This window comes from Chromobacterium sp. ATCC 53434, from assembly GCF_002848345.1.
GTDB lineage: Bacteria > Pseudomonadota > Gammaproteobacteria > Burkholderiales > Chromobacteriaceae > Chromobacterium.
Genome location: NZ_CP025429.1, coordinates 951,313 through 1,392,697 on the forward strand (window position 1 = coordinate 951,313; position 441,385 = coordinate 1,392,697).

A 441,385-nucleotide genomic window follows, 5' to 3' on the forward strand; every position below is an offset into this window, starting at 1 on the left:
AGTTGCATATTGCCTGCCCGCTTTTGGTAGTATTGCTGTAGTGGCCGCTTGCGTTACGGTCACGAGGAGAGAGAGGAGCGCCTGGCGTTTGGCGTGTCTTGCTTGTTCTTAGAATGTGCCCGCCCGCGTTGCGCGGCCGCTTGCGCGCAGCATGCCGGCGGGACGATAAATGATAAAACAATAGATGCAAACCAGACGAACACAGCAAAGCCGCAGGGAGTCCACCATAGGCAAGTTGGTGGAGGCGGCGATAGAGTGCCTGATGGAAAGCGGCTACCACGGCACCAGCGTGCAGCTGATCTGCGGTCGCGCCGGCGTGTCGCAGGGGGCGCTGTTCCGCCATTTCGCCACCAAGAACGAGCTGATGCAGCCGGTCGGGCGCAAGGTGGTCGACGATATCTTCGACACCGCGCTGGGGCTGGCCAGCCAGTTGCCGGCCAGCATGCCGGAAGAGGAGCGCATCGTGGCGCTGATGAAGGCGTTGGTGATGTCGCCGCGCCACATCGTGCTGCTGGAACTGTTGATGGCCGCGCGCACGACGCCGGATCTGCGCGACATCTTCCTCGGCAGCTCCAGCACCTATTTCCGCGACCGTTTCGTCGCGATGATGGCCTCGCTGTTCCCGCGCTACGCGATTTCCACCGGTTTTTTCGCCACCTTGCTGACGATGATGACCACGATGCACGGCATGGCGCTGTACCGCACGCTGTCCGAGCATCCGGATGGCGACCGCATGCGCGAGCAGTGGCTGCAGACGGCGCTGAAGGCGGAGCTGGAGCGGATACGGCAGGAGGGGGCGGATACCCGCAACCCGGTGTATCAGCTGCCATTCTGATCGAGTTTGAAATCCAAGCCGGTCCTCCCGTCGGGGAGGGCCGGTTTTTTATTTGCCGCTCGAGCAGGCCGGCGCCAGGTCGGCAAGCGCTTGCAGCCCGGCTTCGGGCTGATCGGGCGGGATGCCGCCTATCACCAGGCGGCAGGTCTTGTCGTCGAGGCTGACATCCAGCATCGCTTCGTAGTCGGTTCCAGCCTGTGGTGTGAATTTGACGGCCTGCGTGTCGCAGCGCCAGCCGCCGACATCGTTGAAGGCGGCGGTCAGCGTCGTGATCTTGCCGGCGGGGAGCCGGTATTCCTGATAATAAGCCGCGGAAAACAGCGTGCTTCTTGCCGACAGGCCGCGGCTATTCGGCGTTTCCGGCATGCCTATGCTTTTATTGCTGGCCAGGTGCAGGAAGGATTTGAACGCCTGCGATTCGACAATGCCGCGATGATTGCCGAGCAGCGAAAAGCGATAGCAATCGCGGCCGGGAAACAGGCCCAGCGCCACGCCATTTTGTTGAAATATGCGGATTCTGGCGAAGTCGTCTGGCGGCGCGGCATCGTCGGCGCGGCTGACTGCGGAGAACGACAGAACGGACAGAGCGAATGCGATCAGAGGTGTTTTCATATCATATTCAGAGAATGCAAAAAGACCCGCCGAAGCGGGTCTTTTCGTTGCTACATTCGCGGGTTCTTGCGTCGAACCGTTGAATTAGAAGCTGTGAACCATGTTCACGCCGAAGGCCTTGATCTTGTCTTCGCCGTTGTTCACCAGAGCAGCTGCGTTGTCTTCCAGCTTGATCTGACCGTATTGCGCGCCGATGGTGGTGCGCTTGGACAGAGCGTAGTCAACGCCCAGCACGAATTGCTTGTAGCCGGTGTTGTCCAGCTTGTAGCTGCCAGCCTTGATGTCCTGGCCTTGAGCGTAGGTGAACTTCGGAGTGAACGCGCCCAGCGTGTAAGCGGCGGTCAGGGCGTACTCGGTCGACTTCAGCGAAGCGTTGTTGCCGATCAGCGGGGCTGCGGCGTCAATTTCTTGCTGAATGCCGGCAACTTGTGTCTTGGTGGCCAGAGCGCTCAGATGGGTCGACGAAACATCGCCCTTCGATTGCTTGTAGCCCAGGCCGACGAACAGGTTGTTGGCATTGTAGCCGACTTCCAGCTGGTGCTTGTCGTTGGCGATGCTAACCTTGGATTCGTGGGTGTAGCTGTACTTGCCGAAGAAGCCGCTGTTCTCGTAGCCCAGGCCCAGAACGCTGGTTTCGCGATCGTCGGTGCCGACAGCCTTGTTTTCCTTGGCGCCGTATTGCAGCGAGGCGGTCAGGCCCGGAACCACGGCCGGCAGGTCGTAGCGCACGGAGTTCTTCAGGCGGGTGTTGTCGCGGGTGAAGATGCCCAGGCCCAGCGCGTTGCTGTTGTATTGCCATACGTCAACAGTGCCCATGTCGCTGTCGCCGTAGTTGGAGATGTTGCCCAGACGCAGGGTACCCAGGTTGCTTTGCAGGCCAACGAAGGAGTTGCGGTTGGCGAAGGTGCCGGAGCTGGAGCCGCTGTAGGTGCCGTCAGTAGCGCTGCCGTTGTGGCCGCCGTCGATAGCGAAGCCAGTTTCAACTTGCCAGATAGCCTTCAGGCCGCTGCCCAGATCTTCCGAACCCTTGAAGCCGATGCGGGAACCCAGGTCGTCAACATTGGTTTTCTTGGTGGTGCCGTTGTCGACGTTCTCAATGCCACCCTTCAGGGTGCCGTAGATGGTTACGTCAGCGAATGCGGCGGCCGGCAGAGTGGCTACCAGCAGGGCGATCAGACTTTTTTTCATGGTCAAGTCATCCTTTTTTAGGTTTAGGAATGTGAGCAAATGCTATTGGCTGGGTTGTGGGAATGCAACTTAAGCGAGCCAATTGTGTTGCGATCAAGCAACTAATGCCGCAGTTTCTTGGCGGCAATGTTCGTTTTTGTATGTTGTAACTGTTTGAATGGTATGAGGTATTACTGTGCTTGAAGCGAGGTTTCACGGGTGTTGTAAAAAAGAGTCAAATGCCGTGTATGCTTGTTTGTGATGGGATATGCCGTGGAGTGGAGAGGTTGCCAGGCAAAAAAATAGCCCGCTTTTGTCGAGCGGGCCGGAAAATCAACGTGACTTGAAGTGAATCCAGCAGGCGCGGATTGCATCCACTTGAATTCGCTTGCGATCATCTTAAAAGAAAGCATCAACTATGTAAATTGAGCGAATGCTCGGCGAGCGTGGCCTGTCTGTATGCGTAGTGTTTGCAAGTCATTGGTTTTGAATAAAAATGTCCGCCATGCTTCGTACTTGTAAATATTATGCATATTCAGATTTGATGTTTTTTTGCGACGTCGGCGCGGCGCGGGCATCCTGGCGGCGATGCCGGAGAGGGGCTGGGGCGCGGCGGATGCGGAAATGAAGAGGTATATAAAGGTATGCGGACTCTGACGGTGATGGGGGCGGGGCGGCTCGGTTGCAGCCTGGCCAGGCTGGCTCATTTGTCCGGGCACTATCAAGTGCTCGATGTGGTCGGGCGGAGGCCGGAGCCGTTGCGGCGGGCTCGCGAGTTCATCGGCGCCGGTCGGGAGGCGACCGATCTCGGCCAACTGCGGGCGGCCGATTTTTACCTGCTGTCGGTGCCCGACGGCGAGATCGCCTCATGCGCGAACGACTTGGCGGCTGCCGGGGTCGCGCCGGCCGGTTGCGTGGTCTTTCACGCCAGCGGCGTCGGAGAGGCGGCGCTATTGGCGCCGCTGGCCGAGCGGGGCGTGCTGACGGCCAGCCTGCACCCGGCGTTCTCCTTCGCCGATCCTGCCCGGGCGGTGGCGGATTTCGCCGGCACCTTGTGCGCGCTGGAGGGCGACGAGGATGCTTGCACGCGGCTGGAGGCGCTGGCGCTGGCCTTGGGCGGCCGGCCGTTCCGGCTGGCGCCGGGCGGCAAGGCGGCTTATCACGCCGGCCTGTCGGTGGCGTCGAACTTCCTGGTGGCGCTGACGGCGATGGCGCAGCGGCTGACCGCGCGCGCCGGGGTGCCGGACGAATTGGCGCAGCCGCTGCTGGGCGGCTTGATGCGGCAGACGCTGGAGAACGCGCTGGCGCTGGGGCCGCGGGACGCGCTGACCGGCCCGATCGCGCGCGGCGACGTCGGCACCGTCGAGCGCCATCTGGCGGCGCTGGGCGATGCGGAACTGGCGGCGGCCTACCGCGCGCTGGGGCGGCAGACGGTGGCGCTGGCCGGCGACCGGCTGCCGGACGCGGTGCGCCTGCGCTTGCTGGCGCTGCTTTACTGAGCGCGTATGCTGAACACCTGGCGCAGGTAGGCGAGGAAAGTCTCGTCGCTGCACATGGTCTTGCCGGGGCTGTCCGACAGCTTGGCCACCGGCTGGCCGTTGCAGCTGACCAGCTTCAGCACGATCTGCAGCGGCTCCAGTCCCATATCGTTGGTGAAGTGGGTGCCGATGCCGAAGCTGACCTGGATGTGCGGGCTGAAGTGGCGCTGCAGTTCCAGTGCGCTGTCCACGCTGAGGCCGTCGCTGAAGGTCAGCATCTTGGCGGCCGGGTCTATGCGCAGCTTGCGGTAATGGGCGATCGCCTTCTCGCCCCAGACGTAGGGATCGCCGCTGTCGTGGCGCAGGCCGTCGAACAGCTTGGCGAAGTAGAGGTCGAAGTCGGCGAGGAAGGCGTCCATGCCGACGACGTCGGTCAGCGCGATGCCGAGGTCGCCGCGGTATTCCTGCACCCAGGATTCCAGCGCCGCCTTCTGGAAGTCCCGGAGCCGCACGCCCAGCGCCTGGAAGGCCTGGAAGAATTCGTGGGCCATCGTGCCGATCGGCGTGATGCCGAGTTCGCGTGCCAGATAGACATTGCTGGTGCCGCGGAAGATCTGCGGCAGCGCGCGGTTCAGCCTCTCGACCACATGGGCCTGCCAGGCGCGGCTGAAGCGGCGGCGGGTGCCGAAATCGGCGATCAAGAGCGGGAAGCGCTGCTCCGGGGCCTCGTCGCGCAGGAAGCGTTCCAGCGTGGCGATCTTGGCTTCGAGCCGGCGATGGCCCTCGGCGCGCACCGCCTCGCTGTCCAGCGGATGGAAATACAGCTCGTTGACGATGGCCAGCACGAAGATTTCGAAGAACATCGCCTGCACCATCGGCCCCTTGATGCGGATCGCCAGCTGCTCGCCTTCCTCGCTGACACTGATGAAGCGGCGTTGCAGGTGGAACAGCTCCAGATAGTCGACGTAGTCGCTCTTGATGAAGCGCAGGCCGCGCAGATAATCCAGCTCGTCCTGGCTGAAGCGCAGCTCGCACAGCAGGTCCAGCTGGGCCTCCAGCTGGGCTTTCAGTTGCGACAGCGGCGTGTCCGGATGGTTGCGGCAGCGGAACTCGTACTCGCCGTGGGCGGCCGGGAACTGGTGCAGCACCACCTGCAGCATGGTGAACTTGTACAGGTCGGTGTCCAGCAGCGACCGGATGATGGGCGTGGTCTTGGGCATGGCGGCGCGTCTCAGGCGGCGTGGATCACGAAGATGGCCGGGCGCTTGTGCAGATCGGGCGGATTTTGCGGCCAGTCCTGCACGCGGTGGCTGACGATGGTCTGCGTCGGCAAGGTCAGATCGCAGGCTACCGCGAGCCGGGTCGACGGCGCCAGCGTTTCGCGCAGTTGCGCCAGCAGCGCGTTGTTGCGGTACGGCGTCTCGATGAACAGCTGGGTCTCGTCGTTCTTGCGCGAGCGCTGCTCCAGCTCCTTCACCAGCCTGGCTTTTTCCGCGGCGTCGACCGGCAGGTAGCCGTGGAAGGAGAAGCGCTGGCCGTTGGCGCCGCTGGCCATCAGCGCCAGCAGGATGGACGAGGGACCGATCAGCGGTTCGACGCGGATGCCGTGGCGGTGCGCCAGCGCCACCAGCTGGGCGCCGGGGTCGGCCACCGCCGGGCAGCCGGCCTCGGAGATCAGGCCGACGTCGTGGCCGGCCTGCAGAGGCGCCAGCAGCGCGGCGACGTCGGCCTGCTTGGTGTGCTCGTTCAAGGTGCTCATGGTAAGCTCGCGTATCGGCGTGGTCACGCCCAGCGCCTTCAAATGCTTGCGCGCGGTTTTTTCCGCCTCGACGACGAAATGGGCGATGTGGACGATTTTGGCGCGCTCGCCTTCCGGCAGCCAGGCGACGTTTTCGTCGCCGAGCGGCGCCGGGATCAGAAACAGGGTGCCGCTCATTGCAGCACCTCCACGCCTTCGTTGGCCAGCATGGTGATCAGCTGGAACAGCGGCACGCCGATCAGCGCGTTCGGATCGTCCGACTCCACTTTTTCCAGCAGCGCGCCGCCCAGGCCCTCGCTCTTGGCGCTGCCGGCGCAATGGAGCGCATCCGGCTCGCGGGTAAGATAATTGCGGATCTGGGCTTCTGTCAGCTGGCGCAGCGTGACGCGGGTGATGCCGACGCATTCCTGCAACCGGCCGCTGTCGCTGTTATGCAACGCCAGCGCGGAGTGGAAGACCACGGTGCGGCCGCTCATCCACTTCAGCATTTCCACGCCCTGTTCGAAGCCGCCGGGTTTGCCTATCTGCTTGCCATCCAGCAGAGCCACCTGATCGGAGCCTATGATCAGCGAGCCGGGATGCTTGCCGGCCAGCGACTGGGCCTTGGTGCGCGCCAGGCGCACCGCGGTTTCCAGCGCGGTTTCTCTGGGGAGGGGCGTTTCGTCGCAGACAGGTGGTTCGGCGCTGAAGGGCAGGCCCAGGCGGGCGATGATTTCTTGGCGGTAGCGGGAGGTGGAAGCCAGTACGATGTGCATGATTCGAGCCGGTTGATGGCAATGCCGAGCGCGCCATCCGGCCGCTCCGTCCTTGCCTTGTTTCTTTTGACAAATCAGGGGAGTGGATTGTAACATGCTGGGTTTATGTCTAAACCGATTTTGATCGACCCGCTCAAGTTCGCCCGGGAAGGGCGTTCGCAGTCCGGCCAAGTGCCGGTTTGCGAGCTGGACGAGCGCGTGCACAGCGACCTGTCGGATACCTCCGGCACGGTGTCGTATGAGCTCACAGGCTTTCGTGACGAGCTGCAGCGTTTTGCGCTGCGCATCCGTTTGACCGCGGATTTGCGAGTCACCTGCCAGCGCTGTCTGGACGGCATGCCGTTCAGCCTGGACACCGATTCGGTGCTCACGCTGTTTACCAGTCAGGAAAAGCTGGCCGAGGCCTGCGAGCTGAACGAGGAGCTGGATGCCGTTCTCGCCGAGCCCGAACTCGACGTAACTGCGCTGATCGAAGACGAAATCATCATGGGCTTGCCGCATTCGCCGAAACACGACGAATGTGGCGGGGATACTCTCTCGCTCGCCAAGGCTGACAAGCCCAACCCGTTTGCGGTGCTGGCGGCGCTTAAGAGACCCAAGTCCGAGTAACCCGGATTCGTATTAGAATCTACTTGAATTTCTTAGGAGTCGACCATGGCTGTTCAACAGAACAAAAAGTCCCCGTCCAAGCGCGGCATGCATCGTGCACACGATTTTCTGACGGCTCCGGCCCTGGCAGTTGAAGCCAGCACCGGCGAAGCCCACCTGCGTCACCACATCAGCCCGAACGGCTTCTACCGTGGTCGCAAGGTTGTGAAGACCAAGGGCGAGTAATCTCCCGCGTTTTCACTTCCTTTCCTTTTTTGGTAGGTACTTTTACCGCAATCGTTGATGACTATCACCGTCGCGGTTGATGCTATGGGCGGTGACGTTGGCCTCAAGGTTACCGTCCCGGCATCGATCCAATTCCTGCAAGACCACCCCGACACCCATCTGATTCTCGTAGGCGACCAGCCGGCCCTGGAGGCTGAACTGGCCCTGCACGCGGGCGCCGTGCGTGAGCGCATCCTCATCCAGCATGCCACCCAGGTGGTGGGCATGGACGAGGCGCCTCAGCTCGCCCTGAAGAACAAGAAGGACTCGTCGATGAGGGTGGCGATCAACCTGGTCAAGGAAGGCAAGGCGCAGGCCGCCGTGTCCGCCGGCAACACCGGCGCGCTGATGGCTACCGCCCGCTTCGTCCTGAAGACCATTCCCGGCATTGACCGTCCCGCCATCGCCAAGCTGCTGCCCAATGTCAAAGGCACTTCCTGCGTGTTGGACCTGGGCGCCAATGTTGATTGCACACCAGAACAACTGTTGCAGTTCGGCATCATGGGCGCCGAGCTGGTGGTCTGCCTGCAAGGCAAGACCAATCCTTCCGTCGGCCTGCTGAACATCGGCAGCGAGGATATCAAGGGCAACGACAACATCAAGAAGACTGCCGAGCTGTTGCGCCAGTCGGAGCTGAATTTCTACGGCAACGTGGAAGGCGACGACATCTGCAAGGGCACGACGGATGTGGTAGTCTGCGACGGTTTTACCGGCAATGTTGCGCTGAAGACAGCTGAGGGGCTGGCGCACATGTTCGCCGTTTTCCTGAAGGAAGAGTTCGGTCGCAGCTGGTGGACGCGCTTGTGCGCGCTGGCCGCGCTGCCGGTGCTGGCTCTCTTCAAGAAGCGCATCGATCCGCGCCGCTACAACGGGGCCAGCTTGCTGGGCCTGCGCGGCATCGTGGTGAAGAGCCACGGTGGGGCCGATGTCACAGGATTCCGTTACGCGTTGGCGCAGGCATGCGAGGAGGCCGGCTCCGACGTGATTGGTCACATTGCCGAACGGATTGCTAAACAATTAGACAATCTCAAGCAGTCCGAGGCAGAAGCGAACTGACAAACATGGGCTATTCCCGCATTCTCGGAACCGGCAGCTTCCTGCCGTCCCGAGTGCTCACCAATGCGCAATTGGCCGAGCGAGTGGATACCAGCGACGAGTGGATCGTAAGTCGCACCGGCATCCGCGCGCGCCATATTGCCGATGATCAGCACAAGACCAGCGATCTCGCGCTGAGGGCGGCGGAAGCCGCCATCGCCAGCGCCGGCATAGACAAGGGCGAGATCGACCTGATCATCGTCGCCACCACTACTCCCGACATGGTTTTCCCCAGCACCGCCTGCATTCTGCAGGAGAAGCTGGGTCTGCCCGGCATTCCCGCTTTCGACGTGCAGGCCGTTTGCGCCGGCTTCGTCTACGCGGTGGCCACCGCCAATGCCTATATCAAGAGCGGCATGGCGAAGAAGGCGCTGGTGATCGGCGCCGAAATCATGTCGCGGGTGCTCGATTGGGATGATCGTCGCACCTGCGTGCTGTTCGGCGACGGCGCCGGCGCCGTGGTGTTGGGCGTGTCCGACGAGCCCGGCATCCTGCATGCCAAACTGGCCGCCGACGGCCGTTACCAAGGCTTGCTGAATACGCCGGCGCAGATCTCCGGCGGCAAGATCCAGGGCATGCCGTATCTGCACATGGATGGCCCGGCGGTATTCAAGTTCGCCGTCAAGTCGCTGTCCGAGATCGCCGTCGCCACGCTGGCCGAGGCCGGAGTGGAGAAGTCGGCGGTGGACTGGCTGGTGCCGCATCAGGCCAATCTGCGCATCATCGAATCGACCGCCAAGCACCTGGGCCTGCCCATGGACAAAGTGATCGTCACGCTGCCGGAGCAGGGCAACACCTCGGCCGCGTCGATCCCGCTGGCGCTGGACGCCGCGGTGCGCGATGGGCGCATCCGCCGCGGCCAGACCGTCCTGCTGGAAGGCATAGGCGGCGGTTTCGCCTGGGGCGCGGCGCTGCTCATCTACTGATAAACCGGCGTCAAGTGGCGTTTTCGCCGTCCAATCGCCGCCGATGACAACATTTGTTGCATGGCGGGCTTGGCAGCGGGCGTCGCTTTGCGTCATGCTTTGCGTCGAATTCACGTGGAGTCGACTATGGCTTTTGCATTTCTTTTCCCGGGGCAGGGCTCGCAGAGCCTGAAAATGATGGACGGCTTCGCCGACCTGCCCGTGGTGCAGCATACTTTCGAGGAAGCATCGGACACGCTGTCCGTCGACCTGTGGGCAATGCTGCAGGCCGATAGCGCCGATGCCATCAACGCCACCGTCAATACCCAGCCCATCATGCTCGCCGCCGGCTATGCCGCCTATCTGGCCTGGCAGGAGCTGAACGGCAAGCAGCCGTCCGTCGTGGCCGGCCACAGCCTGGGCGAATATACCGCCCTGGTGGCGGCTGGCGCCTTGCCGTTCGCCGAAGCGGTGAAGCTGGTGCGCCTGCGCGCCGAGGCGATGCAGCAGGCGGTGCCTGCCGGAACCGGCGCGATGGCCGCCATTCTCAACCTGTCCGACGACGACATCCGCGCCGCCTGCGTGGAGGCCGCCGACGGCGAGGTGGTGGAGGCCGTCAATTTCAATTCGCCGGGCCAGGTGGTGATCGCCGGCAACAAGGGCGCCGTCGAGCGCGCGATGGAGCTGTGCAAGGCTCGCGGCGCCAAGCGCGCGCTGCCGCTGCCGGTGTCGGTGCCGTCGCATTGCTCGCTGATGCGACCGGCTTCCGAGCAACTGGCGGCCGCGCTGGCCGAGGTTCATCTCAATGCGCCCGCAATACCCGTATTGCATAATGCCGATGTTGCCAGTTATGGTGACGCTGAGCGGATCCGCGACGCGCTGATCCGTCAGCTGTACATGCCGGTTCGCTGGACCGAAACCATCCAGAAGCTGGCTGCCGATGGCGTGACGCTGATGGCCGAGTGCGGTCCGGGCAAGGTGCTGGCCGGCCTGGCCAAACGCATAGACGGCAACGTCAAGTGCCTGGCGCTGACCGACCGCGCGGCGCTGGAAGCCGCGCGCGAGGCGCTGGCCTGATCGACATTCCGGCGGCCGGCCCCGCGGCGGGCCGCCATCGTCCCTTCGGCGCGAGCCGGGCGGGGCGTTGACAACAAGGAGACACATTGATGAGTCTGCAAGGCAAAGTGGCGCTGGTGACCGGCGCCTCGCGCGGCATAGGCGCGGCGATCGCCGACGCGCTGGCCGCCGAGGGCGCCGTCGTGATCGGCACCGCCACGTCGGAATCCGGCGCGGCCGCCATCCATCAGCGGCTGTCCGCCGCCGGCGGCGCCGGCCGCGTGTTGGACGTCACCGGGCAGGGCGCCGTCGAGGCGCTGATCGAATTGGTGGAGCAGGAGTTCGGCGCGGTGGCGATTCTGGTCAATAATGCCGGGATCACTCGCGACGGCCTGTTGATGCGGATGAAGGACGACGATTGGGACGCCATCATGGACACCAATCTGAAGTCGGTGTTCAAGACATCGAAGGCAGTGATGCGCGGCATGATGAAGGCCCGCAGCGGCCGCATCATCAACATCGCCTCGGTGGTCGGCGCGATGGGCAATGCCGGCCAGGCCAACTACGCGGCCGCCAAGGCCGGCATCATCGGCTTCACCAAGTCGATGGCGCGCGAGGTCGGCAGCCGCAACATCACCGTCAACTGCGTGGCGCCGGGCTTCATCGACACCGATATGACCCGCGCGCTGCCGGAAGCGCAGCGCGAGGCGCTGGTGGGCCAGATTTCTCTGGGCCGCCTCGGCGACGCCAGTGATATCGCCGACGCCGTCGTGTTTCTGGCGTCGGACCGCGCGGCCTACATCACCGGGCAGACCCTGCATGTGAATGGCGGGATGCTGATGCCTTGAGGCCAGTCGCCGCCATAGCAAGATTTAGGTAGGCTGCTCTAATTTTTTTTTGTAGAATACCGGGGTTTTGTGATCCCGAATCAGAAAGGTCAAGGGTTTAACCAAATGGAAAACATCGAACAGCGCGTCAAGAAGATCGTTGCCGAACAACTGGGCGTGAACGAAGCCGAGATCAAGATCGAAAGCTCTTTCGTTGACGATCTGGGCGCGGACTCCCTGGATACCGTCGAGCTGGTGATGGCGCTGGAAGAAGAGTTCGAGTGCGAAATTCCGGACGAAGAGGCCGAGAAGATCACGACCGTTCAGCAAGCCGTCGACTACGTCACTGCCAACCTGAACAAGTAATCCCCGTTTTCGGGACCAGGACCTCTGCCCGGTGTTGCTTCGGCTCGCCTGCAGAGGTTCTTTTGTTAAGAGAATTCCAAACGTGCGTTTGAATCGCTTGCAGGTTCGCGACGCGCGTCCGGCTTCACCGGGAGACTGCCCTCCCATCTCTCACGGGGATTCTTCGTGTCCAAACGCAGAGTAGTAGTCACCGGCCTGGGGCATGTGTCTCCGGTCGGCAACGATGTCGCCACCGGCTGGGCCAATCTGTTGGCCGGCAAGAGCGGCATAGCCAGGATCACTCGTTTCGACGCCAGCGACATGGCTTGTCAGATCGCCGGCGAGGTCAAGGACTTCGACATCGGCCAGTACATCTCGCCGAAGGAAGCGCGTCGCAGCGACTTGTTCATCCACTTCGGCATCGCCGCGGCCCTGCAGGCCGTCGCCGACTCCGGACTGGACGACATCTCCGATCTGGACAAGACGCGTGTCGGCGTCAACATCGGTTCCGGCATCGGCGGCCTGCCGCTGATCGAGGATACCGGCGTGGCGTTGATGGAGGGCGGTCCGCGCAAGATCGGTCCGTTCTTCATTCCGGGCTCGCTGATCAACCTGATCGCCGGCCAGGTGTCCATCCTGAAGGGCTACCAGGGGCCGAGCTACGGCATCGTGTCCGCCTGCACCACCGGCGCGCACTGCATCGGCGACGCCGCTCGCCTGATTCAGTACGGCGACGCCGACATCATGGTGGCCGGCGGCGCCGAGGGCGCGGTTTCGCGCCTGGGCATCGGCGGTTTCGCCGCGATGAAGGCGATGTCCACCCGCAATGACGATCCGGAAGCCGCTTCCCGTCCGTGGGACAAGGGGCGCGACGGTTTCGTGATGGGCGAGGGCGCCGGCGTGCTGGTGCTGGAAGAATACGAGCACGCGGTCAAGCGCGGCGCCAGAATCTACGCCGAGCTGATCGGCTTCGGCATGAGTTCCGACGCGCACCACATCACCGCGCCGAGCGCCGAGGGCCCGGCCCGCGGCGTAGCCAACGCGCTGCGCGACGCCGGCATCAACGGCGACGCGGTGCAGTACGTCAACGCGCACGGCACGTCCACTCCGCTGGGTGACGCCAACGAGACCACCGCGCTGAAGATCGCCTTCGGCGACCATGCCAAGAAGCTGGTGGTCAACTCCACCAAGTCGATGACCGGCCACCTGCTGGGCGGCGCCGGCGGTGTGGAGGCGATCTACACCATTCTGGCGATCCACAATCAGGTGTCGCCGCCGACCATCAATATGGTCGAGCAGGATCTGGAGTCCGGTTGCGATCTGGATTACGCGGCCAACACCGCGCGCGACATGAAGATCGAGGTGGGCATTTCCAACTCCTTCGGCTTCGGCGGCACCAACGGCACCCTGGTGTTCAAACGGGTCTGATCGCCTCCGCGGGCGATTGACAGTGCGAACCGCTGCGTTACACTCGCAGCGGTTTTCTTTTTTTCGCCGCCGCTCAAGGCGGGCGGCGAGGTTGCAAATCAGTGCCGGGCCTTGCCGGCCCAGGACGGCGGATGTTTACCCAGAAACTCGATTTCATTCCCGATCTGCTGGCGCTGCATGCCGCAGACCGCGAGCACTTTCCCTACCTGATGCAGTCGTCCGGCGACGGCGGCTGGGACATGCTGTTGATGCAGAGCGAGCGGCGCCTGTTCTCCGGCGGCGAGGGACAGGCCTTTTTCGACGAGGTGCGCGGCTTCCGGCCGCAGCCGGTGTCCAATCCGCACGGCCTGCCCTTTGTCGGCGGCTGGTTCGTTTACCTGGCCTACGATTTGCTGTCGGAATTCGAGCCGCATGTGCCGGCCGCCTTGCCGGACAGCTTCCCGCTGGCGGTGTGGGCGCGCGCGCCGGCCGCGGTGCTGGTGGACCGCGCGAAGCGCGAGGCCTGGCTGGTCGGCGAGACGGCCGACGACTGGCACGCGCTGGAGCGTCTGGTGGCGGCCAGGCCGGCCTTCGACCCCAGGCCGGTGGCGCTGGCCGGATTGGAGGAAGACCCGCCCGAGTGGTATACCGACGCGGTGCGGCGGCTGAAGCGCTACATCTACGACGGCGACGTGTTCCAGGTGAATATCTCGCGCGGCTGGCGCGCGCAGCTGGCCGGGGAGCTGAGCGCGCCCGATCTGTATGCCGCGCTGCGCCGCGCCAATCCGGCGCCGTTCTCGGCGCTGGCCGATTTCGGCGACGCGCAGATCGTCAGCTCGTCGCCGGAGCGGCTGGTGCGGGTGCGGGACGGTTGGGCCGAGACCCGGCCGATCGCCGGCACCCATCCGCGTTCGAAGGACCCGGCCGAGGACGCCGAGCTGAAGAAGCGGCTGATCAGCAGCGTCAAGGAGCGCGCCGAGCACGTGATGCTGATAGACCTGGAACGCAACGACCTGGGTCGGATCAGCCGGCCGGGCACCGTCGAGGTCAACGAGCTGATGGCGGTGGCCAGCTACGCCTACGTCCATCACATAGAATCCAATGTCCGCGGCCAGCTGCGCGACGACGTCGCGCCGGTCGACGTGCTGCGCGCGCTGTTCCCCGGCGGCACCATCACCGGCTGTCCCAAGGTGAGGACGATGCAGATCATCCGCGAACTGGAGAACAGCGCCCGCCGCGCCTATACCGGCAGCCTCGGCTACCTGAACCGCGACGGCACGATGGACTTCAACATCCTGATCCGCACCTTCATGCAGGAAGGGAGCAAGCTGCGTTTCCGCGCCGGCGGCGGCATCGTCGCTGATTCGGATCCCGAGCGCGAATTGATGGAAACCCGCCACAAGGCGCGCGGCCTGCTCAGGGCGCTGGGCGTGGAGCAGGCCTGATGGCGATGCTGGTCAACGGCCTGCCGGGCGAGTCGGTGTCGGCGCTGGACCGCGGCTTCAACTACGGCGATGGCGTGTTCCGCACCATGCAGCTGCGCCATGGCCGGCCGTGGATGTGGCGCTGGCAGTACGCGCGGCTGGCCGACGACGCGGCGCGGCTGGCGCTGACGCTGCCGGACGAGCAGCAGCTGCTGGACGAGTTGATGGCGCTGGGGCGGGAGTACCCGTTGGCGGTGGGCAAGATCGTGATCAGCCGCGGCGTCGGCGCGCGCGGCTACGCGATGACCGGCGCCGGCGCGCCGACGCGCATCGTGTCGGTGACGCCGTGGGACGGCTATCCGGCCGAATGCGGCGAGCGGGGCGTGACCGCGCGCTGGTGCGAATTGCGCCTGTCGCTGCAGCCGCGCTTGGCCGGCGTCAAGCACCTGAACCGGCTGGAGAGCGTGCTGGCGCGTTCCGAGTGGAGCGATCCGGCGATACGGGAGGGCCTGCTGCTGGATCAGGACGGCTGGCTGGCCGAGGGCACGATGAGCAATGTCTATCTGCTGCGGGACGGGGAGATCCAGACGCCCTTGCTCGATCGCTGCGGCGTGAACGGCGCCGTTCGGGATTGGTTGACAGGCAATGTTTCGAATTTCGGACTGAAATTTTCTGAAAAGCGACTTTCCGCCGCCGATCTGATTGACGCTGAGGCGGCCTTTCTCTCCAATAGCCTGATCGGCATCTGGCCGCTGGCCCGCCTGGGCGAGCGAGTCTGGCTGTCTTCACCTTTGCTGCAGGCATTGCGGCAAGCCTTACTACAACAAGCCTGATGCATGGCGCCGGGGAACGTCGGCGCGATGTTCCGCTTGCCGCGCCGGCCGGCCCCTTCCATCTTCCGAATCGACCCGATCGCGCCGGAGCGGACGGGTTTTGTCCGGCGTCGCGCCAAGCGCGGCGGGCTGGATAACCCGGAAGAGGTTGCCTGTGAAATTGATCCTGAAACTGCTGGCCGGCATGGCGGTCGGCCTGCTGCTGGGCCTGTACGCGCCCGGTCCGCTGCTGACGCTGCTGCTGACCTTCAAGGGTTTGTTTAGCCAGTTCATCGGCTTCATGATCCCGTTGATCATCGTGTTCTACATCATGAGCGGCATCGCCGCGCTGGAGACCGGCTCCGGCCGCATGCTGGGCTGGACCGTCGGCCTGGCCTATGCGTCCACCGTGCTGTCAGGCGCGCTGGCTTTCGCCGCGGCGTCGACCCTGCTGCCGCAATGGCTGGGCGCGGCCGCCGCGGTGCCGGCCGCCGCGGCCAAGCTGTCCCCGCTGTTCAAGCTGGAGATCAAGCCGCTGTTCGATGTGATGACGGCGTTGATGCTGGCCTTCGTCTTCGGCCTGGGCATCGTCGCCACCGGCGCGGCGCGCTTGCGCGAGATCGCCGAGCAGGGCAAGGACATCGTCGAGATGGTGCTGGCGCGCGTGCTGGTGCCGTTGCTGCCGGCTTACATCGCCTGCGAATTCGCCGACATGGCCGCCGCCGGCACCGCCTTCGCCACGCTGAAGACTTTCGGCGTGGTGCTGCTGATGGCCATCGGCCTGCACTGGCTGTGGCTGGCCGCGCTGTACGGCGCCAGCGGCGCCTTGTTGGGCCGCAATCCGCTGTCGCTGCTGCGCGCGATGCTGCCGGCCTATTTCACCGCGCTGGGCACGATGTCGTCGGCGGCCACGATACCGGTGGCGCTGCGCTCGGCCGGCAATATGAAGGTCTCGCCGCCGGTGGTGAATTTCGTGATGCCGCTGTGCGCCACCATCCACCTGTGCGGTTCCACCATCACCCTGGTCAGCTGCGCCACCGCGGTGATGTTGATGAGCCATGGTCTGGAAGTACCGGGCTGGGACGTGATGCTGCCCTTCATCCTGTTGTTGGGCGTGACCATGGTGGCTGCGCCGGGCGCGCCCGGCGGCGGCGTGATGTCGGCGTTGGGCATCCTGTCCAGCGTGCTGGGTTTCCCGGAAGCCAGCCTGGCGCTGATGATCGCCCTCTATCTGGCCCAGGACAGCTTCGGCACCGCCTGCAATGTGGCCGGCGACGGCGTGGTCGCGCTATGGGTCGATCGCCTGTCCGGCCGGACCAAGGCGCCGGCCGGCGAAACGGCCGCGCAGCGCGTTTGATGGTGATTTGTTAAGCAGAACAAGTGATTTGGGGCGACCGGCGGTGGCGGGTATATTCCATCCCTTACCGTTTTCCTTTCCCGCGGGGTTAGAGCCTGTTCACGATCTTTTTGCGGCATCGGCGGTTTTCTGCCGGATGCAGGGCGCGGAAAACGGCTCGCCGCAGTGTCGCTCACTGCAAGAGACGTTTGACAACGCCATGCGCCGGCAGAAGGCGGCCCCGAAGGGCAGCCCATCGCAGGAGGTCATCTGCCGCGTTGTCGGGCTAGGCCTTGGAATCACCAAGGCCTACGCCCTCCGCCTTGCATCTGGCCTCCTGCGTTGGGCTGCGCTGCTCGCAAAAAGATCGTGAACAGGCTCTTAAGGCGCAAGGTTTCGGTTTCTCTCGTTAGTCGTGTTTTTTGGCCGGGCTCTCGCCCGGCCTTTTTCTTGTCGTAGCCGCAAAGAGACTTCGAGCAGGCGCTTATATCTGTTGGAACCATTCCTCGTGAACCGGCATCGTCAAGTCGCGACGCCGCCGCGCCGGCAGCCAGGCGGCGCGGAAGGCCTCGCGGTCGACGATGTCGGAATAGACCTCCATCCAGGTGTCGGCGTCGTCGCAGCGGCGCAGCAGCTGGCCCGGCCAGCCGGCGGCGGCCAGTTCGGCCTGCAGCGCCGCCAGCCGCCCGCGGACGGCGTCGTGGTCGGATTCGATCTTGAAATAGCAATACAGCGTGGCGGTCATCGCGTTCTCCGGACGGCGGGCTGGCCTGGTCGGCAAAATTGTTTATGATAGACCTTCGCGCCGCGCCGGTGGCGGAACAGCAAAGGGGGAGCAGGTGCAGCAGCAGATAGACACGCTGGTGGTGGCGGGCGTCGGCCTGATCGGCGGCTCGTTCGCGCTGGCGCTGAAGCGCGCGGGCCGGGTGAAGACCGTGATCGGCGTCGGCCGCACGCTGGCCAATCTGGGGAAGGCGCTGGCGCTGGGCGTGGTCGACGAGATCAGCCAGGACATCGCCGCCGTCGCGCATCGCGCCGACGTGGCGCTGCTGGCGTCGCCGGTGGGCCAGATGGGCGCGTTGATGGCGGCGCTGGCGCCGGGCCTGAGGCCGGGCGCCGTGGTCACCGACGGCGGCAGCACCAAGAGCGATGTGGCGGCGCTGTACCGCCAGCACCTGCCCGGACATCTGCGCTGGTGCGTGCCGGCCCACCCGATCGCCGGTTCCGACCTGTCCGGCGCGGCCGCCGCGCAATACGGCCTGTACGAAAACCGCCGCGTGGTGCTGACGCCGCTGGAGGAGACGCTGCCTCAGGCGGCGGACACGGTGGCCGGCTTGTGGCGGGCCTGCGGCGCCGAGATCCATGCGATGAGCGCGGCCGAGCACGACGCGGTGTTCGCCAGCGTCAGCCATCTGCCGCATTTGCTGGCCTTCGCCTATGTCGACCAGGTGGCGGCTAGGGCCGACGCCGAGCGCTGTTTCGATTTCGCCGCCACCGGCTTTCGCGATTTCACCCGCATCGCCGGCAGCCATCCGGAGATGTGGACCGACATCAGCCTGGCCAACCGCGACGCGCTGCTGGCCGAACTGGCCGATTACCGCGCCGGTCTGGATCGGATGGCCGCCTTGCTGGAAGCCGGCGACGCCGCCGGCCTGAACCGGCTGTTCGGCGAGGCGCGCGCCGCGCGCACGCGCTGGCACCAGCAATTCCTCCGGAGAGGATAGCGAATGAGCGGCAAAGTGGTCTTGATCACCGGCGGCACGCGCGGGATAGGCGCGGCCGCCACGCGATTGCTGGTCGCCGCCGGCTGGCGGGTGGCCGCCAACTACCATTCGGACGAGGCCAGCGCGGCCGCGCTGAAGGACGAGCTGGGGGAGGCGGTGCAGCTGTTCCGCGCCGACGCGTCCGAGGAGAAGGCCGTCGTCCGCCTGTTCGACGACGCGATGTGCCATTACGGCCGGCTGGACGGCCTGGTCAACAACGCCGGCGTCACCGCGCCGATGAGCCGGCTGGAGGACTACAGCGCCGAGCGGGTGGAGCGGGTATTGCGCGTCAATGTGCTGGGCCCGGTGCTGTGCTGCCGCGAGGCGGTGCGGCGGATGTCCACGCGCCATGGCGGCGACGGCGGCGCCATCGTCAATGTCTCGTCCGCCGCGTCGCGGCTGGGCTCCGCCGGCGAATACATCGATTACGCCGCCAGCAAGGGGGCGATCGACACGCTGACCCTGGGTCTGGCGCGCGAAGTGGCGGAAGAGGGCATACGCGTCAACGCGGTGCGCCCAGGTTTGATCGCAACCGACATCCACGCCGCCAGCGGCGAGGCGGGCAGGGTGGCCCGACTGGCGCCGACGGTGCCGATGCGGCGTGGCGGCCGGCCGGACGAGGTGGCCGAGGCCATCGTCTGGCTGCTGTCCGACGCGGCCTCGTTCTGCACCGGCAGCCTGCTCGACGTGTCGGGCGGGCGCTAGCCCCCGGCGACGCTGGCCAGGAAGTTGGCCACCAGCGGCGAGTCGTCGTCGCGGCGGGTGGCGATGCCCATGGCCAGATAGGCGCCGTCGTCGGACAGCGGCACATAGCGCACCGCCGGTATCTGCACGCATTCGAGAGGAGAGGGCAGGATGGCGATGCCGACGCCGGCCGCCACCAGGCCGATCTGGGTGATCGCCTCGCCCGCCTCCTGCACCATTCTCAATTCCAGGCCGTTCTGCAGCGCCAGCTGGCGCACCACGTCGCTGAGGCCGGAACCGGATCCGCGCGGGTAGCCGATCAGCGGCTCGCCGGCCAGCCGGTTCAGCGCCAGCGTTTTTTCCGCGGCCAGCGGATGGACGCTGGGCACCACCGCCAGCAACCGGTCGCGATGCAGTTCCTCCACTCGGATCAGCGGGCTGGGCGCCGGGCCGTTGAAGCGGACGAAGCCCAGGTCCAGCTGGCGGCGTTCCAGCGCGTCGAATTGGCCGGCGGTGAACATTTCGCTCAGCGTCAGCCTGACCGCGGGGTAGTCGCGACGATAATGCTGCAAGCTGTGGTGCAGGATGGGCGTCAGCGGTAATGAGGAGGTGAAGCCGATGCGCAGCTCGCCGGTCTCGCCGTCGGCGGCGCGGCGCACGGCGGCGGCCGCCGCCGCGCTGTCGGCCAGGATCTGTCTTGCGCGCGGCAGCAGTTGCAAGCCGGCGGAGGTCAGCTCCACCTTGCGCTGGTGCCGGCGGAACAGCGGCGCGCCCAGCTCCGCTTCCAGCGCCTGGATCTGCTGGCTCAGCGGCGGTTGGCCGATATGCAGCCGCTCGGCGGCGCGGGTGAAGTGCAGTTCCTCGGCGACGGCGACGAAATAGCGCAGGTGGCGCAGCTCCATTTGATACTTTTAAAGTATTAATCTTGCCTGAAATATATATTGGACCGTAGTAATGGCCAAGCCTAAGCTGATGGTGTCGCAAGCTTCATCGAGATTTTCGCCGTGTCCGCCCAAGTCCCCGTCGCGTCCTTGTCCCCGATTCCCGCCCCCGCCGCGCCGGCCGGCAAGCTGCATGCCGGCACGCCGGCCTTCCGCGCCACCGCGCGCGCGATGTTCGTCGGCGGCTTCTGCACCTTCGCGATGCTGTACGGCACCCAGCCGCTGATGCCCTTGTTCGCCCACGACTTCGGCCTGACGCCGGCCGCCGCCAGCGGCGTGGTGTCGATGTCCACCGGCGCGCTGGCGCTCAGCCTGATCCCGGCCAGCCTGCTGTCCGACCGCTTCGGCCGCCGCGAACTGATGAACGCGGCGCTGGCGCTGGCGTCCTTGCTGATGCTGTCGTCGGCCTTCGTCGGCGGCTTCGGCGCCTTCCTCTTGCTGCGCGCGCTGTTCGGCATCGTGCTGGCCGGCCTGCCGGCGGTGGCGATGGCCTATCTGAGCGAGGAGGTCGACGGCAAGTCGCTGGGCCACTCGATGGGCCTCTACATCGCCGGCAACGCGCTGGGCGGCATGTGCGGCCGTTTCCTGGCCGCGGTGCTGGCCGATCACTTCGGCTGGCGCGGCGCGGTGCTGGCGCTGGCCTTGATCGGCTGCGCCGGCGCCTGGCTGTTCTGGCGCAGCTTGCCGCCGTCGCGCCATTTCCAGCCGAGGCGGCACGACTTCGCCCGGATGCGGAGCGAGCTGGCCGCGATCGCCGGCGACGGCGGCCTGCCGTGGCTGTTTCTGGCCGCCTTCCTGCTGATGGGCTGCTTCGTCAGCCTGTACAACTACCTGGGCTTCCGCCTGCTGGCGCCGCCGTTCAATCTGAGTCAGAGCCTGCTGGCGCTGGTGTTCTCGCTGTACGTGGTCGGCATCTGGGCCTCGGCCTGGGTCGGCAGGCTGTCGGACCGGCTGGGCCGCCGCAATGTGCTGTGGCTGATGGTGGCCGCGATGCTGGCCGGTCTGGCGCTGACGCTGGCCGACAGCCTGTGGCTGCTGGCGCCGGGCATCGCGCTGTTCACTTTCGGCTTCTTCGCCGCCCATTCCGTCGCCAGCAGCTGGGTCGGGCTGCGCGCGCGCCGGGGCCGGGCGCTGGCGTCGGCCTTGTATCTGAGTTGCTACTACCTCGGCTCCAGCCTGTACGGTTCGGTGTCCGGCCTGATGTGGGGCTATGGCGGCTGGCCCGGCGTCGCGCTGGCGCTGACGGCCGGCCTGGCCTTGCTGCTGGCGGCCGCGCTGTGGCTGCGCAGACTGCAGCCGCTGCCGGCGGCCTAGCCGCCCGTCGCTTCGCGCGCGATGGCCTCCACCAGGTCCATCACCCGCGAGCTGTAGCCCCATTCATTGTCGTACCAGTACATCAGCCTGGCATGGCGTTGATGCTGCACGGCGGTCCAGCGCTGATCGACGATGGCGGAGTAGTGGCTGCCGCGGTAGTCGTTGGATACCAGCGGCTCGCTGCCATTGCGCAGAATCGGCAGCGTCTGGCGCTGCTCGGCCTGGCGCAGCAGGGCATCCAGCTCGCGCGCGCCGGTCGGCCTCTCCAGCTCCACATCCAGCACGGCGGAGCAGACGATATTGGTGGGCACCCGGTAGGACAGCGCCTGCAGCTTTTGCGACAGGCCGGGCAGCACCGCGTCGGCGGCCTGCAGCGCGCTGGTGGTCTTGGGGATCAGGTTGCCGACGGCGGCGCGGCCCAGCGCGAAGTGCGACTGCAGCGCGTCGATGCCGGCGGTCAGCGCCGGTCCGTCCTGCAGGCGCTGCTGGCCCAGCCACGGATGCAGCGTCAGCAGATAGCCGCGCGCGATGCCGAAATGCCGTTGCAGCAGCGCGGCGACCGGCGCCAGCGCCACGGCGTCGCAGATGCTGGTGGCCAGGCGGCGCTGCCGGCGCGGATCGAAGGCGTGCTCGTTGACGCCGAACACCACGGTGGAAACCTCGGGGTGCGAGACCGCGTGGGTAGTGACGGTCCAGCCGGAAAACGCCCGCCAGGCGGCCAGCCGCGCCGGGTTGCCGATGTCGCCGGAGGCGTCGATCAGCACGTCGATTCCGTGCTCCAGCCACGGCGCGGCGGTGACGTCGGCGCAATGCGACAGCGCGATGGCCTGTTCGCCGACGGTCAGCCGCCGGCTGGCGAAGCCTATCCGCTCCGGCAGCGGGCCGTGGATGGAGTCGTATTTCAGCAGATAGGCCAGATTGGCGGCATCCTGCTGCACGTCGTTGATCAGCACCAGGTCGAACAACTGGCGCTGCTGGTTGATGCGGAACAGGGTGCGGCCGATCCGGCCCAGTCCGTTCAGGCCGACTTTCAGTTTTCTCATCGAGATTTTCCTGCGAGGGTGGCGACGTTTTTAGTCGAATTGCAGATCCTTGGCGCGGGCGAAGGCTTCGTAGATGAAGGGCATTTCGAAGCCGCGCCGTCGTAGCGCCGACTGGCGGATGGACACCATCGATTCCTTGCCGGCCATTACCGGCAGCCGGGCGATCGGCGTGCCCCGCGTCAGCGCATAGGCCATCCGGGCCGCTTCCCAGCCCTGCTCGTAACCGGCGGTGGCCACCGCCATCATCGCGCCGTCCTGGGTGGCGGCGGTGCTCAGGCCCAGCACCGGAATCTTGGCGTTGCGCTCGGTCCAGCCCATCACTTCAGCCGCGGGCACGAATGCCTTGGCGCCGGGTTCGCGCCGCAGCTGGCGGTAGTCGCTGACCAGGATGAAATCGGCCACGGCGGGCGCGCGCAGCACCAGCGTCTTCCAGTCGTCGAAGGTGTCGGCGCTCAGCGGCGGCACCCAGCGGATGTAGCGCCATTTGTCCAGGTAGTCGCGGTATTCGAACAGGCCGGCGGCGAAGTCGAACGACTTGTCTCCTATCAGCAGCGAGCGCGGTTTGTCCGGGCCGCCGCCGATATCGCCCCATAGCGTGCGCAGCGTGTCGTCGACGGCGCGCAGCGGCTTGCGCTCCAGAATGCCGGTGACGTTGTCCGCCTTGTCGTAGCCGTAGGCCTGCGGACGGCTGTTGACGCCGGCGAACACGATCTTCAGCCGGGCGTCGCCGCGGTAGCGCGTGCCGACCAGTTGCTGGGCGATGTCGTCGAGCAGAATGATCACGTCCGGCTTCCAGCGCGCGATCGCGTTGACGGCGCCGGCGGCGGCGGCGCGGCGGAAGTCGTCGTCCTGGTGGCGTTTCAGGTCCAGATAATGCCAGCGCAGCGAGACTTCCGGATGCCGGTCGAAGAAGCGGTTCAGGCCTTCGTTCTCTTCCTTGACCCAGCTGTAGTCGGCGTCGTAGCTGTGGATGATCAGGATGCGGGCGCTGTGGAGCTTGTGCGCGACGACCAGCGCGGCGAAGCCGAGCGCGAAGGCGAATTTGGCGGCGAGGAGCAGGCGCTTGATCATACGATGTTCAGCCAGGACCAGAAGGGAAGGGAGACGAACAGGGTCAGCGCGCGCGCCAGCGTCATCGCCAGGTTGTAGCGCAGCAGCAGGCTGCGGTCGTAGCCGGTCGGCGCCGCCAGCTGGCCGTCCAGGTACAGGTGGTATGGCGACTGGTACGGAAACTGGTAGGCCTCGCACATGGTCAGCACGGCGAAGCCTATCAACCATTGCGACACCCCGGCGGCCTGCGCCAGCGGCAGCAGCAGCGTCAGCAGCAGGATTTCGGCCACCAGTTCCGGCAGCGCCAGCCGCAGCAACACGCAAGCCGGACACAGCAGGGCCAGGAAGGCGGGCAGATCGGACTTCATCAAGGCGCCCAGGCCGCCCAGCGAGGCGGCGATCTGGCCGTCTATGCCGGTGATGTCCATGATGGGCGCCCAGGAAAGGATGGCGCCGACGAAGATCAGCGCCGACCAGTCCACGCGCTGGTTCAGGTCTTCGTTGCGCAAGGCGCCGAACAGCAGCAGGGCCACCAGGACGGCCAGCGCCAGCCACGGGATGTCCACCCTGTGGTAGGGCGCGCTCAGCGTGCCGATCAGGATCAGGCCGATGGCGGCCAGCGCGCCCCATTCCGTCCGGCTCATCGGTCCCGGCGTCCCGGCCCGCCGCTGCGGCAGAGTATCCGGCATCCCCGGCGGCGCCGGATAGCAGAACAGCAGCCGCATCGTCGCGAAATGCGCCGCCAGCAGCAGCGCGCCGGCCAGCGAGGCCGCGCACAGCCACGGCAGCCAGTCGAAGGCGAACTGGGTCTGGCTGTCGAGCAGGCCGAATGCCAGCAGATTGGCCGGCTTGCCGGTCAGGCAGACCGCCGCCGCCAGGCTGACGCCGCCGACGGCGCTGGCGAACAGGCCGGCCGCGGCGTCGCGGCGCTTGCCGCCGGCGTCCACCAGCATGGACAGGAACGGCGCGACGATGGCGCCGCGCGCCAACTGCGACGGTATCAGCGGCGTCAGCGCCAGGCCGTACAGGCACAGGCCGGCCTGCCGCCAGCCCGGGGTGTCCGGCACCTGGCGCAGCATCCACAGCGAGACGCGGCGGGTCAGTCCGGATTTGGTCATCAGCGCGCCGATCGCGAACACGCTCAACAGCATGAAAAAGCCGTTGGAGGCGAAGCCGGCGGCGGCCACCGAGGCCGGCGCGATGTCGAACAGGATGACGGCCAGCAGCGCGAACAGCGCCGGGACGAAGGCCGGCACCAGCTTGAATATCCACATGGCCGAGGTTCCGGCCAGAATGCCGATGAAGACGGCGCCGTCGTGCGGCGTTCCCTGCCGCAGCGCGCACCACCAGGCCAGCGGCGGCATGGCGATGGCCGTCAGCCAGCCGGCCAGCTCCAGCCAGGCGCGCTGGTTTTCAGAAAGATGATTGTCGTCGGGAATGGGCATCGTGATGGTCTGAGAGGTTGGGAATGGCGTGCCGGCCGGGCTCAGTCGAGCTCCACCTTTTCGCCGCGGAACCAGCGCCGCGCCAGCAGCAGCGCCGACATCAGCGACGCCAGCAGGCCGCCCAGCGACTTGGCCTTCTCGAAGTTCTCGCGCGAGATCAGCGGGCTGTCGCGCTCGAGAAAGGCCTGGGCGCCGCGCGCCAGCGGAAAGCCGGAGGGCAGCGTCAGCTGCGCCTCGTCGAACTTGATCTTCATCCGCACCGCCATCGCCGGGCTGTACAGCGCCTGCAGCAGCTGGTATTCGGCCTTGGCGTCCACCTCGTCGTTGGCCAGCAGATGCAGATTGACGCCGGCGGTGCGCAGCGGCCGGGGCGGCACCGCCGGCGCCGCGCCGTAGAGGAAGGCGGGGATCTCGGCCGCGGCCGCCCAGCTGAGCCGGCTGGACGGCGTGGCGGGGAAGGGCAGATCTATCATCCGGTAGCCGCGCTGACGGACCAGGAAGTCGGCCAGCATCGACGGCAGATAGGAGGCGGTGGCGACGGCGTCCGGCAATTGCTCGGCAGGCAGCGTCATCAGCTCCTCCTGCGGCAGATTGCTTTCCAGGTAGTCGCGGTCGGCGCGCAGGCCGGCGAAGGCCAGCAGCTGGCGGGCGTTGTCGCTCCATTGCTTGCCGCGTTCGCCCAGATCGATGCGCCGGCCCTTCAGCTCGGCCAGCTGGTCGATGCCGGGCCGGGTCAGCAGGTGCACCAGTTCCGGCGGGATGGCGGCCAGTTGGGTCACGTGCCGGTAGCGGCCGGGCGCGCCGGCCTGGACGAAGGCGAGGTCGATCTGATGGCGGTCCAGCTGTTCCAGCGTTTGTTCGGCGTCCAGCGCCGGCTGGATCCGCAGCGTCAGGCCGTGCCTGGCGGCTTCTTCCTGCAGCATGCGGGTCAGGAACTGCCGGTTGCTGACCACCTCGCTGCCGGCGATGCGCAGCACCGCGCGTCGCGGCATCACGTCGAGCAGAAAACCCAGCGCGATCGCCGCCAGCGTCGCCAGCAGGCAGGCGGCGAGCAAGCGCCGCCTGCCCGGCGGCAGACGGTTGAGCAAGCGATTCAGCGTATCGGAGAGTTCTCGAGCCATGTCTCGTTCCAGCTTCAGTAAACGGAAATCAACTGGTGGCGTTCTATCGCCTCCTGCGCCGGCGGGCTTTTCAGCCAGGCTAGCAGCGGGCCCACGCCGAGCGCGGCGTCGTCGCGGCTGACCAGGTACAAGTCCTGCGCATAGGGGTAGCGGCCGGACAAGATGGTGGCGCGCGAGAACGGCACGCCATCGATGGTCAGCAGCGTCAGCCGCGCGCCGACGCCAGCCTCCTGCAGCGACAGATAGCCCAGCGCCAGCGGATCGCGCGCCACTTCCGCCGTCATCTGCGCCGCGCTGTCCAGCGTTTCGGCCCGCCAGCTCGGCTCGCGGCCCGCCAGCACCGTTTCCACGACGAACTGGCGCGTCGGCGACGGCTCGCGCCGGCCCAGCAGCCGGATCGGCGCGTCGCGGCCGTCCAGCTGTCGCCAGTTGGCTATCCTGCCGGTCAGGACGTCGCGCAGCTGGCGCTGTGACAGGGCGCGCAGCGGCGAGGCCCGGTTGACGACGAAGGCGATGCTGTTGCGGGCCAGCAGGTGGTAGTGGCTCTGCATGTCATCGCGCCATTCCGGCAGCGTTTGGCTCACCGCGGCCAGGTCCACCACGCCGCGCTGCGCCGCCACCAGGCCGGCGATGGAACCGCCGCCCTCGACCACGATGCCGCCGCCGGGGTCGTAGTCGTCGGCCAGGTCGCGCAGCAGCGCCTGCAACTGGCTGGAGCCGGCGATCACCAGCGATACCGGGGCCGGCCGCAGCCGCCACGGGCGCGCGGCCAGCGCCAGCGCGGCCAACAGCGCCAGCGCCAACGGCAAGGCCCACCATCGCGAGACCGGGCCGAGCCGCCTCATCGCCTGCCTCCGTCCTGACGCAGCCGTTGCTCCAGATAGCGGATGAAGCCGGCGCTTTGCGGCGCCGGCGTTTCGGGCACGACCAGCAGCAGCGGGATGCGCAGCGGATAGCGCCCGGCGCGCACCGATTCGATGTCGGCGCGCTGGCCGGACAGGGTCAACGGTTTCAGGCCGGGGCCCAGCTCGTCGGCGGTGACGATGGCGATGGCGCCGGGGTGGCCGGCCAGCTGCGCGGCCCAGTCGCGCTCGCTCACCAGCAGGCCGTGCGGCGAAAAGCGCCCGCGACTGCCCAGCACCGCGTCGCGCCAGGCCTGGCCGGTCGCGCCGACCGGCGGGGCCAGCAACACGGTGATGGCGCCCGGCGCGCCGCCCAGCTCGCGCCAGTCGGCGATGGCGCCGGCGAAGACCGCGCGCAAGCGCGGCAGATCGATGTCGGACAGCGGGTTGTCCGGACTCACCACCGGCAGCAGGGCCTGGTAGCCGGCGACGATGCGGCGCGTGGCCCGGCCGCCGCCGTCGAGCGAGGTTCGCAGCGCGGCCGGGAGCGCGCCATGGACCATCGCGATGTCGGCGTTGCCGTCCAGCAGCGACTTCAGGCCGAAGGCGCTGCTGCCCGTCGCGACCACCACGCTGCTGCCGGGCTCCCGCGCCATATAGTCTTCCGCGGCCCGCTGCATCAGCGGCGACAGCGCCGGCGAGCCGCGGACCTGAACGGCCGGCAGCGGCGCGGCTGTGGCGGACAGCGTAAACAGCAGCAGGCAGGGGAGTCGTGTCATCGGCGTCGGCATCGTGGCGGCATGCCGGCTGGACGGGACTTCGAGGCGCTTGTGAAACAAAGCGCGGATAGCGAAACACCCCGCCTGGGCGGGGTGTTCGAATGGAGAGGGGAGGGGCTTACTGTATGATGCCGCCGCCGAGGCAGACGTCGCCGTCGTACAGCACGGCGGACTGGCCCGGCGTCACCGCCCACTGCTTCTCCTGGAAACTCAGCGTGGCCCGGCCATCGACGATGGGCGACAGCGAGCAGGCGGCGTCGGCCATCCGGTAGCGGTTCTTGGCGCTGTATTCTCCCGCCCCCGGCGCGTCCGGCAGCGTCCAGCTGAGGTCGGCCATCGCCAGCGTCGGCTTCAGCAGCAGCGGGTGGTCGTGGCCTTGCACGACGATCAGCTTGTTGGCCGGGATGTCCTTGCCGGCGACGAACCACGGCTCGCCGTTGCCATCCTTGCTGCCGCCTATGGTCAGGCCCTTGCGCTGGCCCAGCGTGTAGTACATCAGGCCGATATGCTCGCCCACCGTCTTGCCTTCCGGCGTGATCATCGCGCCGGGCGAGGTCGGCAGATAGCGCTGCAGGAACTCGCGGAACGGGCGCTCGCCGATGAAGCAGATGCCGGTGGAGTCTTTCTTGGCCGCGGTCGGCAGGCCGGCCTCTTCGGCCAGCCGGCGCACCTCGGTCTTCCTGATGTCGCCCAGCGGGAAGAGGGCCTTCGCCAGCTGGTGTTGCTGCAGGCGGTACAGGAAGTAGCTCTGGTCCTTGGTATGGTCCACCGCCTTCATCAGATAGTGGGTGCCGTCCTTCTCCAGCTTGCGCGCGTAGTGGCCGGTGGCGATGCAGTCGGCGCCCAGTTCCATCGCGTAGTCGAGAAAGGCCTTGAACTTGATCTCGGCGTTGCACAGCACATCCGGATTCGGCGTGCGGCCGGCCGAGTACTCCTTCAGGAAGTACGAGAACACGCGGTCCTTGTACTCCTTGGCGAAATTGACGATTTCCATGTCGATGCCGACGATGTCGGCCACGCTCATCGCGTCCAGCGCGTCCTGCTTGATCGAGCAGTATTCGTCGTCGTTGTCGTCTTCCCAGTTCTGCATGAACACGCCGATCACTTCATGGCCCTGCTGCTTCAGCAGCCAGGCGGTCACCGACGAATCCACGCCGCCGGACATGCCGACGACGATGCGTTTCTTACCCGTCACGGGGCGTTTCCTTCCTTGCTTTTGCTTGCCTGTCTGACAGGCTCGGATACGGCCGGCGGCTCATATCCCGTCATCCAAACTGAAAGGGGAACCACCACGGGCGGTTCCCCGAAATCCTTGAACCAGGTGTCCACCGCCCAGTCCTGATTGGCGGCGACGTCGTGCAGCACCCCGGTGTAGTGCAGATCCAGAATATGCGGCGCACGCCATTCAGGTGGCGCCGCATGGTGGAATTTCAACCAGCCCTTTCCATCCAGATAGCGCAGAAAGACGGTGACGTTGCTGCTGTGGTCGGCGCAGTCCATCCGTCCCTCGGCCGGGCCGTCGTGGAAGTTGCCGCCCTTGTCCTGCCAGATCGGGGTGTCGCGGGCGGCGAGGAAGTACAGCGTCCGCACGGCGTCGGCGACGGCCGCGCGCTCGCTGTCGGCCGAATCGGCCCGGGCCAGCCGGGCGGCCAGCCAATCGCGCGCCTCGTCCGATATTTCGAAGTAGGCCTGCCTGGAACAACGGTAATGATAACAGATGTTTAGCCCATCGGCGCAGGCGGCCGCGGATGACAGCAGCAGCAGGCAGGACAACAGCAGGCGTGGCGGCATGAAAACTCCGGTGGGTCAGCGCAGATCGCGTATCAGTTCCATCGGGTACAGTATGCCAGCAAGATAGTCGTCGATGCAGCGCAATACCACCGGGCTGCGCAGCCGGGCGGCCTCGGCGGCGATCTCGTCCCGGCTCAGCCAGTGCACGGCGACGATGCCGTCGTCCAGCCGCGGCGGCGCCGGGGGAGGGAGCGCGTCGCCATGGAAGGCGAAGCGCAGATAGGTGATGTCGCTGCCCGGGCGGTCGGCCAGATAGATGCCGGTCAGGCCGCGCGGCGTGAACAGCCAGCCGCTTTCCTCGCGCGTTTCGCGGACGACGGCCTGCGGCAGCGTCTCGCCGCGTTCCAGGTGGCCGGCCGGCTGGTTGAGCCGGCGGCCGTCCGGCGTGTCCTCCTCCACCATCAGAAAGCGGCCGTCGCGCTCGACGACGGCGGCGACTGTGGCGTTCGGTTTCCAGACGCTCAGGTGGTTATTGACAATCATTCTTGTTTGTCTCTATGATGATGATAACTATTCTTGATTGTAAGCCAGAGGGCCATCACATGTACGTCTGCCTGTGCAACGCAGTGACCGACAGCCAGATCCGCCAGGCGGTTCATGGCGGCGCGACGCGCATGTGCGACCTGCGCCGCGAGCTGGGCATCGCGTCCGACTGCGGCAAGTGCGCGTGCATGGCCAACCAGATCCGCAAGGACGCGCAGAGCGAGCTGGCAGCCTGCTCGGTGGCCCGCAGCGCCGCCTGATCCCGCCCTTTGCCAAACGCCGGCCGTCGAGCCGGCTATCGGCGTTTTTGTCTTGAGATGTCGCGTGGCTGTGCCATAATGCCTGAATGATTTTTCAGGAGAATATGACATGCAAGGCGACAAGAAGGTCATCAAGTACCTGAACCAGATTCTGAAGAACGAGCTCAGCGCGATCAACCAGTATTTCCTGCATGCGCGCATGTACAAGAACTGGGGTCTGAAGAAGCTCAACGAGCACGAATACGAAGAGTCCATCGACGAGATGAAGCACGCCGACAAGCTGATCGAGCGCGTGCTGTTCCTGGAAGGGCTGCCCAATCTGCAGGACCTCGGCAAGCTGCACATCGGCGAGAATCCGAAGGAAATGCTGGAGTGCGACCTGAAGCTGGAGCTGGAGGCGCTGCCGCTGCTGCGCGAGGCGATCGCCTACTGTGAAACCGCCAAGGACTATGTCAGCCGCGACATGCTGGAAGACATCCTGGAGAGCGAGGAAGAGCACGTCGACTGGCTGGAGACCCAGCTGGGCCTGATCGAGAAGGTCGGTCTGCAGAATTATCTGCAAAGCCAGATGGAAGACGCCTCCTGACCCGGAGGCGGCGGAAAGGAAAAGGGCTGTCGTTGCGACAGCCCTTTTTTCATGCGCCGGACTGGCCGGCTTATTTCTTCGCCGGGGCCTGGGCGGCCGGAGCGGAGGCGTCGACCATCGGCTCGTTCGCTTCCTCCCACGGCAGCGGCACCTTCTTCTGGTGTATGGTCAGGCCGCGGGCGTTGTAGTTCAGCTCGGTGGAGATCTGCCCGTTGTCCTCGACCAGATAGCCGCCGGACTTCCATTGCGCCAGCTGGCTGTCGAGCAGGCTCTTGGCCAGGTCGTCGACTTCCTGCATATTGGGCTGGTCTTCCGCCGTGTGATCCACGGTGAACAGATTGCGCGCCTGGGTCAGCACCAGGTCTTCCAGCGTCTGGCGCGGCAGGCTCACCTTGGCTTCCGCCTCGATGCGCTTGGCCAGCAACGCGATGTCGCCGAGATCGGCCGGCGTGAAGCCGTTGATGCCCAGGCTGCCCTGCAGCGTCACTTCGCCGCTGGGCATCTTCAGATAGAACTCGTTGACCAGCAGCTTGGGGTTGTTTTCCAGCAGCGGAATCGCGTTCTTCTTGACGGTGTCGACGTACTGGCGGCGCAGCACCATCGGATCGACGCCCTCGAACGGGATCTGGCTGATCGCCTTGTCCAGCTTGACCAGCGTCGGGCCGTGCAGGTGATTGGCCGACACGTCGAGCCGCAGCGGGCCGTAGCGGTTGGCGTTGAAGCTCAGCTCGGCGAAGTTGACCTTGCCGCGGGTGTTGACGAAGTCGTCCTGCTCGCTGGTGACGATCTGGTAGCTGAAGTTCTTCAGCACCACCGACGACGGCTTGAATTCGCCGGACGGGTTGACGAACTCGCCGACGCGCACCCGCGTCATCAGATAGATCAGCTCGTTCAGCTTGATGCTGTACGGCACGCTCTCGCGGGAACTCAGCTGCACATTGCCTATCGTCAGCTCGCTGGTGCCGAGCTTGACGCCGGTGTTGCCAGGACGCATGTCGGAAACGTAGCGCACGCCTTCGAACGACAGGCTGCCCTTGCTGGCGGCCTCCAGCAGGAAGCCGGGCGACAGCGCCTCGGTCTTGTACTCCTGGTAGCCGTGGGCGTAGTCGACCTTCAGGTCGAAGCCCTTCCACTTCATCTTGACGCCGGACAGCGCCTCTTCGTAGTCAAAGGCCGGCACGCTGACTTCCAGCAGGCCGCCGCCGCCGAAGCCGATCCGGTTGACGACGGTGATCGGCTCCTTGTCGCCGAAGAAGGTCTTCAGCGTCTTGCGGGTGGCGTCGCTCATCGCGAACTCGGTGCGCACCAGCGCCCGGCCCGGGCGGAAGTCGAACGCGGACAGGCCCGGCAGAGGGCCGTGCTTGACGTGGTTGGTGAACTTGACGGTGGAGTTCAGCAACGGCTTCATATTGTCCGGCAGCATGTTCTCGTACGGGCCGGACAGATGGCGGTTGAACACCAGCTCGGTGGTTTCGGTGGACGAGAACCAGCCGCGTTCGTAACTGTGCGATTTGACCTTGAACAGCGGCAGGCCGGCTAGCATCCGGTACTGTTCGTCCAGGGTCTCCTCGGCCTTGACGCCGGCCCAGTAACTGGCGCCCGCGTACAGGACAAACAGGCCGCCGATGGCGGCGCCGGCAATGATCAGTCGACTTTTTGGCAACACTAGTATTTTTCTGAACTAGGGTGAAATGATGCCCTATGGTACACCAATGGCCGGAATGTTGGGCCGCGAAAGCGCCCGCGCCGGCAAATTGATCCCGGCAGGATGAGAGCCTGTTCAAAATCTTGTTGAGCGCTGCGCGGCCCGGCCGGCAGGGCGGCCCTACAGGGCCGTTTTCCGCGCCCGGCATCCGGCGGCAGACGGCCGCCGCCGCAAAAAGACTTTGAACAGGCTCTCTGGGCTGCTATAGAATAGAGCTTTGTCTCTAAGTCACCGGACGCAATCGATACATGAACCTGAACTGGCTCAATGGTCTGCTGGACCTGCCGTGGTGGGGCAATATCGTCGCCACCCTGATTCTGACCCATATCACCATCGCCTCGGTCACCATTTTCCTGCATCGCCACCAGGCGCACCGGGCGCTGGACCTGCATCCGCTGCCCAGCCACTTCTTCCGTTTCTGGCTGTGGCTGAGCACCGGCATGGTCACCAAGCAGTGGGCGGCGATTCACCGCAAGCACCATGCGCGCTGCGAGACGCAGGAAGATCCGCACAGCCCGCAGGTGCTCGGCATCAAGAAGGTATTGTGGGAGGGCGCCGAGCTGTACCGCGCCGCTTGCAAGGACCAGACCATCATGGATAAGTTCGGCCACGGCACGCCGGACGACTGGCTGGAACGCAACGTCTACAGCAAGCACAACGCCAAGGGCATCGTGCTGATGCTGATCATCAACCTGGTGCTGTTCGGGCCGATCGGCCTGTCGATCTGGGCGGTGCAGATGGTGTGGATTCCGTTCTGGGCGGCCGGCGTGATCAACGGCCTCGGCCATTACTGGGGCTATCGCAACTTCGAGAACGAGGACGCTTCGACCAATCTGGTGCCGTGGGGCATCCTGGTCGGCGGCGAGGAGCTGCACAACAATCACCATACCTTCGGCACCTCGGCCAAGCTGTCGTACAAGTGGTACGAATTCGACATCGGCTGGATGTACATCCGCATCCTGGAGATGCTGGGACTGGCGACGGTGCGCAAGGTGGCGCCCCAGCTGGCGCAGGACCCGTCGCGTCCGCAGCTGGATCTGGAGCATCTGCAGGCCATCATCTCGAACCGCTACGCGATCGCCGCCCGTTACGCGCGCGAGCTGAAGGCCGAGTACCGCGCCGAATTGTCGCGGCTCAGCCTGCCGGAGCTGCCGCAGGTCGATCTGCCGCAGAAGATGAAGATATGGCTGAAGCAGGACGCCAAGGATACGCCTGAGGCCGAACGCGCCCAGCTGGCCACGCTGCTGGAGCAGAGCCACGTACTGGCGACCATCTACAATATGCGCCAGGAACTGACCCGCTTGTGGGAGCGTTCCAGCCTGACGCGCGAGCAATTGCTGAAGGAGCTGCAGGACTGGTGCGCCCGCGCCGAGGCTTCCGGCATCGCCGCCTTGCAGCGCTTCTCGATGAGTTTGCGCCAGACCGCGCTGGGCTGAACCCGCCGCCGCAGTGGAATGAATCGAGCCCGCATCGTCAGATGCGGGTTTTTTCATGCCAGAGCTCGGCTTAGAGCTTTTTTCTATATTCAAATTGTAAATAAAATTTGATTTCAAAATAGCCTGAAGAAATATAATGAGGACCTGTTGCTTATCCGAGCGAGGTCATCGATGAGTGCATTGCAAGTGGCTGAAGGTCAGCCCGATCTGCCGTATATCCATGGTTTTTCCGCCGCCGAGCAGGCGCGACTGGTGCGCCAGGCGCGCTTCTCCGAAGCGATGGTCTATCGCGACGTCGACTTTTCCGGCGTCGGGCGTTTGCTGGAGGTTGGCTGCGGCGTCGGCGCGCAAACCGAAATCCTGCTGCGCCGTTTTCCCGAACTGAATCTCACCGGCATCGATTTCAGCCAGCGTCAGCTGGCGGTGGCGCGTCAGCGTCTGCAGGGCAGCCCCTTCCATGAACGCGCGACGCTGCTGCACATGGATGCCGAGGACCTGGATTTTCCGCCGGCCAGCTTCGACGCCGCCTTCCTGTGCTGGATTCTGGAGCATGTGCATGCGCCGGAGCGGGTGCTGGCCGAGGTGAGGCGGGTGCTGAAGCCGGGCGCGCGCCTGTATGCGACCGAGGCGATGAACGCCACTTTCTTCCTGGCGCCGTATTCGGCCAATCTGCAGCAGTACTGGCTGGCGTTCAACGATCATCAGCTGTCGGTCGGCGGCGATCCCTTCATCGGCGCCAAGCTCGGCAATTTGCTGCAAAGGCTGGGATTCCGCCAGGTGGAGACCCAGGTGAAAACCTGGCATCTGGACAGCCGCGAGCCGCATCGGCGCCAGCAGGTGCTGGATTACTGGACCGAGCTGCTGCTGTCCGCCGCCGATCAGTTGATACAAGCAGGGCGGGTGGATGCGCAACTCGTTGAAAATATGACAAAAGAATTGAGATTGTTACGAAGTAATCCAGAACTGGTATTCTTCTACAGCTTCATGCAGGCCAGCGCGGTGGTATGAGGCTGGCTATACCTAGGTAGGACATTGTTTGCTTTGTATAAATTTTTTTGATTTTTATATAACTAAAAATTACTAAAAGTAATTTTAAAATAGCTAGGAGTGTCTGAATGAAAAGTAATTCCGTATTGTCGTTGATCGGCAATACCCCGCTGGTGCGGGTCAGCCATCTGGATACCGGGCCATGCCAGCTGTTCCTGAAGCTGGAAAGCCACAACCCCGGCGGTTCGATCAAGGACCGCATCGCGCTGACGATGATAGAGGCCGCCGAGCGCGATGGCAGCTTGAAGCCGGGCGGCGCCATCATCGAGGCCACCGCCGGCAATACCGGCCTGGGGCTGGCGTTGGTGGCGGCGCAGAAGGGCTATCCGCTGACGCTGGTGGTGCCCGACAAGATGAGCCGCGAGAAAATCATGCACCTGCAGGCGCTGGGCGCCCAGGTGGTGCTGACCCGCTCCGATGTCGGCAAGGGCCATCCGGAGTATTACCAGGATGTGGCGGCGCGCCTCGCCGCCGAAACGCCGGGCGCCTATTACATCGATCAGTTCAACAATCCGGCCAATCCGCTGGCGCACGAAACCACCACCGGTCCGGAAATCCTGCGCCAGATGGGCGGCGAGGTGGACGCGGTGGTGGTCGGCGTCGGCTCCAGCGGCACCTTGACCGGGCTGACGCACTTCTTCCGCCGCGAGTCGCCGGGGACCGCCTTCGTGCTGGCCGATCCGGTCGGCTCGGTGATGGCCGACTACGTCGAAACCGGCAGCTTCGGCCAAGCCGGCAGCTGGCTGATCGAGGGCATAGGCGAAGACTTCATCCCGTCGCTGACCGATCTGTCCATGGTCAAGCGGGCCTTCCGCATCAGCGACCAGGAAAGCTTCGACACCGCCCAGCTGTTGCTGCGGCGCGAGGGTATTCTGGCCGGCTCCTCGTCCGGCGCGCTGCTGGCGGCGGCGTTGCGCTACTGCCGCGAGCAGACCGAGCCCAAGCGGGTGGTGACGCTGGTGTGCGACAGCGGCAACAAGTATCTGTCCAAGATGTACAACCGCGACTGGCTGGTGGACCAGGGCATGCTGCGCCTGCCGGAGGTGGGCGGGCTGACCGACCTGATCGTCCGCCGCCACCAGGACGGCAACACGGTGTCCTGCCATCCGGACGAGCCGCTGGGCGTGGTCTACCAGCGCATGCGCCTGCACGACGTGTCGCAGCTGCCGGTGCTGCAGGACGACAAGGTGGTCGGCATCGTCGACGAATGGGACCTGCTGCTGTCGGTGCACGGCGAGCCGGAGAACTTCCGCCAGCCGGTGGCGACCGCGATGAGCGGCCAGGTGCGGACGCTGTCGCCGCGCGCTTCGCTGCAGGACCTGTTGCAGGTGTTCAACGACGGCCATATCGCGCTGATCGTCGACGGCGGCCGCTATCTCGGCCTGATCACCCAGGCCGATCTGCTGGCCTTCTGGCGCCGCCAGCCGCGCGGGGTTTGAGCCCGCCCCATTGCCCGCCGCGCCGCAGGCGCGGCGTCAAATCATTGAAAGGATAAAGCATGACCGATTTCCATACCCTGGCCGTCACCGCAGGCGCGCACGAGGACCCGTTCGGCGCGGTGATGCCGCCGATCTACGCCACCTCCACCTACCGCCAGCGCGCGCCGGGCGAACATGTCGGCTACGAGTATTCGCGCTCGCAGAATCCGACGCGGGAGGCGCTGGAGCGTGCCGTGGCCGAGCTCGAGGGCGGCGTCCGCGGCTACGCCTTCGCTTCGGGCCTGGCCGCCATCGGCACCGTGCTGGAGCTGTTGCCGGCCGGCAGCCACCTGATCGCGGTCAACGATCTGTACGGCGGCACCTACCGCTTGTTCGAAAAGGTGCGCAAGGCCAGCGCCGGCCTGGAAGTGACCTATGTCGCGTCCGAGGACAGCGCCGCGCTGGAAGCCGCCATCCGTCCGAACACCCGGATGATCTGGGTGGAGACGCCGTCGAATCCGCTGAACCAGCTGGTCGATCTGAAGGCGGTGGCCGGGATCGCGCGCAAGCACGGCCTGATCGGTGTGGTCGACAACACCTTCGCGTCGCCGGTCAATCAGCGACCGCTGGATTTCGGCTTCGACATCGTCGTCCATTCCGCCACCAAATACCTGAACGGCCATTCCGACGTGGTCGCCGGCGTGGCGGTGGCCAGCCAGGCCCGTCCGGATCTGGCCGAGCAGCTGGCCTTCCTGCACAACGCGGTGGGCTCGGTGTTGGACGCCTTCCCCAGCTTCCTGGTGCTGCGCGGCCTGCGCACGCTGGCGCTGCGCATCGCCCAGCACAATGGCAACGCGCTGGCGATCGCGCGCTGGCTGGAGGGGCAGCCCTGGGTGGAGAAAGTGCTGTATCCGGGGCTGGAGAGCCATCCGCAGCACGAGCTGGCGCGCAGCCAGATGCAGGGCTACGGCGGCATCGTGTCCTTCTATCTGAACGGCGACGTCAAGGCCTTCCTGTCCAGGCTCAAGCTGTTCACGCTGGCCGAGAGCCTGGGCGGCGTCGAGAGCCTGGTCTGCCTGCCGGCGGCGATGACGCACGCGTCGATTCCGGCCGAGCGCCGCGCCGCGCTCGGCATCCACGACAATCTGATCCGGTTGTCGGTGGGCGTGGAGGGCGGGGCGGCGCTGATCGCGGACCTGGAACAGGCGCAGAAGGACAGCTGAACCCCTTTGCCGCTAGAATCCTGTGTGATCATCCACCGCTAACGGAGAACGATATGAGCATTTACCGCCACAAGCAGGGCGCCCGCCTGGCCGAGGCCGTGGTCAGCAACGGCCTGATCTTCCTGGCCGGACAGGTGCCGGAGAACACCGAAGCCGATGCCCGCGCCCAGACCGAGAACGTGCTGGCGCAGATCGACGCGCTGCTGGCGGAGCTGGACTCCGACAAGAGCAAGATCGTCGACGCGACCATCTTCCTGTCCAGCCTGGCCGACTACGACGCGATGAACGCCGCCTGGGACGCCTGGGTGCCGGCCGGCCATGTGCCGGCCCGCGCGACGGTGGAGGCCAAGCTGGCCAATCCGGCATGGAAGGTGGAAATCAAGCTGGTCGCCGCGCGCTGAGTCTGTTTCGCACCGCGATAGCCCGCCGCCGCCAGGCCGTGGGCTTTTTTCTTGGCTGCGCCCGGCGATTCCGCCGTTCAATCTTTAAAGATATAAATCCGTTCGGCGCGAGACAAGGCCACCCCTGACCTTCGGTATGGCTCTTGTTCCAGCTTCCACTTTAAATTCCACCGGCAAGTGGATGTAAAGCCACGCCTTATTTTGAAAATCAAATTGATTTAGCTTCGGGGCCTGGATTGAACTGGCCGATGCCGGCTTCTATGACTACTGGGCATGCCATGGAAGTCATCCGTTTGCATGAAATCGTTCGCTGCAACCGCATTCCAACCCAGGAGACGAAACATGCAGTCGAAATCCGCAATCTTGGCCGTCATCGCCGCCTTGGCCGCGCTGGCGTCGGCCCCGGCCCCGGCTCAGCCGGGCGAGGCATCGGCGGCGCAACTGGCCGTCGAGGCGCCGGCAGCCGCGATGGCCGCCCGCCAGGGCCTGGCCGACTTTGTCCGCCAGAACCTGGCCGAGCATGGCGCCGGTCTGCCGCAGGGCTTTGTCTTCGATGTCGCCAAGGCCGGCGATCTGGCCGCCGTCCGTGTCGGCCAGGGCGTTCCGGTGTACAGCGTGACGCCGCAGCAACTGCTGGCCGCCGATGCCGACCTCAGTCGACAGATGGCCCCGACCGGCGTCTGGCGCTTCGTCGCCTATCTGCAGCAGCGGCCTGTCGGTCTGGTGACGGTGGAGAAGCTGGACGGACGCTGGCAGGCGACGTCCTTCGGCGCGATCGGCCTGGCCCGCAATCTGGCGGCGCTGCAGACGGCCTATGGCGACAAGACCCGCTTCCTGCGGGTATATCAGGCGCAATCGGATTTCCTGGAAGTGGCGCCGGCGGGCGGCGGCAAGCCGCGTTTCGCCGCGCTGAGCTCGGCCTATGAATCGTTGCAATTGAAGCGGCAGGCCGACGGCGGCGAGGCGCTGCTGGACGGCGCCGCGCTGATCGAACCGCTGCGCGCCGCGGTGCGCAGCAATCTCGCCCGCTTCCGCTGACAGGAGAACGCCATGATGAACAAGCGCTTGAGCATGACAGTGCTGGCCGTCGCGCTGCTGGCGGGCAGCGCCGCCGCGCTGGCGGACAGCAAGGTGTTGAACGTGCCGCTGACGGTGCAGGAACACAGCCAGTGGTGCTGGGCCGGTTCCAGCAAGGCGGTGCTGGGCCTGTACAACAAGACGCCCACCCAGTGCGCCATCGTCAACTGGGCCTTCGGCATCAACTACGCCTGCGGCAACAGCAACTTCAACTGGAACAGCCAGGCCAACAGCCCCAACAATATGTTCGGCGGCAACGGCAGCCTGCAGGGCATATTGAAGAACTGGGGCGTGCCCAATGTCGTCGTCAACGACTATCTGTCGTGGGCCCATGTGCAGCAGGACATCCAGGCCAACCGGCCGTTCGTGATCCGCTACGGCTGGACCAGCGGCGGCGGCCACTTCATCGTCGGCCGCGGCTACCAGACCGGCAGCGGCAATTATCTGTACATGATGAATCCGTGGCCGGGCGAGGGCATGACCTATGCGTCTTTCAACAGCGTGGTGTCGGCCAGCGACCACGACTGGACCCACACGTTGCGGATGAGCGTCAGTCCCTGAACAGGGGGCGGTGCGCGAAACGGCGGGCCAGGCCCGCTGTTTTTTCGTTCAGAAATCGCCGCCGTGGCGCAGCGCCGCCGCCGGGGGGCGGCCGGCGACAAAGTCGTCGACCGCGTCGCCGAGCAGCGCGGCCAGGCCGTCCTGCTGCGCGTCGACGGGGATCACGTCCAGGCTGCGAGTCCAGGTCAGCTGCCGCTTGGCCAGCTGGCGGGTGGCGGCGACGCCGCGCTCGACGAATTCGTCGAGGCCGTATCGGCCGTCCTGATGCTCCCAGGCCTGGCGGTAGCCGACGCAGCGCATCGACGGCAAATTCAGCGTCAATTCCGGGTAGGCCGCGCGCAGCCGGGAAACCTCGTCCAGAAAGCCTTGCTCCAGCATGATGCGGAAACGCTCGGCGATGCGGGCGTGCAGCCAGCCGCGCTCGCGCGGCACCAGCGCCAGCGGCAGGAAGCGGAAGTCCGCGGCGGCTTCCTTGCCCTGGGCGATCAGTTCCGACATCGGCCGGCCGCTGAGCAGGCAGACTTCCAGCGCGCGGTGTATCCGTTGCGAGTCGTTGGGATTCAGCCGGGCGGCGGTGGCGGGGTCCAGCGCCGCCAGGCGGGCGTGCAGCGCCGGCCAGCCCAGCCGAGCGGCGTCGGCGTCCAGCTCGGCGCGCAGCGCGGCGTCGGCCTGCGGCAGGTCGGACAAGCCTTCGAGCAGCGCCTTGTAGTACAGCATGGTGCCGCCGACCAGCAGCGGCAGGCGGCCGCGGCCGCGGATCTCGGCGATCAGCCGGTTGGCGTCGGCGTGGAACTGCGCGGCGGAGTAGCTTTGCAGCGGGCTGATGATGTCGATCAGGTGATGGGGGCAGACGGCCATTTCCTCGGCCGACGGCTTGGCGCTGCCGATGTCCATGCCGCGGTAGACCAGCGCCGAATCGACGCTGACGATCTCCGCCGGAAAACGACGGGCCAGCTCCAGCGCCAGCCCGGTCTTGCCGGAGGCGGTGGGGCCCATCAGCAGTATCGCTTGTGGGGTGTCGCTCATGGTATTGCTCGCTGCGGTCAGGGGGCGATTGTCGCATAGCCGGCACGCGAATGCGTAAAAGCCTTGACCTCGCCGGCTGGGTGTTTACGATGGGAGTATCGACTGGGAGAGCCGTCAATGAAAATCGAATCCGCCAGCGAGCAGCATATGGCTGCCTATCGCCGCTATTTCCAGCGCTGTCGCGGCGAAGACTTCGAGTATTACCGGGAGCTGGGCGACGACGCCGACGGCTGGTTCCGCAAGATGGTCAGGCATGCCGACGGCGAGGCGCTGCCGGCCGGCTGGGTGCCTTACCAGACCTGGTTCCTGCTGGAGGACGATGGCGAGATCGCCGGCGCGGCCAGGCTGCGACGCGGCGAGACCGAGGTGATCCAGGACCGGATAGGCCATATCGGCTTCGAGGTGCTGCCCGAGTGGCGCGGCAACGGTTACGGGCGCGTGCTGCTGCAATACGTGCAGGCGATGGCCGGCCAGCCGGCCTGCGGCAACTGGGTGGTGGTGTGCGATTCCGCCAATCCGGCGGCGACCCGAACCGTCGAGGCTTGCGGCGGTCAGATGCTGGAGGATGTCAGGCTGGCGGACGGCACGGTGTTGCGGCGCTACAGCCTGACCTCGCTGGCCAGTCTGATCGAGTAGTTTCCCGCGCGGCGGAAAACGTGTAGAATCCTCGGCTTCCCGCGCTTGAAACCCGAATCTCCGGCATCACGGTTTAATGTCCACCATTACCGACTTGAAATATTTGAAGATCGTGCTGGAGACGGCCTTGCTGACCGCACAGGAACCGTTGCCGGTATCGCAGCTGAAGCGGCTGTTCACCGAGGACGTCAAGGCGGCGCTGATCAACGACATACTGGAACAGATCCAGGTCGACTGGCGGGGACGCGGCATCGAGCTGGTCAAGCTGGCTTCCGGCTGGCGCTTCCGCGCTCGGGCCGAATTCACGCCTTATCTGAACCGGCTCAATCCGGAAAAGCCGCCGCGCTACTCGCGGGCGGTGATGGAAACGTTGGCGATCATCGCCTACAAACAACCTGTGACCCGTGGCGACATCGAAGCCATACGCGGGGTGTCGGTGTCCACCAATGTGATGCAGACGCTGCTTGAGCGCGGCTGGATCGAGGTCATCGGCCACAAGGACGTACCGGGCCGGCCCGGCCTGTACGCCACCACGCGCAAATTCCTGGACGATCTGAGCTTTGTTTCGCTGAATGATCTGCCGCCGCTGGCGGAGCTGGGAAGCCTGGTGGCGCCGGACCCTAAAACGCAGGACGACGGCCCCGATGCGGGCGCGGACGATCTCCCCCTCGACGATGAGGCGGACAATTTAGAGCCTGTCGCAGAATAACCGTTCTGCCAGTTGCTCCCATTGAAAGAGCAAGCACATGTCTACAAAAGGACAACGTACCCACGCGCGCCAGCCGGTTGCGCGTGCCAAAGGCCATGAAACCTCGCAGCCGCGCCAGAACGCCGGCCGCTCCCAGGGCCAGGGCCAGGGCCGCCAGGGCAAGTCCTCGCCGGCCGGCGGCGCCCAGCCGCGTTTTCCGCAACAGCAGCAGGGCCAGCAAGGCCAGCAGGGCCGCCGCGGCGGTCCGCGCCAGCAGCAGCGCGACGCCTACGGCAATCCGGTGATGCCGTCGAAGGACGGCGTGCCGCTGTTCAAGATGTCGCGCCGCGAACAGGAACAGCAGATGATGGCCGCGGGCAACCGCAAGCCGCAGTATCAGCGGGACAGCAACGGCGACGTCAACGGCAATGTCTCGCTGGATCATGAACAACGTTTCGGCAACAAGAACGCCGCTCGCCCGGCGGCCAACGGCAATGCCGGCCGCCAGGGCGGCGCCGGCAAGGCCCCGCAGGCCGACGCGAAGACGGACAACCGGTCCAGGGGCGACGGCAGGCCGAAGCAACTGGTGCAGAAGGCCAAGAAGCTGCGTCTGCGCAGTCCGAACCAGGACATCAAGAGCAAGGCCCAGAAGCTGAAGGAAGTGCGCGTCGATCTGAACGAGATCGAGCCGGTGCGCCTGCAGAAGGCGCTGTCTTCGTCCGGCGTCGGTTCGCGTCGCGAGATGGAAGAGTGGATCGAGGCCGGCCTGGTGCTGGTCAACGGCAAGAAAGCCAGCCTGGGCGACAAGGTCGGCCCGCACGACAAGGTGACGGTCAAGGGCGACGCCATCAAGCTGAAATGGCCGGACCGCCTGCCGCGCGTCATCATGTACCACAAGGAAGAGGGCGAGATCGTCACCCGCGACGATCCGGAAGGCCGCGTCACCGTGTTCGACCGCCTGCCGCAGGCCAAGTCCAGCCGCTGGGTGGCCGTCGGCCGCCTGGACGTCAATACCGCCGGCCTGCTGCTGATCACGACCAGCGGCGAATTGGCCAACCGCATGATGCACCCGAGCTTCGAGGTCGAGCGCGAGTACTCGGTGCGCGTGCTGGGCGAGCTGACCCCGGAAATCATGAAGGAAATGGTCAAGGGCGTGGAGCTGGAGGACGGCGAGGCGCGCTTCGACCGCATCTTCCAGACCGGCGGCCAGGAAGAGTCGGCCAACCAGTGGTTCAACGTGGTGATCAAGGAAGGCCGCAATCGCGAAGTGCGTCGGATGTTCGAGCATTTCGGCCTGACGGTCAGCCGGCTGATGCGCGTGCGCTTCGGCAATATCGGCCTGCCCCCGCGGCTGAAGCGCGGCCAGTTCTATGAACTGAACGCGGCCGAGGTGGCGGCGGTGATGAAGTGGTCCAACCTGACGGTGACCGGCGGCAAGAAGGCCGGCGGCCAGCGCAGGGGCTCGGCGCGCAAGCCCAAGGCCGCGCCGCGTCAGGAATAAGTTTCGCCGCTAGCCGGCGGATTGACGATACGGGCGATCGCCGAATGGCGGTTGCCCGTTCTGTTTCCGGGGACAATGTGGAAGATTTCGGCTTGAACGACAGCGCGGCGGCCTTGCCGCCGCCGCGCCGGCAGCGCGCCGCCATCGTCATCATCGAGAACGGCCGCGTGCTGATGATGCGCCGGGTGAAGCCGGGCAAGGACTATTACGCCTTGCCGGGCGGCAATATCAAGAAGAACGAGACGCCGGCGATAGCCTGCGTGCGCGAGACGCGCGAGGAGACCGGCCTCAATGTCTGGCTGGAGGCCGGGCCGCTGTGCGTGCTGGAGAGCGAGAGCCGCACCGAGCACGTCTTCGTCGCGCGCGAGCATCGCGGCATGCTCAGGCTGGGCGGGCCGGAACTGGCCAAGCTGTCGCCGGACAACCATTACGAGCTGGCCTGGCTGGACGCCGCCGAACTGCGCCGGGTCAAGCTTCGCCCCAAATCGCTGCTGCCCTACTGTCTGGCCCTGCTGGAAGGCGGGGCGCCGCTTCCGGCATAATCGACGGAGCGCGCGGCCCGGCCGCGCGGTCAACCCGCATGATGGAAACCGATATGAGCAAGGCGTTTACCAAGGAAGACGAGCAGCAGGACGACGATCTGCCGGCCGAGAGGCGCTTGCCGGCGTCGACGAAGAACTACATCACGCCGGGCGGCTGGCGGCGTTTGAAGGACGAGTTGTACCAGCTGGTCAACCGCGAGCGGCCGGAGATGGTGCAGGTGGTCAACTGGGCGGCCAGCAACGGCGACCGCTCGGAGAACGGCGACTACCTGTACGGCAAACGCCGGCTGCGGGAGATCGACCGCCGCATCCGTTTTCTGACCAAGCGGCTGGAGATCGCCGAGGTGGTGGACCCGGAGACGCGCGAGGCGACCGACCAGGTCTTCTTCTCCGCTACCGTGCTGATCCAGCGCGGCGACGGCGGCGAGCAGCGGCTGTCCATCGTCGGCGTCGACGAGATCGATCTGGCGCGCGGCCGGATCAGCTGGATCTCGCCTATCGCCCGGGCGCTGCTGAAGGCGCGCGAGGGCGACAGCGTGCTGTTTCGCGGCCCGGACGGCGACGAGGACATCGAGGTGCTGGAAGTGGCTTACGTCCGCATAGACTGAGCGGGCGCGGCGCGAAAACGACAACGGCCCGGGCGAGCGCACCGGGCCGTTTGCTTTGGACGGCGCTCAGGGCAGCATGTGTTCGGACAGTTTGCCGTTGATCAGAAACCAGTCGCGGGTGGCCCGGTCGCCGCAGTCGCCGAAGGCGGTCTGCAGCAGGCGCTGTTGTTCGCGGTGCAGGGCCTCTTCCAGCTTCAGGCCTTCCTCGCCCAGCGTCAGCTGCTTGACGCGCTTGTCGTGAGGCGCGGCCTGGCTGCAGACCAGGCCCATTTCCAGCAACTGCCGCAGCGGGATGTTGATCGCCTGCTTGGTGACGCCGAGAAAGGCGAGCAGGTCCTTGACCGACAGCTTGGGGTAGCGGGCGACGAAGAACAGGATGCGGTGGTGGACCCGCGCCAGTCCGCGTTTGGCCAGCATCTCGTCCGGCTTGGTGGTCAAGGCCTTGTAGGCGTAGAAGAAGATTTCGATCGCGGCCCGCGTGTCGACGGCGGGAATGTCGCTTTCCTTCGGTTCTGCGCTGTGGATCATGATGGGTCCTGTTGGTTGATCGGCCGCCGGAGCGGAGGACCGCTGCTCGCTGCGGATGGCCGGGCCGGCGCAGGGGAAGCGCGATGCTCCCGCCGCGCAGGCGCTTGCTGTCCGAGCCGGGCGAGCACATGCGTGTCGCCATGTCATGTGAGAATGCGTCAGTATCCCGGCAGCGCCGCAATATATCAATGACATTCTCATTTTCCTGGCCATAGGTAGGGAAATAGTGTTGCGGCGCGGCCTTGCGCGGTTTCCAGCCTGGCTCGGCGGCGGTCCGACGCCGGGAGGGACGATAGCGAGCGGGCCGCTAGCCGGCGAGGCCGCGTTTGGCCAGCATCGCCTCCGCCGACGGCTGGCGGCCGCAAAAGGCCAGGAAGGCCTGCTGAGGGGCGCGGGCGTTGCCGACGCTGAAGATGTGGCGCAGCAGGCTGTCGGCCAGCGCCGGATCGAAGACGTCGCCGGCGGCCTCGAAGCGGGCGAAGGCCTCGGCCTCCAGCACTTCGGCCCACAGGTAGACGTAGTAGCCGGCCGCGTAACCGCCATTGAACAGATGGTTGAAGTGCGGCAGCGAGTGGGCGAGCCCGGCCTCCGGCGGCAGGCCGTGGCGGCGGCACAGCTCGGCCTCGAACGCCGCCGGATCGGCCACGCCGTCGGCCTGCTGATGCAGCTCCAGGTCCAGCAGCGCCGAGATGGCGTAGCGCACGGTGGCGTAGCCCTGCTGGAAATTCTGCGCCGCCAGGATGCGGGCCAGCAGCGCCGGCGGCGGCGGCTGGCCGGTGTCGGCGTGGCGCGCGTGTTTTTCCAGCAGCGCCGGCGTCCAGGCCCAGTTTTCCATCAACTGCGACGGCAGCTCGACGAAGTCGCGCAATACCTGGGTGCCGGACAGGCGCTGGTATTCGACGTCGGACAGCAGGCCGTGCAGCGCGTGGCCGAATTCGTGGAACAGCGTGCGCACGTCGTCGAAGCCGAGCAGCGCCGGCTCGCCGCGGGCGAAATTGGTGTTGTTGACGACGATGGGCAGCGAGACGCCGCCGTGTCGGCCCTGGGCGCGGTAGACGCTCATCCAGGCGCCGCCCTTCTTGCCGGGGCGGGCGAAGTTGTCGCTGAGGAAGACGCCGATCGGCCGTTCGCCGCGCAAGACTTCCCAGCCGCGCACGTCGGGGTGGTAGCGCGGCAGGTCGCCGCGTTCGACGAAAGACAGGCCGAACAGCCTGCCGGCGGCGTCGAACATCGCCGCCCGCATATTCTCCAGCGCGAAGTAGGGCTTCACCTCGGCGTCGTCCAGCGCGTAATCGCGCTGGCGCAGCTTCTCGGCCAGATAGCGCCAGTCCCATGGCGCGATATCGTCGCCGGCGCCCAGCTCGCGGGCCAGCGCCTGCAATTGTTCCCTTTCCTTCGCCATCAGCGTCTTGGCCGGCTCCCACACCTGTTCCAGCAGCTTGCGCACCGCCGCCGGCGTGCCGGCCATGCGGTCGCCCAGCGCGAAATCGGCGTAGCTGGCATAGCCCAGCAGCCGGGCCTGCCGTTGGCGCAGGCGCAGAATGCGGCTGACGATGGGGCGGTTGTCGCGCCGCGGATTGGTGCCGCGGCCGGTCCAGGCGCGCCAGACGGCCTCGCGCAGGTCGGCGCGGGCCGAGTGGGCGAGGAAGGCGGTGGCGGAGGAGCGCGCCAGCGTGACGACATGGCCGTCCAGGCCGCGTTGGCGGGCGGTTTCGGCCATCGCGTCGCGCAAAGACGGCGGCAGGCCGGCCAGCTCCGCCTCGTCGCGCAACGGCAGCGCGTATTCGGATTCGTCGGCCAGCACGTTCTGGCCGAACTCGGCGGACAGCCGGGCCAGTTCGGCGACGCAGTCGGCGAATTCGTTGCGCGCTTCATCCTGCAGCCGGGCGCCGGCCATCGTGAAGTCCAGGTGCAGCCGCTGCAACAGCCGCCGTTCCTCCTCGTTCAACTCCAGTGCCGCCGCCTGGCGCATCACGGCGTCCAGCCGTGCGAACAGCTTTTGATCGAGGTAGACGGCGCCGTGGTGGGCGGCCAGCTTCGGCGCCAGCTCGCGCTCGGCGGCGCGCAGTGCCGGGCTGGAGTGCGAGCTGCACAGATTGTGCAGCACCAGCGTCACCCGCTTCAGCGGCAAGGCCGCCGCCTCCAGCGCCGCCGCGGTGTTGGCGAAGCCCGCCGCCTCGGCCTGGTCGGCGATGGCCGCGACCGCTAGCTTGTGTTCGGCCATCAGTTGCTCGATGGCGGGCGCGAAGTGCTCGGCGGCGATGATGTCGAACGGCGGCAACTGGTGCGGCGTGTTCCAGGCTTGCAGCAGCGGGTTGTTCATGCGGTATTCCTTCGGTTTGGACCGGCCGGGCTTACTGGGTACCGCCCGGCGTGACGGCGAACTTGCCGCTGACATGGGCGACGATGGGGTCCCACTGCGCCCGCTGGCTGGCCGGGTAGCGGATGCGGAAGGTCATGAACTGGTCGTCGGCCAGATAGGTTTTCTGATAGAAGATCTTGTCGCCCTCGGTGCCGGAGACGACATACCAGTTCTTCTTGATCGCCTTGAAGGTCACCTGGCGGGGTTCGCCGGATTCGGCTTGCCGCTTCAGCGTGCCGCGGTACTCGTCTTGTAGCGTGTGTTCGGCGGCGTTGTTGGCGCCGAAGGCGGTCATGACGGTCTGCTGGTCCGGCGAGGTGAAGGTCATGCCGTCGCCGTTGTCCGATCCTTCGCCAGGGATCAGCAGGCCCTTGGGGAAGGGCAGCGAGAACGGGAAGCGGCCGTTTTCATAAGTTTCGTAATGGATGCTCGCCGCTTTTTCGCTCTGCTGGTGGCTGGCGGGTTCGGCGCGATGCTGCCATTTCCAGTACAGGCCGCCGGCGGCCAGGACGATGAGGGCCGGAGCCAGCCATTTGATTGTTTTTGTCATGATTGATCGACCAACTTATAACTGAATGGGATGGCTAGTCTATCCATTTTCCCGTCGATGGCAATGGCGACCCGCCCGGCGCGCGGATTCCGCGCGCCGGGCGGGCTGGTGGAGCCGGGCGCTCGCCGCCGCCCGGCCGGCGGCATGATTAGATCAGGCCGCGGCTTTGCAGCATCGCCTCCGCCCGCGGATCGCGGCCGCGGAAGGCGCGGAAGGCCGCGCGCTGCTCGCGGGCGTCGCCGGCGCTGTAGATGTGGCGGTGCAGCTTGTCCGCCAACTGCGGATCGAACGGATCGCCGGCTTCCTCGAACGCAGCGAAGGCTTCGGCCTCCAGCACTTCCGCCCACATGTAGACGTAGTAGCCGGCGGCGTATTCCGGGCCGGTGAAGATGTGGCGGAAGTGCGGCGGACGATGATTCATGTCGGCCGCGGCCGGGACGCCCAGCCGTTCGCGCTCGGCGGCCTCGAAGGCCGCGATGTCGACGCCGTCGGCGTCGGTGCGCTGGTGCAGCGCCAGATCGATCAGCGTGGAGGCGGTGTAGCGCACCGTCTCGAAACCCTGGTTGAAGTGGCGCGCCGCCTTGATCTTGGCGACCAGCTCGGCCGGGATGGCCGCGCCGGTTTCGGCATGGCGGGCATGCCGGGCCAGCACCTCGGGCACCAGCGCCCAGTTCTCCATCAGCTGCGACGGCAGCTCGACGTAGTCCCACGGGCAGTTGGGGCCGGCCAGCAGACGGTACTCGACGTCGGATAGCAGGCCGTGCAGGCCGTGGCCGAATTCGTGGAACAGCGTGCGCACGTCGTCGAAGCTCAGCAGCGTCTGGCCATGGCCGGCCTTGGCGAAGTTGTTGTTGTTGACGACGATGGGCAGCGTCTCGCCGCCGTTGCGTCCCTGGGAGCGGTAGACGTGCATCCAGGCGCCGCCGCGCTTGCTCTGGCGCGCGTAGTTGTCGCCGAGGAACAGGCCTATCGTCTTGCCGCCACGGCTGACTTCCCAGGCGCGCACGTCGGGATGGTAGAGCTTGAGATCGCGCCGTTCGGCGAAGCTGAGGCCGAACAGCCGGCCGGCGACGTCGAACATTGCCGCGATCATATTGTCGAGGCCGAAGTAGGGCTTGATCTCGGCGTCGTCCAGCGCGTAGCGGGCGATGCGCACTTTTTCAGCCAGGTAGAACCAGTCCCACGGCTGGATGTCGGCCGCTTCGCCGAGGCGGGCCGCCTCGTCGCGCAGCATGGCCTTCTCCGCTTCGAAGCGGCCCTTGGCCGGCTCCCAGACTTGTTCCAGCAGCGCGTGCACCGCGGCCGGCGTGCCGGCCATGCGGTTGGCCATCGCGTAGTCGGCGAAGCTGTCGAAGCCCAGCAGCCTGGATTGTTCGACGCGCAGCGCCAGGATTTCCCGCGCCAGCGGGCGGTTGTCGCGCTCCGGGTGCTCGCCGCGGCCGGTCCAGGCGCGCCAGGCGGCCTCGCGCAGCTCGCGGCGGCTGGAGAAGGTCAGGAAGGGCACGATGGACGAGCGCGACAGCGTGATCGCCCAGCCGGCCAGGCCGCGGTCCTCGGCGGCGGCGCGGGCGGCGTCGAGCAGGAAGGGCGGCAGGCCGGCGAGCTGGTCTTCGCCCAGCGGCAGCGCGTATTCGGCTTCGTCGGCCAGCACGTTCTGGCCGAAGGCGGTGGTCAATTCGGCCAGCCGCGAGATGATCTCGGCGTAGCGGCGGCGATCCTCGCCCTGCAGCTTGGCGCCGGCGCGGACGAAGTTGCGGTGTATCCGGTCCAGCAGGCGGTCCTGCTCCTCGCTGAGGCCGAGCTCGCCGCGCCGGGCGTGGACGGCGTCCAGCCGGGCGAAGAAGCCGGCGTGCATGTAGACGCGGCTGCTGTGCTCGGCCAGCCGCGGGGCCATGCGGCGCTCCACCTGCTGCAGTTCGGCCGAGGTTTCCGATGCGGTCAGATTGTCCAGCAGCAGTTGGGCGCGTTCCAGCCGCGGGCCGCTGCAATCGAAGGCGGCGGCGGTGTTGCCGAAGTCCGGCGCGTCGGGCAGCGCGGCCAGCGCGTCGATTTCGGCCAGGTGTTCGGCGAACAGCGTGTCGAAAGCGGCTTCGAAGTGTTGCGGGCGTATTTGGTCGAACGGGGGCAACTGGTGGGGAGTGGACCAGTCTTGCAGCAAGGGATTGGCGTTCATGGCGCTCTTTTCGCTCCGGTTGGCGGTGAGCTCATGACTTTATCATTGTTTCTGGTCGGAACAAACCCGCCATGCCGCCGGAATGTCACAGATTCTGCGCGATGCGCCACAGCACGCCGGACGGGTCGGTCAGGGAGAAGTCCAGCATGCGCCACGGCTGCTGCTTCAACTCGCCGATCTCGATCCGGTATTTCCCAGCGATGTCGCGGCGCAGCAACTCGGCATGCCAGGCGGCGGCGTCTTCGACCAGCAGGTGCATCACGCAATTGGCGGCGAATTCCGGCTGATAGTAGTCCTGCAGCAGGAAGCTGCAATCGCCGTGGGCGAAGAGTAGGCGACGCCGTGACCGACGGATTTCCGTTCGAAGCCGATGTCCTGATAGAAGTCCTGAGACAGCGCGAAGTCGCGGCTGGGGACGAAGGCTTTCAGTTCTACGGTGTTCAGGTTCGGCATGTCCATGCTCCTGTCGGATGTGAAAAACCCGCCTGGGCGGGTCGGGTGCGGAATGAGGCCTTGCCGGCTGTTCAAGGAACAGGCGGCTACGCCAGCTTCGGCTCGCCTTCCAGCATCAGCACGCCGGGCAGGCCGGAGCGGAAGACCGCCTGCTGCAGCGTGTCTATCGCCTTCTTGCGGAAGAACTGCTTGCGGGTGACCAGCAGCACGCGGCGTCGCGGCGCCGGCTCGCTGAACGGCACCACCGACAGCAGCGTCTCGTCGCCGGGACCGACCGAGGTGGTCGGCATCACGGTCACGCCCATGCCGCTGGCCACCATGTGCCGTATCGTGTTCAGCGAACTGCCTTGCAGCGTGCTGGCCAGGCCGTTGCCGTGGTTCTGGCGGCTGGACAGCTCGCTGCAGGCCTGCAGCACCTGATCGCGGAAGCAGTTGCCCTGGGTCAGCAGCAGCACGCTTTCCTCGGCCAGCTGGCAGGCGGCGACCTGGCGCTGCTTTTCCCATGGATGGCCCTTGGGCATCGCGACGACGAAGGGCTCGTCGTACAGCGGCCAGGCCTCGACGCCGGTTTCCTCGAACGGATCGGCGACGATGATGGCGTCGACCTCGCCGCGCTTCAGCATTTCCGCCAGCCGGGAGGTGTAGTTCTCCTCCAGGATCAGCGGCATGTCCGGCGCCAGGATGCGCAGCGCCGGAATCAGCTTGGGCAGCAGATAGGGGCTGATGGTGAAGATCACCCCCAGCTTCAGCGGTCCGGCCAGCTCGTTCTGATGCTCGCCGGCCAGCCGCTTCACCGCTTCGGCCTCTTCCAGCACCCGCTGCGACTGCTCGATGATGCGCTCGCCGATCTCGGTGACCGCGACCTCCTGGCCGCCGCGTTCGAACAGGGTGATGCCCAGTTCGTCTTCCAGCTTCTTGATCGCGATCGACAGCGTCGGCTGGCTGACGAAGCAGCTTTGGGCGGCGCGGCCGAAGTGGCGCTCGCGCGCCACCGCCACGATATAGCGCAGTTCGGTCAGCGTCATGGCTTAGCGCTGTTGCTCCGGCAGTACGATGTTGACTTCCAGGACTTCGTAATCGTCCTGGCGCTCCACCTGCACCTTGATGTCGTCGAGATTGACCGACACGTATTTGGAAATCACTTCCATCAATTCGCGTTGCAGCGCGGGCAGGTAGTCCGGCGCGTGGCGGCCGTTGCGTTCATGCGCGAGGATGATCTGCAGGCGTTCGCGGGCGATGGCCGCGGACTTCTGCCGCTTGCCGAAAATCATATCGATCAATGACATGCTCAACCTCCAAACAGGCGCTTGAGGATACCGACCTTGGGCGCATCCAGGAAACGCATCGGACGCTGTTCGCCAAGGAAGCGCGAGACTACGTCGGTGTAGGCCTCGGCCACGTCGGAACCCTTCAGATGGATGGCCGGGGTGCCGGAGTTGGAGGCCTGCAACACGCTTTGCGATTCCGGAATGACGCCCAGCAGCGGCACGCGCAGGATTTCCTTGACGTCGTCGACCGACAGCATTTCGCCCTTGTCGACGCGGCCCGGCGCGTAGCGGGTGATCAGCAGATGCTCCTTCACCGCCTCGCGGCCTTCCTCGGCGCGCTTGGACTTGGACGACAGAATGCCCAGGATGCGGTCGGAGTCGCGCACCGACGACACTTCCGGGTTGGTGACGATCAGCGCTTCGTCGGCGAAGTACAGCGCCATCAGCGCGCCTTTCTCGATGCCGGCCGGAGAGTCGCAGACGATGTAGTCGAAACCGGCCTCGCCCAGGCTATGCAGCACTTTTTCGACGCCTTCCAGCGTCAGCGCGTCCTTGTCGCGGGTCTGCGAGGCCGGGATGATGAACAGGTTGTCGCAGTTCTTGTCCTTGATCAGCGCCTGGTTCAGAGTGGCCTCGCCATTGACGACATTGATCAGGTCGTACACCACGCGGCGTTCGCAGCCCATGATCAGGTCGAGGTTGCGCAGGCCGACGTCGAAGTCGATCACGGCAGTCTTGTGGCCGCGCAGTGCCAGGCCGGAGGCGAAGCTCGCGCTGGTGGTGGTTTTGCCTACGCCACCCTTGCCGGATGTCACAACGATGATTTTTGCCACGGGGCTTTCCTCTGGTATGTGTTACTCGCCGAGCGCGGTCATCACCAGGCGCTCGTTTTCAAGATAAATCTGGGTCGGTTTGCCCAGGATGCTGTCCGGCAGTGCCTGTTCTATCGTCCGGTACACCCCGGCTATGGATACCAGCTCGGCTTCCATGCTGCGGGTGAAAATGCGGGCGGCGTGGTTGCCGCGGGCGCCGGCCAGCGCCCGGCCGCGCAACGGCGCGTAGACGTGGATGTTGCCGTCGGCGATGACTTCGGCGCCGGCGCTGACCATAGCCAGCACCACCAGATCGCAGCCCTTGGCGTAGATCTGTTGGCCGGCGCGCACCGGGCGGTCGATGATCATCGCGGCGGCCGGCGCCGAGGCAGCAGCTTCGACGGCCGGCTTGGCCGCCGGTTCCTGGATCGCTTGCGCCGAGCGCGCCGGCGCGGCGTTGTTGGCGAAGGCGAGGCCGAAGCGGCTGGCCACCGCCGCCAGCGCATTGTCCGGATGGCGCAGCGCCACCGCGCGGATGCCGCGGCGGCTGAGCAGCGGCAGCAGGCGGCCCAGATCCAGCTCGGCCGGATTGGGCAGGGCCTCCACATCGAGCACGAAGGCTTCGGCGGGGGCGTCGCTGGCGTTGCCGAAGCGCGCGTCCAGCGCCTGGCCCAGTTCGTCCAGGTTGTCGGTGCGCAACAGGATCGCCAGCAGGTCCAGACTGGCGGATTTGATGTCGAAGGCGTTGGCCACAGGGCTCATTGGGGTAACTTTAATATGGATAGATTTCTTCTATGGACCGAGTTTACTGGCTTGAGGCCCGCGTTTCAATGGCGGTGACGGCGCGGCCGGAGACGAGGCGGTCGCGGCTGTCGAATCGTCGCGTCGAGGCTGTTGCGATGCAAAAAATCTTGTCGGCAATCATGTCTGTGGGGACAGGTGCGGGATTGTCATGAATATGGAATGATGGCGTGGTAAAAAGCTTGGCGGAATAGCCGCTTAGTTTATTGTGCACTGCAACATTGTCTTGACCGGCGCGCGATTTTCGCGCTACAGTGGTGTTGTTGCAGTGCAACATCATTTAAGGTACCAGTCTTGCTCGCTGTAACACTGAGTCGTTGTCTACCGACATTCTAGGAGCTGATTACATGTTTACCACCACCCAGGAACTCTCCGCGCTCGGCCAGTCGCAGTTTGACAAGGCTGTCCGCCTCTCGTCCATCGTCCTCGCCGGCGCCGAGCGTTTCGCCAGCCTGCAGTTGGACCTGTCGCGCAAACTGTTGAGCGACAACGCCGAAGCGTTCAAGGCGCTCAGCGAAGTGAAAGACGCCAAGACGCTGGGCGAGCTGCAAAGCGGCCTGACCCAGCCGGCTCTGGACCAGGCCTTCTCGGCCGCGCGCAATGTCTACGATGCCGCGCTGGTCACCCAGAACGAGCTGTCCGCCTTCGTCGAAGAACAGATCGCCGAAAACAACAAGGCGCTGCAAACCAGCCTCGACCGCCTGTCCAAGAGCGCTCCGGCCGGCTCCGACATCGCCGTGGCCGCGTTGAAGACGCTGCTGAACACTTCGACCGCCGCTTTCGAGAGCGTGTCCAAGACCGCCAAGAAGGTCGGCGCCGAGATCGCCGAAGCCGGCGTCGAAGCCGCCACCAACTCGGCCAAGGCCGCCAGCGCCGCCGTGGCGCGCAAGAAGAACGCCACCGCCGCAGCCTGATTCCGTTTCGCGGTTTCGCAGATCCGACCCGCCCTGGCGCAAGCCAGCGGCGGGTTTTTTATCAGGGATCCATTCAGCTAGCCATCCGATAAGCGGTGTCTAATTGCTGGTTTCTGGGCGTGACCATTTTTTAGGTTGGTACACGTTCCAAGCTGTTAGAGAGAAGACGTATTCTTGCGAGACGGGTTTGCCCTGTAGATAGAACTGTACGTTTTCCTTTATCGATGTGCTTTCTTTGTTCCTATACAGCCATCTCAGCTCCGATGCGGTAATCGCCCTTCCATAATCGCCTTGTTTTTTTGCAATCTCAGGAATGCTATCTATCAGGTGATCAACGCAGAACAGTACTTTCCCATTTCGCACTTGTGTTTGAAATTCAAGTCCAGCCTTGCTTGTTCTAATCCAACCTTGATCTCTGCTGTCCTGAGCGCTTATTTTTCGTTCGGTAACATTGTATTTTTTATGATTAAGCAAAAAGTTTTTATACTGAATGGCTCTATCTGAATCCATCAGTTCTTGCCGGATTTCCTCATCGGAATTAAAATGTGTCGCGCCTCTTTCCCAAACTGAATTGGTTATGTCATTTTGGATGCGAATCTCTTTCTTGCTATCGTCTTTTGTTGAAGATAGCATATTCAGAGCTGCTTGACGTGGCCGTGCCAGGCCGTAAATCAAATCCCCTGATTCGAAATCGGCGGCTATGTCGGTACTTCGACCATTTATTTTGATGTCTCTGCGCTCTCTTATTAGTTTTGGATTGATTTCTATATCTGCAATATTTATATTTTTCAGGCTATTGGGAATGTCGTTGATCGCTATTTCCCACTTGACTCGCGAAGGAGCGATCATGGTAATGTCGCTGATGTTTTGGGGAAGGATAATGGGTAGGGCCAGACTTTTGCAATAATCAATAGTTAAAGTCTTTAGGCCAGATGGCAAGGGCTGTGGCAGCTCTTTAATAGTGTGATTGTATTGTATTTGCAGATGGGAAAGATTGTCTGGCAGGTTGGGCAGGGATGTAAAATTATTGCAATATGTAATTTTTAGAGTGTCCAGACTGTTTGGCAGGCTTGGGATGGAGTGAATTCCATCTATCCCATTAAGTTCAAGAACCGATAGTGTTTCAGGGAGCTCTGGAGCGTGTTTGAGTTCCACAGAATCTAGCTTTAATTCCAATAGATTGGAAGGCATTGGCGGCAAGCTCTCTAATTTGCAGCTTTGTATCTCTAGTTTTTTCAAACCCTCGGGCAGTTTTGGAAAAGGGGTTTCGCATCCACGGATAAGGAGAGATTGCAAACCGTCGGGAAGCTCGGAAATAGGGCCGTTGTAGTTTTCTATTGCGAGATATTGCAAGCTTTTGGGGAGGGGTGGCAACTCTCTCAATTTTAGATAGATATCTATCTCCAGTCTTTCCAAGCCAGCCGGAAGTGGAGGAAGGGAGCTTACCGATTCGCTAACATGCAGGGAGGTGCGATTGTATTTAATGGCGTCTCTGATTTTTTCTGCAAGCTGAGATCTATCATATTGTTCTTTTTTCGGCCCACTTTGCTCCCATTCGGTCAAGGCATCTGCCGCATGAGGATCCGTTTCCGCGAGCTTTATATGGTTGTTTGTGGAGGTTATGCTGTTTAACATTGGCGCGGTCTTTTTGAATGAGAGGAGAGTGTTAACTGGATTTAAATGAATATGCGCTGTAATATACCTGCTGCGTTTATAAAATAATGCAATAAAAAGCCATGCAGGAAGACGGTGTGATTATTGTGGCAGGGTTTATTTTATTGAGTTTGAAGAGGGAATCTTTCAAAAACCGCTTAACGAAATTGGGCGAAGCCATTCTCGCGAGATGCAAACTAAAAAAGACCGGGAGTGGCGGATGGCTGCAAGGCGAACTCATCCAATTGAGTGGCGTAGGCTGAACGGCGGCGACTATCTGGTCCGTCGTTGGAATCGACTTGTCAGGGAAACGGAATATATCGAGGCCGCGGCTCAATCCGGGCCGCGCTTGGCTCAGCCTCGCTGCTGCAGAACAGCGTCTATGCGCTCCGCCCACTCGCGCAGCGTGGCCTTCTCCGGCAGCGTCAGCAGGATGCCGCGTGCCAAATTGGCGGCGAAGTGCCGGACTTCGTCCGGCAATGGCGAGGGATAGGGCGGAGCACGCCCTATTTGAGACGACAGATAGTCTTCGGCCAATTGCCGCAGTTTCTCGGCTATCAGCCATTGCGTCTGCAGCGTTTTTTCCCAGTCCAACGGATGAGGCGATCCATCCGGAGTCGGGAGGGCGGACAGTCCTTGATGCCGCAGGGCGGCGAAGACGCGCTGGCAGAAGCGCGCGCTGTGCGGAGGGCCGCAGTTGAGCCAGCAGCCGGGCTGCGGCGCCAGCGCGTCCAGCAGTTGCCAGGCGGCGCTGCCCGGCGCCGGGGCGCCGCCTACCAGCAGCATGAAACCATGCTCGGCGGCCGGCGCGGGCCAGTCTCCGGCCAGCTCGACGAAGCCTAGCCCGGCGTCGCGGCTGAGGGCCAGGCGTTCGGCCAGGGCCTGATCGCCATCCTGTCCCAGGTCCAGCCAGCAGTCTTCCAGCTCCATGCCGACCCAGTCCGGCGGCAAGCGCGCAGGCGGATCGCGATCCGTCGGCGCGGCGAGCCCTTGCGTCTCGAGGCGACGCAGGAAGCAGGAAAGGTAGGGGGCTTGGCCCCCGATGCGGCGGGAAACGACCATGTCAGAGACCACCAGGCCGCCGTCAGGCGGTGTTTGCTATCGAAAGAGTGGCAGAAGATGCCGGCCACGGCAAACCATTATCCGGTGTAATGCTGATATTGTGCAATGCAACATCGGGCGGCGATAAAAAAACCGGCCAAGTGGCCGGTCTGCGGATGGGCGCGGCGCTTACTTGTCGAAGCGGGCGATGCCTTCGACCAGTTCGGTCTTGGCGTCTTCCAGCGTGCCCCAGCCCTGGATCTTGACCCACTTGCCCTTTTCCAGATCCTTGTAGTGCTCGAAGAAGTGAACCATCTGGTTGCGCAGCAGCTCCGGCAGGTCTTCCAGCTTCTGGATGGACTTGTACATCGGGCACAGCTTTTCGACCGGCACGGCCACCAGCTTGGCGTCTACGCCGCCGTCGTCTTCCATCTTGATCAGGCCCAGCGCGCGGCAGCGCACCACCACGCCCGGCGGCAGCGGGAACGGGGTCACGACCAGCACATCCACCGGATCGCCGTCGCCGGCCAGCGTTTGCGGCACGAAGCCGTAGTTGGCCGGATACATCATGGAGGTGCCCATGAAGCGGTCCACCACCAGCGTGTTCCAGTCCTTGTCGAATTCGTACTTGATCGGGGCGGCGTTGGCGGAGATTTCGATGACGACGTTGAAGTCGCCCGGCATGTCTTTGCCCGGGCCGATTTTTGCGAGATCCATGGACGGAAATCCTTCAGGGTTCGTTGAACATCATTGTTTGACCGGGCGATTATATCAGCAGCTGCCGGCGCTGTGCCGGCCGGGTATAATCGACGGTTTGACGCCATTCACCCGAGGAAGAACGCGCGATGCTGGACAAGCTGATCACCGAGCTGGACAAGGGCCTGCGCACGCTGTGCGCACCGGCGCGCAGCGCGCGCGCCCACCCGGACCAGGACATCGCGGAAGCCGGCTTGAGCGCGGTCGAGAAGAGGCACGCGCTCGGCCTGATGCGGGTCAACCATTGCGGCGAAGTCTGCGCGCAGGCCTTGTACCAGGGCCAGGCGCTGACCGCGCGCGACGCGTCGGCGCGCGAGGCGCTGCGCCACGCGGCGCAGGAGGAGGTGGAGCACCTGGCCTGGACCGAGCGCCGCATCCGCGAGCTGGGCGGCCGGCCCAGCCTGTTCAATCCGCTGTGGTATACCGGCTCGCTGGCGCTGGGCGTGGCGGCCGGCGTGCTCGGCGATAAATGGAATCTGGGCTTTCTGCAGGAGACCGAGCGCCAGGTCGGCGCCCATCTGGACAGCCATCTGAGCGCCTTGCCGGAAGGCGACGAGCGCAGCCGCGCCATCGTCCGTCAGATGCGAGACGACGAACTGCAGCACGCCGAGATGGCGCACGAGCTGGGCGCGGCCGAACTGCCGGCGCCGCTGAAGGCGGCGATGAAGCTGTCGGCCAAACTGATGACCGGCAGCAGCTACCGCATCTGACGCCAGGGGCCGCTTGCGGCCTTTTTGCGCCGGGGCCGTTTCCCGCCGAACGCGGAGCGCGAAAAGCGGCCTGCCGCGATATGGTCCGTGCCGGCGCGCGTTCGCGCGCCGCTTCTTCATACCTAGTGGTTTCTACTTAGCAGCGGTCTTTTCGCCCGCCTGCTTGAAATTCCCCCCGCTTTTTTCCTTGCCGCGGCCTGTTTTTTTACACCTATAGTGGACGGGGCGCTATGCGTTTTTCATGGCTCGCGCCCCCGTTGGAACGGTATTTGTCATGAGCTGGTCGGCGGCGCTCCGGGTGGATGCGCATGCCGTGGTGACAGGTCTCTGGGCGTGACGCAAGGAGAACGAGATGTCGCTAGGCGCAGTGGGCAGTTCCCTTCCCGTTTCTTATCTGCCGGCAGCGTCTGCCGGCGCCCTGCCGCGAACCGAGCCGGGCGGCGCCAATGCGGCCGGCGCGGCGCGCAACGGTCGGGACAATGGTCCAGGCAGCGGTTTCGGCCAGGAGGTCGTGCTGGCCTTGCAGCAGTCCGGCGTCAATGTGATCGGCGCCATGACCGGCGCCGGTTCGGCGTCGGGCAAGGCCGGCGACAGCGACGCGGGGGGCATCGGCGCGGTCGGCGCGCCGTCGGCCGGCGGCAATGTGCAGCAGGCCCTGCATACCTTTGTCCACGCGGTCTACCAGGCGGTGCAGTCTGAAGGCCTGTCCGGAGGCGGCACCGGCAACGGCCAGCAGGGGCCGGCCGCCGGCGGCTACGGCGATTTCCAGAGCAATCTGCAGCAGTTGCTGCAGGATGTCAGGGAAGGCACCCAGAACAATGCTACTTCGGGCCTGACCGCCGCGTTCAGGAGCTTGCAGCAGGCCCTGGGCGGCGATACGCCGACCGGCGCGTCGACGCAGTCGTCGCTGCATACCTTTCTGCAGAATCTGGTGACCTTGCAGAACGGCCAGCAGATGAATGCCGGCGGCGTTGGTTCGCTGGTCGATACCAGCGCCTGAGACGCGCGGCGTCTATACTGCGGACAGCGATGCCGCCGCCGTCGAGTGCAAGTAATGTGTTGAATTAACAGAAATTTGCAGTTTGACGCTTAGTCCGGAAGGCGCGGTGCCGATATATTCCTGTCAGCGCAAGCTGTGGCGGGTAGATCAGTTCGTGAAGGAGAGCATCATGTCAGTCGGATCCATGGGCAGTAGCTCCATCTCTTTGCAATACACGCAGATCGATATTCAGGAAACCCTGTCGGGCGATCAGGGCCAGCAGGACGGCGGCGGTGCCGTCCAGGGCGCCGGCGGCGGCGGCCATCACCGTCATGGCGGCGGCGGCCAGTTCGCGCAGAGCGTGCTGCAGGCCTTGCAGCAGTCCGGTCTGCTGCAGTCGTCGACGGGCAGTTCCGCGACATCGTCGACCGATGGCAGCGACGGTACCGACGGCACCGGCGACGGCACGGTCGGCGCGGCCGGCGGCAGCCAGCAGCAGGCGGTGCACGCCTTCATGCATTCGCTGTTCCAGGCATTGCAGCAGGAGGGGTCGTCGTCGTCGACGGACGCCACCGGCGGCAGCGCCCAGGACGGCGGCTCCGGCACTTACGGCGCCAGCGGCTTGCAGAACAATCTGCAGCAGTTGCTGCAGGACATCAGCAACGGCACCCAGAATGACGCCACTTCGACGTTGCAGACGGCGTTCCAGAATCTGCAGCAGGCGCTGGGCGTCGGCGGCAGCGGGCAGGCGTCGCAATCGTCGCTGCAAAGCTTTTTGCAGAATCTGACCAACAATCTGCAGCAGCAGAGTCCGTTCGGCGCCAGCGCCGGCGTCGGCGCACTGCTGAGCACTTCGGCCTGACGACCGGTTGCCCCGTGCGGGGCGCCGGACGGTGGGACGGGCAGGGGCCGGGGTAACCCGGCCCCTGTTTCATTCGCGCGCGGGCAGGCTGGTCAGCAATCCCAGGCCGATGATGGCGATGCTGAGCAGGCCGGCGGTCACTTCGCCGAGCTCGACGCCCAGCGCGGCGGCGAACATGACGGCCACCAGCGCGGCGATCGCCCAGAACGCCGAGACTTCCAAGTACTTGAACCGGCCCATCATGTCGCGCTCCACCAGGTAGAGGGTCAGCGAGCGGACGAAGATCGCGCCGATGCCCAGTCCGGCGGCGATCAGCCAGAAGTCGTTGGTGATGGCGAAGGCGGCGATCACGCCGTCCATCGAGAAGCTGGCGTCCAGCACCTCCAGGTAGACGAAGCCGATCAGGCCGTTCCTGGCCGCCGCGGTCCGGATGTCGACGCCGCCGAACAGCTGCTTGAACATGTGCAGCGCCATGAAGGTCACATAGCCCCAGAAGCAGCTGCTGACGAAGACCATCCTCTGTCCGGCCGGCAGCAGCGCGGCGACGACCGCCACCAGCAGCACGGTCACCAGCGACTGCGCGTTTTCGACGCTGCCTAGCCGGGCCAGCAGCGGTTCGACGACGGGCACCCAATGTTCGTCCTTCTCGTGCTGGACGAAGTATTCGATGACCACCATCAGCAGGAAGGTGGCGCCGAAGCCCATGATCATCAGATGGCTGTCGTGCATGATGCGCTGGTAGCGCCCGGGCTGTTCGGTGGCGATCTCGAAGGCGTCGGCCAGCGAGACGCCGCCGGCGGTGGCCACGATCAGCAGCGGAAACAGGATGCGCATGCCGAACACGGCCACGGCGATGCCGGCGGTCATGAAGACGCGGCGCCAGCGAGGACTCATCGCCTTCAGCACGCCGGCGTTGACCACGGCGTTGTCGAAGGAGACGCTGATTTCCAGCGCCGCCAGCACCGCGGCGGTCAGCAGGAAGGCGCCGGCCTGCTCGACGCCGCCTTGCGCGTGCCCGTAGCAGGCGACGGCGGCCAGCACCGCGGCGGCGCAGACCAGCGAGCCGCGAAAATAGGAAAAAGTGGAACGCATGGAGCCAACCTGAGCAAGTGCGGCGTCGCCGCTGTTTTTTTTTGCATGCGCGAACGGCCGGAAAACCGGCCGTCGCGTGGAGCATTATATGACGTTGTCAGTGGCCGCGCATCAGCGGGAGGCGGCCACGCGGGCCAGGCAGCGGCGATAGCGGCCGTCCACCCTGTCCGCGAACCATGCGGTGGTCAGCTTGCGGCTGATCTTGGGACTTTTCAGGTCGATCTGCGGCATGGCTTCGCGCGGCAGCGCGCGGCCGGCCTGCTTGTCGGCCAGAGCGAACACCTGCCGGTACAGCGGGCTCTGGCCGAAGGCGGCGTTCTTTTCCTGCGAGAGATCGCGCTGAATGGCGGCGGCGCCGATGCCGAGCCGGCCGGACAGCGACAGCGCCGCCTGCTGGCTGCCGGAGACGGCCTTGCCCTGGTAGTTCAACAGGTCGCCGTCCAGCGCCAGCCTGCGGCCGGAAAGCCGGGCCAGCGCGGCCTGGAAGGCGGCGTTGCGGCTGCTGTAGCGGCCGGCGTTGAAGTCGGCGAAGCGGTAGCGCATGTCCTGGTACGGCGCCGGGTATTGCAGCAGGATGGCGGCGCCGAAATAGACGCCGCCGCGGCGGCTGAACACCTCGTGGCGTATGCTGCCCTGCACCGGGTACGGATAGGGCCAGATCCTGGCGTGGGCCTCGGCGAACTCCACGCTGACCTGCATCGGGCCGCCGGTGCGTATCGGATTCTTCATGTCCAGCGGCAGGCCCAGCTTTTGGGCTTCGCGCGACATGTCCTCGTAAAGCAGATTCATCTCGCGCTCGGTGCGCAGATTGTCTATCCGCGTCTTGTAGCTCTGGCCGTTGGGCGAGGTTTTCATCAGCGCGCCCTTCACCACCGTCAGCGGTACCAGGTAGCGGTGCGCGCGCTCCTCTATCTTGCCCCAGACGATTTGCGGCAGGCCAGGTACCACCGGATCGGCCTGCCAGCTGGACTCCTGCTCGATCACCGCGGCCAGCGCGCAGGCGTTGTCGGCGGTGGCGGGGATTTGCAACTGGCGGAAGGCGCCGGCGATGTCGGCGATCCAGCCCTGGCGGTCGCGCACGCCCAATGGCACCGCCGCGGCGATGAAGGCGGCGGAGGCCGCCGGCGGCTTGGGCGGGCTGATGGGCGGTGGTGCCAAGGGCGCGGCGGGGGGCGCTTCCACGATGGCGGCCGGCGGGGGCGTTTGCGGCGCCGCCGGCGCGGTTTCCGGCTGCGGCGGGGCCGATGACAGCGGCGGCGTGCCGGCGCAGCCGGCAAGCAGCGCGCACAACAGCGTCAGGCTGGATGTTTTCATTATATTGGAGCGAGGGTGCGACAGCGGCGAGCTTAGGCCAAGCCGCCATCGCGGGCAAGCGGCGTCAGCGCGGCGGCAGGTAAGCGGCCGGATCCACCACCCGGGTGCCCAGCCGCAGCTCGAAGTGCAGCATGACCCGGCTGGCGCCGGAATCGCCCATGGTGGCGATCTGTTGGCCGGCGGACACTTGCTGGCCTTCCTGCACCAATAGCTTCTGGTTGTGGGCGTAGACGGTCAGCGTGCTTTCATTGTGCTTGACGATCAGCAGATTGCCGTAGGCGCGTATGCCCTTGCTGGCGTATATCACCTTGCCGGCGGCCGCCGCGCGCACCGGGTCGCCGGCCTTGCCGGCCAGATCCAGGCCCTTGTTGCGGTTGCCGTCGAAGCCGGAAATCAGCGCGCCGTCGGCCGGCCATTGCAGCTTGACGTCCAGCCTGGCCGGCGGCGGCGCCGGCTTGGCCTCCGCTGGTTTGGACGCGGACGGCTTGCCGGCGGTCGACGGTTTGGCCGCGCCGGGCGGCTGCACCCGTAGCAACTGGCCGGACTGGATGCTGGAGCGGTCGGCCAGCTGGTTCCAGCGCGCCAGATTGGCGACGCTTTGCCGATATTGACGGGCGATGCGGTACAGCGTGTCGCCGGGCTGGACCCGGTAGTAGCCGGCCGGGGCGGAGGAGTCTGCGGCCGGAGGCGTGGCGCAGGCGGCCAGCCATAAGCTGCTACAAAGAATAAGGGTGAGGGTTCGCAAGGACATGACCATGATTCTAGCACCGTCCCGCCGCGGCGATGTCCGCGGGGGAGGCCGGAGGGCGGCGATGATGAAACGGGTTTGGCTGGCGCTGGGCTGTTTTGGTTCCGGCCTGTTGTGGGCGGCGCCGGCGCCGGTGACGGTCAGCCTGTACACCTTGGACTATCCGCCGTTCGTGATCCGCGACGGCGGCGCGCCGCCGCGCGGCATCGCGGTGGAGCTGATCGGGCAGGCGCTGGAGCGCGCCGGCCTGCGCGGCCAGTTCGTCGATCTGCCGTGGAAGCGGGCGCAGATGCAGGTGCAGAGCGACGAGAACAGCTGTCTGATGCCGCTGACCCGCTCGCCGCGGCGCGATGCCCAGTACCGCTGGGTCGGGCTGATAGACGACAGCAGCCAGTCGCTGTTCGTCGCGGCCAACAAGTCGGCGCGCATTCATGCGCTGTCTGACTTGAAGGGCTTGCGCGTGGTGACGCTGCTGGGCTCGTCGATGGCCGAATGGCTGCGCGTGCACCAGGTGGCGTTTTCCGAACTGGCGACCACCGAGGAGGCCTACCGCGAGCTGAGTCTGGGCGTGGCCGACGCCTGGGCGGTGCACAGCCCGGTGGCGCGCTATCTGGTCAAGAAGCAGGGCGCCAGCGCGGTGCCGATACGCGAGGCCTTGCGCTTGCAGGAAACCGGCATCTACCTCGCCTGCGGCAAGCATATGCCGGAGGAGGTGGCACAGCGCTTGGGCGCGGCCATCCGCCAGTTGCAGGCGGATGGCGTGGCGGCCCGCATCTCGGCGCGCTATCTGGAGTGAGCGGGCAGCAAAAAGCCCCCGCTGGGCGGGGGCTTGGACGGTGAAGCGGATCAGCGGGTGATCGGCTTGTAGCGGATGCGCTTGGGCTTGGCGCCTTCCTCGCCCAGGCGCTTCTTCTTGTCGGCCTCGTACTCCTGGTAGTTGCCGTCGAAGAAGGTCCATTGCGATTCGCCTTCGGCCGCCAGGATGTGGGTGGCGATGCGGTCCAGGAACCAGCGGTCGTGCGAGATCACGAACACGGTGCCGGCGTATTCCAGCAACGCGTCTTCCAGCGCGCGCAGCGTTTCGACGTCGAGGTCGTTGGACGGTTCGTCGAGCAGCAGCACGTTGCCGCCCTTCAGCAGCGTCTTGGCCAGGTGCAGACGGCCGCGTTCGCCGCCGGACAGCATGCCGACCTTCTTCTGCTGATCGCCGCCCTTGAAGTTGAAGCGGCCCAGATAGGCGCGGCTGGACATCTCGAAGCGGCCGACGGTCAGGATGTCGGCGCCTGCGGCCACGTCCTCGAACACGGTCTTTTCGCCGTCCAGGCCTTCGCGGCTCTGCTCGACGAAGGCCATCTGCACGGTCTGGCCTATCTTCACGTCGCCGCTGTCCGGCTGTTCCTTGCCGGCTATCATCTTGAACAACGTCGATTTACCGGCGCCGTTCGGGCCGATGATGCCGACGATGGCGCCCGGCGGCGCCTTGAAGCTCAGATTGTCGATCAGCAGGCGGTCGCCGAAGCCCTTGGACACGCCGTTGAACTCGATCACCTCGTTGCCCAGGCGTTCGGCCACCGGGATGAAGATTTCCTGGGTCTCGTTGCGTTTCTGGGTCTCGAAGCTGGACAACTCCTCGAAACGGGCGATACGCGCCTTGGACTTGGCCTGGCGGCCCTTGGGATTCTGGCGCACCCATTCCAGTTCCTGCTTCATCGCCTTCATGCGGGCGCCTTCGCTCTTGGCTTCCTGCGCCAGGCGCTCTTCCTTCTGCTCCAGCCAGGACGAGTAGTTGCCCTTCCACGGGATGCCTTCGCCGCGGTCCAGCTCCAGAATCCATTCGGCGGCGTTGTCGAGGAAGTAGCGGTCGTGGGTGACGGCCACCACGGTGCCGGGGAAGCGCACCAGGAACTGCTCCAGCCACTCGACCGATTCGGCGTCCAGGTGGTTGGTCGGCTCGTCCAAGAGCAGCATGTCCGGCTTGGACAGCAGCAGCTTGCACAGCGCCACGCGGCGCTTCTCGCCGCCCGACAGCGGGCCGATCTTGGCGTCCCACGGCGGCAGGCGCAGCGCGTCGGCGGCCAGTTCCAGCTGCAGCGCCACATTGTCGCCGGCGCCGGCGGAGATGATGGCTTCCAGCTTGGCCTGCTCCTCGGCCAGCGCGTCGAAGTCGGCGTCCGGATCGGCGTAGGCGGCGTACACTTCCTCCAGCCGCTTCTGCGCGCCCATCACATCGCCCATGCCGCTTTCCACTTCCTCGCGCACGGTCTTGTCGTTGTCCAGCTTCGGCTCCTGCTCCAGGTAGCCGATCTTGACGCCGGCCAGATGCTGCACCTCGCCGTCGTATTCCTTGTCCACATTGGCCATGATGCGCAGCACGGTGGATTTGCCGGCGCCGTTCAGGCCCAAGAGGCCGATCTTGGCGCCGGGGAAGAAGCTGAGGGAAATATCTTTGATGATTTGCCGTTTGGGCGGGACGATCTTGCTCACTCGGAGCATCGACATCACGTATTGGGCCATGGATCCGTTCACATTGGTTGGTATGACTAGACGCCGATTCTACCAAAACGGCGAGCCAAGACCAGATGGCCGAGCGGCCGGCGTGGGCCGGCCGCGAAGGAGAGGCTTAGAACGCCAGCGCCAGCGCGGCGGTGGCCAGCATCGCGAAGGCGCAGGCCACCTTGGCCACGGCGCCGACAATGAAGCCGACGAAGGTGCCGATGCCGACCTTGCCGGCCTGGAAGGCGTCCTTGCGGGCGATGAATTCGCCGACGACGGCGCCGATCAGCGGGCCGAGCACGACGCCGGCGATGCCGAAGAACAGGCCCACCAGGCTGCCGATGAAGGCGCCCCACAAGGCCTGGCGGCTGGCGCCGGTGGCCCTGGCGCCCAACAGGCCGGCGACGAAGTCTATCAGCAGGCCCAGCGCCGCCAGCACCGCCAGCACGCTGAGGCTGATCGCGCCCAGGTGCTGGAAGTTGTCCAGCCAGGAGGCCAGCAGCAGGCCGCCGAACAGCAGCGGCAGGCCGGGCAGGGCCGGCAGCACGGTGCCGGCCAGGCCGGCGGCCACCATCAGCGCGGCGGCGAGATAACCGAGCAGCACCATGCTCATTCGGCGTCCTGGCCGGTGTACAGCGCCAGCAGCTCGCGCTGGGCGCAGTGCGGCTTGCCGCGGTTGGAGCGGCGCTTGTAGCCGCCGTCCTGCTGCATTTCCCAACTGTTGACGTTGTCCTCCAGGTAGAGGCGCAGCGTCTCCTTGATGATGCGGCGCTTCAGCTTGCCGTCCAGCACTGGCGCGCAGGTCTCGATGCGGCGGAAGAAGTTGCGGCTCATCCAGTCGGCGCTGGAGATCAGCAGGTCTTCCTTGTGATCGTTGTAGAAGTAGAACACGCGCGGATGCTCGAGGAAGCGGCCGACGATGGAGCGCACCGAGATGTTCTCGGACAGGCCGGCGACGCCGGGACGCAGCGCGCACACGCCGCGGACGATCAGCTGTATCTTCACGCCGGCCTGGCTCGCGCGGTACAGCGCGTGTATCACCTGCGGTTCTAGCAGCGAGTTCATCTTGGCGATGATCTGCGCCGGCTTGCCGGCCTGGACATGCTCGATCTCGCGCTCGATGGCCTGCATGATCATGCTGTGCAGCGTGAACGGGCTCTGGTACAGCTGCCTCAGGCTGCCGGCGCGGCCCAGGCCGGTCAGCTGGATGAAGATGTCGTTGACGTCGCTGGCGATTTCCTCGTTGCAGGTCATCAGGCCCAGGTCGGTGTACAGCCGCGCCGTGCGCGGGTGGTAGTTGCCGGTGCCCAGGTGCACGTAGCGGTGCAGGCCGCGCTCCTCGCGCCGCACCACCATCAGCATCTTGGCGTGCACCTTGTAGCCGATGACGCCGTAGACGACGTGGGCGCCGGCGTCCTCCAGCCGGCTGGCCCAGCCGATATTGGCCTCCTCGTCGAAGCGCGCCATCAATTCGACGACCACCGTCACCTGCTTGCCGGCGCGGGCGGCGGCGATCAGCGATTCCATCAGCACCGAGTCGGTGCCGGTGCGGTACACCGTCATCTTGATCGCCACCACGTGCGGATCGGTCGCCGCCTGGGTCAGGAAGTCGATCACCGGCTGGAAGCTCTGGTACGGATGGTGCAGCAGGATGTCGCCCTTGCGTATCGTCTCGAACAGCGAGGTGGACTTCTTCTGCAGCTGCGGCGGCAGCGTCGGCGCGAACAGCGCGAATTTCAGGTCGGCGCGGTCCACCAGGTCCGGCACCTGCATCAGCCGCACTAGGTTCACCGGGCCGTTGACGCGGTAGACGTCGCGCGGCTGCAGGTTGAACTGGGTCAGCAAGAAGGATTCCATGTGCTGCGGGCAGGTGTCGGCGATTTCCAGCCGCACCGCGTCGCCGAACTGGCGCTGGCGCAATTCGCCCTGCAGCGCGGTGCGCAGGTTCTTGAAGTCGTCGTCGTCGACCGACAGCTCGCTGTCCCGGGTGACGCGGAACTGGTAGCAGCCCTTGACCGTCATGCCGGGGAACAGCTCGTGCACGTGCGAGTGCAGTATCGACGACAGGAAGACGAAGCAGTGCGGGCGGCCGTCGCAGACGTCGGCCGGCAGCCTGATCACCCGCGGCAGGATGCGCGGCGCCTGCACGATGGCGGTGCCGGACGCGCGGCCGAAGGCGTCGCGGCCCTCGAGCTCCACCGCGAAGTTCAGCGATTTGTTCAGCACCTTGGGGAAGGGGTGCGACGGATCCAGCCCGATCGGCGTCAGGATGGGCATCAGTTCGCGGAAGAAATAGCTCTTCACCCAGTCCTGCTGCTGCTCGGTCCATTCGCTGCGGCGCAGGAAGACGATGCCTTCCTCGCGCAGCGCCGGGAACAGCACCTCGCTCATCACCGCGTATTGGTCGCGCACCAGCTGGTGACTGGCGTGGGACACCTTGACCAGCGCCTGCTCCGGCGTGGCGCCGTCGGCCAGCACGCGGTCCGGCGTCGCGTGGGCGGCGTCCTGCAACCAGGCGACGCGCACCTCGAAGAATTCGTCCAGATTGGAGGAGACGATGCAGAGAAAACGCAGGCGTTCCAGCAGCGGCAGGTCCTGATCCTCCGCCTGCGCCAGCACGCGGCGGTTGAATTCTATCAGTCCCAGTTCACGGTTCAGCAGCAGGTCTTGCGGTTGTGACATAACGGTTTGCGAGCCAATTGACGGTGATCGGAAACAATAAAGCCCTCGCTTGGAGGGCTTGGCTACGGCTTAGTTCTGCGGCGGCGTGTAACCCGCCGGCGCGTCGGCGCCCTGGCCGAAGAAGTAGGCGTCGAGCTGGGCGGCCAGATACTGGCGCGCGCGGGCGTCGGCCAGGCTCAGGCGGTTTTCGTTGATCAGCATGGTCTGGTAGCGCAGCCAGCCTTGCCAGGCTTCCTTGGATACGCTTTCGTAGACGCGCTTGCCCAGCTCGCCCGGCAGCGGCGGGAAGTCCAGGCCTTCGGCTTCGCGGCCGAGCTTGATACAGTTGACGGTTCGGCTCATCGCTTGAATCCTTGCTTGAATGCTTGTATTGGAATGCGGCTATTGTGTCACAGCGGCCGCGCCGTTCCAACCGTGGCGGCATCATCGCCACTATTTGTTACAGCTTCTTTACGAAGACCTTGGATCGGCGTTGGTAATTGTAAAACTGCTGACGCGCCAGCGGCAGCGAGCTCTTGTCGGCCTCGGCGAAGCCGCGCTCGACGAACCAGTGCGAGGTCTGGGTGGTCAGCACGAACAGCGACAGCAGGCCGCGGGTGCGCGCCTGGTATTCGACGTGCCTGAGCAGCATTTCGCCGAAACCGCCGTCGCGCTTGTCCGGCGACACCGCCAGGCAGGCCAGTTCGGCGGTTTCCGCCTCGGCGAACGGGTGCATCGCCACGCAGCCGTAGATCTTGCCGTCGTGCTCCAGCACCGAGTATTCGCCGATTTCCACTTCCAGCCGCTCGCGGCTGCGCCGCACCAGGATGCCTTGCTCTTCCAGCGGACGGATCAGCGCCAGGATGTCGCCGACGTCGTCTATGCTGGCGTTGCGCACCCGGACCAGCGGCTCGCGGGCGATCATGGTGCCGTTGCCGCCGCGGGTGAAGTGCTCCAGCAGCAGCGCGCCGTCCTGGTGGCGGCTGATCAAGTGGGCGCGCGGGATGCCGTCGCGGGTCGCGCGTATGCAGTAGGGCAGATAGGCGGCCACGTCCTCGGGCAGGCTGCCCGATTGCAGCATCGCCTCGGCCTGGTGGGCGGTCAGCGAGCTGATCAGCTCGCCGTCGTGCTCGACGACGCCGCGGCCCTCGACGACATAGATCAGCTTCTCGGCCTTCAGCGCGATGGCGGCGTGGGCGGCCAGCTCCTCCATCGTCAGATTGAAGCTCTCGCCGGTCAGCGAATAGCCCACCGGAGTCAGCAGCACCAGCTCGCCGGCGTCCAGGCGCTGGCGGATCGCGGCGGCGTCGACGCGCCGCACCTGGCCGGTGTACTGCATGTCCATGCCGTCCAGCACGCCCAGCGGTTGCGCGGTGACGAAGTTGCCGCCGGCCACCCTCAGATGGGAGCCGTGCATAGGCGAGTGCGGCATGCCCATCGACAGCCTGGCCTCGACATCGTGGCGGGTGGCGCCGGCCGCCTGCTTGACGATGTCCATCGTCTGGGCGTCGGTGACGCGGCGGCCCAGGTGGAACTGCGGGGGGATGCCCTGGCGTTGCAGCAGCGTCTCGATCTGCGGCCGGATGCCGTGGACCAGCACGATGCGCACGCCGAGGCTGACCAACAGGTTGATGTCCTGGGCCATGCTGGAGAAATCGCCGTCGAGCAGGCTTTCGCCGCCCATGGCCAGCACGAAGGTCTTGCCACGGTAGGCGTTGATATAGGGCGCGGCTTCGCGGAAGGTGAGGACGAACTCGCGTGTGAGCATGGCGGCGGACTCCGGGCCGGACGGGTTGCGACAGCCGAAAAGCATATCAGGATTGCCGGCGCCGTGTGTTTCGGAACGTTACGAGCGGGCTAGGGGCGCGGCGATGAAAAAAGCCGCCCGCGGCGGCGGACGGCTTGGTCGGCAAAGAGCGGCCTCAGTTGGCGCGCTTTTGCAGGATCTGCTGCACTTTCAGCACGTTCAGCGCCTGCGACAGCTGATAGTCGTTCTTCGGGTTCGGATCGCGCGGACCGAAACCGGTCTCGTCGGCGCCGGCCGGCTCCTTGCCCTTCTCCTGCGGCGGCGCGATCAGCTTGGGCGCCGGCCGGGCTTCCGGCTTGGCGGTCGGCTTGTCGTCGCCGTTCGGATTGGCCAGATGGTTTTCCAGGTCGGCTTCGCGGATGCGCAGCGCCTGGTCGGCGGCAGTCAGCGTCGCGTCCTCCACCACCACGTCCGGCGTGATGCCCTTGGCCTGGATAGAGCGGCCGCTAGGGGTGAAGTAGCGGGCGGTGGTCAGCTTGATGCCGCCCTGGCTGCCCAGCGGCAGGATGGACTGCACCGAGCCCTTGCCGAAGGTCTGGGTGCCGACCAGCACCGCGCGCTTCTGGTCCTGCAGCGCGCCGGCGACGATTTCCGACGCCGAGGCCGAGCCGCCGTTGACCAGCACCGCCATCGGCACGTTGCGCGCCTCGGCCGGCAGCTTGGCCAGCGGATCGGAGCCGTTCGGGCGGGCGTAGTTCTGCAGCGTGGCGGTCAGCCGCATCTTGGCGTCCGGCGTGCGGCCCTCGGTGTAGACCACCAGCTTGTCCTTCGGCAGGAAGGCGGCGGCGACGCCGACGGCGCCGTTCAGCAGGCCGCCCGGATCGTCGCGCAGATCGAGCACCAGGCCCTTCAGCGGCTGCTTGTTGTCCTTGTACAGCTTCTGCAGGCCGGCGGCCAGGTCCTCGGCGGTATGCTCCTGGAACTGGGCGATGCGCACATAGCCGTAGCCGGACTCCAGCATCTTGTATTTGACGCTCTTGGTTTTGATGATGGCGCGCGCCAGCGTGAACACCAGCGGCTTGGCCTCGTTCTTGCGGGCCACGGTCAGCGTGACCTTGCTGCCCGGCTTGCCGCGCATCTTCTTGACCGCGTCGTTCAGCGACAGGCCGCGCACCGGCGTGTCGTCGATCTTGATGATCAGGTCGCCGCTCTTGATGCCGGCCTTCTGCGCCGGGGTGTCCTCGATCGGCGATACCACCTTGACCAGGCCGTCCTCGGCGCCGATCTCGATGCCCAGGCCGCCGAATTCGCCCTGGGTGCCTTCGCGCAGCTCTTTGAATTCCTCGGCGTCCATGTAATCGGAGTGCGGATCGAGGCCGGTCAGCATGCCCTTGATCGCTTCGTCGATCAGCTTCTTGTCCTCGACCGGTTCGACGTAGCTCTGCTTGATCAGGCTGAATACCTCGGCGAAGGTGCGCAGCTCGTTCAAGGGCAGCGGCGAAGCCTCGTTGTCGGCCAGGGCCTGCATGCTGAGTGTCAGTACGCCGCCGGCCATGGCTCCGGCCACCAACCAGGCGATTTTCTTCATTCTTTGGCTGCTCATACTGTGCTGATTCTCCGTACCCGGCACCTTAGCGTGTCCAGGCCTGCGGGTTGAGGGGGCGACCGAGATGCCGGATTTCAAAGTACAGTCCGGCATCCCCGTTGTCCAGTGTTCCTGTGTTGCCAAGTGTGTCACCGGCTTTGACGCCGCTGCCGGACGACTTGGCGATGGCGGACAGGCCGGTATAGACCGTCATGTAGTTGCCGCCGTGGTCAATGATCACCGCCTTGCCGAATCCGCGCAACTCATCGGCATAAACGACGGTGCCGTCGGCGACGCTGCGCACCGGCTGGCCGACGGCAGCGCGGATGAACACGCCTTTCCAGGTGGTGCCTTCGCGGCGCGGCTTGCCGTAGGAGCCGGCGATCTGGCCGGACACCGGCAGCTTCATCCTGCCCTGCAGGCTGGCGAAGGCGCGGCCGGAAGCGCTGCCGTCGGCGACGTCGTCGACCTGTTCGGCCGGCGCTTCCTTGACGATGACCGGCTTCTTCGCCTCTTCCGGCACCGGCTTGCCCTGTTTCTTCGCCTGTTCGGCCAGCTTGCGGCGGCGCTCGTTCTCCTTGCGCGCGGCTTCGCGGGCGGCGGCCAGCTTGGCCTTGCGGGCCTCGGCGGCCTTGCGCGCGGCTTCGGCGCGGCGGCGCTGGATTTCGCGGTTGATCTGGGCGATCACATTGCTCAGGTGCTTCTCGTCTTCCTGCAGCCGGGTCAGCTTGCTCTGGCCCTGCTTGATCTCGCCGGACACCTGGCTCAATTGCTGCTGCTGCTGGGATTTGTCCTTTTCCAGCTCGCTTTTTTCCTGCGACTTGCGGTCGGACAGGCTGTCCAGCCGCGCCAGTTCCTGTTCCAGCTGCGCCGACAGCGCCTCCAACTGCTGTTGCTGGCCGACCAGCTTCTGCACCAGCTGCTGCTCGGCGCGGGCGATGTGCTGGTAGTAGGCGAGGTCGCGGGCGTTCTGGTTCGGGTCGTCGGCGTTCAGCATCAGCTTCATCGCGTCGTGCTGGCCGTTCTTGTACTGGCGCAACAGCATCTGGCTGACGCGCTGGCGGGTGCCGGCCAGCGTGTGGCGGGTCTGTTCGATCTTGGCGCGCAGCTCGGCCAGTTGCTGTTCCGAACGGTTTTGCCGCTGTTCCAGCGTGGCCAGCGCCTGCTTGGTCTGGCTGAGGGCGTGTTCCGACTCCTGGATCGCGGACTGCGCCTCTTTCTGCACCGACTGCTTTTGCGCCAGGTCCTTCTTCAGGCTGTCGATTTCCTTGCGCACATTCTTCAGGTCCTGCTGATGCGGGGCCGTCGACAGCGCGGACGAGGAGTTGGTGTTGGCGGCCTGGGCGGCGCTGGCCAGCACGGCCATCAGGAGGTAGCGTTTCATTCGCTGGTTTTCTTCTGCTCTGGTCAAAACGGCGGCGGCCGCGCCGGGGCGCGGGCCGCCGCCGATGCGGGTTTACTGGAGGTCGATCAGCGATTGACCGGTCATCTCCGCCGGTTGTTCCAGCCCCATCATCGCCAGCAGCGACGGCGAGATGTCGCGCAGCGAGCCGCCGGCCCGGATTTTCGCCGGCCGGCCCACGTACAGGAAGGGCACCTGGTTGGTGGTGTGCTGCGTGTGCGGCTGGTGGTGTGCGGCATCGTACATCTGTTCGCAATTGCCGTGGTCGGCGGTGATCAGCACTTCGCCGCCGGCGGCCAGCATCGCTTCCACGCAGCGCGCCACGCAACCGTCCAGCGCCTCCACCGCCTTGACCGCGGCGTCGAAGATGCCGCTGTGGCCGACCATGTCGCCGTTGGCGTAGTTGCAGAAGATGGCCTGGTATTGGCCGGACGCGATCGCCTCGACGATCTTGTCGGTCACTTCGCCGGCGTTCATTTCCGGCTGCAGATCGTAGGTGGCCACTTTCGGCGACGGCACCAGGATGCGGTCCTCGCCCGGATAGACCTGTTCCTCGCCGCCGTTGAAGAAATAGGTGACGTGCGGGTATTTCTCGGTCTCGGCGATCCTGAGCTGCTTCAGGCCGAGCGATGACAGGTATTCGCCCATGCCGTTGCTGATCTTCTGCGGTGCGTAGGCCACCGGCAGCGCCGAATAAGCCTCGCCGTAGCTGGTCAGCGTCGCGTAGCAGCCGAATTTCGGCTGGCGGGCCGGGAAGCCGTCGAAAGCCGGGTCGGTCAGCGCGGTGGTCAGCTGGCGGGCGCGGTCGGCGCGGAAGTTCATGAAGATCAGCGCGTCGCCGTCCTGCATCTTCACCGGCGCGCCGATGCCGGTGGCCTTGACGAATTCGTCGTTCTCGTCGCGCTCGTAGGCCGCCTTCAGCGCCGCGAGACCGGTTTCGGCGTGGAACAGGCCTTCGCCGTCGACCAGCAGCCGGTAGGCCGGTTCCACGCGCTCCCAGCGCTTGTCGCGGTCCATCGCCCAGTAACGGCCGGTGACGGAGACCAGGCGGGCGTTCGGGCATTCGGCCAGCACCGCGTCCAGCCGCTTCAGGTAGGTCTCGGCGCTGCGCGGCGGCGTGTCGCGGCCGTCGAGGAAGGCGTGAACGTAAATCCTGGCCACGCCGGCGGCCTGGGCGGCGCGGATCAGCGCGTGGATGTGGTTCTCGTGGCTGTGCACACCCCCGTCGGATAGCAGGCCCAGGATGTGCAGCGCCGAGCCTTGAGCTTTGCTCATGGCTTGTTGCAGTGTGTCATTCGATGCGAAGCGACCGTCCTCGATGTCGCAATCTATGCGGCTGATGTCCTGCTGCACGATGCGGCCGGCCCCGATGTTCAGGTGGCCCACCTCGGAGTTGCCGAACTGGCCGGAGGGCAGCCCGACAAAGTTTTCCGACGCGTTGATGGTGCCGTAGGCGTACTGCTGGCGCAGGCGGTTCCAGTTGGGCATGTCGGCGTGCAGGATGGCGTTGTCGTCGCCTTCCATGCGGTGGCCGAAGCCGTCGAGGATTAATAGCAACACCGGGGTGATTGATTTCATGGCATTCGCATTCAGAATATTAGAAAACCTTGATAGTATCGAATTTTGCCGATACTATTGTCCCGCAGTCAAATCAATAAAATGACGCTACATTAGGAGAAAAGCTTTGCTGTTCAACGACGACCAGATCGAGCAGACCTCGCGGGCGATGAAGGCCATGTCGCACCCGCTGCGTCTGAAGATCATATCGGTGCTGGAAGACCGGGAGGTGAGCGTGCAAGACATTGTCGAGCAGGTTGGCACCTCCCAGAGCAATATCTCCCAGCACCTCGCCATTATGCGGGACAAGGGAGTTTTGCGCACGCGCAAGGATGCCAACCGTGTCTACTACCGGGTGGGGGACATCCGCACGCTGGAAGTGCTGCGGATGATGCGCGAAGTGTTCTGCGGGTTCGGCGAGTGATCGCCTAGGGATCCATCTGGAAAAAGCCGCGTTTCGCGGCTTTTTCCATATTGGTCCCGCTTCCCCGCGCCGGATGGGGATGCCGACGCGCGGCAGGCGGCGGACAGGCTCTCAGCGCTTGTCGGGCTTGCGCCGCACATACAGCGTCTTGTACACGACGGCCACCCGCTCGCCGGCGTCGTCGACGATGTCCACCGTCATCTCCGGCAGGTATTTCTCGCCGCCGGCGGTGCGGGCGCGGATGTCGTCCAGCATCTCGTCCGTCAGATGGAAATGCGCGCGCACCGTGCCGCGGCCGGGCTTCAGGTACTCGATGCGGCCGGCCTGGTCCCAGACGTAGTGGTCGCTTCCCAGCTGGCGCAGCACCATCAGCATGTAGAACGGGTCGGTCATCGCGTACAGGCTGCCGCCGAAATGGGTGCCGACGTAGTTGCGGTTGCCGAAGCCCAGCTTCAGCCGCACCTCGGCCTCGCGGAAGTCGGCGGACAGCTTGCGCACGCGGATGCCGGCGCCGAGAAAGGGCGGCCACAGATTGAACAGCAGCTTGATCAGCCAGATGGGCAGGTTCATGTATTGATTCAAACGAGTGTTTGGATTTCTGCATCGTCGACAAAGCTTTGAGCGATGTCAATGCCGGCGGCGCGATCCGCTGTCCGGACGGCGGAATTTATCCACAGCAATCGCGGAATAACCTTGTGGATAACTTGCGGTGGGCGCAGGTGGCAGCGGCTTTCGACAGTCCTTGCCCAAAAAAGTGGCAATCGGGCGGATTTTTGCCGGTCGGTGCTTGTCTAGCCGCGGCCCAGGTAATAAAGTCTGTCGTTTGCATCGATTACGGAGAATGCTTCGTGTGGGCTATCGTTGAAGCGGCCGGTTGGCCGATCTGGACCATCATCGCGGCTTCCGTGGTATCGCTGGCCATCATCCTGGAGCGGCTGTTCACGCTCAGGCGCGGCGCGGTGGTGCCATCCGGCCTGCTGGCGCAGACGCTGCAGGAATACCGCCGGGTCGGCGACAAGGACGAACTGCTGCAGCGGCTGCAGGGCCATTCGCCGCTGGGCCGGCTGTTCGCGGCCGGGCTGCGCAATGTTCACGGCAGCCGCGAGGTGATGAAGGAGTCGATCGAGGACGAGGGCCGCCAGGTCGCCCACCAGCTGGAGCGGCTATTGACCTCGCTGGGCACCATCGCGGCGATGGCGCCGCTGTTGGGCCTGCTGGGCACGGTGATCGGCATGATAGAGATCTTCGGTTCGCAGAACGCCAACGGCGCCAATCCGCAGCAGCTGGCGCACGGCATTTCGGTCGCGCTGTACAATACCGCCCTAGGCCTGATCGTCGCCATTCCCAGCATGATGTTCTATCGCTATTTCCGCTCCAAGGTCGACGGTCTGCTGGTGGAGATGGAGGCGCAGGCGGTCAAGCTGGTCGAAGTGGCGCACGGCGAGCGCAAGAACGGGAGCTGAGCATGGACTTTCGTCGCGGCCGCGGCCGGGAAGAGCCGGAGATCAACTTCATTCCGTTGATCGACGTGCTGCTGGTGATCCTGATCTTTCTGATGGTCACCACCAGCTACGCGCATTTTTCCGAACTGAAGATCAATCTGCCGACCGCCCAGGGCGAGCAGCAGAAGAACAAGACCACCGAGATCAAGGTCTCGGTGGCGGCAGATGGCGCGATGGCGGTCGACGACGTCCGCCTGGCCGGCGGCGCCGAGCTGCTGCCTAGGTTGAAGGCCGCCGCCGCCGGCAAGAGCGACGTGGTGGTGGTGGTCAACGCCGACGCCAAGTCCACCCACCAGTCGGTGGTCGCGGTGATGGAGGCGGCGCGCGAGGCCGGCCTGTCGCAGCTGACTTTCGCCACGCAATACGCCAAACCCTGAGTGGAGCGCCACTTCCCCGCATGAGCTTGATCGAAAGACACTGGTACCGGCCGCGAGGCTGGCTGACAGCCCTTCTGGCGCCGCCGGAAGGGCTTTTTGCGCTGCTGGCGGCCTTGCGCCGGCTGGCGTTTCGCCGCGGCTGGAAAACGAGCGAGAAGCTCGCGGTCCCGGTGGTGGTGATAGGCAACATCAATGTCGGCGGCGTCGGCAAGACGCCGCTGACCCAAACCCTGCTGCGCGAATTCGCCGCCCGCGGCGTCAAGGTCGGCGTGATCAGCCGCGGCTACGGCGGCAGCGCGCGCGAACCGACCGAGGCGAAGCCGGACGGCGATCCGGCCGTGGTCGGCGACGAGCCGCTGCTGTTGGCCGCCGCCGGCGCGCCGGTGGTGGTGGGGCGGGACCGCGTCGCCGCCGGCCGCCATCTGCTGGCGCTGCACCCCGATGTGCGGCTGATCCTCAGCGACGACGGCCTGCAGCACTACCGGCTGGCGCGCGATCTGGAGATCGCGGTGCTGGACGGCCGGCGCGGCCTGGGCAACGGGCGGCTGTTGCCGAACGGTCCGCTGCGCGAGCCGCCGTCGCGGCTGGCGGCGGTCGACGCGGTGGTGGTCAACGGCGACGGCGCGGCGCTGGACCTGCCGGCCGGGCTGCCGCGCTTCGCGATGACACTGCGGCCGGGGCCGTGCCAGGCGCTGGACGACGCGTCGCGCACGCGGGACGCGGCCGGATTCGCCGGCCTGAATGTGGCGGCGCTGGCCGGCATCGGTCATCCGCAGCGCTTCTTCGACACCTTGGCCGGGCAGGGCATCGCCGTCGGCCGGCGTCTGTCCTTCCCCGATCATCATGCCTTCGCGCCCGCCGACATCCCGTCCGACGCCGACGCGGTGATCGTCACCAGCAAGGACGCGGTCAAGCTCGCGCGCGCGCTTCATGACGCGGCGCAGCGTGCTAGACTATGGGTTTTGCCGGTTCAGGCCACGCTGGCGCCTGATCTGTGCGAATGGATACTAGCCCGCTTGAAGATGGAACATGGACGCTAAATTTCTGGAAATCCTGGTGTGCCCGCTGTGCAAGGGGCCGCTGCTGTTCGACAAGAGCAAGGACGAGCTGGTTTGCAAGGGCGACCGCCTGGCCTTTCCGATCAAGGACGGCATCCCGATGATGCTGGAGGCCGAGGCGCGCGAGCTGGCCGCGGAAGAAGAAGTCAAATGAGCGGTTTCATCGCGGTGATCCCGGCGCGGATGGCGTCCAGTCGGCTGCCGGGCAAGCCGCTGGCCGACATCGCCGGCAAGCCGATGGTGGTGCGCGTGGCCGAGCAGGCGGCGAAGAGCGGCGCCTCCCGCGTCATCGTCGCCACCGATCACGCCGATGTGCTGGCGGCCTGCGCCGCGCACGGCGTCGAGGCCGTGGCGACGCGCGAAGACCACGCCAGCGGCACCGACCGGCTGGCCGAGGTGGCCGCCAAGCTGGCCCTGCCCGCCGACGCGTTGGTGGTCAACGTCCAGGGCGACGAGCCGCTGATCGCGCCGGAACTGATAGACAAGCTGGCCGCGCTGCTGGCCGAAACCGACGCGCCGGTGGCGACGCTGGCCCACGCGATCCACGACGCGGCCGACCACTTCAACCCGAATGTGGTCAAGGTGGCGCTGGACAAGCGCGGCCGCGCGCTCTATTTCAGCCGCGCGCCGATTCCCTACGCCCGCGACGCCTACGCCGCCGACCGCTCCGTGCTGCCGGCCGGCCTGCCGGTCTATCGCCACATCGGCATGTACGGTTACCGGGCAGGCTTCCTGGCCGCCTACGCCGGCCTCGAGCCGGGTCCGCTGGAGCAGCACGAGGCGCTGGAACAATTGCGCGTGCTCTGGCATGGTTACAGCATCGCGGTGGCATTGGCGGACGAGGCGCCTGCCGCCGGGGTGGACACGCCGGCGGACCTGGACAGGGTGCGCCGGCTGTTTTCCGCATGAGGGGCCGGCAGCGTTCGCGCGGGCCGTTCCAGAAGAATCGATAAATCAAACAGACTGGAGTCACACGAATGCGATTGATCCTGTTGGGCGCTCCGGGCGCCGGTAAGGGCACCCAGGCCAACTACATCCGCGAGAAGTTCGGCATTCCGCAGATTTCCACCGGCGACATGCTGCGCGCCGCGGTCAAGGCCGGCACGCCGCTGGGCCTGGAAGCCAAGGCCATCATGGATGCCGGCGGCCTGGTCCGCGACGACATCATCATCGGCCTGGTCAAGCAGCGCATCGCCGAGGCCGACTGTGAGAACGGCTTCCTGTTCGACGGTTTCCCGCGCACGATTCCGCAGGCCGAGGCGATGATCGCCGCCGGCGTCGACATCGATTACGTGGTCGAGATCGACGTGCCGGACGCCGCCATCGTCGAACGGATGGCCGGCCGCCGCGTGCACCTGGCCTCCGGCCGCACCTACCACATCGCCTTCAATCCGCCGAAAGCGGCCGGCAAGGACGACGTCACCGGCGAGGAGCTGGTCCAGCGCGACGACGACCGCGAAGAAACCGTGAAGAAACGCCTGGCGGTCTATCACGAGCAGACCGAGGTGCTGGTCGGCTTCTACGGCAAGCTGGCCGAGAGCGGCAGCGCCAAGGCGCCGAAGTACGTGAAGATAGACGGCACCCGCGCGGTGGAAACGGTGCGCGACGAGGTGCTGAAGGCGTTGGGCGCCTGAGCGCAGCGATGCGGTTTTGCAGCAAGCGGGCCATCGGCCCGCTTTTTGTTTGCGCAAAATGCTGGCCCTGAGCCGGCGACGGGCGCAAAATAAAGACCTGCGGGTCGATCCGACCCGGGTTTTTTCGTATAGACACGCTGGCGACGACGCCGGGCGGGGAACAACAATATGTATCACGGGGAACGTTTCAACGGCTATTCCCATTTGGCCGGCACCTTGTTGGCGATAGCCGGGCTGGTGGTGCTGGTGGTCGAGGCGGCCATGCAGCGCGATCCATGGAAGATCGTCAGCTTCAGCCTGTACGGCGGCACGCTGGTCACGCTTTATCTGATTTCCACGCTGTACCACAGCTTCCGCGGCAAGGCCAAGGCGGTGCTGCAGAAGTGCGACCACTCGGCCATCTATCTGCTGATCGCCGGCAGCTACACGCCGTTCGCGCTGGTGACGCTGCGCGGCGTCTGGGGTTGGACGCTGTTCGGCGTCAGCTGGGGGCTGGCGCTGTTCGGCATCGTCCAGGAGCTGACGCTGGGCCGGCGCACCCGGCTGCTGTCGATGATTCTGTATGTGGTGATGGGCTGGCTGGTGCTGATCGCGATCAAGCCGCTGGTCGAGGCGCTGGAGCCGGGCGGCCTGTTCTGGCTGGGTCTGGGCGGGCTGTTGTACAGCATAGGCATCTACTGGTTCCTGAACGACGAGAAGATACGCCACGGCCACGGCATCTGGCATCTGTTCGTGCTCGGCGGCAGCATCTGCCAGTATCTGTGCGTGCTGAACTACGTCGCCTGACAGCGCAATGAAAAACGGCAGCCATCGGGCTGCCGTTTTTGATTGGCGGCTCGCTCACTCGCCGAACTGCACCGGCAGTCGGTCTTCCTCGACCAGCTTGGTCAAGGCCTGCACCACCAGCGGATCGAACTGGCTGCCGGCGCGGCTGCTGATGTACTTCATCGTGTCCTCCATGCTCCACGGCTCCTTGTACGGCCGCTTGTTCAGCAGCGCGTCGAACACGTCTATCACCGCGACGATGCGCGCCGACAGCGGGATGTCCTGGCCCTTGAGCTTGCGCGGATAGCCGTTGCCGTCGAAGTGCTCGTGGTGGCCGCCGGCGATTTCCGAACCCAGCGACAGATAGCTGGTGCCCTCGACCATCTTCGCCGACTTGTCGAGGATCTGCGAGCCGATGGCGGCATGCTGCTCCATCACCGTGCGCTCCTCCGGGTCCAGCTTGCCCGGTTTCAGCAGGATGTTGTCCGGGATGGCCACCTTGCCGATATCGTGCAGGATGCTGGCCATGCCGACCATGTCCATGAACTCGCGGCTCATCAGCTCCGGATAATGGCCCTGATTGACCATTTCGCCGGCGATGGCGTCGGCCAGCTTCTGCACTCTGAGCACGTGGTCGCCGGTGTCGGTGTCGCGGAATTCGGCCAGGTCGGCCAGCGCCACCACCGTCGCCTCCTGCGCGCTGCGCAGCTGGTTGTACAGATAGAGGTTGTCGTAGGCGGCGGAAATCCGCTGACAGAACACATCGAGCAGATCGCGCTCGACGCCGTCCAGCGGCCACTGCGGCATGAAGTGGACGGCGAATTCGCGCTTGTTGCGCGAGGTGATGTACAGCACGTCGTATGGATGCTGGTAGATGCTGCGCTTTTCCTTGAACACCTGCTGGAACACCGCGGCCAGGTGCGGTTCGTTGGTCAGGTCGCCGGCATCGGCCAGATATTCGTAGGCGCCGGACACGGCGAGGATTTCCAGTTCCGGTCGGCCGCTGTGGTGGTTCTCGTTGCGCACGCACAGGATGCCGTCGGTGCCGATGTCGAGCAGGGCGCTGATCTGGCGCAGCACGCCGGAGGCGAATTCGCGCAGCGAGTGCAGCTGGTACAGGTCGGACGCGCTCTCCAGTATCTTGGCCAAGCCCTGGCGGTTCTTTTCCAGCGACACCAGGTTCTCGTAGGCGCGCAGCGACGCGATGGTGGTGGTGAACAGCTTCTGCGTGGTCAGCTCGGTCTTGGTCTTGTAGTCGTTGATGTCGTAGTTGAGTATGACTTCCTGCTCCGGCGCCTGGCCGGGCTGGCCGGTGCGCAGCACGATGCGCACCACGCCGTTGTCGAGCTCGCCGCGGATGCGGTGCACCAGCCTGAGTCCGGCGTCCTCGCTTTCCATCACCACGTCCAGCATGATCAGCGCGATGTCCGGATGCTGCTGCAGCTCGATGAAGGCCTCGGCGCCGCTATAGGCGCTGATCAGCTCCAGCGGACGCTCCTTGTAGCTGATGCCGCGCAGCGCGATGCGGGTGGCGGTGTGCACGTCCTTTTCATCGTCGACGATCAGCACCTTCCACGGCTTGCGCAGCTCGGAAGGCCGCTGCGCTGCTTCGCCGTCCGCGTCGCCGTCGTCCAGCAGCCAGTTGTCCTCGTCGGGAGGCAATGTCTCGGTGCTCATGCCACGTTCTCCTTATGCTGGACGGTGGGCGCGACGCAGGGCATGTCCAGCTTGAAACGGGTGCCTTGCCCCACTTCGCTGTGCGCCTCGATATTGCCGCCCAGCCTTTGCCGCACGATGTTGTAGACGATGTTGAGGCCCAGGCCGCTGCCGCCGCTGCCGCGACGGGTGGTGAAGAAGGGATCGAAGATCCGTCCCAGGTTTTCCGGCGCGATGCCCTTGCCGCTGTCGCTGATGCTGAGCGACACGTGCTGGGCATCGTTGCGGTGGGCTTCTATCACGATGGTGCCAGCAATCTCGCCGCTTTCATAGCCGTGTATCAGCGCGTTGACCACCAGGTTGGTCAGCACCTGGGCCAGCGCGCCGGGGTAGCTGTCCAGCAGAATGTCTTCCTCGCACTGGATGTCTATCGCCACCTTGGTGTGCTTGAAGCGCGGCTTCAAGCTGGTGATCACCTCGTTCAGGTAGTCGTGCAGATGGAAGCTGCGTCGCGCCTCGCTGGTCTGGTCCACCGCCACCTGCTTGAAGCTGTGGATCAGGTTGGCGGCGCGCTCGGAGTTGGCCAGGATCAGCTCGCAGCATTCCTGCGCGGTCTCCAGATAGCTCTGGAAGTCGCTCTTCTTGATATTGCCGCTGTCCAGCTTGCCGGTGATGTGCGAGGTGGCGGTGCCCAGATGGGAGGCGGCGGTCAGCGTGATGCCGACCGGGGTGTTGATCTCGTGGGCGACGCCGGCCACCAGGCTGCCGAGCGAGGCCATCTTTTCCGCCTCCACCAGCGTTTCCTGCGTCGCCATCAGCTGGCTGTAAGCCTGCTGCGCCTTTTCCTTCTCTTCGCGGGCGATGGCCTCGGCCGCCGTCCGTTTCACCAGGTCGGCCGCGGTGCGGGCGACGATGCGGTTGAAGCCGTTGACGATGCCGCCGATCTCGTCGTCGGCCAGATGGGTGATCTGGGCGCCGGTGGCGTCGGGCGCGCGTATCGCCGTGTTCAATGCCTGCTGCAGCTTGGCCAGCGGCTGGAAGATGAAGCGCTGCAGATTGAAGGACATGATGAAGAAGATCATGCCGTCCAGCAGCACGATCTGGGCGATGATGGTGATCAGGTGCTGGTCCTCGCGGGCGCGCAGCGCGTCATGAGACAGATAGACGGTGGCGGTGCCCAGGTGTTCCTTGCCCTGGTAGACGATGGGAATCTTCATCATGTCGTCCACCTTGGGACGCTCGTTCGGCAGCATGTCGCGCAGCGTGCCGTTGCCATCGCGGGTGCGGCCGAGATTGAGGCCGCTCTCCCCCTTGACGTTGATGGCGATCACCGACGGCCAGCTCAACTCGCTGTCCAGCGCCAGACGGACGTTCTCGTCGTCCAGTTGCCAGATGCCGTGTGGCAGCGACAGCGATAGTCTGGATTGCACCGCGGCTCGTTGGGTCTGGAAGTCGCTCTGGTCTATGCCGTAGTCATGAAGATAGAAATACAGCCCGGTGCTGCCCAGAATGGTGGTGATCCATGCCATCAGCCATAACATTAACCTTGTCTTGATGCTTTTCATGGCGCCTGTTTAATTCGTACCCTCAGAGTGAATCGTAGGCAGATCGGACGCGAATTGCCATGACCGATCAAACACTGTGTGCGCGGATGCCGTGTCGGTGCCGCCGCGCTCAGGTCGAGCCATCGGCCGCCGGCTGCGCAGAAGTCCGGCGCAGCGGCAGTTTCTGCGCCGCCAGGCCGCCCAGGATCAGCGCCAGGCCCAGCAGCGTCGACGGCAGGATGGCCTCGCCGACGATCAAGTGGATCAGCAACAGAGAGACCAGCGGCGACAGGAAGATCAGGTTGGCGATGCTGGCGGTGTTGCGCGTCAGCTTCATCGCCGACAGCCACAGCACGAAGGTGAAGCCCATCTCCAACGCGCCGACGTAGGCGGCGCCGGCCAGCCCCTGCCAGGACGGCGGCGTCAGCTGGCCGTGCCAGGCGCACCAGGCCAGGCTCAGCGGCAGGCTGAAGGCGAAGTTCAGAGTCAGGCCCAATACCGGCTCGCGCGAGTCGCGGGTGTTGAAGATCCAGTAGCCGGCCCACAGCAGCGTCGAGGCCAGCGCCAGCATCACGCCCAGGCGGTTGGAGAAGTGCAGTTCCAGCAACTGGCCGCGGGTGCCTATCACCAGTACGCCCAGATAGCAGACCAGCGCGGCGACGGCGTCCTGGGCGCGCAGCCTCTGCCTCAGCAGCGGCACCGCCAGCAGCGTCATCGTCAGCGCCCAGGTGTAGTTGATCGCCTGCGCTTCCTGGGCCGGCAGCAGCGAGTAGGCCTGGAACAGCACCAGGTAGTAGACGAAGGGGTTGACCGCGCCGAACAGCAGCGAGCTTTTCCAGTGGCGGCGGCAGGCGGCGGCCAGCTCGGGCAGCCGCCGTTGCCAGGCGAGGATGGACAGCAAGGCCAGCAGCGAGGCGGCGCTGGCGTATAGCACCAGCTGCATCGGACTCAGATGCTGCAGGCTGAGTTTGAACGCGCTGGCGACGGTGGACCAGGCCAGCACGGCGCCGAGACCGAAGGCGTAGGCTTTTTTCTGGTTGGGGGCGAACGACAAGACGGCTCTCCGGGTGATGGGCTTTGCCGGTCGATGTTAACCACAAACCGCCGGTAGCGGCAAAGCTCAGTCTCCGGTCAGCAGGCGATTCAGCGCGCAGCGGATCCGCTCGACGGTGGCGGAGGCGGTCAGGCCGATCGGGCCGCCGGCTTCGCGCCGGTAGTCGTCGCCGGCCAGGCCGTGCAGCCGCACCGCCAGCGACGCGGCGTCGAAGGCCGGCAGGCCCTGGGCCAGCAAGGCGGCGATCAGGCCGGTCAGCACGTCGCCCTGGCCGGCGGCGGCCAGTTCCGGCCCGCCGCTGGTGTTCAGCCGGTAGTAACCGTCGGGGCGGACGATCAGGCTGCCGGCGCCCTTCAGCACGACGACGCAGTTGAAATGGACGGCCAGCCGGCGGGCGTGCTGCACGCGGTCGGCCTGGACGGCGGCGGTGTCCAGCTGCAGCAGCCTGGCGGCCTCGGCCGGATGCGGCGTCAGCACGGTCGGCGCCAGACGCGCGGCGGCGAGGCCGGCCAGGTCGCGGCTGGCGGCGATCAGGTTCAGCGCGTCGGCGTCCAGCACCAGAGGGCAGGCCTGCTGCAGCGCCTGCTTCAGCAGATGCTCGGCCAGTTCCTGTTGCCCGAGTCCGGGGCCGATGGCCAGCACGTCGGCGGCGGGCAGGGCGGCGATCCGGTCCGCCGGCCGTATCATCAACTCCGGGGCGGCGGGGTCCACCGGCAACCTGTCGTCCAGCGGGCACAGATACACCTTGCCGGCGCCGCCGGCCAGCGCGCTGCGGCCGGCCAGCAACGCGGCGCCCAGCATGCCGGGGGCGCCGCCTATGATGGACACCGCGCCGTAGCTGCCCTTGTGGCTGTCGCGCGGCCGGGCCAGCATGGCGGCCGACGCGCGGTTCAGCTCGCCCTGGGCTTCCGGATAGCGTTCGGGGGGACAGTCCAGCGTCGCCAGCTCCACCCGGCCGGCGAGATCGGCGCCGGGGCCGCCGAACAGGCCGGGCTTGTGGCAGAGGAAGGTCAGCGTGTGGTCGGCGCGGAGCGCCGCGCCCAGTGGCTGCCCGGTATAGGCGTCCAGTCCGCTGGGGCAGTCCAGCGCCAGTCTGGCGCAGTCCAGCCGGTTCAGCCGGGCGATCAGATCCTGCCAGGCCGGGTCCAGCGGCCGGGACAGGCCGATGCCGAACAGGCCGTCGATCAACAGCGCCGGCGGCGGCATGTCGGCCGGCAGCTCGGCCAGCACGACGAGGCCGGCGTCGTCGGCCTGGCGGCGGGCCGCCCGGCACTCGGCGCTGTTAGGCGCCGCCGGCTGCAGCACGCGCACCGGATGGCCGCGGCCTTGCAACTCCAGTGCCGCGTACAGCGCGTCGCCGCCGTTGTTGCCGGGGCCGGCGCAGACCAGCAGCGGCGCGCCGGCCGGGCAGTGGCGCGCGACCCAGTCGGCGACGGCCAGCGCGGCGCGGCGCATCAGCTCCAGCTCGCCGGCCGCCTTCTCCAGCCGGCGCAGCGCTTCCAGGCTCAGGATGGCGTCGGCGCCCATGTCATTCTCCCCAGCGCGGCGTCAGCGTCTGCGCGACGCCCAGTTGATCGAGGATGCGCGACACGACGAAGTCCACCATGTCGTCGACGCTGGCCGGGTGGGTGTAGAAGCCGGGAGACGGCGGCAGGATCACCACGCCCAGCCGGGCCAGGTCCAGCATGTTTTCCAGATGGATGGCGGACAGCGGCGTTTCGCGCGGCACCAGCACCAGCGTGCGCCGCTCCTTGATGCAGACGTCGGCGGCGCGCTCGATCAGATTGTCGCTGAGGCCGTGGCGTATCGAGGCCAGCGTGCCCATCGAGCATGGACACACCACCATCGCGTCCGGCGGATTGGAGCCGGACGCCGCCGGCGCGAACCATTCCTCGCGACCGTACACTTCCAGCTGCTCGGGCGGGGCGGGGTAGCGTTCCAGCAGCCAGGCCTTCATCTCGGCCGGGCGCGACGGCAGCGTCAGCTGCATTTCCTGCTTGGCCACCACCTGGGCGGCCTGGGAGTACAGCACCCAGACCCGGATGCCGGCGGCCAGCAGGGTTTCGATCAGGCGCAGGCCGTAGGGCAGGCCGGAGGCGCCGGTCAGGGCGACGGTGACGGTTTTGCGGCGGGACATCGGAATTCTCCAGCCGGCGCGGCGGCGGCGCCGGCGCAGGGCGGACGGAGGCCGTCCGCCGGGGTCAGGTTTCGCGGTACAGTTGGCGGTGGCGCACCAGCACCTGCCGGTCGGCGAAGGCGCGGGCCAGGCTCTCGGTGATGAAGACCGAGCGGTGCTGGCCGCCGGTGCAGCCGACCGCCACCGTCAGGTAGCTGCGGTTTTCCTTGCCGTAGCAGGGCAGCCATTTGGCGATCAGCGCCTGGATGTCGGCTATCATCTCGGCCACTTCCTGGTGGCCGGCGAAGAAGTCGATGACGGGCTGGTCGCGGCCGGTCAGCGGACGCAGCAGCGGATCGTAGTAGGGGTTGGGCAGGCAGCGGGCGTCGAACACGAAGTCCGCGTCCTGCGGCAGGCCGTGCTTGAAGCCGAACGATTCGAAGATCAGCATCGGCCGGCTGCCGTCGGCGTCCAGCAGCTCGCGCACCCAGCTTCTGAGCGCGTTGGCCGACAGTTCGCTGGTGTCGATGCGGGTGCCGAGTTCCGGTATGTCGGCCAGCATCTCCTGCTCCAGCCGTATGCTTTCCTCCACCGTGATGCCGGCGCCGGACAGCGGGTGGCGCCGGCGGGTCTCGGAGAAGCGCTTGACCAGCGTTTCCCGCTTGGCCTCGAGAAACAGCAGCCGCACGTCCATGCCCTGGCCGCGCAGGCGGGCGACCACGGCCGGCAGCGCGCTGAGCGACGGGCCGGAGCGGGTGTCGACGCTGATGGCGATCTGTTCGTAGCCGAAGTCGGCGTACAGCGCCATCGCCTCGGGCAGCATCGTCGCCGGCAGATTGTCCACGCAGTAGAAGCCGGCGTCCTCCAGCGCGCGCAACGCCACCGACTTGCCGGAGCCGGACAGGCCGCTAATCAATATCAGGCGCATTTTCCTGGTCCCGTAGGAAGTTGGTGTGGCGTTCGATGAATTCGCGGGTGCTGTCTATGCCCCTGAGCTGCAGGATGTAGTTGCGCACGGCGGCCTCCACCAGCACGGCCAGGTTGCGGCCGGCGGCCACCGGCAGCACCACCTTGCGCACGGTGACGCCTATGATGTCCTGGGTCTCGGACTGGATGTTGAGCCGGTCCAGCGCCTGCATCGCCTGGTCGTTGGCCTTGACCAGGTGGATGATCAGTTTCAGCACCTTTTTCGGCCGGACCGCGGTCTCGCCGAAGATGGTGCGGATGTTGAGGATGCCGAGGCCGCGCACTTCGAGAAAGTCGCGCAGCAGCGGCGGGCAGCGGCCCTCCAGCGTGTCCGGGCCGATGCGGTACAGCTCGACGGCGTCGTCGGCGACCATGCCGTGGCCGCGCGAGATCAGTTCCAGCGCCAGCTCGCTCTTGCCCATCGCCGAGTCGCCCATGATCAGCACGCCGATCTCGAACACGTCGAGGAAAACGCCGTGCAAGACGGTGGACACCGCCAGCGCGCGGGCCAGGTAGATCCGCAGCACGTCCATCAGGTACGGACTTTCCAGCGTGCTGCACATCAAGGGCACGTTGTGGCTGTGGCAGTAGTCGCGCAGCAGCCGCGGCACCGGCTGGTTGTTGGCCACCATCACCACCGACATGCTCTTGTGGAACAGCTGGTCCAGCGCGGTCTTGGCGGCCGACTGCTCCAGCTTGTTCAGGTAGTCGACTTCGGCCAGGCCCAGCACCTGCACCCGGTTCGGGTGGATGAAGTTCAGGTGGCCGACCAGCGCCAGCGTCGGGCGCTGGTCGTCGTTGCCGATCACATTGTCGGAGCCGCCGGTGCCGGCCACCCAGGTCAGATTGAGTTTCTGCTGATTTTCCTGGTACAGCCTGCGTACGGTGATGCTAGGCATTGGGGGTCCATTCGCTGAGCAACTGGTAGAGTTCGTCGCGGTTGGCGATGGCCAGCATCTTCTCGCGCATCTGGCGGCTGGAGAACATCTGCGCCAGTTCGGACAGGACCTGCAAGTGCAGGTCGGTGGCATGCTCGGGCACCAGCAGCACGAACAGGCACTGCACCGGCTTGCCGTCCGGCGCGTCGAACGGGATCGGCGCCTTCAGCCGGATGAACACGCCGGTGGCTTCCTTCAGGCCGCGGGCGCGGCCGTGCGGAATCGCCACGCCCTGTCCCAGTCCGGTGGAGCCCAGTTTTTCGCGGCTGAACAGGCTGTCGAAGATCTCGCTGCGGGCGATGCCGCGGGTGTTTTCCACCAACAGGCCCACCTGTTCGAACACCCGCTTCTTGCTGGAGACATCCAGATCGAGCAGCACATGGTCCGGAGTCAGGATTTTGCCGATGAGATTCATATTGGGTTATGCATGCGGCTCTTGGAGAAACCCGGAATTCTACGTTGCCTTGATAGTACTGAAAACCGGCAAGCGCAAAGAAAAACGGGAACCGTCCGGTTCCCGTTGCCTTCAGAGTCGCGTCACAGCGAGGCTTGCACAGCTTCGCCGGAACTTTGGCCGGTGCCCTGCGCGCGATGCTCGGTCAGCTTTTCCTTGTACTTCAACACCTGGCGATCCAGCTTGTCCATCAGCAGATCGATGGCGGCGTAGAGGTCTGCCTCGGACGCCTCGATGTGGATGTCCTTGCCGGACAGGTGCACGTTGACTTCCGCTTTTTGAACCAGTTTGTCCACCGAGAGAGTAACGGAGATGTCGATCACATGGTCGACGTGGCGGGTGATGCGCTCCAGTTTGTTTTCGATGTATTCGCGCAGCGACGGGGTGACTTCCAGGTGCAGGCCAGTTACTTTGAGGTTCATACCCTAGCTCCTTCTGGTGTTGACCGCCCGGTCGGGTTGCCGGGCGGCATTGTATTTCTCAAGGCCTGTCACAGCGCCTTGCGCAGATTCACCGCCGGAATCTGCATGGCTTCACGATACTTGGCTACGGTGCGTCTGGCAACCTGTATTCCCTGGCGGGCCAGCGCGTCGGCGATGGCGCTGTCGGACAGCGGTTTCGCGCGGTCCTCGCCGTCTATCATGCCGCGTATGTGAGCCTTGATGGCGGTGGCGGAGCATTCCCCTCCGCCGTCGGTTTCCAGCGAACTGCCGAAGAAGTACTTGAGCTCGAACAGGCCGCGCGGGCAGAGCAGGTACTTCTGGCTGGTCGAGCGGGAAACGGTGGATTCGTGCAGGCCGATCTCGTCCGCGATATCGCGCAGGATCAGCGGCCGCATCGCCACTTCGCCATGTTCAAAGAACGATTGCTGCCGTTCAACGATAGCTTCCGCCACTTTCAGAATAGTGTCAAATCGCTGCTGGATGTTCTTTACCAGCCAGCGCGCCTCCTGCAGCGGGCCGGCCAGTTCGCCGCCGGCGCCGCGTTTGTCGGCCAGCAGTCGCTCGTACAGGCGGTTGACGCGCAGCCGCGGCATCGCCGAGCGGTTCAGTTCGGCGACCCAGCGGCCGCGCAGCTTCCTGACCGCGATGTCGGGAATCACGTAGTGGATGTCGCCGTGGCCGTAGCCGCTGGCGGGGTAGGGGTTCAGCCGGGAGATCAGCGCCTGCGCCTGGCGCAGCGCCTCGTCCTGGCAGCCGAACAATTTCTTCAGCTTGGCGTAGTCGCGCCCGCCCAGCAGCTCCAGGTGTTCGCGCGCGATCTCCAGCGCCAGCGCGCGGCCGGGCTCGTCGGCCGGCCGCCGCAACAGCTGCAGTTGCAGCGATTCGGCCAACGAGCGCGCGCCGACGCCGGCCGGATCGAACTGCTGCAGCAGTGTCAGGCCGATGGCCAGCTCGTCGCTGTCCAGCTGCAGCTCCAGCGGCAGATTGCCGGCCAGCTCGTCGAGGTCCAGCGGCAGGTAGCCGTCGTCGTCCAGCTCTTCGATCAGCAGGCAGGCCACCGCGCGGTCGCGGTCGCTCAGCGCGATCTCCCCCAGCTGCGCCAGCAGGTGCTCGCGCAGGCTGGGCTGGCTGGGCACGTTGAGCATCGGATCATAGTCGTCGTCGCCGCCCTGGCGGGCGCCTGCGCCCCAGTCCAGCAGCTCGCCGGCGCCGTCGTCACGGCCGTCGGCGTCCTGCGTTTCGCCGGCGCCGCTGTCGGCGCCGTCCGGCGCGGCTTCGCCGTCGTGCGGCTCGTCGCCGCGCTCCAGCAGCGGGTTGTCGAGCAGGAAGCGATCCACCTCGGCTTGCAGGTCCAGCGTGGACAGCTGCAGCAGTTTGATCGATTGCTGCAGCTGTGGCGTCAGCGTCAGTTGCTGCGAGACCTTGAGCTGAAGGGCCTGTTTCATCGCCGCTTACAGATGGAAGTGCTCGCCGAGGTAGACCTCGCGCACCTTGTCGTTGTTGACCAGCTCCTCCGGCTGGCCGGAAGCCAGCACCGAGCCGTCGCTGATGATGTAGGCGCGGTCGCAGATGCGCAGCGTCTCGCGGACGTTGTGGTCGGTGATCAGCACGCCGATGCCGCGTTCCTTCAGGAAGGAGATGATTTTCTGGATGTCGATCACCGCGATCGGGTCGACGCCGGCGAACGGCTCGTCCAGCAGGATGAAGCGCGGTCGGGTGGCCAGCACGCGGGCGATTTCGACCCGGCGCCGCTCGCCGCCGGACAGCGACAGCGCGTTGCTGTCGCGCAGATGGCCGATGTTCAGGTCGTCCAGCAGCAGATCCAGCTCCTTCTCCAGCTCCTTGCCCTTGCGGCCGGAGATTTCCAAGATGGCGGCGATGTTCTCCTCCACCGTCATCCGGCGGAAGATCGACGCCTCCTGCGGCAGGTAGCCTAGGCCGAGCTGGGCGCGCTGGTGTATCGGATAGCGGGTGATGGAGGCGTCGTCCAGCCGGATGTCGCCGTCGTCGGCGCCGATCAGGCCGACGATCATGTAGAAGCTGGTGGTCTTGCCGGCGCCGTTGGGGCCGAGCAGGCCGACGACTTCGCCGCTCTCAATGCTCAGCGAGACGTCCTTGACCACGGTGCGCTTCTTGAAGCGCTTCTTCAGGCGGGAAACGGTCAGTATGCTGGGGCTCATCGCGGGTCGGCTCCGGCGGCGGGCTTGGCGGCCGCGGGCTGCGAGGCGGTGTTCTTCGGCTGCAGGATCACAGTGGTGCGGCCGCCCTTGCCGGCTGCCGCGCCGCTGCCGCCGCCGAGCACCTGGTAGGTCTCGTTCTGGGTGTCGTAGGTGATCACGGTGCCTATCGCCAGGTCGCCGTTGCGCTTGACGCGGGCGTTGCCGGTCAGCACCGCGCTGTGGGCGGCGCTATTGTAATCGAGCTTGCTGGACTGGCCTTCGACCCAGCCGCCGTTGTTGTCCATCTTCTGGCGGAAGGTGACGATGCGGCCGGTGGCCTGCAAGGTCTGGTTGCCCTGTTTGTCCTGGGTGGCCACCACCTTGTCGGCGTTCAGGCGCAGCGTGCCCTGCACCACGACCACATTGCCGGTGCAGACGGAAACGCCTTTGATCTGGTCCATGGTGCAGCCGTTGTCGCTGGTGATTTCCAGCGGCTTGTTGCGGTCGGCCTGTTCGGCCTGAGCGAGCGCGGAGGCGGCCAGCAGCAGGCTGGCCAATGCGATTCGGGACTTATTTGGCATAGGTGATCTTGGTTGTGGACAGCAGGTGGAGCAGGCCCAGCGGCTCCTGGTAGGTGAAGCCTATCGAGTTGGCCACCGAATTGCCGTGGTGTATCACCGACGGTGCTTTCGAGCTGGCGTAGCGTTTGCCGGTGTCGACGAACATCGCGCTGCTTTCCAGCCGGGTTTCCGGTTGCTTGCTGTCTGCGGGTTTGATCAAAACGACTTTCTTGTCGAAGAAAGCCTGCTGGTTCTTGTTGTTGTAGCGGCCGCTTTCGCCGATGACGCGGTATTGCAGCGTCCCTTGCTGATACTGGTACAGGTCGGGATTCTCGAAATAGGCGTCCGGCTTGCCCGGATATTGCCACATCCGGCTGGCGATCAGCTTGTCCAGCAGCAGGCCCTGCTTGTCGTAGCGGGTGGCGACCATGCTTTCCGCGACGTACTCCGGCTTGTCTGGATCCAGGTCGCGGCGGTGGCTGTCCCAGCGCGAGATCTGGTCCAGCCACACGGTCAGCAGCGCGGTCAGGCCGATCAGCAATATCGGGAACAGCCGGTGCGAGCGCAATAGCTTCATCATGCCAGATACCCGGCGACGACGGCGTCGAAGGTGCCCTGCGCCTGCATGATCAGTTCGGCCAGCTCGCGCACCGCGCCGTGGCCGCCCGGATTGCCGGTGACGTAATGGCAGTGCTGGCGCACCTGCGGCGGCGCTTCGGGCACCGCCACCGCCAGGCCGACGCGGGTCAGGATCGGCAGGTCAATCAGATCGTCGCCGATGAAGGCGCAGGCGTCGAGGCTCAGGCCGGTCTTGTCCAGCAGGTCGGCCAGCGCGACCTTCTTGTCGTGCACGCCGCCGTAGTAGTGGTCTATCTTCAGCGCGCGCGCGCGGTGCTCGACGCAGCGGTCGGCGCGGCCGGAGATGATGGCCAGCTGCACACCGGTGCCTTGCAGCAGCCGCAGGCCGAGGCCGTCCTGAACATAGAACGATTTGCTTTCCTCGCCCTGGGCGTTGTAGTAGATGCGGCCGTCGGTCATCACGCCGTCCACATCCATGATCAGCAGCTTCACCTTGCGGGCCTGCTCGGAAATCATGCGCATTGCTTGGTCCTTGCGGCCGTCCGCGGGGCGCGCGGACGGCGGAATCAAAATACGCCTGCTCGCAGCAGGTCGTGCATGTGCAGCACCCCGGCCAGCTTGCCGGCCTCGTCCACGACCACCAGGCTGGTGATCTGGTGCTGCTTCATCAAAAAGCCGGCCTCGGCCGCCAGTTTGTCGGCGACGATGGTGCGCGGCGAACGGCCCATCACCTCGTCTATCTGCAGGCGGTAGACGTCGACGCCTTTTTCCAGCGTCCGGCGCAGGTCGCCGTCGGTATAGATGCCGTGAAGCGCGCCGGCGGCGTCGCAGACGGTCACCATCCCCAGCCGCTTCTGCGACATTTCCAGCAGCGCGTCCTTCAACAGCGTGCCCGGCGCCACCCGCGGCAATTCGGCGCCGCCGTGCATCAGGTCGCGCACGTGCACCAGCAGCCGCCGGCCCAGGCTGCCGCCCGGATGGGACAGCGCGAAATCGCTCTTGCCGAAGCCGCGCACCTCCATCAGCGTGACCGCCAGCGCGTCGCCGAGCGCGATCTGCGCGGTGGTGCTGGTGGTCGGGGCCAGGTTCAGCGGGCAGGCCTCCTTCTCGACATGCGAGTGCAGCAGGATGTCCGCTTCGCCGGCCAGCGTCGAGTCGGCGCGGCTGGTCATCGCGATCAGCCGTATGCCTTTCAGCTTCAGCGCCGGCAGCAGCGACACCACCTCGCCGGACTCGCCGGAGTTGGACAGCGCGATCACGATGTCGTCGCCGGTGATCATGCCGAGGTCGCCGTGGGCCGCCTCGGCCGGATGGACGAAGAAGGCCGGCGTGCCGGTGCTGGCCAGCGTAGCGGCGATCTTGCGGCCGACATGGCCGGACTTGCCCATGCCGGTGACGATGACGCGGCCGGAGCAGGCCAGTATGGCTTCGACCGCGTCCAGAAATTCGCCGTTCAGGCGCTCGGCCAGCGTGTTCAGCGCGGCGGCCTCGGTATGCAGCACCTCGCGCGCCGTTTCCAGGCGGCTGACGGATTGTGTTTTTTCCATAAGGCAAAAGTATATCAAAGGTTATAATCGATTGACGCGCGCGCTGGTGCAACTTTTGCTTGGCCGTCGCTTTTTCCCCGTTTTTCCCCCTCCGAAACCTTCCCCGGGAGACCCGACCGCCGATGCATTCCCTGGCCCCTATCGTCCTTGTCCTGTTGTCCGCCGTGCTGGCCGTCACCCTGTGCCGCAGTCTGAGAGTGCCGGCCATGCTTGGCTACCTGGTGGTCGGCTTCACGGCGGGGCCTGGCGCGATGAACCTGATCCCGCAGGGGGAGGAGACCGCCTTTCTCGGCGAAATCGGCATCGTGTTCATGATGTTCACCATCGGCCTGGAGTTTTCGCTGCCCAAGCTGAAGGCGATGCGGCGCCTGGTGTTCGGCGTCGGTTTCGCCCAGGTGGCGTTGACCATGCTGCTGGTCGCGGCGGCCATCGCTCATCTGACCGGCAGTCCGCTGACTGGTTTCGCGATCGGCGGCGCCTTGACGATGTCGTCGACCGCCATCGTCAGCAAGCTACTGGCCGAGCGGCTGGAGTTGAACCAGCCGCACGGCCAGTTGGCGATAGGGGTGCTGCTGTTCCAGGACATCGCGGTGGTGCCGCTGCTGATCATGCTGCCGGCCTTCGCCGGCGGCAGCGAGACGCTGTGGCTGGACCTGGGCAAGGCCGGCGGCAAGGTGGTGGTGGTGCTGGCGCTGCTGCTGTTCTTCGGCCAACGCCTGGTGCGGCCGTGGTTCCACCTGGTGGCGCGGCAGCGCTCCGGCGAGCTGTTCATGATCAACGTGCTGCTGGTGACGCTGGGGGTGGCCTGGCTGACCGAATTGTCGGGCCTGAGCCTGGCGCTGGGCGCCTTCGTCGCCGGCATGCTGATCTCGGAAACCGAATACCGTTATCAGGTGGAAGAGGACATCAAGCCGTTCCGGGACATCCTGCTCGGCTTCTTTTTCATCACCGTCGGCATGCGGCTGGAGTTCTCGGTGCTGTTCGACCGTTTCGGCGAGGTGATGCTGATGCTGGCCCTGCTGCTGCCGCTGAAGCTGGCGGTGGTGTTCGGTCTGGGGCGCTTGTTCGGCCACCGCTCCAACGATTCGCTGCGCGCGGCGCTGGCGCTGGCGCAGGGCGGAGAATTCGGCTTCGTGCTGCTGGCCTTGTCGATGAATCTGAAACTGGTGTCGACGCCGACGGCGCAGGCCGCGATCGCCGCGATACTGATCTCGATGCTGGCGGCGCCGTTCCTGATCCTGTACGGCGAGCGCATCACCCGCCGGCTGATCAGGCAGGACTGGATGCTGCAGTCGCTGGACCTGCACCAGATGCTGGTGGCAGGCATGAGCAAGAGCGAGCACGTGCTGATCTGCGGCTACGGCCGCAGCGGCCAGGCGCTGGCGCGGCTGCTGGAGGCGGAAAACATCAATCTGTTCGCGCTGGACATGGATCCGGAGCGGGTGCGCGAGGCCGGCGAGGCCGGCGACCAGGTGGTGTTCGGCGACGCCGGCAAGAAGGAAGTGCTGATCGCCGCCGGCCTGATGCGCGCCCGGGTGGTGGTGGTGACTTTCGCCGACACCCACGCGGCGCTGCGCATCCTGCACGCGGTGCGCGAGGTCAGGCCGGAGTTGCCGGTGATCGTGCGGACGATAGACGACAGCGAGATGGAACTGCTGCGCGGCGCCGGCGCCGACGAGGTGGTGGCCGAGGTGATGGAGGGCAGCCTGATGCTGGCCTCGCAGGCCTTGCTGGAGGCCGGGGTGCCGCCGAGCCGGGTGCTGCGCCGCATCCGGGCGGTGCGCGAGGAGCGCTACGACCTGTTCCGCGGTTTTTTCCGCGGCAGCAGCGACGAGGTGGAAAGCCTGGACGACGAATTGGTGCCGCGCATGCTCAGCGTGCAGGTATGCGGCGGCGCCGCGTCGATAGGCCAGCCGCTGGGGGCGCTGGAGCTGGAGGCGCTGGGAGTGGAGGTGAAGGCGATACGCCGCCAGCGGGTGCGCCGCACCGACTTCGACGCCAGCTTCGAAATCGGCGCCGACGACGTGCTGGTGCTGCTGGGCACGCCGCAGCAACTGGCGCTGGCGGAGTCCCGGATACTGCAGGGCGATTGAACGCAATGGTGCGTCGCCCCGTTGGGGTGACGCACCCTACCGAAAGCATTTTCCACCGACAGCGCATCGACGACCCATCACACGTAGGGTGCGTCACCCCGAAGGGGCGACGCACCGTTGGGCGACGCACCGATGGGCGACGCACCGTTGGGGGGATGTACCGATGGGCGACGCACCATCAAAGCGGCGCGCCGTTCCGTTCAGGGCAGTATCGTGGTGATCTGCTTCTGCAACTGCTGCTTCAGCGCCTGTTTCTTCTCGCCCTCGGTCTTCTTGCCCTTGACCATCGCGTTGAAGTCCAGCGCGTATACCGGGGCGTTGATCGGTCCGGTGATCTTCAGCGGCACGTTGACGCCCTTCAGCCGGGAGAATTCCTGCGGGTTGGCCTGCACGTCCATCGTGTAGTCGACGATGTTCTGCTTCAGGTCTATCTTGCCGCCGCCGGCGACATTGACCAGCTGCGACGCCAGCTTCAGGTCCTGGCTGCGGGCGATGCCCTTGTCCAGTTTCAGGCTGGTGGACAGCGTCGAGAAGGTGGTCCGCTGGTCGTTCTGCGCGGCGCCGTTCCATTCCTTCAGTTCGGCCGGCAGATTCTTCAGCGCCGCCACCAGGTCTATGCCGGTCAGCGCGCCGTTGTTCAGGCTGAACGAGGCGTCGCCGTTCAGCGTGCTGCGCAATTCGGCGAACGATTTGCCGTCGGCGCTGATGTCTATCTTGCCGTTGCCCTTGCCGTCCAGCCGGCTGAAGTTGAACAGGTCCACCAGCAGCGGGCGTATCTTCATGCCCTGCAAGGTCTGCTTGACCTGCAGATGGGGGGCGTCGCGCCGGCTCAGCGACGCGTCGCCTTGCAGACGGCCGTCGTAGATGTCGGCCGACATCTGGTCCAGTTCGACGGCGCGCGGATTGATGCGCACATTGCTGCTGATGTGGTTGATGCGGAAGCGGCCCATCGCCAGCTCGCCTATCGCCACCTTGCCGTTCAGGTCGAAGAAATCCAGCCAGTCCAGCGGGATCTCGTTGGTGTTCTGGAAGATGGCCACCGGATCGCCCTGGGTTTCCGGCAGATAGCGGTTCAGGTCCAGCTTGCCGATGTTCAGCGTGGCTTCGTGGCGCGGCTTGATCAGGCCGTACTGGCTCAGCGTGGCGGAAACGTCGGAACCGTCCAGCTTGCCGGCGACGCGCAGATTGAAGCGCGGCTCGTCGACGTCGCCGTCCAGCGCGCCCTCCATGCTGGCCACCAGCCTGCCGCGCGGCAGCGCCGGCGTGGTGATGGTGCTGGTCAGCTTCAACGGCTCCATCCTGAGCTGGTTCATTGCCGCCAGCGAGAACGGCGCGTTCAGCTTGACGTTGACCCGGGTGTCGCCGGCCAGCCAGTTGAATTCGCCGTCCAGCTTGTCGGCGTACAGGCCGCCCTCGCTCAGCTTCAGATTGTCCAGCGCCGCCTGCAGCTGGTACTGGCTGCGGGCGTAGCTGAGCTTGGCGCTGATGGTGCCGGACGGCATCGTCAGCTCGCGCAGGCTGGCGTTGATCTGCGGCAGCGCCAGCTTCACTTCGCTGCTCGGACGCTCGCTGCTGAAGCTGACGGTCACGTCGCTGCCGGTGGCCTGCAGCGAGGCGAAGTTCAGCTTGTACTGGCCGGCGATGGTCAGCTTGGTTTCGCCCAGGCCCTGGATGTTGCTGATCGCCACCGCTTCCAGCTGCGGCAGGCTGACCTGGTCGTCCTGGATGGCCAGCGGGGTGTTCAGCGCCAGCCGCACCGGCCGCTTGTCGTCGTCCAGGATGGCGCCGGCGCTGACGCTGGCGGTGCCCAGCAGGCCGTCCGCGTCCAGGCTGATGCTGGATAAGCGCTTGTCGGTGCGGGTCGGCTGGTCGGACAGCAGCAGCGTGCCTTCGCGTATGCGCAATTGGTCCAGCTTGACGCTGTAGCCTTCCTGGCTGCGGTGCTGGAACAGGTCCGCGATATTGAGCCGGCCGTCCAGGCTGCGGCTGATGTTGACGCTGGGGCCGTACAGCTCGACCGCCTTGATTTCGCGGGTGCCGAACAACAGTGGCATCCAGGCCAGCGACACGCGCAGCAGTTCTACGCGGGCGAACACGTCCGACTTGCCGGCCTCGCTGACGCTGACTTTCTCTATGTCTATGCCGGGGGAGGGAAAGACCGCCGGTGTGATGCGGCCGTCGATGTGGACGACGCGGCCGTTATTTTGCAGCGCGCGCACCAGGCTGCCGCGCACGGCGGCCTCGTCGAATTGCCAGTAGATCAGGGCGCGGATCAATACCAGCAGCAGGACCACGGCCACGGCGCCGTAGGTCGCAATTCTTAGCCACAGCCGGCCTGAGTTCAATTTCATCTGATATCGCTCGGAGAGGCCATGCATGAAGGATTTTTTGGGAGGCGGGAAGCAGGTGGAGCGGGTGAAGGGAATCGAACCCTCGTCGTAAGCTTGGGAAGCTTCTGCTCTACCATTGAGCTACACCCGCGCGCTTCGCTAGAGCGGGAGAATGTAGCCGGTTTCGCCGGGCTTGGCAAGGTTTTGCGATGCAGCAAAAGCACCGGGCCGACGAGGTTTTGCCGGCCGCCGCCGCGATGGTCCGGCTAAGTGACTGAGCGGGAAAGAAAGTCGCGCGCCGGCGCTCGGCGTCAACCGGCGGATGGCGGCGCCGGCTTGTTGAAAACATTTTTACCAGTTCATTCATGATGACATTGGACTGTCATCGGCATATGCTAGCGGTCCCGTCGTGCTGAAACGGCGGGCGGCGGGACGCGTGGGGCGCGTGCCGTACCATAAAGAACCGCGCGCTGGGCGGACCCGGCGGCGATCACGGCTTGAGGAATGAGGGGGAGGCGACCAGGGGGTCGACAATCTTGTTTCGGGATCATGCTGAAAATGCGCAAGTTATTGCAAGAAGTGCTGTTGTGTCTGGCGCTGGCCGCCTCGTGGATCGGCGTTGCCGGCGCGGCGGAAGCGATCCGGCCCTATCAGGGGCCGTTGAAATGCCAGGCCGGTTCGGTCGACGAAGTCTGGATAGATCAGCGGCTGGGCTGTCTGCAGCCGGGCCAGGCCTTCATCGTCAACGCGGTCGGCGCGGCCGGCGCGGTCCAGGACGTCGCCTACGTGGTCAACGAGGCGATGTACAACCCCGATTTCGATCTGATCAATGAGCGCAAGGTGCGCTATTTCCAGTCCTTCCTCTGCGTGCGCAACGCGCCGCGCGACATCCGGCCCCTGTTCCTGTCCGGCGATCTGGCGACGGCGCTGAAACTGAGCAATGTGGACCGCAAGCCCGACGGCATCGGCCCGACCCCGGTCAATCTGTCCGGCGGCGATCGCGCCGGCTGGCAGCCGGCCAGCTGCGACCCGGCCCGGCATCCGCTGATCGTCGACTACCGCAGCGGCAGGGTGGAGTCGGTCAATCCGCTGGCCTTGCAACAGCTGGACATCTACGAATTGCCGTACAAGTGAGCGCCGGCGCCGCGGGCGCTACATTTCCTCCGGCCGCAGCCAGGCGGTTTTGAAATCGAACCAGCCCATGCTGTTCAGGCGGAAATCCTCGATCTGGCCCGGCCCCTTCAGCCGCAGCCAGTTGTGGAACAGCGGCAACAGCCAATGCCGCTCCACCGTCTGTTGCGCCATGTCGTGGGCGTGGACGCGGCCGGCGCGCCAGTCGCCGAGCCAGCGTTGCAGCGGCAGCGCCGGCTCGCAGCAACGCCGCAGCAGCGGCGTGCCCAGCAGCCAGGCCGGCACCGCGTAGTCGATGTCGCTGCTGAAGTTGACCGTTCCCAGCCACAGATCGGCCTCGCCCAGGCCCTGTTCCCAGTCGCCGTAGCTGTATTCCCGGCATCGCAGCGCGATGCCGTGCGCTTGCAGGCATTGGGCCAGGGCGGCGGCGATCTGCCGGTATTCTGGATGCTGTTCGTAATAGGCCAGCCGCAGTTCGGCCAGCGGCGGCGCGGCGGGCGCCGGCTGCGGCCGGCCGTGGTGCCAGCGCGGCAGCAGGCCGGAGGCGGCCACCCAGTATTGACGCGTGGCCGGCTCGGTGCGCTGCATGACGGCCAGCGGCGCCAGCGTCTGCGCCAGCCAGTGCCGGACGGCGTCGTCGCGCATCGGCGCGGAGCGGCCGTCGCAGAGCAGGAAATAGACGCCGGCCTCCAGCGACATTTCGGTCCGGGACTCGATCGGCCTCGGATTGATTTCCACCGTCAGGTCGCAAACGCCCTGGGCGGCCAGCTCCAGCTGGTCGCCCAGGTCGGGCACCATCCAGATGTCGACCTGGTCGAGCAGCGCGCGATAGCCGAAATAGTCGTCGAAGGCCTGCAGCGACAGCCGGTGCGCGTCGTTGGCCGCCACCCGGTACGGGCCGGTGCCGACTGGGCGCGAGGCGAAGTCGGGGCGGTCGGCGTGGCCGGCCGGCAGGATCATCGCGGCCGGGTCGGCCAGTAGTCTGGGCAGCCAGCGGTCCGGCTCGGACAACTCCAGCGCCAGGCTGCGCGGCGACAGGCTGCGCACCGCGGCCAGGTGGGCGAACAGCGGCTGCTCGCGCAGCCGCCGCATGCTGGCGGCGATGTCGTCCTGGCTCAATTCGCCGCCGTCGTGCCAGCGCACGCCGGGGCGCAGGTGGAAGTGCCATTCCCGTTCCGAATGCTGTTGCCAGTGATGGGCCAGATCGCCTTCTATTTCCCCGTTTTCCTCGTTTAGCCGGGTCAGGCCGTTGAAGATCTGGCTGACCAGATGGCGCTCGGAACGCCTGAGCGGCGTGCCCGGGTGCAGATTGGGCATCGGCCGGTAGTAGGGGACGCCCAGCACCTGGCGGTTCTCGCTCCAGCGACGGCCCAGTCTGGACAGCAGCACCGGCGCCAGTTGCCGCGGGTCGTCGCCGAGCAGGCCGACGGCTTGTTCCACCCGGCCCTGCTCCAGCAGCAGTTCGGCCTGCCGGCGTTGCAGCTGGCCGACATCGCGGAGGAAGCGCAGGTCCGAGCGCTGGCCGCGCCCGGCGCGGGGATGCCAGGCCAGCCAGCCCAAGGCCTGCATCTGGACCAGCAGGCCGCGCATGTGGCGGCGGGTGCAGCACAGCAGATCGGCCAGCTGCTGCAGCGAGACGGCGCTGTCGCGGCCTTCCAGTTGCCGGTGCAGGCGGCTGTAGTGATGCAACAGGCGTTTATGGCTCATAAAGAGGAACAATGTAGGAAAAAGTCAGCAATTTTTTGTTCATGTTATCAGCGAGACAATAAGGGCTGCCGAACAAGGAGTCCAGCATGAAAACCGATCCGCTGTTTCTTTTCTTTCAACATTATCTGGGACGGCAGCGCCGGCGCTGGGGCGTCGACCCGGTCGAGGCCCTGGCGCGGCTGAACGAGGTGATGCAATGGCCGCCGGAGGCGCCGGCGAAAAAAACGGCCGGGCGCGAGGCCCGGCCGGAAGAAGGGATACAAGAGAAGAAACTGGCCGGCCCGCGGCTGCGGGCCGGTTGAAACGCTATTGCAGGTAAGGCAGGTAGGGCGCCTCGTCGCGTATCGCGTAGGTCTTGCCGTTCAGGCCCACCGTGTAGTGGCTGGGGCCGGAGATCGGCAGGTAGTAGACCACGCTCAGCGTCACGCTCTGTCCAGCGCCCAGGCTCTGCCAGCTGGGCAGCTTCACCGACACGCGGTTGAAGTCGCCCTTCAGTCCGCCGACATTGCTGCCGCTGTGGCCGGTGCTGATCACCTTCAGCCCGAAACCGGACTGGTCGGCGATATTGGCCGGAGCCGAGGTCGGCACGTCGAACTGGAACTCGGTGCCGCCGGGCAGCGTGGTCTTGGAGCGGTTGACGATGGTCAGCTTGGGATTGATCGGATAGTTCTGATCGCCGAGCGCGAAGCCGCCCAGGCTGAAGCCCACGTCTATCGCCGCGGCCGGCGCCGGCGCGACGTCGGCGCGGCGGGCGCTGACCTTGGCCGGCTGGCTGAAGGTGCTGTACAGCAGGCTGGTCAGCGTGTTGCCGATGTAGTACTCGCCCTTGCCGTTATTGCGCTGGGCGTTCCAGTCATAGTCGCCGGCCAGTTCCCAGAACATCACGCCGCCGACATTGTTGGCGTCTATCCAGGCGGCCTTCTGGGCGATCGACTGCTCGTCCTCGGTCGACAGGAACACGTTCTTGCCGGCGTTCCAGAGCCACGGTGCGGCCAGCGCGCTGCTGTAGTTGCGCTGGTAGCTGCCGCTGAGCTGGTTGATCGGCTGCGTCGTGTCTATGCCGTAGGAGGCGAGGTAGCTGCCGGCCAGGCCTTTCTCCAGGTTCTTGGCGTGCCACATCGGGTTGGAACCGCCCGGGATCTCCTTGCCGTTGTCGTCGAGGTCGTGCCAGATATTGTCGATGCCGACCGCGCCGTCGCCGCACTCGGTCAGGCCAGTCGGGCAGTTGCTGCCGACCGAGCTGCCCCACAGGCCGTTGCTGCCGCCGGTGACGTTCTTCCAGCCGCGCGTGTAATAGGGCACGCCCATATTGACGCGCGAGGCCGGCAGGCCGCCGCGGTAGTAATGGTAGGACCAGTCGGTGTTCAGGTAGCCGATATTGCCGTACTGCGGCGTGCTGTACACGTTCCAAAACGCCAGCTCCGCGTCCTTGCCGTCGTCGAACAACGCGGCGTTGGGGCCGACGAAGCGGTTCCAGGCGCCGTGCAGGTCGTAGGACATCACATTGACGAAGTCCAGATACTTCAGGCCCTGGAAGGTTTCCATGCCGCGCAGCAGATAGCCGGACGCCGGCACCGCCGCGGTGATCTGGTAGTAATGGCCGTCCTGGGCGGCGGCGCGGTCCAGCCGGTCGCGCAGCGTCTGCAGCAAGGCGACGTAGCCCTTGGTCAGCGAGCCCAGGCGCGCGTTGGAGAAGCTCCAGTCCAGCGGATTGCCGGCGTTGTTCATCGAGGTCGGGTATTCGAAGTCGATGTCGACGCCGTCGAAGCCGTACTTGCGCAGGAAGGCGACGGCGGAGTCGGAGAAGGCGTTGATGCCGGCCTGGTTGACGCTGCCGTCGGCGTTGACGGTCATGCTGTAGAAGCCGCCGCTGGCCACGCGCTTGCCGCTGGCGTCGAAGTAGCCGCCGGTTTCGGCCCAGCCGCCGACCGAGATCAGCGTCTTCACGCCGGGGAATTTGCGCTTGTACTGGGTCAGCAGGTTGAAGTGGCCCTTGTACGGCAGGCTGGCGTCCATTTCGGCGCCGGCCACGCCCGGCCAGGTCATGTCGGTGGCCGGGTTGCCCGGCGCGGTCTCGTTGACCGACAGCTTGTTGCTGCTGTCGACGTGGGCGAAGGCGTAATTGATGTGGGTGAGCTTGTTCCAGGGGATGTCGCTGGCCAGATAGGCCGGGCTGCCGTCCTTGCCGGTGCGCCAGCTGGTGAAGTAGCCGATGATGCGCCGGCGGCTGCCGTTAGCGAGCTGCTCGGCGCCGCCCTGCTTGTAGACGGCGCAGTAGGGCACGTCGACGCCGGCGGTCTGCGCCAGCGCTTCAGGGCGACACAGCGCGTTGCCGGTCGGCGCCGGCACCTGCACCAGCGGCGGGTCCACCGGCGGCGGATTGTTGCCGCCGCCGCACTGGCCTATCAGCTGCCAGGGGCTAGAATCGCCGGCCGACGGCGTATTGCCCTGGGTCCACCACTTGGCTTGCCAGGTCTGGTTCTGGTAGCTGACGCGCTGGCCGCCGGTATAGACGGCGGTGGCGTTCCAGGCCGGGTCGGTGCAGCTGTTGTCGGCGGTCTTCATCAGCCCGGCCGGCAGCGATTGCGGCCAGGGGGCGCCTCCGCCGCTGACCGCGGCATGGCCGGCCAGCAGCGCGGCGCCGCCGACGGCGCTGGCCGCCAGCCCGCTCTTCAGTAACATCAGGGTTTTGCTCACTCTGTTTTCTCCCGTTGTTGTGGTTGTTGCAGAAACAAGCGTTGTTAGTTGTATTTAAGTGGTATTAACAAATGGAATGTAGCGGTACGAATGAAAAATGATCCTGTACTTTTTGTCAGGCATGACTGGCGAGCGGCGGCGGGGAGAGGCTAGCGGCAGGGCGCCGGCAGGCGGGAAACGGTGGTGGGAGCAACGGCGGCAGTCCTGCTGGGCAAGGCTTGCAGCCATTGGGAGACAGGAATTTCACCGCGTGGGGCGGCTCGATGGGCGCATGACTTTATTGCGCCGCAGCAGGCGTTTTATTGCAACCGTGTTACGGTTGGTTGCCGACAGTCATATCGGCCGCCGCGATGCCGGTAGAAATGTTGCATACCAGATACAGACCATTGGCCGCGGCCGGAAAAGATCGCAACCGGCGCCTGGGCGCTCAGCGGCGAGGCGCCGCCGGATGGCGCGGCGCCGGCAGAAAGCCCTGGCTCAGCAGGTGCCAGACCAGCCACAGCAGCGCCAGCGCGCCGATGATGGCGGCGGCGCCGACCAGCAGCTTCAGCAGCGGGCTCAGGCCGGCGCCGTCATCGGTCTCTATCTCGGCTTCGGCGGCCGGCGTCCCGGAGGAGGACGCGACGACTGGAGAAGGCGCGGCGGGCGGCGCTGCCGGCGACGCTTCGGCGGGCGACGGCGCGGGGGCGGCCGGCATCTCGACCGGCGGCGGCGCGCTGGCGATGCCGGCCTCGCCCAGCAGCGCCAGGCGGCGGATCAGCGGGGCGAACGGCCGCAGCGGCGGCAACGGTGGCAGCTTGCGCCGCTGCTCGCGTATGACGCGGCTCTCCAGCAGCACGAAGACCGCGCCCAGCAGCGGCGCGGCCAACTGCAGCGCCGGCGCCTGCGCCGCCACCCAGTCCCCCCACAGCGCGTCGCCGGCGGCGAGGCTGCCGGCCAGCCAGCCCAGCGCGGCGGCGCCGGCCGGAATCAGCAGCGGATAGCGGTCCATCAGCCGCGCCAGCAGCAGGCTGCCGTACATCAGCAGCGGCACGCTGAGCAGCAGCCCCAGCAGCAGGAAGGCCAGGCTGCCCTGGGCGGCCGCGGCCAGCGCCACCACATTGTCCAGGCTCAGCGCCAGATCGGCGCCGACGACCAGCATCACCGCGTTCCATAATTGCCGGCTGTGGCCGGCCTGTTCGGACAGCCGCGCGGCGTCCGGCTCGCCGTGTTCTTCCAGCAGCAGCTGGATGGCGATGGCGAACAGGATGACGGCGCCGGCCAGCTTCAATAGCGGCACCGCCAGCAACGCGCCGGTGACGGCGGCCAGCACCAGGCGCAGCAGGATGGCGAAGCCGGTGCCCCACAGCACGGCGCGGCGGCGCAGCGCCGGCGGCAGCGAGCGGCAGGCCAGCGCGATCACCAGCGCGTTGTCGCCGCTGAGGATCAGGTCGAGAAAGGAGACCTGCAAGGTCAGGCCGAAGGCGCGGGCGAGGCTGTCGGGTTCCATGGCGATTCCTGCGAGTCAGTCCAGGCTGCCGGCGATGCCGGCGTACAGGCTGAAGCCGGCCGCCAACAACAGCAACGGCGCCAGCATCATTTTGTAGCGGCGGCTCAGCCGCAGCGGCGGCGGCAGCGCGTCGCCGCCGGCCAGCCAGTACAGGCCGGCCAGCATCGCCGGCAGCAGCAGCGCGTTGGCGACCGAGGTGGCGATGGACAGCTTGACCAGATTGACGCCGGACGAGACCAGCGCGCCGGCGCCGATCAGCATCGCCGCGAAGCCGCCGTAGAACCACGGCGCCTGCAACGGGCGCTTTTCCAGCGAGTCGCGCCGTCCGGCCAATTCGCCCAGCGTCCACGCGCTGCTGAGGCAGACCACGATGGTGGCGACCAGCGCGCCGCCGGACAGCGCCAGCGCGAACATCAGCCGGCCGCCGGTCGGGCCGAGCAGGCGGTCGAAGCCGCCGGCGATCTCGGGAATGGTGTCCAGGCTCTGCCCGCCGGCGCCGTTGCCGAAGGCCACCGCGGCGGCGATCAGGATGCCGGCGGTGATGGCCTGGCACAGTATCGCGCCCAACAGCGTGTCCAGCCGCGCCGGCCGCAGATCGGCCAGCGTCAGCCCCTTGTCCAGCAGCGCCGACTGCTGGTAGCAGATGGTCCAGGGCATCACGCAGGTGCCGATATTGGCGGCGGCCAACAGCAGGAAGTCGTGGTTGCCCAACGGCAGGCCGGACAGCTGGGCCAGCATCTGGCCGGGATCGGGCCGCGCCAGCCAGGCTTCGGCCAGGAAGGCCAGCTCGAACACGCCGAGGCCGATGGCGACGCGTTCGACCGAGCGGTAGCCGCCGCTGCACACCATCGCGAAAATCAGCGCGCACAGCAGCGTCATTGTCCGCCAGGCGGGAATGCCGAACATCTGTCCGACGCCGGCCAGCCCGCTCAGCTGGGTGGCCAGCGCGCCGAGGCAGCTGACCAGCAGCAGCGCCGCCGAGGCCCGCTCGGCGCGGCGGCCCCAGCGCCGCCGGACCAGCTCGCCGTAGCTCAGGCCGGTGCCCAGCGCCAGCCGTATCGTCAATTCCTGCACCAGGTAGAGGAAGGGGATCAGCAGCAGCAGCAACGGCAGCATGCGGTAGCCCCAGTGGGCGCCGCTCTGCGCGGCGGCGATGACGCTGCCGGTCTCGGTGTCGGCCAGCATCACCACCAGGCCGGGGCCGATGGCGGCCAGCAGGTGGCGCAGCCGGCTCAGCGCGGACGGCGGCAGGGGCATGTCGGCTCCGCTCATGGCCTGGCCCCGGCCGGGCCGCTCTTCAGATCGTGCAGCAGCGCCGAATCCGGCGACAGGACCAGCGTCGGCGCCGAGTCGGCCAGCGACTGGCGGTAGGTCTGCAGCGAGCGGTAGAACTTGTAGAACTTCGGGTCCTTGCCGAAGGCCTGCGCCAGCACGCGGCCGGCGTCGGCGTCGGCCTCGCCGTGGGTGATGGCGCTCTGGCGCTGCGCTTCGGACAGGATGACGGTGCGGTCGCGGTCGGCCTTGGCCTGGATCTGCTGCGCCCATTCCGCGCCCTGGGCGCGCAATTCCTTGGCCTCCTGCTGGCGCGCCGACTTCATCCTGTCGTAGATGGCCTGGCTGGTTTCCAGCGGCAGGTCGGCGCGGTGCAGCTGCACCTCGGTCACCTCCAGCCCCATCGGCCGGGCGCGCTCCACCACTTCCTGCTGGATGCGCTCGACGATGGCCTTCCGGCGCGGCGACAGCAGCTCGGACAACGGCTCTTTGCCGAGCTCGCGCCTGAGCGAGGTGCCGACCAGCTGCGTCAGCTGCGCGCGCGCCTGCTCCTCGGTGCGCAGCGCCTGGTAAAAGCGCAGCGTGTCGGCGATGCGGTAGCGGGTATAGGTTTCCACCTCCAGCCGCTTCTCGTCGCCGAGTATCACCTGTTCCGGCGGCGGCGCCAGCATCTGCAGCCGGGTGTCGTAATACTGCACGCTGTCGACCAGCGGCAGCTTGAATTTCAGCCCAGGCTCGCTGTCGACGTCGACCGGCGCGCCCAGTCTGACCACCAGCGCCTTCTGTCCCTCGTTCAGCGTGTACTGCGCCGACAGCGCCAGCCAGATCGCGGCGATGCCCGCCGCCCAGCCGATTCCGCGCCATTGCCTGTCCATCAGCGGTTCTCCCTGGCGGTTTTCGGTTTGTCCTGCAGTTGCAGCAGCGGCAGCACGCCGGTTCCGCTCTTGCCGCTGCCGTCTATCACCACCTTGCTGGCCTTCTTCAACATGTCGTCCATGCTCTCCAGGTACAGTCGCCAGGCGGTGACGTCCTTGGCCTGGACATAGGTCTGGTATACCGAGTCGAAGCGCTTGGCCTCGCCCTGCGCCAGGTTGACCACCTGGCTGCGGTAGGCCTCGGCCTCCTGGCGGATGCGCTCGGCCTCGCCGCGCGCCTTCGGCAGGATGTCGTTGCTGTAGGCCTGGGCCTCGTTGCGGGCGCGTTCCTGGTCGGCGCGGGCGCGCTGCACGTCGTTGAAGGCGTCGATCACCGCCGCCGGCGGATCGACCCGCTGCAGCTGCACCTGGGTGATCAGGATGCCGGCCTGCTGCGCGTCCAGCCGCTGCTGTATCAGGCCGCGGGTCTCCTCGGCCACCTGCTGGCGGCGGTTGGACATCGCCGCCTGTATCGGCGTGCGGGAGATCACCTCGCGCAACGCGCCCTCGGCGGTGACGCGCAGCGCTTCCTCGGGCTTGCTGGCGCGGAACAGGAATCGGCCGGCATCCTTGATGCGCCAGAACACCGCGCAGTCGGCCTCGACGATGTTCTCGTCGCCGGTCAGCATCTGCTTTTCGCGCGGATCGGCGGCGTCGGGCGGTCCGCTCTCGTACAGATTGGCCAGCTTCAGCTGCTTGATCTGGGTGACCTTGGGCAGTTGTATCGTTTCCATCGGCCACGGCAGATGGTAGTGCAGGCCGGCCGCGGTGGTGTCGGTCCAGCGGCCGAAACGCTGAACCACGCCCTGTTCGTCCGGTTCCACCCGGTAGACGCCGGAGACCAGCCACAGCAGCGCGGCGGCGGCGGCGAGCAGCGCCAGGCCCTTGCCGCGCATGCCCAGCAGTTCCAGCGTGTGGTCCAGCCGCTGGCGCAGCGGAACGGGGGACGGCTCGGAAGACGGGGGAAGCTGACTGCTCATGGCGGGCTGGTCCTGATTTTAACCATACTAGTAGTTGGGTTAACGCAGCGGGCGTCAAGCGGATGACATCGGTTGCGGATTTCGCGCATGGCGAAGCGTTTTTCGCCGCCATGACCGGCGGCATCGCCGGCCAGGTGGCAGTGAGGAAGCTGAGGCAGATCAAGCGGCGAGGCCGGCTACGCCGCTAGCATGGAGGCATGGACCGGCGTGGCCGGTCCGGACACCCCACCGAAGGAGGCTGACGATGTTTCCCGAATACCGTGATCTGATCACCAGGCTGAAGACCGAGGATACGCACTTCTGCAAATTGTTCGATCTGCACAACCGGCTCGATCAGCGCATCCGCAATATGGAGGCGCGCATCGTGCCGGCCGGCCCGCAGGAAATCGAGACGCTGAAAAAGGAAAAGCTCAGGTTGAAGGACGAGTTGTACGCCTTGCTGAGGACCCACGTCAGCTAGGCGCGCGCGGTGGCGGCCCGGCGGGACGACGGATTTTTGCGCCGGCCGTCGATTCCGGGCTGCATCCGGCCAAAGTTGCGACTAAAACTAAAAAACGATTTCAGCAACCATGCCGACGGGGAAGCCTTCCATGCATTTCGATGAAGTTCACAGCAAGCATTTTGTCACGCTCAGCCGCACGCCGCTGCCGCATACCTTGATGGAGCAGGCGCTGGTGGCGATGGGCGGTGGCGGCAACGAAGGCATGAATTTTCGCAAGCAGGCGCTGGCCGCCGCCGGCTGGCAGCACGACGGCCTGGTGCCGTTCGCCAAGCATCCGGACAAGGCGGCCGAGGCTTTCAACCGATTGCGCGAGGCTTTTGCCGGCGCCAACGGTCCCGAGGCGCTGCTGCAGGCGCTGGAGAAATACGCCAACTGAAAGCCTTGCCAGCCGGCTTCTCGCCGCGCGCGGTTTCATCTCACGCTCCCTCGCGGCGAACGACGCCGCGGCGGAGCGTTTTTCGCGCCCGGCGTCCGGCGGAAAACGGCCGCTGCCGCATGAGGTTTTGGGCGGGGGCTCAGACCGGCGTATTTTCCAGCAGCTGGTGGCCGTAGGAATTGTCTATCGAGCAGCGCCAGGCGCCGTCTTGATCCTGAGCGAAGACGTAGGTGGCGTCGCGGCAGGCCTCGTCCAGCGTGTCGGCCCGCAGCCGGGTCCGCGCCAGCGCCAGCGCGGTGGCGCCGTTGTGCAGGATGTGCAATGCGTCCTGGCTGACCTGCAGGCTGTGGTTGAAGTGGGCGGAGATGGCGGCGAAGGCCTGGCGGATCTGCGCCTTGCCGCAGGCATTCAGGCCGGGGCGCACCACCAGCACCGCGTCCTCGGCATAGAAATCCATCAGTCGGTCGAAGTCCCTGGCATTGATGGCGTCGTCGGCGGCGGCGATCAGCCGGGCCACGGGATGGTCTTGCATCGCATCCTCCTGAGAGCGAGAGAGTGTTGACTGTACACCGCCGGCGGGTCGGGCAAAACCTAGTAGAACACCTGAGCGGGGCGGCTACGCGGACAGTAGATCTCGTACGGCAGGGAGGCGCAACGCGGGATCGGCGGCTTGTTGGCGGCGCCTGGTGTCAGTCGTCGCGATAGTGGCGGCGTATCGCCTGCAATCTGCCGTCGGCGCCGACGCGCTCCAGCGCCGCCTGCAGCTTTTTCGCCCAATCCGGCGGCGAGCGCGGATTCAGCGCGAACCAGTATTGCTGCTTGCCGTCCAGCAGCCAGACCGGCTCCAGCGCCGAGGCGGGCAGACCCTGCTGACGCAGCTGCCATTGCATCGACCAGTCCAGCATCGCCACTAGGTCCACCCGGCCCAATTGCAGCTTTTTCAGATCGGCGGCATCGCTGCGGCCGAGGTCCAGCTGTTCGCCCAGGCCCAGTTCGGCCAGCTGGCCGGCGGCGGCGGAACCGGCCAGCGCGCCGTTGCGGTAGCGGGCCAGCTCCGCCAGCGAGGAGACGCGGATGTCGCGGCGCTCGCCCAGCCGGTACAAATAGATGCGGCGGGGGCTGATCGGGCCCACCCATTGGAACAGCGGCTCCCGCTCCGGCGTGCGCACCATGGTGTAGAGCAGGGTGCCCGGCGTGTCTTTCACCTTGGCGTAGGCGCGCAGCCACGGCAGCACTTCTATCTTCACTTCCAGGCCGGCTTCGCGCGCCAGCAGCCGCAGCAACTCGGTGGAGAAGCCCTTGACCTGTCCGTTTTCCTGGTAGTTCAGCGGCGGCACGTCCTCGGTGTACGCCAGGATGGGCGCCGCAGCGGCGGCGCCGGACAGGCAGCAACATATCGCGACCAGCAGACGGCTGTAGTTGAGCACTGTGTTCCCGTTTCAGGATGCCGTTTTCATGTCCTGACAGCGTACAGGATTCCTGTTGTCGGACAATGGCGAAACGAGAAATATTTGCGCCGGTGCTCAGCCGCGGTGGAAGCTCAGCAGCAGCACGTCGCGGCTGCCTTCGCGGCCGGGGTCCAGCTGCGCGATCGGCGTGACGCCATGCAGCACCCGTTCGTCGTTGACCAGCGCGATGTCCAGCGGGTCGGTCAGAGTGAATTCGGCCAGCGGCTCGTGCTCCAGATCGTATAGCTCGGTGGCGCCGTTCACCAGATTGTGTCGCTTGACCAGCATCATCAGCAGGAAATGGACGCCGTCGCGGTGTATGCCTTCCGGCGTCGGCTTGCCCTGTTCGCGGTTGCGCGCCTCGATGCGGAACTGATGCGCCTCGATGTGCCAGCGGGTGTACGGCGCCAGCTTGCCGAACACGGTGCAGGCCAGACCCAGCACCGCCTGCATCGTCGGGCCGTGCAGTATCGGGTTGCGTATCGGTTCGAAGTGGCGGGCGACGCCGCCGTTGAGCGGATTGTAGCGGCGGCTCTGGTAGTGCGGCCGGTGCGCTTCGGGCCGGGCGCGGCGCGCCGCCGGCGCGGCGCTGAGGGTGGCGTGCAGCCGTTTGCGGTAGCGGCCGCCGTCGGCCATGAATTGGTCCAGCTGCAGATGGTTCCAGCTGTCTTGGAAGGCGGTCCAGTCGTCCAGCGCTCCGGGGTCCTGCAATAGCAGCAGGCGGCGGGCCTGTTCCGCCGGCAGCAGGCAGAAATCCTGGCTCGCCAGCCGGCGGCAGGCCGGCTCCAGCAGCGCGTCGTAGTCGGCGGCTGCGGTGGGCGTCGAAGCGGTTGCCGAAGTCATGCTGTCTCCTGTTTGGTTTTTATGCTGTGGATTTTGTGATATTTGTCATATGAATGCAAACGAATTTATTCAAATTGAATTTTATGTGAACGGCAAACCGCGACCGGCGGCGGCGCGCTTGGCGGCGGCCGGGCGATGCGGCAAGATGGCCCTGCTTCCCGCGTGGCGGGATTTCATGCAACAGATCGCAAGAGGAGTGCATTCGTCCCATGACCCTGTTTTCCATCGCCCGCCGTTCTTTCGCGTTGCGCATGCTGCTGGCCCGGCCCAGGCTGGTGTGTTCGGCGCTGTTCGGCGCGCTGCTGATCGTCTGTCTGCCGCTGCTGGCGACCATGCACGACGTCACTCGCTACATCGTCGGCTGGAACGCCGGCGCCGGCCTGTATCTGGTTCTGGTCGCCTGGATGATGTTCGGGCCGGGCCGGCAGCAGATACGCCACTGGGCGCGGCTGGAGGACGAGGGGCAGTGGCTGGTGCTGCTGCTGGTGGTGTTGGCGGCGGCGGCCAGCCTGGCCGCCATCGTGATGGAGCTGGCGGTGGTCAAGGACATGCGCGGCTGGCTCAGGGCGGCCCATATCTTGCTGGCGATCCTGACCCTGTTGTCGTCGTGGGCCTTCACCCATGTGATGTTCGCGCTGCACTACGCGCGGACCTTTTATGCGCAGGAGGCGCGGGGCCTGCCGGGCGGGCTGGAGTTTCCCGGCACCCGGCAGCCGGAATACGGCGATTTCCTGTATTTCGCCTTCATCATCGGCACCTCGGGCCAGACCGCCGACGTCAGCTTCACCGACAGCCGGCTGCGCCGCACCGGCACCGTGCACTGCGTGCTGGCCTTCTTCTTCAACGCCACCGTGCTGGCGCTGATGATCAATATCGCCGCCGGGCTGATCTGACCGGCCCTGGGGCCGGATGCGAAAACGCCACCGTTTCCGGTGGCGTTCTGTCGCCGCGCTTAGGCCTGCGGCGGCTCGGTATCGATGAAGGACTGGCGCGCGGCCAGCCGCTGCAGCAGCGCGTCCAGATTCGGATGGGCGCCTCGCCAGTCGATGTCCGGCGCGCGAAAATCCAGATAGCCCAGACAGCAGCCGACGGCGATGTCGGCCAGGCTGTAGCCGTGGTTGGTGCACCAAGGCTTCTCGCCCAGGTCCTCCGACAGCGTGGCGAGGCCGCGGGTGATCTTGCCGCGCTGGCGGGCCACCACTTCCTCCATTTGCTTCTCCGGCGGCCGGCGGCGTTCCATCACGATGGCCACCATTGCGTCTATGATGCCGTCGGCCAGCGCTTCCCAGCGACGCGTCAGGATGATCTGTCGATTGTCCTGCGGCAGCAGCCGGGACACCGGCGAGCTGTTCTCGAGGTATTCGACGATGACACGGGAATCGTACAGCGTGGAGCCGTCGTCCAGCTCCAGCACCGGCACCTTGCCCAGCGGATTGTACTCGGCGACGCGGGTGTCCGCGTTCCAGGGCACGTCTTCCTCGAGCGGGCAGTCGATTTTCTTTTCAGCCAGCACGATGCGCACCTTGCGGGCGTAGGGACTGGTCAAAGAGGCGATCAGTTTCATGTTCGAAGCGATGGAGATATGGAGTAGAGGGGGGGCGGCCGACACGGCCGGCAGTGCTTACTGTAGCGCAAGCCGGCCGGGGCCGAAAGCCTTACTTGAGTTCCACCTTGCCGCTGACCTGCAGTTGCAGCTGGCTTTGGCCCGGCTGCAGATCAGGCTGGCTGACATTGGCCTCGGCGCCGGCCATCGCCGCCTTCATCATCATCACCGGCGGGCGGAAACCGTGGCTCTGCTGGCCGATGTCCAGCTGCTGGATGCTGATCACGTTCTTGCCCAGCGCGCGCGCGGCCACTTCGGCCTGGCCCTTCAGATTGGCGATCGCCTCCGGAATCATGTCCTGCTCGGCCCGGCGGCGCGCCTGGTCGGAAACGCCGTACTGCACGCCTTCCAGCAGCATGGTCTGTTGTAATTTGGCGATCAGCTCGGCGGCCTGGGCGAAATCCTTGCTCTTCAGCAGGATTTCCGAGCGCCCCTGCCAGCCGCTGATCTTGCCGTTCTTGTCGTAGCTGGGCCAGGTGCTGTAGCTGCCGCTGGACAGCTCGACATGGTTGTAGGCGCGGCCCTGGGCCAGGCCGCTGGCGGTGATCCGGTTCAGACGGTCGGCCAGCGTCGCGGCCTGATTGTTGCTTTGCTGCACGTACAGCGTGGCGGTGATCTGGTCGTTGGCGATGTCGCGCTGGGCGTTGGCCGACAGATTGAGTTGCACGCCGTCCGCTGCGGCGGCGAGCGGGGCGGCGCCGGCCAGCAGGCAGCACAACAGCATGGGCTTCAGGCGGGATGATTTCATTTCGGCTCCTTGGCTGGATGTCGCTGGAAGTAGACTCCGCTTCGATCCGCTTGGCAAGCGGCGGTTCCATGCCGTTCGACCTGGTCGCTACGGGTAAAAATGCCAAACGGCCCGCGAAGGGCCGTCCGGATCGGGCGCGAAGCGGGGTCAGTCCAGGTATTCGTAGCCCGGCAGCGTCAGGAATTCGACGAAGTCGTCCGAGGTGGTCAGCAGGTCGAACATCCTGGCCGCGTCCTCGTACTGCCGGGTCCAGCGGGCGCCGTATTCGTTTTTCAGCTTGGCCATTTCGGCCGCCTGCAACTCGCGGAACAGCGCCTCGGTCACCTTGCGGCCGTCGTCGAGCACGCCCTTGGGCGAGCGTATCCACTGCCAGATCTGCGAGCGCGAGATTTCGGCGGTGGCGGCGTCCTCCATCAGATTGTGTATCGGCACGCAGCCGTTGCCGGAGATCCAGGCGCCCAGGTACTGGATGCCGACATTGATGTTCATCGCCAGGCCGGCCTCGGTGATCGGCGCTTCCGGCTGGAAGTTCAGCAGGTCGGAGGCCGCCACCTGCACGTCGGGGCGCTGCTTGGCGATCTGGTTGGGCCTGTCGCCGAGCACCGCGCCGAACGCCGCGTCGGCGATCGGCACCAGGCCGGGGTGGGCCACCCAGCCGCCGTCGTAGCCGTCGGTGGCGTCGCGGTCCTTGTCGGCCTTGACGCCGGCCAGCGCCTTTTCATTGGCGGCGGCGTCGTTCTTGATCGGAATCAGCGCAGCCATGCCGCCGATGGCCGGCGCGTTGCGATGGTGGCAGGTCTTCAGCAGCAACAGCGCGTAGGCGCGCATGAAGGGCACCGTCATCGTGATCAGCGCGCGGTTGGCCAGGCAGAAGTCGCGATTCTGCTTGAACTTCTTGATGCAGCTGAAGATGTAGTCCCAGCGGCCGGCGTTCAGGCCGGCGGAGTGCTCGCGCAGCTCGTACAGGATTTCGTCCATCTCGAAGGCGGCGAGTATGGTCTCGATCAGCACCGTGGCCTTGATCGTGCCCTGCGGGACGTCCAGCTGGTCCTGGGCGAACACGAAGACCTCGTTCCACAGCCGCGCCTCCAGATGGCTTTCCATCTTCGGCAGGTAGTAATAGGTGGCGCTGCCTTGCGCGCGCAGGTGGCGGATGTTGTGGAAGAACGACAGGCCGAAGTCGAACAGGCTGCCGGACACGATGTCGCCGTCCACCTTGACGTGCTTTTCCATCAGATGCCAGCCGCGCGGGCGCAGCAGCAGCGTGGCGACGGTGTCGTTCAGCCGGTATTGCTTGCCTTCGGGGCTCGTGTGGGAAATGGTCTTGCGGTAGGCGTCGCGGACATTGATCTGGCCGGCGATCTGGTTGTCCCAGCTCGGGCAGTTGGAGTCCTCGAAGTCGGCCATGAAGCTCTTGGCGCCGGAATTCAGCGCGTTGATCATCATCTTGCGCTCGACCGGGCCGGTGATTTCGACGCGGCGGTCCAGCAGATCGTCCGGCAGCGGCGAGATCTTCCAGTCGCCGGCGCGCACGGCGGCGGTTTCGGCCAGGAAGTCCGGCAGCCTGCCGGCGTCCAGCTCGGCCTGGCGCGCGGCGCGCGCGGCGATGCGGGTCCGGCGGGCCGGCTCGAAGCGGCGGTGCAGCTTGGCGATGAATTCCAGCGCCTCGGGGGTGAGGATTTCGGCGTAGGCCGGCGTGATGTCGGCGAGGATTTCCACGCCCTGCGGAAGCAAGACTGCCATGCGCGTGCTCCTTTGTAGAAGAAGGGGGATAGGATGCTGCAATGCAATGTTTGACAGTCTATTCGCCATCCTAGTAAAAAGGAATGACCTGAATTGCATAACATTTTTTACTTTTGAGTAGCTAATGAGCGAGTTGAAGCAGCTGGAGACCTTCGTCGCGGTGGCGGGGCTGGGCAGCCTGTCGGCGGCGGCGCGGCAGCTGGGCGTCGTGCCGGCCATGGTGGGGCGGCGTCTGGACGCGCTGGAGGAGAGGCTGGGCGTGCGCCTGTTGGTGCGCACCACCCGCAGCGTGACGCCGACGCAGGAGGGCGAGGCCTTCTACGACGATTGCCAGCGGATACTGGCCGATCTGACAGAGGCCGAGGCCGCCATCGCCTCCGGCCGCGGCAAGGCGCGCGGCCATTTGAGGTTGTCGGCGCCGGCCGGCTTCGGCCGCCGCCACGTCGCGCCGCACGTCGCCGCCTTCCAGAGGCTGCACCCGGAGGTGAAGGTGACGCTGGACTTGTCCGACCGGCTGGTGGACCTGCAGCGCGACCGCGTCGACTGCGCGATCCGCATCTCGGACCTGTCCGACTCCAGCCTGGTGGCGATCCGCCTGGCCGAGAACCGCAGGGTGGTGGTGGCGGCGCCGGCCTATCTGGCCGCTTACGGCACGCCGCGCGCGCTGGAAGACCTGCCGCATCATCAGTGTCTGTCGCTGGGCGAGAGCCAGAGCCGCGGCTGGAGCTTCGTCGTCGACGGCCGGCCGTTGAACCTGAAGGTGGCCGGCGCGCTGGAGTGCAACGACGGCGCGGTGCTGCACGACTGGGCGCTGCAGGGCCTGGGTCTGGCCTGGCGTTCCTTGTGGGAAGTGAAGGACGATTTGTCCGACGGCAGGCTGCGGACGGTGCTGGACGACTACGCTTCGCCTGACTATCCGGTCTACGCGGTGGTGCCGCAGCGGCGGCTGCTGCCGGCGCGGGTGCGCCACTTCATCGATTATCTGCGCGCGGCGTATGCCGCGCCGGGCTATTGGGACTGAGCCGGCGTCCGGGCGCGGGCACTTTGGCTGCCGGCCGCGGTCCACCACCATATGACACGCGGCGGGGGAGATCATGAGAACACGCTGGCTGGCCATCGCGGCCGTCTGGCTGCTGCTGTGCGGCGGCGCGCGGGCCGAACCGGCGGCGCCCGGGCAGGGGCCGAGCAATGGGGCCGGCGTTCGGCTGGAATGTCTGCCGGACGCCGACGGCGGCGCCGACTGGCGCGACTGGCTGCGGAATCGGTTGGCGCTGCGCGGCCTGGACGGCGCCGACGCGCCGGCGTGGCGGCTGTGTTTCGCCGAGGAGATCGAGAGCCGCTGGGTGGCGCAGCCGCCGGATTGGGGCTATGACGGCTACTGGCGGCAGCCGCCGTACCGGATCGAGAGCTGGCCGGTGCTGACGCTGTCGGTGCGCGGCGTCGACGGCTCGGCCCTGTGGAGCGGTCGCGAGCGTCTGGGGAGCGATGGCAATCGTCGCGCGCGCTTGGAGCAGGCGGCGCAGCGCCTGTTGGAGCGGATGCCGCTGCCCTGAGCGCCTGTCGATGGGTTTCATATCGATCTGAAAAATCATTGGCATGTTGATGGGAATATATTTATTCCTAACGATTATTTTCTTGTAAGCCATTGCCGTTTTCCCGTATTGTGACCGTGGCCTCCTGCTGTACCATCGGAAGCCTCCGTAGACACGGCCCGCGACAAGACGGGACGGCGCGGAGGGACAAATCAGATCACTTACAGCCGAATCCGAGTATGAGGCGCCCGCCTGGACAGCGGGCGTCTCGTCGTTTCAGCGCCGCCGCCATGTACGGCGGCGCGGGCCGGTGCCGGCGATATACGGGATAGTAGACAATGAGTTTGATGCGCAAGAAGAGCGTGCAGGGCATGTTGGCCACCGCTCAGACTTCGCGCGGGCTGCGAAAAGAGCTCTCCGCGTTTGACCTTACCATGCTGGGCATCGGCGCCATCATCGGCACCGGGATTTTCGTGCTGACCGGCACCGGCGCCACCATCGCCGGCCCCGGCCTGGTGCTGTCCTTCGTCATCAGCGCCTTCGCCTGCGGCTTCGCGGCGCTGTGCTATGCCGAATTCGCCTCCATGCTGCCGATTTCCGGCTCTACCTACACTTATGCCTACGCCACGCTGGGCGAGCTGATCGCCTGGATCATAGGCTGGGACCTGCTGCTGGAGTACCTGCTGGCCTCGTCGGCGGTGTCGGTCGGCTGGTCCGGCTACTTCCAGAGCCTGCTGTCCGGCTTCGGCGTCAAGCTGCCCGAGGCCCTGACCGCCGCCGCCGGTTCGGCGCCGGGCAAGGACACGCTGTTCAATCTGCCGGCCTTCTGCATCGCGATGATCATCACCGCGCTGTTGGCCTTCGGCATCAAGGAATCCAAGCGCGTCAACAATGTGGTGGTGCTGATCAAGGTGGCCGTGGTGCTGCTGTTCATCGCCATCGGCGTCTGGCACGTCAAGCCGGTCAACTGGCAGCCGGCGTTGCCCTTCGGCTTCTCCGGCGTGTTCCATGGCGCCGCCATCGTCTTCTTCAGCTTCATCGGCTTCGACGCCGTCACTTGCGCCGCCGAGGAAGTGAAGAATCCGGCCAAGGACATCCCGCGCGGCGTGATCTGGTCGCTGGCGGTGTGCTCCATCCTGTATGTGGTGGTGGCCGCCATCATGACCGGCATCGTGCCCTATATGCAGTTCGCCGGCGTCGATCATCCGGTGTCGCTGGCGCTGCAAGTGGCCAAGCTGGACTGGTTCGCCGGCTTCGTCGATCTCGGCGCCATCCTCGGCATGATGACGGTGATCCTGGTGATGACCTACGGCCAGACCCGCATCCTGCTGGCGATGTCGCGCGACGGCCTGCTGCCGAAAATCTTCTCCGACATCAACCCGAAGTACGGCACCCCGTACAAGGCCACCTGGCTGATCGGCACCATCATCGCGCTGCTGGCCGGTTTCGTGCCGCTGCACACGCTGGCCGAGCTGGTCAATATCGGCACGCTGGCGGCGTTCACGCTGATCGCGCTGTCGGTGATCGTGCTGAGGAAGCGCGAGCCGGATCTGCCGCGCAAATTCGTCTGTCCGGCGGTGCCGACCATCCCGGCGCTGGCCATCCTGTGCTGCGGCTTCCTGATGACCCAGCTGTCGCTGCTGACCTGGACCTGCTTCGCGGCCTGGCTGGTGATCGGCCTGCTGGTCTACTTCGGCTACTCGCGGCGCAACTCGCTGCTGCACAAGCCGGCCTGATCGCCGGTCGTGGTCGACAAAGGCGGAGCCCATGGGCTCCGCCTTTTTGTTTTTGCGTCAGCTCGACGCGTCGCGACGACGCAGCAGCAGGTGGCAGGCCCCCTCGCCGGCGATCTGCTCCGCGCATTCGTAGCCGAGCGCCGGCAGGTCCAGGCCGGCGAACAACGCTTCGCCGTCGCCGAGCAGCGCCGGCGCGACGGCGAGATGAATCTCGTCGACCAGGCCGGCGCGCAGGTATTGCCGCACGGTGTCGACGCCGCCGCCCAGCCTGACGTCGCGGCCGCCGGCCGCGTCCCTGGCCCGATCCAGCGCCGCGTGGATGCCGTCTGTCACGAAGTGGAAGACCGTGCCGCCCTTCATTTCGAGCGGGGGGCGGGGATGGCGGGTCAGCACGAAAACCGGCGTGTGGTACGGCGGTTCGTCTCCCCACCATCCCTTCCACTCCAGGTCCGGCCACGGGCCGCGTATCGGGCCGAACATATTGCGGCCCAGTATCCAGGCGCCGACATTGTCGAAGCCCCGTTCGATGAAGCCGTTGTCGACCCCGGCCTCGCCGCCGTCGCCGCCGAACAGGCGCTGCTGGAAGGCGGCGGTCGCGAACGCCCAGCGGTGCAGCGCCTCGCCGCCGACGCCGAGCGGACGCGCCAGGCTCTGGCCGGGGCCGGCGCCGAAACCGTCTATCGACAGGGAAAAGCAGGCTACGCGCAGTTTGCTCATCGCATTCTCCGGTTGGGGGGGCATGGCGCCATGCCGGATTTATAGACACGGGAGCGGGATGAAAAAAACGCCGCGCCTCCGGATGGAGGGGCGGCGTTCTGTTTGGCGCGGCGCCGGCTCAGTCGGTGCGCAGCGCGATGTACAGCACCGATTCGCCGCGCTTGACCAGCAACGCGGCGTGGCCGCCGGCGCCGGCCAGCGCCTTCTCGAAGGCGGTGATGCTGGTGACGTCGCTCTGGTTCAGGCCGATGATGATGTCGCCGCTCTGAAGACCGGAGCGGGAAGCCGGACCTTGCGCTTTCTGGATCAGCAGGCCGCCGCGTATGCCGAGGTCGGCGCGCTGGTCCGGCGTCAGCTCGGACAGCGTCAGGCCCAGCTTGCCGAACTGGTAGCCCTGCGGTGTGTTGTCGTTGGACGGTTTGGCTGCGGCGCCGGCGTCGGGCGCCTGCTCCACCAGCGTGGCCTCCAGTGTCTTCTCGAAGCCCTTGCGCCACACCACCAGCTTGATCTTGGTGCCCGGGCCGAGCGCGCCGACCAGCATGGGCAGGTCCTTGGAGCTGTCTATCGCCTGGCTGTTGAGCTTCAGGATGATGTCGCCGGCCTGCAGGCCGGCCTTGGCCGCCGGGCCTTTCGGATCGACGCGCACCACCAGCGCGCCGGCCGGGCGCGGCAGGCCGAACGACTGCGCCAGCTCCTGCGTCACTTCCTGGATATTGATGCCCAATTGGCCGCGGCTGACCTTGCCCTTGGTCTTCAGCTGGTCGGCCACCTGCATCGCCAGATCGATCGGAATGGCGAAGGAGATGCCCATGAAGCCGCCGGAGCGGCTGTAGATCTGGGAGTTGATGCCGACCACTTCGCCGCGCAGATTGAACAGCGGGCCGCCGGAGTTGCCGGGGTTGATCGCCACGTCGGTCTGGATGAAGGGCACCAGCGTCTCGTCGGGCAGGCTGCGGCCCTTGGCCGAGACGATGCCGGCGGTGACGGTGTTGTCGAAGCCGAACGGCGCGCCGATCGCGGCCACCCATTCGCCGACCTTCAGGTCGGCCGGATTGCCTATCTTGGCCACCGGCAGATCGGCGGCGGCCACTTTCAGTAGCGCGACGTCACTGCGCTTGTCCAGGCCCACCAGCTTGGCGCGCAATTCGCGCTTGTCGGTCAGCGTGACGCGGATCTGGCCGCCGTCGGCGACCACGTGGGCATTGGTCAGGATGAAGCCGTCGCTGCTGATGATGAAGCCGGAGCCGTAGGACACGCTTTCCTCGGGACCCTGCTGGTCCTGCTGGGGCGGCTGGTTCGGCATGAAGCGGCGGAAGAAGTCGTACAGCGGATCGTCTTCCGGCACCGGGAACGGCATATTGTTGCTGCTTTGCTGCGGGGCGGCGCTTTCGCGGCTGGCCTGGATGTTCACCACCGCCGGGCCGTCGCGGCTGACCAGCTGGGTGAAGTCGGGCAGCAGCATGGCGACGCGGCCGTCCTGCTGCGCGGGAATGGCGACCGGAGCCGGCTGGCTGCTGCCCTTGACGAACTGCTCGATCCTGTCGCAGCCGGACAGTAACGACGCCGCGAGCAGCGCGCCGGCCATGATGCGAAAACTCGTTGTCACTGGCGATCCTTTAAGCTGGCTGATTTTCGAAGACAAATGGGGGCGAGCACTGATTTTGCAAGCGTTTTCTTTTGATTGAAGCCCAGTTTTCCTCTGCGTTTTCATCATAACGGTTTTGCCGGGTATTCGCAGAGGTCGGCGATGGCGCAGCGCTGGCATTCGGGTTTCCTGGCCTTGCACACATAGCGGCCGTGCAGGATCAGCCAGTGGTGGGCGTCCAGCTTGAATTCGGCCGGCACGAACTTGACCAGCTTGTCCTCGACCTCGCGGACGTCCTTGCCCGGCGCGATGCGGGTGCGGTTGGCGACGCGGAAGATATGGGTGTCCACCGCGATGGTCGGCTGGCCGAAGGCGGTGTTCAGCACCACATTGGCGGTCTTGCGGCCGACGCCCGGCAGCGCCTCCAGCGCCTCGCGCGTCTGCGGCACCTCGCCGCCGTGCTTTTCCAGCAGCAGCCTGCAGGTGGCGATCACGTTCCTGGCCTTGGTCTTGTACAGGCCTATGGTCTTGATGTGCTCGGCCAGGCTTTCCTCGCCCAGCGCCAGCATCGCCGCCGGCGTGTTGGCCACCGGGTAGAGCCGGCGGGTGGCCTTGTTGACGCCGACGTCGGTGGCCTGCGCCGACAGCAGCACCGAGATCAGCAGCTCGAACGGCGTCGAGTATTCCAGTTCGGTGGTCGGATGGGGGGTGGCGTCGCGCAGCCTCTCGAAGATCTGTTGGCGTATGGCGGCGTTCACTGTTGATCCTCGTCGGCGTCCGGCTGGGCGGCGCGCATCGCGGCGGCGCGCTCCATCGCCGCGCGTATCACCGCCATCTTGTCGGACGAGGCGGTGGCGGCCACCGGCGCCTGCTGCTTGGCGCGCTCCATCGCCTTGCGTATCAATTCGTTCTTGTCGACCATCGACGGGGCGGCCGGTGCCGGCGTGGCCGCCGCCGTCGGCGCGGGAGCCGGCACCGCGGCCCGCTCCGCCAGTCGCCTGGCCTTGTCGGCCGCGTCGCGGGTCTTGCGCGCCTGGCGGGCGTCGTGGCGCTTGCGCGCCAGGCTGGCGCGGGCCATCACCTGTTCGCGGCTGCCGTCGTCGGGACGCTCCACCGGCACCAGGTCTATGCAATCGACCGGACAGGGCGCCAGGCACAGCTCGCAGCCGGTGCACTCGTCGGCGATCACCGTGTGCATCTGCTTGGCCGCGCCGACGATGGCGTCGACCGGACAGGCCTGGATGCACAGCGTACAGCCTATGCAGCTGTCTTCGCGTATCACCGCCAGCGCGCGCGGCTTAGGCTGCGGGCGGTCGGGTTCGAACGGCAGCGCCGGCAGGTCCAGCAAGCGCGCCAAGGCCCGCACGCCGTCCTCGCCGCCGGGCGGGCAGCGGTTGATCGGGTCGCGGCCCGCCGCCAGCGCCTCGGCGTACGGACGGCAGCCGGCGTGGCCGCACTGACCGCACTGGGTCTGGGGCAGGAGGGCGTCGATCCGTTCGACGAGTGTGATGACGGCCATGCTGTCGGATTCCGCTTCAAAAACCGCTAATTATCGTCTTTAGCCGTATCGGCTTCAACTCCGGCCGAAGCCGACGCGGCCGCGATTTGAGCGGACGCGCCGTCCAGCAGGATGTGACGCAGCCGCTCGGCGGCATCCGGCAGCGGCGTCTGCGCCCGCCACAGCGCCAGCTCCAGCCTGGGCAGCGGCGGCAGGCCGGACGCGGCCGGGTCCAGTGGCCGCAGGTCCGGCGGCAGGCCCAGCACCGTGCGGGCGCTGATGCCCAGTCCGGCGCGCACCGCCGACCACAGCCCGGCCAGGCTGCTGCCGCTGACCGCCACCCGCCACGGCTGGCCGGCCTGGTCCAGCGCGTCGCAGGCCTGGCGGCGCACCAGGCACGGCGCATCGAACATCGCCAGCGGCAACGGCCGGTCGGCGGACCGGCGCGGCGAGGCGGCGCCGGCGATCCAGCGCAGCGGCATCTGGCCCAGCTGGTCCTGGTGCGGCCACGGCGCGCCGTCGCTCCACAGCAGCGCCAGATCGAGCTCGCCCTGGCGCAGCGCCCGCTGCAAGTCCAGGCTGCGGCCCACTCGCACTTCCACATGCACGTCCGGACAGGCGCGGGCGAAGCGGCCCAGCGCGTCGGGCAGCAGGCCCTCGCCGAAGTCCTCGGCCAGTCCCAGCCGCACGCCGCCGGCGAGAAAGGCGCCGCCGACCGCCTGCAGCGCCTCGTCGTTCAACTCCAGCAGCCTGCGGGCGTAGGACAGCAGGATCTCGCCGGCCGGCGTCGGCTCCAGGCCGCGGCCGCTCTTTTGCAGTATCGGCGCGCCGGCCTGTTGTTCCAGCTTTTTCAATTGGGCGCTGACGGCGGAGGTCGAGCGGTGCAGCCGCTCGGCGGCGCGGGCGAAACCGGCGAGCTCGACGCCGCAGGCGAAGCTGTGCAGCGCGTCCAGGTCCAACAAGGTGCGACGCATGATGACTATCCTGATTTTTGGGATGGTTTGTAAAAATATATCCGATATTCAGCATTGATTGCCAGCACTACAGTACAGGCATCGATACCCGACCCGTCAGGAGACCATGATGTTTTCCGCAAGCGAAGCTTTGCCCCGGCTGGCGCCGAAGCTGGACCGGCTGACCCGCGACGTGTTGTTCGGCGATGTCTGGCAAGGCGCGGCGCTGACGCCGCGCGAACGCAGCCTGATCACCATCGCCGCGCTGCTGCCCCAATCCCGGCCGGCCGCGCTGGCGTTTCACCTGCGGCGCGGCCTGGACAACGGCCTGGCCGCCGGCGAGCTGGCTGAAATTCTGACCCACCTGGCCTTCTACGTCGGCTGGCCGGCGGCCACCGCCGCGCTGGAACAGCTGGACGCCGTCTTGGCCGAGCCATCGATATAACAGGAGAAGCCATGCCTTACGCCCGCATTTCCCTCCATAGAGGCAAGTCGCCGCAGTATCTGCGCGCGCTGGCCGACGGCATCCACCAGGCGATGGTGGAGTGTTTCGCCGTGCCGCCGGCCGATCGCTTCCAGCTGATCCACCAGCACGAGCCGGGCGAGATGATCTTCGACCGCGATTACGCCGGCGGTCCGCGCTCCGACGACTTCACGCTGGTGGCGATACAGACCGGCCGGCCGCGCAGCGCCGAGGCCAAGGCCGCGCTGTACGCCAGGATGGCCGAATTGCTGGCGGCGTCGCCCGGTCTCGCGCCGGCCGACCTGATGGTGGTGGTCGGCGACGGCAAGATGGAGGACTGGTCGTTCAGCCATGGCCGCCAGGCGTCTCAATTGTCGCCGGAGGTGTTGAAACCATGATCGCGATGCGATACCGGATCGCGCTGCCGGCCGACTATCCGATGGAAATCATCGAACGACGCATCGTCGAGCGCGGCCATCTGACCGACGGCCTGCCCGGCCTGGGCCTCAAAGCGTATCTGTACAGCCGCGCGGGCGAGCATGGCGCCGTGGCGAACGCCTATGCGCCGTTCTATCTGTGGCGGCGTTCGGAAGGCTTGCGCGACTTCCTGTCCGGGCCCGGCTTCGCCGCGTTGTGCGCGTCGTTCGGCCGGCCGGCGGTGGAGAGCGCGGCGGCCTGGTTCGGCGAGTGGCGCGACCAGGTGGCCGAGGCGCGTTACGCGACGGTGGAGACGTTGCCGATCACGGCGGGGACGGACATGGACGCGCTGCGGCGGGAGCAGCGGAACTGGCTGGCCGGCCAGTGGGACCGGGATGGCGCGCTGGCCGTCGCGGCGGCTTTCGATCCGGCGAACTGGACGCTGCGCCGCCTGGTCTTGTCGCGGTTGCCGCCCGATCCGCCAGGGCGCGGCGCCGTCGAATGCTATCGGGTCGGGCGGGTCTCGATCGGCGCGCCGGTCTGACGGACGATTGTAAAAAAATGGACAAGGCGGTTTGGCCGAATGCACAGGTGCTCTATGGTAAAAGGACCTGAGTTTGATCGTGAGCCGCCGTCATGAAGATCGCCCATAAAGCCGGACTGATTTCCGCCCTGGTGCTGGCCGCCACTTTGTCCACATTGTCTTGGTTGCAATATCTGAGCGTTGCCGACAGCATACGCACCGGCAAGGAGCAGGAGGTGGTCCAGAGCAGCCAGGTGCTGGCCGGGCAGATCGCCAACTGGTTGAACGGCAAGCTGTCGCAGATTCAGCTGATGTCGGAAACCATAGATTCCAATTTCAGCGGCGAACGCATCCTGGAGGTGTTTCAGCGGCCGATGCTGAAGAACGAATTCAAGCTGGTGTTCGGCGGCCTGGACAGCGACGGCAAGAAAATCTCCAACGACCCGTCGTGGAATCCGCCGCCGACCTGGGACGCCCGCAAGCGGCCGTGGTATCCGGTGGCCAAGGCGGCGGCCGGCGTCGGCCTGACCGACCCGTACCCGGACGCCGCGTCCGGCGAAATCCTGATCTCGGTGGTGGCCAAGCTGACCGACAAGGGCGCGTTCAAGGGCGCTTTCGGCGGCGACCTCAGCCTGAAGACGGTGTCGGAGGCGCTGAATACCGCCACCTTCAACGGCGCCGGCTACGCCTTCCTGCTGTCGGCCGACGGCAAGATCATCAGCCATCCGGACGCCAAGCTGAACGGCAAGAGCATCGCCGATCTGTTCGGCGGCACGGCGCCGGCGCTGGACGACAAGGTGCAGGAGGTGGTGGTCGACGGCCATAGGCTGATGGTGGCCTTCCATCCGCTGGAGAAGCTGCAGGCGGCCAAGTGGCTGGTCGGCGTGGTGCTGGACGAGGACAAGGTGATGGCCGAGGCGCGGCAGATAGGCTGGCGCGGGCTGTGGGGCGCGGTGATCGGCGTGGTGCTGAGCATGGCGATATTGAGCAGCTTGATGCAGCAGATCCTGCGGCGGCCGCTGCAGCAGCTGAAGCATTCGCTGACCGAACTCAACAGCGGCAACGGCGACCTGACCCGCCGCGTCGACGAGTCGTCCAGCGACGAGTTCGGCGAGGTGGCGCGCGAGCTGAACCGCTTCATCGCCTATTTGCAGCGGCTGATCGGCGATATCCGCCAGATTTCGACCCGGGTCTCGCTGGGCGCCGAGCAGAGCGCCGGCGAGGCGCGGCAGAGCAGCGGCGAGGCCAGCCGCCTGCAGCAGGAGTTGGAGCAATTGGTGACGGCCATCCGCCAGATGGCCGAGGCCGCCGGCGAGATGACGTCGAACGCCGGCGCGGTGGCCGAGGCCGCGCGGCTGGCGCACGAGGAAACCGGCAGCCGGGTGGCGCTGGTGACCCAGTCCAGCCAGGCGATACGCCGGCTGGCCGACACGCTGGACGAGACCTCGCATTCGATGAACGAGTTGGCCGAGTTCAGCAAGAACATCGAGTCCATCGTCAGGGTGATCACCGGCGTGGCCGAGCAGACTAATCTGTTGGCGCTGAACGCGGCGATCGAGGCGGCGCGGGCCGGCGAGATGGGACGCGGCTTCGCCGTCGTCGCCGACGAGGTGCGCAAGCTGGCCTCGCAGACCCAGCAGGCGACGCAGGAGATCCGCACGATGATAGAGCAGCTGCAGCGCGGCGTCGGCGAGGCCCGGCAGAAGATGGACGAAAGCCGCGAGCGCGCCAGCAGCACGGTCAAGGACGCCGAGCAGATCAGCGACATGCTGTTGCGCATCCAGGACGTGATTTCCGATATCAACGCCAAGAACGGCGAGATCGCCGGCGCCGTCGACCGTCAGAGCCGGATGACGCAGGAGATCAACGACAGCGCCGGCAATATCCAGCACATAGGCCAGCGCGTCAGCGACGCGGCCCAGGTGCAATTGCAGCACTGCAACGACACCGCCACCGACGTTGCCGAGCAGGACAAGATGATAGGACGGTTCCGGCTGGAATGAGCCGTTCCGCCGCCGCGATGCCAAGCCGGGGCTGATGCCCCGGCTTTTTCATGCGATGGCGGCTCCGGCATGGCGCGCCGGAACGCGGTTCAGATCGGCACGAACAGCGACAGCCAGGCGTTCCAGCCGGCCGTGCGGTTCTTCGCGTCGAATTCGTCGTAGGCCTTCAGATTGGCGTACCACTTCTTCTTGCCGACCTGGAAGAAGTAGCCGATCTGCGGACCCAGGCCGGCCACCCGCGACTTCAGGTCCTGCCGGCCGAGGCCGGGACCGGTATCGTTGTCCAACTGGTGGTAGGCGTAGCCGACCAGGCCGATGTGGAAGTCCTCGTTGAGGAACTGCGACAGCGAGACGTCCAGATGGGCGTCGGTGCCGTTGCGGTAGTCGGTGTCCGGGTTCTTCTGGTTGAAGGTCAGGCCCAGCACGGCGGAAAACTCCAGGCCGGACGTGGTGTTCAGATAGCTGTAGCCGCCGCCGGCGTCATAGGACCAGTGGTTCAGTCCCAGGTTGGCGGCGCGGTTCGGGTCATAGGCGCCGACCGGCACGCCCATCGTCGCGTAGGCCAGATAGTTGTGATTGCCGGCATTCCATTTCAGCGTCGCCATCGGATACAGATCGCCGAAGCCGTCGCGACTGTCGTCGCTGCTGGCCGAACGGGTCCGGCCGCTCGCCGACGTGGAGGCCACGCTGTCGTAGACATCGGTGCGGCCGTACAGGCCGGTCAGCGATATCGCCGCCTGCGCGCCGGCCACCGGCGTGGCGAAGGTGTAGGTCGGCGCGACGAACAACGTGTCGCTGGGCGTGCTCAGCTGGGTGTCGGTCACCCGGCCGCGCCGGTTCTGATTGCGGGTCTCCGAGTTGGCGTAGGCGTGGTAGCCGCTGAAGGTCCACGACCAGCCGGGATCGTTGGCGACGGCGGCGAAGGTGCCGAGCTGGCCGGGCAGCCAGAAGCTCAGTCCGCCTTCGTCGGCTTGGGCCGGAGCGGCGGCGAGGGCGGCGGCCGCGAGGCAGAGCAGGGCGGGGACGGTCTTTTTCATGGCGGAGACTCTTGCGGTATGGCCGGGTGGCATGCCATTGGAGTGTCGCACACTATCGTTGCAGCGAGTAGCGGACGGAGGATGGGAAAAGCCGGAGCCGCGAGGCGGCCCCGGCTGCGGGACGGACGTTTTACAGCGGCTGTTGCAGCTGCTGCAGGATTTGCGGGTTTTCCAGCGTCGACACGTCCTGGGTGATGGCCTCGCCCTTGGCGATCGAGCGCAGCAACCGGCGCATGATCTTGCCGGAGCGGGTCTTGGGCAGGTTCTCGCCGAAGCGGATGTCGTCCGGCTGGGCGATCTTGCCGATCTCGTGCGCCACCCAGTTTTTCAGCTCGGCCGCCACCGTCTTGGCGTTGTCGCCTTCCGGACGCGGGCCCTTCAGCACGACGAAGGCGACGACCGCCTCGCCCTTGACGTCGTGCGGCTTGCCGACCACCGCCGCCTCGGCCACCAGCGGGTTGGCCACCAGCGCCGATTCGATTTCCATCGTGCCCAGCCGGTGGCCGGACACGTTCAGCACGTCGTCGATGCGGCCCATGATCCAGAAATAGCCGTTCTCGTCGCGGTGGGCGGAGTCGCCGGCCAGGTAGTAGCGGCCGTTGAACTCTTCCGGGAAATAGGTCTTCTTGAAGCGCTCCGGATCGTTCCAGATCGTGCGGACCAGGCTGGGGAACGGCTTCTTGATCACCAGGAAGCCGCCGCGGCCCGGCTCCACCTGGGCGCCGGACTCGTCGACGATGTCGGCGATCACGCCCGGCAACGGCAGCGTGCACGAGCCGGGCTTGGTGGCGACGGCGCCCGGCAGCGGCGCGATCATCGCCGAGCCGGTCTCGGTCTGCCACCAGGTGTCGACGATGGGGCAGCGGCCGCCGCCCACCGTCTCGTGATACCAGATCCAGGCCTCGGGGTTGATCGGCTCGCCGACGGTGCCCAGCACGCGCAGGCTGGACAGGTCGAATTGCTTGGGCAGGTCGGCGCCCAGCTTGATCAGCGAGCGGATCGCTGTCGGCGCGGTGTAGAAGAGGGATACCTTGTGCTGTTCTATCATCCGCCAGAAGCGGCTGGCGTCGGGGTAGGTCGGCACGCCCTCGAAGATCAGCTGGGTGGCGCCGTTGGCCAGCGGGCCGTAGCAGACATAGCTGTGGCCGGTGATCCAGCCGACATCGGCGGTGCACCAGTAGACGTCGTTCGGCTTGTAGTCGAATACCCAGCGGAAGCTGTTGATCGCGCCCAGCAGATAGCCGGCGGTGCTGTGTTGAATGCCCTTGGGCTTGCCGGTGGAGCCGGAGGTGTACAGGATGAACAGCGGGTCCTCGGCGTTCATCCATTCCGGCTCGCAGGTCTCGCTCTGGCCTTCGACCAGCTTGTGCCACCACACGTCGCGGCCGTCCACCCAGGCGGCGCCGGCATTGGTGCGCTGGTAGACCACCACATGCTTGATCGACTCGGTGCCTTCCAGCGCCAGCGCCTCGTCGACGGTGGACTTCAGCGCCACGCTCTTGCCGCCGCGCAGGCCCTCGTTGGCGGTGATCACCACGCTGGCGCCGGCATCCTGGATGCGGTCGCGCACCGCGCCGGCGGAGAAGCCGCCGAACACCACCGAGTGGATGGCGCCGATGCGGGCGCAGGACTGCATCGCCACCACCGCCTCTATGCCCATCGGCATGTAGACGACGACGCGGTCGCCCTTGCCGACGCCGAGGCTCTTCAGGCCGTTGGCGAACTGGCAGACGCGGCGGTGCAACTCGGCGTAGGTGATGCGGACGATTTCGCCGTCGTCGGCCTCGAAGATGATGGCGATCTTGTTGGCGTCGGTGGCCAGGTGGCGGTCCAGGCAGTTGTACGACGCGTTCAGCACGCCGTCGTCGAACCACTTGAAGAACGGCGCCGCGCTGTCGTCCAGCACGCGGGAAAACGGTTTTTTCCAGCTGATCAGTTCACGCGCCAGATCCCCCCAGAACGACAGGTAGTGGTCGTCGGCCTGTTCGCACAATGCGTGGTAGGCCTCGATGCCGCTGATGGACGCCTTGCGGCGGAATTCTTCCGACGGGGCGAAGCTGCGGGTTTCCTTGAGGATGGAATCTAGCGTCGACATACGTGTTTCTCCAGAGTCTTTGGTGTTGTCGCCGCGCGCGGCCGGCGCGCGCGGCGTGTCAATGATGATGACATTTAATGTTTGCTGGCGCCACTGGCCCCGATGCCGGTCATCGCCCTGACGTACTGGGCGTCGAACTTGGCTTTTTCCTCAGCGGCCTGGCGCGAGGTGTCCAGCACCGAGACCAGCCAGGTGACGAGGAAGGCCAGCGTCATCGAGAAGATGGCCGGGTTCTTGTACGGGAACACCGCGTGCTCGTGCTTCAGCACCTCGACCCATACCGTCGGTCCCAGCACGATCAGCACCACCGCGGTCAACAGGCCCACCAGGCCGCCGACCACCGCGCCGCGGGTGGTCAGGCCCCGCCAGAACATCGACAGGAACAGCACCGGAAAGTTGGCGGAGGCGGCGATGGAGAAGGCCAGGCCCACCATGAAGGCGATGTTCTGCTTCTCGAACACCAGGCCCAGCACGATGGCCACGACGCCCAGCACCACGGTGGTGATCTTGGAGACGCGGATCTCGTCGGTCTCGTTGGCGTGGCCGTGCTTGATCACGCTGGCGTACAGGTCGTGCGACACCGCCGACGCGCCGGACAGCGCCAGGCCGGCCACCACCGCCAGGATGGTGGCGAAGGCGACGGCGGAGATGAAGCCGAGGAAGATGTCGCCGCCGACGGCGTTGGCCAGATGGATGGCCGCCATATTGCTGCCGCCCACCAGCTGGTGCACTTCCTTGCCGCCCTTGGTCACCGTCTCCATCATCCCCGGCTGGTTCAGCACCAGCATGATGGCGCCGAAGCCGATGATGAAGGTCAGGATGTAGAAGTAGCCGATGAAGCCGGTGGCGAAGAACACCGACTTGCGGGCTTCCTTGGCGTCGGCGACGGTGAAGAAGCGCATCAGGATGTGCGGCAGGCCGGCGGTGCCGAACATCAGCGCCAGGCCCAGCGAGATCGAGTCGATCGGATCGGCCTTGCCCGGCGCCATGATGGCGACGCCCTTGCTGTGCGCGGCCACCGCTCGCTCGAACATCACTTCGGGACTGAAGCCGACGGTGGCCAGCACCATGATGGCCATGAAAGTGGCGCCGGACAGCAGCAGCACCGCCTTGATGATCTGCACCCAGGTGGTGGCCAGCATGCCGCCGAACAGCACGTAGCACACCATCAGCACGCCGACCAGCAGCACCGCCGAGCCGTAGCTCATGCCGAACAAGAGCTGGATCAGCTTGCCGGCGCCGACCATCTGCGCGATCAGGTAGATGGACACCACCACCAGCGTCGACAGCGCGGCGAAGCTGCGCACCGGCATCTGTCCCAGCCGGTAGGAGGCGACGTCGGCGAAAGTGTATTTGCCGAGGTTGCGCAGCCGTTCGGCCACCAGGAACAGGATGATGGGCCAGCCGACCAGGAAGCCCATCGAGTAGATCAGGCCGTCGTAGCCCTTGTCGAACACCAGCGCGGAAATGCCCAGAAAGGACGCCGCCGACATATAGTCGCCGGCGATGGCCAGGCCGTTCTGGAAGCCGGTGATGCCGCCGCCGGCGGCGTAGAAGTCCTTGGCCGACTTGGTGCGGCGGGCCGCCCAGTAGGTCACGCCCAGCGTCAGCGCGACGAAGAGGAAGAACATGATCACGGCGTGCCAGTTGGTCGGCTGGCGCTTGACGTCGCCTTCGATCGCGCCGGCCGCCCAGCAAAGCGCCGGCGCCAGCGCCGCGATGCCGGCGGCCAGTTGCAGTTTGAGCTGTCGCATCACTTGGACTCCTCGACGATCTGCTGGGTCAGCGGGTCGAACTCGCGGTTGGCGCGGCGCACATAGATGCCGGTCAGCACGAAGGCCGACAGGATGATGCCGACGCCGATCGGAATGCCCACCGTCATCGTGGCGCCGTCGTACAGCGGCTTGCCCAGCAGCGACGGGTCGAAAGCCAGCACCAGAATGTAGCCGTAGTAGATGACCAGCATGACGATGGCCAGTGTCCAGCCCAGGCCGGTCTTTTTGTGGACCAGTTCCAGATACTTCGGATTGGACTGGATTTTTTGCAGCATCTCCTCATTCATGACGTCCTCCTCCTTTTATTGTCGGGTGCGTGCGCGTGTGACGACGCTGCATACACGATACGAGTGCGGGGACGGGCGATCTAATCGTATTTTTTGATGCGGCGAATTCGTTCAGGCTATGGTTCGTGGTAAAAATTTATTGATATCAATGATTTAAATTGGAATTTTTGCTCGAAAAAATTGTGGAATATTCAAATGGCCGGTGCTGGCGCTATTCAATCGAGGCGGCCCTGTCGCGCTGCAACATGATGACGTTGGGAAGGCTGGGGGCAGGGGGCGTGTTGCGCGAAAACCCGCTGCTGGCAAGGTTTTGCGGGCGGTTCGGGCGCGGGGAAAGGGCGGTGGATTTTATCGACGCCGGCGCGTTTGGGCGCCGGAGCGGCCATGGCCTCAGGCCGGTTTGTCCGTCTTGGGCTGAAAGCGCATGCAGGGCTGGCCGGACGCCCCCAGCATGTCCAGGCAGGGCGCGCGCTTGCTGGAAAAACCCATCGCCCGGCAGCCGTAGGGGAAGCTCGGGTCGTAGGTGACGAAGTAGTGCCGGCAGCGCCGGCACAACGGCGCGGCGCGCGGCGGGGGCAAGGCTTTGGGCATCATCGCATCGAAAACGGAAACTCCCGCCAGCTTAGAGCCTGTTTACGATCTTTTTGCGGCATCGGCGGTTTTCTGCCGGATGCAGGGCGCGGAAAACGGCCCGCCGCAGTGTCGTTCACTGCCAGGGACGTTTGACAAAGCCATGCGCCGGCAAAACACCGCCCCGAAGGGCAGCCCAGCCAGCAGGCCATCTGCCGCGTTGTCAGGCTAGGCCTTGGAATCACCAAGGCCTACGCCCTCCGCCTTGCATCTGACCTGCTGGCTGGCCTGCGCTGCTCGGAAAAAGATCGTAAACAGGCTCTTAGCAGCCGGCGGGAGACCAGTGGAGGGAAATGCCGGCTCAGGCGGCGGCGGTCGCCGGCGCCAGGAACAGCGCCTGTTCGGCCTGCCGGCGTTTCAGCAGGCCCGGCAGAACCTGGCCGCCGGCCTTGTCCCACAGCGGAAACTGGCCGGCGGCGCCGCGGTAGTCGCCGGCGTTCAGCAGGCGCAGCAGCGTCGAGTTTTGCAGATTGCCGAGGCCGAGGTTGTAGCTGAAGCTGACCAGCGCGTCGAACTGGTTCTGGTTGAGCGGCGATGTTGCCAGCCTGGAGACGCCCTGCTCGAAGCGGGCCAGGTCCTGGCGCAGCAGCTGATCCGCTTGCTGCTGGTCTATGGCCAGGCCGCCATGCACGTTGGCGCCGGTGTGGCCGTAGCCTATGGTCCAGACGCCGACGGCGTCCTGATAGGCGACAAGGCGCAGGCCTTCGAATTGCTGGATCAGATTAATGCCGTTCTGGCTGGTTTGCATGGGGGCTCCTGTGGGGGATGGGGCCGCCGCCGGACGGCGGCGTGGCATGGGAGGGCGCGGGGCCTGTTATTTGGTGCAGTTTTGATTGCCGCTTCGGACGATAGCGTTTGACTTTGGTATTTTTATCGCAGCATGGCGGCGTGAGCGCAGGTGTTCGCCAGTTTATTGGCGAATCGCGGAGTTTGTTTACTAATGCGAAATAATAAATTTGTTGAAGCGGGCTATTTCAAGCAAGGAAAACCGCTTACAGTCAGCGTACCCGGTTGCGCCCGCAAGGCGCGGCCGGACGATTCCCGAACACCGTTTACCAGGGGCCGCCCATGCCGCAAACGCGTTACACCGCCACCGCCATCTTCCTGCACTGGTTGATGGCCATCGCGCTCGTCTGTCTGTTCAGCGTCGGCTTCTACATGCACGGCATGTCGCTGTCGCCGCTGAAGTTGAAAATCTATTCCTGGCACAAGTGGTCGGGCGTCACGGTGTTTCTGCTGGTGTGGCTGCGGCTGGTCTGGCGCTTCGGCCACCGGCCGCCGGCGCTGCCGGCCGGCATGGGCGCCCTGGTGCGGGCGCTGGCCCACGCCGGCCACGCGATGCTGTATCTGCTGATGATCGCCATTCCGCTGTCGGGCTGGTTGATGAGCTCGGCCAAGGGCGTGCAGACCGTGTACTTCGGCGTGCTGTCGCTGCCGGACCTGATCGCGCCGAATCCCGAGCTGGGCCACCGGCTGGCCTCGCTGCACTCTGCGTTGAACTACCTGCTGGCCGCGGTGGTGCTGGGCCATGTGGCCGCCGCGCTGAAACATCATCTGATAGACCGAGACGACGTGCTGACCCGCATGCTGCCCTGGCGCGTCCGTTCCTGAACCCCATTCCTTCGGAGAGACGAACAATGAATATCAAACGCACCGCGCCGCTGTTGCTGGCCGTCGCCCTGGCCGCGCCGCTGACGGCCCAGGCCGTCGAATACACGACGATCCAGCAGGACAAGAGCAATATCGCCTTCGGCTACAAGCAGATGGGCGTCGGCATGCAGGGCCATTTCAAGAAGTTTTCCGCCCAGCTGAATTTCGACCCGGCCAAGCCGGCCGCCGCCAAGGCGCAGCTGGACGTCAACCTGGCCAGCATCGATACCGGTTCGGCCGAGGCCAACGAGCAGGTGGCCGACAAGGACTGGTTCAATACCAAGCAGTATCCGAATGCCCGTTTCGTATCCAGCGCGATCAAGCCCTTGGGCGGCAACCGCTTCCAGGTGGACGGCAAGCTGACGATCAAGGGCCGCACCCAGACGGTCGGCACCGTGGCCACGATGACGCCGCAAGGCGCGCAGGCCGCCTTCGACGGCGCCTTCACGATCAAGCGCGCCGATTTCGCCATCGGCGAGGGCGACTGGAAGGATTTCGGCACCGTGGCCAATGAAATCCAGATCAAGTTCCATCTGCTGGCGCGCGCCAAATAAGCGCTGCCGCGTTCAACCAAGGAAAGAAGCCATGAACAAACTGACCCGCCTCACCCTGGCCGCCGTGGCCGTCGCCGGTTTCAGCAGCGCCGCGCTGGCCAAGCCGGAAACCTATGTGATCGACGGCACCCACACCTTCCCGCGCTTCTCGTACAGCCACCTGGGCTTCTCCACCCAGCTGAGCCGCTTCGACAAGACCAGCGGCAAGATCGTGCTGGACAAGGAGGCCAAGACCGGCTCGGTCGACGTGACCATAGACATGAAGTCGGTCGATACCGGCTACCCGGTGTTCAACGGCCACATCCAGGGCGCGGACTTCTTCGACACCGCCAAGTACCCGACCGCCACCTTCAAGTCGACCAAGGTGCTGTTCGACGGCGACAAGCCGACCGCGGTCGAGGGCAATCTGACGATCAAGGGCGTGACCAAGCCGGTGACGCTGACGCTGTCCAGCTTCCTGCAGCAGCCGCATCCGATGCTGAAGAAAGACGCCATCGGCGCCAACGCCAGCACCAAGATCAAGCGCACCGAATTCAACGCCGGCAAGTACGCGCCGTATGTCGGCGACGATGTCACCATCGACATCGCCGTGGAAGCCATCCACGAATAAGCCGCGCTTTCGCGTTGAAAGCCGCCGCCCGAATGGACGGCGGCTTTTTTGCGTCCGGCGCAATGGCTTGCCAGCGCGCGAATGTGTATGCGATGTAAATTGAATATTAATTTTTAAGTAATTAACCATAGTGCAAGAAAACTGATCCAGCCTTTGCCGCTTCCTTCACCCATCACAAGGATGCCCGATGAAAGCCTGGCGTTTTCTGCTGTGCGCGGCGCTGCTGCCCGCCGCCTCCCATGCCGCCTATCCCGACGATCTGAAACTTTCCACCTGGAACGCGATGCTGCTGCCGCAGGCCTTGTATCCGAATTACGGCCAGATGCGCCGCGTCGAGCTGATGGCGGCCTCATCGGTCGCGCAGCGTCAGGACGTGATGGTGTTCCAGGAGCTGCAGGACAACGCGGCGTCGGAACATCTGCTGGCGCTGTTGAAGCCGCGCTTTCCGTACCAGACGCCGGTGATAGGCCGCACGCAGCAGGGCTGGGACGGCACCGAGGGCTGGAACGGCATGAAGCCCGAGGACGGCGGCGTCGCCATCGTCAGCCGCTGGCCCATCGTCGAGCGGCGCCAGTATCTGTTCCAGACGCCCGGCTGCAGCTGGGACGGCCAGGCGCTCAAGGGCTTCGCCTACGCCAGGATCGCCGCCAACGGCGGCTTCTACCACGTGATCGCCACCCATTTGCAGTCAGAGGACAGCGGTTGCGCCAGTCATGCCGACATCGCGGTGCGCCAGGCGCAGCTGCGCGAGATGTCGGCCTGGATCCGCTCGCGCCAGCTGCCGGCGGACGAGCCGGTGATCGTCGCCGGTGACATGAACATCGACCGCAACAAGACCGCCGAGTACCGCGCGCTGCTGGACATCCTCGGCGCGAACGAGCCCCGCTACGCCGGGGCGCAGTACAGCTTCGACACCGCCGCCAACGGCATCGCGCTGGAGCGCTACGGCGCGCGCAGCGGCGACGCGCCGGAGTATCTGGACTACATCCTGACGCTGAAGGGCCATCGCCAGCCGGCGATGTGGCACAACCAGGCGCTGGACGCGCCGGCGCCGCAATGGACGGTCCAGTCGGCGGTGGCCAGGCAGACCTACGCCTACGCCGATTTCAGCGATCACTACCCGGTGCAGGCCTTCGCCTGGGCCGACGCCTCGACGCCGACCCGCTCGCTGACGGCGCCGGCCGGCAGCTATCGCGGCCTGACGCTGCAGAATGTCGGCAACGGCCGCTATGTCCAGGCGGCGGACGCCAATGACGGCTGGCTGAAGACCGACGCGGTTGCGCCCGGCGTCCGTAGCCGTTTCAATCTGTCCAATAATTTCGCCATGCGGGACAACGGCTGCGTCCGCTCCGGCGAATACGTGCGCCTGGAGCGGGCCGACCGGCCCGGCTGGTTCTGGACCTGGTGGGGGACGGTCGGCGGCAACCAGTACGCCTACTACACCGCCCAGGGGCCGTTGAACCGTTCGCCGGAGCTGCGCCTGGTCAACCATAGCCGGCCGGACGGCTGCCTGCAGGACGGCGATGTGGTGTCGTTCAAGGATTGGGCGCGCGCCGCCGACTATTACCTGACCGCCTGGAGCGGCGGCGGTCATGCCGATCAGCTGTATCTGTGGCAGCCGGCCGTAGGCGACGGCGAGCGTTTCCGGGTGCGGATGGGCGCGGCGCCGCAATACCAGGATTGGTCGTCGCAGCTGGTGTACGCCAAGCGGCGCTAGCCGGCGGTGCCGAAATGGATCAAGCGGCCTGATATTTGGAACAGGTCGGGCCGGCTTGTCTGGCGATAACGGTTGGAAGGAGGGCCGGCTGCCGATTAGACTGGCCGGCAAATTCCTAAACGTCATAATCATGGCCGGTCCGCCGCGGGCTGGCTTTTTTATGCCTCAATGAAATTTATATTAAATAAAATCGTATGAATTTTGAATCCAATGTAATTTTTTGCGATGCGGACGACGCTGAGGCGGCACAGAGGCGGGACCAGGCGCGGCCGCGGCCGGCCACCGTCGCCGATGCGGCCGGCCTGGCCCGGCTGTTCCAGCTGACCTATGGCGATACCAGCCATCCCTGCCAGCAGGAAAGCTTCATCCGCGACGGCATCGCCTCCGGTCTGCAGCACTGGCAGCTGCTGGAATGGGACGGCGGCGTCGGCGCCTGCGCCTGTCTGGCGCTCTATCCGTGGAACCGTTCGCGCGAGATGTGCTTCGGCGCCGTGCATCCGGCCTTGCAGCAGATGGGCATCGTGTCCGCCCTGTGCCGGCGGTGCCTGGACAGCCTGCCGCCGCAGCCGGAGGAACTGGGTTTCTGCACGCCGCGCCAGCCGGCCGCGCTGCGCGCGATGCGCAAATTCCTGAACACGGTGCTGCTTGGCCACGACGGCGGTCCCAACACGGTGGACGGCATACGCGAACACCATCTGCTGGGCATGCACCCGCCGTTTGCCCAGCCTTTCCCGCATGCCGCGCCCGAGGCGCCGGCCATCCTGGCGTCGGCCTTCGTCCGCGAACGGCTGTACGCGCCGCTGGGCCTGTCGATGCGGTCCGGCGCCTATCCGGCGACCTGTTTCACCGGTTCCGAGCGCGGCGAGCGCGACGGGGCCTTTCTGTTCGGGCGCGACGACGCGGTCCAGGCGGTGTTCATCGGCGGCTATCTGGGCGAGCCGGGCGCCGAGGCGGCCGAGCTGGAGCGCTTTCTGGCGAGCCGGGACGATGCGCGCTATGTCTGCGCCCGGGTGTTGGCCGACAAGACCGGCCTGATCGCGCACATGCTGCGGCTGGGTTTCGAGATCACCGCCTATTTGCCGGCCTGGCATTGGGAGAACGGTTTGCGCTGCGATTGCCTGCTGTTGGCCTGGAACGATTTCGACGTCCGGCCGCGGATACACGGCTTCGCCGACGAAGTGGAGGAGTTGGACCGGGCCTGGGCGGAATTGGCCGCGGCCTTGCTGCGGGACGAAACGGCGCGCGCGCCGTCGCCCGCCGACGCAAATATCTGAAAACGGGAGAAATCGATGCAGAAGGAACAATGGCTGGCGGTGCGCCAGCAGTATCCTAACGGCCGCAAGGGCCCCTGGACCGTGCTGCTGTGGCTGGCCGACATCGCCGTCATCGGCGGGGCCTGGGCGGCGTGGAACGCCGAGGCGCTGGCGCTGAGGCTGATCGCGCTGCCGTTGGCGGCGCTGGCGCTGATGCAGTTGTATCTGATCATGCACGAGGCCTGTCACGGCGTGGTGTCGCAGAATCGTTTCGTCAACGACTTGGTCGGCCACGTCTGTTCCTGGTTCATCGGCCTGCCTTATCTGGTGAGGCGGCAAAACCACCTGGCCCACCACGCCTGGACGGGCCACCCGGTCAACGACACCGAAACCCGAGCGATGATCGCCCGCTTCTCGGTGATGACGGAGAAGGAGGAGAAAAGGCTGGAGTGGATGTGGAAGCTGTGGATTCCGATGATCGCCTTGAACCATTTCCGCATCCACTGGGTGGGGCCGTTCCGCGCCCGCCACGTGCCCGGCAACCGGGTGCGGCTGCAACGCTTCTTCAACTGCCTGTACGCGGCCGGCTACGCGGCGCTGATCGCCGCCGCCGTCCATTACCGGATGCTGGGCATGCTGGCCGGCTTCTGCCTGCCGATCTGGCTGTTCCTGCTGACCATGGTCGAGATGCTGAACCTGCCGCACCACGCCGAGGCGCCCATCCTGTCGGAAGATCATCCGGGACTCCGCTTGTGGGAGCAGGACGCCTACACCCACGATTGCGCCGCGGTGCCGTTGTGGTCGCGCTTCCTGATCCTCAACTTCAATCTGCACATCGCCCACCACGCCTTCCCGTGGCTGCCGTGGCATCAACTGGCCAAGGCCGACGCTATGGTGGCGGCGATGCGGCAGGCGCCGCAACCTGAGCGGATCAGCGAGGTGACGTTCGCCTTGCGCAACCGTCGCCGGCCGCTGCTGAGCATGATGGGCCACTTCTTCGACAAGCGCGGCCGTTCGCTGGACGCCGCCGGCAACTGAGCCGGCGCGGCGGCCCGGCGCTTGTCGCCGGGCGCCGCGGCGGCTGTTTTCGATGGCCGCCCTGGCAGCCTCTCGCCAAAGGTTTTATGAAATTTCCTTTTTAAACAGTCATTTCTGTCAGGTTGCGAGTGTTTTTGACCGGGACTGTCGAGCATAAGATAGGAAGGCGCCGCACAAGGCGCCGTTTCTTTTTTGCGAGCGAAAGGAGTGGCATATGCAAACCAAAGTGCAAGAAGCGGTTGTGGTGGTCAAGCCCCGCAACCCGCGCCCGGTTCTGGTACCGGTTCACCTGTAAGCCGGCCTGGCAGGGACCGCCGCGAGGTGGAACGCCCTGACTGAGCCGGGGCCGCGCCGCCGGGATGTCCGGCGGCCGGCGCGACTTGCGAGGAGGATGTGCGATGCCCCAGCACGAGCAAACGCGCTATTGCCTGAATGGAGACGTGATTTCGAATCAGCCGCTGGTGGTCAGGACCGCCGGCGACGAGGAGCTGGAGCTTTCCGCCGGCCAGGCTTCCGAGACCGAGGTGGCGGAATTGGTGCGGCGGCTGGCCGGCGGCTGCACCCAGCCGGAGGTGGAGCACATCCTGCCGCGGCAATCGTCGGAAAGCGTGCGCCGCTTGCTGGCCAGCCTGGAGAATTACGGCGTGATCCGCCCGCTGGCGCCGGCGGAGGGCCAGACCGGCATGCAGACGCTGCTGGAAATCGAGGACCTGTCGAACCAGCTGCTGTACCGGACGCTGTACCGCAACGAGTTCTGGGTGCGATGCCAGAACGCCGCCGGGCCGGGCGACATTCCGGAGCGGGTGTTCCACGGCATGGTGATAGAGAACTACCACTTCCTGTTCCGCGAAAGCTATTTCGACGCGCCGGTGCTGTCCTATGTGCCCAATACCCGGGTGAGGCTGGCGATGAACGCCTTCTTCGCCGAGGAGTACGGCCACGACGAATTGCTGCTGCAGGCCTTGAACCGCATCGGCGTCAGCCGCGAGGACCTGGCGCATACCGTGCCGCTGCCGCAGACGATGGCGCTGTGCAACGCGCTGGCCTACTGGTCGCACAACGATCCGCTGTTCTTCTTCACCACGCTGGGCATTCTGGAAGGCAAGGACATCCGGCAGGACTCCTTCCTGGACGCGGCCTACCGGCTCGGCGTCGACGAGGCCTTCCTGAAGCCGGTCAAGGCGCATTCCGACATCAATCTGAAGGGCGAGCACGGCAGCCTGACCCGGCAGATCTTTTCGCAGATCGACGTGGTGGATCTGGAAACCGCGCGCCGGCTGCGCGCGCAGACCCATCTGTTCGTCGAGTTGTACGACGCCTTCTACAGCGCGGTATGGCGCCATTATTCCGGCGAAGGTCCGCTGCTGCGGCGCATCGAAAACTATTGAGCGAGGAGGGACGCCATGCATGCTCCAGCCACCGGAGACCTATTCCGCCGCCCCGCGCTGCGGCCCGGCGTCGAGATCGAGGAGCAGCCGGACGGCATCGCGCTGCTGTACCGCGAGCAGTCCTGCGATCTGGCCGTCTCCGACGCCGGCCGGCACGACTTGCTGGCGCTGCTGCGCGATCTGCAGTGCGCGCCGGCCAGCGTGGTCGAACTGAGCGCCGCCCATCCGGCGATGGCGGCCGGCCTGCCCGGCCTGCTGGAGGAGCTGGACCGGCTGGGCCTGGTCACCGAGGCCAGCTTCGAGCTGCCGGCCGACGCGGTGTCGGGCCGGGAGTTCAACGCCCGTCTGCGCAATCTGGCGCAGCGCACGCTGCGCAAGAGCTCCCGTTCGCGGCTGTTCGGCCTGTTGAACGATTGCGCCGCGCCGCGCAATGTGCTGATCGGCTACGCGCTGGAGTACTACTGCCTGGTGCGCGCCGCGCCCGGATTGATCGCCTCGGCGCTGTCGCATGCCGACAGCCGGCAGAACCAGCGCTCGCTGCAGCGCTTTTTGATGTCGGAACTGGATCACGACCTGATGCTGGCGGAGAGCCTGGCCAGCGTCGACATGGAGGTGGACGGGCTGGACCATCTGCTGCCGCTGCCGTCCACTTTCTCGCTGTGCTCGGCGCTGGGGGTGTTCGCCCGCCAGCATCTGCTGTCGTTCAAGAGCGTGCTGTTCCTGTTCGAGATGCCGGGAGAGCAGTTCAATCAGGCGCTGGTGCGCTGTTGCGAGGCCCAGGGCCTGTCCAAGGCCTTCTGGGAGCCGCTGCTGCGCCACGCCCACATCAACGACGCGATGGGCCACGACGACATCAGCGGCGAGTTGCTGGAGGACATCAGCGCCATCGGCCGCGAGGAACAGCTGGTGGTGGAAAAGAATCTGGTGCTGATGATGGAGACCATGGCGCTGCAGGACGAGGAAATCGTCGACTACTACAGTCGCGAAGACGCCTTGATCCCGCGGCTGCACCTGTGAGAGGAAGCCGGACATGGAAGCCTGGGGCATCAGTCATTACCGTTCGCCGCATCTGGTTCCGTTCCACGCCCACCTGGCGCAGGACGGCCAGACCGTGGTGCTGGCGGCCGACGACAACGAGTACGAGATCAATTTCAGCGGCGTCGACGGCGGCCACGTGCTGGACAGCGTGCTGGCGATGGCCAATCCCGGCGCCGAAATCTGGTTCGACATCCACGAGGGATCGGCCCAGCCGTGGCAGTTGTCGCTGGCGCGGCAGCTGGACGAGCTGTCGCTGATCCGCGACGCGCCGGCGGACGGCTCGGCGCTGGAGCTCAGGCGGCTGGAGCTGGAGAGCCTGGTCCGCCGCTGCGTCGATACGCTGCTGGCCGCGACCGCCGACGACCGCGAGCGCCACGCCCCCATCGTGCTGGCGATGCAGAGGCTGCTGGACGAGCCGGCGCCGCAGGCGGACGCCTTCACGGTGGACGATGTCGCCGCGCCGGAATGGGCCGGCAATTTCGCGCTGCAAACCTTTTATCTGCAAAAGATCTATCTGGCCGACAATCTGCCGCAGCTGCCCTTGCTGTGGCGGCGGGTGTTGCAGGACTTCGCCGACGAGGCGGGCTATGCCGGCCTGGGCCGCCGCGCCGCCGAATCGCCGCGGCTGGCGCGGTCGGACAGCCTGGGCTTCTATTGCCCGGCCCAGGTCGAGGCCTATCTGCTGTGCCTGGTGGACTTGTTGCTGCAGGCCTCGCGGCCGGAGGCGCGGCGGCGTTTGCAGAGCCCGACGCTGGCGGTGGAGGCGGACAGCGGCGTCAATTTCATGCGCCGCGCCGAGCAGTTCGCGCTGGCGGGACTGGCCGAGCTGGGCGAGTCGCGCTATGTCGGCAGCGTCAACGCCGCCGGCGCCGGCTTCGGCCCGCTGGTGCAGGGCCTGTTCATCGAGCAGTACCACGTCACCCAGCGCTTCGTCGAAATCATCGCGCCGCTGATGACCAAGCGCTTGCGCACGCCGCTGAAGCAGCGCGTCTACCGGTATTTCCAGGAGGAGCTGGGACACGAGGCCTTCGAGCGCGCGACCTGCGAGGCGCTGGGCGTGCAGGCCGCCTGGCTGGACCAGGCGCTGCCGCTGCCGCTGTTCCAGGCCTATGTCGACGCCTTCACCGTGCTGGGCCGCTACGATCCGATAGGCTACCTCGGCTCCATCATGGTCACCGAGGGCATGCTGGGCATGGACAATCCGGTGCACGAGCGGCTGGAGTCGCTGGCCGGGGACAGCGCCGAATACCGCCGGGTGGCGAAGCGCCACGACGACCTGAACGTCGAATTGAACCACGCGGCGCTGTCGCGCTTGTTCTTCCGCGAGATATCGGTGCTGACGCCGCACGCGCAGCAGCGGGCGCTGGCCAATCTGTCCTATCTGCTGGAGCTGAATGTGCGGGCGATGGACCAGGTGGCCGATTTCTACGGCGCGCAGGCCGAGCTGCGGATCTGCTCGCTGGACAGCTATCCGGCCGGCCATGTCTGAGGACGGCGAGCGTTACGACCGCTGCGTCAATCCGGCCTGGCGCGAGGTCTTGGGCCTGTGCGGGCTGGACGAGCAGCCGACGGCGGCCGACGGCTGCTGGCTGCGCTTCGCCGACGGCCGGCGCATGCTGGACTTCGTCTGCGGCTACGGCGCGGCGGCGCTGGGCCACAATCCGCCGCCGTTGCTGGCCGAGCTGGCCGACGCGTTGGGCCAGCCCGAACCGAATCTGCATCCGCTGGGACTGTCGCGCCAGGCCGGCCTGCTGGCCGAGCGACTGCTGGCGCTGGCCGGCTTCGCCGACGGCAAGGCCCTGTTCGCCAGCGGCGGCGCCGAGGCGGTCGAGGGCGCGCTGAAGCTGGCGCGGATGGCTGGCGGCAAGACGCGGCTGATCGCCTTCGACGGCGGTTTTCATGGCCTGACCCAGACCGCCACCCAGCTGGCCGGCGCCGATTTCTGGCGCCAGGGCCTGGCCGACGATCCCGCCTGCCTGCGGCTGCCCTGGGGCGAGTTGGAGCCGGTGGCCGCGGCACTGGCGGCCGGCGACGTGGCGGCGGTGCTGCTGGAGCCGGTGCAGGGCACCGCCGGCGCGCGCGCCTGGCGCGGCGACCGGCTGGCGGCCTTGTCGGCGCTGTGCCGCCGCCACGGCGCCTGGCTGGTGTACGACGAAGTCCAGTCCGGCTTCGGGCGCTGCGGCGCGTGGTTCGCCTATCAGGCGCTGGGCGCGCCGCCGCCGGACATGCTGGTGCTGGCCAAGGGGCTCAGCGGCGGCATGCTGCCGGTATCGGCGCTGCTGTGCCGCGACGCCGTCTACCAGGCAGTGTTCGGCCGGCCCGGCTGCGCCAAGATCCACGGCTCCACCTTCGGCGGCAACCGGCTGGCGCTGCAATGCGGGCTGGCCATGCTGCGGCTGCTCGGCGAAATCGACGCGCCGGCGCGGGCCGCCGGGCAGGGCGAGGCGCTGCGCCGGATGCTGTCGGCCGGACCGTTCGCGCTGGAGGGCGCGGGCCTGATGCTGGCGCTGCGGGCGACGCCGCAGGCGCGGCAACGCTATGGCGAACAGGCGGCCGGCGCGCTGTGGCTGCAATTGCTGGGGCAGGGCGTGCTGACGGCGCCGGCGGCGCACGATGCGGACGCGTTGCGGCTGCTGCCGCCGCTGACGGTGGGCGCCGACGAGCTGGACTTTTTCGTGCAGGCATACCGGCGCGCGCTGGCGGCGCTGGAGACGGAGGCGACGACGGCATGAAGATACGACACGTGTTGCTGGCCATTCTGGTGGCCGCGATCTGGGGCCTCAGCTTCATCGTGGTCAAGATAGGCCTGACCCAGTGTCCGCCGCTGCTGCTGGCGGCGCTGCGCTTCGTCGTGGTGTTCGCGGCGGGGGCGCTACTGTTTCCGCCGCCGGCGCTGCCCTGGCGGCTGTATCTGCGCGCCGGCCTGTGCCTCGGGGTGATCCAGTTCGCCGGGCTGTTTTCCGCCATCCATCTGGGCATGCCGGCCGGCATCGTGTCGGTGCTGGCCCAGGTCCAGGTCTTCGCCACGCTGCTGCTGGCCAGCCTGGTGCTGGGCGAGACCCGCAGCGCCCTGCAGAAGGCGGTGATGGCGCTGGCGCTGGCCGGCGTGCTGCTGCTGGGCTACGCCCGCTACCAGGACGCGCTGCCCTTGCTGCCGTTGCTGCTGGCGCTGCTGGGCACCGCCGGCTTCGCCTGGGGCAATATCGAGCTGAAGCGCGCCGGCAAGGTGGACATGTTCGCCTTCACCGTGTGGATGAGCGTGGTGCCGCCGCTGCCGCTGCTGCTGCTGTCGTTCGCGCTGGAGGGCGGGCCGGCGGCGGCGTGGAACGCGCTGACGCATTTCTCCGCGACGGCGCTGGCGGCGCTGCTGTTCCTGGCGCTGGTCGGCACGTTGTTCGCGCTCGGCAGCTGGGGCAAGCTGATGACGCTGTATCCGGCGACGCTGGTGGCGCCGTTTTCGCTGCTGAGCCCGGTGTTCGGCCTGCTGGGCGGCTACTTCATCCTGAACGAGCGTTACGACGCGCTCAGCATCGCGGCGTCGCTGCTGATCGTGACGGCGCTGGCCGTCAACACCTATGCCGGAAAGCTGGCGGCGCTGTTGCCGAAGCCGCCGGACGCTGATCTGCCCGCCAAGGGACCCGCCCAACGATGAACGCCCAATCATGAACCAAGACACGCTGATCCTCTCCACCGACAAGAGCCTGCTGGACATCGGCCTGATCCATGCCTTCCTGCACGACCACGCGGCCTGGGCCAAGGGCATTCCGCGCGAGACGGTGGAGCGGGCGATCGCCGGCTCGCTATGCTTCGGCGCCTATCTGGGCGGGCGCCAGGTCGGATTCGCGCGGGTGGTCACCGACATGGCGACCTTCGGCTATCTGTGCGACGTGTTCGTGGTGCCGGAATGCCGGGGCCGCGGCTACGCCCGCCGGCTGATGGAGCGCGTCGCCGAGGAGCCGGCGCTGGGCCGGCTCAGGCGCATCGTGCTGGTCACCTCGAACGCCCACGGCGTCTATCTGCCGTTCGGCTTCGCCGCGCTGGAGCACCCGGAGCGCTATATGGAACTGCACCGGCCCGACGTCTACCGCGCCGGCTGAGCGCGTCCCCTTCACATCCCGCCTGTGGCGGCGTCCATTGGTGGCGCCGCGAATGCGCGGCCATGACTGCTTGTTGTTTTTATAGGAACAATCTTCTTGTTGAAAATACTTATCGGACATGATGGTCGGCTCGCCGCGCCGAATTCGCCGCTAGTGTGAAAGAGTGGTTCGCCAGTTGACGCGCCGCATCGGTACGCTACGGAGAACGCGATGGCGAATCTCGGAAACAGTCCGGTACTGGACGACGGCTATATGGTGGCTGGCCACGAGGCGCCCGCCGCCGGCGGCGGCAAGGGCAATCCGGTGATCGGATGGTGGATGGGCGCGGCCATCGCCTGCTGCTGCATGCTGGGCTCCTATGGTCTGGCGGCCAGCCTGGCGCTGCCGTCGCTGCTGGGCGCCGTCGCCGGCGGCGTGACGCTGTTCGCGGTGCTGTTGGCGGCGACGCCGTATCTGCGCTTTGTCGATCATGGCTGGTGGACGCGCTACGACGAGTTCCGCAATCAGCTGTGGGGCGAGGCGCTGTCCAAGTATCTGTGGCATTTCCGGCATCGGCGCGCCGAGGCCGCCGGCGCGCTGGAATCCTGGGGCCAGCCGGCCGCCGAGCCGCAGCGCGAGCGCGCGGCCTGCCTGTTCCGCACCATCTACAGCGAGCAGTACGGCCGCTACGCCTTCGTGCCGCCGCTGCTGCTGTTGCTGGCGGTGGTGTTCTTCGAAAGCAATTACATCGTGCTGGTGCCGCTGCGCCAAGTGCTGCCGGGCGGGCATCCGCTATTGGGCTATCTGTCGCAGTTCGTCCATTTCGACCTGCAGATCAGCGCGATGTGCGGCGCCTATATGTTCGTTGTCGGCGACACGGTCAATAATGTGCGCAAACGCTGCCTGAACGTGGCCGACGTGTACTGGTACGCGCTGCGGATGGCGCTGGCGGTGCCCATCGCCTACGCCGTCACGCTGGTGCTGCCGAAGGACGCGGCGGTCAGCGTGGCCTTCGCGCTGGGGGCCTTGCCGATAGACACCATCATCAAGATGCTGAGGCGGCTGGTGAACGCCAAGCTGAATACCGGCGAGGCCGAGCAGCCGGACCAGCTGGTCAAGCTGGACGGCGTGACCACCGCCGTCGCCAGCCAGCTGGAGGCCGAGGGCGTGTCGTCCATCGATCAGCTGCTCGGCATGGATCCGGTGCTGCTGGCGGTCAACACCGGCCTGTCGTTCAAATTCGTCCTGCGGCTGGTCGGACAGGCCATCGTCCGGCGGCATCTGGGCGACGCCGCCTTCTCGCTGTCGGCCATCGGCCTGGCCGACGCCACCTCGGTCTATTGCCTGATGCAGGATTTGAAGCGGGCGCGGCGGCAGGGGGGCGCCGACAGCGCGGCGGAGGCCATCATGGCCGACGCCTGCCGGCTGCTGCAGTCGGTGTCCAAGAGCGCCTGGCCGGACCGGCAGACGGTGGAGTTCGCCTTCGGCAACATCGCCGACTACGCCTATACCGGCCTGCTGATGTCGGCCGGTTTCGAGCGCGCGGAAAAGCCGGCGCGCTGAGAGTCTGTCTACGATCTTTTTACGAGCCCCTAGTCCCGCGCGGCGGCCGGCCTGGGCGCATGGACCTGCATCCGCAACTGGCGCGGGCTCAGGCCCAGCATCTGCCGGCATAGCCGGGTCAGCGCGCTCTGGTCGGAAAAACCGCAGCCGGCGGCGATGTCGGCCAGCGGGCGGCGGCTGTGCGCGATGGCGTGGCTGGCGGCCTCCATCCGGGTGCGGCGGATGAAGTCGCCGACGCTCTGGCTGAACACCCGCTTCATCCGCCGGTCCAGCTGGCCTGTGCTGAGACCGGACAAATCGCACAATTCCTCCAGCCGCAGCGGCCTGTGGTACTGCGCTTGTATGTGGTCGACGCAGGCGGCGAAGCGGGCGTCCAGCAGTCTTTCGCGGGTCAGTTCGGCGAGGTCGCGCGAGATGCAGACCAGGCCCAGCAGCTGTCCGTCGGTATCGCGCAGCGCCTGCTTGCCGGTCAGGCACCAGCCGGGCGCGCCGTCCGGATAGACGGTCAGGTCCAGCCGGTCGCGCAGCGGCCGCCGCTCGGCGAACAGCGTCTGGTCCTGCTGGCGGTAGCGGTCGGCCATCGCGCCGGGAAACAGCTCGTGCGCGGTGCGGCCTTCCGCCTGCAGGCGGTTGCGCAGCGCGCAGCGGCGCACGCAGCCCTCGCTGATCGCCAGATAGCGGCCGTCGGTGTCCTTGACCGCGAACACCACGTCCGGCAGATGATCGAACAAGGCCGCCATCGCCCGCGCGGCGGACAGGTCGCTGACGATGTGGGGTTGCAGCAGCTGCGTCAACATGGCGCGGGTCCTTTAATTAATTCCATCAAATTGACCGATTTATTACGTTGTCATTTGTTGAAAGTAACATGGACCATGCCGATGCTTTTGGCAAGGGCGCGGCGGCATCGAACCGCCGCGCCGGATGTTCCGGCTAGTCGTAGCTGGTGCTGAGCGTCACATTGGCGTACGGCTGCCTGGCCTGCAGCGTCAGGTAGTACCAATGGCCGGCCTGCGGCGCGGCGACGGCCACCGACTCCTCGTTGCCAGCCTTGGCCGACGAGTAGTCGAAGCTGGCGCTGTTCGGATAGCGGTCCATCGCGACGTAGAGATCGACGTCGCCGCTGCCGCCGCTGGTCCACAGCTTCAGATTGCGCGCGCCGGCCGGCATCCAGATGGCGGCGTAGTAGGCGCCGGACGAGGACAGGCTCGAGATCGAGCAGTGCTTGCCCAGGCGGTTCGGATAGCCCTCGTTGCAGGCCGGCAGACCGGAGGCCGGCGGCAGCGGCGGCTGGCCGGCGGTGGTGGCGCCCTGCGCCCAGCTGGCGAATTCGCCGTCGTAACGGCTGCCTATCTGCCGCATCAGGCCCATATAGCCGTCGTAATCGCCTTTGCGGAACAGCGGCAGCATCGCGTCGACGTCGGCGCGGTGGCGTTCGAACATGAAGCGGGTGGCCATATAGCCCCAGCGGTAGGCGCGGGTGACGTAGTCGGCCATGTCATAGGTGTTGCCATAGATCTGGCTCAGCTTGTAGCTGCCGGTCTTGGCGATGTCGATGGCGGTCTGGTTGTCGTTGCGCAGCGACAGGTATTCGGCCAAGCCCTCTATCCACCATACCGTGGGCTGGCGGGTCTCGGCGGCGAAGTCGCCGTACATGTCGAAGCGGCCGTCCAGATAGTGGATGTATTCGTGCTCCAGATTCCAGACCTTGAACACCGGACGCAGCCAGGAGGCCTCGTGGGCGATGAAGCGGGCCTGGTTGGCCGGGTCGGCCGGATTGCCCTCGACGTACATGCCGCCGTTGTCGGTGCCGATGCCGTAGATCACGCCGGCGTACTTGGAGTAGTTGTCGTAATCGTCGAACACCACCACTTCCAGCGAGGTGTTGTTGTCGTTGGCCACCGCTTGCTTGCGCGTTTGCAGCATCTGGTGGAAGTAGGATTCCTCGTTCTGCAGCAGCGAGCACGAGGCCTGCATCTGCTCGGTCGTCATTTCCTGGGAGCGGATGCTGATGGTGGGGCTGCAGGTATAACGATTGACCAGGATGGCGTCGGCGAGCCGGGTTTCGAAATTGCAGGTGCCGTACTCGCCGCAGCTGGCGTTGTCGTAGTACTTGACCGCCTCGGCGGCCGCCAGCCACAGCTCGTTGTCGGCGCCGGTCATGCTGCTGCCGGCCAGGATGGCCTTGGCCTGCGGCTTGATCGCCGGCTTCAGCGCCGGGTACTGCATGAAGCGCAGGCCCTCGCGGGTGGCGTCGCCAAGCTGGAAGGCGGTTTCGGTGCCGAGCAGGCTGGCCTTGTCGGCCTGGACGAACTGGGTCAGCGCCGCGGAGTAGCTGCCGTCGCTCTGCAGCAGCGGCGCGGCGTTGGCGCGGCCGTGGGCGTAGAACAGCACCGTCAGCGCACCGGTGAAGCCCTGGCTGGCGGTGGTTTCGCGCAGCGCCTGGACCGCGTTCGGGCTGGCGGACGTGTTGGTGTAGCGCTGGACGATGGCGCGCATCGACGGCAGGTAGTAGGCCTCGTCCGCCATATTGGTGATCAGCGTCATCACCTCGCCCGCGGTGGTCGGCGCCTGGGCGTTGGCGGCGAACAGCGACGCGCCGTCGGCCAGTTGCTTGATGCCGGGGCGCAGCACGGTCTGCAGATTGGCGTCCAGCGCCGGCAGCGTGCCGCTGCTGGCCAGGTAGTAGCCGGCGCGCAGGTATAGCGTCAGATTGACCAGCGCCATCGACGAGGCGCTGTAGCCGGCGGCCTCCTGGGCGAAGCGGCCGGCGACGGCGTTGAGGTTGGCCGCGCTGTAGATGGTGGACGCCAGAGTCTTGTCCAGAGAGAACAGGCCGTAGGCGCAGGTGTAGTCGGGCAGCGAGACCAGATAGTTGGCGAGGTCGGCGCCGCCGTGGGCGGCCAGCGCGTTCATGTCCTGGCATTGCGGCGTGGCGGCGTGGCGCGCCAGCTTCTTCAGCGGCCGGCCTATCTGCGCCCGGCCGTCCTGCAGTCGGTAGCGGGCCTGGAAGTCGCTGGGCGGACGGTGGCGCCACAGCCGCGGCGCCGGCGGCTGCTTGGGCCGGGCCTGCGCCTGATGCGGGGCCTTGTACAGTTTGGGCGCGGCGGGGGCGGCCGACGCCAGCAACGCGGCGCTGATGGCCAGGCACAGCGCGGCGAGAGAGGTTTTGCGCATGATTCATCTCCGGATGCCAGGGTCATCCCTGGTGGAGAAAATCATGCCGCCGGCGAGGCGGGATTTCTTGGCGCGCCTCGCCGCCGGCGCGCGCGGATTTGCCAAATCCGGTCTTAGGATTGCCCGGCCAGCCTGTTCATCGCCAGTTCGATGAAGGCGGCGACCGCCGGCGGCAGATGCCGGCGGCTGGGATAGAGCACGCTGAGGCCGGCGCCGGGCCGGTGGTATCGCGGCAGCACCGGCAGCAGGCGGCCGGCCTCCAGGTCCATTCGGGTCAGCATGGACGGCAGCAAGGCGATGCCCAGCCCGGCCAGCGCCGCCCGGCGCAGCGATTGCGCGGTGTTGCCGCTGAAGCGGCCGGCCGCCGGCAATTCGTGCTCCACGCCGTCGGCGCCGGTCAGCCGCCAGACGGCGCGGCCGCCGGGGCACGGCGGCGCCAGGCAGTCGTGGCGCGCCAGATCGGCCAGGCCGGCCGGCATGCCGCGCGCGGCCAGATAGGCCGGGCTGGCCACCAGCCCGCCGCCGCCGGCGCCGGGCAGACGCCGCGCGACATAGCCGGAATCGTCGAGCTCGCCGCCGCGGAAGGCCACGTCTATCCGTTCGGCGATCAGATCGGCGCGGGCGTCGCTGAGCACGAAATCCAGCTTCACCATCGGGTGGGCGTCAAGAAACGCCGTCACCCATTCCATCGCGAAGAAGTCGAAGAAATCGGCGGTGGCGGCCACCCGGACCAGGCCGGCCGGCTCGCGTCCGCCGCCGGCCAGGTCCTGGCCGGCGTCCAGCAGCCCGTCCACCGCGCCGGCGCTACGCTGAAGAAAGGCCTCGCCGGCGCCGGTCAGCGCCAGCTTGCGGGTGCTGCGCTGCATCAGCCGCGTGCCCAGGCTGTCTTCCAGCTGCTGGATGCGGCGGCTGACGGTATTCGGCGGCAGGCCTAGCCGGCGGCCGGCCTCGGCGAAGCTGCCGAGACGCGCCACCTGGACGAACAGCGCGACATCGTTGAGATCCAGCATCATTCATTTCATTTTTGGATGAGTTCAATCCAATTATACCGTCTAGTATCGCAATATGGCGGAGGCTAAGCTGTGTCCATCGCGTCATCGCCTACATTGAACAGGAGCGCATCATGAACACCGCCGCCATCGCCCGTCCCCGCGCCATCGTCCACCGCAGCCGCGGCAACCGCCACGGTCCGGTCACCCGTTTGTTGAGTCCGGGCCGGCTGGGCCGCCAACTGAAGCCCTTTGTCTTCCTCGACTGGTTCGACCTGGATCTGAGCGCCGGTCACGGCGGTTTCGGCCTGCACCCGCACTCCGGCATCGCCACCTTCACCTGGCTGCTCGAAGGCGAGGCGGTGTACGAGGACACCACCGGCGCGCGTGGCGTGCTGCCGGCCGGCGGCGTCGAGTGGATGCGGGCCGGCGGCGGGGTATGGCATACCAGCGAACCGAGCGCCGCCTCGCGAAGGATGACTGGTTTTCAGCTGTGGCTGGCGCTGCCGGCCGAGCAGGAACTGGCGCCGGCCGAAAGCGTCTACCTGGCGCCGGAGCGGATTCCCGAGGCCGGTCCGGTCAAGGTGCTGCTGGGCGAATACGGCGGCGTCAACAGCCCGATTCCGTCGCCACCGGGCGTCAGCTATCTGGCGGTTGGCCTGCGGGACGGAGAACGCTGGACCTTCACACCGCCGGCCGGCCACGAGGTGGCGTGGCTGGCGCTGAATGCCGGCGGCCTGCGGGTGGCCGGCGAGGAGGCGATTTTGAGCGCCGGCGAGCTGGCGGCGTTCGCCGAATCCGGCGAGGCGCTGGAGCTGATCGCGGTCGGCGACGCCGCCTTCGTGCTGGGCTCCGCCGTCAAGCATCCGCATGATCTGGCGCTGGGCTATTACTCGGTCCATACCAGCGACGAGGCGCTGGCGGCCGGCGAGGCCGGGATCGCGCGCCTCGGAGACGAGTTGAAGCGGCAGGGGCGGCTGTGACGGCCTAGCCTTCGTTCTCCTCCTGGCCGGCCCGCACCACCTGGTCGCGTCCCTGCCGCTTGGCGGCGTACAGCGCGTGGTCGGCCGCCTGCAGCAGGCTGTGCAGCGTGCGGTGGGCCTCGTCCAGCGCGGCGACGCCGAAGCTGGCGGTCAGCGCCAGCGTCTGTCCGGACGCCAGCCGCAGCGGCGTTTCGGCGATGCCGGCGCGCAGCCGTTCGGCCAGCACCGCGCCGGCCGCCTCGCCGCCGCTGCCGGTCAGCACCACGAACTCCTCGCCGCCGTAGCGGCCGGCCAGGTCGCCCTCCCGGCAGGCGCGCGCGATCATGGCGGCGACATGTTTCAACGCCGCGTCGCCGACATCGTGGCCATGGCGATCGTTGACCTGCTTGAAGTGGTCGATATCGAACAGGATCAGCGCCGCCGGCGTGCCGTCGCGTCCGGCGCGGGAGATTTCCGCCTCGGCCGCCTCGGTGAAGGCGCGCCGGTTGGCGATGCCGGTCAGAAAGTCTATCCGGGAAATCTCGGTCAGCTCGTCTATCAGCCGCTGCCGCTCCTGTTCCAGCGTGCGCTTCTCCAGGCTGCTTCGCCGCAGCGCGGCGATGGCGCGCAGCACCTCGCCGATCTCGTTGTCGCGGCGAGGCTCCGGCACCGCGGCCTCCAGCCGTCCCTGGGCGATGTCGGTCAGCAGCCGGGACGCCGCCAGCAGCGGCTGCACCAGTTGCCGCCGTATGTAGAAGAACAGCGCCAACTGGGCCAGCAGCCCGATCACGCCCAGGCCGACCGCCGACAGCAGGTGGTGCAGCGCGGCGCGGTGTTGTTGCAGCGCCTCGGCCGCGGCCGCGGTCAGCATGGCGTCGCGCAAGGTGATGATGGTGGCCATCGTCGGCACGTAATGGGAGGCGAAGCCGGCGGTGTCCACCGGGTAGGCGCGGCCCTGTTCGCCGGCCTGCACCACCGCGTTCACCAGCGCCATGCCGGCGCCGAAGTAGCGCTGCTCCATCTGGCGCGCCGCCAGCCGGGTCGCCGGCGGCGTCGCCGGCACGCTGAGCCGCAGCTTGATGGTGCTGCGCAGTTGTTCGATGCGGCCGCGCAGCACGTCCACTTCCTGTTTCTCGTCGGCGGTCAGCGGGCGGCCCAGCGCCAGCGCCGCGGTCAGCTGCGAACCCAGCCGGCCGGCGTATTCGCGCAACTCGGTCGCCAGCCGGGCGCCGCTGAGCGGGTTGGCCAGCTGCGGGTGGACGGCGCTGGCGTGGGACGACAGCGCCGCGACCGCCTCCAGCAGCGGCGGGATCACGTCGAACATCCGGCGAACCGCGCCCATCATCTGGCCGGCGGTGCGCGACGGCTCCGCGGCGGCGGCGTCCACGGCGCCGCGCGCCTGGGTCAGCAGCCGCCGCGCCTGCTGCGCGGCCTGGTTCGCCTGGCGGTGGTCGGCGGAGACGCCAGGCGACAGCGCCGCCAGCAGCGTGCGCAGCGCGAAGTCGCTGTCCCGTCGGACCTGGCTCATCCGTTTCAGTTTGGCCTGGTCCGGGACGGTGCCCAGCAGCGCGTTGGCGGGACCGCGCTCATAGGACACGCGCTCGGCCGCCACCATGGCCAGGCGGGCGACGCGTATGGCTTCCAGGCCATCGTCGGTGGCGTGGTATAGCGACCATTCGCTGCTGATGATCCATGCCAGCGGCAGGCTGACCAGCACGAACAGGATGGCGGTGGCGATGATGAATATTCTGGACAGGCGCATCGGACGGTCAGGGTTGGGCGCCATCGGCGGTGGGCGCAGGCGCGGTGCTTGATTGAGTATATGCGCTGCGATGGCCGCCCCGCGAGCGGGATTTTCCGCGCGCCGGTTCGACCATTGTCCATGCCCGCCGCCGCCGGGACCGGTGGACGCAGGCGGGCGGCGGCGATGGTCGCTGTCGCGGCGACCGGACGAACTGACCAGTGGGTCAGCCGCCGGCGACCGTGCCGGCGGCCGATAGCGACGGATTCAGGCGCTGGCGCTGACCATGCTGCCGCTGGCGGACGTGCCGCCCGGCACCGAGCTCTCCAGCGCCTGCAGGAAGCCGCTCAGCGTCGCGTTGCCGTTGCCGGAGCCGCCCAGCGCCGACACCAGATTCTGGAAGCTCTGCTGCAGCGAAGACAGCGTCGAGGCGTCGGAACTGGCGGAGCCGGTGTCGCTGGAACCGCTGGACGCGTTCAGCTGTTGGATCAGGCTGGCCAGGTCCGTCTGCATGTCGGGCCGCCGATAGCCGCCGCTGCTGGACACGCCGCCGTCGGACGACGAGGCGCCGGTCTGGCCGCTTTGATCGTGCAGCGCCGCCATCAGGTTCTGCATGAAGGCGGCCATCGCCTGTCGCGGATCCTGGCTGGACGAGGTCGAGGAGGTGGAATCGTCATCCGACGACGAGGCGTCGGACGAGGCATCGCCGCCTACGCCGATTTGCGATAAGGCCTGGCCGATCGCGCTGATCAGGCCGCCGCCGGGAGGCGGGCCGGGTGGCGGCGTGCCGGCGTCGCCGACACCGTTGGCGTCGCCGGAAAACCGGGCGCCGCTGATCTGGCCAAGCTGGGAAATCCAGCCGCTGGAGTTGGAAAGGCTGCTGATTGACATGTTCTGCTCCCGATGTCTTGGAACGTATGGCCGGACCATGCGGCCGGCCGGCTGAGCGGCGTCCGCGCGGACGCCGCTGGACGGTTCTGAGCAAGAAGTCGGCCAAAATCAGGCCGGCCGAGGTGAATTCCAGTAAATCCGGGTAAAGCCAGGTTAAGAAAATGTCTTGAAACAACAATGGCATGCGGGGTGGGGCGGCCGGCCGATGGCGGCGCGGCCGCCGTCGGCAAATCCTGCTGCGGCTTGCCGCCCGTTAAGCGGCGTTAAGCCGGTTGCGGGGCAAGGGCTTGGCGCCGGCCGCCGCCGCGGCGCGCCGGCCGGCGCGGCAAGTTTTGCCGTCACGGTGGCGGCGGGCATGGCGCCGGCTTCAGTTGGCTGCGTTGCTCCGGCGTCAGCAGCGCGCGCGCCTTGGCGTCCAGCTCGGCCCGCATCAGCAACAGCCGCGCCATCGCCTGCGCGCGCATTTCGGCCAAGGCTCGCACCCGGGCCTCGTCGAACGGATCGCTGGCGGCGGCGCGGCGCAAGTCCTCGTGCGAGCGCGCCGCCTGCCTGGCCAGCGCGTGCCGCGCCGGCGCCTGCGCCAGCGCCAACTCGAACAGCTTGTCCCGCTGCGCCTCGCTCAGCCTGACGCCGCGCAGCGAAGGCAGCTCCGGTTCCGCCAGCGCTCCGTGGCCGCGCATCGCCGGCGGCGGGCAGGCGTCGGGCCCGTCGTCGTCGGCGTCATCGCGCGCCATCACCGCGGCGGCCAGCGTCGCCGCCGCCATGCCCGCCGCCAGGCGCATCGTCCATTGTCTGCGAGTCGCTTGCATCTCGAGTCTCCTCTCCGGGGCCAGCCGGGATGGTCGGCCGCGCGATGCAGGCATTGTTTCCCGCCCCGCTGTTAAGCGCCGTTAGCGCCGGTGTAAAACCGGGTAAAGGATTGCCGTCGCCACGGGGGCGTGCCTTAATATCGGCACCATCCCGATCACGAGGCGCGGTGTCAGATGAAGGTGTTGCTGGTGGACGACGATGTCGAGCTGGTGGAGTTGCTGCGCGATTACCTGACGCGCGAGGGTTTCGCCGTGTCCTGTGTCCACGACGGGCTAAGCGGCGTCGACGCCGCGCTGTCCGGGCGGCACGACATCGTGGTGGTGGATGTGATGATGCCCGGCCTCAGCGGCATAGAGGCGCTGGCCCGCATCCGCGCCGCCAGCGCGGTGCCGGTGATCATGCTGACCGCGCGCGGCGACGACGCCGACCGCATCGCCGGCCTGGAGCTGGGGGCCGACGACTACGTGCCCAAGCCTTGCTCGCCGCGCGAGCTGGCGGCGCGCATCCGCGCGATTCTGAAACGCGCGGCCGGCGCGGCGCAGCTGCCGGCCGCGCAGGCCATCGTCGCCGGCGCGCTGACGGTGTGGCCGGCGCAGCGGCGGGTGGAGCGCGGCGGGGCGGCGGTGGAGTTGACCAGCACCGAATACAATCTGGTGGAGGTGCTGGCGCGCCACGCCGGCTCGGCGGTCAGCAAGGCCGAGCTGTCGCAGCAGGCGCTGGGCCGGCCGTTGAGCCGCTTCGACCGCAGCATAGACGTGCACATCAGCAGCATACGCCACAAGCTGGGGCCGCTGCCCGACGGCAGTCCGCTGATCCAGACGGTGATCCGCAAGGGTTACCAGCTGATCGTGGCCTGAGGCGATGGGCCGCCTGTTCTGGAAGTTCTTCCTGTTTCTGTGGCTGGCACAGCTGCTGACCATGTTCGGCGTGGCCGGCGCGGTGTGGCTCAGCCACCCGGAGCGGCCGTCGGCGGCCATCGCGGGCGGCCCGCCGCCCGAATTCGCGCCGGGGGGGCGACCGCCGTTCGACCATCCGCCGGGACCGCCGCGCCATGGGCCTCCGCCTGTCGTTCCGCCGATGCTGGCCTGGCCGCTGCTGGCTGGCAGCATGGTCAGCCTGTTGTTCGCGGCGCTGCTCGCCTGGTATTTCTCCAAGCCGATCCGCAGCCTGAGCGCCGCCTTCGACGCCGCCGCCGCCGGCCGGCTGGACATTCGGATCGGCGCGGCGATGGCGCGGCGCAGCGACGAACTGGCCGATCTGGGCAGCGACTTCGACCGGATGGCCGAGCGGCTGCAGAAGCTGCTGGAAGCGCAGCGGCGGCTGCTGCACGACGTGTCGCACGAGCTGCGCTCGCCGCTGGCGCGCTTGCAGGCGGCGGTCGATCTGGCGCGACAGCAGCCGGAGCGAACCGCTGAATTCATAGACCGCATCGAGCGCGACAGCGCGCGCATGGACGCGCTGGTCGGCGAGCTGCTGACGTTGGCGCGGCTGGACGCCGGCATCGCCGACGGAGTCGAGGAGGATGTCGATCTGGCCGAGGTGTTGGCCGACATCGTCGACGACGCCGGTTTCGAGGCCGGCGCCCGCCGGTGCCGGATAGAGACCGATTGCGACGCCAGCCTGCCGGCGCGGGGCAGCCGCGAGCTATTGCACCGCGCGATCGAAAACGTGGTGCGCAACGCGGTGCGTCACAGCGCCGAGGACAGCCGCATCGATATTTGCGCCCACGCGGGCGACGGCCGGCTGCGGCTGACGGTGGCCGACCGCGGCCCCGGCGTGTTCGACGGCGACCTGGCTGCCATTTTCGATCCCTTTTTCCGCAGCGGCTCGCGGCCGGCCGGCGCCGGCTACGGCCTGGGCCTGGCCATCACCCGCCGCGTCATCCAGGCCCACGGCGGCGAGGTGTCCGCCGGCAATCGCGCCGGCGGCGGGCTGGTGGTGAGCATCGAGCTGCCGGCGGCCTGAGCCGTGCTATGCTGCTGCGGGGCGTGGCGGCATGCCGCGGCCCGCGACCGTGCCCGCGCAACCGGCACGCGTATTCTGGATACTCCGCATGAGCAAAAGCATCATCTCCGACATGGATGGCGTGATCTACCGCGGCAAGCAGCTGATTCCGGGCGCCCGCGAATTCATCCAGCGCCTGGTCGACGCCGGCACGCCCTTTCTGTTTCTGACCAATAACGCCGAGCAGACGCCGCTGGACCTGAGGCTGAAGCTGGAGGGCCTGGGCATAGGCGGCCTCAGCGAGGACAACTTCATCACCAGCGCGATGGCGACGGCGATGTTCCTGAGAAGCCAGACCCGCAAGGCGATGCCCACCGCCTACGTGGTCGGCGGCGCCGGCCTGATCAACGAGCTGTACAAGGTCGGCTTCTCCATTTCCGAGTCGCGCCCGGACTACGTGGTGGTGGCCAAGTCGCAGACCTTCAGCTTCGAACAGATCAAGAAGGCGGTGCGCTTCATAGACCAGGGCGCCAAGTTCATCGGCACCAATCCGGACATGATCGATCCGATCGAGGGCGGCGGCTACGAACCGGCGGCCGGCACGCTGCTGGCGGCGATAGAAGCCGCCACCGGCCACAAGCCCTATATCGTCGGCAAACCCAACTCGCTGATGATGATGCTGGCCACCCGCAAGCTGGGCGTGCATCCGGAAGAGGCGGTGATGATAGGCGACAGGATGGACACCGACATCGTCGGCGGCCTGGAGGCCGGCATGTGCACGGCGCTGGTGCTGTCCGGCGTGTCCAGCCGCGAGTCGATGGAGCGCTTTCCCTACCAGCCGGACTATGTGTTCGACAGCGTGGCCGACATCGACCCGCAGGCGCTGTGAGGCCGGCAAAAGATTCAGGCCGGGCCTGACAGCTCGGCCTGCGCCTGTTCGAACAGCTCCGAGAGCAGGTCGGCCGCCAGCCTGACCCGCGGAGAACGCCTGACGTCCGGGTGCATCGCCAGCCAGAGCGGGCGTGCCGGCGCGTCGTCCGGGGCCGGCAGCGCGAGCAGGCTCTTGTCGCCGGCCACCAGGAAATGGGGCAGGGCGGCCACGCCCAGGCCGGCGCGCGCCGCATGCAGCAGCGAGGCCAGGTCGTTGCTGCGAAACACGAAGCGGCGGCGCCCCGCCACCCGATCCAGCCATTGCTGCTGCGGTGTTCTTTCCAGGCTTTCGTCGTAGCCGAGGAATGCCCACTCGGCTTCCGGGCGCCGCGCGTATTCCGGCGCCGCGTACAGGCCGAAACGCATTTCGCCGGCCCGGCGCGCCGTCAGACCGGGCGCGGACGGGCGTGACAGGCGGACGGCCAGGTCGGCCTCGCGGCGCGCCAGATTGGCATCCCGCGACTCGCCTATGATTTCCAGGTTCAGATGCGCCCAGCGCGCGTGCATTGACGCCAGCCGCGGCGCCAGCAGATGGCTGGCCAGCACCGGCGGCGCCGATATCCGCACCGTGCCGTCCAGCGACGCGACGCCCAGCGCCATCCGCGCGAAGGCCTGGGCCTCGTCGTCCAGCCGCCTGGCCTGTTCCGCCAGCGCCTCGCCCTCGACCGTCAGCGCCCAGCCGCCGGGCAGGCGGTCGAACAGGCGTATGCCCAGCGCCGTCTCCAGCGCCTCGACCCGGCGGGCCACCGTCGAGTGTTCGACGCCCAGCGCGCGGGCGGCGCCGGACAGGCTGCCGCAGGCGGCCAGCGCGACAAAGTGGCGGATGTCGTCCCACTGCGGGCCGCCGCGTATCGGATCTGTGTTTTTTTGCACAATAGATGGCGAAGTATTGGGAATTTCCGTTCGATTTTGCGCTGGGTAAGCTGGAGGTGCAAGTCAATCGAAACAGGAGATCATCATGCACGCGCCAACATTGTCCACCGCGGAGCCGACGGTAGGCCGCATCGCCATCGAGGCCTACGGCGACGCCTCGGTCCTGACATTCGAACGGGCGGCGCTGCCGCCGCCGGCCGCCGGCGAGGTCCGCGTCCGCCACACGGCGATAGGCGTCAACTTCGTCGACGTCTACCACCGGGCCGGCCGCTACGCCTTGCCGGCGCTGCCCGGCGTGCCCGGGGTGGAGGCCGCCGGCGTCGTCGAGGCCGTCGGGCCGGGCGTCGAATCGCTGCGGCCGGGCCAGCGCGTCGCCTATGCCGGTCTGCCGGCCGGCGCCTACGCCACCGGCCGCAATCTCGCCGCCTCGCGTCTCGTCGCATTGCCGGACGATGTCGACGCCGACACGGCGGCCAGCCTGCTGTTGCGCGGCATCACCGCCCACATGCTGTTCACCCGGGTCAGGCCGCTGCGGGCCGGCGACACGGTGCTGGTGCACGCCGCCGCCGGCGGTCTGGGACTGGTGCTGACGCAATGGGCCAAGGCGCTGGGGGCCACGGTGATAGGCACTGTCGGCTCCGCCGCCAAGGCCGAGCTGGCGTTGCGGCACGGTCTGGACCACGCCATCCTGTACCGCGAGCGCGATTTCGCAGCGGGGGTGCTGGAGCTGACCGACGGGCACGGCGTCGATTACGCGATAGACGGCATAGGCGGGCAGACCCTGCTGGACACGCTGGGCGCGGTGCGGCCCTTCGGCATGGTGGCCAGCGTCGGCCAGGTCGCGGCCGGCGGGACGCCGGCGATCGATCCGGAACGGCTGGGGCCGGTCCGCTCGATCGCGCTGGCCCGGCCCAGCGTGCTCCGCTTCATCGCCGATCCTGCGCAGTATCGCGAAGGCGCGCAGGCGACGCTGGACAGGCTGCGGGCCGGCCTGAGGCCGGTGGTGGGCGCCGCGCTGCCGCTGGAGCGGGCGGCGGACGCGCACCGGCTGCTGGAGTCAGGCGCCGGAGCCGGCGCCATCCTGTTGCGGCCCTGAGCGGGACGGGTGCCGGACCGTGGCGTGGAACGCCCGCGGGCTGACCCAGGCGCCGGCCAGCGCCAGCAGCGCAGACAGCGCCAGGATGGGCTGCGCGTCCGGCGGAGCGGCCGGGCGCGCCAGCGCGTGCATCAGCATGCCGGCCAGCGCCAGCGCGATGCTGGAGGACAGCGCGTCGCTCAGTTGCAGCGCCGACGCGTTGCTGCCTTGCTCGTCCGGTCGGGAAAGCTTCATCGTCAACACCGACAGCATCGGGAAGCTCAGGCCTATGCCCAGCCCGTTCAAGGCCCAGCCGGCCACCACCCAGGCCGGGTGCAGCGACAGGCCGGCGGCGACCAGCGCGACGGACAGGCCGACGGCCATCGCGACGAAGCCGGCGGTGAGTCCGCGTCGGCGCGCGGCCTCGGCGCGCAGCCGCGCCTGGGTGGCGCTGCCGACGCTCCACATCAGCGCGCCGGCGGTCAGCGCCAGCCCGGCTTCGGCCAGGCTCCAGCGGTAGCGGGTGGTCAGGATCAGCGGGACGAAGGCTTCGCTGGCGAAGAAGGCGGCGGCGATCAGGCCGCGCATCGCCACCACCGCCGGCAGGCCCTCGGCGGCGCGCAGGCTGCCGGCCGGCAGCAGGCGGCGCGCCGCGAAAACGGCGACGGCGAAGCCGATGGCGAGGACCGGCGGTATCCATTCCGGCTGCGGCAGATGGCTGCTGCCGTGTAGGGTCAGCGCGCCGCCGGCGGCCAGCAGGCTCCAGCCCAGCCGCCGCCAGCGCATCGGCTTGTCGGCGCCGGCCGGGGCCGCCTGCCGGCTCAGCGCCGGCAGCAGCAGCGCGCCGGCCACCGGCGCCACCGCCGCCACCGCCAGGAACACCGCGCGCCAGCCGAAGGCGTGGACCAGGCCGGCGGCGATGCCGGGGCCGATCAGCGCCGGCACCACCCAGGCGCCGGCGAACATCGCGAACAGCTTAGGGTGCAGCGCCGGCGGCACGGCGCGCGACATGCCGACATAGATGGCGACGCCCAGCAGGCCGGAACCCAGGCCCTGCATCAGCCGGCCCAGCACCAGCGTGTACATGTCGGAGGCCGCACCCGCCGCCAGCAGGCCGGCGATGAAGGCGGCCAGGCCCAGCCAGGCCGAGCGGGCCGCGCCGTAGCGGTCGCAGATTTCACCGCCCAGCGCCATGCCGACCACCGAGGTGGCCAGCGTGCCGCCGAAGGCGATCGCGTAGAAATCCAGGCCGCCCAGCGCCGTGGCGACGGCCGGCATCGCCGCGGCGACGGCGATGGCCTCGAAGGCCAGCAGCGAGATCAGCGCGATGCCGCCTATGCAGGAGGCGGTTCGGCCCTGGCTGAAAAGACTTTCATTGTTGACGGGGACTGGCATTGGAAAAGGCTCTTGTGGCGGGTAGGAGCGTCCATGATGAAAGTTCAAGTTAACTTTAAGTCAAGGGCGGATGGTTTCCGCCGGGAGTGTCTGTCCCGCCTGCGGGCTCACGCGCCGGGGCAGGCGTCGGACAGATCGTTCAGGCCCTGGCTGTCGCGGCGGAAACGGGCGACGGGCCCGTCCTTGCCGTAATCGATGGTGATCACGTACAGGCTGTCGAAGTCGTCCTTGCCCCAGACCGGGACCTGGCCGGCGCCGTCCTTGCCGCCGTAGCGGCGCATGATGTCGGCGGCCATCGTTTGCAGCTGCTTGTGTTCCCAGGCGATGTAGACCGTCTTGCCGTGGCGCAGCGGATTGAGCAGCTGCTGTTGCAGGCCGTCTATCGCCAGCATGTCGAAGCTGGTGTCGACCGGCAGGCCCTGGGCGATCGCGGTCGGTTCTATCGTCGCCAGCGGGCGGACGTAGTTGAAGGTGCCGGCCGGGTCGCGCTTCTGGCTGGCGGTGGACGGCGCGTAGATCTGGTCCGCCTTGCCGTACTTGGCCGGCAGCGTCTTGATCAGCGCCAGCGAACGGTTCAGCCCCTTGCAACTGAGCTGGCCGTAGCCGCCGTCCGGCTTCTCGCCGTGGCGCAGCATGACCAGGGTCTGGACATCGGCGGCGAAGGCGGGCGCGGCGGCCAGCAGCGGAAGCAGCAGTCGAATGAGTTTCATCGATTCGGTCCGTGTAGGTGACGATCTGTCAATTTCGCGCCCGCGCCGCCAGGATGCAAGCGAAATCGCAAGTCGCGCCGGAAGCCCGTGTCCGGCGACGCGCCTACTCGTACCAGAGCGAGACGCGGTTCAACTCCGCCAGCGCGTGGGGGGAGATCTTCAGCGTTCTGAGCGGATCGCCGGCGCCGCCGTAGACGAAGTCGTGGGCCAGCAGCAGGCGGTCCATCGCGCAGGGGAGATCCAGACCCAGCAGCGGCACCGCGCCGGCGTCGCAGCCGGTGATCTCCCGCACGCGGCGGCGGTCCGCCAGCCGGGCCTGGCTGCGGCCCAGCGTTTGCGCCAGCTTGTCCCAGTCCACGCCGTCCCGTGCGCCGGACAGGATGCAGGCGAAGATGTCGCCGTCCGCATCGATGATCAGCGTCGGCGCCGTCTGCGCCATCGCGATGCCGAAGTGGGCCGCGCCTTGCCGTGCCGAGCGCAGCGGCTGCTGGTGTTGCAGCACCTCGCCGCCGTGGCGGGCCGCCAGCGCGGCGAAGGCTTCCGGATTCCATTTCATCACACTCTCCCGCATCGTCACACCACCAGGATGCGCAGGCCCAGCAGCAGCATCAGCGCGCCGCCGCAGCCGTCTATCCATCGGCTCTTGCGATGCAGGCCGCGCAGGACCGGAGGATGTGAAATCAGCAGCGTCAGCAGCGCGTACCAGCCGAAATCCAGTCCCATCGCGGTGCCGGTCAGCAGCGCCTGGCCGCTGGCCGGCATGTCGGCGGTGACGAACTGGCTGAGCAGGGCGACGAACATCACCGCCAGGTGCGGGTTGGACAGCGACACGGCCAGGCCGGTGCGGGCGGCGCGCCAGGCCGAGGTCGGCGCGGCGGCGGCGGTTTCGCCGCCGGCGGCCCGCGCCGGGCGGGACGCCGCGCGCAGGCCCTGCACGCCCAGCCAGACCAGGTAGGCCGCGCCGAGGCCGGAGATGATCTTGAACAGCAGCGGATGCGCCGCCATCACCATCGCCAGCCCCTGGGCGGCGGCCAGCGCGTACAGGCCCACGCCCAGCGCGTGTCCCATCGCGGCGGCCAGGCCGCCGGCGCGTCCGCCGCGGGCGGTCTGCTGCAACACCATCGCCAGGCTGGGGCCGGGCGACATCGCGCCCAGCATGCAGACGCCGGCGAATTGCAGCCAGGTGGTCCAGGTCATAGCTTTCTCCTTGTTTGATGACAGTCCGGACAAAGTCTATGAGCTGGGCGCGGCCGGCAGAACCGCTATCGGCTGATAGCCGCTATGCGTCCCCCGCATACTTGCTGACGCCGTGGATCGAGTGGTACAGCACGTCGAAGACATGGCCGCGGAACCAGCGGTGCGCCGGGTCCTTGTCGGTCCGGCCGTGCCACAGCAGCCAGTAGCGGTAGGTGTAATCGATGAAGGGCATGGCTTTGGCGCGTACCGGGAACTGGCGCTGGAAGCGGACGGCCAGGTGTTCCGGCAGCGTCAGCAGCAGCCGGCTGCGGGAGACGATGCTCAAGGCCGACACGAAATAGGGCGTGGCGATGCGGACGCCGCGGCTCAGGCCCTGCCGGGCCAGCTGGACATCGACGAAACCGTCCTTGTCGCTGGCGGAACTGACGCGCACATGCGGCCAGGCCAGATAGTCGTCCAGCGTCAGCGCCGGCTGCCGGCGCAGCGGGTGGTCGTCGGCCATCACGCACATCGGCTTGTCCTGGCCTAGCGACTTGCCGTAGATATTGTCCGGCACCTCGTCGGCGATGGTGGAAATCAGGTCTGCCGTTCCGTCCGACAGCATGTCGAAACGGCCCGCCTGCCAGGGCAGGAAGCGCAGGCCCATCGCCGGCGCCTGCGGCAGCACCCGGTCCAGGATGTCCGGCAGCATGTATTCGGCCAGATAGTCGGAGCCGGCGAAGGAGAATTCCCGCTCGCAGGCGGACGGGTCGAATTGCGGCGGCTGGTACAGCTGCTCCACCTGCTCCAGCACCGTCTTCAGCCCCAGACGCAGTTCCTCGGCCCGTTCGGTCAGCACGAAACGCTGCCCCTCGCGCAGCAGCAGCGGGTCTTTGAACTGCGCGCGCAACTGCACCAGGTGGCGGCTCATCGCCGACTGGGTCAGGCCCAGCCTGGCGGCCGAATGAGTCAGGTTCCGCGTTTCCAGCAGCGCTTCCAGCGAACGCAGCAGGTTCAGATTCAGGGGGAGGGACATGGGCGCATCCATTGCTTGCGGGAAACCCGCGGCCGGTTCGAATCCATCGATTGTCGATCGGGAACGGAATTTATGGAACCCTTGCGCGGACGCGCGGCGTTGATGGCCAGGAGCGGAGATGGCGGGGAGGGAGATGTCCGGAACGGGCCCGGACGGGGAGAGCCTTCGCTGGAGAGCCGGCCCGGACCGCGGTGAAGCGGTCCGGGCCGCGCGCTCAGACGCGTTCCAGAATCAGCGCCAGGCCTTGGCCCACGCCGACGCACATCGTGCACAGCGCGTAGCGCTTGCCGCTGGCCTGCAGCTGCGCGACGGCGGTCAGCGCCAGCCGGCTGCCGCTCATGCCCAGCGGGTGGCCCAGCGCGATGGCGCCGCCGTTCGGGTTCACCCGTTCGCAATCGTCGGGCAGGCCCAGCGCGCGGGTGACCGCCAGCGCCTGGGCGGCGAAGGCCTCGTTCAACTCGATCACGTCGATGTCGTCCATGCTCAGGCCGGCCTTGTCGAGCGCCTTGCGGCTGGCTTCTATCGGCCCGGCGCCCATCACGCGCGGTGCGATGCCGGAGCTGGCCGACGCCACCACCCGCGCGCGCGGGCGCAGGCCATGGCGTTGCGCCGCCTCGGCCGAGGCGATGATCATCGCCGCCGCGCCGTCGTTGACGCCGGAGGCGTTGCCGGCGGTGATGCTGGAGTCCGGGCCGAACAGCGCCTTCAGCTTGGCCAGCTCTTCCGGCGAAGTCTGGCGCGGGTGCTCGTCGCGGTCGACGATCAACGGATCCTGCTTGCGGCGCGGAATCGACACCGGAATGATCTCGCCGTCGAAGAAGCCGGTTTCCAGCGCGGCGAAATAACGCTGCTGGCTGCGCAGCGCGAACGCGTCCTGGTCCTGGCGATTGACGCCGTATTCGCGCGCCACGTTTTCCGCCGTGGCCGGCATGGTGTCCACGCCGTATTGGCTCTCCATGGCCGGATTGACGAAACGCCAGCCTATGGTGGTGTCGTGGACCTGCAGGTCGCGGCCGAAGGCCTTGTCCGATTTCGGCATCACGAACGGCGCGCGCGACATCGACTCCACGCCGCCGGCGATCAAGAGCTCGGCCTCGCCGGACTTGATGCTACGGGCGGCCAGCGCCACCGCGTCCAGGCCGGACGCGCACAGGCGGTTCACCGTCAGGCCCGGGGTTTCCACCGGGTAGCCCGCCAGCAGCAGGCCCATGCGGGCGACGTTGCGGTTGTCCTCGCCGGCCTGGTTGGCGCAGCCCAGGATCACCTCGTCGATGGCCTCCGGGTTCAGGCCGGGATTGCGTTCCAGCAGCGCGCGCAGCGGAATCGCCGCCAGATCGTCGGCGCGTACGCCGGACAGCGAGCCGCCGAAGCGGCCGATCGGCGTGCGCACGGCGTCGCAGATGAAAGCGTCGGTCATGGGGCTTCCTTTCAGTTCAGGCTGGCTTGCGGTTGCAACAGCGCGGACAGCAGATCGCGGGCGGCGTCGATCTCGTCGGCGCAGACGTGGTGAGGCATGCCCGGATAGGCGCGGAAATCGACATCGGCGCCGGCGCGGCGGAAGGCCTGGGCGGTGCTTTCGATGCGTTCCAGCGGCATCCAGCTGTCGCTGTCGCTGGTGCCGAAGAAGGCCGGAAAGTCCAGCGCCGCGGCCGGCGATTCCCAGGCCGCCTCATCGGGGCCGAACAGGCCGCCGGAGAAGGCGATCAGCCCGCCGATGGCGGCCGGACGGCGGTAGATGTATTCGGTGGCCAGGCAGGCGCCCTGGGAAAAGCCCATCAGCACGATCTGGCGGTCGGCGAAGCCGTAGCCGCGCAATTCTTCTATGGTGGCGCTGACGCAGTCCAGCGCGTGGTCCAGCGACGGCTGGTTGCTGTCCACCGGGGCCATGAAGCTGTGCGGATACCAGGTGCGGTCCTTGGCGATCGGCAGGATGTAGGCGACATCGGCCAGGCCGATGGCTTCGCCGTTCTTGTAGGCTTCCTCGGCGCTCTGGCGGCGGCCGTGCAGCAGTACCACGGCCAGCTTGGCCTGGTTCAGCGGCGCGCCGTAGATTTCCAGGCCTTGTTCTTTGTGCGGGTTCGGATCGATTGCGCTCATGACATCAGTCCTTGATGAAGGGTGTTAGTGAATGCCCAGAATCTGTTTGGCTTCGGACGGGGAGGCGATTTCGCGGCCGACTTCGCCGGCCAGTCGGACCAGGCGCTCCACCAACTGGGTGTTGTCGCGGGCCAGCTCGCCGTAGCGGTAATAGACGTTGTCTTCCAGGCCGGTGCGCACGTGGCCGCCCAGCAGCATGGTGTGCAGATTGATCGCCAGCTGATGCTTGCCTATGCCCAGGGCCGACCACACGCTGTCCTGCGGGATGCTTTCGACGAAGTGCAGCAGGTTCTTGCAGGTGGCCGCCGCGCCGCCCTGTATGCCCATGGCGAAGCTGAAGCACAGCGGACCGGTCAGATAGCCGTCTTCCTGAAGTTTCAGCGCCTCGCCGATGATGCCCTGGTGGTAGACCTCGATTTCCGGCTTGGCCCGGTATTCGCGGATGTCCAGCGCCAGCGCGCGGGCCAGGTCCGGCGGATTGATGAAGGGCTTGCTGCCGTGGTTGACCGAGCCGCAGTTGAAGGAGGCGATGTCGGGGCGGAAGGACAGATGGTTCCAGGCCTCTTTCTTCTCCAGCTGCGGCGGCAGGTTCAGGCCGGAGGTGCTCAGGTTGATCAGGATGTCGCAGCGCTCGCGGATGAGACGGACGATTTCGCCATAGATGCCCGCGTCGTAGCTGGGCGTGCCGTCGGGATTTCGGGCATGGATGTGGACCACCGAGGCGCCGGCGTTCCAGCAGTCGTGGGCCGCCTGGGCGATCTCCTCCGGGGAGAACGGAACCGCCGGGTTTTTTTGCCGGCTGGTGATGCCGCCGTTGACGGCGGCGGTGATGATCAGTTTTTGCATGATGGGAAGGCTCGGTTAAAAAAACGGGAAAAGCGGTAGCAACGGCGGCGCTCAGGCCTTGCCGTCGGCGGGCAGGGCGTGCGGCCGTCCGGCGGCGTCCGGGCGTTTGGACACCAGGTAGATGCCGATGCCGATCAGCACGCCGCCGGCCAGCTCGTGCAGCGACAGCGAGTAGCCGAAAGCGGCGAAGGAAATCAGCGTGGCGAATAGCGGCGACAGGAACAGGAAGCCGCTGGTGCGCACCGCGCCGCCCAGTTCCAGCGCCATGAACCACAGGGCCATGGCCCCGGTGGTGGCCGGCAGCGCCAGCCACAGGAAGGCGATCAGCGCCCGGTCGCCGTGCGGCAGCGCCGGCGCTTCGCCGACGGCCCAGGCCAGCAACGCCAGGAAGGCCGAACCGATCAGCATCTGCCAGAAGGTCAGCACCCAGACGTTGATGGCGATGCGGCTGCTCTTGACCACCAGCGTCGAGGCGGCCCAGCAGGCCGCGCCGCACAGCACCAGCGCGTCGCCGGCGCCGAAACCGTCCAGCTTGTTGAGGCCTATGCACATGGCGACGCCGAAAAAGGCCAGCGCCAGGCCGACGGCAGCCAGTGGGTGGATTTTTTCTTTCAAGGCCAGCCGCGACATCAGCGCCACGATCAGCGGCGTGCACGCCATCAGGATGGCGGCCTTGGCCGGGGTGGTGCTGCGCAGGCCGATATTGAGAAAGCCCATCGATCCGGCGGTCTGCAGCAGGCCGATCAAGATCAGAATGCCCCAGGGGCGTCGCTGGGAAGCGGCATGCCGCCGATGGAGACGCTGCCACAACAGAATGGGAGCGATGCCGGCCGACGCCACCAGAAAGCGCGCCACGGCGGCCCATAGCGGCGGCATTTCCGACAGCACGATCTTGGAGGACGGGAAAGTGGAGCCGAACAGAAAGGTGGCGGCCAGAATCAGCAGCCAGTAGCGCTTGGCGTCGTAATGTTGCTTGGACATGTTTAGCCGGCCAGACATCAGTTTCGATAGCTATTTATCATATTGAAACTGTTTGGTTCGGGCTTCTCGCAACTGGACAATTCCTTCTTCAAACCGGACAGAAATGTTGCACTGCGATGAAACGGCGGGAAGGCGGGGGGAAGAGGGGGCGGAGAGACGATGAAGGGGGAGCGGGCCCGGCCGGATCGGCCGGGCCGCGGGCATCAGGAGAAGTACTGGCTGGGCGTGGTGTTCATGATGCGGCGGAACATCGAGGAGAAGGCGCCCGGCGTCTCATAGCCCAGGTCCGAGGCGATCAGGGTGACCGGCTCGCCGGCGCCCAGTCGTGGCAGCGCCGCCATCGCGCAGACCTGTTGCCGCCAGTACAGATAGGATACGCCCAGTTCCTGCTGGAACAAGCGCGCGAGTGTGCGGCTGGACGCCCCGACCATCTCCGCCCATTCGTTCAGGCCGCGCTTGTCGCCGGGGGCCGCCAGGATGGCGGAGCATACCCGCTGCAAGCGCTGGTCGTTGAGCGGCGGCAGCGGCAGGGCCGCCTCGCTGGACCACTGGATCTCGTCGATCAGCAAGTCCAGCAGCCGGCCTTCTTTTTGATCGGTCGGCGGTATGCTGCTGGTGCGCATCAGGCGGATGATGATTTCCCGCATCAACGGCGAAATGACGACGGCTTTCGGCGCATGCGGCAATTGCGCCAGATAGCGCGGGGACTGGATGTACAAGGTCCGCAGCGACACGGCGCCGCGCGCGCGCATGCTGTGTTCCGTGTCGGGGGGCATCCAGATGCCGCGTTGCGGCGGCACCAGCCACAGGCCGGCGGCGGTGGAAAGCTCCATCACGCCGGCGACGGCGAAAATCAGCTGGCCTTCCCGGTGCCGGTGCGCGCCGATCAGGTGGCCGCTGGGAAAGTCTTTGGACATGGTCCATGCCGCAACATCCGGCAGGGCGGTGTTGGATTCTATTGCCATGTGTTTTTTCTGGTTTGAGGGTAGCCCGGTGTAATGCATTTATAATACTGCGCCGAACAAAATATTCCTATGGATTAAGCGGCTGCTTGTAGATGATTCTGCCAGCGCGCCGCGGACTTGGCGTCAAACGGCAAAGAGAGGGCTGAACAGGCCGAGGCCCGTCGATGCGGCCGCGCGTCGGCGGCAGCGGGCCGTTCGCCTGTCGCGACGGCGCCGCCATGCCCTCGGATCAACGCGGCAGGCAACCCAGGCCGCGCAGCGTCGTCTCCACCGCCTCGTCCAGCGGCGTCAGCCATTCTCGCCCCTGAACCGCCAGCAGCCGGCGGTTGTCCATCCGCACCGGCCTGCGCCACAGATAGCGCATTTCCATCAGCTCGCGCAGCGTGGCGTTGAATGGCGCGATCAGCCGGATCATCCACCAGGGGAAGGCCGTCACCGTGGCGCTCAGGCCGTGCCTTTGCAGCACGCGGCGTATCGCCTGCGCCATCTCGGTGCCGTCCCCGTCCCAATGGCCGCCGAGATGAAAGGTGGCGAACGGCTCCAGCGATTCGCGCCGCGCCAGCAGATCGACGATATTGCGCGCCACGTCCGGCAGATAGGCCCATTGATGTCCGACGCCGGGCGCCGCCGGATTCTGGATGCGGCCGGGCGTCTTGCCGGGCTGGACCAGACCCTGCGAAAACCAGTTGTTGCCGGCGCGGGGGCCGAAGAAATCGCCGGCGCGGACGATCAGCGTCCGGCCGCCATCGGCCGCGTAGGCGCGCAGCCTGGCCTCCATTTCCACCCGTATCGCGCCTTTGCGCGTCAGCGGGCGCTGCGGGGCGTCCTCTGTGATGATGGGAAAGGCGTCCGGTCCGTAGTTGTACACCGTTCCCGGCAGCACGACGGTCGCGCCCTGCTGCCGCGCCGCGGCTATCGTGTTGTCCAGCATAGGCAGCACCAGCTCGGCCCAGCGCCGGTAGCCCGGCGGGTTCACCGCGTGGACGATGACCGCGCATCCCCGGGCCGCCCGTGCCACATCGTCGGGCCGCATCGCGTCGCCGCGCACCCAGGCTATGCCGTCGCGGGACTGTTCGGGCTGTTCCAGCGTGCGGACCAGGCCGCGGACACGCCAGCCCGCGTCGCGCAACTGGCGCGCCAGCTCGCCGCCGATGCCGCCCGCGGCCCCTATCACCAATATCTGTTGTTGCGTCGTCATGATCGTGCTCCTCTTCCGTTTGCGATGAGCCAATCTTATGGCGCTTCGAATCAATACGGAATTGACTAAAACAGCAGAGTATCAATACATTTATGTATGGATACGACGATAGACTGGCAGCTATACCGCTCCTTTCTCGCGGTGCTGCGCGAGGGCTCGCTGTCGGCGGCGGCGCGCGCGCTGGGCCTGGCGCAGCCCACTCTGGGCAGACACGTAGACGCGCTGGAGGCCGCGCTGGGCGTTTCGCTGTTCACCCGCTGGCAGGGCGGCTTGTTGCCGACCGACTCGGCCCGGGAGCTGAGCCGCTATGCCGAGGCGATGGCCAGCAACGCGGCGGCGCTGGAGCGCATGGCGTCCGGCCTGGGCAATGCGCCTGGCGGCGTGGTCAGAGTCACCGCCAGCGAAGTGGTGGGGGTGGAGGCGCTGCCGGCGATACTGGCCGAATTGCGTCTGAATCATCCAGGCATCGAGGTGGAGTTGGTGTTGAGCAACCGCACGCAGGACCTGCTGCAGCGCGAGGCCGATATCGCGGTGCGAATGGTGCGTCCGCAGCAGGCGCAGTTGATCGCCCGCTCGATAGGCAATATCGACATCGGCCTGCACGCGACGCCGGCCTATCTCGCGGCGCGCGGCGAGCCGGCCGCGCCGGCGCAGCTGGACGGCCACAGCCTGATAGGCTTCGACCGGCCCAGCGCCTTTGTGCGGGAGGCGGCCAAGCGGATGCCGGCCCTGAGCCGGGAGAGATTCGGCCTGCGCAGCGACAGCGACCTGGCCCAGCTCGCGCTATTGCGGGCCGGCGCCGGCATCGGCTTCTGCCAGCGGCCGTTGGCGCGGCGCTACGGCCTGAGCTGGGTGCTGCCCGAGCACTATCGCCTGTCGATGGATACCTGGGTCACCATGCACGAAGACCTGCGCCACAATCCGGCCTGCAAGGCGGTGTTCGACGCCCTGGTCGACGGCATGCGGCGTTACGCCGGCGTTTAGAGTCTGTTCAAAGTCTTTTTGTGAGCGTACCGGAGACGTTTTCTGCCGGCGCATGGCTTTGTCAAACGTCCCTTGCAGTGGGCGACACTGCCGCGGGCCGTTTTTCGTGCCCCGCATCCGGCAGAATACCGTCGATGCCGCAAAAAGATCGTAAACAGGCTCTTAGACCAGCGGCTCCGAGTTCTCGTAAAGGCGAACGAGGAGATTTCTCAACAGCTCGGCCTCCTCGATGGTGAAGCGGGTCAGCGCGACCTTTTCATAGCGTTTCGCCAGCGGCACGATTTCCCGGGTCAGATTCGCGCCTTCGTCGCTGAGCCGGAGGCGGATCGCCCTGCCGTCCTGCTCGTTTTTCTCCCGGCAGACCAGTCCCTGCCGCACCAGCCGGTCGACTATCCGCGAAAGCGTCGAGGTGTCCACGGCCGCGTGCACGACCAGTTCCGAAAGGCTCTGATGCGGCTTGTGTCCCAGCGAGGCGCAGACGCGCCATTCGTTGAGGCTGAGTCCGAACGGCTTCAGCGCCTTGGTGAAAGCCTGTCCCATCCGGGCGCCGGCCCGGGCGACGAGATACGGAACGGCTTGTTCCAGGTCATGGCTGATGGCCGGGGCAGGTGTCGACATCCGCTCGCTCGCGTCAGATATTTGAATCTACAAATTATACATGTTGGCGTTTCATTTGAAATTTCACACATGAGGCGCTTGATCGGCGCCGGCTACCGCACGTTGTTTTGCAGGACGAAGGTCGGCTCAAGCAGCCAGTGCGGCGAGTCCACCCCGGGCTTGGCGGCCGATGCGGCGTCGGCGACCCGCTCGAAGTCTCCGATCAGGCTTTTCTTGACGCCGAACACCGCATCCTCGGCGAGATAAGGGCAATCCGGCGTGAAGACATGGGTGATCACCGGCTCATGGCCGGCCGCGTCGATGATGAAGTGGATATGCGCGGCGCGATTGGGGGATCGGCCGAGGCTGGCCAGCAGCTTGCCGACCGGCCCGTCGTTCGGGATCGGGTAGTGGCGCGGCTTGATCGAGCGGAACCAGAACGCGCCGCCGGCATCGGTGACGAACTTGCCGCGCAGATTCCCGCGCGGCTGTATGCCGGTCTGCTGGACGTCGTAAAAACCGTCGTCGTTTGCCTGCCATACGTCGACGACCGCATTCGCCACCGGCTGCCCGTCGGTATCGACGACGCGCGCCCGCACGAGCAGCGGCTCGCCTTTTCCGTCCAGGCAAAGATTCGCCCCGTGTTCGAGCACCGGCGTGCCGGCGACGAAAAACGGTCCGAGTATGGTGTTCTCGGTCGCGCTGCCGGGGCGACGGTGGTTGATCGCGTCGACCAGCATCGACACGCCCAGCACATCCGACAGCAGGATGAATTCCTGCCGCCACTCGTCGCACATATGGCCGGTTTCGGTCAGGAAGCGGATGGCGGCCAGCCATTCTTCGTGCGTCGGTTCTATCTGCTTGACCGCCGCGTGCAGGTGCTCGACCACGGCGGTGACGATTTCGCGCAGGCGCGGCGAGACATCGGGGGCGATGCGCGCGTTGACCGCCAGGGCGGAACGGCGTTCGCTGAACAGCGGATAAGAGGGGGCGCGGTTTCCCATCGTTTGTACCTCCGTTGACGGTTTTTCAGTCCGCCGACGACGGCGGTTTGCCGCCAAAGGCGCGTCGCAGCAGTGCACGCAGCGGAGCGCGCTTCGGCGCGCGCGGATTCCAGCAGGGTTGTGCCAGCGCCAGATCGACGGCATGGTCGATGCCGTCCGCCGGCATGCCTATGCCTTCCAGCGAGTAGCGGTAGTGCCCATCGCTGGTCGCGAGGCCCAGGCGATGGAACGCGAGCGCCGGATCGTCGGCCCGCAGCGCCTTGCGCAGCCGGCTCCAGACCGGAGCGATGGCGGGCGCGTTGTACGCCAGCACGTGCGGCAGCAGGATGGCGTGTGTTTCGGCATGCGGCAGATCGAACGTTCCGCCTATGACGTGGCAAAGCCTGTGGTGCAGCGCCATGGCCACCGAGCCCAGGCACAGGCCGCAGAGCCAGGCGCCGTACAGCGCGTCGGCGCGGCTCTTCAGCGCGCGCTTGTCGTTCCCTAGCCGCGGCAGCGCGCGGTACAGCGCGCGTATGCCTTCCTCGGCGATCAGGCTGACGATGGGATTGCCATCCCGGGCGTACAAGGCCTCGACCGCGTGGGCGAGCGCGTTCATGCCGCTGGCGCCCGACATGCCGGCGGGCAGGTCCAGCGTCAGCTCGACATCGTAGATGACCGTTTCCGGTTGAACGGCGGCGTCGCGCAGCGTGGTCTTCAAACCGTTCCGGGTCTCGCCGAGGATATTGCTCATTTCCGAGCCGGCGTAAGTGGTCGGCAGAACGATCTGTGGCAGATCGGTGCGCAGCGCAATTGCCTTGGACAGGCCGGTGGCGCTGCCGCCGCCGATCGCGACGATGCCGTCGGCACGGCACTCCCGCGCCAGCGCCAGCGCCTCGTCGGTGACCGAGGTCGGGGTATGCATTGCGGCGCGCGGGTAAGCGCCGGCGAACAAGTGGCCGAGCCGTGCGGCCAGACGGTCCGCCTCCGCTTGATGCGCCGGGCCATGCACCAGCAAGACCCGCGACATGCCGAGACGGGCCGCCTCGTCGGCAACGCCGGTCCGGGTGCCGGCGCCGAATATCACCCTGGTCGGCACGGCGGTGTAGATGAAGGGGTGGGCTGTCGAGTGCTGCATCTGGCGGTCTCCCGTTGCGATCAAGGTTCCGCGCGACCCATCCCGGGCCTGGCGGCGCGATGTGCCGGTTGCTTCGCGGCCAGCGCCGCCAGGGCCGCGCCGATGCAGGCTATGCCTATCGACAGCAGCATGGTTCGCGGCCCGCGGTGATGTTGCTGCAGCAGGCCGCCGATATAGGGGCCGAGAATGGCCCCCAGCCGGCCGACCGCCAGCTCCATGCCGACACCGGTAGCGCGCACGCTGGTCGGGTAGGCGGCGGCGGTGAAGTTGTTGAGAACGAATTGGGCGCCGATGATGCCGAAGCCGGCGACGGCGCTGATCACGATATTGGCGATATGTCCGCTGGAGAAGAGCAGCGCGAACACCGAGGCGGAGCCGGCCAGCCACCATAGCGCCAGCCAGCCGCGGGCGAAGCCGTATTGGTCGATAAGATGGCCGCAGGCCAGGCCGCCGGCGAAGGACGCGATCTGCAGCAGTGCGCCGTAGCCGAAGCTGGCGCCGAACGTTTCGCCGCGCGCGAGCATCAGGCTCGGAATCCAGGCGGACAGGCCGAAGATGGAAAACAGGCTGAGGAAACTCGCGGTCCAGATGGCAAGCGTCAGCCGGCGGTATCCCGGCGCCAGCAGCGCCAGCATTGATGGTTTTGATTCATGTGTTGCTCGCTGGATGGACGCATGCGAGTACCATTTGGCCCGCTCTGGCCTGAGTCGGGACAGGAGGTCCCGAACGGCGGCGTCGTCGCCGCGCATCAGCAGGAACTGCGGCGATTCCGGCAGATGGCGATGCAGGACCGGCAGCAGGAGGGCCGACAGGCCGCCGACCCAGTACAGTCCCTGCCAGCCGATGACGGGGGTCAGGAACACGCCGACGACGCCGGCCATCGTCCCGCCCAGCGCCCATCCGAACGCCACGCCCCACAGTGAGAACGCGTTGGCAGTTCGACGAGGGGCGAGTTCGTTTATATAGGTGGTCGATAGCGGCAGCAGCACGCCCAGGCCCAGGCCGGTGGCTACCCGCAGCGCGCAGAACACGGTGAAGGAGTCGGCGAGCAGGGCGGTCAGCAATGAGAACACGGTAATGATCCACAAGCCGCCGAGCAGCGTGACGCGCCGGCCGAATCGATCGGCCACGCCGCCATGCAGCGCCGCGCCGAATAGAAAGCCGATCAGCCCGCTGGATACCAGCATGCCGGCCTGCTGCGGCGACAGCAGCCACGGTTCGCGGACATAGTGGATGACGTAGGCCGGGTTGAAGGTGTCGTAGCCGTCGAACAGCGTCAGCGCGGCCATGGCGGCGCCGAGTTTCCGGTGCAGCTTTCCGACGGGGGCCTCGGCCAGTTCCGCCTTCAGCTCGACGCTGGGATTTTCCATCGCGTCCGGTTCCATCGCCTGTGCTCCGCCCGGCCCGTACGCCGTTCAGGCGAGCGTCCGGCGTTCCGGCGGCGCGTCCGCCCGGTCGGCGAGCCTGAACAGCCGCGCCGCGTTGCTCCGGCCTATCTTGGCGCGGTCGTTTTCGCCTATGGCCGCGGCGTCGAACCACAGGGCCGCGTGATCGATGTTCTCGAACGGCCAGTCGGTCGAGAACAGAATGCGGTCCGCTCCGACCTCGAGGATCGCGTGGATCAGCGTCTGCGTGTGGAAGTTGCCCGAGGTGGTCAGATGGAAGTTGCTGCGAAAGTACTCCGCCAGCTTCTTCTTGGCCGGGCAGCCGGGGGGCGTCCTGGTCCAGTCGTTGTGATGATCGATGCGCCACATGCTGTACGGCAAGCCTTCGCCCATATGGCCGAGGATGATCTGCAGCGCCGGTAGTTCGTCGAACAGGCCGGAGGCCATCAGGCGCAGCGCGTGCACCGCCGTTTCCTGTCCGAAGGCCCAGGCCGGGCCGAGCAGCCACGGATGGCCGTCGTAAATGCGCGCGTCGGCCGGCAGCGGATTGCGCGGATGCAGGTAGAAAGGCACGTCGAGTGATGCGACGGCAGCCCAGAAGGGGCGGTAGCGGGGCAGATCGTAATAGAGCGGTGTCTGGCCATCCCCGTCTTGCGAGAAGCCGTTGACCAGGGCGCCGACGAAGCCTAGCTCGCTGACGCAGCGCGCCAGTTCGCGGGCGGCCAGCTCCGGCGATTGCATCGGCAGCGCGGCGAAACCGCGAAATCGGTCGGGGCGTCTGGCGATCTGATCGGCCAGGAAGTCGTTGGCGCGCCGCGCAAGCTCGCCGGCGACGCGCGCATCGGGCACAGCCTGGATCGCCGGGGCGTTCAGTGACAGGATGGACAGCGCGATGCCGTGGCGGTCCATCTCCGCGAGCCGGCGTTCCTGCATGTCGAGCAGGCGGCGTTTCAGTTCCGGCCAGCAAGGCGGAGGAACGAAGCCCGCCGAATCGGAAACGGTGTCTTCAATCGCGAAATGCTCTTCAAGCGCTATCTTTCCGTCCATGTCGAACTCCTTATCTTCCGCGAAGGGGAGCGCGCTCGCGGCCGTCCCATGAGAGGGCGATGGGATTCACGGTATTCGTTTCTCCCGTGGCGGGACGGCGGGCTGAAGCACTCGCGTCCTGGCTGGGCGGGAGGAGCGGCGACGCGGCAATTATTTGAAAAATCAAATAACTGAGCCTAGTATATATTTGCAAAATCAAGTAATCAAGAGCGAAGGCGACTCCGCTCCGCGCCGCTGCCCGACGCGCGTCGATGCATGAGCGCGGAGGATGCCGCCCTATCCGGGAGCCAGGCCATGATGGACAAGACTGTTCGCACGCCGGAGGACGCCGTGGCCGGCATTTTCGACGGCGCCACCGTGATGATCGGCGGCTTCGGCGCCGCCGGGCAGCCGGTCGAGCTGATCGACGCGCTGATTTTTGGCGGCGTCGCCGACCTCACCGTCGTCAGCAACAATGCCGGCAATGGCGAGTCGGGCCTGGCCGCGCTGCTGGGGGAGGGCCGGGTCAGGAAAATCATCTGCTCCTTCCCGCGGCAGGCCGACTCGTGGGTATTCGACGCCTTGTACCGTGCCGGCAAGATCGAGCTGGAATTGGTGCCGCAGGGCAATCTGGTTGCGCGCATCCAGGCCGCCGGCGCCGGCCTGGGCGCCGTCTTCACGCCCACCGGCCATGGCACCTTGCTGGCCGCGGGCAAGGAGACGCGCCAGATAGACGGCCGGCACTATGTGCTGGAATACCCGATCCGGGCCGACTTCGCACTGATCAAGGCGCTGCGGGGCGATCGCTGGGGCAATCTGGTCTACCGCAAGAGCGCCCGCAACTTCGGCCCCGTCATGGCCGCGGCCGCAGCCGTCACCATCGCCCAGGTCGGCGAAGTCGTGCCGCTGGGCGCCATCGATCCGGAAGCCGTCGTCACGCCGGGCATCTTCGTGCAGCGCGTGGTCGCCATCGCGGGCGCCGCAGCGAGGAGGCCGGGATGAACCGGCTTGCCCGCGACAGGATGGCCAGGCGCGTCGCCCGGGACATTCCGGAAGGCGCCTATGTCAATCTCGGCATCGGCCTGCCGACCCGGGTGGCCGACTATCTGCCGGCCGAGCGCGAGGTTGTTCTGCACAGCGAAAACGGCTTGCTCGGCATGGGGCCGGCCCCGGCGCCGGGAGACGAGGACCCGGACTTGATCAATGCCGGCAAGGAGCCGGCGACGCTGTTGGCGGGGGGCTGCTTTTTCCACCACGGCGACTCGTTCGCGATGATGCGCGGCGGCCATCTGGACATCTGCGTGCTCGGCGCTTTTCAGGTGTCGGCGGGCGGCGACCTGGCCAACTGGCATACCGGCGCGCCGGACGCGATTCCGGCGGTGGGCGGCGCGATGGACCTGGCGGTTGGCGCCAAGCGGGTGCTGGTGATGATGGAGCATCTGAACAAAAACGGGGACTGCAAGATCGTCGAACGCTGCACCTATCCGCTGACCGGCCTGGCTTGCGTCGACCGCATCTATACCGATCTGGCGGTGATGGACGTGACGCCGTGTGGCCTGGTGGTTGTTGAGATGGTAGAAGGGCTGGCCTTCGAGGAATTGCAAGGCCTGACCCCGGTGCCGCTCAAGCTGGCCGGCGATGCGGCGGTCGATTGAGGAAGCGATATGGAAGACGTCTATCTCTGCGATGCCGTCCGCACGCCGTTCGGTCGCTACGGTGGCGCCCTGGCCGGCATCCGCGCCGACGATCTCGGGGCATTGCCGATCCAGGCGTTGATGGCGCGCAACCCCGATGTCGATTGGGCGGCGCTGGACGACGTGATCTACGGCTGCGCCAATCAGGCCGGCGAAGACAACCGCAATGTGGCGCGAATGGCCAGCTTGCTGGCCGGCCTGCCGGCGACGGTGCCGGGTTGCACCATTAATCGCCTGTGCGGCTCAGGACTCGACGCGATAGGCTCGGCCGCCCGAGCCATCAAGAGCGGCGAGGTCAGTCTGTTGATCGCAGGCGGCGTAGAAAGCATGAGCCGCGCGCCGTTCGTGATGGGCAAGGCGGACGGCGCGTTCAGCCGCAATATGACGATGGAGGACAGCACGATAGGATGGCGCTTCGTCAACCCGTTGATCCGGGCGCGATACGGCGTCGACTCGATGTCGGAAACCGCGGAGAACGTGGCGGCTGAATTCCGTATCAGCCGGGAGGACCAGGACGTGTTCGCATTGCGTAGCCAACAGCGCGCCATCGCCGCGCAGCAGGACGGTCGTTTGGCGGCGGAAATCGTGCCGGTGGCCATTTCGCAGCGGGGGGGAGAGGTTGTCCTGCTCGCTCGGGACGAGCATCCGCGTCCCTCCTCGCTGGAGGCGCTGGCCAGGCTCCGGGGTGTGGTGCGCCCGGATGGCACGGTGACCGCCGGCAATGCTTCCGGCATCAACGATGGCGCCTGCGCCGTATTGCTGGCCGACGAGGCCAGCGTGGTGCGCCACCGGTTGACCCCGCGCGCCCGCGTGTTGGCGATGGCGACTGCCGGCGTGGAGCCGCGCATCATGGGCATGGGGCCGGTGCCAGCGGTGCGCAAGGTGCTGGCCAGGGCCGGGCTGTCGTTAGCGCGGATGGATCTGATCGAATTGAACGAGGCCTTCGCCGCGCAGGCGCTGGCCGTCATGCGCGAACTGGGTTTGCCGGACGACGATCCGCGCGTCAATCCGAATGGCGGAGCGATCGCGCTTGGCCATCCGCTGGGCGCTTCCGGGGCGCGGCTGGCGGCCACGGCAAGCTATCAGCTGGCGCGCGGCGGCGGGCGTTACGCGCTGTGCGCGATGTGCGTGGGCGTTGGGCAGGGCATCGCGCTGCTGATTGAGCGCGTCTGACGACGATTCGTCATCGACCCGGCATCACCGGATAGTTGGGCTTGCCGGCGCCGACGACTATGACGTTCTTGAGGCTGAAGAAAATGGCCGCTTTCCTCTTGCAAGCGGCCACGGAGTCTTTCAAAACCACTAATTTAAGAATCCTGCCACGCGCCCAGCGCTAGTTGCACTTGCACATAGGCCGCAATGGCATCGGCATGCGCCGCTAGCTCGGCACGACGCGCCTGTTGCAGGCTGGCGTGTGCCGCCAGCGCCTGGCTTTGCGGTTCCAGCCCGGCTTGGCTGCGCGCCTGGCTGTAGGTGGCGGATTGACTGGCCAAGGCTTCGGCATCTCGTGCGCTGGCCAGTTGCGCCTTGGCGGCCTGCCACTGCCTCAGGCTGGTTTCACTTTCCTGCAGTGCGTTCAGAACAGTCTGCTCGTAGTGATGCAGGGCCGCCTGGCCTTGTTGCTCGGCGCTGGCGCGACGGGCGGCGCGGCGGCCTGCATCCAGCCAATCCCAGCTGAAGGCAGGACCAAGCGCATAGCGCAGCGCGTCGGCGTTGCCCAGCAGGCCAAAAGGCGCCATCACGCCGGCTGTCAGATCCAGACTCAGGTGCGGCAGGTGGGCGCGATCCGCCAGCGCCGCCTCTCCCAATCTGCTGCGCAGCTCGGCGTCGGCACGTACCACATCCGGACGCCGCGCCAACAAATCGTGCGGGTAGGCAATCGCTGTATCGGCCGGCACCCCCGGTAATTTCGGCTCACCGCCGGCGCGCGGCGACAACAGCGGGTTGTCGCCGCATAGTACGGCGAGCGCCGCCAGCGCCGATGCGGCGGTCGCGTCATTGGCTGCCAGTTCCGCCTCGAGTTGATGACTGGCGCTGGCGGCGGCCAGGACTTCGCGCGGGTCGATCAGTCCAGCTTGCTGCCGATATTGCAGTTGGCGGTGACGCTGTCGCAACGTTGACAGCTCATCCAGCAGCAACTGGCGATTGAGCCTGGCCTGCTGCCAGCGGGTGTATTGGCGGACCACGTCGGCCTGCAGCAGCACCGTGGCGGCATGCAGGTCGGCCGCGCGGATATCGGCCTGGCGTTCGGCCACGGCAGTGGCGGTAGCGGTTCGGCCAAACAGATCGAGCTCCCAGCGCAGGCTTTGCTGCAGCACGCCGATATTTTGCGCTGGCGGACGGGACAAGCCTTGACGGTACGGGTCAACCTCAATACCTGACAGTTGCTGCCGCTGCGCCTGGCCACCCAGGCTGCCTTGCGGCAGGGCGTCCCGCGCGGCGGCATCGGCAGCGCTACGCGCTGCCCGCACGGTAGCCAGCGCCTCCTGACGCTGGTGGTTGCTCTGCATCGCCTGTTGCAGCAGGGCATCCAGCTGCGGATCATGCAAGGCCTGCCACCAGTTGGCCGTCGTTTGCCCCACGCGAATGCCGGCGGCGCTGGCTGCTGGGCTGGCGTGTGCCGCCAGTGCCTGGCTGCTGGGTGCAATCTGGCTAGGCGGCACCACCGCCGCACAGCCGCCCAGCAGCGCCAGGCTCACCCAGATAGCCTGGCGTGGGAATGACAAAACATGATTAAACATGGTGAATCCTTAGGCGGCCGGCTGGCCGATACGATAGAAACTGGCGTACAGGGCCGGAATCAGACCCAGCGTAATCAGCGTGCCCAGCGCCAGGCCGCCCATCATGACCACGGCCAGGCTGGTCCACACGACACCGCCAAACAGCAACAAGGGCAGCAGGCCGAGAATGCATACCATCTTGGTCATCACGATGGGGCGCAGACGTTTGGCTGCCGCGTCTTCGATCGCCTGCAGCGCGGGCAGACCTTCGCGCAAGGCTTCGTCAATGGCATCCAACAGCAGTACGGCGTTATTGACGATGATGCCCGCCAGCGCCAGCAGACCCAGGGTGCCGACAAAGGTGAGCGTGGTGCCGCTGATCGTCAGCGCCAAGGCGGAGCCGATCACCACGAACGGGATGCTGGCCAGCACGATAAGGCTCTTGCGCACGCTATCGAACTGCCATACGAACAGGAGGAACATCACCATGACGCAGGCCGGAAGCAGCTTGGCAATGGCGTTGTTTGCGTTAAGGTTTTCCTCGATCTCGCCGCCCAGCGTGACGTTGACCTTGCCCTCCGCGGCCAATTTGGCCATCAGCGGCGCCACGCGGTCGGCGATAGCTTGTGCCGTCAGTTGCGGATGACGCGCCAACAGCGTCACCGTGCGCTGCTGGTTGATGCGTTGGATCACGGCAGGCTGACTGGAAAGGCTAATGCGGGCCACCTGGCCCAAAGCCACTGGTCGCGCCATGCCTGGAGACTGCACCGGCAAGGTTTGCAAGCGTTCAATACTGTGGCGCAAGTCTGTGCTGCCTCGTACCACCACCGGCAGCAGGGTATCGCCTTCACGGTACTGGCTGGCAACGCTGCCGGCCAGCAAGGTATTCAGGCTTTGGGCAATATCGCGGCTGCTGAGGCCCGCCGCATGGGCGCGGGCCTGGTCTACACGTACGTCTAGCTGCAGGATAGGACGCTCAGCGTCACTGCTCAGTTGCTGCATGCCTGGAATGGCCTGCAATGCGGTGTACAGTTGCTCGGCGGCGGCCAGATGGCTGTGCCCATCGCTGCTGCTGAGACGGAACTGCGCGACGCCGGCATCGGACGATCCCATGGAGAAGCGCTTGGGTTCAAAGCGCACATCGGGAAAGCGTGCGGCCAGCTTGCGCTTCAGCGCGGCAATCGCATCATCGTGACGCACATTCGCAGCCAGTGTCAGCACCGCATAGGCGCGGTGGCCGGCAGGCGTAGGCGGATTCAGTGCCAGGATGAAGCGTGGGCCGCCATCACCCATGTAAAGCGCGTGACTTTCCAGCTCCGGAAAGGCCTTATGGTCGGCCAAGGCGCGGCTGATCGCTTCGCTGCGTGCCAGCGTGTGCGTGGTGCTGCTGTCGGGCGCAAGTTCTATGGCCATTTGCAGCTGGCGACGTTCGGAAGCCGGCATCAATTCCGTCGGCACGTGGGTAAACAGCCAGCCGGCGCCGACCAGCAACACCACCATGCTGCCGATATACGCTGTCTTGTGCCCCAGGATCCAGCGCACCTTGCCGCGATACCAGCCGGTAATGGACTCTATCGCCTGCGCGGTGCGGCTCAGCTTGGCATGCTGGTGGGCAAAGCGCTGGCACAGCAAGGGCGTAAAGGTAACGGCCAGCAACAGCGACAGCAGCAGCGCAATCGCCATCACAATACCCATGCTGCGCAGGTATTCACCGGTTTCCGTGCTGGACAGCACCAGCGGCATGAAAGTGAGAATGATGGCCAGCGACGAGACCAGCAGCGGCAAAAGCATGGTTCGGCCGGCTTCGGCTGCGGCTTCGGTACGTGACTGGCCCAGCGCCAGCCGGCGCTCCATATCCTCAGCCACCACGATGGCGTTATCCACGAACAGGCCCAGCGCAATAATGATGGCGCCGATGGAAATGATGTGCAGGTCTATGCCAAGCAGCTTCATCACCGCCAGCGTGCCCAGCACCGTGGTCGGGACAATGGCACCGACAATCAGGCCGGTGCGCAAGCCCAAGAACAGCACCACCACGCCTATCACGATCACAGTGGTTTCCATGAACACCTGGCCCACCTGCTTAAGCTGCTTGGTGACGATTTGCGCCTGGTCGGTAATCGGCGACAATTTCATGCCTGCCGGCAGACCAGCTTCCAGGCGAGCCACCTCGCCACGTAGCATGTCGGCAAAGCTGACCACGTTGCTGCCGTTTTTCATGGATACCGCAATCACCACAGCCGGGGCGCCATCGACAAAAGCGCCACCAAGAGGCGGGTCTTGCGTGTGGCGGACCACGCGCGCCACCTGGCTCAGCAACACGCTGCCATGCTCCGGCAAGGGAATCACGGTATTGCCCAACTCGGCAGGATTGGCGACATCGCCACTGACGTTCAGCGCCAGTTCGCTACTGTCAGCATCGACGAAGCCGCCTGGGGCCACGATGTTGCGGCGGGAAACCGCATCGATGACCACCGATGGCGACAGGCCACGCGCAGCTAGCGCCGGAATGTCGAGCAGGATTTGCACTTCCTCCTCACGGACGCCGTGCAGGCTCACACGCTCCACGCCCGGCACGCGTAGCAGGTTGTCGCGCAGTTGGCGTGCGCTGTCGCGCAACTCGCCAGCGCTGTAGCCGCGGCCGCTGAGGCCCAGGGTCATCACGGCCACGCGGCCGAATTCGTCATCCACCATCGGGCCGATACTGCCTTCCGGCAGTTGGCCGCGTAGCTCGGTCATGCGGTTGCGCAGCCGTTGCCAGACATCGGGCAACTTGTCGACGGACACTGTCGGGTACAGCTCGACATAGGTAAACGCCATCCCGGGACGCAAGGTTGTCCTGACACGTTTCACCTCGGGCAGGCCGAGAATGCTGATCTCAGTAGGGCGGGCGACCAGCTGCTCCATGCGCTCGGTGCTAGCGCCGGGGACAAAGCTGAGTACCGTTGCGGTACGGATGGTGACCGGAGGCTCTTCGGTGGACGGAAAGTCCAGCACTAGCCACAAGCCGGTAAGCACCAGCGCCAGTACCGCCAGAAAAGTAAAGCGGGGTCGAGCCAGCGCCGCAGCGGCCAGATTACTCATGGCTGCTCTCCTTCAGGTGGCTGGACCGGGGTGATGCGACTGCCCGGCGCAATGGCGGCACCACCGGCTACGATGACACGGTCGCCGGCTTTCAGACCATTCGCAATGCTGACACTGTCATCATGCGGCACACCCAGCTGCACGGCTACTTTCTCTACCGTCTTGCCGTCACCGGCTAGCCGCAGCACATAGCCATGCCGCGCGTCCGTGCTTGGCAGCAGCGCACGCAGCGGAATGACTGCTCCGGAAGACGATTGGGAGGGAATTTGCACCTGCCAGGTATCTCCCGGCTGCGCATCGGACGGCGCGCTGATAAATACCTGGCGCTGGCCACCGGCTCCCAGGGTGGCGGCGATGCGCAGAACCTTGCCGGCATGGCGTTGGCCTTCATGACGCAAGGACAGCGACTGGCCAACGCTCAGTTCAATACTGGCCGGCAGCCACAGTGCCAATTCACGGCCGGCGCCTTCAATGGTGAAGGCCGGGGAGCCAGGACTGACGGCCTGGCCCAGTGCCAGTGCCCGACTGCCGATGACGCCATCGACAGGCGCCCGCAGGCTGGCCTGTTGCAGCGCCCAGTTGGCCTGCTGTTGCTGGGCTTTGGCCGTGATCAGGGAGGTCGTTGCCGTTTGTAGTTCGGCGTGCAATGCGTCCAGCTCACCCGCGCTGATTGCCTGCGCCTGACGTGCAGCCTCGGTACGCGCCAGCCGCTGGCGCACTTCCTGCAGCTTGGCGCTAGCGGCCTGTTGTTCGCTGTCGGCCGCCGATTGCTGGGCACGCAGCATGGTGTTGTCCAGTGTGGCCAGCAGTTGGCCGGCACGCACAGGGTCGCCGACGTTATTAATCCGGCAGTCAAATACCGTACAGAAAGCTCATGCCGCGTAGCGGATTTTTTCATGCCGGAAGTACGACCGGATTCTGGCCGGCTGCTTCTGCAATGAGCGTAAATGGGACAGCACTTTCCCTTGAAGTTGACCGTCTGATCGAACCGGCTCACCTGCGCTCATTCTGGCCTTCAGGTCGCCGTTCAAGTATTCATCCGGGTTCAGTTCCGGTGAGTAGCTGGGCAGGAAGAACAACTCAATCGCCTTCTTGTTCTCTTCCTCCTCCAACCATGCTTGCACCAGCTTGCTGTGATGCACGCGCAAGTTGTCGAGGATCAAGAACACCTTCTTGCCGCCAGCATCACGGATCAGCCGCATCAGAAACTTGATCAGCACCCGGGCCGTCAAGGTCTCCCGGTACAGCATGAAGCGCATCTTGCCTTGGTTGGTAATGGCCGAAATCAAGTTGATGCGCGCTCTTTTCGATTGGGATAACACCAGAACTGGGGTTTGGCCTTTTGGGGCGTAGCCACGCGGAAAGTGCTCAACACTCGACACCGCCGATTCGTCGCCCCAGCTGATTTCAGCCATTTCCGCTTTGGCACGCGCGACGATAGCCGGGTATTCCTCCTTGAGCCATTTCTCGACTGCTGCCGGTCGCTGCTCATAAGCGCGTTTGAGCGGGCGCTGCGGCGTAAAGCCCCAGCGGGCCAAGTACAGACGGACAGTACGGATCGGCAGATCGATCAGAAACATCTGCTTGATTACAGCCTTGACCGCCTGAGCACTCCACAGGGCAAACCTCAGCTTCATCTGGTCTGGCGTGCGATCCACGATGTCCTGCTTGATCCGGGCTTCCTGCGCCTCGGTCAGCCGACGGCCGGTGCCTTCGGCGCGACCGCGCTTCTGTTCTTTGAATCCCTGCGCACCTAGTGCTGCCTCACGCACCACCCAGGCGGAAATGGTGGGGCGGCGCAGCCCGAGTTCTTCGGCAATACTGGCTTGAGACCGGCCTCGCTTGTACATCCGGATAGCGGTACGCCTCAGCTGCTCACGGGCGGCCAGTTCAAGCTTGCGCACATCGATTTTTTCCATGCCGGAAGTATACAATCTGTACGGATTATTACTGCCGGATTAATAGCCTGCAAGCTGCTTACACGGCCGGAGACGGCAAACGCGAGCTCGGCGCGCGACACGGCACGCACTTCGGCGATATAGCCGCCAGTCTGGCTGGCCGAGTCGGCAACCTTGACCACCAAAGCAGGGCGGGCGGCGTCCTGCTGGCTGGCGGGTGAGGGGGTGTTATTGCAGCCGGCCATGACCAGTGCTACGCAGCTCATCCACAGACTGGCCACGGGGCGATGTTCGGGAAAAAATAGGGGCACAATGGCTCTCCGGTTCAAATAAAAGCATGACCCGGCAAGAGTGCCCTGCCAGACCGGCGCAAACTGTAAAAGCCAGAGGGGACACAGCGTGAGGACAAAACAGGCCATTGGCGGTGCTATTGCGGCCAGCAGCAGACTTTCACTGTTGAAACGATAGCTTTAGGGGACAAAATAGGACAGTTATGGATCGTATTCGGCCAAGATTGTGCGCGATTGATGTAATGGATAAATATCTTATCTTGTTAATTCAAAGGCTTGGTGTGTTTTCTATGTTATGGCTCATTCATCACCCAAACTAATGAAGTGACAAATCTGGCCATCTGCGCCACGATAATGGTGTACTCACTATGGAGTTAAGGTGTGAACGTCCCCCCCTCATTTCCGCAGGCCGCAGGGCAAGACTCGCACGCGGCAAGCATTCCGCCGACCACAGCCCGCTCCCTGCTGGGACTGGTGGAGGATCGTGGCTACAGCCCGGAACGCCTGTGCCAGGGCCTGGGGATACGGTACGAAGATCTGCTATCGCATCAGTTGCTACTATCGCACCGCCAGATCAAGGTGTTGATCCTGCGGGCGCAGGAGCTCTTGGGCGAGCTGGCTTTGGGCTTGGTAGCGGGGGCGCGGGAAACGCCGGTCAGTTGGGGGGTGACAGGTCTAGTCATGCTGACCTGTGAAACGCTAGAAGAAGCAATGGAATATGCGCTCGCAAAACAGAACGAAGCCGGCACCATGGTACAGCACCAGGCTAGCATCTACGGCAGTGAAGTGCGCATGCAGTTGGTCAGCCATCGTTTCGACTGGGAAATCGAGAACTATCTGATTGACCACGCGATGTCGGGCGCCGTCGCGGTAGCACGCTATCTGTTGGGCCCGGCGTTCAAGCCGCTGCGGGTCGACCTGGTACAGGCAATGCCGGCACACCAAGCGCTATACCGCCAGTTTTACGACTGCCCGGTGCGTTTTGCGGCCGGCAGCAACTTGCTGGTCTTCGACGCGCACTGGCTGGGAGCGAGACTGCCAGGTTATGACCGCATAGCCAGCCAGATGCTGCGTCGCCAACTGGACGGCCTGTTGCAGTTGAGCCCTGGCCGCCATCAGCTAATCGAAACCGTCAGTAACCATATCCGTTACGCCAGCGTGCAAGGTGCCGACCAGCTGGCAGTGGCCAGCATGGTGAATGTCAGCCCGCGCTCCCTGCGCCGCAAGCTGGAGCAGCAGGGCACCCACTATCGGCATCTGCGCGATGCCACTCGTGGTCTGTCCCATTCCCCGTGGACACTAACTTAAGGTGGATAATCCCCACCAAGGAGCAGTGTTCATGACCAAGACCAGACGTACTTTCCCGGAGGCCCTCAAGCGCGAAGCGGTTGAGCAGGTACTTGCCGGCACCCCGTTACGGCATGTTGCCCAAGCCTTCGACATTACCGAGTCGCTGCTGGGCAAGTGGAAGCGTCAGCTCCAAGACGCCGGACCAGATGCCTTCCCTGGCCGAGGCAAACAGACCGGTGAAGCCGCCGAGCTCAAGCGACTGCGGGATGAGCTGGCCCGCGTTACCATGGAGCGCGATGTCCTAAAAAAGGCGCTTGCCATCTTCTCGCAACCCACGAAGTGAAATTCCGCGCGATTCACGCTCTGTCGGGCCGCTACCCGGTAGCCCCGATGTGCCAACTGTTTCGTGTGTCCCGCAGTGGCTACTATGCGTGGCTACACCGCCCACCTTCGGCGCGAGAGATGGCGAACCGACAACTACTGCGCGAAATCCGGCTGGTGCATGCCGAGGTCAACGGTATTTATGGCCATCGGCGTATCCATGCCGAACTTCTTGCACAGGGCTTCGTCTGCGGGCGACATCGCATCGCGGACTTGATGCGGCGAAACGGTATCAGGGTTAGAGCGCGTAAACGTTGGAGACCCGCGAGCGGTGGTCAACACCTTCTACCCGTGGCGCCCAATTTGCTGCAGCGACACTTTGCTGCTGGCGGCGACATCAATCAGCGCTGGGTGTCGGACATGACCTATATCCGAACCGGTGAAGGGTGGCTGTACTTGGCGGTGGTACTCGACCTGTACTCCCGGGCGATAGTGGGCTGGGCCATGCATCATCGAATGCAGCAAGAACTGGTGCATGCTGCCCTGACGATGGCAGTGGCGCGTCGCCAGCCTTCAGGAGAGGTAATTCTGCATTCGGACCGCGGGAGTCAGTACTGTGCCTTTGACTACCAGGCGTTGCTGAAGCGGCATGGGATAGTACCGAGCCACTCCCGCGCCGGGAACTGCTGGGATAATGCAGCGATGGAGAGCTTCTTCCGTTCACTGAAATCGGAACGTGTTTATCTGACCCACTACCGGAGCTACGAGGAGGCGCGTACAGATGTGTTTGATTACATCCGTTTTTACAATCACCAACGACGTCATTCGACCCTGGGGTATCTGACCCCGGTTGAGTTCGAACGCCGCCGCTCAGAGCTTAGCGCTTAACCCTCTGTCCATGGGGAGTGGGACAGACCACTCGTTACCAGACCGCTTGCCAGCTGCTGGATAACAGTACGTTAAGTCTTGCCGCCATTGCCGAACAGTTGGGCTATGCCGATGCGCGCTCGTTTCGGAGGGCCTTCAAGCGTTGGAGTGGCAGACTGCCAAGTGAATACCGGCGCGATAAATGATTGAATCTGTTTGATACTTTGATGGCTGTTTCGACTTCAGAAACGGATGTCATGGACGGATGAGCCAGGCCGACAATACGGTCTGCCATCAGACTTGGTGTTACTCAATTCCGATTTTGGCCGGGTGGAGTCTGTCCTAAGAGCCGCTAACAAAACCTCGCAGAGTCCCTGAGCCAAGGCGCGCCGACGCAGGCAGTACAGAGAGTACGACAAGGAGGCGCAACGCAGGATCAGGGGTTTTGTTAGCGGGTCTAAGTTATCACCGGTACAGCGAACCAACAGATGCAAGTAGTTGCTTTCCTCACCCTCCCTCCACCCGATTCCGCCCATTCGCCTTGGCCCGATACAAAGCTTCGTCTGCGCGCTGGACGATGGTTTCGTGGGTGTCGTCTTCTTCATGTGCGCTGGCCGCGCCTATGCTGACGGTGACGACGCCGGCGGCAGTGTCGGAGGCGGCGGATATCGCCAGGCGTACCCGTTCGGCCAGCTCCATGGCGCCTTCGGCGTCGGTGTCGGGCAGTAAGAGCAGAAACTCCTCGCCGCCGTAGCGGGCGGCAAAGTCGGTGGTGCGGGCCACGCCGCGCAGGGTGGTGGCAATCTGTTGCAGCACTTGGTCGCCCACCGCATGGCCATAGGTGTCGTTGACGCGCTTGAAGTGGTCAGCGTCCATCAGCAGTACCGAGTAGGGCGCATGGCTGCGATGAAAGCGTTGGTATTCCGCTGTCAGCCGTTCCGTGGCGGCCATGCGGTTGCCCAGGCCGGTCAGCGCGTCGCTGCGCGCCATATGTTCCAGTAACGTGGCGCGTTCGGCCAGTTGGCGGTTGGCTTCGCTCAGCGCTTCGGTGCGCTCTTCCACTTTTTTCTCCAGGCTGGCGTTGATGGCGGCCAGTTCGCTACGGCGCGCCAGCAGGGTGGTGGCCATCTGGCGTATCGCCTGGGACAGTTGCCGCAGTTCCCGCGAGCCTGAATCGGTATTCCATTCCACTTGTTCTTCGCCGGCGCTGATGCGTTGGGCGGTGCCAGCCAGGGTTTCCAGCGGGCGGCTGAAGGCGCTAGCCAGCCGGTACACCACCACGATCAGCAGCAGGGTGGCGATTCCTTCCGGCAGCACCAGCATTGCGAGCAGCCGGTTGAGCGCGGCCAGCGCTTGTTGTGGCGGTTGGCGTACGATCACGCGCCAGCCGGGGGAGGGGGCAGCGTCTATATTGGCGTCGGCGTAGAGATAGGCGTTGCCGTCGGGCCAGTCGCCTTGGCGGTAGCTGGCGCTGTCCAGCGGTGGCGGCATGTCGGTCTGGCCGAGATGGGCGGGCGGGAACAACGCTTGATTGTTCTGCCCGACGATGAAGACTTGCAGCGCTTCGCCGGCGGTATTGCGCGGCAGCCGTTCGGCAATCAGCGTATCCACCCAGTCCCAGGCGGTTTGAGCAGCCAGTGCGCCGCGCAGCTTGCCGGCGGCGTCGTGTAGCGGGGCAGCGAATTCGATGCGGGGAGAGGGCGAGCCGCCGCTGGCGGAGGCGATATGGCCGTCAGGCGCGATGACGCCGACCCAGGCGTAGCTGGGGCTGGCTTGCCGGAGCTGCTCCAGGCCGCTGCGCAGCGCTGGGCTGTCCAGAGGCGCGTCGATGAAGACCGGGGCCTGCGCTTGCAGCGTCAATTCGCGTCGCCGTTGCTTGAGGCCGGTGGCGAGGGACTTGGCGATGCCCTGGGCTATAGCCTGCATCACTTCACCCTTGTCTTGCCGCAGGTTCTGGTTCAACAGCGGTTCCAGGCTGGCGTAGTCTATCAGGGTGGTAATCAGAAACAGGCCGCCAATCAGCAGGCTGAGCCGTAGCCGGAAACTGTCTGGCCAGAGATAGGAAAGAAGCTTCATCTTGGTGCGGCCGATAGGGTGGTACAGCTTTATATTCGTATCTATGGGCGTGGGATTGCAAGGTTGGAGGAGGTCACAAAGCGTGTGCAGTACTTTGCCTCCCTACAAGCGCGCACCAGTTTTACTCCGCCTGGAAGTCCAGGCACACTGAATTAATGCAGTAGCGCTCGCCGGTCGGCTCCGGGCCGTCGGGGAAGACGTGGCCGAGATGGGCGTCGCAGTTCGAGCAGCGTACTTCGACGCGCACCATGCCATGGGAGTCGTCGGTGAGGCGGGTGATGTTGGCGCCGGCGGCCTCGGCCCAGAAGCTGGGCCAGCCGCAGCCGGCGTCGAACTTGGTGTCGCTGTGGAACAGCAGGGCGCCGCAGCAGACGCAGAAGTAATCGCCCTGGCGATTGTGGAAGTAGTGCTCGCCGCTGAACGGGCGCTCGGTGCCGGATTGGCGGGCGACGCGGTATTGCTCCGGGCTCAGCTGGGCGCGCCATTCGGCGTCGGTTTTCTCTATGGTCATGGCGGTTTTCCTTGTGTCGTCCGGTCCGGCGGGCCGGCTGCTTGATCGTTGGTCGCCGCGCGGGCGGTTCGCTTACCGGAGACTAACACGCCGTCCCGCCTGCTGTTGCCGTCTACTGGATTTCGTCCAGCGCGCCGGACAGGTGCGACTCGTCCGCCCAGCGCCGCAGCGTCCAGTTGCCGTCCTGATGATCCAGCCAGTTCAGCGCGGCGTTGGGGATGGGGAAGTCGCGCTTGTCGGCCAGCGGCTTGGCGGTGGCGGCGCGGTACATGATGTCCAGCACGCCGCCATGGGTGACCACCAGCACGTTCTGGCCCGGGTGCAGCGCGGCGATGCTGGCCATGCCGTCCAGGATGCGCGCGCGGAAGCGGTGCAGGCTTTCGCCGCCGTCCAGGTCGTAGTCCGGGTCGCGCGTCTGATGCAGGCGGTAGACTTCGGGGATGCGGTCGGCGGCCTCGGCGTAGCTCAGGCCCTGCAGCGCGCCCATGTGGCGCTCGCGCAGCTGGGCGCTGTAGTGAGCGTCCAGTTGCAGCCGGGTCTGCAGCGGGGCCGCGGTCTGGCGGGTGCGGATCAGGTCGCTGACGTAGAGCGCGTCGAAACGGTCGCGCCCGGGCAGAAAGGCGTGGGACAGCTGGCTGGCCTGTTCCAGGCCGGTGTGGTTCAGCGGGATGTCGGTGTGGCCTTGTAGCCGGTGTTCGCGGTTCCAGTCGGTTTCGCCGTGGCGGACCAGGCAGAAACGGGTGACGGGCAGAGTCATTGTCGCCTTTCGCTATCCATTACAGGATGCCGACGCCGGACAACTCGCGCGCCAGATTGGCGGCGTAGTTGTCGGTCATGGCGCCGACGAAGTCCAGCACCTTCATATAGGCCTGGTACAGGCTGTCTCCGGTTTGAATATGGCCTTCCAGCAGGCCCATCGCCAGGTGCTCGCGCGGCGTCAGCTCCTTGCTCTCCCGGGTGACGAAGGCGTGCACCGCCGGCACCAGCGCGTTCAGTATCGTGGCGATGCAGGGGTAGGAGGCCAGTTCGGTGACCAGCTTGGTGCGGTGGCGGTACACCTTGGTGCTGGCCAGCTCTTTCGCCTGCAGCAACGCGTTCTGCACCGCCGGTTCGCATAGATTGATCAGGTCCTTGGCCGGGAATTCGCCGCGCAGCAGCGACGGATGGTGCACCATGAATTTCTCGGCCACCTCGGTCACGCAGCGGCCTATGGCCACGCCGCGCAGCGTGCCGCATTTCTGGCGGATGTCGTGCACGCCCCAGACGCGTTCGTGTTCGGAGAAGCCGGAGAACAGCGTTTCGAACTCCTTGAAATCGAGAATGCCGATCTCCACCGCGTCTTCCAGGTCCAGTATCGCGTAGCAGATGTCGTCGGCGGCCTCCATCAGATAGGACAGCGGATGGCGGCTCCATTGCAGCGGTCCCTGGCGCAGCAGGCCCAGCTCTTCGGCCACCCGCTCGAAGTAGGGCAGCTCGGTGCGGTAGAGGTTGAACTTGTCGCGCTCGTAGGCCGGCGGGGCGTCGGCTGTCCACGGGTATTTGATCAGCGTGCCCAGGGTGGCGGAGGTTAGGCGCATGCCGCCCTCGCCGTTGTACATCTCCAGCGTCGCCAGCATCCTGAGACCGTGGGCGTTGCCCTCGTAGGTCTGCACGTCGCGGATCTCGGCGTCGCTGAGCCCGGCCAGCCAACGGGCGTTGCGCTCGTCGCGGAACCAGTCGCGCAGCGCGTCCTCGCCGGTATGGCCGAACGGCGGGTTGCCGATGTCGTGCGCCAGGCAGGCCACCTGCACCACGGCGCCGATGTCGTGCGGGGTATAGCCGGCAGGCAGCAGCTCGGCGTGCTCCAGCATCACGCCGACGCGGTTGCCCAGGCTGCGGCCGACGCTGGCCACTTCCACACTGTGGGTCAGCCGGTTGTGGGTATGGTCGTGGCGCGCTAGCGGGTGCACCTGGGTCTTGCGGCCCAGCCGGCGGAAGGCGCTGGAAAACACCACGCGGTCGTGGTCGATGTGAAAATCGGTGCGTAGCCCGGAGCCGCCCTCCTGAGTAGCCGGCGTGCGGGTTTCCTTGACTTCGCCCTGGATGATCTTGAAGCGGCGGGTGGAGAGCAGGCTCTCCCAATTCATGGACGCGGTCATGACATGGCCTGGTGGGGGACGATGCCGACGATGATAGGGTCGGCCGCCGCAAAACAAAAGAGCCAGCGCTGGGCTGGCTCCGATGCGCTGCTGCGTTTAGCGATGGCCGGTCTGATGACCGATCACGCCGCCGACGGCCGCGCCGCCTACGGTGCCGATGGCGCTGCCGCCGGTGAGGACGGAGCCGAGCACCGCGCCGCCGACTGCGCCGATGGCGGTGTTCTGCTGACGATGGGACATATTGGCGCAACCGGACAACAAGGTGAGAGCGGCGAGTCCGGCGACGGCCAGCTTGCGGCTGGACTTGCTGGTATTCGTATTCATGTTCGGTCCTACGGGCATGTGTGGAACATGAGGGATTGGGCAAAGATCCACGGCGACAGTTCCGCTTGCTATGTTACCGATTGTTATGTTCAGCGCGGCCGGGGAGAATAAGCTTTACTGTTAATAATGTATTTAGTACATTCAGCGCTTTCCACGAGTTTGGCGCTGGCCCCGACCGCTGGGGCGCGCCGAGCGTCCGTGCGCGTGGGGACGGCGCAGTTGCCAGGGCCGCCATGCATTTCACCATTTTCGACACCCCCGTCATCCGCGACCTGTTCCGCTGTCTGTCCATCGTGCTGCTGAAATTGAGCGGCTGGAAGCTGAAGGGCGAATTCCCGTCGTTGGACAAGTACGTGATGATAGGCGCGCCGCATACCAGCAACTGGGATTTTCCGATCACGCTGGGCCTGTGCTTCGCCGCGCGGGCCAAAATCTACTGGATGGGCAAGCACACCTTGTTCAAGGGACCGATGGGGCCGGTGATGCGCTGGCTGGGCGGCATTCCGGTGGTGCGCCACCAAAACAATTCGCTGGTGCAGCAGATGGTGACGCGCTTCCAGGATAGCGAACGACTGGTGGTGGCGATTCCGCCGGAGGGCACGCGCAAGGCGGTGACGGAATGGAAGACCGGCTTCTACCACATCGCCTGCGGGGCGGGCGTGCCGATCGGGCTGGCTTATCTGGATTATGGCCGCAAGGAAGGCGGCTTCGGCCCGATGTTCGAGCCCACCGGCGACATCGAGGCCGACATGCCCAGGATACGCGCCTTCTATGCGGACAAGCGGGGTCGACACCCGAGCTGAGCCGGACTGGCCGGCAAGAAAAAAGCGCAGCCGAGAGCTGCGCTTTTTTTTGCGTGTCGGCGGGCAATCACTCCGGCTTGGGCGCGAACATCGCCTTCCAGCCGGCCAGGCCCAGCTTCTGCAGCGTCTCGATATTGCGCTCGTAGATGGCCTCGGCCTCCGGAAACGCTTCCACCGCGCGATCTATGCTGGCTTCGCGGATCAGGTGCAGCGTCGGGTACGGAGAACGGTTGGTGTAGTTGTCGATATCGTTGACGCCGGTGCCTTCAAACTGGAACTTCGGATGGAAGCTCGCCACCTGGATCACGCCGTCCAGTTCCAGCTCGTCGACCATGGCGTCGGCGATGTCGAGGAATTCGTTGAAATCGAGGAAGCGGGTCAGCGTGCCCGGATGCACCAGCAGCGTGGTGTCGATCTCCTGCGGGTCGGTGTCGGCCAGCAGCTTCAGCTCCATGGCCAGTTCTTCGGCCAGTTGTTGCGGACTGGCGGCCTCGCTGACCTGGATGCGCACCTGGTTCTTCACGTACACCGACTTGGCGAACGGGCACAGATTGAGGCCGATCACGGCTTTCTCCACCCATTCGCGGGTGGCGGCGATCACGGTTTCATGGTTGTCGGACATTGGCGGCTTCGCTGAGGGATGGGACGGCGGCCCGGAGGGCGGAATGCAAAAAACCCGGACGAGTCCGGGTTTTCATCTTGTCGATGGTCTCGCTGGGAGATTACACCGGCTGGATGTTGGAGGCTTGCTTGCCTTTCGGGCCATCGACGATGTCGAAGCTCACGCGCTGGTTTTCAGCCAGGGTGCGGAAGCCTTTGGCGTTGATCTGGGAGAAGTGAGCAAATACGTCGTCGCCGCCTTCGTCCGGGGTGATGAAGCCAAAACCTTTGGAGTCGTTAAACCACTTAACGGTACCGGTTGCCATTTTGTTAAATCCTCAAAACGAGCAGTTGAATAAAAGGCACGAAGATCAAGGGAAATGGCGACTGAGGTACGGCCTATGCCACTACGACAACTACACATCCACAACTTGAGCATCCTGCGGGAGGCATAGTGCCTCTAGTTTCGGCTCATGGCAAGCGTTTTCTGTAGGAATTGGCTGTTTTTACGAATCCTTAATACCTTTGGACAGGACATTCACATTTTAGGGCTTGGAGATCGAATACGCGCGGGATGGCGCCTCAACGGCGTGCGGACGACTGCTGGTTGCATATACTGGGAGCATGGCAAGCCGACGGAGAACGCAACCATGCTTACGCAGTCGATAGTGCCGGAAATCATAGATCCGATGGGATTCCAGGATTTCCGCGACGCGGTGTCTGATTATGCGCCGCAACTGGAGCAGTTGGTATGCCATATGGGGGATGGCGGCGGCGACACCGAAAAGGTCGCCCAGCTGTTTCGCATCCTGCACAGCATCAAGGGCGACGCCAGCCTGTGCCAGGTGTTTTTCGTCGAACCCTACGCCCATGCGCTGGAAACCTTGCTGGATCGAATCCGCAAGAAGGAGCTGAGCTACCAGGAAGTGATCGGCGATGTGCTGTTGCTGGTGCTGGACCGGCTGGTGCTGGTGCTGGACGCGCTGGCCTATGGCGAACCGCTGGACGATCTGCAGTTGGATTCGTTGCGGACGGCGCTGGAAAAACTGCCGGACTTGCCGGCCGACGAAGTGCCGTCGGCCTGTGCCCGGCTGGTGGCGAGGATGATGGGCACGTCGGCGGCGCCGGCGGCGCCGCCAGTCGGCTCGGCGCAGGGGCTGGGGGGGCATCGTTTCGCCGACCTGCAGTTCTTCCGTACGCTGGCGATGCAGCTGGAATACCGGCTGCCGGCCTTCGGCGGGCGCACCGAGCGCAATCTGGCGCTGGCGTTGGACATCAACCGGCTGGCGGAGCGGCCGGTCAACGTCGATCAGCTGGCCGCCGCGGTGTATATGCACGATATCGGCATGATGCTGCTGCCGGAGGCGCTGTGGCTGCGCGCCGGCCGGCTGGGCGACGAGGAGCGGCGCCAGATGGCCGCGCATCCGGGTTGGGCCGGCGGATTGCTGGCGCGGATGCCGGGTTGGGAGGAGGCAGCGCGCATGGTGTTGCAGCACCACGAGACGCAGGACGGCGGCGGTTATCCGGACGGCCTGCGCAGCGAGGCGATCTGCGACGGCGCCTGCGTGCTGGCGCTGGTCGACGCTTTCGAGGCGGTGACGCTGAAGCACGCGCAACAGGGCCAGCGCCGCTCGATGCTGCGCGCGGTGGCGGAACTGAACGCCTCGGAGCGCCAGTTCCATCCGGAGTGGCTGCAGTTGTTCAATCAGGTGGCGCGGGCCCGGCTGGAGGTGAGGGAAATGGTGGGCGGCCGTTGAACGGCCACCCGCGCTCAGCGCGCGCCGTGGCGGGCGAACCAGTCCAGCATCTTCTGCCAGGCGTCTACGGCGTCACGCGCGTTGTAGCTCGGACGGTAGTCGGCGTTGAAGCCGTGGCCGGCGTCCGGATAGATCAGGATGTCGTCGTCGCCGCCGGCCTTGTGCAGCGCCGCCTTCATCTTTTCCAGCGAGGCCAGCGGAATGCTCTGGTCTTGCGCGCCATACAGGCCCAGCACCGGAACCGTCAGCTCGGCGGCGATGTCCAGCGGGTGGCGCGGCGTGATGGTGTTGACCGGGCCCTCCACCTTGCCGTACCAGGCCGCGGCGGCCTTCAGTTGCCGGTTGCGGGCGGCGTACAGCCAGGTCTGGCGGCCGCCCCAGCAGAAGCCGGTGACGGCGGCGCGCGCAAGATCGGCGCCGTGGGCGCCGGCCCAGCGCCAGGTGGCGTCGAGATCGCTCTGCACCTCGCTGTCCGGCACCTTGGACACCAGATCGCGAACCAGGGTGTCGATGTCGGCGATCTTGGCCGGGTCGCCGTGGCGGAAATAAAGCTCGGGCGCCACCGCCAGATAGCCTTGCTTGGCCAGCCGGCGGCACAGGTCGCGGATGTGCTCGTGCACGCCGAAGATTTCCTGGATCACGATCACCAGCGGCAACGGGCCTTCGGCCTTGGCCGGCCTGGCGTAGTAGCCGGGCATCGCGCCGCTGCCGGTGTCGATCGCGGGCGCGCCGGTCTCCAGCGACTGGCTGTCGGTGATGATGGTGCCGGCGGCGATGGGCTGCACGGCCAGGGCGAAGCCGATGCTGCCGGCGCCTGCCAGGAAGTGGCGGCGGTTCATCGCTTGGCTGCTGTCGGACATGTCGGGGATCTCCAAGTGGGTGGGGCGCGGCCTGGTGGCGGGCGCCATCTGTGCAATACTTGAATGAATCGCGAAGGCCGCGATAAGCGGGATTGAAAGATTTGCCGGTATTCCGCCGGCGCAACCTCAGCTAGTGAAATATGACGGATTCGTCTCCAAAGGTAAAACTGCCGCGCAATTTTCTACGGCCGGGCCAGCGGACGCCGGTGGACGTCTATGCCAAGAACGGCGTGCTGTTGTTGCGCAAGGGCCACTATGTGCTGACCGAGGACCAGCGCGACCGTCTGGCGCGGCTGGGCCATGGCGAAAGCGGCGAGGTGGAGGCCAGGCTGGAGCGCGAGCGGCTGGAGCGCGCGGCGCAGCGGGAAAAGGAGGTGGCGCAGCAGCGCAACAGCGCCAATCCGCTGCAGGAGATGGCCTTTTTGCTGCGCCGGGCCGAGGGCGTGCTGCAGCACGGTCTGGCGGTGCGCGATCTGCAGGCCAGCCTGCTGGACATGGTGGAAGCCTTGCTGGCCTTGAGCCGGCGCCATCCGGACGGCGTGCTGGCCAGCGTCTTCCTGTTGCCGTATCAGGACATAGGCAGCGCGCAGAGCGTCCACGTGGCGGCGGTGCTGGCGGTGCTGGGGCGCCGGCTGGCGCTGGCCGACGCCGAACTGCGGCCGGTGTTGGGGGCGGCCCTGAGCATGAATCTGGCGGTTACCGGCTTGCTGAACCAGTTGGTGGGCCAGAGCGCGCCGATGGACCTGGCGCAGCAGGAGGCGATGTTCGCGCATCCGGCGCTGGGTTCGGCGATGCTGCGCGAGGCCGGCGTGCTGGACGAGCACTGGCATCTGCTGGTGCAGCAGCAGCACGAGCAGCAGGACGGCAGCGGCTACCCGCTGGGTCTGGCCGGCGACGAGATCGACGCCGACGCGCTGCTGCTGCAGATGGTGGACCTGGTGTGCGGCTGCGTGCATCAGCCGCAGCCCCAATTGCCGGCGCTGGTGTTGGGCAGCCTGTTTCGCGGCGAGCTGGGGCATTTCCCGCCGCAGCACGTGTCGCTGCTGGTGAAGGAGATGGGCATCTATCCGCCGGGCAGCTTCGTGCGGCTGGCCAGCAACGAGGTGGCGGTGGTCACCCACCGCGGAGACAAGGCCAATACGCCCAAGGTGGCCGCGCTGCGCAAGCTGGACGGTCCGCCCTATGTCGATCCGCTGCTGCGCGACAGTCGCCAGTCGGCCTTCCAGGTGCAGGAGGCGGTGGCGGCGGCTACGGCGGCGATCAAGCCCGCCTATCTGTACAAGCTGTGGTACAAGCCCTGATCAATGGCCCGTCGCGGCCGGCGCCGCCAGCGGGCGGACCTTCACCCGGCTCAGATCCTCTACTTTCCAGACCCGGCGCATATGGCCGAAATCGCGGCGCCGCTCGTCGCCCAGCCTGACTTCCGGCAGGAAGGACATTTCCACCAGCACCTGGCCGAGATAGACGGTTTCCCCGGCGTCCAGATGGAAGGGCGCGTTCAGCGGGAATTGCCGCATCCGCAGATCGGGGCCGAACACGCCGTCGTCGCTCCAGTGGCCCCAGGCGCCGGAGACGCGGTAGTCGCCCGGCGGCAGCGTCATCAACACCAGTTTGCCCTCGACCGGCGACATGCCTTCCTCGCCGAACACGGTGTCGGTGATCAGGCTGGCGGCGTTCTGGGCGACGACCCGCCCGCCGGCGTCGCTGACGGCCAGGCCTATGGTGGCGCGGTCGGGGTCGAAGGCCTTGCCGACCAGCGAGACGATGGCGTAGGCCTGGCCCGGCGGAGGCGTCAGCGAACCGTTGAGGCGGCTGGCCATCGTGGTGCAGCCGGCCAGCAGGGTCAGACAGCAGGCGAGCAGCAGATTGCGCATGGGGCTTCCTTGTCGTCGTTTTCGATCAGTGTACGCCGCGAGCGGCGCCCGCGCGTCGATTCAGGATTCCAGATGGGGGGCGAGGAAGGCCAGCAGCCGCTGGGGCAGCCAGTCTATGCGGCCCGGGAACGGCCCGGTGGCGAAGCCGACGTGGCCGCCGTCGCTGGGGAAGTCCAGCGTTACCGCCGCCGATACCTGAGCGGCGTCCGGCAGCGCGCTTTCCGGCAGGAAGGGATCGTTGCGGGCGTTCAGCAGCAGCGTGGGACGGACGATGCGGGCGAGCTTGGGTTTGCTGCTGGCCTGGGTCCAGTAGTTGAGCGCGGTGCCGAAGCCGTGGATGGGCGCGGTGACCAGATCGTCGAACTCGATGAAGGTGCGGGCGCGGCGCAGCCGGCCGGCGTCGAACAGGTCCGGATGTCGTTGCAGCGAGGCCATCGCCTTCGGCTTCAGCGTGTCCATGAACATGCGGGTGTACAACAGTTTGCCGAGGCCGCGGTCCAGCCGGGTGCTGGCGGCCACCAGGTCCAGCGGCGCCGACACCGCGGCGGCGGCCCGGGGCAGGGCGGTCGCGCCTTCTTCCGCCAGATAGTTCAGCAGCATGCTGCCGCCCAGCGACACGCCGACGGTGGCGATGGCGGCGAAGCGGCCGGACAGCCGTTGCAGTATCCAGCGCACCTCGGCGGCGTCGCCGGCGTGGTAGGCGCGCGGCAGCGGGTTGTCGACGCCGCCGCAGCCGCGGAAATGCGATACCGCGCCGTGCCAGCCGCGCGCGGCCACCGCTTGCATCAGCGCCTTGGCGTAGTGGCTGGCGCTGCTGCCTTCCAAGCCGTGAAACAAGACCACCAGCGGCGCGCCGGGTTGGCCGTCGACGAAATCCAGCGCGATGCGGGCGCCGTCCGGCGTATCCCACAGCTCGCGGCGGTAGGGCGGGGCGTCCTGCTTGACGGCCAGCGCCGGCCAGATGGTCTGGGCGTGGCCGCCGCGCAGCCAGCGCGGGGCGCGGTAGCTCATGGCGCCGGCTTGATGGCGGACTTCGGGCGGAAGGCCTTGACCACCGCCTCGTCGGTTTCGATATAGGGCGCGCCTATCAGGTCCAGGCAATAGGGCACGGCGGCGAAGATGCCCGGCGTCTCCACCTTGCCGTCGGCGCCGCGCAGGCCTTCCAGCGTTTCCTGTATCGCCTTGGGCTGGCCCGGCAGATTGAGGATCAGGCTCTGCTTGCGGATCACGCCGACCTGGCGGGACAGGATGGCGGTGGGGACGAAGCGCAGGCTGATCTGGCGCATCTGCTCGCCGAAGCCGGGCATCACCCGGTCGGCCACCGCCAGCGTCGCGTCCGGCGTCACGTCGCGCGGCGCCGGGCCGGTGCCGCCGGTGGTCAGCACCAGCTGGCAGCCCTCGTCGTCGACCAGCGCCCTGAGCGCCGCCTCTATGCCCGGCTGCTCGTCCGGGATCAGCCTGTCCACCGTCTCGAACGGCGTGGAGACGGCGCGGGCCAGCCAGTCGCGCAGCGCCGGCAGGCCCTTGTCGTCGTAGACGCCCTGGCTCGCGCGGTCGGAAATGGAAACCAGGCCTATCTTCAGCATCACTCGCCGTCCTCTTCCTCGTCCTTTTGCCAGATGCGCGGCTTGCCCGGCTCGGGGATCTGTTCCTTGATCAGCTGGTACAGCTGGCGGAAGGCCTTCGGCGGCTTGTTGTCCTGCTTTTCCTTGCGCGACTGGCGCACCAGCGAATGCAGCTGCTTGGGGTCGGTCTCGGGGAAGCTTTGCAGGAACAGCGGCTGGTTGGCGTCGTCGGCCATCAGCTTGTCGCGCCAGCGCTCCAGCAGCTTCTGCCAGGCGATGTGCTCGGAAGATTCGCCCTTGAGGATCTGCAGGTACTGCTGGATGGGCTCGGGATCGATATTGCGCATCAGTTTGCCGATGTACTGCAGCTGGCGGCGGATGGCGCCGTGGGCGGTCAGGCGCTTGTGTTCCAGCAGCGCGGACAGCAAATCCTCCGGCAGCGCCATTTTCTTCAGCGTATCCTTGGACAGCTCGACCAGTTCGCTACCCAGATCCTGCAGCGCATCCATGTCGCGCTTGCGCTGGGACTTGCTGACGAAACCATCGTCGTCGTTCTGGTAGTCGGTCATTGTTGCTAGGTCTCACTCGGTTTTCAAGGCTGGTATGATACCGGAAAAGGCCGCCGGCCGTTTCCACGTTCCGAAAGATACTATGGCAGATAAGACATTCAGTTTCAGTCCCGACACCCTGGACGGCGTCGCCGCCCGAGTGCTTGAGCTGGCGCGTCAGCATGGCGCCAGCGCCGCCGAGGCCGATGTTTCCGAGGGCGTAGGCCAGACCGTCAGCGTGCGTCTGTCCGAGGTGGAGACCATAGAGTACAACCAGGACAAGGGCGTCAGCGTCACCGTCTATCTGGGACAGCGCAAAGGCCACGCCAATACCTCCGACTTCTCCGACGAGGCGCTGTCCGACACCGTGCGCGCCGCGCTGGACATCGCGCGCTACACCGCCGAGGACGACTGCGCCGGCCTGGCCGATCCGCAACTGCTGGCCGACGATCTGCCCGACCTCGACCTGTTCCATCCGTGGCAGTTGCCGGTGGAGGAGGCGATAGCGCTGGCGCGCCGTTGCGAGGACGCCGCGCGCGCGGTCGACGCCCGCATCCGCAACTCCGAAGGCGCCAGCGTGTCGGTGCAGGCCAACCAGTTCGTCTACGCCAACAGCAACGGTTTCAGCGGCGGTTTCGCCAGCAGCCGCCACAGCCTGTCGGCCGCGGTGGTGGCCGAGGCCGACGGCGCGATGCAGCGCGACTACTGGTATACCGCCGCCCGTCACCGCGACGATCTGGTCGCGGTGGAGGAGGTCGGCCGTCTGGCCGGCGAGCGGACGGTGAGGCGGCTGGGCTCGCGCCGCGTCAAGACCGGCCAGTATCCGGTGTTGTTCGAAGCGCCGGTGGCGATGTCGCTGCTGGGCCATCTGACCGCCGCCGTCAGCGGCGGCAGCCTGTACCGCAAGTCTTCCTTCCTGCTCGACTCGCTGGGCAAGCCGGTGATGGCCGATCTGGTGACGATAGACGAGGATCCGCTGCTGCTGCGCGGCCTGGCCAGCGGCGCCTTCGACAACGAGGGGGTGGCGACGCAGTCGCGCCGGCTGGTCGACGGCGGCGTGCTGCAGGGCTATCTGCTCGGCAGCTATTCGGCGCGCAAGCTGGGCATGCAGACCACCGGCAACGCCGGCGGCGCGCACAATCTGGTGGTCCACTCCACCGGAGAAAGCTTCGCCGAGCTGTTGGCGCAGATGGGCACCGGCCTGCTGGTGACCGAGCTGCTGGGCCAGGGCGTCAACACCGTCACCGGCGACTACTCGCGCGGCGCGGCCGGCTTCTGGGTCGAGAACGGCGTGATCGCCTATCCGGTCGAGGAAATCACCGTCGCGGGCAATCTGCGCGAGATGTTCCTCAATATCGAGGCCATCGGCACCGATGTGCTGGACCGCGGCGGCCGCCGCATGGGCTCGGTGCTGATCGGTTCCATGATGGTGGCCGGCGGCGAGTGAGCGGCAGCCTGTTCGCGCCGGACGACGGCCCCTGGGCCGAGCGGCTGGCGGCCGGCACCGTGCTGTTGCACGGCTGGGCCTGCGCCGACGACGCGCGCCTGCTCGCGGCGGTGGACGAGGTGGCGCGGCGCTCGCCGCCGCGTTCCATGGCCACGCCGGGCGGGCAGGCGATGTCGGTGACCACCACCAGCTGCGGCGACTGGGGCTGGGTGTCCGACCGCCGCGGCTACCGCTATTCCGCCGTCGATCCCGACAGCGGCGAGGCCTGGCCGGCGATGCCGGCCGCGCTGAGGGCGCTGGCCCGGGGCGCGGCGGAGGCGGCCGGCTTTCCAGGTTTCGATCCCGACGCCTGTCTGATCAACTGCTATCTGCCCGGCGCCCGGATGGGTCTGCACCAGGACAAGGACGAGCGCGACTTCTCCGCGCCCATCGTGTCGGTGTCGCTGGGCTTGCCGGCGGTGTTCCTGCTTGGCGGGACGCGCCGCGCCGATCCGGCCGCCGCGATGCTGCTGCGGCATGGCGACGTGCTGGTGTGGGGCGGTCCGGACCGGATGCGCTTCCACGGCGTGCGGCCGGTCAAGCCGGGCGAGCATCCGCTGCTGGGCGGACGCCGCGTCAACCTCACTTTTCGCAAGGCTCGCTGACGATGTCCGTTCTTGATTGCACCATTCCGCTGCCGGCGGGCTTCCGGCCGCAGGACATCCTGGCCTTTCATCGCCGCGACGGCGAGCGGCTGGCCGAGCGGGTCGACGACGACGGCCTGAAGAAGGGACTGTTGTGGCGGGGCCTGCCGGCCAGTCTCGACCTGCGTTTCCGGCCCGGCCTCGCCGCGCTGCGGCTGGAAGTCGACGGCGCGGCGGGGGAGGCCGGCGAACTGCGGGACATGGGCCGGCGCATGCTGGGCCTGAACCAGCCGGTGGACGCGTTCGAGAGCCGGTATCGCGGCCATCCGGCGCTCGGCGGCTTGATCGCCGCGCGCGCCGGCCTCAGGGTGCCGCAGACGGCCACGCCGTTCGAGGCGCTGGCCTGGGCCATCACCGGCCAGCAGATCAGCGTGGCGGCGGCCGTGACGATACGGCGGCGCATGCTGGCGCTATGCGATTGCCGCCATTCCTCCGGCCTGCTGTGCCACCCAGACGCGGCGAGGCTGGCGGCGTTGACGGCGGATCAGCTGGGCGAGGCCGGTTTCTCGCGCGCCAAGAGCCGGGCGCTGCTGGCGCTGAGCCAGGGCGCGGCCGACGGCTCGCTGCCGCTGGACGGCTGGCTGGACGGCACGCCGGCTGACGAGATCTCCGAGCGCCTGCTGGCGGTGCCCGGCATCGGACCGTGGACGGTAAGCTACGCGCTGCTGCGCGGCTACGGCTGGCTGGATGGTTCGCTGCACGGCGACGTGGCGGTGCGCAAGGCGCTGGGCATGGTGCTGGGCATGGCCGACAAGCCCGACCAGCGGCAGGCGGAGGCCTGGTTGAGCGCGTTCTCGCCGTGGCGCGCGCTGGTGGCCGCGCATTTGTGGGCCCTGTTGCAGGCGGGGGGATTCTGAGAACCGGCCCCGGCAGCGGCCCGGCGCGCGCGAAAACGCGCTAAACCGGCGTCGGCGCTTGCCGTCGCTTCGTCTTTTTGACTATGCCTAAATAGAACTGACAAGGCGATAAGAAAGAGACGAGCATGGGCAGACCGAGCAGAATCGGTTTGGTGTTGTCGGGCGGGGGGGGCCGCGCCGCCTACCAGGTGGGGGTGTTGCTGGGCATCGCCCGATTGTTGCCCGATCCCAGGCACAATCCCTTTCCCATCATTTGCGGCACCTCGGCCGGCGCGATCAACGCGGTGGCGCTGGCTTCCGGCGCCGAGAACTACGAGCTGGCGGTCAACACGCTGGCGCGGGTGTGGAAGCAGCTGCACATCCGCGACGTCTACGACGTCAGCTTCGGCTACTTCGCCAAGACCTTCCTGCACTTCGGCATTTCGCTGCTGAGCGCCGGCCATGCCTGGCCCAATCCGCAAAGCTTTCTCGACAACGCGCCGCTGCGCGAGACGCTGGGCCGCTCGATGCCGTTCGACGCCATCGAGCCGGCGATAGAAAGCGGCGCGCTGCAGGCGCTGGCGCTGACCGCGTCCTGCTACACCACCGGCATGTCGGTGACTTTCTTCCAGGGGCAGGAGCAATTGGGCGAGTGGGAGCGCTATCAGCGGCTGGGGATACGCGAGCGTATCGGCCTGGACCATCTGATGGCCACCGCGGCGATACCGTTGATCTTCCCGTCGGTACGGATAGGCGAGAAGTTCTATTGCGACGGCGCGGTGCGCCAGCTGTCGCCGTTGTCGCCGGCGCTGCATCTGGGCGCGGAAAAGCTGTTCGTCGTCGGGCTGGCCAGCCAGCGGCCGGACCTGATAGAACGGCGCAATACCGGCGCCTATCCGATGCCGGCGCAGATTTTCGGCCATCTGCTCAACAGCGTGTTCATCGACAGCATGGCGGTGGACATGGAGCGGCTCAGTCGCATCAACCACACCGTGTCGCTGCTGCAGAGCAGCGAGGAGCTGGCCAGCCGGACCCTGCTGAAAAAGGTGGAGATCTTCCAGCTCAATCCCAGCAAGTCGCTGGAGGGCATCGTCTACCGCCATACCCGATTGTTCCCGCCGATACTGCGCTTCATCATGAAGGGCACCGGCGCCACCCGTCAGCGCGGCACCGCGCTGGCCACCTATCTGTTGTTCGAACCCGGCTACTGTCGCGAACTGATCGCGCTCGGTTATCGCGACACCTTGCAGCAGAAGGACGCGATCCGGGCGTTTCTGGAGCTTTGACCGCCTGTCGGCGATCTTTCGCGGCATCCGCCCCGCGACGCTTGCGAAAAGATCATCAGCAGGCTGGCGGGATTTTTGGAACTTTGCCGGCGTACTAAAATCTCAGCTTTTTCGTTTACACTGCGTTCACGCAGCACACAACCAGAAAGCCTAGGGGGATGGGTTTTAGTATGACGAACAGACAGGGGTTTTTCCTGGTGGCGGCCGCCTGCGCCACCGCCATCGCGTTCGCGCTGTACGCGCAATACCAGCTGGGGCAGGAGCCTTGCCCGCTATGCATACTGCAGCGCATCGGCGTGATGGCGGTCGGCGCGATCGCCTTGCTGGCCGCGCTGCATAATCCGGGACGCGCCGGCGCGCGCGTCTGGGGCGGTCTGACGGTGCTGGCGGCGCTGGCCGGCAGCGGCGTGTCGCTGCGCCAGCTGTGGCTGCAGAGCCTGCCGGCCGACCAGGTGCCGCAGTGCGGGCCCGGCCTGGAGTTTCTGATGGAGTCGTTCCCGCTGTGGGACGTGCTGTCCAAGGTGCTGAAGGGCAGCGGCGAGTGCGCCGAGATCCAGGGGCGCTTCCTCGGCATGACCATGCCGTTCTGGGTGGCGGCCTTCTTCGCCGGCGTGATCGTCTGGACGCTGTGGTTGGTGTCGCGCCGCCGCCGTTGAGCTCCGCTTGTCCGCTTTAACGAACCGCCGGCTCGCCGGCGGTTTTTTTACGTCCTGCGTTCGCGCGCCCGCGCCGCGCACACCCGGTTGCGGCCCTGGTCCTTGGCCAGGTACAGCGCGTGGTCGGCGTCCTCGAACAGGCTGCGCGGCGTATCGGCCAGCGGCGGCCGGGCCGCGACGCCGACGCTGCAGCTGACCTTGCCGTAGGGACTGGCGACGTGCGGCAGTTCCAGGCCGGCCAGGTAGCGACAGAATCGTTCGGCGGCGGCCATGGCCATTTCCGGCGTGCAATTCTCCAGCAAGACGCCGAACTCCTCGCCGCCCAGCCTGGCCACCATTTCGCCCTTGCGATCGAAGCAGTGGCGCAAGGCGTCGGCGGTGCGCCGCAGCACGTCGTCGCCGGCGTAGTGGCCGTAGCGGTCGTTGTAGCCCTTGAAGTTGTCGAGGTCGATGATCATCAGGGCCAGCGGCCGGCGGCGGCGCTGGTGCGCGGCCAGCGAGGAGGCGAAGGTGTCGTCGAAGCTGCGGCGGTTGGCGAGGCCGGTCAGGCCATCGGTCATCGCCAGCGCGTGCAGCCGCGTCTGGCCGGCGGCGAAGCGCAGCGCGCCGGCCATCATCAGCAGCAGCGCTGCGACGCTGCCGCCCAGCCAGACATGTCCGAGGTACAGCGCCAGCGCCGAGGCGCAGGGGATGGCCAGCGCGGCGGCGGCATAACTGCCCAGCAGCCGGTACGGCGCGGTCTGGCGCGACAGGCGCCAGTCGGCCAGCAACAGCAGCAGCGCGCCCAGCAGCGCTCTCCACAGCGGTTCCAGCGGCGTGACGCGCAGGCCTTCCATCAGGCCGTGCAGCAGGAAGGCGTTGATCTCGACGCCGGACATGCCGCGGTTGTTGGCGGAGATCGGCGTCGGGTGGTTGTCGCCGAGGCCGGTGGCCGTCGCGCCGATCAGCACGACGCGGCCGGCGAAGCTGTCGGACGACAGGTGGTTGAGCGCGTCGGAATACGACACCAACTGGTAGGGGCGCTCGCCACCGGCGAACGGCACCATCGCCGCTTCGGCGCGCACCCAGGGCTGGCCGGGCGCGGCCGGCGGCGGGATGACGCGTCGACAGCCGTCGGCGACGGAGGCGACGGCGCCGGCGAAGCTCGGATAGCGGGGCGCGCCCAGGCCGGCTTGCAGATAGACGCGGCGGATGATGCCGTCGTCGTCTTGTTCGAAGTCGGTATGGCCCAGGGCCGCCATGTTGCGGGCCAACTGCGGCAGCGGCCGGGTTTCCACCAGCCGCCGGCCTTGCAGCTCCGGAAATACCGGACCTACGACCCGGCCGTTGCGGCGGATGGCCTGCGCCAGGTGTTGGTCGGCTTCCGGCTGCGTCGACGGCTCGGCGATGGCGATGTTCAGGCCGACGGCGCGGGCGTGGTGCAGCTTGTCTAGCAGCTGGGCGTGGTAGGCGCGCGGCCACGGCCAGCGGCCCAGCTCGGCCAGGCTTTTCTCGTCGATGGCGATCACGGTGATGCCGATCTGGTCGCCGTGATCGAATCTGCTGCGGGTGAGACCGTCGTACAGCCAGAAATCCAGCCGGCCCAGCAATTGGCTGCTGATCAGCAACAAACCCAGCAGGGCCAGCAGCAGCGAGGCGAGCCGGCCGGCTCTGGGCAGTGGGGGGACGTGCATTCAACGTTATCCGGATTGCGCCCGCGCGCCGATGGTGGCGGCGCCGGAGGCCGGGTTCATGGCAAGGTCAGCGATGGGTATTGTTCTTCGGCGTGGTAGCCATCGTCGTCGTCGATGTGGATGGTGACGGCAAACCGGCCTCGCGGCAAGTCGCGCAGCAGCCACAGCGGTTGCGCGGCGGCGAAGCGGAACGGCGTGGCGGCCAGCTGCTCCAGCGGCGTCAGCTGCAGCGTGTAGCGCAGGCCGGACAGTGGATAGCGGCGGCCTGCGAGCGTGGCGGGGCGAATGTCCGGCACCATCAGCCAGCCGGTCACCTCCAGCCGCTGGACGTCGCCGTAGGGACCGAGGCGGCCATCGGCGCCGATCGACGCCGCGCGCCAGTACCAGACGCCCTGATCCGGCAGCGTCAGCTGCCACTGCGGACGCTCCAGCCGGCCGTCGTACAGCGGCTGGCGGAAGTCGGCGTCGCGGGCTACTTGCAACCAGGCGGGATGCGCCGCGTCGGCGGTGCTCCGTACTGCCAGCACGGCGCCGCGCTGCTGTTGCTCCGGCCCGGAGGCGAGCAGCAGCGGCGGCGGCGGGTAGGCGTGCAGCTGCAGCGGGCGGCTGCTGTCGAAGCCTTCCAGGCCGGCGGCATTGACGGCGCGGATGGTCAGCAGGTAGTCGCCGTTGTCGGGCAAGAGCGGATAGAACGATGGCGCGGCGCCGCTCCGTTCCTGAACCAGGGCGCCGTCGCTCGCCCGGTTCAGGGCCAGGTGGTAGCCGGCTTCGCCGGCGTCGGCGCGCCAGCGCAGCGGCGGCGGATTGAAATCGTAGCGCGGCGCCAGGCCGGCCAGACGCGGCGCCGCCGGCAGCGCTTCCGGCTGGCCGCCGTCGGACTTGCCGCGGCTGCCGAAGCCGGCCGGCACGTCGACTTCCTGTTGTCCGTCCCGCACGTTGACCTTGCCGCGCAGCACTTCGGCGGCGGTATCGTCGGCGGCGGCGCTGCGGACGCGGAACTCAGTGCCGCGCACGGTGGTGACGGCGGATGGGGTCTGGATGCTGTAGCGGCTGGGCATCAGCAGATTGGGAATCACCGAGTTGCCGGTGCTGCCCTGGTCCAGCCGGCTTTGCGAGCGGATGGCGCCGGTGCTGGGGTAGTAGGCCTGGTTTTCCAGCGTCAGCGTGGTATTGGCGTTCAGCACCAGCATCGAGCCGTCGCGAAAGCGCAGGCGCAGCATGGAGTCACGGCCGGTGCTGAAGCGGGTGCCGCTGACATAGCGTTGTCCGCGGACCAGATCGAGCGCGGCGCCGTTGCGTCCCTGCGCCGCCACCTGGCCGGACATCTCGTCCAGCGTGGCGTCGGCGGTATCCTGCTTCACCCAGGCGTAGGGGATGTTCAGCACGCTGCCGGACGATAGCCGGTATGGATTGGCGATGTGGTTCTGCGCTTGCAGCTGAGGCACGTAGCCGGGGGAAAGCAGGTGCTGCGAGGCGACCGACCACAGCGTGTCGCCGGCCTGTACCCGATATTGCCAGATGGCGGAGTCGGCGGCGGGCGCGGCGCCTGCCAGTGCCAGCGGGGGGGCGAGACAGACCGCCAGCAGCATTGCCTTATTCATTGTGTAATCTCTTGATATGCAATGTATAAAGTCAGACAGTATCGATGCCATCGGCAAATTTGGCAAATTTACCGCATATGACTGCGGATGGTGTGCAACATGAGCCGAATGCATGTCTGGCCGAAGCCGGAATGCAAAAAAGCAGCCCGCAGGCTGCTTTTTTGTCGTTGGCGGAGTGGACGGGACTCGAACCCGCGACCCCCGGCGTGACAGGCCGGTATTCTAACCAACTGAACTACCACTCCGTTTTTCTGGTGGGCGGTACTGGACTCGAACCAGCGACCCCTGCCGTGTGAAGGCAGTGCTCTACCAACTGAGACTAACCGCCCGAAAACCTGGGTACTGCTTTATAACGTTGGCGGAGTGGACGGGACTCGAACCCGCGACCCCCGGCGTGACAGGCCGGTATTCTAACCAACTGAACTACCACTCCGTTTTTCTGGTGGGCGGTACTGGACTCGAACCAGCGACCCCTGCCGTGTGAAGGCAGTGCTCTACCAACTGAGACTAACCGCCCGAAAACCTGGGTACTGCTTTATGCGTTGGCGGAGTGGACGGGACTCGAACCCGCGACCCCCGGCGTGACAGGCCGGTATTCTAACCAACTGAACTACCACTCCAAACCGTAAATCTTCTGGTGGGCGTTGACGGAGTCGAACCGCCGACATTCTGCTTGTAAGGCAGACGCTCTACCAACTGAGCTAAACGCCCACGATGCTGCTTTGTCTTGTTGGCGGAGTGGACGGGACTCGAACCCGCGACCCCCGGCGTGACAGGCCGGTATTCTAACCAACTGAACTACCACTCCAAACCGTAAACCTTGGTGGGCGTTGACGGAGTCGAACCGCCGACATTCTGCTTGTAAGGCAGACGCTCTACCAACTGAGCTAAACGCCCTTCGATACTGCTGTGTCTTGTTGGCGGAGTGGACGGGACTCGAACCCGCGACCCCCGGCGTGACAGGCCGGTATTCTAACCAACTGAACTACCACTCCAAACCGTAAACCTTTGGTGGGCGTTGACGGAGTCGAACCGCCGACATTCTGCTTGTAAGGCAGACGCTCTACCAACTGAGCTAAACGCCCTTCGATACTGCTGTGTCTTGTTGGCGGAGTGGACGGGACTCGAACCCGCGACCCCCGGCGTGACAGGCCGGTATTCTAACCAACTGAACTACCACTCCAACCGTAAACCTTGGTGGGCGTTGACGGAGTCGAACCGCCGACATTCTGCTTGTAAGGCAGACGCTCTACCAACTGAGCTAAACGCCCTGAATTCGTTTCGCTGCTTGCGTTTCAGCGAGGAGGCGAATTAAAGCACAGGGCTTAAGCTTGTGCAAGTGGCGGGGAGAAGTTTTTTTGCCAAAGCCCGGGATTTCGAATATTTGCTCCAATTTTCCGTTGTTTTGCCGGCTCAACGGGTGACGGCGAGTTTGCGCCTCATGTATGATGCCGCGAATCAAGGTTTGACGGATGATGTGAAGAATGAAGCCGACCTTTCTCGATTTTGAGCAACCGATTGCCGAGCTCGAGAACAAAATTGAAGAGCTGCGTTTCGTGCAGGACGACTCGGTGTTGGATATCTCCGAGGAGATCGCACGCCTGCAGAAGAAGAGCCTGGAATTGACGAAGGCGCTGTACGCCAAGCTGTCGCCGTCGCAGATCGCGATGGTGGCGCGGCATCCGCAGCGTCCTTATACGCTGGACTATATCCAGGCTATTTTCACCGACTTTGAAGAACTGCACGGTGATCGCGCATTCGCCGACGACGCCGCCATTGTTGGCGGCCTGGCCCGTTTCAACGGCCAGTCGGTGATGGTGATCGGCCAGCAGAAAGGCCGCGACACCAAGGAAAAGATTCGCCGCAACTTCGGCATGCCGCACCCGGAAGGCTATCGCAAGGCGCTGCGCTTGATGAAGCTGGCCGAGAAGTTCGGCATCCCGGTGTTCACCTTCGTCGATACCACCGGCGCCTGGCCCGGCATCGGCGCGGAGGAACGCGGCCAGTCCGAGGCGATAGGGCGCAATCTGTATGAGATGACCCGTTTGCGGGTGCCCATCGTCATCACCGTGATCGGCGAGGGCGGTTCCGGCGGCGCGCTGGCCATCGCCGTCGGCGACAGCGTCAACATGCTGCAGTACGCGACCTATTCGGTGATTTCGCCGGAAGGCTGCGCCTCCATCCTGTGGAAGACCGCCGAGCGCGCGTCCGACGCCGCCGAGGCGCTGGGCATCACCGCGCCGCGGCTGAAGACGCTGGGTCTGATCGATCGCGTGGTCACCGAGCCGATCGGCGGCGCCCATCGCGATCACGCGCAGATGATGACGACACTGAAGCGCGTGCTGCAGGACCAATTGAAGGAAGTCCAGAGCAAGTCGCTGGACGAGCTGCTGAAGCAGCGCTTCGACCGCTTGATGAGTTATGGCCGTTTCAAGGAAGACGCCGCCTGATCCGGCGGCAAGCCGCCTGACCCTGCATTGGCCGGACCAGCTGTCCGGCCAATGTGCTTTTGAGGTCGGTCTGTCCGGCGGGCTGGACTCGGTGGCGCTGTTGGCGCTGTTGTGCGCCGAGCGCGATCGGCGGCCCGGTCTCGCGCTGTCCGCCGTCCATGTCCATCACGGCCTGAGCCCGAACGCCGACGCCTGGGCCGAGCATTGCCGACGGCTGTGCGCCGAGCTGGCCGTGCCGTTGCGCGTCGAGCGGGTGACGGTGGCGGCCGGAGGCGGGGACAGCCTGGAGGCGGCGGCGCGCGAGGCGCGTTATGCCGTCTACCGCGGCTCGAGCGCCGGCGTGATCGCGCTGGCCCATCATCTGGACGATCAGGCGGAGACGGTGCTGCTGCAGCTGCTGCGCGGCGGCGGCGTCCGCGCGCTGGCGGCGATGCCGGCGCTGCGGGAGCTGGCGGCCGGCAAGCTGTTGTGGCGGCCGCTGCTGCATGTCACGCGGGACCGGCTGCACGACTACGTCCGCGCCCGCGGACTGGCCTGGATCGACGACGAAAGCAATCTCGATACCCGCTACCGCCGCAATCTGCTGCGGCACGACATCCTGCCGCGCATCGCGCGCGCCATTCCCCATTACCGCAGCCATCTGGCGCGCGCGGCGGCCTTGCAGGCCGACGCCGCCGCCGTGCTGGACGAGGTGGCTTCGGCGGACGCCGCCGCGGCCGCCGTGGCCGACGGACTGTCCTGGCCGGCGCTGGCCGCCTTGTCGGCGCCGAGGCGGCGGCTGGCGCTGCTGCGCTGGCTGGAAACGCTGGGCTGGGCCGCGCCGGAACCGGCCGCCTTGCTGGAATTCCTGCGTCAGCTCGACGAGGCCGGCGTCGGCGCCAGTCCTCAGCTGGAGCTGGTTCAGGGTCATTTGTTGCGTTATGCCAACGTCGTGCAGGCCTGGACTAAAGTACAGTGTCATATTGGCGACAGCCGGCTCGATTGGCGGGGCGGAGAAATGCAGGAACTGCCGGAATGGGGCGGCAGCCTCGAGTGGGAGCGCAGGCCCCTGGGCCTGCCGGAATCGGCGCTGGCCGGCGGCCTGTGCCTGCGGCAGCGCCAGGGCGGAGAAAAGCTGCCGGCGCGGGTCGGCCGGCGCGAAATCAAGGACCTGCTGCGCGAGGCCGGCGTGCCGCCGCTGCTGCGGCGGCGCTGGCCCTTGCTGTGCGATGGCGGCGGCGAGCTGCTGGCGCTGCCGGGCATCGCCGTTTCCGCGGCCCGCGCCGCCGAGCCGGGCTGGTGGCCGTTGTGGCGGCCCCGGCGGCCGTGAGCCGCCGGTTCTGCCGCTAGAAGCCGCCGAAGCGGCTGCCTTGCGCGCCGCCGGCCGGCGCCGGCGGCGAGGTCGGCGCCTGGGCCGGCAGGTTTTGCCGCAGGTAGCGGATGGCCGCCTCCAGCTGGGCGTCCTCGCCGCGGAAGCTGGCCCACGGCGGATTGTCCACCTCGATGTCCGGCGTCACGCCGCGCCCCTCCACCACCCAGCTGCGCTTGCCGGCGTCGTCGACGAATTGCGGCATGCTGGCGGCGCGGGCGATGCCCTTGTCGCGCGTCTCGTTATTGTCGCTGAGCCACATGCCGGCGCCGGCGGTGCGCTCGCCTATCAGCGTGGCGATGCCCAGCCGTTGCAGGCCCAGCGCGAAGGTCTCGCCGTCCGAATAGGTGTCGCCGTCTATCAGCGCCACCACCTTGCCGCGGAAGGCGTGCGGCGGATTGGAGACGGCCGGCAGCTGGTTGCCCGGCTGCCACCATACCCAGACGCGGCGCAGCAGCTTTTCCAGCAGCCACTGGTCGATATTGCCGCCGTTGTTGCGGCGCAAGTCTATGATCAGCCCTTCGCGTTCGAACACCGGATAGTATTCGCGCGCCCAGCGCGCGGCGTCGGTCTTGCCCATCGCCTGCAGGTGCAGATAGCCGATGCGTCCCGCCGCCGCCTTCTCCACCCGCTGTCGGCGTTGTCCTTCCCAGCCCAGATAGCGCAGCTGGCGGTCGCGGCTCAGGTTGACCGGCTGGACGATGACCTGGCGGACGGCTTCGCCGCGGCCGACCTTCAGCAGAACCTGTTTGCCTGTCTGGCCCCGCAGCGCGCTGGCCAGCGCGTATTCGCTGGAGAGCGGCTGGCCGTTGATTTCGCGGATGACGTCGCCGACGCGGAGGTCGGCCTCCGGGCGCGCCAGCGGCGAGCGCTCCTCCAGCAGTTCGGCGTCGCCGCTCCAGATCGCGTCGATCCGCAGACCGCCGGCGACCGGGCTGAAGTCGGCCGCCAATTGGCCGACGTCGCCGGCCGACGCGCCGTCGCGCAGGCCGACCTGGCTGTGCTGGATGCCGATTTCGGCGATCATCTGGGCGATCACGTCGTTCAATTCCTGGCGGCTGGTCACCTTGTCCACCAGCGGCTCGAAACGACGCCGCGCCGCGTTCCAGTCGACCGCGCGCAGCGTGGCCAGATGCACGGTGTCGCGATGCATGCGCCAGGTGTCGGCGAAGATCTGCCGCCATTCTGCGCGCGGATCCAGCGGCAGCGCCCAGTCCCTCAGGCTGACGGTGTGCTTGTCCAGCTCGGTCGGCAATTTGGCGGCGGCCGGCACCACCAGCAGGCCGGGTTGGCCGGCGATTTCGCGCCGCAGCAGCAGGTGCTTGCGGTCGGCCGACAACCGGTACTCTTTGACGCCGTCGCTGAGGACCGCGGGCTTGGCCGGGGTCGGGTCCGGCGCCTCTATCGTCAGGCTCAGCAACTGCCGCTGCTCCGCTTCCGGCTTGTCGGCGCGGGTGAAGTACAGGCGCTTGGCGTCGACCTGCAGATTGTCGTAATTGCCCGGTTCCAGCGGCACCTCGTACAGCCGGCGGTTGGCGCCGGCGTCCAGTTTGACCAGCGCGGCCTTCTTGGCGGCCTTGTCGGCGCCGGCCGATTCGCCGTCCTGTTCGTCCTGTTCGTCCTTGCCGCCTTTCTCGTCGCCGGCGTTCTGGCGCGCCAGTTCGTCGCGCGGCTGGAACGGCCAGCGCGCGGCGGCGTCCAGCAGCAGGCCGTAGATCTTGGCCTGCTTGTTGAAGTAGGGGCCGGGATCGCGCTGGCCCCAGGGGCTGGACACTTCCGAGTCGAGATTGCGGTCGCTGAGGAAGTACAGCACCTTGCCGTCCGGCGAGAAGGCCGGGCTGCGGGCGTGGTAGCGGTCGCTGGACAGCGCCTGGTGCGCGCCGCTGGCATCGTCGTATAGCCACAGCCGGCTGAAATCGTTGGCGGCGTCGGCGGCGTAGGCGAGGTAGCGGCTGTCCGGCGACCAGGCGAAATCGGCGAACTCGCCCTGGTCCAGCTGGCGCAGCAGCTTCCTGGCGCCGCTGGCGGCATCCAGCCGCCACAGGCGTCGCTGGCCGTCGGCGTAGACCAGCTTTTTGCCGTCGGGGGAGAGGCTGGGTCGGTAGATCGGCGAGTCGCCGCCGCGGCTCAGCTGACGGGCGGGGCCGCCGCCGCGGGCGTCGACGCGCCAGAATTCCTGTTCGCCGCTGCTGTCGCTGGTGATCAGCAGCGATTTGCCGTCGGCGGAGAAAAGCAGTTCGCGCGCGCGCTGGCCGCTGTCGGCCAGCACGTCGGCGCGGCGCCCGGCGCCGACCGGGAACACCGATACGAAACCGCGCGCGACGACGGCGATGCGGTCGCCGTTCGGCGATACCGCCAGCGCCGACAGATAAGGCGCCGGACTGGCGATCATCCGCGGCCGCAGCTGCTCGAAGTCGGAATTGAGCCGTATCGCCGGCGCGCGGTCGACGCCGGTCTGCGGATCGAGCACGTGGATGGCGCCGGCGCGGGTATAGACGATGCGGTTGCCGGCGGCGGTGCGGGCCAGGCTGGCGCCGCGCACTTCGAAATCGCGGTAAGAAGTCAGCGGCCGGCTGTCGGCGAGCACGCCGTCGGCGGAGAGCCGCGCCTGCCACAGATTCAGCCGGCCGCCCTTGTCGCTGATGAAATAGGTCTGGTCGCCGTCGCACATCGGCTGGCGGCTGGTACCGGGGTGGCCCGGGAAGGCGGGCCTGGCCTCCCGGCCCGGCCGCCAGCTCCACAGCTGCTGCCGCTGGCCGCCGACATAGCCGACCACATTGTCCGACGGTTGCGGCTGGCGGGCGAACAGCGTAGGCCGGCCCTCGGCGTCGAGACAGGCCTCGGCCGCCTGGGCCAGCGGCAGCGGCGCGCGTCGGCCGCTGGCCGGGTCCAGCAGGTAGAGCCGGGTGTCGGGCTTGCCGCTGTAGCGGCTGCTGGCGACCAGCACCCGGCCGTCCCGGCTCCAGCCCTCGACCCGCACGCCTCGGTCGCCGTCCACCGTCAGGCGTCGGGTCGGGCCGCCGGCGGCCGGTATCAGATAGACCTCGGGCGCGCCGTCGTAACTGGCGACGAAGGCCAGCCAGCGGCCGTCGGCGGAAATCGCCGGCATGGCGGCGTCGACCGGGCCGCCGGTCAGCCGGCGCGCCACGCCGCCGTCGTAGGACACGCTCCACAACTCGCCCTCGGCGGCGAAGACGATGCCGTCCGGTCCGGCGGCGGCCTGGCGGTAATAGCCGAGCGCGCCGTCGTCCACGGCGCTGGGCGCGGAGGGCAGGGCGGCGGACGCCTGGCCGAACAGGCTCAGCGCGAACAGACAGGGCGACAGCGGAAGCGGGATGCGGCGTACCACGGCGATTCTCCGGATTGCTTGGACTGCGAACGAATGGCGATGATGCGGCAAAGCGCCATGGATGACAATGGCGTTAAAAATAAAACCGGCCGCGTCGGCGGCCGGTTTCGGCGGAGGGGCGGCGGCGAGCCGGCCGGGAGCGCTTACATGTCGACCGACAGCGTCACGGCGACGCTGCGCGGCGCGCCCAGGTTGTAGCGCACGGTGTCGGCGGCGTTGACCTTGTACGAGCTCGGAATGCGGTAGCTGGTGCTGAACAAATTGCTGAGGTTCAGCTTCAGCGTCGGATTCTTCAGCATGCCCATATTGCCGAAGCGGTAGCCGGCATCCAGGTCCACCGTCGTGTATTCCGGCACCACCTCGTCGTTGACCAGGGTGGCGAACTGCTTGCCGGTGTGCTTGACGTCGGTGCGGACATACCAGGCGCCCGGCGAGTATTGCAGCGACAGCGCGGCCATCCAGCGCGGCGTCATCGGGAAGTCGTTGCCCTGGGTCTGCAGCATGGTGTTGTTGCCGGACGGGTCCTTCCAGTTCAGATTGTTCTGGATCTCGCTGTGGTTGCTGGTGAACGAGGCGTAGGCGCTCCAGCCCTTGACCGGCACGGTGCCCAGTTCGATCTCGCCGCCCCAGGTATGCACGCCGCCGGCGTTGATGTTCACCGATTTCAGCGTCACCGGGTCATAGGAGTTGGCCTGGCGGTTGCGGAAGTCCACGTTGAACAGCGAGCCGCTGAGCGTCACGATGTCGCCCTGCCAGCGGTAGCCCAGGTCGGTATTGACCGAGGTTTCCGGCACCACGTCGTTGGTCATCACCACTTGGCCGTTGACCACCTGCACATTGCCGTTGCTGCTGCTGTAGGCGTAGTTCGGCACCGCGCGGTAGTTCTTGGTGATGTTGAAGAACACTTGCTGCTTGGGCGCCAGGTAGTAGCGCATGCCGAAGCTGGGCAGGGTTTCGCGGTAGGTCTTGTTGATCGTGTAGTCGTAGGCCGCCGCGCAGGTCTTGCTGGAGGCGCCGCAGCCGTCGTTGGCGTGGTTGGTGAACTCGCGCTTGATCTGCGGCGTGCGCAGGCCGGCGTTGATGCCGAGGCGGTCGTCCAGGAAGTTGAACGTGCCGATGGCGAACAGCTGGGTGGCGGTGCTGACGGTTTCCCAGTCGCGATACTGGTACAGACTGCCGTCTGGACGGGTGACCAGATTGGACTGCATCCACGGGTCCTGCGGGCTGCCGTCGGCGTTGGTCAGGCTCTCCGGACCGGTCTGGATGTGCTGGGCCCGCTCGTACCATACGCCGGCCTGCAGCAGGTGGTTGCCCAGGCTCTGCTCCATGGTGACGGTGATGCCGGGGCGGCGGGTGCGGGTGATGCTGCTGCCGTTGACCACGATGGTGTCCAGCGTGTCGCCGTCGCCGTTCAAGTCCTTGGCGGCCGTGTCGGTATGGGTGGACTTGTTCAGGAAGGCGCTCTCGGACTGGGTCTGCTGGCTGGTGGCGCCGCCGTAGCCGTACCAGAAGTAGGGCTGGATCTTGACGCGGGTGTCTGGACCGAGCTTCAACACGGCGTCCACCTTGGCGATCACGTTCTCGAACGGGTTTTGCTGCAGCTGGTAGTAGGCGGGGGTCGGGCCGGTTTCCTTCTGCGCGGTGCCGTTTTTCGGCGTCAGATGGCCGGGAATGAAGCTGGTGGCGTAATCGTAGCCGTAACCGGTCTGCTGCAGCTGCTGCAGCGTCGGGGTGCCGAAGGCATTGCCGATCTGGCGGTTGTACAGCACGGACGCGTTGATGTAGCCGCCGCTGAAGTCATAGCGGATGCCGGTGTCGACGTGGTCGCGCTTCATGCCGCCGGCGCCTTTCCACTTGTCGGTTTCGCTGTGCGAATAGCTGGCGAAGGCGCGGGCCTTGCCGTCGGCGAACAGGCCGGTGTCGCCGCGGATATAGGTGCGCTGCAGGCTGTTGCTGCCCAGGCTTTGGGCGAAGCGCACGCGGCGCTCCTTTTCCGGATCGCAGGTGACGAAGCTCATATTGCCGCCGCTGGCGCCCATGTGCGGCGCGTCGGTGTCGCTGGAGCCCTGGGTGACCGAGCCCTGGCACAGGTTTTCCAGGTCGACGAATTCCTGCGGATACACATTGTAGCTGCCGGAGTCGTTGACCGGCACGCCGTTGATGGTGACGCCGATCTGGTCGGAGTTGAAGCCGCGTATGGTCAGCGCGCCGCCGAACATGCCGGTGTTGTCCTGGCTGGACGCGTTGACGCCGGGCAACATATTGATGCCCTGGTAGATGTTCGAGGTCGGGCTTTGTTTCTCCAGCGCGGCCTTGCTGACGTCGCTGCGCGCGCGCGCGCCTTCCTGTTGCTGCAGCAAGCCGACTCCCAGCTTGTCGCCGGCGCCGGTGATGGTGACGGTTTCCAGCTGGGTGCTGTCCGCCAGCGCGGCCGGACTGCTCAGCGCGGCCAGGACCGCGAGCGCGACGGGGCGCAGATAGTGAGGTTGTTTCATTCTATTTTCCTGTTTTGAGCCAGATACGTGGTTTTAATGCTTTTGTCTTGTCGGGTGGGGCGGCCTGGGCGTGCTGAAAGCAAGCTGTCCGCAGGCCAGAGCGGCTATGTCGCCGTTCGGCTTGTGCAGCAGGCAGCGCTCATGTCGGGCTCGATGGAAAACGGGGAGCGGAGGCGGCTCCCGGCCCTTCTGGCGGGATGAACATATTTTGCCTTGAAAGTAATTTCGAAAGCGGCAAATCTAGTTGAACGTCATTTCATTTTCAATAAATGATCATTGCAAAAATAATAAATAAATATGTCTTTATATTAAATTTGATGCTTTTGGGGAGTGAAGTGTGTCGACTCGTGTCGACTTTTCGATCCGGGAGCGGGCATGAAGGAAAGATGCTTTTCTTTTATGCTTCAGGCATTTGCGGCCAGGCAGGCCGAAGAGGCGGGAATGGCGGAACGGGGGCGCCGGCACCGGCTTGCGGCGCGGCGTCCCCGGAGACGGGACGGAATCGTGGGAGGGGAACGGGAGGCTCAGCCGCCCAGCGGCAGCGCCTGGATGCCGGCGTCGTCCAGCAGCAGATAGCCGCCGGCATCGCCGTGCCAGTCCCGGATCACCCAGCGTTCGGCATGGTTGTCGCCGGCCTGGTGCCGGTGGTGGCCGGGGCGGTGAGTGTGGCCGTGGATCAGCGTCGGCCAATCGTGGGCGGCCAGCAGTTCCCGCACGGTGGTCTCGGTGACGTCGGAAATGGCGCTCAGGCCGTTGGCCTGCTTGTTCATTTCGCTTTGCGCGCGCGCGTGGCGGGCGATGGCGTGGCGCTCGGCCAGCGGTCTGGCCAGCATCGCTTGCTGCCACTCGGGGCTGCGGCTGACGGCGCGGAACTGCTGGTAGGCGGCATCGTCGGCGCACAGCGCGTCGCCGTGGCTGAGCAGGATGCGCCGGCCATGGGCCTCGATCAGCGTCGGGTCGTCCAGCAGCCTGGCGCCGCTGCGGGTCTCGAAGCCGGTGCCGAACAGGAAATCGCGGTTGCCGCGCATCACGAACAGCGGCGTCTCGGCGGCGAAGGCGCGCAGCGCCGCCAGCGCCTCCTCCAGATACGGCGAATCGTCGTCGTCGCCCACCCAGTATTCGAACAGGTCGCCCAGGATGTACAGCGCCGCTATCCGGCCGCGCCAGCCGGCGAGCGTGTCAAGGAACAGCCGGGTGAGCGCCGGCGTGTCGTCGGCGAGGTGCAGATCGGAAATGAAATGGATGGCCATGGCTGCGTTTGACTGGGATGAACGAAAGCCGGAGCGGGGCGCTCCGGCTGCGTGCGAGCGGCGTGCTTAGACGATTTCGGCCTTTTCCAGCACGACCGGATCGACCGGCACGTCCTGGTGCATGCCGTTGCGGCCGGTGCGGACGGTCTTGATGCGGTCGACGACTTCCTGGCCGGCGACGACCTGGCCGAACACGGCGTAACCCCAGCCCTGGCTGCTTTCCGACTTGAAGTCGAGGAAGTCGTTGTCGGAGACGTTGATGAAGAACTGCGCCGACGCGGAGTGCGGGTCCATCGTGCGGGCCATCGCGACGGTGTAGGTCTTGTTGGACAGGCCGTTGTTGGCCTCGTTCTGGATCGGATCCTGAGTCGGCTTCTGGTTCATGTCGGCGTCGAAGCCGCCGCCCTGGATCATGAAGCCGTTGATCACGCGATGGAAGACGGTGCCGTCGTAATGGCCGCTCTTCACGTATTGCTCGAAGTTGGCGGCGGTTTGCGGCGCCTTCTCGTGGTTCAGTTCCAGCGTGATTTCGCCGAAGTTGGTCGTCAGTTTGATCATGGTGTTTTCCTTAGTGCTGCAGCCGCAGGCGCGGCCTTACGGTTTGACGGTGACTTTCTGGATGACGATGGGTTCGAACGGCACGTCGTCCATGCCGTTCATGCTGCCGGTGCGCGTCTTGGCGATCCGGTTGACCACATCCATCCCCTTGGTGACCTTGCCGAACACCGCGTAGCCGGCGCCCTGCGGCGTCGACGACTTGTAGTTCAGGAAGTCGTTGCCGGCGACGTTGATGAAGAACTGGGCGGTGGCGGAATTGGGATCGGCGGTCCGCGCCATCGCGATGGTGCCGACATCGTTCTTCAGCCCGTTGCCGGCCTCGTTGGCGATGGGCGCGCGCGTCGGCTTCTGGTTGAGCTTGGTGTCGAAGCCGCCGCCCTGAATCATGAAGCCGTCGATCACGCGATGGAACACCGTGCCGTTGTAATGGCCGGCCTTGGCGTAGGCGACGAAATTGGCCACGCTCTTCGGCGCGCGGGCCTGGTCCAGCGTGATTTCGATATTGCCCTTGTTGGTGCTCATTTCCACCACCGGAGCGGCCAGCGCCAGCGCCGGCAGCATGGCCAGGGTCAGACTGCAGATCAGTTTCTTCATGATCGGGAGCGATGCCTCGCTGAGGAAGTCGGGGCTGGAATTCTAGCACAGGCCGCCGCGGCGATTGCGCCGGCGCTCGGCAGGGTCTTCGGCGTCGATCGCGCCAACTTAACGGACGCTAACGACTTTGTGTGTTTTTGTTGCGAAGCGGATGGTTCGAGTTTAGACTCCAGCGCCTAAAAAGATGCGGGCGCTATCTACTTATCATCGCCGACGCCATTGGGCGCCGGCTCCGCCCGCGCAAACAGGAAACACAATAATATGCATCCGCTTCTCCGCCCCCGCTTGCTGCCTTGCGCCGTCGCCGCGCTGTTCACCGCCGCTCCCGCCGTCCAGGCCGCCGGTTTTCAGCTGACCGAGCAGAGCGTCGCCGGACTGGGCCGCGCCTACGCCGGCGCCGGCGTCGCCGGCGACGACCTGTCCGCCGTGTTCTACAATCCGGCCGGCATGACCCTGCTGTCCGGCACCCGCGTCCAGGGTGGCGCCACCTACGCCGAAATCGACGCGCCGTTCCACGGCAGCAATACCAGCACCACGGTGAATCCGCTGACGCGCCAAGTCGTCGGCGTCAGCGCCGGCGCGGCCAACGACAACGGCCGCGCGCCGGGCGAATTCATTCCCCACGCCTATCTGACCCACCAGCTCAGCGACAAGCTGTACGCCGGCATCGGCCTGACCACGCCGTTCGGCCTCGGCGCGCGCTACAGCGACAACTGGGGCGGCCGCGACAACGGCATCTCCAGCTCCATCAAGACGCTGGACATCAATCCGTCGCTGGCCTACAAGCTGGACGAGCGCTGGAGCTTCGGCGCCGGCGTGTCGGCCCAGTACGCGAAGGCGCATCTGAAGAAGGGCGCCTACCTGCCAGGCGCTACCGGCGAGATCAAGGCCGACAGCTGGGGCTTCGGCTACAACCTGGGCGTGATGTATTCGTATGGCCCGGACAGCCGCGTCGGCCTGTCCTACCGTTCCAAGATTCATCACCAGGCCGAGGGCGACTACATCAATTCCGGCTTCCCGACCCAGGGCGCGCTGGCGCCGCTGGGCCTGAAGCTGAACGGCACCTTCGCCGGCTCGGCCGATGTGACCGCGCCGGAATCGCTGCTGTTGAGCGGCTATCACAAGCTGAACGGCAAGTTCGCCGTCGGCGCCGCAGCGCGCTGGACCCACTGGAGCCGCTTCGACCAACTGGTGATCAAGGGCAGCCCGGCCTTCGGCCCGATCGACACCACCACCCGCATCGACAACCACTGGAAGAACAGCTGGATGCTGTCGCTGGGCGGCGACTACTTCTACAACGACGCGCTGACGCTGCGCGCCGGTCTCGGCTATGAAACCACGCCGGTGCCGAACGCCCAGCACCGCAACGCGCTGATTCCGGACGCCGACCGCGTCTGGCTGAGCCTGGGCGGCAGCTACCAGATCAACAAGCAGGCCCGCGTCGACCTCGGCTACGCCTATTTGCGCGCCGTCGGCGACACCAAGATAGACAATAACTCGCAAAGCCCGTTCGGCAGCCGCAGCCGGCTGCAGGGCGAGTATTCGTCGATCACCGGCCATCTGCTCGGCCTGCAGATGCAGTACCGCTTCTGACATTCGTTTGCCGGTCCTGGAAAAGCACGGCTTCGGCCGTGCTTTTTGTTTGTCCGGATCAGATCTGGTATTCCAGGCGGTCGTCGCAATGGCGGAAGCGCCGTTGTTGCGGCTCCATGCCGAACAGCTCCATCCGGGCCAGCGGCGGCGAGTACAGGTGCAGGGTCACCAGGTCGGCGCCGTCGGGGTGCAGATTGGCCACCTGGTGGATGTCGACATGGCCGTTGATCACCAGGCTGCCGGCCGCCAGCTCGCGCGTCTCGCGCGAGGCCACCAGGCCGGCCGGCGTCTGCTCGAACACCGTCTCGGTGGCCACGCCCTCGATGATCCGCACGCCGCACAGGCTGCCGCGATGGTTGTGGATGGGGCTGCGCTGGCCGACGCGCCAGCACAGCAGCAGCAGCTCGCAGCAGTCGTCGGCATGGATGCGGTTGCGCCGGTACTGCTCGGCGCCGAATTGCCGGAACGGCAGCAGGTCGGCGGGGCAGAGGTGCAGCGAGTGGTAGAACTGGCGGATCTGTTCCAGATTCAGCGGGGTCCGGTATTGCGCCAGTTGGTCGATCGAGGCGGCCAGACTGGGGCTGAGGGCGGGCGGCGGCGGATACGGGGATGACACTTTCATCGGCTTCTCCTTCGGGACTGGGCGGGTGCGGCGGCGCCGTCCATCGGGTTCCGCGCGGGGCGGATTTTTTTCTTGGCCGACGATGCCGTTGCCGGAACGTTCGCGGCGCGGCCGGACGACGCCACGATTGCGGTATAGCCGCAGCCGGCGCGGCCCCGCACGGCAGAAATGCCAGTCAGGGCAGCGATGCCAGCGGCAGCTTCATTGTCTGCTTGATCGCATTGAGCACAATGGTTGATTTGACGCTGCGCACCAGCGACAGTTGCATCAGCTTGTTCATCACGAAGGCGGACAGCGACGGCAGGTCCGGCACGACGATGCGCAGCAGGTAGTCGGCCTCGCCGGCGGCGGCATAGCATTCCAGCACTTCCGGCAGCGCGTGGATGGATTGGGCGAAGTCCAGCAGCGCGGCCTCGTTGTGCCGCTCCAGGCTGACATTGGCGAAGGCCATCACCGTCAGGCCGACGTGCTCGGGATTCAGCGCCACCTGGTAGCCCTGGATCACCTCGTCCTGTTCCATCCGCTGGATGCGGCGTCCGATCTGCGAGGCGGACAGCGGAATGTTCTGCGCCAGCTTCTGGTGGGTGGCGCGGGCGTCCTGTTGCAGCTGCTGCAGGATCTGGAAATCGAAGCGGTCCAAGTCGATTTTGCGCATTTGATGCACCTTATGACATTTGATGCGGTAATTGTGCGAAACAAATCGAAAAATGGCAAATTATGCGGACTTTCCGCATCGGCAAGGGGCTAAACTAGAGCAAACATCCAATACCGGAGCCAGACATGAACGACCGCGCCGATTTCGTGGTGCCCGACATCACCACGCGCAAGAATGCCGGCTTGAGCCACGACCCGCGCGACTACACGCTGCCGCAGCCGCTGGACCGCTACAGCGCCGAAGATCACGCCACCTGGGCCACGCTGTACCGCCGCCAGAGCGCGCTGTTGCCGGGACGGGCCTGCGACGAGTTCCTGCAGGGGCTGGCGCGGCTGGAGGTCGATGTCGACCGGGTGCCGGACTTCGAGCGGCTGAACGAGAAGCTGATGGCCGCCACCGGCTGGCGCATCGTGGCGGTGCCGGGCCTGATCCCGGACGACGTGTTCTTCGAGCACCTGGCCAACCGCCGCTTCCCGGTCACCTGGTGGCTGCGCGAGCCGCATCAGCTCGACTATCTGCAGGAGCCGGACGTGTTCCACGACCTGTTCGGTCACGTGCCGCTATTGATCGATCCGGTGTTCGCCGACTATCTGGAGGCCTACGGCAAGGGCGGGGTGAAGGCCAAGGCGCTGGGCGCGCTGCCGATGCTGGCGCGGCTGTACTGGTACACGGTGGAGTTCGGCCTGATCCGCACCGCCGCCGGCATGCGCATCTACGGCGCCGGCATCGTGTCCAGCAAGTCGGAGTCCATCTACTGCCTGGACAGCGCCAGCCCGAACCGGGTCGGTTTCGACCTGATGCGCATCATGAACACCCGCTACCGGATCGACACCTTCCAGAAGACCTATTTCGTCATCGACAGCTTCCAGCAGCTGTTCGAGGCCACCGCGCCCGATTTCGCGCCGCTGTACCGCCAATTGTCGGAGGCGGCGCCGTGGGGGGCCGGCGACATCGCGCCGAATGACGAGGTGATCCAACTCGGCGACCGCCAGGGCTGGGGCGACAGCGACGACGTCTGAGCGGAGTCGCTCCGAAATAACAGGCCCGCCTCGCGCAAGCGAGGCGGGCTTTCCAATGGTGCGTCGCCCAACGGTGCGTCGCCCCTTTGGGGTGACGCACCCTACCGGCGAGACGCGGGGTCAGTGGGTTGCGCCGTCGGCGAGCCTGATGTCCTCGGGCCTTGTCAGCGCCACTTCCACCGCCAGTCTCAGCGCCGCCACGCAGTCGTCCAGCCGCATGCTGGGCGCGCCCGGATGCTGCGCCGCCTGCTCCGGCAGGAAGGGGATGTGGATGAAGCCGGCGCGCGGGCCGCCGTGGTGCAGCAGGCCGTACATCACGTGGTTGCAGACGAAGGTGCCGGCGCTTTGCGACACCGAGGCCGGGATGCCGTTCTCGCGCAGGCCGGCGACGATGGCCTTGATCGGCAGCGTGGCGAAATAGGCCGCCGGGCCGTCGGCCGCCACCGGCCGGTCGACCGGCTGATGGCCGGCGTTGTCGGCGATGCGGGCGTCGTCGACATTGATCGCCACCCGTTCCAGTGTGATGTCGGGCCGGCCGCCGGCCTGGCCGACGGCGATGGCCAGTTCGGGACGCAGCGCGTCCAGCTGGCGGCGCAATTCGTCCAGCGCGGCGCCGAACACGCAGGGCAGCCGGCGCGCGACGACGCGGGCGCCGGCGATCTGTTCGCCGTCGAGGCGGCGCACCGCCTCCCAGGATGGATTGACGCTTTCGCCGCCGAACGGTTCGAAGCCGGTCAGCAATACGGTTTTCATTCTGCGCTTCCTTTCAGCGGAACATCAGCCAGTTCAGCAGTCCCGCGTTGACCGCCAGCAGCGCCAGCGCGGTCGGCGTCTGCGCCTTGATCACCGCGTTCTTGTCCGGCAGCTCCAGCAGCGCCGCCGGCACGATGTTGAAATTGGCCGCCATCGGCGTCATCAGCGTGCCGCAGTAGCCGGAGAACATGCCTATCGCCGCCATCACGGCCGGATCGCCGTGGTGGGCGACGACCAGGAAGGGGATGCCGATGCCGGCCGTCATCACCGGAAAGGCGGCGAAGGCGTTGCCCATCGCCATCGTGAACAGCGCCATGCCCAGCACATAGGCCAGCACCGCCACCCAGCGCGTGTCTAGCGGCAGGTAGGCGGTGGCGACGTGGGCCACCGCCTTGCCGACGCCGGCGTCGGCGAACAGCAGGCCCAGCAGCGCCAGCAGTTGCGGCAACAGCACCGCCCAACCCATGCAGTCCAGCAGGCGGCGCGTCTCGCGCACGCCTTGCGCCGGCGTCTCGCGCGCCAGCAGGCAGGCGACGCCGAGGGCGGACAGGCAGGACAGGCCCAGCGCCAGCAGCGTGACGTTGGCCGGGTCGAACAGCGGCGCGCCGGCGACGCGGACGTCCTTGGCCGCCAGGCTGAGCAGTACCGTCAGCAGCGGCACCAGCAGCGACGGCAGGAAGACCCGGCCGCCAAGCCGCCGCAGGCTCTGGCGCAATCGCTCGGCGGGAAGTTCGGCGTGCCGGCCGGCGGCTAGCCGGCCGAAGCCGGCGATGGCGACCATCGCCAGCACCATGGCGCCGGACAACGCGGCCGGCAGCGCGTCGCCGGCCAGGAACAGCAGACCGAACAGGCCCCAGAACGCGGCGCTGCCCAGGCGGCGCGGATGGGCGCGGTCGGCGAGCGTGAAGGCCGCCACCGCCAGCAGCGCGGCGCCGGCCAGCCAGTACAGGTAGTCGATGCGCAATATCATGCCTTGCTCTCCTTGGGCAGGGCGGCCGGCGCGCCGGCGCGCAGCAGGCCGCGTTCCAGCCTGAGCAGCCGGGCGCCGTGGATCAGCAGCGCGAACAGCGCGGTGGGAATGCCCCACAGCGCGATGTGCAGCGGTTCGGCGGCGATGCCGTTCTCGCGCAGAAAGGTATGCATCAGGATCACCGCGCCGAAGGCGACGAAGATGTCCTCGCCGAAAAACAGGCCGATATTGTCGGTGGCGGCGCACATCGCGCGCAGTTTCTGCCTGAGCGCGGCGTCCGGCTTGCCGTGGCGCTGCTCCCAGGCGCCCTCGGCCATCGGCGCCAGTATCGGGCGCACCATCTGCGGATGGCCGCCGAGGCCGGTCAGGCCGAGCGCCGCCGACAGCTCGCGGACCAGCAGGTAGATCGCCAGCAGCCGGCCGGCGGTGGCGTTTCGTATTCGCCGCACCTGCTCGCGAGCCTGTTCGCGCAGGCCGTGGCGCTCCATCAGCCCGACCACCGGCAGCACCAGCAGCACGATCAGCGTCAGATTGCGGGTTTTCATGAAGCCGCGGCCGAATTCGGCCAGCAAGGTCAGCGGCGTCATGCCGGCAGCCAGTCCGGCGGCGACGCCGGCGCCGCACACCACCAGCAGCGGGTTGCCGCGCAATACGAAGCCGGCGACGACGACCGCGATGCCCAGCAGCGGCCACAGATTGACAGCCTGATCCATGTTTTCTCCTTTGTCTTGACGGCGCCGCGCGGTCTGTCGCCGCGCTGGCGCCCGGTGGATGCCCGCTCGCTGTCCTAGCCGGCGGCGATGTCGACGCCGGCGGCCAGCAGCCGCTCGCGCAGCAGGCGGGCGAAGCGCAGCGCGTGCGGGCCGTCGCCGTGCAGGCAGATGGTGTCGGCGCAAAGCGGCACGCTTTCGCCGCCGACGGCAATCACGCGCCGCCGCTCGACCATCTCCATCACCTGGTCCAGCATCGCCGCCTCGCCGTGCAGCAGGTCGCCGGGCGTGCTGCGCGGCACCAGGCTGCCGTCGGCGCGGTAGCCGCGGTCTGCGAAGCCTTCTTCCCACACTTCCAGCCCCTCGGCGCGGCAGGCGGCGACGAAGCCGCTGCCGGCCAGGCCGATCACCCGCAGCGACGGGTCGAAATCGCGCACCGCGCGGGCCAGCACGGCGGCCAGTTCCGGTTCGCGGGCCGCCTGGTTGTACAGCGCGCCGTGCGGTTTGACGTGGCGCAGCCTGCCGCCCTCGGCGCCGACGATGGCGGCCAGCGCCCCCAGCTGGTACAGAAAGCCGGCGCGGACCTCGTCCGGCGGCAGCCGCATTTCGCTGCGGCCGAAATTGTCGCGGTCCGGAAAGCTGGGATGGGCGCCGACGGCGACGCCCTTGGCCAGCGCCAGCGCGGCGACCCGGCGCATGGTGGCGGCGTCGCCGGCGTGCCAGCCGCAGGCGATGTTGGCGGAGCTGACCAGGTCCAGCAGCGCGGCGTCGTCGCCGCAGCCTTCGCCCAGGTCGGCGTTCAGATCAATTCTCATCGCACAGCCTTTCTATGCGTCCCAGATAGCGTTGCAATTGCAGCTCGGCCTGGCGGGCGTCGTCGCGGCCGGACTCGACGAAGTGCAGCTGGCCGCCCAGCCGGGCCTGGCCCAGCTGCCACAGATCGGCCGCCACCACCATGCCCAGCCGCGGATAACCGCCGGTCGCCTGGGCGTCGGCCATCAGCACGATGGGCTGGCCGTCCGGCGGCAGCTGGATCAGGCCGGGCAGCACGGCGTGCGACGGCATGTCGGCGGCGGCATCCATCTGCAGCCCGGGTCCGGCCAGCCGGTAGCCCATGCGGTTGCTGTTGGGCGTCAATTGCCAGGGGCTATTCCACATTCGCTCGCGGGCGGCCTTGGGCAGGAGCGGGTATTCCGGTCCCGGACAGACGCGGATCTGGCTGCCGGGACGCGGCAGCCACACGCCGAGGCGCCGGCGCGGCGGCAGCGGCTCGCCCAGCGGCAATCGGTCGCCGTCGCGCAGCGCTCGGCCGCCGAGGCCGCCGAAGCCCGCCATCAGATCGGTGCTGGCCGATCCCAGCAGCGGCGGCACGGCGATGCCGCCGTCCAGCGCCAGGTAGGCGCGCATGCCGAAGCGCGGCGCCTGCAGCCGCAGCGTCTGGCCGGCCCGGAACGCGGTGCGCCAGCCAGGCCAGACCGGGGTGTCGTCGAGCAGGGCTTGGCAGTCGGCGCCGGCCAGCGCCAGCATGCCGTCGCGCAGCAGGCGGAAGCCGGCCGGGGGCAGCGTGATTTCCAGCGCCGCGGCGTCGGCCGGATTGCCGACCAGGCGGTTGGCGACGGTCAGCGCCAGCGCGTCCATCGCCCCGGCGCGGCAGACGCCGAGATGGCGCGCGCCGAAGCGGCCGAGATCCTGCACCGTGGTTTGCGGCCCGGCCTTGATCACCTCCAGCATCATGCCTCCCTCGCGGCGACGAAGCGCACGGTATCGCCCGGTTGCAGGATGCAGGGCGGCTGTCGCGCCGGGTCGAACAGCATGATCTCGCTATGGCCGATGATCTGCCAGCCGCCGGGGGACGCGGCCGGATAGATGCCGGTCTGGCCGCCGCCTATCGCGACCGAGCCGGCCGGCACCCGTTGCCTGGGCGTGGCGCGGCGGGGAACGGCCAGCGCCGGGTCCAGTCCGCCCAGATAGGCGAAGCCGGGCTGGAAGCCGAGAAAGAACACCGTGTAGTCGGCGGCGGCGTGGCGGGCGACGACTTCGCCGGCGTCCAGGCCGCAATGCCGGGCCACCGCGTCGAGGTCCGGCCCGTGGCGGCCGCCGTAGCGAACCGGGATTTCCACCACCCGGCCGGCAGCCTCCGCGCATCCGGCTTGCTGCCACAGTTTGCGCAGCCGCGCGGGCAGGGCGCTCGCGTCGGCGCCGGCCGCCAGTTCCAGCGTCAGATTGTTCATGCCGGGAATGATTTCGCGTATGCCGGGGCTGTCTCGCAGCCGTTGCGCCAGCCACCAGATGCGGCGTTGGCATTCCAGCGTCGCCGGCGGCGGCGTCTCCAGGGTCAGCGCTTGATTACCCAGCCAGTGGATGGTGGGGGATGATGGTGTGGCGGAAAGCATGGATTTCGGCTGGCCAATGGTTTGGGAATATGTTTATGATAAACGGTTAGTTGAATGTAATACTGCAATGTTAATAATTTCTCGTCAATTTGTAGTTGTAAACGACGGGATGGCGAAGTTCGTCGAGATCGGAGAATGATTGCAATGACCAAGGATTTGCCGAAGATCGTTTCTTCGCAGCATCTGGTATCGGAGCGCAGCCCGGAGTTGTCGGAATTCGAGTTCAGCCTGACGGTGGTCAACAACGCCTTCCACCGCTGGATGGTGCGCTGCATGGCCGCTGCCGGCGAAAAGGACATGACGCCGACCGAAGTGCTGCTGGTCCATCATGTCAACCATCGCGGTCGGCAGAAGAAGCTGGCGGATATCTGCTTCGTGTTGAATATGGAGGACACCCATGTGGTGGCCTACGCGCTGAAGAAGCTGGTGAAAATGGGTTATGTGGCGAGCGAGAAGAGCGGCAAGGAAGTGCTGTTCTCCACCACCGACCGCGGTCGGGAGCTGTGCGAGCGCTACCGCGAAGTGCGCGAGCGCTGCCTGATGCCGACGTTGAACGACTGCGGCGTCGCCAATCCGGAGATAGGCGGCATCGCCCAGCTGATGCGGATGCTGGCCGGCATCTACGACCAGGCGGCGCGCGCCGGCGCCTCTTTCTGATTCGGCTGGGGCGTCAAAGCCGGTTTTCGGACGCTTGACGCCTGTTTCCAGGCTCTCAGATCACCGCCCATATCGCGATCATGGCGGCCACGATCAGCACCCCGGTCAGGATCTGCGAGGTGCTTTTTTCCTTCTGCAGCGCGCGCTTCAGGCTGTCGTGCGCGCTCTCCACCTGCTCCAGCTTCTGTTGCAGCGCGGCGCGCGCCTCGTCCTGGCCGGCCAAGGTCTTCAGCATTTCCTCGCCGCCGAACTCCTTGACCGCCTCTTTGTTCCATACGCCCAACAGCTTGCCGACCTTGTCCTTGAAGTACAGCGCGGTGCGCTGGGCCGGGTCCTGCCATTCGAACTGGAAGCCCTGGCTGGCGTAGAAGGCGTGGCAGCTCAGCCGTTCTTCCTCGGAGTGGGTCTGGCCCATGGTGACCATGCCTGGATTGATGGTGAACTCGGGACAGACGCCCTTGGCCCAGGTGATGATGCAGGCGAACAGATAGGTGTCGAGCCCGCTGCCGGCCAGGCCGGGGCTGGTTTGCACGCCGCTCTTCGGGCCGAAGGTCACGCTCTTGCTGGGACGGTCCACCCGTATCCAGGCCAGGTTGTAGACGGCGTGGAAGCGGCTGTCGTCGCCTTCCAGCGGCTGCCAGTGCGCGCCGTCGGAGCGGGCGTAGCCGCGGAACTGAAGGCGGAAGTAGTCGGACTGGGCGGTCATCGCCCGGCTGCGCTGCAGGATGCCGTAGATCGGACGGCCGTCGGCGCTGAGCGTCAGTATGGTCTCTCCCAGCGGGATGGCCAGATTGGCCAGGTTGACTTCGTTTTCCGGCGGCGGCAGCGGAATTTCCTCTTCGGTCTGCGGCGTCGGTCCAGGGGTCTTGATAGGGTTTGAAGTCATTGTCGCTGGTCGTTCACTGGGCGCGTGGGTCGGGATGGGGCCCGCATGGGCTGCGGAATTCTATCCTACATTGTAGGGGAGCGCGCTTGCGCTTGCCGAGGGGGGAGGTGGCGGTGCGGTTTATCGGGGATTTCGCTTTCCTGGCGTGCTGGGTTTTGCCGGCGATGGCGGGCGGGCTATGCGACAAGACTATCCAGGTGGGTTGGGAGGAGCGGCCGCCGTATCATTATCAGGGACGGGACGGCCGGCCCGCGGGCTACTCGGTGGAGCTGCTGAACCAGGCGGCCGCGCGCATCGGCTGTCGCCTGGCGTATCGCCAGATGCCCTGGTCGCGCACCTTGCAGCAGCTGCGGCTGGGCACGGTGGATGTCGCGATGCAGGCGCTGAAAACGCAGGAGAGGGAGACGTACGCCTGTTTCGTGCCGGGCTACAGCTCCTCGCTGGTGCGGCTGTGGGCGCGCGGCGACCGCGCGGCGCACTGGCCGGTTTCCCAGCTGCAGGACCTGGGCAAGCTGGGCGCGGTCAAGCTGGGCGTGACGCATGGCGACAGTTACGGCGATATATTGGACCGTTGGCTGAAAGCGCCTCCCGGCATGGTGAAGCTGGACGTCGGGGAGACGCTGGCCGGCAGTTTGCGCAAGCTGCAGTTGGGGCGGATAGACCTGCTGCTGGCCAGCATGGACACGCTGCCGAATGAGTTGGCCCGTTTGCCGCCGCAGCCGGCGATCGTGGCCCTGCCGCCGGCATGGCGCGCGGGGGGAGCCTTTTACGTTTTCAGCAAGCGCAGCGTATCGCCCGAGCTGTGCCAGGCTTTCGCCGGCGCGCTGCGCGACATGAAGCGCGACGGCGTGGTGGACCGGCTCTACCGCAGCCGCTTCAACATCGCGTATCCCGATCCCTGAGCCCAAAGTCTTTTTGTGGCGCCGGCCGTTTTCTGCCGGAAGCCAAGGGGCTTGGCGGGGTGTGAAGCCATCGCCGCTGGTCGTTGATCGGGCGCGTCGCCGGTTGGGATCGGGGCCGCATCGGCCGCGGCGTTCTGTCCTACATTGGTAGGGGAGCGCGCTTGCGCTTGTTGTCGGGGGGGAGGAAAGGGTGGAGGGGATCGGTCGTTGCGTCTGGCTGGCGTTCTGGAGTTTGCCGGCCATTGCCGCGGGAATCTGCGACAGGCCGCTCAGCGTCGGCTGGGACGAGTGGCCGCCGTTCCACTACCAGGGACGCGACGGCGAGCCCGACGGCTATTCGGTGCAGCTGTTCAATCTGGCGGCGGACAGGCTCGGTTGTCGGCTGGTCTACCGGCTGATGCCGTGGCCGCGCACCTTGCAGCAATTGAGGCTGGGTCAGGTGGACGCGGCGATGCAGGCGCTGAGGACACCGGAGCGCGAGGCTTACGCCTGCTTCGCGCCAGGCTACAGTCCGACGATAGTCCGGCTGTGGGCGCGGCGGGACCGGGGCGCGAAATGGACGATACGCGATATCGCCGACCTGGGCCGGCAGGGTCCGCTGCATCTGGGCGTCACCCGCGGCGACAGCTATGGCGCCGAAGTCGACCGCTGGCTGTTGGCGCCGCCGCCCAATATCCGGATCGACGTCGGCGAAACGCTGGCGGTCAGCATGCGCAAGCTGCAGCTGGGTCGGATAGACCTGCTGCTGGCGACGATGTCGACCGCGCCGCGCGAACTGGCGCGGCTGCCGCCGCAGCCCGCCATCGCGCCGCTGGCGCCGGCCTGGCGCGCCGGAGAGGGGTATTACGTGTTCAGCCGCAACAGCGTGCCGGAACCGCTGTGCCAGGCTTTCGCGCGGACGCTGCAGGCGATGCGGCAGGACGGCACGGTGGCGCGTCTGTACCGCAGCCAGTTCGGCGAGCCGTATCCGGATCCGTGAGCGGGCCGTTCAGGCGCGCAGCAGCGGCAGCGGCGCGAAGCGGCCGCCCAGCACATCATGGCTGTCCTTGCCCCACCAGCCGTCTATCGCCGTCGCGTACAGCTGGCGGAAGTCTATCGCGTGCGGCAGATTGCCGTCGCTGACGCCGGCCAGCTGCGGCGTCTTGCCGTACAGGCCGCCGTTGACGCGGCCGCCTAGCGCGAAGTGGACGCTGGCGGTGCCGTGGTCGGTGCCGCGGTTGCCGTTCTCGCGCGGGCGGCGGCCGAATTCCGCATAGCTCAGCACCAGGGTGTCGTCCCAGCGGCCCAGCCGCGTCATCTCGGCGCGCAGCTGGGCGAGGCCGTCGGCCAATTCGGTCAGCAGGCGACCCTGCACCGGCTGCTGGTTGCCGTGGGTGTCGAAGCCGGTCAGTGTGATGCGCGCCACCGCGATGTCGACGCCGCGCGCCAGCGTGTCGGTCAGCGTGCGCACCGCCACGCCGAAGCCGCCGTTGGGCTTGGGGCCGGCCGTCGGCGCCTCGCTTGGCGCGGTGCGCGGCAGCGGCGCCAGGCTGGCGGCGGCCTGGCGGATGTCGCCTTCCACCTTCAAGATATGCTCCAGCGCCGAGCCGGCCCGGCCGGGCTGCTGATCGGCCACCAGCTTGGCCTGGCGGGCGAAGTCCTGCGGATTGCTCAGCACTACCGCGCGCGCGCCGCCGTCCAGCGGTCCCAGCACCTGGCTGGACAGCACCACGCCGTCGGCGGCGAAGTGCTTCGGCGTCGGCTGCTCGCGGAACAGCCGCGTCAGCCAGCCCTCGGTCAGAAACTGCTGGCTGGCCGAGGCGGTGTCCCAGATTTCTATCGAGCGGAAGTGCGACAGATTTGGGTCCGGATAGCCTACGCCCTGCAGCAGCGCCAGCTGGCGGTCCTGCCACAGCGGCATCAGCGGCGCCAGCGACGGATGCAGGCCGATCTCGCCGTTCAGCTGCAGCACCTGCTCGCGGGCGATGGCGATGCCGGGGCGCAGCCGGTAGTAGTCGGCGCTGGCATAGGGCACGGCGGTGTTGAGTCCGTCGTTGCCGCCCTTCAGTTCCACCAGCACCAAGAGGCGCTTGTAGCCGGCGGGGGCCAGCGCCCAGCTGAGATTGGGCAGCACCGACATCATCAGGCCGGCGCCGGCCGCTTTCAGGAATTCGCGTCGTTGGAACATGGCAGGCTCCTCATTCGACCTGGTAGGCCGGGTCCAGCAGCAGGCCGGCGACGGCCTTGGCGCCGCTGGCGTTGGCCGGCAGCGGATTGGCCGGCGGCACCGCCAGCAGCAGGCGCGCGGCGTCGGCGCCGTTTTTGACGCCGTAGATGGCGGCCCATTCGTCCGGCTGAAGCTTCATCGAGCTCAGGCCCTTGCTGACGAAGCGGCGGATGCGCGCCTCGCGGCCGGCCATCTCGTTCAGGCTGCCGTCGGCCTGGGCGTAGGCGTCGCGCGCCGGCGCCGCGTCGCGGGCGACGCGGTCCAGGAACTGCTTGCGGCTCAGCAGCGTGGCGCTGTTGATCCAGGCCTCGCCGCCGGGCCAGCCCTTGACGTTGGGCGGGGCGAACACGTCCTGGCCCAGCTGGCGGTTCAGGCCTGCGATGACGCGCCAGTCCGGCGGATTGAGATCGAAGGTCACCAGCGTGCCGACGGTCAGCTCCACCGGCGACTTCACCAACAGGCCCTGGCTGCGCCAGAACTGCGGCGTCAGCAGCATGGCCCGCATCAATGGTTTCAATTGATAGTGGCCGCGGCGGAAGTCGGCGGCCAGCTTGTTCACCGTCGCGGCGTCCGGCGTCGGCGACACGAAGTTGCGCCACAGCTTGTTGGTGACGAAGACGGCGGTGCTCGGCTGCTGCAGCAACAGCTCGATCACGTCGTCGCCGTCGAAATTGCCGCGCTGGCCGAAGATGGTCTTCTCGCCGGTGTCGCGCAGCCGCGGGCGGACGATGAACTGATCGTCGCGGTCCAGGCCCCAGCCGGTGAAGGCGCGCGCCGCCTCGCGGATGTCCTGCTCGCTGTAATGGCCCTCGCCCAGCGTGAACAGCTCCATCACCTCGCGGGCGAAGTTCTCGTTGGGCTGTTCCTTGCGGTTGTTGGCGGTGTCGAGGTAGCGCATCATCGCCGGGTCGCGGGCCACCGCGTGCAGCAGCTGGCCGAAGTCGCCCAGCGCGTAGTGGCGCAGCAGCAGGTTCTGCTGGTACATCATCTGCGGAGAGCGCACCTTGTCCAGCGCCGAGACGAAGTGGTTGTGCCAGAACAGCGTCATTTTTTCGGTCAGCGGCGACGGCGTGTCGCGCATCTCGGTCAGCCACCAGCTGCGCAGCTCGACCGCGTGCTGATTGCGCTCCTGCTGCAGCGCCTTCTTCTGTTCTTCGCTCAGGCCGGGCTGTCCGGGCCGCTCGAACGGCTCGTTGGCCCAGCCCGGCGGCGCGGTGACCGGCTGGTTGCGGACGCCGGCCAGTATCCTGTCGACGGCGGCCTCGCGGCTCAGCGGCGCCAGCGCGGCGATCTGCGCCGGATTGGCGCCGAAGCCGGTGCGCAGCAGCAGGTGGCGGGCGCCGTCGACGCCGATGTCGGCCAACGCCGTCAACGGCAGGCCGAGCAGCGCGGAGGCGAGCACTATGGTTTTGATCATCCAGGTTCACCACGGCATGCGGAATGACTATTCGACCCTCAGCATAGCCGCCGGTTTTCGCTGCGGTATTAAGCGCGGGGGCCAGAGTGTTAAGTTGTTTGCCGTGATCTCGGCTATACTGGCGCCCTGTCACCGGGGGTGCCTGCAACGCGGGCTGAGATACACCCTGAGAACCTGATCTGGATCATGCCAGCGGAGGGAGCGTGATGAAGCGGAATGTCGTCCGCCTTGCCTGCTTGCTCCGTGGCCGTACCGCACGGAGATTGTCCATGAAGCTGTTCCCCAAACTTGTCGTCGCCGCCCTGAGCCTGGCCGGCCTGTCCGCCCACGCCGCCGAACTGCGCGTGCTGGCGCACAGCTCGTTCAGCGTCGACAAGCCGCTGCTCGCCGCCTTCGAGAAGGAGACCGGCGCCAAGGTGTCCATCATCAAGGCCGGCGACGCCGGCGAGATGGTCAACAAGCTGATCCTGACCAAGTCAAATCCGATCGCCGACGTGGTGTTCGGCCTGGACAACAGCCTGATAGGCAAGGCCGAGCAGGCCGGCGCGCTCGCGCCGATGCCGGCGGAACTGGCGAAGGGCGGCAAGGTCGGCTTGCCGGGCGCCGCCGCCGTCGACTATGGCTATGTGACGCTGAACTACGACAAGGCCTGGTTCGCCAAGAACAAGCTGCCGCTGCCGAAGAGCCTGAATGATTTGACGCTGCCGGCCTACAAGAACCTGCTGGCGGTCGAGAATCCGGCCACCTCCAGTCCCGGCCTGGCCTTCCTGGCCGCGACCGTGCACGCGCTCGGCGAGGACAAGGCCTTCGCGTTGTGGGGCAAGCTGCGCGACAATGGCGTCAAGGTCAGCAAGGGCTGGACCGAGGCCTATTACACCGACTTCTCCAAGAACGGCGGCGGCCGGCCCATCGTGGTCAGCTACGCCACCAGCCCGGCGGCCGAGGTGTTCTACAGCAAGGAAAAACTGAGCGAAGCGCCGACCGGCAATCTGTTGCTGCCGGGCACGGTGTTCCGCCAGGTCGAGGGCGCCGCGCTGGTCAACGGCGGCAAGGAGGCCAAGCTGGCCGAGCGCTTCATCGCCTTCCTGCGTTCGGACGCGGTGCAGAAGGACATCCCGACGCGGATGTGGATGTATCCGGTGTCGGAGCGCGTCGCGCTGGACCCGGCGTTCAAGCACGCGCCGCAGCCGTCGGCGCACGACACGCCGGACAACGCGACGCTGGCCGCCAAGCAGCGCGGCTGGATCGCCCGCTGGACGCGGGTGGTGCTGAAGTCGGGCGCCTGAGCGGCTCCTCCTTTGGCGACTATTGCGGAGTTTCGATGAAGATAACGGACATCGTCAGTTCCCGGCTGATCCTGCGTCACCTGGACGCGGATTTTCTTGAGTCCTGCCTGAGCGGCGACATCGACGCCGCCATCGAGAGCCTGGGCGCCCGGCCGGCCGATGGCTGGCTGGAGGAGACGGCGCTGATGGCGGTGCGGCTGGCCGACATGGCGGCGGAGCCGGACTACGCGCCGTGGTCGGCGCGGGCGCTGCTGCGCCGCGACGATCTGGCCATGGTCGGCCACATCAACTTCCACACCTTGCCCGGCCATCCGTATCTGAACGGCTACGGCGACGTGGAGCTCGGCTATACGGTCTACCCGGCCTTCCGCCGCCAGGGCTTCGCGCGCGAGGCCCTGCTGGCGATGGCCGGCTGGGCGGCGGCGCAGGGCGGCGTGTCGCGGCTGGTGCTGTCGATCGCGCCCGACAATCTGCCGTCTCAGGCGCTGGCCGCGCAGCTGGGCTTCGCCAAGGCGGGCCAGGTGCGCGACGACGACGGCTGCGAAGATGTGCTGACGGCGATCTGGCCGTTGCCGGGAGCCGCTGTTTGAAGCAGTCCGCCGTTCCCCGGCTGTTGCTGGCCGGGCTGCCCTTGTTGTTTCTGCTGGCGCTGGCCGTCGCGCCGCTGCTCCGGCTGCTGGCCGAAGGCGGCCTGCAATTCAGTCCCGGCCTGCTGGCCGATCCTTATCTGCGCTGGCGGCTGCTGTGGTCGCTGGGCCAGGCCGCGGCCAGCTGCCTGGCCTGCCTGGCGCTCGGCGTGCCGCTGGCCTGGCTGCTGGCGCGTTATCGCTTTCCCGGCCGCGCGGCGCTGTTGCGGTTGCTGCTGCTGCCTTTCGTGATGCCGACGCTGGTGGCGGCGATGGGCGTGCTGGCGCTGTTCGGCCCGCAGGGCCTGCTGGGCGTCGATCTGCAGGATACGCCTTGGCTGCTGTTGTACGGCAATCTGTTCTTCAATCTGCCGCTGGTGGTGCGAGCCGGCTGCGACGGTTTCGCCCAGGTGCCGGCCAGCCGCTTGGCCGCCGCGCGCACGCTGGGGGCGTCGCCGTGGCGGGCGTTCTGGCGGGTGGAGTGGCCGGCGGCGCTGCCGTGGCTGCTGTCCAGCCTGTGCCTGGTCTTCCTGTACTGCTTCTCAGGTTTCGGTCTGGCGCTGATCCTCGGCGGTCAGCGCTACGCGACGCTGGAAGTGGAGATCTACACGCTGGTGGCCTACGAATTGAACCTGGCCGACGCCGGCGCGCTGGCGCTGCTGGTGTTGGCGGTATGCGGCGGCATCGCCGCCTGCCACGCCTGGCTGGCGCGGCGGCTGGCGACGGCGGCCAAGGTCGAGCCGCTGCCGCGGCGGCCGGTGGAGAGTCCGGCGGAGAAGCTGGCGCTGGCCGCCGCGCTGGCCGCGCTGCTGCTGTTCGCCGGCCTGCCGCTGCTGGCGGTGCTGTGGCGCGGCCTGACGGCGGCGTCCAGCTGGGTGGCGCTATGGGACGACGACGTCCGGCTGGCACTGTGGAACAGCGCCCGCTTCACCGGCCTGACCGTGCTGGCGGCCGGCGCGCTGGGCCTGGCCCACGCGCTGGCCTGCGGCCGCAGCCTGGCCTTGCGCGCCGCGATCTTCCTGCCCTTCGTCGCCTCGCCGGTGTGCGTGGCCTTCGGCCTGCTGCTGCTGTATCCGCAATGGAGCGCGGCGTTGGCCCTGTTGCTGGCGGCCTACGCGCTGCTGGCCTATCCCTTCGTCGCCAAGGCGCTGCTGACGGCGCTGGACGGCCAGCCGCCGCACTGGGGCGACGCCGCGCGCAGCCTGGGCGCCAACCGCTGGCGGCTGTTCCGTCGCGTGCAATGGCCGCTGCTGCGGCCGGCCTTGCGCCGCGGTCTGGCCTTCGCCGCCGCGACCGCGGTCGGCGAGTTCGCCGTCACGCTGTTCCTGGCGCGGCCGGAATGGCTGACGCTGACCACGCTGATCTACCAGCGGCTGGGACGCCCGGGCGCCGCCAACGCCGACGCGGCGATGCAGCTTGCCTGCCTGCTGATGCTGCTGGCGCTCGTCGCGTTCCGGATCATAGAAACCGCCGGCGGCGCCGGCAGCTGGGAGGATGGCGGTGCTGACGCTGAGAAATCTGAATAAGTGCTTCGGCGCGCGCGTGGTGGCCGACGATATCTCGTTGACGGTGGCCGCCGGCGAGACGCTGGCGCTGCTGGGGCCGTCCGGTTGCGGCAAGAGCACGCTGTTGAAGATGATAGCCGGGCTGGAGCGGCCGGATGCCGGCGCGCTGGCCTTCGACGGCGAGGATCTGGCGCGGGTGCCGCCGGAGCGGCGCGGCTTCGCGCTGATGTTCCAGGATTTCGCGCTGTTCCCGCATCTGGACGCGCTGGGCAATGTGATGTTCGGCTTGATCGAGCAGGGGGTGGCCCGGCGCGCCGCCGCCGCCCAGGCGCGGACGATGCTGGCGCGGGTGGGGCTGGCCGAGCATGGCGGCCGCAGGGTGTGGACGCTGTCCGGCGGCGAGCAGCAGCGGGTGGCGCTGGCGCGCGCGCTGGCGACGCGGCCGCGGCTGTTGCTGCTGGACGAGCCGTTCTCCAGCCTGGACGCCGATCTGCGCCGCCAGCTGCAGCGTGAATTCCGCGAGTTGCTGCGCGCGGCCGGCGTGCCGGCCGTCATCGTCACCCACGACCGCGACGAGGCTTTCGCGCTGGCGGACAAGGTGGCGGTGCTGAAGGAAGGCAGGCTGCTGCAATGCGCGACGCCGGAGGAGATGCTGGCCGCGCCGGCCGATGGCTGGCTGGCGCGCTTCATCGGCTACGACAATGTGCTGGACGGCGCCGTCGTGCCGCCGCAGGCGGTGTTGCTGGGGCCGGATCAGCCGCCGGCGCGCATCGTCGAGCTGGCGCGGCTGGCCGACGGCGCGCGCTTGCGGGTGGACGCCCGGGCCGGGAGCCTGACGCTGACGCTGTCGGCGCGCGAGGCGGCGGCGCTGGGCGGCGCCCTGCGCGTCGGCGGCGAGATAGGCGTCGGGGTCGACCCGGCCGGCTTGCTGCCGCTCGCTAGGGCTTGACCCGGCTCCAGACCTTGCCGAGCAGGCGCAGCAGCTGGCGCCGCTCTTCGATGTCCAGGCCGTCGCTCAGTTCGGCGCAGGCGCGCCAGAAGCCGGGCAGGGTGTCGGCCAGCAGCGCGCGCGCCGGATCGGTCATTCGCAGCCGCAGGCTGCGCCGGTCCGTCGGGTGCGGCAGCCGGGCGATCAGGCCGCGCTTCTCCAGCCAGTCCAGCAGGCCGGTCGCCGACGCGCGGGTGATGCCGAAGTAGTCGGCGATGCTGGACGGCGTCGGCGGTTCGTCTCCCAGCAGGCCGTCCTCGAACAGGCGGAACTGCAGCAAGACCTGCAATTTGTTTTCCGACAGGCCGGAGCCGGCCAGCTTGCCGTTCAGTTGCTGCAGCACGTCGTCGCCAAGCCAGAGCAGCAACAGGCCGGCGGCGGCGGCGTCGGCCGGCGTGTCCGGCGCGGCAGTGGCCGCCAGCAGGCGCAGGTGCGGCGTCATCAGGCGGCCGGCGTCGGTGTCGGCGAAGGAGGTCGGATCGGCTGGGGTCGGCATGGCTGCTGCGGCGTGGAGACTGGATAGCCGGGAATGCTAGCGTAAAAGACGGGGCGCGCCAATGTCGGCCATTTAATTAGCTTGACTAATTATATGTCTGGCGTATTATTGGATCGGCTAACGCGCCAATCACCTGGAGAGGGAGAAGCATATGTCGATTCAAGTCAGGGAATTGCACCATGTCGGTTTCAGCGTGCCCACGCAGCTGGTGGAGCCGATGCACGATTTTTACCGGCAGGTATTCGGTTTGTCGGCCGATCCCGGCCGGTGGCACATTCCGGGCGTGCCCGGCTATTTTCTGGACATGCCCGACGCCACCCAGCTGCACATCCTGGGCAGCGACGGCGTGTCGCCGTACGCGCAAGGAGAGGGCTTGGACCCGGTCAGCAACCATCTGGCGCTGACGGTGGCCAGCCTGGCGCTGGCGGCCGAGGAACTGAGGCGGCGGGGGATAGCGTTTTTCGGCCAGCGCAATGTCGCCGCGGCCGAGTTGAGCCAGCTCTTCGTCCGCGATCCGGCCGGCAATCTGCTGGAGTTGAGGCAGTCGCCGGGCGATTGAGGCGAGCCGGGGAGGCGGCCGGCTAGCCGGCCGCTTGCGCCGGGCCGTAGGCGAAATCGCGCAAGGCCTGGCCGGCCAGGCGGTAGCGCACCCATTCCGACTGCGGCGCCGCGCCTATCGACTGATAAAAATCTATCGCCGGCTGGTTCCAGTCCAGCACGCTCCACTCGAAGCGGCCGCAGTCCTGTTCGCAGGCCAGCCGCGCCAGGTGGCGCAGCAGCGCCTTGCCGGCGCCGGAACCGCGCATTTCCGGCGTGACGTACAGGTCTTCCAGATACAGGCCGTTCTTGCCCAGCCAGGTGGAATAGCTGAAGAAATAGACGGCGAAGCCGGCCAGCTCGCCATCGACGCGGCACAGCAGGGCCTGCGCCGTGGCGTCGGAGCCGAACAAGGTGGATTCGATGTCGGCGACGCCGGCCTTCACTTCGTGTTCGGCGCGTTCGTAGACGGCCAGTTCGGTGATGAAGCGGTGGATGTCGGCCGCGTCCTGCGGCTCGGCGGGGGAGATGCGGATGTTCAACAGTGGCTCCGACAATCAGATGGTGGACCAGTATCGCATGAAAAAGCCGCCCGTCCCACGCGGGAGGGCGGCCTGTTCGGCTTGGGGGACGATCAGCCGGCCAGCCAGCTGCCCGGGTGGGCCTCCAGCCAGACCTTGATGTTCTTGGCGTCGTTGACGCGGGCGGAGCTGGCGCCGGCGTCCAGCAGCACGATGACCAGCGGCTGCGAGCCGACCACGGCCTGCAGCACCATGCAGCGGCCGGCTTCCTGGATGTAGCCGGTCTTCTGCACCGCGATGTCCCAATCGCCCTCGCGCACCAGCGCGTTGCTGTTCTTGTACTGCAGCACGCGGTTGCGCACCGACAGGATCTGGTGCCGCTCGGTGGTGGTGAATTCGCGGATCAGCGGATACTGCTGCGCGGCGCGCACCATCCTGGCCAGGTCGGCTGCGGTCGAGGTATTGCGCACGTCCAGGCCGGTCGGGTCGTGAAATACCGTCTCGAACATGCCCAGGCTGCGGGCCTTCATATTCATCCGTTCGACGAAGGCCGAGGTGCCGCCGGGATAGGTGGTGCGCGCCAGCGTCGCGGCGGCGCGGTTCTCCGACGACATCAGCGCCAGCAGCAGCATTTCCTGTCGGCTGAGGGTGGTGCCGACCGCCAGCCGCGAGGTGGTGTGCTTCAGGCGGTCGATCTCGGCGTCGGACACCGTGACCAGCTGGTCGAGCGACACGCCGGAATCGAGCAGCACCATCGCCGTCATCAGCTTGCTGATCGACGCGATCGGCATCCGCTGGTGCGAGTTCTTCTCGTACAGGGTTTCGCCGGTGACGCCGTTGAGCACCAGCACCGAGTGGGAATTGAGCCTGGGGGCGGTGTAGCCGGACATTTCGCTGGCCACCATCACGCCCTTCGGCGAAGCCGCCAGCACCGGCATGGCCAGGGCCGCCGATACCAGCAGGCTTGCGATTTTCTTGATCATGCGTCACTCCATCATGTGCGCTTATTTGGAGGAATGCGGACGCCATTCCGTGGGCATTTGTCGCTAAATGCCGACAAGATGTCGGCATCATTCGCAGCATCCGCCATTGGCGTCCTGATTGCATTTTAAACAATGTTCCGCGTCTGTGTAGTGCAAAAAAACGGACGCGGAGGCTTGCCGCGAGCCTTGACTGGCGGGGTTCGCGGCGACGGTCGTCGACAGGGGGTGAGATTGGCGGCGGACAGGCGTAAAATCAGCGGTTTCGCCACCTCCCGTGCCCGCCATGCTGCTCACCTTTTCCGACAGCCCGTTTCAGCTGAACCAGCCTTTCCCGCCGGCCGGCGACCAGCCGGCCGCCATCGAACAACTGGTGGAGGGCCTGTCCGACGGCCTGTCCTACCAGACGCTGCTGGGCGTGACCGGTTCCGGCAAGACCTACACGATGGCCAACGTCATCGCCCGGACCGGCAGGCCGGCCATCATCATGGCGCACAACAAGACGCTGGCCGCGCAGCTGTACAGCGAGATGCGCGAGTTTTTCCCGCACAACGCGGTCGAGTACTTCGTCTCCTACTACGACTACTATCAGCCGGAGGCCTACGTTCCCAGCCGCGATCTGTTCATCGAGAAAGATTCCAGCATCAACGAACATATCGAGCAGATGCGGCTGTCGGCGACCAAGTCCATCCTGGAGCGGCCGGACTGCATCATCGTGGCGACGGTGTCGGCGATCTACGGTATCGGCGATCCGTCCGACTACCACCAGATGATCCTGCATCTGAAGGAGGGCGAGCGAACGCCGCAGCGCGAGATGATCAGCCGGCTGACGACGATGCAGTACAGCCGCAACGACCTGGATTTCGGCCGCGGCACTTTCCGCGTCCGCGGCGACGTGATCGACATCTACCCGGCGGAAAGCAGCGATACCGCCCTGCGCGTCAGCTTGTTCGACGACGAGGTAGAAACGCTGACGCTGTTCGATCCGTTGACCGGCACCACCAAGCAACGCGTCGGCCGCTACACCGTCTTTCCGTCCAGTCATTACGTGACGCCGCGCGACACCGTGATCCGGGCCTGCGAGCAGATCAAGGACGAGCTGCGCTACCGCATCGAGTGGTATCAGAAGGAAGGCAAGCTGGTGGAGGCGCAGCGCATCGAGCAGCGCACCCGCTTCGACCTGGAAATGCTGTACGAGATGGGTTTTTGCAAGGGCATCGAAAACTACTCGCGCCACTTCTCCGGCCGCGGGCCCGGCGATCCCCCGCCGACGCTGATCGACTACCTGCCGAAAAACGCGCTGATGTTCATCGACGAGAGCCACGTCACCGTGCCGCAGGTCGGCGCGATGTACAAGGGCGACGCCGCGCGCAAGGCCAATCTGGTCGAGTACGGCTTCCGCCTGCCGTCGGCCGCCGACAACCGGCCGCTGAAATTCCACGAATTCGAGCAACTGATGCCGCAGACCGTCTTCGTCTCGGCGACGCCGGCGGTGTACGAGAAGGAGCACGCGGGCCAGGTGGTCGAGCAGGTGGTGCGGCCGACCGGCCTGGTCGATCCGCTGATCGAGATCCGTCCGGTGGCGACCCAGGTGGACGATCTGCTGTCCGAGATCCGCGACCGGATGGAGCGCGGCGAGCGGGTGCTGGTCACCACGCTGACCAAGCGGATGGCCGAGCAGCTGGCCGACTACTACACCGAGCACGGCATCAAGGTGCGCTATCTGCACAGCGACATCGACACCGTCGAACGGGTGGAGATCATCCGCGACCTGCGCCTCGGCATGTTCGACGTGCTGATAGGCATCAACCTGCTGCGCGAGGGCCTGGACATTCCGGAAGTCAGCCTGGTGGCGATACTGGACGCCGACAAGGAAGGCTTCCTGCGTTCCGAGCGCAGCCTGATCCAGACCATAGGCCGCGCCGCGCGCAACCTGAACGGCAAGGCGTTGCTGTACGCCGACCGCATCACCGATTCGATGAAGCGGGCGATGGACGAGACCGAGCGCCGCCGCGCCAAGCAGATGGCGTTCAACGCTGAACACGGCATTACCCCCAGGGGCGTCGAGAAGAAGGTCAAGGACATCATAGACGGCGTCTACAGCGTGGAGGCCGAGCGCAAGAAGCTGGTGGACCAGGCCAAGGTGGCGATGATGGACGAGAAGTCGCTGGCCAAGGAAATCAAGCGGCTGGAGAAGGAGATGCTGGAGGCGGCCCGCAATCTGGAGTTCGAGCGGGCGGCCGGCATACGCGACGAGTTGAAGCAATTGAAGGAGCAAGCCTGGCTCGGCGATTTGTAAAAACCTGTTCACGATCTTTTTTCGAGCGTCTCGGGGCCGTTTTCTGCCGGCGCATGGCTTTGTCGAACGCCCCTTGCAGTGAATGACACTGCGGCGAGCCGCTTTCCGCGCCCGGCATCCGGCAGAGGTGGCCGCTGCCGCAAAAAGATCGTGAACAAGTTCTAAGACCCGCTGACAAAACCCCTGATCCTGCGTTGCGCCTCCTTGTCGTACTTTCTGTACTGCCTGCGTCGGCGCGCCTTGGCTCAGGTTCTCTGCGAGGTTTTGTTAGCGGCTCTAAGCCGGCAAGGCCGTTCTGTCCGTCAACCCCGCAGCGACGCCGCGGGGTTTTTGTTTGCCGGTTTCAAATCACCGGTTTCAGCGCCTTTTCAAATCTCCAGCAATTCCTGCGGCAGCGCGGCCAGCTCGGCGCGGAAGAAGCTGCGCTCGTTGCGCCGCAGCTGCGGCAGCAATTGCAGCAGTCGCGCGGCGCTGCCGCAGGCCTCGTGGCTGACGCCCTGCTCCCAGGCCTGGAACCACAGCGTCTCCAGCAGCAGATTGGCCAGCTGCAGCGGCGTCAACGGCAGCCGGGCCTGGTCGTGCTCCTCCAGCGTCAACGCCGCCAGCATGGCCCAGCCGCTATCGCCCTTGGCGGCGGAAAACGGCGGCGGACTGAGCCGGAGAATGCGCTCCAGTTGCGCGGGCGGCAGCGGGCGTTGGGCGCGGAAGCCGCGCAGCGTCGGATGCAGGGCCGTCGAGCAGTTTCCGCGGGCGATGCGCAGCAGGAAGACGGTGTTCCAGGCCGAGCCGTTGCCGCCGCCGAAACGGTCGCAAATCCATTCCGACAAGCCCAGCCAGCGTATTGCCTGACGCTGCATGGTTTCCGTCGCCTGCGCGCGTTCGCCGTCTATCAGCCGCTGTTGCCAGAACAGCCACAGGCACCAGCCGATATTGGCCGCGACATGTTGGGCCGAGTCTATCGAATCGGCCTCGTAGGCCGCCTCCAGCGCGCCGGCCAGCGCCTGCAGTGCCGCCTGCGCCCGTTTCGGGCTGCCGTCGCCGAGCGCCGCCTGCTTGTGCAGCAGCGCGCTCAGGTTCAGGCATTCGAAACGCACGCGGGGGTTGTAGCGGAATACCGGCTGCAGTTCCGGCGAAGCATGCAGCTGGGCGAGGCAGGCTTCGGCGGCCGGGGCCTCGCCGCGGGCGTAGCAGTCCCAGGCCTCCGCGATTCGGGCCATCGCGGCGAAGGTCGGCTGCGCGCTGTCGAAGCGGCTGCCGGCCAGGGCCCGCCCCAGTTTTTTCAGCGCCATTCTGCTGTCGTCCAGTTGGGCGCTGCGCCGCCAGGCCAGGCTTTCCTTCACCAGCGCCAGCGCGTGCTGGAAATCGTTGTGGGCGGTCTCGCTGGCGGCGTGGAAAGCGGCGGCGGCCTGGCGTCCGGCCAGCCGGCCCCGGCCGTCGCGCTCGTCGCGCATCGCCTGGGTCAGCTGGCTCCAGTAGTCCAGATCCTGCATCAATTCATCCAGCGGGCTGCCGTCGGCGGCGGGCGCCTCGGGCCGAAGGCCGAGAAATCTCTCCAGCTCGCCGCGTTCCGCCGGCCGGCCGTTGACCAGCAGGCTCAGCCGCTGGTGGCTGGCCGCCGGCAGCCAGAACGGGCCGCGGCTGCGTCCGGCTGGGTTCAGCAGCGCGACCGGCGTCGGTTCCGGCGGCCCCCATCCGGCCTCGACGCCCCAGCGGGCGAAGTCGGCGAAGGCGCGCGAGACCAGCATGCGGATGGCGTGGTTACCAGGAAACCGCAGCCGCAGCGCGGCGGCGGGCAGAACGCCGTCCTCATACTGGCCGGCGTAGTAAAGCCGGGCCAGCAGCCACAGCGATTGAAAGCGCGCGGGCGCGCCGTCGACGAGATAGGGCGGACTGAGTTCGAGGCAGATGGAACGGTGGGGCTGGCTCATCGATTTCGATATGACGGAAGTTGCGGGGCGGGGCGTTTGCCGGCGAAGGCGGCGTCCCTGGCGTTTCACGCGCGGTCCGCGCGCGACGCGGCCGGTGTTCGCCGTTTGAGCGGCGTGAGCGCGGCAAGTTCGCGGACGGTACGCATATCGACTATGCGCCGGCTGATCGTTCCTGGCGGGAAACGTGGGGATCGCAAGCGGCTTGATGTGGACGCGCGCCCCGGGCGGCCTGGCGCTCGGCCATCGAGGGGCGGCGTATAAACAGCGGGAGGCGCGGGTCGGCCGGCGCCGATCAGGCTTGCGCCGGGCGCGGCAGCCGGCGGCGATAGCGTTGCGCCAGCATCGCGCACACCATCAGCTGGATCTGGTGGAACAACATCAGCGGCAGCACGATGGCGCCGATCGCATGGCCGGCGAACAGCACCTTGGCCATCGGCACGCCGCTGGCCAGGCTTTTCTTCGAGCCGCAGAACAATATGGTGATCCGGTCCTCGCGCGTGAAACCCAGTCTGCGGCCGGCCAGCGAGGTCAGCGCCAGCAGCAGCGCCAGCAGGATGCCGTCCACGGCCAGCAGGCCGGCCAGCGCCGCCGGCGGCGTCTGCCGCCACAGCCCGCTGATCACCGCCGCGCTGAATGCGGTGTACACCACCATCAGGATGGAGCCCTGGTCGACGTATTTCAGCAAGCCCTTGTGTTTGTCGACCCAGCCGCCTATCCAGCGTCGGGCGATCTGGCCGGCGACGAAGGGCAGCAGCAGCTGGTAGACGATGTCCAGCGCCGAGCCCATCTGTTGCGCCGCGCTGCCGTGGTCGATTACCAGCCAGCCGACCAGCAGCGGCGTGATGAAGATGCCCAGCAGATTGGACGCGGTGGCGCTGCAGATGGCGGCCGGCACATTGCCTTGCGCCATCGAGGTGAAGGCGATCGACGACTGGACGGTGGACGGCAGCATGCACAGGTAGAGCACGCCCAGATACAGCTCCGGCGTCACCAGCGGCGTCAGCGCCGGCCTGAGCAGCAGGCCCAGCAGCGGGAACAGTCCGAAGGTGCAGGCCAGCACCGTCAGATGCAGCCGCCAGTGGCCGATGCCGGCCAGCACCGCCTCGCGCGACAGCTTGGCGCCGTGCAGGAAGAACAGCAGGCCGATCGCCAGATTGGTGGCCAGGTTGAAAATCTGCGCGGCCTCGCCGGAGCAGGGCAGCAGGCTGGCCAGCGCGACGGTGGCGATCAGCGCGAGGGTGAACGAATCCAGCAGTTTGGGCATCGGTGGTCCGGTGGGGCGAATATATCGATGCCCATATTGAAGCGTAGCTCAATTAAGAATACAAATGCATTTATATGATCAATTGATGAGTTAAATTTATGAATTACACGCTGCGGCAATTGCGGGTGTTCCGCAAGGTCGCCGAGCACGGCGGTTTCAGCCGGGCCGGCGACGAACTGGGATTGACGCAGCCGGCGGTCAGCCGCGCGGTGCGGGAGCTGGAAGAGGCGCTGGCGCTGAGGCTGCTGGACCGCACCACCCGCGAGGTGGTACCGACCGCCGCCGGGCGCCGGCTGCTGCCCAAGCTGGCACGCGCGCTGGACGAACTGGACGAGGTACTGGCGACGGCGCGCAAGGAGGGCGGGCAGGCGATGGGCAGCGTGCACGTCGCCAGCAGCCCGACGCTGTCGGCCAGCCTGATGCCGGCAATCATCGCCGCCAGCCGCGCCCGCTATCCGCAGCTGAGCCTGCATCTGCAGGACCAGGTGCAGCGCCTCAATGTCGAGGCGGTCCGCGATGGCGCCGTCGACTTCGGCCTGGTGGTGGAGCCGGAGCCGGGCGAGGATCTGGAGCAGGAAACGGTGCTGATCGACGATTTTTGGCTGGTGTGCCGCGCCGATCACCGGTTGGCCGCGCCGCCGGAGGTGGCGTGGCGGCAACTGGACGGCGAGCCGCTGGTCTTGCTGGACGGCAGCTCCGGTAGCCGGCCGCTGATAGACCAGCTGCTGCGGCGGCACGGCCTGGACTGTCCGGTGGCGCAGCAGCTCGGTCATTCTAACTCGGTGTTCCGCATGGTGGCGGCCGGCATAGGCGTCAGCGTGACGCCCGGGCTGGCGATGCCGTTGCCGGCCGATTGCGGGTTGCTGGCGAAGCCGCTGTCGCCGCGCGCCAGCCGCCGCATCGTGCTGATACGGCGCCGAAACCGCACGCTGTCGCCGGCGGCGGAAAGTCTGTGGCGGCTAGTGTTGGACATGAGGGGAGAACTGCAGCGGGTGGCCGAGGCGGCGAGTCGGGCTTAGCTTGGTTGGGTTTTTGACGGGCAGGTGCTCGAGGCCGCGGCGGGCGCCGCGGCCGCGTTCGCGCTTATTGCGCGGTGTTGGACGCCCAGACCGGAACCTTGGGTTCGTACATCACCAGATTGCCGTCATCCTGCATCGTGATGAAGGAACGCGGTTTGCCATTGGTGCCGCTGGCCCACAGCGGCTTGCCATGGAAGTCGTACAGCACGAAATTGCCGTCGGTTTGCATGATGGCGCGCATCGCGTCCTTGCCATTGGTGTTCGACGCCCACAGCGCATGGTGATTGGCCATCCGGTACAGCACCAGATTGCCGTCGCTCTGCAGAATCATCTGGTAGGCGCCGTTGGTCGACATCAGAAATTGGTTGATGCCGAGGAATTGATTGGGGAGGAGGGTATTTGCCATATTGCTACTCCTTCGAAATGGATTGACGAGAACAGCTACGGCATTGATGCAATGTAATTCGCTATTTATTCGAATACGCGTTTCGATGCGATGGCGAGATACATGGCAGAGCGATGATATTTTCCCGCTTTGCCACGGTCAAGATATGCTTTCCCGATTTTCGAATAAATGCCCTGTTTATGGTCGAAAGGATGGCTGTAATATTCACCGATTGAATTTGCATGGATGGTTTGCGTAATCAATGAATGGTTTGGAATTTATCTTCTTCACTTATCTGTGAATGGATGACTCCCGTCCTGTTTGTTTGAGGATGTGGCGGCAATATTGAGAAGGGCGAGGATTTTAGTGCGCTTGATATTGGCTTAAACGCTGTGGAATGCGTTGGGAATATTTCGCTTTTGAGTTGTCGCTGTCGAGAGGGATTGTCAATGCTTGATGTTTTTGCCTGCTTGTTTTTAATGAAAACTGGCGGCAAGGCGCCGCCGTCGCGGGTGCCGCGCTTGAGCAAGGGGAGGCCGGCGGGGGATATTTTGAGAGGCTGCCTGGTTTTGCATGGGCTGGGGTGGCTTGTCGCAGCGGGATCATCGTCTCCGGAATAAAAATGGCCCTGTTGCCAGGGCCATGTTTTTGAATCGGCGATGTCCGGTCCGCCTCGAATCGGCCATCGTCAGCCGTCATCGATTACAGTTCGCGCGGCGGCCTGTAGCCCTCGATAAACACGGCGGGCTCCGTGGTGCTTTCGGTGACGAGGACGGCCGGGATGAAGAACGGTTTCCCGGTGGCGACATTGGTGCCGTGGGCGGTAACGCGCATGCCGACCTGCAGCGGATTCACGCGTTCGCCGCCGGTGACGGTGATCGACCACGATCCGTGCGGGACGTAGGAGGCAATGCCCTTGCCATCGGCGATCAGCGGAAGCATCAGCGGTTCGGTCGGATGGATGTAGGCGTTGATGACGACATCTTCCATATGGACCTGGTGGGAGATCGCGATGTCCTCGTTAAAGCCCGAGGCGGTCGAGACGGCGTGGTCCGAGGCGGTCGGGGCGGCCGTGGAGGCGCGACGTCCGTGGGTGATGGTACGGCCGAACTGAGGGGTAGGGCCGCCCTTGAGGCAAGTCAGCCAAGTGGTGGTGAACTCCTTGCCCTCCGAGGTCTTGCCGATGGCGTAGTATTTGCTGCCGGCTTGCGGGCCGCCATTTTGCGCTTCGCCCGAATTCATATCCAGATTGTAAAAAACATTCATGCCCAGCGTGCCGACAGCGTAAGTGCCGGCGCCGCTGACAAATACCGGAGGCACGATGATATGCGAATCCGGAATGTAGGGGAAAATACGGACTTGAGTGACCGGTTGCGGGTTCGGGGCCATGAAATTCTCCTGAATAAATGGATATGGAAGTTAGGATCGGCATTGCTTAATGCATCGTCCAGCGATAATGACCGCCTAGACGCCAGCTAAGCTTAGATTAAAAAAATCAAACAACGCTGTGCGAAAGGACAGGTTGGGTTGAATGTCAATTTTGATGTCGGATAATTCGAGGTTACGTAAACATGTTTATGATTGGCTTTCAGAGATACTGGGTGAGAATAGTGCGCCTATGCATTCGCGAATGTGAAGCGATTTAATTTGGTCGGCAATGATGGCGGAGGTATTAAGTCAATGGGCTTTCTGTAGAATTACTTAGGCCAGCTAACAAAACCCCTGATCCTGCGTTGCGCCTCCTTGTCGTACGACTGGTACTGCCTGCGTCGGCGCGCCTTGGCTCAGGTTCTCTGCGAGGTTTTGTTAGAGGCTCTTAAGCCCGTTAGCGTAAATTGACTTGCCTGTTTCGACGGTCTGTCGAGGTGAACCGGTTTGCCATCTGATATCGTTGGCAGCGGCGGAGAGCTTGGTCGCGGTGGCTACGGCCTGGTAATTTGGCCTCATTGTTTGAGCGATAGCGCCGCGCGGATGATTCCGCGGATCGCGAAGCCTGCGTTTGGCAAGGCGTCAGGGCGCTGGGGTTTCTGTGGCCGGCGGGAGGTGCGGGGGGTCTTCACCGCGCTGGTGATGCAGTATCAGGGCCTAGTTGGCTGGTCGCTGCGGCGGCGGGTGACGCATGCCAAGTTTTGCCAAGGTGGCGAACTGGCCGGCTTCGCGGAGAGGTACCCGGAGGAAACGTGGCTGATCGACCGCCGCGAGGCCGACAATGGCGATGCAATCACGTTCGAGCTTAGGAGCCGGCTGGACCTGGCAGGCAAGCGCGCGCCAGGCGTGCTGGTGACCCGGTGTTGTCCGGCGCATGTCGTCTATCGGGGCGCGCATTGTGTCCATCAAGGCGCGGCGATGTTCGACGCGCGGGAATAATCGGTGACGGACCCGCGTTTGGACAAATGCGGTAAGCGGCTGGCCTCCTGCCGTGTCCGGGGCAAGCTGGCGAACTATGGGGGGGCTGGTATGCGGCGATATGGGTGAATTGCTCTAATTCCTTGAATTTCCATATGAAATTGAAATTTTTAATATTTCCTTAATGTTAAAGTATCTATGTAAGTATGTGTTTACATACTGTTACGGAACTTGCTCTGCCGGCCTACGGAAGGAAAACATACGTTTGAATTGTTTTGTGGAAAATGACCTCCCCACTAACAATTAATTGATTTAAAAATGAAAAAACTAATCATTGCATCCGTATTGGCTATGTCTGCAGTTACCGCACACGCGGCCGAAAGTGGTGCATATGTCTTTGGCAATTTGGGGTACAACACCGATAAGATAAAAGACTCTGAGAACGTCAAAGAGGGCAAGGCAGCCGGTGGAGGATGGGAAGTCGGTGCCGGCTACCGTTTCGGCTCGTACTTTGCGACGGAATTGTCATATATCAACCTCGGTAAGATGCAAGCGACAGTTGGCGACGAGAACGGCGGCACGACCAACGAATCGGTTAAGCTGCAAGCTGAGCGTCTGGCTTTTGTTGGCATCCTGCCGGTGTCAGATGCTGTGGAGGTCTTTGGTAAGGTAAGTCTTAACAATGTGCACGCCAAGGGTAACGGCGAAAAAGATAGCGAAGTAAAGCCTGGCTTGGGCATTGGGGCTAGCTATGCCATTACCAAAAATTTGGCTTTGCGCGGTGAGTATGAGCACATCGCAAATGCGGTTAAAGGTGATGACGGCAATAAGCTGACTTCTGGCACTAACCTATTCAAGGTTGGTGTTATTAATCCGGCAGTAATAATCCGTACAGATTGTATACTTCCGGCATGGAAAAAATCGATGTGCGCAAGCTTGAACTGGCCGCCCGTGAGCAGCTGAGGCGTACCGCTATCCGGATGTACAAGCGAGGCCGGTCTCAAGCCAGTATTGCCGAAGAACTCGGGCTGCGCCGCCCCACCATTTCCGCCTGGGTGGTGCGTGAGGCAGCACTAGGTGCGCAGGGATTCAAAGAACAGAAGCGCGGTCGCGCCGAAGGCACCGGCCGTCGGCTGACCGAGGCGCAGGAAGCCCGGATCAAGCAGGACATCGTGGATCGCACGCCAGACCAGATGAAGCTGAGGTTTGCCCTGTGGAGTGCTCAGGCGGTCAAGGCTGTAATCAAGCAGATGTTTCTGATCGATCTGCCGATCCGTACTGTCCGTCTGTACTTGGCCCGCTGGGGCTTTACGCCGCAGCGCCCGCTCAAACGCGCTTATGAGCAGCGACCGGCAGCAGTCGAGAAATGGCTCAAGGAGGAATACCCGGCTATCGTCGCGCGTGCCAAAGCGGAAATGGCTGAAATCAGCTGGGGCGACGAATCGGCGGTGTCGAGTGTTGAGCACTTTCCGCGTGGCTACGCCCCAAAAGGCCAAACCCCAGTTCTGGTGTTATCCCAATCGAAAAGAGCGCGCATCAACTTGATTTCGGCCATTACCAACCAAGGCAAGATGCGCTTCATGCTGTACCGGGAGACCTTGACGGCCCGGGTGCTGATCAAGTTTCTGATGCGGCTGATCCGTGATGCTGGCGGCAAGAAGGTGTTCTTGATCCTCGACAACTTGCGCGTGCATCACAGCAAGCTGGTGCAAGCATGGTTGGAGGAGGAAGAGAACAAGAAGGCGATTGAGTTGTTCTTCCTGCCCAGCTACTCACCGGAACTGAACCCGGATGAATACTTGAACGGCGACCTGAAGGCCAGAATGAGCGCAGGTGAGCCGGTTCGATCAGACGGTCAACTTCAAGGGAAAGTGCTGTCCCATTTACGCTCATTGCAGAAGCAGCCGGCCAGAATCCGGTCGTACTTCCGGCATGAAAAAATCCGCTACGCGGCATGAGCTTTCTGTACGGTATTTGACTGCCGGATTAATAGCTACAAGTTCTGATGCTTTGGCCCCCCATAGGGGGGCTTTGTTTTAGATGCTGTGAAAAGGATTTGTAATGAGGTGTGTGTTGTTTGGAGTGGTTTTGCTAGTGGTTTCGACTTCTTCGAGAGCTTCAGGAATGGATGCCGCTGCATTAAGTAAATATAGTGCTTGTGTCAATGTTGCTAACTCGGTAGCTCAGCAGGTGACAAGCCTTAATACCATGGGTGGAATGGCACTGCAGCAATGGTTGAATATGCGGCTACTTGAGTGCAAATTTGTTTCGGAAGAGAAAAGCTCTAACTATGATGAGCATATGGATAAAATGCTGAGATTTGGACATGACCAGCTTATGCAAAGCTATAAGCTAAGGGGAGAGGCATTAAAGCCTTTGATGGGTAAGTAGTTATCAGATTGAGTGGGGCGTTGTTTGGGAATGAAATTGACTTGTTTTGTCGGAGGCAGGAGTGAATTGTCAGCTAAATAGATATAAAGACCGCAATTGCGGTCTTTTTTTTATGGGCAAACACAATGGCTGTAACATCGGAACAAATCGCCGCGATGCCGAGCAGGCCGGCGAGCATGAAGCCTGCGGCCTGGTGCTGGAGTCGGGCCGTGTCTATCGCTGCCGCAATGTCGCGGTCGAGCCGGCCCACTTCTTCCAGACCGATCCGGCCGGCTGGGCGGCGGCCGAGTCGCTGGGCCACGCTGTCGGCATCTGGCACAGCCATCCGAAAGGAACTGCGGAGCGGTCGCTCATTGATATTGATGCTAGTTTCTCGCGGGGGCATGCTGATCATGCCGGAGGTGTTCGGTTCAGGCGGCGGCCGGCAGAGAAGAGTGGTAAAAAATGTTTTTGAAATTGGCGAAGGTGGGTGTAAGCAATATTCGGATGTAGCCGTTCTAGGCCTCTATTTTTCAAAGTAGAAGAGTGGGGTAATGGAAATTTTTCCCATCTCGTCGCACTCTGAAAGAGTGGTTTTGAAATGAATTTCATGTCAATATTCGCACGTAAGTTATTGATCTATTTGTAATGCTTTGTGCAGGTTTAAGCTTTTTTGAGTCTAAAAACCTGGAGAAATAACTCATAAGGCATTGATTATTATGAATGAACTATCAGTTTTGTTCGTCTGCCACGGCAATATCTGCCGTTCTCCCACCGCCGAGGGCGTGATGCGGGCCAAGCTGGCGCATGCCGGCCTGGGGGACAGGGTCCGTGTCGATTCGGCCGGCACCCATGGTTACCATGTCGGCGAGGCGCCCGACGAGCGCAGCGAGCAGGCGGCCGCCCGGCGCGGCTACGATCTGGCGCCGCTGCGCGCGCGCATGGTGGCCGACGCCGATTTCGCCGGCTTCGATCTGATCCTGGCGGCAGACGCCCGCAATCTGTCCGACTTGCGCCAGCGCTGTCCCGATAAATTGATCGAGCGGTTGCACCTGATGTTGGAGCCGCTAGGCGAGGGGCGGGAGGTGCCGGATCCGTATTACGGCGGCGGGCGGGGTTTCGAAACCGTGCTCGACCTGCTGGAGGCCGGCTGCGACGGCTGGCTGAAACGCATCGCGGCGCGGCTGGGCTGACCGGGCCCGACTTCTCCTGCTAAGCTACCTGAAACAACCCCGTCAAGCCTGGACAAGGCCGGCGCCGCGAAATGGGCTGTCGCCGGCACGGGCGGACCCTGCTGCAAGGTAAATAGATGGCCCTGACTTCGCGCGAGCGAGCGAACAAAGCCCCGCTGGAGATCGTTCCCAGTCTCAGCGCGGACGTGATATTGCCGCGCCAGCCGGGCAAGACGCCGCTGGCCAGCCAGACCGTGATCGTCATCGGCTCGTCCACCGGCGGCACCGAGGCGCTGCGGACCCTGTTGACGGCGTTGCCGGCGTCGATGCCGCCTATCCTGGTGGCGCAGCACATGCCGGAAATGTTCACCCATTCGTTCGCGCAGCGGCTGGACTCGCTGTGCCGCTTGCGGGTGAAGGAGGCGGAAGACAACGAAAGGCTGCAGGCCGGCACCGTCTATATCGCGCCCGGCCATTCCCATCTATTGATCAAGAGCGCGCCGACGATAGGCTACAGCACCTCCTTGAACGCCGGGCCGGCGGTGAACCGGCACCGGCCTTCGGTGGACGTGCTGTTCCGCTCGGCGGCCAATCTGGTCGGCAAGAACAGCATAGGCCTCATCCTGACCGGCATGGGGCGGGACGGCGCCAATGGCATGCTGGAGTTGAAGCAGGCCGGCGCCTGGAACATCGCCCAGGACGAGGCCAGCTGCGTGGTGTTCGGCATGCCCAAGGAGGCGATCGCGCTGGGCGCCGCCCACGAGGTGCTGGCGTTGACCAGCATCGCCCAGCGACTGGTGACGCTGGCGCATCAGCGCCAGCCGTCCGTTTAGAACCTGAAACCCTGGATCTCATGAAGTTTCTACCGATTCTGGTGGTCGAGGATGATGCCGATCTGCGCGAGGCCATCGTCGACACCCTTTCCCTGTCGGGCTATCCGACGCTGGAGGCCGCCGATGGCACCCAGGCGCTGCAACGCCTGAAGCAGGAGCCGGTCGGCCTGATCATTTCCGACGCCCAGATGGCGCCGATGGACGGCTACGCGCTGTTCGAGGAAGTGAAGAAGCATTATCCGGGCGTGCCCTTCATCCTGATGACGGCTTACGGCGTGATAGAGCGGGCGATAGCGCTGCTGCGCGCCGGCGCCACCCACTATCTGCTGAAGCCGTTCGAGCCGCCCAGCCTGTTGGCGGAGGTGGAAAAGCATCTGCTGGCGATGCCGGGCGACGACGGCGGCGAAGTGGTGGCGGAGTCGGCCGCGATGCGGCAGCTGTTCGCGCTGGCGGGCCGGGTGGCGCAAAGCGACGCCAGCGTGATGATCAGCGGGCCCAGCGGCACCGGCAAGGAAGTGCTGGCGCGTTATATCCATCGCCACTCCCGGCGCCATGCCGGGCCCTTCGTCGCGGTCAACTGCGCGGCGATACCGGACAATCTGCTGGAGTCGACGCTGTTCGGCCACGAGCGCGGCGCCTTCACCGGCGCGGCGCAGGCGCTGCCCGGCAAGTTCGAGCAGGCGCAGGGCGGCACGATACTGTTGGACGAGGTGACCGAGATGCCGCTGCCGCTGCAGGCCAAGCTGCTGCGGGTGCTGCAGGAGCGCGAGGTCGAGCGCATCGGCAGCACGCGGACCATCCGGCTGGACATCCGGGTGCTGGCGACGTCCAACCGCGCCTTGCAGGCGGAAGTCGAGGCCGGCAGGTTCCGCGAAGACCTGTACTTCCGGCTGAACGTTTTCCCCTTGCGCATCCCGGCGCTGGCCGATCGCCCCGATGATATCCTGCCCCTGGCACGATTCCTGCTTAAAAAACATGCGGAGGCCGCAGGACGGGCGTCTCTGGTGTTTTCCAGGGATGCGGAACGTCATTTGACGGCCTATAGTTGGGAGGGTAACATCCGCGAACTGGATAATGTCGTGCAGCGGGCGGTGATTCTTGCCGCCGGGGCGGAAATTCTTGCCGCCGACCTATTGTTGGGCGATATTTCAGGCGTGGGGCAGCTTACCCGAACGGTGTCCGATTCGGACAGTTCGGTGTCGGATGAAACCGACATGAAAACCCTTGAGAAACGCCATATTCTGGAAACATTGGCAACCGTCGGCGGCGTGAAGAAGCTGGCGGCCGAGAAACTGGGCATCAGCGAGCGCACATTGCGCTACAAGTTGCAGCGATACCGTGATGAAGACGCTGCAGCGGCTGGCCAGGATGTTCCGGAGGGAAATGGCACGGAGTAGCCATGGCAGTCAACAATATCGACCAATTGCTGGGCGAGCTGAGAAGCGCGGCGGCGCTGGCGTCGGGCAAGCAGCCGCAGGCGACGGCCCAGCAGGCGCCGCAGGTCGACTTTTCCGACGTGCTCAAATCGACGATCGAGCAGGTCAATTCGGCGCAGCAGACTTCGGAGGAGATGCAGAAGCAGTTCCAGCTGGGCGACAACAAGGAGGTCAACCTGCAGGACGTGATGGTGTCGCTGCAAAAGGCCAGCCTGTCGTTCCAGACGATGGTTCAGGCGCGAAACAAGCTGGTCAGCGCTTATCAGGAAATCATGAATACCCAAGTCTAGCGCTGTCGGATTCCGAAACCAGACAGCGGCGGACCTAAATCCAAAACCACCGTATGGCTGATCTGGCAGAAGAAAACGCAACCCCTGTCTGGCGCGCGCGAATGAATGAGGCGGGTGACCGCTTCAAGGCGCTGCCAAACAACAGAAAAGTTCTATTCCTCGCGGCTTTGGCGGCGATTTTCGCCGTCGTCGTCGGCGCCGTCGTCCTCAATCGCACCCCTTCCTATAAGATACTGTTCTCCAATCTGGCCGATCGTGACGGTGGCCAGGTGACCGCCGCGCTGCAGCAGATGAACATCCCGTACCTGCTGGGCGAGGGCGGCGTGATCTCGGTGCCGGCCGACAAGGTGTACGACGTGCGTCTGAAGCTGGCGGCCCAGGGCCTGCCCAAGGCCAGCGGCGTCGGTTTCGAACTGATGGACAATCAGAAGTTCGGCATCAGCCAGTTCAACGAGCAGGTCAACTACCAGCGTTCGATCGAGGGCGAGCTGGCGCGCACCATAGAGGCGGTTTCGTCGGTGCAGAGCGCCCGCGTCCACATCGCGACGCCGAAGCAGAGCGTGTTCGTGCGCGAGCAGCAGTCGCCGACAGCCTCGGTGATGCTGCAGCTGTATCCGGGCCGCATCCTCGACGCCGGCCAGGTGGCCGGCATCCTGCACCTGGTGTCCAGCTCGGTGCCGAACCTGCCGGTGAAGAACGTCACCATCGTCGATCAGGACGGCAATCTGCTGTCCAAGCAGACCGGGCCGGACGACAACTCCGGGCTGGACCAGCGCCAGCTGGGTTTCGTGCGCCAGATCGAGGAAGGCTACGTCAAGCGCATCGAAGACATTCTGGAGCCCATCTTCGGCCACGGCAACGCCCGCGCCCAGGTGACGGCCAATGTCGATTTCTCCGAGATCGAGCAGACCGCGGAGACCTACCGCCCCAATTCCAGTCCGAATCCGTCGGCCACCCGCAGCCAGCAGATCAGCGAGAAGCTGGTCAACGGCGCGGCCAATCCCAGCGGCGTGCCGGGCGCCTTGTCCAACCAGCCGCCGTCGGCGGCGTCGGCGCCGATCACGCTGCCGCCAGGCGCGGCGCCGGGCACCGCCAATCTGTCCGGTCAGGCGGTCAGCCCGAACGGAACCTTGCAGCGCGACATCACCACCAATTACGAGGTGGACAAGACCATACAGCACACCAAGGTGCCGGTCGGCGTGGTCAAGCGCCTGTCGGCGGCCGTGGTGGTCAACTATCGCCGCATGCCGGACAAGAGCGGCGAAATGAAGCCGACGCCGCTGACCGCGCAGGAAGTGCAGCAGATCAATAATCTCGTCAAAGAGGCGATGGGCTACAACAACGGCCGCGGCGACACGCTGAACGTGGTCAACGCCGCCTTCGCCGACAACGCCCAGCCGGTCACCGTGCAGGAACGGGTGATGGACTACGTCACCGACAACGGGACCAGCCTGGTCAAGTACGGCCTGCTGGCGATCGCGGTGCTGTATCTGCTGTTCGGCGTGGTGCGCCCCATCATGCGCGACCTGGTCAAGCCGACTCCGGCCCCCGGCGCCGCGGGCGCGGCCGGCATTGGCGGCGCGATCGGTCCGGGAGGCCGGCTGCTGGGCGTGGCCGGGGAAGAGGGCGAGGCCGGAATGGCCGGAGCCGGCGGGGGGGCTGGTGGTGCCGGCGGCCCGGGCGGCGGAGCTGGCGAGGATCCGCGTGAAGCGCAGCGGCGTCAGTACAGCAGCAATCTGGAAGCCGTCCGCGAGTTGGTGAAATCCGATCCGCGCATGGCGGCCCAGATCATCAAGGAATGGATAAGTGCCGATGAGTGACAACGGAGTACGCAAGAGCGCGGTGCTGCTGTTCAGCCTTGGTCAGAACGAAGCGGTCGAAGTGTTCAAGTACCTGGGGCCGAAGGAAGTGCAGAAGATCTCGCTGGCGATGGCGGCGATCAACAACCTCAGCTACGAGCAGATCGACGAGGTGGTGGCCGACTTCCGCAAGGAGTGCGACGCCCGCGCCAGCATCGGCGCGTCCGACGAGTATCTGCGCAATGTGCTGATCGAGGCGCTGGGGCCGGACAAGGCCGCCAACCTGCTGGACAAGATCATGCAGGGCAACGACCACAGCGGCATCGAGAGCCTGAAGTGGATGGACCCGTCGTCGGCGGCGGACTTGATCCGCCACGAGCACCCGCAGATCATCGCCACCATCCTGGTTCACCTGGAGCCGGACCTGTCCAGTTCCATTCTGGCCTTCTTCCCGGAGCGGATGCGCAACGAGGTGCTGATCCGCACGGCGACGCTGGAAGGCGTGCAGCCGCAGGCGTTGCGCGAGTTGAACGATGTGCTGACCCAGCTGCTGTCCGGTTCGGACCGGATCAAGAAGAGCGCGTCCGGCGGCGTCGGCCTGACCGCCGAGATACTCAACTTCATGGGCGGCAACGTCGAGGCGTCGGCGCTGGGCTTCATCCGCGAATACGATCCGGAGCTGGCGCAACGCATCCAGGACAAGATGTTCGTATTCGAGAACCTGCTGGACATCGACGACCGCTCGATCCAGACCATCCTGCGCGAAGTCCAGTCGGATTCGCTGGTGATCGCCCTGAAGGGCACCAGCACCGACCTGAAGGAAAAGATCTTCCGCAATATGTCGCAACGCGCGGCGGAAATGCTGCGCGACGATCTCGAATCCAAGGGGCCGGTCAAGCTGTCCGAGGTGGAAGCCGAGCAGAAGGAAATCCTCAAGGTGGTGCGCAAGCTCGCCGACGACGGACAGATCGTGCTAGGCAGCAAGGGTGGCGATGAAGGCCTCATCGAATAACGATCCCATCATTCCCGGCGAGCAACTGGAAAGCTGGTCCAGCTGGAGTCCGGCTTCGCTCGACGGTTTCACTCAGGCGCTGACGCCGGCGCAGCTGGTCGCGATGACGCAGATGCGCCGTCCCGGTGTCAGCCTGGCCGAGCGCATCGCCGCCGTCGAGTCCGACGCGGTGCCGGCGAGCGCGATGCCGCTGTCCGAGGCCGAGGCGCTGGCGGAGCAGGCCGAAGAAGAGGCGCCGGCCGACGAAGGCGCGGCGCTGGGCTATCCGACCGCGGCCGAACTCGAGGCCATTCATCAGGACGCCTGGCAGACCGGGCACGACGCCGGCCTGGAGGCCGGGCGGGCCGAAGGCTTCGAGCAGGGCATGCAGGCCGGGCGCGAGCAGGGTTCGGTCGATGCGCGCGCCGAACTGCAGCCCCGGCTGGAGCAGGCGTGGCAGGCGCTGGACGGCATGGCGGCGGAATTTTCCGCCGAGTTGTCGCGGGTCGAGCGGGAGCTGGCCGACGATGTGCTGAAGCTGGCCTGGCGGCTGGCGCAGAAGCTGGCGCAGCAGCAGCTGGAGCGCGATGCGCAGGCCCTGTTGCCGCTGCTGCGGGCCGCCTTGGCCGAGCTGCCGGCCACGCTGGCCAACGCCCGATTGCGCGTCAATCCGGCCGATTTGGCCGCGGCGCGCGAATTCCTGCAGCAGGAGACGCCGGAGACGGCGTGGCAATGGATAGAGGACGCGGCGATCCGCCGCGGCGGCTGCATCATCGACACCGCCTCGATACGGCTGGACATCACGCTGGATACCCGGATGGCGGCCTTGGAGAAGGCGCTGGGCCTGGCGGCCGAGAGTGGCGATGAACAATCTGATTGAGCGCCAGCGGCGCTGGCTGGACGCCTGCGGCGCGGCGGCCGAGGCGGCCGCGCCATGGCAGCCTTGCGGCCGCCTGGTGCGCGTCACCGGCATGGTGATGGAGGCGGTGGGCATCAAGTTGCCGGTCGGCAGCGCCTGTCGCGTGGCCTTGCCCGAGGGCCGCGAAGTGGAGGCCGAGGTGGTGGGCTTTTCCGGCGACAAGGTGTTCCTGATGCCGCTGAGCAATGTGCACGGCCTGCTGCCGGGAACGCCGGTGCTGCCGATGTCGTCGCAGTCGTCGCCGGAGTACGGCAGGGTCGGCGGCCCGACGGCGGCCTCCGGTTCGGACGGCCGCCGGGTGCCGGTCGGCATCGGCCTGCTGGGCCGCGTGCTGGACGCGTTGGGCCGTCCGCTGGACGGTCTCGGACCTATCGATGTCGACGCCTGGTTTCCCTTGTACAGCCAACCGATCAATCCGCTGGAGCGCACGCCGGTGCACGATGTGCTGGATGTCGGCGTGCGCGCGATCAACGGTCTGCTGACCGTTGGCCGCGGCCAGCGCCTGGGCCTGTTCGCCGGCTCCGGCGTCGGCAAATCGGTGCTGTTGGGCATGATGGCCCGCTTCACTCGCGCCGACGTCGTCGTGGTCGGGCTGATAGGCGAGCGGGGCCGCGAGGTGAAGGACTTCATCGACAACATCCTCGGCGAGGAAGGGCGGACCCGCTCGGTGGTGGTGGCGGCCCCGGCCGACGTGCCGCCGCTGATGCGGCTGCACGGCGCCGCCTACGCCACCGCGCTGGCCGAATATTTCCGCGACCAGGGCAAGGACGTGCTGCTGCTGATGGATTCGGTCACCCGCTACGCGATGGCGCAGCGCGAGATCGCGCTGGCCATCGGCGAGCCGCCGGTCACCAAGGGCTATCCGCCGTCGGTGTTCGCCCGGCTGCCGCAGCTGATCGAGCGCGCCGGTAACGGCGGCGCCGGCGGCGGCTCGATCACCGGCTTCTACACCGTGCTGTCCGAGGGCGACGATCAGCAGGATCCGATCGCCGACTCGGCGCGCGCGATCCTGGACGGCCACTTCGTCTTGTCGCGCGATCTGGCCGAGTCCGGCCACTATCCGGCGATAGACATCGAGCAGTCGATCAGCCGGGTGATGGTGGACGTGGTGCCGCAGGCGCAGATCGACCTGGCACGCCATTTCAAGCAGCTGTATTCGCGCTATCGCCGCAACCGCGACCTGATCAGCGTCGGCGCCTACGTCGCCGGTTCCGATCCGGTGCTCGACGACGCGATGCGGCGCCAGCTGCCCATGGTCGGCTTCCTGACCCAGCCCATGCACGAATCGCACGACTACGCCTCCTGCTGCGAGCAGCTGGCCGGCGTGCTGGCCTGAGGTTAGGCGATGGCCGACGGCAAATACCAGCTGTTGATCCGGCTGGCCGACGAACGCCAGCAGGCGGCCGCCGAGCGGATGGGGCTGGCGCAGAACAGCCTGAACCAGTCGAGGATGCGGCTGGAGCAGCTGGAAAACTTTCGCGACGAATACCGCCAGCGCCTGGTCGCCGGCGGCGGCCAGGGCATGTCGGTGGTCCAGTACCAGGATTTCCGCCGTTTCCTCGCCAGGCTGGACGACGCGATGGAGCAGCAGCAGCAGGATCTCGAGCGCTGCGCCCAGCGCTTCGTGCTGGAGCGCCAGGCCTGGCAGATGGAGTACAAGAAGCTGAAGGCCTACGAGAAACTGTGGCAGCGGGAATGCGAACGCGAGGCGCTGCGCGAGGCCAAGCTGCTGCAGAAGCAGACCGACGAATTCGCCACCCGCCGTTTCTGGGACCAGACCCACGGCGACGATGCCTGACTTGGCACGCTCCTTGCTTTGATTGACGGCGTCACACTCAGTCGAGGCTTCATCATGACCATCATCGTCAATACGCCCAGCGCGAAGGCGAGTCCGGCGACCGGCGCCGCAGGCCCCGCGACGGGAGCCGCCACCGGCGCGGGCGGCGGCGCGTCCGGCGATCTGTTCGCCAGCCTGCTCGGCATGCAGATGAGCGCGGTAGGGGCGATGTTGCCGGGCCTCGGCGATGGCGGCGACGGCAAGCCGGCCGACGACAAGCCCGCCAGCAAGACGGAATCGACCGAGATCGGCGGCGACGTCCAGGCCGCGCTGGCGATGCCGCTGGTGGCGGCGCTGCAGGCCAGCCTGCAGCCGCAGCCGACGCAAACGACGCCGCAGACCGACGTCAAGGCCCTCGGCCAGGATCTGCTGGCCCAGCAGACGACCGCCGTCGCCATCGATCCCGGCGCCTTGCTGCAGGCCAAGCAAGTGTTCAACTGGCAGGGCGAGAAGCAGCAAAAATTGCCGGACCCGGATCAGACCGTCGCGCAATTCTTGCCGCTGCAGCAGTTGCAGCCGCAGCAGAATCAGCCGCAACAGCAGCAGGCGGCCGGCGTCGGCATGCAGCAGCTGACGCTGCCGCAGACGCTGAACGACCCCAGCTGGGGCAAGGCGTTGGGCGAGCAGGTGCTGTCCATGGTCAATCTGAAGATGGACAAGGCCCAGATCCAGTTGAATCCGCCGCAACTGGGGCCGATCGAGGTCACGTTGAAGATGAACGGCACCGATCAGGCCCAGGTATTGTTCACCGCGGCGGTGCCGGCGACGCGCGAAGCGCTGGAAAACAATATGCATCGGCTCAGTTCCATGATGTCGGCCAACGGCATACAGCTGACCGATTCTCAGGTGTCCAGCGGCCAGTCCGGCCAGCAGCAACAGGCCCAGCAACAAAGAAAAGGCCGTCAGGAACAAGGCCTTGGCGAAACCGACGGCAACGACGCGCTGACCGCGATCAAGGCTGCGCGCGGCATACTCAGCATCTTCGCCTGACCCGATTTTGATATTGACACTGTTCATTGACCCGAGAAAACTGGAAAATAAGCTTGGGAAATCGTTTAAGATTTCACTAGGCACTCGATAAAAGAACAGGTCATAACTTATGTCTGATGATAAAAAGGCGGAAAAAAAGGCGGGCGGTGGCGGCAACAAGTTGATGCTGATCGTCATCATTCTGCTGATTCTGGTGCTGGCCGCGGTCGGCGGCCTCGCTGCCTATATGTTCACCAATATGAACAAGCCTCAGGCAGGGGCGCAAGCCGAGCAGGTCAAGGAAAAACCGAAGAAAAAACACGAAGGCCCGCCGATTTTCGAGAAGATGGACACCTTCGTCGTCAATCTGGCCGGCAACGACGGCAGTCTGCTGCAGATCGACATGCAGGCCGAGCTCGGCGACGAGGAGGCCAAGAAGAAATTCACCGACTACGCGCCGAAGATCCGCAGCGCGGTGATTCTGCTGCTGTCGTCGAAGACCGCCGCTGAAATCAGCTCCGCCGACGGCAAGGTGAAGCTGAAGGCCCAGGTCAAGCAGATCATCAATGAAGCGATGGACGCGGGCGACGAGCCCGTGGTCGACAGCGTTCTCTTCACTTCCTTCATCATTCAGAAGCAATAGGCGCCATGGGCGACGATATCCTTTCCCAGGAAGAGGTAGACGCGCTATTACGAGGCGTCTCCGGGGAGGACGAGGACGACGACGGCGGGCAGGATGGCCAGGGGGTCCGCGGCTACGACATCGGCCGGCAGGAACGCATCGTCCGCGGGCGGATGCCGACGCTGGAAATCATCAACGAGCGTTTCGCCCGCAATCTGCGCATAGGTTTGTTCAACTTCCTGCGCCGCAACGCCGAAATCTCCGTCGGTCCGGTGCGGGTGCAGAAGTACAGCGAATTCATCCGCAACCTGGTGGTGCCGACCAACCTGAACCTGGTGCATGTCAAGCCGATGCGCGGCACCGGCCTGTTGATCTTCGATCCGGACCTGGTGTTCCTGATCGTCGACAATCTGTTCGGCAGCGACGGCCGCTACCACGTGCGGGTCGAGGGCCGCGACTTCACGCCGACCGAGCAGCGCATCATCCACCGGCTGCTGGAGGTGGTGTTCACCGAATGCCAGAAGGCGTGGGAGCCGGTCTATCCGATCGAGTTCGTCTACCTGCGCTCGGAAATGAACACCCAGTTCGCCAATATCGCCACGCCGACCGAGGTGGTGGTGGCGATGACTTTCCACATCGAGCTGGGCGCCGGCGGCGGCGACTTCCACATCTGCCTGCCGTATTCGATGGTGGAACCGATCCGCGACCTGCTGTCCAGCACGATGCAGGCCGACCGCACCGAGGTCGACAACCGCTGGGTCAATCTGATGACTCACCAGGTGCAGGCGGCCGAAGTGGAGCTGGTGGCCAGTCTGGCCCACGCCAAGGTGACGCTGGGGCAGATACTGAATCTGAAGAACGGCGATGTGGTGATGATAGAAATTCCCGAGCGGGTGGAGGCCGACGTGTCCGGCATCCCGGTGTTCGAGGCCAGTTACGGCACCGTGCAGGGCCGTTACGCGTTGAAGGTGGAAAAGATACTGGCGGGGGCCCATGAGTTCATGGAGCCGCCTGGAGAGCAAGAGCAATGAGCGAAGAAGAGCAGCAGGCGGGCGCAGCCGGCGCCGAAGAGGAAGTGTCGATGGACGACTGGGCCGCCGCGATGGCGGAACAGGAGGTCGCGGAGGATCAACCGGCGGAGTCTGAGCCGGTGCCGGCCCAGGGGCTGTTCCAGGAGATAGGCGCCGGCGTCATCACCGGCGGTCCGCCGAATCTCGACATGATTCTGGACATCCCGGTGCAACTGACGGTGGAGCTCGGCCGCACCAAGATCGCCATCCGCAACCTGCTGCAACTGGCGCAGGGCTCGGTGGTGGAGCTGGACGGCATGGCCGGCGAACCGATGGACGTGCTGGTCAACGGCTGCCTGATCGCCCAGGGCGAGGTGGTGGTGGTCAACGACAAGTTCGGCATCCGCCTGACCGATATCATCACCCCGGCCGAGCGTATCCGCCGCCTGCAGAAATAATGATCATGAGCCGAGTTCGAAAAACGCGCCTGGCGTGGCTGGGCGCGCTATGTCTTCTCGCGTCGGCCCCGTTGCTGGCCGCGCCGGTCCAGGCGCCGGTCGCGGCGCCGTCGCCGTTCGTCAGCCTGCTGCAGGTGATCTTCGGCCTGGCGGTGGTGCTGGGCGCCATCGTCGGCGTCGCCTGGCTGTTCAAGCGCCTGTCCGGCGGCGTGATGGGCGCCGCGGGCCGCATCCGCGTCGTCGGCGGCACCATGGTCGGCCAGAAGGAGCGGGTGGTGATCGTCGAGCTGGAGGGCGAGTGGCTGGTGCTGGGCGTGACGCCGCAGCAGGTCAATCTGCTGAGCAAGATGCCGCGGCCGGAAGGCGCGGAGGCGGGGCCGGAGCTGCCGGCGGAGCCGTTCGCGCGCTGGCTGAAGGCCGCGCTCGACAAAAGCCGCGCGCCGCAGGGGCGGCAGGACAAATGATGAAAAAGAAGATGGCGATCGCCCTGCTCAGCGGCGGGGCGTTGATGCTGCCTTTGCTGGCGGACGCGGCGGCCGGGCTGCCGCTGATGACCAGCACGCCGGCGGCGGGCGGCGGCCAGAACTACTCGCTCAGCCTGCAGATGCTGCTGTTCATGACGGCGCTGACCTTCATCCCGGCGATGCTGCTGATGATGACGGCCTTCACCCGCATCGTGATCGTGCTGTCGCTGCTGAGGCAGGCGCTGGGCACGACGCAGTCGCCGCCGAACCAGGTCATCGTCGGCCTGGCGCTGTTTTTGACGCTGTTCGTGATGGGGCCGACCTTCGACCAGGTGTACAACAAGGCCTGGGTGCCGTTCTCCGACGACAAGATCAGCTTCAACCAGGCGCTGGACGAGGGTTCCAAGCCGATGAAGGCCTTCATGCTGCGCCAGACGCGCGAAAAGGATCTGGCCTTCTTCATCGAGATTTCGCAGTCGGAAAAGCCGCAGACCAAGGAAGACGTGTCGATGAAGACGCTGGTGCCGGCCTTCGCCATCAGCGAATTGAAGACCGCGTTCCAGATCGGCTTCATGATCTTCATCCCGTTCATGATCATAGACCTGGTCGTCGCCAGCATCTTGATGGCGATGGGCATGATGATGGTGTCGCCGGTGACCATCTCGCTGCCGTTCAAGATGATGCTGTTCGTGCTGGTGGATGGCTGGACCTTGCTGATGGGTTCGCTGGTGCAGAGCTTCTACACCGGATGAACGCGCGCTTGCAGACATTGGAAGAGGCCGATTTGCCGGCCTGTTTCGGCCTGTTCCGCGAAAGCGTGCTGGCGCTGGCCGGCGGCGTGTATTCCGCCGAGCAGTGCCAGGCGTGGGCGCCGGCGCGGCCGTGGGACGCAGAGATCGACAGCGCCTGGCGCAAGCGGCTGGCCGGCGCGTGGGCGTGCAAGGCGGTGGCCGCGGACGGCCGTCTGGCCGGTTTCGCCTGGCTGAGGCGCGACGGCGAGTTCGACATGCTGTTCGTCGCGCCGTGGGCGGGCCGGCAAGGCCTGGCCGGCCGGATGATAGCCGAGCTGGAGGCGCAGGCGGCGCGGGACGGCGTCAGCGCGCTCCATGCCTGGGCCAGCCATGCGGCGCGGCCGGTGTTCGAGCGCGCCGGCTACGTCCTGCTGCGCGCCAACCGCGTGGACAAGGGCGGCGTGGCGATCGACAATGGCTTGCTGGCCAAGGGCGGCTGGCGGGAGGAGGGGGCATGAGTCCGGAACTGATCATCAGCATCGTGCAGAACGCGCTATACATCCTGATCATCGTGTCGGCGCCGGTCTTGCTGACCTCGCTGCTGGTCGGCCTCTTGGTCAGCATCCTGCAGGCCGCCACCCAGATCAACGAAATGACGCTGACCTTCATTCCGAAACTGCTGGCGATGTTCCTGGTGCTGGTGCTGGCTGGACCGTGGATGCTCAATACGCTGATCGAGTACACCACCCGGCTGTTCCAGAGCATACCCAATGTGATCGGCTGATGGCGGTTCCTATCACCGATGTGCAGATCAACGCGCTGGTCGGCGCCTTCGCCTGGCCGTTCGCGCGCATCATAGGCCTGTTCCTGGCCGAACCCATCTTCGCCTACCGCGGCGTGCCGCGCAGTTTCAAGGCGGCTTTCGCCCTGGTGCTGACCGTGCTGCTGACGCCGCTGCTGCCGCCATTGCCGGTGGTGCCGCTGGTTTCGGCCGAGGGCATCGCCATCCTGCTGCAGCAATTGCTGATCGGCCTGGCGATGGGCTTCGTCATGCGCATCGTCATCAGCGCGGTGGAATTGACCGGCTTCATCGTCGGCGCGCAGACCGGCCTCGGTTTCGCGATGTTCTTCGACCCGATACACGCGGCCCAGGTGCCGGTGCTGTCGCAGATGCTGTCGCTGTTCACCTTCTTCATCTTTCTCGCCTTCGACGGCCACCACATGGTGTTGCAGGCCTTGGCGGAAAGCTTCCAGGTGCTGCCGATAGGCATGCCGATGCCGGCGCAGGGGCTGAAGGCGCTGGTGCTGTGGGGAAGCCATCTGGTCGAGTGGGGCGTCTGGCTGGCGATGCCGGTGATAGGCGCGCTGCTGATCACCAACCTGGCCATCGGCGTGATGACCCGCGCGGCGCCGCAGTTCAACATCTTCACCTTCGGCTTTCCGCTGACCATCATGGTCGGCTTCGGCGCGCTCTACCTGACGCTGCCGATGATGATCCCGGTGATCGAGCAGATGTACCGCGCCGGCTTCGAGATGATGCTGAGGATGTTGCAGGCCAAGTGACGCCGCCTCTCGTGGATCGAGGCCGCTTTCTGTTAAAATGTTCCGATCTTCAGAGTGGACCGGGTTCGCCCGAACCGAGACAACAGACAGAGGCAAATATGGCAGGTCACAGCAAATGGGCTAACATCCAGCACCGCAAAGGTCGCCAGGATGCCAAACGTGGCAAGATCTTCACCCGCCTGATCAAGGAAATCACCGTCGCCGCCAAGATGGGCGGAGGCGACGTCAACATGAACCCGCGCCTGCGCCTGGCGGTGGACAAGGCCAAGGCCGAGTCGATGCCTAAGGACAATATCGAGAACGCGATCAAGCGCGGCACCGGCCAGCTGGATGGCGTCGACTACGTCGAATGCCGCTATGAAGGCTACGGCATCGCCGGCGCGGCGGTGATGGTGGACTGCCTGACCGACAACAAGACCCGCACCGTCGCCGACGTGCGCCACGCCTTCTCCAAGTACGGCGGCAATATGGGCACCGACGGCTGCGTGTCCTACCAGTTCAAGCATTGCGGCTATCTGGTGTTCGCCCCGGGCGTCGACGAGGACGCGCTGATGGAAGCGGCGCTGGAGGCCGGCGCCGAGGACGTGCTGACCAACGAGGACGGCTCGATCGAGGTGATCACCGGCCCGTACGAATTCTCCGACATCAAGGACGCGCTGGAAGCCAAGGGCTTCAAGTCCGAGGTCGGCGAAGTGACGATGCGCGCCGACAACGAGACCGAGCTGAGCAGCGACGACTCCGTTCGCATGCAGAAGCTGCTGGACGCGCTGGAAGACCTGGACGACGTGCAGGACGTGTACACGTCCGCGGTGCTGGCCGAATAAACCGGTCCAGACCGCAGCAAGGAACCCGGCCTGGGCCGGGTTTTTTCATGCCAGGAGCGGCGAGAGCCGCCACAGGCTTGGGCCGGGGGCGCAGCCGGTGTAAACTGGCGTTTTGCGCCAGCCGCTCCGCGCCAGGAATCCAAACGCACATGCATCGACCGCACGCCGCACGCCGCCAGCAACTGCTGAACCAGATCGGCGCAGGAATCGCCCTGCTGCCCACCGCGCCGGAAGCGGTGCGCAACGCCGATTGCAACTACCCCTACCGTCCCGACAGCTATTTCCTGCACCTGTCCGGTTTCGCCGAGCCGGAGGCGGTGCTGCTGCTGGACGGTCGCAGCGGCAAGTCCATCCTGTTCTGCCGCGAACGCAATCCGGAAATGGAAATCTGGGACGGTTTCCGCCACGGCCCTGACGGCGCGCGCGAGATCTTCGGTTTCGACGAAGCCTACCCGCTGTCGGAGATGGACGAGCGGGTGCCGGCGCTCTTGGACGGCTGCGAGCGGCTGTGGTGGCCGCTGGGCCGCCATGGCGCCTTCGACCGCCGCGTCAACGGCTGGCTCGACGCCGTGCGCCGGCGCGCGCACGCCGGCCGCCGGCCGCCGGCGCATTACGGCGATCTGTGCTCGCTGCTGGACGAGATGCGCATGATCAAGGACGAGGCCGAGATCGAGCTGCTGCGCCGCGCCGGCGAGATTTCCGTCGCCGGCCACGTTCAGGCGATGCGCGCCGCGCGGCCGGGCCAGTACGAATACCAGCTGGAAGCGGAGCTGTTGCATGCCTTCGTGCGGCGCGGCGCGCGCCAGCCGGCCTACGAGAGCATCGTCGCCGCCGGTGCCAACGCCTGTACGCTGCACTATGTGGCCAATGACGCGCTGATCGCCGACGGCGAGCTGGTGCTGATCGACGCCGGCTGCGAATGGCAGGGCTACGCCGGCGACATCACCCGGACCTTCCCGGCGAACGGCCGCTTCAGCGGCCCGCAGCGCGACGTGTACGAGATCGTGCTGGCGGCCGAGCTGGCCGGCATCGCCGCGGTCAGGCCGGGCGCGGCGTGGAACGCCCCCGGCGACGCCGCGCTGGCGGTGCTGGCGCGCGGCCTGCTGGACCTGGGGCTGCTGTCCGGCACCGTCGACGGCGTGATCGAGTCCGGCGCCTACCGCCGCTTCTACATGCACGGCGTCGGCCACATGATAGGGCTGGATGTGCATGACGTCGGCCTGCGCAAGCTGGACGGCGAATGGCGGCGCTATCGGCCCGGCATGTGCACCACGGTCGAGCCCGGCCTGTATATCCGGGCGGCGGCCGACGTGCCGGAGGCCTTCCACGACATCGGCGTGCGCATCGAGGACGACGTGTTGGTGACGGCCGACGGCAACGAGGTGTATACCGCGGCGGCGCCGAAGACGATAGACGAGATCGAGGCGCTGATGCGCGGAGAACAGAGATGAACGCGATCAATGGCGAACACGCCGACGTGCTGGTGGTCGGCGGCGGCCCGGTAGGCGCGCTGGCGGCGCTGCGGCTGGCGAGGCAGGGCCGCAGCGTGCTGCTGGTGGAGGCCAGGGTGCGCGGCGCCGAAGTCCGCGACGCCCGGGCGTTGGCCCTGTCCTGGCACAGCCGCGAGCTGCTGGCCGAGGCAGGCGCCTGGCCGGACGATCTGCCGGCCACGGCGATAGACACCGTCCACGTGTCGCAGCAGGGCAGCTGCGGCCGCACCCGGCTGGACAGCGCCGACCTGGGCCTGACGCATCTGGGCGCGGTGGTCGATTATCCGGCGCTGGTCGCCGGTCTGGCCGGCGCGCTGGAGCGGGCCGGCGTGCGGGTGCTGTGGCAAAGCCGGGTGTTGTCGGTGAAAAGCCTGAGCCAGTACGCCTGCGCCGAGGTCGACACGCCGGACGGCCGGCGCCTGCTGACCGCGCGGCTGTTGGCGCTGGCCGAGGGCGGGGCGCTGGCCGATTCGCTGCCGGGCGTCAGCCGCCTGACGCACGATTACCGCCAGTGCGCGGTGTTGGCCGAGGTGGAGACCGAGCGGCCGCCGGCCGGCGTCGCCTATGAACGCTTCGCCCACGACGGCCCGCTGGCGCTGCTGCCGCACGGCCAGCGCTATATGCTGGTCTGGACCCGCAGCCGCGCCGACGCGGAACGGCTGACCGAGGCTGACGAGGCGGTGTTGCGCGCCGAGTTGCAGCAGGCTTTCGGCGAGCGCCAGGGCCGCATCCTGTCCATCGGCCCGCGCGCTAGCTTCCCGCTGGCGCTGCGCCAGGCGAGCCGGGTGGCGAGCGGCCGGGTGGCCTTGATAGGCAACGCCGCCCAGACCATGCATCCGGTGGCGGCGCAGGGGCTTAACCTGGGGTTGCGCGACGCCGTCGGCCTGGCCGAGGCGCTGGAGGGGGCTGCCGATCCGGGCGACGCCACCGCGCTCAGGCGCTATGCCGGCTCGCGCAAGCTGGACAGCCACGCGGTGGTCGGTTTCACCCATGGATTGATCAAGCTGTTCGACGGCCACCGGCCGTGGCAGAACGCGCTGCGCGGCATCGGCATGACGGCGCTGGATGTGCTGCCGCCGTTGCGGCGCAGGTTCGCCGGCCATCTGGTGTTTGGCGTGCGGGGATAAGTTGATGCGGAACGACAAATATCACGTCATCGTCGTCGGCGGCGGCCTGGTCGGCGCCAGCCTGGCGCTGGCCTTGGGCCGCGCCGGCAGGCGGGTGGCCTTGCTGGAGGCGCGCGAGCCGGACTTCGCCGAGCTGGAACAGGGCTGGGATGCCCGCGTTTACGCGGTCAGTCCGGCCAACCGCCGTTTTCTCGACGGCATCGGCGCCTGGCCGGACATGGGGCGGGTCGGCACGATAGCGACGATGGACGTGCGCGGCGACGCCGGCGGACGGATCGCCTTCTCCGCCAGCGACGCAGGCGGCGACGCCGACGCGCTGGCCTGGATCGTCGAGAACCGCTGGCTGCTGGCCGCGATATGGCGGCGCCTGCGCGACGACGGGGTCGAGGTGTTGACCGGCGCGCCGGCGGCGGCGATGTCGACGACGCCCGGCGAGGCGCGGCTGACGCTGGCCGACGGCCGCGAACTGCGGGCCGAGCTGCTGGTCGGCGCCGACGGCGCCAACTCCTGGGTGCGCGGCCAGCTGGGCCTGCAAGCCAGCGTCAAGCCGTACGGCCAGAGCGGCGTGGTGGCCAATTTCATCTGCGAGCGGCCGCATGGCGACATCGCGCGGCAATGGTTCACCGGCGACAGCGTGCTGGCCTGGCTGCCGATGGCGGGGAACCGAATCTCGATGGTCTGGTCCACCTCTGATCCGCAGGCTTTGCTGCAACTGCCGCCGCAGGCGCTGGCGGCGCGCGTGGCCGAGGCCGGCGGCCGCCAGCTGGGCGCCTTCGAGACCATCACGCCGGCCGCGGCTTTTCCGCTGCGGCTGATCCAGCCGGAGGCGGTGGTGGCCGAGCGGGTGGCGCTGGTCGGCGACGCCGCCCACACGGTGCACCCGTTGGCCGGCCAGGGCGTCAACCTGGGCTTCCAGGACGCGGCGCAACTGGCGGCGCTGCTGACGGACGCGCCCGATTGCGGCGACTGGATGTTGCTGCGCCGCCATCAGCGGCAGCGCCGCGAAGCGGTGGCCGCGATGCAAATGGGTTGCGATGGCCTGTACCGGCTGTTTCATGCCAAACTGCCCGGACTGCCATGGCTGCGCAATACCGGCCTGTCGCTGACCAACTGCCTGGCACCGCTGAAGCGGCAGTTCGCGCGGCAGGCGATTGGATGATAATCCCACACGGACACACTACCTGATGAAAACGAGATTGAAATCGCTGGCGCTGGCCAGCTCCATGCTGATGTCGCTGGCCGCCTGCTCGCAAGCCGCCGGCAGCAATCTGGAAGACGTGAAGAAGGCCTTCCTCAGCCACTTCCCGAGCAAGCAGGTGAAGAGCGTCAGCGCCTCGCCGGTCAAGGGCATCTACGAGTTGGTGGTGGACGGCAAGCAGGTGGTCTACGTCAACAGCGACGCCAGCTATCTGTTCGTCGGCGACCTGATCGACACCAAGAGCAAGGAAAGCCTGACCGAGAAGAAGATGGCCGAGCTGTCCAAGGTGGACTTCAACTCGCTGCCGCTGCAATACGCGTTCAAGGACGTGCGCGGCAAGGGCGAGCGCAAGATGGCGGTGTTCACCGATCCGGATTGCCCGTACTGCAAGAAGCTGGAGCGCGAGAGCCTGAAGGACATCGACAACGTCACCATCTACACCTTCCTGTATCCGCTGACCCAACTGCATCCGGACGCGATGCGCAAGGCCAAGCAGATCTGGTGCTCGCCGGACAAGGCGGCCACCTGGACCGCCTTCATGCGCGACGGCAAGCCGCTGACCGGCCCGGACAATTGCGACACGCCGCTGGACAAGATCCAGGCGCTGGGCGAGAAGCTGGGCGTCACCGGCACGCCGGCGCTGGTGTTCGCCAATGGCCGCGTGGTGCCGGGCGCGATAGACGGCAGCGACATCGAGCAGCTGCTGAGCGCCAAGTAAGTCGGACCAAAACGGGACCTCGGTCCCGTTTTTTTCTGGCGGTTTGAATGGGAGCGGGCATGAGGACGCGGCGCGGGGACAGGACGGGACGCTTGCTGTTGATGCTGTGCCTGTCGCTGTTGGCCCATGCCGCCTTGCTGTGGCTGCCGTTGCGGCCCGGCCAGTGGGACGGCGGCCGCCATGACGGTTTGCGGGTCAGGCTGACGGCCGCGGCCGAGCCGGTTCCACGGCCGGCGCCGTCGCGGACGCAGCCGGCGCCGCTTGTCGAGGCCTCCGCCGCCGGTCCGGCCTCCGCGCCGGCGCCGCTGCGGGAGGACGGCGACCGGCTGAGGCTGGGCGCCTATCTCTATTACTCGGCGCGCGAACTCGACCAGCTGGCGCAGCAACTGGGGCCGATCACGCTGCCGGACGTCGATCTGGTCGCGCCGACGGCCCCCATCGTCGCGCTGGTGTTTATCGACGCCGACGGCCAGGTCGACGCGGTGCGCTTCGAAGGCAGTCCGCCGCCGGTGCTGACGGCCGCCATCGCCCCTGTCTTCCGTGCCACCCGCTATCTGCCGGCGCGCAAGGACGGCCTCGCGGTCAAAAGCTACAAGCGCATCCGCATCGAACCGCAGCTGGCGCCGCCGCCGGCGCTGTCGCATTGAGTCCCGCTTCATGCTAAATTGTCCACCGTTCCGGCGCATGCCGGAGGGCTAACACTTCCAGGAGCGGATGCACCGTTCCGGTCCACGACACAAAGGATATGCCATGTCTGATCTGCAGACGCTGTTCACCCAGGCCCAGGCCGACGTCAAGACCCTGTCCGAGCGCCCGGACAACCAGACCCTGCTGCAGCTGTACGCGCTGTTCAAGCAGGCCACCGACGGCGACGCCAGCGGCGAGCGCCCGGGCATGATGGATTTCATCAACCGCGCCAAGTTCGACGCCTGGGAAAAGCTGAAGGGCAAGGATGCCGCGGCGGCCATGCAGGAATACGTGGACGTGGTCAACAAGCTGCTGGCCGACTAAGCCAGGCTGGACCCAAGCCAAGCAAAACGGCGCCTTCGAGGCGCCGTTTTGCTTTTGGCGCTCACCAGCAGCCGCTGACGCTCAGCGCGCCGCCGCCGGCGGCCATATTGCTCTGATTGCCAAGATTGTCGAGCTGATAGGTCTGGCAGCTGTCCTGCGCCTGCGCGCCCTGCGGCGTCGCCGTCAGCACGAAGGCGGTGGCGCTGGCGCTGGAAATCGCCAGCGCGTAGTAGTTGTTGCCGTTGCCCGGCACATAGACCGTCCCGCTGGCGTAGCCCAGCGTCGCCAGCTGGCTGGCGTAGCCGTTGTTCAGCGAATAGTAGCTCTCCTGGCGGGTGGCCAGGTCTTGCAGCGCGGTCTTGGCCGCCGTGCGGTTGGACTGCAGGATGAAGGTCCGGTAGGACGGGATGGCGATGGCCGCCACGATGGCCAGCACCGCCATCGCGATGACCAGTTCCAGCAGCGAGAATCCGCTGGACGCGCGCTTGTTCGTCACGGTGCCTCCGTTGGCGGCCTTCATCGCAGTTCTATCCAGTTCAGCCGGGCGTGCAGATCGAAGGCGGCCGGGTTGATCTGCGGCGGCGTGGCGATCGGGCCGCCGTTGATGCTGCTGCCGATGGCGAAATAGTTGTTCTGGTAGCTTACCACGCTGGGGCTGCCGGCCATATTGATGGCGATGCCGTTGATCGCGTTGCCGCTGATGCCGTTGAAATTGCCTGAGTCGTTGGCATAGAAGGAGCGTGCGGTCGCGCCGCCGGTCTTCATGTTCAGCGACATGGTGAAACCGGTGGCGGAGGAGACGGTGCAGGACGAGGCGGCGGTGCTGGGCGGAATGGTGGTGTTGACGGTGAAGGTCCCCAGCTCGTTGACCGGGTTGTACACCACCTGTTCGCCGCTGCCCGGCAGGTTCAGCAGCCAGCCGTAGCTGTTGTTCGTGCTGCAGCCGCTGCCGCCCTGCCAGCACACGGTATTGCTCGACAGCGCGCGATAGCCCTGTACCGAGCCCAGCGTCGAGCTGTAGGAGGCGGTGACGGTCTGCGCGCTCAGATTGCCGGGACGCAGCGTCAGGCCGCCGACCGGCGCGCTCTGGCCGTAGTAGGTTGACGAGCCGCTCAGCGTATTCCAGCCCGACATGTCCCAGTCCCATACGCCGTACAGGCTCTGGGTGCCGCCGGCGTAGACGTCGGGCGAGGTGGTGGTGAACGGGATCTTCTGGCCGGTGCCGAAGCCGATCAGCACGCGCGGAATGGCGTCGCCGACCGGGATGGCGGACACCAGCAGCTTGCTGGTGATCGGCTGCAGGCTGCGGCTGCAACTGCCGCCGCTGACCTGGGCGTTGGTGCAGTAGGTGTACTGGCTGGTGAACAGCGGCGCGGCGGCGCCCTTGCCGTATTGCGACACGCTCCAGGTGGACGGGCTGCTGCCGGTGACGTCGAAGCGCCAGACATTGCCGAACAGATCGCCGGTGTAGATGTAGTCGGTGGTGCCGTCGCCGTCCAGGTCGGCGGCGGTCGCGTAGTAGATGCCGTTGTTGTTGCCGCCGCCGGACGGATCGTTGCCGGGGCCGCTGCCGGTGTCCAGCTCGTAGAAGCTGAGGGCGCCGCTGCCGGACACCAGCATGATGAAGATGGCGGCGTGGCCGTTGGCGCTGTTGTAGCCGTTGCCGAATATCGCCCCCCACTGGCCGTTGTGGAAGCGGGCGATCACCGGCGTGCCGAAGGTGTAGCCGAGATCGTTGCCGCAATTGCTCTTGTTGACGCAGCTCAGCGTGCCGCTGCCGATCTCGCTCAGCACCAGGCTGGCGGCGTTGGCCTCGGAGAAGTTGGCCGGATTGGTCACGTCCAGCAGATACAAGGCCTGGCCGCCGGCGCCCATGCCACCGATCAGCCAGGTATGCCAGGCGTTGTTGAAGAACAGGTCGTCGGCGGCCGGCGTCGCGTCGACGAAATACTGGTGGGCATAAGTGGGGCTGCTGAACTGGACGGTATTGGCCTGGCCCGCCGCCGGCAGATAGGCGATCACCTCCTGGCCGTCGTTCGGCACCGTGCTGGTCGCGTAGTTGCCGCTGCTGTCCTCGGCGCCGCTGCGGAAACCGTGCAGCATGCCGTCGTTGCCGCCGCCGTAGATGACGTTGGCGCGCGTCAGATTGGCGGACTTGAAGCCGCTGTAGCTTTGCGCGCCGCTGGCGTTCTCGGCCGGCGAGGCGGACGGATACAGCCTGTCGCTCCAGCTGTCGGCATAGCCGTTCTGCGGCGGACCGACCCAGATCGGACTGCTGTTGACGATGTCGCCCAAGACGCTGTCGCGGTCGCGGAACAGGCCGACGCCCAGCGTGCTGATCTCGTTGCCGCGCGCGCCGCGCAGATACGATAGCCGCGCCGAGCCATTGCCGTCGCCGTTCAGCGCGGCCTGCTGGGCGGTCGACAGATTGGCCCACTGGAACGGAATGCCCTGGCTGCCGTTCCAGCTGAGTATCGCCCGGCTGGACTGCGCGCTCATATTGTTGACGCCGGTGGCGCTGCAATTGCCGCCGGTCAGCACGCAGGAGGCGTCCCAGCTGGCGGTGGTGGCTACCGTCACCTGGCCGGTGGCGCTGTTGCCCATCAGCGCGTAGGACGCCAGCTCGCCCCACCAGTTGTCGGCGTGATAACTGGCCACGTATTGCTGGGTGCCGGTCTTGACCAACGCGGTCTGCTGGCTGTTCAGGCCGCTGGAACTGGCGGTCTGGGTCGATGGCTGAACCTGGAAGCAGGCCAGTTCGTGGACGTTGCGGCTGCCGCCGGTGGAGCCGGCGAAGCCGAAGGTGATCTGGCTGGGCAGCGGCCCGCTGACCGAGGTGTTGTTGATGTCGTAATTGGAGATCACCGGCACGTAGGCGCCGTTGTTGTAGCTGTACCAGAGGCTGAGCAGATTGCCGGTGGTGATCTTCAGCTTGTAGCTGATCGGCACCGCCTGGCCGCGCTTGACGGCCGACTCGTTGGCCATCGGCTGGCTGGACGGCAGCTGATAGACGCCGCCGCTGGTGCCGGGGATGTTGATGAACTGGTAGTTCATCACGCTCTGCAGGCCGTAGCGGCCGGTTTTGCATACGCTCTGCACCATGGACGCGCTGAAGCTGCCGCCGAACTGGCTGGTCAGCGCGCCGGCGGCGACCGAGCCGGCGCCACGCAGCGAGATGTTTTGCGGCTTGGCGCCGGGACCGGTGGCGGTGTTGTCGTTGCTGGCGCCGCCGTTGGGGAAGTTGCCGTACTCGTCCATGCCCAGGCCGAGGTAGCCGCCTATGATGCCGTTGTACGGCGAGTTGACGTTGGAGCAGCTGTAGCCGAGGCTGCCGCCGAAGGAGCCGACGGCGCCGGGAATGGCGGACAGCAGAAAGAAGCTCATGCCGTCGGCGCCGTCGCGCGCGGTGCCGCCGGAATCGCCGTTGTAGGTATAGGTCGTGAACGTCGCCTGCAGGCCGCTGTTGGACGGAAACAGATTGTTGTAGACGATGGCGCCGGACTGGCTGCCGGCGCTGTTGGTCAGCCGCAGCGCGCCGTTGCCGACCGGATCGGGCAGCGTGCCGGCGTAGCCGCCGATCTGGGCGTTGCCGCTGGGGTCCTTGTTGCCGCAGGCCGGAACCGAGTCGCTGCCGCCGCCGGCGGTCATGCAGGCGCCGCCGAAGACCAGCCAGTTCAGCTGGGCGGCGGCGCCGGTGAAGTTGTCGGCTATCGTCACCGCGCGGCCGGCGTCGGACCAGCAGGCGGCGGCGAGGCAGGCGGCGGCGAGGCTTAGCGACGGGCGCGGTGTCATCGTCATTTCCCCAGGTTGGACACGCCGGAATACAGCGTGTAGGTACTCTGCAATACCACGACCGAGTTGGCGTTGCCGCCGTAGCCCAGCGTGGTCAGCTGGTAGAGGACGCCGTTGCCGCCGGCATTGAGCCCCAGATACTGGATGTAGAGCTGGGGCGCCTGATAGAAGGTCTGGCTGCCGCCGTTGGCGGCGATGTTCATATACGGCGGCGAATAGGCATAGCTGCTTGCCCACGGCAGCGCCGAGGGATTGGACAGCGCGTTGCCGCAGATCTGCGGCGTGCTCTGGGCGCCGCTGCAGCTGGCGGCGACGGCATTGGCGTTGTTGCCCTGGGCCAGCCACCACTCGGCGTACTGCAGCGCCGCCTGCGCCGCCTCGAAGGCGCGGCCCTTCTCGCGCATATTGCCGGCCATCCGGCCCTGCAGGCCGACGCTGCGCATCATCGCCAGGCCGATGATGGTGATCACGATCAGCATCATCAGCGCCGCTATCAGCGTGAAACCGCGCGGTCGGTCGGGGGAAGGGGGAGGGGCGCGGCGGCTCATAACTGGTTCATCAGTCCTATCAGCCAGGACAGCGTGACGCTGGCCGGCTGCCCCGGCTTGCCGGCCAGCGGATTGGCCATCGTCAGCGTCACCCGGATCGAGCGCACCGTCTGGCCCGCCGGCAGGCTGGCGGCGTTGTAGTAATGATTGACCGATCCGCTGTTGCCGGTGTCGACGCCGTACAGCACGCTCATATTGCTGACGCCGTCGACCAGCACCTGGGCGGCTCCGCCGTTGACCGAGCAGGTCAGCTGCTTGCCGGCGCTGACGGCGAACTGATTGACGTAGACCTGGTTGGCGCTGCCTCCGTTGCCGGCGCCGTTGCAATTGAGGATGTTGTCGCCGGGCGCGGTGGCGAAGCGCACGCTCAGCGTGTCCGGCGGGCCATAGCTGCCGGCGATGGACTGGCCGGCGGCGAAGGCACCTGCCGCCGGCAGCGCGGTGGCGACGGTCTGCGTCTGCGGGGACGGGTAGTAGCCGGCGGACTGGACGATGGTGTTGATGATGGTCATCGCGGTGCGCTGGTTGTCCTGCAACTGGGCCAGGCCGTTCTGGTTGGTCTCGGTCAGCTCGGTGGAGGCGAAGATCATGATCAGCACGCTGAGCAGGAACAGGCCTATGCCTATCGCCACCAGCACCTCGATCAGGCCGCTGCCGCGCTGCCGTCTCATGGCTCCACCACCATCTGGTAGTTCTGGGTGGCGGTGCCGGATGCCGTCGAGGCCGCGTTCACCGCGCTTTTCTTCTCCAGCCAGTACACGGTGATGGTGCAGGCGGTCGGGGAGGAGCCGCTGCCGGCCGTGCAGACGATCTGGCCGCTGCCGCCGGGCAGGGCCGCCAGCGTGCCGCTGCCCCATTGGACGACGTCGTAGCCGGCCATCGCGCCCGCGCTGCAATTGGTGCCGGACGCCGAGCAGTCCACGCTCTGGCTCAGCGCCGGCGAGCCGCTGACGCCGCTGGCGCTGACGCTCCAGCTATTGCTGGCGGCGACCGACAGAGTGCCCCAGTACGAGGTGTTGGCGTGCATCGCCGCCGCCATGCTTTCGGCGGCGATCGAGCCCAGGCTGCGCGTGCGGGCGATGGCGGTGCTGTTGATGGCGGCCGCCTGCATCGCGGCGATGCCGAGCAGGCCCAGCGAGATGACGATCAGCGCCACCAGCACTTCCAGCATGCTGAAGCCGGCCTGCGGCGGGGGGCGGGTCATGGACATGAGAATTGTCCGGTGGCGTCGGTCTGTCCGCTGCTCAGCAGCTGCGGATGGCCGGCCGCGGCCAGCGCCAGGCAGCGGCGGTTGGCGGCCAGATTATCGGCGGTATTGAACGTCAGCATGCCGACATTGGCGGCCGGCGCGTAGCCCATGCGATTGAAGCACAGCGCCGGGTTGGTCCCGTTGCTGTAAGTGGCGGAGTCGCCGCTGCTGAAGGCCTTCTGCAACCGCAGCACGGTGCCGCCGGTGTCGCCGCAGCTGTTGTTGGCGGCCGCCAGCACGATCCAGCCGGTCGCCCAGTTGGTGTTGCCGCCCGAGCCGTTGCAGCTGGCGCCGTTGCTGGACGGGCAGACCAGTACCACCTGCCCGCGCTTGATCGCCTCGCTGCGGGCGAACAGCACGTCGCCGTACAGATTGCCGCTTTCCGACAGCAGCGCGTTGGTGGCGACGGTGCGTTGATAGGCGGGAACGGCGAAGGCCAGCACCAGGCCCAGCAGCGCCATGACGATCAACAACTCTAGCAGGGTGAAACCGCGTTCTTCATCCATGACATGATGCCCAGTCCGCCGCAGACGTTTTCCCATTATCGATCAAGACGATAGCGGATCAGCGGCCGCTAGTCCGGCAGCGACGGCCTTTCGTCGTCAAAACAATCCTAATTGTAGGACCAGGCTTGCAGGATGGCCTGCAGCGCCGGGTGCTGCAGTTTGCGGCGGCTGGCGCTGAGGTAGTAATGCTCCCAGACGCCGTCCAGCACGCCGACCTGTTCCAGGCCGGGCAGGCCGGCGGTGTCGTCGGGCAAGGCCGGCGTCGGACACAGGCCCAGCCCCTGGCGGGCGAAGGTCTCCATCAGCGCGTAGTCGTCGAATTCGCCTATCACGCGCGGCCGCAGCCCCTGCGCTTCGAACCAGTGCTCCAACTGGCGGCGCAGCACGTTGTCGCGGCTGGGCAGCAGCAGCGGCGCCTGTTCCAGACTGGAGGGAAAACCCGCCCGGTGGCGTTCGCTCAGCGCCGGGCTGGCCAGCAGCAGCACCGGGCAGCGCAAGAGCTGCCAGGACTGGAATTGCTGTTGCTCGCTGCTGGCGACCGGCCGGTCCGCCAGCACCAGGTCCAGCCTGTGGCGGCCCAGCTCGCCTATCAACTCGTCGAAATCGCCCTCGCTGCAGCTGAGCCGCAAACCGGCATCCAGTTCCAGCGCCGGCTGCAGCAGGCGGCTGGCGATGCGTTTCGGCAGCACGTCGGATACGCCGGCCGCCAGCCGCAGCACCTGGTCCAACCGCGGATCGGCCAGCGCTTCGGCCAATTCCTCGCCCAGCAGGAAGATGCGGTCGGCGTAGCCCTGCGCCACGCGGCCGGCCTCGGTCAGCTCCAGTCCGCGGCCGTGCTGGCGGAACAGCGATCGGCCCAGTTGCTGCTCCAGCCGGGAGATCTGGCCGCTGACGGTCTGCATGCTGACGCCCAGCTGTTCGGCGGCGCGGGTGACGCTGCCGGTACGGGCGACGGCCCAGAAATAATGCAGATGCTTGTAGTTGAGATTGTCCATTTTATTATTCGAAAAAATCGTATCGATTATCAGATTTTACTTTATTTTTTCGATGCTTTACGTGGCATACACTGCAGTGTGGCCATGGTGGAGCCGTGGCCGATGACTGGATGCATTTCGGGAGATTGAATAATGAAACGGGTGATTTTGCTGATTGTGACCAACATCGCGGTGATGCTGGTGCTAAGCCTGAGCGTGCGGCTTTTGGGCCTGGACCGCTTCGTCACCGCCGGCGGGCTGAACCTGGGCATGTTGCTGATGTTCTCGGCGGTGCTGGGCTTCGGCGGCGCCTTCATTTCGCTGGCCCTGTCGAAAACCATGGCCAAGTGGAGCACCGGCGCGCGGGTGATCACCCAGCCGTCCGGCCAGACCGAGGTCTGGCTGCTGAATACCGTGCGCAAATTGGCCGACCGCGCCGGCCTGGCCATGCCCGAGGTGGCGGTGTACGACGGCGAGCCGAACGCCTTCGCCACCGGCCCCAGCCGATCCAATTCGCTGGTGGCGGTGTCCACCGGCCTGCTGGCCAATATGACGGAGCAGGAAGTGGAGGCGGTGCTGGCGCACGAGATCGCCCACATCCGCAACGGCGACATGGTGACGCTGACGCTGATTCAGGGCGTGGTCAACACCTTCGTGTTCTTCTTGGCGCGCGTCGTCGGCTACCTGGTGGACAGCTGGCTGAAGCGCGACGAGGAAAACAGTTCCGCCGGCACCGGCATCGCTTACTTCGTCACGGTGATCGTCTGTGAGATCGCGTTCGGCATCCTGGCGTCGCTGGTGGTGATGTATTTCTCGCGCCAACGCGAATTCCGCGCCGACGCCGGCGCCGCCGAACTGCTGGGTTCGCCGCGACCGATGGCCGACGCGCTGCGTCGCCTGGGCGGCATCGAGGCCGACGGCCTGCCGCAGGGCATGGCCGCCTCCGGCATCGCCGGCGGCCGCGGCCTCTTGGGTCTGTTCGCCACCCACCCGAGCATGGAAGAACGCATTGCGGCGCTGGAAGGCCGCGCTTGACGGAGCCGGCGGCTGCGGCCGCCGCGCATTGACGGATTGAATGGAGTATTGAGTTGATCGACTTTCTGACCGCGCCGGCCCTGGGTTATCCGCTGTGGATCTGGCTGGCCTTTCTTGCCGGCGTGCTGGCGCTGCTGGCCTTCGACCTCGGTGTCCTGCAGCGGGACGGCCGCGAGATCGGCGTGCGCGACAGCTTGAAGCTGTCGGCGTTCTACATCGGCGTCGGCCTGGCCTTCGGCGGCTGGGTGTGGTGGTATCGCGGCGCCGACGCCGGCGTGCAGTATCTGACCGGCTATCTGCTGGAGAAATCGCTGTCGCTGGACAATGTGTTTGTGATCTCGTTGATCTTCGGCAGCATGGCGGTGCCGCGCGCCTACCAGCACCGGGTGCTGTTCTGGGGCATTCTGGGCGCCATCGTGATGCGGGCGCTGATGATAGGCGCCGGTGCCGCGCTGGTGGCCCAGTTCCAGTGGATCCTGCTGGTGTTCGGCGCCTTCCTGCTGTTTGCCGGCCTGAAGATGCTGTTCGCCGCCGACGACGAGGCCAAGCCGCTGTCCGAGCAGAAGTTCTACCAGTGGCTGCGCCGCCGGATGCGGTTGACGCCCGACTTGCACGGCAGCGCCTTCCTGGTGCGCGGCGAGCGCCACGGTCTGGGCAAGGGCTGGTGGGCGACGCCGCTGTTGCTGACCTTGATCCTGGTGGAGTCGGCCGACCTGGTGTTCGCCGTGGACAGCATTCCGGCGATCTTCGCGGTGACCCAGGACCCGTTCCTGGTCTATACCTCGAACATCTTCGCCATCCTGGGCCTGCGCGCGCTGTATTTCGCGCTGGCGGCGATGGTGCACCGCTTCCATTATCTGAAGTACGCGCTGGCGCTGGTGCTGGTGTTGATAGGCGTCAAGGTGGGGCTGGTCTATCTGCATGACGTCGGCCTGGTGGCGTTCAAGCTGCCCACCGCCTGGTCGCTGCTGGCGACGGTGGGCTTGCTGGGCGGCGGCGTATTCTATTCGCTGTACCGCACCCGCGGCGACGAGGCGGTTGGCTAGCGCGAGGAACCAATCGGTTTTTCCACCGCTCAAACAGGCGGAGCGTCCGTCGATTTTTCGATGCGCTCCGCCTGTTCGCCGCCTGCGCGGCGCGGGCGCCGATTAGAGTCTGTTGACGCCAAGCCAAGCCGTACACCGCCCCGTTGCCGGCCTTGCGCTTGCACACCCTGCGCCGCATCCTCCGTTTTGCATCGCGCGATCGTTCGCGGTCGCGCCGCGCCCGGCAGCGTTGACAGCCTCTGACCCCCAACCGAATTGTTTAGGAATAGCTTGATGTCCCAACCTTCCCGACTGCTTATCGTTGACGACGATCCGGATTTGCGCGAACTGCTGAGCGACTACCTGAGCCGGCAAGGCATGACGGTGGTCGCGGTGGGCGACGGCGAGGCGATGAACCGCATTCTGGCCGAGCAGAGCTTCGACATCCTGATCCTCGATCTGATGTTGCCGGGCACCGACGGCCTGACCTTGTGCCGCGACTTGCGCTCGCGCTCCGGCATCCCCATCCTGATGCTGACCGCCCGCGGCGACGAGCTGGACCGCATCATCGGCCTGGAGATGGGGGCCGACGACTATCTGCCCAAGCCGTTCAATCCGCGCGAGCTGCTGGCCCGGGTGCGCAGCATCCTGCGCCGGGTCGAGGAGCGGCGCGACGGCAGCGCCTTGCGGGCGCTGCAATTCTCCGACTGGCGGCTGGAATTGGGCGCCCAGCATCTGGTGGACCGCGAGGGCGTGGTGACGCCGCTGTCCGGCGGCGAGTTCAAGCTGATGCAGGCGCTGGCGGAGAATTCGCAGCGGGTGATGTCGCGCGATCAGCTGATGGAGGCGATGAACGGCAAGGAGGCTGGCCCGTTCGACCGCACCGTCGACGTGATGATAGGCCGGCTGCGCCGCCGCCTCGGCGACGACGCGCGCGAACCGTTGCTGATCAAAACCATACGCAGTGGCGGCTATATGCTGGCATGCGAGGTGGTGTCGGTGCGATGAGGCGCTTGCCGCGCACGCTTTACGGCCAGTTGCTGCTGACGCTGCTGACCAGCGTGCTGCTGGCCAATGTGGTCGGCATCGCGCTGGTGCTGACCGATCGCGAGCGGCTCAGCCGCACGCTGCGCGCCGAGTATGTCGCCCAGCATCTGGCGGACATGATCAATCTGCTGGACGAAACCGCCGCCGGCAACCGTCCGAAACTGGCCGCCGCGCTGACTTCGCCGTCGGTCCAGGTCCTGCTCGACCATCGTTGGGTCGAGGACCGCAAGACCAGTTTGCCGGAGGCCGGCAAGCTGTGCCAGCTGATCCGCTCGGATCTGAATTTCCCCTATCAAATGCAGGTCCTGTCGTTCAGCGAGGATACGCCGGACGCGGCGGAGGACTTGCTGCGGCCGTTTCTGGCGCCGGGCCAGCATGTGTTCACGCCCGGCAATAAATTCTGGGTGCAGGCGCTGCCGAGCAAGCTCGGCGACGGCGAGGCCGAGTTCAAGATCGAGATGGCCACGCTGCAGGTCAGGCTGCGCGATGGCATGGTGGCGACCTTCCGCGTCGGCCAGATCGCGTCGCCGGAAGAGACGCCGTGGCGGGTGACGGCCTGGCTGTTGCTGGTGGCGCTGGTGGTGGCGGCGGTATCGACCTGGGCGGTGCGCCGGCTGACCCGGCCGCTGGCCCTGTTTTCGCAGGCGGCCACCGGTCTGGCTGCCGATCTGGACCAGCCGCCGTTGCCGGAGACCGGCACCCAGGAGGTGGTGAACGCGACGCGCGCCTTCAATCGGATGCAGAAGGAGCTGCAGCGCTACCTGAAAACCCGCAGCCAGATGCTGGCCGGCGTATCGCACGATCTTAGGCTGCCCATCACCCGGATCCGCCTGCGGCTGGAGCAGTTGCAGGAGGGGACGGCCCGGCAGGCGATAGAGCGGGATCTGCTGGAGATGGATCAGCTGATTGCCGACACGCTGGCCTATCTGCGCATGGGGCAGGGCAACGAGAACTGCGTGTTGCTGAACGTCGGCGCCTTGCTGGAGGGCGTGATCGAGGATGTCGAGGCGCTGGGCGCCGAAGTCGTATGCAGCGCCGAGCCGGTCAAACCGTTGCATGCCCGGCCGCAGGCCTTGCGCCGCTGCATCGCCAACCTGCTGGAGAATGCCCGCCGCTACGGCGGAGCCGGCGCGATCGAGGTCCGGTTGCGCGAGCGCGAGGGCGGGGTGGTCATCCAGGTGCGCGACCATGGTCCGGGCATCGCCGAAGCGGATCTGGAACGGGTGTTCGAGCCCTACGTAAGGCTGGAGGATTCGCGCGCCAAGCATACCGGCGGCAGCGGGCTGGGTCTGGCGATCGCCCGCGCCATCGCCCGCGAGCATCGCGGAGACATCGCCTTGTTCAATCATCCGCAAGGCGGCTTGTGCGCCGAACTGCGTTTTCCGGCCGAGCGCCGCAGCGGCGGCGCTTAACAATGATTGACAATCGCAGGTCGGGGGCGGCTTGCCATCAAAATTAAAAGCAAATACAATCTAATAACGAATTCTGTTGTTCCCAGCTGCTGCCGGGTTCAGAGGATTCTGGTCAAGTCTATCCTTAATAAGGTCCGCTCAGCGGGCCTTTTTTTTCGATTTTTTTCGAAAAAGAAAATTAACAACTTTGTTAATGTAAGTTAAGCAACAAAATAACGAGAAGTTGTTAACTTATACATAAATAGCCGCTGTTGTATTTACGCACATAGTGTCTCTTTTTTACTACATGAACAGTAGCGTACACTTGCGTATATCGATGTTGGAAATTAGTATGTGATCGCTTTCTAAGACAACCTCAACAGGATGTGCGAAATGAAAAAGACTCTGATTGCTCTGGCAGTAGCGACTCTGCCGGCTGCGGCTTTTGCCGATGTGACCATCTACGGCCAACTGAAGGGCGGCATCGAGAACGTTGATGCCGGCGGCATGAACAAGACCAATGTCGACGACCTGGGCTCCCGCATCGGCTTCAAGGGCAGCGAAGACCTGGGCAACGGCCTGAAGGCCATCTGGCAGGTTGAAAGCGGCTTCGACATCGACGGCTCCAACCGTCAGGGCTACGGCTCCTTCGCCAGCCGCGAATCCTTCGTCGGCCTGGATACCGGTTTCGGCAAGGTGCGCATCGGTAACCTGTCCACCTTCAGCGACTCCAACATGAGCGTCGTGAACCCGTGGGAAAGCGCCAGCAACGCGCTGCAGTTGAACGCCTTCACCCGTGACGACGTGCGCGTGAAGAACGCCATCCGCTTCGACACCGCCAACTACAACGGCTTCCAGGCTGCCTTCCTGTACGGCACCAAGGAAGACAAGAACGATGTAGTGCGCGCTGATGCCGCCCTGAACGAAGCTCAACGCGAAACCTACAACCTGGGTCTGTCGTACGAGAACAGCGGCTTCTTCGGCAAGTACCAGTACATCCACCAGACCCCGATGGCGCTGGTGAGCGGCGTTCAGACCCAGGCCAACGACAGCCACCGTCTGGAAGCCGGCTACAACGCCAACAACCTGCTGGTGGCCGTCGGCTACCGCAACGACCGCGGCGACAACACCGTCACCCCGCTGAGCTTCCTGGCAGGCGTCAACGTGCCGGTCGACGGCAGCAAGTACAAGTCGCAGGAATACGCGCTGACCGCCGCCTACACCATCGGCGCCTTCACGCCGAAGTTCACCTACGCCCAAGGCGCCAACGTCAAGGTTGACGGCAACACCGCTTCCGACACCGGCTACAAGCAATACCTGCTGGGCGTGGACTATCAGATGTCCAAGCGCACCGTCGTTGGTCTGCAGTACGGTGAAGTGAAGGCCGATCAGGCCATCTTCAGCAACGCCGCCGATGGCTCCAATGCCGGCAGCAAGCTGCGTGGCGTTGGCCTGAACATGGTTCACTCGTTCTAAGCCAGGCTACGGTTGAAGGACGCGCCGGTGCCGATGGGCTGACATCGGCGGCCGGTTCGCGAAACCGCCGCTCTCCGAAAGGAGGGCGGCGGTTTTGTTTTGCGCCGCCGGCTTGCCGGCGGGCCATCGTCGGTGTTCAATCGTTTCTTTGCGCGAAGGAAACGCGATGTCCGGATTGCAGCGCTTGTTGGCCTCGGTCGGCGCGGCCTGGCCCTGGCTGGACGCCGAGGCCGCCCCATGGTTCTGGCTGCGGGATCTGCCCCGTTCGATAGAGGCGGCGCGCGACGGCGCCGCCGCCGACGACTGGATCGTCGATGGCGAGGCCTTGATCCATCGCAGCGCGACGCTGGAGGCGGGCGTTATCGTCAAGGGGCCGGTCTGGATCGGACCGGGTTGCCGCGTCGCCGCCCATGCCTATCTGCGCGGCGGCGTCGTCTTGTGCGCCGGCGCGACGGTGGGACCGGGTTGCGAGATCAAGTCCTCCATCATTGGACCAGGCAGCCGTTTGGCGCATTTCAACTTCGTCGGCGATTCGGTGCTGGGCGCCGATGTCAATCTGGAGGCCGGCGCCATTCTGGCCAACCATTGGAACGAGCGGGCCGACAAGCGTATACGGCTGCATGTCGATGGCGAGACGCTGCTGCCGGGCGTGGACAAGCTGGGCGCGCTGCTCGGCGATGGCGTACGGGTCGGCGCCAACGCGGTGTTGTCGCCGGGCACGGTGCTGGCGGCCGGCGCGGTGGTGCCCAGGCTGGGGCTGGTGGAGCAGGACAGGCAATGAAAAAAGCCGGCCCATCGGGGCCGGCTTTTCGGGCGGGTGCCTGGCTGTGGCTTAGAACCACTGGCCGTAGCGCTTGATGTAGATCGTCTTCACCGTCTGCGTCAGCGCCAGATAGCCGGCCATCGTCAGCAGCAGCCACCAGAAGTAGCTGGCATCCAGTCGGATGAAGCCCAGCGAAGAGGCGAGCGGCGAGAACGGCAGGTAGCAGGCGATGGCGATGGCGATGCTGGTCGACAGCAGCACCGGCAAGGACGCCGTGCTCTGCAGGAACGGGATCTTGCGGGTGCGCAGCATGTGCACGACCAGCGTCTGCGAGATCAGGCCTTCCATGAACCAGCCGGTGTTCATGATCAGCTGGCCGCCGTCTCCGCCGTGCAGATGGTAGGCCGCGCCGGCGCCGAATACCGTCCACAGCAGGATATAGGTCGTGATGTCGAACACCGACGAGGTCGGCCCCAGCCACAGCATGAAGCGCTTGATGTTGCCGGCTTCCCATTTGCGCGGCTTCTTCAGGAAGTCCGGATCCATCTTGTCCCAGGGTAGGAACATCTGAGACAGATCGTAGATCAGGTTCTGCAGCAACAACTGCATCGCCAGCATCGGCTCCCACGGCAGCCAGGCCGAAGCCACCAGCACCGAGAACACATTGCCGAAGTTGGAGCTGGCGGTCATGTTCAGGTACTTCAGGATGTTGCCGAAGGTCTCGCGGCCCTTGATCACGCCTTCTTCCAGCACCATCAGGCTCTTTTCCAACAGGATGATGTCGGCGGTCTCCTTGGCGATGTCGGCGCCGCTGTCCACCGAGATGCCGACGTCGGCGTCGCGCAGCGCCGGCGCGTCGTTGATGCCGTCGCCGAGGAAGCCCACCGTGTGGCCATTGGCCTGCAAGGCTTTGACCACCCGAGATTTTTGCAGCGGGGTCAGCTTGGCGAAGATGGTGGTGCGCTTGACCGCCGCGCACAGCGCCACGTCGTCCATCGCCTCGATGTCCGGGCCCAGCAGCGGCTTGCCCGGATTGAGGCCGACGTCGCGGCAGACCTTGGCGGTGACGATGGGATTGTCGCCGGTCAATACCTTGACCGAGACGCCGTACTCGTTCAGCGCCTTGATCGCCGGCGCGGCCGACTCTTTCGGCGGATCGAGGAAGGTCAGGAAGCCGCGCGCCACCAGGCCATGCTCGTCGGCTGTCTGGTAGGCGGCCTTGCGCGCGTCCTGCGGGATGTGGCGGGTGGCCACTAGCAGCACGCGGTAGCCGTCGGTGTTGAATTCCTGGCTCAGGCTCAGCAGACGGGCGCGTTCCTCGGCGTTCAGCGCGCGGACCTCGCCGCCGTCCTGGATGTGGCTGCAGACGGCCAGCATCTCTTCCACCGCGCCCTTGGACACCATCAGCTGCTGGCCGTTGTCGTCCTGGACGATGACCGATAGCCGGCGGCGCTCGAAGTCGAACGGCAGCTCGTCCACCTTGGCGTAATGCCGCAGCTTGACGCGCTCGCCGAGCGCGTCGGCATGCTCGACGATGGCGATGTCCATCAGATTCTTCATGCCGCTCTGGTGGAAGCTGTTGAGCCAGGCCAGCTGCAGCGTGGTCTCGTCCTTGCGGCCATGGATGTCGTAGTGGTGCTCCAGAATGATCTTGTCCTGGGTCAGCGTGCCGGTCTTGTCGGTGCACAGCACGTCCATCGCGCCGAAGTTCTGCACCGAGTTCAGCCGCTTCACCACCACCTTGCGCCGCGCCATCGCCACCGCGCCCTTGGCCAGGTTGGCGGAGACTATCATCGGCAGCATTTCCGGCGTCAGGCCCACCGCGACCGCCAACGCGAAGGTCAGCGCCGACATCCAGTCGCCCTTGGTGACGCCGTTGATCATGAACACGATGGGCACCATCACCAGCATGAAGCGGATCAACAGCCAGGACACGCTGTTGACGCCCTTGTCGAAGCTGGTCTCGATGCGCTTGTGGCTGACCACATTGCGTGCCAGCGAGCCGAAGTAAGTGTCGGCGCCGGTCGCCACCACCACCGCGCGGGCGGTGCCGGACACCACATTGGTGCCCATGAAGCAGGCGTTGGACAGGTCGAGCAGGCCGGCGTCGCCGTCGGTCCGGCCGTCGGCCGATTTGGCGGCCACCGCGCCCAGCGTGTCGTATTTCTCGACCGGCAGCGCCTCGCCGGTCAGCACCGCCTGGCTGATGAACAGGTCGCGCGATTCCAATAGCCGCACATCGGCCGGAATCATGTCGCCGGCCTGCAGATGGACGATGTCGCCGACGACCAGCTCGGTCATCGGCACTTCCAGTCGAATCGGCGCGCTGGGACCCGCCGGGCGGCGTTGCACGGTGGCGGTGTTGCGCACCAGCGATTTCAGTTTCTCCGCGGCCTTGGCGGAGCGGAATTCCTGCCAGAAGCGCAGCAGGCCGCTGACGGCGATCATCGCCGACAGGATGATGACCTTGGTCCAGTCCTGATCGTCGGGCGGCGCCATCGCGATGTCCATCACGTAGCTGATCGCGCCGAGCACGATCAAGACCATCACGAACGGGTTCTTGAAGGCCAGCATCAGCTGGAGCAGCGCGTGCGGCGGCTTGTCGTGCGCCACCTCGTTGGCGCCGTACTGCTGCAGTCGCTGGGCGGCCTCGACGGCGGTCAGGCCTTCCGGTTGGCTGCGCAAGCGCTTGAAGGTCTCTTCCTGAGGTTGCAGCGCTTCGTGGGCCAGCCGGAAGGCGACCTTGTCGCCGGTCTTGCCCGGGGTGGCGATGAAACCCCGGTTCGGTTTGCGGGGGGTGAGATTCTTGGTCATGGTGCAACTCTCCTGGCGCTGCGGGCGCGACCAGCCCTGCCTGGAGCCTGTCCACGATTTTTCGGCGGAAAGCAGCGGTGCCGGAAGGCGTCGTGGGCGGGCTCTCGTGCATCAGCGCCGACAACGTGTCAGCTCGAAAATCGAGAGAACCTTGCCGCCCGTTGGGGTGCTCTGCGCGAACGCCCCAGCGGGTGGCATCTCGGATGGTGTGTGGCGGGTCTAGGTCATGCCGGCTCCTGTGTCGCGTGTGGGGAGGGCGGTTTTGCTCCGCCCCTCGATGGAAGGGCGGTTCAGCCGGTCAGCGCCCGGTTGGCGGTGGGCGGCAGGGACAGGCAGTCCAGCTTGACGCGGATCAGCGGCAGCGTGGCCAGGCGCTGAGCGACGCCCTGCAGGAAGTGCATGCAGGTTTCGGTGTTGCAGCGGAAGTCGGCGCAGATCAGCCAGGGCGCCAGCGTGTGGCTGGTGCCGGCTTCGGCCTCTTGCGGTTGCTCCAGCCACTGAAGGATGCGCAGGCCGTGCTTCTGCGCCAGCGTGCGGATTTCGCGTCTGGCCATGCCCAGCGACATCGATGGGCACTGAATGGACAGCTGATAGATTTGCTGCGGGCGTTGACGGGTAAACGGGTTTTGCATCGCGGGCTCCTCCGGTGAAGGAAGGCGCCGGCTGGCGCCGGCGGGATTCGCGTGGCGACAGGCGGCCCGCCCGGACGTGCCGGGGCGGGGCGTGTCGGTTCATGCCGCCGGCGGCATGTCCCGACGATTGCGATCAGCGGGGCGATGCGTGGTGGCGGCGAAGATCCTGCGGTTTCGGCTCGGGGTCTTCGGGCATGGTTCGGACTTTCGGTATGGTGTCGAGTGGCGGTTGCCGGCTCAGGCGATATGGGCGCGGCCGGGATGGAACATCGCGCGATGGCCGGTCGGCGCGCCATGCAGGCGGCGGCCCCAGTGCACGCGGCGGATTTCCGGGAGCTGGCTCAGGCGCAGCGCCATGTCGTCCAGTTCCTGGCGCTGCGCCAGCGGGCAGTTCAGCAGCACCGACAACTTGCATTGATCGCTGTCGCCTTCGGGGCCGATGGTGACCTGCAGGGCGCGCAGGCCCAGATCGTGCATTTCCCAAAACAGCCGCTTGCGCAGCGTGGTAATCACGTCCTTGTCGCAGACGATATTCAGGCGAAAGGCGGCCGATTCATCGGTGCGGTCGCGGCGTTGGAAATATTTCAGCAGTTGGGACAATTTCAGGGCTTGCATATTGAATCCCCCCCCATTATTGATTTCAACAGGTAATAACCATCCCGCTCCGGTTTGAATCAACCGTAATCGGGATACAGCGCAGATTGAATGAGCGATAAGACGCCACAGCTGTTTCCGGCTATTCCCGATAGGGGAAATCAGCCGGTCTGCGAAACGTGCGTCGCATCCGCTCGCGGTTCTGGTTCTTCCGGCATCGGAACCTCCTGTGCGAAACGAAGCTTGCGCAAACAATCGGTGATATGTCGATCTGTGTGGGGGCATCCACGCGACGGGCGGCCAGCGTCTGACGCGGCGGCGCGCGGCGAATGCCAAGCGGCGCTGGTGCTATGACGAGGTCGTTGCTGTGCGTGCGTGCCAGCGCGGGGCTGGCGATAAGACACCACATCCTGGCTTTGCAGGATATGGCAGAGGGAGGAGTCTCGGTCTGCTTAAATCCTGCAAGGCTATACTGCGATCGAAGATCGACTGGAACCGTCGTTGTCCACGGTTTGCCTTTGCAAAATTAATAACAATCCGACTATAAGCGAAACCGGCTATTAAAGCAAACCAGAATGTTATTTTGTTGGAAGAGCGTGGCGAATTCGCCATCATTTATGCGAAAGCCATTCATTTTAAAATTGGGGGAAATTAAAAAACGGCGCCGGGGCGTGGGCCGCGGGCGCCGTTCCGGAACCGAGCAGGTTTATACGCCGGCTTCGTGAGCCTGCACGTCGGCGTGGTAGCTGGAGCGCACCATCGCGCCGACCGCCGCGTGGACGAAGCCCATCTCGTAGGCTTTTTCCTCGAACATCTTGAATACGTCCGGGTGGACATAGCGCAGCACCGGCAGGTGGCCGTTGGACGGTTGCAGGTACTGGCCTATGGTCAGCATGTCCACATCGTGCGCGCGCAGATCGCGCATCACTTCGAGGATTTCCTCGTCGGTTTCGCCCAGGCCGACCATCAGGCCGGACTTGGTGCGCACCTCGGGATTCTTCGCCTTGTAGTCCTTCAGCAACTGTAGCGAATGGGCGTAGTCGGCGCCGGGCCTGGCCTGCTTGTACAGACGGGGCACCGTTTCCAGATTGTGGTTCATCACGTCCGGCGCGGTGGACGTCAGGATGTCGACGGCGATGTCCAGCCGGCCGCGGAAGTCCGGCACCAGCGTTTCGATCTGGGTGCTCGGCGACATTTCGCGCACCGCGCGGATGCAGTCGGCGAAGTGCTGGGCGCCGCCGTCGCGCAGGTCGTCGCGGTCCACCGAGGTGACCACCACGTATTTCAGCCGCATCGCCGCCACGCTTTCGGCCAGATGCTTGGGCTCGTTCGGATCCAGCGGATTCGGGCGGCCGTGGCCGACATCGCAGAACGGGCAGCGGCGGGTGCAGATGTCGCCCATGATCATGAAGGTGGCCGTGCCCTTGCTGAAGCATTCGCCGATATTCGGGCAGGTGGCTTCTTCGCACACGGTGTGCAGCTTCTGCTCGCGCAGGATCTGTTTGATCTCGTGGAAGCGCTGGCCATTGGGCAGCTTGGCGCGTATCCACTCCGGCTTCTTCAGTTTTTCTTCCAGCGGCACGATCTTGATCGGGATGCGGGCGGTCTTGGCCGCGCCCTTGTGCTTCACCCCGGCCTGGTTGTCCGGCTTCATGCGGTCTCCTTGCTTGTGCTCAGGTGGCGTTCCAGGTGCGGCAGCAGCTTGTCGGCGGCTTCGGCGACCGTGAGGTTCACGCCCAGATTCTTTATTTGGGTCACCTTGAGGTTGGCGTAGCCGCAAGGATTGATCCAGCTAAACGGAGTCAGGTCCATGTCCACGTTCAGGCTCAGGCCGTGGTAGGTGGCGCCGTTCTTGATGCGCAGCCCCAGCGAGGCGATCTTGGCGCCGTCGACATAGACGCCGGGGGCGTTCACGTCGCCGTAGGCGGCGATGCCCTGTTCGGCCAGCATGTCTATGATGGCCAGCTCGATGTGGCGCACCAGCTCGCGCACCGCGACGCGCATGCGCTTGAAGTCCACCAGCAGATAGACCACCAGCTGGCCGGGGCCGTGATAAGTGATCTGGCCGCCGCGATCGGTCTTCACCACCGGCACATCGTTCTGCTGCAACAGGTGTTCCGGCTTGCCAGCCAGCCCCTGGGTGAATACCGGCGGGTGCTCGACCACCCACAGCTCGTCGGGCGTGTCGGCTCCGCGGCTGTCGGTGAAAGCTTGCATGGCCCGCCAGGTCGGCTCGTAATCGACCCGGCCCAGATGTTTGATGATGCGTGGCACCTGAATCCCCGGCGTTTTAAAGAACCATCTTGACCATCGGATGGCCGGTCAGCGACAGATAAATATCGTCCAGCTGCCGGCGCGAGGTGGCGGTGACGGTGACGGTCAGCGCATAGAAGCGGCCGCCGGAGCTTTCGCGCAACACCACATCGATCTCGGCGAGATCGGGGGCGTTGGTGCGCACCACGGCGGTGATGGTGGCGACGAATTCGTCGTGCCGCTCGCCCATGATCTTGATCGGGAAGCGACAGGGGAATTCCAGCAGTTCCTGTTTTTCGTCGGACATGTCTAGCTACTCTAACGCAATTACAAAACAGCGGGCCGCGGACAAGCCGCGGCGCCGCATGGTCTATCCCGGGAGTGGGCGCTTACTTCCAGCCCAGCATCAGCTTCAGGCTGTCCCACAGGCGACTGAAGAAGTTGCCCTCGTCCACGGCTTTCAATGCTACCACCGGACGCTCCAGCAGTGGCTTTCCATCGAGAGACACGGTCAGCTTGCCGACCACCTGGCCGGCCTTGATCGGCGCGATCAGCGGCTGCATCGTGGTCATGTCGGCCTTCAGCCTGGCGGCCTGGCCCTTGGCCACGGTGGCGAACACGTCGCTGCCGAAACCCACCGACACGGTCTTGCTGTCGCCCTTGTACACGGAAACGTCCGATACGCGGGTATTGGCTGCATAAAGTTTGGGCGTATCGAAGAATTGCAAGCCGTAGTTCAGCAGCTTCGAGCTTTCCACCGCGCGGGCTTCCGGACTGGCGGTGCCGACGACGACGGAAATCACGCGGCGGCCGTCGCGGTGGCTGGACGTCACCATATTGTAGCCGGCGCTGTCGGTGTAGCCGGTCTTCATGCCGTCGACGTTGGGGTCGCGGTACAGCAGCAGATTGCGGTTGGGCTGCTTGATATTGTTGTAGGTGAACGACTTGATCGAGTAGATCGGGTAGTACTCCGGGTAATCGCGGATCAGCGCGGCGGCCAGAATGCCCAGATCGTGCACCGTGGTGTAGTGGCCTTCGTGCGGCAGGCCGGTGACGTTCTTGAACTGGGTGTTCTTCATGCCCAGTTTCTGCGCCTGCTGCGTCATCATCTGCGCGTACACGTCTTCGCTGCCGGCGATGGCCTCGGCCAGCGTCACGCAGGCGTCGTTGCCCGACTGCACGATCATGCCCTTGATCAGATCATCGACCTTGGCCGGGACCTTGGGATCGAGGAACATCCGCGAGCCTTCGGTCTTCCAGCCGCGCTGCGAGACGGTCAGCGTCTGATCCAGCGACAGGCGCTTTTCCTTCAGCGCCTTGAAGGTCAGGTAGGCGGTCATCAGTTTGGTCAGCGAAGCCGGTTCGACGCGGGCGTCCGGGTCGCGGGCGGCCAGCACCTGCTGGCTGTTGTAGTCGAGCAGGTAATAGGCCTTGCCGGCGATTTCCGGCGCCGGCGGCGTGAAGGCGGTATTGGCGAAACTGACGGCAGGCAACGCCAGGGCGGCGGCCAGCAGGGCGGTGGTGAGTTTTTTCATTTTGGCGGGACTTGCTTCAAAGAGGTCGCAAACAGTAGCGGTTGATTATACACACAGTGGCCAGCGCCGTTGCCGGAAATGACCTGTCCGACATCCAGCATATTGCAATGCAGCAACGATTGCGCGCCGGGCCTCCCGCAGGCTTGGAGTTCCTGCTACTCTGGCAGTTCAAATACAAGAAACTATCAGGGACTTAAGGCATCGCCATGAGCAACAAGCAAGACTATCTGGAACGCATTCTCACTTCGCGGGTATACGACGTCGCCATCGAGACGCCGCTGGAGCTGGCGCCCAATCTGTCGCGCCGCTATCGCAACCGCATCCTGCTGAAGCGGGAGGATCTGCAGCCGGTGTTCTCGTTCAAGCTGCGCGGCGCCTACAACAAGATGGCCAAGCTGTCGCCCGAGCAGCGCGCGCGCGGCGTGATCACCGCCAGTGCCGGCAACCACGCCCAGGGCGTGGCGCTGGCGGCCAGCAAGCTCGGTTGTGAGGCGGTGATCGTGATGCCGGTCACCACGCCGCAGATCAAGATAGACGCGGTGAAACAGCGCGGCGGCCAGGTGGTGTTGTCGGGCGACTCGTTCAACGAGGCGTTTCAACACGCGGTGAAGCTGGCCGAGGAGAGCGGCCGCGCCTATATTCCGCCGTTCGACGATCCGGATGTGATCGCCGGGCAGGGGACGGTGGGCATGGAAATCCTGCGCCAGCATCCGGACGATCTGGACGCGGTCTTCGTCGCCATCGGCGGCGGCGGGCTGGCGGCCGGCGTGGCCAGCTTCATCAAGCGGCTGAAGCCGGAGATCAAGATCATCGGCGTGCAGCCGGTGGATTCCGACGCGATGCGCCAGTCGATAGAGAAGGGCGAGCGGGTCGAATTGAAGGATGTCGGCCTGTTCGCCGACGGCGTGGCGGTCAAGCTGGTCGGCGAGGAGACCTTCCGCATCTGCCGTGAGCTGCTGGACGAGATCATCCTGGTCGATTCCGACGCGATCTGCGCGGCGATCAAGGACATCTTCGAGGATACCCGCTCCATCGTCGAGCCGGCCGGCGCGTTGGCGGTGGCCGGCGCCAAGGCCTATGTCGAGCGCGAGGGCTGCGAGGGGCAATCGCTGGTGGCGATTTCCTGCGGCGCCAACATGAATTTCGACCGCTTGCGCCACGTATCGGAGCGTTCCGAGCTCGGCGAGCGGCGTGAGGCCATCATCGCCGTCTCGATCCCGGAGCAGCCCGGCAGCTTCAAGCGTTTCTGTTCGGTGATAGGCGGACGCAACATCACCGAGTTCAACTACCGCTTCGCCGACTCCGGCGTCGCCCATGTCTTCGTCGGCGTGCAGATATCCGGCCGCGACGATGTGGAGAGGCTGCTTGGCGACCTGCGCGCGGCGGATCTGGACGGCATCGACCTGACCGACAACGAGCTGGCCAAGCTGCACATCCGCCATCTGGTCGGCGGCCATGCGCCGCAGTTGAAAGACGAGAGGGTGCTGCGCTTCGAATTTCCGGACCGGCCCGGCGCGCTGATGCGCTTCCTCGAGGCGATGCGCACCGACTGGAACATCAGTCTGTTCCATTACCGCAATCACGGCGCCGACTACGGCCGGGTGCTGGTCGGCATCCAGGTGCCGTCCGGCGACGCGCAGGCCTTCCAGCAATTCCTCGACACGCTCGGATATCCTTATATAGAGGAAACCGAAAATCCGGCGTATCGACTGTTTCTTGGCAAGACCATCCCTTGATGGTGCAATGTCGGTCTCATCCAATCCGGTAAAGCAGGAATCATGATCAAGGCAGTATTGTTCGATTTGGACGGCACGCTGGCCGATACCGCCCGCGACCTGGGCGCGGCGCTGAACCGCCTGCTGGCGGAGGAGGGGCTGCCGCCGCAGCCGTACGAAGCGATACGGCCGGTTGCCAGCCATGGCGCGCGCGGCCTGGTCCAGCTCGGCTTCGGCGCCGATCTCGACGCCGTGCGGATGGAGGCGCTGCGCGTGCGCTTCATGGATCTCTACGATGCCAATCTCGCCGAGGAAACGACGTTGTTCGACGGCGTCAACGAGCTGATCGCCGAGCTGGACAAGCGCGGCCTGGCCTGGGGCATCATCACCAACAAGTCGATGCGCTTCACCGACCGTCTGGTGCCATGGCTGCCTTTCGCCGTCCCGCCGGCGGTCACCGTCAGCGGAGATACCGTCGGTGTCGCCAAGCCCGATCCGCGTCCGATGCTGCACGCGACCGGCCAGATCGGCGTCGAGCCCGAGCACTGCATCTATGTCGGCGACGCCGAGCGGGACATCCAGGCGGGCCGCAATGTCGGCATGAAAACCGTGCTGGTCAACTGGGGCTATTTCTCGGCCCAGGATAAGCCGGAGCAATGGGGCGCCGATGTTGATATCGATCACCCGCTGCAGTTGCTCGACCATCTATAAGGTGTGATGCGGTGGGAGTGACAGGCCGGCGGCAACGCCGGCCTGTCTGTTTTTGGCGGTTTCGACCGGGCGGGGCGGACGGATATCGGCTTTTCGCGGCCGTTCGCGGATACCCTTTCCTCATATCTTCAGGCGAATCATGGGCTTGGCGCGTGGTCGGCGCGGGGAGGGCGAATTTCCCGGTTTTTTCTTGCAGAAAGTGTTGACGGACCTAGGGGCGGGGCGTATAGTTCACCTCCTCAGCTGACGCGGCGAACGAAACAGCGGAAACGAAACGGTTCCGGTGAAGACGACGCAGCGATCGGCACTGCTCTTTAACAGAACGAATAACCGATAGGTGTAAGTGCTTGGCGAAAGCCGACACTTGCACTGCAAGAGACAAGAGATACTTGTTTATTTCTTTGAACTTGCGTGCCAGAAAATTGCTATGAGATTGAACTGAAGAGTTTGATCCTGGCTCAGATTGAACGCTGGCGGCATGCTTTACACATGCAAGTCGAACGGTAACAGGGTGCTTGCACCGCTGACGAGTGGCGAACGGGTGAGTAATGCATCGGAATGTACCGTGTAATGGGGGATAGCTCGGCGAAAGCCGGATTAATACCGCATACGCCCTGAGGGGGAAAGTGGGGGACCGTAAGGCCTCACGTTATACGAGCAGCCGATGTCTGATTAGCTAGTTGGGGAGGTAAGAGCTCACCAAGGCGACGATCAGTAGCGGGTCTGAGAGGATGATCCGCCACACTGGGACTGAGACACGGCCCAGACTCCTACGGGAGGCAGCAGTGGGGAATTTTGGACAATGGGCGCAAGCCTGATCCAGCCATGCCGCGTGTCTGAAGAAGGCCTTCGGGTTGTAAAGGACTTTTGTCAGGGAGGAAATCCCGCTGGTTAATACCTGGCGGGGATGACAGTACCTGAAGAATAAGCACCGGCTAACTACGTGCCAGCAGCCGCGGTAATACGTAGGGTGCAAGCGTTAATCGGAATTACTGGGCGTAAAGCGTGCGCAGGCGGTTGTGTAAGTCTGATGTGAAAGCCCCGGGCTCAACCTGGGAACGGCATTGGAGACTGCACGACTAGAGTGCGTCAGAGGGGGGTAGAATTCCACGTGTAGCAGTGAAATGCGTAGAGATGTGGAGGAATACCGATGGCGAAGGCAGCCCCCTGGGATGACACTGACGCTCATGCACGAAAGCGTGGGGAGCAAACAGGATTAGATACCCTGGTAGTCCACGCCCTAAACGATGTCAATTAGCTGTTGGGGGTTTGAATCCTTGGTAGCGTAGCTAACGCGTGAAATTGACCGCCTGGGGAGTACGGCCGCAAGGTTAAAACTCAAAGGAATTGACGGGGACCCGCACAAGCGGTGGATGATGTGGATTAATTCGATGCAACGCGAAAAACCTTACCTGCTCTTGACATGTACGGAACTTGCCAGAGATGGCTTGGTGCCCGAAAGGGAGCCGTAACACAGGTGCTGCATGGCTGTCGTCAGCTCGTGTCGTGAGATGTTGGGTTAAGTCCCGCAACGAGCGCAACCCTTGTCATTAGTTGCCATCATTAAGTTGGGCACTCTAATGAGACTGCCGGTGACAAACCGGAGGAAGGTGGGGATGACGTCAAGTCCTCATGGCCCTTATGAGCAGGGCTTCACACGTCATACAATGGTCGGTACAGAGGGTTGCCAAGCCGCGAGGTGGAGCTAATCTCAGAAAACCGATCGTAGTCCGGATCGCACTCTGCAACTCGAGTGCGTGAAGTCGGAATCGCTAGTAATCGCAGATCAGCATGCTGCGGTGAATACGTTCCCGGGTCTTGTACACACCGCCCGTCACACCATGGGAGTGAGTTTCACCAGAAGTGGGTAGGCTAACCGTAAGGAGGCCGCTTACCACGGTGGGATTCATGACTGGGGTGAAGTCGTAACAAGGTAGCCGTAGGGGAACCTGCGGCTGGATCACCTCCTTTCTAGAGACTGGCGATTGCCAAGTACTTACAACCTATCGGTTATTTGATTTGAAGGGCATTGAGGTTGTGGATGCCACGATCTCATAAGTCAACTGGGTTTGTAGCTCAGCTGGTTAGAGCACTGTGTTGATAACGCAGGGGTCGTAGGTTCGAGTCCTACCAGACCCACCAGTTACACTCTGGGTGTTCTGATGAGCACTACGGAGAACCATTTTTGTTCCAGGCAAGGCGCGAAGAAGCGAAGTGTGCGAATGCACATGAGCGACTGAGCAACGCGGCATGGGACAAAAAGAGGGGGATTAGCTCAGTTGGGAGAGCACCTGCTTTGCAAGCAGGGGGTCGTCGGTTCGATCCCGTCATCCTCCACCACTTACGCCGCAAACAAAATCAAATTGAGAAGTTTGATTCTGTTTGCGTTGTAGAAACGCCCGATCTTTAACAAACTGAAGAAGCCGAATATATAAGACGGCGAAACAAACGATAGGAGTTAACTCTTCTGTTGAATGAATCGTCATCTTGGGTATTTGATTGTATCTAAGGCTGCGTCGCCATATCAAAAGGGGCGGTGCGGTCGTCGCACAAACACTCTCTGTTGTTTTAGTGATTTAGGTTACTGAAATGATAGGGTCAAGCGACTAAGTGCATCTGGTGGATGCCTTGGCGATCACAGGCGATGAAGGACGTGTAAGCCTGCGAAAAGCGCGGGGGAGCTGGCAATAGAGCTTTGATCCCGCGATATCCGAATGGGGAAACCCACCGCTTAGGCGGTATCCCTGACTGAATACATAGGTCAGTGGAAGCGAACCGAGTGAACTGAAACATCTAAGTAACTCGAGGAATAGAAATCAACCGAGATTCCGTAAGTAGTGGCGAGCGAACGCGGAACAGCCTGTACGTGTTATGGATTGTGTTAGTGGAAGGTTCATGGAAAGGACCGCCGTAGTGGGTGATAGCCCCGTACACGAAAACACATTCCAGGGACTAGGCGTACGAGAAGTAGGGCGGGACACGCGAAATCCTGTCTGAAGATGGGGGGACCATCCTCCAAGGCTAAATACTCGTGATCGACCGATAGTGAACCAGTACCGTGAGGGAAAGGCGAAAAGAACCCCGGGAGGGGAGTGAAATAGAACCTGAAACCGGATGCATACAAACAGTGGGAGCGGACTTGTTCCGTGACTGCGTACCTTTTGTATAATGGGTCAGCGACTTACGTTCAGTAGCAAGCTTAACCGAATAGGGGAGGCGTAGGGAAACCGAGTCCGAATAGGGCGATTTAGTTGCTGGGCGTAGACCCGAAACCGAGTGATCTATCCATGGCCAGGATGAAGGTGCGGTAACACGCACTGGAGGTCCGAACCCACTAGTGTTGCAAAACTAGGGGATGAGCTGTGGATAGGGGTGAAAGGCTAAACAAACTCGGAGATAGCTGGTTCTCCCCGAAAACTATTTAGGTAGTGCCTCATGTATCACTTCCGGGGGTAAAGCACTGTTATGGCTAGGGGGTCATTGCGATTTACCAAACCATGGCAAACTCTGAATACCGGAAAGTGCAATCATGGGAGACAGACGGTGGGTGCTAACGTCCATCGTCAAGAGGGAAACAACCCAGACCGCCAGCTAAGGTCCCAAATGATCAGTTAAGTGGTAAACGAAGTGGGAAGGCCCAGACAGCCAGGATGTTGGCTTAGAAGCAGCCATCATTTAAAGAAAGCGTAATAGCTCACTGGTCGAGTCGTCCTGCGCGGAAGATGTAACGGGGCTCAAACTGATAACCGAAGCTGCGGATGCACAGTTTACTGTGCGTGGTAGGGGAGCGTTCTGTAGGTCTGTGAAGGTGTCTCGTAAGGGATGCTGGAGATATCAGAAGTGCGAATGCTGACATGAGTAGCGATAAAGCGGGTGAAAAGCCCGCTCGCCGAAAGCCCAAGGTTTCCTACGCAACGTTCATCGGCGTAGGGTGAGTCGGCCCCTAAGGCGAGGCTGAAAAGCGTAGTCGATGGGAAACGGGTTAAAATTCCCGTACTTTTATGTAGTGCGATGTGGGGACGGAGAAGGTTAGGTCAGCAGACTGTTGGAATAGTCTGTTCAAGCCGGTAGGCTGGGGTGGTAGGCAAATCCGCCGCCCCTTAAGGCCGAGACGTGATAACGAGGGTCTACGGACCTGAAGTGACTGATACCACGCTTCCAGGAAAAGCCACTAAGCTTCAGCTACATAAGAACCGTACCGCAAACCGACACAGGTGGGCAGGATGAGAATTCTAAGGCGCTTGAGAGAACTCAGGAGAAGGAACTCGGCAAATTGATACCGTAACTTCGGGAGAAGGTATGCCTGTTGGGGTGTAGTGATTTACTCACGAAGCTCTGACAGGTCGCAGAGAATCGGTGGCTGCGACTGTTTAACAAAAACACAGCACTGTGCCAACACGAAAGTGGACGTATACGGTGTGACGCCTGCCCGGTGCCGGAAGGTTAAGTGATGGGGTGCAAGCTCTTGATCGAAGCCCCGGTAAACGGCGGCCGTAACTATAACGGTCCTAAGGTAGCGAAATTCCTTGTCGGGTAAGTTCCGACCCGCACGAATGGCGTAACGATGGCCACACTGTCTCCTCCTGAGACTCAGCGAAGTTGAAGTGTTTGTGAAGATGCAATCTCCCCGCTGCTAGACGGAAAGACCCCGTGAACCTTTACTGTAGCTTTGCATTGGACTTTGAACAGACTTGTGTAGGATAGGTGGGAGGCTTTGAAGCCAGGACGCTAGTTCTGGTGGAGCCGACCTTGAAATACCACCCTGGTGTGTTTGAGGTTCTAACCTTGGTCCGTGATCCGGATTGGGGACAGTGCATGGTAGGCAGTTTGACTGGGGCGGTCTCCTCCCAAAGTGTAACGGAGGAGTTCGAAGGTTACCTAGGTACGGTCGGAAATCGTGCTGATAGTGCAATGGCAAAAGGTAGCTTAACTGCGAGACCGACAAGTCGAGCAGGTGCGAAAGCAGGACATAGTGATCCGGTGGTTCTGTATGGAAGGGCCATCGCTCAACGGATAAAAGGTACTCCGGGGATAACAGGCTGATACCGCCCAAGAGTTCACATCGACGGCGGTGTTTGGCACCTCGATGTCGGCTCATCACATCCTGGGGCTGTAGCCGGTCCCAAGGGTATGGCTGTTCGCCATTTAAAGTGGTACGTGAGCTGGGTTCAAAACGTCGTGAGACAGTTTGGTCCCTATCTGCAGTGGGCGTTGGAAGTTTGACGGGGGCTGCTCCTAGTACGAGAGGACCGGAGTGGACGAACCTCTGGTGTACCGGTTGTCACGCCAGTGGCATCGCCGGGTAGCTAAGTTCGGAAGAGATAACCGCTGAAAGCATCTAAGCGGGAAACTTGCCTGAAGATGAGACTTCCCTGGAGGCTTGACCTCCCTGAAGAGTCGTTCGAGACCAGGACGTTGATAGGTCGGGTGTGGAAGCGCTGTGAGGCGTGAAGCTAACCGATACTAATTGCTCGTGAGGCTTGATCCTATCATTTGAGTGACTTAACTGCGTGCGAATCTGTGATTCGCTCAGCGATAAGCTAAGTGACGATGATGGAGTGTTGTGCGACACAATTAAATACCGAATATTCGAGGGTTGGTTTGAAACCGGCCCGGGCTTCTTGAGTTTGTACCAGTTTATGTCTGGTGGCCATAGCGAGGTGGTCCCACGCCTTCCCATCCCGAACAGGATCGTGAAACGCCTTAGCGCCGATGATAGTGTGGCATTCGCCATGTGAAAGTAGGACACCGCCAGACGCCCCATAAGCGAAACCCCAGCTCAGACGAGCTGGGGTTTTTGCGTTGTGCGGCCGAAACGCACGACCCCGAAAAACAGCCCCGCCGGATTCCTCCGGCGGGGCTTTGTCGTTCATGTGACCCTCCGACCCAGCCTGGGCCGTGGCGACGGGGCGAGACCTTCCGTCGCGGCTGATGGCTGGCGGGCCGCTCGCGAGCCGGAACTGGCGACAGTCATTGCCTGGATCAGACATTTTTGCAAAAATGCGCGGCAGATGTTTTATGCAATGCATATTATTTGAAATGTCAGATGAATTCCTGAGGCGGGACTCTTGAGCAAATTCAAAGGCCGCGAGTGGCTTCTATTCAGTGCAATCTGGCTGATTTGCAGCTTGTTGGCGGCGGCGCAGTGGGGCGTGGGGGAGTATCGCAGGCTACAGGACGGTTTCGAGCAGGCTGCGCATCAGGCCTATGCCGGCGTGGCGCGGCGGCTGGATCAGAACGAGTCGGTGCTGTCGGCGATCAACGCCTTGCTGATCTCCCGCGCGACGTTCGACGCGCCTGCTTTGAGCGAGTTCGCCCGCGAGATGCTGCCGCGCTACCAGCAGTTGTACGCGATAGAGTTCCTGCGCAATGTCACCGCCGCCAACCGGCCCGCCTTTCTGCGAGAGATGGAAAGCCGCTTTGGCGAGACCTTCTATATCCGCGATTTCGATGTGACCGGCCGACGCAGTTGGCAGCCCGCGCCGCCGCGGGAGCAGTCGCTGGTGGTGTCGCAGATCGAGCCGGACTTGCCGGCGGCCAGCGCGGTGTTCGGTTACGACGTGTTGGGCGATCCGCATTTCGCGCCGGAGTTGCGCCGCGCGCTGGCAAACGGACAGAAGGTGTCGTCCAGGCCATTCGAGTTGTATGACGGCGGCGGACGGGCTTATCTGTTGATGCAGCCCTTGTTCCGCGATGCGTCAGGCAGCCGGCGCGAGCTGGCCGGCGTGATGGCGCTGGTGGTGTTTTGCGACCGGCTGCTGCAGTTGCCGCTGGAGCAGGGTTTGCCGGCCAGTCTCGACTTGTCCTTGCTGCCGAAGGAGGGGGCCGGCAGCGGGGAGCCGCTGTATGAGCGGCCGCATCGCTTCGCCGAGCATGACTGGTGGCCGGTGGTGACCCGCCTGGAGGCGCGACTGCCGCTGAGCAGCGAGGCGCAGCCCTTTGTGCTGGGTGTGGCCCAGGATGTCAGATTGAACGATCTGGCGCTGCTGCCCTTGTTGTTGCGCCAGCTTTTCATCACCTTGTTGCTGGCCGCGGCCGGCCTGATCTATTCGCAGCGGATGGCTTTGCGGCGCCAACGCAGCCTGGCCGACGAGGAGTTGTTCCTGCAGAGCGAGCGGGCGTCGGTGACGCTGAACGCCATTCACGACGGCGTGGTGATTCTGCGGCAGGATCGCAGTATCGAAATGGCGAATCCGATGGCTCTTCAACTGGTGGACATGCCGGCCGAGGAGGTGCTGGGGCAACCTTGCCACGAGGTGTTCCGCTTGCTGGGAGAGCTGGCGGCCGAGTTCGCCGAGGATCCGATAGGCGAATGCTTCCGTACCGGCCGCCCGGTTGAGCTGGCGGAGCGGATGCAGCTGACCACGGCGCGAGGCAAGGTGCATTTCGTCGAGGGCGGCATCGCGCCGCTGCTGTCGCGCGACGGCGTGCTGATAGGCGTGGTGTGCGCCTTGCGCGATATGGGGCCGTTGCGCCAGCGCACGGCCGAGGCGCTGGAGGCGAGCGAGACGCGGGTCAAGGAGCACTTGGAGAAGCTGTCGCATGTCGCCCGCTTGCACACGATGGGCGAGATGGCTTCGGGCATCGCCCATGAGCTGAATCAGCCGCTGACCGCTATTTCCAATTATTGCCAGGCGGCGATCCAGTTGCTGGACGGCGTCGACGAGGCGCCGCCGCAGGTCAATTCGGCATTGAAGCTGGCGGTGGCCCAGGCGGGAAGGGCCGGAGAGATCATCAAGCGCCTGCGCGCGCTGGTCAGCAAGCGGGCGATCGAAACCCGGCTGATCGATATCAATCAGGTGGTCGGCAACTGCATGTTTCTGGTGGAGTACGATCTGCGCGAGCGCGGTGTCGAGGTGGTGCAGCTGCTGTCCGGCTATTCGATTCCGGTGATGGCCGACAGTATTCAGTTGGAGCAGGTGGTGCTGAACCTGCTGTCCAACGCGATGGACGCGCTGAAGGACGAGCCGGCGCTGAAGCGTCACGTGATCGTGCACACCCGGCGCGAGGGGCGGAAGGGGATACTGGAGGTGCGCGACACCGGCCGCGGCATCACGCCGGACCTGCTGGAGGTGCTGTTCCACCCGTTCTTCTCGACCAAGCCGCACGGCATGGGCCTGGGCCTGTCGATCTGCCAGACCATAGTCGAGCAGTACGGCGGCCTGATCTCGGCCGAGAACATACCGGCCAGCGGCGCCTGCTTCCGCATCGAGCTGCCGCTGGCGCTGCAGGCCGAGCGGCAGCTGAGCTAGCGCTGCAGGGTGCTGATCTGGGTACGCTGGGCGCGCTCTTCGCGCGGCGTGATGTTGAAGTGGTTGCGGTAGGTGCTGGAAAAGTGGGGACCGCTGGAGAAGCCGCAGGCCAGGCCGATCTGGACGATGGACTTGCTGGTCTGTTGCAGCAACTGGCGGGCGCGGCCCAGGCGCAGCTCCAGATAGTATTTCGACGGCACCGTGCCCAGGTATTGCTTGAACAGCCGCTCCAGCTGGCGCCGCGACACGCCGACATAGTAGGCGATATCGTCGGTGGACAGCGGTTCCTCGATATTGGCTTCCATCAGGCTGACCGCCTCGGTCAGCTTGGGCTGGCTGCCGCCTATGCGGGTGGCCAGCGGGATGCGCTGACGCTCGTTGCCGGGGCGGACGCGTTCCATGCTGAACAGCTCCGACAGCTGGGCGATGAATTCGTGGCCCTGCTGCCGGCCGACCAGGTCCAGCATGAAGTCGAAGGTGGCGGCGCCGCCGGCGCAGCTCAGGCAGCGGCCCTCGCTCTCGTACAGATTGGATGTGACGATGACGTCCGAAAACTCCTCGGTCAGTCGCGCGATCTCGCGCCAGTGTATCGTCGCGCGCTGCCCGGCCAGCAATCCGGCACGGGCCAGCCAGTAGCTGCCGCAGCCGATGCCGGCCAGCGTCATCTTGTCCGCGTTTCCTCCCGCGAGGGCCTTGCTCAAATCTTCCAGCGCGAAGTCGCTGACGATCTCGTCGGCCAGCAGCATCAGGTAATCCAGCTTGGGCGCGTAGGACAGCGGCAGGTCCACCGCGAGCCGGACGCCGTTGGACAGCAGTACCGGCGCGCCGTCCAGCGACAGCAACAGCGTCTCGTACAGTTTCTTTTCCGCCAGCAGATTGGCGTGGGTGAGCACCTCGGAGGCGCTGGCGAAGTCGGCCATCGAGGCATGCGGGAGCAGCAGGAAGCCGAAGCGCAGCGGCTTGGAGGCTTGGGACGTGTGGCCCATGGTTCGCGTATCGGTAACGGTTGGCAAAAACACCGCCATGTCAGGAGGCCTGGCATGGCGGCTTGATCTTGGAGCCCGTTCACAGTCTTGCAGAGAATGGCCACTGCCACAAAAAGACTTTGAACAGGCTCTCAGCCAGCATTGTACGATTTATTTCGCCGCGTCGGCTAAAGAATTGCCGCCGGCCGAGCGTCGCGATCTTATTGCTTGCGCGGACCCAGGAAGGCCAGGTAGCGGCGTTCGGCCCGTTTCATCAGCCAGACCAGCGCAAAGGTCAGCGCCAGGTAGATGGCCGCGGCGGTCAGGAACGGTTCGAACGGCATATAGCTCTCGCTGTAGATGCGGCGGGCGACGCCGGTCAGGTCGGCCAGCGTCACCAGGCCGGCGATCGCGGTGCTTTGCAGCATCATGATCACCTCGTTGCTGTAGGCCGGCAGCGCGCGGCGCAGCGCCGACGGCAGAACGATCCGCCTCAGCATCAGCCACTGGCCCATGCCGACCGAGCGCGCCGCTTCGATCTCGCCCCAGTGGGTGTTGCGGATCTGGCCGGCGATGATTTCGGTGGTGTAGGCGGCGGTGTTCAGCGTGAAGGCCAGGATCGCGCAGGCATAGGCGTTTTGCAGATACTGCCAGGCCCAACTGTCGCGTACCTAGTCGAACTGCGCCAGGCCGTAGTAGATGATGAACAGCTGAACCAGCAGCGGCGTGCCTCGGAACACGTAGCCGAACAGCCACACGGCGCCGGACAGCGGCCGGTTTTTCGAGGTGCGGGCGACCGCCAGCGGAATGGCCATCAGCAGGCCGAACAGCAGCGACAGGCCGAGCAGTTCCAGCGTCAGGATCAGACCGTCGCTGCTGGCCAGCATCGGGCCGCCGTCATGCGCGCCGAAGAATTCCGGCAGCCGCTCGATAATCAGTTTCGGATCGATCACAGTCCGCTCTCCTTGACGCCGATCGAATAACGCTTCTCGGCCCAGTGCAGCAGCAGATTGGACGCGCCGGTCACCAGCAGGAACAACAGGCCGACGACGACGTAGACGTCGAACGGTTGCTGGGTGGCCGATTTGGCGGCGTCGGCGCGGTACATCACGTCATTGAGGCCGATCACCGACACCAGGGCGGTGGACTTTACCAGCACCAGCCAGTTGTTGGAAAAGCTGGGCAGCGCGTAACGCACCATCTGCGGCAACTGGATGCGGAAGAAGACCCGCAGCGGCGACATGCCGTAGGCGAGGCCGGCTTCCATCTGCCCCTTGTGCACGGCCATCATCGCGCCGCGAAAGGTTTCGGTCATATAGGCGCCGAAGATGAAGCCCAGCGTGGAGACGCCGGCGACGAAGGGGTCGATGTCCGGACTCTGCCAGCCGAGGTAGCCGCAGATGTCGTTCAGCGCCATCTGGGCGCCGAAAAACAGCAGGAACATCCACACCAGGTCGGGGATGCCGCGCACCACGGTGGAATACAGTTCCGCCAGCAGCGTCAGCGCGCGGGACTGGGTGGATTTGAACAGCGCGCCGACGAGGCCGAGCGCGACGGAAACCACCAGCGCGGCGCCGGCGAGCTTCAGGGTCAGCACCGCTCCTTCGAGGATGCTGGGGAGGTAGCCTTGCAGAAACATGGAGCCGTCTCGGAAAGGGGATTGCGGGCGCAGGCGCGCGGGATGGCGCGCCTGCCCGAGGCTTGGGTCGGAATCAGCCGCCGTAGATGTCGAAGCTGAAGTATTTGTCCTGCACCTTCTTGTAGCTGCCGTCCTTGCGGACTTCGTCTATGGCCTTGTTCAGGCGGTCGAGCAGGGCTTTGTTGCTCTTCTTGACGGCGATGCCGCAGCCGGGGCCGAAGTACTTGACGTCGGAGTAGCTGGCGCCGACGAAGCTGTAGCCCTTGCCCTGGGCGGTTTTCAGGAATTCCTGCTCGCCGACGGCGCTGTCGACGAAGACGCCGTCAACACGGCCGGATTTCAGGTCGAGGAAGGATTCCGGCGACTTGGCGTACGGTACGATGGTGGCGCCGTTCTTGCCCCAGAGATCCTTGGCGAATTTTTCCTGGGTGGAGGCGCGCAATACGCCGATCTTCTTGCCCTTGAAGCTGGCGGCGTCGACCTTGGTGCCGTCCTTGGCCACCATGCGGCTGGCGATATTGTAGTACTTGCGGGTGAAGTCCACCGCCTTCTGGCGTTCCGGCGTGATCTGCATCGACGAGATGATGGCGTCGAACTTGTTGGCGTTCAGCGCCGGAATCAGGCCGTCCCAGTCCTGCGGCACGATCTGGCAGGTGACTTTCATTTCCTTGCACAGCGCGTAGGCCATGTCGATGTCGAAGCCCTGCGGCTTGCCGTCGGCGCCTTGCTTGGAGAACGGAGGGTAGTTGAGGTCCACGCCGAAACGGAGGGTTTCCGCCTGGGCGGACAGCGAGGCGATCAGGGCGAAACCGGCGCTTGCGATCAATGCTTTTTTCATGACGTTGCTTCTCTACTTGTCTCTCGTTGGTCTGCGTCGCGAAGACCGCGCGCGACCGGCTTGTAAACCCCGCACCGGAGGCGACGTTAATGTTCCGATCCGGGCCATTTTGTATTGCAGGCTGGCCATCTTGCGCCACAAGTTTGAACAGCAAGTGGCGGCTTTGGTCAATCCCCATAAGCAAGTGCGCACATTCTACCTTACTTTTTCCATTAAATGGAAACATCATATAAATCATTGGTTTATGCGATGTTTGTGCAATTGTCTACAATATTTCGGACTACAGTCTTTGTATAATTGACTGTCGCTTTGCTGTAAGGTGTCGGCTGGGTTTTCGGACTGCTTATGCCCATGGGGTGCGTCCCGGGAAAACGGCCTTGTGCGTTTTGTGTAAGTCCGTGTCGCATTAAGGAAATCCGGCTCGGGTGGCGCTATCTACAATGCCCCCGACAACCTCCCTGCTCACAACAAGAGAAGCTAAATGTCGCTTACCAACAAGACCGAACTGGCCAGCCTGATCGCAGATATCCAGGCTGTCGCCGAGAGCAAGCTTTCTTCCAAGGAGACCCAACAACTCGCCGCCTTCTTCCCGATCTACTTCGAGGAGACCGAGCACGCCGATCTCAGGCAGTTCTCGTCGCTCGACCTGTTCGGTGCCGCGATGGCGCATTACGAGTTTGCCGGGAAGCGCTCCGCCGGCCAGGTCAAGTGCCGCATCTACAATCCCGATTTCGAACGCGATGGCTGGCAAAGCACCCACACGGTGATCGAGGTGGTGAACGACGACATGCCGTTCCTGATCGATTCGATCACCATGCTGCTGTCGCGCTACAACCTGAACCTGCACTTGTTGGTGCACCCGGTGCTGTCGGTGGGCCGCGACAAGGGCGGCGTCCTCAACGCCGTGAAGCGCACCGAGGACCGCAGCCTGCCGTTGGAGTCGCTGATCCACGTGCAGATCGACCGCATCAGCGACGCCGCTCTGCTGCAGCAACTGGAAACCGAACTGAAGCGCGTGCTGGCCGACATCCGCCTGGTCGTGCGCGACGAACCGAAGATGCGCGAAGTGCTGGCCGGCATCAGCAAGGACCTGGCCAAGCTGAAGGGCGAGCGCGCCGCCGAGGCGAAGGAGGCGGTGGCCTTCCTCGACTGGATGGCCGGCCGCAACTTCCTGTTCATGGGCTATTGCGACTATGACCTGGTCAAGCGCGACGGCAAGGACAGCCTGAAGATCGTCAAGGACGCCGGCCTCGGCATCCTGCAGGACCAGGGCGACAAGGAGTATTCCGCCAGCTTCGAGCAGCTGCCGCAGGAATTGCGCGAACTGGCCCACCTGCCGCAGCTGATCATCCTGAACAAGTCCCAGACCCGCTCCATCATCCACCGCCCGGCCTATGTCGATTTCGTCGGCATCAAGCGCTTCAACGACAAGGGCGAAGTGATAGGCGAGCGCCGCTTCCTCGGCCTGTACACCGCCAGCGCCTACCAGACCTCGCCGAAGGACGTGCCCATCCTGCGCCAGAAAGTGGCCAGCGTGGTCAAGGGCTGCGACTTCGTCGACGACAGCTACAAGTCCAAGACGCTGGGCTTCGTGCTGGAAAGCTACCCGCGCGACGAGTTGTTCGAGATCCCGGCCGAAGTGCTGGGCCCCATCGTCGAAGGCATCGTCAGCCTGCAGGAACGCCCGCGCGTGCGCTTCTTCGTCCGCGCCGACCGCTACCACCGCTATGTCAGCTGCCTGGTCTATGTGCCGCGCGACAGCTTCAGCACCGAAGTGCGGCTGAAGATTGAGAAAGTGCTGATGAACGCCTTCAACGGCAACAGCGCCGAATTCAGCGTGCAGATCGGCGACGGCATGCTGGCTCGCGTGCATTACATCATCCGTACCGCGGCCGCCAAGTTGCCGGAGTTCAACGCCGCCGACATCGAGGCCGAGATCGCCCGCCTGGTGCGCGGCTGGAGCGAGGAGTTGCACCAGCAGCTGGTGGAAGCCCATGGCGAGGAGCGCGGCAACGGCCTGTTCAACCGCTACAAGGACGGCTTCCCGCTGGCTTATCGCGAAGAGTTCGCGGTGCGCAACGCGGTGCTGGACGTGCAGCACCTGGAGGCCATCGACGCCAACGAGCCGCTGGCGATGAAGCTGTACCGCCCGTTCCATCGCGGCGGCGCCTCGTTCAATCTGAAGCTGTTCCGCGAGAGCGAGCCGCTGGGCCTGTCGGCCAGCCTGCCGATTCTGGAGAACATGGGCGTCAAGGTGCGCGACGAGCACCCGTACTGCGTCAAGCGCAGCGACGACTCGCAAGTGTGGATCAGCGACTTCGGCCTCGATGTCGGCGGCTTCGGCGAGCAGATGGCCCAGGACCAGGTGCAACAGGACTTCCAGGAGCTGCTGTCCCAGGTCTTCGCCAAGCGTTGCGAAAACGACGGTTTCAACCGTCTGGCGCTGGTGGCCGGCCTGGACTGGCGCGAAATCTCGCTGGTGCGCGCGCTGGCCAAGTATCTGCGCCAGGGCGGCCTGACCTTCAGCCAGGCTTATATCGAGCAGTGCGTGGCCAACTACCCGGCCATCACCCGCGGCCTGGTCGAGCTGTTCTATGCCCGTCTGGACCCGGTTGGCTTCGACGATGAAAAGGCCGAGTTGCTGCTGGCCGCGGTGCGCGGCATGCTGGACGGCGTGGCCAACCTCGACGAGGACCGCATCCTGAACGGCTTCCTGGCCGTGATCCTGGCGACCCGCCGCACCAACTTCTGGCAGCCGGACGCCGACGGCCAGTTCAAGTCCTATATCTCGTTCAAGCTGGAATCCAGCCAGGTTCCGTTCCTGCCGCAGCCGCGGCCGATGTTCGAAATCTGGGTGTACAGCCCGCGCGTCGAAGGCGTGCACCTGCGCGGCTCCAAGGTGGCCCGCGGCGGCCTGCGCTGGTCCGACCGGATGGAAGACTTCCGCACCGAGGTGCTGGGCCTGGTGAAGGCGCAGATGGTGAAGAACTCGGTGATCGTGCCGATGGGCTCCAAGGGCGGCTTCGTCGGCAAGCAGCTGCCGGCGCCGTCCGAGCGCGAGGCCTTCCTGGCCGAGGGCATCGCCTGCTACAAGATCTTCATCTCGGCGCTGCTGGACGTCACCGACAATCTGGTGACCGGCCAGATCATCCCGCCTAAGGACGTGCGCCGCCTGGATCCGGACGATCCGTACCTGGTGGTGGCGGCAGACAAGGGCACGGCGACCTTCTCCGACATCGCCAACGGCATTTCCGAGTCCTACGGCTTCTGGCTGGGCGACGCCTTCGCCTCCGGCGGTTCGGCCGGCTACGATCACAAGGGCATGGGCATCACCGCCCGCGGCGCCTGGGAATCGGTCAAGCGCCACTTCCGCCACCTGGGCGTCAACACCCAGGAGCAGGACTTCAGCGTGATCGGCATCGGCGACATGGCCGGCGACGTGTTCGGCAACGGCATGCTGCTGTCCGAGCACATCTGCCTGAAGGCGGCGTTCAATCACCTGCACATCTTCCTGGACCCGACGCCGAACGCGAAGAAGGGCTTCGCCGAGCGCGCGCGCCTGTTCAATCTGCCGCGCTCCAGCTGGACCGACTACAACCGCGAGCTGATCTCCAAGGGCGGCGGCATCTTCGAGCGCAGCGCCAAGTCCATCCCGCTGTCGCCGGAAGTGAAGGCGTGGCTGGAGACCGACAAGGACCACATGGCGCCGAACGAGCTGATCCATGAGATCCTGAAGGCCAAGATCGACCTGCTGTACAACGGCGGCATCGGCACCTACGTCAAGGCATCGACGCAGAGCCACGCCGACGCCCGCGACCGCGCCTGCGATCCGGTGCGCGTCAACGGCAACGAGCTGCAAGCCCGCGTGGTGGCCGAAGGCGGCAACCTGACTTGCACCCAGCTGGGCCGCGTCGAGTTCGCGCTGGCCGGCGGCCGCATCGCCACCGACGCCATCGACAACTCGGCCGGCGTCGATTGCTCCGACCACGAGGTCAACATCAAGATTCTGCTGGGCGCGGTGATGCAGGCCGGCGACATGACGTTGAAGCAGCGCAACGAGCTGTTGGCCGAGATGACCGACGAGGTCGGCCATCTGGTGCTGCGCAACAACGTGCTGCAGACCCAGGTGCTGGCGATCAAGCGGCTGGAGGCGGCGTCGATGCTGTCCACCCATGCGCGGATGATCGCCCATATGGAGAAGACCGGCGAACTGAACCGCGAGATCGAATATCTGCCGTCCGAAACGCAGATCAACGAGCGCCGCCTGGCCCGTCAGGGCCTGACGGTGCCGGAGATCTCGGTGCTGCTGGCCTATAGCAAGATCTCGCTGGATCAGGCCATCCTGGCCACCGACGTGCCGGACGACAAGGACTTCCTGCCGGTGTTGGTGAACTACTTCCCGAAACCGCTGCAGCAGCGCTTCGGCAAGCAGATGGAACAGCATCAGCTGCGCCGCGAGATCATCGCCAACCAGCTGGCCAACCAGATCATCAACCGCATGGGCACCACCTTCGTGTTCCGCCTGCAGGAGGAGTCGCCGTTCTCCGCGGCCGACATCGCCCGCGCCTGGTGGATCGCCAGCCGGGTGTTCGACGCGGAAAACCTGTGGGGCCGGATCGAGGCGCTGGACAACAAGGTGCCGGCCGATGAGCAGATGCAGCTGATGGTGCTGGTGCGCACGCTGGTGGAGCGCGTGACCCGCTGGGTGCTGCGCAACAAGCGTCCGTTCGGTTCGGTAAACGCGGCGATCGAGCAGTACGCCGCCAAGGTGCAGAGTCTGCTGGCCCAACTGCCGAAGCTGATCCCGGCCGCCGACTACCCTGCGGTGACCGCGCTGGAGCAGCGCATCGCCCACGCCAATCTGCCGCAGCCGCTGCAGCAGGTGCTGGCCCGTCTGGAGTACGCGGTGCCGCTGATGGACATCATCGAGATCGGCGACGGCAGCAAGCTGAAGCTGGAGCAGGTCGCCGCCAACTACTTCCAGCTGGGCAGCACACTGCAACTGGATTGGCTGCGCGACGCGATCACCGGCCTGCCGCGCGACAACCGCTGGCAGTCGCTGGCCCGCTCGGCGCTGCGCGACGATCTGTACAGCGTGCATCGCAATCTGGCGCGCCAGGCGCTGGAAGGCGTGTCGGCGGCGGATTTCGCCGCCCAGTGGCTGGAGAATCGTCAGGGCGCGGTGGAAATCTGCGGCCAGATGTTCGCCGAACTGCAGTCGTTCAGCGCGCTGGACCTGGCGATGCTGTCCGCCGGCATGCGCGAGCTGAACAACCACCTGCTGGCCTGATCCGTCAACGATTCCGCGCGCGGGCGCGGAGATGAAAACGACGCCGCGAGAGCATTCTCGCGGCGTTTTTTTTGTGCGGGCTCTCGCGCGGGCGCGCAATTAAATTTCCGGGAGTGATATTTTTTACAGTTTAAATGTCATGCCGATTGTGTATGGTGCGCACTCCGGCGCGTGGCCGTGGCAGCGGCGCGCGCCGGCAAGTCCATATAACAAGGAGCATGTCGATGAAACTGGTTCCGTTGAGCCTGAGCCTGGGCGTCGCGCTGACACTGAGCGCCTGCCTGTCCAATTCCTCGTCGGTGGCGACGCCCCGCGACGATCAGCAGCGACCGGGCGGGGCTGTGGCCGTCAAGATGATCGCCTTCAACGATTTCCACGGCAATCTGGAGGCGCCAGGACAGCTTGCGGTGCCGGACGCGGCGCATCCGGGGCAGACCGTCAAGGTGACGGCCGGCGGCGCCGACTACCTGGCGGCCTGGGTGCAGCGCCTGCGCCAGCAGTCGCCGAACACCGTGGTGGTGTCGGCCGGCGATCTGATAGGCGCCAGCCCGCTGGTGTCCGGCCTGTTTCATGACGAGCCGACCGTCGAGGCGATGAATATGCTGGGGCTGGACCTGAACGCGGTCGGCAACCACGAATTCGACGACGGCCAGGACGAGCTGTTGCGGATGCAGAACGGCGGCTGCAAGCCCGGTTCGGCCAATAGCTGCCTGATGGGCCGCTTCGCCGGCGCCAGTTTCAAGTTCCTGGCGGCTAATGTCACCAAGGCCGACGGCAGCACGCTGTTCCCCGGCTATGCGATCAAGCGCTACGGCGGCATTCCGGTGGCCTTCATCGGCATGACGCTGAAAGGCACGCCGGAAATCGTGTCGCCGACCGGCGTCGCCGGGCTGAGCTTCCGGGACGAGGCCGCCACCGTCAACGGCCTGATTCCGCAATTGAAGGCGCAGGGAGTCGGCGCGGTGGTGGTGCTGATACATGAAGGCGGCTACCAGGCCGGCAGCTACAACGACTGCAACGGCATTTCCGGGCCGATCGCCGACATCGTCAAGAAGCTGGACAAGTCGGTTGGCCTGGTGGTCAGCGGACATACCCATCAGGCTTACAACTGCGTGATAGACGGCCGCGTCGTCACCAGCGCCAAGAATTACGGCCAGCTGTTCACCGAGATCGATTTCAAGCTCGATCCGGTCAGCCACGGTTTCGTGCCGGGTTCGATCCAGGCCTTGAACCGTCCGGTGACGCAGGACATCGCGCCGCGCGCCGACATCACGGACCTGATCCGGCGTTATCAAGGCCAGGCGGCGCGGGTCGCCAACCAGGTGGTCGGGCAGGCTGCGGGGCCGCTGAGCCGCAGCGCCAACGCCGCCGGCGAATCGGCGCTCGGCGATGTCATCGCCGACGCGCAGCTGCTGGCCGGAGCCGGCCAGCACGCGGTGGCGGCTTTCATGAATCCGGGCGGCATCCGCGCCGACCTGGCGCCGGACGCGAGCGGCAACGTCAATTACAAGCAGGTCTACACCGTTCAGCCGTTCGGCAATACGATGATGACGATGGATCTGACCGGCGCGCAGATCGACCAGTTGTTGGAGCAACAGTGGAGCGCGTCGGCCCAGCCGAAGATGCTGCAGGTGTCGGCCGGCTTCAGCTATAGCTGGAGCGCATCGGCGCCGGTCGGCAGCAAGGTCGACATCGCCAGCATCCGCATCAACGGCGTCCAGGTCGATCCCGCGGCCAGCTACCGGGTGCAGGTCAACAACTTCCTGGCCGGCGGCGGCGACGGCTTCACCGTGCTGACTCGCGGCGTCAACCGCGTCGGCGGCGATGTCGACACCGATGTGTTGGTACAGTACTTCAGCCAGCGGTCGCCGGTGGCGGTGCCGACGCTGAACCGTATCGTCAACTTGCCCTGAGCCTGTTCAGAAGTAGTCGACCGGACTGTCGTGCGTCTGTCGGGCCAGCCGACCGTCGGCGATCAGCTTCTCGTAGCTCTGCACCTGGTTCCGGCCGTGGCCCTTGGCATAATAGAGGGCGCGGTCGGCCTGTTCGATCAGCTGCGCGGGAAGCAGCAGCGGATCGATCCGGGTGTGGCCGACGCTGATGGTGATGTTGCGGACCTGCGGAAACGCGTGGCGCTCGACGGTCTGGCGGAAGCGGTCCAGCGCTTGCTCGGCCTCTTCCTCGGCCGAGCTCTTCAGCAGCAGCGCGAACTCCTCGCCGCCATAGCGGAACAGGCCGTCGTCCTCGCGGAAGTTTTGCTGCATCAGCTGCGAGAGCAGCAGCAGCACCTCGTCGCCGACCATGTGGCCGAACTGATCGTTGACCCGTTTGAACAGGTCGACGTCGAGCAGGGCCAGGATGTGCGGCGGCTGAGGCGTTGGCGGGTGTTGCAACGAGGCGAGCAGGTTGTAGAAGCGCAGATCGAACTTGCGACGGTTGTGCAGCGCCGTTAGCATGTCCCGGTCGGCTTCGAACAATAGCCTCAGGAAATTTTCGTGTATGCGCGCCATCGCCTGCAGCATCGCGCGGTTGACGCGTGCCTCGCCGGGGATGTGGATGATCACCAGCGAAGTGATGCTGCCCATGCAGCGCAGCGGCAGGCACAGGCCGGTCGGCGTGTGCTGGATGCAGTCGTCGTGATCCGGCCGGTTCAGCAGCTCGTAGAGGAAGCTGGGCGGCGGCAGCCAGTTGTCGTCCGACGTTTCGCGGACCTCCGGCTTGCCGGGGCCGGACAGCGCCTCCAGTCGGCGGTGCAGATAGGGGGCGTTGTCGACCCAGCGGCAGGCGAACAGCTCGACCCTGTCGACATGCATCGCCTCCACCAGCGTCGACAGCAGGCTGGATTCCAGCATGTCCTGTTCTCGCTGCGAAGTCAGCTCGACCAGGCTGTCCAGGATCAGCTTGCTTTCATTGTGTTCCGGCAGCGGCGTCTGCATCGTCGGGAAGCTCCTGGCATGGGCCTTGCCGGCGCCGGACGGGGCCGGGCGCCGTGATCTTCACCGAATTATAGCCACGCCGCGGCGCGGCGAAAGCGGGGTTCAGCCGCGGCCGGTGCTGCCGAAGCCGCCGGCTCCGCGGTCGGAGGCGGAGAAATCGTCGACGATGTTGAAGCCCACTTGCACCACCGGCACGATGACCATCTGGGCGATGCGCTCCATCGGCTCCAGGCTGAACGGCTGCTGACCGCGGTTCCAGACCGAGACGAACATCTGGCCCTGGTAGTCGGAGTCGATCAGGCCCACCAGATTGCCGAGCACGATGCCGTGCTTGTGGCCGAGGCCGGAGCGGGGCAGCAGCATCGCGGCCAGGCTGGGATCGTCGAGGTGGATGGCGATGCCGGTCGGGATCAGCTTGGTCTCGCCGGGTTCTATGGTCATCGTGTCATCGGTGGCGGCGCGCAGGTCCAGTCCGGCCGAGCCGGAGGTGGCGTAGGCGGGCAGGTTGTCGCGCAGACGCGCGTCGATAATCTTGATGTCGATAACGGCTTGCATGGTGTTTCCTTGTGATGCGGCGGCGGCCAGCAGGCCGCCGGAGTAAAGTGATTCAGCGTTTGGCCAGCAGGGCGGCCAGGTGGCGGACGATGGCCGCGGCCACCTCGTCCTTGGGCATGGAGGGCAGCGGATGTTGGCCGGCGTCGTCCAGCAGCAGTACCTGGTTGTCGTCGGCGCCCATCGCCTGCTGGGCCAGATTGGCCACCAGCAGCGGCAGCTTCTTGCGGCGGCGCTTGGCCTCGGCGAACTCCAGCAGGTTCTGGCTTTCCGCGGCGAAGCCGACGCAGAACGGCGCGGCCGGCAGGTTGGCGACGGTGGCCAGGATGTCGGGGTTTTCCTCCAGCTCGATGACCGGGGCGGCGGCGCCTTTCTTGATCTTGTGTTCGCTGCGGTTCTTCACCCGGTAGTCGGCCACCGCCGCCACCGAGATGAACACATCGCTGCGGCCGACCTCGGCCAGCACCGCCTGCTGCATCTCGGCCGCGCTTTGCACGGCTATGCGGCGCACGTTCAACGGCGCCTCGAAGCCGGTGGGGCCGGAGACCAGCGTCACTTCGGCGCCGGCGTCGCGGCAGGCGCGCGCCAGCGCGTAGCCCATCTTGCCGGAGCTGATATTGGTGATGCCGCGCACCGCGTCTATCGCCTCGTAGGTGGGGCCGGCGGTCAACAGCACTTGCTTGCCGGCCAGCAGCTTGGCGGCGAACAGGCCTTGCAGCAGCTCGACGATCTGCTGTGGTTCCAGCATCCGGCCGTCGCCGGTCTCGCCGCAGGCCTGGAAGCCGTTGCCGGGACCGAGCACGGCCACGCCGTCCGCCTCGAGCTGGGCGATGTTGCGCTGGTTCGGCGGATTCTGCCACATCTGCAGATTCATCGCCGGCGCGACGGCCAGCGGGCAGGCGCGGGCGGCGGCCAGCGTGGAGACCAGATCGTCGCAGGCGCCGTGGGCCAGCTTGAACAGCAGATCGGCGGTGGCCGGCGCGATCAGGAAGACGTCGGCGCGGCGCGACAGCTCGATGTGGGCCATCGCGTTGCTGGGACGGGGGTCCCACAGATCGGTGTACACGGTGTGGCCGGTCAGGGCCTGGAACGTGGCCGGCGTGACGAAGCGGGTGGCGGCTTCGGTCATCACCACTTCCACCTGATGGCCAGCCTTGATCAGCTGGCGGGTCAGCTCGGCCGACTTGTAGGCGGCAATGCCGCCGCCGATACCGAGCAGGATGCGTTTGGCGCTCATCGTTCGCTCTTCGAACCGGAAACCGACCATTCTAGCGGATTTGGCGTGCCCGGTGGTCTTGGGCTGGGCGCTTTGTCGCATGTTAATGTCATTGCCTGTTGCTATCTTGTTGGCCTGAAGACACAAACAATGCTATAGCCAGAAGGAGGTTCCGCAATGTCTATCGCCAAGTGGCCGGAGTCCGAGCGTCCACGCGAGAAGTTGCTGCAGCAGGGGGCGGCCGCCCTCAACGATTCTGAGCTGCTGGCCATTTTTCTGCGCACCGGCGTCAAGGGCGCCAGCGCGGTGGAGCTGGCCAGAAGGATGTTGCGGGATTTCGGTTCGCTGTCCAGCTTGTTGACGGCGGCGCCGGAGGATTTCAGTTCGCAGCCGGGCTTGGGCAAGGCCAAGTACGCGCAGCTGATGGCCTGCACCGAACTGGTCCGCCGCGCCCTGTCCGAGCAGATGCGGCTTGGCGACGCCTTGTCCAGTCCGCAGCAGGTGCGGGATTATCTGCGGTTGAGCATAGGCCGGCGCGATGTCGAAATATTTGTGGTGATATTTCTGTCGGCACAAAACCGGCTGATAGAAGTCGAAGAGGTGTTCGAGGGCACGCTGACCGAAACCCGGGTCTATCCGCGGGAAGTGTTGCGGAGGGCGCTGCGGTACAACGCGGCGGCGGTTATCGTGGCGCACAATCATCCGTCAGGCGTCAGCGAGCCTTCCTCCGCCGACAGGATATTGACCCGAACCTTAAAGGACGCGCTGGCGCTGGTCGATATCAAGTTACTGGATCATTTCGTCGTGACCGGGGGGCGCGCCGAATCGTTTGCCGAGCGCGGCTGGCTATAGTGGATGCAGGTTTCGGTGAAATGGCGGTCCGACAGTGTCGCCATGGTATATGGGGCTTGTGAAGCATAACTGTCTGTTTGGCCTTGAGTTCCCCCACCGCATCACAAGGAGGTCGTCATGAACATCCTGCGTTTGCTGAATGAGTCGGACTACATTCAGGTCAACAACCAGTTCGTCAAGCCGGACTTCCATACGGTTTCCGAAGAGTTTTCCGACGACGACGATGTGGTGCTGGAAGCCACGCTGGACGGCCAGGAATTGGTATTGACGGTGGCCGATCTGACCGACGCCACACCGTTGGCCGATGGCGGCTTCTGGTTGGAAGGACTCGGATATCTGCGCTTTCTGTCGCAGCAGAATCTGCATTGAATCGCCCCGCAGGCGGTTTATGACGGCCCGGCTTTTGCCGGGCCGTCGCATTTTCGCCGCGCCGGTTTGACCTGCCTCAAGTCCGGCAAGCGGGCGATGCTCTAGAGTGGCAGCGTTATCTGGAGGTCATACGAGCGGGGTCGGCATGCAAAAATTCAGGATAGGCATGGTGGGAGTAGGGGAAACGGGCACGCCTTTGCTGAAGCAATTGCTGGACGCGCCATTCGTGGAGCTGGTGGGCGTGGCGGACTTGAATCTGGATTTGCCCGGCATCGGGTTGGCCCGGGAGCGCGGCGTGGCGGTGACCGACAATTTCATCGAGATTGCCGAGCAGGGCGAACGGGTGGACATCATCATCGACGTCACCGGCTCGCGCAAGGTGCGCGAGGACTTGCGGCGCTATATGCAGTTTTCCGGCAATGCCCACACGGTGATCGTCCATGAGCGGGTGGCCTTGCTGATGCTGTCGCTGGGCGCCGGACGCCGGGTGGAGACCCGGCATGACGAATTGAGCTATTGATTTGTAGCGTGTTTGACATGCCCGGCCGCGCCGAATGGCAGCGGGCGGCCGGACGAGGAGATGCGGGAGGCGAGAGCCTCCCGTTTTTTTATTAACAAGACGACGTGGGTCTGGCTGTCGGCAATCTAGTATGCTGAAATGGCTAGACAGGCGCAGTATGCCGATGTGATGGCGGTGCGCGCCGGCAATCATGCTCAATGCAAGGGGGAAAACAGAATGATCAAGCCAGCCTCGAATTGGATGTGGCTGCTGTTGCTCGTGCCGGGGCTCGCCGGCGCGACGCTGGGGCAGCGTCTGGACGCGGCGTCGACCGCCGCCGCCGCCGGGCAGTCGATGATGGCGGCGCCGGTCTCCACCGACTTTCGCGTGCAGCAAAGCGTCGATGCCGGCGGCCGCCTGATCCGGCAGTACGCCGACGGCAACGGCACGGTTTTCGCGGTGGCGTGGAGCGGCAAGAGCCTGCCGGATCTGCAGCAGTTGCTGGGCACCTACTTTCCGGCATATCGCCAGGCGCAGCAGGCGAACCGCGCCGGTTTGAACGTGATGCGCGGTCAGGTCGGCAGCTTCGTGGTCCACTCGCTCGGCCGAATGGGGGCGTTCAGCGGCGCCGCTTACGACACCGCGCTGATGCCGGCTGGTGTGACGCCGGATCAACTGAACTAAGGGGGGCGCGACATGAAAAGAATATTGGGGGCATGTCTGGCGCTGGCCTTCCTGCTGGCCGGTTGCGGCGGTGGAGGCGGGGGCGCGGGTTCGTTTTCCAGCGGCAACAACAACAGCAGCACGACGGCCAACAGCGTCGCGATGGTGGTGGATGCCGGTCCGGTCAGCGGGCAGAACCAGCTGAACATTCCCTACGTGTCGGTGAAGGTTTGCGCGCCGGGCAGTACCAGCAATTGCCAGACCATAGACCATGTGCTGGTCGATACCGGCTCCAGCGGCCTGCGGGTGCTGGCGTCGGCGCTGGGCAGCTCGGTGCTGGCCGGGCTGGGGGGGCAGCAGGTCAACAGCCGGCAGGTGGTCGAGTGCGCGCAGTTCGCCGACGGCTACACCTGGGGCGCGGTCAATGTGGCCGATGTGCGGATGGCCGGAGAGGTGGCGAGCTCGGTGCCGATCCAGGTGATTTCCGATCCGGTCTATACCACGGTGCCGGCAAGCTGCGCCTCCACCGGCACCAATGAGGGCAATCTGACCGGCCTCGGCGCCAACGGCATCATAGGCGTCGGACTCGACAAGCAGGATTGCGGTGCCGATTGCGTCACCGGCACCGGCAACGGTTTTTACTATCTGTGCGCCAGCGCCTCGAGCTGCCTGCCCGGAACGGTGCCGTTGGCGCAGCAGGTGACCAATCCGGTGTCGGCCTTCTCCAGCGACAACAACGGCGTCTTGCTGCAACTGCCGGCGCTGGCGGCGACCGGCGCGGCGACGGCGCAGGGTTCGCTGATCTTCGGCATCGGCACGCAGTCCAATAACGCGATACCGAGCACGGCCAAGACCTTCCAGGTCGCCAGCGACGGCTACACGATCAACACCGTCTACAAGGGCCAGACCTATCCTAGCTTCATCGATAGCGGTTCCAACATCCTGTATTTCAACGATAGCGCCATCACCACCTGCACGGTGGGTGGCTCAAGCTGGTACTGCCCGGCCTCGCAGCTGAACCTGAGCGCGACGCTGTCCAGCGGCGGCAGCAGCAGCGTGGTCAGTTTCAGCCTGATCAGCGCGACGTATCTGAACAGCTCCAACTATGCGGCGATTCCCGCCATCGGCGCGCCGGTGACCGGTCTGTTCGCCGGCTCTTTCGACTGGGGTTTGCCGTTCTTCTACGGTCGCAGCGTGTTCACCCGCTTCAATACCACCGGTGATCGGAGCAATAGCAACGCGGCGTACATCTTCTGATCGGCGCTTTATCTTGCGGCGCAGCAATCGCTGGCCTATAACACAAGCGTCATCACGATGACATCTCCTCTGTCTTTGTGCTTGAGGATAATGGCAAGCAGGCCCGGCGTAGCCGGGCCTCTTTTTTTGCATAAGGGCAGCACGAAAAGTCAGTTATCAAACGATTTATTCCATGTTAATTTTTCATGTCGATTTTATTTCTGGAAGCGGCGTGAACGCGGCAAAGAAAATCCGGCAACTGCTGGAGCGGGGAGAGGATAGGGAGCAGGCGGAAGTGCTGTCCGAATTGGCGGCCGATCTGCAATTGGGGCAGGTTTTCGACCTGAGGCGGCTGTTCCGGCTGGAGGCCGAGTATTTCGAGCTGGGCCTCGCGCTGATGCGCGACTGGCGCTTCGGCTACCATATCGCCGAGCGCAGCCGCCTGTTCGACGATATCCTGGCGCGCGACCGGCGGCTGCAAGGCCGTCTGTGTCGGCTTAGGGCGGAGGCGGGTTGACGGTTTCGGTTAGAATGGGCCATTTGCGCAATGGAGACCGGCATGCTGGCCGATGTGGAACTGCCTAAATCTTACCGTCTGCTGAACCATGGTCCGACCGTGCTGGTCAGCAGCGCGTCCGGTGGACGGCGCAATGTGATGGCGGCCGCCTGGGCGATGCCGCTGGACTTCGACCCGCCCAAGGTGCTGGTGGTGATAGACAAGTCAACTTATAGCCGGGAGTTGATCGAGGCCAGCGGCGAATTCGTGCTCAGCATCCCGTGCCGCGCCCAGGCGGCGCAAGTGGTGCAGGTGGGCAGCGAGAGCGGCCATGGCCTGGACAAGTTCGCCGTCAGCGGGCTGGAGCCGTTGCCGGCGCGGAAGGTGGGCGCGCCGTTGGTGGCCGGCTGCATCGCCTATCTGGAGTGCAAGGTGGTGCAAGAGCCGCACAATCAGCAGCAGTACGATCTGTTCATCGGCGAAGTCGTCGCGGCCCAGGCCGACGACGCGCTGTTCAGCGATGGCCGTTGGCACTTCGACGACGACCCGGCCAGACGCAGCCTGCACTACATCGCTGGCGGCGCCTTCTTCGCCACCGGCGAGGCGTTCAGCGTCGCCTGATCCCGGCCCGGACGTAATGAAAAAGCCCGTCTTCGAAGACGGGCTTTTCGTTTGCCGGGCTGGCGCTTACTGCCAGTCGACCAGCGCGTACAGCTTCTTGCCGCGCTTCAGCAGCGTGTACTGGCCGAACAGGCGTTCGCCGTCGCCGATCGCGTGCTCCAGACTGTCGGCCTTGGCGCCATTGACGCTGACCGCGCCGCTCTGGATGAAGGTGCGCGCCTCGCTCTTGGACTTGGCCAGGCCGCCGGCGGCCAGCGCGTCGATCAGGCCGCTGGCGCTGCTGTCCAGCTTGATGGTCGGCAGGCCGTCCTGCGCCAGTTGGGCGAAGTCGTCGGCGGTCAGGCTGGACAGGTCGTTGCTGAACAAGCTCTGGGTGATGCGTTGCGCCGCTTCCAGCGCGGCCTGGCCGTGCACCAGCGCGGTCACCTGTTCGGCCAGGATGCGTTGGCCCTCCGGCCTGCCTTCGCGGGTCTTGTCGGCCTCCTCGATCGCGGCGATCTCGTCCACCGACAGGAAGCTGAAGTAGCGCAGGAACTTGTACACGTCGGCGTCGGCGGTGCCGAGCCAGAACTGGTAGAAGGCGTACGGCGAGGTCTTCTTCGCGTCCAGCCAGATGGTGCCGGACTCGGTCTTGCCGAATTTGGTGCCGTCGGCCTTGGTCACCAGCGGCATGGTCAGGCCGAATACCTGGGTCTGGTTCAGGCGGCGGGTCAGGTCGGTGCCGGCGGTGATGTTGCCCCACTGGTCGGAGCCGCCGATCTGCAGCTTGCAGCCCAGGCGCTGGTTCAATTCGGCGAAGTCGTAGCCCTGCAGCAGGCTGTAGGAGAACTCGGTGTAGGAGATGCCCTGGTCGTCGCGGCTGATCCGCTGCTGCACCGACTCCTTCTTGATCATCGCGTTGACCGAGAAGTGCTTGCCGATGTCGCGCAGGAACTCGAGCGCGTTCATCTTGCCGAACCAGTCGTAATTGTTGGCCATCAGCGCGGCGTTGCCGCCTTCGAAGGACAGGAAGGGCTCCACCTGCTTGCGGATTTTTTCCACCCAGCTTTCGATCACGTCCGGGGTGTTCAGCTTGCGCTCGGTGGCCTTGAAGCTCGGGTCGCCTATCATGCCGGTGGCGCCGCCGACCAGCGCGACCGGGCGATGGCCGGCCTGCTGGAAGCGTTTCAGCATCAGGATGGGCACCAGGCTGCCGATGTGCAGGCTGTCCGCGGTCGGGTCGAAGCCGCAATAAAGCGTAACCGATTCCTTGTTCAGCAGTTCTTGCAGCGCGGCCATATCGGTGGTTTGCGCGATGAGGCCGCGGGCCTCCAGATCCTGAAGAAGGGCGGTTTGCGTCATTTGACTGGGTCTCCAACACGGTAGAAAACAACGGCCCGTGCGGGCCGTCAGGGGATGCAGTGCCGGCGCCGCGTCGCGATGCCGGGAAAAACATCCATCTTAACCGAAAATGGTCCCAATTGCGTCTCCAAGCGTAGAATATCCCTGCTAGGAGCAGGGACGGGTTTGCCCGGACGCCGCATTGCGGCAGAATATCGGGCGGAAAATCAAGATAAGGAAGAGTCGATGTCGCAGCAGGTCAAGGTATGGGATGCGCCCACCCGTTTGTTTCACTGGACGCTGGTGGGATTGTTTTGCGCCATGTGGTACTGCGCCGAGCAAGGCGGCGAATGGCTGCAATACCATATCTATTGCGGCGTCGCGCTGGCGTCCTTACTGGTGTTCCGGCTGATCTGGGGGCTGATAGGCAGCCAGACCGCCCGTTTTTCCAGCTTTGTGCGCGGGCCGCGCGCCATCTTGCGCTATCTGAGGGGCGAGCTGCCGGAGCGCGAGGCGCCGGGCCACAACCCGCTGGGCGGCTGGATGGTGGTGGCGATGCTGCTGGCGCTGGCCGCCCAGGTGCTGACTGGGCTGTTCGCCGCCGACGTCGACAGCTATCTGTACGACGGTCCGCTGGCCAGGCATGTGGACGGCGACCTGGCCGAGACGGCCACCGGCGTGCACAAGCTGCTGTTCAACGGCCTGTTGGGCCTGGTGGCGCTGCACATCGCCGCCATCGTCGTCTACCGGGTGGTGAAGAAAAAGAATCTGGTGGGGCCGATGCTGACCGGCTACAAGACGATGGTGGGCGAAGCGCCGCGGCTGCGTTTCGCCCACGGCGCGCTGGCCTTGGCGGCGTTGCTGTTGTCGGCGGGCGGCTTGTATTTGGCGCTGTTGCGATAAGAGTCTGTTCGCGATCTTTTTTCATGCGGGCTACGAGGCTGGCATGGCGGCGGCGCGTCGGTGCTGCGGTGCGCCGCTGTGATATTCCAGCGTGTCAGCGCGGCCCCAGAATTTTCGGCAGGCTGTTGACTGGCGGCGCGCCTTGCACCTTCTGCATTTTTCCCTGCTCGTCCTTGAAGAAAATCACGGGCGTGGCGAACGCGCCGAAGCGCTCCATCAGCCTATGATTGCTGTCCAGCTTGGCCTGGATGGCGGGCGGAATGCTGGACAACGGCTTGACGCCGCCGCTGGCGTGTTGGCGCTCGTGGCGGTCGAAGGCGGCTTCCGGCTTGCTGTCGCCCAGAATGGTCGCCGCCTTGCCGGGACTGTCCGGCTTGATGATGCCCACCATGATATGGCGGATTTGCACTTTTCCGGCCCTGACCCAGGGGCGGGCGTCGTTCCAGAACTTGTTGCAGTAAGGGCAGTTGGGATCGGTGAAGGCGTAGAGCACGCGCGGCGCTTTGCCGTCTCCATCGGCGATCCAGAAACTGTTCTCCAACTGCCGCCACAGCGTTTGGCTGAACTGCTTGTCCAAGCCGGCCTGATTCCAGGCTTGCCCTTTGCCATCCAGCATGGTGCCGACAATGACCTGCTTGCCGTCGGCGGTGAGGTAGATGGTTTGCGGCCGGCTCAGATAGAGCGCGGCGTAGCCGGTCATACCGCCGGGGGCGGGGAAGCGGTCCAGGATTTCATAGCCTTGCTGCTCCAGCGCCTGGAGCGGCGCTGGCAACGGTTTGGCCGGGGCGGCCAGCGCGGTCAGGCTGAATGGCAGGGCCAATAGCGGCAGCAGCTTTCGGCATGGAGTGGTCATCGTGTGTCCTTTGCGGCATGAGGGGCGTCGCGCAGCGCGGCCAGCTTGCTGGCAAGCGTGGCGGCGGAGAGTTCGCCCAAGTGGGTGGCGGCCAGACGGCCTTGCGCATTGAAAAACAGGGTGGTCGGCAGCGCGACGGAGCCGTATTCCGCGCCCAGCGCGCCGCCTGGGTCCAGCAGCACATGTTCCAGCCGCAGCCCTTCCGCTTGCAGGTACCGGCTTACCGCAGCCTTGTCTTCGCCCTGATTGGCGAAGACGAAGCGGATGCCCGGCTCGTTTTGCTGGGCGGCCTGCAGGAGCGGCATTTCGCGGCGGCACGGCGGGCACCAGCTGGCCCACAGGTTCACCACCGCGGGGTGCCCTTGCGCCAGGGCGGGCAGTGTCGCGGGAGCGCCGGACAGGCTGCGCAGGGTCTGGCCGGAGAGCGGCGGGGCCTCCTCCCGCGCAAGCCAGGCCTGGGCGGAGGCCCAGGCCAGCGCGCCGGCCAGCAGCGCCGCCGTCAGCGGCAGGCGCAGGGCGGCTTGCCTCCAGCCGCGCCACAGCGCCAGGGCCAAGGCGCCCAGCGCGCCGGTCCACAGCGAAAAGCCGCCGTCGCGGAGGTCCAGCATGCTCCAGGGCTGCGCCCGGTATGCTTCGAACCAGATGGCGATGAAGCCCAGCCGCGCGGCCAGCGCGCCCCACAGCAGCATATCGTTGAGATGGCGGGCCACGCTGACGCCCCGGCGGCGACCGGCCAGCCAGCCCGCACCGTGGGCGGCCAGCAGCGCGCCGCCCGGCAGCGCGGCGGCAACGGGAATGGCCAGCGGGCCTAGATGGAAGCTCAGCATGGTCATCCCCGTTCCCTGGCCTGTCTCAGGCGGACGAGGAATTCATCGGCGCTCAACTTGCCGATGATGCGCTGCGCGCGGTGCTCCTTGCCGTCCGGGCCGATGAATATCAGGGTGGGCGGACCCAGCACCTGGCGCGAGGCCATCAACCGGCTGCTGTCGTCGTCGGCGGTGGTGACGTCGGGGCGCAGCAGGCGCATGTCGGCCAGGGCCTGCCGCACGCGGCTGTCGCCAAACACTTCATGCTCGATCTCCTTGCACGCCACGCACCAGTCTGCGTAGTAGTCCACCAGCGTCCATTTACCGTCGGCGCGGGCGGCATCCAGTTCCCGCTGCAAGGCGGCGGGAGTGCGCAGCGTGGTGAAGGCATCCATCGCCGAGGCCGGCGCGCCGGCGCTGGCGGACCGCGAGAAGGCCAGCGGTTGCAACGGGTTGCCTTGGCCGGCGGCGGCGCCCAGCAGCATGGCGGCAGACCACAGCCCCAGCAAGATGGCGCTGCCGCGCAGTAGCCATTGCCGGCTGCTGGCTTGCCAGGGATGGCTGATGCTGAACAGCCCCACCGCCACGGCGAACAGCCACGCGCCACACAAGGCCAGCACGGCGGCGGCGGGCAGCACCCGCGCCAGGAACCAGATGGCCATCGCCAGCAGCACAAAGCCGAAAACAGCCTTGACCCGATTCATCCACAAGCCGGGACGCGGCAGCAGCCTGGCGCCCAGCGCGCCCACCGCCAGCAGCGGAACGCCCATGCCCAGGCCCATGGCCAGCAGCGCCAGGCTGCCTTTGAGCACATCGCCGCTTTCGCTGATATACAGCAGCGCGCCGGCCAGCGGCGCGGTCATGCACGGGCCCACCAGCAAGGCCGACAACACGCCCATGCCGGCAGCGCCGCCAAGCGTGCCGCCTTGCTGGCGCCGGCCGGCCTGGTTCAGGCGGTCGCGCAGGAAGGCGGGCAGCTGCAATTCGTAGACGCCGAACATCGCCAGCGCCAACAGCACGAACAAGGCGGCGAACAGGCCCAGCGCCCAAGGCGTCTGCAAGGCAGCTTGCAGATTGGCACCCATGGCGGCCGCGGCCGCGCCCAGGGCGGCGTAAGTCAGCGCCATCGGCAACACGAAGGCCAGTGCCAGCACGAAGCCGCGCCTGGCGCCGGCGCCGCTGCCGACGATCAGGCTGCTGAGTATCGGCACCATGGGCAGCACGCAGGGAGTGAAGGTCATCAGCAGGCCCAGGCCGAAGAAGGCCAGCAGCACCCAGGCGATGCCCGCTTCTTGCGCCAGCCGGCCGGCCATCGCCTGGTCCTCGCCTTGCGCGCCGCCGTCGCTCTCGGCGGAGTCCGGCGCGACGATGTCCGCTGCGCTCCCGGCCGGCGGCACGTGGTTTTGCAGCGTGATCACACTGCTTTGTGGCGGATAGCATAAGCCGGCCTTGGCGCAGCCTTGCCAGCCTATGCGCAGCTGGCGCGCCTGATCGGCTTGCGTCAGCACTTCCAGGTGCTTGAAGTACACTTCCGATTCTCCGAAGAATTCGTCGGAAATGATCTGGCCCGCCGGCATGGTCAGCGATGGCGCGTCGCCTGCCGGCACGGCTTCCACTTTGATGTTCTTGCGGTACAGATAGTAGCCGTCGCTGATGTCCCAGCTCAGCTTGACCTGGCCATCGCCCAGCTCGGCCACGCTAAGGCGGAACGCTTGCTCCGGCGGCAGAAAATCGGTTTGCGCGCCGGCGGGCGCTGCCCACGGCAATGCGAGCAGGAGCAGGCTCCAGATGAAGCGCAGCATTGGCATCTCCTCATGGTTTGGGATGTCGGGAAGCCTGCTGGCGCGGGATTAAGGCGGCGTTAACTATGGGATAATCCGTTGCGTGCAAGCTTGGCGGCAGGGAGGCGACATGCGGGTATTGCTGGTGGAGGACAATGAACTGATCGCGCTGGGCATCATCGCCGGTTTGCGCGCCCATGGCTTGGTGGTCGATGGCGTGGGCACGGCGGCGCAGGCGGAAGCGGCGCTGGCCACGCTGGACGCCGACGCCATGATTTTGGATCTGGGCCTGCCGGACGAGGACGGCATGCGCTTGTTGGCGCGATTGCGCGCCAAAGGCGTCGCTTTGCCCATTTTGGTGCTCAGCGCGCGCGACGGCGTGGCGGACCGGGTGGCCGGCTTGCGCGCCGGCGCGGATGATTATCTGCTCAAGCCGTTTGACCTGGAGGAGCTGGTGGCGCGCTTGCACGCCTTGCAGCGCCGCGCCGGCGGTCGCAGCGTGGATGTGATGGAAGACGGCCCCTTGCGGCTGGACTCGCTGAGAGGCGAGGTCCGGCTCAATGGCCAGGTGGTGCCGCTGGCGCGGCGCGAGCTGGCGCTGCTGGCGGCGTTGATGCAGGCGCGCGACCGTATTCTCAGCGCGGAACAGCTGAAAGACCGGTTGTACGACTACAGCGAGGAAATCGAAAGCAATGCGCTCAACGTCCACATCCACCACTTGCGGCGCAAGCTGGGGCCGGACATCGTGGAGACGGTGCGCGGCTTCGGTTATCGCTACGGGCGGGCCGAAACATGACTTTGCGCTTGCGCTTGCTGCTTTTGATCGGCGTCTCGCTTAGCCTGTTGTGGGGCGGAGTGGCGGCCTGGACCCTGCATGATCTGAACCGCCAGCTGAGCCGCACGCTGGACCAGCGTCTGGCGATGTCGGCGCAGATGGTGGCCGGCTTGATGGCGCAGCTGCCGTCGCCGCGGGCGGGGGCGTTGCCAAGCTTTCCCGACATCCACGCCGGCATCGCCTGCCAGATCGTTTCGGTGCGCGGCGAGGTTTTGCTGCGCACGCCCGGCGCGCCCAAGGTGGCGGCGTCCCGCCCGCCGCTGGGTTACGCCGATCAGTCGATAGGCGGCGTGCAGTGGCGCAGTTACACGGTGGAGGCCAATGGTTTGCTGGTGACCACCGCAGACAGGCTGACTGAGCGCGACGCGCTGCTGGCCAATGTGCGATGGGCCGCCGCCGTGCCCTTCATCGCCGCGCTGGCCGGCAGCTTGATCGCCTTGTGGTTTGGCGTGCGCCAGGGTTTGCTGCCGCTCGAACGCCTGCGTCAAGCGTTGTCGCGCCGCGCGCCGGATGCCTTGGAGCCGGTGGACGGCCGTCGCTTGCCCGGCGATTTGCAGCCCTTGGCCGCCAGCCTCAACGCCTTGCTGGAGAAAATGGGCTTGGCGCTTTCGCGCGAGCGGCGTTTGACCAGCGATGCGGCGCATGAACTGCGCACGCCGCTGACGGCGATCAAAACCCATCTGCAAGTGGCCCGCATCACCGAAGGGCGGGACGCGCGGACTGCCCTGGAACACGCGGAGGAGGGGGCGGACAGATTGCAGAACACCCTCGGCCAGTTGCTGACCCTGGCGCGAGTGGAGGGGGCGTTTGATTGGGAGGATGGCCGCCGGGCCCTGGCGGGCGAGGTGGTGGGTCTGGCCGCGCGCGACGCCGCGCCGCGCCAGCCGGAGCGTATCGCCATCGGTCCTTTGCCGCAGGCGCAGTTGGCGCTGCCGCAGGCGCTGGCGGTGACGGCGCTGCGCAATCTGCTGGACAATGCCTTGCGTTATTCGCCGCCAGGCTCGCTGGTGCGCTTGAGCGTCTGGCGGGAAGGGGCCTGCCTGTATTTCGACGTGGCCGATCAAGGGCCGGGTTTGTCCGCCGAGGCCATGGCGCAGGCCACGCAGCGGTTCTGGCGCGCGGATCAGTCGGCGGCGGGCGGCAGCGGCTTGGGGCTGGCGATTGTGGCGGCCATCGCCGAACGCTTTGGCGGGCAGCTGGCGCTGCGCGCCGGAGAGGCGGGCGGCTTGCATGCCATCTTGGCTTTGCCGGCGCGGGATTGATGTTGGCGGAGTGGCGGTGTTGCGCGCGTTTGCCCGCTCCAAAACTTTGAGCAGACGCTAAAACGATCCAGACGACAAAGCCGGCATGTAGCCGGCTTTTTGATTTCCATCGCGTGGGGCGCTTATTTTTCCGGACCGCGGAAGGCGTCGTGACAGGTCTTGCAGTTCTGCGCCACCTGACCGTAGGCCTTCTTGACGGCGGCCAGATCGCCGGCCTTGGCGACGACGGCCAGATTGTCGACCGACTTCAGGAAGGCGTCGCGGTCGGCCTGGAACTTGGCCGCTTGGCTCCAGATTTCCGGCTTGGCGCGGCTCTTGCCGGTGATGCTGTTGGCAGGGAAGTGCTTGAACGGTTCCGCGGCCAGCATTCTCATCGCCTCCGCCTGCTGCTCGAATTTCGCTTTTTCGTAAGGCGCGCGCTCGCGCACCGCCATGCCCATCGGCTCGAACGATTGCAACAGCATCTTCTTGAAGGCCTGGCTGCGGATTTCGGCCGGCGTGCTGTCGGCATGGGCGGCGGGGATGGCGATCGCTGCCAACAGCAGCGCGGTCAGTGTTTTGTTCATGGCGTCTCGAATCGGTGGCGGGACTTGTCGGGTGGAAGCGCGCGCGGCGCCGAAAGCCGATTATATCGATGACGGCGGGAAATGGGGCCGGGTGGGCGGCCCGCTAGGGTCAATCCTTGCGGAAATCCTTGTGGCAGGCCTTACAGGTCTGCTGAGTGGCGCCGAACTGGGCCTTGATCGCGGCCAGATCGCCGCTCAGCGCCACTTGCTTCAGCTTGGCGGTGGCGGCCTTGTGGTTGTCGATGGCCTTTTGCCAGTCGGCGGGCTTGCTCCAGATTTCCGGCTTGGCGTCGGTCTTGCCTGTGCCGCTGCCGGCCGGGAAGTATTGCCAGGGCTGCTGCGACAGCTGTTCCAGCTTGGCGGCCTGCTTGGCGAACTCGTCTTTGTTGTAAGGGGTCTCTCCCTTCACCATCTTGCCCATCTCGCCGACCACCGGCTTGTACTGCTTGAACGCGTCCTTGCGCTGGCTGACCGGATCGGCGGCGAGCGCCTGGCCAGCCAACAGCAGGGCCAGCGACGCCATCAACATCTTTTTCATCGAAAATCCTCTTTTTTCGCATCAAAACGACGCCCGCAGCCTATCACAGCGGGTGGACCGTCAAAACCCGCATTATGTAAATGGTTGAAGGATTGTGATGTTATAAAGTAACATTGATTCATTGTTTAGCCGATACCGACACTATGGACCCCACCGTCTATCTCGCCGCCGCCGAGCGCCATTGCGCCGCGCGCGGCAGCAAACTCACCGATCTGCGCCGTCAGGTGCTGGAACTGGTGCTGAATCGCAGCGGCGTGGTCAAGGCCTACCAGGTGCTGGCCGATCTGCAACAGCAGCGCGGCTCGGCGGCCGCGCCGCCCACCGTCTACCGCGCGCTGGATTTCCTGGTGGAGCATGGCCTGTTGCACAAGGTGGACGCGCTGAACGGCTTCATCGTCTGCGAGCATTTCGACTGCCAGCACGAGAGCCTGATCCTGGTGTGCGAGCAATGCGGCCGCGTCAACGAGGTGGACGCCGCCAGCGGCTTGGCCCGGCTGCGCGAGATGGCGCAAGCCGCCGGCTTCGCGCTCAGCCCGCAAAACCTGGTGCTGGCCGGCCGCTGCCAGTCCTGTGCCGCCTGAACCTGAAAAAATCATGAACAAGACCAAAGTCAACCTGTTTACCGGCTTTCTGGGCGTGGGCAAGACCACCGCGCTGCGCCACCTGATCGCCAACCGTCCGCAGCATGAGAAGTGGGCGGTGATCGTCAATGAATTCGGCGAAGTGGGCATCGACGGCGCCGCGCTGCTGAACGACGAGCTGGCGGTGGCGGAGATCGCCGGCGGCTGCCTGTGCTGCGTCGCCGGCCCGCAGATGACCGCCACCGTGGCGACCTTGCTGCGCCGCGAGAAGCCGGACCGCCTGCTGATCGAGGCCAGCGGTCTCGCCCACGCCGCCGGCGTCATCGACGAGTTGCGCGCCAAGCCGCTGGGCGAGGCGCTGGAAGTGGCCGCGGTGCTGACGCTGGTGGACCCGCGCCAGTTCATCCAGCCCGATTACCACCGCCAGCCGCTGTACCGGGATCAGATCTCGATCGCCGACGTGCTGGTGGCCAACAAGATAGACACCGCCGACATCCCGACGATGGACGCCTTCCGCGCGCAGGCGGCGGCGTTGTTCCCGCCGAAGTCGCTGGTCGGCGAGGTGAGGGACGGCCAACTGGACGTCGCCTGGCTGGACGCCGAACTGGCGGCCAAGCCGCGCTACCGCCCGGCGGCGCTGCCGGACAATAGCAGCGCGTGGCAGTCGGCCGGCTGGACCTTCGAGCCGGAATTGAATTTCGACGGCGAGCGGCTGACGCGGCTGTTCGACGACTTGCCGGCCAAGGTGCCGGGCCTGGTGCGCGCCAAGGGCGTGTTCCGCGTGCTGGACAACTGGGTGTGGCTGAACTGGGCGGCCGGGCAGTGGGGCGCCGCCCAGGTGTCCTGGCGCCGCGACAGCCGCTTTGAGCTGATCGCGCCCGAGTTCGACGCCGCCGCGGTGGAAGCCTGGCTGAAGGAGTGCCTGGAATGAGCGAAGCGCATTCGCACGATCACGGACACGGCCATGCGCCGCACCACCGCCATGTCACCGCCGCCACGTTGCGCGCGCCGCTGAGCCTGCTGGCGATGTCGGTCGGCCAGCGCGTCGCGCTGACGCTGCTGCCGTTGGCCGGGCTATGGCTGTTGGTGTGGTGGGCATTGCGGGAGCTGGCATGAGCATCATCGTGAACAATCTGACGGTGTCCTACCAGCGCCACCCGGCGGTGCACCACATCAGCGGCCGCTTCGCCGACGGCGACGCCACCGCGATCTTCGGGCCCAACGGCGCCGGCAAGAGCACCTTGCTGAAGGCGATGATAGGCGCGTTGACGCCGGATTCCGGCCATGTGGATCTGAACGGCCACCGCCGATCCGACATCGCCTACCTGCCGCAGCAGGCGGAGATAGACCGCAGCATGCCGGTCAGCGTGCTGGAGTTGGTCGGCACCGGCCTGTGGCACAAGAGCGGCCCGTTCGGCCGGGTGGGGCGCGACGGCATGGCCCGCGCGATCGAGGCGCTGGAGCAGGTGGGCCTGGCCGACTTCGCGCTGCGGCCGATCGCCGCGCTGTCCAGCGGCCAGTTCCAGCGCGTGCTGTTCGCCCGCATCCTGGTGCAGGACGCCAGGCTGATCCTGCTGGACGAGCCGTTCAACGCGGTGGACGCCAAGACCACCGAGGACCTGCTGGGCCTGGTGGCGCAGTGGCGGCGCGAGCAACGCACCGTGATCGCGGTGCTGCACGACGCGCTGCAGGTCCGGTCTCATTTCCCGCACACGCTGCTGATGGCGCGCGAGGTGATCGCCTGGGGCGACAGCGTCTCGGTATTGAACGACGACAATCTGCGGCGCGCGGTGGACACCGCCGCCCACTGGCAGGCCCAGGCGCCGGTTTGCGGCCTGGATGGAGCGAGAGCCTGATGCAACATTTGTACGATCTACTGGTTTCTCCCTTCGTCGAATTCGCCTTCATGCGCCGCGCCCTGGCCGGCTGCCTGGCGCTGGCGCTGGGCTCCGGCCCCATCGGCCTCTTTCTGGTGATGCGGCGCATGAGTCTGATGGGCGACGCGATGAGCCACGCGGTGCTGCCCGGCGCCGCCGTCGGCTTCATGTTCGCCGGCCTCAGCCTGCCGGCGATGAGCCTGGGCGGCTTCGTCGCCGGCGTGCTGGTGGCGCTGTTGGCCGGTCTGGCCACCCGCTTCACCAGCATCAAGGAGGACGCCAGCTTCGCGGCCTTCTACCTGTTGTCGCTGTCGCTGGGCGTGCTCTTGGTGTCCAAGGGCGGCAGCAATGTCGACTTGATGCACATTCTGTTCGGCTCGGTGCTGGCGGTGGACGACGCCGCGCTGTACCTGGTGTCCGGCGTGGCGACGGTGACGCTGCTGACGCTGGCCGTCATCTATCGGCCGCTGCTGCTGGAGAGTCTGGACCCGGTCTACCTGCGAGCGGTCGGCGCCCGCGGCGCCTGGTGGCATCTGCTGTTCCTGATGCTGGTGGTGCTGAACCTGGTGGCCGGCTTCCAGTCGCTGGGCACGCTGATGGCGGTCGGTCTGATGATGCTGCCGGCGATCACCTCGCGGCTGTGGACCGAGCGCATCGAGGCCATGCTGGCGCTGTCCGTGGCCATCGCCTTCCTCAGCGGCCTGGGCGGCCTGTTGCTGTCCTATCACTTCGAACTGCCGTCCGGCCCCGCCATCATTCTGCTGGCCGGCACCGTCTATCTGTTGTCCCTGCTGTTCGCGCCGGTGGGTGGGGCTTTGCCGCGCTACATCCGCGCGCGCCATCTTGAATCGTAAGAGTGAGGAAAAACGCATGAAGAAGACTTTAGCCGCCTTGCTGCTGCTGGGCATGCCGGCGCTGGCCTTGGCCAAGGTGCCGGTGGTGGCCAGTTTCAGCATCATCGCCGACATGACGCGCGAAATCGGCGGCGATCGCGTCGAGGTGGTGTCGCTGGTGGGGCCGGACCAGGACGCGCACGTGTTCCAGCCGTCGCCGGCCGATATAAAGAAGGTGTCCGCCGCCAAGGTGCTGGTGACCAACGGCCTGGGCCTGGAAGGCTGGATGTCGCGTCTGGACAAGGCGGCCAATTTCCGCGGCGCGACCGTGGTGGCGTCCAAGGGCATCAAGACCCGGCAGGCGCCGGAAGAGGAGCATGCCGAAGGCGATCACGACCATGATCACGGCGATGTCGATCCGCACGCCTGGCACGACCCGGCGCGGGTGCAGACCTATATCAAGAACATCAGCGCCGGCCTGATCCAGGCCGACCCGGCGGGCAAGGCGGAGTACCAGCGCCGCGCGGCCGACTACGCGGCCAGGGTGAAATCGCTGGACGACTGGGCGAAGCAGCAATTCGCCGCGGTGCCGGCGGCCAAGCGCAAGATGCTGACTTCCCATGACGCTTTCGGCTACCTGGGCGAGCACTATCAGCTGAAGGTGCTGGCGATCCAGGGCGTCAGCACCGAGTCCGAGGCCTCGGCCAAGGGCGTCGCCCAGCTGACGCGGCAGGTGAGGAAAGAAGGGGTGAAGGCGATCTTCATGGAGAATATGAGCGACGCCCGGCTGCTGAAACAGCTGTCCGCCGAGGCCAAGGTGACGATAGGCGGCAAGCTGTACGCCGACGCGCTGTCCGGTCCGAACGGCCCGGCGGCCAGCTATCTGCAACTGATGCGCTACAACGTCGACACCATCGTCAAATCGTTCCGCTGACGAGCTGAACCAGCTTCCAGGCGCCGATTCCCGCCACGCCCAGTCCGGCAACCAGCCGCACTGGGCGTTGTTGTATCCAGCGGCGCAGGCCGTCGGCGAACACGCCCATCAGCAACAGATTGGGCAGCGTGCCCAGGCCGAAGGCCAGCATCATGCCGGCGCCGTGCCAGGCCGAACCGCTGGCCAGCGCCGAGATCGACGCGCTGTAGACCAGGCCGCAGGGCAGCCAGCCCCATACCGCGCCGACCGCCGCCGCGCCGGCTATCGAGCGAACCGGCAGCAAGCGGCCCAGCAGCGGCTGCAGCCGCCGCCATAGCGGCCTGCCCAGTTTTTCCAGCGCCACCACGGCCTGACCCAGGCCGGCGAGATACAGTCCCATCGCCACCAGCATCAGGTCGGCCAGCGCCGCCAGCATCAGCTGCCAGGAATGGGTGGAGGCCAGGCTGAGGCCGGTGGCGGCCAGCCCGCCGAGCAAGGCGCCGATCATCGTGTAGCTGGCGATGCGGCCCAGATTGTAGCCGGCCAGCACGCGCCAGCGGGCGGCGCCGGCAGGGTGATGCAGCGTCAGCGCGGCGACGATGCCGCCGCACATGCCGACACAGTGGCCGCCGCCCAGCAGGCCTGCCACCAGCAGCAGCCAGAAATTGGTTTCGATCATGCCGCAAATTGCCCATCAAAGCTCTATGGTAACAGAGAGCCATGACGAAGTTGCATTGCGGGGTGCTTGGACTTGACGTGGTAATGACAATGGCCGGGTCTGATTATTTTTGGCATTGTTGACGCAAGCATTCTACAAAAAAGGTTGGATATAATTGTTTTGCCTACTGGCTAAAAGTACAGTTTGCAAAGAGAATGGCTGACTGGACGCGAAAACGCACGCCCGATTGAGTGCGGCGATGCGCGTCGGACCCGGCCCGGAATTGGGAGCGAGCCATGCCTTTTCGGCTGGATCGATCCGGATCGGGGGCTAAACGTAAAGATAGATGGGGATACAGTGAGGAACACAATATGGCCAGGTATCTGACACTTGAACGGCTGGGAAGATCGGCCATCATCACGCTTTCCAACCTGCCTGCCAATTTGCTGACGACCGACAGCCTGAACGAGCTGACGGCTACGCTGCAGGCGTTGAATGCCGATGAGGCCGTGCGTTCGGTGGTGATTACCGGCGCGGGCGACTCGTTCTTTTCCGCCGGCGCGGACCTGAAACAGTTTGCCGCCGGCGACAAGGGCGCGGCCGATGTCGTGCTGCAGGCGTTCGCTGGAGCCTTGCAGGCGATACGCGGTTACCGCGGCGTCACCGTGGCGGCGGTCAACGGCTACGCGCTGGGCGGGGGCCTGGAGTGCGCGCTGGTGTGCGACTACATCATCGCCGAACGCGGCGCCAAGCTGGGTCTGCCGGAGGCCAAGGTCGGCCTGATTCCGGCGGCCGGCGGCACCAAGACGCTGGCCGACAAGGTGGGCGTCTCCTGGGCCAAGCGCATCATTCTCGGCGGCGAGCTGGTCAGCGCCGAAAAGGCGCTGAGCATAGGCCTGATCGAGGAAGTCGTCGATCAGGGCTTCGCCAAGATCGTCGCGGTCAGCCTGGCCAACAAGGTGGCGACCCAGGGCGCTTGTGCGGTGGCGGTGGCGCGCAAGCTGATCGAAGACAGCCCCAACCTCAGTTTCGACGAGCATCTGAAGCGCGAGCGCGCCGCCACGCTGGGCCTGATCGGCGGCGACGAGCAGCTGGAGGGCGTGTCCGCTTTTCTGGCCAAGCGCACGCCGGGCTGGGCGCAAGAGGATGACGATTGATGCGGTTCGCCGGGTGCGAGCCGCGAACCGACCGCCTGTCCGCATCGATGCGGCAGGCGGTTTGTTTTTGAACGGACGAACATGCTAGCCTACGGAACATTTGGCATATTCGGGCCGGCCGAGGACCCGGCGGTCGCACAGCAGGGGAAGACATGGAAATCTATCAGTTGCGGACCTTTGTCACCGTGGCGCAGCAGGGCCACCTGACGCAGGCGGCCGAACTGTTGCACTTGTCGCAGCCGGCGGTGACGGCGCAGATCAAGGCGCTGGAGGAAGAAGTGGGCATGCAGTTGTTCGAGCGCAGCGCCGGCGGCGTCCGGCTGACCCGGGCCGGACAGGAGCTGTTGCCGGAGGCCCAGGGCGTCTTGGGCGCCGCGCGGGACATCATCAACCACGCCAAGCGGCTCAAGGGCCAGCTCGCCGGCCAGGCCCGGATAGGCGTCAGCCTGATGCCGGACATCCTGAGGCTGGGACCGTGGGTGGCGGCGCTGGTCGACGCCTATCCGCTGCTGGAGGTGCAGCTGACCCATGGCGTATCCGTCGATGTGCTGAACCTGGTGCGCAAGAAGGAGCTGGACGCCGGTTTTTATCTGGGCAAGAACCCCTATATGAATGTCAGCACCGTGCCGCTGCGGACGCTGGATTTTCGCGTCGCCTTGCCGGCGGCCTGGGCCGGGCAGCTGGACGGCGGCAGGCTGAAGGAGCTGGGCAAGCTGCCGTGGGTAGGGGTGTCGCAGTTTTCCAGCTTGTCCAAAATCACGTCCGAGCTGTGGCGGGAACTGAATATCTCGCCTAAAAAGGTGGCGGAGAGCGACCACTTGTCGGTGATGCTGGAGCTGGTCGCCGCCGGCGTCGGCGTGGCGCTGGTGCGCGAGGAAGAGGCCTTGGCCTGGCAGGCCGACGGCCGCATCTGGCTGGTGCCGGAATTGCGCCGCAGCGCCGATCTGCAGTTTGTCTATCCGGCTGACCGGGCGGGCGACCCGGTGCTGGAAACCTTGTTGCGGGAGTTGCTTGCGGTATGGGCTCCGTCCTGTCCGCAGCCTGTCGTCGCCTGAGGCGCGAGCGCGCCGCCTGTTGAGGAGGCCATATGGCCAGTTGGATCGTGGGTGCGGTGGAAAATTATTGCGGAGTGGTGGAAAGCGGGCAGCGGCGCTGGCTGGAGGCGCAGCAGGATGCCTGTATCGCGTGGCTGGCTTCGCTGGCGCCGAAATTTCCGTTGTCGGAAGGCGAGATGGAAAAGCGGATAGACGGCGGCCTGCTGGTGGGGGCGGCGCTGTGGCAGGCCCAGGCCGACACCCAACGGGAACTGATGCTGGCGACGGAGAAGCTGTGGACCGAGATGGGGCGCTGTATCGCGCGGCAGTGGCCCGATGACGGCTCGGCGCCGATCGCCGCGGTGCGCCAGGCGCTGGAAGTGGGTTGCGCCTCCGGCGCGGCGCTGTCCAAGGCGTCGCGGCAGGCGGGACATTTCGCCGCCACCAATTTTTCCGGCATTCCGCTGAAGGCCACCCGCGATGTGAGGCGGGTACTGCAACAGTCCTAGCCGGTTTGCGGCGCATTCACAGGCGTCGCGCATGGTATGCTGTCCGCATCGACCGTGTCGCGGTCATGAACGGAACGCGTGCCATGCAAATCCGCGGCGCCTGCCATTGCGGCAATATTTCCTTCGACCTCTATTGGCCTGACGGCGCCGTCATTCCCGCCCGCCGTTGCGATTGCGGCTTCTGCCGCAAGCACGGCGGCGTCTGGACCGCCTCTCCCGCGGCCCGGCTGACGGTGGCGCTGCGCGATCCGCAACGGGTGTCACATTATCGCTTCGGCACCGGCACCGCCGACTTCCACATCTGTTCCGATTGCGGCGTCGCGCCGTTGGTCACCAGCGAGATCGGCGGCCGGCTGCACGCCGTGGTCAGCGTCAACGCTTTCGATACGCCGGATCTGCCGTTGGGCGAGACGGCCGACGTGTCGTTCGACGGCGAGAGCGAAGCCGACAGGCTGGCGCGGCGCGGCCGCAACTGGATCGCCGACGTCGGTTTCGTCTGATTTCCCGGCCGAGGTCCGCCCGCAGGGGCCGCCATCGGCAACCGGTTTTCCCAATGATGGAGAAGCGCCATGAAACTGATAGGCATGCTGGACTCCCCCTACGTCCGTCGCGTCGCGATTTCCCTGCAATTGCTGGACCTTCCATTCGAGCACCAGCCCTTGTCGGTGTTCAGCGCATTCGACCGTTTCCGCGAGATCAATCCGGTGGTGAAGGCGCCGACGCTGGTTTGCGATGACGGGACGGTGCTGATGGATTCCACGTTGATCCTGCAGTACGCCGAAGCCGTCGCGCCGGGGCGCAGCCTGTTGCCATCGAAACCGCGGTGTTTGCTGCGGAGCCTGCGGGTGACGGGGTTGGCGTTGGCAGCCTGCGAGAAGAGCGTGCAGATCGTCTACGAGCGCAAGCTGCGTCCTGAAGACGCGCGTTACCAGCCCTGGCTGGAGCGGATAGGCGGCCAGCTGCTGTCCGCCTACGACGAATTGGAGCATGAGTTCGCGTCTAGCTGGCCGGACATCGATGGCGGCGCCATCGATCAGGCCGCGCTGAGCACCGCCGTCGCCTGGCATTTCAGCCGGAGGATGGCGGCGGACATCGTGCCGGAGGACAGATATCCGGCGCTGGCCGCCTTGTCCGCCCGGGCCGAGGCCTTGGCGGCGTTCCGTTCGGCGCCGTTCGGCGATGGCATGTGGCGAGCTGCCCGCTGAAGCCAGCCGGGAGCGGGAACAAAAAAACGCCGCCGCATTCTCTCGGATGCGGCGGCGTTGTCGTTGCGCTTGGGCGGGTTTACTTCGGATGCGCGCCGTCGGCCACGATGCCGCGCACCTTGGCCACGTCGCCGGCGGCCACCGGGCTGGCGGCGTTGCCCCAGCTCTGGCGCATATAGGTGAGCACGTCGGCCACTTCCTGGTCGCTCATCTGCTGGGCGTAGCCCGGCATGCTGTATTCCCAGGCCAGGTGGCGGGTGCGGGCGTTGACGCCGCCTTCCAGCACCACGCGGATCAGCGAGGTGGCGTCGCGCGCCATCACCGCCGAGCTGCCGGCCAGCGCCGGCACCACCTTGTCATGCCCCTGGCCGTTGGCCTGGTGGCAGGTGGCGCAGTTCTCGAAGAACAGCGTGGCGCCGGTGCGCACCGGGGCGATATCGGCCGCTCCCGCGCCGGGCAGGCTCTTCAGATAGACGGCGATCGCCGACAGGTCGGCGGCGTTGATGTGCTGGCTGCTGTAGTGCACCACTTCCGCCATCGGGCCAAAGGCCGCGGTGTAGCGGTTGCGGCCGGTTTGCAGGTATTGCACCAGCTCATCGGCCGACCAGCCGCCCAGGCCTTCGCGCGCGTCGCCGGTCAGGTTGCCGGCGTACCAGCCGGCCAGCTGCGCGCCGCTCAGATAGCCGGGCTTCTTCTCGCTCAACGCCACTTCCTGGAAGGCGACGCCGCGCGGGGTGTGGCAGGTGCCGCAGTGGGCCATGCCTTGCACCAGATAGGCGCCGCGGTTCCATTCGGCGCTCTTGCCGGCGTCCGGCTGGTAGCGGCTGTCGTCATGGAACATCCAGCGCCACAGCGTCAGCGGCCAGCGCATCGACAGCGGCCAGGGAATGTCGCTGTCGCGGTTGGCCTGCTTCACCGGCGCTACGCCGTACATGAAGTAGGCGTACAGATCGCGCATGTCGTTGTCGTTGACGCGGGCGAACGAGGTGTAGGGCATGGCCGGATACAGCGAATGGCCTTCCTTGGCCACACCGCTGCGCAGCGCGCGGGCGAAGTCCTCGTAGCTGTAGTCGCCGATGCCGGTTTCCTTGTCCGGCGTGATGTTGGTGGAGTAGATCTTGCCCACCGGGGTGTCCATCGGCAGCCCGCCGGCGTTTTCCTTGCCGCCGGGCGCGCTGTGACAGGCGATGCAGTCCGACACGCGGGCGAGGTAGGCGCCGCGGCGCACGCTGTCGGTGTCGGCATGCGCCAGCGCGACGTTCGCCGCGCTGGCCAGCAGGGCCGCGAGACCCAGGGTTTTCATCAGTTTCATCACGGTGTCCCTGTTAGCTCAACTCATTGACGGCGCGCCATGCCTGGTCGATGGCGGCGTGGGTGTACGGGTTCCAGTCGGAGTCGGAATTGGCGATCGCCACCTTGCCGGCCGGACGGCGGGCGGTGGCGATGATGCGTTTGGACTCTTCTTCGTCGTCGTACATCGAGTTGAGGAAGTAGGAATAGCCATGCGACCAGCGGTTGACCGTGATGGCCGCGATGTCGCGCTTGTGATCGAAGCCGACGGGGCCGAGGATGCGCTGCAGCTGGTCGCGGATCATGCTCTCGTGTTCGGAGAACGGCATGGCCAGCAGCTTGGCGCGACCCATCTTCCATTGGGTGCGCGGATCCAGATTGGAGCCGGCGATGGTGGGCACGTAGACCATGTGCAGGCACATCGGCTCGGACGGTTTGCGCGGATGCTGGTAGCCGCCGATGTCCACCGGGTAGTCCATCTTGATGCGGCTGTACGGCATCGACGGACAGTACAGCTCGTGCACGCCCAGCTTCATGAAGCTGTCCCAGTTCTTCAACACCACCTTGGTGTAGACCAGCGGCGCCTTGACGTTCATCGCCAGCGCCTGTTTTTGGTCGTTTTCCAGCTCCGGCATGATGTGCGGGATCATCATGTTGTAACAGGCCATCACCACGTGGCGGCCCTGCACGCGGTGCAGCCTGCCGCCCTTGTCCAGGTAGCCGACGTCCACCGGTCCCTTGGCGTTTTCCACGCGCACCACGGTGCTGTTCAGCCGCAGCCGAACCGGGTTTTCCGCCAGGTCCAGCTTGCTGTAGTCGAAGCGGGCCAGCACGATGTCGTTCATGTCCTTGCCCGGCGCCACCTGTGGGATCATCTTGCGCACCAGGAGGCGGGCGATGGACGCGTTGCCGTCCGGGAAGTGGTAGATGTACGGGTCGCGCAGTTCGGCTTCCGCCTCGGCGCTGATCTTGCCCAGGCCGGCCACGCCGTGGAAGCCCGGCAGGTCCAGGTTGCGCGCGTCCAGCGCCGGCAGGCCGTCGATGCCCACCGCCTGGAAGTCGTTGCTGCGCGACTGGAAGAAGCGGATCGCGGTGGCGCTGAGGCCGACGTGGCGCGACAGATAGGTGCTGTAGCTGATCTTGGCCAGATAGGCTTCGCGCTTGTTCTTGGGCATGTCGCCCAGATAGTCGCGGGTGCTGGTGTGCAGGGCGATCAGCGCGTCGCGGTCCTTTTTCGACATCGGGAAGTCGTTGATGAAGTCGCGGATCGGGCGCGCGTTCAGACGCTTGGGATCGATGTCGTCCGCCACCTGCAGATAGGGGTCGCCGCCCACGGTCTTGTCGACGCCGAAGTCTTCCTTGTTGAAGAACACGCCGCGCGACAGCTTGAGATCGGGGTAGAAATTGCGGTGGAAGTGGCTGGCCAGGCCATCGATGTCGATGGTCAGTTCCTTCATCAGCGCCAGCGCTTCCTTGCTGAACACGTGTTTGGGCGATTGCAGCGACTCGGTGCCGCCGTAGCCCAGCATCAGGCGATCGCCGACCTTGAACTCGTTGCGCTTGGCGTGGCCGCCGAAGTCGTCGTGGTTGTCCAGGATCAGCACCTTGGCCTGAGGATGCTTCTTGCGGTAGTAATGCGCGGCCGCTAGGCCGCTGATGCCGCCGCCGACCACCACCAGGTCGTAATGCTCTTCCACCTTGGCGCCGCCCAGGTTGAACGCGTGGTGGGCGCGGCCCAGCTTGTGGGCGTTCTCGAAGGAGCCGTCATGGTTGCCGCGCAGTCCGGTGAGCGAAGGCGGGTAGTAGCTGGCGCTGATCTGTCGGGGGGCGGCACGGAGGATTTCCAGCGGAGTGAGCCCGGCAGCCACCGTCAGCGCAAAACCGTTGAGGAAATCTCGTCGGGTAATGGACATGGCTTTTCCTGTGTTGTTGTTGGAATAAACCAGCAGCCTCTGCGTGCTGTCTGGTGTTCCATTATAACAAATTGTGAAAATTGTTAATTTTTATGCTGCGGGAATGAATGGGTCTGCAATGCATCGGCGAAGCGATAGGGAGGATGCGGACAGGCCCGGCTGAGTCGGGCCTGTCTTACATGCCATCTGCAAGTGCCGGGCGGCATCAGGCCTGGGCGATTTTCTTCTTCAGCAGGTTTGATGTCAGCATGGAGACGATAGCGCCGGCAGATAGCTGGGCAAGTGTTCCACCGCGTTGGGGACGGGCGACACGAACACGCCGCGGTGGGCACCTTCAGTTGCATGCCGGAGGTCATGGAGATGGCGCGGGTCATCAGGTCTGACGGTCACCCGCGGGGGATCGCGGGCGAGAACGGAATGGCGCCTGGTGCCGTTCTGCGATGGGCAGGGAGCTCGCGGTGGTGAACGTGACGTGGGTTTGAGCCTTGGAGGATTGCCATGTGATCGTGGGTGGATATGGCATGCAACAGGTCATATCCGCCTTTTGCGTTTCGTTCAGGTTGAACGTGTTGGATGCGAGATTTGAGCGGGAGGCCGGCGATGGGGCTGATGGCCTGCGGCAGGCCCGCTCGGTGTGTCGGAGGAAGAGCCGCGCGTTCGTTGTGATTGCTTTGGGTCATGGTGATGATCGCCATTTCATCTGGGACTACAATGGAATTTGTTGCAACTGTGATTGTCCAATTGCCAGCAGCATATTGCTTGTCGCAGAAGGTTTAAATCGACTCGGCGCTGTCATGCTGAACGATTCCGCAGGAGCGGGAGGGATTGAAAAAACATTGACATTAAGGTTACCATTCCGTCCGGGCGGGATGGCAGCATGGTTTTTTGCGGTGCGACTTCACGCCGTGTGCCTGCTTAATCCGAAGCTGCACATACTTGACGGATCGACGCTTGCTGGAACGTCTCTCGAGTACGGGACATGGATGAGCTGTGCTCTGTTATGAATGCCTTGAGCTTGCATCCGCGTTGAGGTGGAAGATAGAGAGCATGTCCCGTGTTTCGTCAGGCAAGAAGCAAAGGCTTTCACTACCTGCTTTTATAGAGACTTTTGCCACTTTTTTTCAAAATAAAGTCCTTGCACCCTCCACTGGGTGCGCACTCCGTTGGCGGAGTCGTTGTGTCGAAGGTTGGCAAAGCGAATTCGTGTTTTTGTTAAATCTTAATAAAGAGCACTGCTTGGGTTATGCATTTGAAATCTCTTCGTGAAATTCCTTATGTGGACTTGGTTTTTAATCTGGTTCACAAAGAAATTAGGACACGTTATTTTGGTGCAGCATTGGGATTTGCTTGGTCTCTTGGCTCCCCTTTGATAAATACATTGACTTATTGGGTGGTTTTTACCTGGATATTCCCCAATAAAAATCCGAATTTTGCACTGTATCTGGTGACCGGAAATTTACACTGGATGTTGTTTACCCAAATTTCATCAAATAGCTGTGAATTATTGACGGGTGCGGGGGGCTTGATAAAAAAAATACGTTTCCCTAGAGTGCTTATTATTGCATCCGGCTTGTTGACGACATTCACGTTCTGGTTGTCCGCATTTGCTATCTATATGGTGCTGTACCCATTGTTGGGTGGAACATTTAGTATGGCGTGGTGGACTTATCCATTGGTTTTGCTGCCATATCTGATTTTTATTTGCGGTGTCGCCATGTTTTTGTCGATTGGGCATGTGCTGTTCCGTGATTTAAAGCATATTGTTGATGTTGTTTTGCCATTGCTTTTTTGGTTGACTCCGATTGTATGGCATGTTGATTTGATTCATTCTGATAAGATGTTTTTGTTGAACTTCAACCCGCTCTTGCCTTTCATTCAAAGTTTTTCTCAGATATTCGTTTATGGGGAAATTCCGGCATTGCATATGTGGGTGAAAATTTATGTGATTGCTTTTGCTTCTCTTGCTGTCGGTGGTTATCTTTTCCGCTCGAAAGTAAATAAGTTGGTGGAGATTCTGTGATGGCGATGGGTAAGGCAATTATTAGTATTGAGAATGTCAGTAAGCAATTTATTCTGCACCATAATGCAGGCGCAAGCTTGAAGCAAAAATTTGTAGGCTTGTTCAAGAAACGTTGGCGTTCTCACAAGGAACCTTTCCAAGCTCTTCATGATGTATCTTTTCAGTTGCATCCAGGAGAGTCGTTGGCTCTGCTGGGACATAATGGTTCCGGCAAGAGTACTTTGATGCAAATTATTGCAGGTATTTTGGAACCAACAAGCGGGAAAGTGGTTACCTCAGGTCGGATCGCACCACTGATCGAATTGGGCGTTGGTTTCAATCCTGAGCTGACGGGTGAGGAAAATATCTACTTGAATGCAAGTTTGTTCGGCCTCAGTAATGAACAAACCAGATCCAAGTTTCAAGATATTGTTGAATTTTCTGGCCTCGGTAGTTTTATCGATACTCCGATCAAAAACTATTCCTCAGGCATGTTTATGAGGCTGGGCTTTTCAATTGCCGTTCATATTGAGCCGGATGTGTTGTTAGCTGATGAAATATTGGCTGTGGGTGATGCAGATTTTCAGCAGAAATGTTATGACCGCATCCGCGAGCTTCAAAAGGATGGAATGGCATTGATTCTTGTGACGCATGCGAAGGAGCAGGCGGCAAAGTTCTGTGACCGTTTTATTCAGCTTGATCACGGTAAGGTGATTGATCAGGGTAGCTTTGATCAGAATTGATGTTGGAGGCCTTATCATTGAGTGAGGCCTTTCTTCTGTTTTGAGTTGACACGATTTGTACTGGATGGCCGTGTTGGCGGGTTGCTTGTTTTTGCAGTATGAAAGTGAAAGTTTTTGTGCTGAATATGGAAAAGCGATACTCGAATCATGAGTTGAAGAAGTTGAAGTTGCATCGAGTTGAACGATTGAGGGCTAGGCGTAAGTCCAGCTTTCTGGTTCGAGGTGGGCGCAAATTCAAGAATCTGATGCGCTCGAATATCGGCGTGGCTTCAGTGTCAAATTATTTTGTGTCGGAAGTGATCAAGCGCATCAGAAAGCGTGTGCTTTCTTTGCGCTCTCGCGAACTTCGTCTGGATGTCAAAAAGCAGGTCGAATCTCTGCGACAACACGGCAAGGTGGTTTTGGCTTTCCGCTTGGCAGGCGGCGTGGGTGACGCCGTGATTCATGCTCGCCTGTTAAGAGACTTGGTCATGGGGTGTGGCTCGTCCGTGCAGGTCGATGTTTATTTCAATGGCCCGCAAGTATTGAAGTTTATTTTTGCCAATCTGACCGGTGTCAGGAAGGTGCTGGACGATGCGCATTTTAATCGTTTGAAAAGCACTTATGATGTGGCAGGGATCCTGACGCACTATTTCCAGCTTGATGATTACAGCAGAAATCTGGCCAGGATTGAGTCCATTGCGCCCAAGCTGGCGAGCGTATTGCGGCGGATTGAAAGCAATCAGGCCAATCTCGGTGCATTCATACACCATCAGCCGTCGCTGGATGGCGCGTTTTCCGACTATGCGATTGAGAGAGGCTTGACCAGGGAAAAGGGCTTGCATCAATTGGCCGGTATTGCCTATTCCGGCGCACAACTGCCGGTCAAAATTCCGAAAAACTGGCCAAGCAATGAGATTCGGTCTGGCGATTTGTATATCACAGTCCATGACGGCTGGGATAACTCGATGACTTTGGCTTCGTCTCGGCCGACCAAGGCATATCCGATCGACTCCTGGAATCTGCTGGTCCGCTTGTTGAAGCTGCGTTTCCCGCAGTTGAAGATCGTGCAGCTAGGAGGGGAGACCGGGGAGATCATCGAGGGCGTCGATGTTTGTCTGCGTGGGAAAACCAAGTTGCCGGAGTCGGTTGCGGTGATGAAGAAGGCGCTGTTGCATATCGATTCCGAGTCGGGACTGGTGCATCTGGCCGCGGCAATCGGCATACCTGCGGTAGTGCTGTTTGGTCCCACCAACATCGAGTATTTCAGCTATCCGGAGAATATGAATGTCGGCGCTCAGGAATGCCGCAACTGCTGGTGGAGCGTCGACTCATGGAGCGATGCCTGTCCGCGCGGGTTCGAAGTGCCTATCTGCATGAGCGGGATCATGCCGCAAACCCTGGTCGACAAGGTGGCGGTCCTGCTGGATAGGCAACCGCGCTGGAGGGCCGCCAGGGCCGATGGCCTGCCCGATTTGCCGATGGCCGGGTAAGAGTCGACGAACCCGGTTGGATGGCGACGTAGATACGAAAGGACCCGACAGCATGGCTGTCGGGTCCTTGGTTTTTGAGGCAGCGCGGATGCGTGGGCTAGCGGTTTGTTGCCGCTTGCTTCAGCAGCCGCAGCATGACGGCGGTGAGCGCGGTGCCGGCCGCCAGCGCGGCGAGGTAGCCGCCCAGGTGTTCCACCGCGTTCGGGATCGGCAGTACGAACACGCCGCCGTGAGGCACTTTGAGTTCGGCTCCGACGCTCATCGAGATCGCGCCGGCCAGCGCCGAACCGGCCATCAGCGCCGGGATCACCCGCAGCGGATCGCGGGCGGCGAACGGAATCGCGCCTTCGCTGATGAAGGCCAGGCCCAGCACGCCGGCGGCCTTGCCGGCCTCGCGCTCGTCGGCGCTGAAGCGGTCGGCGAACAGCCGGGTGGCCAGCGCGATGCCTAGCGGCGGCGTCATGCCGGCCGCCATCACCGCCGCCATCGGCGTGTACACCTGGCTGGCGATCAGGCCGGTGGCGAAGGCGTAGGCTGCCTTGTTGACCGGCCCACCCATGTCGAAGGCCATCATCGCGCCGAGGATCGCGCCCAGCAGCAGGGCGCTGCCGCCCTGCATGCCCTTCAGCGCCGAGGTCAGCGCGGCCAGCAGCGAGGCCACCGGCTGACCGACGACGTAAAGCATCAGCAAGCCGGTCAGCAGCGTGCCGAGCACCGGCAGGATCAGTACCGGCTTCAGTCCGTCCAGCTGAGGGCCCAGGCGGATGCGGCGGTTCAGTTCGCGGGTGAGGTAGCCGGCGATGAAGCCGGCGACGATGCCGCCGAGAAAACCGGCGCCGAGGCCGGCGGCCAGCATGCCGCCGACCATGCCGGGCGCGATGCCGGGCCGATCGGCGATGGAGTAGGCGATGTAGCCGGCCAGTATCGGCACCATCAGCGCGAAGGCCGATTTGGCGCCGATCTGGAACAGCGACCACGCCAGCGTGCCCTTGTGGGCGTCGTCGAAGGCGTAGATGCCGCCCAGCGCGAACGCCAGCGCGATCAGGATGCCGCCGGCGGTGACGAAGGGCAGCATGAAGGACACGCCGGTCATCAGGTGTTTGTATGGTCCGTCCTTGGACTTTTCCCGGGAGGGTTCGGCCGCCTGGGCGGCGCCGGCACAGGGCCGGGCCTCGTCGATCGCGCGGCGGATCAGCGCCTGTCCGTCGCCGATGGCGGCCTTGGTGCCGCTGGCGAACAGCCGCTTGCCGGCGAAGCGCTCCAGCGCCACCTGGGTGTCGGCGGCGATCAGCACCAGGTCGGCGGCGGCGATTTCGGTCGCCGTCAGCGCGTCCTGCGCGCCGACCGAGCCCTGGGTTTCCACCCGAATCGCGTGGCCCAGCGCCTTCGCGCCCTGGACCAGGCCCTCGGCTGCCATGAAGGTGTGGGCGATGCCGGTCGGGCAGCCGGTGACGGCGACGATGCTGAGCGTGTCCAAGGCTGCTTCCAGCTGTGCCGCCGGGTCGGCCAGCACCGCGTCCAGCGTGGTCCGGCGCGCAGGCCGGCCGGCGCCGCGCGTATCGTCGGCGCAATCCACCAGCAGGATCAGGCCAGCCTTGGACAGCGCCGCCTCGTCCAGCGCCGGCTGTTTGTCGATCTCGATCTCGATGCTTCGTCCTTGCCGTCGCGCCGCCTGACGCAGCGCCTCGGCGGCGAGCAAGGCCTGGGTGCTGCGCGCGCCGGCGCGGATGATGGCGGCGATGTCCATGTCTTTCTCCTTATTTTTAGAGTGTGCTGAGGCTGACGGCGGCGGCCAGCTCGCGGACGTCATCGGGTGGCGGCAGTTGCGGGCCGACGCGCTGCAGCTTGGCGGCGGCGAAGGCTACCGCCAGTCTCAGGCTGTCGGCCGCGTCCAGGCCCTGGCGACGGGCGGCGGCCAGGCCGGCCACCAGCGCGTCGCCGGCGCCGACGGTGCTCAGCGGCCGCTGCGGCGGCAGGCTGGCCAGCAGCGCGGCGTTGGCGTCGACCAGCAGCGCGCCTTGCTCGCCCAGCGACACCACCACCCGGGCGACGCCGCGCCGCTGCAGTTGCCGGGCGCAGTCGACGACGTCGGGCAGGCCGGCCAGCTCCTGTCCGGCCCATTGCGCCAGCTCGTCGCGATTGGGTTTGACGCAGTCGGGCAGGGCGGCCGGCGGGTTGGCCAGCGCCGCGGCCAGCGGCGGACCGCTGCTGTCCAGCAGCACCCAGACGCCTTGCCGTTTCAGCCGAACGCACAGCCGCGCCCAGGCGTCGACGGGCAGGCCGGGGGGCAGGCTGCCGGCCAGCACCGCGATGTCGCCGGCGGCGATGCCGGCGAGCCCGGCGGACAACGCGGCCAGTTCGGTCTCGCCGGCGGCGATGCCGGGCAGATTGATGTCGGTGGTGTCGCCGTTGCCGAGTTCAGCCAGCTTGATATTGGTGCGCGTCGAGCCGTCCAGCCGCAGCATGCGGTCGACGATGCCCTTGTCGGCGAACAGCCGCTCGAACGGCGCGGCGTTGTCGCGGCCGAGCAGGCCGTGGACATCGGCCGGCAGCCCCCAGTCGGCGAGGCAGGCGGCGACATTGACGCCCTTGCCGCCGGCATTGAGGCGGACGTCGCGCGCCAGGTTGACGCGGCCTGGCGCGAGCGCGTCCAGCGTCACGGTCTGGTCCAGCGCCGGATTGGCGGTGACGGTGTGGATGGCGCCGCTCATGCCAGCCCCTCCAGCAATTGCCGCACTTCCTCGGCGCTGTCGCAGGCCAGCGCCTGTTCGGCCAGCTCCCGCAGCCTGGCGTGATCGTGGCGGCGCAACATCGCCTTGACCGCGGCGATGTCGTTCGGGCTCATCGACAGCTCGTCCACGCCGAGGCCGGCCAGTACGGCCGCGCCGTGCGGATCGCCGGCGAGGCCGCCGCAGACGCCGACCCAGCGCTTGTGCGCCGCCGCGCCCTCGACGGTCTGGCGGATCAACCTGAGCACGGCCGGGTGCAGGCTGTCGGCCTCGGCGGCCAGCTCCGGGTGCTGGCGGTCCATCGCCAGCGCGTACTGCGTCAGATCGTTGGTGCCGATGGAGAAGAAGTCGACATAGGGGGCGAACTGGTCGGCCAGCAGCGCGGCGGCCGGCACCTCGACCATGATGCCTATCGGCAGCTGCGGCGCGTCCAGTTCCTTGCGCACGCCTTCGCACAGGCCCTTCAGCCGAGTGATCTCCTTCAGCGAGCTGATCATCGGAAACATGATGGACAACGGTTTGCCGGCCTTGGCGGCGCGATATAGCGCGCGCAGCTGCGGTTCCAGCAGCTCGCGGCGGGACAGCAGAAGCCGCGCGCCGCGCATGCCGAGGAAGGGGTTGTCCTCGCGCGGCAGGTTCAGATAGGGCACCTGCTTGTCGCCGCCGATGTCCAGCGCGCGGACGATCAGCGGCCGCCCCTGCAGCGCCTGCTGCATCGCCAGATAGGTGGCCAGTTGTTCCTCTTCGTCCGGCGCGGCCTCGCGTTCCAGGAACAGGAATTCGGTGCGCATCAGGCCCACGCCCTCGGCGCCGGCGTCCAGCGCGGCGGCGGCCTGGTCCGGCCGGTTGATGTTGGCGGCGATCTCGATCCGGCGGCCGTCCGCGGTCTGGCCCGCCTGTTGCCGCTGCGCCTGTTGTTTGTCCCGCTCGTCGCGCTGTCGCCGTTGCCAGTCGCGCGCTGAGTCGAGATCCGCGTCGCTCGGGTTCAAATAGAGCCGGCCGGCGTCGCCGTCGAGTATCGCCGGGCTGCCGTCGGCGACGTCCAGCAGCGCCGAGCCGGCGGCCACCAGCGCCGGCAGGCCCAGCGTGCGGGCGAGTATGGCGGTATGGGCGGTCGGGCCGCCGTGGGCGGTGGCCAGGCCCTTGATCCGCGACAGGTCCAGGGCGGCGGTGTCCGATGGCGCGAGGTCGGCCGCCAGCAATAGGGTGTCGGGGCCGAAGTCGGTCGACGCGCGGGTTTGCAATGAGGGGTCCAGTTGCAGCAGCACCCGACGGCCGACGTCGCGCAGGTCGGCGGCGCGGGCGGCCAGCATCGGATTGCCCAGCGCCGATATTTTTTCCGCCAGTCTTTCCACCGCCTGGTGCCAGGACCATTCGACGCCGTGGCCGGCCACCATCAGCTGGCAGCTCAAGGTGATCAGATCGGTATCGTTCAACAGTTCGGCCTGGGCGCGGAAGATGCCGGCCTCGGCGGCGCCCAGCGTGGCCTGGGTGGCGTCGGCCAGTTGCGACAATTGCCGCCGGGTGTCGGCCAGCGCCTGATGCAGGCGGTCGCCGCCTTCGGCCAGGCTGATCGGCCGGTCCGGCACTTGCAGTTGTTCGCCGGCCAGCACGCGCACGGTGCCGATGGCGAGGCCGGGACTGGCGGCGACGCCGGGCAGCGACAGCGGAGCGCCCGCTGGCTGCCAGCCGACGGTCTTGCGGGCGCCGGCGCGCTGGGCGGCGATGGCGGCGGCGGTCTGCTCGGCCAGGCTGGCTTCGCGCATCGCCTTCAGCAGCAGGTCCACGCCGGCCTCGGCCTGCGGACCGCGGGCCGACACCGAGACCAGATCGCCATGGCGCAGCCCCAGTTGCAGCAGCGAGAGCAGGTTCTTGGCGTCGGCCGTCCGGCCGCCGTGGCGTACTTGCAGCCGCGCCGGACTGCGTCTGGCCGCCTCCGACCACAGCGAGGCCGGCCGGGCGTGCAGGCCGTTGGGGTAGTCCAGCCGCCATTCCTGGCCGTGGTCCAGATCCTGGGCCTCTCCATCTGGCAGCGGGTCGGCGACCGATGGCTCCAGCGCGGCGATCAGCTCGGCGGGGTCGGCTGTGTGAAACAGCGGCAGCAGCCGCGCCTCGTCCTGCAGCAGCCGAGTCAGTTGGCGCAGCATCACCAAGTGGTCGTCGGAGCGGGCGGCGATGGCGAACAGCAGATGGATGCGCTGGCCCGGATTCCATTCCAGCCCGTCGGGGATCTGCAGCACGGCGACGCCGGTGCGCAGCACCAGCGAACGGTCCTCGACCATGCCGTGCGGGATGGCGATGCTGTGGCCGAGATAGGTGTTGGCCACCGCCTCGCGTCTGAGCAGGCTGTCGATATAGTCGGGGGCGATGCGGCCGGCGTCGGCCAGCATGGCGCCGGCCTCGCGGATCGCGGCCTCCTTGCCGGCCGGGCGGCAGCCCAGGCGTATCAATTGCGGGGTGAGCGGGGAGTCGGACACGGTGGACCTCGTTTTGGCGGCTGCGCGATGGTTCGATTGAAAACGATTACATTTCTGCTGTCAATCCGGTATGGCGGACGATATCCAGCATTTCTGCTGCTCTTGGCGCCGCAAGGCGGGGCTGGCGCTTGCCAGCCGGCGATGATTGGCGCAGCATCGCCGTTGTTAACTGAAAACGTTTTCCTCATGACTACCAGCATCAAGGATGTCGCCCGTCTGGCTGGAGTGTCGGTCGCCACGGTGTCGCGCGCGCTCGGCAACGGTCCGGTCAGCGCGGCGCTGAAAGCCAGGGTGGAGGCGGCCATCGCCGCCAGCGGCTATCGGCCCAATCTGTCGGCGCGCCGGCTGCGCTCCCAGCATTCCGGCACCATCGGCCTGATCGTGTCCGATATCCGCAATCCGTTCTTCACTGCGGTGAGCCGGGCGGTGGAGGACGTGGCCTACCGCGCCGGCATGCGGGTGATCCTGTGCAATACCGACGAGAATCCCGACAAGGAGGCGATGTACCTCAGACTGATGCAGGAGGAGAGGGTCAGCGGGGTGATCTTCTCCGCCACCCGGGCGGGCGTCGACGCGCTGGATGTCGCCGGCCTGGGTTTTCCTGTGGTGATGATAGACCGCGCGGGCGCCGCCGCCCGCTGCGACGCGGTGCTGCTGGACAACAGGACAGCCGCCGCGCAGTTGGTCGAGCATCTGCTGGAGCGCGGCTATCGCCGCATCGGCGGCTTGTTCGGCAATACCAGCAGCACCGGGGCGGAGCGCCACGCCGGTTTCGCCGAGGCGATGGAAAGGGCGGGGTTGCCGGCGGCGGCGCGCTTCGCCGCGCCCAGCGCCGAGGCCGCGCAGGCGGCGGTGGCGACATGGCTGGCGGAGGCGGACGCGCCGGAGGCCCTGGTCGCCAGCAATGGCCTGTTGCTGCTGGGCGCGGTGAAGGCGGTGCGGGCGGCGGGCGTCGTGGTGCCGGGCCAACTGGCGTTGGCCGGTTTCGACAACGACAGCTGGACCGAGCTGGCCGATCCGGGCATGACGGTGATCGCGCAGCCGGTCGACGAGATCGGCCGCGTCGCGATGGAAATGCTGCTGGAACGGCTGCGGCAGCCGGAGCGGCCGCTGCGCAAGGTGGTGCTGTCGGGCCGGTTGTTGGCGCGGGGCTCCAGCCGGGAGAAGGGGTGAGTCAGCGCATGGTGCCGGTCAGCCGGGTGACGGTGTCGTCCTTGACGATGAAGTGATGCCATGCCGCTGCGGCGGCGTGCAGCACGCTGAGCCACAGCAGCGCATTGCCCAGCAGTTCATGGATTTCCTTCAGTTCCTTGCCCTGGAGCGGATTGACGGCAAGCAGCGTCGGCAGCGGCAGGCCGAACAGCGCCACTTCGCCGCCCTTGGCCTGGATGAAGGCGATGCCCAGGATGGGCAGCGCCAGCATCAGCGCGTACAGCGCCCAGTGTCCGGCGTGGGCCAGCAGCGTCATCAGCGGGCTGGGAGAGGGAGAGATGCCCGGCGGCGGATTGCCCAGCCGCCAGGCCAGCCGGGGCAGCACCAGCAGCAGGATGATCAGCCCCGCCTGAATGTGGGCGTAGCTCAGCGCGCCGCGGACCGGATCGCCCTTGGGGAAGTTGCCTTTCAGCTCGATGAAGACCAGCGCGGCGATCACGGCCAGCGCGCACAGCCAGTGCAGCGCGCGGGCGATTTTGCCATAGCTGTGTGGGGTGTTGCGCAACATGTCGGCTCCTGTTGTTTTGATTCGAACATATTGCAAGCTTAGCCGCTCAAGCCTGGGTGGGTTTTAATCCACTTCAAGAAAAGGGAAGGACGCCGCGAGCCTCGGCGTCGCGTATCACGCCCAGCTTGTCGGCCGGCTGCCAGCCCTCCGGCTTCAAGACTTTGCCGTCGGCGCGGCGCACCACCTGGCCGTTGACGCACTTGCGCAGATTGGCGTCGTGTATCGCCTTGCACATCGCTTCCAGCGGCAGGCCCTGCGACAGCAGGAGGCCGCACACCACATTCAGCACGTCGACGGCCTCGGCGGTCAGTTCGGCGCGGCTTTGCAGCTGTTGCTGCGGCGATTGCGCCGGCAGCGCGCGGTAGTCGGTCAGCGCCTGCTTGAGCTCGTCGAGCTCTTCGTCCAGCATGGTCTGCCACATCGCCAGCTGCTCGGGCTGGAATTCGGGACGGGAGGGGGAGGGGATGTCGAAGCGCCGCATGAAATCGCGGCGCATCCGGAACAGATCGCTCATCGATAGACTCCTTTGTAATCGATATATTGTGGAGTCTATCGATTAATTCATCAATATATTGTGATTACTGTGTCTGAAGCGCCGCCAGCGCCTCGAAATAGTCGGGGAAGGTCTTGGCCACGCATTTGGGATCGTTGATGACGACCGGCGCGCCCAACAGCGAAACCAGCGAGAAGCACATCGCCATCCGGTGATCGTCGTAGGTGTCGATCTCGGCGTTCGGCGTCAGCGCGGCCGGCGGCGTGACGCGGATGTAGTCCGGGCCTTCCTCCACTGTCGCGCCCACCTTGCGCAATTCGGTCGCCATCGCCGACAGGCGGTCGGTTTCCTTGACCCGCCAGCTGGCGATATTGCGCAGCGTGGTGGTGCCGTCGGCGGCCAGCGCGGCCACCGCCAGCGTCATCGCCGCGTCCGGGATGTGGTTGCAGTCCAGGTCTATCGCCTTCAGCCGGCCTTCGGCGCGGGCTTCGATCCAGTTGTCGCCGCGGCGCACCGACGCGCCCATCAATTCCAGCGCCTCGGCGAAACGCACATCACCCTGGATGCTGGCCTCGCCAACGCCCTCTACCCGAATCGGACCGCCGGCCAGCGCGCCGGCCGCCAGGAAGTAGGAGGCGCTGGACGCGTCGCCCTCGACGTAGACTTCGCCCGGCGAAATATAATGTTGGCCGCCCGGGATGATGAAGCGCTGCCAGCCGTCGCGCTCGACGCGGACGCCGAAGCGCGCCATCAGGTTCAGCGTGATTTCGATATAGGGCTTGGAGATCAGCTCGCCGACCACTTCGATTTCGGCCTGGCCGCCGGTCAGCGGCAGCGCCATCAACAGCGCGGTGAGGAACTGGCTGGAGACATCGCCCTTCACCTGTATCGGCCGGGCGCAGCGCACGTCGGCCGGCGCGATGGCCAGCGGCGGGAAACCGGGCTGGCCCAGGTACTGGATGCTGGCGCCGGCGGCGTTCAGCGCGTCGACCAGGTCGCCGATCGGGCGCTCGTGCATGCGCGGCACGCCGGACAGCTGGTAGTCGCCGCCCATCAGCGCCAGCGCCGCGGTCAGCGGGCGGAAGGCGGTGCCGGCGTTGCCGAGGAACAGTTCGGCGTTTTTCACCGGGAAGTCGCCGCCGCAGCCGTAGACGCGAAAATCGCGGCTGTCGCCCTGCTGCTCGATCTTGACGCCCAACAGTTTCAACGCGCTCAGCATGTGGCGGATGTCGTCGGAGTCCAGCAGATCGCGGACCAGGGTGCTGCCGCCGGACAGCGCCGCCAGCAACAGCGTGCGATTGGAGATGCTCTTGGAGCCGGGAAGCTTGATGGCGCCGCCGAGGCGGGCGCAGGGGGACAGGTGCAGTTGTTCCATGGGGTCGCGTTTTCAGAATGCGGTTCGATGAGTAAGGGACACTGTACCCGCCAGCGGCGGGCGCTTGCAATTGCCTTGCGCGGCACCACGCCACACCACTTGGGTTACAATGCGCGGTTTGGCCGGCCCGTTCCGCAGCGGCGGAGCGGTTTGGCGATTGCAACAGGATCAGGATTTCCATGACAGTTCCGGTAATTACCATCGACGGCCCGTCCGCCTCCGGCAAGGGTACGGTGGCGGCCCTGGTCGCCGCGCGGCTGGCCTTCCATTATCTCGATTCGGGTTCGCTGTATCGGCTGCTGGCGCTCCATGCCCGCCGTCGCGGCATCGCCTGGGACGACGAGGCCGCGCTGGCCGAAGCCGCCGCCGGCCTGCCGGTGGAATTCGCCGACGGCGCGGTGTGGCTGGACGGCAACGATGCCAGCCTGGACATCCGCGCCGAGGAAATCGGCATCGGCGCGTCCAAGGTCGGCGCGCTGCCGGCGGTGCGGGCCGCGCTATTGCAGCGCCAGCGCGATTTCCGGCTGGCGCCGGGCCTGGTGACCGACGGCCGAGACATGGGCTCGGTGGTGTTTCCTGACGCCACCTTGAAGATATTTTTGACCGCCAGCGCCGACGAGAGGGCGCTGCGTCGGTATAAGCAGTTGATCGGCAAGGGGGAATCTGCTAACCTCGCACAGATCAAGCAGGACATTATTGAACGGGACGAGCGCGACGCCGCCCGTTCGGTAGCGCCGCTGCGCCAGGAGCCGGACGCCTTTTTGCTCGATACCACGGAGCTGACCATAGACCAGGCGGTCGACAAGGTCCTCATGTGGTTCGAGGAAAGACAGGTTTCCGGCCATTGATTTTTTAACGGTCGTTTTTGTTGCATTGCAATAGCGACCGCGTGTTCAACCCTAACCCCGCAAGCCGCAAGGCCTGCAACCGAGAGTACGCTTGATGACTACCCTCTCCATGGAAAACTTCGCTCAACTGTTCGAGGAAAGCCTCACCCTGCACGATATGCGCGTGGGCGAAGTGATCACTGCCGAAGTCGTGGCAGTCGATTCCAACTTTGTAACCGTGAACGCAGGCCTCAAGTCCGAGTCCCTGATTCCGGCTGAAGAATTCAAGAATGACCAAGGCGTTGTTGAAGTTGCCATCGGCGACTTCGTCACCGTCGCCATCGACGCGCTGGAAAACGGCTTCGGCGAGACCAAGCTGTCCCGCGAAAAAGCCAAGCGCATGGCTGCCTGGGTTGAGCTGGAAGAAGCTCTGGAAGCCGGCACCATCCTGTCCGGCCTGATCAGCGGCAAGGTCAAGGGCGGCCTGACCGTCATGGTCAACGGCATCCGCGCCTTCCTGCCGGGTTCCCTGGTCGACGTGCGTCCGGTGAAAGACACCACCCCGTACGAAAACAAGCAGATCGAGTTCAAGGTTATCAAGCTGGATCGCAAGCGCAACAACGTCGTGGTTTCCCGCCGCTCGGTGCTGGAAGAAACCCTGGGCGAAGAGCGCAAGGCACTGCTGGAAACCCTGAAAGAGGGCGCAGTCATCAAGGGTATCGTCAAGAACATCACCGACTACGGTGCGTTCGTTGACCTGGGCGGTATCGATGGCCTGCTGCACATCACCGACCTGGCATGGCGCCGCGTGAAGCACCCGTCCGAAGTTCTGGCCGTGGGCGACGAAGTCGAAGCCAAGGTACTGAAGTTCGACCAAGAGAAGAACCGCGTATCGCTGGGTCTGAAGCAACTGGGCGAAGATCCGTGGGTGGGCCTGTCCCGCCGCTACCCGTCCGGCACCCGTCTGTTCGGCAAGGTGACCAACCTGACCGACTACGGCGCGTTCGTGGAAATCGAACAAGGCATCGAAGGCCTGGTGCACGTGTCCGAAATGGACTGGACCAACAAGAACGTACACCCGTCCAAGGTGGTTCAGGTTGGCGACGAAGTGGAAGTCATGATCCTGGAAATCGACGAAGACCGTCGTCGTATCTCCCTGGGCATGAAGCAGTGCCTGGCCAACCCGTGGAACGAGTTTGCCGACAACTTCCACAAGGGCGACAAGCTGAAGGGCGCGATCAAGTCCATCACCGACTTCGGCGTGTTCGTTGGTCTGCCGGGCGGCATCGACGGCCTGGTTCACCTGTCCGACCTGTCTTGGAACGAAGCCGGCGAAGAAGCCGTCCGCAAGTTCAAGAAGGGTGACGAGGTTGAAGCCGTTGTTCTGTCCATCGACGTGGAAAAAGAACGCATCTCCCTGGGCATCAAGCAACTGGAAGGCGATCCGTTCAACAACTACGTTGCGATGAACGACAAGGGCGCCCTGGTCAAGGGCGTGGTCAAGTCCGTTGACGCCAAGGGCGCGGTTGTCGCTCTGGACGCCGATGTTGAAGGCTACCTGCGCGCTTCCGAACTGTCCCGTGACCGCGTGGAAGACGCTCGCTCCGTCCTGAAGGATGGCGATGCCGTTGAAGCCGTGATCGTCGCAGTGGACCGCAAGTCCCGCAATATCAGCCTGTCGATCAAGGCCAAGGATGCTCAGGACGACAACGCTGCTCTGAAGAGCCTGTCCGTTGACAGCGCTTCCGCCGGTACCACCAATCTGGGTGCCCTGCTGAAGGCTAAGCTGTCCGGTTCCAACGAGTAATCGCGTCATGACCAAATCTGAGCTGATCGCGCGGCTGTCGGAGCGACTGGCCGAGCGCAATTCTCAGTTGGTCTACAAAGATGCTGAGTTGGCCGTCAAGACCATTTTGGACGCGATGGCCAACAACCTGGCTCAGGGAAGCCGGATCGAAATCCGCGGCTTCGGTAGTTTTGATTTGAACTACCGTCCGCCGCGCGTCGGCCGCAACCCGAAGTCGGGCACCAGCGTCTCGGTTCCTGAGAAATACGTGCCTCATTTCAAGGCCGGCAAGGAATTGCGAGAGCGAGTGGACCTGTCCCTCGCCGAACAGGCTCCGGTCTGATCGCAGTTTCCGCGCAGCTTGATTGTCGAAAGCGCCGCTTGATGCGGCGCTTTTTTCGTTTTTGCCGCGTGTCGCGGCTTGGGTTGTCGCCGGCTATCGTTTAAAATTGCACTCCGGCAAACTCACCGAGCGAACTCATGCGATATTTGTTGCGTATCGTCGAACTGGCCCTGCTGCTGTTATTGATCGCGGTTTCCGTGCAGAACAGCCATTCGGTCGAATTCAAGCTGTTCTTCGGCCAGTCCTGGTCGGCGCCGTTCATCGTATTCCTGCTGCTGTTTTTCGTGGTGGGCGCCGTGGTCGGCCTGTTGGCCACGTTCAGTTTCTATCTGAAGACCCGCCGTGAGCTGTCGCAGCTGAAGAAAGAGTTGCGCAACCGTCCGCCCGCCAGCAAGGTGCTCAACGATCCCAGCGACGCCATCGCCGATTGATGTCTTTCCCCCGGGCCGCGTCCGCGGCCTGTCTTACCGTCCCGAAAGGATTGCAGTTGGAACTCGATTTGTGGTGGCTGTTGCTGTTTCCGGCCTTTTTCGGCCTGGGTTGGTTCGCGGCCCGGGTGGATATGCGCACGGTGCTGAAACAGGCGAAGTCGGTGCCGAGCTCGTATTACCGCGGCCTGGACGCGCTGGTCGACGACAAGACCGACGTCGCGGCGCAGGCGCTGGCCGAAGTGGCGCGCCAGCAAGGCGCGGCGCTGGAGTTGCAGCATGTGCTGGGCAAGCTGTACCGCCGGCGCGGCGAGAACGACCGCGCCATCCGCTTGCACCAGCAGATGCTGGATTCGTCCGACCTGCCGGGCGAACACCGGGATCTGGTCCGCAACGAGTTGGCGCAGGATTTCCGCAAGGCCGGTCTGGTCGATCGCGCCGAGGAAATCCTGCTGAAGCTGCTGAACAGCAATATGGCGTTGGCGGCGCGCCGTCAGCTGCTGGACATCTATCAGCAGGACCGCGATTGGCAGAAGGCTATCGAAACCGCCAGGGAGCTGCGCAGCGACGCGCACTCGTTCCAGCACGAGGTTGCGCAGTTCTATTGTGAACTTGCGCAGGGCGAATTGTACAAATCAGATCATTCCCAGGCGCGGCAATATGTGGCCGAAGCCATCGCGGCCAACCGCAAGTGCGTGCGCGCCAGCCTGATTCTCGGCGACATCGAGTTCGCCGAAGGCGCTTTCGATGCGGCGATCGCCGCCTGGCAAAGCATAGAGAAACAGAATTACGAATACCTGGCGATGGCCGCGGAGCGGCTGTTCGACGCTTACGAGAGGCAGGGCAGGCCGCTGGAGGGCATCGCGCTGCTGCGCGGCTACCAGCGCACCTTCCCGCAACTGGAGTTGACCGATCTTCTGTACCAGAAGATCGCTACCTATGAAGGCGAGGCCAGGGCGCTGGAAGGCGTCCGCGAGGCGGTGTACGCGCGCCCGAGCCTGGCCGGCGTGTACCGGATGATAGAGGCGCAGATGGACGAGCTGTCCCCGGAGGGCCGCATGGACGCCGAAGTGGCGCGGGCGCTGATCCTCAAGCACTCGCAGCGTCTGAGCGTGCATCGGTGCAAGTGCTGCAATTTCCGTTCGCGCGCCTTTTTCTGGCACTGCCCGGCCTGCGGCGAGTGGGAAAGCTTCACCGCCAACCGCTCGGAAGCCTGATCCTGTTTGAATACCGCGCGAGCCGAGGGGCCGCGCGTTAATAATGAGAATGATGGAGCATCAATGAATCCTCTGATTGCAAGCGGTGACGCGCCGGTGGTTTCGCCGGTGGTGGTGGCGCTGGACTTCGCCGACGCCGCCGGCGCGCTGGCCTTCGCCAGCCGGCTGGATCCGTCGGAGTGCCGCCTGAAGGTGGGCAAGGAGCTGTTTACCGCCAGCGGGCGCAGCCTGGTGGAGTCGCTGGTCGCGCGCGGTTTCCAGGTTTTCCTGGACATGAAGTTCCACGATATTCCCAATACCGTGGCCCAGGCCTGCAAGGCCGCGGCCGAGGCCGGCGTGTGGATGGTCAATGTGCACGCGTCCGGCGGCCGCCGGATGATGGAGGCCGCGCGCGAGGCGCTGGCCGGCTATAGCCAGCGTCCGCTGCTGATCGCGGTGACGGTGCTGACCAGCATGGAGTCGTCGGATCTGGCCGAGATCGGCATCGACGTCTCGCCGCAGCAGCATGTGTTGCGGCTGGCCACGCTGACCCGCGATTGCGGACTGGACGGCGTGGTGTGCTCGGCGCAGGAAGCCGTGATGTTGAAGCGGGAGCTCGGCGGGGACTTCCAGCTGGTGACGCCGGGCATACGCCTGGTGGACGGCGCCACCGACGATCAGCGCCGCGTGATGACGCCGCTGGCCGCGCTGGAGGCCGGCTCCGACTATCTGGTGATCGGTCGCGCGATCACCGGCGCCGCCGACCCGCTGGCCACGCTGCGCGCCATCAACCAGGACATCGTCCGTTTCCGGGCGGGGCAGGCATGAAAGTCACCGTGATTGGTTCCGGCTACGTCGGTCTGGTGACCGGCACCTGCCTGGCGGAGACCGGCTACCACGTCTGCTGCCTGGACGTGGACCCGCGCAAGATCGAAATCCTGCAGAACGGCGGCATCCCCATTTTCGAGCCGGGCCTGGAGGACATGGTCAAGCGCAATGTCGCCGCCGGCCGCTTGCACTTCACCACCGATGTGGCCGAATCGGTCGCCTTCGGCGAAGTCCAGTTCATCGCGGTGGGCACGCCGCCGGACGAGGACGGCTCGGCTGATCTGCAATACGTGCTGGCCGCCGCGCGCAATATCGCGCGCCACATGACGGACTACCGCGTGGTGGTCGACAAGTCCACGGTTCCGGTCGGCACCGCCGACAAGGTGCGCGCCGCGATCGAGGACGAACTGGCCTTGCGCGGCGCCGACATCCCGTTCAGCGTGGTGTCGAATCCGGAGTTTTTGAAGGAAGGTGCGGCGATAGACGACTTCATGCGGCCGGACCGCGTGGTGATAGGCGTCGACGACGAGCGCGGCGCCGACATCATGCGCCGCTTGTACAAGCCGTTCCAGCGCAACCACGAGCGCGTGCTGCTGATGGACGTGCGTTCGGCCGAATTGACCAAGTACGCCGCCAACGCGATGCTGGCCACCCGCATCTCCTTCATGAACGAGCTGGCCAATCTGGCCGAGACCATGGGCGCCGATATCGAGCAGGTGCGGCTGGGCATCGGTTCCGATCCGCGCATCGGCTACCATTTCCTGTACCCGGGCGTCGGCTACGGCGGTTCCTGCTTCCCCAAGGACGTCAAGGCGCTGGTGCAGACCGCCAAGGAAAACGGCCACACGCTGCGGGTGCTCGCCGCGGTGGAGGAGGCCAACGACGCGCAGAAGCTGCGCCTGGTCGAAAAAGTGACGGCGCGCTTCGGCGAAGACCTGTCCGGCCGCCGCTTCGCGATGTGGGGCCTGGCGTTCAAGCCGAATACCGACGATATGCGCGAGGCGCCGAGCCGGGTGCTGGTGGACGAGCTGTCGCGCCGCGGCGCTGAAATCGTCGCCTACGATCCGGTGGCGGTGCGCGAGGCGCGGCGGGTGATGGGCGACAATGCCCGGCTTTCCTTCGCCGACGACATGATGGCGGCGCTGGACGGCGCCGACGCCTTGCTGATCGTCACCGAATGGAAGATGTTCCGCGCGCCGGATTTCGATCTTATCCGCAGCAGCCTGAAACAGCCGCTGATCATAGACGGGCGCAATATGTACGACCCGATCTGGCTGCGCGAGCAGGGTTTTGATTATTTGGCCATTGGCCGCTAGAGGACTGTGTTATGAGTTTGATGCAAGATCTTGGGCTGGAAAGCGCGAGCTTGGCGGGCGATCTGTCGAAAGCCCGGGTGTTGGTGGTAGGCGACGTGATGCTGGACCGCTACTGGTTCGGCGACGTCTCCCGCATCTCGCCGGAAGCGCCTGTGCCGGTAGCCCGGATCAGCCGCTGCGAGGAGCGGGCAGGCGGCGCCGCCAATGTGGCGCGCAATATCGCCGGCCTCGGCGGCAAGGCCACCATCCTGTCGGTGGTGGGGTGCGACGAGGCGGCCGACGCGTTGGAGCGCCTGCTGGTGGACGATGGCATCGCCACCTCGTTCAAGCGCGACGCCAATATCGCCACCACGGTCAAGCTGCGGGTGGTGGCGCGTCAGCAGCAACTGATACGTCTCGATTTCGAGGACGCGCCCAGCCGCGAGATTTTGACCGACAAGCTGCAGGAGTTCGCCGCGGTGGTCGCCGAGCATGATGTGGTGATCCTGTCCGACTACGGCAAGGGCGGGCTGACCCATGTGGCGGAAATGATCGACATGGCGCGCGCGGCCGGCAAGCCGGTGCTGATCGACCCGAAGGGCGACGATTACAGCAAGTATGCCGGCGCCACGCTGTTGACGCCGAACCGCAGCGAGTTCCGTCAAGTGGCGGGCAGCTGGCAGGGCGAGCAGGCTTTGACGGACAAGGCCCAGGCCTTGCGCGCGGAATTGAATCTCGATGCGCTGCTGGTGACCCGCAGCGAGGAGGGCATGACCTTGTTCCGCGCCGACGGCGCGTTGCATCAGGCGACTTTCGCGCGCGAGGTCTACGATGTGTCCGGCGCCGGCGATACCGTGATCGGCACCCTGGGCCTGGCGATGGCGGCTGGTCTGGCGTTGCCGGAGGCGATGAGCCTGGCCAACGCCGCGGCCGGCGTGGTGGTGGGCAAGCTGGGCACCGCGGTCTGCACGCAGCGCGAGTTGTTCGCTTTGTAAAGAGGCGTCCGGCATGCCGGACGCGTTCAGTTGTCGAGGAGCGGCGATGTCGATTTTGAGCGCGAATCCGGCGCGGGAGGTTCTGGCGTTCTGGTTTGGCGGCGTGGACGCCGCCAGGCTCGGCACGCCGCGCGAGATCTGGTTCCGTCGCGACGATGCGTTCGACGCCGCCATCCGACAGCGCTTTCTGCCGCTTTGGTCGCGACTGGAGCGGGAAGAGTGGTCCATCGACGCCGGTGATGCCGGCGAGGCGCTGGCCTGGCTGATCGTGGCCGACCAGTTTTCGCGCAATCTGTTTCGCGGCGAGGCGATGGCGTTTGCCTGCGACGAAAAGGCGCGCGTCGGCGCGACGCTGGCGCTGGAGCATGGACTGGATCAGCTATTGCCGCCTGTGGCCAGGATATTCGTCTATCTGCCGTTCGAGCATAGCGAGGACCAGGACGACCAGCGGCGTTCGGTCCAGCTGTTTTCCGCGCTGGACGCCGTTTTGCCCGGCTCCAGCTATCTTGATTACGCCAGGCGGCATCAGCAGGTGATCGCCGAATTCGGCCGTTTCCCGCACCGCAACGCGGCGCTGGGCCGAACCAGCACCGCCGCCGAGCTCGCTTATCTGGCCACGCCGGGCGCGGGTTTTTGAACAACTTAAATTGCCGGGCGTCGAAAGCCCGTCACAGAGCAAGGATCAACACATGACTATCGTCGTCACCGGCGCCGCCGGCTTCATCGGTTCCAACCTGGTCAAGGGTCTTAACCAGCGCGGCATCACCGACATCATCGCCGTCGACAATCTCAGCAGCGGCGACAAATTCCACAATCTGGTCGATTGCGAGATATCGCACTATCTGGACAAGCATGAGTTTCTGCACCTGCTGCTGGACGGGGAGTACGAGGGCGAGCTGTCCGCCATCCTGCACCAGGGCGCGTGCTCGGACACGATGAACCACGACGGCAAGTACATGATGGACAACAACTATCAGTACACGCTGGCCTTGTTCGACTACTGTCAGCATCAGGAAATCCAGTTCCTGTTCGCCTCCAGCGCCGCCACTTACGGCAAGGGCACGGTGTTCAAGGAAGAGCGCCAGTACGAGGGTCCGTTGAATGTCTACGGCTATTCCAAGTTCCTGTTCGACCAGGTGCTGCGCCAGCGGATGAAGGAAGGCCTGACCGCGCAGGCGGCCGGTTTCCGCTATTTCAACGTCTATGGTCCGCGCGAGCAGCACAAGGGCCGGATGGCGTCGGTGGCCTTCCACCATTTCAACCAGTATCGCGAGCATGGCAAGGTCAAGCTGTTCGGCGGCTGGGACGGTTGGGGCGACGGCATGCAGAGCCGCGATTTCGTCTCGGTGGAGGACGTGGTCAAGGTCAATCTGCATTTCCTCGACAATCCGGGCAAGAGCGGCATCTACAATCTGGGCAGCGGCCGTTCGCAGCCGTTCAACGACGTCGCGCAAGCCACCGTCAACGCCTGCCGCCGCCATGAGGGCAAGCCGGCGCTGACGCTGGACGAGATGGTGCAGCAGGGCATCGTCGAATACGTTCCGTTCCCGGACGCCTTGAAGGGCAAGTACCAGAGCTTTACCCAGGCCGACATCGGCAAGCTGCGCGAGGCTGGTTACGAGACCGCGATGCTGTCGGTCGACGAGGGCGTCAATCGTTATGTCGATTGGATGATCGGCCGCTGAGTCCAGCCGGATTCGCGGAAAAACAGGCCGCGCCATCGATAGATGGCGCGGTTTTTTTTTCAGGCCTCGGATTGCCGCAGCCGGGTCCGGGCGTCGCGTTCGTCCTGCCGGCCTTGGGCCCGCAGCGTGTCGGCGACGAAGTCGATATGCTGCTCGGCGGCCTGCCGGGCGGCGTCGGGCTGGCGATCGCGGATCGCCTGCCAGATCGCCAGATGCTGGCCGCGCAAGGCCTCGGCGACTTCGCCGGCGGCGAACAGCTTGGCGACATTGTCGTGGATGTGGCGGCGCAGCACCGTCAGCAGGCTGGCGGACAGTTGGACGAAGAGCGCATTGTGCGAGGCTTCGGCCACCGTCCGGTGGAATTCGGCGTCGGACTGCGCCTGCGCGGCCAGATCGCCGCCGCGGTAGGCCTGCTGCAAGCGTTCGATGCAGCGTTGCAGCTGCTGCAGGTCCGCCGCGGTGGCGCGGCTGGCGGCGTGGTGGGCCGCCGCGCCTTCCAGCACGCGGCGGAATTCCAGCAGATCGCCATGCAGCGCCTGGTGCTGGCGCAATAGCGTCTCCCATGGGTCGGAGAAGGAGGCTTCCAGCCTGTCGGTGACCCAGGTGCCGCCGCCCTGGCGGCTGGCGAGCAGGCCGCGCGAAGCCAGTTGCTGGATCGCCTCGCGCAGCGACGGCCGCGACACGCCCAATTCTTCGGCCAGGCGCCGTTCGGGCGGCAGGCGGTCGCCCGGCTTCAATACGCCGTCCAGGATGCGTTTTTCCAGCTGCTGCACGATGACATCGGACAGTTTGGGCAGGGCGACTTTGGGGTAGGCCATCTGGGGTGTCGGCAATGGGCGCATGGGTCTGACCGGATGGCCAAGCATAGCAGAATGCGCGGGCGGCGATCATCGAGTAGCCAAGGCTCGCCGATTTGGGATATTTGCTATAAAGACGTACTGTCCTTTGCCCGGAGCACCGTGATGTCGGACCTGCTGAAGAAGATCGATGCCCGCACCAAGCTGGCCGGCACCAACAAGCTGGAAATCCTGCTGTTCTCGCTGGGCAACGACCAGCGCACCGGCCGCAAGGAGGTATTCGGCATCAATGTGTTCAAGGTGCGCGAGGTGATGCGCACGCCGGAAATCACCACGGCGCCGGAAATGCCGGCCTCGGTCGAGGGCATGGTCAGCTTGCGCGGCGCGCTGGTGCCGGTGATCGATCTGGGAAAATATACCGGCATCGTGACCAGCAACCGGCCCGAGATCATGATCGTCACCGAATACAACGGCCATACCCAGGGCTTTCTGGTGGAGGCGGTGGACACGATTCTGCGGCTGGACTGGTCGGCGATGCGGGTGCCCCCCGACATGATCACCAATCGGATGGCGGGCCTGGTCACCGCGGTCACCGAGCTCGACAACGGCACGCTGGTGATGATGATGGACGTCGAGAAGGTGCTGGCCGAAACCTGCCTGGCGGACGAGGTCCAGAACTATATCTCGATCGAGCCGGTGAAAGAGGATCGCCACATCTTCTTCGCCGACGACAGCGCGGTGGCGCGCAAGCAGATCGAACGCACGCTGGAGGCGATGCATATCCGTTATTCGTCGGAAATGAACGGCATGCGCGGTTGGGAAACGCTGCAGAAGATGGCGCAGCAGGCGGAGGCGGCCGGACGCAAGCTTTCCGAAGACCTGCATCTGATCCTGACCGATGTGGAGATGCCGGAGATGGACGGTTACATGCTGACCAAGATGATCAAGGACGACGCGCGTTTCGCCGGCATCCCGGTTTTGATGCACTCGTCGCTGTCCGGCATGGCCAACAAGAAACTGGGCGAGTCGGTGGGCGTCGACGCCTATGTGTCCAAGGACGAGCCGCAGAAGCTGGCCAGCAAGCTCAGGGAGATGCTGTTCGCCGAGTAGAGAGGTCGGTCCGCTGTCGCAAAAGACTTTGAACAGGCTTCAAGGGGATGAGATGCACGAACTCGGTCTGACGCGTCTGTATCTGTTGCGCGCGATGTATCTGTTCATCGCGGTGGGTCTGGGCATCAATTTCTGGCCCGGCCTGATCTACCCGCCGCCGACGGCGTCCGGACCGGGCACGGTGGTGCAGGCGCTGCTGGGGACGCTGGCCTTGCTGGCCGCGCTGGGCGTGCGCTACCCGGTGCGTCTGTTGCCGCTATTGATTTTCGAGCTGATCTGGAAGCTGGTCTGGGTGATCGCTTACGGTTGGCCCGCATGGCGCGCCGGACATATGGACGCCTATGCCTCCGGCACCTTGTTCGCCTGCATGATAGGCATCGTGCTCGTGCCGTTGGCGCTGCCCTGGCGCTATGTCTGCCGGACTTTCGCGCTTGAGCGCGGCGACCGCTGGTTGCGGTCGAGCGACGCCTCGCAGACTGGAGAGCGTCCGGTGGTGTCGCCCGGACGCAATGGGTGAGGCTGTCGGACGCGGCTGGCAAGGCCCTGCGGCAGGCCGGCAACGATGGCCGCTGGAAGCGGCGCCGTCCGGCTGAGCGCCATCCGGACAGCTCGACGTCATATTGACGAGCGCAAGTCATTGGCTCTACAGTGGTTTTCATGATGTTAATTGGTCTGACCAATTTTCAGGAAAACCATGACAAGGCCTACCGATGTTTATTTGTTCGGCACCTGCCTGCTTGATCTGTTCCTGCCCGAGGCCGGTCTCGACGCCATCGCGCTGCTGGAACGGCTGGGCATGCGGGTGCATTATCCCCAGGCCCAGAGTTGCTGCGGCCAGCCGGCTTACACCAGCGGTCATCCCGGGCAGGCCCTGGCGGTGGCGCGCGCGCAGCTGGCCTGTTTCCCCGAGGACTGGCCCATCGTGGTGCCGTCCGGTTCCTGCGGCGGCATGATCAAGCACCATTGGCCGCGGCTGTTCGCCGGAGAGGCGGACGAGGCGGCGGCCCGCGCTGTCGCGGCGCGGGTGGCGGAGCTTTCCGATTTCCTGCTGAACCGTCTCGACTGGCGGCCCGACGATGTGGGTCCGCCGGTGACGGTGGCGGTCCATACCTCCTGTTCGGCGCGGCGCGAGATGGATGTCCACCAGTCCTGTTGGACCTTGCTGGACCGGCTGCGTAACGTCGAGCGGGTGGTCCACGATCACGAGTCCGAGTGCTGCGGCTTCGGCGGCACGTTTTCGATCAAGCATCCCGACATCGCCGGCGCGATGGTCACGGACAAGGCGCGCTCGTTGCGGGACAGCGGCGCGGTGGCGTTCGTCACCGCCGACGCCGGCTGCCTGCTGAACATTAACGGCAAGCTGGGGCAGTGCGGCGACGCCTTCCATGGCCGCCATCTGGCCAGTTTCCTGCTGGAGAGAACCGGGGGGCGGCGATGAGCGCGCGCGACGCCATTCTGGCCAAGCTGAGCGCCGCGCCGCGCCAGGCGCTTGTCCGGCCGGATCTGGCCGGCCATTTCCAGCGCTTCGCCGACCGCGACGGCGAGATCGCCCGGCTGCGCCGCTGGGCGGCGGCGATGCGCGCGGCGAAGACCGAGATCCTGTGGACGCGCGAGGCGGATTGGGACGCGGCGCTGGCCGGCTGGCTGGCCGCGCATCCGCAACCGTCCTTGCTGCTGCCGGACGCGCCGCCTGGCCGCAGGCTGGCGCGTCGCCTGGAGGGCGCTGAGAACGCGCCGCGCCTCGTCTGCTTCGACCGCGAACTGGATGGCTGGAAGGCCGAGCTGTTCGACATCGCCGCCGGTTTCACCACCGTCCGCTGCGGCATCGCCGCCACCGGCACGCTGGTGTTGTGGCCGGACGAGGCCCAGCCGCGCACGATGAGTCTAGTGCCGCCCTTGCACATCGCCCTGTTCGACGCCGCCGCGCTGTACCCGGATTTTTATTCGGCGATGCGGGGCGAGCGCTGGGCCGACGGCATGCCCACCAACGCCTTGCTGATCTCCGGCCCGTCCAAGACCGCCGACATCCAGCAGACGCTGGCCTACGGCGCGCACGGGCCGCGCGAGCTGCTGGTGGTGGCGCTGCTCCCGCCGCATGTCGACATGGCCGAGCTGGAAGGGGAGGCGCGATGAGGGCGCAGACCGTCACCATCCACCGGTCCCGCGCGTTCAAGGACAATGCCCGCGCCGCGCTGGCCGACGACAAGCTGCGGGCCAGTCTGCGCGGCGCGATGGATTTCCTGATGGACAAGCGTCTGGCCGCCTTTCCGGACGAGGAGGAGCTCGCGGCGCTGCGCGCGCTGGGCGAAGGCATACGCCGGCGCTGCCTGTCCAGGTTGCCGGAGCTGCTGGAGCAGCTGGAGCAGCAGCTCGCCGCCAACGGCGTCCGGGTGCATTGGGCCGAGACGCCGGCCGACGCCAACCGCATCATCCACGACATCGTCGAAGCCCGGCGCGGCAAACTGGTGGTGAAGGGCAAGTCCATGGTCAGCGAGGAGATCGAGCTGAACCACTACCTGGAAGCACGCGGCGTCGAGGCGGTGGAGAGCGATATGGGCGAATACATCGTTCAGCTTGCCGGCGAGAAGCCCACCCATATCATCATGCCGGCCATCCACAAGACCAAGCAGGACATCGCCCTGCTGTTCCATGAGCGGTTGCCGGACACGCCGTACACCGAGGACGTGGACGAGCTGATCCAGATCGGCCGCCGCGTGCTGCGGCGAAAGTATCTGGACGCCGACGTCGGCTTGTCCGGCGTCAACTTCGCCGTCGCCGAGACCGGCACGCTGTGCCTGGTGGAAAACGAGGGCAACGGCCGCATGTGCACCACGGTGCCGGATGTGCACGTCGCCGTCACCGGCATCGAGAAGGTGGTGGAGAAGCTGGAGGACGTGGTCCCGCTGTACAGCCTGCTGACCCGCTCCGCGATAGGCCAGCTCATCACCACCTACTTCAACATGATCAGCGGGCCGCGAAAGCCCGGCGAGAAGGACGGTCCGCGCGAGGTGCACCTGGTGCTGCTGGACAACGGCCGCAGCCAGGCCTACGCCGACGAGCAGTTGCGCAAGACCTTGCAATGCATACGCTGCGGCGCCTGCATGAACCACTGCCCGGTCTATACCCGCATCGGCGGCCACGCCTACGGCACCACCTATCCGGGGCCGATAGGCGAGATCATCTCGCCGCATCTGCTGGGCCTGGCCGACACGCGCGATCTGCCGACGGCGTCCAGCCTGTGCGGCGCCTGCGCCGAGGTGTGCCCGGTGCGCATTCCGATTCCGGAGATGCTGATGCGGCTGCGCGAGGAGAGCCAGCGGCCGGCCGGCGAGCCGGTGGCGCATCCGCTCGCCGGCCAGGGCGCGGCGGCCAGCGCGGCGGAACGCGCCGCGTGGACGGGCTGGCGCCTGGTCAACGCCTCGCCGGCGCTGTACCGCTTGTTCGGCTGGACGGCGACGCGGCTGCGCAGGCTGACGCCGGCGAAGCAGCCGGGTTGGACGCAGAACCATCTGCCGCTGACGCCGGCGCCGAAGACGCTGCACGAGCTGGTGCGCGAGCGCGAGGCTGAAAAGGGGAGGCCGGCATGACGCCCGCCCACGCCGCCTTCCTCGACGATCTGCGCCGGGCGATGCCGGCATCGCGCATTTTCACCGACCCGCTGTCGACGCTGGCCTACGGCACCGACGCCAGTTGCTACCGCCTGCAACCGCAGATCGTCGCCCGGGTAGACAGCGAGACCGAGGTGGGCGATCTGCTGCGGCTGGCCCGGCGGCACCGCGTCGCCGTCACTTTCCGCGCGGCCGGCACCAGCCTGTCGGGCCAGGCGGTGTCGGACTCGGTGCTGGCGCTGCTCGGCGACGGCTTCAACCGGGGCGAGGTGCTGGACGGCGGCGCGCGCATCCGGCTGGGGCCCGGCATGATAGGCGCGCACGCCAATGCGATGCTGGCGCCGTACGGACGCAAGCTCGGACCCGATCCGGCGTCGATAGACACCGCCAAGATAGGCGGCATCGCCGCCAACAACTCCAGCGGCATGTGCTGCGGCACCCGCGACAACAGCTATCACACAATGCAGGCGATACGGCTGATGCTGGTCGACGGCACGGTGCTGGACAGCGCCGATCCGGCCAGCGTGGCGGCGTTTCGCCACTCGCACGCCGGCCTGCTGGGCGCGCTGGCGCAACTGTCGGGCGAGCTGGCCGGCGACGTCGAGCTGGCCGCCAGGGTCAGGCGCAAGTACCGCTTGAAGAACACCACCGGCTACGGCATCAACGCCTTGCTGGATTTCGCCGATCCGCTGGAGATGCTGACTCATCTGCTGATCGGCTCCGAGGGCACGCTGGGCTTCATCGCCGAAATCACCTTCCACGCGGTGGTCGAGCATCCGCACAAGGCGTCGGCGCTGGTTTGCTTCGACGATCTGCGGCACTGCTGCCGCGCGGTGTCGGCGCTGGGCGAGGCGAGGGCGCGCCACGGCGTGTCGGCGGTGGAGCTGATAGACAGCCGCAGCCTGCGCGCGGTGCAGGGCAAGCCGGAACTGCCGGACTTCCTGCGCCGGCCGGTGGGGCCGAACAGCGCCTGTCTGCTGATCGAGCTGCGCGCCGGCGGCGCGGCGCAGCTGGACGAGCATGTCGAGGCGATATCGGGCCTGTTGGCCGGCTTCGAGCCGCAGCTGTCCAGCGGCTTCAGCCGCGACGCGGGCGTGTGCGCCGGCTATTGGGCGCTGCGCAAGGGCCTGTTCCCGGCGGTGGGCGCCGCGCGGCGGACCGGGACGACGGTGGTCATCGAGGACGTGGCCTTCCCGGTCCCGCGGCTGGCCGACGGCGTCGCCGGGCTGACCGCGCTGTTCGATCGGCATGGCTACGACGAGGCGCTGCTGTTCGGCCACGCGCTGGACGGCAATCTGCACTTCGTGTTCGCGCCCGGCTTCGACAGTCCGGCCGAGGTGGCGCGTTACGCCGCCTTCATGCAGGACGTCAGCGACCTGGTGGCCGGCGAGTACGACGGCTCGCTGAAGGCCGAGCACGGCACCGGCCGCAATGTCGCGCCCTTCGTCCGCCAGGAGTGGGGCGACGCGGCGTGGAACATCATGCGCCGCATCAAGGCGCTGTTCGATCCGGACGGCCTGCTGAACCCCGACGTCATCATCACCGACAACGACAGGCTGCACCTGGAGAACCTGAAGCTCATGCCGGCCGCCGACGACATCGTCGACCGCTGCACCGAGTGCGGCTTCTGCGAGTCGGCCTGTCCGTCGCACGGCCTGACGCTGAGCCCGCGCCAGCGCATCGCGGTCTGGCGCCGCATCCGCCAGCTGGAGCGGGACGGCGGCGGCGAGGCGGAGCTGGCGGCGCTGCAATCCGGCTACCGCTACCGCGCGATAGCCACCTGCGCCGCCACCGGCATGTGCGCGACGCGTTGCCCGGTCGGCGTCGATACCGGCCAGCTGATGCAGCGGCTGCGGGGGCCATCCCGGCATCCCGGCCTGGCCCGCTTCGCCGCCCGGCATATGGCGTCGATGACGGCGGCGGTCCGGACCGGTTTGAGGCTGGCGCATCTGGCCGGCGGGCGCGGGACCATCCCGCTGATCCCGGTCGCCTTGCCCCGCGCCGCCGCGCCGTTGCCGGCGCCGGGCGGCGACGGCGAGCCGGTGGTGTTGCTGGTCAGCTGCGTCAACCGCGCGCTGGCCGATGGCGACGACGGACAGTCCTCGGCGTTCCACACGGTCAATCTGCTGCGCCGAGCCGGTTTCGCCCCGGTTTATCCTCCGGGCCACGACGGTCTGTGCTGCGGCCAGCCGTTCGCCTCGGCCAATGCCGCCGAGGCGCTGGCCGTCAGCGGGCGCGCGCTGAACGCCGCGCTGTTGCGGGCCAGCGACGACGGCCGTCATCCGGTCTATCTGGACAATGGCCCGTGCGCGGCGCGGGTCCTGCAGGCGCAGCGCGACGGCCTGCTCGACGCCCGGCTTCAGCTGGGCGAGGCCGCCGGCTTTCTCGCCGAACGTGTCCTGCCCAGGCTGACGATACGGCGGCGGCGGCCGGAATTGGCGCTGCACATCCCCTGCAGCGTCACCGCTATCGGCGCGGCCGGCCATCTGCGGCGGCTGGCCGCCAGCTGCTGCGAGCGGCTGACGGTGCCGGACATCGCCTGCTGCGGCTTTGCCGGCGTCAAAGGCTTCACGGCGCCGGAATTGAACGCGCATAGCCTGAGGCGGCTGGCGCCGGCCTTGCCGGCGGCCTGCCGGCACGGCGTGTCGATGAGCCGCAGCTGCCAGATCGGCCTGAGCGAGCACGGCGGCATCGCCTACCGCGGCATCGAGGCGTTGCTGGACGCCTGCAGCGGCGAGGAGTCGGAATCGTCTGCTTACCGATGGTTATTAGATTAGACAGAACGATTTCGTATCTGCTGATAGCCAATCGTTATAATGGGGCCAGTTCTGGGAGAGCCTCTGTGTACAAATATCTGGAAGATTTCGTCGGCGGCACGCCGCTGGTCAGGCTGAAGCGTCTGCCGGCCGGCAATGGCAATGTGGTGTTGCTGAAGCTGGAGGGCAACAATCCGGCCGGCTCGGTCAAGGACAGGCCGGCGCTGTCGATGATACGGCGCGCCGAGCGGCGCGGCGACATCCGGCCCGGCGACACGCTGATCGAGCCCACCAGCGGCAACACCGGCATCGCGCTGGCGATGGCGGCGGCGATGATGGGCTACCGAATGGTGCTGATCATGCCGGAAAACTCCAGCGCCGAGCGGGTGCAGGCGATGCGCGCCTACGGCGCCGAGGTGATTCTGACGCCGGCCGCCGGTTCGATGCCGGCGGCGATAGACCTGGCGCGCAGCATGGAGGCGGCCGGCCAGGGCCGCATCCTGGACCAGTTCGCCAATCCGGACAATCCGCAGGCGCATTACGAGACCACTGGTCCGGAAATCTGGGCCGACACCGGAGGCGGCATCACCCATTTCGTCTCCAGCATGGGCACGACCGGCACCATCATGGGCACAGGCCGCTTTCTGAAGGAAAGAAATGCGGAAATCCGCGTCATCGGCGTCCATCCGGAGCCGGGCAGCCAGATCGCCGGCATCCGCAAGTGGGAAGACCCATATGTGCCGAAAATCTGCGATTTCTCGCGGATAGACGAAATCCAGCAGGTGGGCCAGCGGGAGGCCGAGGACACCGCGCGGCTGCTGGCGCGACACGAGGGCATACTGGCCGGGCCGTCGTCAGGCGGCGCGCTGGCGGTGGCCTTGCGGCTGGACGCCCAGCTGAGGGGCGCGGTCATCGTGTCCGTGGTTTGCGACCGCGGCGACCGCTATCTGTCCACCGGATTGTTCGACCAGGCTTGACGCCGTGTCGTCCGCCGCCTGCTTGGCAGCGGGCGGTTTGACGATTAGCATGGCATTTTGTTGAAAGATACGCCGATATGCTGCAACTTTATGTCGATCAGGGTTTTCTCAGTCCGTATGCGATGGCCGTCTTCGTCGCGCTGAGCGAGAAGGGGTTGCCCTTCGACGTGCGGACTCGCGACCTGGGCCACGGCGAACAGTTCGAACCGGCCTACCGCGAGCAGTCGCTGACCTCCCGCGTGCCGACGCTGCTGGACGGTGCCTTCTCGCTCAGCGAATCGTCGGCCATCATCGAATATCTGGACGAGGCCTATCCCGCCACGGTCCGCGCGTTGCCGGCGGCGCTGAAGGCCCGCGCCCGCGCCCGTCAGCTGCAGGCCTGGTTGCGCAGTGACCTGCTGGCGCTGCGCAACGAGCGCAGCACCGAGACGGTGTTCGGCCGCCAAGCGGCCGCGCCCTTGGGCGAGGCGGCGCGCGCGGCGGCGGACAAGCTGATCGCGGTGGCCGAGGCGGTGGTGCCGGCCGATGGCGGCGAGCTGTTCGGCGACTGGTGCGTGGTGGACGCCGAGCTGGCGCTGCTGCTGAAGCGCCTGACGGCGGACGAACTGCCGCCGCGGCTGGCCGCTTACGCCGAGCGGCAGTGGCGGCGGCCGTCGCTGGCCGACTGGCGCGCCAGACAGATTCGCTGAGCCGGTTTCGCCCGCTCTATACTGCGGGAAAGAAGGCAGGGGACGGGGACGATGAGTGTCAGGAGAATGGGCTTCAGATTGTGGGCCGCCCTGTTGCTGGCTTGCGCCGGCGCGCCGGCGGACGCGGCGGCGCGCGATCTGTATTTCGTCACCCAGCTGTTTCCCCCGTTCATCACCGAAGGCGCCGGCGGCAAGCTGGATGGCGCGATGATCGTCATTCTGCGCGAGGCCTGCCGGCGGGCCGACTGGAACTGCACCGTCCAGGCCATGGTATGGAAACGGGCTTTGCTGACCATCAGTCAAGGTGGCGCCGACGGCCTGGTGCTGGCGCAGGACGCGCCGGAACGGCGCGCGGTGATGGAGCTGTCCAAACCGGTGCTGGCCAGTAGCTACGGCCTGTATGCGAAAAACGGCAGCGCTCTGCGCTACCGCGGACCGAGCGATCTCGCCGGCCGGACCGTAGCGGTGTACGGCCCGTCGCTGTCGCAGGCCAATAGCGAGCGGCTGATACAGGGCGTGCCCGGCGCGAGGCTGGCGGTGGAGCCGGATCCAGAGACGGTACTGCGCAAGATGGCGGCCGGCCGTTACGGCGGCGAGGCGGTGGCGTTTTCCAACGACGACGTCGCGCGCTACTGGATGCGGCGGGACGGTCTGGCCAATCTGAACAAGCTGGCCGAGGTCAGGCAGCTGACCTATCTGTACGGCTTCACCCGCAGCCGGGTGCGGACCGGCATGCTGGAGACCTTCAACCGCGCGCTCGACGACATGTGCCGCGACGGCAGCCTGAAACGACTGGCGGCGCCGTCCGGCATACGGCTGGCATCCTGCCGCTGAGCGGGCAAAGCGGTTATCATCTGGGATTCACGCCGCGCCGCGCGAGCGGCGCTCAACGCAGCGCAGAACAAGCATAGACATGTCGCAACACACATTCTCCCCGGACGAGAACGTCCACTGCAGCCCCAAGGGCTGGTATCGGATGGCCAGCGAGAAGCCCGGCTTCATCCACGACGAGGCGCAGGCCGCGGCGATCGAGCAGCTGGACCGGCTGTGGCACGCGCTGGTGGACTTCAAGGCCAAGCGCAACCGCTTTCTCGGCCGCAGCCTGCGCAGCCCGGACGTGCCGCGCGGCCTGTACTTCTGGGGCGGCGTCGGGCGGGGCAAGAGCTTCCTGATGGACGCCTTCTACGCCTGCGTGCCGTACCGCAGGAAGCGCCGCATCCATTTCCACAATTTCATGGCGGAAACGCACCGCGAGCTGAAGAAGCTGGCCGGCGGCAAGGATCCGCTGCTGGCCTACGCCGACCAGATCGCCAAGACGACGCGGCTGCTGTGTTTCGACGAATTCCACGTTTCCGACATCGCCGACGCGATGATACTGGGCCGGCTGCTGTCGGCGCTGCTGGAGCGCGGTGTGGTCGTGGTGACCACATCGAACTACGCGCCGGACGATCTGTATCCCAACGGCCTGCAACGGCAGAATTTCCTGCCGACGATAGCGCTGATCAAGCGCGAGATGGACGTGCTGAACGTCGACGGCGGCAATGACTACCGCTTGCGCGAGCTGACGCGCGAGCCGCTGTTCATGGTGCCGGCCGACGAGGACAGCGAGCGGCGGATGGAGCAGCTGTTCCGCAAGGTCGGCACCGGCGCCGAGCTGCCGCAGAAGTCCATCGCGGTGCTGGGCCGCGAGATTCCGGTCAGGCGGCTGTCGCCGGGCGTGGCCTGGTTCGATTTCGCCGCGCTGTGCGACGGCCCGCGCGCGCAGACCGACTATCTGGAGATCGCCAGTGAATTCCACACGGTGTTCGTGTCCGGCATTCCCAGGCTTTCGTCGAAGCAGGCGTCGGTCGCGCGGCGCTTCACCTGGCTGGTCGACGTGTTCTACGACAACCGCGTCAAGCTGATCGCCTCGGCCGCCGCCGCGCCCGAGGAAATCTACACCGAGGGTCTGCAGGCCGGCGAATTCTTCCGCACCGCCAGCCGGCTGACCGAGATGCAGTCGAAGAGCTATCTGGAGCTGCCGCACCAGTCTATGGCGCAAAGCCACGACCAGCCGCCGCCGGGCGTGGTGTCGTAGCCGGCGGCGCGCTCAGTTGCGCGCCGGCTGGATGTCCAGTTCCTGGATGTGGTCGGCCGCCATGATGTCGCGCGACAGGTCCACCACGCTGATGAAGGTGCGGCGGTTGCGCGCCGAGATCATGAAGGTCCAGCGGGTGCCGACCTGGTCGGCCTGTATGCTGACGCTCTCGTCGTGCAGCAACAGGCCGAAGCGTTCCAGCCGCGCCGCCAGCTTCTCCACCGACCAGTTGTGCGTCGGATCGAGCCGGATGGTGATGAACAGGCTGACCCGGCGCGGCAGGATGTGCTCGATGCGGTTGACCACGACGACGAAGGCCATGCACAGCAAGGTCATCGCGATGGCCGCGCCGTAGAAGCCGACGCCGACCAGGATGCCGATCACCGACGACATCCACACCGAGGCGGCCGAGGTCAGGCCGCTGATGCTCAAGCCCTCCTTCATGATCATGCCGGCGCCGAGAAAACCGATGCCGGTCAGCACGCCCTGCGCCACGCGGGTCATGTCGCCGTGCACCGTGTCGGGGTTGTGGCCGCCGTACCAGAAGCCGGAATAGCCGATGATGCTGATCGCCGCGGCCGAGGCCATGCAGACCAGGCCGTAGGTGCGCATGCCGGCGGCGCGGCCGTTGTACCAGCGTTCGTAACCGAGCAGGCTGCCCAGCAGCAGGCCGCCGAGCAGATTGGCGATCAGCAGCAGATTGACCTCGCACTTCGTTCCGCTCCAGTACAGCTCGGTCAGTTGCTGCCAGCTTAGATCCATGTTTTTCTCCCCGTTTTCAGTGCCTGTTCGCAGGCGCTTGCGGCGTTGTCGTCGATGCCACGATGATTGCATATCCTGCGGTTTTTCCCCAGCATGGCGTGAGCGGACGCATCGCGGCAATGAATGAACTGGTCAGTATTTCTCCATGTGAAGCAATGTAGTCTGCTTGCTACATTTTTGTGCGTGCCTCTTTCGGGAAGCGGAAAATATCTGTTATAAACTCATGCTGATTACGTTTTAGCTTGTGAATTCCAGTTTATGAACCGTGATGTAGCAAAGATACACAAGGGGATGGCATGACTCGGGTGCTGGTGGTTGGCAGTATCAATATGGATCTGGTGGTGTCCGCCAGGCGCTTGCCGCAGCTGGGCGAAACCTTGCTGGGCGATGGCTTCGCCACCTATCCGGGCGGCAAGGGAGCCAACCAGGCGGTGGCCGCCGCCCGTCTCGGCGCCGAGGTGGCCTTGCTCGGCTGCGTCGGCGACGACGTCTTCGGCCGCGATCTGCGCGCGCATCTGGCGAGCGAGGGCGTGGATATCGGCGGCGTGCTGACGGCGGCCGCGCCCACTGGCATCGCCGCCATCACCGTCAGCGGCGGCGACAACGCCATCATGGTCGTGCCCGGCGCCAACCACCAGTTGCTGCCCGAGCACCTGGACGCCGCCGAGCAGGCCTTCATCGCCGCCGACGTGGTGTTGACCCAGCTGGAGATTCCGCTGGCGACGGTGCGCCGCGCGGCCGAGCTGGCGGCGCGCCACAAGAAACCGTTATTGCTGAACCCGGCGCCGGCGGTGCCGCTGCCGGAGGAGTTGCTGGAGCGGGTGGCGCTGTTGACGCCGAACGAACACGAATTCCTGACCATGCTGGCCCAGCCGGACGCCGATTGGCGCGCGCTGCTGGCCGATCGACCCGGCAAATTGGTGATGACGCACGGCAAGCACGGCGCCTATTTCGCGTTGGCGCGCGGCCAGCTGCGCCACCAGCCGGGCATCCAGGTCGAGGCGGTGGACAGCACCGGCGCCGGCGACACCTTCAATGGCGCCTTGGCGGCCTTTCTGCCGCTGGGGCTGGAGGAGGCGGTGCGCCGCGCCAACGCGGCGGGCGCCTTGGCGGTGACCCGCCCCGGCGCCCAGGGCGGCATGCCGACGCTGGCCGAGCTGGAGGCGTTCCTGGAGCGCGGCGCATGAAGAAGCACGGCCATCTGAATCGAGACATCGCCCGCATTCTGGCCTTGATGGGCCATGGCGACAGCCTGGTGATCGCCGACTGCGGCCTGCCCATCCCGCCGGGCGTCGAATGCATAGACCTGGCGTTGCAGCTGGGCCGGCCCGGTTTCGACGAGACGCTGGACAGCATACTCGCCGACTTTCAGTGCGAGCGGGCGGTATTTGCCGTAGAATGCCAAATGCATAACGAGGCGGCGCGGGACAAGGCCGAGGCGCTGGCCCGCGCCGGCGTGGCGCTGGAGTTCGTCAGCCACGAGGAGCTGAAACGGCGCAGCCATTCGGCGCGCGCGGTGATACGCACCGGCGAGTGCACGCCTTACGCCAACGCCATCCTGCATTCCGGCGTGATTTTCTAAGGGGCCGGACATGCAAGTGACCATGCGCGGCATCGACAAGGCCTTCGGGCCGGTCAAGGTGCTGCAGAACGTCGAATTCACGCTGCGCGGCGGCGAAATCCACGCGCTGATGGGCGAGAACGGCGCCGGCAAGTCGACGCTGATGAAGATACTCAGCGGCGTGCACCGCGCCGACGCCGGCGAAGTCCTGCTGGACGGCCGCCGGCTGGACCTGCGCGACACCGCGGCGGCCGAGGCCGCCGGCATCGCCATCATCCACCAGGAACTGAATCTGATCCCGCAGTTGTCGGTGATGGAGAACCTGTTTCTCGGCCGCGAGCCGTCGCGCTTCGGCGTCATAGACTTCGCCGCGATGCGTAGCCGGACGCGGGCGCAGCTGGCGGCGCTGGGCGCCGACGGCATAGACCCGGACGCCGAGGCCGGCAGCCTGTCCATCGGCCAGCAGCAGATGGTGGAGATCGCCAAGGCGCTGGCGCTGGACGCCCGCGTGCTGATCATGGACGAGCCGACGGCGGCGCTGACCGAACGCGAGATAGACCGGCTGTTCGACCTGATGGCCGGCCTGAAGGCCGGCGGCGTCGCCATCGTCTACGTTTCGCACCGGATGGAGGAGATCTTCCGCGTCTGCGACCGGATCAGCGTCTTGCGCGACGGCTGTTTCGTCGGCGAGCGCGACGTCGCCGCCACCGACTTCGACGAAGTGGTGCGGATGATGGTCGGGCGCGAGATCGGCGAGCGCTATCCGAAGCGCCAGGCCGCGCCCGGCGCGGTCAGGCTGACAGTGGAGAACCTCTCCGACGGTGACATGATAGAAGGTATCACCTTCGACGTCCGCGCCGGCGAGGTGCTGGGCATCGCCGGGCTGATGGGCTCCGGCCGCAGCGACATCCTGAAGACGCTGTTCGGCGCGAAGCGCCGCGCGGCGGGACGCGTCGCGCTGGACGGTGAGGAATTGAAGGTGGCCGCGCCCGGCGACGCCATCGCCGCCGGCCTGGGCTTCGTGCCGGAGGACCGCAAGGGCAGGGGCCTGGTGCTGGGCATGTCGCTGCGCGAGAACGCGACGCTGGTCCATCTGGATCGCTACGCCCGGCTGGGCGTGGTGCGCGGCGCCGACGAGGCGCGCGCCGTCGACGACCTGATCGCCCAGCTGCGCATACGCACCCGCGACGCCGAGCTGGACGTCAAGTCGCTGTCCGGCGGCAATCAGCAGAAGGTGGTGTTCGCCAAATGGTTGGCGCGTCCGCCGAAGGTGCTGCTGCTGGACGAGCCGACGCGCGGCGTCGACGTCGGCGGCAAGGCCGAGATCTACCACATCGTCAACCAGCTGGCCGCCGCCGGCGCCGCCATCGTGATGGTGTCGTCCGAATTGCCGGAAGTGCTGGCGCTGAGCGACCGCATCCTGGTGTTGCACGAGGGCCGCCAGGCCGGCGTGTTCGACGCCGCCGGCTGCAGCCAGGAAACCCTGATGGCCGCCGCCACCGGCACGGCCGTTCCCACCGCATCCAGGAAGCAAGCATGACCCCGCAACAAAAAGCCAATCTGCAACGTCTCGGTCCCTTCATCGCGCTGGCGCTGGTGGTCGTCGGCCTGTCGGTGATGAGTCCGGATTTCCTGACCGTCAACAATCTGCTGAACGTGATGCGCCAGGTGTCGATCAACGCGCTGATCGCCTTCGGCATGACGCTGGTGATCCTGCTGGGCGGCATCGATCTGTCGGTCGGTTCGATATTGGCCTTGTCGTCGGTGATCGCCGCGACGCTGCTGCGCGCCGGCGCCGATCCGATGCTGGCGACGCTGGCCGGCATCGCCGCCGGCGCCGCGATGGGCCTGTTCAACGGCCTGGTGATCAGCAAGGGCAGGGTGGCGCCGTTCATCGCGACGCTGGCGACGATGACCATCCTGCGCGGCCTGGCGCTGGTGTTTTCCAACGGCAGCCCGATCACCGGTTTCGACAGCGAGCTGTTCTCGATGCTGGGCGGCGGCTATGTCGCCGGCCTGGTGCCGGTGCCGGTGGTGTCGATGCTGGTCCTGTTCGTCGCTTTCTGGTTCGTGCTGAAGAAGACGGTGTTCGGCCGTCATCTGTACGCCGCCGGCGGCAACGAGGAGGCGGCGCGGCTGTCCGGCGTCAAGGTGGACCGCATCAAGCTGTGGGTCTACTCCATTTCCGGCGCGATGTCGGCGCTGGCCGGCGTGGTGCTGACCTCGCGGCTGAACTCGGCGCAGCCGACGGCCGGCACCGGCTACGAGCTGGACGCCATCGCCGCCGTGGTGCTCGGCGGCACCAGCCTGACCGGCGGCCGCGGCTGGATCTTCGGCACCCTGGTCGGCGCGCTGCTGATCGGCGTGCTGAACAACGGCCTCAATCTCTTAGGCGTGTCCTCGTTCTACCAACAAGTGATCAAGGGCGCGGTGATTCTGCTGGCGGTGCTGCTGGACCGCCGCGGCAACAAGTGATTCCGGCGGCTTGGCCGCCCAATACAGTGCATCTGTCCATTCTTCAGGGAGTCTCAGCATGAAACGCATTCTCACCCCGCTGATGGTTGGCGTTCTGGCCCTCGGCGTGGCCGCCTGCTCCAAGCAGGGACCAGGCTCGGCCGCCGGCGACGCCAGCGCCGCGGCGGCGGACGGCAAGATCACCGTCGGCCTGGCGGTGTCCACGCTCAACAACCCGTTCTTCGTCGAATTGCGCGACGGCGCGGCGGCCGAGGCCAAGAAGCAGGGCGTCAATCTGATCACCGTCGACGCGCAGGACGATCCGGCCAAGCAACAGGCCAGCGTCGAGGACCTGATCCAGAAGAAGGTGGGCGTGATTCTGATCAATCCGACCGACTCCTCCGCCGTCGCCAATGTGGTGAAGGAAGCGACCGACAAGGGCATCAAGGTGGTGTCGCTGGATCGCAGCGTCAACGGCGCCGCGGTCAGCGCCCACATCGCGTCCGACAACACCGCCGGCGGCGTGATGGCCGGCCAGTATCTGCTGGGCAAGCTGGGCGGCAAGGGCCGCATCGTCGAGCTGGAAGGCATCGCCGGCTCCTCCGCCGCCCGCGAGCGCGGCGAGGGCTTCCACCAGGTGGTCGACAACAAGGGCGGAGTCAAGCTGCTGGCCAGGCAGCCGGCCGATTTCGACCGCGCCAAGGGGCTGGCGGTGATGGAGAACATCATCCAGGGCAACAAGGACATCCAGGGCGTGTTCGCCCACAACGACGAGATGGCGCTGGGCGCGGTCAAGGCGATCCAGGCCGCCGGATTGAAGAACGTCGTGGTGGTCGGTTTCGACGCGACGCCGGACGCGGTGGCCGCGGTGAAATCCGGCACGCTGTCCGCCACCGTGCAGCAGCAGCCGGCGCTGATCGGTGTCTATGGCGTGCAGACCGCGAAGAAGCTGGCCGAGGGGCAGAAGGTGGAGCGCTTCATCCCGGTGCCGCTGAACCTGATCAAGCAGTAAGCGATCGAGGGCGGACGGGGCCGGGGCAGCGCGTCGGCCCCGTTTTTGCCGATATCATCTATTTCGTCAGTTTCCATCGTTCGCACCGTCAATGAGCCATTTCAAACGCCTGACCATAGACGATATCGCCGAGTTGGCCGGCGTGTCGCGCACCACCGCCAGCATGGTGCTCAACGGCCATGCCGAGCGCTACCGCATCTCGTCCGCCACCGTGGAAAAAGTGCAGACCGTGGCGCGCGAGCACCATTTCCGGCCGTCGCAACAGGCGCGCAGCCTGCGCAGCCGGCGCAGCAGCAGCATAGGCCTGGTGATCCCCGATCTGACCAACTCCAGCCACGCCGCGCTGGCGCAGGCGCTGGAGAACGGCTGCCGCGCCCAGGGCTACCAGTTGTTGATGGTGACCAGCGACGAGGACGTCGAGCGCGAGAGCGCCGGTATCAGCCAGCTGGCCGCCCGCCAGGTGGACGGCATGATCGTCGTGCCGTGCAGCGCCGACGCCGAGCGCTATCTGCCGTGGACCGGCAGGCTGCCCTTGGTCTTCGCCGACCGTCACATTCCCGGCAGCGGCATTCCGGCGGCGGTGACGGCCGCCGCCGCCAGCGTCGAGGCCTTGCTGGCGCCGGTGCTGGCGTCCGGCGTCGACGAGCTGGTGTATTTCGGCGGCCAGCCGACGCTGTCGTCCGGCCGCGAGCGGCTGGCCGGCTACCGGCAGGCCCTGGCGGCGCATGGCATCGCGCCCGGCGGCGACTGGGTGGCCGAGCGCGATTTCCAGCGCGAATCCGGCTATGCGCTGATGCGCGACTGGTATCAGCGGCGAGGCCGCTACCCGCGCGCGCTGTTCACCACGGCGATCACCCTGCTGGAGGGCGTATTGTCCTTCATCCGCGAGCGGCACCGCTTGCGCGAGGCGCCGCAATACCTGCTGACCTTCGACGACCATCCCTTGCTGGACTGCCTGCCGCTGCCGATAGACGCGATCCGGCAGGACAGCGACCGCCTGGCCGAGGCCAGCCTGGAGCAGGTGATGGCGCTGCTGCGCGGCGAGGCGCTGGCCGAGCGCGACGCGCGGGTGCCGGCCAGCCTGAATCTGCGCCGCTTGTCGGTTTAGTTTCCGCTCATCGCCTTCAATCGGCCCAGACCGGTTGGTGCGTGTCCAGCGGCATCGCCGGCAGCGCCCAGCGCGCCGGCGTCGCGGACAAGCGGGCGGCGTGGCGCACGCTCAGCAGGCGGCCGAAGCCCGACTCTCCCTCTTCCAGCCACGGGTGGACTTGCTCCGGCGCGGGCAGCGCCGCGGTCGTGGCGACGCGGCCGAGGCCGCGCAGCCAGTAGCCGGCCTGGGCCAGCGATACTTCGACATGCCAGCTGCCGCCTTCTTGCTGTTGGCGGTGCAGCGCGGCGATGGCCCCGAGCGCGGCCAGGCAGCCGGCGCTGTGATCCAGTATCTGGCCCGGGAAGGCGCGCGGCGCGTCGGCGCCGAAGGCTTCGGCCTCGGCGGCGTTGAAGCCGGAGGCGGTCTGCGTCAGCGAATCGAAGCCGTGCCGGCCGGCCCAGGGGCCGGCGTTGCCGTAGGCGCTGAGCGTCACGTAGACGATGCCGGGGCGCAAACCGGCCGCGTCCTGCGGGGAGAAGCCGAGCTCGGCCAGGCCGCCGGGACGGTAGCCCTGGATGAAGACGTGGGCGCCGGCCAGCAGGCCGCGCAAGCGCGCCTTGTCCGCCTCGATGGTCAGGTCCAGCCGGGCATTGCGCTTGCCGCGGCCCATGTCGATGTCCAGCGTCGGGATGGTCGGCAGCTTGGGCGAGGTGATGTGCAGCACGTCGGCGCCATGGGCGGCCAGCACGCGTCCGGCCACCGGGCCGGCGATGATGCGGGTCAGATCCAGCGCGCGCACGCCCGCCAGCGGCCGCTCGGCGTCCGGCAGCGGCAATGGCGGCGCGTCGGCGATGCGGCGGATGCTCAGCGTCGGCAGGCCGGCCACCGCCTGGCCCTGGGGATGGGCGTCCCATTCCTCGAAGCTGCGCAGCGCCGTCGCCACCAGGCCGTGCTCGGCGGCGGCGTCCTCGAAATCGAAGGCGCGCCAGTCCCGCAGCGCGGCGGCGACGGCGGCCTTGTCGTAGTCGCAGCGCAACAGCCGCAGCACGCCGTCGCGGTGGTGGGGGAAATTGGTGTGTATGCGCAACCAGCGGCCGTCGCCGCAGCGGTAGACGCCGGCTATCTTGTCCCATGGGTCGGCCGGCGCCTCGCCGTCCACCCGCAGATACAGCTCGCTGCGGAACTCGGCGGCGGCGTGGCCCATGTCGACATCGACCGTCTGCGCGTCGCCGCCGCGCAGTTGCCGGAAGGAGGCGGCGGCCAGGCCGCTGGCGGCGATGCAGGCCTGGGCGGCGCGGCCCAGCGCGAACGAGGACGGCAGCGCCGGCTCGTCGCCGGACAGGCTGAGCCTGTCCAGCCATTCGGGGGACAGGCCGCAGTGCAGCCATAGTTGACGGACGGCGTCGCGGACGATGGCGCTCATACGGGCTCTCCTGGAGGTGGATCAGCCATTTAAGCGGCAAGCACGGCGGGTGGTCAATTTATTTGTCATTTATTTTGCATGGCGGCCGCTAGGCGGCGCCATCGTGCAAGAAGTGCTTCAGCATCGCCTGGACGATGGCCGGCTGATCGCGAGCCGCCCGCAAGCCGGCGTTCTGGATGATGATGTGCGACAGCTGGCGGTGGCGGCGGATCAGGCCGGCGGCCAGGCCGTAGGGACGCCAGGTCTGGCGCTTGCACTGGCGGAATTCGGCCGCGCCGCTCCAGGGCAGCGCGTCCAGCCAGGCGTCGGCGCCAAGGTAATTGCCTTCCATGCAGTATTCGCCGTGATAAAGCAGCACTTTCAGCTTGTCCAGCAGCCGCGGAAACAGCGGCGCCGACGACTCCAGCCACGACGCCTCCTGCAGCGACTGCGGCGTCGGCTTCAGCTCGTTCAGCGAGCGCGGGTCGATGTGCAGCGCCTGCTGCACCGCCGGTCGGGCCAGGTACTCTTCGATCTGGCGATGCCGCGTCGACGGCGGATGCCGAACGTCGTCTAGATCGCGGCCGCTGCATTGCTGGATGTAGGCATTCATGTCGAGCGCGATGCGGCTGGCCTCCTTGCGCTGCAGCGGGGTGGCGGCGGCCCTGGCCCTGGCGTAGTCCCGCAGCATCGTCTCCAGCCGCTGCCTTTCCTCCTGATTGATCAGCCGATGCTGACTGGCGTAGTCGATATGGCTGGGGAGCTGGATTTCCGACGCCACCTGGCCGTTGCCCAGCCCGATCCCTCTCAGATTGATCTGCGGCTGGCCGCAGCCATTGCCGTCCAGAATGCAGTTGGCGAGCCGGGCCAGCGTATGGCCGGTCTGACCGGCGCCGAACAGATAGCAATCCGCTTCGCGATAGCGCGGCCAGCGCAACAGGAATTCCTGCAGCGCGTGGTAGAGCTGCTGGCAGGCCTCGTCGTGGCTTTCCGGCAGGTAGCGCGGATGGGTGGAGAACGACAGGCCATGGCCCAGCGGCTGGTCCAGCAGCAGATAGTTGGCGTGGTGGTGCCAGCTGAACGGATTGGAGTAGACCCGGCCGCCGCTGTCCAGCAGATAGGGGCCGTGCTCGTCGAACAGGCTGGCCAGCGCGCCGATGCCGGGGGCGCTGTTGATCCATACCAGCAGCGGCGCCCGCTCGGGGCTGCCGACCGCTTCGCTGAACCAGAAATACAGCCAGCCGCCGGCCGAGTCTCCTATGGACAGATAGCCGCACAGCTGAGTCGAGCGCACCGGGCCGTAATTGGGCAGATGGCTCAGCGCCGCGCTTTCGAACAGGAAGGGGTTGGCTTGGACGTTCATGGCCGGTTTATGCCGACGGCTTGTGGGTATTGATCCGTTATAGCTGCCGCGGCGCGGAATAACCGTTTATAAAAAAGCTGTGATTATTTACATCTTCTTGCAGTTAAGTTCCGTCCGCGGTCTGCCGCCTTGTCACGGTAACGGCAGAAATGCCGCTTTACGACCAACCAGAGACGGAGCATCCCATGCTGAGCCTGTACACCAATATCGCGGCACTGAACACCAAGTCCAACATGAATTCCACCCAGAACGCGCTGTCGACCTCGATGACGCGCCTGGGTACCGGCCAGCGCATCAACTCCGCAATGGACGACGCCGCCGGCCTGCAGATCGCCACCCGTCTGGACGCGCAAAGCCGCGGCATGACCGTTGCGATGAAGAACGCCCAGAACGGCATCTCGATGATGCAGACCGCCGAAGGCGCGCTGAACGAAGTGACCAACATCCTGCAACGGATGAAGGACCTGTCCACCGAAGGCGCCAACGGCACCGCCACCGCCAACGACAAGACCGCGATGCAGTCCGAGTTCGACGCGCTGGGCAAGGAACTGAACAACATCGTCAGCAACACCACTTTCGGCGGCGAGAAGCTGCTGGCCAAGTCCGGCGGCAAGCTGGCCGCGGCGGTGAACTTCCAGATCGGCGCCAGCTCCTCCGAAGTGATGTCCGCTGACGTGTCCGCTCAGATCACCGCGCTGGACACCGCGCTGCAAGGCGCTTCCGCCCAGTACAAGACTCCGGGCGCCACCGCCGGCACCGAAATCGGCCCGGCCGCCACCATCGACCTGCTGAACACCGCCCTGGACAGCGTCGGCGCCGTGCGTTCCGCCCTGGGCGCGAACTCCAACCGCCTGGATCACGTGGTCAACAACCTGAACAACGTGAACAACAACACCCTGGCGGCCAAGGGTCGTATCATGGATACCGACTACGCCAGCGAAAGCGCCACGATGACCGCCAAGCAAATGCTGATGCAAGCCAGCACCTCGATGCTGAAGCAAAGCGGCAGCATGAACAGCCTGGCCATGTCCCTGTTGCAGTAATATCGTTGCCGGCGGCGTTTTTCGCCGTCGCACCGCAAGCCAGTGGCGCGAGCCGCTGGCTTTTTGCTTTGCGGCGCGCGCCATCTGTGGCGGCCGCGCGCCATTTATCGGCGCAGGGCTGGTTGCGCCAGGCGGGGGTGAATATAATTGGCCGTTTTTGATGCGTGACGGAAAGAGGATGGCTATGCGAAAGGCCTTGTGTGCGTTGATAGGCCTGTGCTTGAGCGCTTGTGTCCTGGCGGATGCCGACCCGGTGGTGTTGACCGTGTCCGGCCGCATCGGCCGTTTCACCGATGCCAAGCGCGGCATCTACCAGTTTCGCGACAGCGATCTGGCTCGCATGCGGCAGATGAGTTTCACCACCACCACCAGCTGGACGCCGTCGGTGACCTTCAGCGGTCCGCTGGTGCGCGACATTCTGGCCAAGGTGGATGCCAAGGGCACGACGGTGCGGGTGCTGGCGATCAACTATTACCGCTACGATATTTCCACCGTCGAGCTGGTGCGGCGCAGCGTGGTGCTGGCGCGCCGCATCGACAACAAGCCGTTCGATGTCGCGCACTACGGCCCGCTGTGGCTGATGTATCCGCTGCCGGAGATGACGGACTCCGAAAAGGGGCCGCCGCTTGACGCCAAGCTGGTATGGCAGGTCGAGGCGATGGAGGTGATGTGAGCTTGTCCCGCGTGAAGCGCTATCTGCAGGCCCCGTGGTGGCTGATGCTGTCGCTGTTGTTGTTGCTGCTGGCCGCCGGTTGGAATTTCTACCGGATAGACCGCGCCAGCCAGGGACTGATAGACGGCGGCAAGAGCGAGCAGCTGTACTGGACCGTGGCCCAGCTGCATATCGAGCTGGAGAAGACCCGCGCCGAGCTGATAGGCTTCGCCGCCGATCCCGAATCGCAGGCCGATCTGCTCCAGCAGTTCCAGTTGCTGCAAAGCCGCTACCAGGTGTTCGAGGCGCCCGACAGCGTCTTGGTGCACCGGCAGCTCAGCAAGGTCAGCGGCTTCGAGGCGCTGGTCGGTGCGCTGCGGCCCTTGCTGCGCGATCGGGAATGGCAGCGTCTGACGCCGCCGCTGGCGCGCAAGATGGTGGTGCGGATAGACGCGCTGCGGCCGGTGCTGGCCAATTTCGCGGTGCAGAGCCGCGAGGCCGAAGTGTCGGCGCGGGTGGCGCGCACCAGCGCGCTGTCCAGCCAGCGTTCGCAGATGATGGTGCTGCAGCTGGTCTTGTGCGGCGGCATAGGCGGCATCCTGTTGATGCTGATGCGCTACCGCGAGCTGAAGGAGCTGGCCGAGGCGCGCCAGTCGTTGCTGGAGCAAGAGCGCGCCGCGCATCAGGCGACGGTGGCGCTGGAGTTGGACCGCACCACCTTCCTCGGCACGCTGGGGCACGAAATCCGCTCGCCGTTGCAGTCTATGCAGATGTGCATGGAGCTGGTGGAGCCGGCGGTGGCGCCGCAGCCGGGCGCGCAGATGGCGCTGAAGCGGCTGAAGGCGGGCATGGGGCAGCTGGCCAGCCAGGTGCACGACATCATGGACATCTCGGCGATCAAGAACATGCAGCTGCGGCTGAACCCCGGCCGGGTCCGGCTGGCGGCGGTGCTGCGCGCGGTGCAGGATGTGATGCAGCCGCTGGCCGACGCCAAGGGGCTGACGCTGAACTGCCGCGTCGACAATCTGCCGGAGAGGGTGCTGATGGACGAGATCCGGCTGCGGCAGATCATAGGCAATCTGGTTTCCAACGCGATACGCTACACCGATCAGGGCGCGGTGACGCTGACCGCCTGCGGCCAGACCTGCAACGAGTACATGGAGTTGCTGCTGCAGGTCAGCGACACCGGCATAGGCATCGCCGACGAGGATCGCCAGCGCATCTTCCAGCCGTTCAGCCAGGGACGCAACCGTCGGCCGGGCAGCAGCGGGCTGGGGCTGTCCATCGTCAAGGAGCTGGTCAGGCTGTTCGGCGGCCATATCGAGATGGAAAGCCGGGTCGGCGCCGGCTCCACCTTCAGCGTGCGGCTGCCGCTGCGCGAGGTGCAGGACCGCGACGTCGGCCGCAGCCTGTTGCTGGTCGACGACGACGAGGTGATACGCGGCTCGGTGGCCGACTGGCTGGCGCAGGACGGTTTCCAGGTCGCCTGCGCCGCCACGCTGAGCCAGGCCGCCGCCTGCCTGGCGCAGCAGCGCTTCGACATCCTGTTGCTGGACATGCAGCTGGGCGAGGACAGCGGCTATCTGCTGGCGGAGCTGGCGCGCAAGCAGCCGCAGCGGCCGTTGATGCTGGCGATGAGCGCCGATCCGACGGAGTTTTCCGACACGCGCGCCGCCTGGTTCGCCGCCAGGCTGGACAAACCGTTCGACGGCCCGCGCTTGCGCGAGGCGCTGGCAACGCTGCCGTTGTGACGGCGTCGCGCCAATGAGAGTCATCGGCAGTGACGTCGTTTAATTGCCGTAGGCCGGCGCGGATACTCCCGGAACGAGTAGTATCGTTGAGTGTCAGCCGGATGCAAGGCAAAAGCCCCGTGGGGCTTTTAGTCTTTTATGAGCTGATACGTTTTATGCAGTCTCGAGATTCTTCAAGGCATCGGGGTGGTCAATGGCAATGCGCAATAAAGTCTGTGCCGCGCCGGTGGGGCTGCGGCGGCCCTGTTCCCATTCTTGCAATGTACGTTTGCTGACGCCCAGTTGATCTGCAAAGACAGCTTGTGAGACGCCGGCTTGAGCGCGAGCTCGAGCGGCAAGCGTTGGCGTGACTTTAGTCACGCGAGCGGCGTGCCCAGACTTCATTGCGAGCACGGATTCCAGTAACTCCTCGCCAAGATTTCTCTGGGCATCCCGTTCCGCGATTTGTTTTTCAGTCAGCATCGATCGTTTCCTTAATCGCTTTCAATACATGTGTGGGCAGGTTGTCCGTCGCATGCTTGCTGTAGATGGTAAGCAACCAAATCGTGCCGTCATCTAGCATATTGTAATAAATCACTCTCACTCCGCCGCTTTTCCCGTGTCCTTCAAGGCTCCAGCGAACCTTTCGGCAGCCGCCGGACCCGCGGACGACGGCCCCCGCGCTTGGGTTGTTAGCGAGCCAAGCACAGCAAGTCCCTCTTTGCTCTTCCGTCCAGTAATCTTCGACAAACCGCCTGAAGACAGGGGACTCGGCGATAGTGTACATGCTTGAATGGTACGTCATTGACGTATGGCCTACAAGCTGGAGCTTGTAACTACTTGTTTTTGTCCGGTTCGTTCACATGGTATGGCCATCGTGATGGTTGACGGCTGGTTGGACGTTAGTGGAAAAGTCCTGTTATGCAAAAGCACCACTCCCAAAGTGTGGGAGCGGTGCTTTTCATGGTTGAAGTCAGGAGCGGAGCGGCCGCTTAAAATCCTTGGAGCCGTCCGTCGCCTCAGGCGTGTTCCAGCGCGTTGGTGACCATGTTCTTGATCTGCAGCGCCAGGATGGAACCCGGCGTCGGCTTGCCGATGTAGTAGACCCCGGGCATCTGCAGCGCCTTGGACAGCTCGCTCTCGTGCTCCAGCGCGTAGCCGGTCAGCACGACGATGGGCACGTTCGCCGACTGGCGGCGTATGGTCTCGATCACGTCCATGCAACTGGTCGGCTCGCCGAGCACCCAGTCCAGCACGAAGGCGTCGAAGTCCTCGTGCGGCAGCGCCTGCAGCAGCGTCTGCGGGTGGCTGTACGGCAGCGCGAACAGGCCCTGTTGCACCAGGATGGCCGACAGCAGGTCGGAATCCTTGTCATCCAGTACCGCGACCAGCAGCCGCTTGGTGTTGGCGCGGGTCGGCGGGCGTATCGTCAGGTAGGTGACCTCGTAGCCGTCCTCGCCGTCGAACTGGGTGCCGGGGAAGACGTGCCAACAGTCGTGCAGGCGTTTGGCCAGCAGCAGCGGGGAGCAGGAGTCGTCGGCCAGCTGCTCGCCCAGCTGTATCCAGCAGTGCGCCTCGCCGCTGTGGCTGTTCAGGTGCAGGATGGCCGGCGTTAGCTCGTTGCCGGCCGGAATCTGGCTGTCCTGCTGCGCCGGATCGATCAGCAGATTGGACGTGGGGATGTTTAGGTAGTGGGCTAGTCTTTCCACCTGGGCCAGCTGCCACGGGCTGCTGCCGTTCAACTTGCGGTAGGCCTGCGAGGTGCTGAGGCCGAGGATCTGTTCGATCAGGCCGGCCTGCTGGGCCTCGGGCCAGCGGAATTGTTCCAGCTGGCTGCGGATATTGTCGCAGATGATCTGATTGGCGGACTTGGGCGTCGACATGGGCATATACCGTCACAAGAAATTCATATTCGTGATGCTATCACTCATGCGGCCGGCATGGCTGGTCAATCCGCGCAAAATGGCAAATTTCCCTAATTTGCGAAACATGCATTTGCATTTTCACAACATGCGAAAAATTACAATAGTAATTGCAAGAACTGACTAAACCCGTCCGAAACGCGCCCGACTCAGCCCAGCGTGCCGGTCAGGCTGACCTGGCGGTTCTCCGGCACCTCGTTGTACGACAGCACGTTGAGGCCGGGCGCGAACAGCCTGCCGTAGCGCGCCAGCAACGGCCGGATCTGCGGCATCACCAGCAGCACCGGCGGCTGGCCGAGCTGCTTCATCTGGTCGCGCACCGCCGGCATGCCGGTTTGCAACTGCTGCAGCACATTGGGATCGACCGGGAAGCTGTCCAGCTGCGGCTTGCCGGTCTGCTGCGCCTGCGACAGCGCGCCCAACAGCAGGTTTTCCAGATCGGCCGACAGATTGAAGGCGCGGATCTCGTCGCGCGGACCGGCGATGGACTGCACGATCTGCCGTCGCAGCGCGCAGCGCACCTCGGCCGCCAGCATGATGGCGTCCTTGGTGCTGTCGCTGGCTTCCAGGAGGGCGGTGGCGATCGGCACGATGTCCTTCAGCGACACATTGTCCTGCAGCAGCTGGCGGAAGGCGCGCAACTGCTGCACCGGCGTCAGCGCCTGGCCCAGCGCCGTCGCCAGCTTCGGCGCCAGCGTCGCCAGCCGCTCGGACAGCGCGGTCACGTCGTCGTGGCGGAACAGCTCGGCCAGGTGCTCGCGCATCACCTTGTTCAAGTGGGTGGCCATCACGCTGGCGCAGTCCACCACCTGGTAGCCCAGGCCCAGCGCTTTGCCCTTGTCGGCCTGCGCGATCCAGGTCACCGGCATGCCGTAGGCCGGGTCTATGCCGGGAACGCCGTCGATGTCGCCGTAGACGTCGGGCGACGGAATCGCCATCAGCCGGTCGGCGTAGACCTCGGCCTCGGCGATGGTGCCGCCGGACAGCTGGATCGCGTATTGCGACGGCCTGAGCCTCAGGTCGTCGCGCAGATTGACCGTCGGCAGCAACAGGCCCATCTGCTCGGACAGGCTCTGGCGCACGCCCTTGACCCTCTTGGTCAGCGGCGCGCCCTGGCCGGCGTCCAGCAGCGCCACCAGCCGGTAGCCGAGCGCGATGCCCAGCGTGTCGGCGTGCGGCAGCGTGCTCCATTCCAGTTCGATCTCGGATTCGCCCTGCAGCGCGGCCTTGACCGCCGCCTGGCTGGGCGCGGCGGCGGCCGGCGGCCGCCGCGCGTGCATGCGCCAGGCGACATAGCCGAGCAGCGCGGCGAAGCCGAGGAAAGTCGGCCACGGCATGCCGGGGATGATGGCCAGCACCAGCATCATGCCGGCGGCGCTCATCAGCACCGTCGGCGACGCCAGCATCTGGCTGCCGACCTGGGCCGGCATGTCGGCCTCGTCGTTGATGCGGGTGACGATGATGGCGGCGGCCGACGACAACAGCAGCGCCGGAATCTGCGCGACCAGGCCGTCGCCTATCGTCAGCAGCGCGTACTGGCGGAAGGCGTCGCCCATCGACAGATCGTGCATCAGCGCGCCGATGGCGACGCCGCCGAACAGGTTGATGATCAGGATCAGGATGCCGGCGATGGCGTCGCCGCGGACGAATTTGGACGCGCCGTCCATCGCGCCGTAGAAATCGGCCTCGGTGGCGATGTCGCGGCGGCGCTGTTGCGCCTGCTCCTGATTGATCAGGCCGGCGTTCAGGTCGGCGTCTATCGCCATCTGCTTGCCCGGCAACGCGTCCAGCGTGAAGCGGGCCGACACCTCGGAAATCCGCTCGGCGCCCTTGGTCACCACCATGAAGTTGATGATCATCAGGATGACGAACACCACCATGCCAACGACGAAGTTGCCGCCTATCACCACATTGCCGAAGGCCTCGATCACCCGGCCGGCGGCATGCGTTCCCTGGTGGCCGTGCAGCAGCACCACCCGGGTGGACGCCACGTTCAGCGACAGCCTGAGCAGCGTGGTGGCCAGGATGATGGTGGGGAAGACCGAGAAGTCCAGCGGCCGCCGCGCCGACACGCTGACCAGGATCACGATGATGGCCAGCACGATGTTGAAGGTGAACAGCATGTCCAGCGCCAATGGCGGCAGGGGCAGCATCACCATCGCCAGGATGGCGAGGAGGAACAGCGGGGCGGCCAGCTTGTGGCGGCCGATGTCGGCAAGCAGTTTGGTCAGCGAGTTCATGATGCGGGCTCGGGATCGGACAATTCGCGCGGGACCGACAACTCCGGCAGCACCGGATTGTTGCGGCGGCTACCCGCCTGGAACGCCTTCAGTTGCAAAACATAGGTCAGGACCTGCGCCACCGCGCGGTACAGCGGCGCGGGAATCTGCTGGTTGACCTGGGTGGTGTGGTAGACGGCGCGCGCCAGCGGCGGCAGCGGCAGCACCGTCAGTTTCATTTCGTCGGCCAGCTGGCGGATGTACAGCGCCATCTCGTCGACGCCCTTGGCGACGATGAACGGCGCCTCGGCGCGATCCTCGTCGTATTTCAGCGCCACCGCGTAATGGCTGGGGTTGACCAGGATCACGTCGGCGTCGGGCAGCGCCTTGCGCACGCCGCGCTGGGCCAGCTGGCGTTGCAGCTGGCGTATGCGCTGGCGCACCTCGGGGCGGCCCTCGGTGTTCTTGTATTCTTCCTTGATTTCCTGCTTGCTCATCCGCTGCTGCTTCAGGAACAGGAAGACCTGCAGCGGCAGGTCGGCCAGCGCGAACAGCAGGAACACCGCGGCGAGCTTCAGCAGGCAGGACAGCAAGAGATCGGCGGCGCCGGTCAGCGTCGGCAGCAGCGGCATGCCGGCGAGGGCGAAGAAATCGCCGAGCGCGGAGGAGGCGATGCGGTACAGCAGCCAGCCCAGCAGCAGCGCCTTGGCGATGGATTTGCCGATTTCGCTGGCGTGTTTCGGCGAGGCCAGCCGCGACAGGTGGGCCAGCGGGTTCATCCGCTCGAACTTGGGGCTGATCTGGGACAGCACGAAGACCCAGCCGCCGGGAAACAGGCTGATCAGCAGCATGGTCGTCGGGATGACGGCCAGCGGCGCCAGCATCTTCAGCGTCAGCAGCAGCGTGCCGGCGAACAGCTTGGACCAGCTGTTCTCCAGCGCGCCCTCGCCGGCCAGTGAGGCGAAGGCCAGCGCGAACAGCCGGCGGAAATCGTCCAGCCAGTCCGGCGCCAGCCAGAACATCAGTTTCAGCGACAGCACCAAGCCCAGCGCCGCGGCCAGGTCCTTGGAGCGGGGCACCTGGCCCTGCTCGCGCGCCTTGCGCAGCCGCTGCGGCGTGGCCTTTTCGGTCTTGTCGCCCTGGCGCGTCTCAGCCATGGCCGGCCGCCAGCAGTTGGTCGAGCAGGCGCAGCGTCTGTCCGCTCAGGCTCAAATATTGCGGCGGCAGCACCTGCATCAGCAGGCTCAACGTGCCGAGGCCAAACAAGGTCACCACCGGAAAACCCAGGGAGAACAGGTTCAGCGCCGGCGCCACGCGGTTGATCATGCCGAAGCCGGCCTGCACGACGAAGGTGGCGAAGACCGCCGGCAGCGCCAGCACCATCGCCGCCGACATCACCCAGCCGACGCTGGCGGCCAGCACCGGCAGCGAGGCCTGCGGAATGCCGCCGCCCAGCGGCCAGGCGCGGAAGCTGGCGTACACCACCTGGACCAGCACCAGATGGCCGTCCAGCGCGAAGAACAGCAGCGCGGCCAGCAGGTAGAGCAGGCCGGAGACCACGTCGGAGCTGTTGCCGTTGCCCGGATCGTTCATCACCGCCATCGACAGGCCCATTTGCGACGACAACAGGAAGCCCAGCAGCGCCAGCACCGACATCGTCAGTTGGAAGGCGAGGCCGAACAAGAGGCCGATGACGGCCTGCTCGACGCTGGCGGCGACGCCGGCGAGGGTGAACGGATCGATGGGGGAGTGGGCCGGCATCGCCGGCAGGCAGGCGACGGCCAATAGCAGCGCCAGGCCGATGCGGGCGCGCATCGGCACCATCGCGTCGCCGATGAAGGGGGCGACGCTGAAGGCGGCCATCAGCCGGCAGAACGGCCACCAGACCGCCGGAATCAGGTCCAGCAACTGGGCGTACAGGCCCTGCATCGTCATCCGACCTGACTGGCGGCGCGCTGGAACATCGCGACGCAGAAGTCCATCAGGTAGCCGGTGATCCAGTGGCCGGCCAGCGCTATCGTCAGCAGCACGATCAGCAGCCTGGGCAGGAAGGACAGCGTCTGTTCGTTGATCTGGGTGGCTGCCTGGATCAGGCTGACCACCACGCCGACGATCAGGCTGGGCAGCACCAGCAGCACCACCAGCGTCACCACCACGCGCAGGCTGTCGTTGACGATGTCGACGGCGATATCGGGCGTCAGCACGGCTTCATCCCTCCTAATAGGCCTGAATCGACGTGACCAGCGTGTTGACGGTCAGCGACCAGCCGTCCACCAGCACGAACAGCAGCAGTTTCAGCGGCAGCGAGATCACCAGCGGCGACAGCATCATCATGCCCATCGCCATCAGCACGCTGGACACCACCAGATCTATCACTAGGAAGGGGATGAACAGCATGCAGCCGATCTGGAAGGCGGTTTTCAGTTCGGACAGCACGAAGGCCGCCAGCTTGACGGTGAAGGCGTGGTCTTCCGGCCGGGCGACGTTTTCCTCGCCGGACAGCTTGGCCACCTGGGCCAGCGCGGTCTTGCCGGTCTGGGCCAGCATGAAGCGGCTGATCGGCTTGGCGGCGATTTCCAGCGCCTGCTGCATCGTGATCTTGTCCTGATCGAACGGCGTCAGCGCCTCGTTCCACACCTGCAGGCCGACCGGTCGCATCACCAGCAGCGTCAGGATCAGCGCCACGCCGGTGATCAGCCGGTTGGGCAGGCCCTGCTGCAGGCCCAGCGCCTGCCTGAGCAGCGACAGCACGATGACGAAGCGGGTGAAGCTGGTCATCATCAGCGCCAGCACCGGCAGCAGGCCCAGCGCCGTCATCAGGATCAGGATCTGGGTCTTGATCGTGAAGTCGACGGAGGCGCCGCCGGCATTGGCCGACAGCAGCTTCAGCGGTTCGGCCCAGCTGGGCGCTGCCGCGAGCAGGGCGGCCGCGGCCAGCGGCAGCGTAGCGACGCGCCGCATCAGGCCAGGCTGTCCAATTGCAGGTCGTTCAATTCCAGCACGCGCAGGCCGTAGTTGTCGCCGGACACCACCACTTCGGCGCGGCCGATCACGGTGCCGTTGACCTTGATGTCCAGCGGCTCGCCGGCGATCTTGTCCAGCTCCACCACCGAGCCGGCGCCGATCTGGCACAGGTCGGCCAGGCTGATGTCGGCGCTGCCGACTTCCAGCGTCAGTTTGACCGGGATCTTGCGCAGGAAGGGCGTCATGTCGCGGGGGGGCGGCTCCGGCGCCGCGGGCATGTCGGCCGTGGCATCCAGGCCGTCGAGGATGCCGTCCAGGTCGAAGTCTTGATTCAGTTCCATTCGGGTTCCTTATTCGATGTCGGCGAAGCCGCTGAGACACAGCTTGCCCTGGCGTTCGGCGACCTGGGCGCCGAACAGCGGCGAGCCGGCCACGCAGGCCAGCGCGCGCGGCGGCAGCTTGACCGGCAGCACACTGCCGGGTTTGAGATCTAGGATGGCGCCGAGCGGCAGCGTCTGCTCCAGCAGGCGCGCGCTCAGCTTCAGCCTCAGTTGTTCGCTGAAGCGGGCGTGTTCGGCCGGACCGGGCAGGCGGGGCCGCTGGCCGGACAGGCTTTGCAGCAGCGCCTCGAAGGCGACGGCGTCCAGCCGCAGCCTCAGCGTGCCCAGCGTCTTGTCGCCGTCGCACAGGTCCAGCTCCAGCTGCCAGGCCGCTTGCGGCGCGAACGGCAGCTCGCGCGGCGCGGCGTCGGGCGCGACGGCGCCGAGCCGGCGGATCGCGCCCGTCAGTCGCGGCAGCAGCCGCTCGGCCAGATTGCGGCCCAGCCGGCGTTCGGTTTCGGTTTCGTCCGGCGTCTCGTCCGAGTGGGAAGGGGCGCCGAAGCGGTAGTCGAGTATGCCCAGCAGCAGGCTGCGGTCGAAATGGCTGCCCAGCCGCCAGTCGCCGAGCGCATGCCAGCGCCAGCGTCGCTCGTCTGCGGCCGGCGGCAGTTGGCGCAGCGCGGCGATGTGGAAGGAGGCGCGGTAGCGGCGGTTCAACTCGCGGTCGAGGAAGTCGCCGAGTTCCTGCTGCAAGGCGCGGTCGAACAGCGGCAGCAAGTGTATCGGACGGCCCAGGGTGCGCAGATCCAAGGCCTGCAGGCGGGCGCCTTCCTCGGGCGCAACGATTTTGGCTTTGGGCATGGCGGTATTCGTTTACGGGCGGCGACTGCGCGGCAGCCTCCGACGATTGCTGGGAGTGTGCATCTTACTGGCTGTCCGCCAACGGTGAAGGGGGAAAATTCACGGTTTACATTGTGAAAAGTACCGGCTGATTGATAAACCATTAAGTTTAAAATCCGCCAGCCTGTCTAAATTAGGCGACGCCTGCGCGCCCGGGGCGGCGCCGCAGCGTTTCGATACCGTTGATTAAGGATGTGTGATGGCCACCAATCTGGGCTTGATGATTCATGCCGACCGCAAGCAGCTGCTCTCCGACATGGGCGCGCTCGGCCAGGGCGCCGCCGCGCTGCCGCGCCCGGCCGGCGACGAGGTTCCGGCCGGCCACAGCTTCAGCCAGGCCATGGTGTCGGCAGTGAAGGATGTCGACCAGCAGAACCGCCTGGCCTCGGAAAAGATGACCGAGGTCGACAGCGGCCAGAGCGACGATCTGGTCGGCGCGATGCTGATGAGCCAGGAGGCCGGCCTGTCGTTCTCGATGCTGATGCAGGTGCGTAACAAGGTTGTCGGCGCCGTCGACGATCTGATCAAGATGCAGCTGTAACGGGAGCGGACGTGGTCAAACAATTGCGCAGCGGCCTGGCCGCGTTTCAACAGAGAATGGCCGGGCGGTCGTTGCCGCCGGCCGCGGCCTGGCGTTATCTGCTGCCCATCGTGCTGCTGGCCGTCGGCCTCAGCGTGGTGGCGACGCTGTGGCTGTGGCGCGACGACGCCAGCTACAAGCCGGTGTTCGGCGCCCAAGAGAAGGTCAACGGCGCCGACATGATGGCGGCGCTGGACGCCGACAAGATTCCCTACCGCATCCATCCGCAGACCGGCCAGGTGCTGGTGCCGGACGCCGATCTGGCCCGCGCCCGCATGCAGCTGGCGGCCAAGGGCGTGGTCGCGCAGTTGCCGGCCGGCCTGGAGTTGTTGGACAAGAACGATCCGCTAGGCGTCAGCCAGTTCGTCCAGGACGTGCGCTTCCGCCGCGGCCTGGAGGGCGAGCTGACGCAGAGCATACAGGCGCTGGATCCGGTGCGCTCGGCGCGCGTGCACCTGTCGTTGCCGCGCAGCACCTCCTTCGTCACCGCAGGCAACGAGAAGGGCTCGGCCTCGGTGGTGGTGACCTTGAAGCCGGGGCAGCAGCTGTCCAACGAGCAGATCGCCGCCGTGATCAAGCTGGTGGCCGGCAGCGTGTCCACGCTGGAGCCGTCGCAAGTGACGCTGGTCGATCAGGCCGGCAATCTGCTGTCCGCCCACGTCGACCTGTCCGACGGCGGCGTCGCCGGCAACGACAGCGAGGCGGCGAAGCGTTTCCGCCAGGAGGCGCTGCAGAACGTTCGCGACCTGTTGACGCCGGCGCTGGGCGCCGACAACTACAAGGTCAGCGTCACCGCCGACGTCGACAACGACCGGGTCGAGGAAACCCGAGAGAAGTACGGCGAGGCGCCCAAGGTCACCAACGAGGCCTCGCGCGAGGAGACCAGCACCGAGAAGATGGCGCTGGGCGTGCCCGGCTCGCTGAGCAACCGTCCGGTCAACACCGACGCGTCCGGCGGCGCCGGGGAGAAGGCCGGCAACAGCAAGAACGCCGTCACCCGCCAATACGCCTACGACCGCAATATCACCAATATCAAGCATGCCCGCGGCACGCTGCGCCGCCTCAGCGTCGCGGTGGCGCTGAACCAGGCCGCCGCGCCGGGCCGCAAGGGCTGGCAGCCGGCCGAACTGGCGAATATCGACAAACTGCTGCGCAACGGGCTGGGCATCAACGCCGCGCGGGGCGACGTGCTGGCGGTGTCTACGCTGCCGTTCGCCGCCCAGGCGCAGGCGGAGCCGTTCTGGCAGCAGCCGGACACCTGGTACGAGGGCGCGCGCTGGGCAGGCTACGCGCTGGCGCTGCTGCTGGCCTATCTGCTGTTGGCGCGTCCGTTGTTGAAGATCGCCCGCCAGCTGGCCGAGCGCAAGCTAGGCGACTACGCGCCGGACGAACTGGACGTGACGCCGGACGATCCGCTGCTGGACAACCGCTCGCCGCGCGAAGCCGCCGGCCTGCGGCAGGCGGCGCTGGCGTCGGCCGCTGCCGCGACCAACAGTCCGGTGGTGCCGCTGCTGGAAAATTACGATCTGCCGCCGGCCGGTTCCCCGGTCGACGTGCTGGTGGACCACCTGAAGGCGCTGGCGGCCAAGGAGCCGGAGCGGGTGGCCGAAGTGGTCAAGCAATGGGTGCAGAACAATGGACGCAAACAATAATCCGGCGCCGGAGTCCCCGGCCTACGCGCCCCCGGCGCCGCCGGCCGGCAACGGTCAGATGAGCGCGATCGAGCAGGCGGCCGTGCTGCTGCTGTGCATGGGCGAGGAGCCGGCCGCGGCCGTGCTGCGCTGCCTCAGCCGCGAGGAGCTGTTGCAGGTGACGCAGGCGATGTCCGGCATGAGCGGCATCAAGGTGGACGCGGTGAAGGCGACGATGCAGCGCTTCTTCGACGAATACCGCGAGCAGAGCGGCGTGCACGGCGCCAGCCGCAGCTTTTTGAAGCGCTCGCTGGAGCTGGCGCTGGGCGGCGACATCGCCGGCAGCGTGCTGGACACCATCTACGGCGACGCGATACGGCCGAAGATGGCCAGGCTGCAATGGGTGTCGCCGCAGTGGCTGGCCGAGCGCATCGCCGCCGAACACGTGCGGATGCAAGCCGTCTTTCTCGCCTTCTTGCCGCCGGCGCTGGCCGGCCAGGTGGTGGAGGCCTTGCCGGCCGCCAGCCGCGACAGCGTGCTGGTCAATGTGGCGCGGCTGACCGACGTCGACCGCGAGCTGCTGCACGAGCTGGAGGAATTGGTGGACCGCTGCCTGGAGAGCCTGCACACGCAAAGCACCGCGGTCGAGGGCATGCAGCAGACCGCCGACATCATCAACCGGCTGCCGGGCGACCGCGGCCGGATGATGGAGCTGTTGCGCGCGCACGATCCGGACATCGTCGACGAGATCGAGGTCAGGATGTACGACTTCTTCATCCTGTCGCGTCAGACCGAGGCGGTGCTGATGCGTATCTGCGAGGACATTCCGCTGGAGCAGTGGGCGATCGCGCTGAAAGGCGCCGAGCCTGCCGTGCGCGACGCCATCGTCCAGACCATGCCGCGCCGTCAGGCGCAGAGCTTCGAGGCGACGATGCGCCGCTCCGGCCCGGTGCCCAGGAGCCGCGTCGAGGAGGCGCGCCGCGACATCATGGCGCAGGTACGCCAGCTGGCCGCCGCCGGCGAGATCGATCTGCAGCTGTTCCCGGAGGAAGTGGTCGAGTGAAATCCTGGCGCCCCTTCCGTTTTCCGCCGTTGATAGACGGCGCGCCGCTGGCGCCCGAGGCCGCCGCCGAAGTGCAGGCCTCGGCCGCCGACGGTTTCCGCCAGGGCATGGACGCCGGCTATCGTGAAGGCCATGACAGCGGCGAAGCCGCCGGCCGCGACGCCGGCTACCAGGCCGGCCTGGAGTTGGGCCGCGCCGAGGGCGTCGCCGCCGCGCGCGCCGAGACGCTGGCCGGCCTGGCCTCGTTGGGCGCGCCGCTGCAGGCCGCCATCGAGCAACTGAATAAATTGTGCCGCGACTACCAGGCGGCGCAGCGCGACGAAGTGGTGGACCTGGTGGCCAAGGTGGCGCGCCAGGTGATCCGCTGCGAGCTGGCGTTGAAGCCGGTGCAGATCCTGGACCTGGTCGAGGAGACGCTGGCGGCGCTGCCGCAGGGCGCGCACGCCCGAGGCGAGGTGACGGTGCTGCTGAATCCCGAGGAATGCCAGCGCATACGCGAACTGGCGCCGGAACGCGCCGCCGAATGGAAGCTTGAGGCCGATCCGGCGCTGGCGCCGGGTGAGTGCCGGGTGCGCGGCGCCGAGTTCGAGGCCGACGCCGGCTGCCAGCAGCGGCTGCAGCACTGCGTCGACAGCCTGCGCGAGCAGCTGCGGACCGAGGAAGGCTAGCCCATGCTGCGCCAGGCTCTCAGTCAGCTCTCGGTGCCGGACGCGCCGGTCGCCACCGTCAGCGGCAAGCTGGTCGGCGTCAGCGGCTTGCTGCTGGAGAGCGTCGGCTGCCCGCTGCAAACCGGCCAGCGCTGCCTGGTCGAGACCGGCAACGGCGGCTGGCTGCAGGCGCAGGTGGTCGGCTTCCGCCGCGAGGTGTCCTTCCTGATGCCGTTCAAGAAGCCGGTCGGCCTGTCCACCGGCGCGCGGGTGCTGCCGGCGCCGGACAACGGCGGCCTGATGGTCGGCGACGGCTGGCTCGGCCGCATCGTCAACGGCCTCGGCGAGCCGCTGGACGACAAGGGCAGACTGTCCGGCGACACGCCGCTGCCGGCCCATCCGCCGCAGATCAATCCATTGCGGAAAAAACCGGTCGACGCGCCGCTGGACGTCGGCGTGCGCGCGATCAACGGCCTGCTGACGATGGGCCGCGGCCAGCGCGTCGGCCTGTTCGCCGGTTCCGGCGTCGGCAAGAGCGTGCTGCTCGGCATGATTACCCGGCATACCGAGGCCGACGTCGTCGTCGTCGGCCTGATAGGCGAGCGCGGCCGCGAAGTGCGCGAATTCGTCGAGCACGCGCTCGGGCCGCAGGGCCTGGCCAAGGCGGTGCTGGTCGTCGCGCCGGCCGACGAGTCGCCGCTGATGCGGCTGAAGGCCACCGAGCTGTGCCACACGCTGGCCGCCCACTACCGCGACCGCGGCCGCAATGTGCTGCTGCTGGTCGATTCGCTGACCCGCTACGCGATGGCGCAGCGCGAAGTGGCGCTGGCGCTGGGCGAACCGCCGGCGACGCGCGGCTATCCGCCGTCGGTGTTCGGCCTCTTGCCCAGCCTGGCCGAAAGCGCCGGCAACGGCGAGGGCGCGGGCAGCATGAGCGCGATCTACACCGTGCTGGCCGAGGGCGACGATCAGCAGGACCCGGTTGCCGACACCGCGCGCGCCATCCTCGACGGCCACATCGTATTGAGCCGCGAGCTGGCCGAGCGCGGCCACTATCCGGCGATAGACATCTCCCGTTCGGTCAGCCGCTGCATGGGCCAGCTGGCGGACGCCGGCCACGGGGCCGCCGCGCGCGACGTGCGCGGCGCCTGGAGCCGGTATCAGGAAGTGCGCGGCCTGTTGCCGCTGGGCGCCTATGTGCCCGGCGCCGACGCCGCCACCGACCGCGCATTGCGGCTGCGGCCGCAGATCGAGGCGCTGCTGTGCCAGGCCGCAGACGAGGCCGCGCCTTACGCCGACAGCCTGCGCCGCCTGCAGGAGCTCGCCGCCTCATGAATCAGCCGCTGAGACAACTGGACCTGCTGCTCGGCCTGCGCCGGCGCGACGGCGAGAAGCTGGAGGCCGAGCTGGCCGCCAAGCGCCGCCTGCAGGACCGCTACCGCCGCAATATCGAGCGGCTGGACCAGCTCAGCGCCGCCAGCGGGGCCAGCGCCGCCGCCGGCCATCCGGCACTGGCGCTCAATTGCGCCGGCTACAAGAGCCATCTGGCCGGACTCAGGCAGTCGCAGCAGCAGGATCTGCGGCTGGCCGAGGCCGACGCCGAAGTCAGCCGGCAGCGGCTGCAGGCGGCGCAGCGGCGCGAGGAGCAGGTCAAGCTGTTGCGCGACGAGGCGGCCGAGCAATGGCGGCTGCTGCAGGCGCGCGGCGAGCAGAAGGGCAGCGACGAGGCCGCCGGCCAGGCCTGGCTCAGGGGTGGCGGTCGATGGTGAATATTCACGGCGTTTCAGTTGGCGCGCGCGACGGTCGCCCTGTAATGGTGCAGACCATTGATTAGCGGACGAAAGGGATAGCGATGGCGATAGATTTCAACGCAATGCCGCCCAGCACCTGGGCGGACAACCTGGCCAAGAACAGCCTGGGCAAGATGCAGAGCGCGCTGGACACCCAGACCAAGGCCTCCAAGGCCCGCAGCGACGCGCTGGGCCAGTTGCAGAAGGCGCTGCAGGATTACCGCGGCAGCCTGACCACGCTGACCGGCAAGAAGAGCCTGGTGGCGATGAACGCCAGCGCCAGCCCGGACGGCGTGGCCACCGTCAGCGCCAAGGGCAACGCCCAGCCGGGCAGCTACAGCCTGTTCGTCGAGCAGCTGGCCACCGCGCAACAGCTGGCGATGGGCGATCTGTCCGCCGCCACCGCGCAGGCCGGCGACAAGTTCACCGTCAAGCTCGCCGGCGGCGACAGCTTCGACGTGTCGATGACCGGCGCCGACCGCGACGGCGACGGCAAGCTGTCGGTCAGCGAGCTGGCATTGGCGATCAACCGCACCAGCGGCAACGCCGGCAAGGTCAACGCCATCGTGCTGAACAATAACGGCGCGAGCCAGCTGGTGCTGACGTCCGGCAAGACCGGCCAGTCCGGCGCGATCTCGCTGGACCTGAGCCAGGTGTCCGACGCCGGCCTGAAGAGCGGCCTGTCGACGTCGAAAGCGCTGACCCAGGCGCAGGACGCCGTGGTGTGGCTGGGCGGCAAGGGCAGCGGCGTGCGCATGCAGCAGGCGTCCAACACGCTGAGCAATATCGACGGCGTCAGCATCACCGTCAACAAGACGATGAAGGACGGCGACGCGCCGCTGCAAGTGACCGTGGCGCGCAGCGACAGCGACACCACCGCCAACGTGCAGTCCTTCGTCGACGCGTACAACAAGATCTACAAGGCGATTTCCGACCTGTCGCAAGCGGGCACCAGCGGCAACGCCGCCGGCCCCTTCGCCGACGACTCCAGCGTCCGCGGCCTGAAAAACCAGCTGAACGCCATCCTGCGCCAGTCCTTCGACGGCGTCACGCTGGGCCAGCTCGGCATCAGCGCCAGCCGCGACGGCACGCTGACGCTGGACAGCAAGAAGCTCGGCGACACGCTGAAGAACACGCCGGACGCGCTGGACCGCTATTTCAACGGTACGGCCCAGAACGGCTCGCTGAAGCAGAGCAGCGACTACCTGGACAAATGGCTGAACTACAGCAGCGGCATGCTGAAGATGCGCAAGGACAGCGAGGATCGCACCTCGAAGGATCTGAGCCGCCGCCAGGACGCGCTGCAGCAGCAGTACCAGCAGCTGTACCAGCGCTATCTGGCGCAGTTCACTCAGCTGCAGGGCATGCAGGACCAGATGACCCAGACCATGGGCATGTTCAATTTCAACTGATTCGAGACAAGCGGGACCTAGATGGTGGATTACGAAGCCTACCGCAGCTACCACGCGGTAAACCTGGAGTCGCAGACCCACTCCGCCAGTCAGGTCGAGCTGGTGCTGGTGCTGTTCGACGGCCTGCTGGAGGAGATCGCCCGCGCCCGCGGCCATATCGAACAGCGGCGTTACGAACAGAAGGGCGACAGCATCAGCAAGTGCATCAACATCCTCAACGGCCTGTCCAGCGCGCTGGACTTCGAGGCCGGCGGCGATGTGGTCACCAATCTGGCCCGCCTGTACGACTACTGCGCGCACAAGCTGTACCAGGCCAGCATCGAGCTGGACGCCGAGGCGCTGGCCGAGGCCGAGTCGCTGATCGTCAAGCTCAAGGGCGGCTGGGTCGGCGTGCGGGACCAGCATGCCGAGGCCTGACACGGCGCGCTGGTGCCGCGAGATCGCCGCCGCCACCGAACGGCGGGACTGGACGGCGCTGGCGGCGCTGGACGCTGGCCTGCGCGTCCGGCTGGCGGCGCCGGACTGCGATCTGACGCCGGAGGACAGGGCGGCGCTGGGCGCCGCCTATCGCGGCGCGCTGGCGCAGAGCCGGGGCGAGCTGGACGAATTGCAGCACAGGCTGGCCGGACTCGGCCGGCAGCGCGAAGGCCAGCTGGCCTACGCGCAATTCAGCGAATGGGAACAAGCATGAGCAGAGTGGCACCGCCGCAGATTCCAACTTCGCCGTTGCAGGCCGGCGGCGACGCCGTCGCCGCCGCGCAGGACGACCTGGCTAGCCTGGACGCCGCGCCGGATCTTGATTTCGCCGGCGCGATGCAGGCGGCGGGCCGGCCGGACGACACGGCGGCCGCCTTGCCGGACGCCGTCGCCTTGCCGACCTTGCCGGCCGATGCCGCCGGCACGAGGATGCCGCTGCCGAAGCAGCCGGGCGAGACGGACGACGGCGACAAGGACGACGATGCGCCGCGCCGGCCCGACCCGGTGGCGCTGAGTCCGGCGATGCTGCCGTCGCCGCTGTTGGCGGCCTTGTTGCCGCAGCAGCAGCCGGCCGCCGTCCGGCCGCGGGAGAACATCGCCGTCGACGCCGCGCCGGCAAGTCCGGCCGCGGCGCCCGCGCCGACGCCGCTTGCCGCCAAGGCGCTGGCGTCGCAACTGGCCGAGCTGGCCGCGCCGCTCGAGCAGCCGGCGCCGGTGGCCGCGATCTTGCCGCCGCCGGCCGCGCCGGTGGCGGAGCAACCGTCCCGGCCGGCGGAAAGCTTCACCCTGGCCCTGCCGCCGACGCAGCCGGACAGCTGGAGCGGCAAGTTGCAGACGGCGCTCGGCGAGCGGCTGCCGCAGTGGGTCGGCCAGAACATGGACCGCGCGACGCTGAGGCTGGACCCGCCGGCGCTGGGCACGCTGGAAATCGCCATCCGCCACCAGGCCGGCGCGCTGACGGTGGAGTTGACCGCCTCGCACGGCGAAGTGGTGCGCCAGTTGCAGGGCATAGGCGAGGCGCTGCGCCAGGATCTGGGCAGCCGCCAATACACCCAGGTGGCGGTGGACGTCAGGGAAGGCCTGCCGACCGGCCACGGCCAGGGCGGCCGCCAGGGCCGGGAGCAGCAGGCCCAGCAACAGCCGGGCCGCGCGCTGGGCGGGCAGCTGGCCGGCGAATTTGAATTGGATCAGGGCTAGGAAGGTATAGACGTATGAACAGCAGAACCCTGATCACGGCCGCGCTGGTGGCCAGCGTAGTGGCCGGCGCCGGCGGCGGCGGCTGGTGGTATTACCAGCAATCGACGCAGGCCGCGCCGGCCCGGCCCAAGCCGGTGGATTACCGCTTCATCACGCTGGACAAGATCATCGTGATGCTCAGGAGCGAGGCCGGCGGCGACCCGCGCTATATGGCGGTCGACCTGGTGTTCCGCAGCACGCCGGAGGGCGAGGCCAAGGTGAAGGAGCAACTGCCGCTGCTGAAGAGCGTGGCGGTGCGGGCGTTGTCGCAGCTGACGCGCGAGCGCGCCAACGCGCTGGGCATAGACGACTACCAGCAGCTGCTGGACCGCGCCTATCGCGCCAATTTCGCCCGAGAGGCGCGCGAGCGGCCGTTCAGCGAAGTGATGGTCAGCAAGCTGATCATCGAGTAGGCGCGATGTACGCCGAGAGCTACGCGCTGCCGTCCCGCGCGGCCGACGAGGGCCGGCACCTGGCGACCTACGCGCCGCTGGTCAAGCGCGCGGCGCGCCAGCTGGCCAGTCAGGCCGGCGGCGTGTTCGACCGCGAGGACATGGAGCAGATCGGCCTGATGGCCTTGCTGGACTGCCTGCGCCGCTACGGCGGCGAGCCGGACGAGCGTTTCGCCGGCTTCGCGATGCTGCGCATCCGCGGCGCCATTCTCGACGAGTTGCGGCGGCTGGACTGGCGGCCGCGCGCAGTGAGGCAGGAGGCGCACCGGGTGCGCGACGGGCTGCGCGAGTTGAGGCGCAAGCTCAGGCGCGAGCCGAGCGAGGCCGAGGCGATGTCCTTGCTGGGGCTGGACGCCGATGGCTATCGCGAGGCGCTGCTGGCCGAGAACGCCGAGGCGATGGCCAGCTTCGACGAACTGGTGGCCTCCGGCATGGAGATGGCCGCCGAGGGTTCGCCGGAGGCGCGCCTGGAGCGGCAGAGCGAGTTGGCGCGCGCGCTGACCGCGCTGAACGAGCGCGAGCAGCAAGTCATCCAGATGTATTACGAATTCGAACTGAGTCTCAAGGAGATCGCGGCGGTGCTGGACCTGACCGAGGCCCGAATCTGCCAGATCAACAAGAGCGCCCTGAAAAAGATGCAGGCCTGCCTGACGGCGGCTTGAACAAGGAAATACCCGATGCAGCAATTGTTTGGCATTGTGATCGTGCTGGTTTGCGTCTTCGGCGGCTTCATGCTGCATGGCGGCGTGCTGTCCATCATCTGGCAGCCGACCGAGCTGTTGATCATCTGCGGCGCGGCGCTGGGCGCCATCGTGCTTGGCAATCCGCCGCATGTGCTCAAGGAGATGGGCGGCCAGATCAAGCGGGTGGTGGTGCGCAAGAGGCAGGGCGCCGAATTCCAGCGCCAGCAGCTCTTGCTGATGTATGAGCTGCTGATCACCGCCAGCGGCGGTCTGAAGGCGCTGGACCAGCACGTGGAGGCGCCGCGGCAGAGTCCGCTGTTCAACCGCTACCCGCTGGTGCTGCAAAGCCCCAAGCTGCTGGCCTTCATCGTAGACAACTTCCGGCTGATGGCGATGGGCAAGATCAACGCCCATGAGCTGGAGGGCGTGCTGGACCAGGAACTGGACGCCATCCACGAGCAGCTGAACCAGCCGTCCAAATCGCTGCACAAGATCGCCGAGGCGATGCCGGGCTTCGGCATCCTGGCGGCGGTGCTGGGCATCGTGATGGCGATGAACACCGTCGGCCAGGGCGCCGGCGCCGGCGAGATCGCCGCCGACGTCGCCGCGGCCATGGTCGGCACCTTCATCGGCATCTTCTTCTGCTACGGCGTGCTGGACCCGCTGTCCAACGTGATGGGCCAGCAGGTCAAGGAGGAGTTGTCCAACTTCGAGTCGGTCAAGGTGGTGCTGACCACCCATGTTTCCGGCAAGCCGCCGCTGCTGGCGATCGACGCCGGCCGCCGCCTGGTGCAGCTGAACACCAAGCCCAGCTTCTCGCAGCTGGAGTCGTGGATCAACGCGCTGGAAGGCGTGTAAGCGATGGCGCCGATCAAGAACAAGGACGGCCACGACGGCGCGGTGATCAAGCGGGTGTCGCGCCGCCACGACGAGGAAGGGCACGGCGGCGCCTGGAAAGTGGCGTTCGCCGATTTCGTGCTAGCGCTGATGTGCTTGTTCCTGGTGCTGTGGGTGCTGGCGGCGCGCGACCAGGAGAATCTGCAGCAGTTGCTGACCACCTCGGGCGGCAGTCCGCTGCTGCAGGGCAACGGCCGGCAGATCGATCATATGGGCAATCCGCCCGGCACGCTGATCCCGCGCGATCCGATTCCCGGCCAGAGCGGCAGCCAGGTGGCCAGCAAGTCGGCGGTGCGCGACAGCGACAAGCGCGCCAGCGAGCAGCCGGAACTGCCGCGCCGCAGCTACGACAGCGAGGCCGATTTGCGCAAGCTGGCGACCCAGCTGGCCACGATGAGCAAGCAGGCCGGCCTGTCCAGCAATCTGCAGACGGTGATCACGCCGTACGGCCTGCGCGTCACGCTGCACGACACCGATCAGCAGGGCATGTTCGAGCGCGGCAGCGCCATCGTCGAGACGCGTTTCCGCGGCCTGCTGCAGCAGATGGGCGCGATGCTGGGCGAGATCGACAACCGCCTGCTGCTGGTCGGCCACACCGATGCCGCGCAATACCACCGGGCGGGCAGTTTCAACGCGATGTCCAACTGGTCCTTGTCCAGCAATCGGGCGATGGCGGCGCGCATGCATCTGATGCAGGGCGGCCTGGCCGGCGACGCGGTGCTGCAGGTGGTGGGCATGGCGGACCGGGCGCCGCTGGATGCCGGCCATCCGCTGGCGGCGATGAATCGGCGCATCGAGTTGCTGGTCCTCACCTCGGGCCAGGCTCAGGCGGTGGTGGCGATGTATGGCTCGGCGGCCGATGGCAAAACCGGGATGGCCGGTGTTGCGTCGGCGCTACCAAATGCGAATGACTTGCAAAAACTTAGGGAAAATACCATCGGTATTCGTTGATTTGCTGTTAAGATTGTTTGACCACAAAAGCCTTTGCGTTGCAAGGCTTTTTTTTGTGCGATTTTCACATAAATTTTAACCAAATTATTTACAATTTCCCCGGTGTTGATAACAATGTCGCCAGTATGAGCCAAATCTCATATCGCGAACAATAAATAATGACTCAGGCATCTTCCGCCGTCCTGCGGTGGTGGTGTCGGATAGTCGGGGACGTGTTACCGAGATGAATCAAGAACAAGTTAGGCAGATGTTGCGGCAGACGCCGCTGTTTGGTCATTTGGCAGATGACACCCTGGAGCGGGCGCTGGAATGTTGCGAGACCGTGCGCCTGGCGAAGGGGGAGGCCTTGTACGTCGAGGGGGGAGATTCGGACGCGGTTTATTTGCTGCTGGCCGGTTGCATGCAGGTCTTCGTCGCCGATCCGGGCGGCAAGAAATACGTTTTGCAGATGGCGATGCCGGGCGCGATGCTGGGCATGGAGTCCTTCGTCGACGCCGGCGAGCGCAGCAGCGGCGCGGTGGCCGACGAGGAGAGCGCGCTGCTGGCGTTCTCCCGCGCGGCGCTGCGGGAATTGTTCGACAGCGAGGACGGCCTGCCCGGCTGCGACAAGGTGCGAGGCAGCATCATGTGCTATCTGGTCTCGCTGGTGCGCCACATGACGACGCTGGCGCGCAATCTGGCGCTGCTGGACGTCTACGGCAGGGTCCGCATCCTGATCAACCAGATGCTGATCGAGCAGGACGGCGTGCTGATCCTGCGCAAGCAGTTGACTCAGCAGGAGATCGCCGATCAGATCGGCTCCTCGCGCGAGATGGTCGCGCGGATTCTGAAGGAGTTGATCTATGGCCATTACATCAAGATGGAAAACCGCCGCATCGTCGTGCTGAAGATGCTGCCGGAAAATTTCTGACGCCGTAAGCGGCGGCCCCGGGCCGCCGTTTTTCATTTAGAGCCGCTGACAAAACCTCGCAGAGTGCCTGACGCAGGATCGAGGGTTTTGTTGGCGGGTCTTAAGTTTGACGCGCAGGCGTCGCCTTGTATCGGTATCAGACCGCTACAGTCCACAGGCAGACAGATGCAGATATCTCCCATTTTTTCCCGCGGCAGCGAGCCGACGTCCTCCGGCAAGACCGAGTCCGCCGCGGCTGCGCCTATCGCGAGAGTCGCCGCCGAGCCGGCCGCGCCGGCGCCGGCCGTCGCCTTGCAGGCGATGCCGAAAATCGATCAGGCCAGGGTGGACGAAGTGCGCGCCGCGCTGGCGCGCGGCGAAGTGCGTTTCGACCCGCGCCGGCTGGCCGAGCTGGTCGAGCAGTACCACGGCGGGCGCTGATGGAGGCTGGACAGGCTTACCGCCGCTTGTTCGCCACGATAGGCGCCGACCTGGCCGACTACCCGCGGCTGCTCGAATGGCTGGAGAGCCAGTTTCGCGCGGCGCTGGAGCATGACGCCGCGGCGCTGGAGCGCTGCGCCGGCGAGATCGCCGCGCTGTGCGACAGGTTGGAGGGCAGTCGCCGCGAGCGCCTGGCGGTGGTGGACGCCTTGCTGCCTCTGGCTGCCGAGCGTTCGATGGCAGAGGTGTTGAAGGCCTTGCCGACGGCCCTGCGCGAGCAGGGCGACGCGCATTGGCGGCGACTGCGCGCGCTGATCGCCGATTGCCGCGAGCGCAATCTGCGCAACGGCCGGCTGTTGCAAGAGCGCAGGCAGCTGCTGCAGCGCGTGCTGGAGGGCGAGAGCGATGTTTACGCAGCGCAGTGAGGGCTGGTCGACGGCCGGTCCCGCCCAGTCGGCCGACGCGGTGGCCTTGCCATTGGCGCTGCCGTCCGGCGGCGGCGGTTTTTCCGAGCAGTTCGCCGGCGTGCGCGCCGAAGTGGAGCGCTTCATCGCCGGCGGCGAGCCGGCTTCGGCGCAGGCTTTGTCGCCGGAGGCCTGGAGCGTCCGTCAGCAACTGGGCGCCGGCGGCGCCGATTTTTCCGGCGCGCCGCAAGACAGGCAGGCCTTTGTCGACGAAATGTTGCCGCATGCGCAGGCGGCGGCGGCGCGATTGGGCGTGACGCCGGACCTGGTGCTGGCGCACGCGGCGCTGGAGTCCGGCTGGGGGCGCAAGCCGCTGACGCGCGCCGATGGCAGCAACGGCCACAATCTGTTCGGCATCAAGGCCGACGCGCGCTGGCGCGGCGAGGCGGCGGCGGCGTTGACGACGGAATTCGTCGGCGGCCACAGGCAGAGCAGGGTGGAGTCGTTTCGCGCCTATCCGGATTATCGCGCGGCCTTCGACGATTACGCCGACCTGCTGGCGTCGAATCCGCGCTACCGCGCGGCGCTGGGCGTCGGTTCGGATGCCAGGGCCTTCGCCGGCGCCCTGGCGCGCGGCGGCTATGCGACCGACCCCGCTTATGCCGACAAGCTGGCCGGCCTGGCGGAGCAGTTTCGCAAGCGCGGCCGTTAAGCGGTATCGACGACAAATTGGCGCCGCTGGCGCCAATTTTTATTTTTGCTGGTTTTTGGAAAATAAAAAGGAAAAAGCCGAAATCGTAAGATTTCGGCTTTTGACTGGTGGAGATAAGCGGGATCGAACCGCTGACCTCTTGCATGCCATGCAAGCGCTCTCCCAGCTGAGCTATACCCCCACATAAAACCATGGCGTCCCCACGGGGATTCGAACCCCGGTCGCCGCCGTGAAAGGGCAGTGTCCTAGGCCTCTAGACGATAGGGACTGAATTGTTGGTGGAGGTAAGCGGGATCGAACCGCTGACCTCTTGCATGCCATGCAAGCGCTCTCCCAGCTGAGCTATACCCCCACATATCCGTCGATTTCGCTTTCGCGATGACCGTTGGGTCTCGACAGGAGGCGAACTATACCTTGACCAATTTTACCGTGCAAGCGCTTCGTGAAAATATTTTGAAAAATTGCAGAAATTACCCATTTTGACTGGCGAATGAGGTATCCGGCGCGACATGACGGCCCGCTATGGGTATTGATATTTAATTATGGAATAAGATTGAAAAATAATATCACTTAACGTTCTAACTAACCGCTGATAAGGTAGCGCCATGTCCGGCCGTCGGGGCCGGGAGACACCGCATACCGATGGAGATTCGACGATGAAAAAATGGAATGCCGCGCTGCTGTTGGGACTGTCGCTGGCCGCCGCGGCGGCCCAGGCCGACGATCTGGCCGATATCCGCAAGGCCGGCGTGCTGAAGATCGGCACCGAGGGCACTTATGCGCCGTTCACCTACCATAACGCCTCCGGCGAGCTGACTGGCTTCGACGTCGAGATCGGCCAGGCCATCGCCAAGCGGCTGGGCGTCAAGCCGCAATTCGTCGAAGGCAAGTGGGACGGGCTGATCGCCGGTCTGGACGTCAAGCGCTACGACGTGGTGATCAACGAGGTGGCCGTCACCGACGCCCGCAGGCAGAAGTATGATTTCTCGACGCCCTACATCGTGTCCAAGGCGGTGCTGATCGTCCGCGACGACAACCGCGACATCAAGCGTTTCGAAGACTTGAAGGGCCGCAAGTCGGCCAATACCCTGACCAGCAACTTCGGCAAGCTGGCGCAGCGCTACGGCGCCGAGATCGTGCCGACCCAGGGTTTCAACGAATCGGTCGCGCTGCTGGAGTCCGGCCGGGTGGAAACCACGATCAACGACAGCCTGTCCTTCCTCGACTTCAAGAAGAAGCAGCCGGGCAGCAAGCTGAAGGTGGCTGCCACCGAGGCCAGCGGCGAGGCGTCGGCGGTGCTGCTGCGCAAGGGCAGTCCGGAGTTGAAGGCGGCCATCGACAAGGCGCTGGCGGCGATCAAGGCCGACGGCAGCTACCAGAAGATCTCGTACAAGTATTTCGGCGCCGACGTGTCGCGTTGAGTTGAGGAGTGGCGATGCCCCCGTGGTTGCAATTGATGGCGGATTCGCTGCCGTCGCTGCTGTACGCCGGCATGGTGTTCACCGTGCCGCTGACGCTGCTGTCCTTCGCCGGCGGCCTGGCGCTGGGCCTGGCCGTGGCGCTGATCCGGCTGTTCGGGCCGCGCCCGCTGGTCCTGCTGGTGCGCGGCTATTCCTGGCTGGTGCGCGGCACGCCGCTATTGGTGCAACTGTTCGTGATCTTCTACGGCCTGCCGCGCGTCGGCATCGTGTTCGATCCGTTCCCGGCGGCCTTGCTCGGTTTTGTGCTCAGCGTCGGCGCCTACACCTCGGAAGTCATCCGCGCGGCGATCTCGTCGGTGCCGAAGGCGCAGTGGGAGGCGGCGTATTCCTTGGGCATGAGCTGGTCGCAGGCGATGCGCCGCACGATATTGCCGCAGGCGGGCAGGGTGGCGGTGCCGCCGCTGGCCAATTCCTTCATCTCGCTGGTCAAGGACACCTCGCTGGCGGCGGTGCTGACGGTGCCGGAAATGTTCCAGGCCGCGCAGCGCATCGCCGCGACCACTTACGAACCGTTGTTGCTGTATCTGGAGACCGCCTTCATCTATCTATTGTTGAGCACCGTGCTGAGCTGGCTGCAGGAGCGGCTGGAAAAACGTTTCGACCGCCATGTGGCGCCGGTGGGGGCAGCGGCATGATCAAGCTGAACGACATCGTCAAATCCTTCGGCGGCCACACGGTGCTGGACCGGGTCGGCCTGGAGCTGGCCGAGGGCGGCGTCACCGCGCTGATCGGTCCGTCCGGCGGCGGCAAGAGCACGCTGCTGCGTTGCGCCAACCTGCTGGAGACGCCGGATGCCGGCGAGCTGTCGCTGGCCGGCGAGACGCTGCGCTTCGCGCCCGGCCGCCGTCTGCCGCGCGAGGCCATTCTGCGCGTGCGCCGCGCCACCGGCATGGTGTTCCAGAGCTTCCAGTTGTTTCCGCACCAGACCGTTTTGCAGAATGTGATGGAGGGCCTGCTGACCGTGCAGCGCTGGCCGCGCGACAAGGCCGAGGCGAGGGCGCGCGAGTTGCTGGACAAGGTGGGCATGGCGCACAAGGCCGACGCCTGGCCGGCCACGCTGTCCGGCGGCCAGCAGCAGCGGGTGGCGATCGCCCGCGCGCTGGCGCCGTCGCCGCGCTTGTTGTTGTGCGACGAGCCGACGTCGGCGCTGGACCCGGAACTGGCGGCCGAGGTGGTGGCGGTGCTGCGCCAGCTGGCGGCCGACGGCGTCACCATGCTGATGGCGACGCATGATCTGCGGCTGGCGGCCAGCGTCGCGCGCGACGTGGTGCTGCTGGAGCACGGCAGGGTGGTGGAGGCGGGACCGGCCGCGCAGATATTCGGCGCGCCGCGCGAACGCCGCACCGCGGAGTATGTGTCGACCTTGACGGCGGGCGCGCGCGCGGTCTCGCTCTAGTCCCGGCCCTCCGCCGGCGCGGAGGCGCAGGCGCGGGCCCGTCCCTGGCGCTTGGCCTGGTATAGCTGGCGGTCGGCCTCCTCGATCAGCGCCTGCGGCGTCGACTCGTGGCTGGCGACGACGGTGGCGACGCCGAGACTGGCGGTCACCACCTCGGCCACGTCGGAGGCGGCATGGGGGATCGCCAGCTCCCGGATTGCGGTCAGGACGGCGTGGGCGACGCCGGCGGCGCCGTCGGTGTCGGGGAGGATGCAGGCGAACTCCTCGCCGCCGTAGCGCGCGGTCAGATCGTGCGGACGGCGCGCCGATTGCTTGATCGCCTGCGCGACCCGGCGCAGGCAGTCGTCGCCGGCCTGGTGGCCGTAGCGGTCGTTGAAGCGCTTGAAATGGTCGACATCGATCATCAGCAACGAGATCGGTTGTTGCAGCCGCGCGCATTGCAGCCAGTCGGCCTGCAGCACTTCGTCGAAGCGGCGGCGGTTGGCCACGCCGGTCAGGCCGTCGACCAGCGCGATGGCGCTGAGCAGGTCGGTCTGGAACTTCAGCGCCAGATGGGTGCGCACCCGGGCGCGCAGTATCGTGTGGTTGACCGGCTTGACGATGTAGTCGACGCCGCCGAGTTCGAAGCCGCGCGCCTCGTCTGCCTCCTCGCGCTGGGCGGACACGAAGATGATGGGCACGGCGCGGGTGCGGACGTCGGCCTTCAGCAGCCGGCACACCTCGAAACCATCTATGCCGGGCATCACCAGGTCCAGCAGGATCAGGTCAGGCATCACCGCCTGGCATTGTTCTATCGCCTGCTCGCCGCTCAGGGCCATGAAAATCTCGTAATCGTCCTTGAACAGATCGCGCACCAGCAGGATGTTGGCGGTCTGGTCGTCGACTACCAGAATCTTGGGCCGCGCCGCGGCGTCGGGCGGCTCGGACGGGAGTGGGTCCATTTACGCTTCGCTTTCGATCAGATGCTTGACGATGCTGGCGGCCGGCGCGAATTGCAGCAATTGCACCTGCTCGACCAAATCCTCGACCTGCGGCCGGACGCGTTCCGCCGTTTGCGGCGGCAGCGACATCACCAGGTCTATCGCCGCCAGATTGCCGCTTTCCAGCAATGGCAGCAGCGCATGCAGCCGCTCCAGCCATTGTTGCGGCGACAGCGGTTCGACGGGGGAGTCCTCGGCCGGCGGCGGCAGCCGCTCCGCCAGTTGTCCGATGCCGTCGCGCGCCAGCTGCCGCAGCTCGGTCGCGGCCCGGCGCCAGGCGTCGATATCGGTGTCGGCGCCGGTTTTGGCGCGCGTTTCCAGCTCGGCGGCGCGGCGCGCCAGCGCGGCGGCGCCCACGGTGGCGGCGGTGCCTTTCAGCGAATGAAAGGTGGCGGCCAGGCCGGTCGTCGTGCCGTCGTCCAGCTGACGGTCCAGTTGTTCCAGCAGCCGCTCGGCTTCCGGGCCGAAGCGGCGCAGCGCGTTGTGCATCGCTTCGCGCCTGAGGCCGAAGCGCTGCAACACCCGCTGCTCCGGCTCGATGTCCGGCGCCTGGGTTTCCTCAATGTCTGCGGCGGCGGGCGCGGCGGCCGCGCGGCCGGTCAGCGCGAGCAGTCTCGGCACCAGCTGGTTGATGTCTATCGGCTTGCCGATGTGGTCGTTCATGCCGGAGGCCAGGCACGCGTCGCGGTCGGCCGGGCTGGCGTTGGCCGTCATCGCCAGTATAGGCAGCTCGACGCCGTGGCCGCGAATGCGGCGGGTGGCCTCCAGGCCGTCGATGTCCGGCATCTGCATGTCCATGATCACCGCGTCGAAGCGGGCGTCGGGCGAAGTGGCCATCGCCACGCCCTGCAAGCCGCCTTCGGCCATCTCCACCCGCGCGCCCTCGATGGCGAGCAGCTCCGACGCCACCTGGCGGTTCAGCGCGTTGTCCTCGACCAGCAGCAGCCGCATGCCGGCCAGCCGCTGTCCGGCCGCGGCCGTCGTCGCCGCCGCCGCGCCGTGCAGGCAGCGGGTCACGGTTTCCAGCAATTGCTGCGGCGTGATCGGCTTGGTCAGAAAGTCGGCGAACGGGCTGTCGTCGCGGTCGACCAGTTCCGACAGCACTTCGCGGCCGAAGGCGGTGATCATGATGACCACCGGCGCTTCCGCCGGGGCGCAGGTTTCGCGCAGACGGTGCGCGGCGCCGACGCCGTCCATGTCCGGCATGCACCAGTCCATCAGCACCACGTCGTAGCGCTGGCCGGCGTTGGCGGCGTCGGCCACCGCGCGGATCGCGGCGGCACCGTTGGCGGCGTAATCGGCATGCCAGCCGGCCGTGCGTATCGTGCCACCCAGCACCTCGCCCATCAGCGGATTGTCGTCCACCACCAGGATGCGCAGCCGCTCCGGGCCGGGCAGCGACTGCGCGGTCAGCGGCGCGGCGTCGGCGACGTCAAGCTCGATGTCGAACCAGAAGCGGCTGCCGCGGCCCGGCTCGCTTTCCACTTGCAGCCGGCCGCCCATCAGGCCGGCCAGCCGTTGGCTGATCGCCAGGCCGAGGCCGGTGCCGCCGAAGCGCCGGGCGGTGGAGGCCTCGGCCTGGGTGAAGCCCTCGAAGATGTGGCGCTGCTGCTCCGGGCTGATGCCTATGCCGGTGTCGCGAACCGCGAAGCGCAGCAGGGCGCGCTGGTCCCGCAGCCGCAAGCGCTCCACGCTGACGACCACCTGGCCGCGCTCGGTGAATTTCATCGCGTTGCCGGCCAGATTGATCAGGATCTGCTGCAGCCGCAGGCGGTCGCCGGCCACCGCGGCGGGCAAGGCCGGATCGATCTCGAACACCGCCTCGACATCCTTCTCGCCATGGCTGCCGGACAAGATCACGCCCAGGTCGCGCAGCAGGCCGTCCAGCAGGAAGGGGTGCAATTCCAGCTGCAGCTTGCCAGCCTCTATCTTGGAGAAATCCAGGATGTCGTTCAGCAGGCCCAGCAGCGATTTGGCGGCGGTCTGGGTCTTGGCGACGTAGTCGAGCTGGCGCGGGTCCAGCGTGGTGTGCAGCAGCAGTTGCAGCAGACCCAGCACCGCGTTCAGCGGGGTGCGGATCTCGTGGCTCATATTGGCCAGGAACTGGCTCTTGGCCATGCTGGCCTGCTCGGCCAGCTGCTTGGCCTGTATCAGCTGCGCCTCGGAGCGGCGTCGTTCTGTGATGTCGACGGCGATGCCGACATAGCCGTCTATGGCGCCGGCGTCGTCGCGTATCGCAGTCACAGCCAGCGATACCGCGACGTGGCTGCCGTCCTTGCGCACATAGGTCCATTCGCGGATTTCGGCGCCGGCGATTTCGGGCAGGTGGACGAAGGCCCTGAAGCCGGCGACGTCCTCGCCGTATTGCGCGCTCAATTCGCGGCCGCGGGCGACCACTTCCCGCTCCAGGTGGAAGCGGGCCGGCGTGCAGAGGCCCACCATCTCCTGCTGGGCATAGCCCAGCATGCGCTCGGCGCCGGCGTTGAACACGGTGATCAGGCCTTCGCTGTCGGTGGCGATGATGGACACTTCCGACGCGGCCGCCAGCACATTGGACAGCAGCAGGCTCAGGCGCTGGATTTCGGCGTCGGCCAGCTTGCGGCGGGTGGTGTCGATCCGCAGCGCGATGATGCGCTCGATGCCGCCGCGTTCGTCGGTCAGCGGCGCGATCACGGTATCGGACCAGCGCAGGCCGCCGTCGCCGGCGCGGTTGCAGATTTCCCCATGCCAGGCTTCGCCGCGCAGCAGGGTTTCGCGCAGGGCCTGCCAGAAGGCCGGATCGTGCTGGCCGGAGGCGAGCAGGCGGTGGTCCTGGCCGATCAGTTGCTCGCGGGCGTAGCCGCTGACCTCGCAGAAGCGGTCGTTGACTTCCAGGATGCGGCCGTCGGCGTCGGTGACCGAGTATTGCAGCTGCTGGTTGATGGTGCGCAGCAGCGCCTCGTTCTCGCGCAGCGCGGCGGCCAGCCGGGTGCGGCCTTCCACCAGCTCGGTGACGTCGTGCACCACCGAGTAGAAGCCGCGCACCACGCCGTCCACTACGTCGGGCATATAGTCGACCAGCGTGTGGCGCATGCTGCCGTCGGGGGCGGGCTGGGTCCGTTCGAACTGCACCGTTTCGCCGCGCAGCGCGGCCTCGATGCGGGGGAGGCTGGTCGCCAGCAGGACCGGGTCCATCAGCTTGGACAGCGGCGTGCCCGGCAGGCTGTCCGGCGCGCGCTGGAACCAGTTGTGGTAGGCGCGGTTGGCCAGCTGGTTGACCAGATTGCGGTCCCAATAGCCTATCATCGACGGCACGGCGTCCAGCATGGTGCGCAGGTCGCGGCGCATGCTTTCCAGCTGGTGGGTGCGCTCCTCCACCTGTTCTTCCAGCTTGGTGTTCAGCGCCAGCAGTTGCGCTTCCATTTCCTTCTGCTGGGTGATGTCGCGCACCGTGGCCGAGACGCCGACCACGGCGCCGTCATTGTCGTAGATCGGCGAGACCGATACCGCCGCATCCATCAGCGCGCCGTCCTTGCGGCGGCGCAGCGTCTGGAAGTGGGCGACGCGTTCACCGCGGCCGATGCGGGCGAGCAGCGCCTGCTCTTCCGGTTGTTTCTGTTCCGGCACGATCAGCCGGGGCAGCGAGCGGCCGACCGCTTCGGCGGCACGGTGGCCGAACATATCCTGCGCGCCCTTGTTCCAGCTGACGATGGTGCCGTCCAGCGTCATGCCTATGATGGCGTCTATCGAGCTTTCGACGATGGCGGCCAGATCCTCCTGGGTGCTTTGCAGGCGGCGGCGGGACAGCACATTGCTGCGCCAGGCATAGGCCAGCGCCGCGCCGATCAGGCTGAACACTCCGCCTATCAGCGCGGCCAGGTCGGTCGACGGCAGGTTCAGGTCGGCGGCGAAGGCCGGGCTGGCGTGGAAGGTCAGCTGCCAGACGCGGCCGAAGATCGGGGCGGCCTGGACGGCGATGGCGGAAGGGTGCGGCGCCGCGGCCTGGGTGCGGAAGAAAACGATGGGGCTGGCGGCATTGGTGGTGTCGCTGAGCTCCAGCCAGCCGCTGTTCGGGTCGAAGGGGATTTTTCTCAAGGCCTCGTCTATCTGCAACGGCGCGTAGCTCCAGCCCAGCGCCAGCCGGCGGCGGGCCTCCAGCGTGTCCGGAGTGGCGACGCCGCGATAGATGGGCAGCAGGATCAGGAAGCCTTGTCCGGGCCGGGCCGAGGTCTGTTTCAGCGTGACCGGCTCTGACAGCCGCGCCTCGCCGCTGTCCACCGCCTCTTGCGCGGCGCGGCGGCGGGTCGGGTCGGAGGCGATGTCCAGGCCGATGGCGGAGGCGTTGGACGGGGGCTCGACCAGCTGGACGATGGCGTGCTCGCCGCTGTAGGGCTGGAATTGCTGGATGGAAAAGTCGGTTGCGTCGCCGACGCGCATGTCGGCGACGAAGCCGGCCAGCTCGTCGGCCGGCACGCGGCGGATGAAGCCGAAGCCGCGGGTGCCGGGGAATTCGCGTTCGATGTCGCGGCTCAGGCCGTAGCGATGGAAGGCCGCGCGGGACGGGCCGCGCTCGCCGGCGGCGACGACCACGCCGCGGGTGCCGCGCAAGCCGTACTGGTAGCGGTTGAGCCGTTCGGTGATGCCGGTCAGCGCGCGTTGCGCGGCCTGGCTGGCGGCCTGGCGCAGGGTATCGGCATTGCGGCTCTCGATCAGCTGGCAGGCGAGCGTGGTGAGGAGCAGGCCCAGGATCAGCGTGCCCGCCGCCCACCGGATGGCGGAAGAGGGGGAAAGCTTTCTCGTCATGGCTCGTTTCGTCGCAGCGGTTGGCGCGGGCTCCGGGTCGCTTGGCGCCCGGTTGTTTGATCATAGTTGCGATTTGGCGACGATGGGGCGATGACGGATGGTTTGGAAACGAAAAAAGCCCGCATCAGCGGGCTGTTTCCAATACTGCGACGTGGTCGTTTGGTGGAGATAAGCGGGATCGAACCGCTGACCTCTTGCATGCCATGCAAGCGCTCTCCCAGCTGAGCTATACCCCCGCTCGACGCTGCGTTCACAGTGAGGCGCAGTATAAGGCCAGCGATTTTTCTTGTAAATACCCGGCGACGTAAAAAATAAAGGGGAAGCGCCGGAACGGCCGGGCGCGTGGCTGCTCCGTGCGAAAAGGATCTCGAGCGGGCGCTGATGACGTGCGGGCATCTCGATGTCGATGGACAGGACGCTGTGGCGGACCTGGGCCTCGGTTATAATCGGCGGTCCGGATACGCAGGAAGGCGCCGATGTCGGTTGGCCATTACGAAAACTTCCCGGTGGGATCGCTGCTGTTGCCGCGCAAGATGCGGCGCGCGGTGCATGCCATCTATCATTTCGCCCGTTACGCCGACGATGTCGCCGACGAGGGCGACGCCGACACCGCGAGCCGGCTGGCGGAACTGGACCGGCTGGAGACCGACCTGGACCGCATCGCCGCCGGCGAGCCGCCGCGCATCGCGCTGATGGCGCCGCTGGCGGCGGCCGTCGCCGCGCACGGCTTGCCGTTGCAGCCGATGCGCGACCTGCTGTCGGCTTTCCGCCAGGATGTAGTCAAGACGCGCTACGACAGCTTCGGCGAGCTGGTCGACTACTGCCGGCGCTCGGCGAACCCGGTCGGCCGGCTGATGCTGGCGTTGTACGGCGAAACCGACGCGCGCAGCCTGGCGCAGGCCGACGGCATCTGCACCGCCTTGCAGCTGATCAATTTCTGGCAGGATGTGGCGGTGGACTGGGGCAAGGGCAGGGTCTACCTGCCGCAGGAGGACCTGGCCCGCTTCGGCGTGTCGGAGGGACAGATCGCCGACGGCCGCGCCGACGCCAAGTGGCGCGCGCTGATGCTGTACCAGGTGGAGCGCGCCCGCAAGATGCTGCAGGCCGGCGCGCCGCTGGGCAGGACGCTGCGCGGACGACTGGGGCTGGAGTTGCGGCTGATCGTGATGGGCGGAGAGCGCGTGCTGCACAAGCTGCACGCGTCCGGCGGCGATGTGTTCGCAGAGCGGCCCAGGCTGGGTGCCGGCGATTGGATCTATATGATGTGGCGGGCGTGCCGGGCCAGGTGAGCCGGCGCGACGCCGTGAATGCGGTCGGCTCGAACCGCGGGCCGACGACAAGTTGGGGGAGGGGCGCGTGACGCCGGATCAGTATTGCGAGGACAAGGCCGCGGCCAGCGGTTCCAGTTTTTATTACAGCTTCCGTTTTCTGCCGGAGGAACGGCGTCGGGCGATCACCGCGCTGTACGCCTTCTGCCGAGAGGTGGACGACGCGGTCGACGAATGCCAGGACCCGGGCGTGGCCCACGCCAAGCTGGCCTGGTGGCGCGGCCAGGTGCAGCGCGCCTACCGCGGCGAGGCCGATCATCCGGTGATGCGGGCGCTGCTGCCGCATCTGGCGGCTTTCGGCCTGCCGCAGTCCGAATTGGAGGAAATCGTCGACGGCATGGAGATGGACCTGGGCATGGTCCGCTACCAGCGCTTCCAGGACCTGCTGCTGTACTGCCACCGGGCGGCCGGCGTGGTCGGCACGCTGGCGGCGCGCGTCTTCGGCTACAGCGACGAGAAGACGCTGGAGTACGCGCACGAACTGGGCGTGGCCTTCCAGCTGACCAATATCATCCGCGACGTCGGCGAGGACGCGCGCCGCGACCGCATCTACCTGCCGATGGAGGAGTTGCAGCGCTTCAACTGCCCGGCGATGGACATCCTGCATTACGAGGAAAGCGAAGCCTTCAAGGCGCTGATGGCCTTCCAGATCGAGCGCGCCCACGAGCATTACCGCAAGGCCTGGGATCTGCTGCCGGCCGCTGATCGCAAGGCGCAGCGGCCCGGCCTGTTGATGGCGGCGATCTATCGCGCCACGCTGGAGGAAATCAGCCTGGACGGACCGGCCAAGGTCTTGAACCAGCGCTTGTCGCTGACGCCGGTGCGCAAGCTGTGGCTGGCCTGGAAAACCTGGACCTTCGGCTACAAGCCGTGAAGCCCCGCGTGGCCGTGGTCGGGGCCGGCTGGGCCGGCCTGGCCGCGGCGGTGGAGCTGGCCGGGCGCGCCGAGGTCTCCGTCTACGAGGCCGGCCGCGAACCGGGCGGCCGCGCGCGCTGCAGCGGCCGCGGCGACGACAGGTTTGACAATGGTCAGCACATTTTGCTCGGCGCTTATGCAGAATGCCTGCGCCTGATGCGGATGGTCGGCGCCGATCCGGACCGCCTGCTGCTGCGGCGTCCGTTGCAATGGTGGCGCGAAGGCGGCGTCAAGCTGAGCTGCCCGCGGCTGCCGGCGCCGCTGCATCTGCTGGTCGGTCTGCTGCGCGCCGACGGCCTGGCCTGGTCCGACAAGCTGGGCCTGCTGCGCGCGCTGGGCGGCCTGAAGGCCGCCGGCTACCGGTTGCCGCGCGATTGCAGCGTCGCCGACTGGCTGGCCGAACGGGGGCAGGGCGGCGTCGTGAGCCGCGATTTCTGGCGGCCGCTGGTGTTGTCTGCGCTTAACACGCCGCCGGAAGAGGCGTCGATGCAGGTGCTGGCGACGGTGTTGCGGGACAGCCTGGGCGCCGGACGCGCCGACAGCGATCTGCTGTTGCCGGCGGCGGACTTGTCGGCGCTGTTTCCCGACCCGGCCTGGCGCTGGCTGGGCGAACGCGGCGCGGCGCTGCATGGCGGCCGCCGGGTGCGCCGCCTCGAACCCGGAGACGGGCGGCCGCGGGTGGACGGCGCCGAGTACGACGCGGTGGTGCTGGCGACGGCGCCTTACCACGCGGCCGACCTGCTGGACGACGCCGGGCTGCGGCAGAGGCTGGCGGCCTACCGCTACTGGCCCATCGCCACCGTCTATCTGCGCTTCGACGCGTCGCCGCGGCTGCCGGCGGCGATGATGGGCGTCAGCGGCGGCGTGGCCGACTGGCTGTTCGACCGCGAGGCGCTGGTCGGCGAGGCCGGGCTGGTGGCGGCGGTGCTCAGCGCGCCGGCCGAGCTGCCGGAGCCGGCGGAGCTGGCGCGGCGGGTGCTGGACGACGTGCGGCGGCTGGCGCCCCATCTGGGCGAGCCGCTGCAAAGCAAGACGATAATCGAGAAGCGCGCCACGTTTGCCAGCGCGGTCGGCCTGGACAGGCCGGGACCGCTGAGCCCGTGGCGGCATGTTTACCTCGCCGGGGATTGGGCTTGCCCCGACTACCCGGCGACACTGGAGGGGGCGGTGCGCAGCGGCGTGGCCGCGGCGGCGGCCGTGATGCGGGACTTGCGGATAGAACGACAATGACGATAAAGACAGAATTTGCCGGCGACGCGCTGGCCGGACGCGTGATCCTGGTGACGGGCGCCACGCAGGGGATAGGGCGCGAGACGGCGCTGGCCTTGGCCCGTCATGGCGCGGCGGTGGTGTTGCTGGCGCGCAGCGTCAAGGGTTTGGAGAAGGTCTACGATGAAGTAGCGGCCACCGGCGCGCCGGAGCCGGCGGCGGTGCCCCTGGACCTGCTGAACGCCGGAGAGAACGAATTCGGCACGCTGGCGATGACCATCAAGCGCGAATTCGGCCGGCTGGACGGCATCGTCCACTGCGCCTCGCATTTCTACGCGTTGTCGCCGCTCTCCAACCAGACCATAGAAGAATGGATGAACCAGTACCGGATCAACACGGTGGCGCCGTTCGCGCTGACCCGGGCCTGCCTGCCGTTGCTGAAGGAGGCGCCGGACGCGTCGGTGCTGTTCGTCGGCGAGCATCACGCGCTGCATCCCAAGGCCTATTGGGGCGGTTTCGGCGCCTCCAACGCCGGGCTGCCGTATCTGACCGAGGTGGCGGCCAGCGAATGGGAGATGCATCCGAATCTGCGCGTCAACCTGCTGTTGCCGGGGCCGGTCAATTCGCCGCAGCGCAACCGCACCCATCCGGGCGAGGACAAGAGCGAGCGCGGCGATCTGGCCGATCTGATGCCGCACATGCTGTACTGGCTGGGCGCGGACAGCCGCGGCCGCAGCGGCGAAGTGGTGGAGCTGGACCTGCGCAAGCCGCGCAGCTGACGAGAAAGGCGGGACGAGCATGAGAAGACTGCTGTTGCTGGCGACGATGCTGGCGCTGGGCGGTTGCAACTGGGTGAACAGCGTCACCGGCCTGACCAAGGAGTCGGACAAGGCGATAGGCGCGGCCTGCCGCCAGACCGGCCGCTCGCTGGAGGCGTGCTATCTGCGCAATCCGGACGCCGACAAGGCCTCCATCTATTCCGGCTGGCGCGAGATGAACGAGTACATGGCCAAGAACAAGCTGGAGACGATGGAGCCGCCGCCGGAGAAGCAGGCCGCCAGCGCGGCGCCGGGCGCCGGCGCCCGGCCGGCCAGCTCGGCGATGGCGTCGCCGGCGGGCGACGACGGCCAGCCCAAGCCGCTGAGCAGCGACGAAGCCGACCAGGCCGCGAAGAACGACCCGCAGGTGGCGGCGGTGCTGGCGGCGATGCGCAACGGCGGCAAGGACGGCAAGGACGCCAGCGGCGGCAAGCACGCGCAGGGCAATAAGGGCGAGCCGGATCAGAACCGGCTGCTGAACATCATCAATCAGTTGAACAAGACCGACGCCAGCCGCCCGCCCGGCTGAGAACCTGCTCACGATCTTTTTCGGCGGCGGCCGCGATCTTCCCGGCTGCCCGGCGCGCGCCGTCCTGTTATCCTTGCGCCTTTAGATCCCAGCTTCCCATTCGCAGATGGCCAAGAACAAAACCGTATTCAGCTGCACCGAGTGCGGCGGACAATCGCCGAAGTGGCAGGGCCAGTGCCCGCATTGCAACGCCTGGAACACCCTGGTCGAGGCGGTGGCCGCGCCGGCCGCCGCCGGTCCGCGCTTCCAGTCCTGGGCGGCCAACGTCACCAAGGTGCAGAAGCTGTCCGAGGTGCAGACCGCGGAAACGCCGCGAGACCCGTCCGGCATCGACGAGCTGGACCGCGTGCTCGGCGGCGGCATCGTCCGCGGCGCCGTGGTGCTGATCGGCGGCGATCCCGGCATCGGCAAATCCACGCTGCTGCTGCAGGCCTTGTCGCAGATCGGCCAAAGCCGCAAGGTGCTCTACGTGTCCGGCGAGGAGTCGGCGCAGCAGATCGCGCTGCGCGCCTCCAGGCTGGCGCTCGATACCAGCAGCGTCGATCTGCTGGCCGAGATCTGCATCGAGAACATCCTGGAGACGCTGAAGCGCGAGCTGCCCGAGGTGGTGGTGATCGACTCGATCCAGACGCTGTACACCGAGCAGGTGACCTCGGCGCCCGGCTCGGTGTCGCAGGTGCGCGAGTGCGCGGCGCAGCTGACGCGGATGGCCAAGCAGAGCGGCATCACCGTGCTCTTGGTCGGCCACGTCACCAAGGAGGGCTCGCTGGCCGGCCCGCGCGTGCTCGAGCACATGGTGGACACCGTGCTGTATTTCGAGGGCGATTCCCACTCCAACTACCGGATGATACGCGCGATCAAGAACCGTTTCGGCGCCGTCAACGAGCTGGGCGTGTTCGCGATGACCGACCGCGGCCTGAAGGGCGTGTCCAATCCGTCGGCGATCTTCCTGTCCTCCTACCGCGACGATGTCGCCGGCTCCTGCGTGCTGGTGACGCAGGAGGGCACGCGGCCGCTGCTGGTGGAGATCCAGGCGCTGGTCGACGACTGCCACGGTTTCCAGCCGAAGCGGCTGACCGTCGGCCTGGAGCAGAACCGGCTGGCGATGCTGCTGGCGGTGCTGCACCGCCACGGCGGCGTCGCCTGTTTCGACCAGGACGTGTTCCTGAACGCCGTCGGCGGCGTCAAGATCAACGAGCCGGCGGCCGATCTGGCCATCATCCTGGCGATGGTGTCGTCGCTGCGGAACAAGGCGCTGCCGGAGAAGCTGGTGGTGTTCGGCGAAGTGGGCCTGGCCGGCGAGGTCAGGCCGGTGACGCGCGGGCAGGAGCGGCTGAAGGAAGCCGCCAAGCTCGGCTTCACCCGCGCCATCGTGCCCTCCGCCAACAAGCCGCGCCAGGAGATCGAGGGTTTGAAGGTGCTGGCCGTCGACCGCCTCGATCAGGCGGTGGAATTCTGCAGGGAGTAGCGGCATGGTCGATCCGCAGGCGATAGAGCAGGAGCGCCCGTATCTGTTGCGCTACGCGCTGGCCCAGCTGCGCGAGCGCGACGCCGCCGAGGAGGCGGTGCAGGAGACGCTGCTGGCGGCGCTGGAGTCGCGGGACAGTTTTTCCGGCAAATCGACGCTGCGCACCTGGCTGACGTCGATACTGCGCTTCAAGTTGATAGACGCCTTGCGCCGCAAGGGCAGGGAGAAGCTGTTCGAATCGCTGGACGACGAGGCGGGCGATGGCGATTTCGACGGCCTGTTCACCGAGGACGGCCATTGGCGCGAGACGGTGCGCGGCTGGGGCGGGCCGGAGTCGGAACTGGTCTCCAAGCAGTTCTGGCAGGTGTTCGAAGAATGTTCCAAGGTGATGCCGCGCCGCACCGCGATGGTGTTCGCGATGCGCGAGGTGATGGGCATGGAGATCGCCGACATCTGTAACAATCTGGAGATCAGCGCGACCAACTGTTCGGTGCTGCTGTACCGGGCGCGGATGAGTCTGCGCGAATGTTTTTCGATACGCTGGAGTCGGGGGGACGAGCGATGAAGCTGAATTGCCGCGCGGCCAGCCGGCTGATATCGGCCGGCATGGACCGGCCGCTGACCGTGGCCGAGCATCTGAAGCTCAGGATGCATTTGTTGTTGTGCGGCAATTGCCGGCAGTTCTCGCGGCAGCTGGACCTGCTGCGCCAGGCGGCGCGCCGCGCCGGCGACGGGGCCGATTGAGGCGGCAGGCACGGCCGGCAAAAAAAGAGCCGGCTTCGCGCCGGCTCGTCAATCTACAAAGGTAGAAGTAGAGAAAAGCTTTACCGAAACAGTCTGCGTCAGCGCTTGCGCCTGACGACCTTGTCGCCTCCGCGTTGCGGGCAGGCGGCGCACGGCTGTTCGCACATGCCGGCGCCGGTCAACGATTGCTTCAACGCGCAGACCGAACGGCGACAGGCGATGAAGCGGATCTGCTGCTCGGCCGCCAGTTCGCGGAAGTGGCGCATCACATTGTGGCCGAGGAAATCGGTGAACAGGATCAACAGATCGGTGCCGGCCGGCAGGCGGTCCACCTTGCGTTGATGCGAGCTGTTGCGTCCGCTCAGATGGCGGTGAATGGTGATGCCGTAGTTCTGCAGCACATCCGGGATGTTGCCCAGGGTGTCGGCTCCGACCAGCATTGCATTCATGGGACTTCTCCGGTGAGTGGTTTAGTAAACGATAATCGTTCTCATTAATGGAGTCAATGAGAATTTATCTCAATGCGCGCCCGACTGTTCCTTGGGGCAGGCCGCGGCCGTTTCCCCATCCATTGCCGGCGGCCGTTCGTCGCCGTCGTCCGTCGGCAAATGACCTATCTTGAACCATGCGCGGCATCGCGCCTGGCGGGAGACGAGGGAATGAAGATAGGCAGGGTGGCGATAGGGCTGCTGGCGGCGGTCGGCTTGCTGGCGGCGCTGAGCGCGGACGCCGGCGGCGAGGCGCTGGCGCGCGTCCGGCAGCGCAACGCGCTGGTGATTGGCCTGGAGGGCACGTTTCCGCCGTACAGCCTGCGCGCGTCCGGCAGCGGCGAGCTGCAGGGCTTCGAGGTGGATTTCGGCCGGGCGCTGGCGCGGCAGCTCGGCGTCGGGGCGGACTTCCGAACGATAGTCTGGGGGCAGATGCTGGACAGCCTGCGGGCCGGACGGGTCGACGCGGTGATCAATCAGGTGGTGGCGACGCCGGAGCGGCGGGCGTACTTCGATTTTTCGATACCGTATACCTATTCCGGCCTGCAGCTGGTGGTGCGCAAGGCCGACCTGGAACGTTTTCGCGGCGCGGCCGATCTGGCCGGCGCCCACGTCGGCGTCAGCGCCGGCACCAATTACGAGCAGTGGCTGCGCGCCAACGCGCCGGGCGCCCACATCCACCTGTATCAGGACGATCTGGTCAAATACGACGGCCTGCGTCGCGGCGAGATCGACGCCATCGTGATCAACCGGCTGGCGGCCTTCAATCTGACGCTGAAGACCCACGGCGAACTGGTGCCGGCCGGGCGCATGCTGGCGCGCGAGGACGCCTGCGTGGTGTTGCGCCGGGGCAGTCCGCAATTGCTGGCCGAGGTCAACCGCGCGATCGGGCATCTGCAGCGCGACGGCACGCTGCAGGCGCTGTCGCGCAAATGGTTCAAGGCCGACATCGTCAGCCGGCCGCAGTAGTTTCAGCCGTATACGTCCACCTGGCTGACCATGCCGGCCTGGCCGTCGTCGCGAAGATAGACGCCGGCGCTCTGCATCTGGGCGGTCGGCGTCGCGCTGCCGCTGTCGTCTCGTATCGTCAGCGGCGCGGAGACGCTGGGCAGCAGGATGGCGCCGACATGCGCCTGCTGCAGCGTCTCCAGCTGGTCACTGCCATCGGCGTTGCGCCCGGTCCAGATCTTCAACTGCGAATACACCGGGTCCGATTCGTCTATCACGCCGTCGTGGTTGGCGTCGTAGCGCGCCAGGTCGGCGAAGCCGTTTCCGGATTGCGGGCCGAACAGTTCGCCGCCGTCGTCGATCTTGCCGCTGCCGTTCTTGTCCAGTACCAGCCAGCCGCCGTCGGTGGGGAAGGGCAGCTTCTCCATCTGGCCGTCATTGCCCAGATCGAGGCTCACCGTCGCGCCGCTGAAGCCGCCGGCGTCGCTGCCCAGCGTGATCATCAACGGATCGCGGGCCTGGCCGCCGCTCTGGCTGGCGGAGCTGGAATGGTATTCGTAATGGCTCTGCATCGACAGGTTCAGCGAAAACTGGAATTGCTGGCCGCTCTCGGTGGTGACCTGGCCCGTGGCGGAGAATTGCAGCTGCTGGGTTTGCTGGTAATCGACGCTCTGCTGCGTGGTTGTGACCGGCGGCGCCGTCGTGCCCGGGCCGCCGTCACGCCGCTGGCCGGCCCGCAGCCAGATCTGGATGCCGAAGGCCCGCTCCAGCACCGCCTTCAGCAGGCTGAACACCGCGTCGTCGTCCAGCATCAGGCTGGACGAGAGCAGGCTGCTCAGCCCCTGGCTGCTGAGCGCGACGCTGTCGCTGGCGGTGGGCTGGGCCTGGTATGGGGCCGGCGTCTGGCTGGCGGCGACGCTCTGGCGGATGTCCAGCGTCTGGCTCTGGCTGAAGTTGCTGGCGAGATTGGCGGTCACGGAGGCGATTTTCATGGCGGCGATCCGGCGGGAGGGACGATAGCCCGGCTATCGGCCCGCCGCCTGGCAACTTGATGCCGTAGTTCCGCTGAGCCTGGGCTATAAGTCCTTGCCGGAGCGCCAGATGGCCCAGACCAGCCACACGCTGTTGAACAGCGCCAGCATGAAGCCGAAGAAGCCGAAGAACGGCAGGCCGAACAGCTTGGGGCCGGCGTTGACCGTCATCACGATGGACGAGCCTATGATCAGGCAGCCGGTGACGATGCCCATCGTCAGCCGGTTGCTGCTGCGGTCCAGCTGTTTGCCGAAGCTGTCCAGCCGCTGCAGGTCCAGATTGACGCGGAACTTGCCGTGGCGCATGTCGCGGCCGATGCGGACCAGGTCGCGCGGCAGGCCGGCTATCATTTCCAGCCCCTCGGACAGCGATTGCTTGCCGCGTTTGAGCAGCGCCGCCGGATGGTAGCGGGCGACGATCAGCTCCTTGACGAAGGGCGTGATGTGGGCCACCAGCTGGAACTCGGGATTCAACTGCCGTCCCAGGCCCTCCAGCGTGATCAGCGCCTTGAACAACAGCGCCATGTCCGGCGGCAGCACGATGCCGTGGTTGCGGATCAGCGTCATGATGTCGACGATCAGCTGGCTGATGTTCAGCCCCTTCAGCGGCACGTGCTCGTACTGGAACATGAATTCGCCGACCTCGTCGGCGAACTTCGGCATGTCCACCGGCGTGTTGCCGGTCCACTCGACCAGCACGTCTATGATGCCGTGCTCGTTGCGTTCGGCCACCGCCGACAGCAGATCGACGATTTCGTCGCGCCGCACGTGGCTGATGCGGCCGACCATGCCGAAGTCTATGAAGGCGATGCGGTGGTCGGGCAGGAAGAACACATTGCCCGGGTGCGGATCGGCGTGGAAGAAGCCGTGGACCAGGATCATCTTCAGCACCGCGTCGGCGCCGCGCTGCGCCAGCAGCACCGGGTCCAGCCCGCCGTCCTCCAGTCGGGCCAGCTCGCCGGCCGAGACGCCGTCGACGAAGCTCTGCACATTGACGGCGGCGTTGGTGTATTCCCAGTGCACGCTGGGCACCACCACGCAGGGATCGTCGGCGAAGTCGCGGCCGAAGCGCTCCATATTGCGCGCCTCTATCGCCAGGTCCAGCTCGCGGCGCAGCGAGCGCGAGAACTGGGCGGCGATGCCGACCGGCTGGTAGCGGCGCAGCTCGGGGAATTCCATCTCCAGCAGATGGGCCAGATGGGCCAGGATGCGCAAGTCGGCTTCCACTTTCTCGACGATGCCGGGCCGGCGCAGCTTGACCGCCACTTCGTCGCCGTCCTTGAGCCGCGCGCGATGGACCTGGGCGATCGACGCCGAGCCTATCGGCTGCAGGTCGAATTCGGCGAACAGCTCGTCGGCCTCGGCGCCCAGCGCCTCGACGATCAGCCTGCGCACCAGCGCGGGCGGCAGCGGCGGCACCCGGTTTTGCAGCTTTTCGAACTCGTCTATCCAGTCCGGCGGGAACACGTCGACGCGGGTCGACAGGATCTGGCCGAGCTTGATGAAGGTGGGGCCGAGCTCCTCGAAGGCCAGCCTGACCCGCACCGCGGTCGGCTGCGCCGACTCGCCGGCCGGCAGCGACAGATTGAGCCACTCGCCGGCCTTCTCCATCGCGCGCGGCAACTTGAGCCGCTGCGCGAACTCTCCGAGGCCATGACGGATCAAAATTCCGCTGATTTCTCTTAGTCGCGGTAAGTCCCGCATTGCAATCAAGGTTTCCCTAATCATGTGCTTTTCGCTGCCCCGCTTGGCTTTACACTGTTGGCCCCGTCCGATAGAGTGCGGCCTATGAAATTGCAACTCCGCTTATCAGCGCTGGCGCTGGCGGGCTTCATGGTTTTCGCCCAGGCCGCGCCAGACAAGGCAACACCGGACAAGCCCCCCGCCGAAGGGAAGGCCGCCACCGAAAGCGCGGCGCCTGACAAACCGGACGACCCCATCTCCAAATACGCCGCGCCTCCCGAGGATGCGGTGGGCGACCTGCTTTTGCAAGCGATGAGCCTGCTGGGCGTCGCCTACCGTTTCGGCGGCAACACGCCGGACGACGGCCTGGACTGCAGCGGCTTCATCCGCTATGTGTTCCAGAAGTCGCTGCGCGTCAATCTGCCGCGCACCGCCGCCGAGATGTCGCGGGTCGGCAAGTCGGTCGGCCGCGGCGAACTGATGCCGGGCGACCTGGTGTTCTTCAACACCCTCGGACGCAATTATTCCCATGTCGGCATCTATATGGGCAATAACAAATTCATACACGCGCCGCGCACCGGCAAGAACATCGAGGTCGCCAACCTGTCGCAGAGCTACTGGGTCGCGCGATACAATGGCGCGCGCAGGGTCAATCGTAGCACCGCCTACCAGGCGGCCGATACCTCGGATGACGTCAGCGTGAAAGGCGCCGCCAAAAAGCCGGAGGCGGCCAAGTGCCGCAAGGGCCACAAGAAGTGCAAGGCGGAGGCCGCGTCGGGCGGCAAGAAGGGCGGCAAGAGCGCCAAGAGCGGCAAGAAGAAAAAAGGCCGGCACTGAGCCGCCGGTCGAACGACGATGCCCGCTGTCCGCGGGCATCGTGTTTTCAGGAATCAGGAAGATGGCATTGAAAATCGAGATACCGGTGTGGCGCGATCCCGACGGCAACGTGGTGGCCTGCGTCGAAAAACTGAAGGTGATGCGCGAGAACCTCGAGGAAATCGCCCAGCTGGCGCAGGACGCGTTCGAGGACGCGGTGCTGATGGGCTGCGACGAGGCGCAGGTGCGCGACTTCCTGTCGGCCTTGATGCAGAGCCTGGAAAATCCCTACCGATCGGAAAAATAGGAACACGATGCCATTCGAAGCCTTT

436 protein-coding genes, 19 tRNA genes, 3 rRNA genes and 1 riboswitch (1 of these 459 cut by a window edge) are annotated in these 441,385 nt (G+C 65.9%); of the genes, 238 read left to right on the forward strand and 220 right to left on the reverse strand.

The window, feature by feature from the left end; translation table 11 throughout:
* The first annotated feature begins 184 nt into the window (after positions 1–184).
* Positions 185–835 (forward strand): TetR/AcrR family transcriptional regulator, encoded by a 651-nt coding sequence (locus CXB49_RS04445; protein WP_101707261.1) that lies wholly within the window; start codon positions 185–187, stop codon positions 833–835.
* 48 nt (positions 836–883) lie between these two features.
* On the opposite strand, the gene CXB49_RS04450 is transcribed toward CXB49_RS04445, so the two are convergent.
* Positions 884–1,447, reverse strand: a complete 564-nt coding sequence (locus CXB49_RS04450; RefSeq protein WP_101707262.1) for a hypothetical protein — start codon at positions 1,445–1,447, stop codon at positions 884–886.
* Between the two features lie 84 nt (positions 1,448–1,531).
* A complete protein-coding gene (locus CXB49_RS04455; RefSeq protein ID WP_101707263.1) occupies positions 1,532–2,635 on the reverse strand; it encodes a porin in 1,104 nt (367 codons plus the stop codon).
* 623 nt (positions 2,636–3,258) lie between these two features.
* On the opposite strand from CXB49_RS04455, the gene CXB49_RS04460 reads away from it, so the two are divergent.
* On the forward strand, positions 3,259–4,113 hold the full coding sequence (locus CXB49_RS04460) for a Rossmann-like and DUF2520 domain-containing protein (RefSeq protein WP_101707264.1): 855 nt from the start codon (positions 3,259–3,261) through the stop codon (positions 4,111–4,113).
* Here the strand turns inward: CXB49_RS04460 and pncB are convergent.
* Genes pncB through CXB49_RS04475 form a run of 3 tightly spaced genes read right to left on the reverse strand, consistent with a single transcriptional unit; the run spans position 4,107 to position 6,606 of the window.
* Positions 4,107–5,312, reverse strand: coding sequence for a nicotinate phosphoribosyltransferase (pncB, locus tag CXB49_RS04465; RefSeq protein WP_101707265.1), 1,206 nt, complete (start codon positions 5,310–5,312; stop codon positions 4,107–4,109). The two genes, CXB49_RS04460 and pncB, sit on opposite strands and share 7 nt — an antisense overlap.
* An 11-nt stretch (positions 5,313–5,323) precedes the next feature.
* On the reverse strand, positions 5,324–6,028 hold the full coding sequence (locus CXB49_RS04470; RefSeq protein ID WP_101707266.1) for an SAM-dependent methyltransferase: 705 nt from the start codon (positions 6,026–6,028) through the stop codon (positions 5,324–5,326).
* Positions 6,025–6,606, reverse strand: a complete 582-nt coding sequence (locus CXB49_RS04475; RefSeq protein WP_101707267.1) for a nucleoside triphosphate pyrophosphatase — start codon at positions 6,604–6,606, stop codon at positions 6,025–6,027. Before CXB49_RS04475 ends, CXB49_RS04470 begins: the two co-directional genes overlap by 4 nt.
* A 105-nt stretch (positions 6,607–6,711) precedes the next feature.
* On the opposite strand from CXB49_RS04475, the gene CXB49_RS04480 reads away from it, so the two are divergent.
* The 11 genes from CXB49_RS04480 (at position 6,712) to CXB49_RS04530 (ending at position 16,707) form a co-directional block, all read left to right on the forward strand.
* A complete protein-coding gene (locus CXB49_RS04480; RefSeq protein ID WP_101707268.1) occupies positions 6,712–7,215 on the forward strand; it encodes a DUF177 domain-containing protein in 504 nt (167 codons plus the stop codon).
* A gap of 45 nt (positions 7,216–7,260) precedes the next feature.
* The gene (gene rpmF / locus CXB49_RS04485; protein WP_011136965.1) at positions 7,261–7,440 is read left to right on the forward strand and encodes a 50S ribosomal protein L32; all 180 of its coding nucleotides are present in this window, start codon (positions 7,261–7,263) and stop codon (positions 7,438–7,440) included.
* Positions 7,441–7,497: 57 nt separating this feature from the next.
* Positions 7,498–8,535, forward strand: a complete 1,038-nt coding sequence (gene plsX, locus CXB49_RS04490) for a phosphate acyltransferase PlsX (RefSeq protein ID WP_101707269.1) — start codon at positions 7,498–7,500, stop codon at positions 8,533–8,535.
* Positions 8,536–8,540: 5 nt separating this feature from the next.
* The gene (locus CXB49_RS04495) at positions 8,541–9,500 is read left to right on the forward strand and encodes a beta-ketoacyl-ACP synthase III (RefSeq protein WP_101707270.1); all 960 of its coding nucleotides are present in this window, start codon (positions 8,541–8,543) and stop codon (positions 9,498–9,500) included.
* Positions 9,501–9,626: 126 nt separating this feature from the next.
* Positions 9,627–10,556 carry an ACP S-malonyltransferase gene (gene fabD / locus CXB49_RS04500; RefSeq protein WP_101707271.1) on the forward strand — a complete coding sequence of 310 codons (930 nt, stop codon included), beginning with the start codon at positions 9,627–9,629 and terminating at the stop codon, positions 10,554–10,556.
* An 89-nt stretch (positions 10,557–10,645) separates the two neighbouring features.
* Positions 10,646–11,383, forward strand: a complete 738-nt coding sequence (gene fabG / locus CXB49_RS04505; RefSeq protein WP_101707272.1) for a 3-oxoacyl-ACP reductase FabG — start codon at positions 10,646–10,648, stop codon at positions 11,381–11,383.
* Between the two features lie 105 nt (positions 11,384–11,488).
* On the forward strand, positions 11,489–11,728 hold the full coding sequence (gene acpP / locus CXB49_RS04510) for an acyl carrier protein (protein ID WP_101707273.1): 240 nt from the start codon (positions 11,489–11,491) through the stop codon (positions 11,726–11,728).
* Positions 11,729–11,893: 165 nt separating this feature from the next.
* On the forward strand, positions 11,894–13,135 hold the full coding sequence (fabF, locus tag CXB49_RS04515; RefSeq protein WP_101707274.1) for a beta-ketoacyl-ACP synthase II: 1,242 nt from the start codon (positions 11,894–11,896) through the stop codon (positions 13,133–13,135).
* A 131-nt stretch (positions 13,136–13,266) separates the two neighbouring features.
* Complete coding sequence (locus CXB49_RS04520) at positions 13,267–14,559, forward strand: aminodeoxychorismate synthase component I (protein WP_101707275.1); 1,293 nt, start codon at positions 13,267–13,269, stop codon at positions 14,557–14,559.
* Positions 14,559–15,371, forward strand: a complete 813-nt coding sequence (gene pabC / locus CXB49_RS04525; RefSeq protein WP_101707276.1) for an aminodeoxychorismate lyase — start codon at positions 14,559–14,561, stop codon at positions 15,369–15,371. Before CXB49_RS04520 ends, pabC begins: the two co-directional genes overlap by 1 nt.
* Positions 15,372–15,525: 154 nt before the next feature.
* The gene (locus CXB49_RS04530; RefSeq protein WP_101707277.1) at positions 15,526–16,707 is read left to right on the forward strand and encodes a dicarboxylate/amino acid:cation symporter; all 1,182 of its coding nucleotides are present in this window, start codon (positions 15,526–15,528) and stop codon (positions 16,705–16,707) included.
* Between the two features lie 463 nt (positions 16,708–17,170).
* Here the strand turns inward: CXB49_RS04530 and CXB49_RS04540 are convergent, their stop codons facing one another.
* The gene (locus CXB49_RS04540; RefSeq protein ID WP_101707279.1) at positions 17,171–17,431 is read right to left on the reverse strand and encodes a DUF4936 family protein; all 261 of its coding nucleotides are present in this window, start codon (positions 17,429–17,431) and stop codon (positions 17,171–17,173) included.
* Between the two features lie 94 nt (positions 17,432–17,525).
* Here CXB49_RS04540 and CXB49_RS04545 point away from each other — a divergent pair, with 94 nt between their 5' ends.
* Entirely contained in the window at positions 17,526–18,410 is an 885-nt protein-coding gene (locus tag CXB49_RS04545) for a prephenate dehydrogenase/arogenate dehydrogenase family protein (RefSeq protein ID WP_101707280.1), read from the forward strand.
* A 3-nt stretch (positions 18,411–18,413) separates the two neighbouring features.
* Entirely contained in the window at positions 18,414–19,154 is a 741-nt protein-coding gene (locus CXB49_RS04550) for an SDR family oxidoreductase (RefSeq protein WP_101707281.1), read from the forward strand.
* On the opposite strand, the gene CXB49_RS04555 is transcribed toward CXB49_RS04550, so the two are convergent.
* Positions 19,151–20,035, reverse strand: a complete 885-nt coding sequence (locus CXB49_RS04555) for a LysR family transcriptional regulator (protein WP_101707282.1) — start codon at positions 20,033–20,035, stop codon at positions 19,151–19,153. The genes CXB49_RS04550 and CXB49_RS04555 overlap by 4 nt on opposite strands.
* Before the next feature lie 102 nt (positions 20,036–20,137).
* Here CXB49_RS04555 and CXB49_RS04560 point away from each other — a divergent pair, with 102 nt between their 5' ends.
* Entirely contained in the window at positions 20,138–21,388 is a 1,251-nt protein-coding gene (locus CXB49_RS04560; protein WP_369826546.1) for an MFS transporter, read from the forward strand.
* Here the strand turns inward: CXB49_RS04560 and CXB49_RS04565 are convergent.
* The 9 genes from CXB49_RS04565 to CXB49_RS04605 form a co-directional block, all read right to left on the reverse strand.
* A complete protein-coding gene (locus CXB49_RS04565; protein WP_101707283.1) occupies positions 21,385–22,431 on the reverse strand; it encodes a glyceraldehyde 3-phosphate dehydrogenase NAD-binding domain-containing protein in 1,047 nt (348 codons plus the stop codon). The genes CXB49_RS04560 and CXB49_RS04565 overlap by 4 nt on opposite strands.
* Before the next feature lie 30 nt (positions 22,432–22,461).
* Positions 22,462–23,502, reverse strand: a complete 1,041-nt coding sequence (locus tag CXB49_RS04570; RefSeq protein WP_158300608.1) for an ABC transporter substrate-binding protein — start codon at positions 23,500–23,502, stop codon at positions 22,462–22,464.
* Positions 23,499–24,926, reverse strand: coding sequence for an SLC13 family permease (locus CXB49_RS04575; RefSeq protein WP_101707285.1), 1,428 nt, complete (start codon positions 24,924–24,926; stop codon positions 23,499–23,501). The genes CXB49_RS04570 and CXB49_RS04575 overlap by 4 nt, the downstream gene beginning before the upstream one ends.
* 41 nt (positions 24,927–24,967) lie before the next feature.
* Positions 24,968–26,047, reverse strand: coding sequence for a TAXI family TRAP transporter solute-binding subunit (locus CXB49_RS04580; protein WP_101707286.1), 1,080 nt, complete (start codon positions 26,045–26,047; stop codon positions 24,968–24,970).
* 14 nt (positions 26,048–26,061) lie between these two features.
* Positions 26,062–26,892 (reverse strand): substrate-binding domain-containing protein, encoded by an 831-nt coding sequence (locus CXB49_RS04585; protein ID WP_101707287.1) that lies wholly within the window; start codon positions 26,890–26,892, stop codon positions 26,062–26,064.
* Entirely contained in the window at positions 26,889–27,668 is a 780-nt protein-coding gene (locus tag CXB49_RS04590; protein WP_158300609.1) for a substrate-binding domain-containing protein, read from the reverse strand. Before CXB49_RS04590 ends, CXB49_RS04585 begins: the two co-directional genes overlap by 4 nt.
* A gap of 118 nt (positions 27,669–27,786) precedes the next feature.
* Positions 27,787–28,863: a tRNA 2-thiouridine(34) synthase MnmA gene (gene mnmA / locus CXB49_RS04595; RefSeq protein WP_101707289.1), complete on the reverse strand. Its 1,077-nt coding sequence runs from the start codon at positions 28,861–28,863 to the stop codon at positions 27,787–27,789.
* Positions 28,860–29,459, reverse strand: coding sequence for a hypothetical protein (locus CXB49_RS04600; protein ID WP_101707290.1), 600 nt, complete (start codon positions 29,457–29,459; stop codon positions 28,860–28,862). Before CXB49_RS04600 ends, mnmA begins: the two co-directional genes overlap by 4 nt.
* Positions 29,460–29,474: 15 nt before the next feature.
* A complete protein-coding gene (locus CXB49_RS04605) occupies positions 29,475–29,942 on the reverse strand; it encodes an NUDIX hydrolase (RefSeq protein WP_101707291.1) in 468 nt (155 codons plus the stop codon).
* A gap of 59 nt (positions 29,943–30,001) precedes the next feature.
* On the opposite strand from CXB49_RS04605, the gene CXB49_RS04610 reads away from it, so the two are divergent.
* A complete protein-coding gene (locus CXB49_RS04610) occupies positions 30,002–30,202 on the forward strand; it encodes a (2Fe-2S)-binding protein (protein WP_101707293.1) in 201 nt (66 codons plus the stop codon).
* A gap of 109 nt (positions 30,203–30,311) precedes the next feature.
* Positions 30,312–30,788, forward strand: coding sequence for a bacterioferritin (gene bfr, locus CXB49_RS04615; protein ID WP_101707294.1), 477 nt, complete (start codon positions 30,312–30,314; stop codon positions 30,786–30,788).
* 70 nt (positions 30,789–30,858) lie between these two features.
* Here bfr and CXB49_RS04620 read toward each other — a convergent pair whose 3' ends face one another.
* Positions 30,859–32,454: a YdgA family protein gene (locus tag CXB49_RS04620; RefSeq protein ID WP_233492938.1), complete on the reverse strand. Its 1,596-nt coding sequence runs from the start codon at positions 32,452–32,454 to the stop codon at positions 30,859–30,861.
* A gap of 293 nt (positions 32,455–32,747) precedes the next feature.
* On the opposite strand from CXB49_RS04620, the gene CXB49_RS04625 reads away from it, so the two are divergent.
* The 7 genes from CXB49_RS04625 (at position 32,748) to CXB49_RS04655 (ending at position 39,656) form a co-directional block, all read left to right on the forward strand.
* Positions 32,748–33,929, forward strand: a complete 1,182-nt coding sequence (locus CXB49_RS04625; RefSeq protein ID WP_101710604.1) for a fatty acid desaturase — start codon at positions 32,748–32,750, stop codon at positions 33,927–33,929.
* Between the two features lie 171 nt (positions 33,930–34,100).
* Positions 34,101–34,937 carry a class I SAM-dependent methyltransferase gene (locus tag CXB49_RS04630; RefSeq protein WP_101707297.1) on the forward strand — a complete coding sequence of 279 codons (837 nt, stop codon included), beginning with the start codon at positions 34,101–34,103 and terminating at the stop codon, positions 34,935–34,937.
* Between the two features lie 107 nt (positions 34,938–35,044).
* Positions 35,045–36,415, forward strand: coding sequence for a cystathionine beta-synthase (locus CXB49_RS04635; protein ID WP_101707299.1), 1,371 nt, complete (start codon positions 35,045–35,047; stop codon positions 36,413–36,415).
* A gap of 59 nt (positions 36,416–36,474) precedes the next feature.
* Complete coding sequence (locus tag CXB49_RS04640; RefSeq protein WP_101707301.1) at positions 36,475–37,617, forward strand: PLP-dependent aspartate aminotransferase family protein; 1,143 nt, start codon at positions 36,475–36,477, stop codon at positions 37,615–37,617.
* A gap of 53 nt (positions 37,618–37,670) precedes the next feature.
* On the forward strand, positions 37,671–38,018 hold the full coding sequence (locus CXB49_RS04645) for a RidA family protein (protein WP_101707302.1): 348 nt from the start codon (positions 37,671–37,673) through the stop codon (positions 38,016–38,018).
* A gap of 342 nt (positions 38,019–38,360) precedes the next feature.
* Positions 38,361–39,056, forward strand: a complete 696-nt coding sequence (locus CXB49_RS04650) for a hypothetical protein (RefSeq protein WP_101707304.1) — start codon at positions 38,361–38,363, stop codon at positions 39,054–39,056.
* A gap of 12 nt (positions 39,057–39,068) precedes the next feature.
* Entirely contained in the window at positions 39,069–39,656 is a 588-nt protein-coding gene (locus CXB49_RS04655) for a C39 family peptidase (RefSeq protein WP_233492940.1), read from the forward strand.
* A 48-nt stretch (positions 39,657–39,704) separates the two neighbouring features.
* Here the strand turns inward: CXB49_RS04655 and miaA are convergent, their stop codons facing one another.
* Positions 39,705–40,682 (reverse strand): tRNA (adenosine(37)-N6)-dimethylallyltransferase MiaA, encoded by a 978-nt coding sequence (gene miaA / locus CXB49_RS04660; RefSeq protein WP_101707305.1) that lies wholly within the window; start codon positions 40,680–40,682, stop codon positions 39,705–39,707.
* Between the two features lie 117 nt (positions 40,683–40,799).
* Here miaA and CXB49_RS04665 point away from each other — a divergent pair, with 117 nt between their 5' ends.
* The 5 genes from CXB49_RS04665 to greB all read left to right on the forward strand — a co-directional run bounded on the left by CXB49_RS04665 (position 40,800) and on the right by greB (position 44,657).
* Positions 40,800–41,318: a GNAT family N-acetyltransferase gene (locus CXB49_RS04665; protein WP_101707307.1), complete on the forward strand. Its 519-nt coding sequence runs from the start codon at positions 40,800–40,802 to the stop codon at positions 41,316–41,318.
* 76 nt (positions 41,319–41,394) lie between these two features.
* On the forward strand, positions 41,395–42,027 hold the full coding sequence (gene scpB, locus CXB49_RS04670) for an SMC-Scp complex subunit ScpB (protein WP_101707308.1): 633 nt from the start codon (positions 41,395–41,397) through the stop codon (positions 42,025–42,027).
* Positions 42,028–42,373: 346 nt separating this feature from the next.
* Positions 42,374–43,507 (forward strand): pseudouridine synthase, encoded by a 1,134-nt coding sequence (locus tag CXB49_RS04675; protein WP_369826571.1) that lies wholly within the window; start codon positions 42,374–42,376, stop codon positions 43,505–43,507.
* A gap of 77 nt (positions 43,508–43,584) precedes the next feature.
* The gene (locus CXB49_RS04680; RefSeq protein WP_158300610.1) at positions 43,585–44,049 is read left to right on the forward strand and encodes an NUDIX domain-containing protein; all 465 of its coding nucleotides are present in this window, start codon (positions 43,585–43,587) and stop codon (positions 44,047–44,049) included.
* A gap of 53 nt (positions 44,050–44,102) precedes the next feature.
* Entirely contained in the window at positions 44,103–44,657 is a 555-nt protein-coding gene (greB, locus tag CXB49_RS04685; RefSeq protein WP_101707311.1) for a transcription elongation factor GreB, read from the forward strand.
* Between the two features lie 66 nt (positions 44,658–44,723).
* On the opposite strand, the gene CXB49_RS04690 is transcribed toward greB, so the two are convergent.
* The 11 genes from CXB49_RS04690 to CXB49_RS23225 all read right to left on the reverse strand — a co-directional run bounded on the left by CXB49_RS04690 (position 44,724) and on the right by CXB49_RS23225 (position 53,884).
* A complete protein-coding gene (locus CXB49_RS04690; protein ID WP_101707312.1) occupies positions 44,724–45,185 on the reverse strand; it encodes a MarR family winged helix-turn-helix transcriptional regulator in 462 nt (153 codons plus the stop codon).
* A 307-nt stretch (positions 45,186–45,492) separates the two neighbouring features.
* Positions 45,493–47,508: a M3 family metallopeptidase gene (locus CXB49_RS04695; RefSeq protein ID WP_101707314.1), complete on the reverse strand. Its 2,016-nt coding sequence runs from the start codon at positions 47,506–47,508 to the stop codon at positions 45,493–45,495.
* 31 nt (positions 47,509–47,539) lie between these two features.
* Positions 47,540–48,097, reverse strand: a complete 558-nt coding sequence (locus CXB49_RS04700) for a hypothetical protein (protein WP_101707315.1) — start codon at positions 48,095–48,097, stop codon at positions 47,540–47,542.
* A gap of 148 nt (positions 48,098–48,245) precedes the next feature.
* Positions 48,246–50,270, reverse strand: coding sequence for a M3 family metallopeptidase (locus tag CXB49_RS04705; protein WP_101707316.1), 2,025 nt, complete (start codon positions 50,268–50,270; stop codon positions 48,246–48,248).
* Between the two features lie 85 nt (positions 50,271–50,355).
* Positions 50,356–50,529 (reverse strand): hypothetical protein, encoded by a 174-nt coding sequence (locus CXB49_RS23880; protein ID WP_199406781.1) that lies wholly within the window; start codon positions 50,527–50,529, stop codon positions 50,356–50,358.
* Entirely contained in the window at positions 50,529–50,723 is a 195-nt protein-coding gene (locus CXB49_RS23885; RefSeq protein ID WP_199406782.1) for a hypothetical protein, read from the reverse strand. Before CXB49_RS23885 ends, CXB49_RS23880 begins: the two co-directional genes overlap by 1 nt.
* An 86-nt stretch (positions 50,724–50,809) precedes the next feature.
* Positions 50,810–51,748 carry a LysR substrate-binding domain-containing protein gene (locus CXB49_RS04715; RefSeq protein WP_101707317.1) on the reverse strand — a complete coding sequence of 313 codons (939 nt, stop codon included), beginning with the start codon at positions 51,746–51,748 and terminating at the stop codon, positions 50,810–50,812.
* A 3-nt stretch (positions 51,749–51,751) separates the two neighbouring features.
* A complete protein-coding gene (minE, locus tag CXB49_RS04720; RefSeq protein WP_043620835.1) occupies positions 51,752–52,009 on the reverse strand; it encodes a cell division topological specificity factor MinE in 258 nt (85 codons plus the stop codon).
* 2 nt (positions 52,010–52,011) lie between these two features.
* Positions 52,012–52,824, reverse strand: a complete 813-nt coding sequence (gene minD, locus CXB49_RS04725; protein WP_101707319.1) for a septum site-determining protein MinD — start codon at positions 52,822–52,824, stop codon at positions 52,012–52,014.
* 21 nt (positions 52,825–52,845) lie between these two features.
* Positions 52,846–53,565: a septum site-determining protein MinC gene (minC, locus tag CXB49_RS04730; RefSeq protein ID WP_101707321.1), complete on the reverse strand. Its 720-nt coding sequence runs from the start codon at positions 53,563–53,565 to the stop codon at positions 52,846–52,848.
* Positions 53,566–53,608: 43 nt separating this feature from the next.
* Complete coding sequence (locus CXB49_RS23225) at positions 53,609–53,884, reverse strand: hypothetical protein (protein WP_158300611.1); 276 nt, start codon at positions 53,882–53,884, stop codon at positions 53,609–53,611.
* 67 nt (positions 53,885–53,951) lie between these two features.
* On the opposite strand from CXB49_RS23225, the gene CXB49_RS04735 reads away from it, so the two are divergent.
* The gene (locus CXB49_RS04735; protein WP_101707323.1) at positions 53,952–54,518 is read left to right on the forward strand and encodes a phasin family protein; all 567 of its coding nucleotides are present in this window, start codon (positions 53,952–53,954) and stop codon (positions 54,516–54,518) included.
* Between the two features lie 99 nt (positions 54,519–54,617).
* Here CXB49_RS04735 and CXB49_RS23230 read toward each other — a convergent pair whose 3' ends face one another.
* The 3 genes from CXB49_RS23230 to ppa all read right to left on the reverse strand — a co-directional run bounded on the left by CXB49_RS23230 (position 54,618) and on the right by ppa (position 57,929).
* Complete coding sequence (locus tag CXB49_RS23230) at positions 54,618–56,153, reverse strand: hypothetical protein (RefSeq protein WP_158300612.1); 1,536 nt, start codon at positions 56,151–56,153, stop codon at positions 54,618–54,620.
* A gap of 372 nt (positions 56,154–56,525) precedes the next feature.
* Positions 56,526–57,101, reverse strand: a complete 576-nt coding sequence (locus CXB49_RS04740) for a hypothetical protein (RefSeq protein WP_158300613.1) — start codon at positions 57,099–57,101, stop codon at positions 56,526–56,528.
* Between the two features lie 300 nt (positions 57,102–57,401).
* Entirely contained in the window at positions 57,402–57,929 is a 528-nt protein-coding gene (ppa, locus tag CXB49_RS04745; protein WP_101707326.1) for an inorganic diphosphatase, read from the reverse strand.
* A 128-nt stretch (positions 57,930–58,057) separates the two neighbouring features.
* Between ppa and coq7 the strand changes: the two genes are divergently transcribed.
* From coq7 to CXB49_RS04760, 3 genes are all read left to right on the forward strand, one after another.
* Positions 58,058–58,678, forward strand: coding sequence for a 2-polyprenyl-3-methyl-6-methoxy-1,4-benzoquinone monooxygenase (coq7, locus tag CXB49_RS04750; RefSeq protein WP_101707328.1), 621 nt, complete (start codon positions 58,058–58,060; stop codon positions 58,676–58,678).
* A 352-nt stretch (positions 58,679–59,030) separates the two neighbouring features.
* Complete coding sequence (locus CXB49_RS04755) at positions 59,031–59,678, forward strand: hypothetical protein (protein ID WP_101707329.1); 648 nt, start codon at positions 59,031–59,033, stop codon at positions 59,676–59,678.
* Positions 59,679–59,847: 169 nt separating this feature from the next.
* The gene (locus CXB49_RS04760) at positions 59,848–60,519 is read left to right on the forward strand and encodes a hypothetical protein (RefSeq protein ID WP_158300614.1); all 672 of its coding nucleotides are present in this window, start codon (positions 59,848–59,850) and stop codon (positions 60,517–60,519) included.
* Between the two features lie 69 nt (positions 60,520–60,588).
* On the opposite strand, the gene CXB49_RS04765 is transcribed toward CXB49_RS04760, so the two are convergent.
* From CXB49_RS04765 to CXB49_RS04775, 3 genes are all read right to left on the reverse strand, one after another.
* Entirely contained in the window at positions 60,589–61,611 is a 1,023-nt protein-coding gene (locus CXB49_RS04765) for a DUF475 domain-containing protein (RefSeq protein ID WP_101707331.1), read from the reverse strand.
* Positions 61,612–61,722: 111 nt separating this feature from the next.
* Positions 61,723–62,925: a DUF1615 domain-containing protein gene (locus CXB49_RS04770; RefSeq protein ID WP_101707332.1), complete on the reverse strand. Its 1,203-nt coding sequence runs from the start codon at positions 62,923–62,925 to the stop codon at positions 61,723–61,725.
* 64 nt (positions 62,926–62,989) lie between these two features.
* On the reverse strand, positions 62,990–63,676 hold the full coding sequence (locus CXB49_RS04775; RefSeq protein WP_101707333.1) for a peptidoglycan DD-metalloendopeptidase family protein: 687 nt from the start codon (positions 63,674–63,676) through the stop codon (positions 62,990–62,992).
* Positions 63,677–63,737: 61 nt separating this feature from the next.
* Here CXB49_RS04775 and CXB49_RS04780 point away from each other — a divergent pair, with 61 nt between their 5' ends.
* Positions 63,738–64,469, forward strand: coding sequence for an ABC transporter substrate-binding protein (locus tag CXB49_RS04780; protein WP_158300615.1), 732 nt, complete (start codon positions 63,738–63,740; stop codon positions 64,467–64,469).
* A 50-nt stretch (positions 64,470–64,519) separates the two neighbouring features.
* Here CXB49_RS04780 and ettA read toward each other — a convergent pair whose 3' ends face one another.
* The 8 genes from ettA to gpmI all read right to left on the reverse strand — a co-directional run bounded on the left by ettA (position 64,520) and on the right by gpmI (position 75,139).
* The gene (ettA, locus tag CXB49_RS04785) at positions 64,520–66,187 is read right to left on the reverse strand and encodes an energy-dependent translational throttle protein EttA (RefSeq protein ID WP_101707335.1); all 1,668 of its coding nucleotides are present in this window, start codon (positions 66,185–66,187) and stop codon (positions 64,520–64,522) included.
* A gap of 106 nt (positions 66,188–66,293) precedes the next feature.
* A complete protein-coding gene (locus CXB49_RS04790; RefSeq protein ID WP_101707336.1) occupies positions 66,294–66,773 on the reverse strand; it encodes a DUF456 domain-containing protein in 480 nt (159 codons plus the stop codon).
* 2 nt (positions 66,774–66,775) lie between these two features.
* Positions 66,776–68,848, reverse strand: a complete 2,073-nt coding sequence (gene ppk1 / locus CXB49_RS04795) for a polyphosphate kinase 1 (RefSeq protein WP_101707337.1) — start codon at positions 68,846–68,848, stop codon at positions 66,776–66,778.
* A 69-nt stretch (positions 68,849–68,917) separates the two neighbouring features.
* Positions 68,918–69,190 carry an oxidative damage protection protein gene (locus tag CXB49_RS04800; protein WP_101707338.1) on the reverse strand — a complete coding sequence of 91 codons (273 nt, stop codon included), beginning with the start codon at positions 69,188–69,190 and terminating at the stop codon, positions 68,918–68,920.
* A 97-nt stretch (positions 69,191–69,287) separates the two neighbouring features.
* Positions 69,288–70,595: an amino-acid N-acetyltransferase gene (gene argA, locus CXB49_RS04805; protein WP_101710607.1), complete on the reverse strand. Its 1,308-nt coding sequence runs from the start codon at positions 70,593–70,595 to the stop codon at positions 69,288–69,290.
* 154 nt (positions 70,596–70,749) lie between these two features.
* Complete coding sequence (locus CXB49_RS04810; protein ID WP_101707339.1) at positions 70,750–72,162, reverse strand: S41 family peptidase; 1,413 nt, start codon at positions 72,160–72,162, stop codon at positions 70,750–70,752.
* A 43-nt stretch (positions 72,163–72,205) separates the two neighbouring features.
* Positions 72,206–73,543 carry a murein hydrolase activator EnvC gene (locus tag CXB49_RS04815; protein WP_101707340.1) on the reverse strand — a complete coding sequence of 446 codons (1,338 nt, stop codon included), beginning with the start codon at positions 73,541–73,543 and terminating at the stop codon, positions 72,206–72,208.
* A 72-nt stretch (positions 73,544–73,615) separates the two neighbouring features.
* The gene (gpmI, locus tag CXB49_RS04820) at positions 73,616–75,139 is read right to left on the reverse strand and encodes a 2,3-bisphosphoglycerate-independent phosphoglycerate mutase (RefSeq protein WP_101707341.1); all 1,524 of its coding nucleotides are present in this window, start codon (positions 75,137–75,139) and stop codon (positions 73,616–73,618) included.
* Between the two features lie 106 nt (positions 75,140–75,245).
* Between gpmI and CXB49_RS04825 the strand changes: the two genes are divergently transcribed.
* Positions 75,246–75,542, forward strand: a complete 297-nt coding sequence (locus CXB49_RS04825) for a helix-turn-helix transcriptional regulator (protein WP_043574449.1) — start codon at positions 75,246–75,248, stop codon at positions 75,540–75,542.
* A 111-nt stretch (positions 75,543–75,653) separates the two neighbouring features.
* Here CXB49_RS04825 and CXB49_RS04830 read toward each other — a convergent pair whose 3' ends face one another.
* Positions 75,654–76,112 (reverse strand): DUF4442 domain-containing protein, encoded by a 459-nt coding sequence (locus CXB49_RS04830; RefSeq protein ID WP_101707342.1) that lies wholly within the window; start codon positions 76,110–76,112, stop codon positions 75,654–75,656.
* Between the two features lie 278 nt (positions 76,113–76,390).
* Between CXB49_RS04830 and CXB49_RS04835 the strand changes: the two genes are divergently transcribed.
* The 7 genes from CXB49_RS04835 to CXB49_RS04865 all read left to right on the forward strand — a co-directional run bounded on the left by CXB49_RS04835 (position 76,391) and on the right by CXB49_RS04865 (position 80,899).
* On the forward strand, positions 76,391–77,005 hold the full coding sequence (locus CXB49_RS04835; RefSeq protein ID WP_101707344.1) for a MotA/TolQ/ExbB proton channel family protein: 615 nt from the start codon (positions 76,391–76,393) through the stop codon (positions 77,003–77,005).
* A 2-nt stretch (positions 77,006–77,007) separates the two neighbouring features.
* Positions 77,008–77,421, forward strand: a complete 414-nt coding sequence (locus CXB49_RS04840) for a biopolymer transporter ExbD (RefSeq protein ID WP_101707346.1) — start codon at positions 77,008–77,010, stop codon at positions 77,419–77,421.
* 20 nt (positions 77,422–77,441) lie between these two features.
* Complete coding sequence (gene lpxK / locus CXB49_RS04845) at positions 77,442–78,461, forward strand: tetraacyldisaccharide 4'-kinase (RefSeq protein ID WP_101707347.1); 1,020 nt, start codon at positions 77,442–77,444, stop codon at positions 78,459–78,461.
* Entirely contained in the window at positions 78,451–78,633 is a 183-nt protein-coding gene (locus CXB49_RS04850; RefSeq protein WP_101707348.1) for a Trm112 family protein, read from the forward strand. The genes lpxK and CXB49_RS04850 overlap by 11 nt, the downstream gene beginning before the upstream one ends.
* Positions 78,630–79,388 (forward strand): 3-deoxy-manno-octulosonate cytidylyltransferase, encoded by a 759-nt coding sequence (gene kdsB, locus CXB49_RS04855; RefSeq protein WP_101707349.1) that lies wholly within the window; start codon positions 78,630–78,632, stop codon positions 79,386–79,388. Before CXB49_RS04850 ends, kdsB begins: the two co-directional genes overlap by 4 nt.
* A 68-nt stretch (positions 79,389–79,456) precedes the next feature.
* Positions 79,457–80,113: an adenylate kinase gene (gene adk / locus CXB49_RS04860; protein WP_101707351.1), complete on the forward strand. Its 657-nt coding sequence runs from the start codon at positions 79,457–79,459 to the stop codon at positions 80,111–80,113.
* A gap of 168 nt (positions 80,114–80,281) precedes the next feature.
* Entirely contained in the window at positions 80,282–80,899 is a 618-nt protein-coding gene (locus CXB49_RS04865) for a hemolysin III family protein (RefSeq protein WP_101707352.1), read from the forward strand.
* Positions 80,900–80,953: 54 nt separating this feature from the next.
* Here CXB49_RS04865 and CXB49_RS04870 read toward each other — a convergent pair whose 3' ends face one another.
* The 15 genes from CXB49_RS04870 to CXB49_RS04940 form a co-directional block, all read right to left on the reverse strand.
* Positions 80,954–82,555, reverse strand: a complete 1,602-nt coding sequence (locus CXB49_RS04870) for a DUF3369 domain-containing protein (RefSeq protein WP_101707353.1) — start codon at positions 82,553–82,555, stop codon at positions 80,954–80,956.
* The gene (locus CXB49_RS04875; RefSeq protein ID WP_158300616.1) at positions 82,552–84,063 is read right to left on the reverse strand and encodes a sensor histidine kinase; all 1,512 of its coding nucleotides are present in this window, start codon (positions 84,061–84,063) and stop codon (positions 82,552–82,554) included. The genes CXB49_RS04870 and CXB49_RS04875 overlap by 4 nt, the downstream gene beginning before the upstream one ends.
* A 145-nt stretch (positions 84,064–84,208) precedes the next feature.
* Positions 84,209–85,132, reverse strand: a complete 924-nt coding sequence (locus CXB49_RS04880; protein WP_101707356.1) for a DMT family transporter — start codon at positions 85,130–85,132, stop codon at positions 84,209–84,211.
* A gap of 66 nt (positions 85,133–85,198) precedes the next feature.
* On the reverse strand, positions 85,199–86,659 hold the full coding sequence (locus CXB49_RS04885) for an NAD(P)H-hydrate dehydratase (protein WP_101707357.1): 1,461 nt from the start codon (positions 86,657–86,659) through the stop codon (positions 85,199–85,201).
* A gap of 1 nt (position 86,660) precedes the next feature.
* Positions 86,661–87,269 carry a flavin prenyltransferase UbiX gene (locus CXB49_RS04890; RefSeq protein ID WP_101707358.1) on the reverse strand — a complete coding sequence of 203 codons (609 nt, stop codon included), beginning with the start codon at positions 87,267–87,269 and terminating at the stop codon, positions 86,661–86,663.
* A 64-nt stretch (positions 87,270–87,333) separates the two neighbouring features.
* Entirely contained in the window at positions 87,334–88,176 is an 843-nt protein-coding gene (gene rapZ, locus CXB49_RS04895) for an RNase adapter RapZ (protein ID WP_101707360.1), read from the reverse strand.
* Complete coding sequence (gene hprK, locus CXB49_RS04900; RefSeq protein WP_101707362.1) at positions 88,157–89,113, reverse strand: HPr(Ser) kinase/phosphatase; 957 nt, start codon at positions 89,111–89,113, stop codon at positions 88,157–88,159. Before hprK ends, rapZ begins: the two co-directional genes overlap by 20 nt.
* Positions 89,106–89,567, reverse strand: coding sequence for a PTS IIA-like nitrogen regulatory protein PtsN (gene ptsN, locus CXB49_RS04905; protein ID WP_101707364.1), 462 nt, complete (start codon positions 89,565–89,567; stop codon positions 89,106–89,108). Before ptsN ends, hprK begins: the two co-directional genes overlap by 8 nt.
* Positions 89,568–89,689: 122 nt before the next feature.
* The gene (gene hpf, locus CXB49_RS04910; protein WP_101707365.1) at positions 89,690–90,028 is read right to left on the reverse strand and encodes a ribosome hibernation-promoting factor, HPF/YfiA family; all 339 of its coding nucleotides are present in this window, start codon (positions 90,026–90,028) and stop codon (positions 89,690–89,692) included.
* 68 nt (positions 90,029–90,096) lie between these two features.
* Entirely contained in the window at positions 90,097–91,494 is a 1,398-nt protein-coding gene (locus CXB49_RS04915; protein WP_101707366.1) for an RNA polymerase factor sigma-54, read from the reverse strand.
* 6 nt (positions 91,495–91,500) lie between these two features.
* Positions 91,501–92,229 (reverse strand): LPS export ABC transporter ATP-binding protein, encoded by a 729-nt coding sequence (gene lptB / locus CXB49_RS04920; protein ID WP_101707367.1) that lies wholly within the window; start codon positions 92,227–92,229, stop codon positions 91,501–91,503.
* The gene (lptA, locus tag CXB49_RS04925; protein ID WP_101707368.1) at positions 92,226–92,789 is read right to left on the reverse strand and encodes a lipopolysaccharide transport periplasmic protein LptA; all 564 of its coding nucleotides are present in this window, start codon (positions 92,787–92,789) and stop codon (positions 92,226–92,228) included. Before lptA ends, lptB begins: the two co-directional genes overlap by 4 nt.
* A complete protein-coding gene (gene lptC / locus CXB49_RS04930; RefSeq protein WP_101707369.1) occupies positions 92,779–93,348 on the reverse strand; it encodes an LPS export ABC transporter periplasmic protein LptC in 570 nt (189 codons plus the stop codon). The genes lptA and lptC overlap by 11 nt, the downstream gene beginning before the upstream one ends.
* Entirely contained in the window at positions 93,345–93,869 is a 525-nt protein-coding gene (locus CXB49_RS04935; RefSeq protein ID WP_101710608.1) for an HAD family hydrolase, read from the reverse strand. Before CXB49_RS04935 ends, lptC begins: the two co-directional genes overlap by 4 nt.
* A 44-nt stretch (positions 93,870–93,913) precedes the next feature.
* Positions 93,914–94,894 (reverse strand): SIS domain-containing protein, encoded by a 981-nt coding sequence (locus CXB49_RS04940; protein WP_101707370.1) that lies wholly within the window; start codon positions 94,892–94,894, stop codon positions 93,914–93,916.
* A 122-nt stretch (positions 94,895–95,016) separates the two neighbouring features.
* On the opposite strand from CXB49_RS04940, the gene CXB49_RS04945 reads away from it, so the two are divergent.
* Positions 95,017–96,987 (forward strand): cation:proton antiporter, encoded by a 1,971-nt coding sequence (locus tag CXB49_RS04945; RefSeq protein ID WP_101707371.1) that lies wholly within the window; start codon positions 95,017–95,019, stop codon positions 96,985–96,987.
* A 200-nt stretch (positions 96,988–97,187) separates the two neighbouring features.
* Here CXB49_RS04945 and CXB49_RS04950 read toward each other — a convergent pair whose 3' ends face one another.
* Positions 97,188–99,338 (reverse strand): AsmA family protein, encoded by a 2,151-nt coding sequence (locus tag CXB49_RS04950; RefSeq protein WP_101707373.1) that lies wholly within the window; start codon positions 99,336–99,338, stop codon positions 97,188–97,190.
* 56 nt (positions 99,339–99,394) lie between these two features.
* A tRNA-Gly gene (locus CXB49_RS04955) sits at positions 99,395–99,468 on the reverse strand.
* Between the two features lie 407 nt (positions 99,469–99,875).
* On the opposite strand from CXB49_RS04955, the gene CXB49_RS04960 reads away from it, so the two are divergent.
* Entirely contained in the window at positions 99,876–100,451 is a 576-nt protein-coding gene (locus CXB49_RS04960; RefSeq protein ID WP_158300617.1) for a hypothetical protein, read from the forward strand.
* Between the two features lie 18 nt (positions 100,452–100,469).
* Here the strand turns inward: CXB49_RS04960 and sgrR are convergent, their stop codons facing one another.
* A complete protein-coding gene (gene sgrR / locus CXB49_RS04965) occupies positions 100,470–102,155 on the reverse strand; it encodes an HTH-type transcriptional regulator SgrR (RefSeq protein WP_101707376.1) in 1,686 nt (561 codons plus the stop codon).
* An 86-nt stretch (positions 102,156–102,241) separates the two neighbouring features.
* Here sgrR and CXB49_RS04970 point away from each other — a divergent pair, with 86 nt between their 5' ends.
* Positions 102,242–102,457: a hypothetical protein gene (locus CXB49_RS04970; protein WP_101707378.1), complete on the forward strand. Its 216-nt coding sequence runs from the start codon at positions 102,242–102,244 to the stop codon at positions 102,455–102,457.
* A 4-nt stretch (positions 102,458–102,461) separates the two neighbouring features.
* Here CXB49_RS04970 and CXB49_RS04975 read toward each other — a convergent pair whose 3' ends face one another.
* The 5 genes from CXB49_RS04975 to hflK form a co-directional block, all read right to left on the reverse strand.
* Positions 102,462–104,837 (reverse strand): glycosyl hydrolase family 18 protein, encoded by a 2,376-nt coding sequence (locus CXB49_RS04975; RefSeq protein ID WP_233492941.1) that lies wholly within the window; start codon positions 104,835–104,837, stop codon positions 102,462–102,464.
* Between the two features lie 442 nt (positions 104,838–105,279).
* Positions 105,280–106,341 (reverse strand): YjbE family putative metal transport protein, encoded by a 1,062-nt coding sequence (locus CXB49_RS04980; protein WP_101707381.1) that lies wholly within the window; start codon positions 106,339–106,341, stop codon positions 105,280–105,282.
* A 15-nt stretch (positions 106,342–106,356) separates the two neighbouring features.
* Positions 106,357–107,613, reverse strand: coding sequence for an NRAMP family divalent metal transporter (locus CXB49_RS04985; protein WP_101707383.1), 1,257 nt, complete (start codon positions 107,611–107,613; stop codon positions 106,357–106,359).
* The gene (gene hflC / locus CXB49_RS04990) at positions 107,610–108,488 is read right to left on the reverse strand and encodes a protease modulator HflC (protein ID WP_101707384.1); all 879 of its coding nucleotides are present in this window, start codon (positions 108,486–108,488) and stop codon (positions 107,610–107,612) included. Before hflC ends, CXB49_RS04985 begins: the two co-directional genes overlap by 4 nt.
* On the reverse strand, positions 108,488–109,507 hold the full coding sequence (gene hflK, locus CXB49_RS04995; protein ID WP_101707385.1) for an FtsH protease activity modulator HflK: 1,020 nt from the start codon (positions 109,505–109,507) through the stop codon (positions 108,488–108,490). The genes hflC and hflK overlap by 1 nt, the downstream gene beginning before the upstream one ends.
* A 244-nt stretch (positions 109,508–109,751) precedes the next feature.
* On the opposite strand from hflK, the gene CXB49_RS05000 reads away from it, so the two are divergent.
* Positions 109,752–109,967 carry a YdcH family protein gene (locus CXB49_RS05000; protein WP_101707386.1) on the forward strand — a complete coding sequence of 72 codons (216 nt, stop codon included), beginning with the start codon at positions 109,752–109,754 and terminating at the stop codon, positions 109,965–109,967.
* 130 nt (positions 109,968–110,097) lie between these two features.
* Positions 110,098–110,385 carry a hypothetical protein gene (locus CXB49_RS05005; RefSeq protein ID WP_101707387.1) on the forward strand — a complete coding sequence of 96 codons (288 nt, stop codon included), beginning with the start codon at positions 110,098–110,100 and terminating at the stop codon, positions 110,383–110,385.
* Positions 110,386–110,524: 139 nt separating this feature from the next.
* Here the strand turns inward: CXB49_RS05005 and CXB49_RS05010 are convergent, their stop codons facing one another.
* The 3 genes from CXB49_RS05010 to CXB49_RS05020 all read right to left on the reverse strand — a co-directional run bounded on the left by CXB49_RS05010 (position 110,525) and on the right by CXB49_RS05020 (position 112,676).
* Positions 110,525–110,917, reverse strand: a complete 393-nt coding sequence (locus tag CXB49_RS05010; protein WP_101707388.1) for an SgcJ/EcaC family oxidoreductase — start codon at positions 110,915–110,917, stop codon at positions 110,525–110,527.
* A gap of 157 nt (positions 110,918–111,074) precedes the next feature.
* The gene (locus tag CXB49_RS05015; protein WP_233492942.1) at positions 111,075–111,812 is read right to left on the reverse strand and encodes an ABC transporter substrate-binding protein; all 738 of its coding nucleotides are present in this window, start codon (positions 111,810–111,812) and stop codon (positions 111,075–111,077) included.
* Positions 111,813–111,908: 96 nt separating this feature from the next.
* A complete protein-coding gene (locus CXB49_RS05020) occupies positions 111,909–112,676 on the reverse strand; it encodes a 2OG-Fe dioxygenase family protein (protein WP_101707390.1) in 768 nt (255 codons plus the stop codon).
* A 209-nt stretch (positions 112,677–112,885) separates the two neighbouring features.
* Here CXB49_RS05020 and CXB49_RS05025 point away from each other — a divergent pair, with 209 nt between their 5' ends.
* Positions 112,886–113,569, forward strand: a complete 684-nt coding sequence (locus CXB49_RS05025) for a DUF1345 domain-containing protein (protein WP_233492943.1) — start codon at positions 112,886–112,888, stop codon at positions 113,567–113,569.
* A 59-nt stretch (positions 113,570–113,628) separates the two neighbouring features.
* Here CXB49_RS05025 and CXB49_RS05030 read toward each other — a convergent pair whose 3' ends face one another.
* From CXB49_RS05030 to aceB, 3 genes are all read right to left on the reverse strand, one after another.
* On the reverse strand, positions 113,629–114,240 hold the full coding sequence (locus CXB49_RS05030; protein ID WP_101707391.1) for a glutathione S-transferase: 612 nt from the start codon (positions 114,238–114,240) through the stop codon (positions 113,629–113,631).
* Between the two features lie 91 nt (positions 114,241–114,331).
* The gene (locus CXB49_RS05035) at positions 114,332–115,027 is read right to left on the reverse strand and encodes an SIMPL domain-containing protein (protein ID WP_101707392.1); all 696 of its coding nucleotides are present in this window, start codon (positions 115,025–115,027) and stop codon (positions 114,332–114,334) included.
* A 147-nt stretch (positions 115,028–115,174) separates the two neighbouring features.
* Positions 115,175–116,770 carry a malate synthase A gene (aceB, locus tag CXB49_RS05040; protein ID WP_101707393.1) on the reverse strand — a complete coding sequence of 532 codons (1,596 nt, stop codon included), beginning with the start codon at positions 116,768–116,770 and terminating at the stop codon, positions 115,175–115,177.
* Between the two features lie 124 nt (positions 116,771–116,894).
* Between aceB and CXB49_RS05045 the strand changes: the two genes are divergently transcribed.
* The 3 genes from CXB49_RS05045 (at position 116,895) to CXB49_RS05055 (ending at position 120,038) form a co-directional block, all read left to right on the forward strand.
* A complete protein-coding gene (locus CXB49_RS05045) occupies positions 116,895–117,791 on the forward strand; it encodes a LysR family transcriptional regulator (RefSeq protein ID WP_101707394.1) in 897 nt (298 codons plus the stop codon).
* Between the two features lie 73 nt (positions 117,792–117,864).
* The gene (locus tag CXB49_RS05050) at positions 117,865–118,323 is read left to right on the forward strand and encodes a hypothetical protein (protein WP_101707395.1); all 459 of its coding nucleotides are present in this window, start codon (positions 117,865–117,867) and stop codon (positions 118,321–118,323) included.
* Between the two features lie 317 nt (positions 118,324–118,640).
* Positions 118,641–120,038, forward strand: coding sequence for an amino acid permease (locus CXB49_RS05055; protein ID WP_101707396.1), 1,398 nt, complete (start codon positions 118,641–118,643; stop codon positions 120,036–120,038).
* A 57-nt stretch (positions 120,039–120,095) separates the two neighbouring features.
* Here CXB49_RS05055 and CXB49_RS05060 read toward each other — a convergent pair whose 3' ends face one another.
* The 5 genes from CXB49_RS05060 to CXB49_RS05080 all read right to left on the reverse strand — a co-directional run bounded on the left by CXB49_RS05060 (position 120,096) and on the right by CXB49_RS05080 (position 124,812).
* Positions 120,096–120,755 carry a dihydrofolate reductase family protein gene (locus CXB49_RS05060; protein ID WP_101707397.1) on the reverse strand — a complete coding sequence of 220 codons (660 nt, stop codon included), beginning with the start codon at positions 120,753–120,755 and terminating at the stop codon, positions 120,096–120,098.
* A 118-nt stretch (positions 120,756–120,873) separates the two neighbouring features.
* On the reverse strand, positions 120,874–122,340 hold the full coding sequence (locus CXB49_RS05065) for a DegQ family serine endoprotease (protein ID WP_101707398.1): 1,467 nt from the start codon (positions 122,338–122,340) through the stop codon (positions 120,874–120,876).
* 125 nt (positions 122,341–122,465) lie between these two features.
* Positions 122,466–123,098 (reverse strand): endonuclease III, encoded by a 633-nt coding sequence (nth, locus tag CXB49_RS05070; protein WP_101707399.1) that lies wholly within the window; start codon positions 123,096–123,098, stop codon positions 122,466–122,468.
* The gene (gene rsxB / locus CXB49_RS05075) at positions 123,095–123,859 is read right to left on the reverse strand and encodes an electron transport complex subunit RsxB (protein ID WP_101707400.1); all 765 of its coding nucleotides are present in this window, start codon (positions 123,857–123,859) and stop codon (positions 123,095–123,097) included. Before rsxB ends, nth begins: the two co-directional genes overlap by 4 nt.
* Positions 123,860–123,885: 26 nt before the next feature.
* Complete coding sequence (locus CXB49_RS05080; protein WP_101707401.1) at positions 123,886–124,812, reverse strand: LysR substrate-binding domain-containing protein; 927 nt, start codon at positions 124,810–124,812, stop codon at positions 123,886–123,888.
* Positions 124,813–124,921: 109 nt separating this feature from the next.
* On the opposite strand from CXB49_RS05080, the gene CXB49_RS05085 reads away from it, so the two are divergent.
* From CXB49_RS05085 to CXB49_RS05100, 4 genes are all read left to right on the forward strand, one after another.
* Positions 124,922–125,236 carry a carboxymuconolactone decarboxylase family protein gene (locus CXB49_RS05085; RefSeq protein WP_101707402.1) on the forward strand — a complete coding sequence of 105 codons (315 nt, stop codon included), beginning with the start codon at positions 124,922–124,924 and terminating at the stop codon, positions 125,234–125,236.
* Positions 125,237–125,247: 11 nt separating this feature from the next.
* Positions 125,248–125,652 carry a tautomerase family protein gene (locus CXB49_RS05090; protein WP_101707403.1) on the forward strand — a complete coding sequence of 135 codons (405 nt, stop codon included), beginning with the start codon at positions 125,248–125,250 and terminating at the stop codon, positions 125,650–125,652.
* Positions 125,649–126,215, forward strand: a complete 567-nt coding sequence (locus CXB49_RS05095) for a DUF4865 family protein (protein ID WP_101707404.1) — start codon at positions 125,649–125,651, stop codon at positions 126,213–126,215. The genes CXB49_RS05090 and CXB49_RS05095 overlap by 4 nt, the downstream gene beginning before the upstream one ends.
* 92 nt (positions 126,216–126,307) lie before the next feature.
* Positions 126,308–128,197, forward strand: a complete 1,890-nt coding sequence (locus CXB49_RS05100) for a methyl-accepting chemotaxis protein (protein ID WP_101707405.1) — start codon at positions 126,308–126,310, stop codon at positions 128,195–128,197.
* Positions 128,198–128,286: 89 nt separating this feature from the next.
* On the opposite strand, the gene CXB49_RS05105 is transcribed toward CXB49_RS05100, so the two are convergent.
* The 6 genes from CXB49_RS05105 to CXB49_RS05130 form a co-directional block, all read right to left on the reverse strand.
* Positions 128,287–129,234 carry a transporter gene (locus tag CXB49_RS05105; RefSeq protein ID WP_101707406.1) on the reverse strand — a complete coding sequence of 316 codons (948 nt, stop codon included), beginning with the start codon at positions 129,232–129,234 and terminating at the stop codon, positions 128,287–128,289.
* Between the two features lie 130 nt (positions 129,235–129,364).
* The gene (acs, locus tag CXB49_RS05110; protein WP_101707407.1) at positions 129,365–131,329 is read right to left on the reverse strand and encodes an acetate--CoA ligase; all 1,965 of its coding nucleotides are present in this window, start codon (positions 131,327–131,329) and stop codon (positions 129,365–129,367) included.
* Positions 131,330–131,403: 74 nt separating this feature from the next.
* Positions 131,404–133,083 (reverse strand): cation acetate symporter, encoded by a 1,680-nt coding sequence (locus CXB49_RS05115; protein WP_101707408.1) that lies wholly within the window; start codon positions 133,081–133,083, stop codon positions 131,404–131,406.
* Complete coding sequence (locus CXB49_RS05120) at positions 133,083–133,391, reverse strand: DUF485 domain-containing protein (protein ID WP_101707409.1); 309 nt, start codon at positions 133,389–133,391, stop codon at positions 133,083–133,085. Before CXB49_RS05120 ends, CXB49_RS05115 begins: the two co-directional genes overlap by 1 nt.
* Before the next feature lie 390 nt (positions 133,392–133,781).
* On the reverse strand, positions 133,782–133,982 hold the full coding sequence (locus tag CXB49_RS05125; protein WP_101707410.1) for a hypothetical protein: 201 nt from the start codon (positions 133,980–133,982) through the stop codon (positions 133,782–133,784).
* 340 nt (positions 133,983–134,322) lie between these two features.
* A complete protein-coding gene (locus tag CXB49_RS05130; protein ID WP_101707411.1) occupies positions 134,323–134,769 on the reverse strand; it encodes a lysozyme in 447 nt (148 codons plus the stop codon).
* A 320-nt stretch (positions 134,770–135,089) separates the two neighbouring features.
* Here CXB49_RS05130 and CXB49_RS05135 point away from each other — a divergent pair, with 320 nt between their 5' ends.
* The 13 genes from CXB49_RS05135 (at position 135,090) to CXB49_RS05195 (ending at position 148,908) form a co-directional block, all read left to right on the forward strand.
* Entirely contained in the window at positions 135,090–135,632 is a 543-nt protein-coding gene (locus CXB49_RS05135; protein WP_101710611.1) for a cytochrome b, read from the forward strand.
* 26 nt (positions 135,633–135,658) lie between these two features.
* Positions 135,659–136,225, forward strand: coding sequence for a YceI family protein (locus tag CXB49_RS05140; protein ID WP_101707412.1), 567 nt, complete (start codon positions 135,659–135,661; stop codon positions 136,223–136,225).
* A 31-nt stretch (positions 136,226–136,256) separates the two neighbouring features.
* Positions 136,257–136,835: a YceI family protein gene (locus tag CXB49_RS05145; RefSeq protein WP_101707413.1), complete on the forward strand. Its 579-nt coding sequence runs from the start codon at positions 136,257–136,259 to the stop codon at positions 136,833–136,835.
* Positions 136,836–137,022: 187 nt separating this feature from the next.
* Positions 137,023–138,552: a sphingomyelin phosphodiesterase gene (gene sph / locus CXB49_RS05150; RefSeq protein WP_101707414.1), complete on the forward strand. Its 1,530-nt coding sequence runs from the start codon at positions 137,023–137,025 to the stop codon at positions 138,550–138,552.
* 194 nt (positions 138,553–138,746) lie between these two features.
* Positions 138,747–139,826, forward strand: a complete 1,080-nt coding sequence (locus tag CXB49_RS05155) for a hypothetical protein (protein WP_101707415.1) — start codon at positions 138,747–138,749, stop codon at positions 139,824–139,826.
* A gap of 15 nt (positions 139,827–139,841) precedes the next feature.
* The gene (locus CXB49_RS05160; RefSeq protein ID WP_101707416.1) at positions 139,842–140,843 is read left to right on the forward strand and encodes a fatty acid desaturase; all 1,002 of its coding nucleotides are present in this window, start codon (positions 139,842–139,844) and stop codon (positions 140,841–140,843) included.
* 398 nt (positions 140,844–141,241) lie between these two features.
* Positions 141,242–142,231, forward strand: a complete 990-nt coding sequence (locus CXB49_RS05165) for an iron-containing redox enzyme family protein (RefSeq protein WP_199406785.1) — start codon at positions 141,242–141,244, stop codon at positions 142,229–142,231.
* A 15-nt stretch (positions 142,232–142,246) separates the two neighbouring features.
* Positions 142,247–143,248 (forward strand): hypothetical protein, encoded by a 1,002-nt coding sequence (locus tag CXB49_RS05170; protein ID WP_101707417.1) that lies wholly within the window; start codon positions 142,247–142,249, stop codon positions 143,246–143,248.
* Between the two features lie 13 nt (positions 143,249–143,261).
* Positions 143,262–144,758: a hypothetical protein gene (locus CXB49_RS05175; protein ID WP_101707418.1), complete on the forward strand. Its 1,497-nt coding sequence runs from the start codon at positions 143,262–143,264 to the stop codon at positions 144,756–144,758.
* Positions 144,751–146,001 (forward strand): aspartate aminotransferase family protein, encoded by a 1,251-nt coding sequence (locus CXB49_RS05180; protein WP_158300618.1) that lies wholly within the window; start codon positions 144,751–144,753, stop codon positions 145,999–146,001. Before CXB49_RS05175 ends, CXB49_RS05180 begins: the two co-directional genes overlap by 8 nt.
* The gene (locus tag CXB49_RS05185; protein WP_101707420.1) at positions 145,998–146,921 is read left to right on the forward strand and encodes an EamA family transporter; all 924 of its coding nucleotides are present in this window, start codon (positions 145,998–146,000) and stop codon (positions 146,919–146,921) included. The genes CXB49_RS05180 and CXB49_RS05185 overlap by 4 nt, the downstream gene beginning before the upstream one ends.
* Positions 146,922–146,931: 10 nt before the next feature.
* Positions 146,932–147,366, forward strand: coding sequence for a GNAT family N-acetyltransferase (locus CXB49_RS05190; RefSeq protein WP_101707421.1), 435 nt, complete (start codon positions 146,932–146,934; stop codon positions 147,364–147,366).
* A 210-nt stretch (positions 147,367–147,576) separates the two neighbouring features.
* On the forward strand, positions 147,577–148,908 hold the full coding sequence (locus tag CXB49_RS05195) for a hypothetical protein (RefSeq protein ID WP_101707422.1): 1,332 nt from the start codon (positions 147,577–147,579) through the stop codon (positions 148,906–148,908).
* A gap of 29 nt (positions 148,909–148,937) precedes the next feature.
* Here the strand turns inward: CXB49_RS05195 and CXB49_RS05200 are convergent, their stop codons facing one another.
* The 3 genes from CXB49_RS05200 to CXB49_RS05210 all read right to left on the reverse strand — a co-directional run bounded on the left by CXB49_RS05200 (position 148,938) and on the right by CXB49_RS05210 (position 153,095).
* Positions 148,938–149,705 (reverse strand): AraC family transcriptional regulator, encoded by a 768-nt coding sequence (locus tag CXB49_RS05200; protein ID WP_233492944.1) that lies wholly within the window; start codon positions 149,703–149,705, stop codon positions 148,938–148,940.
* 133 nt (positions 149,706–149,838) lie between these two features.
* Entirely contained in the window at positions 149,839–152,082 is a 2,244-nt protein-coding gene (locus CXB49_RS05205) for a M9 family metallopeptidase (protein ID WP_101707423.1), read from the reverse strand.
* A 113-nt stretch (positions 152,083–152,195) separates the two neighbouring features.
* Positions 152,196–153,095 carry a LysR family transcriptional regulator gene (locus CXB49_RS05210; RefSeq protein WP_233492945.1) on the reverse strand — a complete coding sequence of 300 codons (900 nt, stop codon included), beginning with the start codon at positions 153,093–153,095 and terminating at the stop codon, positions 152,196–152,198.
* A gap of 110 nt (positions 153,096–153,205) precedes the next feature.
* Here CXB49_RS05210 and CXB49_RS05215 point away from each other — a divergent pair, with 110 nt between their 5' ends.
* Positions 153,206–154,054: a pirin family protein gene (locus CXB49_RS05215; RefSeq protein ID WP_101707424.1), complete on the forward strand. Its 849-nt coding sequence runs from the start codon at positions 153,206–153,208 to the stop codon at positions 154,052–154,054.
* A 4-nt stretch (positions 154,055–154,058) separates the two neighbouring features.
* On the opposite strand, the gene CXB49_RS05220 is transcribed toward CXB49_RS05215, so the two are convergent.
* The 3 genes from CXB49_RS05220 to CXB49_RS05230 form a co-directional block, all read right to left on the reverse strand.
* A complete protein-coding gene (locus tag CXB49_RS05220; protein ID WP_158300619.1) occupies positions 154,059–155,795 on the reverse strand; it encodes a GGDEF domain-containing protein in 1,737 nt (578 codons plus the stop codon).
* 246 nt (positions 155,796–156,041) lie between these two features.
* The gene (locus CXB49_RS05225) at positions 156,042–156,665 is read right to left on the reverse strand and encodes a hypothetical protein (RefSeq protein WP_101707426.1); all 624 of its coding nucleotides are present in this window, start codon (positions 156,663–156,665) and stop codon (positions 156,042–156,044) included.
* A 338-nt stretch (positions 156,666–157,003) separates the two neighbouring features.
* Positions 157,004–157,474: a Spy/CpxP family protein refolding chaperone gene (locus CXB49_RS05230; protein WP_158300620.1), complete on the reverse strand. Its 471-nt coding sequence runs from the start codon at positions 157,472–157,474 to the stop codon at positions 157,004–157,006.
* 174 nt (positions 157,475–157,648) lie between these two features.
* Between CXB49_RS05230 and CXB49_RS05235 the strand changes: the two genes are divergently transcribed.
* From CXB49_RS05235 to CXB49_RS05245, 3 genes are all read left to right on the forward strand, one after another.
* On the forward strand, positions 157,649–158,332 hold the full coding sequence (locus tag CXB49_RS05235) for a response regulator transcription factor (protein WP_101707428.1): 684 nt from the start codon (positions 157,649–157,651) through the stop codon (positions 158,330–158,332).
* 4 nt (positions 158,333–158,336) lie between these two features.
* Complete coding sequence (locus tag CXB49_RS05240; RefSeq protein ID WP_101707429.1) at positions 158,337–159,440, forward strand: HAMP domain-containing sensor histidine kinase; 1,104 nt, start codon at positions 158,337–158,339, stop codon at positions 159,438–159,440.
* Positions 159,441–159,528: 88 nt separating this feature from the next.
* The gene (locus tag CXB49_RS05245) at positions 159,529–160,308 is read left to right on the forward strand and encodes an HAD-IIA family hydrolase (protein WP_101707430.1); all 780 of its coding nucleotides are present in this window, start codon (positions 159,529–159,531) and stop codon (positions 160,306–160,308) included.
* Positions 160,309–160,322: 14 nt separating this feature from the next.
* Here CXB49_RS05245 and CXB49_RS05250 read toward each other — a convergent pair whose 3' ends face one another.
* Positions 160,323–161,222 carry a LysR family transcriptional regulator gene (locus CXB49_RS05250; protein ID WP_101707431.1) on the reverse strand — a complete coding sequence of 300 codons (900 nt, stop codon included), beginning with the start codon at positions 161,220–161,222 and terminating at the stop codon, positions 160,323–160,325.
* Between the two features lie 85 nt (positions 161,223–161,307).
* Between CXB49_RS05250 and CXB49_RS05255 the strand changes: the two genes are divergently transcribed.
* Entirely contained in the window at positions 161,308–162,318 is a 1,011-nt protein-coding gene (locus tag CXB49_RS05255) for a quinone oxidoreductase (RefSeq protein WP_101707432.1), read from the forward strand.
* Here the strand turns inward: CXB49_RS05255 and CXB49_RS05260 are convergent.
* From CXB49_RS05260 to CXB49_RS05310, 11 genes are all read right to left on the reverse strand, one after another.
* Positions 162,280–163,692, reverse strand: coding sequence for an MFS transporter (locus CXB49_RS05260; RefSeq protein ID WP_101707433.1), 1,413 nt, complete (start codon positions 163,690–163,692; stop codon positions 162,280–162,282). The genes CXB49_RS05255 and CXB49_RS05260 overlap by 39 nt on opposite strands.
* A gap of 107 nt (positions 163,693–163,799) precedes the next feature.
* Positions 163,800–164,402, reverse strand: a complete 603-nt coding sequence (locus tag CXB49_RS05265; RefSeq protein WP_101707434.1) for a hypothetical protein — start codon at positions 164,400–164,402, stop codon at positions 163,800–163,802.
* A gap of 103 nt (positions 164,403–164,505) precedes the next feature.
* A complete protein-coding gene (locus CXB49_RS05270) occupies positions 164,506–164,958 on the reverse strand; it encodes an aminoacyl-tRNA deacylase (protein ID WP_158300621.1) in 453 nt (150 codons plus the stop codon).
* Positions 164,959–164,975: 17 nt separating this feature from the next.
* Complete coding sequence (locus CXB49_RS05275) at positions 164,976–165,599, reverse strand: LysE family translocator (RefSeq protein ID WP_101707436.1); 624 nt, start codon at positions 165,597–165,599, stop codon at positions 164,976–164,978.
* A gap of 82 nt (positions 165,600–165,681) precedes the next feature.
* Entirely contained in the window at positions 165,682–166,614 is a 933-nt protein-coding gene (locus tag CXB49_RS05280) for a LysR family transcriptional regulator (RefSeq protein WP_101707437.1), read from the reverse strand.
* A 214-nt stretch (positions 166,615–166,828) separates the two neighbouring features.
* Complete coding sequence (gene pcaF / locus CXB49_RS05285; protein ID WP_101707438.1) at positions 166,829–168,031, reverse strand: 3-oxoadipyl-CoA thiolase; 1,203 nt, start codon at positions 168,029–168,031, stop codon at positions 166,829–166,831.
* An 11-nt stretch (positions 168,032–168,042) separates the two neighbouring features.
* Positions 168,043–168,711, reverse strand: coding sequence for an alpha/beta hydrolase (locus CXB49_RS05290; RefSeq protein ID WP_101707439.1), 669 nt, complete (start codon positions 168,709–168,711; stop codon positions 168,043–168,045).
* Positions 168,712–168,735: 24 nt separating this feature from the next.
* A complete protein-coding gene (locus CXB49_RS05295; protein ID WP_101707440.1) occupies positions 168,736–169,557 on the reverse strand; it encodes a 3-keto-5-aminohexanoate cleavage protein in 822 nt (273 codons plus the stop codon).
* 51 nt (positions 169,558–169,608) lie between these two features.
* Positions 169,609–170,538 (reverse strand): DMT family transporter, encoded by a 930-nt coding sequence (locus CXB49_RS05300; RefSeq protein WP_101707441.1) that lies wholly within the window; start codon positions 170,536–170,538, stop codon positions 169,609–169,611.
* Positions 170,539–170,741: 203 nt separating this feature from the next.
* Entirely contained in the window at positions 170,742–171,455 is a 714-nt protein-coding gene (locus CXB49_RS05305) for a helix-turn-helix domain-containing protein (RefSeq protein ID WP_101710615.1), read from the reverse strand.
* A 277-nt stretch (positions 171,456–171,732) separates the two neighbouring features.
* The gene (locus CXB49_RS05310; protein ID WP_101707442.1) at positions 171,733–172,701 is read right to left on the reverse strand and encodes an NAD-dependent epimerase/dehydratase family protein; all 969 of its coding nucleotides are present in this window, start codon (positions 172,699–172,701) and stop codon (positions 171,733–171,735) included.
* A 96-nt stretch (positions 172,702–172,797) separates the two neighbouring features.
* On the opposite strand from CXB49_RS05310, the gene CXB49_RS05315 reads away from it, so the two are divergent.
* Positions 172,798–173,685, forward strand: coding sequence for a LysR family transcriptional regulator (locus CXB49_RS05315; RefSeq protein ID WP_101707443.1), 888 nt, complete (start codon positions 172,798–172,800; stop codon positions 173,683–173,685).
* Positions 173,686–173,847: 162 nt separating this feature from the next.
* On the opposite strand, the gene CXB49_RS05320 is transcribed toward CXB49_RS05315, so the two are convergent.
* From CXB49_RS05320 to CXB49_RS05340, 5 genes are all read right to left on the reverse strand, one after another.
* Complete coding sequence (locus CXB49_RS05320; RefSeq protein ID WP_101707444.1) at positions 173,848–174,303, reverse strand: MarR family winged helix-turn-helix transcriptional regulator; 456 nt, start codon at positions 174,301–174,303, stop codon at positions 173,848–173,850.
* Positions 174,304–174,395: 92 nt separating this feature from the next.
* Positions 174,396–175,286: an intradiol ring-cleavage dioxygenase gene (locus CXB49_RS05325; RefSeq protein ID WP_101707445.1), complete on the reverse strand. Its 891-nt coding sequence runs from the start codon at positions 175,284–175,286 to the stop codon at positions 174,396–174,398.
* A gap of 25 nt (positions 175,287–175,311) precedes the next feature.
* Complete coding sequence (locus CXB49_RS05330) at positions 175,312–176,403, reverse strand: maleylacetate reductase (RefSeq protein ID WP_101707446.1); 1,092 nt, start codon at positions 176,401–176,403, stop codon at positions 175,312–175,314.
* Positions 176,404–176,423: 20 nt separating this feature from the next.
* Positions 176,424–177,773: an MFS transporter gene (locus CXB49_RS05335; RefSeq protein WP_101710616.1), complete on the reverse strand. Its 1,350-nt coding sequence runs from the start codon at positions 177,771–177,773 to the stop codon at positions 176,424–176,426.
* Positions 177,774–177,818: 45 nt separating this feature from the next.
* Entirely contained in the window at positions 177,819–178,835 is a 1,017-nt protein-coding gene (locus tag CXB49_RS05340; protein ID WP_101707447.1) for an amidohydrolase family protein, read from the reverse strand.
* 294 nt (positions 178,836–179,129) lie between these two features.
* Between CXB49_RS05340 and CXB49_RS05345 the strand changes: the two genes are divergently transcribed.
* Genes CXB49_RS05345 through pcaF (CXB49_RS05355) form a run of 3 tightly spaced genes read left to right on the forward strand, consistent with a single transcriptional unit; the run spans position 179,130 to position 181,681 of the window.
* The gene (locus tag CXB49_RS05345) at positions 179,130–179,816 is read left to right on the forward strand and encodes a 3-oxoacid CoA-transferase subunit A (protein ID WP_101707448.1); all 687 of its coding nucleotides are present in this window, start codon (positions 179,130–179,132) and stop codon (positions 179,814–179,816) included.
* A complete protein-coding gene (locus tag CXB49_RS05350) occupies positions 179,813–180,469 on the forward strand; it encodes a 3-oxoacid CoA-transferase subunit B (protein WP_101707449.1) in 657 nt (218 codons plus the stop codon). The genes CXB49_RS05345 and CXB49_RS05350 overlap by 4 nt, the downstream gene beginning before the upstream one ends.
* Positions 180,470–180,478: 9 nt before the next feature.
* Positions 180,479–181,681 (forward strand): 3-oxoadipyl-CoA thiolase, encoded by a 1,203-nt coding sequence (gene pcaF, locus CXB49_RS05355; protein ID WP_101707450.1) that lies wholly within the window; start codon positions 180,479–180,481, stop codon positions 181,679–181,681.
* A 134-nt stretch (positions 181,682–181,815) separates the two neighbouring features.
* On the opposite strand, the gene CXB49_RS05360 is transcribed toward pcaF (CXB49_RS05355), so the two are convergent.
* From CXB49_RS05360 to CXB49_RS05375, 4 genes are read right to left on the reverse strand one after another with little or no spacing between them, the layout of a single operon-like run.
* A complete protein-coding gene (locus CXB49_RS05360) occupies positions 181,816–183,249 on the reverse strand; it encodes a TolC family protein (RefSeq protein WP_101707451.1) in 1,434 nt (477 codons plus the stop codon).
* 9 nt (positions 183,250–183,258) lie between these two features.
* Positions 183,259–186,312 carry an efflux RND transporter permease subunit gene (locus tag CXB49_RS05365; RefSeq protein ID WP_101707452.1) on the reverse strand — a complete coding sequence of 1,018 codons (3,054 nt, stop codon included), beginning with the start codon at positions 186,310–186,312 and terminating at the stop codon, positions 183,259–183,261.
* Entirely contained in the window at positions 186,309–187,136 is an 828-nt protein-coding gene (locus tag CXB49_RS05370) for an efflux RND transporter periplasmic adaptor subunit (protein WP_158300622.1), read from the reverse strand. Before CXB49_RS05370 ends, CXB49_RS05365 begins: the two co-directional genes overlap by 4 nt.
* 48 nt (positions 187,137–187,184) lie before the next feature.
* Positions 187,185–188,231, reverse strand: a complete 1,047-nt coding sequence (locus tag CXB49_RS05375; protein WP_101706528.1) for an IS630 family transposase — start codon at positions 188,229–188,231, stop codon at positions 187,185–187,187.
* Positions 188,232–188,881: 650 nt separating this feature from the next.
* Here CXB49_RS05375 and CXB49_RS05380 point away from each other — a divergent pair.
* From CXB49_RS05380 to CXB49_RS24410, 4 genes are read left to right on the forward strand one after another with little or no spacing between them, the layout of a single operon-like run.
* Positions 188,882–189,808 (forward strand): AraC family transcriptional regulator ligand-binding domain-containing protein, encoded by a 927-nt coding sequence (locus CXB49_RS05380; RefSeq protein WP_101707454.1) that lies wholly within the window; start codon positions 188,882–188,884, stop codon positions 189,806–189,808.
* A 31-nt stretch (positions 189,809–189,839) separates the two neighbouring features.
* Entirely contained in the window at positions 189,840–190,133 is a 294-nt protein-coding gene (locus CXB49_RS05385) for a transposase (RefSeq protein WP_046158739.1), read from the forward strand.
* The gene (locus CXB49_RS05390; protein WP_101706526.1) at positions 190,130–190,999 is read left to right on the forward strand and encodes an IS3 family transposase; all 870 of its coding nucleotides are present in this window, start codon (positions 190,130–190,132) and stop codon (positions 190,997–190,999) included. Before CXB49_RS05385 ends, CXB49_RS05390 begins: the two co-directional genes overlap by 4 nt.
* A 17-nt stretch (positions 191,000–191,016) precedes the next feature.
* The gene (locus tag CXB49_RS24410) at positions 191,017–191,184 is read left to right on the forward strand and encodes a helix-turn-helix domain-containing protein (protein WP_101707455.1); all 168 of its coding nucleotides are present in this window, start codon (positions 191,017–191,019) and stop codon (positions 191,182–191,184) included.
* A 301-nt stretch (positions 191,185–191,485) separates the two neighbouring features.
* Here the strand turns inward: CXB49_RS24410 and CXB49_RS05400 are convergent, their stop codons facing one another.
* The 5 genes from CXB49_RS05400 to CXB49_RS05420 form a co-directional block, all read right to left on the reverse strand.
* Positions 191,486–193,054, reverse strand: a complete 1,569-nt coding sequence (locus tag CXB49_RS05400) for a diguanylate cyclase (RefSeq protein ID WP_101707456.1) — start codon at positions 193,052–193,054, stop codon at positions 191,486–191,488.
* Positions 193,055–193,175: 121 nt separating this feature from the next.
* Positions 193,176–193,565 (reverse strand): peptide-methionine (R)-S-oxide reductase MsrB, encoded by a 390-nt coding sequence (msrB, locus tag CXB49_RS05405; protein ID WP_101707457.1) that lies wholly within the window; start codon positions 193,563–193,565, stop codon positions 193,176–193,178.
* 112 nt (positions 193,566–193,677) lie between these two features.
* The gene (locus tag CXB49_RS05410; protein WP_101707458.1) at positions 193,678–194,322 is read right to left on the reverse strand and encodes a histidine phosphatase family protein; all 645 of its coding nucleotides are present in this window, start codon (positions 194,320–194,322) and stop codon (positions 193,678–193,680) included.
* Between the two features lie 19 nt (positions 194,323–194,341).
* Positions 194,342–195,703, reverse strand: a complete 1,362-nt coding sequence (locus tag CXB49_RS05415) for a deoxyguanosinetriphosphate triphosphohydrolase (protein WP_199406786.1) — start codon at positions 195,701–195,703, stop codon at positions 194,342–194,344.
* 96 nt (positions 195,704–195,799) lie between these two features.
* Positions 195,800–196,027: a glycine zipper 2TM domain-containing protein gene (locus CXB49_RS05420; RefSeq protein ID WP_101707459.1), complete on the reverse strand. Its 228-nt coding sequence runs from the start codon at positions 196,025–196,027 to the stop codon at positions 195,800–195,802.
* A gap of 233 nt (positions 196,028–196,260) precedes the next feature.
* Here CXB49_RS05420 and CXB49_RS05425 point away from each other — a divergent pair, with 233 nt between their 5' ends.
* A complete protein-coding gene (locus CXB49_RS05425; protein ID WP_233492946.1) occupies positions 196,261–196,830 on the forward strand; it encodes a lysophospholipid acyltransferase family protein in 570 nt (189 codons plus the stop codon).
* A gap of 67 nt (positions 196,831–196,897) precedes the next feature.
* Here the strand turns inward: CXB49_RS05425 and CXB49_RS05430 are convergent, their stop codons facing one another.
* Entirely contained in the window at positions 196,898–197,452 is a 555-nt protein-coding gene (locus tag CXB49_RS05430) for a DUF1415 domain-containing protein (protein ID WP_101707460.1), read from the reverse strand.
* Positions 197,453–197,552: 100 nt separating this feature from the next.
* Complete coding sequence (locus CXB49_RS05435) at positions 197,553–197,756, reverse strand: cold-shock protein (RefSeq protein ID WP_043626664.1); 204 nt, start codon at positions 197,754–197,756, stop codon at positions 197,553–197,555.
* A gap of 324 nt (positions 197,757–198,080) precedes the next feature.
* Here CXB49_RS05435 and CXB49_RS05440 point away from each other — a divergent pair, with 324 nt between their 5' ends.
* Positions 198,081–199,187 (forward strand): HD-GYP domain-containing protein, encoded by a 1,107-nt coding sequence (locus CXB49_RS05440; protein ID WP_158300623.1) that lies wholly within the window; start codon positions 198,081–198,083, stop codon positions 199,185–199,187.
* A 14-nt stretch (positions 199,188–199,201) separates the two neighbouring features.
* Here the strand turns inward: CXB49_RS05440 and CXB49_RS05445 are convergent, their stop codons facing one another.
* Positions 199,202–200,047, reverse strand: a complete 846-nt coding sequence (locus CXB49_RS05445; RefSeq protein ID WP_101707462.1) for a dienelactone hydrolase family protein — start codon at positions 200,045–200,047, stop codon at positions 199,202–199,204.
* A gap of 206 nt (positions 200,048–200,253) precedes the next feature.
* On the opposite strand from CXB49_RS05445, the gene CXB49_RS05450 reads away from it, so the two are divergent.
* Entirely contained in the window at positions 200,254–201,348 is a 1,095-nt protein-coding gene (locus CXB49_RS05450) for an HD-GYP domain-containing protein (protein WP_233492947.1), read from the forward strand.
* Here the strand turns inward: CXB49_RS05450 and CXB49_RS05455 are convergent, their stop codons facing one another.
* Genes CXB49_RS05455 through yjgA form a run of 4 tightly spaced genes read right to left on the reverse strand, consistent with a single transcriptional unit; the run spans position 201,349 to position 204,055 of the window.
* Entirely contained in the window at positions 201,349–201,921 is a 573-nt protein-coding gene (locus CXB49_RS05455; protein WP_101707464.1) for a hypothetical protein, read from the reverse strand. It abuts the gene before it with no gap.
* A 60-nt stretch (positions 201,922–201,981) separates the two neighbouring features.
* On the reverse strand, positions 201,982–202,932 hold the full coding sequence (locus tag CXB49_RS05460; protein WP_101707465.1) for a YheT family hydrolase: 951 nt from the start codon (positions 202,930–202,932) through the stop codon (positions 201,982–201,984).
* A complete protein-coding gene (mog, locus tag CXB49_RS05465) occupies positions 202,929–203,507 on the reverse strand; it encodes a molybdopterin adenylyltransferase (protein WP_101707466.1) in 579 nt (192 codons plus the stop codon). Before mog ends, CXB49_RS05460 begins: the two co-directional genes overlap by 4 nt.
* Complete coding sequence (yjgA, locus tag CXB49_RS05470) at positions 203,507–204,055, reverse strand: ribosome biogenesis factor YjgA (protein WP_101707467.1); 549 nt, start codon at positions 204,053–204,055, stop codon at positions 203,507–203,509. Before yjgA ends, mog begins: the two co-directional genes overlap by 1 nt.
* A gap of 82 nt (positions 204,056–204,137) precedes the next feature.
* Between yjgA and pmbA the strand changes: the two genes are divergently transcribed.
* The 5 genes from pmbA to CXB49_RS05495 all read left to right on the forward strand — a co-directional run bounded on the left by pmbA (position 204,138) and on the right by CXB49_RS05495 (position 208,942).
* Positions 204,138–205,481, forward strand: coding sequence for a metalloprotease PmbA (gene pmbA / locus CXB49_RS05475; protein WP_101710619.1), 1,344 nt, complete (start codon positions 204,138–204,140; stop codon positions 205,479–205,481).
* Positions 205,478–206,125, forward strand: a complete 648-nt coding sequence (alkB, locus tag CXB49_RS05480; protein ID WP_101707468.1) for a DNA oxidative demethylase AlkB — start codon at positions 205,478–205,480, stop codon at positions 206,123–206,125. The genes pmbA and alkB overlap by 4 nt, the downstream gene beginning before the upstream one ends.
* A gap of 2 nt (positions 206,126–206,127) precedes the next feature.
* Positions 206,128–207,021 (forward strand): DNA-3-methyladenine glycosylase, encoded by an 894-nt coding sequence (locus CXB49_RS05485; RefSeq protein ID WP_101707469.1) that lies wholly within the window; start codon positions 206,128–206,130, stop codon positions 207,019–207,021.
* A 125-nt stretch (positions 207,022–207,146) separates the two neighbouring features.
* Positions 207,147–208,286 carry a patatin-like phospholipase family protein gene (locus CXB49_RS05490; protein WP_101707470.1) on the forward strand — a complete coding sequence of 380 codons (1,140 nt, stop codon included), beginning with the start codon at positions 207,147–207,149 and terminating at the stop codon, positions 208,284–208,286.
* A gap of 170 nt (positions 208,287–208,456) precedes the next feature.
* Positions 208,457–208,942, forward strand: a complete 486-nt coding sequence (locus CXB49_RS05495) for a disulfide bond formation protein B (RefSeq protein WP_233492948.1) — start codon at positions 208,457–208,459, stop codon at positions 208,940–208,942.
* A 47-nt stretch (positions 208,943–208,989) separates the two neighbouring features.
* Here CXB49_RS05495 and CXB49_RS05500 read toward each other — a convergent pair whose 3' ends face one another.
* The 14 genes from CXB49_RS05500 to CXB49_RS05565 form a co-directional block, all read right to left on the reverse strand.
* Positions 208,990–210,615 carry a CHASE2 domain-containing protein gene (locus CXB49_RS05500; RefSeq protein WP_101707472.1) on the reverse strand — a complete coding sequence of 542 codons (1,626 nt, stop codon included), beginning with the start codon at positions 210,613–210,615 and terminating at the stop codon, positions 208,990–208,992.
* Positions 210,616–210,671: 56 nt separating this feature from the next.
* Positions 210,672–212,216, reverse strand: a complete 1,545-nt coding sequence (locus CXB49_RS05505) for a FecR domain-containing protein (RefSeq protein ID WP_158300624.1) — start codon at positions 212,214–212,216, stop codon at positions 210,672–210,674.
* Between the two features lie 168 nt (positions 212,217–212,384).
* Positions 212,385–212,461 (reverse strand) — tRNA-Asp (locus tag CXB49_RS05510).
* A 7-nt stretch (positions 212,462–212,468) separates the two neighbouring features.
* Positions 212,469–212,545, reverse strand: a tRNA-Val gene (locus CXB49_RS05515).
* Between the two features lie 27 nt (positions 212,546–212,572).
* Positions 212,573–212,649: transfer RNA gene (locus tag CXB49_RS05520), tRNA-Asp, on the reverse strand.
* Between the two features lie 7 nt (positions 212,650–212,656).
* Positions 212,657–212,733: transfer RNA gene (locus tag CXB49_RS05525), tRNA-Val, on the reverse strand.
* Positions 212,734–212,759: 26 nt separating this feature from the next.
* Positions 212,760–212,836: transfer RNA gene (locus CXB49_RS05530), tRNA-Asp, on the reverse strand.
* A 15-nt stretch (positions 212,837–212,851) separates the two neighbouring features.
* A tRNA-Val gene (locus tag CXB49_RS05535) sits at positions 212,852–212,927 on the reverse strand.
* A 20-nt stretch (positions 212,928–212,947) separates the two neighbouring features.
* Positions 212,948–213,024: transfer RNA gene (locus CXB49_RS05540), tRNA-Asp, on the reverse strand.
* 13 nt (positions 213,025–213,037) lie between these two features.
* A tRNA-Val gene (locus CXB49_RS05545) sits at positions 213,038–213,113 on the reverse strand.
* A 21-nt stretch (positions 213,114–213,134) separates the two neighbouring features.
* Positions 213,135–213,211 (reverse strand) — tRNA-Asp (locus CXB49_RS05550).
* A gap of 14 nt (positions 213,212–213,225) precedes the next feature.
* Positions 213,226–213,301 (reverse strand) — tRNA-Val (locus tag CXB49_RS05555).
* A gap of 21 nt (positions 213,302–213,322) precedes the next feature.
* A tRNA-Asp gene (locus CXB49_RS05560) sits at positions 213,323–213,399 on the reverse strand.
* Between the two features lie 12 nt (positions 213,400–213,411).
* Positions 213,412–213,487: transfer RNA gene (locus CXB49_RS05565), tRNA-Val, on the reverse strand.
* A 213-nt stretch (positions 213,488–213,700) separates the two neighbouring features.
* On the opposite strand from CXB49_RS05565, the gene CXB49_RS05570 reads away from it, so the two are divergent.
* Both CXB49_RS05570 and tilS read left to right on the forward strand, forming a co-directional pair.
* Positions 213,701–214,666, forward strand: coding sequence for an acetyl-CoA carboxylase carboxyltransferase subunit alpha (locus CXB49_RS05570; protein ID WP_101707474.1), 966 nt, complete (start codon positions 213,701–213,703; stop codon positions 214,664–214,666).
* Complete coding sequence (gene tilS, locus CXB49_RS05575) at positions 214,638–215,975, forward strand: tRNA lysidine(34) synthetase TilS (protein WP_101707475.1); 1,338 nt, start codon at positions 214,638–214,640, stop codon at positions 215,973–215,975. The genes CXB49_RS05570 and tilS overlap by 29 nt, the downstream gene beginning before the upstream one ends.
* Positions 215,976–215,991: 16 nt before the next feature.
* Here the strand turns inward: tilS and CXB49_RS05580 are convergent, their stop codons facing one another.
* From CXB49_RS05580 to CXB49_RS05600, 5 genes are all read right to left on the reverse strand, one after another.
* Complete coding sequence (locus tag CXB49_RS05580; RefSeq protein ID WP_101707476.1) at positions 215,992–219,363, reverse strand: S41 family peptidase; 3,372 nt, start codon at positions 219,361–219,363, stop codon at positions 215,992–215,994.
* Between the two features lie 143 nt (positions 219,364–219,506).
* Positions 219,507–221,858, reverse strand: coding sequence for a TonB-dependent receptor (locus CXB49_RS05585; protein ID WP_101707477.1), 2,352 nt, complete (start codon positions 221,856–221,858; stop codon positions 219,507–219,509).
* A gap of 524 nt (positions 221,859–222,382) precedes the next feature.
* Complete coding sequence (locus tag CXB49_RS05590) at positions 222,383–223,108, reverse strand: UDP-2,3-diacylglucosamine diphosphatase (RefSeq protein ID WP_101707478.1); 726 nt, start codon at positions 223,106–223,108, stop codon at positions 222,383–222,385.
* Positions 223,109–223,174: 66 nt separating this feature from the next.
* On the reverse strand, positions 223,175–223,666 hold the full coding sequence (locus CXB49_RS05595) for a peptidylprolyl isomerase (RefSeq protein ID WP_101707479.1): 492 nt from the start codon (positions 223,664–223,666) through the stop codon (positions 223,175–223,177).
* 36 nt (positions 223,667–223,702) lie between these two features.
* Entirely contained in the window at positions 223,703–224,260 is a 558-nt protein-coding gene (locus CXB49_RS05600; RefSeq protein WP_101707480.1) for a peptidylprolyl isomerase, read from the reverse strand.
* A 261-nt stretch (positions 224,261–224,521) separates the two neighbouring features.
* Here CXB49_RS05600 and CXB49_RS05605 point away from each other — a divergent pair, with 261 nt between their 5' ends.
* Positions 224,522–225,853: an OmpP1/FadL family transporter gene (locus CXB49_RS05605; protein WP_101707481.1), complete on the forward strand. Its 1,332-nt coding sequence runs from the start codon at positions 224,522–224,524 to the stop codon at positions 225,851–225,853.
* A gap of 58 nt (positions 225,854–225,911) precedes the next feature.
* On the opposite strand, the gene CXB49_RS05610 is transcribed toward CXB49_RS05605, so the two are convergent.
* Both CXB49_RS05610 and CXB49_RS05615 read right to left on the reverse strand, forming a co-directional pair.
* A complete protein-coding gene (locus tag CXB49_RS05610; protein WP_101707482.1) occupies positions 225,912–226,475 on the reverse strand; it encodes a cysteine dioxygenase family protein in 564 nt (187 codons plus the stop codon).
* A 175-nt stretch (positions 226,476–226,650) separates the two neighbouring features.
* Positions 226,651–227,130 carry an Lrp/AsnC family transcriptional regulator gene (locus CXB49_RS05615; RefSeq protein ID WP_199406787.1) on the reverse strand — a complete coding sequence of 160 codons (480 nt, stop codon included), beginning with the start codon at positions 227,128–227,130 and terminating at the stop codon, positions 226,651–226,653.
* A 125-nt stretch (positions 227,131–227,255) separates the two neighbouring features.
* Here CXB49_RS05615 and phhA point away from each other — a divergent pair, with 125 nt between their 5' ends.
* Positions 227,256–228,149, forward strand: a complete 894-nt coding sequence (gene phhA, locus CXB49_RS05620; protein WP_101707484.1) for a phenylalanine 4-monooxygenase — start codon at positions 227,256–227,258, stop codon at positions 228,147–228,149.
* Positions 228,150–228,269: 120 nt separating this feature from the next.
* On the opposite strand, the gene pcp is transcribed toward phhA, so the two are convergent.
* From pcp to pxpB, 6 genes are all read right to left on the reverse strand, one after another.
* Entirely contained in the window at positions 228,270–228,902 is a 633-nt protein-coding gene (gene pcp, locus CXB49_RS05625) for a pyroglutamyl-peptidase I (RefSeq protein ID WP_101707485.1), read from the reverse strand.
* A gap of 13 nt (positions 228,903–228,915) precedes the next feature.
* The gene (locus tag CXB49_RS05630) at positions 228,916–229,872 is read right to left on the reverse strand and encodes a DUF979 domain-containing protein (RefSeq protein ID WP_101707486.1); all 957 of its coding nucleotides are present in this window, start codon (positions 229,870–229,872) and stop codon (positions 228,916–228,918) included.
* Positions 229,869–230,585, reverse strand: coding sequence for a DUF969 domain-containing protein (locus tag CXB49_RS05635; protein WP_101707487.1), 717 nt, complete (start codon positions 230,583–230,585; stop codon positions 229,869–229,871). Before CXB49_RS05635 ends, CXB49_RS05630 begins: the two co-directional genes overlap by 4 nt.
* Before the next feature lie 74 nt (positions 230,586–230,659).
* Positions 230,660–231,397, reverse strand: a complete 738-nt coding sequence (gene pxpA, locus CXB49_RS05640) for a 5-oxoprolinase subunit PxpA (RefSeq protein ID WP_101707488.1) — start codon at positions 231,395–231,397, stop codon at positions 230,660–230,662.
* Positions 231,387–232,316 (reverse strand): biotin-dependent carboxyltransferase family protein, encoded by a 930-nt coding sequence (locus CXB49_RS05645; RefSeq protein WP_233492949.1) that lies wholly within the window; start codon positions 232,314–232,316, stop codon positions 231,387–231,389. Before CXB49_RS05645 ends, pxpA begins: the two co-directional genes overlap by 11 nt.
* Positions 232,313–232,975 (reverse strand): 5-oxoprolinase subunit PxpB, encoded by a 663-nt coding sequence (gene pxpB / locus CXB49_RS05650; RefSeq protein WP_101707490.1) that lies wholly within the window; start codon positions 232,973–232,975, stop codon positions 232,313–232,315. The genes CXB49_RS05645 and pxpB overlap by 4 nt, the downstream gene beginning before the upstream one ends.
* 144 nt (positions 232,976–233,119) lie before the next feature.
* On the opposite strand from pxpB, the gene CXB49_RS05655 reads away from it, so the two are divergent.
* Positions 233,120–233,632, forward strand: coding sequence for a winged helix DNA-binding protein (locus CXB49_RS05655; RefSeq protein ID WP_101707491.1), 513 nt, complete (start codon positions 233,120–233,122; stop codon positions 233,630–233,632).
* A gap of 55 nt (positions 233,633–233,687) precedes the next feature.
* Here CXB49_RS05655 and CXB49_RS05660 read toward each other — a convergent pair whose 3' ends face one another.
* The gene (locus tag CXB49_RS05660) at positions 233,688–234,518 is read right to left on the reverse strand and encodes a hypothetical protein (RefSeq protein WP_101707492.1); all 831 of its coding nucleotides are present in this window, start codon (positions 234,516–234,518) and stop codon (positions 233,688–233,690) included.
* 113 nt (positions 234,519–234,631) lie between these two features.
* On the opposite strand from CXB49_RS05660, the gene CXB49_RS05665 reads away from it, so the two are divergent.
* Both CXB49_RS05665 and CXB49_RS05670 read left to right on the forward strand, forming a co-directional pair.
* On the forward strand, positions 234,632–235,420 hold the full coding sequence (locus CXB49_RS05665) for an ABC transporter substrate-binding protein (protein WP_158300625.1): 789 nt from the start codon (positions 234,632–234,634) through the stop codon (positions 235,418–235,420).
* Positions 235,421–235,610: 190 nt separating this feature from the next.
* Positions 235,611–236,399, forward strand: coding sequence for an ABC transporter substrate-binding protein (locus CXB49_RS05670; protein ID WP_101707494.1), 789 nt, complete (start codon positions 235,611–235,613; stop codon positions 236,397–236,399).
* Positions 236,400–236,408: 9 nt separating this feature from the next.
* On the opposite strand, the gene CXB49_RS05675 is transcribed toward CXB49_RS05670, so the two are convergent.
* Together CXB49_RS05675 and CXB49_RS05680 are read right to left on the reverse strand one after the other, a co-directional pair.
* The gene (locus CXB49_RS05675) at positions 236,409–237,587 is read right to left on the reverse strand and encodes a DUF1501 domain-containing protein (RefSeq protein ID WP_101707495.1); all 1,179 of its coding nucleotides are present in this window, start codon (positions 237,585–237,587) and stop codon (positions 236,409–236,411) included.
* A 10-nt stretch (positions 237,588–237,597) separates the two neighbouring features.
* Positions 237,598–239,043 (reverse strand): DUF1800 domain-containing protein, encoded by a 1,446-nt coding sequence (locus CXB49_RS05680; protein ID WP_101707496.1) that lies wholly within the window; start codon positions 239,041–239,043, stop codon positions 237,598–237,600.
* A 124-nt stretch (positions 239,044–239,167) separates the two neighbouring features.
* Positions 239,168–239,262: riboswitch (TPP riboswitch) on the forward strand.
* 50 nt (positions 239,263–239,312) lie between these two features.
* On the opposite strand from CXB49_RS05680, the gene CXB49_RS05685 reads away from it, so the two are divergent.
* Genes CXB49_RS05685 through CXB49_RS05700 form a run of 4 tightly spaced genes read left to right on the forward strand, consistent with a single transcriptional unit; the run spans position 239,313 to position 243,409 of the window.
* Positions 239,313–240,329 carry a thiamine ABC transporter substrate binding subunit gene (locus CXB49_RS05685; RefSeq protein ID WP_199406789.1) on the forward strand — a complete coding sequence of 339 codons (1,017 nt, stop codon included), beginning with the start codon at positions 239,313–239,315 and terminating at the stop codon, positions 240,327–240,329.
* A gap of 35 nt (positions 240,330–240,364) precedes the next feature.
* Complete coding sequence (locus CXB49_RS05690; RefSeq protein WP_101707497.1) at positions 240,365–240,919, forward strand: GNAT family N-acetyltransferase; 555 nt, start codon at positions 240,365–240,367, stop codon at positions 240,917–240,919.
* Positions 240,916–242,481: an iron ABC transporter permease gene (locus tag CXB49_RS05695; protein ID WP_101707498.1), complete on the forward strand. Its 1,566-nt coding sequence runs from the start codon at positions 240,916–240,918 to the stop codon at positions 242,479–242,481. The genes CXB49_RS05690 and CXB49_RS05695 overlap by 4 nt, the downstream gene beginning before the upstream one ends.
* On the forward strand, positions 242,450–243,409 hold the full coding sequence (locus CXB49_RS05700) for an ABC transporter ATP-binding protein (protein WP_233492950.1): 960 nt from the start codon (positions 242,450–242,452) through the stop codon (positions 243,407–243,409). The genes CXB49_RS05695 and CXB49_RS05700 overlap by 32 nt, the downstream gene beginning before the upstream one ends.
* Here CXB49_RS05700 and CXB49_RS05705 read toward each other — a convergent pair.
* The gene (locus CXB49_RS05705) at positions 243,399–243,944 is read right to left on the reverse strand and encodes a MarR family winged helix-turn-helix transcriptional regulator (RefSeq protein ID WP_233492951.1); all 546 of its coding nucleotides are present in this window, start codon (positions 243,942–243,944) and stop codon (positions 243,399–243,401) included. The two genes, CXB49_RS05700 and CXB49_RS05705, sit on opposite strands and share 11 nt — an antisense overlap.
* A gap of 151 nt (positions 243,945–244,095) precedes the next feature.
* Here CXB49_RS05705 and CXB49_RS05710 point away from each other — a divergent pair, with 151 nt between their 5' ends.
* On the forward strand, positions 244,096–244,503 hold the full coding sequence (locus CXB49_RS05710) for a VOC family protein (protein WP_101707499.1): 408 nt from the start codon (positions 244,096–244,098) through the stop codon (positions 244,501–244,503).
* A 22-nt stretch (positions 244,504–244,525) separates the two neighbouring features.
* Here the strand turns inward: CXB49_RS05710 and CXB49_RS05715 are convergent, their stop codons facing one another.
* Together CXB49_RS05715 and CXB49_RS05720 are read right to left on the reverse strand one after the other, a co-directional pair.
* The gene (locus CXB49_RS05715; protein ID WP_101707500.1) at positions 244,526–245,023 is read right to left on the reverse strand and encodes a GNAT family N-acetyltransferase; all 498 of its coding nucleotides are present in this window, start codon (positions 245,021–245,023) and stop codon (positions 244,526–244,528) included.
* A 92-nt stretch (positions 245,024–245,115) separates the two neighbouring features.
* Positions 245,116–245,985, reverse strand: a complete 870-nt coding sequence (locus CXB49_RS05720) for a serine hydrolase (protein WP_101707501.1) — start codon at positions 245,983–245,985, stop codon at positions 245,116–245,118.
* A gap of 283 nt (positions 245,986–246,268) precedes the next feature.
* Between CXB49_RS05720 and uvrB the strand changes: the two genes are divergently transcribed.
* Positions 246,269–248,281 carry an excinuclease ABC subunit UvrB gene (uvrB, locus tag CXB49_RS05725; RefSeq protein ID WP_101707502.1) on the forward strand — a complete coding sequence of 671 codons (2,013 nt, stop codon included), beginning with the start codon at positions 246,269–246,271 and terminating at the stop codon, positions 248,279–248,281.
* A 368-nt stretch (positions 248,282–248,649) separates the two neighbouring features.
* Here the strand turns inward: uvrB and CXB49_RS05730 are convergent, their stop codons facing one another.
* A complete protein-coding gene (locus tag CXB49_RS05730; protein WP_101707503.1) occupies positions 248,650–250,209 on the reverse strand; it encodes a hypothetical protein in 1,560 nt (519 codons plus the stop codon).
* A 292-nt stretch (positions 250,210–250,501) separates the two neighbouring features.
* Positions 250,502–251,473 (reverse strand): bile acid:sodium symporter family protein, encoded by a 972-nt coding sequence (locus CXB49_RS05735; protein WP_101707504.1) that lies wholly within the window; start codon positions 251,471–251,473, stop codon positions 250,502–250,504.
* Between the two features lie 98 nt (positions 251,474–251,571).
* Between CXB49_RS05735 and CXB49_RS05740 the strand changes: the two genes are divergently transcribed.
* The gene (locus tag CXB49_RS05740) at positions 251,572–252,492 is read left to right on the forward strand and encodes a LysR family transcriptional regulator (RefSeq protein WP_101707505.1); all 921 of its coding nucleotides are present in this window, start codon (positions 251,572–251,574) and stop codon (positions 252,490–252,492) included.
* A gap of 64 nt (positions 252,493–252,556) precedes the next feature.
* Here CXB49_RS05740 and CXB49_RS05745 read toward each other — a convergent pair whose 3' ends face one another.
* The 3 genes from CXB49_RS05745 to CXB49_RS05750 all read right to left on the reverse strand — a co-directional run bounded on the left by CXB49_RS05745 (position 252,557) and on the right by CXB49_RS05750 (position 254,266).
* On the reverse strand, positions 252,557–252,898 hold the full coding sequence (locus tag CXB49_RS05745; RefSeq protein WP_101707506.1) for a lectin: 342 nt from the start codon (positions 252,896–252,898) through the stop codon (positions 252,557–252,559).
* Positions 252,899–253,240: 342 nt separating this feature from the next.
* Entirely contained in the window at positions 253,241–253,576 is a 336-nt protein-coding gene (locus CXB49_RS23235) for a hypothetical protein (protein ID WP_158300626.1), read from the reverse strand.
* 3 nt (positions 253,577–253,579) lie between these two features.
* Entirely contained in the window at positions 253,580–254,266 is a 687-nt protein-coding gene (locus CXB49_RS05750; protein WP_101707507.1) for a hypothetical protein, read from the reverse strand.
* 561 nt (positions 254,267–254,827) lie between these two features.
* On the opposite strand from CXB49_RS05750, the gene CXB49_RS05755 reads away from it, so the two are divergent.
* The 30 genes from CXB49_RS05755 to CXB49_RS05895 all read left to right on the forward strand — a co-directional run bounded on the left by CXB49_RS05755 (position 254,828) and on the right by CXB49_RS05895 (position 279,055).
* A complete protein-coding gene (locus CXB49_RS05755) occupies positions 254,828–255,244 on the forward strand; it encodes a hypothetical protein (RefSeq protein ID WP_158300627.1) in 417 nt (138 codons plus the stop codon).
* A 297-nt stretch (positions 255,245–255,541) separates the two neighbouring features.
* Positions 255,542–256,186: a porin family protein gene (locus CXB49_RS05760; protein WP_101707509.1), complete on the forward strand. Its 645-nt coding sequence runs from the start codon at positions 255,542–255,544 to the stop codon at positions 256,184–256,186.
* Positions 256,135–257,181, forward strand: a complete 1,047-nt coding sequence (locus CXB49_RS05765) for an IS630 family transposase (RefSeq protein WP_101706528.1) — start codon at positions 256,135–256,137, stop codon at positions 257,179–257,181. Before CXB49_RS05760 ends, CXB49_RS05765 begins: the two co-directional genes overlap by 52 nt.
* 166 nt (positions 257,182–257,347) lie before the next feature.
* The gene (locus CXB49_RS23240) at positions 257,348–257,614 is read left to right on the forward strand and encodes a hypothetical protein (protein WP_158300628.1); all 267 of its coding nucleotides are present in this window, start codon (positions 257,348–257,350) and stop codon (positions 257,612–257,614) included.
* A gap of 61 nt (positions 257,615–257,675) precedes the next feature.
* Complete coding sequence (locus tag CXB49_RS05770) at positions 257,676–258,068, forward strand: Mov34/MPN/PAD-1 family protein (RefSeq protein WP_158300629.1); 393 nt, start codon at positions 257,676–257,678, stop codon at positions 258,066–258,068.
* Between the two features lie 244 nt (positions 258,069–258,312).
* Complete coding sequence (locus tag CXB49_RS05775; protein WP_101707511.1) at positions 258,313–258,786, forward strand: low molecular weight protein-tyrosine-phosphatase; 474 nt, start codon at positions 258,313–258,315, stop codon at positions 258,784–258,786.
* 116 nt (positions 258,787–258,902) lie between these two features.
* On the forward strand, positions 258,903–259,598 hold the full coding sequence (locus CXB49_RS05780; RefSeq protein WP_101707512.1) for a chemotaxis protein CheB: 696 nt from the start codon (positions 258,903–258,905) through the stop codon (positions 259,596–259,598).
* A gap of 20 nt (positions 259,599–259,618) precedes the next feature.
* Complete coding sequence (locus CXB49_RS05785; RefSeq protein ID WP_101707513.1) at positions 259,619–260,995, forward strand: sigma-54 dependent transcriptional regulator; 1,377 nt, start codon at positions 259,619–259,621, stop codon at positions 260,993–260,995.
* Between the two features lie 2 nt (positions 260,996–260,997).
* Complete coding sequence (gene fliE, locus CXB49_RS05790) at positions 260,998–261,324, forward strand: flagellar hook-basal body complex protein FliE (protein ID WP_101707514.1); 327 nt, start codon at positions 260,998–261,000, stop codon at positions 261,322–261,324.
* Between the two features lie 101 nt (positions 261,325–261,425).
* Positions 261,426–263,144 carry a flagellar basal-body MS-ring/collar protein FliF gene (gene fliF, locus CXB49_RS05795; RefSeq protein WP_233492952.1) on the forward strand — a complete coding sequence of 573 codons (1,719 nt, stop codon included), beginning with the start codon at positions 261,426–261,428 and terminating at the stop codon, positions 263,142–263,144.
* Complete coding sequence (gene fliG / locus CXB49_RS05800) at positions 263,137–264,135, forward strand: flagellar motor switch protein FliG (protein WP_101707516.1); 999 nt, start codon at positions 263,137–263,139, stop codon at positions 264,133–264,135. Before fliF (CXB49_RS05795) ends, fliG begins: the two co-directional genes overlap by 8 nt.
* Positions 264,116–264,994 (forward strand): FliH/SctL family protein, encoded by an 879-nt coding sequence (locus CXB49_RS05805; protein ID WP_101707517.1) that lies wholly within the window; start codon positions 264,116–264,118, stop codon positions 264,992–264,994. Before fliG ends, CXB49_RS05805 begins: the two co-directional genes overlap by 20 nt.
* Positions 264,978–266,369, forward strand: a complete 1,392-nt coding sequence (gene fliI, locus CXB49_RS05810; protein WP_101707518.1) for a flagellar protein export ATPase FliI — start codon at positions 264,978–264,980, stop codon at positions 266,367–266,369. The genes CXB49_RS05805 and fliI (CXB49_RS05810) overlap by 17 nt, the downstream gene beginning before the upstream one ends.
* Positions 266,370–266,378: 9 nt before the next feature.
* The gene (fliJ, locus tag CXB49_RS05815; protein WP_101707519.1) at positions 266,379–266,831 is read left to right on the forward strand and encodes a flagellar export protein FliJ; all 453 of its coding nucleotides are present in this window, start codon (positions 266,379–266,381) and stop codon (positions 266,829–266,831) included.
* Between the two features lie 54 nt (positions 266,832–266,885).
* The gene (locus tag CXB49_RS05820; protein ID WP_101707520.1) at positions 266,886–267,860 is read left to right on the forward strand and encodes a flagellar hook-length control protein FliK; all 975 of its coding nucleotides are present in this window, start codon (positions 266,886–266,888) and stop codon (positions 267,858–267,860) included.
* Between the two features lie 109 nt (positions 267,861–267,969).
* Positions 267,970–268,482 (forward strand): flagellar basal body-associated FliL family protein, encoded by a 513-nt coding sequence (locus CXB49_RS05825; RefSeq protein ID WP_101707521.1) that lies wholly within the window; start codon positions 267,970–267,972, stop codon positions 268,480–268,482.
* A 5-nt stretch (positions 268,483–268,487) separates the two neighbouring features.
* The gene (fliM, locus tag CXB49_RS05830; RefSeq protein ID WP_101707522.1) at positions 268,488–269,492 is read left to right on the forward strand and encodes a flagellar motor switch protein FliM; all 1,005 of its coding nucleotides are present in this window, start codon (positions 268,488–268,490) and stop codon (positions 269,490–269,492) included.
* The gene (gene fliN / locus CXB49_RS05835; RefSeq protein WP_101707523.1) at positions 269,489–269,929 is read left to right on the forward strand and encodes a flagellar motor switch protein FliN; all 441 of its coding nucleotides are present in this window, start codon (positions 269,489–269,491) and stop codon (positions 269,927–269,929) included. The genes fliM and fliN (CXB49_RS05835) overlap by 4 nt, the downstream gene beginning before the upstream one ends.
* A 5-nt stretch (positions 269,930–269,934) precedes the next feature.
* Entirely contained in the window at positions 269,935–270,393 is a 459-nt protein-coding gene (fliO, locus tag CXB49_RS05840; protein WP_101710623.1) for a flagellar biosynthetic protein FliO, read from the forward strand.
* Entirely contained in the window at positions 270,393–271,145 is a 753-nt protein-coding gene (gene fliP, locus CXB49_RS05845; protein WP_101707524.1) for a flagellar type III secretion system pore protein FliP, read from the forward strand. The genes fliO and fliP (CXB49_RS05845) overlap by 1 nt, the downstream gene beginning before the upstream one ends.
* Before the next feature lie 8 nt (positions 271,146–271,153).
* Positions 271,154–271,642 carry a GNAT family N-acetyltransferase gene (locus tag CXB49_RS05850; protein WP_233492953.1) on the forward strand — a complete coding sequence of 163 codons (489 nt, stop codon included), beginning with the start codon at positions 271,154–271,156 and terminating at the stop codon, positions 271,640–271,642.
* Positions 271,639–271,908: a flagellar biosynthesis protein FliQ gene (fliQ, locus tag CXB49_RS05855; protein WP_043579223.1), complete on the forward strand. Its 270-nt coding sequence runs from the start codon at positions 271,639–271,641 to the stop codon at positions 271,906–271,908. The genes CXB49_RS05850 and fliQ (CXB49_RS05855) overlap by 4 nt, the downstream gene beginning before the upstream one ends.
* A complete protein-coding gene (gene fliR / locus CXB49_RS05860; RefSeq protein WP_101707526.1) occupies positions 271,908–272,687 on the forward strand; it encodes a flagellar biosynthetic protein FliR in 780 nt (259 codons plus the stop codon). The genes fliQ (CXB49_RS05855) and fliR (CXB49_RS05860) overlap by 1 nt, the downstream gene beginning before the upstream one ends.
* Before the next feature lie 98 nt (positions 272,688–272,785).
* Entirely contained in the window at positions 272,786–273,511 is a 726-nt protein-coding gene (locus tag CXB49_RS05865) for a YebC/PmpR family DNA-binding transcriptional regulator (RefSeq protein ID WP_101707527.1), read from the forward strand.
* A 149-nt stretch (positions 273,512–273,660) separates the two neighbouring features.
* Positions 273,661–274,962: an aminopeptidase P N-terminal domain-containing protein gene (locus CXB49_RS05870; RefSeq protein ID WP_101707528.1), complete on the forward strand. Its 1,302-nt coding sequence runs from the start codon at positions 273,661–273,663 to the stop codon at positions 274,960–274,962.
* Positions 274,959–276,128: an FAD-dependent oxidoreductase gene (locus tag CXB49_RS05875; protein ID WP_101707529.1), complete on the forward strand. Its 1,170-nt coding sequence runs from the start codon at positions 274,959–274,961 to the stop codon at positions 276,126–276,128. The genes CXB49_RS05870 and CXB49_RS05875 overlap by 4 nt, the downstream gene beginning before the upstream one ends.
* 4 nt (positions 276,129–276,132) lie before the next feature.
* Positions 276,133–277,287: a UbiH/UbiF family hydroxylase gene (locus CXB49_RS05880; protein WP_101707530.1), complete on the forward strand. Its 1,155-nt coding sequence runs from the start codon at positions 276,133–276,135 to the stop codon at positions 277,285–277,287.
* Positions 277,288–277,312: 25 nt separating this feature from the next.
* Complete coding sequence (locus CXB49_RS05885) at positions 277,313–278,044, forward strand: DsbC family protein (protein ID WP_101707531.1); 732 nt, start codon at positions 277,313–277,315, stop codon at positions 278,042–278,044.
* A gap of 92 nt (positions 278,045–278,136) precedes the next feature.
* Positions 278,137–278,691, forward strand: a complete 555-nt coding sequence (locus tag CXB49_RS05890) for an energy transducer TonB (RefSeq protein ID WP_101707532.1) — start codon at positions 278,137–278,139, stop codon at positions 278,689–278,691.
* Positions 278,692–278,794: 103 nt separating this feature from the next.
* Positions 278,795–279,055, forward strand: coding sequence for an acyl-CoA-binding protein (locus CXB49_RS05895; RefSeq protein ID WP_101707533.1), 261 nt, complete (start codon positions 278,795–278,797; stop codon positions 279,053–279,055).
* 61 nt (positions 279,056–279,116) lie between these two features.
* Here CXB49_RS05895 and CXB49_RS05900 read toward each other — a convergent pair whose 3' ends face one another.
* From CXB49_RS05900 to nhaR, 7 genes are all read right to left on the reverse strand, one after another.
* A complete protein-coding gene (locus CXB49_RS05900) occupies positions 279,117–279,575 on the reverse strand; it encodes a type IV pilin protein (protein ID WP_101707534.1) in 459 nt (152 codons plus the stop codon).
* The gene (locus tag CXB49_RS05905; RefSeq protein WP_101707535.1) at positions 279,572–282,847 is read right to left on the reverse strand and encodes a pilus assembly protein; all 3,276 of its coding nucleotides are present in this window, start codon (positions 282,845–282,847) and stop codon (positions 279,572–279,574) included. The genes CXB49_RS05900 and CXB49_RS05905 overlap by 4 nt, the downstream gene beginning before the upstream one ends.
* Positions 282,848–282,849: 2 nt before the next feature.
* A complete protein-coding gene (locus tag CXB49_RS05910; protein WP_101707536.1) occupies positions 282,850–283,395 on the reverse strand; it encodes a PilX N-terminal domain-containing pilus assembly protein in 546 nt (181 codons plus the stop codon).
* Positions 283,392–284,066 carry a PilW family protein gene (locus CXB49_RS05915; RefSeq protein ID WP_101707537.1) on the reverse strand — a complete coding sequence of 225 codons (675 nt, stop codon included), beginning with the start codon at positions 284,064–284,066 and terminating at the stop codon, positions 283,392–283,394. The genes CXB49_RS05910 and CXB49_RS05915 overlap by 4 nt, the downstream gene beginning before the upstream one ends.
* The gene (gene pilV / locus CXB49_RS05920; protein ID WP_101707538.1) at positions 284,063–284,605 is read right to left on the reverse strand and encodes a type IV pilus modification protein PilV; all 543 of its coding nucleotides are present in this window, start codon (positions 284,603–284,605) and stop codon (positions 284,063–284,065) included. The genes CXB49_RS05915 and pilV overlap by 4 nt, the downstream gene beginning before the upstream one ends.
* The gene (locus CXB49_RS05925) at positions 284,596–285,150 is read right to left on the reverse strand and encodes a GspH/FimT family pseudopilin (RefSeq protein ID WP_158300631.1); all 555 of its coding nucleotides are present in this window, start codon (positions 285,148–285,150) and stop codon (positions 284,596–284,598) included. The genes pilV and CXB49_RS05925 overlap by 10 nt, the downstream gene beginning before the upstream one ends.
* A gap of 107 nt (positions 285,151–285,257) precedes the next feature.
* A complete protein-coding gene (nhaR, locus tag CXB49_RS05930) occupies positions 285,258–286,145 on the reverse strand; it encodes a transcriptional activator NhaR (RefSeq protein ID WP_101707540.1) in 888 nt (295 codons plus the stop codon).
* 132 nt (positions 286,146–286,277) lie between these two features.
* On the opposite strand from nhaR, the gene htpX reads away from it, so the two are divergent.
* The 6 genes from htpX (at position 286,278) to CXB49_RS05960 (ending at position 292,879) form a co-directional block, all read left to right on the forward strand.
* Positions 286,278–287,159, forward strand: a complete 882-nt coding sequence (htpX, locus tag CXB49_RS05935; RefSeq protein ID WP_101707541.1) for a protease HtpX — start codon at positions 286,278–286,280, stop codon at positions 287,157–287,159.
* Between the two features lie 53 nt (positions 287,160–287,212).
* Positions 287,213–288,205 carry a TerC family protein gene (locus tag CXB49_RS05940; RefSeq protein WP_233492954.1) on the forward strand — a complete coding sequence of 331 codons (993 nt, stop codon included), beginning with the start codon at positions 287,213–287,215 and terminating at the stop codon, positions 288,203–288,205.
* Positions 288,206–288,478: 273 nt separating this feature from the next.
* Complete coding sequence (locus tag CXB49_RS05945; RefSeq protein ID WP_101707542.1) at positions 288,479–289,192, forward strand: response regulator; 714 nt, start codon at positions 288,479–288,481, stop codon at positions 289,190–289,192.
* Positions 289,189–290,643: an ATP-binding protein gene (locus tag CXB49_RS05950; protein WP_199406790.1), complete on the forward strand. Its 1,455-nt coding sequence runs from the start codon at positions 289,189–289,191 to the stop codon at positions 290,641–290,643. The genes CXB49_RS05945 and CXB49_RS05950 overlap by 4 nt, the downstream gene beginning before the upstream one ends.
* 372 nt (positions 290,644–291,015) lie before the next feature.
* Entirely contained in the window at positions 291,016–292,098 is a 1,083-nt protein-coding gene (locus tag CXB49_RS05955) for a porin (protein ID WP_101707544.1), read from the forward strand.
* 166 nt (positions 292,099–292,264) lie between these two features.
* Positions 292,265–292,879 carry an LpxA family transferase gene (locus CXB49_RS05960; RefSeq protein WP_101707545.1) on the forward strand — a complete coding sequence of 205 codons (615 nt, stop codon included), beginning with the start codon at positions 292,265–292,267 and terminating at the stop codon, positions 292,877–292,879.
* 51 nt (positions 292,880–292,930) lie between these two features.
* On the opposite strand, the gene mgtA is transcribed toward CXB49_RS05960, so the two are convergent.
* The 7 genes from mgtA to CXB49_RS05995 form a co-directional block, all read right to left on the reverse strand.
* Positions 292,931–295,675, reverse strand: coding sequence for a magnesium-translocating P-type ATPase (gene mgtA, locus CXB49_RS05965; RefSeq protein ID WP_101707546.1), 2,745 nt, complete (start codon positions 295,673–295,675; stop codon positions 292,931–292,933).
* A gap of 290 nt (positions 295,676–295,965) precedes the next feature.
* The gene (locus CXB49_RS05970) at positions 295,966–296,307 is read right to left on the reverse strand and encodes a hypothetical protein (protein ID WP_158300632.1); all 342 of its coding nucleotides are present in this window, start codon (positions 296,305–296,307) and stop codon (positions 295,966–295,968) included.
* A gap of 237 nt (positions 296,308–296,544) precedes the next feature.
* Positions 296,545–296,922, reverse strand: a complete 378-nt coding sequence (locus CXB49_RS05975) for a hypothetical protein (RefSeq protein ID WP_101707548.1) — start codon at positions 296,920–296,922, stop codon at positions 296,545–296,547.
* Positions 296,923–297,607: 685 nt separating this feature from the next.
* A complete protein-coding gene (gene lipA, locus CXB49_RS05980; RefSeq protein ID WP_101707549.1) occupies positions 297,608–298,555 on the reverse strand; it encodes a lipoyl synthase in 948 nt (315 codons plus the stop codon).
* Complete coding sequence (gene lipB, locus CXB49_RS05985) at positions 298,552–299,175, reverse strand: lipoyl(octanoyl) transferase LipB (protein ID WP_101707550.1); 624 nt, start codon at positions 299,173–299,175, stop codon at positions 298,552–298,554. Before lipB ends, lipA begins: the two co-directional genes overlap by 4 nt.
* Positions 299,176–299,191: 16 nt before the next feature.
* Entirely contained in the window at positions 299,192–299,461 is a 270-nt protein-coding gene (locus CXB49_RS05990) for a YbeD family protein (RefSeq protein WP_101707551.1), read from the reverse strand.
* An 82-nt stretch (positions 299,462–299,543) separates the two neighbouring features.
* Positions 299,544–300,689: a D-alanyl-D-alanine carboxypeptidase family protein gene (locus CXB49_RS05995; protein WP_101707552.1), complete on the reverse strand. Its 1,146-nt coding sequence runs from the start codon at positions 300,687–300,689 to the stop codon at positions 299,544–299,546.
* A 206-nt stretch (positions 300,690–300,895) separates the two neighbouring features.
* Between CXB49_RS05995 and ilvA the strand changes: the two genes are divergently transcribed.
* The 8 genes from ilvA (at position 300,896) to CXB49_RS06035 (ending at position 311,367) form a co-directional block, all read left to right on the forward strand.
* A complete protein-coding gene (gene ilvA / locus CXB49_RS06000) occupies positions 300,896–302,425 on the forward strand; it encodes a threonine ammonia-lyase, biosynthetic (protein ID WP_101707553.1) in 1,530 nt (509 codons plus the stop codon).
* A 42-nt stretch (positions 302,426–302,467) separates the two neighbouring features.
* Positions 302,468–303,115 (forward strand): HAD family hydrolase, encoded by a 648-nt coding sequence (locus CXB49_RS06005; protein WP_101707554.1) that lies wholly within the window; start codon positions 302,468–302,470, stop codon positions 303,113–303,115.
* Positions 303,116–303,550: 435 nt separating this feature from the next.
* Positions 303,551–305,086, forward strand: a 16S ribosomal RNA gene (locus tag CXB49_RS06010).
* 94 nt (positions 305,087–305,180) lie between these two features.
* Positions 305,181–305,257: transfer RNA gene (locus CXB49_RS06015), tRNA-Ile, on the forward strand.
* A 122-nt stretch (positions 305,258–305,379) separates the two neighbouring features.
* Positions 305,380–305,455: transfer RNA gene (locus CXB49_RS06020), tRNA-Ala, on the forward strand.
* A gap of 256 nt (positions 305,456–305,711) precedes the next feature.
* Positions 305,712–308,603 (forward strand): 23S ribosomal RNA (locus CXB49_RS06025).
* Between the two features lie 154 nt (positions 308,604–308,757).
* Positions 308,758–308,872: ribosomal RNA gene (rrf, locus tag CXB49_RS06030) — 5S ribosomal RNA — on the forward strand.
* Together the 16S, 23S and 5S rRNA genes with 2 tRNA genes alongside form the textbook arrangement of a ribosomal RNA operon.
* A 311-nt stretch (positions 308,873–309,183) precedes the next feature.
* Positions 309,184–311,367 (forward strand): ATP-binding protein, encoded by a 2,184-nt coding sequence (locus tag CXB49_RS06035; RefSeq protein WP_233492955.1) that lies wholly within the window; start codon positions 309,184–309,186, stop codon positions 311,365–311,367.
* On the opposite strand, the gene CXB49_RS06040 is transcribed toward CXB49_RS06035, so the two are convergent.
* From CXB49_RS06040 to CXB49_RS06055, 5 genes are all read right to left on the reverse strand, one after another.
* Positions 311,364–312,353, reverse strand: coding sequence for a GlxA family transcriptional regulator (locus CXB49_RS06040; RefSeq protein ID WP_101707555.1), 990 nt, complete (start codon positions 312,351–312,353; stop codon positions 311,364–311,366). The two genes, CXB49_RS06035 and CXB49_RS06040, sit on opposite strands and share 4 nt — an antisense overlap.
* A gap of 200 nt (positions 312,354–312,553) precedes the next feature.
* On the reverse strand, positions 312,554–312,976 hold the full coding sequence (locus CXB49_RS24075; protein ID WP_255409608.1) for an ABC transporter permease subunit: 423 nt from the start codon (positions 312,974–312,976) through the stop codon (positions 312,554–312,556).
* A gap of 27 nt (positions 312,977–313,003) precedes the next feature.
* Positions 313,004–313,285, reverse strand: a complete 282-nt coding sequence (locus CXB49_RS24080; protein ID WP_233492956.1) for an ABC transporter permease subunit — start codon at positions 313,283–313,285, stop codon at positions 313,004–313,006.
* Complete coding sequence (locus CXB49_RS06050) at positions 313,282–313,971, reverse strand: ABC transporter permease (protein WP_101707556.1); 690 nt, start codon at positions 313,969–313,971, stop codon at positions 313,282–313,284. Before CXB49_RS06050 ends, CXB49_RS24080 begins: the two co-directional genes overlap by 4 nt.
* A gap of 73 nt (positions 313,972–314,044) precedes the next feature.
* Positions 314,045–314,809, reverse strand: a complete 765-nt coding sequence (locus CXB49_RS06055) for a transporter substrate-binding domain-containing protein (RefSeq protein ID WP_101707557.1) — start codon at positions 314,807–314,809, stop codon at positions 314,045–314,047.
* Between the two features lie 481 nt (positions 314,810–315,290).
* Here CXB49_RS06055 and CXB49_RS06060 point away from each other — a divergent pair, with 481 nt between their 5' ends.
* Entirely contained in the window at positions 315,291–320,099 is a 4,809-nt protein-coding gene (locus tag CXB49_RS06060; protein WP_101707558.1) for an NAD-glutamate dehydrogenase, read from the forward strand.
* 224 nt (positions 320,100–320,323) lie between these two features.
* Complete coding sequence (locus CXB49_RS06065) at positions 320,324–322,012, forward strand: bifunctional UDP-sugar hydrolase/5'-nucleotidase (protein WP_101707559.1); 1,689 nt, start codon at positions 320,324–320,326, stop codon at positions 322,010–322,012.
* A 6-nt stretch (positions 322,013–322,018) separates the two neighbouring features.
* Here CXB49_RS06065 and CXB49_RS06070 read toward each other — a convergent pair whose 3' ends face one another.
* The 3 genes from CXB49_RS06070 to coaBC all read right to left on the reverse strand — a co-directional run bounded on the left by CXB49_RS06070 (position 322,019) and on the right by coaBC (position 324,824).
* On the reverse strand, positions 322,019–323,035 hold the full coding sequence (locus CXB49_RS06070) for a GGDEF domain-containing protein (protein WP_101707560.1): 1,017 nt from the start codon (positions 323,033–323,035) through the stop codon (positions 322,019–322,021).
* Between the two features lie 102 nt (positions 323,036–323,137).
* Entirely contained in the window at positions 323,138–323,590 is a 453-nt protein-coding gene (gene dut / locus CXB49_RS06075) for a dUTP diphosphatase (protein WP_101707561.1), read from the reverse strand.
* Between the two features lie 52 nt (positions 323,591–323,642).
* A complete protein-coding gene (gene coaBC / locus CXB49_RS06080) occupies positions 323,643–324,824 on the reverse strand; it encodes a bifunctional phosphopantothenoylcysteine decarboxylase/phosphopantothenate--cysteine ligase CoaBC (protein WP_101707562.1) in 1,182 nt (393 codons plus the stop codon).
* Between the two features lie 156 nt (positions 324,825–324,980).
* Between coaBC and radC the strand changes: the two genes are divergently transcribed.
* The 7 genes from radC to CXB49_RS06115 all read left to right on the forward strand — a co-directional run bounded on the left by radC (position 324,981) and on the right by CXB49_RS06115 (position 329,539).
* Positions 324,981–325,655: a DNA repair protein RadC gene (gene radC, locus CXB49_RS06085; protein ID WP_101707563.1), complete on the forward strand. Its 675-nt coding sequence runs from the start codon at positions 324,981–324,983 to the stop codon at positions 325,653–325,655.
* 117 nt (positions 325,656–325,772) lie between these two features.
* On the forward strand, positions 325,773–326,024 hold the full coding sequence (locus CXB49_RS06090; protein ID WP_021475733.1) for a hypothetical protein: 252 nt from the start codon (positions 325,773–325,775) through the stop codon (positions 326,022–326,024).
* A 145-nt stretch (positions 326,025–326,169) separates the two neighbouring features.
* Positions 326,170–326,544 carry an oxidoreductase gene (locus CXB49_RS06095; RefSeq protein ID WP_101707564.1) on the forward strand — a complete coding sequence of 125 codons (375 nt, stop codon included), beginning with the start codon at positions 326,170–326,172 and terminating at the stop codon, positions 326,542–326,544.
* A 216-nt stretch (positions 326,545–326,760) separates the two neighbouring features.
* Positions 326,761–327,207, forward strand: coding sequence for a DUF2844 domain-containing protein (locus tag CXB49_RS06100; RefSeq protein ID WP_158300633.1), 447 nt, complete (start codon positions 326,761–326,763; stop codon positions 327,205–327,207).
* 12 nt (positions 327,208–327,219) lie between these two features.
* Entirely contained in the window at positions 327,220–328,443 is a 1,224-nt protein-coding gene (locus CXB49_RS06105; protein WP_101707566.1) for a DUF3443 domain-containing protein, read from the forward strand.
* 211 nt (positions 328,444–328,654) lie between these two features.
* A complete protein-coding gene (locus tag CXB49_RS06110; protein ID WP_101707567.1) occupies positions 328,655–328,939 on the forward strand; it encodes a hypothetical protein in 285 nt (94 codons plus the stop codon).
* Positions 328,940–328,981: 42 nt separating this feature from the next.
* Positions 328,982–329,539, forward strand: coding sequence for a flavin reductase family protein (locus CXB49_RS06115; RefSeq protein ID WP_101707568.1), 558 nt, complete (start codon positions 328,982–328,984; stop codon positions 329,537–329,539).
* A gap of 66 nt (positions 329,540–329,605) precedes the next feature.
* Here the strand turns inward: CXB49_RS06115 and tyrS are convergent, their stop codons facing one another.
* Positions 329,606–330,880: a tyrosine--tRNA ligase gene (tyrS, locus tag CXB49_RS06120; protein WP_101707569.1), complete on the reverse strand. Its 1,275-nt coding sequence runs from the start codon at positions 330,878–330,880 to the stop codon at positions 329,606–329,608.
* Between the two features lie 225 nt (positions 330,881–331,105).
* Here tyrS and CXB49_RS06125 point away from each other — a divergent pair, with 225 nt between their 5' ends.
* A complete protein-coding gene (locus CXB49_RS06125; protein WP_101707570.1) occupies positions 331,106–331,762 on the forward strand; it encodes a cytochrome b/b6 domain-containing protein in 657 nt (218 codons plus the stop codon).
* 94 nt (positions 331,763–331,856) lie between these two features.
* On the opposite strand, the gene dsbG is transcribed toward CXB49_RS06125, so the two are convergent.
* The 3 genes from dsbG to dsbD are packed head-to-tail and all read right to left on the reverse strand — an operon-like array spanning position 331,857 to position 335,223.
* The gene (gene dsbG, locus CXB49_RS06130) at positions 331,857–332,615 is read right to left on the reverse strand and encodes a thiol:disulfide interchange protein DsbG (RefSeq protein ID WP_101707571.1); all 759 of its coding nucleotides are present in this window, start codon (positions 332,613–332,615) and stop codon (positions 331,857–331,859) included.
* The gene (locus tag CXB49_RS06135; protein ID WP_101710626.1) at positions 332,612–333,442 is read right to left on the reverse strand and encodes a TlpA disulfide reductase family protein; all 831 of its coding nucleotides are present in this window, start codon (positions 333,440–333,442) and stop codon (positions 332,612–332,614) included. The genes dsbG and CXB49_RS06135 overlap by 4 nt, the downstream gene beginning before the upstream one ends.
* A 2-nt stretch (positions 333,443–333,444) precedes the next feature.
* A complete protein-coding gene (dsbD, locus tag CXB49_RS06140) occupies positions 333,445–335,223 on the reverse strand; it encodes a protein-disulfide reductase DsbD (protein ID WP_199406791.1) in 1,779 nt (592 codons plus the stop codon).
* A gap of 109 nt (positions 335,224–335,332) precedes the next feature.
* On the opposite strand from dsbD, the gene CXB49_RS06145 reads away from it, so the two are divergent.
* Complete coding sequence (locus CXB49_RS06145; RefSeq protein ID WP_101707573.1) at positions 335,333–335,998, forward strand: response regulator; 666 nt, start codon at positions 335,333–335,335, stop codon at positions 335,996–335,998.
* Positions 335,995–337,299 (forward strand): ATP-binding protein, encoded by a 1,305-nt coding sequence (locus CXB49_RS06150; protein ID WP_101707574.1) that lies wholly within the window; start codon positions 335,995–335,997, stop codon positions 337,297–337,299. The genes CXB49_RS06145 and CXB49_RS06150 overlap by 4 nt, the downstream gene beginning before the upstream one ends.
* A 122-nt stretch (positions 337,300–337,421) precedes the next feature.
* Here CXB49_RS06150 and CXB49_RS06155 read toward each other — a convergent pair whose 3' ends face one another.
* Both CXB49_RS06155 and CXB49_RS06160 read right to left on the reverse strand, forming a co-directional pair.
* Positions 337,422–337,865, reverse strand: coding sequence for a cytochrome c (locus tag CXB49_RS06155; protein WP_233492957.1), 444 nt, complete (start codon positions 337,863–337,865; stop codon positions 337,422–337,424).
* Between the two features lie 109 nt (positions 337,866–337,974).
* Positions 337,975–338,403 (reverse strand): cytochrome c, encoded by a 429-nt coding sequence (locus CXB49_RS06160; protein WP_101707575.1) that lies wholly within the window; start codon positions 338,401–338,403, stop codon positions 337,975–337,977.
* Positions 338,404–338,546: 143 nt separating this feature from the next.
* On the opposite strand from CXB49_RS06160, the gene CXB49_RS06165 reads away from it, so the two are divergent.
* The 6 genes from CXB49_RS06165 to CXB49_RS06190 are packed head-to-tail and all read left to right on the forward strand — an operon-like array spanning position 338,547 to position 342,628.
* On the forward strand, positions 338,547–338,984 hold the full coding sequence (locus CXB49_RS06165) for a Fur family transcriptional regulator (protein ID WP_101707576.1): 438 nt from the start codon (positions 338,547–338,549) through the stop codon (positions 338,982–338,984).
* 13 nt (positions 338,985–338,997) lie between these two features.
* A complete protein-coding gene (locus CXB49_RS06170) occupies positions 338,998–339,915 on the forward strand; it encodes a GTP-binding protein (RefSeq protein WP_101707577.1) in 918 nt (305 codons plus the stop codon).
* A complete protein-coding gene (locus tag CXB49_RS06175; protein ID WP_101707578.1) occupies positions 339,912–340,100 on the forward strand; it encodes a hypothetical protein in 189 nt (62 codons plus the stop codon). The genes CXB49_RS06170 and CXB49_RS06175 overlap by 4 nt, the downstream gene beginning before the upstream one ends.
* Positions 340,097–340,840 carry a metal ABC transporter ATP-binding protein gene (locus CXB49_RS06180; protein WP_101707579.1) on the forward strand — a complete coding sequence of 248 codons (744 nt, stop codon included), beginning with the start codon at positions 340,097–340,099 and terminating at the stop codon, positions 340,838–340,840. The genes CXB49_RS06175 and CXB49_RS06180 overlap by 4 nt, the downstream gene beginning before the upstream one ends.
* Complete coding sequence (locus tag CXB49_RS06185) at positions 340,840–341,715, forward strand: metal ABC transporter permease (protein WP_101707580.1); 876 nt, start codon at positions 340,840–340,842, stop codon at positions 341,713–341,715. The genes CXB49_RS06180 and CXB49_RS06185 overlap by 1 nt, the downstream gene beginning before the upstream one ends.
* A gap of 16 nt (positions 341,716–341,731) precedes the next feature.
* Positions 341,732–342,628, forward strand: a complete 897-nt coding sequence (locus CXB49_RS06190; protein ID WP_101707581.1) for a metal ABC transporter substrate-binding protein — start codon at positions 341,732–341,734, stop codon at positions 342,626–342,628.
* Here CXB49_RS06190 and CXB49_RS06195 read toward each other — a convergent pair.
* On the reverse strand, positions 342,612–343,286 hold the full coding sequence (locus tag CXB49_RS06195; RefSeq protein ID WP_101707582.1) for a sulfite exporter TauE/SafE family protein: 675 nt from the start codon (positions 343,284–343,286) through the stop codon (positions 342,612–342,614). The two genes, CXB49_RS06190 and CXB49_RS06195, sit on opposite strands and share 17 nt — an antisense overlap.
* Positions 343,287–343,636: 350 nt before the next feature.
* Between CXB49_RS06195 and CXB49_RS06200 the strand changes: the two genes are divergently transcribed.
* The 5 genes from CXB49_RS06200 (at position 343,637) to CXB49_RS06220 (ending at position 347,170) form a co-directional block, all read left to right on the forward strand.
* Entirely contained in the window at positions 343,637–344,422 is a 786-nt protein-coding gene (locus CXB49_RS06200) for an enoyl-CoA hydratase (protein ID WP_101707583.1), read from the forward strand.
* Between the two features lie 152 nt (positions 344,423–344,574).
* Complete coding sequence (locus tag CXB49_RS06205; RefSeq protein ID WP_101707584.1) at positions 344,575–345,477, forward strand: LysR family transcriptional regulator; 903 nt, start codon at positions 344,575–344,577, stop codon at positions 345,475–345,477.
* Positions 345,478–345,509: 32 nt separating this feature from the next.
* A complete protein-coding gene (locus tag CXB49_RS06210) occupies positions 345,510–345,965 on the forward strand; it encodes a hypothetical protein (protein WP_101707585.1) in 456 nt (151 codons plus the stop codon).
* 83 nt (positions 345,966–346,048) lie between these two features.
* Positions 346,049–346,465, forward strand: coding sequence for a GFA family protein (locus tag CXB49_RS06215; RefSeq protein WP_101707586.1), 417 nt, complete (start codon positions 346,049–346,051; stop codon positions 346,463–346,465).
* 69 nt (positions 346,466–346,534) lie between these two features.
* Entirely contained in the window at positions 346,535–347,170 is a 636-nt protein-coding gene (locus tag CXB49_RS06220) for a glutathione S-transferase (RefSeq protein WP_101707587.1), read from the forward strand.
* Between the two features lie 79 nt (positions 347,171–347,249).
* Here CXB49_RS06220 and CXB49_RS06225 read toward each other — a convergent pair whose 3' ends face one another.
* Both CXB49_RS06225 and CXB49_RS06230 read right to left on the reverse strand, forming a co-directional pair.
* Complete coding sequence (locus CXB49_RS06225) at positions 347,250–348,482, reverse strand: cytochrome c (RefSeq protein WP_101707588.1); 1,233 nt, start codon at positions 348,480–348,482, stop codon at positions 347,250–347,252.
* Positions 348,483–348,495: 13 nt separating this feature from the next.
* Positions 348,496–350,373 (reverse strand): FAD/NAD(P)-binding protein, encoded by a 1,878-nt coding sequence (locus CXB49_RS06230; protein ID WP_101707589.1) that lies wholly within the window; start codon positions 350,371–350,373, stop codon positions 348,496–348,498.
* Positions 350,374–350,894: 521 nt separating this feature from the next.
* Here CXB49_RS06230 and CXB49_RS23245 point away from each other — a divergent pair.
* From CXB49_RS23245 to CXB49_RS06245, 4 genes are all read left to right on the forward strand, one after another.
* On the forward strand, positions 350,895–351,377 hold the full coding sequence (locus CXB49_RS23245) for a hypothetical protein (RefSeq protein WP_158300634.1): 483 nt from the start codon (positions 350,895–350,897) through the stop codon (positions 351,375–351,377).
* Between the two features lie 245 nt (positions 351,378–351,622).
* Complete coding sequence (locus CXB49_RS06235) at positions 351,623–352,393, forward strand: ABC transporter permease (protein WP_158300635.1); 771 nt, start codon at positions 351,623–351,625, stop codon at positions 352,391–352,393.
* On the forward strand, positions 352,393–353,115 hold the full coding sequence (locus tag CXB49_RS06240) for an ABC transporter ATP-binding protein (protein ID WP_199406792.1): 723 nt from the start codon (positions 352,393–352,395) through the stop codon (positions 353,113–353,115). The genes CXB49_RS06235 and CXB49_RS06240 overlap by 1 nt, the downstream gene beginning before the upstream one ends.
* 245 nt (positions 353,116–353,360) lie before the next feature.
* Positions 353,361–354,587, forward strand: coding sequence for a glycosyltransferase family 9 protein (locus tag CXB49_RS06245; RefSeq protein WP_158300636.1), 1,227 nt, complete (start codon positions 353,361–353,363; stop codon positions 354,585–354,587).
* A 97-nt stretch (positions 354,588–354,684) separates the two neighbouring features.
* Here the strand turns inward: CXB49_RS06245 and CXB49_RS06250 are convergent, their stop codons facing one another.
* From CXB49_RS06250 to ptsP, 3 genes are read right to left on the reverse strand one after another with little or no spacing between them, the layout of a single operon-like run.
* Positions 354,685–356,334: a PTS fructose transporter subunit IIC gene (locus CXB49_RS06250; protein ID WP_101707592.1), complete on the reverse strand. Its 1,650-nt coding sequence runs from the start codon at positions 356,332–356,334 to the stop codon at positions 354,685–354,687.
* Positions 356,335–356,350: 16 nt separating this feature from the next.
* Positions 356,351–357,298 (reverse strand): 1-phosphofructokinase, encoded by a 948-nt coding sequence (pfkB, locus tag CXB49_RS06255; protein ID WP_101707593.1) that lies wholly within the window; start codon positions 357,296–357,298, stop codon positions 356,351–356,353.
* Positions 357,295–359,793, reverse strand: a complete 2,499-nt coding sequence (gene ptsP / locus CXB49_RS06260) for a phosphoenolpyruvate--protein phosphotransferase (RefSeq protein WP_101707594.1) — start codon at positions 359,791–359,793, stop codon at positions 357,295–357,297. Before ptsP ends, pfkB begins: the two co-directional genes overlap by 4 nt.
* A 186-nt stretch (positions 359,794–359,979) precedes the next feature.
* Here ptsP and CXB49_RS06265 point away from each other — a divergent pair, with 186 nt between their 5' ends.
* Positions 359,980–360,966 (forward strand): LacI family DNA-binding transcriptional regulator, encoded by a 987-nt coding sequence (locus tag CXB49_RS06265; RefSeq protein WP_101707595.1) that lies wholly within the window; start codon positions 359,980–359,982, stop codon positions 360,964–360,966.
* Position 360,967: 1 nt separating this feature from the next.
* Here the strand turns inward: CXB49_RS06265 and CXB49_RS06270 are convergent, their stop codons facing one another.
* From CXB49_RS06270 to aroA, 3 genes are all read right to left on the reverse strand, one after another.
* Complete coding sequence (locus tag CXB49_RS06270) at positions 360,968–361,513, reverse strand: cytochrome b (protein ID WP_101707596.1); 546 nt, start codon at positions 361,511–361,513, stop codon at positions 360,968–360,970.
* Between the two features lie 73 nt (positions 361,514–361,586).
* Entirely contained in the window at positions 361,587–362,027 is a 441-nt protein-coding gene (locus CXB49_RS06275; protein ID WP_101707597.1) for a nucleoside triphosphate pyrophosphohydrolase family protein, read from the reverse strand.
* Positions 362,028–362,091: 64 nt separating this feature from the next.
* The gene (gene aroA / locus CXB49_RS06280; RefSeq protein WP_101707598.1) at positions 362,092–363,381 is read right to left on the reverse strand and encodes a 3-phosphoshikimate 1-carboxyvinyltransferase; all 1,290 of its coding nucleotides are present in this window, start codon (positions 363,379–363,381) and stop codon (positions 362,092–362,094) included.
* A 179-nt stretch (positions 363,382–363,560) separates the two neighbouring features.
* Between aroA and cmk the strand changes: the two genes are divergently transcribed.
* The 10 genes from cmk (at position 363,561) to rfaD (ending at position 372,764) form a co-directional block, all read left to right on the forward strand.
* Positions 363,561–364,229, forward strand: coding sequence for a (d)CMP kinase (cmk, locus tag CXB49_RS06285; protein WP_101707599.1), 669 nt, complete (start codon positions 363,561–363,563; stop codon positions 364,227–364,229).
* Between the two features lie 94 nt (positions 364,230–364,323).
* The gene (gene rpsA / locus CXB49_RS06290; RefSeq protein ID WP_101707600.1) at positions 364,324–366,015 is read left to right on the forward strand and encodes a 30S ribosomal protein S1; all 1,692 of its coding nucleotides are present in this window, start codon (positions 364,324–364,326) and stop codon (positions 366,013–366,015) included.
* A 7-nt stretch (positions 366,016–366,022) separates the two neighbouring features.
* Positions 366,023–366,337, forward strand: a complete 315-nt coding sequence (locus CXB49_RS06295) for an integration host factor subunit beta (protein WP_101707601.1) — start codon at positions 366,023–366,025, stop codon at positions 366,335–366,337.
* Between the two features lie 137 nt (positions 366,338–366,474).
* Entirely contained in the window at positions 366,475–366,768 is a 294-nt protein-coding gene (locus CXB49_RS06300) for a lipopolysaccharide assembly LapA domain-containing protein (protein WP_101707602.1), read from the forward strand.
* A gap of 56 nt (positions 366,769–366,824) precedes the next feature.
* Positions 366,825–367,982, forward strand: a complete 1,158-nt coding sequence (gene lapB / locus CXB49_RS06305; RefSeq protein WP_199406793.1) for a lipopolysaccharide assembly protein LapB — start codon at positions 366,825–366,827, stop codon at positions 367,980–367,982.
* A gap of 63 nt (positions 367,983–368,045) precedes the next feature.
* A complete protein-coding gene (gene pyrF, locus CXB49_RS06310) occupies positions 368,046–368,789 on the forward strand; it encodes an orotidine-5'-phosphate decarboxylase (RefSeq protein ID WP_101707604.1) in 744 nt (247 codons plus the stop codon).
* Positions 368,786–370,105: a UDP-glucose/GDP-mannose dehydrogenase family protein gene (locus tag CXB49_RS06315; protein WP_101707605.1), complete on the forward strand. Its 1,320-nt coding sequence runs from the start codon at positions 368,786–368,788 to the stop codon at positions 370,103–370,105. The genes pyrF and CXB49_RS06315 overlap by 4 nt, the downstream gene beginning before the upstream one ends.
* Before the next feature lie 11 nt (positions 370,106–370,116).
* On the forward strand, positions 370,117–371,079 hold the full coding sequence (gene rfaE1 / locus CXB49_RS06320; RefSeq protein WP_101707606.1) for a D-glycero-beta-D-manno-heptose-7-phosphate kinase: 963 nt from the start codon (positions 370,117–370,119) through the stop codon (positions 371,077–371,079).
* Positions 371,080–371,125: 46 nt separating this feature from the next.
* A complete protein-coding gene (locus tag CXB49_RS06325) occupies positions 371,126–371,716 on the forward strand; it encodes a DUF924 family protein (RefSeq protein WP_101707607.1) in 591 nt (196 codons plus the stop codon).
* 52 nt (positions 371,717–371,768) lie between these two features.
* Positions 371,769–372,764: an ADP-glyceromanno-heptose 6-epimerase gene (gene rfaD / locus CXB49_RS06330; protein ID WP_101707608.1), complete on the forward strand. Its 996-nt coding sequence runs from the start codon at positions 371,769–371,771 to the stop codon at positions 372,762–372,764.
* A 59-nt stretch (positions 372,765–372,823) separates the two neighbouring features.
* Here rfaD and CXB49_RS06335 read toward each other — a convergent pair whose 3' ends face one another.
* On the reverse strand, positions 372,824–373,582 hold the full coding sequence (locus CXB49_RS06335; protein ID WP_101707609.1) for an FCD domain-containing protein: 759 nt from the start codon (positions 373,580–373,582) through the stop codon (positions 372,824–372,826).
* A 144-nt stretch (positions 373,583–373,726) separates the two neighbouring features.
* On the opposite strand from CXB49_RS06335, the gene CXB49_RS06340 reads away from it, so the two are divergent.
* From CXB49_RS06340 to zapE, 10 genes are all read left to right on the forward strand, one after another.
* On the forward strand, positions 373,727–374,671 hold the full coding sequence (locus tag CXB49_RS06340; protein WP_101707610.1) for a chemotaxis protein: 945 nt from the start codon (positions 373,727–373,729) through the stop codon (positions 374,669–374,671).
* 52 nt (positions 374,672–374,723) lie between these two features.
* Positions 374,724–375,188 (forward strand): hypothetical protein, encoded by a 465-nt coding sequence (locus CXB49_RS06345; RefSeq protein WP_101707611.1) that lies wholly within the window; start codon positions 374,724–374,726, stop codon positions 375,186–375,188.
* A gap of 177 nt (positions 375,189–375,365) precedes the next feature.
* Entirely contained in the window at positions 375,366–376,109 is a 744-nt protein-coding gene (locus tag CXB49_RS06350) for a (Fe-S)-binding protein (protein ID WP_101707612.1), read from the forward strand.
* A complete protein-coding gene (locus CXB49_RS06355) occupies positions 376,106–376,804 on the forward strand; it encodes a lactate utilization protein (protein ID WP_101707613.1) in 699 nt (232 codons plus the stop codon). Before CXB49_RS06350 ends, CXB49_RS06355 begins: the two co-directional genes overlap by 4 nt.
* Positions 376,801–378,258, forward strand: a complete 1,458-nt coding sequence (locus tag CXB49_RS06360; RefSeq protein ID WP_101707614.1) for a LutB/LldF family L-lactate oxidation iron-sulfur protein — start codon at positions 376,801–376,803, stop codon at positions 378,256–378,258. The genes CXB49_RS06355 and CXB49_RS06360 overlap by 4 nt, the downstream gene beginning before the upstream one ends.
* On the forward strand, positions 378,255–381,056 hold the full coding sequence (locus CXB49_RS06365) for an FAD-binding and (Fe-S)-binding domain-containing protein (protein WP_101707615.1): 2,802 nt from the start codon (positions 378,255–378,257) through the stop codon (positions 381,054–381,056). The genes CXB49_RS06360 and CXB49_RS06365 overlap by 4 nt, the downstream gene beginning before the upstream one ends.
* 65 nt (positions 381,057–381,121) lie before the next feature.
* A complete protein-coding gene (gene cysM, locus CXB49_RS06370) occupies positions 381,122–382,012 on the forward strand; it encodes a cysteine synthase CysM (RefSeq protein ID WP_101707616.1) in 891 nt (296 codons plus the stop codon).
* Between the two features lie 77 nt (positions 382,013–382,089).
* Positions 382,090–382,701 carry a glutathione transferase gene (yfcF, locus tag CXB49_RS06375; RefSeq protein WP_101707617.1) on the forward strand — a complete coding sequence of 204 codons (612 nt, stop codon included), beginning with the start codon at positions 382,090–382,092 and terminating at the stop codon, positions 382,699–382,701.
* A gap of 51 nt (positions 382,702–382,752) precedes the next feature.
* Entirely contained in the window at positions 382,753–383,535 is a 783-nt protein-coding gene (locus tag CXB49_RS06380) for an ABC transporter substrate-binding protein (protein WP_101707618.1), read from the forward strand.
* A 79-nt stretch (positions 383,536–383,614) separates the two neighbouring features.
* Positions 383,615–384,778, forward strand: coding sequence for a cell division protein ZapE (gene zapE, locus CXB49_RS06385; protein WP_101707619.1), 1,164 nt, complete (start codon positions 383,615–383,617; stop codon positions 384,776–384,778).
* Between the two features lie 12 nt (positions 384,779–384,790).
* Here the strand turns inward: zapE and CXB49_RS06390 are convergent, their stop codons facing one another.
* A complete protein-coding gene (locus tag CXB49_RS06390) occupies positions 384,791–385,540 on the reverse strand; it encodes an MgtC/SapB family protein (protein ID WP_101707620.1) in 750 nt (249 codons plus the stop codon).
* A gap of 296 nt (positions 385,541–385,836) precedes the next feature.
* Here CXB49_RS06390 and rbsK point away from each other — a divergent pair, with 296 nt between their 5' ends.
* From rbsK to CXB49_RS06420, 6 genes are all read left to right on the forward strand, one after another.
* Complete coding sequence (gene rbsK / locus CXB49_RS06395) at positions 385,837–386,727, forward strand: ribokinase (protein ID WP_101707621.1); 891 nt, start codon at positions 385,837–385,839, stop codon at positions 386,725–386,727.
* Positions 386,724–387,122, forward strand: a complete 399-nt coding sequence (gene rbsD, locus CXB49_RS06400) for a D-ribose pyranase (protein ID WP_101707622.1) — start codon at positions 386,724–386,726, stop codon at positions 387,120–387,122. Before rbsK ends, rbsD begins: the two co-directional genes overlap by 4 nt.
* 10 nt (positions 387,123–387,132) lie before the next feature.
* Entirely contained in the window at positions 387,133–388,641 is a 1,509-nt protein-coding gene (locus CXB49_RS06405; RefSeq protein WP_101707623.1) for a sugar ABC transporter ATP-binding protein, read from the forward strand.
* A complete protein-coding gene (locus CXB49_RS06410) occupies positions 388,638–389,576 on the forward strand; it encodes an ABC transporter permease (protein ID WP_199406794.1) in 939 nt (312 codons plus the stop codon). Before CXB49_RS06405 ends, CXB49_RS06410 begins: the two co-directional genes overlap by 4 nt.
* 58 nt (positions 389,577–389,634) lie before the next feature.
* The gene (gene rbsB, locus CXB49_RS06415) at positions 389,635–390,567 is read left to right on the forward strand and encodes a ribose ABC transporter substrate-binding protein RbsB (RefSeq protein WP_101707624.1); all 933 of its coding nucleotides are present in this window, start codon (positions 389,635–389,637) and stop codon (positions 390,565–390,567) included.
* A 91-nt stretch (positions 390,568–390,658) separates the two neighbouring features.
* Entirely contained in the window at positions 390,659–391,675 is a 1,017-nt protein-coding gene (locus CXB49_RS06420) for a substrate-binding domain-containing protein (protein WP_101707625.1), read from the forward strand.
* Positions 391,676–391,691: 16 nt separating this feature from the next.
* Here CXB49_RS06420 and CXB49_RS06425 read toward each other — a convergent pair whose 3' ends face one another.
* Both CXB49_RS06425 and CXB49_RS06430 read right to left on the reverse strand, forming a co-directional pair.
* The gene (locus CXB49_RS06425; protein ID WP_101707626.1) at positions 391,692–393,080 is read right to left on the reverse strand and encodes a CoA transferase; all 1,389 of its coding nucleotides are present in this window, start codon (positions 393,078–393,080) and stop codon (positions 391,692–391,694) included.
* A gap of 88 nt (positions 393,081–393,168) precedes the next feature.
* Positions 393,169–394,422, reverse strand: coding sequence for a hypothetical protein (locus CXB49_RS06430; RefSeq protein ID WP_101707627.1), 1,254 nt, complete (start codon positions 394,420–394,422; stop codon positions 393,169–393,171).
* A 185-nt stretch (positions 394,423–394,607) separates the two neighbouring features.
* Here CXB49_RS06430 and CXB49_RS06435 point away from each other — a divergent pair, with 185 nt between their 5' ends.
* The 3 genes from CXB49_RS06435 (at position 394,608) to CXB49_RS06445 (ending at position 397,868) form a co-directional block, all read left to right on the forward strand.
* On the forward strand, positions 394,608–395,465 hold the full coding sequence (locus CXB49_RS06435; RefSeq protein WP_101707628.1) for a flagellin: 858 nt from the start codon (positions 394,608–394,610) through the stop codon (positions 395,463–395,465).
* 220 nt (positions 395,466–395,685) lie between these two features.
* Complete coding sequence (locus CXB49_RS06440) at positions 395,686–396,138, forward strand: hypothetical protein (protein ID WP_158300637.1); 453 nt, start codon at positions 395,686–395,688, stop codon at positions 396,136–396,138.
* Complete coding sequence (locus CXB49_RS06445) at positions 396,135–397,868, forward strand: hybrid sensor histidine kinase/response regulator (protein ID WP_101707630.1); 1,734 nt, start codon at positions 396,135–396,137, stop codon at positions 397,866–397,868. The genes CXB49_RS06440 and CXB49_RS06445 overlap by 4 nt, the downstream gene beginning before the upstream one ends.
* Positions 397,869–398,021: 153 nt before the next feature.
* Here CXB49_RS06445 and CXB49_RS06450 read toward each other — a convergent pair whose 3' ends face one another.
* From CXB49_RS06450 to CXB49_RS06495, 9 genes are all read right to left on the reverse strand, one after another.
* Positions 398,022–398,330 (reverse strand): DNA-binding transcriptional regulator, encoded by a 309-nt coding sequence (locus CXB49_RS06450; RefSeq protein WP_101707631.1) that lies wholly within the window; start codon positions 398,328–398,330, stop codon positions 398,022–398,024.
* A 536-nt stretch (positions 398,331–398,866) separates the two neighbouring features.
* Positions 398,867–399,730: a helix-turn-helix domain-containing protein gene (locus tag CXB49_RS06460; RefSeq protein WP_158300638.1), complete on the reverse strand. Its 864-nt coding sequence runs from the start codon at positions 399,728–399,730 to the stop codon at positions 398,867–398,869.
* Between the two features lie 188 nt (positions 399,731–399,918).
* Positions 399,919–402,009, reverse strand: a complete 2,091-nt coding sequence (locus CXB49_RS06465) for a flagellar biosynthesis protein FlhA (RefSeq protein ID WP_101707634.1) — start codon at positions 402,007–402,009, stop codon at positions 399,919–399,921.
* Positions 402,006–403,145 (reverse strand): flagellar type III secretion system protein FlhB, encoded by a 1,140-nt coding sequence (gene flhB / locus CXB49_RS06470; RefSeq protein WP_101707635.1) that lies wholly within the window; start codon positions 403,143–403,145, stop codon positions 402,006–402,008. The genes CXB49_RS06465 and flhB overlap by 4 nt, the downstream gene beginning before the upstream one ends.
* On the reverse strand, positions 403,138–403,917 hold the full coding sequence (gene fliR, locus CXB49_RS06475; protein WP_101707636.1) for a flagellar biosynthetic protein FliR: 780 nt from the start codon (positions 403,915–403,917) through the stop codon (positions 403,138–403,140). The genes flhB and fliR (CXB49_RS06475) overlap by 8 nt, the downstream gene beginning before the upstream one ends.
* 2 nt (positions 403,918–403,919) lie before the next feature.
* Complete coding sequence (gene fliQ / locus CXB49_RS06480; protein WP_011136551.1) at positions 403,920–404,192, reverse strand: flagellar biosynthesis protein FliQ; 273 nt, start codon at positions 404,190–404,192, stop codon at positions 403,920–403,922.
* A gap of 13 nt (positions 404,193–404,205) precedes the next feature.
* Complete coding sequence (gene fliP, locus CXB49_RS06485) at positions 404,206–404,949, reverse strand: flagellar type III secretion system pore protein FliP (RefSeq protein ID WP_101707637.1); 744 nt, start codon at positions 404,947–404,949, stop codon at positions 404,206–404,208.
* A complete protein-coding gene (gene fliN / locus CXB49_RS06490; RefSeq protein WP_101707638.1) occupies positions 404,949–405,293 on the reverse strand; it encodes a flagellar motor switch protein FliN in 345 nt (114 codons plus the stop codon). Before fliN (CXB49_RS06490) ends, fliP (CXB49_RS06485) begins: the two co-directional genes overlap by 1 nt.
* 9 nt (positions 405,294–405,302) lie before the next feature.
* Positions 405,303–406,133, reverse strand: coding sequence for a FliM/FliN family flagellar motor switch protein (locus CXB49_RS06495; protein ID WP_101707639.1), 831 nt, complete (start codon positions 406,131–406,133; stop codon positions 405,303–405,305).
* Between the two features lie 238 nt (positions 406,134–406,371).
* On the opposite strand from CXB49_RS06495, the gene CXB49_RS06500 reads away from it, so the two are divergent.
* From CXB49_RS06500 to flgJ, 18 genes are all read left to right on the forward strand, one after another.
* Entirely contained in the window at positions 406,372–406,713 is a 342-nt protein-coding gene (locus CXB49_RS06500) for a flagellar hook-basal body complex protein FliE (RefSeq protein ID WP_101707640.1), read from the forward strand.
* 11 nt (positions 406,714–406,724) lie between these two features.
* Positions 406,725–408,404: a flagellar basal-body MS-ring/collar protein FliF gene (fliF, locus tag CXB49_RS06505; protein WP_233492958.1), complete on the forward strand. Its 1,680-nt coding sequence runs from the start codon at positions 406,725–406,727 to the stop codon at positions 408,402–408,404.
* Complete coding sequence (locus tag CXB49_RS06510; protein ID WP_233492959.1) at positions 408,388–409,446, forward strand: flagellar motor switch protein FliG; 1,059 nt, start codon at positions 408,388–408,390, stop codon at positions 409,444–409,446. Before fliF (CXB49_RS06505) ends, CXB49_RS06510 begins: the two co-directional genes overlap by 17 nt.
* A complete protein-coding gene (fliH, locus tag CXB49_RS06515; protein WP_101707641.1) occupies positions 409,443–410,114 on the forward strand; it encodes a flagellar assembly protein FliH in 672 nt (223 codons plus the stop codon). The genes CXB49_RS06510 and fliH overlap by 4 nt, the downstream gene beginning before the upstream one ends.
* Positions 410,115–410,117: 3 nt before the next feature.
* Entirely contained in the window at positions 410,118–411,428 is a 1,311-nt protein-coding gene (gene fliI, locus CXB49_RS06520) for a flagellar protein export ATPase FliI (protein ID WP_101707642.1), read from the forward strand.
* Complete coding sequence (fliJ, locus tag CXB49_RS06525; protein ID WP_101707643.1) at positions 411,425–411,862, forward strand: flagellar export protein FliJ; 438 nt, start codon at positions 411,425–411,427, stop codon at positions 411,860–411,862. The genes fliI (CXB49_RS06520) and fliJ (CXB49_RS06525) overlap by 4 nt, the downstream gene beginning before the upstream one ends.
* Before the next feature lie 104 nt (positions 411,863–411,966).
* Positions 411,967–413,295, forward strand: coding sequence for a flagellar filament capping protein FliD (gene fliD / locus CXB49_RS06530; RefSeq protein ID WP_158300639.1), 1,329 nt, complete (start codon positions 411,967–411,969; stop codon positions 413,293–413,295).
* A 21-nt stretch (positions 413,296–413,316) separates the two neighbouring features.
* Positions 413,317–413,712 (forward strand): flagellar export chaperone FliS, encoded by a 396-nt coding sequence (gene fliS / locus CXB49_RS06535; RefSeq protein WP_233492960.1) that lies wholly within the window; start codon positions 413,317–413,319, stop codon positions 413,710–413,712.
* Complete coding sequence (locus CXB49_RS06540) at positions 413,699–413,986, forward strand: ABC transporter substrate-binding protein (RefSeq protein ID WP_101707645.1); 288 nt, start codon at positions 413,699–413,701, stop codon at positions 413,984–413,986. Before fliS ends, CXB49_RS06540 begins: the two co-directional genes overlap by 14 nt.
* Positions 413,983–414,969, forward strand: coding sequence for a flagellar hook-length control protein FliK (locus CXB49_RS06545; RefSeq protein WP_158300640.1), 987 nt, complete (start codon positions 413,983–413,985; stop codon positions 414,967–414,969). Before CXB49_RS06540 ends, CXB49_RS06545 begins: the two co-directional genes overlap by 4 nt.
* Positions 414,970–414,983: 14 nt before the next feature.
* Positions 414,984–415,421: a flagellar basal body-associated FliL family protein gene (locus CXB49_RS06550; RefSeq protein ID WP_101707647.1), complete on the forward strand. Its 438-nt coding sequence runs from the start codon at positions 414,984–414,986 to the stop codon at positions 415,419–415,421.
* A gap of 5 nt (positions 415,422–415,426) precedes the next feature.
* Positions 415,427–416,122 carry a FliA/WhiG family RNA polymerase sigma factor gene (locus CXB49_RS06555; RefSeq protein ID WP_101707648.1) on the forward strand — a complete coding sequence of 232 codons (696 nt, stop codon included), beginning with the start codon at positions 415,427–415,429 and terminating at the stop codon, positions 416,120–416,122.
* A 15-nt stretch (positions 416,123–416,137) separates the two neighbouring features.
* A complete protein-coding gene (gene motA / locus CXB49_RS06560) occupies positions 416,138–417,001 on the forward strand; it encodes a flagellar motor stator protein MotA (protein ID WP_101707649.1) in 864 nt (287 codons plus the stop codon).
* Positions 417,002–417,004: 3 nt separating this feature from the next.
* Positions 417,005–417,991, forward strand: a complete 987-nt coding sequence (locus CXB49_RS06565; RefSeq protein WP_101707650.1) for a flagellar motor protein MotB — start codon at positions 417,005–417,007, stop codon at positions 417,989–417,991.
* A 277-nt stretch (positions 417,992–418,268) separates the two neighbouring features.
* On the forward strand, positions 418,269–418,901 hold the full coding sequence (locus tag CXB49_RS06570) for a Crp/Fnr family transcriptional regulator (protein ID WP_233492961.1): 633 nt from the start codon (positions 418,269–418,271) through the stop codon (positions 418,899–418,901).
* A 165-nt stretch (positions 418,902–419,066) separates the two neighbouring features.
* Complete coding sequence (flgM, locus tag CXB49_RS06575; RefSeq protein ID WP_101707652.1) at positions 419,067–419,321, forward strand: flagellar biosynthesis anti-sigma factor FlgM; 255 nt, start codon at positions 419,067–419,069, stop codon at positions 419,319–419,321.
* Complete coding sequence (locus CXB49_RS06580) at positions 419,321–419,746, forward strand: flagellar protein FlgN (RefSeq protein WP_101707653.1); 426 nt, start codon at positions 419,321–419,323, stop codon at positions 419,744–419,746. The genes flgM and CXB49_RS06580 overlap by 1 nt, the downstream gene beginning before the upstream one ends.
* Positions 419,727–420,437 (forward strand): flagellar assembly peptidoglycan hydrolase FlgJ, encoded by a 711-nt coding sequence (flgJ, locus tag CXB49_RS06585; protein ID WP_101707654.1) that lies wholly within the window; start codon positions 419,727–419,729, stop codon positions 420,435–420,437. Before CXB49_RS06580 ends, flgJ begins: the two co-directional genes overlap by 20 nt.
* Before the next feature lie 105 nt (positions 420,438–420,542).
* Here the strand turns inward: flgJ and CXB49_RS06590 are convergent.
* From CXB49_RS06590 to CXB49_RS06600, 3 genes are all read right to left on the reverse strand, one after another.
* Positions 420,543–420,618: transfer RNA gene (locus CXB49_RS06590), tRNA-Ala, on the reverse strand.
* A gap of 11 nt (positions 420,619–420,629) precedes the next feature.
* Positions 420,630–420,705: transfer RNA gene (locus CXB49_RS06595), tRNA-Glu, on the reverse strand.
* A gap of 8 nt (positions 420,706–420,713) precedes the next feature.
* Positions 420,714–420,789 (reverse strand) — tRNA-Ala (locus CXB49_RS06600).
* A gap of 304 nt (positions 420,790–421,093) precedes the next feature.
* Between CXB49_RS06600 and CXB49_RS06605 the strand changes: the two genes are divergently transcribed.
* Genes CXB49_RS06605 through CXB49_RS06615 form a run of 3 tightly spaced genes read left to right on the forward strand, consistent with a single transcriptional unit; the run spans position 421,094 to position 423,314 of the window.
* Positions 421,094–421,858 carry an amino acid ABC transporter substrate-binding protein gene (locus CXB49_RS06605; RefSeq protein ID WP_101707655.1) on the forward strand — a complete coding sequence of 255 codons (765 nt, stop codon included), beginning with the start codon at positions 421,094–421,096 and terminating at the stop codon, positions 421,856–421,858.
* Between the two features lie 14 nt (positions 421,859–421,872).
* Positions 421,873–422,553, forward strand: coding sequence for an amino acid ABC transporter permease (locus CXB49_RS06610; RefSeq protein WP_101707656.1), 681 nt, complete (start codon positions 421,873–421,875; stop codon positions 422,551–422,553).
* The gene (locus CXB49_RS06615; RefSeq protein ID WP_101707657.1) at positions 422,550–423,314 is read left to right on the forward strand and encodes an amino acid ABC transporter ATP-binding protein; all 765 of its coding nucleotides are present in this window, start codon (positions 422,550–422,552) and stop codon (positions 423,312–423,314) included. The genes CXB49_RS06610 and CXB49_RS06615 overlap by 4 nt, the downstream gene beginning before the upstream one ends.
* Here the strand turns inward: CXB49_RS06615 and CXB49_RS06620 are convergent.
* The 3 genes from CXB49_RS06620 to CXB49_RS06630 all read right to left on the reverse strand — a co-directional run bounded on the left by CXB49_RS06620 (position 423,311) and on the right by CXB49_RS06630 (position 429,312).
* Positions 423,311–424,255 (reverse strand): diguanylate cyclase domain-containing protein, encoded by a 945-nt coding sequence (locus tag CXB49_RS06620; protein ID WP_101707658.1) that lies wholly within the window; start codon positions 424,253–424,255, stop codon positions 423,311–423,313. The two genes, CXB49_RS06615 and CXB49_RS06620, sit on opposite strands and share 4 nt — an antisense overlap.
* Positions 424,256–429,076, reverse strand: coding sequence for a PAS domain S-box protein (locus CXB49_RS06625; protein ID WP_101707659.1), 4,821 nt, complete (start codon positions 429,074–429,076; stop codon positions 424,256–424,258). It lies immediately after the preceding gene.
* A gap of 160 nt (positions 429,077–429,236) precedes the next feature.
* Positions 429,237–429,312 (reverse strand) — tRNA-Ala (locus CXB49_RS06630).
* 240 nt (positions 429,313–429,552) lie between these two features.
* Here CXB49_RS06630 and hpnC point away from each other — a divergent pair.
* The 8 genes from hpnC to CXB49_RS06670 all read left to right on the forward strand — a co-directional run bounded on the left by hpnC (position 429,553) and on the right by CXB49_RS06670 (position 436,087).
* The gene (gene hpnC / locus CXB49_RS06635; RefSeq protein WP_101707660.1) at positions 429,553–430,365 is read left to right on the forward strand and encodes a squalene synthase HpnC; all 813 of its coding nucleotides are present in this window, start codon (positions 429,553–429,555) and stop codon (positions 430,363–430,365) included.
* Between the two features lie 67 nt (positions 430,366–430,432).
* Complete coding sequence (gene hpnD / locus CXB49_RS06640; RefSeq protein ID WP_101707661.1) at positions 430,433–431,278, forward strand: presqualene diphosphate synthase HpnD; 846 nt, start codon at positions 430,433–430,435, stop codon at positions 431,276–431,278.
* Complete coding sequence (gene hpnE / locus CXB49_RS06645; protein WP_233492962.1) at positions 431,275–432,549, forward strand: hydroxysqualene dehydroxylase HpnE; 1,275 nt, start codon at positions 431,275–431,277, stop codon at positions 432,547–432,549. The genes hpnD and hpnE overlap by 4 nt, the downstream gene beginning before the upstream one ends.
* Complete coding sequence (locus tag CXB49_RS06650) at positions 432,546–433,307, forward strand: SDR family oxidoreductase (RefSeq protein ID WP_101707662.1); 762 nt, start codon at positions 432,546–432,548, stop codon at positions 433,305–433,307. Before hpnE ends, CXB49_RS06650 begins: the two co-directional genes overlap by 4 nt.
* Before the next feature lie 19 nt (positions 433,308–433,326).
* The gene (locus CXB49_RS06655) at positions 433,327–433,875 is read left to right on the forward strand and encodes a hypothetical protein (RefSeq protein ID WP_101707663.1); all 549 of its coding nucleotides are present in this window, start codon (positions 433,327–433,329) and stop codon (positions 433,873–433,875) included.
* A 106-nt stretch (positions 433,876–433,981) separates the two neighbouring features.
* The gene (gene radA / locus CXB49_RS06660) at positions 433,982–435,343 is read left to right on the forward strand and encodes a DNA repair protein RadA (RefSeq protein ID WP_101707664.1); all 1,362 of its coding nucleotides are present in this window, start codon (positions 433,982–433,984) and stop codon (positions 435,341–435,343) included.
* 4 nt (positions 435,344–435,347) lie between these two features.
* A complete protein-coding gene (locus CXB49_RS06665; protein ID WP_101707665.1) occupies positions 435,348–435,908 on the forward strand; it encodes a sigma-70 family RNA polymerase sigma factor in 561 nt (186 codons plus the stop codon).
* Complete coding sequence (locus CXB49_RS06670; RefSeq protein WP_101707666.1) at positions 435,905–436,087, forward strand: zf-HC2 domain-containing protein; 183 nt, start codon at positions 435,905–435,907, stop codon at positions 436,085–436,087. Before CXB49_RS06665 ends, CXB49_RS06670 begins: the two co-directional genes overlap by 4 nt.
* 98 nt (positions 436,088–436,185) lie before the next feature.
* Here the strand turns inward: CXB49_RS06670 and CXB49_RS06675 are convergent, their stop codons facing one another.
* Positions 436,186–436,536, reverse strand: a complete 351-nt coding sequence (locus CXB49_RS06675) for a DUF2325 domain-containing protein (RefSeq protein ID WP_101707667.1) — start codon at positions 436,534–436,536, stop codon at positions 436,186–436,188.
* Between the two features lie 210 nt (positions 436,537–436,746).
* On the opposite strand from CXB49_RS06675, the gene CXB49_RS06680 reads away from it, so the two are divergent.
* Complete coding sequence (locus CXB49_RS06680; RefSeq protein WP_101707668.1) at positions 436,747–437,544, forward strand: transporter substrate-binding domain-containing protein; 798 nt, start codon at positions 436,747–436,749, stop codon at positions 437,542–437,544.
* A gap of 2 nt (positions 437,545–437,546) precedes the next feature.
* On the opposite strand, the gene CXB49_RS06685 is transcribed toward CXB49_RS06680, so the two are convergent.
* Together CXB49_RS06685 and CXB49_RS06690 are read right to left on the reverse strand one after the other, a co-directional pair.
* Positions 437,547–438,515: a hypothetical protein gene (locus tag CXB49_RS06685; protein ID WP_101707669.1), complete on the reverse strand. Its 969-nt coding sequence runs from the start codon at positions 438,513–438,515 to the stop codon at positions 437,547–437,549.
* 84 nt (positions 438,516–438,599) lie between these two features.
* Positions 438,600–440,219, reverse strand: a complete 1,620-nt coding sequence (locus CXB49_RS06690; RefSeq protein WP_369826550.1) for an ABC1 kinase family protein — start codon at positions 440,217–440,219, stop codon at positions 438,600–438,602.
* Positions 440,220–440,342: 123 nt separating this feature from the next.
* Here CXB49_RS06690 and CXB49_RS06695 point away from each other — a divergent pair, with 123 nt between their 5' ends.
* The 3 genes from CXB49_RS06695 to CXB49_RS06705 all read left to right on the forward strand — a co-directional run.
* On the forward strand, positions 440,343–441,074 hold the full coding sequence (locus CXB49_RS06695) for a C40 family peptidase (RefSeq protein ID WP_101707671.1): 732 nt from the start codon (positions 440,343–440,345) through the stop codon (positions 441,072–441,074).
* Positions 441,075–441,135: 61 nt separating this feature from the next.
* Complete coding sequence (locus CXB49_RS06700; RefSeq protein ID WP_199406795.1) at positions 441,136–441,360, forward strand: hypothetical protein; 225 nt, start codon at positions 441,136–441,138, stop codon at positions 441,358–441,360.
* 7 nt (positions 441,361–441,367) lie between these two features.
* Positions 441,368–441,385: the beginning of a lipoprotein-releasing ABC transporter permease subunit gene (locus CXB49_RS06705; RefSeq protein WP_101707672.1), read on the forward strand. It continues 1,221 nt past the right edge of the window; only the first 18 of its 1,239 coding nucleotides appear in the window; the start codon lies at positions 441,368–441,370; the stop codon falls past the right edge of the window.

Bases quoted from the DNA above. Each gene is read 5' to 3' on its own strand.
- CXB49_RS05030 (WP_101707391.1), bottom strand. From the start codon at position 114,240: ATGAAACTGATCGCCTCTTTGACCAGTCCCTACGCCCGCAAGGTGCGC.
- CXB49_RS04715 (WP_101707317.1), bottom strand. From the start codon at position 51,748: ATGACGCTGACCGAACTGCGCTATATCGTGGCGGTGGCGCGCGAGCGC.
- CXB49_RS05065 (WP_101707398.1), bottom strand. From the start codon at position 122,340: ATGGCCGGCGCGCTGCTCGCGGCGTCGTTACTGTCCGGCTGCGACAGG.
- fliP (WP_101707637.1), bottom strand. From the start codon at position 404,949: ATGCGGCGCGTCGCTACGCTGCCGCTGGCCGCGGCCGCCCTGCTCGCG.
- tilS (WP_101707475.1), top strand. From the start codon at position 214,638: ATGGCCGTTTCAAGGAAGACGCCGCCTGATCCGGCGGCAAGCCGCCTG.
- CXB49_RS23240 (WP_158300628.1), top strand. From the start codon at position 257,348: ATGGATGCCGCTGCATTAAGTAAATATAGTGCTTGTGTCAATGTTGCT.
- CXB49_RS05135 (WP_101710611.1), top strand. From the start codon at position 135,090: ATGCCGCAAACGCGTTACACCGCCACCGCCATCTTCCTGCACTGGTTG.
- CXB49_RS06265 (WP_101707595.1), top strand. From the start codon at position 359,980: ATGACTACCAGCATCAAGGATGTCGCCCGTCTGGCTGGAGTGTCGGTC.
- CXB49_RS05750 (WP_101707507.1), bottom strand. From the start codon at position 254,266: ATGGCCCCGAACCCGCAACCGGTCACTCAAGTCCGTATTTTCCCCTAC.
- CXB49_RS05170 (WP_101707417.1), top strand. From the start codon at position 142,247: ATGCATGCTCCAGCCACCGGAGACCTATTCCGCCGCCCCGCGCTGCGG.
- acs (WP_101707407.1), bottom strand. From the start codon at position 131,329: ATGTCGACGCTAGATTCCATCCTCAAGGAAACCCGCAGCTTCGCCCCG.
- CXB49_RS04890 (WP_101707358.1), bottom strand. From the start codon at position 87,269: ATGTCCCGCCGCAAAACCGTCACCGTCGCCCTGACCGGCGCCTCCGGC.
- htpX (WP_101707541.1), top strand. From the start codon at position 286,278: ATGAAACGGGTGATTTTGCTGATTGTGACCAACATCGCGGTGATGCTG.
- CXB49_RS04915 (WP_101707366.1), bottom strand. From the start codon at position 91,494: ATGAAACAGGCCCTTCAGCTCAAGGTCTCGCAGCAACTGACGCTGACG.
- CXB49_RS06345 (WP_101707611.1), top strand. From the start codon at position 374,724: ATGCACGAACTCGGTCTGACGCGTCTGTATCTGTTGCGCGCGATGTAT.
- CXB49_RS06125 (WP_101707570.1), top strand. From the start codon at position 331,106: ATGTCGCAGCAGGTCAAGGTATGGGATGCGCCCACCCGTTTGTTTCAC.
- CXB49_RS06170 (WP_101707577.1), top strand. From the start codon at position 338,998: ATGAACAAGACCAAAGTCAACCTGTTTACCGGCTTTCTGGGCGTGGGC.
- CXB49_RS05305 (WP_101710615.1), bottom strand. From the start codon at position 171,455: ATGTCCAAAGACTTTCCCAGCGGCCACCTGATCGGCGCGCACCGGCAC.
- CXB49_RS05160 (WP_101707416.1), top strand. From the start codon at position 139,842: ATGCAGAAGGAACAATGGCTGGCGGTGCGCCAGCAGTATCCTAACGGC.
- CXB49_RS05645 (WP_233492949.1), bottom strand. From the start codon at position 232,316: ATGATGCTGGAGGTGATCAAGGCCGGGCCGCAAACCACGGTGCAGGAT.
- CXB49_RS06425 (WP_101707626.1), bottom strand. From the start codon at position 393,080: ATGAGCGCCATCGTCCGCGACGCCGTCCGTCAACTATGGCTGCACTGC.
- CXB49_RS05025 (WP_233492943.1), top strand. From the start codon at position 112,886: ATGACCCTGTTTTCCATCGCCCGCCGTTCTTTCGCGTTGCGCATGCTG.
- CXB49_RS06315 (WP_101707605.1), top strand. From the start codon at position 368,786: ATGAAAGTCACCGTGATTGGTTCCGGCTACGTCGGTCTGGTGACCGGC.
- CXB49_RS05505 (WP_158300624.1), bottom strand. From the start codon at position 212,216: ATGAATAAGGCAATGCTGCTGGCGGTCTGTCTCGCCCCCCCGCTGGCA.
- CXB49_RS06065 (WP_101707559.1), top strand. From the start codon at position 320,324: ATGAAACTGGTTCCGTTGAGCCTGAGCCTGGGCGTCGCGCTGACACTG.
- CXB49_RS23235 (WP_158300626.1), bottom strand. From the start codon at position 253,576: ATGACGGCTGACGATGGCCGATTCGAGGCGGACCGGACATCGCCGATT.
- CXB49_RS06420 (WP_101707625.1), top strand. From the start codon at position 390,659: ATGAGCCATTTCAAACGCCTGACCATAGACGATATCGCCGAGTTGGCC.
- CXB49_RS04865 (WP_101707352.1), top strand. From the start codon at position 80,282: ATGTATCACGGGGAACGTTTCAACGGCTATTCCCATTTGGCCGGCACC.
- hpnC (WP_101707660.1), top strand. From the start codon at position 429,553: ATGTCGGTTGGCCATTACGAAAACTTCCCGGTGGGATCGCTGCTGTTG.
- CXB49_RS05190 (WP_101707421.1), top strand. From the start codon at position 146,932: ATGAACCAAGACACGCTGATCCTCTCCACCGACAAGAGCCTGCTGGAC.
- CXB49_RS06540 (WP_101707645.1), top strand. From the start codon at position 413,699: ATGCCGAGGCCTGACACGGCGCGCTGGTGCCGCGAGATCGCCGCCGCC.
- fabG (WP_101707272.1), top strand. From the start codon at position 10,646: ATGAGTCTGCAAGGCAAAGTGGCGCTGGTGACCGGCGCCTCGCGCGGC.
- CXB49_RS04870 (WP_101707353.1), bottom strand. From the start codon at position 82,555: ATGAGCACCGAGACATTGCCTCCCGACGAGGACAACTGGCTGCTGGAC.
- rbsK (WP_101707621.1), top strand. From the start codon at position 385,837: ATGACTCGGGTGCTGGTGGTTGGCAGTATCAATATGGATCTGGTGGTG.
- CXB49_RS05615 (WP_199406787.1), bottom strand. From the start codon at position 227,130: ATGCGCAAAATCGACTTGGACCGCTTCGATTTCCAGATCCTGCAGCAG.
- CXB49_RS06700 (WP_199406795.1), top strand. From the start codon at position 441,136: ATGGCATTGAAAATCGAGATACCGGTGTGGCGCGATCCCGACGGCAAC.
- CXB49_RS04475 (WP_101707267.1), bottom strand. From the start codon at position 6,606: ATGCACATCGTACTGGCTTCCACCTCCCGCTACCGCCAAGAAATCATC.
- fliQ (WP_043579223.1), top strand. From the start codon at position 271,639: ATGAGTCCGGAACTGATCATCAGCATCGTGCAGAACGCGCTATACATC.
- CXB49_RS06215 (WP_101707586.1), top strand. From the start codon at position 346,049: ATGCAAATCCGCGGCGCCTGCCATTGCGGCAATATTTCCTTCGACCTC.
- ppa (WP_101707326.1), bottom strand. From the start codon at position 57,929: ATGGATCTCGCAAAAATCGGCCCGGGCAAAGACATGCCGGGCGACTTC.
- CXB49_RS06580 (WP_101707653.1), top strand. From the start codon at position 419,321: ATGGAGGCTGGACAGGCTTACCGCCGCTTGTTCGCCACGATAGGCGCC.
- CXB49_RS04590 (WP_158300609.1), bottom strand. From the start codon at position 27,668: ATGACACGACTCCCCTGCCTGCTGCTGTTTACGCTGTCCGCCACAGCC.
- CXB49_RS06175 (WP_101707578.1), top strand. From the start codon at position 339,912: ATGAGCGAAGCGCATTCGCACGATCACGGACACGGCCATGCGCCGCAC.
- CXB49_RS06060 (WP_101707558.1), top strand. From the start codon at position 315,291: ATGTCGCTTACCAACAAGACCGAACTGGCCAGCCTGATCGCAGATATC.
- greB (WP_101707311.1), top strand. From the start codon at position 44,103: ATGAGCAAGGCGTTTACCAAGGAAGACGAGCAGCAGGACGACGATCTG.
- CXB49_RS06545 (WP_158300640.1), top strand. From the start codon at position 413,983: ATGAGCAGAGTGGCACCGCCGCAGATTCCAACTTCGCCGTTGCAGGCC.
- bfr (WP_101707294.1), top strand. From the start codon at position 30,312: ATGCAAGGCGACAAGAAGGTCATCAAGTACCTGAACCAGATTCTGAAG.
- CXB49_RS04565 (WP_101707283.1), bottom strand. From the start codon at position 22,431: ATGAGAAAACTGAAAGTCGGCCTGAACGGACTGGGCCGGATCGGCCGC.
- CXB49_RS05690 (WP_101707497.1), top strand. From the start codon at position 240,365: ATGAAGATAACGGACATCGTCAGTTCCCGGCTGATCCTGCGTCACCTG.
- CXB49_RS06620 (WP_101707658.1), bottom strand. From the start codon at position 424,255: ATGGACCCACTCCCGTCCGAGCCGCCCGACGCCGCGGCGCGGCCCAAG.
- CXB49_RS06145 (WP_101707573.1), top strand. From the start codon at position 335,333: ATGCGGGTATTGCTGGTGGAGGACAATGAACTGATCGCGCTGGGCATC.
- CXB49_RS05260 (WP_101707433.1), bottom strand. From the start codon at position 163,692: ATGCCAGTCCCCGTCAACAATGAAAGTCTTTTCAGCCAGGGCCGAACC.
- CXB49_RS05675 (WP_101707495.1), bottom strand. From the start codon at position 237,587: ATGTTCCAACGACGCGAATTCCTGAAAGCGGCCGGCGCCGGCCTGATG.
- lptC (WP_101707369.1), bottom strand. From the start codon at position 93,348: ATGATGAAGCTATTGCGCTCGCACCGGCTGTTCCCGATATTGCTGATC.
- CXB49_RS05720 (WP_101707501.1), bottom strand. From the start codon at position 245,985: ATGATCAAGAAAATCGCAAGCCTGCTGGTATCGGCGGCCCTGGCCATG.
- CXB49_RS04765 (WP_101707331.1), bottom strand. From the start codon at position 61,611: ATGCGTTCCACTTTTTCCTATTTTCGCGGCTCGCTGGTCTGCGCCGCC.
- ptsN (WP_101707364.1), bottom strand. From the start codon at position 89,567: ATGAATCTCATCGGCAAAATCCTGACTCCGGACCATGTGCTGCTCGAT.
- CXB49_RS04470 (WP_101707266.1), bottom strand. From the start codon at position 6,028: ATGAGCGGCACCCTGTTTCTGATCCCGGCGCCGCTCGGCGACGAAAAC.
- CXB49_RS05140 (WP_101707412.1), top strand. From the start codon at position 135,659: ATGAATATCAAACGCACCGCGCCGCTGTTGCTGGCCGTCGCCCTGGCC.
- pcaF (WP_101707438.1), bottom strand. From the start codon at position 168,031: ATGACCGACGCTTTCATCTGCGACGCCGTGCGCACGCCGATCGGCCGC.
- CXB49_RS06335 (WP_101707609.1), bottom strand. From the start codon at position 373,582: ATGGCCTACCCCAAAGTCGCCCTGCCCAAACTGTCCGATGTCATCGTG.
- radC (WP_101707563.1), top strand. From the start codon at position 324,981: ATGTCTATCGCCAAGTGGCCGGAGTCCGAGCGTCCACGCGAGAAGTTG.
- CXB49_RS04940 (WP_101707370.1), bottom strand. From the start codon at position 94,894: ATGGAAAAAACACAATCCGTCAGCCGCCTGGAAACGGCGCGCGAGGTG.
- CXB49_RS05905 (WP_101707535.1), bottom strand. From the start codon at position 282,847: ATGACACCGCGCCCGTCGCTAAGCCTCGCCGCCGCCTGCCTCGCCGCC.
- CXB49_RS06625 (WP_101707659.1), bottom strand. From the start codon at position 429,076: ATGACGAGAAAGCTTTCCCCCTCTTCCGCCATCCGGTGGGCGGCGGGC.
- CXB49_RS06650 (WP_101707662.1), top strand. From the start codon at position 432,546: ATGACGATAAAGACAGAATTTGCCGGCGACGCGCTGGCCGGACGCGTG.
- flhB (WP_101707635.1), bottom strand. From the start codon at position 403,145: ATGGCTGAGACGCGCCAGGGCGACAAGACCGAAAAGGCCACGCCGCAG.
- CXB49_RS05295 (WP_101707440.1), bottom strand. From the start codon at position 169,557: ATGCAAAAACTGATCATCACCGCCGCCGTCAACGGCGGCATCACCAGC.
- CXB49_RS05435 (WP_043626664.1), bottom strand. From the start codon at position 197,756: ATGGCAACCGGTACCGTTAAGTGGTTTAACGACTCCAAAGGTTTTGGC.
- CXB49_RS05205 (WP_101707423.1), bottom strand. From the start codon at position 152,082: ATGCGCAAAACCTCTCTCGCCGCGCTGTGCCTGGCCATCAGCGCCGCG.
- CXB49_RS05120 (WP_101707409.1), bottom strand. From the start codon at position 133,391: ATGAATGAGGAGATGCTGCAAAAAATCCAGTCCAATCCGAAGTATCTG.
- CXB49_RS04935 (WP_101710608.1), bottom strand. From the start codon at position 93,869: ATGCGCATGATTTCCGAGCAGGCCCGCAAGGTGAAGCTGCTGATCATG.
- CXB49_RS04815 (WP_101707340.1), bottom strand. From the start codon at position 73,543: ATGAAACGCTACCTCCTGATGGCCGTGCTGGCCAGCGCCGCCCAGGCC.
- CXB49_RS05700 (WP_233492950.1), top strand. From the start codon at position 242,450: ATGGCGGTGCTGACGCTGAGAAATCTGAATAAGTGCTTCGGCGCGCGC.
- CXB49_RS05100 (WP_101707405.1), top strand. From the start codon at position 126,308: ATGAAGATCGCCCATAAAGCCGGACTGATTTCCGCCCTGGTGCTGGCC.
- pxpA (WP_101707488.1), bottom strand. From the start codon at position 231,397: ATGAGAATTGATCTGAACGCCGACCTGGGCGAAGGCTGCGGCGACGAC.
- rapZ (WP_101707360.1), bottom strand. From the start codon at position 88,176: ATGCGCCTGATATTGATTAGCGGCCTGTCCGGCTCCGGCAAGTCGGTG.
- CXB49_RS04600 (WP_101707290.1), bottom strand. From the start codon at position 29,459: ATGCCGCCACGCCTGCTGTTGTCCTGCCTGCTGCTGCTGTCATCCGCG.
- CXB49_RS04985 (WP_101707383.1), bottom strand. From the start codon at position 107,613: ATGAGCGGAGCCGACATGCCCCTGCCGCCGTCCGCGCTGAGCCGGCTG.
- CXB49_RS04580 (WP_101707286.1), bottom strand. From the start codon at position 26,047: ATGGCTCGAGAACTCTCCGATACGCTGAATCGCTTGCTCAACCGTCTG.
- CXB49_RS06675 (WP_101707667.1), bottom strand. From the start codon at position 436,536: ATGAATGCAATGCTGGTCGGAGCCGACACCCTGGGCAACATCCCGGAT.
- CXB49_RS04850 (WP_101707348.1), top strand. From the start codon at position 78,451: ATGGACGCTAAATTTCTGGAAATCCTGGTGTGCCCGCTGTGCAAGGGG.
- CXB49_RS04570 (WP_158300608.1), bottom strand. From the start codon at position 23,502: ATGATCAAGCGCCTGCTCCTCGCCGCCAAATTCGCCTTCGCGCTCGGC.
- pcaF (WP_101707450.1), top strand. From the start codon at position 180,479: ATGGAAGACGTCTATCTCTGCGATGCCGTCCGCACGCCGTTCGGTCGC.
- CXB49_RS06615 (WP_101707657.1), top strand. From the start codon at position 422,550: ATGATCAAGCTGAACGACATCGTCAAATCCTTCGGCGGCCACACGGTG.
- CXB49_RS05085 (WP_101707402.1), top strand. From the start codon at position 124,922: ATGTTTTCCGCAAGCGAAGCTTTGCCCCGGCTGGCGCCGAAGCTGGAC.
- ppk1 (WP_101707337.1), bottom strand. From the start codon at position 68,848: ATGTCACAACCGCAAGACCTGCTGCTGAACCGTGAACTGGGACTGATA.
- CXB49_RS05180 (WP_158300618.1), top strand. From the start codon at position 144,751: ATGTCTGAGGACGGCGAGCGTTACGACCGCTGCGTCAATCCGGCCTGG.
- CXB49_RS05585 (WP_101707477.1), bottom strand. From the start codon at position 221,858: ATGAAACAACCTCACTATCTGCGCCCCGTCGCGCTCGCGGTCCTGGCC.
- CXB49_RS04760 (WP_158300614.1), top strand. From the start codon at position 59,848: ATGTCAGTCGGATCCATGGGCAGTAGCTCCATCTCTTTGCAATACACG.
- CXB49_RS05570 (WP_101707474.1), top strand. From the start codon at position 213,701: ATGAAGCCGACCTTTCTCGATTTTGAGCAACCGATTGCCGAGCTCGAG.
- CXB49_RS05880 (WP_101707530.1), top strand. From the start codon at position 276,133: ATGCGGAACGACAAATATCACGTCATCGTCGTCGGCGGCGGCCTGGTC.
- fliN (WP_101707638.1), bottom strand. From the start codon at position 405,293: ATGGAACTGAATCAAGACTTCGACCTGGACGGCATCCTCGACGGCCTG.
- CXB49_RS04735 (WP_101707323.1), top strand. From the start codon at position 53,952: ATGTTTACCACCACCCAGGAACTCTCCGCGCTCGGCCAGTCGCAGTTT.
- yjgA (WP_101707467.1), bottom strand. From the start codon at position 204,055: ATGACCGACTACCAGAACGACGACGATGGTTTCGTCAGCAAGTCCCAG.
- fliI (WP_101707518.1), top strand. From the start codon at position 264,978: ATGAACAATCTGATTGAGCGCCAGCGGCGCTGGCTGGACGCCTGCGGC.
- CXB49_RS05005 (WP_101707387.1), top strand. From the start codon at position 110,098: ATGCATTTCGATGAAGTTCACAGCAAGCATTTTGTCACGCTCAGCCGC.
- CXB49_RS05225 (WP_101707426.1), bottom strand. From the start codon at position 156,665: ATGTCAATCAGCAGCCTTTCCAACTCCAGCGGCTGGATTTCCCAGCTT.
- pcp (WP_101707485.1), bottom strand. From the start codon at position 228,902: ATGAAAACCGTATTGCTGACCGGCTTCGAACCGTTCGGCGGCGAAAGC.
- CXB49_RS06355 (WP_101707613.1), top strand. From the start codon at position 376,106: ATGAGCGCGCGCGACGCCATTCTGGCCAAGCTGAGCGCCGCGCCGCGC.
- argA (WP_101710607.1), bottom strand. From the start codon at position 70,595: ATGCTCACACGCGAGTTCGTCCTCACCTTCCGCGAAGCCGCGCCCTAT.
- CXB49_RS05735 (WP_101707504.1), bottom strand. From the start codon at position 251,473: ATGCCCAAACTGCTGGATTCGTTCACCCTCGCGCTGATCGCCACCGTC.
- CXB49_RS04555 (WP_101707282.1), bottom strand. From the start codon at position 20,035: ATGGAGCTGCGCCACCTGCGCTATTTCGTCGCCGTCGCCGAGGAACTG.
- CXB49_RS23230 (WP_158300612.1), bottom strand. From the start codon at position 56,153: ATGTTAAACAGCATAACCTCCACAAACAACCATATAAAGCTCGCGGAA.
- CXB49_RS04460 (WP_101707264.1), top strand. From the start codon at position 3,259: ATGCGGACTCTGACGGTGATGGGGGCGGGGCGGCTCGGTTGCAGCCTG.
- rfaD (WP_101707608.1), top strand. From the start codon at position 371,769: ATGACTATCGTCGTCACCGGCGCCGCCGGCTTCATCGGTTCCAACCTG.
- CXB49_RS05245 (WP_101707430.1), top strand. From the start codon at position 159,529: ATGAGCAAAAGCATCATCTCCGACATGGATGGCGTGATCTACCGCGGC.
- CXB49_RS06115 (WP_101707568.1), top strand. From the start codon at position 328,982: ATGCTGGCCGATGTGGAACTGCCTAAATCTTACCGTCTGCTGAACCAT.
- CXB49_RS06005 (WP_101707554.1), top strand. From the start codon at position 302,468: ATGATCAAGGCAGTATTGTTCGATTTGGACGGCACGCTGGCCGATACC.
- pfkB (WP_101707593.1), bottom strand. From the start codon at position 357,298: ATGAGCGGCGCCATCCACACCGTCACCGCCAATCCGGCGCTGGACCAG.
- CXB49_RS05315 (WP_101707443.1), top strand. From the start codon at position 172,798: ATGGATACGACGATAGACTGGCAGCTATACCGCTCCTTTCTCGCGGTG.
- CXB49_RS05090 (WP_101707403.1), top strand. From the start codon at position 125,248: ATGCCTTACGCCCGCATTTCCCTCCATAGAGGCAAGTCGCCGCAGTAT.
- CXB49_RS06180 (WP_101707579.1), top strand. From the start codon at position 340,097: ATGAGCATCATCGTGAACAATCTGACGGTGTCCTACCAGCGCCACCCG.
- CXB49_RS06300 (WP_101707602.1), top strand. From the start codon at position 366,475: ATGCGATATTTGTTGCGTATCGTCGAACTGGCCCTGCTGCTGTTATTG.
- hflK (WP_101707385.1), bottom strand. From the start codon at position 109,507: ATGAGCAGTCAGCTTCCCCCGTCTTCCGAGCCGTCCCCCGTTCCGCTG.
- lptA (WP_101707368.1), bottom strand. From the start codon at position 92,789: ATGCCAAATAAGTCCCGAATCGCATTGGCCAGCCTGCTGCTGGCCGCC.
- CXB49_RS05595 (WP_101707479.1), bottom strand. From the start codon at position 223,666: ATGATCAAACTGACGACCAACTTCGGCGAAATCACGCTGGAACTGAAC.
- msrB (WP_101707457.1), bottom strand. From the start codon at position 193,565: ATGACCATAGAGAAAACCGACGCCGAATGGCGCGCCCAGCTGAGCCCG.
- CXB49_RS05130 (WP_101707411.1), bottom strand. From the start codon at position 134,769: ATGCAAACCAGCCAGAACGGCATTAATCTGATCCAGCAATTCGAAGGC.
- CXB49_RS05590 (WP_101707478.1), bottom strand. From the start codon at position 223,108: ATGGCCATCCATTTCATTTCCGATCTGCACCTCGCCGACGACACGCCG.
- CXB49_RS06510 (WP_233492959.1), top strand. From the start codon at position 408,388: ATGGACGCAAACAATAATCCGGCGCCGGAGTCCCCGGCCTACGCGCCC.
- CXB49_RS05745 (WP_101707506.1), bottom strand. From the start codon at position 252,898: ATGGCAAATACCCTCCTCCCCAATCAATTCCTCGGCATCAACCAATTT.
- flgM (WP_101707652.1), top strand. From the start codon at position 419,067: ATGCAGATATCTCCCATTTTTTCCCGCGGCAGCGAGCCGACGTCCTCC.
- CXB49_RS06270 (WP_101707596.1), bottom strand. From the start codon at position 361,513: ATGTTGCGCAACACCCCACACAGCTATGGCAAAATCGCCCGCGCGCTG.
- aceB (WP_101707393.1), bottom strand. From the start codon at position 116,770: ATGGCAGTCTTGCTTCCGCAGGGCGTGGAAATCCTCGCCGACATCACG.
- CXB49_RS05115 (WP_101707408.1), bottom strand. From the start codon at position 133,083: ATGCGACAGCTCAAACTGCAACTGGCCGCCGGCATCGCGGCGCTGGCG.
- CXB49_RS05900 (WP_101707534.1), bottom strand. From the start codon at position 279,575: ATGAAGGCCGCCAACGGAGGCACCGTGACGAACAAGCGCGCGTCCAGC.
- CXB49_RS05255 (WP_101707432.1), top strand. From the start codon at position 161,308: ATGCACGCGCCAACATTGTCCACCGCGGAGCCGACGGTAGGCCGCATC.
- CXB49_RS05050 (WP_101707395.1), top strand. From the start codon at position 117,865: ATGAGAACACGCTGGCTGGCCATCGCGGCCGTCTGGCTGCTGCTGTGC.
- CXB49_RS05400 (WP_101707456.1), bottom strand. From the start codon at position 193,054: ATGAAGCTTCTTTCCTATCTCTGGCCAGACAGTTTCCGGCTACGGCTC.
- CXB49_RS05200 (WP_233492944.1), bottom strand. From the start codon at position 149,705: ATGTTGACGCAGCTGCTGCAACCCCACATCGTCAGCGACCTGTCCGCC.
- CXB49_RS05345 (WP_101707448.1), top strand. From the start codon at position 179,130: ATGATGGACAAGACTGTTCGCACGCCGGAGGACGCCGTGGCCGGCATT.
- lptB (WP_101707367.1), bottom strand. From the start codon at position 92,229: ATGAGCCCCAGCATACTGACCGTTTCCCGCCTGAAGAAGCGCTTCAAG.
- CXB49_RS06050 (WP_101707556.1), bottom strand. From the start codon at position 313,971: ATGTTTCTGCAAGGCTACCTCCCCAGCATCCTCGAAGGAGCGGTGCTG.
- CXB49_RS06680 (WP_101707668.1), top strand. From the start codon at position 436,747: ATGAAGATAGGCAGGGTGGCGATAGGGCTGCTGGCGGCGGTCGGCTTG.
- CXB49_RS04740 (WP_158300613.1), bottom strand. From the start codon at position 57,101: ATGGAGCTGGAAGACTGCTGGCTGGACCTGGGACAGGATGGCGATCAG.
- CXB49_RS06195 (WP_101707582.1), bottom strand. From the start codon at position 343,286: ATGATCGAAACCAATTTCTGGCTGCTGCTGGTGGCAGGCCTGCTGGGC.
- plsX (WP_101707269.1), top strand. From the start codon at position 7,498: ATGACTATCACCGTCGCGGTTGATGCTATGGGCGGTGACGTTGGCCTC.
- CXB49_RS05825 (WP_101707521.1), top strand. From the start codon at position 267,970: ATGTCTGATGATAAAAAGGCGGAAAAAAAGGCGGGCGGTGGCGGCAAC.
- CXB49_RS06100 (WP_158300633.1), top strand. From the start codon at position 326,761: ATGATCAAGCCAGCCTCGAATTGGATGTGGCTGCTGTTGCTCGTGCCG.
- CXB49_RS04770 (WP_101707332.1), bottom strand. From the start codon at position 62,925: ATGAAAACATCCAGCCTGACGCTGTTGTGCGCGCTGCTTGCCGGCTGC.
- fliJ (WP_101707643.1), top strand. From the start codon at position 411,425: ATGAATCAGCCGCTGAGACAACTGGACCTGCTGCTCGGCCTGCGCCGG.
- CXB49_RS06185 (WP_101707580.1), top strand. From the start codon at position 340,840: ATGCAACATTTGTACGATCTACTGGTTTCTCCCTTCGTCGAATTCGCC.
- fliR (WP_101707526.1), top strand. From the start codon at position 271,908: ATGGCGGTTCCTATCACCGATGTGCAGATCAACGCGCTGGTCGGCGCC.
- cmk (WP_101707599.1), top strand. From the start codon at position 363,561: ATGACAGTTCCGGTAATTACCATCGACGGCCCGTCCGCCTCCGGCAAG.
- CXB49_RS06410 (WP_199406794.1), top strand. From the start codon at position 388,638: ATGACCCCGCAACAAAAAGCCAATCTGCAACGTCTCGGTCCCTTCATC.
- CXB49_RS05885 (WP_101707531.1), top strand. From the start codon at position 277,313: ATGAAAACGAGATTGAAATCGCTGGCGCTGGCCAGCTCCATGCTGATG.
- fabD (WP_101707271.1), top strand. From the start codon at position 9,627: ATGGCTTTTGCATTTCTTTTCCCGGGGCAGGGCTCGCAGAGCCTGAAA.
- CXB49_RS05895 (WP_101707533.1), top strand. From the start codon at position 278,795: ATGTCTGATCTGCAGACGCTGTTCACCCAGGCCCAGGCCGACGTCAAG.
- CXB49_RS05440 (WP_158300623.1), top strand. From the start codon at position 198,081: ATGCTTACGCAGTCGATAGTGCCGGAAATCATAGATCCGATGGGATTC.
- fliD (WP_158300639.1), top strand. From the start codon at position 411,967: ATGCCGCCCAGCACCTGGGCGGACAACCTGGCCAAGAACAGCCTGGGC.
- CXB49_RS06055 (WP_101707557.1), bottom strand. From the start codon at position 314,809: ATGAAAAAAGCATTGATCGCAAGCGCCGGTTTCGCCCTGATCGCCTCG.
- phhA (WP_101707484.1), top strand. From the start codon at position 227,256: ATGAACGACCGCGCCGATTTCGTGGTGCCCGACATCACCACGCGCAAG.
- CXB49_RS06225 (WP_101707588.1), bottom strand. From the start codon at position 348,482: ATGAAACTGATGAAAACCCTGGGTCTCGCGGCCCTGCTGGCCAGCGCG.
- CXB49_RS05125 (WP_101707410.1), bottom strand. From the start codon at position 133,982: ATGCCCAAAGCCTTGCCCCCGCCGCGCGCCGCGCCGTTGTGCCGGCGC.
- hpf (WP_101707365.1), bottom strand. From the start codon at position 90,028: ATGAACCTCAAAGTAACTGGCCTGCACCTGGAAGTCACCCCGTCGCTG.
- CXB49_RS05655 (WP_101707491.1), top strand. From the start codon at position 233,120: ATGACCAAGGATTTGCCGAAGATCGTTTCTTCGCAGCATCTGGTATCG.
- CXB49_RS04605 (WP_101707291.1), bottom strand. From the start codon at position 29,942: ATGATTGTCAATAACCACCTGAGCGTCTGGAAACCGAACGCCACAGTC.
- CXB49_RS06240 (WP_199406792.1), top strand. From the start codon at position 352,393: ATGGCGATGGGTAAGGCAATTATTAGTATTGAGAATGTCAGTAAGCAA.
- CXB49_RS05710 (WP_101707499.1), top strand. From the start codon at position 244,096: ATGTCGATTCAAGTCAGGGAATTGCACCATGTCGGTTTCAGCGTGCCC.
- CXB49_RS05785 (WP_101707513.1), top strand. From the start codon at position 259,619: ATGAAGTTTCTACCGATTCTGGTGGTCGAGGATGATGCCGATCTGCGC.
- CXB49_RS06430 (WP_101707627.1), bottom strand. From the start codon at position 394,422: ATGAACGTCCAAGCCAACCCCTTCCTGTTCGAAAGCGCGGCGCTGAGC.
- CXB49_RS06350 (WP_101707612.1), top strand. From the start codon at position 375,366: ATGACAAGGCCTACCGATGTTTATTTGTTCGGCACCTGCCTGCTTGAT.
- kdsB (WP_101707349.1), top strand. From the start codon at position 78,630: ATGAGCGGTTTCATCGCGGTGATCCCGGCGCGGATGGCGTCCAGTCGG.
- CXB49_RS05045 (WP_101707394.1), top strand. From the start codon at position 116,895: ATGAGCGAGTTGAAGCAGCTGGAGACCTTCGTCGCGGTGGCGGGGCTG.
- rbsB (WP_101707624.1), top strand. From the start codon at position 389,635: ATGAAACGCATTCTCACCCCGCTGATGGTTGGCGTTCTGGCCCTCGGC.
- CXB49_RS04840 (WP_101707346.1), top strand. From the start codon at position 77,008: ATGGACTTTCGTCGCGGCCGCGGCCGGGAAGAGCCGGAGATCAACTTC.
- CXB49_RS06405 (WP_101707623.1), top strand. From the start codon at position 387,133: ATGCAAGTGACCATGCGCGGCATCGACAAGGCCTTCGGGCCGGTCAAG.
- CXB49_RS05960 (WP_101707545.1), top strand. From the start codon at position 292,265: ATGTCCGGATTGCAGCGCTTGTTGGCCTCGGTCGGCGCGGCCTGGCCC.
- coq7 (WP_101707328.1), top strand. From the start codon at position 58,058: ATGCTGGACAAGCTGATCACCGAGCTGGACAAGGGCCTGCGCACGCTG.
- CXB49_RS05275 (WP_101707436.1), bottom strand. From the start codon at position 165,599: ATGACCTGGACCACCTGGCTGCAATTCGCCGGCGTCTGCATGCTGGGC.
- ettA (WP_101707335.1), bottom strand. From the start codon at position 66,187: ATGGCCCAATACGTGATGTCGATGCTCCGAGTGAGCAAGATCGTCCCG.
- CXB49_RS05630 (WP_101707486.1), bottom strand. From the start codon at position 229,872: ATGATATTGCGCATCGACTACCTGTACTGGCTGGCCGGCGCCGCGCTG.
- CXB49_RS06250 (WP_101707592.1), bottom strand. From the start codon at position 356,334: ATGGACATCGCCGCCATCATCCGCGCCGGCGCGCGCAGCACCCAGGCC.
- CXB49_RS05490 (WP_101707470.1), top strand. From the start codon at position 207,147: ATGGGCAGACCGAGCAGAATCGGTTTGGTGTTGTCGGGCGGGGGGGGC.
- fliE (WP_101707514.1), top strand. From the start codon at position 260,998: ATGGCAGTCAACAATATCGACCAATTGCTGGGCGAGCTGAGAAGCGCG.
- CXB49_RS05455 (WP_101707464.1), bottom strand. From the start codon at position 201,921: ATGCGCAATCTGCTGCTCGCCTGCTGTCTGACCCTGCTGGCCGGCTGC.
- CXB49_RS04640 (WP_101707301.1), top strand. From the start codon at position 36,475: ATGACCGATTTCCATACCCTGGCCGTCACCGCAGGCGCGCACGAGGAC.
- CXB49_RS05635 (WP_101707487.1), bottom strand. From the start codon at position 230,585: ATGGATCAGGCTGTCAATCTGTGGCCGCTGCTGGGCATCGCGGTCGTC.
- CXB49_RS05230 (WP_158300620.1), bottom strand. From the start codon at position 157,474: ATGCAAGCGACTCGCAGACAATGGACGATGCGCCTGGCGGCGGGCATG.
- CXB49_RS05500 (WP_101707472.1), bottom strand. From the start codon at position 210,615: ATGCACGTCCCCCCACTGCCCAGAGCCGGCCGGCTCGCCTCGCTGCTG.
- radA (WP_101707664.1), top strand. From the start codon at position 433,982: ATGGCCAAGAACAAAACCGTATTCAGCTGCACCGAGTGCGGCGGACAA.
- CXB49_RS05955 (WP_101707544.1), top strand. From the start codon at position 291,016: ATGAAAAAGACTCTGATTGCTCTGGCAGTAGCGACTCTGCCGGCTGCG.
- acpP (WP_101707273.1), top strand. From the start codon at position 11,489: ATGGAAAACATCGAACAGCGCGTCAAGAAGATCGTTGCCGAACAACTG.
- CXB49_RS05875 (WP_101707529.1), top strand. From the start codon at position 274,959: ATGAACGCGATCAATGGCGAACACGCCGACGTGCTGGTGGTCGGCGGC.
- CXB49_RS04830 (WP_101707342.1), bottom strand. From the start codon at position 76,112: ATGAACCTGCCCATCTGGCTGATCAAGCTGCTGTTCAATCTGTGGCCG.
- pabC (WP_101707276.1), top strand. From the start codon at position 14,559: ATGGCGATGCTGGTCAACGGCCTGCCGGGCGAGTCGGTGTCGGCGCTG.
- CXB49_RS05485 (WP_101707469.1), top strand. From the start codon at position 206,128: ATGTCCGTTCTTGATTGCACCATTCCGCTGCCGGCGGGCTTCCGGCCG.
- CXB49_RS04550 (WP_101707281.1), top strand. From the start codon at position 18,414: ATGAGCGGCAAAGTGGTCTTGATCACCGGCGGCACGCGCGGGATAGGC.
- fliS (WP_233492960.1), top strand. From the start codon at position 413,317: ATGGTGGATTACGAAGCCTACCGCAGCTACCACGCGGTAAACCTGGAG.
- CXB49_RS06495 (WP_101707639.1), bottom strand. From the start codon at position 406,133: ATGCCCAAAGCCAAAATCGTTGCGCCCGAGGAAGGCGCCCGCCTGCAG.
- CXB49_RS06390 (WP_101707620.1), bottom strand. From the start codon at position 385,540: ATGGATCTAAGCTGGCAGCAACTGACCGAGCTGTACTGGAGCGGAACG.
- CXB49_RS05165 (WP_199406785.1), top strand. From the start codon at position 141,242: ATGCCCCAGCACGAGCAAACGCGCTATTGCCTGAATGGAGACGTGATT.
- pyrF (WP_101707604.1), top strand. From the start codon at position 368,046: ATGAATCCTCTGATTGCAAGCGGTGACGCGCCGGTGGTTTCGCCGGTG.
- CXB49_RS05340 (WP_101707447.1), bottom strand. From the start codon at position 178,835: ATGGACGGAAAGATAGCGCTTGAAGAGCATTTCGCGATTGAAGACACC.
- CXB49_RS04875 (WP_158300616.1), bottom strand. From the start codon at position 84,063: ATGGCATGGATCACCACCATTCTGGGCAGCACCGGGCTGTATTTCTAT.
- CXB49_RS23225 (WP_158300611.1), bottom strand. From the start codon at position 53,884: ATGATGTTGCACTGCAACAACACCACTGTAGCGCGAAAATCGCGCGCC.
- CXB49_RS04980 (WP_101707381.1), bottom strand. From the start codon at position 106,341: ATGGAACCCGACAGCCTCGCCCGCGCCTTCGGCCTGACCTTGCAGGTC.
- miaA (WP_101707305.1), bottom strand. From the start codon at position 40,682: ATGAGCGACACCCCACAAGCGATACTGCTGATGGGCCCCACCGCCTCC.
- dsbG (WP_101707571.1), bottom strand. From the start codon at position 332,615: ATGACCACTCCATGCCGAAAGCTGCTGCCGCTATTGGCCCTGCCATTC.
- CXB49_RS04635 (WP_101707299.1), top strand. From the start codon at position 35,045: ATGAAAAGTAATTCCGTATTGTCGTTGATCGGCAATACCCCGCTGGTG.
- CXB49_RS05325 (WP_101707445.1), bottom strand. From the start codon at position 175,286: ATGGGAAACCGCGCCCCCTCTTATCCGCTGTTCAGCGAACGCCGTTCC.
- fliF (WP_233492952.1), top strand. From the start codon at position 261,426: ATGAATGAGGCGGGTGACCGCTTCAAGGCGCTGCCAAACAACAGAAAA.
- CXB49_RS05105 (WP_101707406.1), bottom strand. From the start codon at position 129,234: ATGAAAAAGACCGTCCCCGCCCTGCTCTGCCTCGCGGCCGCCGCCCTC.
- CXB49_RS05280 (WP_101707437.1), bottom strand. From the start codon at position 166,614: ATGTCCCTCCCCCTGAATCTGAACCTGCTGCGTTCGCTGGAAGCGCTG.
- CXB49_RS05010 (WP_101707388.1), bottom strand. From the start codon at position 110,917: ATGCAAGACCATCCCGTGGCCCGGCTGATCGCCGCCGCCGACGACGCC.
- fliN (WP_101707523.1), top strand. From the start codon at position 269,489: ATGAGCGAAGAAGAGCAGCAGGCGGGCGCAGCCGGCGCCGAAGAGGAA.
- CXB49_RS05870 (WP_101707528.1), top strand. From the start codon at position 273,661: ATGCATCGACCGCACGCCGCACGCCGCCAGCAACTGCTGAACCAGATC.
- CXB49_RS04450 (WP_101707262.1), bottom strand. From the start codon at position 1,447: ATGAAAACACCTCTGATCGCATTCGCTCTGTCCGTTCTGTCGTTCTCC.
- CXB49_RS06665 (WP_101707665.1), top strand. From the start codon at position 435,348: ATGGTCGATCCGCAGGCGATAGAGCAGGAGCGCCCGTATCTGTTGCGC.
- CXB49_RS04630 (WP_101707297.1), top strand. From the start codon at position 34,101: ATGAGTGCATTGCAAGTGGCTGAAGGTCAGCCCGATCTGCCGTATATC.
- fliG (WP_101707516.1), top strand. From the start codon at position 263,137: ATGAGTGACAACGGAGTACGCAAGAGCGCGGTGCTGCTGTTCAGCCTT.
- CXB49_RS04885 (WP_101707357.1), bottom strand. From the start codon at position 86,659: ATGGGCGCCGACGCCATCCTGAGCCTGGAAGCGCTGCGCCGGCTGGAG.
- CXB49_RS04650 (WP_101707304.1), top strand. From the start codon at position 38,361: ATGCAGTCGAAATCCGCAATCTTGGCCGTCATCGCCGCCTTGGCCGCG.
- CXB49_RS06670 (WP_101707666.1), top strand. From the start codon at position 435,905: ATGAAGCTGAATTGCCGCGCGGCCAGCCGGCTGATATCGGCCGGCATG.
- tyrS (WP_101707569.1), bottom strand. From the start codon at position 330,880: ATGACGCAAACCGCCCTTCTTCAGGATCTGGAGGCCCGCGGCCTCATC.
- CXB49_RS06555 (WP_101707648.1), top strand. From the start codon at position 415,427: ATGTACGCCGAGAGCTACGCGCTGCCGTCCCGCGCGGCCGACGAGGGC.
- CXB49_RS06210 (WP_101707585.1), top strand. From the start codon at position 345,510: ATGGCCAGTTGGATCGTGGGTGCGGTGGAAAATTATTGCGGAGTGGTG.
- CXB49_RS04585 (WP_101707287.1), bottom strand. From the start codon at position 26,892: ATGAGGCGGCTCGGCCCGGTCTCGCGATGGTGGGCCTTGCCGTTGGCG.
- CXB49_RS05365 (WP_101707452.1), bottom strand. From the start codon at position 186,312: ATGAGTAATCTGGCCGCTGCGGCGCTGGCTCGACCCCGCTTTACTTTT.
- fliO (WP_101710623.1), top strand. From the start codon at position 269,935: ATGAGCCGAGTTCGAAAAACGCGCCTGGCGTGGCTGGGCGCGCTATGT.
- CXB49_RS06095 (WP_101707564.1), top strand. From the start codon at position 326,170: ATGCAAAAATTCAGGATAGGCATGGTGGGAGTAGGGGAAACGGGCACG.
- CXB49_RS05220 (WP_158300619.1), bottom strand. From the start codon at position 155,795: ATGCGCCTGTCCAGAATATTCATCATCGCCACCGCCATCCTGTTCGTG.
- CXB49_RS05020 (WP_101707390.1), bottom strand. From the start codon at position 112,676: ATGACTTCGGCAACCGCTTCGACGCCCACCGCAGCCGCCGACTACGAC.
- CXB49_RS05865 (WP_101707527.1), top strand. From the start codon at position 272,786: ATGGCAGGTCACAGCAAATGGGCTAACATCCAGCACCGCAAAGGTCGC.
- CXB49_RS05460 (WP_101707465.1), bottom strand. From the start codon at position 202,932: ATGAGCTACCGCGCCCCGCGCTGGCTGCGCGGCGGCCACGCCCAGACC.
- CXB49_RS05360 (WP_101707451.1), bottom strand. From the start codon at position 183,249: ATGTTTAATCATGTTTTGTCATTCCCACGCCAGGCTATCTGGGTGAGC.
- CXB49_RS05950 (WP_199406790.1), top strand. From the start codon at position 289,189: ATGAGGCGCTTGCCGCGCACGCTTTACGGCCAGTTGCTGCTGACGCTG.
- CXB49_RS06205 (WP_101707584.1), top strand. From the start codon at position 344,575: ATGGAAATCTATCAGTTGCGGACCTTTGTCACCGTGGCGCAGCAGGGC.
- CXB49_RS05035 (WP_101707392.1), bottom strand. From the start codon at position 115,027: ATGAAATCATCCCGCCTGAAGCCCATGCTGTTGTGCTGCCTGCTGGCC.
- CXB49_RS05375 (WP_101706528.1), bottom strand. From the start codon at position 188,231: ATGGAAAAAATCGATGTGCGCAAGCTTGAACTGGCCGCCCGTGAGCAG.
- rbsD (WP_101707622.1), top strand. From the start codon at position 386,724: ATGAAGAAGCACGGCCATCTGAATCGAGACATCGCCCGCATTCTGGCC.
- CXB49_RS06365 (WP_101707615.1), top strand. From the start codon at position 378,255: ATGACGCCCGCCCACGCCGCCTTCCTCGACGATCTGCGCCGGGCGATG.
- coaBC (WP_101707562.1), bottom strand. From the start codon at position 324,824: ATGAGCGCCAAACGCATCCTGCTCGGTATCGGCGGCGGCATTGCCGCC.
- CXB49_RS05910 (WP_101707536.1), bottom strand. From the start codon at position 283,395: ATGAGCCGCCGCGCCCCTCCCCCTTCCCCCGACCGACCGCGCGGTTTC.
- CXB49_RS06465 (WP_101707634.1), bottom strand. From the start codon at position 402,009: ATGAACTCGCTGACCAAACTGCTTGCCGACATCGGCCGCCACAAGCTG.
- CXB49_RS05095 (WP_101707404.1), top strand. From the start codon at position 125,649: ATGATCGCGATGCGATACCGGATCGCGCTGCCGGCCGACTATCCGATG.
- CXB49_RS06460 (WP_158300638.1), bottom strand. From the start codon at position 399,730: ATGTCGACGCCCAAGTCCGCCAATCAGATCATCTGCGACAATATCCGC.
- CXB49_RS06155 (WP_233492957.1), bottom strand. From the start codon at position 337,865: ATGAACAAAACACTGACCGCGCTGCTGTTGGCAGCGATCGCCATCCCC.
- CXB49_RS04540 (WP_101707279.1), bottom strand. From the start codon at position 17,431: ATGACCGCCACGCTGTATTGCTATTTCAAGATCGAATCCGACCACGAC.
- adk (WP_101707351.1), top strand. From the start codon at position 79,457: ATGCGATTGATCCTGTTGGGCGCTCCGGGCGCCGGTAAGGGCACCCAG.
- CXB49_RS05310 (WP_101707442.1), bottom strand. From the start codon at position 172,701: ATGACGACGCAACAACAGATATTGGTGATAGGGGCCGCGGGCGGCATC.
- CXB49_RS04455 (WP_101707263.1), bottom strand. From the start codon at position 2,635: ATGAAAAAAAGTCTGATCGCCCTGCTGGTAGCCACTCTGCCGGCCGCC.
- CXB49_RS05080 (WP_101707401.1), bottom strand. From the start codon at position 124,812: ATGCGTCGCACCTTGTTGGACCTGGACGCGCTGCACAGCTTCGCCTGC.
- CXB49_RS05495 (WP_233492948.1), top strand. From the start codon at position 208,457: ATGACGAACAGACAGGGGTTTTTCCTGGTGGCGGCCGCCTGCGCCACC.
- minC (WP_101707321.1), bottom strand. From the start codon at position 53,565: ATGAGCCCTGTGGCCAACGCCTTCGACATCAAATCCGCCAGTCTGGAC.
- CXB49_RS06105 (WP_101707566.1), top strand. From the start codon at position 327,220: ATGAAAAGAATATTGGGGGCATGTCTGGCGCTGGCCTTCCTGCTGGCC.
- CXB49_RS05300 (WP_101707441.1), bottom strand. From the start codon at position 170,538: ATGTCCAAGCAACATTACGACGCCAAGCGCTACTGGCTGCTGATTCTG.
- CXB49_RS04975 (WP_233492941.1), bottom strand. From the start codon at position 104,837: ATGTTACTGAAGAGCGGGCTGGCGGCCAGCGCCGTCGGCGGCGCCGCG.
- CXB49_RS04755 (WP_101707329.1), top strand. From the start codon at position 59,031: ATGTCGCTAGGCGCAGTGGGCAGTTCCCTTCCCGTTTCTTATCTGCCG.
- CXB49_RS05330 (WP_101707446.1), bottom strand. From the start codon at position 176,403: ATGCAGCACTCGACAGCCCACCCCTTCATCTACACCGCCGTGCCGACC.
- CXB49_RS05990 (WP_101707551.1), bottom strand. From the start codon at position 299,461: ATGTCCGACGAAAAACAGGAACTGCTGGAATTCCCCTGTCGCTTCCCG.
- yfcF (WP_101707617.1), top strand. From the start codon at position 382,090: ATGCTGCAACTTTATGTCGATCAGGGTTTTCTCAGTCCGTATGCGATG.
- CXB49_RS05775 (WP_101707511.1), top strand. From the start codon at position 258,313: ATGAATGAACTATCAGTTTTGTTCGTCTGCCACGGCAATATCTGCCGT.
- gpmI (WP_101707341.1), bottom strand. From the start codon at position 75,139: ATGAAATCAATCACCCCGGTGTTGCTATTAATCCTCGACGGCTTCGGC.
- CXB49_RS06160 (WP_101707575.1), bottom strand. From the start codon at position 338,403: ATGAAAAAGATGTTGATGGCGTCGCTGGCCCTGCTGTTGGCTGGCCAG.
- hflC (WP_101707384.1), bottom strand. From the start codon at position 108,488: ATGGACAGGCAATGGCGCGGAATCGGCTGGGCGGCGGGCATCGCCGCG.
- CXB49_RS06565 (WP_101707650.1), top strand. From the start codon at position 417,005: ATGGCGCCGATCAAGAACAAGGACGGCCACGACGGCGCGGTGATCAAG.
- CXB49_RS06135 (WP_101710626.1), bottom strand. From the start codon at position 333,442: ATGCTGAGCTTCCATCTAGGCCCGCTGGCCATTCCCGTTGCCGCCGCG.
- pxpB (WP_101707490.1), bottom strand. From the start codon at position 232,975: ATGCTTTCCGCCACACCATCATCCCCCACCATCCACTGGCTGGGTAAT.
- CXB49_RS05685 (WP_199406789.1), top strand. From the start codon at position 239,313: ATGAAGCTGTTCCCCAAACTTGTCGTCGCCGCCCTGAGCCTGGCCGGC.
- CXB49_RS06380 (WP_101707618.1), top strand. From the start codon at position 382,753: ATGAGTGTCAGGAGAATGGGCTTCAGATTGTGGGCCGCCCTGTTGCTG.
- CXB49_RS04970 (WP_101707378.1), top strand. From the start codon at position 102,242: ATGAAAACCGATCCGCTGTTTCTTTTCTTTCAACATTATCTGGGACGG.
- CXB49_RS06325 (WP_101707607.1), top strand. From the start codon at position 371,126: ATGTCGATTTTGAGCGCGAATCCGGCGCGGGAGGTTCTGGCGTTCTGG.
- CXB49_RS04945 (WP_101707371.1), top strand. From the start codon at position 95,017: ATGCATTCCCTGGCCCCTATCGTCCTTGTCCTGTTGTCCGCCGTGCTG.
- CXB49_RS05215 (WP_101707424.1), top strand. From the start codon at position 153,206: ATGAACACCGCCGCCATCGCCCGTCCCCGCGCCATCGTCCACCGCAGC.
- dut (WP_101707561.1), bottom strand. From the start codon at position 323,590: ATGCAAGCCGTTATCGACATCAAGATTATCGACGCGCGTCTGCGCGAC.
- CXB49_RS05415 (WP_199406786.1), bottom strand. From the start codon at position 195,703: ATGACCGCGTCCATGAATTGGGAGAGCCTGCTCTCCACCCGCCGCTTC.
- scpB (WP_101707308.1), top strand. From the start codon at position 41,395: ATGTCCACCATTACCGACTTGAAATATTTGAAGATCGTGCTGGAGACG.
- CXB49_RS05605 (WP_101707481.1), top strand. From the start codon at position 224,522: ATGCATCCGCTTCTCCGCCCCCGCTTGCTGCCTTGCGCCGTCGCCGCG.
- CXB49_RS04690 (WP_101707312.1), bottom strand. From the start codon at position 45,185: ATGATCCACAGCGCAGAACCGAAGGAAAGCGACATTCCCGCCGTCGAC.
- CXB49_RS04705 (WP_101707316.1), bottom strand. From the start codon at position 50,270: ATGAACGCCAATCCCTTGCTGCAAGACTGGTCCACTCCCCACCAGTTG.
- CXB49_RS05320 (WP_101707444.1), bottom strand. From the start codon at position 174,303: ATGTCGACACCTGCCCCGGCCATCAGCCATGACCTGGAACAAGCCGTT.
- CXB49_RS04655 (WP_233492940.1), top strand. From the start codon at position 39,069: ATGATGAACAAGCGCTTGAGCATGACAGTGCTGGCCGTCGCGCTGCTG.
- CXB49_RS04665 (WP_101707307.1), top strand. From the start codon at position 40,800: ATGAAAATCGAATCCGCCAGCGAGCAGCATATGGCTGCCTATCGCCGC.
- CXB49_RS05915 (WP_101707537.1), bottom strand. From the start codon at position 284,066: ATGAGACGGCAGCGCGGCAGCGGCCTGATCGAGGTGCTGGTGGCGATA.
- CXB49_RS04800 (WP_101707338.1), bottom strand. From the start codon at position 69,190: ATGAGCCGAACCGTCAACTGTATCAAGCTCGGCCGCGAAGCCGAAGGC.
- CXB49_RS06040 (WP_101707555.1), bottom strand. From the start codon at position 312,353: ATGGGCCACACGTCCCAAGCCTCCAAGCCGCTGCGCTTCGGCTTCCTG.
- CXB49_RS05210 (WP_233492945.1), bottom strand. From the start codon at position 153,095: ATGATGCTGGATCTCAACGATGTCGCGCTGTTCGTCCAGGTGGCGCGT.
- CXB49_RS06230 (WP_101707589.1), bottom strand. From the start codon at position 350,373: ATGTCCATTACCCGACGAGATTTCCTCAACGGTTTTGCGCTGACGGTG.
- CXB49_RS06165 (WP_101707576.1), top strand. From the start codon at position 338,547: ATGGACCCCACCGTCTATCTCGCCGCCGCCGAGCGCCATTGCGCCGCG.
- uvrB (WP_101707502.1), top strand. From the start codon at position 246,269: ATGCTGCTCACCTTTTCCGACAGCCCGTTTCAGCTGAACCAGCCTTTC.
- CXB49_RS23245 (WP_158300634.1), top strand. From the start codon at position 350,895: ATGCAACAGGTCATATCCGCCTTTTGCGTTTCGTTCAGGTTGAACGTG.
- CXB49_RS05195 (WP_101707422.1), top strand. From the start codon at position 147,577: ATGGCGAATCTCGGAAACAGTCCGGTACTGGACGACGGCTATATGGTG.
- CXB49_RS04645 (WP_101707302.1), top strand. From the start codon at position 37,671: ATGAGCATTTACCGCCACAAGCAGGGCGCCCGCCTGGCCGAGGCCGTG.
- CXB49_RS06605 (WP_101707655.1), top strand. From the start codon at position 421,094: ATGAAAAAATGGAATGCCGCGCTGCTGTTGGGACTGTCGCTGGCCGCC.
- rfaE1 (WP_101707606.1), top strand. From the start codon at position 370,117: ATGAGTTTGATGCAAGATCTTGGGCTGGAAAGCGCGAGCTTGGCGGGC.
- CXB49_RS05780 (WP_101707512.1), top strand. From the start codon at position 258,903: ATGGCCCTGACTTCGCGCGAGCGAGCGAACAAAGCCCCGCTGGAGATC.
- CXB49_RS05270 (WP_158300621.1), bottom strand. From the start codon at position 164,958: ATGAAATGGAATCCGGAAGCCTTCGCCGCGCTGGCGGCCCGCCACGGC.
- CXB49_RS06610 (WP_101707656.1), top strand. From the start codon at position 421,873: ATGCCCCCGTGGTTGCAATTGATGGCGGATTCGCTGCCGTCGCTGCTG.
- CXB49_RS05000 (WP_101707386.1), top strand. From the start codon at position 109,752: ATGTTTCCCGAATACCGTGATCTGATCACCAGGCTGAAGACCGAGGAT.
- CXB49_RS05430 (WP_101707460.1), bottom strand. From the start codon at position 197,452: ATGTCCGACAACCATGAAACCGTGATCGCCGCCACCCGCGAATGGGTG.
- CXB49_RS05155 (WP_101707415.1), top strand. From the start codon at position 138,747: ATGAATTTTGAATCCAATGTAATTTTTTGCGATGCGGACGACGCTGAG.
- CXB49_RS05925 (WP_158300631.1), bottom strand. From the start codon at position 285,150: ATGGATGAAGAACGCGGTTTCACCCTGCTAGAGTTGTTGATCGTCATG.
- CXB49_RS05660 (WP_101707492.1), bottom strand. From the start codon at position 234,518: ATGACTTCAAACCCTATCAAGACCCCTGGACCGACGCCGCAGACCGAA.
- CXB49_RS06550 (WP_101707647.1), top strand. From the start codon at position 414,984: ATGAACAGCAGAACCCTGATCACGGCCGCGCTGGTGGCCAGCGTAGTG.
- sgrR (WP_101707376.1), bottom strand. From the start codon at position 102,155: ATGAGCCATAAACGCCTGTTGCATCACTACAGCCGCCTGCACCGGCAA.
- fliJ (WP_101707519.1), top strand. From the start codon at position 266,379: ATGGCCGACGGCAAATACCAGCTGTTGATCCGGCTGGCCGACGAACGC.
- CXB49_RS05185 (WP_101707420.1), top strand. From the start codon at position 145,998: ATGAAGATACGACACGTGTTGCTGGCCATTCTGGTGGCCGCGATCTGG.
- CXB49_RS05740 (WP_101707505.1), top strand. From the start codon at position 251,572: ATGAATTACACGCTGCGGCAATTGCGGGTGTTCCGCAAGGTCGCCGAG.
- CXB49_RS06220 (WP_101707587.1), top strand. From the start codon at position 346,535: ATGAAACTGATAGGCATGCTGGACTCCCCCTACGTCCGTCGCGTCGCG.
- CXB49_RS05420 (WP_101707459.1), bottom strand. From the start codon at position 196,027: ATGAATACGAATACCAGCAAGTCCAGCCGCAAGCTGGCCGTCGCCGGA.
- CXB49_RS06450 (WP_101707631.1), bottom strand. From the start codon at position 398,330: ATGCTGACTGAAAAACAAATCGCGGAACGGGATGCCCAGAGAAATCTT.
- CXB49_RS04695 (WP_101707314.1), bottom strand. From the start codon at position 47,508: ATGAACAACCCGCTGCTGCAAGCCTGGAACACGCCGCACCAGTTGCCG.
- CXB49_RS05350 (WP_101707449.1), top strand. From the start codon at position 179,813: ATGAACCGGCTTGCCCGCGACAGGATGGCCAGGCGCGTCGCCCGGGAC.
- CXB49_RS06245 (WP_158300636.1), top strand. From the start codon at position 353,361: ATGCGCTCGAATATCGGCGTGGCTTCAGTGTCAAATTATTTTGTGTCG.
- dsbD (WP_199406791.1), bottom strand. From the start codon at position 335,223: ATGCTGCGCTTCATCTGGAGCCTGCTCCTGCTCGCATTGCCGTGGGCA.
- minE (WP_043620835.1), bottom strand. From the start codon at position 52,009: ATGTCATTGATCGATATGATTTTCGGCAAGCGGCAGAAGTCCGCGGCC.
- flgJ (WP_101707654.1), top strand. From the start codon at position 419,727: ATGTTTACGCAGCGCAGTGAGGGCTGGTCGACGGCCGGTCCCGCCCAG.
- CXB49_RS04780 (WP_158300615.1), top strand. From the start codon at position 63,738: ATGATGAAACGGGTTTGGCTGGCGCTGGGCTGTTTTGGTTCCGGCCTG.
- fliR (WP_101707636.1), bottom strand. From the start codon at position 403,917: ATGCAGGGCCTGTACGCCCAGTTGCTGGACCTGATTCCGGCGGTCTGG.
- fliP (WP_101707524.1), top strand. From the start codon at position 270,393: ATGAAAAAGAAGATGGCGATCGCCCTGCTCAGCGGCGGGGCGTTGATG.
- CXB49_RS06200 (WP_101707583.1), top strand. From the start codon at position 343,637: ATGGCCAGGTATCTGACACTTGAACGGCTGGGAAGATCGGCCATCATC.
- ilvA (WP_101707553.1), top strand. From the start codon at position 300,896: ATGAGCAACAAGCAAGACTATCTGGAACGCATTCTCACTTCGCGGGTA.
- pilV (WP_101707538.1), bottom strand. From the start codon at position 284,605: ATGTCCATGACCCGCCCCCCGCCGCAGGCCGGCTTCAGCATGCTGGAA.
- sph (WP_101707414.1), top strand. From the start codon at position 137,023: ATGAAAGCCTGGCGTTTTCTGCTGTGCGCGGCGCTGCTGCCCGCCGCC.
- CXB49_RS06340 (WP_101707610.1), top strand. From the start codon at position 373,727: ATGTCGGACCTGCTGAAGAAGATCGATGCCCGCACCAAGCTGGCCGGC.
- CXB49_RS06435 (WP_101707628.1), top strand. From the start codon at position 394,608: ATGCTGAGCCTGTACACCAATATCGCGGCACTGAACACCAAGTCCAAC.
- lpxK (WP_101707347.1), top strand. From the start codon at position 77,442: ATGAGCTTGATCGAAAGACACTGGTACCGGCCGCGAGGCTGGCTGACA.
- CXB49_RS05600 (WP_101707480.1), bottom strand. From the start codon at position 224,260: ATGAAGAAACTGATCTGCAGTCTGACCCTGGCCATGCTGCCGGCGCTG.
- CXB49_RS04950 (WP_101707373.1), bottom strand. From the start codon at position 99,338: ATGAAATTGAACTCAGGCCGGCTGTGGCTAAGAATTGCGACCTACGGC.
- CXB49_RS05235 (WP_101707428.1), top strand. From the start codon at position 157,649: ATGAAGGTGTTGCTGGTGGACGACGATGTCGAGCTGGTGGAGTTGCTG.
- CXB49_RS05410 (WP_101707458.1), bottom strand. From the start codon at position 194,322: ATGACTCTGCCCGTCACCCGTTTCTGCCTGGTCCGCCACGGCGAAACC.
- CXB49_RS05680 (WP_101707496.1), bottom strand. From the start codon at position 239,043: ATGATCAAAACCATAGTGCTCGCCTCCGCGCTGCTCGGCCTGCCGTTG.
- CXB49_RS04575 (WP_101707285.1), bottom strand. From the start codon at position 24,926: ATGCCCATTCCCGACGACAATCATCTTTCTGAAAACCAGCGCGCCTGG.
- CXB49_RS05610 (WP_101707482.1), bottom strand. From the start codon at position 226,475: ATGAAAGTGTCATCCCCGTATCCGCCGCCGCCCGCCCTCAGCCCCAGT.
- CXB49_RS04790 (WP_101707336.1), bottom strand. From the start codon at position 66,773: ATGGTGCTGCTCGGTTATCTCGCCGCCGCGCTGATGGTGGCCGCCGGC.
- mgtA (WP_101707546.1), bottom strand. From the start codon at position 295,675: ATGACCAAGAATCTCACCCCCCGCAAACCGAACCGGGGTTTCATCGCC.
- CXB49_RS23880 (WP_199406781.1), bottom strand. From the start codon at position 50,529: ATGCACCTGCTGGTCGAAGACGCCGCCGCCTGGCATGCCGAGTTGCTG.
- rsxB (WP_101707400.1), bottom strand. From the start codon at position 123,859: ATGGCCGTCATCACACTCGTCGAACGGATCGACGCCCTCCTGCCCCAG.
- CXB49_RS05445 (WP_101707462.1), bottom strand. From the start codon at position 200,047: ATGTCCGACAGCAGCCAAGCGATGAACCGCCGCCACTTCCTGGCAGGC.
- CXB49_RS06695 (WP_101707671.1), top strand. From the start codon at position 440,343: ATGAAATTGCAACTCCGCTTATCAGCGCTGGCGCTGGCGGGCTTCATG.
- CXB49_RS05060 (WP_101707397.1), bottom strand. From the start codon at position 120,755: ATGAGCAAACTGCGCGTAGCCTGCTTTTCCCTGTCGATAGACGGTTTC.
- zapE (WP_101707619.1), top strand. From the start codon at position 383,615: ATGTCGCAACACACATTCTCCCCGGACGAGAACGTCCACTGCAGCCCC.
- CXB49_RS04520 (WP_101707275.1), top strand. From the start codon at position 13,267: ATGTTTACCCAGAAACTCGATTTCATTCCCGATCTGCTGGCGCTGCAT.
- CXB49_RS05055 (WP_101707396.1), top strand. From the start codon at position 118,641: ATGAGTTTGATGCGCAAGAAGAGCGTGCAGGGCATGTTGGCCACCGCT.
- CXB49_RS05240 (WP_101707429.1), top strand. From the start codon at position 158,337: ATGGGCCGCCTGTTCTGGAAGTTCTTCCTGTTTCTGTGGCTGGCACAG.
- CXB49_RS05425 (WP_233492946.1), top strand. From the start codon at position 196,261: ATGCATTTCACCATTTTCGACACCCCCGTCATCCGCGACCTGTTCCGC.
- motA (WP_101707649.1), top strand. From the start codon at position 416,138: ATGCAGCAATTGTTTGGCATTGTGATCGTGCTGGTTTGCGTCTTCGGC.
- CXB49_RS05820 (WP_101707520.1), top strand. From the start codon at position 266,886: ATGACCATCATCGTCAATACGCCCAGCGCGAAGGCGAGTCCGGCGACC.
- CXB49_RS06275 (WP_101707597.1), bottom strand. From the start codon at position 362,027: ATGAGCGATCTGTTCCGGATGCGCCGCGATTTCATGCGGCGCTTCGAC.
- CXB49_RS06655 (WP_101707663.1), top strand. From the start codon at position 433,327: ATGAGAAGACTGCTGTTGCTGGCGACGATGCTGGCGCTGGGCGGTTGC.
- CXB49_RS05730 (WP_101707503.1), bottom strand. From the start codon at position 250,209: ATGAGCCAGCCCCACCGTTCCATCTGCCTCGAACTCAGTCCGCCCTAT.
- CXB49_RS05265 (WP_101707434.1), bottom strand. From the start codon at position 164,402: ATGAAACTCATTCGACTGCTGCTTCCGCTGCTGGCCGCCGCGCCCGCC.
- hprK (WP_101707362.1), bottom strand. From the start codon at position 89,113: ATGCCTAGCATCACCGTACGCAGGCTGTACCAGGAAAATCAGCAGAAA.
- CXB49_RS04675 (WP_369826571.1), top strand. From the start codon at position 42,374: ATGGCCGCGGGCAACCGCAAGCCGCAGTATCAGCGGGACAGCAACGGC.
- CXB49_RS06295 (WP_101707601.1), top strand. From the start codon at position 366,023: ATGACCAAATCTGAGCTGATCGCGCGGCTGTCGGAGCGACTGGCCGAG.
- CXB49_RS06090 (WP_021475733.1), top strand. From the start codon at position 325,773: ATGAACATCCTGCGTTTGCTGAATGAGTCGGACTACATTCAGGTCAAC.
- rpsA (WP_101707600.1), top strand. From the start codon at position 364,324: ATGACTACCCTCTCCATGGAAAACTTCGCTCAACTGTTCGAGGAAAGC.
- CXB49_RS05975 (WP_101707548.1), bottom strand. From the start codon at position 296,922: ATGCAAGCCCTGAAATTGTCCCAACTGCTGAAATATTTCCAACGCCGC.
- mog (WP_101707466.1), bottom strand. From the start codon at position 203,507: ATGCTGAAGATAGGCCTGGTTTCCATTTCCGACCGCGCGAGCCAGGGC.
- rpmF (WP_011136965.1), top strand. From the start codon at position 7,261: ATGGCTGTTCAACAGAACAAAAAGTCCCCGTCCAAGCGCGGCATGCAT.
- CXB49_RS06070 (WP_101707560.1), bottom strand. From the start codon at position 323,035: ATGCAGACGCCGCTGCCGGAACACAATGAAAGCAAGCTGATCCTGGAC.
- CXB49_RS06500 (WP_101707640.1), top strand. From the start codon at position 406,372: ATGGCCACCAATCTGGGCTTGATGATTCATGCCGACCGCAAGCAGCTG.
- CXB49_RS04480 (WP_101707268.1), top strand. From the start codon at position 6,712: ATGTCTAAACCGATTTTGATCGACCCGCTCAAGTTCGCCCGGGAAGGG.
- fliI (WP_101707642.1), top strand. From the start codon at position 410,118: ATGCTGCGCCAGGCTCTCAGTCAGCTCTCGGTGCCGGACGCGCCGGTC.
- CXB49_RS05765 (WP_101706528.1), top strand. From the start codon at position 256,135: ATGGAAAAAATCGATGTGCGCAAGCTTGAACTGGCCGCCCGTGAGCAG.
- CXB49_RS04700 (WP_101707315.1), bottom strand. From the start codon at position 48,097: ATGACAAAAACAATCAAATGGCTGGCTCCGGCCCTCATCGTCCTGGCC.
- CXB49_RS04495 (WP_101707270.1), top strand. From the start codon at position 8,541: ATGGGCTATTCCCGCATTCTCGGAACCGGCAGCTTCCTGCCGTCCCGA.
- CXB49_RS05970 (WP_158300632.1), bottom strand. From the start codon at position 296,307: ATGCAAAACCCGTTTACCCGTCAACGCCCGCAGCAAATCTATCAGCTG.
- CXB49_RS23885 (WP_199406782.1), bottom strand. From the start codon at position 50,723: ATGCCGAACCTGAACACCGTAGAACTGAAAGCCTTCGTCCCCAGCCGC.
- CXB49_RS05335 (WP_101710616.1), bottom strand. From the start codon at position 177,773: ATGGAAAATCCCAGCGTCGAGCTGAAGGCGGAACTGGCCGAGGCCCCC.
- CXB49_RS06190 (WP_101707581.1), top strand. From the start codon at position 341,732: ATGAAGAAGACTTTAGCCGCCTTGCTGCTGCTGGGCATGCCGGCGCTG.
- CXB49_RS04960 (WP_158300617.1), top strand. From the start codon at position 99,876: ATGCGCAAGTTATTGCAAGAAGTGCTGTTGTGTCTGGCGCTGGCCGCC.
- CXB49_RS04810 (WP_101707339.1), bottom strand. From the start codon at position 72,162: ATGAAGAAAATCGCCTGGTTGGTGGCCGGAGCCATGGCCGGCGGCGTA.
- CXB49_RS05705 (WP_233492951.1), bottom strand. From the start codon at position 243,944: ATGCCGACCCCAGCCGATCCGACCTCCTTCGCCGACACCGACGCCGGC.
- CXB49_RS04610 (WP_101707293.1), top strand. From the start codon at position 30,002: ATGTACGTCTGCCTGTGCAACGCAGTGACCGACAGCCAGATCCGCCAG.
- CXB49_RS05290 (WP_101707439.1), bottom strand. From the start codon at position 168,711: ATGAGCGCAATCGATCCGAACCCGCACAAAGAACAAGGCCTGGAAATC.
- CXB49_RS05945 (WP_101707542.1), top strand. From the start codon at position 288,479: ATGTCCCAACCTTCCCGACTGCTTATCGTTGACGACGATCCGGATTTG.
- CXB49_RS06360 (WP_101707614.1), top strand. From the start codon at position 376,801: ATGAGGGCGCAGACCGTCACCATCCACCGGTCCCGCGCGTTCAAGGAC.
- CXB49_RS05995 (WP_101707552.1), bottom strand. From the start codon at position 300,689: ATGAAAAAACTCACCACCGCCCTGCTGGCCGCCGCCCTGGCGTTGCCT.
- CXB49_RS05385 (WP_046158739.1), top strand. From the start codon at position 189,840: ATGACCAAGACCAGACGTACTTTCCCGGAGGCCCTCAAGCGCGAAGCG.
- CXB49_RS06150 (WP_101707574.1), top strand. From the start codon at position 335,995: ATGACTTTGCGCTTGCGCTTGCTGCTTTTGATCGGCGTCTCGCTTAGC.
- CXB49_RS05760 (WP_101707509.1), top strand. From the start codon at position 255,542: ATGAAAAAACTAATCATTGCATCCGTATTGGCTATGTCTGCAGTTACC.
- lipA (WP_101707549.1), bottom strand. From the start codon at position 298,555: ATGAAGCCGGACAACCAGGCCGGGGTGAAGCACAAGGGCGCGGCCAAG.
- fliM (WP_101707522.1), top strand. From the start codon at position 268,488: ATGGGCGACGATATCCTTTCCCAGGAAGAGGTAGACGCGCTATTACGA.
- pncB (WP_101707265.1), bottom strand. From the start codon at position 5,312: ATGCCCAAGACCACGCCCATCATCCGGTCGCTGCTGGACACCGACCTG.
- aroA (WP_101707598.1), bottom strand. From the start codon at position 363,381: ATGGAACAACTGCACCTGTCCCCCTGCGCCCGCCTCGGCGGCGCCATC.
- CXB49_RS06685 (WP_101707669.1), bottom strand. From the start codon at position 438,515: ATGAAAATCGCCTCCGTGACCGCCAATCTCGCCAGCAACTTCAGCCAG.
- CXB49_RS05175 (WP_101707418.1), top strand. From the start codon at position 143,262: ATGGAAGCCTGGGGCATCAGTCATTACCGTTCGCCGCATCTGGTTCCG.
- CXB49_RS04775 (WP_101707333.1), bottom strand. From the start codon at position 63,676: ATGTCCTTGCGAACCCTCACCCTTATTCTTTGTAGCAGCTTATGGCTG.
- nhaR (WP_101707540.1), bottom strand. From the start codon at position 286,145: ATGGACAATCTCAACTACAAGCATCTGCATTATTTCTGGGCCGTCGCC.
- CXB49_RS05145 (WP_101707413.1), top strand. From the start codon at position 136,257: ATGAACAAACTGACCCGCCTCACCCTGGCCGCCGTGGCCGTCGCCGGT.
- CXB49_RS05805 (WP_101707517.1), top strand. From the start codon at position 264,116: ATGAAGGCCTCATCGAATAACGATCCCATCATTCCCGGCGAGCAACTG.
- pmbA (WP_101710619.1), top strand. From the start codon at position 204,138: ATGGCAGATAAGACATTCAGTTTCAGTCCCGACACCCTGGACGGCGTC.
- CXB49_RS04445 (WP_101707261.1), top strand. From the start codon at position 185: ATGCAAACCAGACGAACACAGCAAAGCCGCAGGGAGTCCACCATAGGC.